At 43.9% G+C, this 461373-nt stretch carries 447 protein-coding genes, 2 tRNA genes, 1 other RNA gene and 14 pseudogenes (2 of these 464 only partly in view); 353 read left to right on the top strand and 111 right to left on the bottom strand.

The window, feature by feature from the left end; translation table 11 throughout:
• A protein-coding gene (locus AC6I3O_RS16705) for a S1C family serine protease (protein ID WP_497851878.1) crosses the window boundary here: on the top strand, positions 1-175 show its final stretch. The gene continues 1097 nt to the left of window position 1, outside the view; 175 of the gene's 1272 nt are visible here — the last part of the coding sequence; its start codon lies off the left edge, out of view; its stop codon occupies positions 173-175.
• 311 nt (positions 176-486) lie between these two features.
• On the opposite strand, the gene AC6I3O_RS16700 is transcribed toward AC6I3O_RS16705, so the two are convergent.
• The 5 genes from AC6I3O_RS16700 to AC6I3O_RS16680 form a co-directional block, all read right to left on the bottom strand.
• The gene (locus AC6I3O_RS16700; protein ID WP_497851877.1) at positions 487-1347 is read right to left on the bottom strand and encodes a phosphoribosylaminoimidazolesuccinocarboxamide synthase; all 861 of its coding nucleotides are present in this window, start codon (positions 1345-1347) and stop codon (positions 487-489) included.
• Positions 1348-1595: 248 nt separating this feature from the next.
• The gene (locus tag AC6I3O_RS16695; RefSeq protein WP_497851876.1) at positions 1596-2945 is read right to left on the bottom strand and encodes a sensor histidine kinase; all 1350 of its coding nucleotides are present in this window, start codon (positions 2943-2945) and stop codon (positions 1596-1598) included.
• Positions 2938-3675 (bottom strand): response regulator transcription factor, encoded by a 738-nt coding sequence (locus tag AC6I3O_RS16690; RefSeq protein WP_497851875.1) that lies wholly within the window; start codon positions 3673-3675, stop codon positions 2938-2940. Before AC6I3O_RS16690 ends, AC6I3O_RS16695 begins: the two co-directional genes overlap by 8 nt.
• A 191-nt stretch (positions 3676-3866) precedes the next feature.
• Positions 3867-5585, bottom strand: a complete 1719-nt coding sequence (locus tag AC6I3O_RS16685; protein WP_304523303.1) for an IS66 family transposase — start codon at positions 5583-5585, stop codon at positions 3867-3869.
• Complete coding sequence (locus tag AC6I3O_RS16680; protein WP_305085201.1) at positions 5572-5832, bottom strand: hypothetical protein; 261 nt, start codon at positions 5830-5832, stop codon at positions 5572-5574. The genes AC6I3O_RS16685 and AC6I3O_RS16680 overlap by 14 nt, the downstream gene beginning before the upstream one ends.
• A gap of 60 nt (positions 5833-5892) precedes the next feature.
• On the opposite strand from AC6I3O_RS16680, the gene AC6I3O_RS16675 reads away from it, so the two are divergent.
• From AC6I3O_RS16675 to AC6I3O_RS16665, 3 genes are read left to right on the top strand one after another with little or no spacing between them, the layout of a single operon-like run.
• Complete coding sequence (locus tag AC6I3O_RS16675) at positions 5893-6279, top strand: hypothetical protein (RefSeq protein WP_497851874.1); 387 nt, start codon at positions 5893-5895, stop codon at positions 6277-6279.
• Positions 6267-7232, top strand: a complete 966-nt coding sequence (locus AC6I3O_RS16670) for a glycosyltransferase family 2 protein (RefSeq protein ID WP_497851873.1) — start codon at positions 6267-6269, stop codon at positions 7230-7232. The genes AC6I3O_RS16675 and AC6I3O_RS16670 overlap by 13 nt, the downstream gene beginning before the upstream one ends.
• Entirely contained in the window at positions 7213-9912 is a 2700-nt protein-coding gene (locus tag AC6I3O_RS16665; protein ID WP_497851872.1) for a YfhO family protein, read from the top strand. Before AC6I3O_RS16670 ends, AC6I3O_RS16665 begins: the two co-directional genes overlap by 20 nt.
• On the opposite strand, the gene AC6I3O_RS16660 is transcribed toward AC6I3O_RS16665, so the two are convergent.
• Positions 9909-10535, bottom strand: coding sequence for a pseudouridine synthase (locus AC6I3O_RS16660; RefSeq protein WP_497851871.1), 627 nt, complete (start codon positions 10533-10535; stop codon positions 9909-9911). The genes AC6I3O_RS16665 and AC6I3O_RS16660 overlap by 4 nt on opposite strands.
• 392 nt (positions 10536-10927) lie before the next feature.
• Here AC6I3O_RS16660 and AC6I3O_RS16655 point away from each other — a divergent pair, with 392 nt between their 5' ends.
• The 16 genes from AC6I3O_RS16655 (at position 10928) to AC6I3O_RS16580 (ending at position 28583) form a co-directional block, all read left to right on the top strand.
• On the top strand, positions 10928-11608 hold the full coding sequence (locus tag AC6I3O_RS16655; RefSeq protein WP_497851870.1) for a response regulator transcription factor: 681 nt from the start codon (positions 10928-10930) through the stop codon (positions 11606-11608).
• Positions 11596-12828, top strand: a complete 1233-nt coding sequence (locus tag AC6I3O_RS16650; RefSeq protein ID WP_497851869.1) for a HAMP domain-containing sensor histidine kinase — start codon at positions 11596-11598, stop codon at positions 12826-12828. Before AC6I3O_RS16655 ends, AC6I3O_RS16650 begins: the two co-directional genes overlap by 13 nt.
• Positions 12829-13011: 183 nt before the next feature.
• Positions 13012-13599 carry a poly(ADP-ribose) polymerase family protein gene (locus AC6I3O_RS16645; protein WP_497851868.1) on the top strand — a complete coding sequence of 196 codons (588 nt, stop codon included), beginning with the start codon at positions 13012-13014 and terminating at the stop codon, positions 13597-13599.
• A complete protein-coding gene (locus AC6I3O_RS16640; RefSeq protein ID WP_497851867.1) occupies positions 13596-13835 on the top strand; it encodes a hypothetical protein in 240 nt (79 codons plus the stop codon). Before AC6I3O_RS16645 ends, AC6I3O_RS16640 begins: the two co-directional genes overlap by 4 nt.
• A gap of 9 nt (positions 13836-13844) precedes the next feature.
• A complete protein-coding gene (locus AC6I3O_RS16635; protein ID WP_497851866.1) occupies positions 13845-14237 on the top strand; it encodes a protein-export chaperone SecB in 393 nt (130 codons plus the stop codon).
• A 186-nt stretch (positions 14238-14423) separates the two neighbouring features.
• On the top strand, positions 14424-15308 hold the full coding sequence (locus tag AC6I3O_RS16630) for an ABC transporter ATP-binding protein (protein ID WP_497851865.1): 885 nt from the start codon (positions 14424-14426) through the stop codon (positions 15306-15308).
• Positions 15302-16573: an ABC transporter permease gene (locus AC6I3O_RS16625; protein WP_497851864.1), complete on the top strand. Its 1272-nt coding sequence runs from the start codon at positions 15302-15304 to the stop codon at positions 16571-16573. Before AC6I3O_RS16630 ends, AC6I3O_RS16625 begins: the two co-directional genes overlap by 7 nt.
• A complete protein-coding gene (locus tag AC6I3O_RS16620; RefSeq protein ID WP_497851863.1) occupies positions 16530-17153 on the top strand; it encodes a hypothetical protein in 624 nt (207 codons plus the stop codon). The genes AC6I3O_RS16625 and AC6I3O_RS16620 overlap by 44 nt, the downstream gene beginning before the upstream one ends.
• A gap of 371 nt (positions 17154-17524) precedes the next feature.
• On the top strand, positions 17525-18442 hold the full coding sequence (locus AC6I3O_RS16615; protein WP_497851862.1) for a nucleotidyltransferase family protein: 918 nt from the start codon (positions 17525-17527) through the stop codon (positions 18440-18442).
• Positions 18443-18520: 78 nt separating this feature from the next.
• The gene (locus AC6I3O_RS16610; RefSeq protein WP_497851861.1) at positions 18521-20113 is read left to right on the top strand and encodes an AAA-like domain-containing protein; all 1593 of its coding nucleotides are present in this window, start codon (positions 18521-18523) and stop codon (positions 20111-20113) included.
• Between the two features lie 35 nt (positions 20114-20148).
• Complete coding sequence (locus AC6I3O_RS16605; protein ID WP_497851860.1) at positions 20149-20532, top strand: GtrA family protein; 384 nt, start codon at positions 20149-20151, stop codon at positions 20530-20532.
• 178 nt (positions 20533-20710) lie between these two features.
• Positions 20711-21070 (top strand): P-loop NTPase family protein, encoded by a 360-nt coding sequence (locus tag AC6I3O_RS16600; protein ID WP_497851859.1) that lies wholly within the window; start codon positions 20711-20713, stop codon positions 21068-21070.
• Between the two features lie 154 nt (positions 21071-21224).
• Positions 21225-21470, top strand: coding sequence for a hypothetical protein (locus AC6I3O_RS16595; protein ID WP_497851858.1), 246 nt, complete (start codon positions 21225-21227; stop codon positions 21468-21470).
• A gap of 244 nt (positions 21471-21714) precedes the next feature.
• Positions 21715-21900 (top strand): hypothetical protein, encoded by a 186-nt coding sequence (locus AC6I3O_RS16590; RefSeq protein ID WP_497851857.1) that lies wholly within the window; start codon positions 21715-21717, stop codon positions 21898-21900.
• A 276-nt stretch (positions 21901-22176) separates the two neighbouring features.
• Positions 22177-23874, top strand: coding sequence for a GBS Bsp-like repeat-containing protein (locus AC6I3O_RS16585; protein ID WP_497851856.1), 1698 nt, complete (start codon positions 22177-22179; stop codon positions 23872-23874).
• Positions 23875-23969: 95 nt separating this feature from the next.
• Complete coding sequence (locus tag AC6I3O_RS16580; protein WP_497851855.1) at positions 23970-28583, top strand: GBS Bsp-like repeat-containing protein; 4614 nt, start codon at positions 23970-23972, stop codon at positions 28581-28583.
• A 161-nt stretch (positions 28584-28744) separates the two neighbouring features.
• On the opposite strand, the gene tnpC is transcribed toward AC6I3O_RS16580, so the two are convergent.
• From tnpC to AC6I3O_RS16565, 3 genes are all read right to left on the bottom strand, one after another.
• On the bottom strand, positions 28745-30361 hold the full coding sequence (tnpC, locus tag AC6I3O_RS16575; RefSeq protein ID WP_497850691.1) for an IS66 family transposase: 1617 nt from the start codon (positions 30359-30361) through the stop codon (positions 28745-28747).
• Positions 30362-30638: 277 nt separating this feature from the next.
• Entirely contained in the window at positions 30639-31001 is a 363-nt protein-coding gene (gene tnpB / locus AC6I3O_RS16570) for an IS66 family insertion sequence element accessory protein TnpB (RefSeq protein ID WP_497850690.1), read from the bottom strand.
• Complete coding sequence (locus AC6I3O_RS16565) at positions 30991-31365, bottom strand: IS66 family insertion sequence element accessory protein TnpA (RefSeq protein ID WP_497850689.1); 375 nt, start codon at positions 31363-31365, stop codon at positions 30991-30993. The genes tnpB and AC6I3O_RS16565 overlap by 11 nt, the downstream gene beginning before the upstream one ends.
• A gap of 440 nt (positions 31366-31805) precedes the next feature.
• Between AC6I3O_RS16565 and AC6I3O_RS16560 the strand changes: the two genes are divergently transcribed.
• From AC6I3O_RS16560 to AC6I3O_RS16470, 19 genes and pseudogenes are all read left to right on the top strand, one after another.
• Complete coding sequence (locus AC6I3O_RS16560) at positions 31806-32582, top strand: ABC transporter permease (protein ID WP_497851854.1); 777 nt, start codon at positions 31806-31808, stop codon at positions 32580-32582.
• Between the two features lie 10 nt (positions 32583-32592).
• Entirely contained in the window at positions 32593-33324 is a 732-nt protein-coding gene (locus tag AC6I3O_RS16555; RefSeq protein ID WP_497851853.1) for an ABC transporter ATP-binding protein, read from the top strand.
• Between the two features lie 11 nt (positions 33325-33335).
• Positions 33336-33944 (top strand): hypothetical protein, encoded by a 609-nt coding sequence (locus tag AC6I3O_RS16550; RefSeq protein ID WP_497851852.1) that lies wholly within the window; start codon positions 33336-33338, stop codon positions 33942-33944.
• Positions 33945-34010: 66 nt separating this feature from the next.
• A complete protein-coding gene (locus AC6I3O_RS16545; protein ID WP_497851851.1) occupies positions 34011-34862 on the top strand; it encodes an NAD-dependent epimerase/dehydratase family protein in 852 nt (283 codons plus the stop codon).
• A gap of 18 nt (positions 34863-34880) precedes the next feature.
• The gene (locus AC6I3O_RS16540; protein WP_497851850.1) at positions 34881-36671 is read left to right on the top strand and encodes a rhamnan synthesis F family protein; all 1791 of its coding nucleotides are present in this window, start codon (positions 34881-34883) and stop codon (positions 36669-36671) included.
• Between the two features lie 21 nt (positions 36672-36692).
• Entirely contained in the window at positions 36693-38555 is a 1863-nt protein-coding gene (locus AC6I3O_RS16535) for a rhamnan synthesis F family protein (protein WP_497851849.1), read from the top strand.
• 36 nt (positions 38556-38591) lie between these two features.
• Positions 38592-39980, top strand: coding sequence for a glycosyltransferase family protein (locus tag AC6I3O_RS16530; RefSeq protein WP_497851848.1), 1389 nt, complete (start codon positions 38592-38594; stop codon positions 39978-39980).
• 28 nt (positions 39981-40008) lie between these two features.
• A complete protein-coding gene (locus AC6I3O_RS16525) occupies positions 40009-40977 on the top strand; it encodes a glycosyltransferase family 2 protein (RefSeq protein ID WP_497851847.1) in 969 nt (322 codons plus the stop codon).
• Positions 40964-41404: a GtrA family protein gene (locus AC6I3O_RS16520; RefSeq protein WP_497851846.1), complete on the top strand. Its 441-nt coding sequence runs from the start codon at positions 40964-40966 to the stop codon at positions 41402-41404. The genes AC6I3O_RS16525 and AC6I3O_RS16520 overlap by 14 nt, the downstream gene beginning before the upstream one ends.
• Before the next feature lies 1 nt (position 41405).
• The gene (locus tag AC6I3O_RS16515; RefSeq protein ID WP_497851845.1) at positions 41406-42461 is read left to right on the top strand and encodes an acyltransferase family protein; all 1056 of its coding nucleotides are present in this window, start codon (positions 41406-41408) and stop codon (positions 42459-42461) included.
• A 47-nt stretch (positions 42462-42508) separates the two neighbouring features.
• Positions 42509-42898 carry a glycerol-3-phosphate cytidylyltransferase gene (gene tagD / locus AC6I3O_RS16510; protein ID WP_300697087.1) on the top strand — a complete coding sequence of 130 codons (390 nt, stop codon included), beginning with the start codon at positions 42509-42511 and terminating at the stop codon, positions 42896-42898.
• Between the two features lie 13 nt (positions 42899-42911).
• On the top strand, positions 42912-44078 hold the full coding sequence (locus AC6I3O_RS16505) for a CDP-glycerol glycerophosphotransferase family protein (protein ID WP_497851844.1): 1167 nt from the start codon (positions 42912-42914) through the stop codon (positions 44076-44078).
• Positions 44079-44123: 45 nt separating this feature from the next.
• Positions 44124-45914 carry a glycosyltransferase family 2 protein gene (locus AC6I3O_RS16500; RefSeq protein ID WP_497851843.1) on the top strand — a complete coding sequence of 597 codons (1791 nt, stop codon included), beginning with the start codon at positions 44124-44126 and terminating at the stop codon, positions 45912-45914.
• Positions 45915-45931: 17 nt separating this feature from the next.
• Positions 45932-47710: a glycosyltransferase family 2 protein gene (locus tag AC6I3O_RS16495; RefSeq protein ID WP_497851842.1), complete on the top strand. Its 1779-nt coding sequence runs from the start codon at positions 45932-45934 to the stop codon at positions 47708-47710.
• Positions 47711-47828: 118 nt separating this feature from the next.
• Entirely contained in the window at positions 47829-49061 is a 1233-nt protein-coding gene (locus tag AC6I3O_RS16490) for a hypothetical protein (protein ID WP_497851841.1), read from the top strand.
• A 165-nt stretch (positions 49062-49226) separates the two neighbouring features.
• A pseudogene (locus AC6I3O_RS16485) lies at positions 49227-49526 on the top strand (IS66 family transposase); the annotation flags it as partial.
• Positions 49527-49880: 354 nt separating this feature from the next.
• Positions 49881-50648, top strand: a complete 768-nt coding sequence (locus tag AC6I3O_RS16480) for a TIR domain-containing protein (protein ID WP_497851840.1) — start codon at positions 49881-49883, stop codon at positions 50646-50648.
• 139 nt (positions 50649-50787) lie between these two features.
• Entirely contained in the window at positions 50788-54423 is a 3636-nt protein-coding gene (locus AC6I3O_RS16475; protein ID WP_497851839.1) for a metallophosphoesterase, read from the top strand.
• Between the two features lie 378 nt (positions 54424-54801).
• Complete coding sequence (locus AC6I3O_RS16470) at positions 54802-55419, top strand: GerMN domain-containing protein (RefSeq protein WP_497851838.1); 618 nt, start codon at positions 54802-54804, stop codon at positions 55417-55419.
• A gap of 75 nt (positions 55420-55494) precedes the next feature.
• On the opposite strand, the gene AC6I3O_RS16465 is transcribed toward AC6I3O_RS16470, so the two are convergent.
• Complete coding sequence (locus AC6I3O_RS16465) at positions 55495-55875, bottom strand: helix-turn-helix domain-containing protein (protein WP_497851837.1); 381 nt, start codon at positions 55873-55875, stop codon at positions 55495-55497.
• A gap of 117 nt (positions 55876-55992) precedes the next feature.
• On the opposite strand from AC6I3O_RS16465, the gene AC6I3O_RS16460 reads away from it, so the two are divergent.
• From AC6I3O_RS16460 to rfbC, 5 genes are all read left to right on the top strand, one after another.
• The gene (locus AC6I3O_RS16460) at positions 55993-57177 is read left to right on the top strand and encodes a MerR family transcriptional regulator (protein WP_497851836.1); all 1185 of its coding nucleotides are present in this window, start codon (positions 55993-55995) and stop codon (positions 57175-57177) included.
• Between the two features lie 239 nt (positions 57178-57416).
• Entirely contained in the window at positions 57417-58313 is an 897-nt protein-coding gene (gene rfbA / locus AC6I3O_RS16455; protein ID WP_497851835.1) for a glucose-1-phosphate thymidylyltransferase RfbA, read from the top strand.
• A 68-nt stretch (positions 58314-58381) separates the two neighbouring features.
• Complete coding sequence (gene rfbB / locus AC6I3O_RS16450) at positions 58382-59401, top strand: dTDP-glucose 4,6-dehydratase (protein ID WP_497851834.1); 1020 nt, start codon at positions 58382-58384, stop codon at positions 59399-59401.
• A gap of 49 nt (positions 59402-59450) precedes the next feature.
• Entirely contained in the window at positions 59451-60392 is a 942-nt protein-coding gene (gene rfbD, locus AC6I3O_RS16445; protein WP_497851833.1) for a dTDP-4-dehydrorhamnose reductase, read from the top strand.
• Positions 60393-60416: 24 nt separating this feature from the next.
• Positions 60417-61025 carry a dTDP-4-dehydrorhamnose 3,5-epimerase gene (rfbC, locus tag AC6I3O_RS16440; RefSeq protein ID WP_497851832.1) on the top strand — a complete coding sequence of 203 codons (609 nt, stop codon included), beginning with the start codon at positions 60417-60419 and terminating at the stop codon, positions 61023-61025.
• Between the two features lie 128 nt (positions 61026-61153).
• Here rfbC and AC6I3O_RS16435 read toward each other — a convergent pair whose 3' ends face one another.
• The gene (locus AC6I3O_RS16435) at positions 61154-62134 is read right to left on the bottom strand and encodes a glycosyltransferase family 2 protein (protein WP_497851831.1); all 981 of its coding nucleotides are present in this window, start codon (positions 62132-62134) and stop codon (positions 61154-61156) included.
• Between the two features lie 208 nt (positions 62135-62342).
• Here AC6I3O_RS16435 and AC6I3O_RS16430 point away from each other — a divergent pair, with 208 nt between their 5' ends.
• The 7 genes from AC6I3O_RS16430 (at position 62343) to glmS (ending at position 72303) form a co-directional block, all read left to right on the top strand.
• A complete protein-coding gene (locus tag AC6I3O_RS16430; protein ID WP_497851830.1) occupies positions 62343-63746 on the top strand; it encodes an undecaprenyl-phosphate glucose phosphotransferase in 1404 nt (467 codons plus the stop codon).
• A gap of 19 nt (positions 63747-63765) precedes the next feature.
• Positions 63766-65007, top strand: coding sequence for an LCP family protein (locus AC6I3O_RS16425; RefSeq protein ID WP_497851829.1), 1242 nt, complete (start codon positions 63766-63768; stop codon positions 65005-65007).
• The gene (locus tag AC6I3O_RS16420) at positions 65004-66329 is read left to right on the top strand and encodes an O-antigen polymerase (RefSeq protein ID WP_497851828.1); all 1326 of its coding nucleotides are present in this window, start codon (positions 65004-65006) and stop codon (positions 66327-66329) included. The genes AC6I3O_RS16425 and AC6I3O_RS16420 overlap by 4 nt, the downstream gene beginning before the upstream one ends.
• A complete protein-coding gene (locus AC6I3O_RS16415; RefSeq protein WP_497851827.1) occupies positions 66310-67245 on the top strand; it encodes a glycosyltransferase family 2 protein in 936 nt (311 codons plus the stop codon). Before AC6I3O_RS16420 ends, AC6I3O_RS16415 begins: the two co-directional genes overlap by 20 nt.
• Positions 67246-67342: 97 nt before the next feature.
• Positions 67343-68704 (top strand): LCP family protein, encoded by a 1362-nt coding sequence (locus AC6I3O_RS16410; RefSeq protein ID WP_497851826.1) that lies wholly within the window; start codon positions 67343-67345, stop codon positions 68702-68704.
• Positions 68705-68812: 108 nt separating this feature from the next.
• The gene (locus AC6I3O_RS16405; RefSeq protein ID WP_497851825.1) at positions 68813-70366 is read left to right on the top strand and encodes a cohesin domain-containing protein; all 1554 of its coding nucleotides are present in this window, start codon (positions 68813-68815) and stop codon (positions 70364-70366) included.
• A gap of 110 nt (positions 70367-70476) precedes the next feature.
• The gene (gene glmS / locus AC6I3O_RS16400; protein WP_497853496.1) at positions 70477-72303 is read left to right on the top strand and encodes a glutamine--fructose-6-phosphate transaminase (isomerizing); all 1827 of its coding nucleotides are present in this window, start codon (positions 70477-70479) and stop codon (positions 72301-72303) included.
• On the opposite strand, the gene AC6I3O_RS16395 is transcribed toward glmS, so the two are convergent.
• Positions 72304-72435 carry a hypothetical protein gene (locus tag AC6I3O_RS16395; RefSeq protein ID WP_497851824.1) on the bottom strand — a complete coding sequence of 44 codons (132 nt, stop codon included), beginning with the start codon at positions 72433-72435 and terminating at the stop codon, positions 72304-72306.
• Positions 72432-73256 (bottom strand): delta-lactam-biosynthetic de-N-acetylase, encoded by an 825-nt coding sequence (locus AC6I3O_RS16390; protein ID WP_497851823.1) that lies wholly within the window; start codon positions 73254-73256, stop codon positions 72432-72434. The genes AC6I3O_RS16395 and AC6I3O_RS16390 overlap by 4 nt, the downstream gene beginning before the upstream one ends.
• A gap of 111 nt (positions 73257-73367) precedes the next feature.
• On the opposite strand from AC6I3O_RS16390, the gene AC6I3O_RS16385 reads away from it, so the two are divergent.
• From AC6I3O_RS16385 to thiI, 12 genes are all read left to right on the top strand, one after another.
• On the top strand, positions 73368-73955 hold the full coding sequence (locus AC6I3O_RS16385; RefSeq protein WP_497851822.1) for a YdcF family protein: 588 nt from the start codon (positions 73368-73370) through the stop codon (positions 73953-73955).
• Between the two features lie 29 nt (positions 73956-73984).
• Positions 73985-75004, top strand: coding sequence for a leucine-rich repeat domain-containing protein (locus tag AC6I3O_RS16380; protein WP_497851821.1), 1020 nt, complete (start codon positions 73985-73987; stop codon positions 75002-75004).
• 45 nt (positions 75005-75049) lie between these two features.
• A complete protein-coding gene (locus tag AC6I3O_RS16375; protein ID WP_497851820.1) occupies positions 75050-76360 on the top strand; it encodes a vWA domain-containing protein in 1311 nt (436 codons plus the stop codon).
• Entirely contained in the window at positions 76350-77852 is a 1503-nt protein-coding gene (locus tag AC6I3O_RS16370; RefSeq protein ID WP_497851819.1) for an ATP-binding protein, read from the top strand. The genes AC6I3O_RS16375 and AC6I3O_RS16370 overlap by 11 nt, the downstream gene beginning before the upstream one ends.
• A 27-nt stretch (positions 77853-77879) precedes the next feature.
• Positions 77880-78227: an arsenate reductase family protein gene (locus AC6I3O_RS16365; protein ID WP_497851818.1), complete on the top strand. Its 348-nt coding sequence runs from the start codon at positions 77880-77882 to the stop codon at positions 78225-78227.
• Positions 78224-79228 (top strand): adenosine deaminase, encoded by a 1005-nt coding sequence (gene add, locus AC6I3O_RS16360; RefSeq protein WP_497851817.1) that lies wholly within the window; start codon positions 78224-78226, stop codon positions 79226-79228. Before AC6I3O_RS16365 ends, add begins: the two co-directional genes overlap by 4 nt.
• A 62-nt stretch (positions 79229-79290) precedes the next feature.
• Positions 79291-80076 (top strand): Uma2 family endonuclease, encoded by a 786-nt coding sequence (locus AC6I3O_RS16355; protein ID WP_497851816.1) that lies wholly within the window; start codon positions 79291-79293, stop codon positions 80074-80076.
• Between the two features lie 33 nt (positions 80077-80109).
• The gene (locus tag AC6I3O_RS16350) at positions 80110-80673 is read left to right on the top strand and encodes a manganese efflux pump MntP (RefSeq protein WP_497851815.1); all 564 of its coding nucleotides are present in this window, start codon (positions 80110-80112) and stop codon (positions 80671-80673) included.
• A 50-nt stretch (positions 80674-80723) separates the two neighbouring features.
• The gene (prmA, locus tag AC6I3O_RS16345) at positions 80724-81677 is read left to right on the top strand and encodes a 50S ribosomal protein L11 methyltransferase (protein WP_497851814.1); all 954 of its coding nucleotides are present in this window, start codon (positions 80724-80726) and stop codon (positions 81675-81677) included.
• A complete protein-coding gene (locus AC6I3O_RS16340; protein WP_497851813.1) occupies positions 81677-82420 on the top strand; it encodes a 16S rRNA (uracil(1498)-N(3))-methyltransferase in 744 nt (247 codons plus the stop codon). Before prmA ends, AC6I3O_RS16340 begins: the two co-directional genes overlap by 1 nt.
• A gap of 69 nt (positions 82421-82489) precedes the next feature.
• Positions 82490-83647 carry a cysteine desulfurase family protein gene (locus AC6I3O_RS16335; protein ID WP_497851812.1) on the top strand — a complete coding sequence of 386 codons (1158 nt, stop codon included), beginning with the start codon at positions 82490-82492 and terminating at the stop codon, positions 83645-83647.
• 34 nt (positions 83648-83681) lie between these two features.
• On the top strand, positions 83682-84863 hold the full coding sequence (gene thiI, locus AC6I3O_RS16330) for a tRNA uracil 4-sulfurtransferase ThiI (protein WP_497851811.1): 1182 nt from the start codon (positions 83682-83684) through the stop codon (positions 84861-84863).
• A gap of 104 nt (positions 84864-84967) precedes the next feature.
• Here thiI and AC6I3O_RS16325 read toward each other — a convergent pair whose 3' ends face one another.
• Complete coding sequence (locus tag AC6I3O_RS16325) at positions 84968-85204, bottom strand: HPr family phosphocarrier protein (protein ID WP_159750528.1); 237 nt, start codon at positions 85202-85204, stop codon at positions 84968-84970.
• Positions 85205-85392: 188 nt separating this feature from the next.
• Between AC6I3O_RS16325 and mtaB the strand changes: the two genes are divergently transcribed.
• The 26 genes from mtaB (at position 85393) to AC6I3O_RS16195 (ending at position 106453) form a co-directional block, all read left to right on the top strand.
• Positions 85393-86676 (top strand): tRNA (N(6)-L-threonylcarbamoyladenosine(37)-C(2))-methylthiotransferase MtaB, encoded by a 1284-nt coding sequence (gene mtaB, locus AC6I3O_RS16320; protein ID WP_497851810.1) that lies wholly within the window; start codon positions 85393-85395, stop codon positions 86674-86676.
• Between the two features lie 57 nt (positions 86677-86733).
• Positions 86734-86997, top strand: coding sequence for an IreB family regulatory phosphoprotein (locus tag AC6I3O_RS16315; RefSeq protein ID WP_159750529.1), 264 nt, complete (start codon positions 86734-86736; stop codon positions 86995-86997).
• A 3-nt stretch (positions 86998-87000) separates the two neighbouring features.
• The gene (ruvX, locus tag AC6I3O_RS16310) at positions 87001-87441 is read left to right on the top strand and encodes a Holliday junction resolvase RuvX (RefSeq protein ID WP_497851809.1); all 441 of its coding nucleotides are present in this window, start codon (positions 87001-87003) and stop codon (positions 87439-87441) included.
• Between the two features lie 10 nt (positions 87442-87451).
• On the top strand, positions 87452-87712 hold the full coding sequence (locus AC6I3O_RS16305; protein ID WP_497851808.1) for a DUF1292 domain-containing protein: 261 nt from the start codon (positions 87452-87454) through the stop codon (positions 87710-87712).
• Between the two features lie 6 nt (positions 87713-87718).
• The gene (locus AC6I3O_RS16300; RefSeq protein ID WP_497851807.1) at positions 87719-88177 is read left to right on the top strand and encodes a Fur family transcriptional regulator; all 459 of its coding nucleotides are present in this window, start codon (positions 87719-87721) and stop codon (positions 88175-88177) included.
• Between the two features lie 27 nt (positions 88178-88204).
• Complete coding sequence (locus AC6I3O_RS16295) at positions 88205-89872, top strand: ribonuclease J (protein ID WP_497851806.1); 1668 nt, start codon at positions 88205-88207, stop codon at positions 89870-89872.
• 239 nt (positions 89873-90111) lie between these two features.
• A complete protein-coding gene (locus tag AC6I3O_RS16290; RefSeq protein WP_497851805.1) occupies positions 90112-90483 on the top strand; it encodes a GntR family transcriptional regulator in 372 nt (123 codons plus the stop codon).
• A 13-nt stretch (positions 90484-90496) separates the two neighbouring features.
• Positions 90497-90634 carry a hypothetical protein gene (locus tag AC6I3O_RS16285; RefSeq protein WP_497851804.1) on the top strand — a complete coding sequence of 46 codons (138 nt, stop codon included), beginning with the start codon at positions 90497-90499 and terminating at the stop codon, positions 90632-90634.
• Positions 90618-91463: an ABC transporter ATP-binding protein gene (locus AC6I3O_RS16280; protein ID WP_497851803.1), complete on the top strand. Its 846-nt coding sequence runs from the start codon at positions 90618-90620 to the stop codon at positions 91461-91463. The genes AC6I3O_RS16285 and AC6I3O_RS16280 overlap by 17 nt, the downstream gene beginning before the upstream one ends.
• Positions 91463-92119, top strand: a complete 657-nt coding sequence (locus AC6I3O_RS16275) for an ABC-2 transporter permease (protein WP_497851802.1) — start codon at positions 91463-91465, stop codon at positions 92117-92119. The genes AC6I3O_RS16280 and AC6I3O_RS16275 overlap by 1 nt, the downstream gene beginning before the upstream one ends.
• A gap of 53 nt (positions 92120-92172) precedes the next feature.
• Positions 92173-92343 carry a hypothetical protein gene (locus AC6I3O_RS16270; protein ID WP_497851801.1) on the top strand — a complete coding sequence of 57 codons (171 nt, stop codon included), beginning with the start codon at positions 92173-92175 and terminating at the stop codon, positions 92341-92343.
• 73 nt (positions 92344-92416) lie between these two features.
• The gene (locus AC6I3O_RS16265; protein ID WP_497851800.1) at positions 92417-93643 is read left to right on the top strand and encodes a threonine/serine exporter family protein; all 1227 of its coding nucleotides are present in this window, start codon (positions 92417-92419) and stop codon (positions 93641-93643) included.
• 16 nt (positions 93644-93659) lie between these two features.
• Positions 93660-95036, top strand: a complete 1377-nt coding sequence (locus AC6I3O_RS16260; protein WP_497851799.1) for a TrkH family potassium uptake protein — start codon at positions 93660-93662, stop codon at positions 95034-95036.
• Positions 95037-95051: 15 nt separating this feature from the next.
• A complete protein-coding gene (locus AC6I3O_RS16255) occupies positions 95052-95699 on the top strand; it encodes a potassium channel family protein (protein ID WP_497851798.1) in 648 nt (215 codons plus the stop codon).
• 368 nt (positions 95700-96067) lie between these two features.
• The gene (locus AC6I3O_RS16250; RefSeq protein ID WP_497851797.1) at positions 96068-96190 is read left to right on the top strand and encodes a hypothetical protein; all 123 of its coding nucleotides are present in this window, start codon (positions 96068-96070) and stop codon (positions 96188-96190) included.
• 439 nt (positions 96191-96629) lie between these two features.
• Positions 96630-96803 (top strand): type II toxin-antitoxin system Phd/YefM family antitoxin, encoded by a 174-nt coding sequence (locus tag AC6I3O_RS16245; protein WP_497853495.1) that lies wholly within the window; start codon positions 96630-96632, stop codon positions 96801-96803.
• A gap of 17 nt (positions 96804-96820) precedes the next feature.
• Positions 96821-97090, top strand: a complete 270-nt coding sequence (locus AC6I3O_RS16240; protein WP_497851796.1) for a type II toxin-antitoxin system VapC family toxin — start codon at positions 96821-96823, stop codon at positions 97088-97090.
• Between the two features lie 241 nt (positions 97091-97331).
• Complete coding sequence (locus AC6I3O_RS16235) at positions 97332-97508, top strand: hypothetical protein (RefSeq protein ID WP_497851795.1); 177 nt, start codon at positions 97332-97334, stop codon at positions 97506-97508.
• Between the two features lie 14 nt (positions 97509-97522).
• Positions 97523-97906: a hypothetical protein gene (locus AC6I3O_RS16230; RefSeq protein WP_497851794.1), complete on the top strand. Its 384-nt coding sequence runs from the start codon at positions 97523-97525 to the stop codon at positions 97904-97906.
• A gap of 314 nt (positions 97907-98220) precedes the next feature.
• Positions 98221-100119 (top strand): helix-turn-helix domain-containing protein, encoded by a 1899-nt coding sequence (locus AC6I3O_RS16225; RefSeq protein ID WP_497851793.1) that lies wholly within the window; start codon positions 98221-98223, stop codon positions 100117-100119.
• Positions 100120-100402: 283 nt separating this feature from the next.
• Positions 100403-100525, top strand: a complete 123-nt coding sequence (locus tag AC6I3O_RS16220) for a hypothetical protein (RefSeq protein WP_497851792.1) — start codon at positions 100403-100405, stop codon at positions 100523-100525.
• Positions 100526-100622: 97 nt separating this feature from the next.
• Positions 100623-101843 carry a radical SAM protein gene (locus AC6I3O_RS16215; protein WP_497851791.1) on the top strand — a complete coding sequence of 407 codons (1221 nt, stop codon included), beginning with the start codon at positions 100623-100625 and terminating at the stop codon, positions 101841-101843.
• Entirely contained in the window at positions 101827-102699 is an 873-nt protein-coding gene (locus AC6I3O_RS16210) for a S41 family peptidase (protein WP_497851790.1), read from the top strand. Before AC6I3O_RS16215 ends, AC6I3O_RS16210 begins: the two co-directional genes overlap by 17 nt.
• Positions 102700-102848: 149 nt before the next feature.
• Entirely contained in the window at positions 102849-104408 is a 1560-nt protein-coding gene (locus tag AC6I3O_RS16205) for an ATP-binding cassette domain-containing protein (protein ID WP_497851789.1), read from the top strand.
• A gap of 137 nt (positions 104409-104545) precedes the next feature.
• Positions 104546-105199 carry a TetR/AcrR family transcriptional regulator gene (locus AC6I3O_RS16200; RefSeq protein WP_497851788.1) on the top strand — a complete coding sequence of 218 codons (654 nt, stop codon included), beginning with the start codon at positions 104546-104548 and terminating at the stop codon, positions 105197-105199.
• A gap of 3 nt (positions 105200-105202) precedes the next feature.
• Positions 105203-106453 carry an MFS transporter gene (locus tag AC6I3O_RS16195; RefSeq protein ID WP_497851787.1) on the top strand — a complete coding sequence of 417 codons (1251 nt, stop codon included), beginning with the start codon at positions 105203-105205 and terminating at the stop codon, positions 106451-106453.
• A gap of 98 nt (positions 106454-106551) precedes the next feature.
• Here AC6I3O_RS16195 and AC6I3O_RS16190 read toward each other — a convergent pair whose 3' ends face one another.
• The gene (locus AC6I3O_RS16190) at positions 106552-107292 is read right to left on the bottom strand and encodes an effector binding domain-containing protein (RefSeq protein WP_497851786.1); all 741 of its coding nucleotides are present in this window, start codon (positions 107290-107292) and stop codon (positions 106552-106554) included.
• 208 nt (positions 107293-107500) lie between these two features.
• Here AC6I3O_RS16190 and AC6I3O_RS16185 point away from each other — a divergent pair, with 208 nt between their 5' ends.
• The 6 genes from AC6I3O_RS16185 to AC6I3O_RS16160 all read left to right on the top strand — a co-directional run bounded on the left by AC6I3O_RS16185 (position 107501) and on the right by AC6I3O_RS16160 (position 112280).
• Positions 107501-108073 carry a TetR/AcrR family transcriptional regulator gene (locus AC6I3O_RS16185; RefSeq protein WP_497851785.1) on the top strand — a complete coding sequence of 191 codons (573 nt, stop codon included), beginning with the start codon at positions 107501-107503 and terminating at the stop codon, positions 108071-108073.
• A 29-nt stretch (positions 108074-108102) separates the two neighbouring features.
• Complete coding sequence (locus tag AC6I3O_RS16180; protein ID WP_497851784.1) at positions 108103-108627, top strand: flavodoxin domain-containing protein; 525 nt, start codon at positions 108103-108105, stop codon at positions 108625-108627.
• Positions 108628-108693: 66 nt separating this feature from the next.
• The gene (locus AC6I3O_RS16175; RefSeq protein WP_497851783.1) at positions 108694-109593 is read left to right on the top strand and encodes an SPL family radical SAM protein; all 900 of its coding nucleotides are present in this window, start codon (positions 108694-108696) and stop codon (positions 109591-109593) included.
• A gap of 143 nt (positions 109594-109736) precedes the next feature.
• Positions 109737-110780, top strand: a complete 1044-nt coding sequence (locus tag AC6I3O_RS16170; protein WP_497851782.1) for a CPBP family intramembrane glutamic endopeptidase — start codon at positions 109737-109739, stop codon at positions 110778-110780.
• A 31-nt stretch (positions 110781-110811) separates the two neighbouring features.
• Positions 110812-111474 carry a CDP-alcohol phosphatidyltransferase family protein gene (locus AC6I3O_RS16165; protein WP_497851781.1) on the top strand — a complete coding sequence of 221 codons (663 nt, stop codon included), beginning with the start codon at positions 110812-110814 and terminating at the stop codon, positions 111472-111474.
• Positions 111468-112280, top strand: a complete 813-nt coding sequence (locus tag AC6I3O_RS16160) for a phosphatidylserine decarboxylase (RefSeq protein WP_497851780.1) — start codon at positions 111468-111470, stop codon at positions 112278-112280. The genes AC6I3O_RS16165 and AC6I3O_RS16160 overlap by 7 nt, the downstream gene beginning before the upstream one ends.
• Before the next feature lie 101 nt (positions 112281-112381).
• Here AC6I3O_RS16160 and malQ read toward each other — a convergent pair whose 3' ends face one another.
• The 3 genes from malQ to AC6I3O_RS16145 form a co-directional block, all read right to left on the bottom strand.
• On the bottom strand, positions 112382-113872 hold the full coding sequence (malQ, locus tag AC6I3O_RS16155; protein ID WP_497851779.1) for a 4-alpha-glucanotransferase: 1491 nt from the start codon (positions 113870-113872) through the stop codon (positions 112382-112384).
• Between the two features lie 557 nt (positions 113873-114429).
• Positions 114430-115584 carry an IS91 family transposase gene (locus tag AC6I3O_RS16150; protein ID WP_497849492.1) on the bottom strand — a complete coding sequence of 385 codons (1155 nt, stop codon included), beginning with the start codon at positions 115582-115584 and terminating at the stop codon, positions 114430-114432.
• A complete protein-coding gene (locus tag AC6I3O_RS16145; protein ID WP_172551161.1) occupies positions 115577-116443 on the bottom strand; it encodes a tyrosine-type recombinase/integrase in 867 nt (288 codons plus the stop codon). The genes AC6I3O_RS16150 and AC6I3O_RS16145 overlap by 8 nt, the downstream gene beginning before the upstream one ends.
• A 237-nt stretch (positions 116444-116680) precedes the next feature.
• Here AC6I3O_RS16145 and AC6I3O_RS16140 point away from each other — a divergent pair, with 237 nt between their 5' ends.
• Both AC6I3O_RS16140 and AC6I3O_RS16135 read left to right on the top strand, forming a co-directional pair.
• Entirely contained in the window at positions 116681-116950 is a 270-nt protein-coding gene (locus tag AC6I3O_RS16140) for a hypothetical protein (RefSeq protein ID WP_497851778.1), read from the top strand.
• 77 nt (positions 116951-117027) lie between these two features.
• Positions 117028-118587 (top strand): alpha-amylase family glycosyl hydrolase, encoded by a 1560-nt coding sequence (locus AC6I3O_RS16135; RefSeq protein WP_497851777.1) that lies wholly within the window; start codon positions 117028-117030, stop codon positions 118585-118587.
• On the opposite strand, the gene AC6I3O_RS16130 is transcribed toward AC6I3O_RS16135, so the two are convergent.
• The 3 genes from AC6I3O_RS16130 to AC6I3O_RS16120 all read right to left on the bottom strand — a co-directional run bounded on the left by AC6I3O_RS16130 (position 118541) and on the right by AC6I3O_RS16120 (position 122294).
• Positions 118541-118822, bottom strand: a complete 282-nt coding sequence (locus AC6I3O_RS16130) for a hypothetical protein (protein ID WP_497851776.1) — start codon at positions 118820-118822, stop codon at positions 118541-118543. The two genes, AC6I3O_RS16135 and AC6I3O_RS16130, sit on opposite strands and share 47 nt — an antisense overlap.
• A 74-nt stretch (positions 118823-118896) precedes the next feature.
• Positions 118897-120558 (bottom strand): glycoside hydrolase family 13 protein, encoded by a 1662-nt coding sequence (locus AC6I3O_RS16125; protein ID WP_497851775.1) that lies wholly within the window; start codon positions 120556-120558, stop codon positions 118897-118899.
• Positions 120559-120629: 71 nt separating this feature from the next.
• Positions 120630-122294: an alpha-glucosidase gene (locus AC6I3O_RS16120; RefSeq protein ID WP_497851774.1), complete on the bottom strand. Its 1665-nt coding sequence runs from the start codon at positions 122292-122294 to the stop codon at positions 120630-120632.
• 251 nt (positions 122295-122545) lie between these two features.
• Between AC6I3O_RS16120 and AC6I3O_RS16115 the strand changes: the two genes are divergently transcribed.
• Positions 122546-122731, top strand: a complete 186-nt coding sequence (locus tag AC6I3O_RS16115; protein WP_497851773.1) for a type II toxin-antitoxin system HicA family toxin — start codon at positions 122546-122548, stop codon at positions 122729-122731.
• Positions 122732-122742: 11 nt separating this feature from the next.
• Entirely contained in the window at positions 122743-123144 is a 402-nt protein-coding gene (locus AC6I3O_RS16110) for a type II toxin-antitoxin system HicB family antitoxin (protein ID WP_497851772.1), read from the top strand.
• A 12-nt stretch (positions 123145-123156) separates the two neighbouring features.
• Here AC6I3O_RS16110 and AC6I3O_RS16105 read toward each other — a convergent pair whose 3' ends face one another.
• Positions 123157-124092: an AraC family transcriptional regulator gene (locus tag AC6I3O_RS16105; protein WP_497851771.1), complete on the bottom strand. Its 936-nt coding sequence runs from the start codon at positions 124090-124092 to the stop codon at positions 123157-123159.
• A 42-nt stretch (positions 124093-124134) separates the two neighbouring features.
• A complete protein-coding gene (locus AC6I3O_RS16100) occupies positions 124135-124755 on the bottom strand; it encodes a TetR/AcrR family transcriptional regulator (RefSeq protein ID WP_497851770.1) in 621 nt (206 codons plus the stop codon).
• Between the two features lie 327 nt (positions 124756-125082).
• Here AC6I3O_RS16100 and AC6I3O_RS16095 point away from each other — a divergent pair, with 327 nt between their 5' ends.
• The 7 genes from AC6I3O_RS16095 (at position 125083) to AC6I3O_RS16065 (ending at position 136450) form a co-directional block, all read left to right on the top strand.
• Complete coding sequence (locus AC6I3O_RS16095; RefSeq protein ID WP_497851769.1) at positions 125083-127209, top strand: efflux RND transporter permease subunit; 2127 nt, start codon at positions 125083-125085, stop codon at positions 127207-127209.
• Between the two features lie 109 nt (positions 127210-127318).
• Entirely contained in the window at positions 127319-129913 is a 2595-nt protein-coding gene (locus AC6I3O_RS16090; protein WP_497851768.1) for a hypothetical protein, read from the top strand.
• Positions 129914-130168: 255 nt separating this feature from the next.
• The gene (locus AC6I3O_RS16085; protein ID WP_497851767.1) at positions 130169-131857 is read left to right on the top strand and encodes a PucR family transcriptional regulator; all 1689 of its coding nucleotides are present in this window, start codon (positions 130169-130171) and stop codon (positions 131855-131857) included.
• Between the two features lie 331 nt (positions 131858-132188).
• Positions 132189-133436 (top strand): Zn-dependent hydrolase, encoded by a 1248-nt coding sequence (locus AC6I3O_RS16080; protein WP_497851766.1) that lies wholly within the window; start codon positions 132189-132191, stop codon positions 133434-133436.
• A gap of 28 nt (positions 133437-133464) precedes the next feature.
• Entirely contained in the window at positions 133465-134625 is a 1161-nt protein-coding gene (locus tag AC6I3O_RS16075; protein WP_497851765.1) for an NAD(P)/FAD-dependent oxidoreductase, read from the top strand.
• Positions 134626-134670: 45 nt separating this feature from the next.
• Entirely contained in the window at positions 134671-135462 is a 792-nt protein-coding gene (locus AC6I3O_RS16070; protein WP_497851764.1) for an electron transfer flavoprotein subunit beta/FixA family protein, read from the top strand.
• Between the two features lie 4 nt (positions 135463-135466).
• On the top strand, positions 135467-136450 hold the full coding sequence (locus AC6I3O_RS16065; protein WP_497851763.1) for an electron transfer flavoprotein subunit alpha/FixB family protein: 984 nt from the start codon (positions 135467-135469) through the stop codon (positions 136448-136450).
• Between the two features lie 123 nt (positions 136451-136573).
• Here AC6I3O_RS16065 and AC6I3O_RS16060 read toward each other — a convergent pair whose 3' ends face one another.
• Positions 136574-137488, bottom strand: a complete 915-nt coding sequence (locus tag AC6I3O_RS16060) for an oxamate carbamoyltransferase subunit AllH family protein (RefSeq protein ID WP_497851762.1) — start codon at positions 137486-137488, stop codon at positions 136574-136576.
• 327 nt (positions 137489-137815) lie between these two features.
• On the opposite strand from AC6I3O_RS16060, the gene allB (AC6I3O_RS16055) reads away from it, so the two are divergent.
• The 4 genes from allB (AC6I3O_RS16055) to AC6I3O_RS16040 all read left to right on the top strand — a co-directional run bounded on the left by allB (AC6I3O_RS16055) (position 137816) and on the right by AC6I3O_RS16040 (position 143436).
• A complete protein-coding gene (gene allB, locus AC6I3O_RS16055; RefSeq protein ID WP_497851761.1) occupies positions 137816-139219 on the top strand; it encodes an allantoinase AllB in 1404 nt (467 codons plus the stop codon).
• An 87-nt stretch (positions 139220-139306) separates the two neighbouring features.
• Complete coding sequence (locus tag AC6I3O_RS16050) at positions 139307-140662, top strand: NCS1 family transporter (protein ID WP_497851760.1); 1356 nt, start codon at positions 139307-139309, stop codon at positions 140660-140662.
• 23 nt (positions 140663-140685) lie between these two features.
• On the top strand, positions 140686-142059 hold the full coding sequence (allB, locus tag AC6I3O_RS16045; protein WP_497851759.1) for an allantoinase AllB: 1374 nt from the start codon (positions 140686-140688) through the stop codon (positions 142057-142059).
• 15 nt (positions 142060-142074) lie between these two features.
• Positions 142075-143436 carry an NCS1 family transporter gene (locus AC6I3O_RS16040; RefSeq protein WP_497851758.1) on the top strand — a complete coding sequence of 454 codons (1362 nt, stop codon included), beginning with the start codon at positions 142075-142077 and terminating at the stop codon, positions 143434-143436.
• A 67-nt stretch (positions 143437-143503) separates the two neighbouring features.
• On the opposite strand, the gene AC6I3O_RS16035 is transcribed toward AC6I3O_RS16040, so the two are convergent.
• Entirely contained in the window at positions 143504-144379 is an 876-nt protein-coding gene (locus AC6I3O_RS16035) for an alpha/beta hydrolase fold domain-containing protein (RefSeq protein ID WP_497851757.1), read from the bottom strand.
• A 343-nt stretch (positions 144380-144722) separates the two neighbouring features.
• Here AC6I3O_RS16035 and allE point away from each other — a divergent pair, with 343 nt between their 5' ends.
• The 21 genes from allE to AC6I3O_RS15930 all read left to right on the top strand — a co-directional run bounded on the left by allE (position 144723) and on the right by AC6I3O_RS15930 (position 169560).
• The gene (allE, locus tag AC6I3O_RS16030; protein WP_497851756.1) at positions 144723-145517 is read left to right on the top strand and encodes a (S)-ureidoglycine aminohydrolase; all 795 of its coding nucleotides are present in this window, start codon (positions 144723-144725) and stop codon (positions 145515-145517) included.
• Positions 145518-145600: 83 nt separating this feature from the next.
• On the top strand, positions 145601-146653 hold the full coding sequence (gene allD / locus AC6I3O_RS16025) for an ureidoglycolate dehydrogenase (RefSeq protein WP_497851755.1): 1053 nt from the start codon (positions 145601-145603) through the stop codon (positions 146651-146653).
• 30 nt (positions 146654-146683) lie between these two features.
• Positions 146684-149692 (top strand): bifunctional FdrA/YlbE family protein, encoded by a 3009-nt coding sequence (locus AC6I3O_RS16020; RefSeq protein WP_497851754.1) that lies wholly within the window; start codon positions 146684-146686, stop codon positions 149690-149692.
• Positions 149693-149711: 19 nt separating this feature from the next.
• Positions 149712-150650, top strand: coding sequence for a carbamate kinase (gene arcC / locus AC6I3O_RS16015; protein ID WP_497851753.1), 939 nt, complete (start codon positions 149712-149714; stop codon positions 150648-150650).
• Positions 150651-150779: 129 nt separating this feature from the next.
• The gene (locus AC6I3O_RS16010) at positions 150780-152393 is read left to right on the top strand and encodes an L-lactate permease (RefSeq protein WP_497851752.1); all 1614 of its coding nucleotides are present in this window, start codon (positions 150780-150782) and stop codon (positions 152391-152393) included.
• A gap of 52 nt (positions 152394-152445) precedes the next feature.
• Positions 152446-152643, top strand: a complete 198-nt coding sequence (locus AC6I3O_RS16005) for a hypothetical protein (RefSeq protein ID WP_497851751.1) — start codon at positions 152446-152448, stop codon at positions 152641-152643.
• Between the two features lie 20 nt (positions 152644-152663).
• On the top strand, positions 152664-153905 hold the full coding sequence (locus AC6I3O_RS16000) for a M20 family metallo-hydrolase (RefSeq protein WP_497851750.1): 1242 nt from the start codon (positions 152664-152666) through the stop codon (positions 153903-153905).
• Positions 153906-153985: 80 nt separating this feature from the next.
• Positions 153986-154996 carry a FadR/GntR family transcriptional regulator gene (locus AC6I3O_RS15995; RefSeq protein ID WP_497853494.1) on the top strand — a complete coding sequence of 337 codons (1011 nt, stop codon included), beginning with the start codon at positions 153986-153988 and terminating at the stop codon, positions 154994-154996.
• Positions 154997-155433: 437 nt separating this feature from the next.
• Positions 155434-160857 carry a fibronectin type III domain-containing protein gene (locus tag AC6I3O_RS15990; RefSeq protein WP_497851749.1) on the top strand — a complete coding sequence of 1808 codons (5424 nt, stop codon included), beginning with the start codon at positions 155434-155436 and terminating at the stop codon, positions 160855-160857.
• A 20-nt stretch (positions 160858-160877) separates the two neighbouring features.
• Positions 160878-161684: a hypothetical protein gene (locus tag AC6I3O_RS15985; protein WP_497851748.1), complete on the top strand. Its 807-nt coding sequence runs from the start codon at positions 160878-160880 to the stop codon at positions 161682-161684.
• 183 nt (positions 161685-161867) lie between these two features.
• A complete protein-coding gene (locus AC6I3O_RS15980; RefSeq protein WP_497851747.1) occupies positions 161868-162032 on the top strand; it encodes a hypothetical protein in 165 nt (54 codons plus the stop codon).
• A gap of 5 nt (positions 162033-162037) precedes the next feature.
• Entirely contained in the window at positions 162038-163270 is a 1233-nt protein-coding gene (locus tag AC6I3O_RS15975) for a [Fe-Fe] hydrogenase large subunit C-terminal domain-containing protein (protein WP_497851746.1), read from the top strand.
• Positions 163271-163353: 83 nt separating this feature from the next.
• Positions 163354-163728 (top strand): helix-turn-helix domain-containing protein, encoded by a 375-nt coding sequence (locus AC6I3O_RS15970; protein ID WP_497851745.1) that lies wholly within the window; start codon positions 163354-163356, stop codon positions 163726-163728.
• Positions 163729-163746: 18 nt separating this feature from the next.
• Positions 163747-164568 (top strand): ImmA/IrrE family metallo-endopeptidase, encoded by an 822-nt coding sequence (locus AC6I3O_RS15965; RefSeq protein WP_497851744.1) that lies wholly within the window; start codon positions 163747-163749, stop codon positions 164566-164568.
• Positions 164543-164890: a hypothetical protein gene (locus tag AC6I3O_RS15960; protein ID WP_497851743.1), complete on the top strand. Its 348-nt coding sequence runs from the start codon at positions 164543-164545 to the stop codon at positions 164888-164890. The genes AC6I3O_RS15965 and AC6I3O_RS15960 overlap by 26 nt, the downstream gene beginning before the upstream one ends.
• 583 nt (positions 164891-165473) lie before the next feature.
• Positions 165474-166406: a tRNA dihydrouridine synthase gene (locus AC6I3O_RS15955; protein WP_497851742.1), complete on the top strand. Its 933-nt coding sequence runs from the start codon at positions 165474-165476 to the stop codon at positions 166404-166406.
• A gap of 81 nt (positions 166407-166487) precedes the next feature.
• The gene (locus AC6I3O_RS15950) at positions 166488-167039 is read left to right on the top strand and encodes a helix-turn-helix domain-containing protein (RefSeq protein WP_497851741.1); all 552 of its coding nucleotides are present in this window, start codon (positions 166488-166490) and stop codon (positions 167037-167039) included.
• Positions 167040-167060: 21 nt separating this feature from the next.
• Positions 167061-167552 carry a prolyl-tRNA synthetase associated domain-containing protein gene (locus tag AC6I3O_RS15945; protein WP_497851740.1) on the top strand — a complete coding sequence of 164 codons (492 nt, stop codon included), beginning with the start codon at positions 167061-167063 and terminating at the stop codon, positions 167550-167552.
• Positions 167553-167665: 113 nt separating this feature from the next.
• Positions 167666-168262, top strand: a complete 597-nt coding sequence (locus AC6I3O_RS15940; RefSeq protein WP_497851739.1) for a sce7726 family protein — start codon at positions 167666-167668, stop codon at positions 168260-168262.
• Positions 168259-168591: a helix-turn-helix domain-containing protein gene (locus AC6I3O_RS15935; RefSeq protein ID WP_497851738.1), complete on the top strand. Its 333-nt coding sequence runs from the start codon at positions 168259-168261 to the stop codon at positions 168589-168591. The genes AC6I3O_RS15940 and AC6I3O_RS15935 overlap by 4 nt, the downstream gene beginning before the upstream one ends.
• 330 nt (positions 168592-168921) lie before the next feature.
• Positions 168922-169560 (top strand): PIN domain-containing protein, encoded by a 639-nt coding sequence (locus AC6I3O_RS15930; protein ID WP_497851737.1) that lies wholly within the window; start codon positions 168922-168924, stop codon positions 169558-169560.
• Positions 169561-169798: 238 nt separating this feature from the next.
• Here the strand turns inward: AC6I3O_RS15930 and AC6I3O_RS15925 are convergent, their stop codons facing one another.
• Positions 169799-171661 (bottom strand): IS1634 family transposase, encoded by a 1863-nt coding sequence (locus AC6I3O_RS15925; protein ID WP_290451298.1) that lies wholly within the window; start codon positions 171659-171661, stop codon positions 169799-169801.
• 134 nt (positions 171662-171795) lie between these two features.
• Between AC6I3O_RS15925 and AC6I3O_RS15920 the strand changes: the two genes are divergently transcribed.
• Both AC6I3O_RS15920 and AC6I3O_RS15915 read left to right on the top strand, forming a co-directional pair.
• Positions 171796-171927: a hypothetical protein gene (locus AC6I3O_RS15920; RefSeq protein ID WP_497851736.1), complete on the top strand. Its 132-nt coding sequence runs from the start codon at positions 171796-171798 to the stop codon at positions 171925-171927.
• 187 nt (positions 171928-172114) lie between these two features.
• Entirely contained in the window at positions 172115-173074 is a 960-nt protein-coding gene (locus AC6I3O_RS15915; protein ID WP_497851735.1) for a CPBP family intramembrane glutamic endopeptidase, read from the top strand.
• A gap of 154 nt (positions 173075-173228) precedes the next feature.
• Here the strand turns inward: AC6I3O_RS15915 and AC6I3O_RS15910 are convergent, their stop codons facing one another.
• Entirely contained in the window at positions 173229-174812 is a 1584-nt protein-coding gene (locus AC6I3O_RS15910) for a dicarboxylate/amino acid:cation symporter (protein ID WP_497851734.1), read from the bottom strand.
• Positions 174813-175365: 553 nt separating this feature from the next.
• On the opposite strand from AC6I3O_RS15910, the gene gltB reads away from it, so the two are divergent.
• The 7 genes and pseudogenes from gltB (at position 175366) to AC6I3O_RS15875 (ending at position 186488) form a co-directional block, all read left to right on the top strand.
• Complete coding sequence (gene gltB, locus AC6I3O_RS15905; protein ID WP_497851733.1) at positions 175366-179976, top strand: glutamate synthase large subunit; 4611 nt, start codon at positions 175366-175368, stop codon at positions 179974-179976.
• 12 nt (positions 179977-179988) lie between these two features.
• The gene (locus AC6I3O_RS15900; RefSeq protein ID WP_497851732.1) at positions 179989-181488 is read left to right on the top strand and encodes a glutamate synthase subunit beta; all 1500 of its coding nucleotides are present in this window, start codon (positions 179989-179991) and stop codon (positions 181486-181488) included.
• A gap of 148 nt (positions 181489-181636) precedes the next feature.
• Complete coding sequence (locus tag AC6I3O_RS15895; RefSeq protein WP_497851731.1) at positions 181637-182812, top strand: C40 family peptidase; 1176 nt, start codon at positions 181637-181639, stop codon at positions 182810-182812.
• Between the two features lie 207 nt (positions 182813-183019).
• Complete coding sequence (gene rpsB / locus AC6I3O_RS15890; RefSeq protein WP_497851730.1) at positions 183020-183766, top strand: 30S ribosomal protein S2; 747 nt, start codon at positions 183020-183022, stop codon at positions 183764-183766.
• 69 nt (positions 183767-183835) lie between these two features.
• Entirely contained in the window at positions 183836-184771 is a 936-nt protein-coding gene (gene tsf / locus AC6I3O_RS15885) for a translation elongation factor Ts (RefSeq protein WP_497851729.1), read from the top strand.
• A gap of 221 nt (positions 184772-184992) precedes the next feature.
• A complete protein-coding gene (locus AC6I3O_RS15880; protein ID WP_497851728.1) occupies positions 184993-185565 on the top strand; it encodes an abortive infection family protein in 573 nt (190 codons plus the stop codon).
• A gap of 6 nt (positions 185566-185571) precedes the next feature.
• Positions 185572-186488, top strand: a pseudogene (locus tag AC6I3O_RS15875) (IS256 family transposase).
• 352 nt (positions 186489-186840) lie between these two features.
• Here the strand turns inward: AC6I3O_RS15875 and AC6I3O_RS15870 are convergent.
• Complete coding sequence (locus tag AC6I3O_RS15870; protein WP_497851727.1) at positions 186841-187206, bottom strand: helix-turn-helix domain-containing protein; 366 nt, start codon at positions 187204-187206, stop codon at positions 186841-186843.
• A gap of 360 nt (positions 187207-187566) precedes the next feature.
• Between AC6I3O_RS15870 and AC6I3O_RS15865 the strand changes: the two genes are divergently transcribed.
• The 9 genes and pseudogenes from AC6I3O_RS15865 to AC6I3O_RS15825 all read left to right on the top strand — a co-directional run bounded on the left by AC6I3O_RS15865 (position 187567) and on the right by AC6I3O_RS15825 (position 198479).
• Complete coding sequence (locus AC6I3O_RS15865; RefSeq protein WP_497851726.1) at positions 187567-188331, top strand: type IV toxin-antitoxin system AbiEi family antitoxin domain-containing protein; 765 nt, start codon at positions 187567-187569, stop codon at positions 188329-188331.
• A complete protein-coding gene (locus tag AC6I3O_RS15860; protein ID WP_497851725.1) occupies positions 188321-189286 on the top strand; it encodes a nucleotidyl transferase AbiEii/AbiGii toxin family protein in 966 nt (321 codons plus the stop codon). Before AC6I3O_RS15865 ends, AC6I3O_RS15860 begins: the two co-directional genes overlap by 11 nt.
• A gap of 21 nt (positions 189287-189307) precedes the next feature.
• Complete coding sequence (locus tag AC6I3O_RS15855) at positions 189308-191548, top strand: BrnT family toxin (protein ID WP_497851724.1); 2241 nt, start codon at positions 189308-189310, stop codon at positions 191546-191548.
• A 237-nt stretch (positions 191549-191785) separates the two neighbouring features.
• Positions 191786-193384, top strand: coding sequence for an ABC transporter substrate-binding protein (locus AC6I3O_RS15850; RefSeq protein WP_497851723.1), 1599 nt, complete (start codon positions 191786-191788; stop codon positions 193382-193384).
• 84 nt (positions 193385-193468) lie between these two features.
• On the top strand, positions 193469-194422 hold the full coding sequence (locus tag AC6I3O_RS15845; RefSeq protein ID WP_497851722.1) for an ABC transporter permease: 954 nt from the start codon (positions 193469-193471) through the stop codon (positions 194420-194422).
• Positions 194423-194432: 10 nt separating this feature from the next.
• Complete coding sequence (locus AC6I3O_RS15840) at positions 194433-195296, top strand: ABC transporter permease (protein ID WP_497851721.1); 864 nt, start codon at positions 194433-194435, stop codon at positions 195294-195296.
• Positions 195289-196277: pseudogene (locus tag AC6I3O_RS15835) on the top strand (ABC transporter ATP-binding protein). The gene AC6I3O_RS15840 and the pseudogene AC6I3O_RS15835 overlap by 8 nt, the downstream one beginning before the upstream one ends.
• Positions 196274-197254, top strand: coding sequence for an ABC transporter ATP-binding protein (locus AC6I3O_RS15830; RefSeq protein WP_497851720.1), 981 nt, complete (start codon positions 196274-196276; stop codon positions 197252-197254). Before AC6I3O_RS15835 ends, AC6I3O_RS15830 begins: the two are co-directional and overlap by 4 nt.
• 22 nt (positions 197255-197276) lie before the next feature.
• Positions 197277-198479 carry a glycerate kinase family protein gene (locus AC6I3O_RS15825; protein ID WP_497851719.1) on the top strand — a complete coding sequence of 401 codons (1203 nt, stop codon included), beginning with the start codon at positions 197277-197279 and terminating at the stop codon, positions 198477-198479.
• Here AC6I3O_RS15825 and AC6I3O_RS15820 read toward each other — a convergent pair.
• Both AC6I3O_RS15820 and AC6I3O_RS15815 read right to left on the bottom strand, forming a co-directional pair.
• Positions 198471-198926, bottom strand: a complete 456-nt coding sequence (locus AC6I3O_RS15820; RefSeq protein ID WP_497851718.1) for a GNAT family N-acetyltransferase — start codon at positions 198924-198926, stop codon at positions 198471-198473. The two genes, AC6I3O_RS15825 and AC6I3O_RS15820, sit on opposite strands and share 9 nt — an antisense overlap.
• A gap of 162 nt (positions 198927-199088) precedes the next feature.
• A complete protein-coding gene (locus AC6I3O_RS15815) occupies positions 199089-199424 on the bottom strand; it encodes a hypothetical protein (protein WP_497851717.1) in 336 nt (111 codons plus the stop codon).
• A 189-nt stretch (positions 199425-199613) separates the two neighbouring features.
• Here AC6I3O_RS15815 and cls (AC6I3O_RS15810) point away from each other — a divergent pair, with 189 nt between their 5' ends.
• The 4 genes from cls (AC6I3O_RS15810) to AC6I3O_RS15795 all read left to right on the top strand — a co-directional run bounded on the left by cls (AC6I3O_RS15810) (position 199614) and on the right by AC6I3O_RS15795 (position 205036).
• Complete coding sequence (cls, locus tag AC6I3O_RS15810; RefSeq protein ID WP_497851716.1) at positions 199614-201176, top strand: cardiolipin synthase; 1563 nt, start codon at positions 199614-199616, stop codon at positions 201174-201176.
• Positions 201177-201372: 196 nt separating this feature from the next.
• Positions 201373-202665, top strand: coding sequence for an adenylosuccinate synthase (locus tag AC6I3O_RS15805; protein WP_497851715.1), 1293 nt, complete (start codon positions 201373-201375; stop codon positions 202663-202665).
• Between the two features lie 164 nt (positions 202666-202829).
• On the top strand, positions 202830-204671 hold the full coding sequence (asnB, locus tag AC6I3O_RS15800; protein ID WP_497851714.1) for an asparagine synthase (glutamine-hydrolyzing): 1842 nt from the start codon (positions 202830-202832) through the stop codon (positions 204669-204671).
• Between the two features lie 203 nt (positions 204672-204874).
• On the top strand, positions 204875-205036 hold the full coding sequence (locus AC6I3O_RS15795) for a hypothetical protein (protein WP_497851713.1): 162 nt from the start codon (positions 204875-204877) through the stop codon (positions 205034-205036).
• 258 nt (positions 205037-205294) lie between these two features.
• On the opposite strand, the gene AC6I3O_RS15790 is transcribed toward AC6I3O_RS15795, so the two are convergent.
• Positions 205295-205546, bottom strand: a complete 252-nt coding sequence (locus AC6I3O_RS15790) for a hypothetical protein (RefSeq protein WP_497851712.1) — start codon at positions 205544-205546, stop codon at positions 205295-205297.
• Between the two features lie 78 nt (positions 205547-205624).
• On the opposite strand from AC6I3O_RS15790, the gene AC6I3O_RS15785 reads away from it, so the two are divergent.
• The 3 genes from AC6I3O_RS15785 (at position 205625) to thrS (ending at position 208956) form a co-directional block, all read left to right on the top strand.
• Positions 205625-206131 (top strand): SEC-C metal-binding domain-containing protein, encoded by a 507-nt coding sequence (locus tag AC6I3O_RS15785; RefSeq protein WP_497851711.1) that lies wholly within the window; start codon positions 205625-205627, stop codon positions 206129-206131.
• 366 nt (positions 206132-206497) lie between these two features.
• Positions 206498-206968, top strand: coding sequence for an acyl-CoA thioesterase (locus tag AC6I3O_RS15780; RefSeq protein ID WP_497851710.1), 471 nt, complete (start codon positions 206498-206500; stop codon positions 206966-206968).
• 62 nt (positions 206969-207030) lie between these two features.
• Complete coding sequence (gene thrS / locus AC6I3O_RS15775) at positions 207031-208956, top strand: threonine--tRNA ligase (protein ID WP_497851709.1); 1926 nt, start codon at positions 207031-207033, stop codon at positions 208954-208956.
• Between the two features lie 86 nt (positions 208957-209042).
• Here thrS and AC6I3O_RS15770 read toward each other — a convergent pair whose 3' ends face one another.
• The 5 genes from AC6I3O_RS15770 to AC6I3O_RS15750 all read right to left on the bottom strand — a co-directional run bounded on the left by AC6I3O_RS15770 (position 209043) and on the right by AC6I3O_RS15750 (position 212874).
• The gene (locus AC6I3O_RS15770) at positions 209043-209216 is read right to left on the bottom strand and encodes a hypothetical protein (RefSeq protein ID WP_497851708.1); all 174 of its coding nucleotides are present in this window, start codon (positions 209214-209216) and stop codon (positions 209043-209045) included.
• Between the two features lie 120 nt (positions 209217-209336).
• On the bottom strand, positions 209337-210257 hold the full coding sequence (metA, locus tag AC6I3O_RS15765) for a homoserine O-acetyltransferase MetA (protein WP_497851707.1): 921 nt from the start codon (positions 210255-210257) through the stop codon (positions 209337-209339).
• A 32-nt stretch (positions 210258-210289) separates the two neighbouring features.
• Positions 210290-211675: an AI-2E family transporter gene (locus tag AC6I3O_RS15760; protein ID WP_497851706.1), complete on the bottom strand. Its 1386-nt coding sequence runs from the start codon at positions 211673-211675 to the stop codon at positions 210290-210292.
• Positions 211676-211808: 133 nt separating this feature from the next.
• The gene (locus tag AC6I3O_RS15755; protein WP_497851705.1) at positions 211809-212132 is read right to left on the bottom strand and encodes a DUF1540 domain-containing protein; all 324 of its coding nucleotides are present in this window, start codon (positions 212130-212132) and stop codon (positions 211809-211811) included.
• A gap of 109 nt (positions 212133-212241) precedes the next feature.
• Complete coding sequence (locus AC6I3O_RS15750) at positions 212242-212874, bottom strand: YesL family protein (RefSeq protein ID WP_497851704.1); 633 nt, start codon at positions 212872-212874, stop codon at positions 212242-212244.
• 166 nt (positions 212875-213040) lie between these two features.
• Here AC6I3O_RS15750 and AC6I3O_RS15745 point away from each other — a divergent pair, with 166 nt between their 5' ends.
• The 3 genes and pseudogenes from AC6I3O_RS15745 to AC6I3O_RS15735 form a co-directional block, all read left to right on the top strand.
• Entirely contained in the window at positions 213041-213328 is a 288-nt protein-coding gene (locus tag AC6I3O_RS15745; protein ID WP_497851703.1) for a hypothetical protein, read from the top strand.
• Positions 213325-213441: pseudogene (locus AC6I3O_RS15740) on the top strand (ABC transporter permease); the annotation flags it as partial. The gene AC6I3O_RS15745 and the pseudogene AC6I3O_RS15740, both read left to right, overlap by 4 nt.
• A gap of 7 nt (positions 213442-213448) precedes the next feature.
• Positions 213449-213499, top strand: a pseudogene (locus AC6I3O_RS15735) (hypothetical protein); the annotation flags it as partial.
• A 33-nt stretch (positions 213500-213532) separates the two neighbouring features.
• On the opposite strand, the gene AC6I3O_RS15730 reads toward AC6I3O_RS15735, so the two are convergent.
• From AC6I3O_RS15730 to AC6I3O_RS15680, 11 genes and pseudogenes are all read right to left on the bottom strand, one after another.
• Positions 213533-213901, bottom strand: a complete 369-nt coding sequence (locus AC6I3O_RS15730) for a BlaI/MecI/CopY family transcriptional regulator (protein WP_497853493.1) — start codon at positions 213899-213901, stop codon at positions 213533-213535.
• 23 nt (positions 213902-213924) lie between these two features.
• Positions 213925-214029 (bottom strand): annotated as a pseudogene (locus tag AC6I3O_RS15725) (cysteine-rich KTR domain-containing protein); the annotation flags it as partial.
• Positions 214030-214041: 12 nt separating this feature from the next.
• The gene (locus AC6I3O_RS15720) at positions 214042-214941 is read right to left on the bottom strand and encodes a sensor histidine kinase (RefSeq protein WP_497851702.1); all 900 of its coding nucleotides are present in this window, start codon (positions 214939-214941) and stop codon (positions 214042-214044) included.
• 10 nt (positions 214942-214951) lie between these two features.
• The gene (locus AC6I3O_RS15715) at positions 214952-215776 is read right to left on the bottom strand and encodes an ABC transporter permease (RefSeq protein ID WP_497851701.1); all 825 of its coding nucleotides are present in this window, start codon (positions 215774-215776) and stop codon (positions 214952-214954) included.
• Positions 215769-216683 (bottom strand): ATP-binding cassette domain-containing protein, encoded by a 915-nt coding sequence (locus AC6I3O_RS15710; RefSeq protein ID WP_497851700.1) that lies wholly within the window; start codon positions 216681-216683, stop codon positions 215769-215771. Before AC6I3O_RS15710 ends, AC6I3O_RS15715 begins: the two co-directional genes overlap by 8 nt.
• Before the next feature lie 91 nt (positions 216684-216774).
• On the bottom strand, positions 216775-217440 hold the full coding sequence (locus tag AC6I3O_RS15705) for a response regulator transcription factor (RefSeq protein WP_497851699.1): 666 nt from the start codon (positions 217438-217440) through the stop codon (positions 216775-216777).
• Positions 217437-217592 (bottom strand): hypothetical protein, encoded by a 156-nt coding sequence (locus tag AC6I3O_RS15700; RefSeq protein ID WP_497851698.1) that lies wholly within the window; start codon positions 217590-217592, stop codon positions 217437-217439. Before AC6I3O_RS15700 ends, AC6I3O_RS15705 begins: the two co-directional genes overlap by 4 nt.
• 190 nt (positions 217593-217782) lie before the next feature.
• Positions 217783-217991 (bottom strand): annotated as a pseudogene (locus AC6I3O_RS15695) (TnpV protein); the annotation flags it as partial.
• Positions 217992-218127: 136 nt separating this feature from the next.
• Positions 218128-218304, bottom strand: a complete 177-nt coding sequence (locus tag AC6I3O_RS15690; RefSeq protein WP_491867861.1) for a hypothetical protein — start codon at positions 218302-218304, stop codon at positions 218128-218130.
• Positions 218305-218530: 226 nt separating this feature from the next.
• Entirely contained in the window at positions 218531-218596 is a 66-nt protein-coding gene (locus AC6I3O_RS15685; RefSeq protein ID WP_497853492.1) for a helix-turn-helix domain-containing protein, read from the bottom strand.
• A gap of 5 nt (positions 218597-218601) precedes the next feature.
• Entirely contained in the window at positions 218602-218814 is a 213-nt protein-coding gene (locus AC6I3O_RS15680) for a hypothetical protein (protein ID WP_497851697.1), read from the bottom strand.
• A gap of 631 nt (positions 218815-219445) precedes the next feature.
• Between AC6I3O_RS15680 and AC6I3O_RS15675 the strand changes: the two genes are divergently transcribed.
• Complete coding sequence (locus AC6I3O_RS15675; RefSeq protein ID WP_497851696.1) at positions 219446-219919, top strand: relaxase/mobilization nuclease domain-containing protein; 474 nt, start codon at positions 219446-219448, stop codon at positions 219917-219919.
• Between the two features lie 240 nt (positions 219920-220159).
• On the opposite strand, the gene AC6I3O_RS15670 is transcribed toward AC6I3O_RS15675, so the two are convergent.
• Positions 220160-220336 (bottom strand): hypothetical protein, encoded by a 177-nt coding sequence (locus tag AC6I3O_RS15670; RefSeq protein WP_168354808.1) that lies wholly within the window; start codon positions 220334-220336, stop codon positions 220160-220162.
• A gap of 52 nt (positions 220337-220388) precedes the next feature.
• On the bottom strand, positions 220389-221537 hold the full coding sequence (locus AC6I3O_RS15665) for an IS91 family transposase (RefSeq protein ID WP_497851140.1): 1149 nt from the start codon (positions 221535-221537) through the stop codon (positions 220389-220391).
• 150 nt (positions 221538-221687) lie between these two features.
• On the opposite strand from AC6I3O_RS15665, the gene AC6I3O_RS15660 reads away from it, so the two are divergent.
• From AC6I3O_RS15660 to AC6I3O_RS15650, 3 genes are all read left to right on the top strand, one after another.
• Positions 221688-221858, top strand: coding sequence for a hypothetical protein (locus tag AC6I3O_RS15660; protein WP_497851695.1), 171 nt, complete (start codon positions 221688-221690; stop codon positions 221856-221858).
• A 451-nt stretch (positions 221859-222309) separates the two neighbouring features.
• Positions 222310-222492, top strand: a complete 183-nt coding sequence (locus AC6I3O_RS15655; protein WP_497851694.1) for a hypothetical protein — start codon at positions 222310-222312, stop codon at positions 222490-222492.
• A gap of 76 nt (positions 222493-222568) precedes the next feature.
• On the top strand, positions 222569-223396 hold the full coding sequence (locus AC6I3O_RS15650) for an RpnC/YadD family protein (protein WP_497851693.1): 828 nt from the start codon (positions 222569-222571) through the stop codon (positions 223394-223396).
• Positions 223397-223502: 106 nt separating this feature from the next.
• Here the strand turns inward: AC6I3O_RS15650 and AC6I3O_RS15645 are convergent, their stop codons facing one another.
• The 4 genes from AC6I3O_RS15645 to AC6I3O_RS15630 all read right to left on the bottom strand — a co-directional run bounded on the left by AC6I3O_RS15645 (position 223503) and on the right by AC6I3O_RS15630 (position 226514).
• The gene (locus AC6I3O_RS15645) at positions 223503-223817 is read right to left on the bottom strand and encodes a DUF6618 family protein (protein ID WP_004604849.1); all 315 of its coding nucleotides are present in this window, start codon (positions 223815-223817) and stop codon (positions 223503-223505) included.
• 13 nt (positions 223818-223830) lie between these two features.
• Positions 223831-224637, bottom strand: coding sequence for an ExeA family protein (locus AC6I3O_RS15640; RefSeq protein ID WP_497850715.1), 807 nt, complete (start codon positions 224635-224637; stop codon positions 223831-223833).
• Positions 224637-225905 carry a DDE-type integrase/transposase/recombinase gene (locus AC6I3O_RS15635; RefSeq protein WP_039909679.1) on the bottom strand — a complete coding sequence of 423 codons (1269 nt, stop codon included), beginning with the start codon at positions 225903-225905 and terminating at the stop codon, positions 224637-224639. Before AC6I3O_RS15635 ends, AC6I3O_RS15640 begins: the two co-directional genes overlap by 1 nt.
• Positions 225906-225995: 90 nt before the next feature.
• Positions 225996-226514: a DUF6431 domain-containing protein gene (locus AC6I3O_RS15630; protein WP_290452057.1), complete on the bottom strand. Its 519-nt coding sequence runs from the start codon at positions 226512-226514 to the stop codon at positions 225996-225998.
• Positions 226515-226833: 319 nt separating this feature from the next.
• Between AC6I3O_RS15630 and AC6I3O_RS15625 the strand changes: the two genes are divergently transcribed.
• The 3 genes from AC6I3O_RS15625 (at position 226834) to AC6I3O_RS15615 (ending at position 230205) form a co-directional block, all read left to right on the top strand.
• Positions 226834-226995 carry a hypothetical protein gene (locus tag AC6I3O_RS15625; protein WP_497851692.1) on the top strand — a complete coding sequence of 54 codons (162 nt, stop codon included), beginning with the start codon at positions 226834-226836 and terminating at the stop codon, positions 226993-226995.
• Between the two features lie 131 nt (positions 226996-227126).
• Positions 227127-227627, top strand: coding sequence for a DUF5688 family protein (locus AC6I3O_RS15620; protein ID WP_497851691.1), 501 nt, complete (start codon positions 227127-227129; stop codon positions 227625-227627).
• Between the two features lie 715 nt (positions 227628-228342).
• The gene (locus AC6I3O_RS15615) at positions 228343-230205 is read left to right on the top strand and encodes an IS1634 family transposase (protein WP_290451298.1); all 1863 of its coding nucleotides are present in this window, start codon (positions 228343-228345) and stop codon (positions 230203-230205) included.
• A gap of 489 nt (positions 230206-230694) precedes the next feature.
• Here the strand turns inward: AC6I3O_RS15615 and AC6I3O_RS15610 are convergent, their stop codons facing one another.
• The 5 genes from AC6I3O_RS15610 to AC6I3O_RS15590 form a co-directional block, all read right to left on the bottom strand.
• A complete protein-coding gene (locus tag AC6I3O_RS15610) occupies positions 230695-230865 on the bottom strand; it encodes a hypothetical protein (RefSeq protein WP_302134684.1) in 171 nt (56 codons plus the stop codon).
• Between the two features lie 209 nt (positions 230866-231074).
• Complete coding sequence (mobV, locus tag AC6I3O_RS15605; RefSeq protein ID WP_302134685.1) at positions 231075-232097, bottom strand: MobV family relaxase; 1023 nt, start codon at positions 232095-232097, stop codon at positions 231075-231077.
• Between the two features lie 238 nt (positions 232098-232335).
• On the bottom strand, positions 232336-233760 hold the full coding sequence (locus AC6I3O_RS15600) for a Rep family protein (RefSeq protein ID WP_302134686.1): 1425 nt from the start codon (positions 233758-233760) through the stop codon (positions 232336-232338).
• 422 nt (positions 233761-234182) lie between these two features.
• The gene (locus AC6I3O_RS15595; protein ID WP_497851690.1) at positions 234183-234455 is read right to left on the bottom strand and encodes a tyrosine-type recombinase/integrase; all 273 of its coding nucleotides are present in this window, start codon (positions 234453-234455) and stop codon (positions 234183-234185) included.
• Complete coding sequence (locus AC6I3O_RS15590; RefSeq protein ID WP_497851689.1) at positions 234442-235026, bottom strand: tyrosine-type recombinase/integrase; 585 nt, start codon at positions 235024-235026, stop codon at positions 234442-234444. The genes AC6I3O_RS15595 and AC6I3O_RS15590 overlap by 14 nt, the downstream gene beginning before the upstream one ends.
• 555 nt (positions 235027-235581) lie before the next feature.
• On the opposite strand from AC6I3O_RS15590, the gene AC6I3O_RS15585 reads away from it, so the two are divergent.
• From AC6I3O_RS15585 to AC6I3O_RS15570, 4 genes are read left to right on the top strand one after another with little or no spacing between them, the layout of a single operon-like run.
• Positions 235582-235833: a hypothetical protein gene (locus AC6I3O_RS15585; protein ID WP_497851688.1), complete on the top strand. Its 252-nt coding sequence runs from the start codon at positions 235582-235584 to the stop codon at positions 235831-235833.
• A 14-nt stretch (positions 235834-235847) separates the two neighbouring features.
• Positions 235848-236045, top strand: coding sequence for a hypothetical protein (locus AC6I3O_RS15580; protein ID WP_497851687.1), 198 nt, complete (start codon positions 235848-235850; stop codon positions 236043-236045).
• A 1-nt stretch (position 236046) separates the two neighbouring features.
• Positions 236047-236370 carry an HU family DNA-binding protein gene (locus tag AC6I3O_RS15575; protein ID WP_497851686.1) on the top strand — a complete coding sequence of 108 codons (324 nt, stop codon included), beginning with the start codon at positions 236047-236049 and terminating at the stop codon, positions 236368-236370.
• Complete coding sequence (locus AC6I3O_RS15570) at positions 236363-236629, top strand: cold-shock protein (RefSeq protein WP_497851685.1); 267 nt, start codon at positions 236363-236365, stop codon at positions 236627-236629. The genes AC6I3O_RS15575 and AC6I3O_RS15570 overlap by 8 nt, the downstream gene beginning before the upstream one ends.
• Before the next feature lie 1172 nt (positions 236630-237801).
• On the opposite strand, the gene AC6I3O_RS15565 is transcribed toward AC6I3O_RS15570, so the two are convergent.
• The gene (locus AC6I3O_RS15565) at positions 237802-239109 is read right to left on the bottom strand and encodes an IS4 family transposase (protein ID WP_497850542.1); all 1308 of its coding nucleotides are present in this window, start codon (positions 239107-239109) and stop codon (positions 237802-237804) included.
• 266 nt (positions 239110-239375) lie between these two features.
• Here AC6I3O_RS15565 and AC6I3O_RS15560 point away from each other — a divergent pair, with 266 nt between their 5' ends.
• The 5 genes from AC6I3O_RS15560 to AC6I3O_RS15540 all read left to right on the top strand — a co-directional run bounded on the left by AC6I3O_RS15560 (position 239376) and on the right by AC6I3O_RS15540 (position 245327).
• Complete coding sequence (locus AC6I3O_RS15560) at positions 239376-240308, top strand: hypothetical protein (RefSeq protein WP_497851684.1); 933 nt, start codon at positions 239376-239378, stop codon at positions 240306-240308.
• 20 nt (positions 240309-240328) lie between these two features.
• A complete protein-coding gene (locus AC6I3O_RS15555) occupies positions 240329-240892 on the top strand; it encodes a hypothetical protein (RefSeq protein WP_497851683.1) in 564 nt (187 codons plus the stop codon).
• 241 nt (positions 240893-241133) lie between these two features.
• Positions 241134-242285 (top strand): NACHT domain-containing protein, encoded by a 1152-nt coding sequence (locus AC6I3O_RS15550; RefSeq protein WP_497851682.1) that lies wholly within the window; start codon positions 241134-241136, stop codon positions 242283-242285.
• Between the two features lie 194 nt (positions 242286-242479).
• Positions 242480-243787, top strand: coding sequence for an IS4 family transposase (locus AC6I3O_RS15545; protein WP_497850542.1), 1308 nt, complete (start codon positions 242480-242482; stop codon positions 243785-243787).
• Positions 243788-244112: 325 nt separating this feature from the next.
• On the top strand, positions 244113-245327 hold the full coding sequence (locus AC6I3O_RS15540; protein ID WP_497851681.1) for a pentapeptide repeat-containing protein: 1215 nt from the start codon (positions 244113-244115) through the stop codon (positions 245325-245327).
• A 387-nt stretch (positions 245328-245714) separates the two neighbouring features.
• On the opposite strand, the gene AC6I3O_RS15535 is transcribed toward AC6I3O_RS15540, so the two are convergent.
• A complete protein-coding gene (locus tag AC6I3O_RS15535) occupies positions 245715-245933 on the bottom strand; it encodes a helix-turn-helix domain-containing protein (protein ID WP_497851680.1) in 219 nt (72 codons plus the stop codon).
• Positions 245934-246030: 97 nt separating this feature from the next.
• Between AC6I3O_RS15535 and AC6I3O_RS15530 the strand changes: the two genes are divergently transcribed.
• The 3 genes from AC6I3O_RS15530 to AC6I3O_RS15520 all read left to right on the top strand — a co-directional run bounded on the left by AC6I3O_RS15530 (position 246031) and on the right by AC6I3O_RS15520 (position 247819).
• A complete protein-coding gene (locus tag AC6I3O_RS15530; RefSeq protein WP_497851679.1) occupies positions 246031-246309 on the top strand; it encodes a hypothetical protein in 279 nt (92 codons plus the stop codon).
• Positions 246310-246375: 66 nt separating this feature from the next.
• A complete protein-coding gene (locus tag AC6I3O_RS15525) occupies positions 246376-246645 on the top strand; it encodes an antA/AntB antirepressor family protein (RefSeq protein WP_497851678.1) in 270 nt (89 codons plus the stop codon).
• A 325-nt stretch (positions 246646-246970) separates the two neighbouring features.
• Positions 246971-247819, top strand: coding sequence for a BRO-N domain-containing protein (locus tag AC6I3O_RS15520; RefSeq protein WP_497851677.1), 849 nt, complete (start codon positions 246971-246973; stop codon positions 247817-247819).
• A 1073-nt stretch (positions 247820-248892) separates the two neighbouring features.
• On the opposite strand, the gene AC6I3O_RS15515 is transcribed toward AC6I3O_RS15520, so the two are convergent.
• Both AC6I3O_RS15515 and AC6I3O_RS15510 read right to left on the bottom strand, forming a co-directional pair.
• Positions 248893-249072, bottom strand: a complete 180-nt coding sequence (locus AC6I3O_RS15515) for a hypothetical protein (protein ID WP_497851676.1) — start codon at positions 249070-249072, stop codon at positions 248893-248895.
• A gap of 62 nt (positions 249073-249134) precedes the next feature.
• A complete protein-coding gene (locus tag AC6I3O_RS15510) occupies positions 249135-249665 on the bottom strand; it encodes a DnaJ domain-containing protein (RefSeq protein WP_497851675.1) in 531 nt (176 codons plus the stop codon).
• A 510-nt stretch (positions 249666-250175) separates the two neighbouring features.
• Between AC6I3O_RS15510 and AC6I3O_RS15505 the strand changes: the two genes are divergently transcribed.
• The 8 genes from AC6I3O_RS15505 (at position 250176) to AC6I3O_RS15470 (ending at position 253500) form a co-directional block, all read left to right on the top strand.
• Positions 250176-250394: a helix-turn-helix domain-containing protein gene (locus AC6I3O_RS15505; RefSeq protein ID WP_497851674.1), complete on the top strand. Its 219-nt coding sequence runs from the start codon at positions 250176-250178 to the stop codon at positions 250392-250394.
• A 453-nt stretch (positions 250395-250847) separates the two neighbouring features.
• A complete protein-coding gene (locus tag AC6I3O_RS15500; RefSeq protein WP_497851673.1) occupies positions 250848-251024 on the top strand; it encodes a hypothetical protein in 177 nt (58 codons plus the stop codon).
• Between the two features lie 241 nt (positions 251025-251265).
• Positions 251266-251583: a hypothetical protein gene (locus tag AC6I3O_RS15495; RefSeq protein ID WP_497851672.1), complete on the top strand. Its 318-nt coding sequence runs from the start codon at positions 251266-251268 to the stop codon at positions 251581-251583.
• 106 nt (positions 251584-251689) lie between these two features.
• Complete coding sequence (locus AC6I3O_RS15490; protein WP_497851671.1) at positions 251690-252061, top strand: hypothetical protein; 372 nt, start codon at positions 251690-251692, stop codon at positions 252059-252061.
• A 15-nt stretch (positions 252062-252076) separates the two neighbouring features.
• A complete protein-coding gene (locus tag AC6I3O_RS15485) occupies positions 252077-252265 on the top strand; it encodes a hypothetical protein (RefSeq protein WP_497851670.1) in 189 nt (62 codons plus the stop codon).
• A gap of 14 nt (positions 252266-252279) precedes the next feature.
• Positions 252280-252435: a hypothetical protein gene (locus AC6I3O_RS15480; RefSeq protein WP_497851669.1), complete on the top strand. Its 156-nt coding sequence runs from the start codon at positions 252280-252282 to the stop codon at positions 252433-252435.
• A 133-nt stretch (positions 252436-252568) separates the two neighbouring features.
• Positions 252569-253003, top strand: a complete 435-nt coding sequence (locus tag AC6I3O_RS15475) for a hypothetical protein (RefSeq protein WP_497851668.1) — start codon at positions 252569-252571, stop codon at positions 253001-253003.
• A gap of 68 nt (positions 253004-253071) precedes the next feature.
• Positions 253072-253500 carry a hypothetical protein gene (locus AC6I3O_RS15470; RefSeq protein ID WP_497851667.1) on the top strand — a complete coding sequence of 143 codons (429 nt, stop codon included), beginning with the start codon at positions 253072-253074 and terminating at the stop codon, positions 253498-253500.
• Positions 253501-253570: 70 nt separating this feature from the next.
• Here AC6I3O_RS15470 and AC6I3O_RS15465 read toward each other — a convergent pair whose 3' ends face one another.
• Entirely contained in the window at positions 253571-253846 is a 276-nt protein-coding gene (locus tag AC6I3O_RS15465) for a hypothetical protein (protein ID WP_497851666.1), read from the bottom strand.
• A gap of 238 nt (positions 253847-254084) precedes the next feature.
• Here AC6I3O_RS15465 and AC6I3O_RS15460 point away from each other — a divergent pair, with 238 nt between their 5' ends.
• The 3 genes from AC6I3O_RS15460 to AC6I3O_RS15450 all read left to right on the top strand — a co-directional run bounded on the left by AC6I3O_RS15460 (position 254085) and on the right by AC6I3O_RS15450 (position 256923).
• Positions 254085-254684, top strand: a complete 600-nt coding sequence (locus AC6I3O_RS15460; protein ID WP_497851665.1) for a recombinase family protein — start codon at positions 254085-254087, stop codon at positions 254682-254684.
• A gap of 21 nt (positions 254685-254705) precedes the next feature.
• Positions 254706-255122, top strand: a complete 417-nt coding sequence (locus AC6I3O_RS15455) for a LexA family protein (RefSeq protein WP_497851664.1) — start codon at positions 254706-254708, stop codon at positions 255120-255122.
• Positions 255123-255777: 655 nt separating this feature from the next.
• Positions 255778-256923: a KAP family P-loop NTPase fold protein gene (locus AC6I3O_RS15450; RefSeq protein WP_497851663.1), complete on the top strand. Its 1146-nt coding sequence runs from the start codon at positions 255778-255780 to the stop codon at positions 256921-256923.
• Positions 256924-256931: 8 nt separating this feature from the next.
• On the opposite strand, the gene AC6I3O_RS15445 is transcribed toward AC6I3O_RS15450, so the two are convergent.
• The 3 genes and pseudogenes from AC6I3O_RS15445 to AC6I3O_RS15435 all read right to left on the bottom strand — a co-directional run bounded on the left by AC6I3O_RS15445 (position 256932) and on the right by AC6I3O_RS15435 (position 259800).
• A complete protein-coding gene (locus AC6I3O_RS15445) occupies positions 256932-258113 on the bottom strand; it encodes an IS630 family transposase (RefSeq protein WP_304523360.1) in 1182 nt (393 codons plus the stop codon).
• A gap of 633 nt (positions 258114-258746) precedes the next feature.
• Positions 258747-259112: pseudogene (locus AC6I3O_RS15440) on the bottom strand (transposase); the annotation flags it as partial.
• A 145-nt stretch (positions 259113-259257) separates the two neighbouring features.
• Positions 259258-259800: a hypothetical protein gene (locus AC6I3O_RS15435; RefSeq protein WP_497851662.1), complete on the bottom strand. Its 543-nt coding sequence runs from the start codon at positions 259798-259800 to the stop codon at positions 259258-259260.
• Between the two features lie 118 nt (positions 259801-259918).
• On the opposite strand from AC6I3O_RS15435, the gene AC6I3O_RS15430 reads away from it, so the two are divergent.
• The 29 genes and pseudogenes from AC6I3O_RS15430 (at position 259919) to AC6I3O_RS15290 (ending at position 286489) form a co-directional block, all read left to right on the top strand.
• A complete protein-coding gene (locus AC6I3O_RS15430; RefSeq protein ID WP_497851661.1) occupies positions 259919-260155 on the top strand; it encodes a helix-turn-helix domain-containing protein in 237 nt (78 codons plus the stop codon).
• Positions 260156-260257: 102 nt separating this feature from the next.
• Positions 260258-260503, top strand: a complete 246-nt coding sequence (locus AC6I3O_RS15425) for a helix-turn-helix domain-containing protein (RefSeq protein WP_497851660.1) — start codon at positions 260258-260260, stop codon at positions 260501-260503.
• A gap of 56 nt (positions 260504-260559) precedes the next feature.
• Complete coding sequence (locus AC6I3O_RS15420; RefSeq protein ID WP_497851659.1) at positions 260560-261105, top strand: Uma2 family endonuclease; 546 nt, start codon at positions 260560-260562, stop codon at positions 261103-261105.
• A 515-nt stretch (positions 261106-261620) separates the two neighbouring features.
• Positions 261621-262142 carry a hypothetical protein gene (locus tag AC6I3O_RS15415; RefSeq protein WP_497851658.1) on the top strand — a complete coding sequence of 174 codons (522 nt, stop codon included), beginning with the start codon at positions 261621-261623 and terminating at the stop codon, positions 262140-262142.
• A gap of 797 nt (positions 262143-262939) precedes the next feature.
• On the top strand, positions 262940-263200 hold the full coding sequence (locus AC6I3O_RS15410; protein WP_305085201.1) for a hypothetical protein: 261 nt from the start codon (positions 262940-262942) through the stop codon (positions 263198-263200).
• A complete protein-coding gene (locus AC6I3O_RS15405) occupies positions 263187-264905 on the top strand; it encodes an IS66 family transposase (RefSeq protein WP_304523303.1) in 1719 nt (572 codons plus the stop codon). Before AC6I3O_RS15410 ends, AC6I3O_RS15405 begins: the two co-directional genes overlap by 14 nt.
• A 187-nt stretch (positions 264906-265092) precedes the next feature.
• Positions 265093-265506 (top strand): hypothetical protein, encoded by a 414-nt coding sequence (locus AC6I3O_RS15400; RefSeq protein ID WP_497851657.1) that lies wholly within the window; start codon positions 265093-265095, stop codon positions 265504-265506.
• Positions 265507-265711: 205 nt separating this feature from the next.
• Positions 265712-265987, top strand: a complete 276-nt coding sequence (locus AC6I3O_RS15395) for a hypothetical protein (protein ID WP_497851656.1) — start codon at positions 265712-265714, stop codon at positions 265985-265987.
• Complete coding sequence (locus tag AC6I3O_RS15390; protein ID WP_497851655.1) at positions 265974-267056, top strand: FtsZ/tubulin family protein; 1083 nt, start codon at positions 265974-265976, stop codon at positions 267054-267056. The genes AC6I3O_RS15395 and AC6I3O_RS15390 overlap by 14 nt, the downstream gene beginning before the upstream one ends.
• A 185-nt stretch (positions 267057-267241) precedes the next feature.
• Positions 267242-267838: a hypothetical protein gene (locus AC6I3O_RS15385; RefSeq protein WP_497851654.1), complete on the top strand. Its 597-nt coding sequence runs from the start codon at positions 267242-267244 to the stop codon at positions 267836-267838.
• Between the two features lie 90 nt (positions 267839-267928).
• Complete coding sequence (locus AC6I3O_RS15380; RefSeq protein ID WP_497851653.1) at positions 267929-268282, top strand: hypothetical protein; 354 nt, start codon at positions 267929-267931, stop codon at positions 268280-268282.
• A gap of 124 nt (positions 268283-268406) precedes the next feature.
• Positions 268407-268592, top strand: a pseudogene (locus AC6I3O_RS15375) (cold-shock protein); the annotation flags it as partial.
• A 309-nt stretch (positions 268593-268901) separates the two neighbouring features.
• Positions 268902-269321 (top strand): hypothetical protein, encoded by a 420-nt coding sequence (locus AC6I3O_RS15370; protein ID WP_497851652.1) that lies wholly within the window; start codon positions 268902-268904, stop codon positions 269319-269321.
• A 45-nt stretch (positions 269322-269366) separates the two neighbouring features.
• A complete protein-coding gene (locus AC6I3O_RS15365) occupies positions 269367-269552 on the top strand; it encodes a hypothetical protein (RefSeq protein ID WP_497851651.1) in 186 nt (61 codons plus the stop codon).
• Between the two features lie 120 nt (positions 269553-269672).
• A complete protein-coding gene (locus AC6I3O_RS15360; RefSeq protein ID WP_497851650.1) occupies positions 269673-270143 on the top strand; it encodes a hypothetical protein in 471 nt (156 codons plus the stop codon).
• A gap of 125 nt (positions 270144-270268) precedes the next feature.
• Positions 270269-270682 carry a hypothetical protein gene (locus tag AC6I3O_RS15355; protein ID WP_497851649.1) on the top strand — a complete coding sequence of 138 codons (414 nt, stop codon included), beginning with the start codon at positions 270269-270271 and terminating at the stop codon, positions 270680-270682.
• Positions 270683-270762: 80 nt separating this feature from the next.
• The gene (locus AC6I3O_RS15350) at positions 270763-270948 is read left to right on the top strand and encodes a DUF5659 domain-containing protein (RefSeq protein WP_497853491.1); all 186 of its coding nucleotides are present in this window, start codon (positions 270763-270765) and stop codon (positions 270946-270948) included.
• A gap of 15 nt (positions 270949-270963) precedes the next feature.
• On the top strand, positions 270964-272937 hold the full coding sequence (locus AC6I3O_RS15345) for a hypothetical protein (protein WP_497851648.1): 1974 nt from the start codon (positions 270964-270966) through the stop codon (positions 272935-272937).
• A gap of 79 nt (positions 272938-273016) precedes the next feature.
• Positions 273017-273283: a hypothetical protein gene (locus tag AC6I3O_RS15340; protein ID WP_497851647.1), complete on the top strand. Its 267-nt coding sequence runs from the start codon at positions 273017-273019 to the stop codon at positions 273281-273283.
• A gap of 390 nt (positions 273284-273673) precedes the next feature.
• Positions 273674-273856: a hypothetical protein gene (locus tag AC6I3O_RS15335; RefSeq protein WP_497851646.1), complete on the top strand. Its 183-nt coding sequence runs from the start codon at positions 273674-273676 to the stop codon at positions 273854-273856.
• A gap of 147 nt (positions 273857-274003) precedes the next feature.
• Complete coding sequence (locus tag AC6I3O_RS15330; protein ID WP_497851645.1) at positions 274004-276388, top strand: hypothetical protein; 2385 nt, start codon at positions 274004-274006, stop codon at positions 276386-276388.
• Positions 276389-276540: 152 nt separating this feature from the next.
• Positions 276541-276720, top strand: a complete 180-nt coding sequence (locus tag AC6I3O_RS15325) for a hypothetical protein (protein ID WP_497851644.1) — start codon at positions 276541-276543, stop codon at positions 276718-276720.
• Complete coding sequence (locus AC6I3O_RS15320) at positions 276674-276994, top strand: hypothetical protein (RefSeq protein WP_497851643.1); 321 nt, start codon at positions 276674-276676, stop codon at positions 276992-276994. Before AC6I3O_RS15325 ends, AC6I3O_RS15320 begins: the two co-directional genes overlap by 47 nt.
• A gap of 355 nt (positions 276995-277349) precedes the next feature.
• On the top strand, positions 277350-278129 hold the full coding sequence (locus AC6I3O_RS15315; protein WP_497851642.1) for a DUF2971 domain-containing protein: 780 nt from the start codon (positions 277350-277352) through the stop codon (positions 278127-278129).
• A gap of 341 nt (positions 278130-278470) precedes the next feature.
• Entirely contained in the window at positions 278471-281683 is a 3213-nt protein-coding gene (locus AC6I3O_RS15310) for an RNA dependent RNA polymerase (RefSeq protein WP_497851641.1), read from the top strand.
• A gap of 193 nt (positions 281684-281876) precedes the next feature.
• Positions 281877-282116 carry a helix-turn-helix domain-containing protein gene (locus tag AC6I3O_RS15305; RefSeq protein ID WP_159752262.1) on the top strand — a complete coding sequence of 80 codons (240 nt, stop codon included), beginning with the start codon at positions 281877-281879 and terminating at the stop codon, positions 282114-282116.
• Positions 282117-282343: 227 nt separating this feature from the next.
• Positions 282344-282958: a hypothetical protein gene (locus tag AC6I3O_RS15300; RefSeq protein ID WP_497851640.1), complete on the top strand. Its 615-nt coding sequence runs from the start codon at positions 282344-282346 to the stop codon at positions 282956-282958.
• A gap of 110 nt (positions 282959-283068) precedes the next feature.
• Positions 283069-283581 carry a hypothetical protein gene (locus tag AC6I3O_RS15295; protein WP_497851639.1) on the top strand — a complete coding sequence of 171 codons (513 nt, stop codon included), beginning with the start codon at positions 283069-283071 and terminating at the stop codon, positions 283579-283581.
• Positions 283582-283672: 91 nt separating this feature from the next.
• The gene (locus AC6I3O_RS15290) at positions 283673-286489 is read left to right on the top strand and encodes a phage tail tape measure protein (protein WP_497851638.1); all 2817 of its coding nucleotides are present in this window, start codon (positions 283673-283675) and stop codon (positions 286487-286489) included.
• A 173-nt stretch (positions 286490-286662) separates the two neighbouring features.
• Here the strand turns inward: AC6I3O_RS15290 and AC6I3O_RS15285 are convergent, their stop codons facing one another.
• From AC6I3O_RS15285 to AC6I3O_RS15255, 7 genes and pseudogenes are all read right to left on the bottom strand, one after another.
• Positions 286663-286986: a DUF6618 family protein gene (locus AC6I3O_RS15285; RefSeq protein WP_302134599.1), complete on the bottom strand. Its 324-nt coding sequence runs from the start codon at positions 286984-286986 to the stop codon at positions 286663-286665.
• Between the two features lie 12 nt (positions 286987-286998).
• Entirely contained in the window at positions 286999-287805 is an 807-nt protein-coding gene (locus AC6I3O_RS15280) for an ExeA family protein (protein ID WP_497850223.1), read from the bottom strand.
• A pseudogene (locus AC6I3O_RS15275) lies at positions 287805-288908 on the bottom strand (DDE-type integrase/transposase/recombinase); the annotation flags it as partial. The gene AC6I3O_RS15280 and the pseudogene AC6I3O_RS15275, both read right to left, overlap by 1 nt.
• Before the next feature lie 40 nt (positions 288909-288948).
• Positions 288949-289806, bottom strand: a complete 858-nt coding sequence (locus AC6I3O_RS15270; protein WP_497853417.1) for an IS3 family transposase — start codon at positions 289804-289806, stop codon at positions 288949-288951.
• Positions 289807-289823: 17 nt separating this feature from the next.
• The gene (locus tag AC6I3O_RS15265; RefSeq protein WP_304523298.1) at positions 289824-290102 is read right to left on the bottom strand and encodes a transposase; all 279 of its coding nucleotides are present in this window, start codon (positions 290100-290102) and stop codon (positions 289824-289826) included.
• Positions 290103-290178: 76 nt separating this feature from the next.
• Positions 290179-290349, bottom strand: a pseudogene (locus AC6I3O_RS15260) (DDE-type integrase/transposase/recombinase); the annotation flags it as partial.
• A gap of 90 nt (positions 290350-290439) precedes the next feature.
• Positions 290440-291033: a DUF6431 domain-containing protein gene (locus AC6I3O_RS15255; protein WP_497851637.1), complete on the bottom strand. Its 594-nt coding sequence runs from the start codon at positions 291031-291033 to the stop codon at positions 290440-290442.
• Positions 291034-291267: 234 nt separating this feature from the next.
• Between AC6I3O_RS15255 and AC6I3O_RS15250 the strand changes: the two genes are divergently transcribed.
• From AC6I3O_RS15250 to AC6I3O_RS15240, 3 genes are all read left to right on the top strand, one after another.
• A complete protein-coding gene (locus tag AC6I3O_RS15250) occupies positions 291268-295782 on the top strand; it encodes a hypothetical protein (RefSeq protein ID WP_497851636.1) in 4515 nt (1504 codons plus the stop codon).
• Positions 295783-295948: 166 nt separating this feature from the next.
• Positions 295949-296206, top strand: a complete 258-nt coding sequence (locus AC6I3O_RS15245) for a hypothetical protein (RefSeq protein WP_497851635.1) — start codon at positions 295949-295951, stop codon at positions 296204-296206.
• 171 nt (positions 296207-296377) lie between these two features.
• Entirely contained in the window at positions 296378-297853 is a 1476-nt protein-coding gene (locus tag AC6I3O_RS15240) for a tyrosine-type recombinase/integrase (RefSeq protein ID WP_497851634.1), read from the top strand.
• A 6-nt stretch (positions 297854-297859) separates the two neighbouring features.
• Here AC6I3O_RS15240 and AC6I3O_RS15235 read toward each other — a convergent pair.
• A tRNA-Leu gene (locus AC6I3O_RS15235) sits at positions 297860-297943 on the bottom strand.
• 272 nt (positions 297944-298215) lie between these two features.
• On the opposite strand from AC6I3O_RS15235, the gene pap reads away from it, so the two are divergent.
• From pap to AC6I3O_RS15185, 10 genes are all read left to right on the top strand, one after another.
• Positions 298216-299793: a polyphosphate:AMP phosphotransferase gene (gene pap / locus AC6I3O_RS15230; RefSeq protein ID WP_497851633.1), complete on the top strand. Its 1578-nt coding sequence runs from the start codon at positions 298216-298218 to the stop codon at positions 299791-299793.
• 52 nt (positions 299794-299845) lie between these two features.
• On the top strand, positions 299846-301621 hold the full coding sequence (gene dnaG / locus AC6I3O_RS15225) for a DNA primase (RefSeq protein WP_497853490.1): 1776 nt from the start codon (positions 299846-299848) through the stop codon (positions 301619-301621).
• A gap of 39 nt (positions 301622-301660) precedes the next feature.
• Positions 301661-302773, top strand: coding sequence for an RNA polymerase sigma factor RpoD (gene rpoD / locus AC6I3O_RS15220; RefSeq protein WP_497851632.1), 1113 nt, complete (start codon positions 301661-301663; stop codon positions 302771-302773).
• Between the two features lie 13 nt (positions 302774-302786).
• Entirely contained in the window at positions 302787-303497 is a 711-nt protein-coding gene (locus AC6I3O_RS15215; RefSeq protein ID WP_497851631.1) for a tRNA (adenine(22)-N(1))-methyltransferase, read from the top strand.
• A 58-nt stretch (positions 303498-303555) separates the two neighbouring features.
• On the top strand, positions 303556-304338 hold the full coding sequence (locus tag AC6I3O_RS15210) for a Nif3-like dinuclear metal center hexameric protein (RefSeq protein ID WP_497851630.1): 783 nt from the start codon (positions 303556-303558) through the stop codon (positions 304336-304338).
• Between the two features lie 58 nt (positions 304339-304396).
• Positions 304397-306064, top strand: coding sequence for a nucleoside kinase (locus tag AC6I3O_RS15205; RefSeq protein WP_497851629.1), 1668 nt, complete (start codon positions 304397-304399; stop codon positions 306062-306064).
• 125 nt (positions 306065-306189) lie between these two features.
• Positions 306190-306747, top strand: a complete 558-nt coding sequence (locus AC6I3O_RS15200) for an ECF transporter S component (RefSeq protein WP_497851628.1) — start codon at positions 306190-306192, stop codon at positions 306745-306747.
• Positions 306748-306758: 11 nt separating this feature from the next.
• Entirely contained in the window at positions 306759-308270 is a 1512-nt protein-coding gene (locus AC6I3O_RS15195) for an ABC transporter ATP-binding protein (protein ID WP_497851627.1), read from the top strand.
• On the top strand, positions 308254-309060 hold the full coding sequence (locus AC6I3O_RS15190) for an energy-coupling factor transporter transmembrane component T family protein (protein WP_497851626.1): 807 nt from the start codon (positions 308254-308256) through the stop codon (positions 309058-309060). The genes AC6I3O_RS15195 and AC6I3O_RS15190 overlap by 17 nt, the downstream gene beginning before the upstream one ends.
• Positions 309061-309071: 11 nt before the next feature.
• Positions 309072-309818, top strand: a complete 747-nt coding sequence (locus AC6I3O_RS15185) for a DUF169 domain-containing protein (protein ID WP_497851625.1) — start codon at positions 309072-309074, stop codon at positions 309816-309818.
• A 153-nt stretch (positions 309819-309971) separates the two neighbouring features.
• Here AC6I3O_RS15185 and AC6I3O_RS15180 read toward each other — a convergent pair whose 3' ends face one another.
• Entirely contained in the window at positions 309972-314894 is a 4923-nt protein-coding gene (locus AC6I3O_RS15180) for a hypothetical protein (protein WP_497851624.1), read from the bottom strand.
• 230 nt (positions 314895-315124) lie between these two features.
• On the opposite strand from AC6I3O_RS15180, the gene AC6I3O_RS15175 reads away from it, so the two are divergent.
• Entirely contained in the window at positions 315125-315850 is a 726-nt protein-coding gene (locus AC6I3O_RS15175; protein ID WP_497851623.1) for a LytR/AlgR family response regulator transcription factor, read from the top strand.
• Positions 315851-315934: 84 nt separating this feature from the next.
• Here the strand turns inward: AC6I3O_RS15175 and truA are convergent, their stop codons facing one another.
• Positions 315935-316711 (bottom strand): tRNA pseudouridine(38-40) synthase TruA, encoded by a 777-nt coding sequence (gene truA / locus AC6I3O_RS15170; RefSeq protein WP_497851622.1) that lies wholly within the window; start codon positions 316709-316711, stop codon positions 315935-315937.
• Positions 316712-316895: 184 nt separating this feature from the next.
• Here truA and AC6I3O_RS15165 point away from each other — a divergent pair, with 184 nt between their 5' ends.
• Positions 316896-317360, top strand: coding sequence for an acyl-CoA thioesterase (locus AC6I3O_RS15165; protein ID WP_497851621.1), 465 nt, complete (start codon positions 316896-316898; stop codon positions 317358-317360).
• 2 nt (positions 317361-317362) lie between these two features.
• On the opposite strand, the gene AC6I3O_RS15160 is transcribed toward AC6I3O_RS15165, so the two are convergent.
• Positions 317363-317638: a hypothetical protein gene (locus AC6I3O_RS15160; protein ID WP_497851620.1), complete on the bottom strand. Its 276-nt coding sequence runs from the start codon at positions 317636-317638 to the stop codon at positions 317363-317365.
• The gene (locus AC6I3O_RS15155; RefSeq protein ID WP_497851619.1) at positions 317631-318137 is read right to left on the bottom strand and encodes a hypothetical protein; all 507 of its coding nucleotides are present in this window, start codon (positions 318135-318137) and stop codon (positions 317631-317633) included. Before AC6I3O_RS15155 ends, AC6I3O_RS15160 begins: the two co-directional genes overlap by 8 nt.
• Positions 318138-318264: 127 nt before the next feature.
• Between AC6I3O_RS15155 and AC6I3O_RS15150 the strand changes: the two genes are divergently transcribed.
• Entirely contained in the window at positions 318265-318420 is a 156-nt protein-coding gene (locus AC6I3O_RS15150; RefSeq protein WP_497851618.1) for a hypothetical protein, read from the top strand.
• A 103-nt stretch (positions 318421-318523) separates the two neighbouring features.
• Here the strand turns inward: AC6I3O_RS15150 and AC6I3O_RS15145 are convergent, their stop codons facing one another.
• Both AC6I3O_RS15145 and AC6I3O_RS15140 read right to left on the bottom strand, forming a co-directional pair.
• Positions 318524-318778: a chorion class high-cysteine HCB protein 13 gene (locus tag AC6I3O_RS15145; protein WP_497851617.1), complete on the bottom strand. Its 255-nt coding sequence runs from the start codon at positions 318776-318778 to the stop codon at positions 318524-318526.
• A gap of 70 nt (positions 318779-318848) precedes the next feature.
• The gene (locus tag AC6I3O_RS15140; RefSeq protein ID WP_497851616.1) at positions 318849-319481 is read right to left on the bottom strand and encodes a J domain-containing protein; all 633 of its coding nucleotides are present in this window, start codon (positions 319479-319481) and stop codon (positions 318849-318851) included.
• 170 nt (positions 319482-319651) lie between these two features.
• Between AC6I3O_RS15140 and AC6I3O_RS15135 the strand changes: the two genes are divergently transcribed.
• From AC6I3O_RS15135 to AC6I3O_RS15030, 22 genes are all read left to right on the top strand, one after another.
• Complete coding sequence (locus AC6I3O_RS15135; protein ID WP_497851615.1) at positions 319652-319840, top strand: type I restriction-modification system subunit M N-terminal domain-containing protein; 189 nt, start codon at positions 319652-319654, stop codon at positions 319838-319840.
• The gene (locus AC6I3O_RS15130) at positions 319755-320225 is read left to right on the top strand and encodes an N-6 DNA methylase (protein WP_497851614.1); all 471 of its coding nucleotides are present in this window, start codon (positions 319755-319757) and stop codon (positions 320223-320225) included. The genes AC6I3O_RS15135 and AC6I3O_RS15130 overlap by 86 nt, the downstream gene beginning before the upstream one ends.
• Before the next feature lie 74 nt (positions 320226-320299).
• Complete coding sequence (locus tag AC6I3O_RS15125; RefSeq protein ID WP_497851613.1) at positions 320300-320527, top strand: hypothetical protein; 228 nt, start codon at positions 320300-320302, stop codon at positions 320525-320527.
• 77 nt (positions 320528-320604) lie between these two features.
• A complete protein-coding gene (locus tag AC6I3O_RS15120; protein ID WP_497851612.1) occupies positions 320605-322083 on the top strand; it encodes an RNA-binding domain-containing protein in 1479 nt (492 codons plus the stop codon).
• An 11-nt stretch (positions 322084-322094) separates the two neighbouring features.
• Positions 322095-322820: a type I restriction endonuclease gene (locus AC6I3O_RS15115; protein WP_497851611.1), complete on the top strand. Its 726-nt coding sequence runs from the start codon at positions 322095-322097 to the stop codon at positions 322818-322820.
• 19 nt (positions 322821-322839) lie between these two features.
• Entirely contained in the window at positions 322840-323055 is a 216-nt protein-coding gene (locus tag AC6I3O_RS15110) for a hypothetical protein (RefSeq protein ID WP_497851610.1), read from the top strand.
• A 67-nt stretch (positions 323056-323122) separates the two neighbouring features.
• Entirely contained in the window at positions 323123-324022 is a 900-nt protein-coding gene (locus AC6I3O_RS15105; RefSeq protein ID WP_497851609.1) for a hypothetical protein, read from the top strand.
• A 68-nt stretch (positions 324023-324090) separates the two neighbouring features.
• A complete protein-coding gene (locus tag AC6I3O_RS15100) occupies positions 324091-324975 on the top strand; it encodes a S8 family peptidase (RefSeq protein WP_497851608.1) in 885 nt (294 codons plus the stop codon).
• Positions 324976-325031: 56 nt separating this feature from the next.
• The gene (ylxM, locus tag AC6I3O_RS15095; RefSeq protein ID WP_497853489.1) at positions 325032-325397 is read left to right on the top strand and encodes a YlxM family DNA-binding protein; all 366 of its coding nucleotides are present in this window, start codon (positions 325032-325034) and stop codon (positions 325395-325397) included.
• Position 325398: 1 nt separating this feature from the next.
• Complete coding sequence (gene ffh / locus AC6I3O_RS15090) at positions 325399-326754, top strand: signal recognition particle protein (RefSeq protein ID WP_497851607.1); 1356 nt, start codon at positions 325399-325401, stop codon at positions 326752-326754.
• Between the two features lie 139 nt (positions 326755-326893).
• Positions 326894-327139, top strand: coding sequence for a 30S ribosomal protein S16 (gene rpsP, locus AC6I3O_RS15085; RefSeq protein WP_497851606.1), 246 nt, complete (start codon positions 326894-326896; stop codon positions 327137-327139).
• 18 nt (positions 327140-327157) lie between these two features.
• Positions 327158-327388 carry a KH domain-containing protein gene (locus AC6I3O_RS15080; RefSeq protein ID WP_497851605.1) on the top strand — a complete coding sequence of 77 codons (231 nt, stop codon included), beginning with the start codon at positions 327158-327160 and terminating at the stop codon, positions 327386-327388.
• 96 nt (positions 327389-327484) lie between these two features.
• Entirely contained in the window at positions 327485-327991 is a 507-nt protein-coding gene (gene rimM, locus AC6I3O_RS15075; RefSeq protein ID WP_497851604.1) for a ribosome maturation factor RimM, read from the top strand.
• Between the two features lie 65 nt (positions 327992-328056).
• Positions 328057-328866 carry a tRNA (guanosine(37)-N1)-methyltransferase TrmD gene (gene trmD / locus AC6I3O_RS15070; RefSeq protein WP_497851603.1) on the top strand — a complete coding sequence of 270 codons (810 nt, stop codon included), beginning with the start codon at positions 328057-328059 and terminating at the stop codon, positions 328864-328866.
• A 74-nt stretch (positions 328867-328940) separates the two neighbouring features.
• Positions 328941-329288: a 50S ribosomal protein L19 gene (gene rplS, locus AC6I3O_RS15065; protein WP_497851602.1), complete on the top strand. Its 348-nt coding sequence runs from the start codon at positions 328941-328943 to the stop codon at positions 329286-329288.
• 64 nt (positions 329289-329352) lie between these two features.
• Positions 329353-329961 carry a signal peptidase I gene (gene lepB, locus AC6I3O_RS15060; protein ID WP_497851601.1) on the top strand — a complete coding sequence of 203 codons (609 nt, stop codon included), beginning with the start codon at positions 329353-329355 and terminating at the stop codon, positions 329959-329961.
• A gap of 5 nt (positions 329962-329966) precedes the next feature.
• Positions 329967-330821: a ribosome biogenesis GTPase YlqF gene (gene ylqF / locus AC6I3O_RS15055; protein WP_497851600.1), complete on the top strand. Its 855-nt coding sequence runs from the start codon at positions 329967-329969 to the stop codon at positions 330819-330821.
• A gap of 4 nt (positions 330822-330825) precedes the next feature.
• Positions 330826-331419 carry a signal peptidase I gene (gene lepB / locus AC6I3O_RS15050; RefSeq protein WP_497851599.1) on the top strand — a complete coding sequence of 198 codons (594 nt, stop codon included), beginning with the start codon at positions 330826-330828 and terminating at the stop codon, positions 331417-331419.
• Positions 331412-332047, top strand: coding sequence for a ribonuclease HII (gene rnhB / locus AC6I3O_RS15045; RefSeq protein WP_497851598.1), 636 nt, complete (start codon positions 331412-331414; stop codon positions 332045-332047). The genes lepB (AC6I3O_RS15050) and rnhB overlap by 8 nt, the downstream gene beginning before the upstream one ends.
• A gap of 28 nt (positions 332048-332075) precedes the next feature.
• Positions 332076-332441 (top strand): YraN family protein, encoded by a 366-nt coding sequence (locus AC6I3O_RS15040; RefSeq protein WP_497851597.1) that lies wholly within the window; start codon positions 332076-332078, stop codon positions 332439-332441.
• A 22-nt stretch (positions 332442-332463) separates the two neighbouring features.
• A complete protein-coding gene (pgeF, locus tag AC6I3O_RS15035; RefSeq protein ID WP_497851596.1) occupies positions 332464-333300 on the top strand; it encodes a peptidoglycan editing factor PgeF in 837 nt (278 codons plus the stop codon).
• Between the two features lie 27 nt (positions 333301-333327).
• Positions 333328-334275, top strand: coding sequence for a mechanosensitive ion channel family protein (locus tag AC6I3O_RS15030; RefSeq protein ID WP_497851595.1), 948 nt, complete (start codon positions 333328-333330; stop codon positions 334273-334275).
• Between the two features lie 79 nt (positions 334276-334354).
• On the opposite strand, the gene AC6I3O_RS15025 is transcribed toward AC6I3O_RS15030, so the two are convergent.
• Positions 334355-334427: transfer RNA gene (locus AC6I3O_RS15025), tRNA-Thr, on the bottom strand.
• Between the two features lie 207 nt (positions 334428-334634).
• Here AC6I3O_RS15025 and AC6I3O_RS15020 point away from each other — a divergent pair.
• Together AC6I3O_RS15020 and AC6I3O_RS15015 are read left to right on the top strand one after the other, a co-directional pair.
• Complete coding sequence (locus tag AC6I3O_RS15020; RefSeq protein WP_172489010.1) at positions 334635-335327, top strand: iron-sulfur cluster assembly scaffold protein; 693 nt, start codon at positions 334635-334637, stop codon at positions 335325-335327.
• 12 nt (positions 335328-335339) lie between these two features.
• Complete coding sequence (locus AC6I3O_RS15015) at positions 335340-336350, top strand: GGGtGRT protein (RefSeq protein WP_497851594.1); 1011 nt, start codon at positions 335340-335342, stop codon at positions 336348-336350.
• A 191-nt stretch (positions 336351-336541) separates the two neighbouring features.
• On the opposite strand, the gene AC6I3O_RS15010 is transcribed toward AC6I3O_RS15015, so the two are convergent.
• The 7 genes from AC6I3O_RS15010 to AC6I3O_RS14980 form a co-directional block, all read right to left on the bottom strand.
• Positions 336542-336709, bottom strand: coding sequence for a hypothetical protein (locus AC6I3O_RS15010; RefSeq protein WP_497851593.1), 168 nt, complete (start codon positions 336707-336709; stop codon positions 336542-336544).
• Positions 336706-336918, bottom strand: a complete 213-nt coding sequence (locus AC6I3O_RS15005) for a hypothetical protein (RefSeq protein WP_497851592.1) — start codon at positions 336916-336918, stop codon at positions 336706-336708. Before AC6I3O_RS15005 ends, AC6I3O_RS15010 begins: the two co-directional genes overlap by 4 nt.
• 245 nt (positions 336919-337163) lie before the next feature.
• Complete coding sequence (locus tag AC6I3O_RS15000; protein WP_394683940.1) at positions 337164-337313, bottom strand: hypothetical protein; 150 nt, start codon at positions 337311-337313, stop codon at positions 337164-337166.
• Positions 337297-337674: a hypothetical protein gene (locus AC6I3O_RS14995; protein WP_497851591.1), complete on the bottom strand. Its 378-nt coding sequence runs from the start codon at positions 337672-337674 to the stop codon at positions 337297-337299. Before AC6I3O_RS14995 ends, AC6I3O_RS15000 begins: the two co-directional genes overlap by 17 nt.
• Before the next feature lie 124 nt (positions 337675-337798).
• Positions 337799-337978, bottom strand: coding sequence for a CopG family transcriptional regulator (locus AC6I3O_RS14990; protein ID WP_497851590.1), 180 nt, complete (start codon positions 337976-337978; stop codon positions 337799-337801).
• A 66-nt stretch (positions 337979-338044) separates the two neighbouring features.
• On the bottom strand, positions 338045-339244 hold the full coding sequence (locus tag AC6I3O_RS14985) for a site-specific integrase (protein ID WP_497851589.1): 1200 nt from the start codon (positions 339242-339244) through the stop codon (positions 338045-338047).
• Between the two features lie 4 nt (positions 339245-339248).
• On the bottom strand, positions 339249-340052 hold the full coding sequence (locus tag AC6I3O_RS14980) for a helix-turn-helix domain-containing protein (RefSeq protein ID WP_497851588.1): 804 nt from the start codon (positions 340050-340052) through the stop codon (positions 339249-339251).
• 207 nt (positions 340053-340259) lie between these two features.
• Between AC6I3O_RS14980 and AC6I3O_RS14975 the strand changes: the two genes are divergently transcribed.
• From AC6I3O_RS14975 to AC6I3O_RS14920, 12 genes are all read left to right on the top strand, one after another.
• The gene (locus tag AC6I3O_RS14975; protein ID WP_497851587.1) at positions 340260-340448 is read left to right on the top strand and encodes a hypothetical protein; all 189 of its coding nucleotides are present in this window, start codon (positions 340260-340262) and stop codon (positions 340446-340448) included.
• An 11-nt stretch (positions 340449-340459) separates the two neighbouring features.
• A complete protein-coding gene (locus tag AC6I3O_RS14970) occupies positions 340460-340708 on the top strand; it encodes a hypothetical protein (RefSeq protein ID WP_497851586.1) in 249 nt (82 codons plus the stop codon).
• Positions 340709-340984: 276 nt separating this feature from the next.
• Positions 340985-341551 (top strand): DUF6431 domain-containing protein, encoded by a 567-nt coding sequence (locus AC6I3O_RS14965; protein WP_354022698.1) that lies wholly within the window; start codon positions 340985-340987, stop codon positions 341549-341551.
• 92 nt (positions 341552-341643) lie between these two features.
• Complete coding sequence (locus AC6I3O_RS14960; RefSeq protein WP_290452042.1) at positions 341644-342933, top strand: TnsB C-terminal domain-containing protein; 1290 nt, start codon at positions 341644-341646, stop codon at positions 342931-342933.
• Entirely contained in the window at positions 342923-343729 is an 807-nt protein-coding gene (locus AC6I3O_RS14955) for an ExeA family protein (RefSeq protein ID WP_290452041.1), read from the top strand. Before AC6I3O_RS14960 ends, AC6I3O_RS14955 begins: the two co-directional genes overlap by 11 nt.
• A gap of 475 nt (positions 343730-344204) precedes the next feature.
• Complete coding sequence (locus AC6I3O_RS14950; RefSeq protein WP_497851585.1) at positions 344205-344333, top strand: hypothetical protein; 129 nt, start codon at positions 344205-344207, stop codon at positions 344331-344333.
• Between the two features lie 172 nt (positions 344334-344505).
• Positions 344506-345099: a hypothetical protein gene (locus AC6I3O_RS14945; protein WP_497851584.1), complete on the top strand. Its 594-nt coding sequence runs from the start codon at positions 344506-344508 to the stop codon at positions 345097-345099.
• Positions 345100-345227: 128 nt separating this feature from the next.
• Positions 345228-345938 (top strand): recombinase family protein, encoded by a 711-nt coding sequence (locus AC6I3O_RS14940; RefSeq protein WP_120421204.1) that lies wholly within the window; start codon positions 345228-345230, stop codon positions 345936-345938.
• A 236-nt stretch (positions 345939-346174) separates the two neighbouring features.
• Positions 346175-346987: a GNAT family N-acetyltransferase gene (locus AC6I3O_RS14935; protein ID WP_162212273.1), complete on the top strand. Its 813-nt coding sequence runs from the start codon at positions 346175-346177 to the stop codon at positions 346985-346987.
• 615 nt (positions 346988-347602) lie between these two features.
• A complete protein-coding gene (locus AC6I3O_RS14930) occupies positions 347603-348613 on the top strand; it encodes an ABC transporter ATP-binding protein (RefSeq protein WP_497851583.1) in 1011 nt (336 codons plus the stop codon).
• Positions 348610-349506, top strand: coding sequence for an ABC transporter ATP-binding protein (locus AC6I3O_RS14925; protein WP_497851582.1), 897 nt, complete (start codon positions 348610-348612; stop codon positions 349504-349506). Before AC6I3O_RS14930 ends, AC6I3O_RS14925 begins: the two co-directional genes overlap by 4 nt.
• Before the next feature lie 5 nt (positions 349507-349511).
• Positions 349512-350372 (top strand): ABC transporter permease subunit, encoded by an 861-nt coding sequence (locus tag AC6I3O_RS14920; RefSeq protein WP_497851581.1) that lies wholly within the window; start codon positions 349512-349514, stop codon positions 350370-350372.
• A 74-nt stretch (positions 350373-350446) separates the two neighbouring features.
• Here the strand turns inward: AC6I3O_RS14920 and AC6I3O_RS14915 are convergent, their stop codons facing one another.
• A complete protein-coding gene (locus tag AC6I3O_RS14915; RefSeq protein WP_497851580.1) occupies positions 350447-351151 on the bottom strand; it encodes a S1 RNA-binding domain-containing protein in 705 nt (234 codons plus the stop codon).
• A gap of 258 nt (positions 351152-351409) precedes the next feature.
• Here AC6I3O_RS14915 and AC6I3O_RS14910 point away from each other — a divergent pair, with 258 nt between their 5' ends.
• The 12 genes from AC6I3O_RS14910 to AC6I3O_RS14855 all read left to right on the top strand — a co-directional run bounded on the left by AC6I3O_RS14910 (position 351410) and on the right by AC6I3O_RS14855 (position 364465).
• Positions 351410-353056, top strand: coding sequence for a putative manganese-dependent inorganic diphosphatase (locus AC6I3O_RS14910; RefSeq protein WP_497851579.1), 1647 nt, complete (start codon positions 351410-351412; stop codon positions 353054-353056).
• A gap of 62 nt (positions 353057-353118) precedes the next feature.
• A complete protein-coding gene (locus AC6I3O_RS14905) occupies positions 353119-353697 on the top strand; it encodes a flavin reductase family protein (RefSeq protein ID WP_497851578.1) in 579 nt (192 codons plus the stop codon).
• Between the two features lie 76 nt (positions 353698-353773).
• Positions 353774-354505: a polysaccharide deacetylase family protein gene (locus tag AC6I3O_RS14900; RefSeq protein ID WP_497851577.1), complete on the top strand. Its 732-nt coding sequence runs from the start codon at positions 353774-353776 to the stop codon at positions 354503-354505.
• A 48-nt stretch (positions 354506-354553) separates the two neighbouring features.
• A complete protein-coding gene (locus AC6I3O_RS14895; protein ID WP_497851576.1) occupies positions 354554-355297 on the top strand; it encodes a tRNA threonylcarbamoyladenosine dehydratase in 744 nt (247 codons plus the stop codon).
• Between the two features lie 22 nt (positions 355298-355319).
• Positions 355320-356642 (top strand): replication-associated recombination protein A, encoded by a 1323-nt coding sequence (locus tag AC6I3O_RS14890; RefSeq protein WP_497851575.1) that lies wholly within the window; start codon positions 355320-355322, stop codon positions 356640-356642.
• 145 nt (positions 356643-356787) lie between these two features.
• Positions 356788-357081 carry a hypothetical protein gene (locus AC6I3O_RS14885; protein ID WP_497851574.1) on the top strand — a complete coding sequence of 98 codons (294 nt, stop codon included), beginning with the start codon at positions 356788-356790 and terminating at the stop codon, positions 357079-357081.
• 81 nt (positions 357082-357162) lie between these two features.
• Positions 357163-357552 (top strand): hypothetical protein, encoded by a 390-nt coding sequence (locus tag AC6I3O_RS14880; protein ID WP_497851573.1) that lies wholly within the window; start codon positions 357163-357165, stop codon positions 357550-357552.
• A gap of 598 nt (positions 357553-358150) precedes the next feature.
• Entirely contained in the window at positions 358151-359161 is a 1011-nt protein-coding gene (gene hrcA, locus AC6I3O_RS14875) for a heat-inducible transcriptional repressor HrcA (protein WP_497853488.1), read from the top strand.
• A gap of 16 nt (positions 359162-359177) precedes the next feature.
• Positions 359178-359888 carry a nucleotide exchange factor GrpE gene (gene grpE / locus AC6I3O_RS14870; protein WP_497851572.1) on the top strand — a complete coding sequence of 237 codons (711 nt, stop codon included), beginning with the start codon at positions 359178-359180 and terminating at the stop codon, positions 359886-359888.
• A gap of 15 nt (positions 359889-359903) precedes the next feature.
• Positions 359904-361784 (top strand): molecular chaperone DnaK, encoded by a 1881-nt coding sequence (dnaK, locus tag AC6I3O_RS14865; protein WP_497851571.1) that lies wholly within the window; start codon positions 359904-359906, stop codon positions 361782-361784.
• Positions 361785-361957: 173 nt separating this feature from the next.
• Positions 361958-363139 carry a molecular chaperone DnaJ gene (dnaJ, locus tag AC6I3O_RS14860; protein ID WP_497851570.1) on the top strand — a complete coding sequence of 394 codons (1182 nt, stop codon included), beginning with the start codon at positions 361958-361960 and terminating at the stop codon, positions 363137-363139.
• Between the two features lie 63 nt (positions 363140-363202).
• Positions 363203-364465, top strand: coding sequence for a glycoside hydrolase family 10-like protein (locus AC6I3O_RS14855; RefSeq protein ID WP_497851569.1), 1263 nt, complete (start codon positions 363203-363205; stop codon positions 364463-364465).
• Positions 364466-364541: 76 nt separating this feature from the next.
• Here the strand turns inward: AC6I3O_RS14855 and AC6I3O_RS14850 are convergent, their stop codons facing one another.
• The 8 genes from AC6I3O_RS14850 to AC6I3O_RS14815 all read right to left on the bottom strand — a co-directional run bounded on the left by AC6I3O_RS14850 (position 364542) and on the right by AC6I3O_RS14815 (position 372045).
• A complete protein-coding gene (locus AC6I3O_RS14850) occupies positions 364542-365693 on the bottom strand; it encodes an ABC transporter permease (RefSeq protein WP_497851568.1) in 1152 nt (383 codons plus the stop codon).
• Positions 365680-366822, bottom strand: a complete 1143-nt coding sequence (locus tag AC6I3O_RS14845; RefSeq protein ID WP_497851567.1) for an ABC transporter permease — start codon at positions 366820-366822, stop codon at positions 365680-365682. Before AC6I3O_RS14845 ends, AC6I3O_RS14850 begins: the two co-directional genes overlap by 14 nt.
• 12 nt (positions 366823-366834) lie before the next feature.
• Complete coding sequence (locus AC6I3O_RS14840) at positions 366835-367764, bottom strand: ABC transporter ATP-binding protein (protein WP_497853487.1); 930 nt, start codon at positions 367762-367764, stop codon at positions 366835-366837.
• Between the two features lie 110 nt (positions 367765-367874).
• Positions 367875-368693: a 2-amino-4-hydroxy-6-hydroxymethyldihydropteridine diphosphokinase gene (gene folK / locus AC6I3O_RS14835; RefSeq protein ID WP_497851566.1), complete on the bottom strand. Its 819-nt coding sequence runs from the start codon at positions 368691-368693 to the stop codon at positions 367875-367877.
• A gap of 81 nt (positions 368694-368774) precedes the next feature.
• Positions 368775-369605, bottom strand: a complete 831-nt coding sequence (gene folP, locus AC6I3O_RS14830; protein ID WP_497851565.1) for a dihydropteroate synthase — start codon at positions 369603-369605, stop codon at positions 368775-368777.
• 16 nt (positions 369606-369621) lie between these two features.
• The gene (locus tag AC6I3O_RS14825; RefSeq protein ID WP_497851564.1) at positions 369622-370122 is read right to left on the bottom strand and encodes an HD domain-containing protein; all 501 of its coding nucleotides are present in this window, start codon (positions 370120-370122) and stop codon (positions 369622-369624) included.
• Between the two features lies 1 nt (position 370123).
• Positions 370124-370684: a GTP cyclohydrolase I FolE gene (gene folE / locus AC6I3O_RS14820; protein WP_497851563.1), complete on the bottom strand. Its 561-nt coding sequence runs from the start codon at positions 370682-370684 to the stop codon at positions 370124-370126.
• A gap of 17 nt (positions 370685-370701) precedes the next feature.
• Positions 370702-372045, bottom strand: coding sequence for a bifunctional folylpolyglutamate synthase/dihydrofolate synthase (locus AC6I3O_RS14815; protein WP_497851562.1), 1344 nt, complete (start codon positions 372043-372045; stop codon positions 370702-370704).
• Positions 372046-372264: 219 nt separating this feature from the next.
• On the opposite strand from AC6I3O_RS14815, the gene AC6I3O_RS14810 reads away from it, so the two are divergent.
• From AC6I3O_RS14810 to recJ, 14 genes are all read left to right on the top strand, one after another.
• Positions 372265-373626 carry an extracellular solute-binding protein gene (locus tag AC6I3O_RS14810; protein WP_497851561.1) on the top strand — a complete coding sequence of 454 codons (1362 nt, stop codon included), beginning with the start codon at positions 372265-372267 and terminating at the stop codon, positions 373624-373626.
• Positions 373627-373787: 161 nt separating this feature from the next.
• Positions 373788-374690, top strand: a complete 903-nt coding sequence (locus tag AC6I3O_RS14805) for a carbohydrate ABC transporter permease (protein WP_497851560.1) — start codon at positions 373788-373790, stop codon at positions 374688-374690.
• A gap of 3 nt (positions 374691-374693) precedes the next feature.
• On the top strand, positions 374694-375542 hold the full coding sequence (locus AC6I3O_RS14800; RefSeq protein WP_497851559.1) for a carbohydrate ABC transporter permease: 849 nt from the start codon (positions 374694-374696) through the stop codon (positions 375540-375542).
• A gap of 216 nt (positions 375543-375758) precedes the next feature.
• Entirely contained in the window at positions 375759-377522 is a 1764-nt protein-coding gene (locus AC6I3O_RS14795; RefSeq protein ID WP_497851558.1) for a sensor histidine kinase, read from the top strand.
• Between the two features lie 29 nt (positions 377523-377551).
• Positions 377552-379123 carry a response regulator transcription factor gene (locus tag AC6I3O_RS14790; RefSeq protein ID WP_497851557.1) on the top strand — a complete coding sequence of 524 codons (1572 nt, stop codon included), beginning with the start codon at positions 377552-377554 and terminating at the stop codon, positions 379121-379123.
• Positions 379124-379186: 63 nt separating this feature from the next.
• A complete protein-coding gene (locus tag AC6I3O_RS14785) occupies positions 379187-381313 on the top strand; it encodes a glycoside hydrolase family 3 C-terminal domain-containing protein (RefSeq protein WP_497851556.1) in 2127 nt (708 codons plus the stop codon).
• A 72-nt stretch (positions 381314-381385) separates the two neighbouring features.
• Positions 381386-382462: a hypothetical protein gene (locus AC6I3O_RS14780; RefSeq protein ID WP_497851555.1), complete on the top strand. Its 1077-nt coding sequence runs from the start codon at positions 381386-381388 to the stop codon at positions 382460-382462.
• A 247-nt stretch (positions 382463-382709) separates the two neighbouring features.
• Entirely contained in the window at positions 382710-384401 is a 1692-nt protein-coding gene (locus AC6I3O_RS14775) for an AAA family ATPase (RefSeq protein ID WP_497851554.1), read from the top strand.
• 187 nt (positions 384402-384588) lie between these two features.
• Positions 384589-385137, top strand: coding sequence for a stage V sporulation protein T (spoVT, locus tag AC6I3O_RS14770; RefSeq protein ID WP_497851553.1), 549 nt, complete (start codon positions 384589-384591; stop codon positions 385135-385137).
• A gap of 126 nt (positions 385138-385263) precedes the next feature.
• Positions 385264-385638, top strand: coding sequence for a TIGR04086 family membrane protein (locus tag AC6I3O_RS14765; RefSeq protein ID WP_497851552.1), 375 nt, complete (start codon positions 385264-385266; stop codon positions 385636-385638).
• 110 nt (positions 385639-385748) lie between these two features.
• Positions 385749-385892: a six-cysteine ranthipeptide SCIFF gene (gene scfA / locus AC6I3O_RS14760; RefSeq protein WP_497851551.1), complete on the top strand. Its 144-nt coding sequence runs from the start codon at positions 385749-385751 to the stop codon at positions 385890-385892.
• Positions 385893-386084: 192 nt separating this feature from the next.
• Positions 386085-387479 carry a thioether cross-link-forming SCIFF peptide maturase gene (scfB, locus tag AC6I3O_RS14755; protein ID WP_497851550.1) on the top strand — a complete coding sequence of 465 codons (1395 nt, stop codon included), beginning with the start codon at positions 386085-386087 and terminating at the stop codon, positions 387477-387479.
• A 14-nt stretch (positions 387480-387493) separates the two neighbouring features.
• On the top strand, positions 387494-389641 hold the full coding sequence (secD, locus tag AC6I3O_RS14750; protein WP_497851549.1) for a protein translocase subunit SecD: 2148 nt from the start codon (positions 387494-387496) through the stop codon (positions 389639-389641).
• 121 nt (positions 389642-389762) lie between these two features.
• A complete protein-coding gene (gene recJ, locus AC6I3O_RS14745) occupies positions 389763-391526 on the top strand; it encodes a single-stranded-DNA-specific exonuclease RecJ (RefSeq protein ID WP_497851548.1) in 1764 nt (587 codons plus the stop codon).
• A 97-nt stretch (positions 391527-391623) separates the two neighbouring features.
• Here recJ and AC6I3O_RS14740 read toward each other — a convergent pair whose 3' ends face one another.
• Positions 391624-392535, bottom strand: a complete 912-nt coding sequence (locus AC6I3O_RS14740) for a hypothetical protein (RefSeq protein ID WP_497851547.1) — start codon at positions 392533-392535, stop codon at positions 391624-391626.
• A gap of 159 nt (positions 392536-392694) precedes the next feature.
• Here AC6I3O_RS14740 and AC6I3O_RS14735 point away from each other — a divergent pair, with 159 nt between their 5' ends.
• The 15 genes from AC6I3O_RS14735 (at position 392695) to cls (AC6I3O_RS14665) (ending at position 412341) form a co-directional block, all read left to right on the top strand.
• Positions 392695-393219, top strand: coding sequence for an adenine phosphoribosyltransferase (locus tag AC6I3O_RS14735; protein ID WP_497851546.1), 525 nt, complete (start codon positions 392695-392697; stop codon positions 393217-393219).
• 38 nt (positions 393220-393257) lie between these two features.
• Positions 393258-395606 carry a RelA/SpoT family protein gene (locus AC6I3O_RS14730; RefSeq protein WP_497851545.1) on the top strand — a complete coding sequence of 783 codons (2349 nt, stop codon included), beginning with the start codon at positions 393258-393260 and terminating at the stop codon, positions 395604-395606.
• Between the two features lie 8 nt (positions 395607-395614).
• Positions 395615-396235, top strand: a complete 621-nt coding sequence (locus AC6I3O_RS14725; protein WP_497851544.1) for an MBL fold metallo-hydrolase — start codon at positions 395615-395617, stop codon at positions 396233-396235.
• Between the two features lie 14 nt (positions 396236-396249).
• Positions 396250-397752: a coproporphyrinogen dehydrogenase HemZ gene (gene hemZ, locus AC6I3O_RS14720; RefSeq protein WP_497851543.1), complete on the top strand. Its 1503-nt coding sequence runs from the start codon at positions 396250-396252 to the stop codon at positions 397750-397752.
• Between the two features lie 62 nt (positions 397753-397814).
• A complete protein-coding gene (hisS, locus tag AC6I3O_RS14715) occupies positions 397815-399080 on the top strand; it encodes a histidine--tRNA ligase (protein ID WP_497851542.1) in 1266 nt (421 codons plus the stop codon).
• A gap of 48 nt (positions 399081-399128) precedes the next feature.
• Positions 399129-400916 (top strand): aspartate--tRNA ligase, encoded by a 1788-nt coding sequence (gene aspS, locus AC6I3O_RS14710; protein ID WP_497851541.1) that lies wholly within the window; start codon positions 399129-399131, stop codon positions 400914-400916.
• A gap of 154 nt (positions 400917-401070) precedes the next feature.
• Entirely contained in the window at positions 401071-402756 is a 1686-nt protein-coding gene (locus AC6I3O_RS14705; RefSeq protein WP_497851540.1) for a methyl-accepting chemotaxis protein, read from the top strand.
• A gap of 155 nt (positions 402757-402911) precedes the next feature.
• Positions 402912-403745, top strand: a complete 834-nt coding sequence (locus tag AC6I3O_RS14700) for a deoxyribonuclease IV (RefSeq protein WP_497851539.1) — start codon at positions 402912-402914, stop codon at positions 403743-403745.
• The gene (gene tsaA / locus AC6I3O_RS14695; protein WP_497851538.1) at positions 403745-404485 is read left to right on the top strand and encodes a tRNA (N6-threonylcarbamoyladenosine(37)-N6)-methyltransferase TrmO; all 741 of its coding nucleotides are present in this window, start codon (positions 403745-403747) and stop codon (positions 404483-404485) included. Before AC6I3O_RS14700 ends, tsaA begins: the two co-directional genes overlap by 1 nt.
• A 26-nt stretch (positions 404486-404511) precedes the next feature.
• The gene (locus tag AC6I3O_RS14690) at positions 404512-404814 is read left to right on the top strand and encodes a metal-sensing transcriptional repressor (protein ID WP_497851537.1); all 303 of its coding nucleotides are present in this window, start codon (positions 404512-404514) and stop codon (positions 404812-404814) included.
• A 53-nt stretch (positions 404815-404867) separates the two neighbouring features.
• Positions 404868-407513 carry a heavy metal translocating P-type ATPase gene (locus AC6I3O_RS14685; protein WP_497851536.1) on the top strand — a complete coding sequence of 882 codons (2646 nt, stop codon included), beginning with the start codon at positions 404868-404870 and terminating at the stop codon, positions 407511-407513.
• Between the two features lie 25 nt (positions 407514-407538).
• Positions 407539-408063, top strand: coding sequence for a GNAT family N-acetyltransferase (locus AC6I3O_RS14680; RefSeq protein WP_497851535.1), 525 nt, complete (start codon positions 407539-407541; stop codon positions 408061-408063).
• A 144-nt stretch (positions 408064-408207) separates the two neighbouring features.
• The gene (locus AC6I3O_RS14675) at positions 408208-410118 is read left to right on the top strand and encodes a BMP family ABC transporter substrate-binding protein (RefSeq protein WP_497851534.1); all 1911 of its coding nucleotides are present in this window, start codon (positions 408208-408210) and stop codon (positions 410116-410118) included.
• 9 nt (positions 410119-410127) lie between these two features.
• Positions 410128-410745: a metallophosphoesterase family protein gene (locus AC6I3O_RS14670; protein ID WP_497851533.1), complete on the top strand. Its 618-nt coding sequence runs from the start codon at positions 410128-410130 to the stop codon at positions 410743-410745.
• An 18-nt stretch (positions 410746-410763) separates the two neighbouring features.
• On the top strand, positions 410764-412341 hold the full coding sequence (cls, locus tag AC6I3O_RS14665; RefSeq protein ID WP_497851532.1) for a cardiolipin synthase: 1578 nt from the start codon (positions 410764-410766) through the stop codon (positions 412339-412341).
• Between the two features lie 179 nt (positions 412342-412520).
• On the opposite strand, the gene AC6I3O_RS14660 is transcribed toward cls (AC6I3O_RS14665), so the two are convergent.
• Positions 412521-414383 (bottom strand): IS1634 family transposase, encoded by a 1863-nt coding sequence (locus AC6I3O_RS14660; protein WP_290451298.1) that lies wholly within the window; start codon positions 414381-414383, stop codon positions 412521-412523.
• 117 nt (positions 414384-414500) lie between these two features.
• Between AC6I3O_RS14660 and AC6I3O_RS14655 the strand changes: the two genes are divergently transcribed.
• The 3 genes from AC6I3O_RS14655 to AC6I3O_RS14645 all read left to right on the top strand — a co-directional run bounded on the left by AC6I3O_RS14655 (position 414501) and on the right by AC6I3O_RS14645 (position 416835).
• On the top strand, positions 414501-414779 hold the full coding sequence (locus AC6I3O_RS14655) for a phospholipase D-like domain-containing protein (RefSeq protein WP_497851531.1): 279 nt from the start codon (positions 414501-414503) through the stop codon (positions 414777-414779).
• A 122-nt stretch (positions 414780-414901) separates the two neighbouring features.
• Positions 414902-416431 (top strand): Y-family DNA polymerase, encoded by a 1530-nt coding sequence (locus tag AC6I3O_RS14650; RefSeq protein ID WP_497851530.1) that lies wholly within the window; start codon positions 414902-414904, stop codon positions 416429-416431.
• A complete protein-coding gene (locus AC6I3O_RS14645) occupies positions 416428-416835 on the top strand; it encodes a YolD-like family protein (RefSeq protein ID WP_497851529.1) in 408 nt (135 codons plus the stop codon). Before AC6I3O_RS14650 ends, AC6I3O_RS14645 begins: the two co-directional genes overlap by 4 nt.
• A 90-nt stretch (positions 416836-416925) precedes the next feature.
• Here AC6I3O_RS14645 and AC6I3O_RS14640 read toward each other — a convergent pair whose 3' ends face one another.
• Both AC6I3O_RS14640 and aroD read right to left on the bottom strand, forming a co-directional pair.
• Positions 416926-417816, bottom strand: coding sequence for a LysR family transcriptional regulator (locus AC6I3O_RS14640; protein WP_497851528.1), 891 nt, complete (start codon positions 417814-417816; stop codon positions 416926-416928).
• Between the two features lie 118 nt (positions 417817-417934).
• Positions 417935-418696, bottom strand: coding sequence for a type I 3-dehydroquinate dehydratase (aroD, locus tag AC6I3O_RS14635; protein WP_497851527.1), 762 nt, complete (start codon positions 418694-418696; stop codon positions 417935-417937).
• 185 nt (positions 418697-418881) lie between these two features.
• Between aroD and spoIVA the strand changes: the two genes are divergently transcribed.
• The 8 genes from spoIVA (at position 418882) to rnpB (ending at position 425490) form a co-directional block, all read left to right on the top strand.
• Positions 418882-420354: a stage IV sporulation protein A gene (spoIVA, locus tag AC6I3O_RS14630; protein ID WP_497851526.1), complete on the top strand. Its 1473-nt coding sequence runs from the start codon at positions 418882-418884 to the stop codon at positions 420352-420354.
• A gap of 264 nt (positions 420355-420618) precedes the next feature.
• Positions 420619-421092 (top strand): MogA/MoaB family molybdenum cofactor biosynthesis protein, encoded by a 474-nt coding sequence (locus tag AC6I3O_RS14625; RefSeq protein WP_497851525.1) that lies wholly within the window; start codon positions 420619-420621, stop codon positions 421090-421092.
• Between the two features lie 41 nt (positions 421093-421133).
• Complete coding sequence (locus tag AC6I3O_RS14620) at positions 421134-421817, top strand: MBL fold metallo-hydrolase (RefSeq protein WP_497851524.1); 684 nt, start codon at positions 421134-421136, stop codon at positions 421815-421817.
• Positions 421818-421850: 33 nt separating this feature from the next.
• Positions 421851-422327 (top strand): ribonuclease HI, encoded by a 477-nt coding sequence (rnhA, locus tag AC6I3O_RS14615; RefSeq protein WP_497851523.1) that lies wholly within the window; start codon positions 421851-421853, stop codon positions 422325-422327.
• A 34-nt stretch (positions 422328-422361) separates the two neighbouring features.
• Complete coding sequence (locus AC6I3O_RS14610) at positions 422362-422625, top strand: type II toxin-antitoxin system RelB/DinJ family antitoxin (protein WP_497851522.1); 264 nt, start codon at positions 422362-422364, stop codon at positions 422623-422625.
• Positions 422626-422628: 3 nt separating this feature from the next.
• Positions 422629-422910, top strand: coding sequence for a hypothetical protein (locus AC6I3O_RS14605; protein WP_497851521.1), 282 nt, complete (start codon positions 422629-422631; stop codon positions 422908-422910).
• 100 nt (positions 422911-423010) lie between these two features.
• Complete coding sequence (locus AC6I3O_RS14600) at positions 423011-424999, top strand: alpha-amylase family glycosyl hydrolase (protein WP_497851520.1); 1989 nt, start codon at positions 423011-423013, stop codon at positions 424997-424999.
• Positions 425000-425123: 124 nt separating this feature from the next.
• Positions 425124-425490, top strand: an RNA gene (gene rnpB / locus AC6I3O_RS14595) — RNase P RNA component class A.
• 34 nt (positions 425491-425524) lie between these two features.
• On the opposite strand, the gene AC6I3O_RS14590 is transcribed toward rnpB, so the two are convergent.
• From AC6I3O_RS14590 to AC6I3O_RS14580, 3 genes are all read right to left on the bottom strand, one after another.
• On the bottom strand, positions 425525-425971 hold the full coding sequence (locus AC6I3O_RS14590) for an aspartate carbamoyltransferase regulatory subunit (RefSeq protein WP_497851519.1): 447 nt from the start codon (positions 425969-425971) through the stop codon (positions 425525-425527).
• Positions 425972-425982: 11 nt separating this feature from the next.
• Positions 425983-426900 (bottom strand): aspartate carbamoyltransferase, encoded by a 918-nt coding sequence (gene pyrB, locus AC6I3O_RS14585; RefSeq protein ID WP_497851518.1) that lies wholly within the window; start codon positions 426898-426900, stop codon positions 425983-425985.
• Positions 426901-427433: 533 nt separating this feature from the next.
• On the bottom strand, positions 427434-427649 hold the full coding sequence (locus AC6I3O_RS14580; RefSeq protein ID WP_497851517.1) for a putative ABC transporter permease: 216 nt from the start codon (positions 427647-427649) through the stop codon (positions 427434-427436).
• A 117-nt stretch (positions 427650-427766) separates the two neighbouring features.
• On the opposite strand from AC6I3O_RS14580, the gene AC6I3O_RS14575 reads away from it, so the two are divergent.
• Positions 427767-429629, top strand: coding sequence for an IS1634 family transposase (locus tag AC6I3O_RS14575; RefSeq protein ID WP_290451298.1), 1863 nt, complete (start codon positions 427767-427769; stop codon positions 429627-429629).
• 124 nt (positions 429630-429753) lie between these two features.
• Here the strand turns inward: AC6I3O_RS14575 and AC6I3O_RS14570 are convergent, their stop codons facing one another.
• A complete protein-coding gene (locus AC6I3O_RS14570; protein ID WP_497851516.1) occupies positions 429754-430137 on the bottom strand; it encodes a putative ABC transporter permease in 384 nt (127 codons plus the stop codon).
• A 128-nt stretch (positions 430138-430265) separates the two neighbouring features.
• On the opposite strand from AC6I3O_RS14570, the gene pheA reads away from it, so the two are divergent.
• The 4 genes from pheA (at position 430266) to AC6I3O_RS14550 (ending at position 434236) form a co-directional block, all read left to right on the top strand.
• A complete protein-coding gene (pheA, locus tag AC6I3O_RS14565; RefSeq protein WP_497851515.1) occupies positions 430266-431396 on the top strand; it encodes a prephenate dehydratase in 1131 nt (376 codons plus the stop codon).
• Between the two features lie 23 nt (positions 431397-431419).
• Complete coding sequence (locus AC6I3O_RS14560) at positions 431420-432721, top strand: ATP-binding protein (protein WP_497851514.1); 1302 nt, start codon at positions 431420-431422, stop codon at positions 432719-432721.
• A gap of 144 nt (positions 432722-432865) precedes the next feature.
• On the top strand, positions 432866-433786 hold the full coding sequence (locus tag AC6I3O_RS14555; RefSeq protein ID WP_497851513.1) for an exopolyphosphatase: 921 nt from the start codon (positions 432866-432868) through the stop codon (positions 433784-433786).
• 90 nt (positions 433787-433876) lie between these two features.
• The gene (locus AC6I3O_RS14550; protein ID WP_497851512.1) at positions 433877-434236 is read left to right on the top strand and encodes a hypothetical protein; all 360 of its coding nucleotides are present in this window, start codon (positions 433877-433879) and stop codon (positions 434234-434236) included.
• 27 nt (positions 434237-434263) lie between these two features.
• Here the strand turns inward: AC6I3O_RS14550 and AC6I3O_RS14545 are convergent, their stop codons facing one another.
• The gene (locus AC6I3O_RS14545; protein WP_497851511.1) at positions 434264-436009 is read right to left on the bottom strand and encodes an Rqc2 family fibronectin-binding protein; all 1746 of its coding nucleotides are present in this window, start codon (positions 436007-436009) and stop codon (positions 434264-434266) included.
• Between the two features lie 134 nt (positions 436010-436143).
• On the opposite strand from AC6I3O_RS14545, the gene AC6I3O_RS14540 reads away from it, so the two are divergent.
• From AC6I3O_RS14540 to AC6I3O_RS14510, 7 genes are all read left to right on the top strand, one after another.
• Positions 436144-437025: a YicC/YloC family endoribonuclease gene (locus AC6I3O_RS14540; RefSeq protein ID WP_497851510.1), complete on the top strand. Its 882-nt coding sequence runs from the start codon at positions 436144-436146 to the stop codon at positions 437023-437025.
• A 31-nt stretch (positions 437026-437056) separates the two neighbouring features.
• Positions 437057-437677, top strand: coding sequence for a guanylate kinase (gene gmk, locus AC6I3O_RS14535; protein ID WP_497853486.1), 621 nt, complete (start codon positions 437057-437059; stop codon positions 437675-437677).
• A 4-nt stretch (positions 437678-437681) separates the two neighbouring features.
• Positions 437682-437978, top strand: a complete 297-nt coding sequence (gene rpoZ / locus AC6I3O_RS14530) for a DNA-directed RNA polymerase subunit omega (protein ID WP_497851509.1) — start codon at positions 437682-437684, stop codon at positions 437976-437978.
• Between the two features lie 91 nt (positions 437979-438069).
• The gene (gene rimO, locus AC6I3O_RS14525; protein ID WP_497851508.1) at positions 438070-439395 is read left to right on the top strand and encodes a 30S ribosomal protein S12 methylthiotransferase RimO; all 1326 of its coding nucleotides are present in this window, start codon (positions 438070-438072) and stop codon (positions 439393-439395) included.
• Positions 439392-439934: a CDP-diacylglycerol--glycerol-3-phosphate 3-phosphatidyltransferase gene (gene pgsA / locus AC6I3O_RS14520; protein ID WP_497851507.1), complete on the top strand. Its 543-nt coding sequence runs from the start codon at positions 439392-439394 to the stop codon at positions 439932-439934. The genes rimO and pgsA overlap by 4 nt, the downstream gene beginning before the upstream one ends.
• 3 nt (positions 439935-439937) lie before the next feature.
• On the top strand, positions 439938-441182 hold the full coding sequence (locus tag AC6I3O_RS14515) for a competence/damage-inducible protein A (RefSeq protein WP_497851506.1): 1245 nt from the start codon (positions 439938-439940) through the stop codon (positions 441180-441182).
• An 83-nt stretch (positions 441183-441265) separates the two neighbouring features.
• A complete protein-coding gene (locus AC6I3O_RS14510) occupies positions 441266-442726 on the top strand; it encodes a GNAT family N-acetyltransferase (RefSeq protein WP_497851505.1) in 1461 nt (486 codons plus the stop codon).
• A 221-nt stretch (positions 442727-442947) separates the two neighbouring features.
• Here AC6I3O_RS14510 and AC6I3O_RS14505 read toward each other — a convergent pair.
• Positions 442948-443061 (bottom strand): annotated as a pseudogene (locus tag AC6I3O_RS14505) (ABC transporter permease); the annotation flags it as partial.
• Between the two features lie 108 nt (positions 443062-443169).
• On the opposite strand from AC6I3O_RS14505, the gene AC6I3O_RS14500 reads away from it, so the two are divergent.
• The 7 genes and pseudogenes from AC6I3O_RS14500 to AC6I3O_RS14470 all read left to right on the top strand — a co-directional run.
• Complete coding sequence (locus AC6I3O_RS14500) at positions 443170-443337, top strand: DUF3990 domain-containing protein (protein WP_497851504.1); 168 nt, start codon at positions 443170-443172, stop codon at positions 443335-443337.
• Positions 443306-443866 (top strand): DUF3990 domain-containing protein, encoded by a 561-nt coding sequence (locus tag AC6I3O_RS14495; RefSeq protein ID WP_497851503.1) that lies wholly within the window; start codon positions 443306-443308, stop codon positions 443864-443866. Before AC6I3O_RS14500 ends, AC6I3O_RS14495 begins: the two co-directional genes overlap by 32 nt.
• The gene (locus AC6I3O_RS14490) at positions 443853-444386 is read left to right on the top strand and encodes a hypothetical protein (RefSeq protein WP_497851502.1); all 534 of its coding nucleotides are present in this window, start codon (positions 443853-443855) and stop codon (positions 444384-444386) included. Before AC6I3O_RS14495 ends, AC6I3O_RS14490 begins: the two co-directional genes overlap by 14 nt.
• Positions 444387-444392: 6 nt before the next feature.
• On the top strand, positions 444393-444818 hold the full coding sequence (locus AC6I3O_RS14485; RefSeq protein WP_497851501.1) for a hypothetical protein: 426 nt from the start codon (positions 444393-444395) through the stop codon (positions 444816-444818).
• Positions 444819-445061: 243 nt separating this feature from the next.
• Entirely contained in the window at positions 445062-446822 is a 1761-nt protein-coding gene (locus tag AC6I3O_RS14480; RefSeq protein ID WP_497851500.1) for a recombinase family protein, read from the top strand.
• A 33-nt stretch (positions 446823-446855) separates the two neighbouring features.
• Entirely contained in the window at positions 446856-447959 is a 1104-nt protein-coding gene (locus AC6I3O_RS14475) for an AAA family ATPase (protein WP_497851499.1), read from the top strand.
• A 1-nt stretch (position 447960) separates the two neighbouring features.
• Positions 447961-448536, top strand: a pseudogene (locus AC6I3O_RS14470) (DUF3226 domain-containing protein); the annotation flags it as partial.
• 28 nt (positions 448537-448564) lie between these two features.
• On the opposite strand, the gene AC6I3O_RS14465 reads toward AC6I3O_RS14470, so the two are convergent.
• Both AC6I3O_RS14465 and AC6I3O_RS14460 read right to left on the bottom strand, forming a co-directional pair.
• Positions 448565-449440, bottom strand: coding sequence for an ABC transporter permease (locus AC6I3O_RS14465; RefSeq protein ID WP_497851498.1), 876 nt, complete (start codon positions 449438-449440; stop codon positions 448565-448567).
• A pseudogene (locus AC6I3O_RS14460) lies at positions 449433-450065 on the bottom strand (ABC transporter ATP-binding protein); the annotation flags it as partial. The pseudogene AC6I3O_RS14460 and the gene AC6I3O_RS14465, both read right to left, overlap by 8 nt.
• A 12-nt stretch (positions 450066-450077) precedes the next feature.
• Between AC6I3O_RS14460 and AC6I3O_RS14455 the strand changes: the two are divergent.
• From AC6I3O_RS14455 to AC6I3O_RS14445, 3 genes are read left to right on the top strand one after another with little or no spacing between them, the layout of a single operon-like run.
• Positions 450078-450548: a helix-turn-helix domain-containing protein gene (locus AC6I3O_RS14455; RefSeq protein ID WP_497851497.1), complete on the top strand. Its 471-nt coding sequence runs from the start codon at positions 450078-450080 to the stop codon at positions 450546-450548.
• Positions 450549-450607: 59 nt separating this feature from the next.
• Entirely contained in the window at positions 450608-451285 is a 678-nt protein-coding gene (locus AC6I3O_RS14450; RefSeq protein ID WP_497851496.1) for a DUF3990 domain-containing protein, read from the top strand.
• The gene (locus AC6I3O_RS14445) at positions 451266-451901 is read left to right on the top strand and encodes a helix-turn-helix domain-containing protein (RefSeq protein WP_497851495.1); all 636 of its coding nucleotides are present in this window, start codon (positions 451266-451268) and stop codon (positions 451899-451901) included. The genes AC6I3O_RS14450 and AC6I3O_RS14445 overlap by 20 nt, the downstream gene beginning before the upstream one ends.
• 344 nt (positions 451902-452245) lie before the next feature.
• On the opposite strand, the gene AC6I3O_RS14440 is transcribed toward AC6I3O_RS14445, so the two are convergent.
• The gene (locus AC6I3O_RS14440; protein WP_497851494.1) at positions 452246-453121 is read right to left on the bottom strand and encodes a hypothetical protein; all 876 of its coding nucleotides are present in this window, start codon (positions 453119-453121) and stop codon (positions 452246-452248) included.
• Positions 453122-453871: 750 nt separating this feature from the next.
• Here AC6I3O_RS14440 and AC6I3O_RS14435 point away from each other — a divergent pair.
• The 6 genes from AC6I3O_RS14435 (at position 453872) to AC6I3O_RS14410 (ending at position 458480) form a co-directional block, all read left to right on the top strand.
• Entirely contained in the window at positions 453872-454780 is a 909-nt protein-coding gene (locus tag AC6I3O_RS14435; protein ID WP_497851493.1) for a DEAD/DEAH box helicase family protein, read from the top strand.
• Entirely contained in the window at positions 454735-454986 is a 252-nt protein-coding gene (locus AC6I3O_RS14430) for a P-loop NTPase family protein (protein WP_497853617.1), read from the top strand. Before AC6I3O_RS14435 ends, AC6I3O_RS14430 begins: the two co-directional genes overlap by 46 nt.
• Before the next feature lie 46 nt (positions 454987-455032).
• Positions 455033-455440, top strand: a complete 408-nt coding sequence (locus AC6I3O_RS14425) for a hypothetical protein (protein ID WP_497851492.1) — start codon at positions 455033-455035, stop codon at positions 455438-455440.
• A 271-nt stretch (positions 455441-455711) separates the two neighbouring features.
• Positions 455712-455894 carry a hypothetical protein gene (locus tag AC6I3O_RS14420; protein ID WP_497851491.1) on the top strand — a complete coding sequence of 61 codons (183 nt, stop codon included), beginning with the start codon at positions 455712-455714 and terminating at the stop codon, positions 455892-455894.
• A 496-nt stretch (positions 455895-456390) separates the two neighbouring features.
• Entirely contained in the window at positions 456391-458178 is a 1788-nt protein-coding gene (locus AC6I3O_RS14415) for a DEAD/DEAH box helicase family protein (RefSeq protein ID WP_497851490.1), read from the top strand.
• Complete coding sequence (locus tag AC6I3O_RS14410) at positions 458175-458480, top strand: hypothetical protein (RefSeq protein WP_497851489.1); 306 nt, start codon at positions 458175-458177, stop codon at positions 458478-458480. Before AC6I3O_RS14415 ends, AC6I3O_RS14410 begins: the two co-directional genes overlap by 4 nt.
• A 446-nt stretch (positions 458481-458926) precedes the next feature.
• Here the strand turns inward: AC6I3O_RS14410 and AC6I3O_RS14405 are convergent, their stop codons facing one another.
• The gene (locus AC6I3O_RS14405; protein ID WP_334635817.1) at positions 458927-459151 is read right to left on the bottom strand and encodes a helix-turn-helix domain-containing protein; all 225 of its coding nucleotides are present in this window, start codon (positions 459149-459151) and stop codon (positions 458927-458929) included.
• A 483-nt stretch (positions 459152-459634) separates the two neighbouring features.
• Here AC6I3O_RS14405 and AC6I3O_RS14400 point away from each other — a divergent pair, with 483 nt between their 5' ends.
• The 3 genes from AC6I3O_RS14400 to AC6I3O_RS14390 all read left to right on the top strand — a co-directional run.
• Complete coding sequence (locus AC6I3O_RS14400) at positions 459635-459883, top strand: hypothetical protein (RefSeq protein WP_497851488.1); 249 nt, start codon at positions 459635-459637, stop codon at positions 459881-459883.
• 76 nt (positions 459884-459959) lie between these two features.
• On the top strand, positions 459960-460838 hold the full coding sequence (locus AC6I3O_RS14395; RefSeq protein WP_497851487.1) for an RpnC/YadD family protein: 879 nt from the start codon (positions 459960-459962) through the stop codon (positions 460836-460838).
• Positions 460839-460948: 110 nt separating this feature from the next.
• Positions 460949-461373: the 5' portion of a ParA family protein gene (locus tag AC6I3O_RS14390; protein WP_497851486.1), read on the top strand. 391 nt of this gene lie beyond the right edge of the window; 425 of the gene's 816 nt are visible here — the first part of the coding sequence; the start codon lies at positions 460949-460951; its stop codon lies beyond the right edge, outside the window.

Genomic DNA, 461373 nt, shown 5'->3' with positions numbered 1-461373 from the left:
TTCTGTAGTAACAGCCCTGAATGGGACTACGATTAATAATACGAATACGCTTCAGGAGCAGCTTCAATATTATAAAGCCGGGGAGACGGTGACGGTGACGATTGCGGTTCCTGGCAGTGATGGTGAATACCAGAGCCATGATGTGGAAGTTACGCTTGGGAGAGGTTCTAATTAAGTCATAAAGCAGGCGGGATGTTCTGGCGTTCATAGACTCCGGGCATCCCGTGATGTATACCCTTGCGGGGCGGACTTCGTCCAACAAAGTATAAAATGCAGGACAGCCAGGGCAAACGCATTAATTGTCACTCCAAGGGAATTGATGAATATTATCCTTTCCGGTTCTGAAGGATAAAATTTCATACACATCGTGAAGAAATACATTTCATTCAGAAGGGGGGGAAGCCGGTTAATTCTGATTCTCCCCCTTCTTGTATGCCGATTGTTCTTAGCCGGTCAATGCAGCTTCTATAGAAATAGCGTTTTAATTTACAGTTTCTCCCCGGTCAGCATCTCATAACCTTGCAAATACTTGTCAATCGTCTTCTGCACGATATCTTCCGGAAGAGTCCAGTCATTGTCTGGATTCGCTTTCAGCCAGTCCCGGGCGAACTGCTTGTCGAAGGAGGGCTGCCCGTGTCCCGGCTCATACCCGTCGGCCGGCCAGAAGCGGGAGCTGTCAGGCGTCAGCATCTCGTCGCCGATGACCAGTTCTCCATTCTCGTCCAGACCGAACTCGAACTTGGTGTCTGCGATGATGATTCCGCGGGTAAGGGCATAATCCGCGCATTTTTTATAAAGCGCCAGGGTGCAGTCGCGCAGTTTTGCCGCATATTCCTCTCCCTTTCCCGGGAAATATTTCTCAAGATGGGCAATGCTCTGCTCATAGGAAATATTCTCGTCGTGGTCGCCGATTTCGGCCTTGGTGGACGGTGTGTAGATTGGCTCCGGCAGCTTATCGGATTCCTTCAATCCTTCCGGCAGCCTTATCCCACATACCGTGCCGTCCTTCTGGTAGCTTGCCCATCCGCTCCCTGTAATATAGCCGCGGACAATACACTCGATGGGGAGCATATTTAGTTTCTTGCACATCATACTGTTGCCGTCAAACTGAGGAGCCTGGAAGAATTCCGGCATGTCTTTTACGTCTGTGGAAAGCATATGGTTCGGGAGGATGTCCTTGGTCATGTCGAACCAGAACCGGGACATCTGGGTCAGGACGGTTCCCTTTTTGGTCACATCATTTTTCAAGATTACATCAAAACAACTGATACGGTCTGTGGCGACCATGATCAGGCTGTCGCCGTTGTCGTAGATTTCGCGTACTTTTCCTTCTTTGATTGGTTTCATGTAGTATGTCCTCTCTTTGTCATAGTATAGTTTATTGAAATTGGTATACCCCAAGGGCACACCGTAATACATGCCCCTTGCGGGGCGGGCGGACTTCGTCCAACAAAGTATACCCCAAGGGCACACCGTAATACATGCCCCTTGCGGGGCGGGCATCACGGTGTGCCTTTGGGTATAATATATAGATAAACAGATTTGGGCAGAAAAATCAATATATAAATGAAATGTTTTTCATTATTTGATAGAGATTACCGCAGCGGAAACCTAAGCTCTACCCCGAACACTTCCTTTTCCTGCCAGACATCCATTCGTCCGTCTAACATCTGTATCATCCGGTCTGTATTTTTCAAGCCGATGTTATTGCTGTCTATCCCAGAATCGTTGTCCTTGCTCCGATTGGTGAGGGAAACGATGAATTCTGTATTCTGAATCCTTCCGGACACCGTGACCGTTTGTTTTTTATCCCCGTATTTTAGAATATTCGAGAAGAGGTTATTCAGTATCCGTTTCAGCATCGTCTTATCACTTTGCAGTACGCCGGTAGCCTCAGGCAGTTTCAGCTCCAAAGTGAATCCGGCAAGACGGATGAAGTCGCAGTTTTCCGTCAGGCATTGCCCGATAAAATCTGTGGAAATCCATGCAGCCTCAGGCGTCTCGGTCTCTTCGGCTATCAGCGCATACTCGAACATCCGATCCGTCAATTCCTTAATATCCTCTGTTTTTTTCAGGCACCGCTCCAGGTATTCCTCCTGTGTCTGGGGGTTGCGCTTTAGCTTCAGGACTTCCAGATACCCGTTCAAGATGGTGAGCGGAGTACGGAGGTCGTGGGAGAGGGCCGTAATCAAATCCTGGTTTGCTTTCCGGCTTTCCTGTTCCTTTTGGATGTTGTCAGACAGGGATTCCCGCAGATGGTTCAGTTCACTGGCAAGAATTCCAATCTCATTGCCGCCGAAATCGGGAATCTTGTGTTCCAAGTCTCCTGCGGACATTGTGAGGATTTCATCTTTCAGAAGCATAACCTGCCGCATCTTCCGGTCCAGGAAGAGAAGCACAATGGCAAAGAACAGAGCCACAGCAAGGAAGAGGCAGACGAACAGGAACGGATATATGAATATCGTCCGCTCATAATTGTATATCAGGATGTCCGCCGTCCCATTTGCAAATTTTAACAGGCAATTCTCTACAAATTCGCCTTCACCGTCCGTAAGGCGGTATCCAATATTGAAAAAAGAGAGGAAACCGTTATCAGACATGGCGGATGGAGACCTTCCGGCGAGGAACAGTCCGTCGTCATGTCCATAGATATAGATGCCCGTATATTCGCTGACAAGGTCGAAGAAAGGATTGAGCGCTTCTACGGCATCGGTATCATCTTCGGATTCTGGGATGTCATAGTGCAGGGCTTCTTCGGCAAGGGTCTTGCGGAAACTTTTATCCCCCATCTGTGTATAGAAGATGCCGAGACGCTCGGCAATCCCACAGATGTTCCATTTGTTCAGCCAAAGCAGTTCAAACAGGGTGAAAGCGACGATAATGGCAAACAAAATCACGATAGTAGATTGTGTGCGGATTTTCAGATTTTTGAACCGTCTAATCACAGTGGTACCCCTTTCCCCAGACAGTCTTAATCAGCGTCGGATTCTTTGGATCTTTCTCAATCTTGAGACGCAGATTGCGGATGTGGACCATGACCGTGTTGTTTGCCCCATAATAGTAAGGCTCATTCCAAACGGACTCATAGAGATGCTGTGCGGAGAAAATCTGGCGGCGGTGCTTCACCAGAAGAAGCAGCATGGCGTATTCTGTATCCGTCAGCACAAGGGGAATCCCGTCCGAAGTAACCTCCTCCTTTGCCTCGTCTATTTTCAAGTGGTGGAAGAAAATGGGTTCCATTGGTGTCCCTTCCGTCGATGAATTGCCTTTTGTTTCTGTCGTAATAGAGGCGTCTTTCCCCCGATAGACCTGGTAGCGGCGGATGAGGGCCTTGGCGCGGCTGATGAGTTCATTGTAAGAAAATGGTTTGGCAAGGTAGTCGTCGCCACCGCTTGAGAAGCCCAAAGTCTTGTCACTGTCTTTGGTGCGCGCGCTTAAAAACAGGATGGGTGCATTGCTGTTCTTACGGATTTCGATACAAGTCTGATATCCGTTTGGCCCAGGCATCATGATGTCAAGGATAATCAGGTCAAAATCCAGTTTTCCGGTAAGGTCCAAGGCGCGCTGCCCGTCACTGGCTTCTTCAATGAGGTATCCTTCCCCTTCTAGCAGGATGTGGATGATTTCCCGGATCTCCGGGTTGTCGTCTACGATTAAGATGCGTGAGGTATCCATAGTTATGTATACTCCTTCCTGATGTCACGTCTGAACTGCATTTTATGAATCTAACATTCCCTGTTCATTAGTATAACAGGTTTTTGGAAATCCTTAGAAGTTCTTAAGAAATTTTAAGATTTAATTTTGCCATTTCTGTTACATTTCACACCCACGCCATCTGTATAATAAAAAAGGTTGCTGCTTTGGCGTTAAGCTTTAGCAACAACCTTTTCCTGTTTTATTTTGGGCGGGCGTTTCCGTTCATATATTTCTGATATCTTCTGATATACATCTACATTTTGTGAGCGTAACAAATAGACTATGCTTAAGCCATTACAAATATCGTTTAAACTTTCTTGGCTCCGCAGAGTAATTGCCTGCTTCTGTTTTCGTTTATAGACTCTTGCCAATCTTTCACATAGGGAATTATTGGCTGGAACCCGTTTGTCATGCAGGAACAATAATTCGCTTTCTTTATATTCCCTTAACCGGAGAAATAGATTATACCCTTCCCTATAATACTCCGTCGGCGGCTCATCCTGATATTCTTTCTCCGCCTTGTTCAGGATTTCGTCATACCTTTTCTCGAATCCCTCAACAATTATCGGATCAAGTTCTTTCTCCCCCAACCCATTTCGGTAATGCAGCATCTCCTGGAACAATCCGTGCATCTCCTTGTTCCATTCCAGCTGCGGCTCATTCTGCTCGCTGCCGATCAGATAGCGGCAGTCATGCTGGGTACACTCCTGATGTTTTGTTCCATAATGGTAAAATGTCTTGTCATGGTCATGCAAGACAATCCCAACATAATTCTCCAGCGGCGTTCCTTCTATTCCTTTATGCCCTTTTTTCTCCCTGCCTATATAAAGTGCCACATCTGCAATCGGGGATGCAAGTATAAGGACCTGCGCACTGTGCCCATTTACAGATGCGTTTGTAAAATCTGCATTCATGACCGGAGACTGCATTAGTTTCTTTATAATCTCTTTTTTCTCTTCCGCTGTTTTCGCTGAAAATTCCCTGGTAAGACCATTGATCATGCCGTCGGACAGTTCGATCTCGCCTTTTGTCAATTCTGAGATTAGCTTTCTTATTTTTCCATGGGATACGTTGCATTCATTGCTCAGGAGAAAGGCAAGTGCCTTCACCGTCCCGTCATAGTTCACTTCATTGATATATCCTTCTGGAAATGGAGCATGTACACGGGCTCCGGTTCTTTTGTCACGGTATTCCTTTGTCGTATATTCCATGACCGCTACAGACATCTGGATGACCACTTTCTGTTTCCGAATGATTTTTCCCGTCTCATAATAATTCTCTTTATCCAGGTATTTTGCAGGTGCAGGGATTTCATGTGTCTCTGTTACGGCATGGAGCTTCCTGCGGTGTCCGGCATGGCCTGGCTGTCCGCCCGGTTTCCGGTCAGTTTTTACCCGGCTGTTCGGGATTTTTTTCCTGCCGGGTTTCTGCTGGGAAGAGGGGATGGATGAATTCTCAAAATCCATATTGACCTGCGCAGTCAGTTTTTGGTTCAGGCCTTTTTCTTCCTCCAGTTCAGCCCCTACCCTGTAGAATTCCTGTCTTATATCACGGCATTTATCTAATGCTTCATCTCTCTGGCGAACAACTTCCAGATTCTCTTTTTTGAGCTTTGCAATGAGACGGTCTTTCCTGTCAAGTTCTTTTTGGCATTCGTGGTAAAGATCATCATTTGCTTCCATCCATTGATTACGGACAGACCGGATCTCCTTACGTGCCTGTGCTAATTCTTGTTTTAATTCCCGGATATTTTTTTCAAGTTTCCGAATAATACTCTTATATTCTTCTTCTAATTTTTGGTATCTCTCGCCGGATTTAAATTCGGCGATCTGCTGTGCCAGTGATTTCACTTTGTACTGTAATGCACTTGTATATTCAAATGGATTCATCTGTAATCTCCTTTGATGAATTAGGGCGGGAATCTAATACCTGTGCCATCGTTCTGCTTAATTCTATTGTCTCTTCCAGTTGTAATGTCAGCATGGAAATATATTCTTCTTTCTGTTCAAGAAGCTCTTCCGAAGTCCGAATACATTTTTCCTGGATTCGGATTACATTTTCTGCTTCTTTAAGAGCATTCTCCAATTTAGAAATCTGTAATTCATATTTTTTTATAAGTGATGTTTCTTTACTCATTGCTGCCTCCGCACTTGTAATAAAAAAAGTATAGCAGAAACCTGGAAAAAAAGCGAATGAATGAAATCTGGCATTCGTCATTTTGCCAGGGATAAATTGTTGATTTTTCAAGACAAATGGATATTAAACCACGCAGAAAGAGATGTGAGAAGGGGGGGTTTAAGACGAAAAACAGAAAAGAGGAAATGTTATCCACAAGAAATATCTGAGGACAAAATGTTAATAACATTTTGTCCTCAAATGTATCATTTACTGTGGATAAAATTTTTTTTAATTTCAGCACATTTACCAACACTTTCTAAAAAGCCTATTACTGGCGTGGGTGTGAAAAGTAACCCATTTCTTAAGGGATGCCGTGTAAAGTATGTGCATGAAGGGAAAAATATGGGAAAGTACCCTATGACATCAAGGAGAAGAAACAGGAGGTATGTAAGATGGGCAGAATAAGTGTTGTGATTCCATGTTTTAATGAAGAAGAGGCTCTTCCGGTGTATTATCGTGCGATGTGCAAGGTGATGGGGGAGATGCCGGAGGAAGAATTTGAACTGATTTTCGTGGATGACGGCTCTTCGGACAGAACCCTTTCGATATTAAAGGAAATGAACGAGACGGACGGACGCTGCCGTTATCTGTCGTTTTCCAGAAATTTCGGGAAAGAGGCGGCGATTTATGCAGGGTTAAAAAATGCCAGCGGCGATTATGTCGCGACGATGGATGTGGATATGCAGGACCCTCCGGGGCTTTTGCCGGAAATGTACCGGATTCTCAACGAGGAAGATTACGATAGTGTGGCCACCAGACGTTCTACCCGTGCAGGTGAGCCGAAGATCCGTTCCTTCCTGTCGGAGAGTTTCTATAAATTTATCAACCGCATTTCCAAGACAGAGATTGTGAACGGGGCCCGGGATTACCGGCTGATGAAGCGGAAAATGGTGGATGCCGTGCTTGGGATGAGCGAATACAACCGCTTTTCCAAAGGAATCTTCGAGTGGGTGGGATTCCGCACCAAATGGCTGGAGTTCCAGAATGTGGGACGCTGCGCAGGGCAGACGAAATGGTCGGTGCGGAAACTGTTTACCTATTCATTGGAGGGTATTACAGGTTTTTCGGTAGCGCCTTTGTCGCTGGCATCGGTGGTGGGAGTCTGTTTTTGTCTGTTGTCGTTCTTTATGATACTGGTGATTATTGTCCGGACGTTAATCTGGGGCGATCCGGTGTCCGGCTGGCCCTCATTGGTGTGCATTATCTTTATGGTGAGCGGGATACAGCTCTTTTGTACGGGAATCGTAGGGGAGTACTTGTCTAAGACTTATCTGGAGACGAAGCACAGGCCGATTTTTATCCTGAAGGATTCCAGCGATGAGAAGGAGGGAAATGGGCATGAGGCGGCGTCTGTATAGCAGGAAAATTGGAACCTGCTGTCTTCTGGCAGGCCTGACGTTGGGATTTTGTTATCTGTTCTGCTTTCGATATGGGGTGTTCGGTGCGAAAGTTGATTGGATCAGCCAGCACAGTGTGCTGCCGGATTATTTCAGGCAGCAGTTCTATGAGACGGGGGAATTATTTCCGGAATTTGCGGCAAATATCGGAGGCGGGCAGAATATTTATCATTTTGCCTACTATGGGCTTTATAACCCTTTGCTGCTGCCGTCCTACTTGCTTCCATCCGTGAAAATGTCAGACTATATGATGGCAGTCCAGCTATTGGCTCTGGCGGCTTCGGTCATACTGATGTATCGGTGGCTTGGAAAAAGGGGATTTCCGGAAAAAATCTGTGTCGGTGCGGCAGTGGTGTTTCTGTTGTCGGGACCTATGATTTTTCATTCCTATAATCAGATTATGTTTGTGAATTATATGCCTTTTCTTTTGGCGGGAATGATGGGCGTGGATCGATACTTTGAAAAGAAGCGGGGAGGGATGCTGGTTGTCAGTATTTTCCTGATGATCATGACCAGTTTTTACTTTAGTATCGGCGGGATGCTGGCGTTGGTTCTGTATGGGATTCATCGGTGGATGATGATATACCCAAGGGTACACGGTAATGCATGTCCGCCGGGCAGGGGGACTTCGTCCATTATGATTTCGTTAAGATGCTTTTTGTCGGATGGAATCCGGTTTTCACTGCATTTTGTGATCGCTGTGATGATGAGTGGGATTCTGTTGCTCCCAACGGCATTTGCATTGACAGGAAGGGAAGGGACAGGGGCAGCGGCCCATGTAGAAGAATTGCTGATACCAAAACTGTCAATGCTTCGATTCTGCTATTCGCCTTATGGGATTGGCATGACTACCCTTGGGGTGACGGCTGTGACAGCTATGATTTTCCGGAACAAATGGCATGAGCGTGTACTGGCATTAAGCTGCGGGATAGTACTGACTATTCCGGTCTTCGCATATCTGCTAAATGGGGGGCTGTATATACGGGATAAGGTGATGATTCCATTCCTGCCGCTGTTATGCTATATTCTGGCGTATTATCTTGACGGGTTGGAGATGCCGGAGGAAGGGATAGATGCCGGAAGGAACTTGCAAAGCCGGCTGAGGAAGATTGGCATGAAAATTTTTCCATATGTATTGACTGTCGTATTGATTTATCTGACTCGGCAGCAGGGGGATATAAGGAAATATTGGAAACTATTGCTGGCGGACAGTGTATTCATGCTAGTGTGTTTTATTATCTATACTTTGTTGGACGAAGTCCACCCGGCCCGTAGGGGGATGGATTACACTATGATATTGCTGATCCCATCGATTTTGTTTCTGGCCGTATCCGGCCATGCAGTCCATGCGAGGGCAGACAGGCCCCTTGACCGGGAATTTTATGAGGAGATGACGGATTCCAATATCGGAAAAAGGATAGAGGAAGTGACTGGTCAAGAAGAGGGCTTCTACCGGACAGAACAGTTAGGGAAAGATACTGAAAATGCAGCGAACCTGAACCGGATATGGGATATGGGGCAATATTCAACCTCTGTCTATTCCTCTTCTTATCATGAAGGATACAGGGAATTTCGGGAGAAAACGTTTCGGTTAGAAGAACCTTTCCGGAATTTCCTGATGCAGCCTGCGGTACATAATCCTGTGTACCAGCGATTCATGGGGGTAAAGTATGTGGCGGCAAAGGAGGAAATTCCGGGATATGAAGCCGTAAAGTGCAGCGGCCAGGGAAAAAAGGAACTGGGGGACGATACTGGCAAATGGAAGGTATATGAAAATACGCAGGTTTCCCCGGTCGCATATGGGACAGAACGTGTCATTTCGGAAGAAAGCTACCGGGAATTGGATTTCCCGTATAATCAATTGGCATTACTTGAATATGCGGTGGTGAAGGATGGTGCGGCGGTGCGTCCTGCCGGGAATAACAAGGATTCTCTGGATAATAGGATCAGTGATATGGCAAGCCCGGTTGATTTTAGTTTGCCGGATGAGATAGATTCGGATATTGACAAGACGGTCCGGATGGAGCTGCCTGTTTCTCAGGAAGGAGAGGAAGGGCAGAGAGTCCTGTTCCTGCGCTTTCAGATAGAGAACCAGAAACCGTCGAAGGATGTTGCAGTCTGGGTGGAAGGCATACGGAATAAACTGACGGCAAGAAGCCATTTCTATTATAACGGGAATACAGAATTTACCTATGCGGTTCCGGTGGAGGACGGACAGGATACGTTGGAAATGGTCTTTGGGAAGGGAAACTATGGGATAACGGGTGTCAAAGCTTATATCGGGAGACTGCCGGTCAGGGAAGAGGATTTGTACCAGTCTGCGTTTCAAATAAATCGGGAAAGGACGAAAGGAAACCGGATTGAAGGGACGATTGAGTTTGAAACACCGGGGTATTTTATTACGACGATTCCATACGAGGAAAGTTTTGAGGTTTTGGTAGACGGAGAACAGGTAGGAACGGAAGAGGTAAACACGGCGTTCCTTGGATTTCGGATTGGAGCGGGAAAGCATGAAATCAGGATGATATACCATGCGCCGGGTGCGAAGGCGGGGAAGATTCTGTCGATGTTGGGAGTGGTGATGTTTTTTTTAAATGGGATTTTAACACCCCACCGCATAAAGCGGGGTGAAACGATTTAAGGGGAAAATTCTTTCCATTCCCCCGGTTTCAGATTTTCATCTAACACAATATTATCAATCGAAATACGTTTCAAGGCAACCACACAGCAGCGGACAGCCTTCATCATTCTGCGAATCTGCCGTTTCCTGCCTTCCGTAATCACGATTTTACCCATGATAACTGGATGGCAGGGGCGGTTATTACCGATAGCCCTTTTGACTTCCGGATGGAGTATCGGCATAATCTCGGATAACACAGAAGTACCGGTAACGGTAATCTGACAAGGCCGTGTGGGTATATCCGAGCCATTTAACAAAATCCCATTTTGGAGTGCACGAAGTTTCTCGTTGTCTAATTCACCTAATGCAGTAAATTCATAGGTCTTTTGTTTTTGGTATGCCGGGTGGGTCATCCGCTGATTCCATTTTCCGTCGTCGGTTATGATAAGCAGCCCTTCCGTCTCCCGGTCAAGCCGCCCTACAGGGGAGAGCCGGTCGTTATGCAGTTCGGTGAAATATTCCATGACGGTGGGGAAACGGTCGTCCCTGTGAGCTGTGACACAGCCGTAGGGCTTGTGGAACATATAGTAATGGTAAGAGGGGCAGGTGTGAAGCCCTTGTGGAAAATGATATTTTTCTTGCATAGTACCTCAGTCTTATGGAGTTATCCCATTATGTAATTTGTTTGTAAATATTAAACAAAATAAAGAAGATTGTCAAGTATAAAAATTACGCGTCTAGTGTTATTATTTTTTTTATGATATAATCAAAAAAATGGTTATTTTTATGTGTGTTCGCTGATTGAATATATTGCACGCCAGACGAAAAACAGGAGAGGGATAATAACTAAGGCGCTGGGGAAGGCGGGAATTGAAAAACAGTTGAGATTTTGATACCATTACGGAATGTAAATATACGGTTCTGAGTTATCTGGATATTGGGAAACTATATAGCCTGATGATTGAAGATTGCGCAGAACCAGGATATGAGGTGGATGAATTAATGAAAAAAGCGGGATATTTATTGGATTAGAATTATGTGTGAAAAAAGACGAATTTTAATTGCCGACGATGAGCCAGGCATCGTCAAATTGTTAAAGGATTATTTTGAAATCCAAGATTATCAGGTAATAGAAGCAAAGAACGGTCTGGAAGTACTGGGCCAGCTGAATAAAAAGCCGGACATTATACTTCTGGATGTGAATATGCCCATGCTGGACGGTTTCGAGGTATGCGAGCGGATTCGTTTCCATGTCTCCTGCCCGATTCTGTTCCTGACTGCAAAGATTGAGGAATCAGACCGGATACGGGGATTGATGATAGGCGGGGACGACTATATCCTGAAGCCTTTCAGTATCGATGAACTGGGGGCGAGAGTCGAAGCGCACCTTAGGCGGGAGGAACGGAAAAAGACGGATGGGGCCGTAAAGATATTTGACCGGCTGGCGGTACATTATGGCGACCGGTGCGTATATTACGAAGGGCAGCCCCTTAGCCTGACGAAGACGGAATACGGGCTGGTGGAGATACTGTCGTTAAATGCGGGACAGGTGTTCAGCAAAGAACAGCTGTATGAGAAGGTACGGGGATTCGACGGGAATGCAGACAGCAGCATTGTCATGGAGCATATCCGGAGAGTGCGGAGCAAGATTGGGAAATATACGGCGCATGTATATATAGAGACTGTATGGGGTGTAGGATACCGATGGATTGGTTAGAGGAGAAGATAGAAAAGACAGCAAGGCATATCCGAAACCTGTCCTTTCGCAAGGCGATGATTGCGTATATCCTGGTGCTGGCAGCCATTGTGTTCATCCTCTCTTACCTGACCATGGTTCTGTGCTGGCAGTGGGAAATTGCTGAGTGGGCCAACCATGAGAGGGAAGATTTTGTAGAGGTCATTTACAAGAAAGGCCCGTTATGGGGAACTGATTATACGTTTGAGGCAGGGACGGACAGCAGAAAGCTGTTGCTTCTGGATTTTGTGCGGGTGTGGTGTCCATATTTCTACGCATTTGCAGGAATGGTCGTGACGATCTTCATTTTCTATCAAAAACGGCTGGCGTCGCCTCTTAGGATTCTGGAGGATAGTGTAGAGCAGATTCGGGGAAATAATCTTGACTTCCATGTGCATTACGACAGCGAGGATGAGCTGGGAAGCCTGTGTGATTCTGTGGAGGATATGCGGAGGGAGCTGGTGCGGGGGAAGGAAGAGATGTGGATGCTGGTGGAGCGGCAGAAGGAATTGAACGCCGCATTTGCTCATGACCTGCGTACTCCCCTTACTGTACTCAAGGGCTATACAGATTTTCTGGCGAGGTATCTTCCTGAGGGGAAAATCAGCGAAGCGAAGATGGCGGACACGCTGGCGTTGATGTCGGAACATTTAAAGAGGCTTGAGAATTACAGCCGTACGATGAAAGGGATTCGGAGTATTGATGAGGTCCCGTTTTCGCCGGAGGTAATCCGGCTTGGAAGCATTGGGAAAAAGATTCAGGAAGTGGTCTTTGCCCTTGGGCAGGCTGGAGATGTCGGGATATTTTATCGGGGATGTACTTTAAAAGACGGCGACAACGGCGGGCTTCGGGTACAGGCGGACGAAAATATAATTATGGAAGTTCTGGAGAATCTGCTCTCCAACGCGATTCGGTATGCAGGGACACAGATTGAAGTAATTTCAGAATATGATATGCAGAAAATGGAGTTTCTGCTGGTTGTCCGGGATGACGGAAAGGGTTTTTCGGAAGAGCAGTTGATAAAAGCGCTGAAACCGTACCATAAGGAACACGACAGCGTGGAAATGGATGAGCATTTTGGGATTGGGTTGCATATCTGTAGGGAATTCTGTAAGAAACATGGAGGAACACTGGATGTCGCTAACAGTATCCGGGGCGGGGCAGTGGTGACGGCATCATTCGTCTGCCAATGTAACCTCTAAACATAAAGCCGGATAATTTTGCATATACTTGGCTTAGATACTTTTTATTTTATGATATATAATCCAATTAAATTCTTTACATTGCTTTTAGAAATAAAAAATGATATACTGACAGTAATGATTTATGTCTAGTTTCATAGAATATTTTAGAAATAACTGTAAATTGCTTAGGAAGAAGGAACAATGAAAGAAGTTGGGTATCATGGAACCTGCGCTAAGTACCGGCATAATATAGACAAGGAAGGACTTGATCCTGCTAAATGTAAGTATCGAAGTGACCATTGGTTAGGTCAAGGCGTATATTATTTCGATGATTATGATAAGGCACTATGGTGGGCTGCAAACAGTTCATCGCAAAATAATAATTGCGGAGGTGTGATTTTTGAGTCGCTTATCGAGGCTGCTGATGAAAAAGTTCTCAATCTAGATGACAAAAGTCAATTTGATTGTTTTTTGACGGAGACCATAAGTGTATTGGAAGATATAAAAAAGGAGTGTTATGGGAAGATGCCTATATTTAGAGAGGAGAGCCTTCGTTCAGTTATTTTTGATTATTATAAAGAAAAGAACGGAATATCAGTCATAATAGGAACTTTCCAAAAAGATGCTGCAGGCTATACGGCGAAAAGAAGTTTAGAAGAATTAAAAAAACAAAGAAAAATCATGAATATTATTAATATCAGATTTCACGAGAGACAGATATGCGTCTCAAAGAAGGAATGTATTAAAGCAACAAAAATGGTTTATAGCGAGGAAGACGAGGTGATATGATGTTTGACAAAAATTTATTTTTTACTTTATGTGAAAGGTACAATGTTGAGTTAAGTGATAGTGCAAATGAACCTATGCTTAAAGACAGAAACGGAGTTCATGCGGTAACAAACGAAGATGTGAATCGGGTTTTTAATAAGTCTTGCCAGACTTTTGGATACTCTGGCGAGAAATTAGATGCAAATGTTATATCAAAGGCATATTTTTTGCAGGAAGATTTTGCAATTGCATGTTAGGAGGCTATTATGAAAATTAGTTCTGATTATGAAAGCCCTCTTGTTTTAGAAAAAATTGAAATTACAGAAAGCACATTTAGGAAAAAAGATGTTTCTCTGGAAGGGTTAGAATTGAATGTTCGTGTAGACCATAATATAAAAAATATTGGAGAAGACGGATATGAAATTATATTAAGTACAAGCGTTTCAGATGTGAATGAATATATATATATCAATGTAAAAGGAAAAGCAATATTTCGTACCCAACAAAAGAATAGGGATATACTTGAGAAGAATACTATTGCAATCATGTTTCCTTACATTAGGAGTTATATATCTATTATCACAACACAACCGGGAATGGTTCCGATAGTGTTGCCGGCAATGAATATTATAGCCATGATAAATGATAAGAATAAGTAATTTTTATAGGGCAGCTACTATTCAAAAGGTAGCTGCCCTTTTAAAATTGTATACCTTTAATATCCATTTTTGGAGAAAATTCCATTTATCCTTAACGTTTCTTAATTAATTGTAGAGAAAATGTAGGGATTTACGCGTTATGATAATTTTAAGATTACAAAGTGCAATTTTGAAAGGAAGATGCGTATGTCCACTACAATTAAAATCAGGAATCTGAATCAATATTATGGAAAGAAACAGGCGCTAAGAGACGTCAACCTGACCATCCAAACCGGCATGTTCGGGCTTCTTGGCAGGAACGGCGCAGGAAAGACCACGCTGATGAAGGTAATCGCAACGCTTTTGCCCCTGTCAGAGGGGGAAGTGTCCGTGTGTGCAAGAAGCACCCGGCGTCCGCAGGAAGTACGGAAAATCGTAGGATATCTCCCTCAGGACTTCTCCATGTATCCCAATATGACCGTGTACGAGGCGATGGATTATCTGGGAGTGCTGTCAGGGCTTGGCAAGGCAGAGCGCAGGAGCCGAATCCCTAAGCTTCTGGAAAGGGTGAATCTCCAGAATGACCAGAGAAAGAAGGTCAAGGCTTTATCCGGCGGGATGAAGCGCAGGCTTGGCATTGCACAGGCAATCCTCCACGACCCGAAAGTGTTGATTGTGGATGAGCCTACGGCAGGCTTAGACCCGGAGGAGCGGGTGCGTTTCCGTAACCTGTTATGTGAGATTGCAGAAAACCGTATCGTAATCCTGTCCACTCACATCGTAGGGGATATCGAGGCAACCTGTGAAGATATCGCGGTTTTGGACGAGGGAAACGTGATCTATCAGGGAACGGTATCGGATTTGATTGCCATGACGGAAGGAAAGGTATACTCTGCGGAAATCAGTAAGAGAGAGCTGGAACTTCTGAAAAAAGAATATATTGTAACCAGCATGCTCACTTTGGGAAATAATGTGATGGCACGTTTCCTTGCAGAAGAGAAACCATTTGCATCGGCAAAACTCTGTGAAGCCGGGGTGGAAGATGCGTACATGTATCTGATGCACACGGAGAGGGGGGAGGCAGAATGTTAGGGCAGTTATTTCTGAAAGAATGTAAGCAGACCGCAAGAAGCCTCATTTACTGGCTTATCGTCTTGGTACTCATCTTTGATTTCACCTCGCAGCTTGGCGATATGGAGATTAGTCAGAAACCAGAACCCGGTCAGGAAGGTTATGGGAATCTGAAAAGCAGCGACCCGGAATTGATTATGGAGAGTACGCTGGGGCAGTTGACGGAAGAATATTGGCGGGAGAGCTATACGACCTATCCCATTGGCTTTTATAAAAATGTGACATTGAACGAAGCAGATGACCGGCGGATTGCCGAGATTCTGGACGAAACGACGGGAATCCATAACCGTGAAGAGGCAGGGAAGACGGTGGAGGAATGGTATGCCGCACAGCAGGAGGGCAAAGATTCTGTCCATGAGGGCGAGCCTGTCTATCGGGAACCCTTGAAAGTAGAACCGGTAGAAGGATTGGATTATGGTCGGTTTGGGGAACTTATGGACGAAGTAGATGAGATTTTAGGGGGAGGCTCTGACTATAACAAAACGTCCCGGGAAAACAGCGCCGAGATTCCTATGACCTATGAGGATGCGCTTGAGGAATACGACACGTTGATTCAGAAAGACCGGCTGACAGGAGGATATGCGAGATTATTTTCAGATTATATGGTAATCTTTCTTGGAATCCTGCCGGTGTTCCTTGCCGTGACCCGGGGGCTGCGTGACCGGCGCTCGATGATGCAGGAATTGATTTATACGCGGAAATGCCCGTCATTTACTATTATAGCGAGCCGCTATCTGGCGATGGTGGTGATGCTGACGATTCCTGTGCTTGCCCTGTCTCTGGTTCCGATTTCAAAATGTATGAGTTATGCACAGACTGCGGGGATTGCCGTGGATATGCTGGCATTTGTGAAATATACGTTCGGATGGCTGCTGCCTACGATTATGGCAGTGACGGCTGTGGGGATGTTCCTTACGGAGCTTACGGATACTGCGGCGGCAGTCCTGGTTCAAGGAGCTTGGTGGTTCATGGCGGTATTTGGAGGCATTGACGATCTTGGCGGCGGCAGTTATGGCTGGAATTTGGCGCCCAGGCATAATACGCCGATGAACTGGCAGGGATTCCATGACGGATTTGCGCAGCTTGCTGCGAATCGGATTATGTATGTTGCGGTAGGGGTGATACTGATGGTCTTTACGGCGTTGGTCTATACACAGAAGAGGAAAGGGAGGTTACAGATTCGTGGAAAAATATTTGCAAATCGAAAAAATAAATCTGAAGTATAATATACCGCTCCATATCCTTATCTGTGTGTTGATGCTTCTGGTTTCGCCGTTTCTGATGGGGGTGGCGAATCTTGGGGCGCAGGATACGGCGAAGGTGTTGGAGATGTATGCGGCGCTGATGGGGATCGTGCTGGTGCCGCCGGTTTTCCTGCCGGAGCAGGACCGCGATATCCGGGATCTGGTCTATACGAAGTATGTGAGCGGGGCGTCGGTCTATCTTGTGAGGTTATTGGGAAATGTGCTAATTCTTGCGGTCCTGCTTTGGCTGTATGTGTGGATGCTTATGCATAATGGGTGCGAGTTCCCGGCGGCGAAGTATTTCTTAGGGACGCTGGCGGAGATGCTGTTTTTGGGAGGCCTTGGGCTGTTCTTTTATGGGCTGTGCGATAATCTGGTGATTGGGTACATGGCTCCGATGGTCTATTTTATTGCGGCGATTGGAGGCGGGGAGAAGTGGCTTCGGATGTTCTATCCGTTTTCGATGGCGAGAGGGAGCTATGGAGAGAAGATCTGGCTTGCCGTGGGGGCGGCTTTATTGGCGGGAGCGGGGATTTGGCTTAGGTGCAGGAGGAAAGGGTAAGATAAAAAGGCAATAAATTGCGGGATTCATTGAAAATGACCCTGCAATTTGTTGCTTTTTATTTATGTATTCGTTTTATGATGCGTATCCGTAACCGGCGTTTGGTATATCTTTTAAGTGGCGCGTAAAATAGGATTTAAGAAAAAGAGAATGTAAAGGGTGTGAAAAGAGTGAAAAAGAGTGTATACTAAGATTAGACAAACTGGAATGTGTATAGTATAATAAGAAAGAATGTGAATGTGAATGTGAATGTGAATGGGAGTAGGTTATAAATCTCGAAGAAATGCACGGGTTGAAGATAGACCGATTGAAGATAGATTGAAAATAGCAAGCGATGTGGTAAAAAATATGTATAAAAATGGAGAATGAATATGGAGAAAGTGACATTAGTTATCATGGCAGCAGGTATCGGAAGCAGGTTTGGGCAGGGAATCAAGCAGTTGGCGCCTATTGGGCCGAACGGCGAGATTATCATGGACTATTCCATCTATGACGCCATGGAAGCAGGGTTCAATAAGGTGGTATTTGTAATCAGGAAGAGTCTTGAGAAGGATTTTAAAGAAATTATCGGGAACCGGATTGAGAAAGTCGTGGAAGTGGGATATGCGTATCAGGAATTGGAAGACATCCCTGAGCAGTTCCGGGAGAAGCTAGAAGGCAGGACTAAGCCATGGGGGACGGGACAGGCAATCCTCTGCTGTAAGGATGCGGTGCATGAGCCGTTCCTTGTTATCAATGCGGATGATTATTATGGGAAGGAAGCGTACCGGGTGGCGTACGCCGAACTGGTGAAGCCCCACGGATGTATGGATATCAGCATGGTAGGGTTTCGGCTTAAAAATACGCTGAGCCTGAACGGAACCGTAACCAGAGGCGTCTGTAAAGTAGACGACAGCCATATGCTGCGGGAGATTGAAGAGACTTATGAGATCGAAGGCAGGGACGGATATGCCGTAGCGGTGAAGAACGGTGAGGAGATCCGGCTTGATCTGGACTCGCCGGTGTCCATGAATATGTGGGGATTACAGCCGGAATTTTTTGGGGTTTTGGAAGACGGGTTTGCAGAATTCTTAAAGAATGTGAAGAAAGAAGAGGCCAAGGCAGAATATCTGCTGCCTGCGATTATCGGGCAGCTGCTGAAAGAAGGAAAGGCAGAGGTGAAAGTCCTGCGGTCGCATGACCAGTGGTTCGGGGTCACTTATCAGGAGGACAAGGCGGCAGTCATCGAGGCGGTACAGGGATTGATAGAGAAAGGAATCTACCCTGAGAGGTTGTTTGAGGAAAGATGAGGAAACTGATCGGGCAGATTATGAAGTTCGGGGCAGTGGGAGTCCTGTGTTTCGGGGTAGGCAAAAGGGGATGGCAGAGTGACAAGATGTTTTAATGTGAGCGGTCCATGCAGACCAGATAAGCATTATATGGTAAATCTTCAATCGAGGCTTGAAGAAATCAGACAGATGATAGATGATGGGGAATATTTTGTTATCAATAAGGCAAGGCAATATGGAAAGACGACAGTATTACGTTCACTTGCACAATATCTGAAAAGGGATTATCAGGTCTTGAGCCTTGATTTTCAAAACATAGAGTCTGACGAGTTCGCGAATGGAAATGCATTTGTCCATGCATTTGCAAGGGAGACCAATAAAAGGATGCGGCGTATGGATGGCGTCCCAAAGGAAGTGAAGGAGAAAATGCTTCAGTTGGCAGACAATAGAAACCAATACGCCCGTATGGCAGAGTTGTTTGCCTGCTTTAGCGAATGGTGCGGGCAGTCGGAAAGACCGTTCGTGCTTATTATAGATGAAGTCGATACTGCGGCAAATAATCAGGTATTTCTGGATTTTCTTGCACAGTTAAGGGCAGCTTATCTTGACAGCGATATAGTTCCGGCATTCCGGTCTGTCATACTTGCCGGGGTCTATGATATCCGTAATATCCGGCGGAAACTGAGACCTGATGAAACCCATAAGGAGAACAGCCCGTGGAATATTGCAGCGGATTTTCTGGTGGATATGAGTTTTTCGGCTGATGATATTGTGGGAATGCTTGAGGAATATGAGGCAGATTATCATACGGGTATGGAGATTGGACACATTGCAAAGATGATATATGATGATACGTCCGGTTATCCTTATCTGGTGTCGCGGCTTTGCAAATTGATGGACGAGCGTCTTGCAGGGACGGAAGAGTTTCAAGATAAGGCCAGTGTGTGGACGAAGAAAGGATGCTTGAAAGCCGTTAAGATATTGTTAGAAGAGAATAATCCGTTGTTTGATTCGCTGGTGAATAAGTTGGGGCAGTTTCCGGAGTTAAATGCGGTCATATCCCGCCAGCTTTTTCAGGGACAGCCGGTTGCTTATGCGCCGGATGATACGGCGGTCAGGGATGCGCTCATGTTTGGTTTCGTGAAGGTGAAGGATTCGACGGTGCAGATTGCGAATCGGATATTTGAAACACGCCTTTATCATAGATTTCTGGTGGATTACAGGGATCAGGGCAGTGAGATTTATGCGGAAGGCATTCGGCAGAAAAACCAGTTTATTGTTGCGGGGCATCTAGATGTCAGGCGTGTTCTGGAGAAATTTGTGGAAACCTTTAACTATTTGTATGGCGACAGAGGAGAAAGCTTTCTTGAAGAGGAAGGCAGGAGATATTTTATGTTGTTTCTAAAGCCGATTATAAATGGAAGTGGGAATTGTTATGTGGAGACGGAGACTAGGAATCAGGAACGGATGGATTTGGTTATTGATTATTGTGGGGAGCAATCGGTCTGCGAATTGAAGGTCTGGCGTGGGAATGCATACCATGAACGAGGGGAAAAGCAGCTTATGGGATATCTGGATTATTTTGGATTGAAGAAAGGGTATATGCTTAGTTTTAATTTTAATAGGAAGAAAGAGATTGGGGTAAAAGAGATTAGGGTGGGGGATAAGGTGTTGATTGAGGCGGTTGTATGACGGGTTTTGCATCCAGAGAGGTTATTTGAAGTAAGATGAAGAAACTGATAGGGCAGATCATGAAGTTTGGGCTCGTGGGAGTTCTTTGCTTTGGGATTGACTACGGTCTGATGATATTTCTGACGGAAGTGGGGGGGATTCCATATCTGGTGTCTTCCGGTATCTCATTTTCCGTGTCGGTAATGGTTAATTATATTTTAAGCCTTACATTTGTGTTTGAAACGGACAAGAATAAGAATAAGATTGTGGAGTTTCTTGTCTTTATCATGTTAAGTGTTATTGGGCTGGGAATTAACCAGATATTAATGTGGGTGTGTGTAGATAAGCTGTATGTGCATTATATGCTATCCAAGATTGGGGTAACGCTGGTTGTGATGGTATATAATTTTGTTACAAGGAAATTCATTTTGGAGAAGTAGAAGGAGAATGGCATGCTCGAAAAAAAGTGTCTGGTGAAAATGGGGTAGGCAAAAGTGGATGGTAAAATGGCAAGATGTTTTAACGTGAGTGGTCCATGCAGGACAGATAAGCATTATATGGTAAATCTTCTATTTAGGCTTGAAGAAATCAGACAGATGATAGATGATGGGGAATATTTTGTTATTAATAAGGCAATATGGGAAGACGACAGTATTACGTTCGCTTGCAGAATATCTAAAAAGGGATTATCAGGTCTTGAGCTTTGATTTTCAAAACATAGAGTCTGACGAGTTCGCGAATGGAAATGCATTTGTCCATGCATTTGCAAGGGAAACCAAAAAAGGATGCGTCCCAAAGGAAATGAAGGAGAAAATGCTTCAGTTGGCAGACAATAGGAACCAATACGCCCGTATGGCAGAGTTGTTTGCCTGCTTTAGCGAATGGTGCGGGCAGTCGGAAAGACCGTTCGTGCTTATTATAGATGAAGTCGATACTGCGGCAAATAATCAGGTATTTCTGGATTTCCTTGCACAATAAAGGGCAGCTTATCATGACAGCGATGTAATCCCGACCGACGTTCCGCTCCGTCATACTTGCCGGAGTCTATGATATCCGTAATATTCGGCGGAAACTGAGGCCTGATGAAACCCATAAGGAGAACAGCCCGTGGAATATTGCGGCGGATTTTCTAGTGGATATGAGTTTTTCGGCTGATGATATTGTGGGAATGCTTGAGGAATATGAGGCAGATTATCATACGGGTATGGAGATTGGACACATTGCAAAGATGTTATATGATGATACGTCCGGTTATCCTTATCTGGTGTCGCGGCTCTGCAAATTGATGGACGAGTGTCTTGCAGGGACGGAAGAGTTTCAAGATAAGGCCAGTGTGTGGACGAAGAAAGGATGCTTGGCAGCCGTAAGATATTGTTAGAAGAGAATAATCCGTTGTTTGATTCGTTGGTGAATAAGTTGGGGCAGTTTCCGGAGTTAATCTCGCTAGCTTTTTCAGGGGCAGCCGGTTGCCTATGCGCCGGATGATACGGCGGTCAGAGATGCGCTCATGTTTGGTTTCGTGAAGGTGAAGGATTCGACGGTGCAGATTGCGAATCGGATATTTGAAACGCGCCTTTATCACAGGTTTCAGGTAGATTACAGGGATCAGGGCAGTGAGATTTATGCGCGAATTGAAGGTCTGGCGTGGGAATGCATACCATGAACGAGGGGAAAAGCAGCTTATGGGGTATCTGGATTATTTTGAATTGATGAAAGGATATATGCTTAGTTTTAATTTTAAGAAGAGAGAGATTGGGTTAAAAGAGATTAGGGTGGGGGATAAGTTGTTGATTGAGGCTGTTGTATGATGGATTTTGTTATAAAAATATTGATTTCCTGAATTTAGGGTTAGACAATATTGACCGGTTATAGTATAATATATACATTTAGCAGGAAATAATTGGGATAAAAAGTATAGATACTAGGAGACAAGGAGTTTTTGAGGAAACATGAAGCGGGGGATTCAAATAGCGAAAAAGGTTATAATAATATTAGGGACTATCCTGTCGATCGTTATGATGGTCTTGGCAACGATAATATGTTTCAGCATTCAATGGATGTTTGATACTTGGAGCAATTTGACTATGGATGAGTTGATGTTTCATCTGACAGCGCCGTTAGAGGGGACGAATGAAGGGATGATAAAAGAGTATCTGAGCGTGTGTGTTGCCCCGGCGGTATTGATTTTAATATTAACGGTGATATTGTTCCTTGCGTGGCATAATAAGAAGAGATATTTTGTCTTGATGGGAGGGGGAGTAGTTGTTTCGCTGATACTGTCAACAAAGGTAATATATGGAGCCTGGAATGAATTAGATGCAGGTGGGTATATGGAAGCGCAAGGGACGTATTCTACGTTTATAGATGATAATTACGTAGATCCAGCAGAAGTAACATTGAATTTTCCCGAAAAGAAGCGGAATTTGATTTACATATTTTTGGAATCAATGGAAATAACATATGCAGACATTGAAAATGGAGGAGCATTTGAGAAAAACGTAATTACTGATTTGACAGGATTGGCACAGGAGAATCAAGATTTTTCAGGAGAGAGTAGCAAGTTGAATGGTGCGTATTCTATGCCTGGAACAACATGGACTATGGGTGCTATGTTTGCTCATACATCAGGTCTTCCTTTAAGTATCTCTATAGAAAGAAATAGCATGGATACTCAAGATACTTTTTTTAATGGTATTATTACATTAGGAGATATATTAGAGGATGTTGGGTATCGTCAGACACTTTTAATTGGTTCTGACGCAACATTTGGAGGTAGAAGGTTGTATTTTGATGAGCATGGAAATTATGAGTTTATGGATTATGTATATGCTCAGGAGATGGCGATGATACCAGAGGATTATAAGATATGGTGGGGGTATGAAGATCGAAAATTGTTTGAATTTGCAAAAGAAAAGCTACGAGAACTTGCTGGTGATGAGGAACCTTTTAATCTGACGATGTTGACAGCGGATACACATTTCGAGGATGGTTGCCCTTGCCCATTGTGTCCAAAGCAGTTTAGGAATAATCCATACGCAAATGTAATGGCGTGTTCTAGTAGGCAGGTTGAAGAATTTATAAAGTGGATTCAAGATCAAAGTTTTTATGAGAATACAACGGTTGTTATAGTCGGCGATCATCCTACAATGGATTCTGATTTTTGTGAGGATGTAGATGATGAATATGTACGAAGAGTATATACGGCATATATCAATTCAGCGGCAGAATTAGAAACGAGTAAAGAAAGGTGTTATACGACATTTGATAATTTTCCAACCACTTTGGCCGCATTAGGAGTGGAGATAGAAGGTGATCGTTTAGGTCTTGGAACAAATCTCTTTTCTAGTAAGCAGACATTGACTGAAAGATTTGGAATAGAGGCAGAAAAGCGAGAACTTGAAAAGAAATCTACATTATTGGAAAAAATTGCGGCTTTGGATGAAAACAAGCAGGAATTATTGGTAAGAGAGGGAAAAGGACCCAAAGCGGATATAATTGTGGGAGAATATGAAGAAGAAATAGGGGGGTTGCCTGTAAGTGTGGCGGAATTCCAAAATATTCCAAATGGAGTTGCCAATATTATGGTGGCTGTATGGAAAGATGAAAAGCAGAGTGATCTGCAATGGATACAAATGGAAATACAGGAAGATAACAGTTATTATGTATGTATTGACCTTTCAAATTTTAGTTATCAGTCAGGTCAGTATTATATTCATGCATATGTAATCGACGGTGCAGGAGAGCAGTATAAGATTGCAGAGGCAATAGGAAATGTTAGGTAGCTGGTGAGAATTCTTGAATTGCTCTTTGTTTTGATATATAATTAGATAGGTAATGGGCGGATAAATTTAAACAAGCATTCATAGGAGGAGTAAAAATGGTTAAAAAGGTAAGGAATAAGATTGCATGTATTCTAGCAGTTGTATTATTAGGAACATTAATACTACCAAGTCATGCATTAGCATCAGAAGTGGAACCAGAGAGAGTTACGGATGAAAATAAAATAGATGTAACTTTTGATGAAGAGAATGTGGATGAAACGATTGAAAAAAAGGGAGTGGCTGAAGAAGTTTCGAATGAAGAAGGAGATTTGGATGAAAATCAGATTGAAGAGGAACAAGGACAGGAGGAAAAAACAAAATCATCATTGGAGAATCAAGGGCTTATTAATTATATTGGTGTAGAGTACCCATATCTCCAAACACCACAAGAACAAAAATTAGTTGTATCATTTGGTGATGGCACAGAGAATATATCAGACGTTCGGCTAGTCTGTGAAAAAACAGATGGAAGCATACTAGAATTAGAGTTGAGCGAAAATGAAAATGCTCTATATTTATTTAGGTATAGCTTTTTGGATGAGGAGAGTGGGGAATACCATCTATCCCGTTTTCATTATATTCAAGATGGAACAGAGATGGTGATAGAATTAGATAAAATAGGAATAGATGCAAATTTTGGAGTGAATGAATATTATTCTGGATATGAGACATCTATTGAAGATACTACGGAATTTAGTAAAGAAGGTATAGATATATCAGTAGTTGAAGTTAACTCGGATAAAGTGGAAAATGCAGGAGTAGATATCGAAGAAGCAATTGAGGAAACTGTTGAAGATATTGGAAAAACGGAAAGTAGATCGAAAAAGGCAGAAAAAAAATCAAGAAAATCAACAGAAAATGTAGTTGTAGTATTGGATCCAGGACATGGAGGAACAGATGGTGGGGCACAAGGATATGGTTTGTTAGAGAAAAATCTTACTCTCAAGATTGCTCAATATTGTAAAGCTGAATTAGATAAATATAATGGCGTTGATGTTTATATGACAAGAGATAGCGATGTATACGTAGGATTGTCAGAAAGAGTCAGCAAAGCAAAAAATTGGGGAGCAGATGTATTTGTAAGTATTCATATTAATGCCAGTACAAATGGGTCGGCGAAAGGTGTGGAAGTCTTCTATCCTAATAATAATTATAATCCGGAGATACATAGTCAAGGTAAGGATTTAGCTGCTGATATATTAAAGCAATTAGTAGATTTGGGACTGAAAGACCGAGGAATTACAATAAGAAATGCGGATGATAATTCTAAATACCCAGATGGTTCTACATCAGACTATTATTCTGTCATTCGCAATAGCAAGCTTAATGGATTCCCGGGTATCATTGTAGAACACGCCTTTATCTCAAATTATGATGATGCTGCAAAACTTTGGCAGGATATTTTCCTACAACAATTAGGAGTTGCCGATGCAACAGGAATTGCGAATTATTTTAATTTGACAAAAGGGGCAAGTATTAATATTGAAAATAAAGACGATTTCGAAGGAACCGGACAAATTAAGGTGAATGGTCTGGGTACTAATGCGAAAGTTAAAATATGGAATGATAGTAATAATATAAAAGAGTACTCTGTAAAAGATGGTAGAAACACAATAAATTTTAATATAAAAGAATTTGGTAATTCACGTGGGCAATATTATGTGGAAGCATTTAATTCATCAGGAGCTTCACTGTGTAAAGCTTCGTTTTATATATCTAAGGATATAAATAGCACTCTTTCTGTTAAAGCGATTGATAATAAAGAAACACAGTATGGACTTTCTATTGTGTTTAAGGAGATGCCTAAAGAGGTTAGAAATGTACAGTTTGCAACATGGAGTGAACAGGGAGGTCAAGATGATCTTATATGGTATCAAGGGAAACAAAATCCTAGTGGTACATGGACATCGACAGCAGATATAAGAAAACATAAAACAGCAGGCAAATATAATGTACATGCGTATGCTATGTTGGAAAACGGAAATATGAAATTTCTTGGAGCTACAACTTTTATGATATCGTCCCCTACGTTGAAGATAGAAGTTGGTGAGTATCGAGAGAGTGAAGGGGAATTTGATGTAGTGCTTAAAGATATTCGGTCGGTTTCTGGTATAACTAAAATAGAAGTACCAGTTTGGAGTACGGGAAATCAGAGTGATATTCGATGGTATGAAGCTAAGAGACAAGATAATGGTAACTATAAAGTAACAGTGAATATAGCAAACCACAATTATTCATCAGGTCCATATAGGATTCATACATATACGACGACGGGAAACGGGGTGCGTGTATGTACAGGAATTGCGCCAGAAAAAACGGTTACATTGCCCAAAATGGAGGTTAGTGCATATGATACCAATGGAAAAGAAATGTTATATGCACTTAAAGTAACTAATGTGGAGATGCTTGGGACGGTAAGAAATATACAATTTGCAACATGGAGTGAACAAGGAGGTCAAGATGATATAGTATGGTATCAGGGCAGTAAAGGTACAAATGGTATATGGACGTCAACAGCAGATATAAAAAAGCATAAAACAGTAGGGAAATATAATGTTCACGCATATGCTACGTTAGCAAATGGAAAAATGAAATTTCTTGGTGCGGCAGAGTTTGTGGTTTCATCCCCTATGTTAAGCATAGCGGTAAATGATTATCAGGAGAAGACAGGTGCGTTTGATATAGTGCTTACAGATGTTCGTGCGGTTTCAGGTGTGACCAAAGTAGAAGTGCCAGTTTGGAGTACATCAAATCAGAGTGATATACGTTGGTATGAGGCAAAGAAGCAGAATAACGGAAGTTATAAAGTTACGGTGAACATAGCGAATCACAATTACTCATCTGGACCATATAGAATACATACATATGTTACGATGGGAAATGGGGCAAGAGGCTGTGCGGGAATTGCGCCGGAAAAAATGATAAAACTGCCAGAGATGAAAGTTAGTGCTGCAGATACAAACGGAAAAGAAACGTTATTTGATTTAGAGGTTACTAATATGGGAACTCTTGGCGCAATAAGAAGTGTGCAGTTTGCGACATGGAGTGAACAGGGAGGGCAGGATGATATAATATGGTATCAAGGTAGCAAAGGGATCAATGGTACATGGAGAGCTACAGCAGATATAAGAAAGCATAAAACAGTAGGCAAATATAATGTACATGCATATGCTACATTGACAAATGGAAATATGAAATATCTTGGCGCGGCGGAGTTTTTAGTTTCATCCCCTACATTGAATATAACGGTAAATGATTATCAGGAAAAGGAAGGAACGTTTGATATAATACTCACAGATATTAGAGCGGTTTCAGGTGTAACAAAAGTAGAAGTACCGGTTTGGAGTACGTCAAACCAGAGTGATATACGTTGGTATGAGGCGAAGAAGCAGAATAATGGAAGCTATAAAGTAACAGTGAACATAGCGAATCATAATTATTCAGCTGGTCCGTATAAAATACATACGTATGCTACAATGGGAAATGGGGCAAGAGGCTGTGCGGGAATTGCACCAGAAAAAATAGTAAAATTACCAGAGATGAAGGTTAGTGCTGTAGATTCAAATGGGAAAGAAACTTTATATGAGTTAGAAGTAAATAATACAGGTACACTTGGGACAATAAGAAATGTGCAGTTTGCAACATGGAATGAAAGAAGCAAACAAAATGAAATCATATGGTATCCAGGGAAAAATGAAGGAAATGGTGTATGGTCAGCGACAGCAGACATTCGTAAACATAAGCTGGGAGGAAAATATAATGTACATGTATATGCCACATTACTAAATGGGAATATGAAGTTTATTGGTTCAACTACATTTACGGTATCGGAAGCAGAAGTCTCGAAGGCTGAGATACAAGAATTTGATGAAGGGACAGGTTGTTTCAAAGTGATGATATTCAAGCCGCAATCAATATCGGGAGTTGATTATGTAGAAGTGCCGGTATGGTGTGCTGGAAATCAGAGTGATATAAAATGGTATAGAGCAGAAAAACAAAAAGATGGGAATTATTTGGTGAATGTTGACCCGAAATATCACAATTATCATTTTGGTCTTTATAAGATTGATATCTATGTTTCTTCGCAAAATAGAGTTAGAACGCTCACGAACAGTATCACTCAACAGGTACTGCCATATACAATTATGGGTGAGACAACAACGACGGTTGATCAGATGATGAGGTATTATGAGGCTAGTAAGAAGCCATATCCAGCTATTGAGTTAGGAATGGGCGGAGCTCTTACATTAAGAGAATTTTGTCAAATGTATTATGAAGAGGCAGAGGTAGAAGGGGTAAGAGCAGAGGTAGCATTTACTCAAGCAATGAAAGAAACTGGATGGTTGCAGTATAAAGGAATCGTAAAAATTGAACAATTTAATTTTGCGGGTATAGGTGCTTTGGATGGCAATGCGCAAGGCAATTGCGCTAGTTTTCCTGATGTTAGAACAGGGATTAGAGCCCAGATCCAACATTTAAAAGCATATGGAAGTGAGGAACCGTTGGTAAACGATCCGGTTGATCCAAGATTTGGACTGGTAAAACGAGGGTGTGCGCCATATGTAAGTTATCTTGGCCAAAAAGAGAATCCAAATGGGTTAGGATGGGCTACGGCAGTTAATTATGGCAATGATATTGTTTCGATGATTAAAGAGTTGAAGAATAAGTAGAAAGAGAAAAGGATGATTCAGTAAAAGTGAATCATCCTTTTCTTGTTAAAAACATATAGCGCTAATCTATCGTAAACGGTAGATAACACGTACCTAGAATTCCGCCAAAAAATATGAGAGAATACTTCTAAAAGCAAACAGAGTATTCTCTCATAATTATTTCATTTTGTTTGTGTCTGTTTCCGACATCTTTCTGGAAGATTTGGCGACCAGGGGAGTAGGTCTTCACAGAAGCTTAGATCTGTGTCATCCATATGTTTGGGTATCTCTGTCAGTAGATATTCAAAATAGTCATATGGCTTTAGGCTGTTTGCTTTTGCTGTTTCTGCAATACTGTATATTATGGCACTGGATTTTGCACCGGCTATGGTGTCTATCATCACCCAGTTCTTCTTTCCTATGCAGAATCCCCGAATGGATTGCTCCGCAGCGTTATTATCCATCGGTACTTCGCCATCGTCCAGAAATACTTTCAGGTATTTCTCCTGGTTGATGGAATACTGGAATCCTTCCCAGGTCTTGCTTTTTTGCGGCACTTTTAAAAGATTTTCACGTACCCATGTGAAATAAGCCTCCACCAGAGGTCTCACGCTCAACTGGCGGCGGTCTTTTCGATCTTTTGCCGGGAGGTCTTTTAATTGCTTCTCTTCCCGGTAGATGGCCTGGATCATGGTCAGTGCCAGATATGCCCGGCTGTCTTTCTGCCTCGATTTGGGCAGCGCCTTTACAGCTTCGTCATACCTGCGCCGTGCATGTGACCAGCATCCGGCAACCCTCAGGTCCTCACGTTCTTTTTCCACTGTGTGGTAGACCTGGTATCCATCGGTAACACATATACCGTTGAAATCTTTCAGGAATTCCCGGGGATGGCTTGCATTCCGCGTTTTTTGGTATTCATACAGGACGATCTGCCTGCCGCTGTACATCTGGCTTGTGCGGTATACCCACATATAACTCTTGCTCCCTGCAGGGCGTCCGTCCTTGTTTACGGCCACAGGAGTCTCATCTGCCTGCAGTACATGATAATCATAAAGCTTTTTATGGAGGTAATCATAGAGTATTGCCAGATACCGCTCTGCACACTGAACCGTCCAGTACGCCATATCCTGTCTGGAGATCGCGATGCCATAACGTTCAAACTCTTTTTCCTGACGGTACAGGGGCAGCGCATTCACATATTTGGCATTCATCACCGCAGCTTCCAGGGATGGGGAAACAAGGCTCCCCTTCAAGAGATACCCGGGATGCCCTGCTTTGATGATCTTATCCTCGTTTTTCCCTGCATATACGGCCACATGGTGCTCTTCGACTTCTATTTTGGCCGGGGTAAAACGGTATCTGCGGTACACTTCATCGGGGAGCTGTTTCCATCCGGATTCGCCAAAGGTATCTGCAAGTTCTTCCGCTGTCATTGTATGCTCAACAACCACAACTGGAAGCCCTTCTAAATCCTGCTCCCGTTTTCCCTTTTTCTTCTGTATTTTTTTACGTGGAATCTCATCAGAACCAGTGCTCCCGGCACTTTCCCCGGCAACCGCTTCCGCCTCATTAAAGAATACAACCTTTCCATCTACCTCCATAAATGAGATCTGGTTCTCCACTTCATGCTTTTCAGAAGACCTGCCAAAACGCTGCCTTTTGGAATCCGCAAGCTGCTCCAAAACCAATTGAAGATTTTTATCTATATTTCTCAGTTGATTCTGTTGGGAGAGAAATAACTGGATGATCGTCTCCTTATCCATGTTTTCCAGTTTTTCTTCTGTGTACTCCGGTGCCATATGTTTCCCTCCCTCATTTTCTATATTTTCATTATATCAAACTTTGGAGGTTTTGGCGAATTCCGGTTTCTGCATTTCCCGTCAAAATGCCGATACGTAAGAACCCCTCAGAAGCGGATACGGAGACGGTATCTGAAGGGTTCCCTTAAAAGCCGTCTGGAGCAGTTCCAGTCCGGATGGCCGCCCTAAGGAGTATGCTGGAGCAAGCTTCCAGCAGCCATATATCCTTTCTTTACTGTCTGAAATAAGGCGTGTAAAATCTCTGTTTTGCACAATCTTACCCCATATATTCCGGCGGTCTTACTGCTTTTACGGATTTCTTGGGTGTGATCGTAAGGCCTTCCATTAACCAGCGGAACTGCTGCTGTGTCAATGACTTTACTTCTTCCGCGCTGCGCGGCCATTGGAACCTGCTTTCTGCCAGTCTTTTATATAGCAGGAGCCAGCCGTCACCTTCCCATACCAGTCCCTTGATACGGTCAGCACGTCTTCCGCAGAAAAGGTAAAGAGTGTCCGGTAAATATGGTTTATTACCCGTCTGGGTTTCAAGGATAGCCGCCAAACGGTCTATTCCTGATCGGAGATCTGTATATCCGCATACGATATAGACCGCCTGAAAGCAGGTCGCATCATTCAGCATTCCGGATCACCTCCAGGACTGCTGACAGAAGCTTCATGGAAGTGGTTTCAGCCACATGAATCGAACATCCTGCCAGTGAAATATCCAATCCTTGAAAAAGGACATCCGGAGCCGTCCGGGTCTGGCACAGGAATTGTGCATCTACTGGTACAATGTCCTGTAAGCCATTTTCTTTCGAAAGACCATTCAGATAAGCTTCCCTTACGCGGCGGAGCCGATAATAATAATTACCTTTTGTAATACCATTCTGGATACACCACTCTGTAATGCGCATTCCTTCCGGACGATTCTGGCAATCTTTGATCTGTGCAGCCCACTGTTGAAGACGATAGTGTTCAGCTATTGTTGTTGTTTTTGAATTCATAGACTTACCTCCATATACCGGTATCAAAAGTTAAGGCTTAACTTTTGATACTCATAATAGAAATATGTCTATTGTCACATATTTTGTGCCTTTAGTCGAGGTACTCGCTATCTACCGTTTACAATCTATCTGCTCTACTATAATTGAATTTCTGAAGTCAGATGTGGATATACTAGGGGGATGATAGAAAGATAGCTACAGCTTCGTAAGGAAAGTTTACTTATGCATGTGGAATAACGTCAGCTATTGAATATTTTTCTTTCATTAAAGCTATGTTATTAGCTAAAATATTTATTGCAAATACGAATTAACTTGAAAAAGGAAGAAAGATGAAGTATACTCATATATACGGATATTTATTGAGAATGAAGAAAGAAATTTTTTCTTGTTTGTAGCAGAGGAGCTTATTTGGGGCATTCAAGGATTGAGGAGGTTCAGTAGTGTCACGATATATTCAGAATTTTCTTAAATTTCAGCCGCTTTTGGTAGAGTTAGTAGCAAGGGATATAAAAATTAAATATCGGCGTTCGGTCTTAGGAGTATTATGGACATTATTGAATCCACTATGCATGATGGTTATTTTATCAATTGTTTTTTCAAATTTGTTTAAATTTGATATTGAAAATTTTCCTTTATATGTATTAAGTGGACAAGTAGTATTTAACTTTTTTAATGATTCAACTACAAGTGCAATGTCATCTATAATAGGAAGTGCATCTTTAATTAAAAAGGTATATGTTCCTAAATACTTGTTTGTTATTTCTCGTGTGCTTTCAAGTTTTATTAATTTAATGGCATCATTTACGGCACTTATTTTAGTAATGATTGCAACGAGGGTTGAATTGAAGTGGAGTGTGGTTTTGTCAGTTATTCCACTTATGATTTTAGTAATATTTTCGTTAGGAGTAGGTCTTTTGTTGTCTGCTTTAGCCGTGAAATTTCGGGATGTTATACACTTGTATTCTGTCTTTACAACAGGATTGATGTATTTAATGCCAGTAATATATCCTATGTCTATGTTACCAGACAAGATTAAAACAATAGTACTGATGAATCCGCTAACAAATATGTTGCAAATGTTTAGAGATTCAATGTTAAATGGGAAAGGTATTTCGTTTACATCCTTTCTTACGGGTAGTACAGAAGCGTTGGTAATGCTAATAATTGGTCTTTACATTTTCTATAAATGTCAGGATGAGTTCATTTTGGAAATATAGGAGTTGACTAATGGATAATAACATAATAAGTGTAGATCATGTTTCGATTAAATTTAATTTGTCATCGGAAAAATTTGATAGTTTTAAAGAATATATTATTAAGAGTATAAAGAAGCAAGTTTCATATGATGAATTTTGGGCTTTAAGAGATGTGTCATTTGGGGTTCAAAAAGGTGATTCCCTAGGGTTAATCGGGTTAAATGGCAGTGGAAAGAGTACTATGCTGAAAACGATAGCTGGAGTATTAAAACCAACAGAAGGAAATGTTACTGTAAAAGGTACAGTTGCCCCGCTAATCGAATTAGGGGCAGGTTTTGACATGGATTTGACAGCAAGAGAGAATGTTTTTCTAAATGGGGCTCTTTTGGGGTATAATAGAGTACAAATGGAAGAGTATTATAATGATATAGTTGATTTTTCTGAATTGGATAATTTTATGAATGTTCCTGTAAAGAATTTTTCATCAGGAATGATATCGAGGTTGGCTTTTTCCATCGCAACTATTGGAATACCAGATATCTTGATTGTTGATGAGGTTCTGTCGGTAGGGGATTTCCGATTTCAAGAAAAATGTGAGGCGCGTATTCAAAATATGAGAGATCATGGCACAACTATACTTTTTGTATCGCATAGTTTGCCTCAAGTAGAAAAAATATGTACTAAAATAGTTTGGCTAGAACAAGGACACCTTAAAATGTATGGGAGAACTCAAGAAGTATGTCAAAAATATAGAAATTCATAGAAGAGGAATAGATGATGAAAAAGGTTATAAAATGGAGCGTAGGTATTATTTTTGCAGTCGCATTTGCATTTTTGTATGCTCATGTAGATAATATGACTTTTTTATATAATCAAGATATAGATACGAGTGAATATGTGAATACAGGTATTTTGCAAAATACAAAATTAAGTCAGAGTTTTGTTTGCGAGGAGGCATTCTTAGATGGGATTCAGGTGAAATGTTCTTCTGTTGGTAATGTGGAGAATGTAAGTATTTCTTATATTATAGAAGAGGAAACTACTAAAATTCGAGTTGCAGAAGGAGTTGTTGAAGGGATTGAGATTAAGAATAATAAATTTAATAAAATTAAGTTTGATCGAATTGAAAATTGTAAAGGGAAAAAATATAAAATTACATTTGAAGAAAATGGTTCAGATCCAATAAATGGGGTGTCATTTTATTTTGCGGAAGATTTAAAAAGTAATAAAGCTTTTATTTTAGGTGGAGAAGAGATAGAGAGATATTCATTAGTTGTTAGAACATTTTCACATAGGTTTGATTTTGAAACTTTCGGAGTAGTGATTATATTTTTGGTGTATATAGCTATTTTTTTGAAAATATTATATAAGTTATTTAAATAATTATTTTAATTAAAGTATAAACTATTAACTAGAAACTAGATATTTTAGAATGGAGAGTTGTAGATTATGGGAAAAAAGGTATTAATAACCGGTGCAGGTGGTTATATTGGACAACATGTTATAAAAAAGCTCATAGAAATAGGGGCTGATGTTAGCGCGGTAGATGTATGTTTTAATAAAATAGATCCTGCGGTTAAGATATATAAAGAAGATATCTTTTCGAGCGATGAATCAGTATATGAAAGATTGGGGAGCCCAGATGTTTGTTTGCATATGGCTTGGAAGGATGGGTTTAATCATAATTCTATTGCTCATATGGGAGATCTTTCAGAGCATTATAGGTTTATTCAAAATATGGTTTCAGGTGGGCTTAAACAGATTGTTGTAATGGGGAGTATGCATGAGGTGGGCTATCATGAAGGGATGATAAAAGATGATACACCTTGTAATCCGCTGAGTTATTATGGTATTGCAAAAGATGCCCTTCGAAGAAGTTTAATGTTAATGGCAGAGCAACGAAATCTTTTGCTTCAATGGATTCGAGCTTATTACATTTATGGAGATGATGAAAGGAGCAATTCTATTTTTGGTAAATTAATCCGTGCAGCAGAAGCAGGAGAAAAGAAATTTCCGTTTACTACTGGAAAGAATAAGTATGATTTTATTCATGTCGATGAGTTGGCAAAACAAATTGTTGCTGTATTAATGCAAGAAAAAGTAGGTGGAATTATAAATTGCTGTAGTGGAAAAGCAGTAAGTTTAGCAGAACAAGTGGAGAAATTTATTAAAATAAATCAATTAAATATTGAATTAGAATATGGTAAATTTCCGGATAGAGAATATGACTCGCCGGCTGTTTGGGGAGATAATACAAAAATTAAAAAAATTTTGAATGATACAATTTTGAATAATTTGTAATCGAAGAAAGAGGAAGTTATGAAAATTAATTCTAATCTGGTAAAAAGATATGGCATTTTTGTTTTTTTTGATAAAGAAGGGATAGTAGATGATTATGTCATATATTTTTTAAAAGAATTAAAAAAAAATCTCAACCGGTTGCTAGTGATATGTAATGGGAATATAAATCGAGAAGGGGAAAAAATTTTAACAGAACTTTCAGATGAATATATAGAAAGAGAAAATAAAGGATTTGACGTTACTGCTTATAAATTAGGACTACAATTGCATGGTCAAAAGTTTTTGGGAGATTATGACGAAGTTGTGATTTGCAATGCTACAGTATTTGGACCTTTCTACCCTTTTGTCAACATGTTTAATACTATGGATGAGAAAGATATTGATTTTTGGGGTATGTCCTTATTTTCAGGAGCGCCATTTGATCCATTTGGTACGATTGAATATGGTTATATTCCAAAACATATTCAATCGTATTTTATGGTCTTTAGAAAAAGTTTACATCAATCAGTTGTGTTTTGGAAATTTTTTGAAAACTTATCGAAAATTCGGAATTATTATGAAGCAATTGGATATTATGAAGCGGTATTTACTAAAAAAATGGAAGAAGCAGGATTTTATTACTCAACATATTTAGAGGCACCAGAGTTAGATGGGTATACTTATGATATATTACGAGATTTTCCATTATATTTAATTAAAGAAAAATATTGTCCTGTATTAAAGCGACGCTCTTTTTTTCATGAGTATAGAGACAGCTTAGAACGTTCAGCAGGAGAAGCAGCCAAAGATATACTAGAATATATTGAAGAACATATTGATTATGATGTAGATATGATTTGGGCAAATTTGCTTCGATTACAAAATATTTCTGATTTAAAAAAACGTATGCATTTAAATTACATCTTGCCTGTGACACACATAGATAAATATAGAAAGAAAAAAGATAAAATTGCATTGATTTTGCATATATATTATACAGAAATGTCAGATTATATGTTGAAGTATATCCAAAATATGCCATCTGATACAGATGTATATGTAACAGTACCATCTCGAGAAAAGAAAATATTTATTAAGAAAGCATTCCGTACATTGAATGTACGGAATGTTATGGTACGCGTCGTAAAAAATCGAGGACGTGATGTGAGTGCATTATTAGTTGGATGTAAAGGCATAATTGATAAATATGATATAATCTGTTATTTACATGATAAGAAGGTTACACAAATTAAACCAGGATCAGTTGGCGAATCATGGGGATACATGTGTCTCGAGAATCTTCTTGGAAGCAAGCAATATGTGGAAAACATACTTACTACATTTGAAGATAATCCAAGATTAGGAATTTTGACACCACCCCCGCCGTGTCATTCTGTATATTATCCAACTCGTGGAGCACTAGAATGGGGACCTAACTTTCAAAATACAAAAAAATTAGCAGAAACATTGAGGTTAAATGTTGATATAGATCCTGAAAAAGAACCCATTGCACCAATTGGCTCATACTTTTGGTTTAGGACAGATGCCTTGAAAGACTTGTTTGCATATGATTGGAAATACGAAGATTTTCCGCAGGAACCTTTACCTATTAATGGATGTATTTCTTATGCAGTTGAGAGAATCTATCCATTTGTGGCACAGAATAGAGGGTATTATTCTTCAAATGTCTTATCTAGTAGATTTGCGGAAATAGAACTAACAAATCTAGATTTTATGATAGAGACAATTAAAAAGCCATTGATGAAGAAATATGGAAGGATGTCACATTTAGCGTTGGTTGAAGCAATAAGGAAGGAAATACCTGATTAAAAGGGAAAGCGGGAAATTGAAATGAGAAGATGCGCAGTTTATTTGTTTTATGACAGAGATGGTATTGTAGATGAATATAATATTTTTTTGCTGAAAGAGATAAAAAAGCATGTGGAAAATATATTGGTGGTTTGTAATGGATTCCTGAATGAATGTGGAAAGAAAAAATTTGAAACTGTTGCTAATGAAGTGTTGATACGTGACAACATAGGCATGGATGTAGGTGGATATAAAGAAGGAATCGCATATATTGGTTATGAAGAATTGTCAAAATATGATGAAATTATATTGATGAATTATACTTTTTTTGGACCACTTTATCCATTTAGTGAAATGTTTTCTACAATGGAAAAGATAGATGTTGATTTTTGGGGAATAACTTGTCATGGAAAAGTTACTCCTGATCCATTTGGATGTATACCCTTTGGATATCTTCCCAGACATATTCAATCATATTTTTTGGTTTTACGGCATAAGCTATTTATTTCTGATGATTTTCAAACATATTGGAAAAACTTGTCACTTCCTGTAAAGTATACAGACTCAATTGTGAATTTTGAGGCGGTGTTCACTAAGACTTTTGAAGATAAAGGATATAATTGGACCACATATATAGACACTGAAGACATGGAAGAAAGATCCGTTTGTCCGGTCATGTATTATGCGAGAGAATTAATTGAGGAAAAAAGATGTCCAATAGTGAAAAGAAGAATATTTTTTCATGATTATATTGATTTGTTTACCAATACTTGTGGTGAGTCATATCAATTAGCTTATCGCTATATTAAAGATTATCTAGGGTATGATGTGAATTTAATTTGGGATAATATACTTCGGTTAGAAAATATGACCGATATTAATAAGGCATTACATTTAAATTATTTTTTGTCTGCTAAAAATGCAGATGTAAAAGGAGAGACAGCTAAAGTTACAGCTATTTTTTATTTTAATGATGAAAAGCAGATTCCTTATCATTTGCAGTATATAAATAGTCTTCCCAAGGATTCAAAAATATATTTTATATGTACTGCTGCTGAAATAAAAGAAAGACTTGAGAAATTTGAGCTTGCCTTTTATCAATATGAAATTCATATATATTTGGATTCATCCTGGTTAACTTGGGATGATGCAATTAGAAAGATACCAGAAGAATGGATAAAGGAGAATGAATTAATTTGTTTAGTTAATGCAAGTGGGACTGGGCAAGGGCTAGCGTTGTCTAATATCTCAAGTTGGAGAGAAAAAAATTTGAAAAGTATTTTAGCATCAAAAGCATATGTGCAGAATATTATTCAGACTTTTGAAAATGAGCCACGCTTAGGTGTGCTTAGTCCCTTTAAGCCAATTCATGGAATTTACTATGAGGAAATAGAAAAAGAATGGCAAGAAAAGTCGGACGACGTGAAAAAGATATTGAGTTTATCGAATTGTAGTTATAATTTGTCTGTTGAAAAGATTCCGATAGCGCCTTTTGCAGGGGCATGTTGGATTCGTATGCCCGTTTTAAAAAAAATATGTTCATTAGAAATCAGCGATATCCATTTAAAATCTAAAGAATATTTGTCTGTTTCAACTATGGCATGTTCAATCCCTTTTTTAGCACAAAGTATAGGTTACTATTCGGGATGGCTCTTTTGTAATGATTATTGTGAGATTGACTTTACTAATATGGATTATATGGTTCGAGAAACAAATAAAGCGGTATTCAAAAGATGGTGTCCTGGACTTATACAGGATCTTGCAGAAATAATAGAGAATGATAACGGTGTTGTACCACTTAATTGGAAGAGAAAATTGAAAAATCAGTTAAAAAAGAGATTGCCGTTCTCATTCTATCAATTAGGGAAAGATATGTGGCATAAATTAAAAAGGTATAGAGAATAAAAGTATACGTGGTCAATTTGAATGAGGTTGTTTTATATGAGTTCAATACGTAAAGTGGAAATATTATTTATAAAATATGAAAAATTAATAGAAATAGGATATATTATTTTTTGTGGTTGCATCTTTTTTTTATGGAGCATTAGTGCGGAGTATGATACAGCACCGGATGAACTTATGCGGTATCAGATCCCTCAATATATATATCAATATGGAGCACTTCCAAATGGGGATTTAGAAATATTAAGAAATGATATGTGGGGATTTAGTTATGCTTACTATCCCAATATGTTAGGCCCTATTCTTAGTGCTATTTTCATGAAATTTGCTAGTATTTTTTCGGATGGAGATTTTACGTTACTTGTTGCGGCAAGATTTACAAGTGTTTTATTTGGAGCGATTTCAGTTTTGTTTTTTTTAAAATGCTGTAAAAGAATTTTTTCAAGCAAAACAACGTGGGTAATTACCATATTTATTTCTATGATACCTCAATTTGTTTATTTATCAAGCTATGTTAATAATGATATTATTTGTATCGGTGGTTCTGCTATTATATGTTATTCTTGGATTTGCGGGTTACAAGATGGGTGGTGCTATAAGAATTCATTTACTTTATCAATAGGAATTATAATTTGTGCATTGTCTTATTACAATTCTTATGGATGGATCTTATGTAGTATTATACTTTTTGTTTTTAGTTATATTTTGCGAACAGATGATAGCAAGGATTATGACATGATGCTAAAATATGGTTTATTTATCTCTGTAATAACACTGATTGCAATATCAGGATTTTTTATTAGAAATGCAATTTTATATGACGGAGATTTTTTGGGAATGGCATCTTTGACAGAATCCTCTGAAAAATATGCATTAGATTGGCTTAAGCCATCGAAGCGTAATATTGCTGCAAATACTGGAATGTCAGTTGGAGAAATGCTTCGATCAAAGCAGTGGACTGCTTATACCTGGTCAGAATTAACTTACAAAAGTTTTATAGGTGCATTTGGTTATATGAGGATTTTTTTATCAGAAAGAATTTATAATATATATAAAATTGTACTGAGTGTTTTAGTGATTGGATTATGTGGACAGGTATATCGATGGATTAGAAGAAAAGATAAAACAGTATTTAAAAGTTATAAGTATCTTTTATTATTCTATTTGAGTTTGGGGATTGCCTTTTGTATACCAATTTGTTTGAGTATATATTATAGTTATGCAGTAGATTATGAGCCTCAAGGAAGATATTGTTATCCTATGATTGTGGCATTAGGAATTTTGTTAGGGAGCGGATATGAGTGGTATATTAAGAAATTCAATAATTTGTATGCAATAGTTATTTCAGGATTTATGATAATTAGTGAAATAGGAATGCTAATGTATGTATATTCATTTTGTTTCATTCCTGCTATTAATGGAGGCTAATGAGTTTTATTTGAAAGGAGGAATAATTATGGAATTACCGATACTTTATATTGTTATTCCATGTTATAATGAACAGGATGTATTACCAATTACATGTGATATTTTTTTAAATAAGATAAAAGAACTTATACAAGAAAATATAATTAATAAAGATAGTAAAATTATGTTTGTGAATGATGGTAGTAAAGATAGTACATGGGATATTATAAATAGATTAACGAAGTTAGATTCTCATTATATAGGAATATCTCAAAGTCGGAATAGGGGACATCAGAACGCAGTGTTGGCAGGATTAATGGAAGCAATGGATAAGTGTGATGTGACGATTTCCATTGATTGTGACGGACAAGATGATGTTAATGCTATGAACCAAATGATTAAGGAATATTTGGATGGTTGTGAAATTGTTTATGGGGTGCGGAATAAACGAGAAACAGATACTTGGTTTAAACGTACTTCGGCAGAAGGATTCTATAAGTTGATGAGCTTTATGGGGGCAGAGGTAGTCTATAATCATGCAGATTATAGATTAGTATCAAGTAAAGTATTACAAGAATTTAAGAATTTTAAAGAGGTTAATATTTTTTTAAGGGGAATGTTTCCATTAGTAGGTTTTAAGAGTACGAGTGTATATTATAAAAGACAGGAAAGATTGGCAGGAGATAGCCACTACCCATTATCAAAGATGTTATCATTAGCGTTTGATGGTATAACAAGTATGAGTGTGAAGCCAATTAGAATTATTACAAGTTTTGGATTATTGGTTTCTGTTATGAGTTTGATAGGAGTGATTTGGTCAGTTATAGTTAATCTGATGGGACATACGGTTAGTGGGTGGAGTAGTATTGTAAGTATTATGTGTTTTATAGGAGGTATTCAATTGATTTCGTTGGGGGTTTTGGGTGAGTATATTGGTAAAATATATTTAGAAGTAAAGGCGAGACCACGGTATATTATATCTGAAAAAGTAGGAGATATATATAATGAAGATAAATAAAGTCTTTATAAGATTTATTATAGTAGGCATTGCAAATACAGTTTTTGGAACTGCTATTATGTTTCTTGCGTATAATCTTCTGCATTTAAGTTATTGGATTTCTTCAGCTGCAAATTATTTTTTTGGAAGTATATTAAGTTATTTTTTGAATAAATACTATACGTTTGGAAGTAAAAATAAATCTTGGAAAGAAGTGATAAGATTTATTTTAAATATTGGCTTATGCTATTTTATTTCATATGGTATTGCCAGACCATTTATCAGATATATTTTGTATAATCAAGAAAAAAATATACAGGATAATTGTGCAATGGTAATAGGAATGATAATATTTATGATAATAAATTATGTAGGACAGAATGTTTTTGTTTTTAGAAATAAAAATGTTATGGAAAATGAAACATATAGTAGTGAGAGGAAGAAATAAAGTGAAAAAAGAAAGATTGTTTTATTTAGATTTTATCCGAGCTATTGCGACAATTTCAATTGTAATGACACATTTTAATGCTCGATATTTATATTTATCCCCGCCAATGCCAGAGAAAGCAATTGTAACGACAACAGTTTCTAACATATATATCGGTAACTGGGGAGTTTCTCTTTTTTTTATTATTTCTGGAGCTGCTTTGATGTATATATATGAAGATAAATGTAATTGGAAAGAATTTTATAGGAAGCGTTTTTTGTCTATATATCCTATGTTTTGGATTGCCTATAGTTTTGCCTTTTTGTATTTATTTTATAGTGATAAACGAATTCCTTCATCTGCAGTTGATGTACCTAAAATTAACATTATTTTTTCATGTTTAGGATTAGATGGATTGTTGGTAAGAAATATTCCAATGTTTTATATTTTAGGCGAATGGTTTCTTGGAGTCATTATAATAATGTATCTTATATTTCCTATCCTCAGAAAATTAATTATTAATTATTCATATGCAACAGTTATTGGCGTAATAGCAGTTTATTTATGGATGATTTTTGGGTTTAATTTTAATTTTGATAGAGGAACAGTTATATTAACAAGATTACCTGAAATTTGTTTTGGTATGTATTATATAAGATTTAGAAAAAGGGTTAATGGTAAAGTTGCTTTTCTTTCCCTATTGATTTTAGTTACAAATGGTCTATTGAAACCCAATTGGTCACAAGATATTCAAACTACTTATGTTGGTATTTTTTCATTCTTATTGTTAGTATATTTTTCTTATTATTTAGAAAGAGTGGTGATAAAGAAAGTTTGTGGAGTGATAAGTAAATATTCATATGCAACATTTTTAGTACATCATGTGGTTATTGAGAGAATGATGAAAACATTTAATCTAATGGAAATATCTGTCTTATATAGTTATATTTTATTTATTGTAGTATGTGTTGTAGTTGCATTCTTCGCTTGGCTTTTATACAATGTCCATGACAAAATAATTAAAAAAATTTGTTATTTTTATATGGAAGAAATACAAAGAAAAAAGAAAACTTTATAGAATGGAAAATGAACTTTGAAGTTGTGTAATTGGGAGGGAAAAATTTAGTGAAAAGAGTTATTACGTACGGTACATTTGATTTAATTCATTATGGACATATCAATTTATTAGAAAGAGCTAGAAAAATGGGAGATTATCTTATTGTTGGACTTTCAACAAATGAGTTTAATCAAATTAAGGAAAAAAAATGTTATTTTTCTTATGAAGAGAGAAAACGATTATTAGAAGCAATTAGATATGTTGATTTAGTAATTCCGGAAGAATCATGGGAACAAAAAGCAAATGATATAAAATTATATCATATAGATATATTTGTCATAGGAGATGATTGGAGAGGAAAGTTTGATAAATTAAAAGAATTATGTGAGGTTGTATATCTTAATAGAACACCAGAAATTTCGACAACTAAAATAAAAAAGGAACTTAAAATATTTTAAGGAGGATACTTTTATGGGTAAATCTGTTAATAAGAAATTAATGGTATTTGAATCTGCACCAGATTTCTCTGATAATTCAAGAGCTTTATGGGAATATGTCGTAGAAAATTCAGATTTTAAAACATTTTGGGTAATCAAGGATGAAAAAATGTATGTATTATTAGGGAATTTTAAGCTTCCGTCCCGCATGATTTTCTTAGATTCATATATGCTTAATAAAAATTATTTGACAATTTATCATATAATGAATGCATTTAATGTATTAATTACAGATTATTCGTCGGTTTACGTTGATTTTATGCTATTAAATAAACCAATAATTTTTTCTTGCCCTGATTTAGAAAAATATAAAAATGATAGAGGATTTATTGTAGATGACCCAACATTATTAATGCCAGGAACGATTGTTAAAACACAAAGTATGTTATTAAAAACGCTTGATGACATATTTGAAGGTGAAGATTACTATAAAAAAGAACGTGAAAATAATATGAAATTTTTTCATAAATATAAAGATGGAAACTCTTCAAGACGATTATTTACAGAAATTTTACAAACTGATAAAAAAGGAATAGAAGATTCATCTAAAGCGATGGGACGATATTTTTTTGATCAGAGTTCACCGCTATCACAATATGTAAAAAATATTAAAACAGAAGTTTTTTTTGATACTGGAAATGGATTTAGTGAAGAAACTAAGATAGTAAATATTTTTAAATTAAAAGATGAAGAGGATTTAATTACGTTAGAACTTGATATCCCTGATAATGTAAAAGCGATACGATTTGATCCAGATGATGTTGGGAGATTTATATTAAAGTGTTTATCAATAAAAATAAATAATGTAAAAATGAAATATAAAATTGTTAGAGGATATGAAATAGATAATTGTATTTATTTTTATGGTTTTGATCCTCAAATCACTATTTTATTAGAAAGTAAACCTTATGGAAAATTAAAAATTGAATTTATATGTAAAGATTTCTATTCTAGTGCAGGAAGAATAATAGAAGGTTTTGATGCACGAATATTAGATATTGAAACTCAATTGAAAGAAACATACAAAAAATTACATGATACTAATCAACAATTATCGGAGATTAAAGCTTCAAATTCTTGGAAATGGACAAAACCGCTTAGAGATATAGGACGTGTAGTTAAAGGTGTGGTGAAAAAATAGGTTTAATATTTATACAGATTATCGAATAAAAGGAATGAAATAGATATGATAAATAAAATGCGATGGGTGTTCAAATTTATTCGAAAGAACGGTATTTTATGTTTAGTCCAACACATTTTTTTTGTTATAATTCATGCAGAAGAGAAAGATTATAATTGGTGGAGAAAAAAACATACTCTTACAAAAAGAGTATTAAAAAAGCAGAATATGTTAAGCTTCCAAATACAACCGGTTATCAGTATTCTGTTGCCATTGAGATGTGCAGAAAAAAAATATATAAAAAAAATGATTAAATCTATACAACTACAAACTTATTTTAATTGGGAGTTATGTATATCTGATGGAAGTGGAAGTAATAATTCGGAAAAGTATATTTTTTCTTATGTCGCAAAAAACGACAACAGAGTTAAGTTGGTAACATCTGAAAGGGAATTATCCGATGCAGAGAATTTAAATTCTGCTTTGAAAATTGCTACAGGGGATTATATAGCTTTAAGTGGCGAGGGAGACTTACTTGAAAATAATGCATTATATGAATGTATAAAGATAATAAACCAGTATCCTAAAACAGATATTATATATACAGATGAAGATATAATTGACAAAGAAGGAAAGAAATTTTTTTGCCCTCATTTTAAATCTGATTTTAATTTGGATCTCCTGCGTAGCATGAATTATATAGATCATTTATTTGTAGTTAAAAAGGATATACAGCAGCAAGTAGGAATGTTTTCTGAATATTTTTATAGAGAATATGAATATGATTTTATTTTAAAATGTATAGAGAAAAGTAAAAATATATATCATATACCAAAGGTTTTATATCATAAAAGAAATATAAAAAAGAAAGTACCAAAGAGTTCGATAAATGAGCATATATTAGCTGATGAAAAAGTAGAAGTTGTTAAATTGCATTTAGAACGTAGTCAAGTAGCGGGGAAAGTGAGTTTTGTAGATGGTTATAATTTATGTAAGGTAGAGTATACATTAAAGGCCCCCCCTCTAATATCCATATTGATTCCTAATAGGGATCATATAAAAGATTTAGAACGTTGTGTTTTATCGTTATACGAAGTTTCTGAGTATACAAATTTTGAGATAATTATTATTGAAAATGGAAGTGTAGATAAAAAAACATTCAATTATTATAAAAGTCTGACTGAAAAATATGAAAATGTGAAGATAATAATATGGAAAGGGAATAAAGAATTTAATTATTCTGCTTTAAATAATTTTGGTGTAAAATATGCAATAGGAGAATATTTGCTTTTTCTTAATAACGATACAGAGATTATTAATAAAAATTGTATTTCTGAGATGATATCTAATGCTGTAAGAGAAGAAGTAGGAGCAGTAGGCGCTAAACTGCTTTATCCAGATGGAAGTATACAACATGCAGGAGTTATCTTAGGACTTGGAGGAATTGCAGGGCATGCTTTCCGTGAATATAGACATAACGCAAAGGGGTATTTTTCGCGTATCTTCTGTAAGCAAAATTATAGCGCTGTAACAGCAGCATGTTTGCTGATGTCTAAGGAGTTATTTAATGAAATAGGCGGATTTGATGAAAATCTGAAAGTTGCGTTTAATGATGTGGATTTATGTATGAAGATTAGGAGTCTAGGAAAATTGATTGTATATACACCTTATGCAGAGCTTTATCATTTTGAATCAAAGTCAAGAGGGAAGGAAGATACTGAAGAAAAGCAATCAAGATTCCATGGAGAAGTTGAATATTTTAAAGCAAAATGGAAAAAAGAGTTAGAAATGGGAGATCCCTATTATAATCCTAATTTGTCATTAGAAAAAAATGATTTTTCTATACGTGTTGTTTAGATGAGAGGAGCATTTATATGATAAAATTTTGTAAGATAAAAAAATTTCTGAGATATTATCATAAATATGGATTTAAGTTTGTAATTAAGCTGTGGCTAGAAAAAACTTTTAAATTGGAAGAGAAAAGATATAAGGTAAAATATAAGAAATCAATATTGTCTGAAGAAGAAAAAAGAAAACAATCAGAGAAAATTTTTCCTTATATGCCCCAAATTTCAATAGTAGTGCCATTATATAAAACACCTCTTATATATTTACAAAGTATGATAAATTCGGTTTGTAAACAGACATATCAAAATTGGGAATTATGTTTGTCAGATGGAAGTGGCGAAAAATCTACTTTGAAAGATAACTTAAAAGAGTATTTGCAAAAAGATACAAGGATAAAAGTTGTAAATGATATTTCCGAACTTAATATATCAGAAAATACAAATAAGGCAATAGAGATATGTACTGGAGATTATGTTGCATTTCTTGACCATGATGATTTACTCGCACCAAATGCATTGTATGAGTGTGTAAAAGTTATAAATGAGAAACCAAATGTAAAGATTATTTATACAGATGAAGATAAAGTCTCTATGAATGGAAAGAAATATTTTCAGCCCCATTTTAAACCGGATTTTAATAAGGACTTGTTAAATTCTACTAATTATTTTTGTCATCTACTTGTTGTTAGTAAATCGATTTTAGAACAAGTAGGGAAATTTCATCCAGAATTTAATGGTGCGCAGGATTACGATTTTATTTTGAGATGCACTGAGATCAGTGAGGATATTTATCATATACCAAAAGTTTTATATCATTGGAGAACACATGAAGGATCAACGGCAGAAAAACCTGAAAGTAAAATTTATGCGTTTGAAGCCGGAGCTAAAGCGATAAGAGCACACTATGAAAGAATTGGAATAAAAAATGCACGTGTTAAGCAGACAAAATATTTAGGGGTTTATCGAACCAAATATAATTTATATGAAAAACCAAGAGTATCAATAATTATACCTAATAGAGACCACATAAATGATTTAAAAAGATGCCTATATTCAATTAAGTGTTCAAATTATCCTGAATTAGAAATTATAATTGTAGAAAATAATAGTGTAAAAAAAGATACTTTTGATTTTTACAAAGAATTAGAAAAAGAAGATGAAAAAATAGTAGTATTATATTGGAAGGGGAAATTTAATTATTCTGCGATAAATAATTATGCTACAAGTGTCGCGACAGGAGAATTTGTTTTATTTTTAAACAATGATACGGAAATGATTAATAAAAGTTCTATTGAAGAATTAGTAGCTTTTTGTATGAGGCAGGATGTTGGAGCAGTTGGGGCAAGGTTATATTATTATGACAATACGATACAACATGCAGGTGTTGTAGTAGGATTAGGAGGAATAGCAGGACATATTTTCTTAAACACACCAAGGGAGCAGGCAGGGTATTTTGCAAGAATTGTTACTCAACAAAATTATAGTGCGGTCACAGGAGCTTGTATTATGGTTAGAAAGCATATATTTGATGAAGTGGGGGGATTTGATGAGAAGCTTGCTATAGCTTTCAATGATGTTGATTTATGTTTAAAGATTAGAGAGAAGGGGTATCTGATAGTTTATAATCCATATGCAGAATTGTACCATTATGAGTCGAAGACACGAGGAAAAGAGAATAATTCAGATAAAATAGAGAGACTCAATAAAGAGAGTGCTTATTTTGTAAAAAAGTGGAAAAAAATAGTAGAGTCGGGTGATCCATATTATAATAAGAATTTTTCAAGAAATAGGATGGATTGTAAATAAGGTTAAAATATTATAAATGGATGGAATTGTAAAAATGCAGAATATAGACATGGCGATGATAGGGGATTATTTGCATTTGTCACAAATGTAATTTAGAATGAATGGAGATGAAAATTAAATGGCACAGTTTAAAATAAGATTGAGTAATAGAGAAATAATTTATCCCAACGCATTGAAGAAAGAGGAGAAAAAAGAACTGAATGATCGTTGTCAAAAAGAAAAATTGAAGCTTTTTTGTGGATGTAATGGTAAAAATGAGTATGGGATAAGAAAAAATACCTGGGCAATATACCCATTAAGTAATGAGAATGAACATGAGGATTGGTGTCCTAAGTCAAAAGTATATAAAAGAAAAATTATATATAATAAAGGGTTTGAAGTAGACGAAGAATCCGGAAATGTTCAAGTATATTTAGCAGAATCGATAAAAAAAGAAAATAATGGGAATGACAGAGAACAGGTAATAATAAGAGATTTTCCGCATGGAAACAGGGATAGAAAATATCCAGAGTATCATCAAAATAGAATTACAATATCTGCAATGATTAAAAAAATGAATATGCTTACTTTTATGCATGTAGCATTTAGTAAGGGGGAAAATAATAAATTATACCCAAATGCAGATAAAATGCGCGATAAAATATATTGGGCAGAAAAAAGAACAAAAATTGATAATTATCAAAAAAGTATTGCAGATTTAGATAGAATAAAAGATAATTGTAGATTTGAATATGAGATGTTAAAAGAAATTCCAGAGTTTTCTGAAAAAGATAGTATAGTAAAATTATTAACGAATAGACGGAATAGAAATAACGAGAGGGTAATGGTTCCTGTCTATAGAGATGCGTTAGAAAGAGCGCTTGTTGAGTATGAAAGAACATATACAACACAGAATATGCATAATAGAAATATTGTAATGTCTGGTTTTAGGGATATTTATGCAATGCATGATTTGAGATTTCTACTAGTAAATGATTTTGGTTTGTTCTCCGAAAGTCTTTATGAAGTAGAGATGTATAATGCTATTTGTAAGATATTTAATGAAAATAGATTAAAAGAAAAAGGCGCATATTTTTATAAACCATTTGAATACGGGTATGGAGCATATGAGGACAAATATTTAGAAGATGGTATTATTGAATTTGAAAAGTCAAATAAAAAGATTATAATTGAAGTATATGGAAGGGATGATGACGAGTATTTAGAAAAAAAGAAAATTAAGAGTAAAATTTTAGAATCTGGCAATAGTATTTATCGTTATATTTCTTGGAATGCTTATAAGAAAGAGCCACTACCAGAAAAAGAAATTGAAAGTATAATAAATGAAATTTTATTAGAAGAAGAACCTTAATGGATGATTTGTTTAGATGTGGGAGGAAGTAAACAATAACTGCCCATAAACCACAAGTTGCGAAGAGCATTTTACATATGACCGATATTAGGCATACAAAAATCTACCGAATCGAAATGGCGTAGCAGGATGCAGGATTTATGCAAGACGGTGGTTTGAGGAAATCTAGATGCCTTGTTTGAGTGGCTGCATTTTCTGGAGGATGCAGTAGACAGGCCATTGAAAATAAGCAAAGCAGTTTTGTACACAGCTAAACCCGAAGCAATACTTAAGAAGATATTTAGACAATGGGCATTTGAGTATCGACAATACGGCCGCTGAGAGAGCAATAAAAAACTTCGCGGAGGACGCCGCAACTGGCTGTTTTCCAAGAGCATCAAAGGAGTGGAAACCAGCGCAACCGTATACAGCATAACAGAAACGGCGATCCTAAACGGAAATATAATAATAAAAATTTTTGAAAAAAATGTCGAAATTTTGAAAAAAATGTGATAATATGTAAGTGGTTAATCAATGGTAAGGAAATTAGGAGAAGTTTCTTCTTCTTGTTTGCTTACCATTTTTTATAGGAAATTCCGATTGAGCTAGTACTTAATCCGGTCAGAAATCGAATCAATAAACTCTTTGGCTCATATTAGTGATGGGCAAAAGTTGAACGACGATGTGGGCTCATCGGCTAGAACTTTTAGCAAGTTCGATTTCTGGCCGGATGGAGTACTGGAGTGGCTACTTTAAAATAACAACTTATGAAAATGAAATCTGTTTTTACCAGACGAAATACTCTGAGAGAGATTGTACAATTATAGAGGAGGAATTTTATTGTTTACTAATTTATGTGATACTACCAAAGTTTTTACATCAATAGAATATGGTGATACAATTGCACAATTGTCAAAGGTGGAGAAAGAAACTAATTTACAAATAGTGAAAACTATTGTTTTATCCAAAGATCTTATGCTTCCTCCGACATATAGAGATGAGGGATTGGATATACTATCTAAATTAAAAAAAATTGCACCTGATATGGTTGTGATAATGATTTCGGCAAGGAATAGTAAGATGATTTCCGTGGTTTCCAAGGCATTTGGGGAAGGAATTTATACTTTTTTAGATAAAAATGATCTTGATTTTATGGAGCAATTAAGTAATTCAGTGTGGGAGATTGAAAGAAAAATGAATGATAAAATTTTTATTAGTTATGGACATAATGAATTATTAAAACTTAAGCTTAAGGAGTACATCCGGAATAGATTAAAACGTGAAATAATTATACTTGATGAGTTACCTAATAATGGTTTAACGATTGTAGAGAAATTGGAGAAGGCGAGTGCTTATTGTAATTATGCTATTGTTTTATTGACAAAAGATGATCAGATAAAGGAAGGTGGTATGCGGGCAAGGCAAAATGTAATTCATGAGGTGGGTTTCTTCCAAGGAAAATATGGAAGAAATAAAGTACTTTTGCTTTGTGAAAAGGGAGTTGATTTATTTTCTAATATTTCAGGAATTATGCATATAGATTTTGAAGCAGACCACTTTGAAGCTGTTTATGATTCAATAAGAATGGAACTTGAATTTGTAAAATAAGGACTATAATGACGGAGAAGTGATAGTAGAGATAGGGCTTTAATATATAAAACTTGGTTATATAGGAGAAAATGATATAAAGTATTTGAAATCATTTTGTGTGCGGCAGAAATATTTTTCAGAAAAAAGGGGTGATGATATGGGATTAAACATCATGCAATTATCAGATATTCATCTTTGCGGTAAGAATTCTCCCCCTGCAGAATCAATTTTAATGGGGGATACTTTTCCAGAGGGCGCTCCTGACGTTATTCTTGTGACAGGGGATATTTTTGATTATTCTGCGTTTAGCAAAGAGAGTAAACCGGATTATACGATTGCAAAAAAAAGCCAAAATATTGAAAAAGCTATAAATTTTTTTGATGATCTGATTAGGGGGATAAACGAATATTATAAATCTTCTCTTAACAAAGAGTCTATATTGTTTATACCAGGTAATCATGAAATAATCCGTGAGGGCAGTAGCCTTAATGAACATTTTTTAAATTATAAATACTTTTTAGATTCATTCTACGATAATTCGACACCAAATTGGTATTTGCAGGATTTTACATTTGTAAAGGAGTTCAGCGAACAAAAAGTAGTTATTGTAGGCTTTCGCTCCCCACATTGTGAAGGTGGACAACATCGGAAAGGGGCATATGACGATTATGGATTAATAGATGTAAAGCAATTATTTAATATTAGAAACAAGCTTCGGGAGATTAAAAACAGCAATGAATATACTCTTATTGCAGCTTTGCATCATCAGTTTGTTCTAATGGAGGAAAGAGATAAGACATATGTGGAGAAAAACTATCTTCGAAACAATGAGGAGTTCATACGATTCCTGTCGGAAGAGAATTTCTGCGTAGTTTTACATGGACATAAGCATGTCAACTCAAATAGGCGAATTAATATTGAACAAAATATTGCAAAGCCAGAAAAAATGATTTCCGTTTTGGGGTGTGGTAGTCTTTCCGAAACAGATGAAACAAATAGATTTAACTATATTACGGTCTTTCCATATGGTTATAAATTTGAAATTGAATATTCAACTTATATGCGGCAGAATGCAGGATATATACAAGAAGGAGAAACCATTAAGTTACCTATTATTGATAAAAAAGTTGAAAAACTAATCATAGAAAATATAATAAGCGAAACTCCTGACTTATCGAGGGCATATAAAGAGCTGTGCAGTTATGATACAGTTACGCCACAGGAAGAAATATATAGGCTCATAGACAGCACTCTTTTATCGCTATCAAGTATTGCTAAAAATATTAATAGTTTACCTGATTCAATTTATTTTATTTTAACAGTTACACATTATCGTTACATGCTTAGAGAGACGAAATCGGATTATTTGAAAAGCAAACTTAAAAGCTTTATTTTTAGCAAAGAAGCGCAGTACTTCCCTCATTCAGAATGTTTTAATAACATTTGCGGTGTCTCGGAAATCAGAGATTTTTTCAGCGTATATCAACAAAGTATCAAAAATCTTAATGGTAAACAGAAGAAAATAATTGTTTTATCCTCAATAATGTCTCTTTTAGCTGAATTTTATATAATAATTAAATACAAAAGTGAGGAGTTTTACAATAATGTTGTCAGCAAAAAGATTGATTTTGCATATACTGGAAATAACTTGCCAAGCGAAATGCGAGGTAATACTGTAGAATTTATTGTTAATGATGAACGGCGTTCATTGGAAATTAGTGTTACATGTGACACTGCGGAAGCAATAAAAATATGTAGTTTAATTATTAAAGAATTCGAGATTATTTTACATAATTTTGAGAGAGACTTTTCAGATAATGGCTTTAGGGTATATTATGTACTCCCTAAATTGCGACATAATGAAAAGCAGACGAATGAAATTGAAAGCAGACAGTTTACTGCATATATTCCTAAACTTCTGCCGCTGTTGGCAGGATGGAATATATATTCTGAGCCTGAAGTTTTCGCACGCGAGGTGATTCAGAATTCAATTGATGCAATAAATGTACGAAGGGAACACGACGAAAGCTTCGTTGAAGATGGGAAAATTAATATTATTATTGATTTTGATAAACAAGTTGGATTATCTTATTTTAATATTGAAGATAACGGATCTGGTATGACAAAGTATATTCTCGAACGCTACCTTACAACTCTTGGCTTGAGTTTTTACAATGGTGAGGATTATAATGTGCTGAATTTAGAGTATAGTCCCATAAGCCAGTTTGGAATTGGTTTCCTTTCCTGTTTTATGCTTGGCAAGCATATTGAAGTGAAGACAAAACACTATACAATGTCAAAAGGTTACTTTTTGGATATTCCAAATTATGATGGATGTTTCTTTATTGAAGAAGATAAAGCCCGAACCGAAGTAGGAACCTCCATAAAAATATGGGAGAATCCAGAACAGAAGGGAACAAAATATTCATTTGACCGTGACAAAATAGTAGCGTATATTCATAAATATATTTTTGGGGTAGATATAGACATTTACATTAACAATCAGCTTGCGATACCTCGAAATTACTTACAAAAAAAAATACAAAGTGAAACTAGTTTGTTTTCCATTAATCATTTTGTCCCCATTAGGAAGAATTCTTGCACAGGCATATGGTCGGCAAGTAAGGAATTTGATGGAAAAGTATGTTCTGATTTTGGTATTACATTTTATAAACCGGATAAGAACGTGTATACTACAAAGGTTAAAAATGTATTATTAAATAGTGGAGTGTTAATACCATTTTTAGCCCCAGGTCAAGACCATTTATCGCATCTAGGAGATGAATACTTCTGTGTAGCTGCAAATTTCCCTCCAGAAATAATCAACCTTGATGTATCTCGTGATAATTTGAAAAATTATACAGATAGCATTGATTGGGAATCTATCAAGTTAGCTTTTAAGAACTTAAGAACTGACATTGATAATGAGTCCATACCATTATATTTGTTGCAGAAACTTTATAACCCTAAAAAATTTCTGGATTTTTATCCAGTTTTTGGTTTTGATAAAGATAGTGGTGAAATAATAATCTCTTATCGAAAAGATACATCTAAGGGTAATGCAAAGAGTATGATTGATTTTTTAAATTATATTAGTGATAATCAATATACGCAGAATGTAGTTTTCCCTTTTTCACTGAATAGATGTAAAAAGGAGTATGGTGAATTTGCAACATTATTCCTTGCGGATTTGTTTATGGCTGTTTGTAGCATATCCTCGGATCTTAGTATAAAACACTATGGCGTTGACGCCCATAAGAGAGAATATGATAGCCCAATTTTAGATGTTCTATTTGCAGAAAATCAACCATTCTATAAAAGAAATGTAAAAATTGCAAATGAAATGTATAAAAAGAGTCAAACGTCAAGAAGTGAAAATTTTTATAATGAGATTAAGTCAATAATAAACATTAATAAATCTTATTATAATAATATACACAATACAATGAGAAGTGATATTACTAATATGTTTAAAGATCGCAGATACTCTGCCAGTGAGTTCAGTAAGACATCTTCTAGGGACAATATTCAAAAAATAATGAATGATCCGAATAATATTCCAGAACATTTATTCTTACTATTTAAGAGTTACTTGAAACGAGCCTACACTTCCTTATCAAAAAGCAATAAGTTAACTGTTGTTGACGTTGCCGCTATAACCATATCTGCTATATATACATTACTTAATATTGCAAGTGTTGTTTGTTCCTATAAAATGTTAGATAAGGGAGTAAGAATTACGGTTGATCGGAATAAAATAGAACCCGCCAGCAATTGGTTTCACAATATATAATTCATACTTCTCACACCAAAAGGTGGGATAACTCCAGTATTTTCACAATGTCATGATGCTGGGGCCAAAACATAGAATTTTCTATGGATGAATCCTTGTAAGGACCTTGAAAATTTAATATTTCACAGTAGATTTGTTATTTTGAAGTGATAAATGAAGCTTTACAGAATATCCCCTGTACTGCTTACCCGCTTTGATACTCCGTCACATATGCGCCTGCATGGCCGTAAGCAGTTCACTCATATTTATTTGCAAGAAGATTTGTAAAGCTATTTACCAATGTTTTGTACCTACACCCCAACAAAAACTTGAAGCCCCTCTTCTTTTTTAGTATAATAAAAATGGTCGAAACTATATTGAGGAAGGAGTACGAAAACCATGAAAAAGAGAATCTTAATACTGCTTTTAGCCGGAATGTTCTGCCTTGCAGGCTGTGGCCAGGACACCGAAAATCCTCCCCAGGATTCTGTAACCCAGGACGGGCAGGATACCGACGATAAAGAGAACCCGGAAGAAGACGGGGAAGGCGGGGACGAACAGGAGCAAGAGCAAAAGGACAAACAGGAGTCCGGTGATGCTTTCGGAGAAGACACCGAAGAGGAAGAGAAGCCGGCAGAGACGGTGAAGATTAATGTTTACAGCAGCAATGACGACGCCACGGCATTCCAGACAGTGGAAGCGGAAATTACGTCGCTGTCACCAGAGGCAGTGCTTAAGGCATTAGCTGACCAGGGGGCAATTGCGGCGGATGTCAAAGTTAATTCTTTGGAGCAAACCACGGCAGACGGAGTCGGTACATTATTGATAGACTTTAACGGGGCGTTTGCCTCATATGTGTCAAGCATGGGATCTACGGGAGAATATTATGCAATAGGAGGCGTCTGCAACACGTTTCTTGATGCATACGGATGCGAACAGATTAAGATTACGGTAGACGGGGCAACGTTAGAGACAGGGCATACGGATTATCCGGGATATATGGGAATGTTTTCATAGTTAATCCGTTCCATAATATTCATGTCAGCGGCTAACCCTCCTTCGCAAGACGAGGAGGGTTAGCCGGATGTATGTTCAGAAGGAGTCCGTATCCTCTTTTTCTGGTTCCGGGAGTTCGGTCCCGTCCCGGATTTCCAGAAGATTCAGGTGTTTTAGCAGATCCTTTTTTGAACGTATGGACAGTCGGCGGTATCTTTTCAGGAGCTCCTGTGCGTCATCGTCCATAGTCCTTGACTCGTCCAATGTGATGTAACTTGGTTCTTCATCATCAAGAAGATAGTCAATCGTCACATGGAAGAGGTTGGCGAACGCTGATAGTTTCTCGTGGGAAGGCTGCCGGTTTTTTGTTTCATAACCTGCGATTGTTGAACGGGCAACATTCATGCGGGCTGCAACATATTCCTGTGTCATATTTTTTTCATGACGCAGAGCTTTCAGTTTTTCTGCGAAAGCCATGTTTTATTCCTCCTTTGTATATTGTTAAGATATATTTTATCAAGTGTTGCGGTAAAGAACATGGGTTGTTCCGGCTTAAAACAGATATGTTCCGAAAAGAAATGAAGGAGTGGTGAAATGAAAAAGACAGGCTATTATTCATCTGGTGTTTTTGCACGCATGGCAAATGTAACCTTGCGGACGATCCGTTATTACGACAAGCAGGATATCCTGAAACCCTCTTTCGTGAGCGAGGCGGGGGCGCGGTTTTATACGGATAAAGATTTTGCAGCGCTGCAACAGATTTTGCTTTTGAAATACCTGGGATTTTCTCTGGAAGACATTCGTGAGATGCTGATAGATGATACAGATTATCATTTTATGCTGAACTCGTTAAATATCCAACTCAAGCTTGTGCAGGATAGGATCGAGCAGATGCAGCTCGTTGAAAAGGCGATTCGCGATACCTCAGAAGCGATCCGCGAGGAGCATACGATTGATTGGGATCAGATGTTGAACCTGATCCACCTTACGGGAATGGAGAAGAGCCTAAAGAATCAATATAAGAATGCTTCCAATATTTCGGCGCGGATTCATCTACATCATCTGTATTCACAGAATCAGCAGGGGTGGTTCCCATGGATTTATGAACAGTTAGAAGTAAGTCCGGGGATGAAGGTGTTGGAGATTGGATGCGGGGACGGGACTTTATGGATGGAAAATATGGACAGGCTCCCGGTGGAGATAGATATTACGCTTTCGGATCTGTCGGAAGGGATGTTAAGGGATGCCCGTCGGGTAATCGGAGCGTCTGACCCAAGGTTCTCTTATCAGGTCTTCGACTGCCAACGGATGCCCTGTCAAGATCATAGCTTTGATTTGGTAATTGCAAATCATGTTCTGTTTTACTGTGAGGACATCCGGAAAGTATGCGGGGAAGTATTGCGGGTGTTAAGACCGGGGGGAAAATTTTTGTGCAGCGCCTATGGGCAGAATCATATGAAGGAGGTAAGCGCTTTAGTGCAGGGATTCGACGATAGAATTGTACTTTCGGCGGACAAATTATACGATAGGTTTGGGATGGAAAACGGCGGCAGTATTTTAACAGAGTTCTTCGACAGTTGTGAATGGAGGCAGTATAAGGATTATCTGGTTGTGCCAAAGCCGGAACCATTGATTGCCTATGTGCTGTCCTGTCATGGCAACCAGGGGCAGTATATTACGGAACGATATAAGGAATTCCGGTCGTATGTAAAACGGAAAACAGATCGAGGTTTTCGTATTACAAAAGAAGCGGGAGTGTTTATCTGTAAAACAGTATAAGTAATTTTGAAATAATTAAAAAAATGCTTGAAGGTGACCTGAGGTCATCTTTTATACTACAAAGGTATACCCAAGGGCACACCGTAATGCATGCCCAGCGGGCTGGTGGACTTCGTCCATTAAGGTATAAAGTTTCAGATAGAATGAACAAGGGCAGAATGAAAAGTTAGAATTTTATAAACACTATAAGTAATAGCGAGTCTGTTTCATACAGGCTCCGAAAGAGAAGGAGGCTGCACATGAAAGGTATTATTTTAGCAGGAGGTTCCGGCACACGGCTCTATCCGCTGACCATGGTCACATCTAAACAATTACTGCCGATTTACGACAAGCCGATGATTTACTATCCCATGTCAGTTCTGATGAATGCGGGAATTCGGGAGATCCTGATTATCTCCACGCCCCAGGATACCCCCCGGTTTCAGGAACTCTTAGGGGACGGGCATCAGTTTGGGGTACACTTGTCCTATGCTATCCAGCCTAGTCCGGACGGACTGGCGCAGGCATTCATCATCGGGGAAGGCTTTATCGGGAACGATACGGTCGCAATGGTTTTGGGGGACAACATATTCGCAGGACATGGCCTGAAAAAACGGCTGACGGCTGCCGTGAAGAATGCGGAGTCGGGAAAGGGAGCTACTGTATTTGGATACTACGTGGATGACCCGGAGCGTTTCGGTATCGTTGAATTCAACCATGAAGGCAAGGCGGTTTCGATTGAGGAGAAACCCGAGAAACCTAAGAGTAATTACTGCGTGACGGGCTTATATTTCTACGATAACAAGGTGGTAGAATATGCGAAGAACTTAAAGCCCAGCGCCCGCGGCGAGCTTGAGATCACAGACTTGAACCGGGTGTATCTGGAAGCGGAGAAGCTGAATGTAGAACTGCTTGGGCAGGGATTTACCTGGCTGGATACCGGAACCCACGAGAGCCTGGTGGATGCAACGAATTTTGTGAAGACGGTGGAGTCCCACCAGCACCGTAAGATCGGCTGCCTGGAAGAGATTGCCTATCTGAATGGCTGGATTACAGAGGAGAACATGCTGGAAGTGTACGAAGTATTAAAAAAGAACCAGTATGGACAATATTTGAAAGACGTGCTGGACGGAAAATTCCAGGATGGCTTGTACTAAAGCATTGCCGGATGCGGCATATGAAACAGAAACAGTAAGAAGCGCACAGGAATAGAAGGAGAATGAATATGACAATTATCGTAACCGGCGGAGCCGGATTTATCGGAAGCAACTTTATTTTTCACATGTTGGACAAATACCCGGATTATCGGATCATTTGCTTGGACTGCCTGACCTATGCCGGAAACCTGTCCACGTTGGAGCCAGTGATGGATCGCCCGAATTTCCGTTTTGTAAAGGAGAGCATCACAGACCGGGAAGCAGTTTATAAGCTGTTTGAGGAAGAACACCCGGATATGGTGGTTAATTTTGCGGCAGAGAGCCATGTAGACCGTTCCATCGAGGAGCCGGAAGTATTTTTGGACACCAACATCAAGGGAACTGCTGTGCTGATGGATGCCTGCAGGAAATATGGAATCACCCGTTACCATCAGGTTTCCACCGACGAAGTATATGGGGATCTTCCCCTTGACCGCCCGGATCTGTTCTTCACGGAAGAAACGCCAATCCATACCAGCAGCCCTTACAGCTCATCCAAGGCTGCGGCAGACCTGTTGGTACTGGCTTACTATCGGACGTATGGGCTTCCGGTGACGATCAGCAGATGTTCCAATAACTACGGACCATACCATTTCCCTGAGAAGCTGATTCCGCTGATGATTGCCAACGCTTTGAATGACAAGCCGCTGCCGGTATACGGGAAGGGTGAAAATGTCCGGGACTGGCTCTATGTAGAGGATCACTGTAAGGCCATTGATTTGATTATCCACAAAGGGCGTGTAGGAGAAGTTTATAATATCGGCGGCCACAATGAGATGAAGAATATTGACATCGTGAAGATTATTTGTAAAGAGTTAGGAAAGCCGGAGAGCCTGATTACCTATGTGACAGACCGCAAGGGTCATGACATGCGCTATGCTATTGATCCGACGAAGATACACGGGGAACTGGGATGGCTGCCTGAGACGAAGTTTGCAGACGGCATCAAGAAGACGATCCAGTGGTATCTGGACAACAAGGAATGGTGGGAGACGATTATTTCCGGGGAATACCAGAATTATTACGAGAAAATGTATGGGAACCGTTAATGCAGTTATTTGCAAAGCGGATGGATTCGATGTGTCAGGAGGGAAACTTATGAAAGTATTTGTAACCGGCGTGGCGGGACAACTGGGCCATGATGTGATGAATGAGCTTAACAAGAGGGGATACGAAGGAATCGGCAGCGACATTGCAGAGAAATACAGCGGTGTTAAGGATGGCACCCCAGTAACCTCCATGCCGTATGTCCAAATGGATATCACGGATGCGAAGGCAGTGGAAGAGAAGATTGCTGCCGCGGCTCCGGACGTGGTGGTACACTGTGCGGCATGGACGGCAGTGGACTTGGCGGAGGATGAAGATAAGGTAGAGAAGGTGCGGGCAATTAACGCCACAGGTACGGAATATATTGCCAAGATATGCCAGAAATTAGACTGTAAGCTGGTTTATCTCAGTACGGATTATGTGTTCGACGGTCAGGGGACCGAACCTTGGAAGCCGGACTGCAAGGATTATAAGCCCTTAAATGTCTACGGCGTGACGAAGCTTGAGGGAGAAATTGCCGTATCCCAGCGTCTGTCTAAATATTTTATCGTGCGGATTGCATGGGTATTTGGCAAGAACGGCAAGAATTTTATCAAGACGATGCTGAATGTGGGGAAGAGCCATGACAGGATTACTGTGGTCAATGACCAGATTGGAACGCCGACGTACACCTTTGACCTTGCAAGGCTGTTGGTAGACATGATTGAGACGGACAAGTACGGATATTACCATGTGACGAATGAAGGCGGTTATATTAGCTGGTATGATTTTACGAAGGAGATTTTCCGTCAGGCGGTAGAGCTTGGCCATCCGGAATACTCCGAGGAGCGGCTGAGTGTTGTTCCTGTCACTACAGAAGAGTATGGAATTTCCAAGGCTGTAAGGCCTTTTAACAGCCGGTTAGATAAGAGTAAGCTTTTAGAGAATGGGTTTACTCCGCTGCCGACCTGGCAGGATGCATTGGCAAGATATCTGAAAGAACTGGAATTCTAATTGTAACACGGAAAGGATAAGACGATGGGACAGATAAAAGTAGAAAAGAATGCGGGAGGCATAAAGGGGCTTTGTGTGATTGAACCGGCGGTACACGGGGATGCCAGAGGATATTTTATGGAAACCTATAACCAGAGGGATATGGAGGAAGAAGGGCTCACGATGAACTTTGTGCAGGACAACCAGTCCTGCTCATCCAAAGGTGTGCTGCGGGGCCTGCATTTCCAGAAGGAGTTTCCGCAAGGCAAGCTGGTCAGGGTAATCAAAGGCTCCGTGTTTGACGTGGCGGTTGATTTAAGAAGCGGCAGCGATACGTTTGGAAAATGGTTCGGTATTGAACTTACGGAGGAGAACCGGAAACAATTCTACATCCCGGAAGGATTTGCCCACGGTTTCCTAGTCCTCAGTGAACTCGCTGAGTTCTGCTACAAATGTACGGATTTTTACCACCCAGGCGATGAGGGCGGCCTGGCGTGGAACGACCCGGAGATTGGGATTGCGTGGCCGAAGGTGTCAGGCGAATATCAGGGCAGCGCTTCTGCAGAAGGCTACCAGTTAGAAGATGGGACGAAGCTGAACCTAAGCGATAAGGATCAGTTATGGGGTGGAATTAACGATACATTCCATTTTTAAACCAGAATAATGTTTTTGCCGGTTATATGTGCGGGGAGACGCACGGGCAGCAGGAAAACGGCGCAAGGATTTCCAATCCGGCTTTCGCCAAATCAGTTCCGTGTGCCTTGCACCCCGCCCATATGAATCTACTTCCCTGTAGTTTTCCGGATGATCCAATCTTTTGCATAAGCAAACATATGCCTGATTAGTTCCCCTTCAATCCGTATATAATTTGGCAGGCGGCGCATACGGAACGGGACTTTCCTCTGTTCTTTCCGCGTCCGCAGTCCCTCAAGAATCCCGTCCTTATAATCTTTCCCGAATCCGATTTTCACAAAAAACGCATATTTCAATAAATATCCCCCGAGAAGCGGAAGGAAATTGACAGCCATCTGCAAGAAGGGCATATTCTTATAATTCAGATAAATATTATTCCTTGCTGACAGCCGTACCTTAAAGGAATTATACTTCGAGCCGCTTGTCCCGCTCCCGACATGATAGACCAGCGCAGTGGGGCAGTACATATTCTGGTATCCGAAGATTTTGGCGCGGTATCCGACGTCGATATCCTCCAGATAGGCAAAATGGTTCTCGTCGAATAACCCAATCTTTTTGAATACCTGACGGCGGTAGATGGAAGCCCCGGCACACGCGCTGAACACCTGGTCATTTTCCACATAGTTTGAGACAGGGCGGCCGACGCCCCGGCATACGCCCCAACCGGTCAGGGTATAGAGATCCCCGGCGCTGTCAATCAAATCCGGGTGGTACATCTGAATCATCTTACTGCTGACGGAGAAGATTCGAGGGGAGCGTTCAATAGCTTTCACCATCTCTTCTATATAATGTGGGTCTGCTTTCGTGTCATTGTTCAGAAGTATGACATAAGGGGTCTTAGAATGACGGATTCCCACGTTCACAGCTTTGCTGAACCCATAGTTCTTGTCTAATGCAATGACTCGGGCATCCGGGCAGTTTTCTCTCACGCAGGCGATGCTTCCGTCTGTGGAACCATTATCTACTACTAAGATTTGGAAATCCTTGAAAGTCTGCTCCTTTAGCGAAGCAAGACAGGGTTCCATGTAATGACATCCGTTATAATTGGGAATGATAACCGTAACTTTCATATATATAAATCCGCCTTTCTCATCAATTCATGTGTATTTATCCAGTGTATTTAGTATAACAGAGATTCGCAATATATGCTATCGAAAACGTAAAAAGTGGAATTGTTGCAGAAATATTAATGAATTGTTAAGAAAATCTACATATTGATGGGTTGTCGATTTGGACATTTTATTGTATTATAAGGTGTGATTTAGGTGGTGAGTGAACGTGATCAAGAATAATCAAAAATTGTTGAATACATTTCATGTTATAATAGATGCGCTGGTGATTATCTTTTCTTACGTGGCGGCTTGGTATATCCGGTTCCGAAGCGGAATCTTCGAGATGGCGCCTTGGTATCTGTCGATACAGGAATATATGCGGGTGCTGGTATTCCTTGTTCCGGAATACCTGATTTTATACTACATCTTTCAGTTATACACACCGAAACGGGTACAGGGCAGGAGGCTTGAAGCATGGCGGATTATACAGGCGAATGTAATCGGCCTTATGACGTTTATCCTTTTGCTCTATCTGGCAAGGGAGTCTGATTTCTCCAGAACGATGATGTTCGTGTTCTTCTGCGTCAATGTGTTTGTGGAAGTGGTGGGACGCAACATCCTAAGGGAGGAACTTAGAAACATCCGCAAGAAAGGCTACAATCAGAAGCATATCTTGCTGGTAGGCTACAGCCGGGCGGCAGAGCAGTATATAGACAGGATTCGGGCGAATCCGGAGTGGGGGTACATTGTCAGAGGGATTTTGGCAGACAACAAGCCCCGTGGAACAGAATACCGTGGGGTGAAGGTGCTGGGCAGGACGGAGAACCTGTCGATTGTGCTGCCGGAGAATAAACTGGACGAGATTGTCATAACTCTGGGACTTGCGGAATATCATAAGCTGGAACATATCGTAGGGATGTGCGAGAAATCCGGGGTTCACACCAAGTTTATCCCGGATTACAACAATATCATCCCCACAAAGCCTTACACCGAGGATTTAATCGGGCTTCCGGTGGTGAACATCCGGCATGTCCCGCTGAGCAATGCGCTGAACGCGCTTCTCAAGCGGGGGGTAGACCTGTTCGGAGCCGTGACAGCGATTATTTTGTTTTCACCGGTGATGGCTGTGACGGCGGCTGTGATTAAGCTGACGTCGCCGGGACCGTTGATTTTTAAGCAGGAGCGGATTGGCTTCCAGAACAAACCTTTTCTGATGTATAAGTTCCGTTCCATGGTAGTTCAGGATGAGAAGAAAGAAAGAGGGGGATGGACGACTCCGGATGATCCGAGGGTGACGAGGTTTGGCAAATTCATACGCAAGACGAGTATCGACGAGCTTCCGCAGCTTTTCAACGTATTGAAGGGAAATATGAGCCTGGTAGGGCCAAGGCCGGAGCGGCCGCAGTTCGTGGAGAAGTTCAGCGAGGAGATTCCGCGGTACAGAGTCAAGCATCAGGTACGTCCCGGGCTTACGGGATGGGCGCAGGTGAATGGATACCGGGGGGATACTTCCATTCGCAGGCGGATTGAGTATGACCTGTATTATATTGAGAACTGGACACTGGGGTTTGACTTTAAAATCATATTTTTGACATTTTTCAAGGGCTTTGTGAACAAAAACGCATATTAGCCCGTAGGGGAGAGCTTGCATGGGTAGAGATAGAAGCATAGACAGAAGAAGTGCAGACAGAAACAGGAATGGGAACCGCAATCCGAACAGGAAGAGGGAGGCAGAGCAGTGCAGGAATGCGGACCGGAATCGCAATCCGGGCAGGAAGAGGGGAACGGATAAAAAACTGGCACAGCAGGAAAGGCAGAAGAAAAAGAAGAAGAGACGCAGGAGAAGAGTCGTCCTGCTGTGTTTTGAATTGTTTATTTTAGCCATATTGTGTGTGGTCGGATATGGTATGCTGAAACTGGGCAAACTGGATATCAATATACTGAACCCGAATAACCTGGAGGTCTATAAGGATACCGGGCCTTATACGAATATTGCCTGTTTTGGTTTGGATTCCAGGAATGGGGAGCTGGAAGGAGGCGTACAGAGCGATAGTATTATGATTGTGAGCATCAACAATGAGACGAATGATGTGACGCTGACATCGGTATACCGGGATACGCTTCTTCTGCAGGCGGACGGCAATTACGAGAAGGCGAATTCTGCGTACAACAGGGGCGGTCCGGAGGCGGCAATCAGTCTGCTTAACCGTAATTTTGATTTAGACATCCGTAATTATGTCAGCGTTAATTTCAGCGCTTTGGTTGACGTGATTGACGCCCTGGGCGGGCTTGAGATTGATATGACTCAGGAAGAGGCGTTTTACTGCAACGGGTATGCGTTCGAGACAGCTCAGGTTGTCGGAAAGGAAATGACGAAGGAAGATTGTATTGACGAAGTGGCAGGCACTCAGTTGTTAGATGGGATTCATGCGGTCGGCTATGCCAGAATCCGCTATACGGAAGGAAATGATTTCAAACGTACGGAACGCCAGCGGGAGGTCTTGGAACTTACGGTGGAAAAGGCAAAGAAAGCCAACCTATTGACCCTGAATAAGATTGTAGACGAGGTGTTCCCGCAGATTTCCACCAGCCTGTCGATTACGGATATGCTGGGGTTTGCGGCGAATATCCTGAATTATAATATCGTAGGGAAAACAGGGTTCCCATACGCCGTGACGACCAGCGAGGATGTAAGGAATCATACGGGATCTTATGTAGTGCCGATTGACTTTATTGGAAATGTATCTATGCTTCACCAGAATATTTTTGCGGAAGAATGGTATGAACCGTCTAGTAAAGTGAAGCAGATCCATGATGATATCATCTATCTGACAGGGGTGACGGAAGACGCCACGGCAATGAATACCACATTTGAAGGAGATACGCAATGAGGAGACGCAACGACATTATAATGGAATATGGCACCTACATGCTGGTGTTTTTTATGAGTTATATCGCTTCTCTTGCAAGGCTCTACTATCTTTCAGGGGTTTTGCTGATGCTGGAAGCATTGTACCTGTATCTGCACTGGGTGAAAGAGACGGGAAATTTAACGGAACTGAGAGGGCTTTTTACCCTTGCATGGGTAGGCGGCCAGGGGATTGCGTGCCTCAAGCTCAGCAGGCTCCAGACGGATTGGGACTATGTGACGTGGCTGTGCTTTTTCCTGATTTATATTGGCTTTGGCATCGGGTATGAGTGGGGGCAGCGGTATGACATGGATACCGGAAAAGAACTGTGCAAGAACCGGACGCAGGCAGACAGGCTGTTCCTGTGCATTACTGGCCTTATGGCGGTATCTGTGTTGTGTTTCCTGTTCGAGGCGGTGAAGCTTGGGTTTATTCCCCTGTTCTCTGACAAGCCCCATGCTTATTCCTATTTCCATATTTCCGGGGTGCATTATTTTACAATTAGCTGTATCCTGATTCCGGCAATCACGGTTCTGTACCAAAAGGTAAGCGAGGAGGCGGGAAGGAAAGAGCAGATTGTAATCGTGCTGGCGAATATAACGGCTGCTGCGATTCCCATCCTGTGTGTTTCAAGGTTCCAGCTTCTTTTTGCCGTTGGTTTTGCCATGGTTACATATATTATGGTAAATCGGAAGATTCGGCTTAGAACTGTGGCAGGAATTGTGTTGGCGTTGATTCCGGTTTATGTGGTTTTGACGGTATTTCGCCATCACGATATTGCGTACTTAAACGGCATATTTGAGATGAAATATGAAAAGATGCCGATTTTCATCACACAGCCCTATATCTATGTGGCAAATAATTTCGAGAATTTCAACTGTATGGTAGAGCAGCTTACAAAGCATACCTTAGGAGTGAGGATGTTATTTCCCGTTTTTGCGCTGACAGGACTTAAATTTGTGTTCCCCAAGCTGACAAGCTCTGCAGTCTTCCTGACGAAGCCGGAGCTTACGACGCTTACCATGTTTTATGACGCATATTATGATTTCGGGATTATCGGTGTATTCCTGTTTGCGGCGTTGGTTGGCGCGGCGGCAAAATGGGTGATGCAGGTTGTAAAGAAGAGCGGGAATCCTGTGGTGTACCTGTTCTATGGGCAGATTGCGATTTATCTTGCATTGGCTTTTTTTACCACTTGGTTCAGTAACCCGACTACCTGGTTCTGGCTGATTCTTACAGGAATGATGTATTTGTTTGTAGGATATGATAGGAATAAGAGAGGAAATGGACAGGAAGATGAGTAAGCAGAGCCGTGTGGACGTGGTGATTCTGACATACCGGCCGGACAGCCGGTTTATGGAGGCGTTGAAGAGGCTGAAAAGACAGCGTTATCCAATCGGACATATTTTCATAATCAATACAAGGGCAGAGTTTTTCCCGGAAGAGGCAGAACATATGCCGGGAGTTTCCGTCACCCATATCCGGAAGGATGAGTTTGACCATGGAGGAACCCGGGATATGGGATTTACATTATCCGATGCAGAATTCCTTGTGTTCATGACACAGGATGCGCTTCCGGCAAACGTGGAAATGGTTGGGGAGCTTGTGAAACCCTTGCTTGAATCAGAGCGTGTGGGAGTTGCTTATGCGCGGCAGCTGCCGGCGAAGGGCTGCGATACCATTGAGCGGTATACCCGGTCGTTTAATTATCCGGCCAAGAGTAGAAAAAAAGGGATGGAAGATCTTCCGGAGCTTGGGATTAAGACCTTCTTTTGTTCAGATGTGTGCGCGGCATACCGAGCCTCGATTTATCGGGATATGGGTGGATTTACTAAGAAGACCATTTTCAATGAAGACATGGTAATGGCAGCACAGATGATAAAAGCAGGATATCAGGTTGCCTATGCGGCAGAGGCGAGGGTGGTCCATTCTCATAATTATTCGGGAAGCCAGCAGTTTCGGCGAAATTTTGATCTGGCGGTTTCACAGGCAGACCACCCGGAAGTCTTTGCAGGAATTCGCTCTGAATCGGAGGGAATCCGGATGGTGAAGGATACGGCCGGGTATCTGGTAAGAAAGGGAAAGTGGTATCTGCTCCCGGAGCTTATTTATAAAAGTGGATGCAAGTATCTGGGTTACAAGATGGGACAGAATTATCGGAAAATTCCCCTTTGGATCGTGAAAAAATGTTCTGCGAGTAAGGCATACTGGGAAAAATAGCCGGAAATGAATATTTATAATTGAAGTTTTCGGGAAAATGAGGTAATATATTGAAGAATGTTATCGTAAATAGTAATGAAAGAAAGGACATTGGAGAATGGCAAAGGGAAAAAATCATTACAGGCGTGGGCGAAGGTCAAGGAAGCGTGGTTTTGGTGCATGGTCCCTGGGAAAGAAGATCGGAGTAATCCTTGGGGGAACGGTGGCTCTGGTGGCAGCTACGGGAGCCGTAATCCTGGCGAGTAAGCTGTCCAAGATTGAGAAGGTGCCGATTGATCCGATGGAACTGAGCGTGTCGGAGGAGGCAAGGGAGAGAGGAACCGGCTATCTGAACGTTGCGTTATTTGGCGTGGATTCCCGGAAGAACGAGCTTGGAAAGGGAACCAGGAGCGACACGATCATGATTGCAAGCCTGAATCGGGAGACGTTGGAGGTAAAGATTTCTTCTGTGTTTCGGGATACCCTTTTGGAGCAGGACGATAAGACGATCGACAAAGCGAATGCGGCGTATTCTTACGGCGGCCCGGAAGAGGCGGTCGCCATGTTGAATAAGAACCTTGATATGGATATCGAACATTATGTGTCTGTAAATTTTGACGCATTGATCGACGTTGTGGATGAAGTAGGGGGAATCGAGATTGATGTTACGGAAGAAGAGATTCCTTATATCTGTGGTTATGCGATTGAGATCATGAAATCTACGGGAAGAGTTTCGGCGGGCGTGACAGAGCCGGGGCCTCAGATTTTAAATGGCCTGCAGGCAACTGCTTATGCAAGAATCCGGTATACGGCGGGAGATGATTTCAAGCGTGCGGAACGGCAGCGGATGGTGCTTGCGAAGATTGTTGAAAAATTGCAGCAGGCTTCTCCGGCACAATTGAACCGGATTATAGATAAGGTATTTCCGGAAGTTGCGACGAATTTCACGATGGCGGAGATTCTGGATTATGCGAAGGATGCTTTTGATTACCGGTTAGGCGAGACGACTGGTTTCCCATTTGATAAGACGACGGACGAATTGGTAGATGTAGGAAGTGTTGTCATTCCGGTTACATTGGAAAGCAATGTAGAGATGCTCCACAAATTTTTCTATGGAGACAGTGATTCATATTCCGTATCTTCTACCGTATCGGCGATTAGTGACAAGATTGTGTCAAAAGCGGGACACCGTGAACCGATGGTGAATGAGTCTACACAGGAAATCATGAATCAGCCGGATGATGACGACTATAACAATGACTACGATTATAACGGTGGTTCTTCGAGCGGCGGAGTCAGCTGGGGCAGCGGGACGTCTTCCGGCGGAGGCAGTGGAGGTTCTACTGGCGGAGGAACCGGAAGTACAGGTGGAGGAAACAATTGGGACTCGCCCGGAGATGACGGCGAGTCGGATACACCGGATATATCGGAGCCGTCCACGCCGGATGAACCGTCTTCTGATGACGGCTATGTTGAATGACAGTGTGTATTCCTTTTGGCTGAGGTGATAGTCAGAAACAGGTTGTACGGATAAGGCGGTAAAGGAAAGATAGATAAAGTAATAATTTAGAAAAATGAGGTAGCTTACATGAGAAGATGGAAGAAGGTACTTTCTTTATTGTTTATAGTGTGTATGCTGTGTCCATGTGTATCGATGGTTGCCCATGCGGCATCTGCGGAAGTACGTTTCTCAGACCCGTCTACGACGGTGGGGGCTGAAGTAGAGATATCGGTAAGGGTCATTTCTTCTGCCGACATTGCGTCGCTGAGTATGACGCTTTCCTATGATACGGATATGCTGAGGTTCGTCAGCGGTGACGAAGCTACAGGCGGCGGCGGTACGATTACCATGAACTGTACCGGTGAGAGTATAGAAGACGGATATACCCTGAAGTTTCAGGCATTAGCAGAAGGAACCGGGAATGTTACCATCTCTGAGTCATCCGGGACAGATATCAGCGGATCCGGACTGGATATTACGGAAGGAAGTTCCGCAGTCACAATTGGACCTGGGGATCCATCGCTGATTCAGCCTGAGGAAGAGAATGGAGACGGCGGCAGTACGGGTGCGGCCAACGGTCCCCAGGTTGAGATTGACGGAGTGCAGTATATCGTCACCAATGATTTTTCCGACGCAATCGTTCCTCAGGGATTTACCCGGGGTGAGATGACATTAGAGGGACAGGTATGCCAGGTGGTGACACAGCCGGTCAGCAATATGTCGGCATTTTATCTGACGCCATCGGCCGGCGGAGAGGCAGAGCTGTTCCTGTACGACGGCGACAAAGGCGCATTCCTTCCTTTCGAGATGGTCAGCATTTCTGCAGACCGCTATATCATACCACTTAGGGATGATGGGTCTGTGAATCTGCCAAAACAGTACAAGGAGACTGTGCTGACATTGAACGGCAAAGAATTCCCCGTATGGCAGGATGTGGACAAGGCTGATTATTATGTCCTGTATGCCCTGAACGCAGACGGGCAGCGGGAGATGTACCAGTATGATACGGTGGACAAGACATACCAGAGATACGTAGAGCATACTGCGGCTGCGAAGGAAGAGAAGACACCAAAAGGCTGGTGGAATAAATTCCTGAAGTTCGTAGCAGATTTCCTGGATATCGTATTGATTATCGGCATGATGTTGATGTTAGTACTGATTGGTTTCCTGGTGATGGTCAGCGTGAAGCTTCATAATCGGAATCTGGAATTGGACGACTTATATGACGAGTACGACATCGACCCTGACAGGGATGACGAACCTGCGTCAAAGGCGAAGAAACCTGCGCCGGGAAAAGCAATCAAGGCAGCGTCGAAAAAGCCCGCAGGGGAGCCGGCTGTCAGAGTCCCTGTGAAGACCATGAGCTTGAAGGAAGAAGATCTCTTTGATGATTTTGACGATGATGACGATTTTGATTCAGATGGATTCGGCGATGACGACGGATATGGTTACGACGATGATGAATACGACGACGATGAATACGACGACGATGATGCCTATGACGATGATGCCGGCTACGGCGGCAGTTCAAACGACATGATCGACGATTTGGACGAGCTTCTGAACATGCAGTCCTCCAAAAAACGAGGGCAGAAGAAAAAGGGCGATACGTTCCAGGTAGATTTTATTGATTTAGATTAACATTTCATTGCATTAATTCAAAACCATACAGTACTATGCGAGGAGGCAGGTAATGACGGTCGGGAGTTAATGCAATGATTTTTATTACAGATGCAAAGGAGCTTTCTCATATGTGTGGAATTGTAGGTTATATCGGAAACAGGCAGGCGGCGCCAATCCTATTAGACGGATTGGCAAAACTGGAGTACAGAGGATATGATTCTGCCGGAATCGCAGTATACAACGACGGCGGAATCGACATGATCAAATCCAAAGGCCGGCTCAAGGTATTAAGCGAGCTGACCCATGACGGCGCCACATTGCCGGGGACGCTGGGAATCGGCCATACGCGCTGGGCGACCCACGGCTCGCCGTCAGACGTGAACGCGCATCCCCACTTCAATGCCGATAAGAGCATCGTAGTCGTACATAACGGTATCATCGAGAACTATTTAAAGCTCAAGAAGAAACTGGAAAAGCGGGGATATGAGTTCCTGTCCGAGACGGATACGGAGATTATCGCCCACCTTCTGGACTACTACTATCAGGGCAACCCTTTACAGGCAATCACTAAAATCATGCACCGGATGGAAGGCTCCTATGCCCTGGGAATTATTTTCAAAGACCACCCAGAGGAGCTTTATGCCGTGCGCAAAGACAGCCCGTTAATCGTCGGACATACGGACGGCGGAAGCATCATTGCCTCCGATGTCCCGGCGGTGCTGCGCTATACCAGAGACGTCTATTTTATCGAAAATGAAGAAATCGTCCGCATGACAAAAGATTCCATGGAGTTCTACAATGTAGACGAAGAACCCATTGCCAAAGAACCGGTGCGTATCGAATGGGACGTGAATGCAGCCGAAAAGGGCGGTTACGAGCATTTTATGCTGAAAGAGATGTACGAACAGCCGAAAGCCGTTATGGACACATTTTCCCCAAGAATCAAGGGCAACGGAATCGAAATCGAAGAACTGGGCATGACGGACGACGACATCCGTGAAATCCAAAAAATCATGATCGTTGCGTGCGGTTCTGCATCCCATGTAGGGCATACCAGCAAATACATTCTTGAGGGGCTTGCAAGAATTCCGGTGGAAGTAGATATGGCGTCAGAATTCCGCTATCGGAACCCTATCTTAGATGAGCATACATTGGTAATCGTAATCAGCCAGTCCGGAGAGACGGCAGACACCCTGGCCGCCCTGCGCGAAGCGAAGAAGATGGGCGCAAGGGTGCTGGGAATCGTCAATGTAGTAGGAAGCTCCATCGCAAGGGAAGCCGATAATGTTATGTACACCTGGGCAGGCCCGGAAATCGCAGTGGCCACCACCAAAGCATACTCGGCGCAGCTGACAGCCATGTATCTTCTGGCAATGAAGTTCGCACAAGTAAGAGGACAGCTTTCAGACAGCGGTTTAGAAAAAATGTTAGGAGAAATGAAAGCCCTCCCGGCACAAATCGAGATGATTCTGAACAACCGGGAAAAAATCCAGAAATTTGCCACCCGCTATCTGGCGGCACGGGACATTTTCTTCATCGGAAGGGGAATCGACCATGCAATATCAATGGAGGGCTCCTTGAAACTAAAAGAAATCTCCTACATCCACTCCGAGGCATACGCCGCCGGCGAACTTAAACACGGCACCATCTCCCTTGTAGAGGAGGGAACTCTGGTAACGGCAGTCCTGACCCAGAAAGACCTCTACAAAAAGATGATCAGCAACATGGAAGAAGTCCGCACCCGGGGCGCATTCGTAATGGCAGTCACGACAGAAGGCAACACCGAAGCCGAAAAAGCCGCCGACTACGTGACCTACATACCGGAAACCAACAAATACTTTACCAACTCCCTTGCCATCATCCCCCTCCAGCTCTTCGCCTACTACATCGCCGTAGGCCGCGGCTGCGACGTAGACAAACCAAGAAACCTAGCAAAATCCGTCACGGTAGAGTAATCACATATTCCGGCTGTACGGAAGAAATTTACCGATACACAGGCAGAGAGGGCGCGTTGCCCTGTCTCGCACCCGGGACTCCCCGCCCTCTCTGCCGTCCGCCCGGAAAAACCATCCGCCCAGCCCAATCACCCAACTAACTCCTCCAACCCATGAAACGTATACCCCATTTCCTCCCATTTCCCCAGTAATTCGTCCAGAATCTCCGCATTGGTACTGGAGGTACTATGTAACAGCACAATCGCCCCGGGGTGGATACGCCCCAGCAATTTATCGAACGCTTCGTCGTGGGAAGGCTGGTTATCCTGATACCAGTCAACATAAGCAAGGCTCCAGAAGAACGTATGATACCCCATATCTTTCGCCATCTGGAGATTCTCCGTACTGTATTTTCCCTGGGGCGGGCGGTAGTATTTTACCATCTCTTCCCCCGTAATCTCTTTGTACAGGTCTTCTACATCTTTCAGTTCCTTTTCAAATGCTTCCTTTGTGGATATCTGTGACATATCCGGATGATGAAAAGTATGGTTGCCCACCGTATGTCCGTCCTTGTGCATGCGTTTCACCAGTTCCGGGCTTGTGGAAATAAAATTCCCGACCACAAAGAAGGTCGCGCTTGCCTTATGCTTTTTCAGGGCGTCCAGAAGTGCTTCCGTATTTCCGTTCTCATATCCGCAGTCGAAAGTCAGGTAAATCCGTTTCTCGTCCGTGTCTTCCGCATAATAAGCGTCATACTTTCTAAGTTCTTCAAACGTGGCGTTTGCGACAGGAGGCTTCCCCTCTTCCTGAAAACTTAGCCCCCAGTTTTCCGCGGCCGGAACGATTGCAGATGAAACCGCATCGGAGGCGGACGGCGCCGAAGTCTTTGGCGGGAACCGGGCGGCAGCCAGGCATCCAGCGAAATAGGATAAGACAAAGAACAGGGTGATTCCCAGTGGTTTGAGATATGACATAGATACTCCATTTGAGTTCGTTATAGTATGTATATGCATTCCCTTGCAATGTATGAGAAAAGAGTGTAAAATTACATGAGACTGAAAAAGCAAAAGCGAGGTAAGGTGTCAATGATAACAAAGGAAAAGATGAAGTGGATGACGGCTGGCTTTCTGGCAGCCCATATATTTTTATTTTGTGTGATATTCCGCGCGCCAAAGAAGCGGTGGGAGCAGGACAGTTATGACTGTGCCATTGTCTGCGGGTGCAGGGTGAAGGCGGACGGCGTCCCGTCCGACACGCTGAAAGCAAGGGTCGAGAAAGGCGTGGAACTCTGGAAGGAGAAGAAGGTGAAGTATCTCATCATGTCAGGGGCGGCGGTCCACAGCGATTACGTGGAGGCAGAGGCGATGAAGCGGTATGCCATGGAGCTTGGCGTACCCGGCGAGTATATTTTAGAAGAGAAGCAGGCAGTCAGCACCTACCATAACCTGCTGTATTCCTGCCGGATGATGCAGAACTGTAATTTTCAGGATTGCGTCGTGGTGACGAGCGGATGGCATCTGCGTAAAGCGGACCATTATACCAGGTCAAAAGGGGTGCGTTATGTGATGGCGGCGGCCAAGAATCCTAAGAAGCAGAAGTTTTTGGAAATATTATGGCTCCATGTGCGTACAAATGTGCAGATGTATCTGAATATGTGGAGAGGTTATTATTGACAGTATTTTTGGACAGGCAGGCCGCGAGGATGGCAATGAGAGAAAAAGAACGAAGACAGATATGCCCGGAGATTCATTACCGTAAAGCCAAAGACGGCGTCGTGATTACGGGATGTTATGGGACGGAAGGGAAAGTGATTCTTCCGGATGAGATTGACGGAATGGAAGTGAAGGGGATCGGAGACTATGCGTTTGCTAAAGACCGCAGGGAAGAAGGGGAAGCGTTGGTGTACACAGATACGCGGCATGGTGTATGTCATAGCCCATTTACGGGAAGTATAAAGGGCAGGATTGGCGGCGGCATGGTAGAGGAGGTTCATCTTCCGGCCCGGGTGACGGAGATTGGCAGGTATGCTTTTTACCGATGTAAGAACCTAAAGAAGCTGACGCTGACGGACAGCCTGCTTGAGATTGGCGGCGGTGCGTTTACCGGATGTCGCCTGTCGGAGGTGGAGATTCATTTTCAGGAAGGGGAGCAAAGCTGCCTGAAATCCATTCTGGATGAGATTCGCTTTGAGGTTCGGGTGAAACTTCGCTATTCTTCAAGCGGAAGCGCGGTAAAGGAGCAGGAGGCGCGTCTTCTCTTCCCGGAGCATTATGAGGAAGCCGTAGAGAATACCCCCGCAAGGATATTGTTTACCCAGCATCATGGTGCGGGCGGTTATTACCGGCAGTGCTTTTATGATCGGAAACTGGATTTCAAGAAATATGACGAACTGTTCTTTCATACGGTGGCCCAGGAGAAACCAGAGATTGCGGCGGAGCTGGCGCTTGACCGCCTGCGCTGTCCGTTCCGGCTGGCAGAAGGAGCGCAGGAGGCATATGGAACTTATGTGAGGGAGCATTTGGAAGATGCGGCGGATTTTCTGATTGGGCATGAGGATGTGGAAGGGATTCGGTTTCTTTCGTCCAAAGGATACTGGACGGAGGCGGCTTTGGACTATGCAGTGGATGCGGCGTCAAAGAGGAAGGAAACGGAGATCCTGAGCGTCCTTATGGATGAGAAACACAGGAGGTATCCGGCGAGAAAGAAGAAGTTTGAGCTGTGAGGTATGAGAATATTGGGAAGTGAAAGACGAGTTATGGAGAAGGGCATGGATACAGGCGAAAAACTGGAAATGATCGGCAGGAAGATTCTTACCGTCTCCCGCAATGAGCTGTATCTGAAAATGCGTTTTCTGGATGTGGCGCTTTCAAGCCTGGCATTTGTGATGGACGTTGGTGCAGACGGACTTGGGACAGACGGATTATTCCTATACTACCATCCCCAATATCTGGGCGGGCTTTACCGGGAAGACCGGATCAGGGTGAACCGGCTCTATCTGCATCTGGTACTTCATGGGATTTTCCATCACATCACCAGAAGGAAGGGGCGCAAGGAACGTCTCTATAGCCTTGCCTGTGATATTGCCGCGGAATCCATCATAGACGGCATGCAGTACCGGTGCGTCCTTGCGGGCCGTTCTTTGCTCCGGCGGGAAACCTATGGAAGGCTTCACAAGGAACTCAAGGTCTTATCAGCGGATAAGGTCTATCGAGTCCTTTACGGCCTGGGGCTTTCCGAGGAAGAAACCTTCAGGCTTGAGGCAGAATTCCGGATAGACGACCACAGTTACTGGCCAAAGGAAGAGGAAAAGAAGAAGCAGGAAGAGATTGAGAACCGATGGCAGGATGTGAGTGAGCAGATGGAGACAGAGATGGAAACATTTTCAGAGGAAATGTCATCGGGAGCGGGGGATTTCATCGGGCAGCTTAGGGTGGAGAACCGGGAACGTTTCGATTACCGCCAGTTCCTCAGGAAATTTTCGGTTCTGCGGGAAGAGACGGCGGTGGATGAGGATTCTTTCGACTATGTATTCTATACCTATGGGCTGTCCCTGTACGGCAATCTGCCCCTTGTGGAACCGCTGGAGTGGAAGGAGACACAGAAGGTGGAAGAGTTTGCGGTGGTGATTGATACGTCCATGTCCTGTTCCGGCGAACTGGTGAAAAAATTTCTGGAAGAAACTTATGATGTACTCAGTGAGAACAACAGCTTTTTTTGCAAGGTGAATATCCATGTCATCCAGTGTGACGACAGGGTGCAGACAGACCGGAAGATTACCAGTGGGGAAGAACTCAGGGAGTATATGGAGAATCTGGAACTGCGGGGAGAGGGAGGGACGGATTTCAGGCCCGCGTTCGTATATGTCGAGGAGCTGATGCGCCGGCATGTGTTCGGGCAGTTGAAAGGGTTGATCTATTTTACGGACGGAAAAGGAATTTATCCGGGGAAGATGCCGCCCTTTGAGACGGCGTTCGTGTTTTTGGAGGAAGATTATGAAGATATGGATGTTCCGCCTTGGGCGATAAAGCTGGTGCTTTCTGAGGATGAACTGAATAGAGGAGGTTGCCATGGATATTAAGCGGGCAAAACAGGAAATCAAGGATTCGATAGAGGCTTATCTGCTGAAAGACGGGGACGGCGGCTACAAGATACCGTCCATCCGCCAAAGACCCATTCTGTTGATGGGTCCTCCGGGGATTGGAAAGACTCAGATTATGGAGCAGATTGCGAAGGAATGTAAGATTGGGCTGGTGGCTTACACGATTACCCATCACACCAGACAGAGTGCGGTGGGATTGCCGTTTATCCGTGAGAAAATGTATGGCGGCAGAGAATATTCTGCCACGGAGTATACGATGAGTGAAATCATCGCATCCATATATGAGAAGATGGAGACGACAGGAATCAAAGAGGGGATTCTGTTCATCGATGAGATCAACTGTGTCTCCGAGACGCTTGCGCCTACGATGCTTGAGTTCCTTCAATGTAAGACCTTTGGCAATCAGGCAGTCCCTCAGGGGTGGATTATCGTTGCGGCCGGCAATCCGCCGGAGTATAACAAATCTGTGCGGGATTTTGATATCGTGACCCTTGACAGGATTCGGAAGATTGACGTGGAAGAGAATTATGAGGCATGGAAGGAATACGCCTATCGAGCGGAGATACACCCGGCAATCATGGCGTATCTGGAAATCCGGCGGGATTATTTCTATCGGATTGAGACCACGGTGGACGGCAAGGCGTTCGCGACGGCGCGGGGATGGGAGGATTTATCAGAATTCCTGAAGGCCTGTGAGATTTTGGGAAAACGGGCGGACAGGGATGTGGTGCATCAATATATCCAGCATTGGAAGATTGCGAAGGATTTTGCAAATTATCTGGAGTTATACGAGAAATATAAGCGGGATTACGGTCTTTTGCGGATTGTGGAAGGCAATTATGGACGGGAGACGGTGGAGCAGATTCGGTATGCGCCTTTCGACGAGCGGCTTAGTGTGGTGAGTATGCTCATTGGAAAACTTGGCGGAATGTTCCGGGACAGATTTGAGGAAGACCGGTATATCACCTTGCTTTATGAATATCTGCTTCGTTACAAAGAGTGCTTGGAGCTTAACACGGTAATTCAGGAAGCGTCAGAGAAATATGGGAAACTACGGAAAGCAGAGCATCTGACCAGGATGGAGGATGGAATCTGGCAAAAAGCGCTTGGCGCTCTTGAGCGGTATGGGCAGGAGGCGAAGAAGGAACATCTGTCGGGGAAAGATGCATTTGACCGTATCAAAGAAATGTTCGGGCAGGAGGCGAAAGCGCGGGAGGAGAAAATAGAGGAGACATTGGATGCGCTTGAGCATGCTTTTGACTTCATGGAGGAAGCTTTCGGAGACAGCCAGGAGATGGTCGCATTTGTGACGGAGCTGAATACGAATGTTTATAGCGTGCAGTTCTTGAAGGACAATGAATGTGAGAGGTATTACCGTTATAATAAAAAGCTGTTGTTCGGGGAACAGCAGGAGGAGATTTTAAAAGAGCTTGACGAGGTGGAACAGGAGTTGAATACTGCAATCAAATGAAAGGTCTTGCAGAAGGAGGAAGAGAAGATGTTGTTGGTACATTACCCAAAGTGCAGTACATGCCAGAAGGCAAAGAAGTGGCTTAATGAGAAGGGCGTGGAGTTTGAAGAGAGGAATATTAAGGATGAGAATCCCACGAAAGAAGAAGTGAAGGCGTGGCATGAGAAGAGCGGGATGCCTTTGAAGAAATTTTTCAATACCAGCGGAATGATTTACCGGGAAATGCAGTTGAAGGACAAGCTGCCGGATATGACGGAGGAAGAGCAGTATGAACTGCTCTCGACGGACGGTATGCTGGTGAAACGGCCGATTCTGGTGACGGATACGGCTGTGGTGACGGGATTCCGTGAGAAGGAGTGGGAGAAACTGATATGAGAAGGGATGACCGGATGATGGAGAAGTTTGGCAAGATTGATCTCCATCTCCATCTGGACGGTTCGCTGTCGGCGGAGACGGTTTTGAAGCTGGCGCAAAAAGGACATGTGGAGCTTCCGGCGGATACCCCGGAAGGGCTTCGCCCCTATCTCACGGCAAAATACGACTGCGGGAGCCTGAATGAATATCTGAAATGTTTTGACATCCCACTGGCTGTCTTACAGACGACAGAGAACCTGGGGATTGCGGCTTATGACCTTGGATTGGGGCTTGCAAAGAGAGGGCTTCGCTATGGGGAAATCCGGTTCGCACCCCAGCTCCACAGGCAGAAAGGGCTTACTCAGGAGGAGGCAGTGCAGGCGGTTCTTGCGGGGCTTGAAAGGGCTGCACATGAGGCAAAGAAGGCTGTATGCAAAGCAGGGCAGGGAATTTGCCTGCGGGCGATTTTATGCTGTATGCGGGGAGACGGGCTTCGTGCAGAGAATCTGGAAACCGTGCGGGTTGCGTCCCGTTATCTGGGAAAAGGCGTAGTGGCAGTGGATTTGGCGGGAGCCGAAGCCTTGTACCCCACCGATGATTATGAGGAGGAATTTCGGTATGCCAGAAGCCTTGGTATCCCCTTTACCATCCATGCGGGAGAGGCGGACGGAGCAAAAAGTATCTGGAAGGCGTTAGAATTCGGCGCCGCGCGGATCGGGCATGGGGTACGTGCAATCGAGGATGAAAAACTGATGGAGGAGCTTAAAAGGCAAGGATGCGCATTGGAGATGTGCCCGTCCAGTAATTTACAGACAAAGGCGGTCGGGAGCCTTTCGGAATATCCACTCCGGAAGTATCTTGAGCATGGGATAAAGGTGACGGTGAACAGCGATAACATGACGGTATCGGATACCTGGGTCGGGAAAGAATTCGCATTACTTTCACAAGAATACGGACTTACAAAAGAGGAGGCAGGAAAGCTGCTTGAGAATGCCGAATGGGCGGCGTTTGGGATATCGTAAGGTAGTACGTAGATTTTGCAGGAATTGTTCCTTACAAAGGAACAGGCAAGGAGGGAAATGTCATGACGATTCAGGAAATGAAACGCAGGAAACAGGAATGGGGCTATACATATTTTCAGATTGCAGAATTATCCGGAGTCCCCATAGAGACGGTAAAGAAGATATTTGAGGGAAATGCGGAAAATATAGATTATAGGACATGGAGCGATCTGGAAAATGCATTCCGGGAGAAGATGGTGGTCAAGGAAGCGTCGGCTGCATACGAGGTGAAGCGAAAGCCGGGTTCTTATACGATTGAGGATTACTGGGATTTGCCGGACGATCTGCGGGTGGAATTGATTGACGGATATTTCTACGACATGGCGGCTCCTACGACCTTCCATCAGTTGATGGCTGCGGAAGTCCATCGGCAGATTGCGAACCATATCTTAGACCGTGACGTGGCGTGTACGCCTTTCATCTCCCCTGTGGACGTCCAGTTGGACAGCGACGAGAAGACCATGATTCAGCCGGATGTGGTGATTGTCTGCGACCCGGAAAAGATTGTCAGGCGCAATATTATAGGCGCGCCGGATTTTGTGCTGGAAGTGGTGTCGCCGGGAACCAAGCGGCGGGATTATATTGTCAAGCTTGCGAAATATGAACAGGCAAAGGTTCGGGAATACTGGATTGTAGACCCCTATACAAAGAAGGTGCTGGTGTATTTCCTGGAAGGGGAAGGCGAAGTCACCATTTATCCAATCGACGCCCAGATTCCGGTCAATATTTTTGGCGGGGAATTAGTGCTGGATTTCAAGAGGATTGCCCAGTGGGCAGATAAGGAATGGGATTCGTGTGCCCACATATAAGTAGATTTTACAAAAGAAAGGGGTTCATTTGCCATGGGGATTATAGAGCTGTTTTTGATTGCTGTGGGGCTTTCGATGGATGCATTTGCCGTATCAATCTGTAAAGGGCTTTCCATGAAGAAATGTACGTGGAGGAAGGCGTCGCTTGTGGGGGCGTATTTTGGGATATTTCAGGCAGGTATGCCCCTTGTGGGATATGTCTTAGGCGTCCAGTTCCGGGATGTGATTACGTCAATTGACCACTGGATTGCATTTGTCCTGCTTGGATTTATAGGAGGAAATATGGTCCGGGAGGCGCTTAGGCCAGAGGCGTGCTGCCAGGAGGCGGATGAGGCGCTGGATATACGGACGATGCTGGGGCTTGCGGTGGCGACCAGCATCGATGCCCTTGCGGTAGGAGTGACATTTGCATTTCTCAAGGTAGATATTGTGCCGGCGGTCTGTTTTATTGGCGTGATAACGTTTACATTATCGGTGGCAGGTGTTAAAATAGGCAATATATTTGGGACGAAGTATCAGGCGAAGGCGGAGCTTTTGGGAGGAATCATCCTGATTTTAATGGGAGCAAAGATTTTGATTGAGCATCTATTGTCTTGAATTTCGCGGGGGATAGAGGATTGTATTCGGATGTAAGAGAGGAGAAAAATATGAAGTGGAATCAGTTCCGGCTGACGACGACGACGCAGGCTGAGGACATCGTAAGCAGTATGTTGATGGACTTAGGGATTGAGGGCGTCCAGATTGAGGACAAGGTGCCTCTGACAAAGGAGGATAAGGAGCAGATGTTTGTGGACATCCTGCCGGATTTGCCGGAGGATGACGGCAAGGCATACCTGACCTTTTATCTTGGGGAAGAGGAGGATAAGGGAAGTATCTTGATGAATGTACGAAAGGAACTGGAAGAGATGCGCTCTTATCTGGATGTGGGCGAATGTACCATCGAAGAATCCCAGACAGAGGATGTGGACTGGGTGAATAACTGGAAACAGTATTTCCACCAGTTTTACATTGACGATATCCTTGTCATTCCGTCTTGGGAGAAGGTGGAGGAAAAGGACGAGGACAGGCTGATCATCCACATCGACCCGGGGACGGCGTTCGGGACGGGCACTCACGAGACGACCCAGTTATGTATCCGCCAGTTGAAAAAGTATGTGGAAAAGGGTGCGCGTATTCTGGATGTTGGGTGCGGAAGCGGAATTTTGGGGATGCTTGCGCTAAAGTTCGGCGCAGAGTACTCGGTGGGGACAGATTTGGATCCCTGCGCCATTGAAGCGACCCATGAGAATATGGAAGCCAACGGCATTTCCAAAGAGCAGTATGAGGTCATGATCGGGAATATCATTGACGATGTGTCTGTGCAGGATGCGGTGGGATATGAGAGGTATGATATTGTGGCGGCGAACATCCTTGCGGATGTGCTGGTTCCTCTTACGCCTGTGATTGTACGTCAGATGAAACCGGGAGGAATCTATATCACCAGCGGGATTATCGACGATAAGGAAACTGTGGTGGTGGATGCTGTGAAAGCGTCCGGCCTTGAGGTCCTGGAGGTGAATCATCAGGGCGAGTGGGTATCTGTGACGGCGAGGAAGAATTGATGCAGCATTTTTTTGTGACGCCTTCTCAGGTGAAGGACGGGAAAATTTTTGTGGAAGGTTCCGATGTGAACCATATGAAGAACGTACTCAGGATGCGTCCGGGCGAGGAACTGATGGTGAGCGACGGCAATAATTTAAAGTATCTGTGCGCGGTAGAGGAATATGGGGAGGGCGGCGCTGTTCTTCGGATTTTGGAAGAAATGCAGACAGATACGGAGTTGTCTTCTAAGCTCTATCTGTTCCAGGGGCTTCCAAAGCAGGATAAGATGGAGCTGATTGTACAAAAAGCCGTGGAATTGGGGGCGTATCAGGTAATCCCGGTAAGCACCAGGCGTTCGGTGGTGAAGCTGGATGAGAAGAAGGCTTTAAAAAAGGTGGAGCGGTGGCAGCAGATCGCCCTAAGCGCCGCAAAGCAGGCGGGCAGAGGGTATATTCCCCAGGTGGCGGATGTGATGTCTTACCCGGAGGCTCTGTCCTATGCTAAGAAGCTGGATGTGGTATTGATTCCCTATGAGCTTGCGGAAGGCATGAAGGAGACGAAAGAAATCATAGAATCCATTGTGCCGGGGCAGTCGGTGGGAATTTTTATCGGGCCGGAGGGCGGCTTCGAGAAGGAGGAAGTGGAGCTTGCCCTGGAGTGGGGAGCAAAGGCGGTCACTCTGGGAAGACGGATTTTAAGGACGGAGACGGCGGGGCTTGCCATGCTGTCTGTTTTGATGTTCCGGTTGGAAGAATCGATTTGATTGTGACCTATCACATGGAAAGAACATATTCTGTTAATAAGAAAATAGAAAAATCAGGAAGTGAAATGAATGGGAGAAATATATTTAGACAACTCCGCGACTACCCGGGCATATGACTGCGTAGGGGAACTGGTAAAGAAGGTAATGTGCGAAGACTACGGCAACCCATCTTCCATGCATGCCAAAGGCGTTGCGGCAGAGCAATATATAAAAGAAGCAAAAGAGACATTTGCCAAGCTTCTCAAGGTGCAGCCTAAGGAAATCGTGTTTACGTCCGGCGGGACGGAGAGCGATAATCTTGCGCTTAGGGGCGTTGCCATGGCGAACCAGCGTGCCGGGAAACATCTGATTACCACTGCCATTGAACACCCGGCAATCATCAATACCATGCGCCATTTAGAGGAGGAAGGGTTCCGAGTGACCTATCTTCCGGTGGACCGCTACGGAAGGGTGAAGTTAGATGCGCTGAAGGAGGCATTGTGTAAAGATACTATCCTTGTATCCATTATGTATGTGAATAACGAGGTAGGCTCTGTCCAGCCGATTCAGGAGGCAGCGGGTATCGTAAAGGCATATAACCAGAACATCCTGTTCCATGTGGATGCGGTACAGGGCTTCGGGAAATATCGGATTTACCCGAAAAAACTGAAGGTAGATCTGTGTTCGATCAGTGGGCATAAGATTCATGGGCCTAAGGGTACGGGAATCTTATATATTGGGGAAAATGTGAAGATTAAGCCTATCGTATTCGGCGGAGAACAGCAGAAGAATATCCGTTCCGGTACGGAAAATGTTCCGGGCATTGCGGGTATTTCCTTAGCGGCGAAGATGATTTATCAGGATTTGGATGTGAAGGTGGCGCGGATGCGCAGGCTGAAACAGCGGTTCATCAAGGGTGTCAGCCAGATTGAAGATACCGTCATACACGGGCTTTATGATGAGACCAGCGCACCCCACATTATCAGCGTAGGTTTTGCGGGAATCCGAAGCGAAGTGCTTCTGCATGCCTTGGAGGAAAAAGGCATCTATGTATCCTCCGGGTCGGCATGCTCGTCGAATCATCCTCAGGTCAGCGGCGTCCTGAAAGGCATCGGGGCAAGGCAGGAATTCTTAGACGCTACCTTGCGGTTCAGTATGTCAGAATTTACAACGCCACAGGAGATTGACTATACGTTAGATACCCTCTACAATATAGTGCCGAACCTTCGGAAATATACCAGGCGTTAAGAAAAATATGTGAATAGAAGAGAGAAGAGAGAAGATGAGATATCATACTTTTTTAATTAAATACGGAGAGATAGGAATCAAAGGCAAGAACCGTTATCTGTTTGAGGATGCGCTCGTCAGACAGGTGCGGTTCGCACTGAAAGACGTAGAAGGGCAGTTTGAAGTCCATAAGTCCCAGGCAAGGATTTATGTGGACTGTGACGGGGATTATGATTATGACGATACGGTGGAACATTTGAAGCGGGTGTTCGGTATCGTGGGAATCTGCCCGGTAGTCCGTATGGAGGATGGGGGATTTGAGCAGTTGAAGAAGGACGTGGTCGCCTATATGGACGAGGCGTATCCGGATAAGAACCTGACCTTCAAGGTGGAGGCAAGGCGTGCGAGGAAATCCTACCCCCTTACTTCCATGGAGATTAACTGCGCGCTGGGTGAGGCGATTCTTGACGCATTTCCTGAGACGAAGGTGGACGTGCATCATCCGGATGTGATGCTGAACGTAGAGGTGCGCAATGAGATCTACGTCTATTCCAGGATTATCCCGGGGGCAGGCGGGATGCCGGTGGGAACCAACGGTAAGGCCATGCTGCTTTTGTCAGGCGGGATTGACAGCCCTGTAGCCGGGTATATGATTTCCAAGCGGGGAGTGGGAATTGAGGCCACTTATTTTCATGCGCCGCCCTATACCAGTGAACGGGCGAAGCAGAAGGTGGTGGACCTGGCGAGAATTGTGTCGCGGTATGCCGGGCCGGTTAAGTTACATGTGGTGAATTTTACGGACATTCAGTTGTATATTTATGACCAGTGTCCTCACGATGAGCTGACGATTATTATGAGAAGGTATATGATGCGTATTGCGGAACATTTCGCGAAAAAGGATGGGTGCCTTGGTCTGATTACGGGCGAGAGCATCGGGCAGGTGGCGAGCCAGACCATGCAGAGCCTTGCCGCCACCAACGACGTCTGCACGATGCCGGTGTACCGGCCTGTGATTGGGTTTGACAAGCAGGAGATCGTGAATATTTCTGAGAAGATTGGGACTTATGAGACGTCTATCCAGCCCTTTGAGGACTGCTGTACGATTTTTGTGGCGAAGCATCCGGTGACGAAGCCAAACGTGGAGGTGATTCGCAGGTCGGAAGAGCATCTGAGCGAGAAGATCGATGAGTTGATGAAGACGGCGCTTGAGACGGTGGAGATTATTGAGGTGAAATAGGAGTACCGGATATTCCTGTTAGGGATGAACAGTGGTGATAATAAAAAGGGCAAGGCTCATATATAAGCCTGCCCTTATGTTCAAAATAACCGTCTGGAATATTCTTACTCACAGATATAAGCCTTGAGCGCATCGAGAATCGTATCAATCTCAGCCGTATCTGCATGGATGTTCAAGTCAATCGGCTTGGAAAGGTCTAAGCTGAAAATCCCCATAATAGACTTCGCGTCGATGACGTACCTTCCGGATACCAAATCGAAATCGTGGTCAAATTTTGTGATATCATTTACAAAAGACTTTACCTTATCAATAGAATTCAAAGAAATCTGAACTGTTTTCATTGGACTATACCTCCCTTATTTTTTCGTGTTCTATACCTATCTTAAAAGTAAGTGGTAGAAAAGTCAAGGAACAATTTGCCAAAGATGTAAAGTATTCCATCTGAAATATTCTGGCAACCTGCATAGAAGGGAGGGCATCCCGCAATACCTGCCACATGGGGGCAGACGGAAAGGAATGGTAGTATAATATGAAAAAAGCAGCATTACATAATCTTGGATGCAAGGTGAACGCATATGAGACAGAAGCAATGCAGGAGTTATTAGTCCGGAACGGATATGAGATTGTGCCGTTCCAGGAGAAAGCGGACATTTACATTATTAACACATGCACTGTCACCAATATGGCAGACCGTAAGTCAAGACAAATGCTGCACAGGGCGAGAAAGCAGAACCCGGAGGCTTTAGTGGTGGCATGCGGCTGTTACGTCCAGGCAAAGGAGGGCGAGCAGGAGGAATGTGTGGATGTTGTGATTGGGAACAACCGCAAGAAGGATTTGATTGAGATATTGGAAGGATTTGAGTCCGGCAAAAAAAGGCTTGAAAAAGAAATATTGGACATCAACCATACCAATGAATACGAGGAACTGCACCTTGAGCAGACGGCAGAACATACCCGCGCATACGTAAAGGTGCAGGACGGCTGCAACCAGTTCTGTACCTACTGTATCATTCCTTATGTCCGGGGAAGGGTCAGAAGCCGCGCCCGGGACAGTGTGCTTGGGGAAATCCAAAAGCTTGCGGATAACGGCTACAAAGAGGCAGTCCTGACCGGAATCCATCTAAGCTCCTATGGCATCGATACGAATGACAGCCTGCTTGGCCTGATTCTTGCAGTCCATGAGATTCCGGGCATCCAAAGAATCCGGCTGGGTTCTCTTGAACCGAGAATCATCACGCAGGAATTTGTGGAAACGCTTGCAGAACTCCCAAAGATATGTCCCCATTTCCACCTATCCCTGCAAAGCGGGTGCGACGATACATTAAAGCGGATGAACCGACGCTACACGTCTGAGGAATACTATGAGAAATGTATGCTCCTGCGGAAATATTTCACCCGTCCAGCATTGACCACAGATGTAATCGTAGGCTTCCCAGGAGAGACGCAAGAAGAGTTTGCACAGTCCAAGGCATTTATCGACAAGGTCAATTTCTACGAGACTCATGTATTCAAATATTCAAAGCGGGAAGGGACGAAGGCGGCAGCCATGAAAGACCAGATACCGGAGGAAATTAAGGCCTGCCGCAGCAATGAGCTTCTTTCGCTTAGCAGAAGGAAACAGGAGGCTTACGAGGATGCGCTTCTTGGGACGGTGCAGGAAGTCTTGATGGAAGAAGAGATTCTGGTAGAAGGAGAGCGTTACCTGACGGGACACACCCGGGAATATGTGAAGGTTGGACAGAAATTAGGCGAAAATCGGATAAATGAGTTGGTAAATGTAGAAATTGAGAGTCGTTTACAAATAATTCATTGAATTTTTCCCGTCAATAGGTTAGAATAACAGTGAAGTATTTTTGGAGGACGTGAGTATATGAGAGATTTAAGCAGCACACAGTTTTTTCAGGTAGAAAGCGGTCCACAGATTCAAGCAAAAGATATACTTGAGATTGTGTACAGGGCATTGAGCGAAAAAGGATATAATCCGGTGAACCAGATTGTAGGGTATATTATGTCAGGAGATCCGACATATATCACAAGCTACGACGGGGCGCGCAGCCTGATTATGAAGATGGAGCGGGACGAACTGGTAGAAGAGATGCTTAAAACGTATATTGAGCACAACAGATGGGTATAATCTATGAGAATCATGGGACTGGACTACGGCTCTAAGACAGTAGGCGTAGCGATCAGTGACGCTCTGGGCATTACGGCTCAGGGGATAGAGACAATTTGCCGTAAGGAAGAGAACAAGCTGCGCAAGACCTGTGCGCGTATCGAGGCGTTGATTGAAGAGTATGAGGTTGAGCGGATTGTGCTTGGGCTTCCGAAGCATATGAACAATGATATTGGGGAACGGGCGGAACAATCCATAGCGTTTGGGAAGATGCTCACCCGGCGGACAGGGCTTGAGGTCGTGATGTGGGACGAGCGCCTGACTACGGTTGAAGCGGAACGGACTTTGATTGAGAATCGTGTGAGACGGGAAGATCGCAAGAAGTATATTGACAAGGTTGCGGCTGTTATTATATTGCAGGGATATCTGGATGCCGTTGCGGCCGGTCAGGAAAAGTATTCTTGAGGAGTTATTTATGGAGAAGATAAGATTCAGGTCGGAAGAGATTCCGGAGGAAGTGGACTTTTTTGTGCTGGAACAGACGAAGGTGAACGGCGTGACCTATATCCTGGTTACAGATTCGGAAGACGGGGATGCGGAGTGCCTGATACTCAAGGATACGTCAAAGGAGGCGTCGTCGGACAGTATCTACGAGATTGTCGAAGACGACGTGGAGCTTACGGCAATATCGAAGGTCTTCGAGGAGCTGCTTGAAGACGTCGAGATCGAAAGGTAATATACTATGTCCATCAGTAAAGAGAATTTTAAGAAAATGCTGAAAGAAAAGGGTCTTAAAGTAACCAACCAGCGGTTGCTTGTGTTAGAGGTACTTGCAGATCATCGTGATAAGCACATGACTGCGGAAGACATTTATGAACTGGTAAAGGAAGACTATCCGGAGATCGGACTGGCTACTATTTACCGGACTGTGCAGTTGTTACGGGAAATGCAGTTGGTGGATCGGATCAATCTTGATGATGGGTGCCTGCGCTATGAGATCAGCGATATGTTTGACGGGGAGACAAAGCATCATCATCATCATCTGATATGTAAGACATGTGGAAAAGTGGTTCCGTTTGAAGAGGACCTCTTAGACGAATTAGAGCGTCTTGTTGAGCAGGAGACGGGATTCCATGTGTCAGACCACGAATTAAAGTTCTACGGACAATGCCAAGAGTGCCTGAAAATGGCAGGACAATAGAACGGAGACGCACGTGGAGGTGTAAATTTGAAGAGAGAAAACAATGGAAAATTGCGAATCATTCCGCTTGGAGGTCTGGAAAAAATCGGAATGAATATCACTGTCTTCGAGTATGAAGACAGTATTATTGTCGTGGATTGCGGTCTGGCATTCCCGGAGGATGACATGCTGGGGATCGATCTTGTCATCCCGGACGTGACCTATTTAAAAGACAATATCCAGAAGGTGAAAGGATTCGTGATTACCCATGGACATGAAGACCATATCGGCGCATTATGCTATGTATTGCGGGAGATGAATCTTCCAATCTATGCGACAAAGCTTACCATGGGAATTATTGAGAGAAAATTAACGGAGCATAACCTGCTTAGGAGTACCCGGAGGAAGGTGGTAAAGCACGGGCAGTCCATCAACCTTGGGCAGTTTCGGATTGAGTTCATCAAGACGAACCACAGTATCCAGGATGCGGCGGCGCTGGCAATCTATTCCCCGGCAGGAATCGTGGTGCATACGGGAGACTTTAAGGTAGATTATACGCCGGTGTTCGGGGACGCCATTGATTTGCAGCGGTTTGCAGAGATTGGGAAGAAGGGAGTCCTTGCATTGATGTCGGACAGCACCAATGCGGAGCGGAAAGGCTTTACCCAGTCGGAGCGGACGGTGGGGATTACCTTCGACCACATTTTTTCGGAACATCAGAATACAAGGATTATCATTGCCACCTTTGCATCCAATGTAGACAGGGTGCAGCAGATTATTAATTCGGCATGCAAATATGACCGGAAGGTGGTGGTGGAAGGGCGCAGTATGGTCAATATCATTCAGGTTGCACAGGAGCTTGGATATCTGAATGTGCCTGACAAGACACTGATTGAGATTGACCAGCTCAAGAACTATCCGCCGGAAAAGACGGTGCTGATTACTACGGGAAGCCAGGGGGAATCCATGGCTGCTTTGTCCCGTATGGCTGCGGATGTCCATAAGAAGGTTTCCATTATGCCTGGGGATACGGTCATTTTCAGTTCCAACCCGATTCCTGGCAATGAGAAATCCGTTTCCAGAGTCATCAATGAGCTGTCGGCAAAGGGGGCGGACGTTATCTTTTCCGACGCCCATGTATCCGGGCATGCTTGCCAGGAAGAACTGAAGCTGATTTATTCGCTGGTGAAGCCTAAGTATGCGATCCCGGTACACGGGGAATACCGCCATCTCAAGGCAAATGCAGGGATTGCGACGACTCTTGGAATCCCTAAGGAGAATGTGTTCATTCTCCAGTCCGGGGATGTGTTGGAACTGTGTTCCCAGGAGGCGAAGATTGTAGACAAGGTACACACAGGAGAGATTCTGGTAGATGGCCTTGGCGTGGGCGATGTGGGAAATATCGTACTGCGTGACAGGCAGCATTTGGCGGAGGATGGAATCCTGATTGTGGTTCTGACCCTTGAGAAGGGAAGCAATCAACTGCTTGCCGGACCGGATATCGTTTCCCGGGGATTCGTCTATGTCAGAGAGTCCGAGGGACTGATGGAAGAGGCCCGCAATGTGGTGTCGGAGGCTGTGGAAGACTGTCTGCTGCACCAGCGCAATGCGGATTGGAGCAAGATTAAGATGGTGATTCGGGATACCATGAATGAGTTTATCTGGAAGCGCACCAAGAGAAAACCTATGGTGCTGCCGATTATTATGGATGTATAAATTTTTAAAAAGGCTTTTGACAGTCGGTACTGTCAGGAGTCTTTTTTTATGCGCAGACCCGTGCAGAGGAAATATCCGCTTGGGCGGTGCACGGGCCGCGCGGCGGGTAGGGGAAGCTGTCTCTTCCCTGCTTGATTGTGACCATGCCCGATGGCTCATATTTATTGAAATAAACAGTATAAAACAGTTGACAACAGTATTGTACTGTTATATACTGTTTGTAAAGAAGGAGGGATGAAATGAAATTAATCATTAATCATTCTTCCATGCAGCCAATCTACGAACAGATTGTGGAGCAGATTAAGAACAAGGTTATGCATGGGGAACTTAAAGAAGATACGGCGCTTCCGTCTGTAAGGACGCTGGCGAAGGAATTAAAGGTCAGCGCATTGACGGTGAAGAAAGCCTATGACGTGCTGGAAGAGGAAGGCTTCGTGAACACAGTTCACGGGAAAGGCAGCTTCGTGGCTTTTGCCAGTCAGGGATTGATGCTTGAGGAGAAGAAGAAGGAAGTCGAGGCGGATTTAGAGCGGGCAATCCGGAAAGGACGAAGCTGCGGGATGACGGACTCGGAGATCCAGACGTTATTTGGGCTTATTATGGACGACTGAAGCAGGAGCCCGGATGAAAAGGGAAGAAGTCCGGATGAAGGGGAAAGAGAGAATGGAAGAAATCCGGATGAAGAGAGTAGAGAGAATGGAAGAAGTCCGGATGAAGAAAGATAAGTGGCAGGAGGATTGGCAGGATGTTGAGATTGAATAGGGTAAGGAAAGAGTACAAGGGATTTCAGCTAGACTGTACCCTGGAAGTGCAGGAAGGATGCGTGACTGGGCTGATTGGAAAGAACGGTGCGGGAAAGAGTACTACATTTAAGGCGATTCTTGGGCTTTTGAAGACCGACGGAGGGAGCATTGAGATTTTTGGAAAGCCGGTTTATGAGATTGGGAACAAAGAAAAGGAGGATATCGGAGTGGTTATGTCAGACGCGGGGTTTTGCGGTTATCTGACGATTCAGGATTTGCTTCCTATGCTCAAGAGCCTGTACAGGAATTTTCAGGAGGAAGAGTTCCGGAGGAAGTGCAAAGAGTTTCAGCTTCCCATGAATAAGAAGATTAAGGAATTTTCCACAGGAATGAAGCGGAAGCTGCAAGTGCTGGCAGCGCTTGCGCATGAGGCGAAGTTATTGATATTAGACGAACCGACCGCCGGGTTGGACGTGGTCGCAAGGGATGAGCTTCTGGATATCCTCAGGACGTATATGGAACAGGATGGCCGATCGATTCTGGTCAGCTCCCACATTTCCAGCGATTTAGAAGGGCTGTGCGATGACATTTACATGATTGATGAAGGGAAGATCGTACTCTATGAGGAAACAGACGTGCTGTTAGGCAGTTATGGAATTCTGAAGGTGACGCCGGAACAGTTTGGAAGGATTGAGCGGGAGCATGTCCTGCGCCATAGGAAGGAAGAATTTGGCTATAGCTGCCTCACAGACCAAAGGCAGTTCTATCAGGAGAATTACCCGGATATTGCGGTTGAGAAGGGAACTATTGACGAGTTGATTATGATGATGATACGAGGTGAAAAGTAATGAAGGGATTATTTATGAAAGATTTGGGGTTAGTGAAAGGGCAGAAGCAGTTTTTTGGCATAATTCTGATTATGATGATGATATTCATGACGGCATATACGAATTTTGCTTTTATCATGGCTTATATCACCATTATGATAGGGGTTCTGACGTTGAATACCATTAGTTATGATGAATTTGAGAATGGGATGGGATATCTCTTTACGCTTCCGGTGAGCCGAAAGGAATATGTGGCTGAGAAATATCTGTTCAGTATTGTGACTACATTGCCGGGGCTGGCGGCGGTTTCTGTTTTTTCATTTGTATTTTCCAGAATCAGGGAGATTGAGTTCTCTGTGGGAGAGTGGGCTTTATCTGTGGTAATAAGTTTCCTTCTGGTTACGGTGGTCTTGGCTGTCATCATACCATTGCAGTTAAAGTTCGGGGCAGATAAGAGCAGAGTCGCGCTGATGATTGTTTGGGGAATAGGGATAATGGCGGTGTATTTGGGCATAAAAGTATGCGAGGCATTTGGCATTAACTGGGAAGGGGCAATTGAGTGGATTTACGGGATGAAGCCGGCGGTGTCTCTGGCAGGGATTACGGTAATCTGTGGGATTCTAATGGCAATTTCGTATCTGATTTCGGTGCAGTTTATCGAGAAGAGAGAATTTTAGATGGAAAGGCAGTAGAATGGACACTGACGAAGGAAAACGGGAGGTGGGTAGGTATGAAGAATATGATATTTGATATCAGTAATATATTATTTGATATTTGCAAGATTACCGCAATACTAAGGTTTGCGTATTTCCTGGTGGTGGAGCGTGGAGGAGTAAAGCGGAACAACTGTAACATATGGAAAAGCAGAAATAGCCGGTTAAACGCGGACAAGAAAAAATGAAAATGGAAGGTATTGATTTTATCTATAAAAATGGATATACTGTACAGGAACAAAAGAACAGGCGGAGTACGGTATGGATTACGAATTATTGTTGAATGAGATTATCAATATAGGGAAAGAGATGATTAAGAGCGGCGCGGAGACGGACCGGGCGGAGGATAGCATGTACCGGATGCTGGAGAGTTATGAGCTGGAACAGTGCAGCGTATTTGCAATTCAGAGCGACATACAGGCGACCATCAAGCCTAAGGGAGGGCATTTTATCACCCAGATTAGAAGAATCCACAGGGCGGGGTTCAATTATGACCGGCTGGATTACCTGAATAACCTGTCCAGGCAGATATGCAGAGACACGCCGTCTGTGGAGGAAATCCGCAGGATGTATGATGAGGTGATGAACCGGAAGCCTCTGCCCTGGTATTTACAGTTCGTGGCGCCGATTCTGGGCGGAGTAGGTTTTGGAGTGTATTTTGGCTGCGACTGGCTGGATACGATCGTGGGTGTGATCATCTGCGGGGGAATTGAAGTCTATTTGGGAAATAAGCTGAATAAGAAGGAAGACAATCTGGTGGTCTATAATCTAATCATTGCCTTTTTATCTGCGGCGGCGGTGCTGCTGGCGGGTAAGATAGGTTTCGGCCATCATCCGGATCGGATTGTGCTGGGGCTGAATATGGTACTGATTAGCGGGCTTGGAGTTGCCAATGGAATCCGGGACGTGGTGAAACGGGCATATTTATCAGGAATCTTGAATATAACCAATGCCTGTCTGGGAGCGGTGGCGATTGCCTGCGGAACCGGGCTTGCCATGCTGATTTTCAAGGGAGATATGTATGAGATGTATATCGCTCCCAGCATTACCGTGCAGTTAGTTTCTTGTGGAGTGGCGAGTATGGGGTTTGCGCTGGTGTTCAAGACAGGGGTCAAGCAATCGGTCTATGCGGGGATTGGCGGGGCGATTAACTGTGCTTTCTACGTGTTGGGACTGCATCTTTGGGGAAATGATTTTGCAGCGGTCATGGCTGGCTCGGCGGTGGTGGCTGCCTATGCGTTTCTGATGTCCAGAGTCCACCGGGCGCCTGCAACGATTTTTCTGACGACGTCGATTATGCCGGTAATTCCAGGCGCGTCGCTGTTCTATATGATGCATGGGTTTGCCCAGGCGGATTATGCGCTGGCATCGCAGCAGGCGATTCAGCTTGCCAAGACATGTATTGCGGTGGCGTTTGGATTCCTCCTTGTAGAAATTGTGACGCGTTACGTTGGGGAATGGAAGGTTACGGGAACGGCTGAGCGGTAGAATTGGAGATTTTGTTGTGGATAGAAAGAAAAATATCAGGTGGAATACGTTGCGTATCACAGCAGTTGGTTTTTTGGGTATCATTTTGATAGGGGCGGTGCTGTTGTATTTGCCCGTCAGCAACACAAGCCCCATTACATTTATGGATGCATTATTTACGTCTGTAACATCGGTATGTGTGACGGGACTTACGACGGTTACGCCGGCTTCCCAGTTCACGCTGTTCGGGAAGGTAATTCTGCTGCTTCTGATACAGATTGGCGGCCTTGGGGTGATTGCCTGTGCGACGATGTTCTTCTTCCTGCTGCGGAGGCGGATAACGCTGCGGGAGCGGGTAGTTCTGCAGGAATCCTATGGTGCAGAGCGCCTGGGCGGGATTGTAAGGATGGTAAGAAAGGTTATTCTTGGGACGTTGGTAGTCGAGGGATGCGGGGCTTTCCTGTATGCGTTTCAGTTTGTGCCGGAGTATGGCGTGGCCAAGGGGATCTGGTATTCGGTTTTCCATGCAGTCTCAGCGTTCTGTAATGCGGGGATTGATATCCTTGGAGGAAACAGCCTTGCAGATTATGCGACGAATCCGATTATCAATATTACGACCATTCTTTTGATTATTCTAAGCGGTATCGGATTTACGGTCTGGTTTGACGTGATAGAGAATGGAAAGAAGCTGGTGCATCGGGAAGTGCCGGGGAAATGGTGGTTCACAAGGCTTAGGCTTCATTCAAGGCTGGCTTTGATTATGACGTTGATTTTAATTACTGCCGGTGCAGTCTTTGTGTTTTGTGCCGAGTATGGTAATCCGGATACAATCGGGGGTATGAGCTTTGGGGAAAAGCTGCTTGCTTCCCTGTTTCAGTCTGTGACGACCAGGACGGCAGGGTTCTATACGTTTTCTCAAGGGGCAATGCATGATGAATCGAAGCTGTTCTGTTCTATTCTCATGTTTATTGGCGGTAGTCCCGGAGGAACTGCAGGAGGGACGAAGACGACCACATTTGCCATGCTGTTCCTTGCGTGCCTTACGTTTGTGCGGGGTGGGAATGACACGGAGTGTATGGGCAGGAGGATTTCGGTAGAGAATTTTCGGACGGGATTCGGGGTTGTGATGATTGCATTTTCGGTTTTCATTATGGGTACGATTGCAATCCTTGCACTCGAGCCAGACGGGGTTCCGATGATCAATGTAGTCTATGAGACGGCTTCTGCTGTGGGAACGGTAGGGCTTACGGCAGATTTAACTCCCAATCTTAGCAGGGCGAGCCAGGCAGTCATTATGGTAATGATGTATATTGGACGGCTTGGGCCGCTTACACTGGCGCTAACGTTTGCCGGGAAGACCCATCCGAGAGATAAGGTGCGTCGTCTGCCTAAGGAGCATATTATGGTTGGATAGGAAAAGGAGGAAATGATGAATAAGCAGTTTGTGGTTTTGGGTCTTGGAAGCTTCGGGGCGAGCGTGGCGGTCACGCTGCAGAAGCTGGGATGTGATGTCGTGGCAGTTGACCAGGATATGGAGCTTGTCAGCGATATAGCGGAGAAGGTCACGTATGCGATGCAGGCAGATATTGAGAATCCGAAACTTCTGGAGTCGCTGGGGTCGAGGAATTTTGACGGGATGGTGGTCGCTTCGTCAGAGAATCTGGAAGGAAGTATCTTAGCGACCCTTGCGGCTAAGGAGATGGGGATTCCCTATATCTTATGCAAGGCGCATAATGAGAGGCATGCTCAGGTTTTAAGGAAGATTGGGGCGGATGCGGTGGTATTTCCGGAAGAGGAGATGGGGCGGAAGATCGCAAAGAATCTGGTCTCTGCGAACCTTGCAGACTGGATTGAACTTTCGCCGGATTATAGCATTGTAGAGACTGCGATACCGAAACGGTGGGTAGGGAAGACGCTCAAGGAGCTGGATGTCAGGAGAAATTATGAGGTCAATGTAGTGGGGATTAAGGAGGAGGAAGAAGGGCATGTAGAGATTACGCCGAATCCGGACCTGCCCCTTAGGGACGGGATGATTCTGATGCTGATTGGGGCTAATGAGGCGTTGGAGAGGATATAGAAATTAAGAGGTTCTTAATATTTTTTCGATATCTTTAATGGATTGAACACATTTTAGACATATTTAAGGTTTATACTTGAGTACAGATAGTTGATAAGGACATCAACTATCTCCCCCCTCAATAAAGCAAAGCGCCTGAGGTTTTACCTCTGGCGCCGCACTTTAACTCTCATTCCTTTAACTACTATAATAACAACGAAGCCCGTTATCCCTTGTGGATGGCGGGTTTTCGCTGTTTATAAAAGGGGTGCTGTATGTTATCAGGAGGTCAGTACCAGACTTTTACCAAACTTGGATTTCACTTGGTTTTCTGAGTTAAAAATGCAGTTGTATTTTAGAAAGAATCTGAGAGAAGAAACGTATGCAGCATGGGCGGAGACGTGATTACTTACAGAGTCTTTGACGACGGCAGAATGTATGTAATGCTAGAAAAGTATCACCAAGTAGTGGTAAGGGACAATGCGACACGGACGGAGAAGCGGCAGGGTTAGAATGGCTCAGGCAGGAATGGGACAATGCAGAGAGCAGCCATTATAGGCAGTATAAGGTTCTTGGCAGGATTCGGTATTCTGCAAGGGTATCATGGAAAGAGGTAGACAGCCAGAGGATAGACAAGAAACGCTTGAAAGCAGAGAAGCCGGAGGTATATGCAGAGTACCAGAAGACAATTCGCAGCCGGAGGCTTACGGTGAAAGCGGCGTAAGAACCGATGGGATAAGATTTCAAGGCAGAGTACGAAAGCTGTCGATATTTTGTATATGGATCGAAAGATTGAACGATTTTTGATATCGTTCCTTTCAGTTTCGCATGATTTTATTGATTTCTTATTAGAATCGCATATAATGAGAATAACCTAAATAAAAGGAGGATTTAGTCAGGGTTGTTACAGCGACAGAATTTAAAGCTAATTTCGGTAAATACCTTGAATTAATTGCCAAAGAAGATGTCTTTATTACTCGTAATGGAAAAACGGTTGCTAAAGTTGTAAATCCCCAAATTTCTGCTGTGGATTCCTTGCGCGGAATGCTTGGTGGTATTTCTACTGATATAGATATGGACTCTTTGCGAGAGGAGCGTCTGTTAAAATATGAAAATAATGTGTGATACGAATGTAATCGTTGATGTACTATCTTGTAAGAAAATATACCCATAGCATTGATATGGCATATAAGGCAATCGGAAAACTTTTGGAGATTGTCAAAGTATGCACTGTTACTAACAATGATGTTCTGATTGCATTTCAGAAAAAGGCAAAGGATCTTGAAGATTGTCTTGTTGCCACTTGCGCTAAATCTATACATTGTGATTGTATTGTCACCCGAAACAAAAGAGATTTTGAAGGCTTGGGTATTCCTATGTTTGCCCCGGCAGAAATTCTTTTGCAAGTCTAGATAGAGGCAGTCAGTGAAGAACATTTCTGTGAAATCCTAAAGAATGGGGTTTCGTAAGACAAATTAATTATAGAGTTATAAAGTGTCAAGGAGAGGATGAAAATGCCTCTCCTTTTTGAATGCCAGAATATCATCCCCAAGGGCATACCATAATACATGTCCTGCGGGCGGGTGGACTCTGTCCAACAAGGTATAGGGAAGGAATTGCAGATGGAAGTTTCGGTAGTTGTGAAGGTAAGAAATGTCAGATATTAAGGAAGAATTAGCAAAGAGAGCGTCAAGTCTCAGAAAGGAGGAGTCCGGGAATAAGTCGGAACGGGAAGAAGCAGTTGACGTAGGAACTACCAGTTATTCGGAGAAGGAGAAAGGGCAGGCTTCGGATTCCTTCAAACGTGCCGTGTATTTTACATTCTCGTGAAAGAAGAACAGGAAATGATAGCCTTAGTGCTTGTGAATTGGGAACAGATGGAAACTTGGAAGGTAGGGTTAGAGGGGCTGTGGAGGACGGCTTTAAGAAATCTAAGGAAAGAAAGTTTCCGAGTAGAATCCGTAATGGAATTTGTTAGGAAAAAGCTGCTTCGGGAAACGGCTGACCCAGGCATGGCAGAACTGCTTACGAAGCAGGTAGAAGCAGGAGAAATAAAAGCTTGCCTAGCAGGGATTGAACAATTACATGTGGTGAAGAATCCAAGCGAGAGTTATGGAGGGAGGGCAATCTTACGGGAGGAATTGAAGAAGATTGTTTGTGAAATCAACCATGGTTCCGGTATGGTAGAGCCGGAAGCAAGGCTGTCGGATTCTGTTTATATGAAATAAAAAACGCTGTCGGAGTCAATCTGACAGCGTTTTTAGTCAAGACGATGGAGGATAAATCTGACAGCGAACAAAAAGGCATATAGGCATTCAAGGTGCAATTTTAATTGGTTATCAGAGAAGCCGCATATATAGCGAATAACCAATCAATGTAACTGTGTAGACGTATTCAATCTTCGTCTCCTATTTGTCATTATAGATTGCGGCGGAAGAAATAAGGGTGTAAAATGTAAGTACCCCATGGTTCAGTACGGTTCGTTCAAGATAAGCCATACAGAACATGAGAAAAATCCACATACGGAGAGAAATAGCAGGTTATGAAAAAGGAAAATTGTATGGAGAAGGGAATCGGAGAACTACTGACAAAGCTCCGGAAGGAGGCTGGATACACACAAAGCCAACTCTGCAAAGGTCTTTATTCCTTATCTACTTATGCAAGAATAGAGACAGATCAGTCAGAGCCGGGATATTTTGAACTGGACCGATTATTTGAGAGGATGGGAAAGTCAACAGACCGGATAGAATACATCCTGCCGCTGGATGTGTATGAACTGTATGAACTGCAATATTATGTGCAGAGGGCGATTTGCCACCGGGATATGGGAGAGGCGGAGAAGGTGTTGTATCAATACGGAAAAAAGAAGCAGGCGAAGCAGCCGCTCCACCGTCAGTACATTTGTCAGGAGACGGCGCAGCTCTTGTGGCTGAAAGCCGTATCCGAAGAAAACGCAGGGCGGCAAATCAGGGCAGACATCATCGAAGAAATTTTGCGCCTGATTGAAGAGGCAATCGTCCAGACAATGGATTCCGAAACATGCTTAAAAGATGGCGGTGCGCTGAGTGCGGAAGAACTAAGGCTACTTTTGTTCCGGTGGGAAGTAAGCCGGAAAAGCCCATATGCAAGAGGGGAAGAAGAACTGGAAGAGGTAATTCAATATTTGAAACAGAATTCATTCGAGGAAACGGAACTGGCAAAGGTGTACCCGTATGCCGTGCTGCTTTTTGTGGAACAAAAAAAGGAAATAGGAGATTATGATAGATGCTGTTATTTGCTGAGAACTGCGTTGGAGGTGTTGCGTAATACAGGACGAGTACTCTATATGGCTGAAATCTTGAATGCATATGCAGAGGTTTTAAAAAGGGGAAACGAAGATGTGCAGAAAATCCAAGAACTGGAAAGCCAGAACCGGTCGCTCCTGGCACTGGAGGAAGAGGCAGATATCCACTTGCAGAATTACAGGTTATTCCATAACTGGAACAGGTCGTTTGAACTGGATTATGAGCTGATTCGCCAGGAGCGGATTGCAGGAGGTTATGTGCAGGCAGAGCTTGCGGAAGGAATCTGTGAGCCTGAGACATTATCGCGGATTGAAAGTGGAAAGCGAAAACCGAACAGAAGAAATATGGAAGCCATGATGGAGAAGATGCAAAGGGAGAGAAAGCGGGTTTCCATGAAGATTGCGGTAGAGCAATATCATACATTAGAGTTGGAGAGAAAGATAACCGTTTGCAATGGACAGAAGGAATATGAAAAGGCGAGTGAACTTATCGAGGAATTAGAAAACCGAATCGATATGAGTAAGAACCGAAATAAACAGTATGTTGGTATGAAAAAATTGATATGTCTGAATCACTTTCGGAAAATTGATGTAGATGAATATATTTTACAGTTAAACAATCTGCTGGCATTGACGTTAACGGATAGGGAACATATTTTTGAGCATTGTTTGACAGAAACAGAGAAAGTAATTTTAAATCTTTTGGCATGTGCGTATGAAAAAAAGCAAGAGGTAGATAAAGCTTTTTTAATTTGGGAAGAACTGATAAGGAAATGTGAAGGCAAAAGAGTACATCCGGTGTTTAATATTAGAAGTTGGGAGCTTATGACTGGGAATTATGTGGGAGTAATGGAAACGTATGGTATTTTAGATGAAGCAGTGGAACTCTGCCCAATCTGGGCAGAGAAGGTTTTAAGTGTAGGGAAGGGGGGACAGATTGGAAGAATGCTTTCAATCAAAGCCTGTGTGTTAGAAAAACAAAATGATGAACGGTGTATAGAAAGATTTCATCAGGCATTAGATATATTAAAGCTGATGAAAAATACATATCGCTATAATTGCAATCGGGAGTATTTAAAAGAGAAAGGGATACTTGAGAAGGTGGAAGCTATGGGATATCCTCAGTACTATCACCAGGCTCTGTCTGTGGAGGAATAATCTGATGAGTGGAAATATCACATAATGTAATAATGGAGCTGTTATCAGCAAGTGTCAGGGTAAAAAGTAATCCGAATAAGCAAATAATTTTTTTAATATGTTTTTTCATATAGAATACCTTCTTTCGCTTTATTATTATAGTATAGTAAAAATACAAAAAACATGACGTTTTATGAAAATAAAATTCCCATAAAACGTCATGTTTTTTTGTGTGGACGAGATGTATGATATAGGCACAGTAAGAGCTGCAAACAAACTCTTACAAAATAAGGAGGGTCACAAAATGCAGGAAAGAGATTTCGTTGTAATTGATGTTTCTGATGAGGTTCTGGAAAGCATCGAGGCATGTAGTTGCGGATGCAATTCAGGAGCAGGTGCAGGGGCTGGCGCAAAGCCAATAGAGTAACATAATTATCTGCATGTAAAACGAGGTATATCTAATTGATCAGTAATTAGGTATAACCTCGTTTTACTAATAAAATGCGAATTGAAGGAATTATAATATGGAATTATCAAAAGATTTGTTAAGATATTATGGAAATAAGTATGTTCTTTTATATAATTATTATACCAATAAAATATGTCTTATAAAAAAGCATGTACTTGATTTATTGGAACAAGGCAATATGAATGAATTCAAAATGTGTGAAGAGGAATGGGAGGTGCTTGTAAGAAAAGGGATAGTGATTTCAAATCAAGACGAGTATCGAAGTATGAGTTATAGAAATAAATATCAGGAACAAATAAAAAGCAGAAACTTTAAAATAGAAACGGTTTATTTTCATGTTACTCAAAGATGTAATTTGCAATGCGAGTATTGTTATAATAAAAATAATTTGAATAAAAGAGAAGAATTGACAACTGAAGAAGTTTTTCGAGTTATAGATATATTAAAGAAAGCAAATGTAAAAAATATAATTTTGACAGGAGGAGAGGCTTTATTAAGAAAAGACATTGTTGAAATTGCGCAATATATTAAGCAAGAAGGCTTCTCCCTTACAGTATTAACGAATGGCGTGCTGCTCGGAGCAAAAAGTCGAATATTGAAATATATTGATAGCTCTATAATCAGTATTGATACTTTGGACGCTCAAAAGAATTTAAGAAAAGGTTTAGATATAGATGCTTTAATAAAAAATCTTAAAGAAATTGAACATAGTTTACGGTCAAAAATATATTTAAGATGTGTTATATCAAAACAGGACATGGATAGCTGGAAAAGTATAAAAGAATTTTGTAAACAAAATAATTATAAATTTCTTAAATCTATTTATATCCCAGGTTCAAAAGATGAAATAGAATTAGTCCCGACTGTAGAAGGTGTAAATGATAATGAAGAGTCAAGCGAAAATACAACCAATATGGGCGGTTCCGTTTGCGGGGCGTCATATAAGGAAATTGCAATAGATGCAAATGGGGATGTCTATCCGTGCCAAATGCTGATAAGTAAACAATGGAAATTAGGCAATATATTTGAAGGCAATTATCCCATCCGGCAGAATCAACCGGAAATCATTGAATTATTTAAAAGAAGAAATTTGAGTACAATTTCATCGTGCAATATTTGTGAATATAAATATTTATGCGGCGGAGGCTGTCCGGCAATTTCTTACTATTTATATAAAGATACAGAAGTGGCGCCGTCAGTTGCATGTGATTTTATTAAGGCTGAAATAGATGTAAAAATGGTAAGGATGTTAAAAGAATATGAAGAAAAATTTTGATGAATTGAAATCTTTATATTATAAAGAATTAGTAAATGTAGGGGATTCAATCGAAGAAACGGTATTTATACAAAACGACCCTTTTTTTGACATTTTTAATCAAACACCTGTATTTAATATTTTATCCTTACTCCATATACCGTATTCGATAGATAATAATTCTTTGTATATTAATCGCCAGAAAGTGGCTTCCATTAATGGCATGTCTCCATATACTGCACTTTCTAAATACAGAGATTATTACACAATAGCTTATGAATCATTAAAAACAGAAATAATAAAATATCCGAAAATACAGGAAGTTTCTGGTTGTAAAGAAGGTAAGGACTTTATAGGAAAAGATACGGTATATTTTAAAATAAATGATTTTTCTGCATTCAAAATAAATAAGTTGGTAGAAAATCAAGGAAAAAAATTGTTTTTAGATTTGAGGGATAACGGAGGCGGGAATCTTATACGAATGTTGTCACTTTTAGAAGTATTTATAAAAGGCGAATTGTTCTGTTTATACAATAAATCCCGTAAATTAATTGTGAAGGCAAAAAATGAACTCCCTGTGTCATTTGGGCAAGTTATTTTATTAGTAAACAGTCAAACTGCCAGCGCTGCAGAGTTTTTTGCAAGAACTTTAAAAAACTTCATAAATTGCACTATTGTAGGTGAAAAAACATATGGAAAATGGGTTGCGCATACAATAATTAGAATGAATGGATATTATATTAAAATTCCTATTTATAAGTATCAGAATATTTCAGGAAAAGACGAAAAAATTTTGATTGGAATACAACCGGATTTATACTTAACTACAGCTCAAGAATATACGGATTATTTGAAGTATAATGGAATATTTTTATAGAAAATTATTTTGATTTCAGAGGCAGAAAACTAACCTAACATCCAAAGGATGTTATTGAAAAGGTAAATACTGTATGGTATACTTATACCGTAAATAGGTTGCGGAAAGAAAAGATCAGGAAGTTATGGGTTATGTAAAGGGAGATATCTATGAAAAGACTATTTAAGTATCAGAATTTTTTCTTGTTTATGCTGTTTTTATCGCTGCTAAGCGCAGTAATTACGTTAATCAGTCCAGTACTGATTAATTTATGGTCGAAGATGGGTGTTGGACTGTCAACACAGAAGATTATAAACTTGTTTTTGATTCTTGTTATTTCAGTTGTGCTGGATGTATTGCTGACAATATGCAGAGAGAAATTTGCGAAGCAATATAATATAGCCAATTTTAATAATTATATTTCCAAATACTGCGCCCTTCGCTATGACATGATTCAGGAAGAAGGTCCGTCCAATCTTTTAAACCGTATACAGATTGCGGTGAATAACTTATATTCGTTTATGACGGAAAGTTATATTCAGATTTGGTCAAGCCTGTTGATTCTGATTACGATTTTGGTAATTACACTGTTTCAAAGTTTATGGGTTTCCGGAATTATGTTTATGCTGATTTTTATTCAATACTTTGGATATAAATTATTGAACAAGGAGTTGGCAAGACGCTCCGAGGTGCTGCAGCGGGAAAATTCAACCGGATTTCAGCAGTTGTTGTCTTTTCTCGGACAGACAGATTATTTGAAACAGTGCAGTGATTTTGAGGTTTTGGAGATGCAGGTGCAGCCGGCGGTGGAGCGAATTTACGGCAGTATGGCGGATATCAATGTGTTTGCGCAGACTTCCTCCAAAGTATTGCGTTCTATCAGTCAGATAGCACAGACAATGGTGATGGCGCTGACCGTTTTTCAGTATCTTGAAGCAGACGGAAGCCCGTTGATGATGGTACTGATGGTTGTTCTTTTCCCGATTTATACAAGCAATCTCAATATGGTGACGAATGCGAATCTGAGTAAACAGAATCTAAATGTGTCGAAAGAATTTATCAGTCAGATGGATGAGAACCGGGAGACAGATGGAACCCAAAGAATTTCTCAGATTTCCTCCATTCGTTTTGACATAGATACGCTTCAGATTAAAGAGAAGGTACTTGCCCGCGATATTCAGGGCAGTTTTCAATATGGCGATGTCGTGTGGGTCAAAGGAGAAAGCGGGAAGGGAAAAAGCACGCTGGTTAAAATGCTTTTGAAATTCCGGGAATGTGACGGTATTTTTATCAATGACATTTCGTTGAAGGATGTAACCAATGCGTCGCTGAGAAGCCGAATGAACTATTTGTCGCAGAATGTTCCGATTGTGAAAGGTACTCTGAGAGAGAATCTGTTTTTTAATATAAAATGGGATAAGGAAAGGGAAGAAAAACTAAAGCATGAACCGATTCTTCAGAGTATTTTGGCGAATAAGAACATGGATTCATTGATTGATGAAAATGGTACAAATTTATCCGGTGGAGAAAAACAGCGGATTGCGTTGGCGAGAGCTCTTTATGATGATGTAGATGTTATTATTCTTGACGAGGTGACAAGCAATATAGATAAAGAAAGTGCAGAAGTGATTTTAAAACGGATTATGTCCGGAAATGAACAGAAGATTATATTTATCATATCTCACGATTCAATGCCGGAATCATATGCAAATAAAATATTGCAGTTATAATGCAATGAGCGAAAGAGCCTCTTGGATTGATATTATAATAAATATCAATTCAGGAGGTTTTTATTGACATTCCATAATTATTCTTATATAATAGTTATTGACTTGAAGTCAATAACTATTTGAGGAGGGAGAGGAAGTTGGCAAGACCAGTAAAAAAAGCGCCGGAACAATGGAAAAAGGAGATATTAGACGCCGCAAAGCAGTTATTTCTCTCGAAGGGCTATGAGGAAACCGCCATCACTGACATTATGGAGCTGGCAGGCGGCGCAAAGGGAATGTTTTACCGTTTCTTTCAGAGCAAGGAAGAAGTTATCCATGCCTTAGGCGATCAGATGTTTTTTGAAAATAATCCCTTTGAGGCAGTAGAGAACCGTTCTGATCTGAACGGGCTGCAAAAAATCCGAGAGGTACTTACATTTGACAAAGCTGATAAAGAACGGGAAGAGATCAATACGCAGGCGATTGCAATCCTGAAAGACCCGCATATTCTGGCAGCGGCAATCGAGGCAAACAGACGGGAACTGACTCCGCTGTGGTACAGATTAATTGAAGAAGGGCGGCGCGACGGTTCGATTCGGACGGAATATTCCAGAGAACTTTCCGAACTGCTTCCGCTTATCAATTTCTGGCTAATGCCCTCCGTATTTCCGGCTACTGCAGAAGAGATACAGCACAAATGCTGTTTTATTGCAGAAGTTCTCGCTGTAATGGGACTTCCGATTATAGAAGAAGCGATGTATGAAAGGACAGATAAAATACTGGGGGGCTTCACGGAAAAAGGGGGAGTGTAGTCTATGGGGGAGAAACTATTCACGGGAAATTTTGTACTCCTTATCATGGGGCAAATCACTTCTTTGTTCGGTAATTATATTTTAAGGCTTGCCTTGTCCATGTATGTTCTGGAAGAGACTGGCTCCGCCGCCATATTTGCCGGCATTTTATCTGCGGCAGCGATTCCGGCCATCCTTTTGTCTCCCCTTGGCGGAATCCTTGCCGACCGTGGGAACAGAAGGAATATCATGGTGGCGCTGGATGCTTTAACCGGATGTGCAGTCTTGTGTGCTGCGCTCATTTTATCGGGAGATAATGCTCTTGTTGTGATTAGTATCCTGCTTGTGGCCCTGTCCGTTCTCGGGGCTTTTGAGACTCCCACGGTGCAGGCTTGTATTCCACAAATGCAGACAGGGGATAATATTATCCGCGGAAATGCCGTGGTCAATCAGGTGGCGTCTGTGTCCTATCTGACTGCGCCCATGCTTGGAGGTATCGCATATGCGGCAGTTGGGTTGAAGCCCGTGATGTATACCAGCGTAATCTGTTTTTTCATCACAGCGCTGTTTGAATGTTTCATCAAATTAGATTATCAGCCAGGAAGTAACAACGGGGCTTACCTGTCTGTTATAAAAGATGATTTTGTCAGCAGTATCAGGTTTATCACACGAGAGCAAAGAAATATTCTAAAAATGCTTTCCTTTGCCGCGCTTTCCCGTTTCTTTGTAATGGGGGTCACTCTGGTCGGATTGCCTTACATCGTGCGGACAATCCTTGGACTGGATGCAAAATATTACGGAGGAGCAGAAAGTATGCTGGCGGTTGCCACAATTTTAGGGAGTATTGCCGCCGGGCTGCTTACGGGGAAGATGAAAATCAGAAGGTTATCCGTGACACTTGCAGCGATTGGAATCTGTATGCTCCCTGCCGGGGCGGTATTTTTATTTCCGGCTGCCGCTGTGGTAAAATATGCCGTGAATGTTGTTTCGTTCTGCGGTATGCAGATTGCAATCAGTATTTTCTCCATTTTTGCGGTGTCTATCATACAGCAGAATACGCCGAATCATATGATTGGAAAGGTAATGGCGTATACATCTGCGATTACCATGTGCGTTCAGCCTGTTGGACAGATGGTTTACGGTTTTTTATTTGACTGGTTCAGCAAGGATGTTTCTCTTGTGTTAGTTCCATCGGGGATAATCGTATGCGTGATTGGACTGTCTGCTGCAGGATTTTTCAAAAAGGTGGAGGAAATGCAGGGGATTTCCCAATGAGATGTCAGACATGGGCAGAAGAGTCGGTGTTACGCGTTTCTGCCCATGCATTTTCTGATTTGAATTGCAATAGATTGCATCATAGATGGATTGTGACGTTATCCCTTCCAGTTTTTACACTGTTCAATCCGTTTTCCGCCATCCCCCTGTTTTTCATCATAAGCAAACTGGTTCAGCAGGTCGCAGGGGAAATTCTCACAGTTTCCGCAATGCTCTTTTGTCTTTGTCTCGCAGCAAGATTTCACAGGACAGCTGTCGCCCCAGAACGGCTTTTGAATATGTACGCATCCCTCACAGTTCATTTGTTCGCGATAGGTACATTCGCTGCACAAAATTCCACATCTTGATTCAATCATAGTCTTTGCGTCTCCGTTCAGGTTCTCATTTTCCAATAATCCTACGTAAATGTGGATTTCCGCATGTTCCATACTGTCGTCTTGATATTCTTCAAAATCGCACTGAAAAGTTCTGGGAAGATTCATCTGCCAGATTTCCTGCCATGCCGCCGCAACTGCCTGTACCATATCCCCATGGATAACAAACTTCGCATATCTGCCGGCTGGAATCCGGCAGACCGTATATTCCCCTTCCTCGGGTTCATGTGCCGCTTCACAGGCAACGATTGCGGTGTAATCAGATTTTTCGTCGCCTGCATAGTCTGTATAAATCCCCAGCGCTTTTCCGTCCGTCTTTTCTGGAATAGAGGCGTAGACGCCCTCTTGATAAAATCGTTTCCAAAGCCCGCCGATTACGGCTCCCATATCAGGGGAGAGGTTGTTTGTCCGCGCTGAAATCCCCACAGCTATTTTTTCATTCAATGTTACAATTTCGTACTTCATAGAATTAAATCTCCTTTCTGTTTATGGGGATATTCTATCAAATGAATCAGGACAACTGTGTGTCATGATTTGGAATTTCATGGAGACTTATTAGGGAAGGAATAAGGAAGTAAGCGTAACAAAAATAATATTGACGAAAGATAGAAACAAGTATATAATCCAGTTATATAAATAATTTATATAACTGGATTATATAATAGGAGGAATCATGCCAAAACAAAGAATTACAAAGGAAATGGTTGTAAATGCCGCTTTTGAAATAGCGAGAAGCAGCGGTATGGAGCAGGTCATGGTAAAAAATATTGCAGACAAAATAGGCTGTTCTGTCCAGCCAATCTACAGCTATTGCAAAAATATGGATGGTCTGCGTACAGACGTGGTGGAACAGACCAACATTTTCATAAGACAGTATATAAGTGAGCATATTGACAAAGAGAACTTGTTTGCCAGTACAGGAAGGGCGTATATCTGTCTGGCGAAAGAAGAACCCTTTTTGTTCAAAATATTCGTTCTGCATCGCAGAACCGGAATTTCTTCACTGAATGATTTGTATGAACAGGAAGCCAGCCCTCATGTGGCAGAGAAGATTGCACATGAATTAAAAATCAGCGTATCACAGGCGAGAAGATTGCATTTGAATATGCTGATTTATACTATTGGAATCGGCACTGTTTTTTCAGTCACGACGCCGGGAATTTCGGCGGATGAAATCTATAAGCAGCAGGAGATTGCTTATGAAGCATTTTTAAGACAAGCGTTGGATTCAAAAAAGTTGGACTGAAAAGCATTGGACTTAGAAAGGGGACAGTCATGAAAAAAGGAATTATTATATATCAATCAAAATACGGAGCAACACAGAAATACGCAAAGTGGCTGAGGGAAATGACGGGTTATGATTGCGTCAGGACAAAAGAAGCCTCGTTGGAGCTGGCTGCACAGTATAAAACCATTGTCCTTTGCGGCGGAATATATGCTTCCGGCATTGCGGGACTGTCATTTATGAAGAAGAATTTCAGCAGGCTAAGAGATAAGAGAATCGCCATATTATGCGTGGGGGCTTCTCCCTATGATGAAAAATCATTTCAGGAATTAAGGCGGCATAATTTGAAAAATGGATTAGAAAGTATCCCTTTGTTCTATGGGCGGGGAGCCTGGGACATGGATAAAATGACGTTAATTGACAGGACTATGTGTAAAATGCTGCAGAAATCCATAGCGAAAAAAGACCCTTCCTCCTACGAACCATGGATGGCGGGACTGATGAGCGCAGTAGGGCAAAAAGGCGACTGGACGGATAAGAAATATCTGGATTTGTTGCTTGAATACCTGGAATAATTTGTGTTTTCCCGGCTCTCATGATAGAATAGCAGGTAAATGGATGGAGATTCGGAGGTATTTTGGATGGAGTACATACCCGCAAAGACAATCGTGACGAAAGTGAAGGCTCCGGCGAATTGGTTCGGTATTGATTACAACATGAATATTTACAAGGGCTGCAGCCATGGATGTATTTACTGTGACAGCCGTTCAGACTGTTACGGGGTGGAGCATTTCGACAAGGTAAGGGCAAAGGAGAATGCGCTGAAAATTATCCGGGACGACCTGCGCAGGAAGACGAGGAGCGGCGTAGTCGGGACAGGGGCGATGAGCGACCCCTATAATCCGTTTGAGCGGGAGCTTGAGCTTACCCGCCATGGGTTAGAGTTGTGCGATGCGTTTGAATTTGGGGCGGCTATTGCGACGAAGAGTTCGCTTTTGGAGCGGGATATCGATATATTGCAGGGGATTGCAGAACATTCGCCTGTTATTCTCAAAATAACGGTGACGACCGCTGATGATGAGCTTGCGGCGAAGATAGAGCCTCGGGTATCGCGTCCGACGGAGCGGTTCCGGCTGATTGAACGGCTTTCCAAAGCAGGACTTTATGCGGGTATCCTGCTTATGCCGGTTCTGCCTTTTATTGAGGATAATCTGGATAATGTGGGAGAGATTGTCCGAAGGGCAGAAGATGCGGGGGCAAGATTTATCTATCCAGCCTTTGGAGTGACGCTTAGGGGAAACCAGAGAGTATGGTATTATCAGAAATTGAATGAATTATTCCCGGGCAAAGGGTTGGTGGAAGCCTATCAGAAGAGATTTGGGGAGTACTATGAGTGCAGGAGTCCGCAGGCACGAAAGCTATGGGGATATTTTGCGGAAGAGTACAGGAAAAGGAAGATTTTGTATCGTATGGATGATATTGTCAGCCAGTATAAAAGACCTTACAGGATGGAGCAGATGTCGCTGCAGTTTTGTCCGTGATTAGGTTCTGTATGAAGTAAATGTCCCATAAAATATGCGAATCATCCCAATATGCCTACAAAAGAAGTATAGTGTGATATAATCCAAAGAGGCTTAACTTGCTTTGGATTTGCAGATGTATTGATGATTGGGTGGGGGACGATATGACAGTAGAAAAAAATGGGATTATTCCACGGATTTTACGGGATATGAATGACGGTGTCCTGGTGGTAGACATGCATGGGAAAATTATTTTTCTCAATGACAAGGGATGTAATATGCTCGGCGTGGATGAAGATGTGTCCGGGAAGAATTACGGCAGGGTATTCTTGGAAGATCGGGATGATGGAAGCAATGACGGAGTTCATCAGTTTGTTTTGGACGCGGTCTATGACAAAGAGCATACCCATACCGGCGAAGCCGTGTATCAGGCGGAAAATCAGGAATTAAAATCATTCCGCCTTACTTCCTCTTTCCTGTACGGAGAGGATGGTGAAAAAAAGATAGGGATTGTGGTAGTTTTTTCTGATGTTACGGAGGTTGCAAAGCTCAACAGGCAGCGAAGGGAGGCTTCCGCCGTATTTTCCGTACTGATGATTTGTGTATGCGTATATCTGTTCCTTTGGAGTCTGTTGCGCCATCTGAATATGGAGCTGCCCGGACAGGTTATGAGTTTGGTTATCGAGGGTATTTCCATCATCATGTTCTTTATTATTCTGAAAACGACCAGCTTTTCCATCCGGGATATTGGATTGAAAATTTCAAATCCAAAGCAGACTTTTGTCCCGGATATTGCAATTACCTTGGCGGCAGGCATCCTGCTGGTTGTCGGAAAGGTTATCATCTTACGCATTGCGCCCGGATTTTTCCCGGAGGGCGCTCCGTTCTGGGATTGGAGCGTAGGAACTTTTGCAGATGTCATTTATCCGTTTACCGTTGTTTTGCAGGAGTTTTTGGCTAGGGGCGTTATGCAGGAAAACCTGAACCGTATTTTTACGGGAAAGTATGCCGGACTTTTGTCAATTGTAGTTTCGGCTCTTGTGTTTGGCGTCCTTCATATTGCCTATGGATTTCCGTATATGCTGGGGGCATCCCTTCTATTGGGAATTTTGGGAATTTTATACCATAAGCAGGGGAATATCTGGGGGCTGTGTATTATCCATTATGTGCTGGGAGAGATAGCGACATTTTTGCGTTATCTGATTTGACCCAATGGTATGATGAAAGGAAACGTAGCAAATGGAACAGAAGAATAGGGACAAAAAGGTCAATCTGCTTGGGGTTTATAATTATACGGTATGGCTGACATACTTTGGTTTATTTATTTCCATAGCGGGGATGATGGAGGGGCTGCATGGGAGGCAGATAAAGGCGATATTCTGTTTGGCAATTTCCGGTCTGTGCGATGCCTTTGACGGGCGGATTGCAAGGAAAAAGACGGACAGGACAGAAGATGAGAAGGCGTTTGGCATCCAGATTGATTCACTTTGCGATATTGTGTGTTTTGGAGTCTTTCCTTCGGTTATATGTTTTACGCTGGGGGTAAACGGCGCGGCGGGAATGCTTGTGATTGCGTGGTACTGTATCTGCGGGGTAATACGGCTGGCACAGTTTAATGTGACGGCACAGGGGCGTTTAGGGGAAACGGAAGAAAACCTTTGTTACAGAGGGCTTCCGATTACTTCCGCGGCCGTGGTGCTGCCTGTTATGTACTTGGTTGGGACATGGATTCCGGCAGGGATTTTTGTCCTGCTTCTGCATCTTATACTGGCGGCTATGGGGCTTATGTTTGTCATTGATGTGCCGTTTCCCAAATTAAAAGGAAAAGGGCTGGCGTTTTTCGCGGGGATTGTGGCGGCGGCGCTGTTTCTTTTGCTGGCAAGGAGGGAGTGGGGATGCTGAATATACTTTACCGGTCGCTTCCCGGCAGACTGCTGTTAAAGCCGCTTACCAGTCCTGTTTTTTCCAAAATCGGAGGATTTCTGTTAAATACCAGACTATCTGCGTGTATGGTTGGACCTTTTGTGCGGAAATACAAAATCTGTATGGACGATTACGAAAAGCGGGAATATCATTCCTTTAATGATTTTTTCTGCAGGAAAATTCTTCCGGAGAAACGCCGGATTGCGCAGGAGGGGGAAGCGCTGGTAAGTCCCTGCGACGGGAGTCTGTCTTGTTATCCGATTGCGGAAAACAGTCATTTTAAGGTAAAGCACGTGGTCTATACGCTGGAGGGCCTGTTAAAAAATAAGCGGCTGGCAGAGCGTTACCGGGGAGGCATCCTTTTGGTTTTTCGTCTGACCGTGGACAATTACCACCATTTCTGCTACATTGCAGATGGGCAGAGGACAAAGAATGTGCGAATACCGGGTGTTCTGCACACCGTTCGTCCTGTCGCTGTAGGGACGGTGCCGGTTTATGCGGAAAATGCGAGACAGTATTCCCTTCTTAAAACCGAAAATTTCGGCGTGGTTCTGATGATGGAGGTAGGGGCAATGCTGGTCGGCAGGATTGTAAACCTTCACGGACCGGCAGAGGTCAGAAAGGGACAGGAAAAAGGATATTTTGAATTTGGCGGTTCCACAGTTATTTTGTGCTTTCAAAGGGGGACTGTCACCGTGAACGATAGGATTTTGGCGGACAGCAGGGTAGGGAGAGAGACACCCGTGCGCATGGGGGAACGTATCGGAACAGGCGTTCCTTGTTAGGCCGCACCGGAGGAAAGAAAAATTTTAAGGGGGCTGTCGGGAAATGTTGTATTTTCTGCAATCTATTTCCCGACAGCCTTCTCTATGGTTTGTAAAGCCGTCTAACGTCCATAACGTCTCGTGACCGAGAGAATTTCCTCTTTAAGCTCCTTTGACAAATCCGCCTCCGTAAGCCTCCATCTCCAATTCTTCCCTACGGTAGAAGGCTGGTTCATCCGGCAGCTATTGTCAAGCCCCATATAATCCTGCAGCGGAATAATACAAGTCCTTGCGCTGCTTCTCATCGCCATAGAAATGAAGGATTTGTACAGCAGTTCTTTCGGCGTATGGTGGTCGCACATATAATCCCTTGCAGCCTCCAATTCTTCCTCTTTGATAGAATCCAGCCATCCCACAAGTGTCTCATTGTCGTGTGTCCCTGTGTAAACAACACTGTTCTCCACATAATTATGCGGCAGATAGTCAATGGCAGAACCAGAATCACGGGAGTCAAATGCGAACTCTAATACCTTCATCCCTGGAAAACCAGTCTCATGTACCAACCAGCGTACAGAATCCGTCACATACCCCAGATCCTCCGCAATCACGTCATGGTGCCCAAGATGCTGCTCCATGCACTGGAACAGTTCAATCCCGGGTCCCTTCTCCCAATGGCCGTTTACGGCAGAATCATCTCCGTAAGGGATGGAATAATATTCGTCAAAACCGCGGAAATGATCGATCCGCAGAATATCGTACATCTGGAAACAATAGGTCAGGCGGGAAATCCACCATTTATAATTAGTGTCCCTGTGGTAATCCCAGCGGTAGAGGGGATTACCCCAGACCTGTCCCGTGGCGGAAAAACCGTCCGGCGGGCAGCCTGCCACGGCGAGAGGGACATTCTTCTCATCTAATTGGAAAAGTTCCGGATGGGCCCAGGTATCTGAGCTGTCCATGGCCACATAAATGGGGATGTCCCCAATCAGCCGGATTCCCTTCTGGTTGGCATAATCTTTCAATGCGCTCCACTGTTCATGGAACTTAAACTGCAAGTATTGATGGAACTCCACATATGGATACAGCTCCTTATAGTATTCCTCCATGGCAGAACTCTCACGCAGCCGGATATCCTCGGGCCACGAAGACCAGGAAACATTGTCGTATTGCTCCTTGATTGCCATGAACAGGGCATAATCAGACAGCCACCATTTGTTTTTCCTCACAAAATGCTGATAGTCATGATTCTCTGTAATCCAGCTTCTCTGATAAGCTTTGTAGAGCAGTGTGTAGCGGTTCTTATACAATTTCTCATAATCTACCGTGTCTGCCTGTTCCCCAAAATCAATGGCGTCGCACTCCTCCTGATGAAGGACGCCCTCCTTTACCAGCGCCTCAAGACTGATGAAATAAGGATTTCCTGCAAAGGTAGAAAAAGATTGGTAAGGAGAATCCCCATAGCTTGTAGGCCCTAAGGGAAGAATCTGCCAGTAGGACTGCCCGGCCTCTTTCAGCCAGTCAATAAAATCATATGCACTCTGGGAAAAACAGCCGATGCCATAGCGCGACGGCAGGCTGGTGATGGGAAGAAGAATCCCTGCTTTGCGTCTCATAAATGTTACCTCCTAATTGTTACGGCTTCAGAATGAACCATGTAACAAGAGTCATTCCAAAATAGCCCGAAAATTCTGACGCATTTGCCTGCGTCTCAATATATAATATAAATGTACCTCTTTTTGATACAAAACGCAATCTGTATTTGATATTTAGTATCATTATGATAGAAAAACAGAATAAATTTGTGCAAAATGTACACAAATTTAAAAGATGTTTAGGCACTGCTAAAACTTGTTGCATTTTTAAATCTATGGTATAATTCTTTAGGAAAGTATCAGATTCAGGGCAGACGAAAAGAGCAGCTTTATACAAAAGATAAAACTGCCCTGAATGTGATTCTTTCCGATTGTACCAGACTGCGGACCTTTAGCCAATATGTGTATGGAGGAAGTATTTTTCACAGTTAGTGAAACTGCACAGATTTTGCAGGTACTTCCTGGCATAAGCATCTGTTTTTTGTGTAGATTTACAAATATATCCGGTAAAAAGGCATGCTTCGCAAGCCTTCTTGCGGAGGCTTTTAAAAAATTTATTCAGTAAGAAAAAGTTTGTATCAGGATGAACCATATGTCCTTCCGGCCTGTTGCATCCTGTGGCGCCCGCATTCCGGACAAATGCGTATATCAATCTTCCAGACCACAGCCAGCAGCTCTCCTATAGATAGTCCGGCATACCTTTCTTTAAACCGCTGTCCTCCCTGGATTTTGAAGATCCGTTTCAGGTTCTTGCTTTTATACCGGTTATTTAAAAAGCCGTAATAGCGGATCTTCTGAAAACCGGGAGGGAGCACATGCATCAGGTAACGCCGGATGAATTCCGTGTTTTCCAGGGTGATAGTCCTACGCGGATTGCCGGGCCTTTTTCCTCTGGCAGAAAAAGTGGTTTCCTGTTCATCCACATCCAGGATACGGCTGTTTGAAATGGCAATCTTATGGGTATATCGTCCAAGATATTCCAGGGCATTGCCAAATCTGTTAAAGGTTTCCTTAATGTATGGGCACCAGTCCTTTTCGTAAAGGGAATTGCGGAATGTGGCCCATTCATAGGAACTGCGCAGTTCTTCGCAGGAAGCGGAAAACTCCAGGCTGGCGCTTTGATAAAGGGCATCAAGCGCTGCAAGGAATTTTCCCTTGAATTTATTCCTGAGGACTTTTACGGGGAGGAAGAAGCTTTTCTTTGTTTTCCGTATTTTATGGTCTTGGGTGAGCCCGCCGCCAGAGATAATGCAATGCATATGTACATGGTAAAGCATCTCCTGATCCCAGGTATGGAGTACCTGGATGATGCCGGGGACTGCACCTAGGTATTTTTGATCTGCGGACAGTTCCAGGAGTGTTTCGGCGCAGCATTTGTGGAGCAGCCCATAAAGGAGCTGCTGGTTGCAATAAAAGAGGCTGTTTAATTCGTGGGGAGTGGTAAACACCACATGGAAATAGGGCGCGTCGATCACCTCAGCCCTGCGCTTATCCACCCAGATTTCCTTATTAACAGCCTGGCAGCTCGGACAGTTTCTGTTCCGGCAGGAATTATTGCGGACCTCTATATGGCCGCAATCCGGACACTGTGAAATATTTACGCCGAGTCTGCCGGATTTACAGTTTAAAATAGCATAGGATGCTTTACGCTGGACATCAGACTGGAAACTCCCGGAAGAAGTGTACTCCCGGTAAGAGAGCTGCCAGATCCTCTGGATTTGGGAATTACTCATGGGAAACACCTTCCATCCGGTCAAAGGGGCTTATGGCAGTATGTGTACCGTTAGAAGCCAGGTGGACATAAATCGTAGTGGAATTTAAAGATTTATGTCCGAGCAGGGCTTTTATGGTAAGCAGGTCTGTACCGTCCTCATACAGATGGGTGCCAAAGGCGTGGCGCAGGGAATGGCAGGTGATCCGTTCTTCCCAGCCGAGTGAGCGCTCTACAGCATGGATATGCCGGGAAAGGTAAAATGTATCAATGGGTTTATCCGGGCAGGTCTGCTTTGGGAAAAGCCAGCCTCTTGGCCTGCCAAAGGCAAACCAGTAGGAAGTGAGGATATCCAGAGCCCTTTTAGAAAGGATGGCATAACGGTCGGAACGATTCTTTCCGTGACGGATATGGATACGCATATTTTTGCGTTCAATGTCCTCATACCGTAAATGGCAGACTTCGCCGATGCGCAGACCGGAGGAATACATGAGGGAGACCATAGCCTTCTGCTTGAGGTCGGGCATGGCGTCGATCAGGATGGAAACTTCCTCTTTGGAAGGGACAAAGGGGAGGTATTCATCAAACTTACGCATGGGAAGCTGGGTATCGTCCCATGGCTTATGAAGGACATAAAGGGTAAAAAAACGCAACTGTGAAATGGCACAGTTGACCGTGCGGTCAGAAAGATTTCTGGAACGCTTTAGCCAGCGGATATAAACACGGAGTTCATCCCAGGAAACATCCTCCGGAAGCTTGCGGAGTACGCTGGAGAGATAATCAAGGTAGGCACGGATATAAGTGCAGTAATTTTTAAGTGTGTGGGCGGTAAGGCCGCGAAGGGAGATCATTTCCCTGAAAGAATCTAAATAATTGTCCATAATGGAACCTCCACGGTGTGATTTTGATAGAGTGAACAGGAAAAATCACAAAAGAGGTGGCGGGCGGGCAAAAAAATGAAATATAGAGTTGTTGAGTTTGAAAATCCATGATAATATAAACATAGCAGTTTTTGGGGTTATGTTTGCAGTTGTGTGTGGTAACTCAACAATACAACATAAACCAAAAAACTGCTACTTTTATTTTGAGAAAACGAAAAAAAGGCGTTAAAGCCATATGTGGGTAAATCTGTGGTAATGGGGCTTAGGTTAGAGGATTTCCTTCCTCAGGAGAGGATGACGAAGGAGAATACGCTTGCAGCCGAGATGAATTTCAGTGAGCTGATGGGCGCGGATTACCACTTACATCTGACTGTGGACGATATCCCGGTCACTGTCAAGATATCGTCATCCGAAAAACCGCTTCCGAAAGGACCGGCGAAGATTGCTGCCAACATGGATAAAGCACATTTCTTCGATAAAGATACGGAGAAGGCAATCTGCCACTAAATATGCAAAGCAAAGGGGCTGTCGTAAGAAGCCCCTTTTGAAATAACGCAATATATTAAATTAAGAGGAGAATACATATGGTAGAATGGTTAAAAAATGCGGTATTTTATGAGATTTATCCACAGTCCTTTGCTGATACGAATGCGGACGGCATAGGGGACATGCAGGGGATCATTGAGCATCTGGATTATATTAAAGAGCTTGGGTGCAATGCTATCTGGCTGAATCCCTGCTTTGAGTCTCCGTTTTTGGATGCGGGATATGATGTGTCAGATTATATGAAGGTAGCTCCCCGCTATGGGACGAATGCGGATTTGAAGAGACTGTTTGGCGAGGCTCATAAGCGGGATATGCATGTGCTGTTAGATTTGGTCCCGGGGCATACTTCCTGGGAGCATGAGTGGTTCAAGGAATCGTTAAGACCTGAGAAGAATCCTTATTCGGGACGTTACGTATGGACAGACGACGCGTGGACGGACTTTGAGGGAGATGAGAACATTCGCGGGTTCCTGCGGGGGATGAGCCAGAGGAACGGCTGTGTGGCAGTCAATTTCTATGCACATCAGCCCTGCCTGAATTATGGCTGCTATAAGGTTGAAAATCCCAGTTGGCAGCAGCCGATGGATTCAGAAGATGCAATAGCTACCCGGGAGGCGATTAAGGATGTGATGCGTTTCTGGCTGAAAATGGGCTGCGACGGGTTCCGTGTAGACATGGCAGGCTCACTTGTGAAGAACGACCCCGAGCAGGAAGGGACGATTGCCCTGTGGAAAGATTTCCGCGAGTTTCTAGATAAGGAATTTCCGGATGCGGCTATGATTTCCGAATGGGGGCAGCCGGACAGGAGCCTTCGATCGGGATACCATATGGATTTTATGCTGCATTTTGGCCCGAGCCACTATACGGATCTGTACCATGGGGATAACCCTTATTTCTCACGGGAGGGCAAGGGAAATGCGAAGGCTTTCATCGATTATTATAAGAAATGCTATGAGCCCACCAACGGAAAAGGGATGATCTGTATGCCTTCCGGAAATCATGACATGGAACGTCTGACCAAATGGCTGGATGAGGAAGAGGTCAAGATCGTATTCGCATTCATCCTGTCATTGCCGGGCGCGCCGTTCATCTACTATGGAGATGAGCTTGGGATGCGGTATCTGGCGGATGTGGTGTCTGTGGAAGGTGGTTATATCCGTACGGGTTCCCGTTCCCCGATGCAGTGGGACGACGGGCTGAACGCAGGGTTTTCCGAGGCGAAGGCGGATGAGCTCTATATCCCCATTGACCCGGACGAGAATCGTCCGACGGCGAAGAAGCAGATGGAAGACCCGGACTCCATTTACCATGAGGTGAAGAAGCTCATCGAAGTCCGCCAGTCGGCAAAGGTGCTGCAGAGCGAGGCGAAGATCGAGTTCCTGTATTGTGAGGAAAATGCGTATCCATTGGCGTACAGAAGGTATCATGAAGAGGATTCTGTGCTGATTGTAATCAATCCGTCTGGGAAGGATGCCGAGTTTGCGTATGGCGGGACGTTAGGGGAAGTACTCTACCAGAATGGCGGGGATATGGAACTGAAAGACGGAAAGCTTAGGATTCCGGGGGCGACGGCTGTATTCGTGAAAGAAGTGAAATAGTTTTAAGCCGGGCAATACATTTTGGTGTATTCCCCGGCTGTTTTATATTGAACTCCATAAGAACCTCCTTATTGGGGATTCTGGCTGTGCCGGTTCCGTCTCCCTTTTCCTCTTCTGTGTAAGCCAGATATCCAAGATGCACCAGAAGCCCGTCTTCATCTATATCTATATATGCAAGAAGGGCTTCGGCGGCAGATGTCTTTTTCCAGTAGGATTTGAATTTACCGCTTAACATGGAGCTCATGACAAGGAAGGCAAGAGATAGATGCGCTCCTGCCTTCTATGAATATCCCCAAAGGGCATGTGTGATTAGATTAATACGAATGCCTCATAAGGTCTTAACGTTATTTCTTTCTTGCTGTAGTCGTTTTCCATATTCGCAATCAGGCAGGATTTACCGACGAATTCTTCCGGTATGGTAAAGTCAATCTCCTGATCCGTAAAGTTGCAGACAGTCAGCAGTTTTTTCTCATCCAAAGTCCTTGTATAGACGAACAATTCTTCACTGTCCTCCATAAGCGGCTCGTATTTGCCGTACACCATGATTGGATTCTCTTTCCTCAGTGCAATGAGCTTCTTATAATAGTGGAACACAGAATTGGGGTCTTCTGTCTCAGCCTTGGCATTGATTTCCGTATAATTGGGATTCACGGCAATCCAGGGAGTCCCGGTGGTGAACCCGGCCTGTGCGGAATCGTCCCACTGTACCGGAGTCCTTGCGTTGTCACGGCTTCTGGCTATAATGCAAGGCCAGAAATCTTCATGGGAAACCTCGCCGCTCAGACACCATTCTTTGTAGGCGTTGACGCTCTCAATATCACGGAATTCATCGGGGCTTTGGAAAGGATAGTTGGTCATTCCAAGCTCTTCTCCCTGATAAATGTAAGGAGAACCCTGCATCATATGAAGGCAGGTGGCAAGCATCTTGGCGGAAGCTTCCCGGTACATGGGCCTGTCGTCCCCGAAGCGGGAAACGGCTCTTGGCTGGTCATGGTTATCCCAGAACAAACTATTCCATGCTTTCCCATATAACTCGGTCTGCCAGCGGGTCAGGATATTTTTTAATTTCGTGAGCTGCCATTTCTGGTCGTCCCATTTGCCGTATTTCCCGTGGTTATCTACATGCTCGAACTGGAATACCATATTAAGCTCCCTGGTATCCTCCCCGGCGTACTGTTTTGCCTGTTCCGTAGTCACGCCCGGCGTCTCTCCTACGGTCATAATATCGTATTTGGACAAAACCTTTTCGTTCATCTCCTGGAGATATCTGTGGACGTTGGGCCCATGTATGCAGTAAGGTGAGTAGTCGCCGTAGAAGTCTGTCACCGGACCGTCGGGCATCTCTTTGGTCTTGGAAATCATGCTGATTACGTCCATACGGAAACCATCGATACCCTTGTCGCACCACCAGGTCATCATGTCAAAGACTTCCTTGCGTACCTTTGGGTTGTCCCAGTTCAAATCCGGCTGTTTCCTGGAAAACAGGTGCAGGTAATACATGGCGGTCTGTTCGTCGTACTGCCATGCAGAACCGCTGAAACAGGAGCCCCAGTTGTTGGGAGGAGTTTCGGCGTCCTTCCCTTCCCGCCAGATGTAATAGTCCCGATATTCGTTTTCTTTTGATTTGCGGCTTTCCATAAACCATTTATGTTCGTCGGATGTGTGGTTTACCACCAGGTCCATGACTACCCGCAGGCCTCGCTTGTGGGCTTCTGCGAGCATCTCGTCGAAGTCCTCCATAGTCCCGAATTCATCCATGATTGCCTGATAATCACTGATATCGTAGCCGTTATCATCGTTCGGTGATTTGTAGATTGGGGAGAGCCAAAGTACATCGACTCCTAAATATTTCAGATAATCCAGACGGCTGGTGATTCCCTTGATATCTCCGATTCCGTCTCCGTTGCTGTCCATAAAACTGCGGGGGTAGATTTGATAGATGACAGCCTCTTTCCACCATGTTCTGTTCATATGCTCAGTCCTTTCTTGTCATTTGCCGCCGCCTTTTTGGAAATGGCGTGCAGGCATAGTTTTTATGCTTGTTACATTTCTAATATAATAACCTGATAACCGGATAACTTCAACGACAATCCATCTGCAGAAAGCTCAGGATAGTTGTTCAGCAGTACCTTTTTATATTCAGAAGGAAGTTTGACCGTCTGTGCTTCCTTCTGATAATTTCCCATTACCAGAAGAGTTTTATCCCCCTTGCGGAAATAAGCCATCAGGTTATGGGTATCCGGAAGATACGGCTCAAATGCGCCATACACCACCGTTTCCTGATATTCGGGATTCTTGCGCAGCGAGATCAATTCCTTATAAAAGCTCCTGACAGAATCCGGGTCTTCCATCTGGTTTTCAGCATTAATGGAAGTGTAGTTGGGATTAACCTTCAGCCATGGCATACCTTCTGTGAATCCGGCGTTTGCCTTGCCTGACCACTGCATCGGTGTCCGGGCGTTGTCACGGCTGAATTTTGCAACTGCCTTTAAGGCTTCGGCGGGAGCAAGCCCGGCGTCCAGTGCGACCTGATATTCATCTAGCGTGGAGATATCGTCTACCTCATCGATAGAAGAGAATGGTACGTTTTCCATACCAATTTCCTGTCCCTGATAGATGAAGGGCAGGCCTCTCAGCATAAAATTCAAGGCTGCAAGCAGCTTTTTGCTTTGGACACAGCAGTCCCCCTCCGGGATGTAACGGCTGACGCCCCGAGGCTCATCGTGGTTTTCGATGATATTGGAAAGGAAACCGATGTCTCCAATCTTTGCTTGAGACTCGAAGCAGCAGCGCTTATAATCATCCGGTGTGATTGGTTTCGCATCATACCAACCTTTTTCGCTGTTGCCGAAAATTGTCTCGTTGAAATCGAACATACTGGAAAAATATCCATTTTCACCGATAAAATCAGGAATCTCCTCAGGTTTTTCGTTAAATACTTCTCCTACGGAGAACGCATCATAGTTTTTGAAAGTACGATCCCGCATCTCTCCTAAGAATGTTCCGATGCCGTTCGCTTCTTTGAGCATTGTCTGGATATTGCACAGACCGTCGCTCCGGTCAGGCTCATAGCTCCTGAATGGCAGGGCCTTTTTGATATTGATGATTGCGTCGATACGGAAACCGCCAAGACCCTTGTCAAGCCACCAGTTGATGTTCTTGTAAACTTCTTCGCGAAGTTCTGGGTTCTCCCAGTTCAAATCCGGCTGTTTCTTATGGAATACATGCAGGTATTGTTTGTCTGTTCCCGGGAGGTCTTCCCAGACCGGGCCTCCAAAGTAAGAGCGCCAGTTCGTAGGGAGTTCACCTTCTTTTTTATCCCTCAGATAGAAGAAATTCCCGTATTTCCCGTCCGGGTCTTCACAGGCTTTTTTGAACCATTCATGTTCGTCGGAACAGTGGTTCACCACCAAATCCATCAGAATGTACATATTACGTTTTTTTGCTTCTTCTATTAACTGCTCCATATCCTCCATGGTTCCGAAACGCGGGTCGATATCGTAGTAATCGGAAATGTCGTACCCCTCGTCGGCAAGGGGAGAGCGGTAGCAGGGGGAAAGCCAGATAATGTCAATCCCTAAGTCCTGTAAATAATCCAATTTGCTGATGATTCCCGGAATGTCTCCGATTCCGTCCCCATTAGAATCATAGAAACTCTTTGGATAGATTTGATAAGCTACCTTGTCATGCCACCATTTTTTCGTCATAGCCATACCTCCGTGATTGCTGTATTTTAGATAAAAAATATCAAATTCTATGTGGTTTATTATAGCTGTGTATTTTGGATTTGTCTTATATTTCTCTGATTAAAAATTACGATATTTTGACTTTTTTGAAAATGTAGTCGTGTTTATTGGGCTATGATACAAATGGAATTTAACTTTACAAGAAACTGTAGAATTAAAAAAATTTGACATACGTGTTAGTACGTATTATAATATTGTAAAAGGAGGAAATAATGAAGACATCAGAACTCATAAAGATTTTAAAGAAGAATGGATGTTTTTTCGTGGAACATGGTAAAGAACATGATAAATGGCATAGTGGCAAAACGGGGAAGGATATCAGGATTCCAAGGCATTTAAGTAAAGAAATCCCAAGTGGCACAGCGAATCGAATATTAAAAGATGCGGGGTTGAAATAAGGAGGTAAAATATGGCTAAATATGTATATCCTGCGGTTTTTACACAGGAGGAAAAAGGATTTTCAGTATGGTTCCCGGATTTGGAGGGATGCTATACCTGCGGAGATGACTTAAACGATGCAATCAGGATGGCAGAGGATGTTCTGGCATATGTACTGTATGATTATGAACGGAAAAGAAAAGAGATTCCGGCGCCATCCCAGCGAAATGCGATTGAACTTGAATCTAAACGGGATTTCGTGAATGATATTGCCTGTGATACGATAGAATATGCAAAGATGCACAATCATAAAGCTATCAAAAAGACGCTGACGATTCCTGAATGGCTGAATGAAGAGGCAATGGCGTTGGGTGTGAATTTTTCTCAGGTTTTGAAGGAGGCGCTTCTGGCAAAAATAAACGCAGGCAGATAATGCTTCTTTCCGTCAGAGCCGCCTCCCATTTTCATGGGAATCATTCCTATATTTCAGCGGAGTCATCTCCGTATATTTCTTGAACGCACGGAGAAAATTTCCCAGATTATTATATCCACATTCCAGGCAGACCTCCATCACAGGCAGGTCTGTCTCCTTGAGCAGCCGCATTGCCTGTTTGATACGGTATTCATTGAGATATTCCATGGGGGAACGCCCAATAGATTTCTTAAAAAAACGGCAGAAATACTGCTCGTTCATATGCACCTGTTCTGCAAGGTCTTGAATATAAATCTTCTCTTTGTAGTTTTCCCTGATATAAGTAAGGACGGTCTTAATCCCTTCCACACGCTTGTCCAGATTCTTCTCCGTAGGCGTAAAGAGCCTGTAGCTTGAGAGAACGGCGAGAATATGGAGCAGGGATGATTTGATGAATAACTGGTTCGTCAGATCATCTGTAACGGCTCCGTTTCCGGGAACGTCTGATTCATCCGGCCTATGCCCGAAGGATTGCATGGTGTCAAGAAACGCATCCCGGACAGACAGAAATCCCGGGTGGGTGGGCAGAAGGCAGCGAGGGAACCGCATGTTTCCGTTTCGGATAGGCTGTATCAACTGCATCTGTGCGGCATCGTAGGAGTCGAAACTTAAAATATCCAGTGAAAAGACGACGGCATCTTCGCCGGGGCTTCCTGCTTGTTCCTTGTAAATACTGTGCAGTTCACCGGGATTGATGAAGTACAGCGCCTCCGAGTGGACAAAAAATTGCTCCATGTTGATTTCAAGACGAAATTCTCCGCCGAAAAAATATAAGATCTCCACTTCGTCGTGCCAGTGGTGCTTAACAAGGGTTCCTTTGCCGACGGAGCGGGTCTGGTAGAAAGCACAGGGAAAAGATTTTGTGCCGTGAAGGCTGATTTCTTTTAGTGTGGGCGATAATTGCTGCATGTAATCCCTCCATTCGTTTCTGCCCATAGCTTGCTGTGTATATTATTTTCCTGCCTGATCTTTCACACGGTGGCTGTCAATAATCAGCCGGACAGAGCGGTAAAGAAATGGCTTGTACTGTTCAATCGGCAGAGGCTCTTTGTACAGGATGGAGTTATACCCGGCAGACCCGGCAAGCTCCACGATGGTAAAAAGCATCACCTCGATATCCTGATATTCATAAGAATCCTGGCGTACCATATCCAGGAATATCTCATAAAAATCCGTATCCGAACGCTCGCCGGTCAGAAGGACAGACCTAAGCGCCCCCATGACCAGATTCTTGGAAATGAAGTTCATGAGAGGGATGTTGAGGACCAGCGTATCTATAATATGATTGATAATAAAAATCAACTGCTCGTCCAGCCCTATGACAGGATTTGGGGCATGGTCAAGTGCAAACTTCGCCCTATGGAACAGTTCATGGGTCTTGTGGGCGATGAGCTTGTTCCGTATGTCATATTTGTCCTTAAAATACAGATAGAACGTACCTTTTGCAACCCCCGCCTTCTCTACGATATCGGATATGGCGGTGGAGTTGATTCCCTTTGTAATGAAAAGGTCATAGGCACTATTGAACAGTGTTTCCTTTTTCTTTTTCTTATTCTCGTCAATTTTCCCCATTCTAATCGACTGTCCTTTCCTTGCTATCCCCAAAGTGTGTTTGTATCCTTATTATAACATGTCACCAACCGGAGGTTGATGACCTGCGTACGCATCAGCGTACTTCCTTATTATAACCAGAAAATAAGCGGATTTTCAAGTACTTTTGAATAAAATGACTAAAAGTCAATTTTTTATAAAAATGGTATTGACTATTGGTCATTTCTGTAGTATAGTGCATATTGTAAGAAATGACCAACGGTCATAAAGTGAAACACGCTGACGCGTGCCTTGTCATCAGCCTTTGGCTGGCGGCAAATCAGAATATGAAAAAGGAGCAGTGAGAGTATGGTTCAGTTTGGGAAAAAAGTGGTGAAGTACAGGGCAGCGATTTTGGTTTTCAGTATATTGCTGCTGATTCCTTCCGTACTGGGATATGTGAATACCAGAGTGAATTACGATGTCCTGACGTATCTGCCGGAGGATATCGAGACCATGAAGGGTCAGGATATCATGGTAGAAGATTTCGGGACGGGCGCATTTTCCATGTTTATCGTAGACGGCATGGAAGATAAGGATATTGTAAAATTGAAGAAAGAAATTGAGGAAATCGACCATGTAGGGAACGTGCTGTGGTACGACTCCGTGATGGATATCTCGGTTCCGGAGAGTATGCTGCCGGATGAACTCTACAAGGTGTTTAATTCTGATACGGGAACTATGATGGCAATTTTCTTCGACGAGGGGACTTCCTCCGACGGAACCATGGGAGCCATTGAAGAGATTCGGAAAATTGCGGGAAAGCAGTGCTTTTTAAGCGGTATGTCCGCCATTGTGACCGATACGAAGAACCTTGCCGAGAAAGAGACGCCCCTCTACGTATTAATTGCAGTTGCACTGGCAGTCCTGGTGTTGGGAATTACGATGGAATCCTTCTTTGTGCCGGTACTGTTCCTGCTGAGTATTGGAATGGCGATTCTCTACAATCTGGGAAGTAATTATTTCCTTGGAGAGATTTCATATATTACAAAGGCATTGGCAGCAGTATTACAGTTGGGCGTTACGCTGGATTACTCCATTTTCCTGATGCACAGCTATGAAGAGCAGCAGGAACGGTTTCATGGGGATAAGAAGCGGGCGATGGCCCATGCGATTTCCCATACCTTTTCTTCCGTGGTGGGAAGTTCCATTACAACGGTTGCAGGATTTATCGCACTGTGTTTCATGAGCTTCACCTTGGGGCTGGATATCGGGGTCGTCATGGCGAAGGGCGTCGTCTTCGGTGTGATTGCCTGTGTTACGGTTCTGCCATCCATGATTCTGTGCTGTGACAAAATCATCGAGAAGACGAAACATAAGCCGCTTTTGCCGGATATCGGCAGGTTGTCGGAGAAGGTCACGAAGCGTTATCTCTGGTATGTGGCTGCCTTCCTGATACTTTTGTTCCCTGCGGTCTATGGAAATAACCATACAGGGGTTTACTATAATCTGGATGAGACGCTTCCTAAGGAGCTACCGAGTATTATTGCAAATGAGAAGCTGAAGGAAGATTATGAGATGAATACCACCCACATTCTGCTGCTTGACAGCTCCGTACCATCCTCGGATGTGGGGAAGATGCTGAAACAAATCGAGAAGGTAGACGGCGTAAAGTGGGCGCTGGGCTTAGATAAACTGGTAGGTCCGGGAGTTCCTTCCGATATGCTTCCGGAGTCGGTCACGAGTATGCTAAAGACGGATAAATACCAGATGGTGATGGTCAATTCTTTATATAAAGTAGCGTCTGATGAGGTAAATAAACAGATAGAAGAGATTAATGAGATTATGGACCAGTTTGACGAGAAGGCAATGCTGGTGGGAGAAGGGCCGCTGACGGCAGATTTGATTACCATTACGGATAAAGATTTCAAGACGGTAAGCGTGGTATCCATTGGAATTATTTTCATTATTATATTGATTCTGTTCCAGTCCATTTCCCTGCCGATTATACTGGTAGGCGTGATTGAATTTGCAATCTTTGTCAATATGGGTATCCCCTTCTATACGGGGACGACGCTGCCCTTTGTGGCTTCTATCGTAATCGGCACCATACAGCTTGGCTCGACTGTGGATTATGCCATTCTTATGACCACGCGGTATAAGCGGGAGAGAAGCCAGGGAAGAAGTAAATACGATGCGGTCACGATTGCCCATCGCGCTTCGGCACAGTCTATTATGGTAAGCGCATTCAGCTTCTTTGCGGCAACGGTTGGCGTAGGTTTGTTTTCAAATATTGACATGATTAGTTCCCTTTGTATCTTGATGGCGCGAGGGGCGATTATCAGTATGGTTGTAGTAGTATTGATTCTTCCGTCAATGTTCATGGTATTTGACAAGGTGATTGTGAAGACTAGCCGGGGATTTTTACCCAAGACGGCAAAGAGTGACCGTAAGCGTAAGGACTCTATGAAAGAGTGCTCGGACAGCGGGATGTAAGGCAATGATGCGAAAAAGCAGGTAAGTATGAAGGTTTGGCAAATGCCCGTATATTGCAGCAGATTTGCTGGAGGCGGGCAATGAAAAATTGTGCAGGAGGTATGATGTTATGAATAGAAACAGGAAACGGGTAATGGCGGGAGCTATGGCGGCCGTTATGGCGGCAGGAACGGTCGGAGCGTATGAATATCAGGGATTAGGTACGGAAGTAATGGCAGAGGAGGAAACGACGGAGGCTCTTGAAGAAGCAGCCAATGCCGTGCTTGAGGGAAAAGAAAGTAATGACCAGGAAACTGCGGGAAAGACGGAGGGATCTATGTTCAAAGAAGAGTCCGTCTATGTGAAAGCAGACGCGGCGGGCAATGTCAGCAACACTACGGTAACGGAGTGGCTCAAGAATCCTGAAAACGGAGACTTTGCCGACATTTCAGGATTAAAGGATATCCGCAATATCAAGGGAGAGGAAGAATTTTCCAAAGGAAGCGGCGAGGAGCTGACATGGAAGTCAGAGGGCAGCGACATTTATTATCAGGGTACTACGGATGAGAAGCTGCCGGTAGATGTAAATATTTCCTATAAATTGGACGGGAAAGAGATAAAAGCAGAAGAGCTGGCAGGAAAAGACGGTAAGGTAGAAATCCATATCGAGTATGAGAACCACTCAAAGGAGAATGTTGAGATTGACGGTGAAAATGTTGAGATGTATACGCCGTTTACCATGGTGACATCCATGATGCTCCCCATAGACGAGTATACCAATGTGGAAATCGACAACGGGAAAATCATGTCGGATGCAGACAAGAATATTGTGGTGGGGCTTGGTTTCCCGGGACTTTCCGAGAACCTGAAACTGAAAGAGCTGGATCTTGATATCCCTGAAAGCGTGACCATTACGGCGGATGTAAAGGATGCTTCGGTTGGCCCTACAATCACGGTGGCTTCCGCAGAGATTATGGAAGAGTTTGATTTAAGCGACGTCCATGATTTCGACAGCCTGGAGGATTCCATCCATGAGCTTGAGGATGCTTCCGGGAAACTTGAAGATGGCTCGAAAGAAGCGTCCGACGGGGCAGAGAAGCTTAAAGACGGGGCAAAGGAAGCCGCCGACGGGGCAAAGGAACTGGCAGACGGCTCGAAGGAAGCCGCCAGCGGAGCGAAAGAACTGGCAGACGGCTCGAAGGAAGCCGCCAGCGGAGCAAAAGAATTGGCGGACGGCTCGAAGGAAGCCGCCAGCGGGGCGAGAGAACTGGCAGCAGGAACGAAAGAGGCGGTGAATGGAGCAAAGGCATTGGCAGATGGCTCTAAGAATGCAGCAGATGGGGCAAAGGCGCTTGCAGACGGCTCAAAAACATTGTCAGAGGGCGTAAATGAATTGAACAGTAAGAGCGGCGTACTGGCAGAAGGGATTGGGAACCTGTCAGACGGTGTGAAGACGTATACTTCCGGCGTAGCACAGCTAGATGCTGCAAGTAAGCAGCTTCTGGACGGGGCAAATGAGCTTGGAAGCGGAGCGGATACATTGAAGAACGGTATAGACGCCGCTTATAGCGGCGCATATGAGCTTGCCGGAGGCTGTTCTGCCCTGAAAGCATTGATTGGCAGCGCAGGCAGTACGGCAGAAGGCGTGGCGGGAAATCTTGGGGCGGCAGACGGCGCGCTTACAAGGGCGGCAAATGCCCTTGCAGGAGCAGATGCCGCAGCAGGCCAGTATGCAGTTGTGGGGACATCGGACGCGGCTTTGGCGATTGCAGAGATGACGGGTACGGAAATAAGCGCGGCAGAGATTCAGGCAGTGATTGACAGCTATGTGGATGCTGTTACGGTAGGGAGGTCAGACCCTTCGGCGGACATCAATTATGCAATGTCAGAGATTTATGAAGCACAGAATTCCATCTATGCAGCCCAGGGTGCGGCGCAAGGAGCAGATGCGAACGCCCAGTTGGCGGCAGCGGTGGAGCAGTTGGATGCCGGGGCGCAGAATTTGATGGCCGGGCTTGGCGGCGCCGACGGGGCAGGCGGGTTAAAAGGCGGAGCAGCTTCTTTGTCGGAGGGGATGTCAAACTTATCTGCCGGTATCGCGGGACTTTCAGAAGGTGCGGCAGAATTAAACAGCAAAAGCGGTCAGTTGGTGGATGGGGCAAGCCAGTTGAAGGACAGCAGCCCACAGTTGATTGCAGGAATCAATGCTCTGGCAAACGGAGCGAAGGATTTGGCAAACGGAGCCGATACTCTGGCGGATGGAAACCGGCAGCTCTCCTCTGGGGCGGGCGCGCTGCTTAGCGGAAACCAACAGCTTGCGGATGGAGCCGGAGCGCTTTTTGCAGGAAATCAGAAATTAGCAGATGGAGCAGGGGCGCTTTTTGCGGGCAACCAGAAACTTGCAGATGGAGCAGGGGCTTTGGCCGACGGGAACCAGAAACTTTTTGCCGGGGCGGGGACGCTTGCCGACGGGAACCGGCAGCTTGCCGACGGGGCGGGCGCGTTAGCCGATGGGAACCGGCAGCTTGCCGACGGAATGTCAGAGTTTAAGACATCGGGCATTGACAAACTGACGGATGTATTTGACAATGATATTCAGTCTGTAAAATCAAGGATTGACGCAATGTCAGACCTGGGGAAGAGTTATAAGTCCTTTGCAGGAATCAGGGAAGGGATGAATGGAAGTACTAAGTTCATCATTGAGACTGAAGGAGTAGAAAAGTAGGGAAAGTGCAGATAGGGAAAAGTTGTGGGAAAGGCTGGCGCATCGTTTGGTGCGGCGGCCTTTTGCAGTATGATATACCTTATTGGAGTATATCCCTTATGCGATCCCCTCAGGGGATTTAAAAGAGGAAGACGGGATTGTTTACCTGCCTTTATACATGGCGTCATTGCTGTAGCCAATCTTTCAGTCTATATTTTCGATTGTAGAGCCGCCCCGTATGTGATAAAATAGAACCTATGAGGAGGAACGTACATTATGGGATTAAGTGTAGAAGAGATGCTGAATATCGACATATTCAGCGGCGCAAAACTTCTGGGCGGCGCGGCGGGCCTTGGCAATGAGATTAAGGGCGCAACAATCATAGAAGCGCCGGACATCGTGAAATTTATTAGCGGCGGGGAAGTGTTGCTGACACGATTCTATGCGTTCCAGTTCTGTACATCGGAGGAATTTGACAGTTATTTTCGGGAACTGGCGCAAAAAAGGGTCAGCGCCATCGTGATAAAGCGTGGGAACGACGTGGATGACATTGAAGAGAAGGTAAAGTATATTCTGGAATTTGCGGAAGAATACGCAGTTCCGGTTCTGGAAGTGGCGTTCGAGCTGTCCTTCAGGGAGATTTTAAGGCCGATTCTGGAGCGGCTGTTCAATGAGGAGGTCCGGCGGCTCAAGTATTTTAAGACCACCCACGATAACTTTACGGCTCTGTCATTCTTACGTGGTTCCGGGGAGGACAGCCTCCAGAAGATCCTGGATGTCCTTGAGAAGCTGATTGGCAATCCCGCCGCTCTTTTTAACCAGAATATGGACTATCTGGCGGGGACGGAAGGCAGCGCGCAGAAGATGGCAATCTCGGACAATGCGGAGGAATATCAGCCTCAGTTTTACTCTAATTATACATATCTGAGACAGAAAGTCACCCTGACGGATGAAGAGCCAAAGGTATGTTACCAGTACATCGTGAAGTGGAGGATTATGTATAACCGCAGAGTCTATCTGGTCATAACGGCGTCCAACAGCCAATTCGGGGATATGGATGATATTGCGGTAGAGAATGCAGTGACGGCATTGAAACAGGAGATGTTTCGCCAGCACACGGTGGAGGAGTTAGAGGAGAAGTTCCAGAATGATATCATTACACAGATTTTGAACGGGAATTTCCATTCGCGCAAAGAGCTGGAACGGGAGGTCAAGCGCCTGGGGATTCCGGTTGACGCAAATTACCGGGTGTTGATTTTCAAGCTGTGGAACGAGTGTACCGGGGGGTTCGAGAAGCTGAACGAGCAGTTCAAATTCGACAGTATTCTCAGGGACGCTGTGGTAAATGAATTCGGAGACGTCAGGGTCAGGAATGACGTGGACCAGGTAATCGTGATACAGCAGATATATCCGGAACAGAAACAGGAAGATTACCGTAAAGAGCTGAAAGAAACGGTGGAAAAGATCCAGAAACGAATCTGCCAGAAAAATAAAAACCTGAAAGTCCGCGCCGGCGTCGGAAAAGAAGTGGAGGGGGTTTTTAAACTTTCGGACAGTTTTAAGGAGGCGCGGGATTCTCTGGAATTTATCGGCATTTTTAAGGAGCGCAGCGCCGAGCAGAACCATCACATCGTATTTTTTTCCGATATGGGAATCTTTAAGCTCTTGTGCAAGGCAGATAATCCGGAGGAACTCTATGAGTATATTCCGGAGTCTCTGCAGAAGCTGCTCCATTATAAGAAGCAGCAGAGGCAAGAGCTGATTCTCACCTTGAATACCTACCTTGACCGTAACCAGAACTTGACGAAGACGGCCCAGGAGCTTTTTATCCATTACAAGACGGCGGCGTACCGGATTGACCGGATCGTCAAGATTACGGGAATTGACATGAATAATGCAAGCGAAGTGCTGGCGGTCCGGATCGGGCTGATTGTACATAGGATGATTGAGAATATGAAGAGGTAGTGCGCTGATGCGCACGCAGGTCATCAACCTGCCGGTTGGTGACAAGATATGAAGAGGTAGTGCGCTGATGCGCACGCAGGTCATCAACCTGCCGGTTGGTGACAAGATATGAAAAGGTAGTGCGCTGGAGATATTATTTGTCCAAAATGGATAAAGAATATCTCCTTTTTTATCCTTTTTCTCCAATGTATATTGTTAATTATTTATCTATAATGTGAACTATAGATAAGATTTATATATCTAATAGGGTTCTTCTATGCAATTTCACTATATTGAGAGATATGGATTTGTGAAATATGCTGAATGATGAAAGGAGGAAGAAGCAGCGACTATGAAAGCAAACGGAAAAAGAGTTGTTTCCCGGTTAGAGGAAATCTACCAGTGCGGGAAAAAGGAAGACGGAACCTTTACCAGAATGGCATTTTCCACAGAAGATGTAAAAGGAAGAAAACTCTTTGCTTCCTGGGCTCAAAAGCTTGGCATGGCATGCAGGGTAGACGAGGCGGGCAATTTAATCTGCCGTATGTCAGGGCAGGACGACAGCCTTCCGGCAATCCTTATGGGTTCCCATCTGGATACTGTGCCGGATGGAGGGAAGTATGACGGGGTTCTCGGATGTGTGGGCGCCCTTGAGGTCTGCGAGACGTTCCGGGAGGAAGGATATGTCCCCAAGCACCCCATTGAGGTGATTGTATTTACCGATGAGGAAGGCTTCCGGTTCGGGAAAGGGCTTACTGGAAGCAGCGCTATCTGCGGGCAGGATCCGGGAGTCAAAGATTCAGAATTAGATATTTACGGAGAAGAGAGAGGAAAGGTCATGCAGTCTTACGGCATCACAAGCAAAGAGATGCCAAAAGCGGCGAAAGACCCGAAATCCGTCCATTGTTTTATAGAGCTCCATGTGGAACAGGGAGCAAGGTTATATAAGACTCATACGTCTGTGGGAGTCGTATCTTCTATCGCAGGCGTGAACCGCTATGACGTCACAGTGACCGGTGAGGCGAACCATGCCGGAAGTACGGCGATGGCAGACCGTAAGGACGCGCTGGTGGCTGCGGCAGGATTTATCAACAAGATACCAGAGGTTACAACAGAGTACGGCAATGAATTTACCGTTGCAACTGTAGGCACGATAAAAGTGACGCCGCATTCTGTCAATGTAATTCCAGGCACCTGCACATTCAGCCTGGAGATCAGGGACCAGGATGACGAAGTCATGTCTCTGATCGAACAAAAATTGCAGGCATCCCTGGGGGACATCTGTAAGAAATATGGAGTTTCCTATACATTTGTCCCCACATCCTTCCATGAGCCGGCGCCTATGACGGCGTGGGTGAAGGACAGTGTGGAACAGGCAGTAAAAGAGCTTGGCATCGGCTACAGCGTCATTCCAAGCGGCGCGTTCCATGACTCCCTGATTATGGCGGGCACATTCCCGACAGGAATGATTTTCGTCCCAAGTGAAAAGGGAATCAGCCATTCCAGATATGAGTTTACGGAAGATAAGGATATTGAGATTGGATGCAACGTATTGCTAAAGGCAGTTTTAAACGTAGATAACATGGAACAACCATGTTAGAAAAATAAAAAGAAGGAAGGTAATCACTATGGCAAAGAAAAAAATCGGTATCATCGGCGGAGGTATCTCCGGAACGGCGCTCGGCTATCATTTAAGCCTTTATGACGGAGAAGCAGAGGTGATCGTATTTGAGAAAGACACCATCGGAGGAGCTTCCACGGCAAAATCAGCAGGTACGGTATGTCTGTTTGACGACTCTCTCAAGAATAGGTATTGGGACGTAAGGCTTTACGGATTCGAGTCTTATCTCAAGATGGAAGCTGAGGAGAAAGGGTCCGCTGGTTTTGACAAGACCGGAACACTGGTTGTAGCTACCAACGAGGAAGTAGAGAAAGTCATTAAGACTGGTATCGCCCTTGCAAAGGCAGCAGGCTACACAGGCGAGTACATCACAGACAAAGACCGTATCAAAGAGATCTTGCCGGACATTTCCACGGACAACATTCTCGGCGCAGGTTACACGGCAGACGACGGGTACTTCGACGGAACCATGATTTCCAATACATATGCCAAGAAGTTCCAGAAGAACGGCGGCGTGGTAAAGACTGGTGTCAAGGTGACAGAGGTCGTAGTTGAGGACAAGAAGGTGAAGGGCCTGAAAACGGACGACGGACAGGAATATGAATTTGACGTAGTTGTTGACTGTACCGGGCCATGGAGCAAGTTTACGGGTGAGATGGTAGGCTTAGACGTACCGATCTGGCATACCAAGGCAGAAGCTTTCTTCTTATGCCCTCCGGGAAAGAAGCTTGACTACACCTTCCCTGTATTGAAATATCCAGAGTTCTACGGACTCAGGGCCGGCGACAACATCTTTATCTGTAAGTCACACTTATCCATGGATCTGAGCAACCCGATGCATGCGGGACAGTGGGATCCGGATAAATTGCCGGCGACAGGCGGAACAGACGATTACTTCATCGACTTCCTGCTTGACCAGTTAGAGGCAAAGGTTCCTGGAATCGTAGACAGCGGATTGGTATCCTCCTGGTTATCCTACCGTGCAGAGCCTAAGGATTTCTGGCCAATCTTAGGCGAGACCCCGGTAGAAGGCTACATGCTTTCCACAGGATACGGCGGGAACGGCGTGATCGAAGCTCCGGCTGCAACACGCGACCTTGCAAAATTAATCATGCGCGGCGAGAGTACGCCATTGCTGGAGAATTGGGCATTTAAGCGTCTCCTGTAGAAGAAAAACAGTGAGTGAATTCAGAAAACGATTCAGGAGGAAACCATGAATATAGCAGTTCTTATTAAACAGGTTCCGGTTTCAAACGATGTATCCGTAGATCCGGAGACTCATGCACTTGTGCGGGCGAGCTCAGAAGGTATGGTGAACCCGGCTGATTTGAATGCAATCGAGGAAGCCATGCTTCTGAAAGAGCAGACGGACGGAAAGGTTGTGGTCTTCACCATGGGGCCGCCGGACGCGGAGAAGGCGTTAAGGGACGCCATGGCGCTTGGATGCGACGAGTCATGTCTGGTGACAGACAGAGCCGTTGCAGGCGGAGATACGGTTGCGACGGCAAAGGTATTGGCAGCGGCAATTAAGAAATATGGCGAGTTTGACCTGATTGTGGGAGGAGCGTTGTCGGCAGACGGCGCTACCGGACAGGTGGGCGCAATGGTTGCTGACTGTCTCGACATTCCCCATGTGGTAGAGGCGCAGGGAATGAAGTATGACGAGGCAGAGGCAGACAAGATTGTGGCTGTGAAGAAGTTCCATGACAAACGGCTGAGTATCAAGTGTGCACTTCCGGCAATGATTTCATTTAACTTCGGATGCAACGAACCTCGTCTTGCGACCCTCCGCACCAAACGTGCAGCGAAGAGTAAGCCGCTTGTGACATATACCAATGCGGAGCTGGGGCTGCCTCTTGAGGAGGTCGGTATCGCAGGTTCCCCGACGGCAGTGGTGGATTCTTTCTCACCAGAGGCCGGAAGAAAGGCGACTATGCTGGAGGGAACACCGGCAGAGCTTGCAAAGAAGCTTTACGACCTGATTGAAGAGGAGAAAGGAAAGTAGACCAATGGCTAATGGAATTTGTGTTTATGCAGAAAGTTATAAGGGGAAATTGGAGCCGGTAGCTGCAGAACTGGTTTCAGCGGCTAAGGAGATTCAGAAGACCACCGGCGAGAAGGTTCAGGCAATCGTGCTGGCGGAAGAGACTGACGGCATTGTGGCTGACCTTGACAAGCTGGGCGTGGAGGAAATCTACGCTGTAAAGGCTGGGCGTGACTGTTCGCAGCAGGACGACGCCGTAAGCAAGGCGATTGCAGAAATGCTGAAAAAAATCGATCCGTCCAGCGTCTTGATTCCGGCGACTCCGGAGGGACGTTCCATCTTCTCACGGGTAGCCATGAAGTTAGGCTGCGGAATGACTGCAGACTGTACGGAGGTACTGGTAGGGACGAAGGAAGACGGTTCTTACTATATTAAGCAGAATAAGCCGTCCTTTGGAGAAAATGTTTTCGTAACAATTATCACGAGAGACGGATACTATCCGCAGATGATGACGATTCGTCCGGGCGTGTATGCGCCTTCGGAAGAAGCGGCAGGCGGACAGGCCAAAATCGAATATTTTGATGATATCAGGCTTACTGATTCCAAGATTGAGATTATTGAAGAGGCAGAGGCAGAGAACGAGACCGGAAGCATCCTTGGAGCCGAGGTTGTGGTAGTCGGCGGAAGAGGAGTCCTTGAAGATGATAATTTTGCCCTGCTTGAGAAATTTGCAGAAAAAGTTGGCGGAGCCATTGGCGGTACAAGGCCGATGGTAGATTCCGAGATGATTCCGTTCAATCATCAGATTGGACAGACGGGGCTTACCATCCGTCCTAAGATTTGTATCTCTTTTGGCGTATCGGGTGCGATCCAGCACACGGAGGGCATCAAGGATACGAAGCTGTTCGTGGCGGTCAATACGGATGAAAACGCAGCAATCTATGGTGTTGCTGATTATGGAATTACGGCTGACTTAAAGGATGTTCTGGAGAACTACTTGAAACTTTAGTGAAGGTTTTGGCTGGTTTGATATGACACGATAAGGTAGAGGGGATTGTCAGGCGAAGAATTGCAGTGCCGTGACAATCCCTTTTTATTTCTTTTGGCGGTTATATGGCAAGGAAATAGCCGTTCAACGGATCTGTATAAGGCTCCAGAGGATACCGCAGAGGGTGTCAATACCAGAGGAGTGCCCCACCGCTGAGAAGGCAGTAAGGATTTCGTCAGATGAGGGCAGGCCATACAGGCTGACGACCGGAAGGCTGAACTGGCCTTTAAGGGCGCAGGACAGGAAAGCCGCGCTGATGTCGATGGTGTCGGCGAGCCGGGCTTCGACCGATTTTTTTACCATTTTAGCGAAGGGATGGTCTGTGTTGCCGGAAAAGAGTATACCTGCCAGTACCCCGCACAGGAAATCATCGCCGCTTGGGGTCAAGCCGCATCCTAATCCAAGAAGCCGGAGCAGTTCCAGTGCAGCTTCCTGATATTTCCTGTCAAGCAGGAGTTTATTGCAGCGTAGGATATCGTTTTTTGCGGCAAGGAGTACGAGGGATAAGGAGCCGTCTGTATTCGTCCCGGCAGGCGATTCGTTGTCCGAATCAAGGAGACGGCAAGGACAGTCCTTAAACAGAATGGTGAATCCTCCTGTCTGTGCCTTTGAGACGGCTTCCCGGATACTGCCGATTAGGGCAAGACGCGAGGGGGCGTCCAGCGCCTTTGACAGTTTTAAGTCATAATGCTGCGGGTCTTTAAAGGTAAAACGGTAAGAAGCACAAGGGGCTTTGCCGTCGCCGGAGATGAGAATGCCGTCTTTTTGAAAATGGACGGTATCGCCGGGGCTGACGGTAAGGCGCCCAAAGCCGTCGGCAGTAAGTCCTGTGATGAGGCTGATTGGGGACAGGGGTGAATGGTCTGTCTGTAAGGAAAGAATCTGCCTGCCGTCCGTAAGGTTGATGGTGCGGCGGTATACGGAATGGACGGTTCCTGCCATAAGGCGCTCTAGTATATTTTCCGCATAATAAGATATTTGTTTGATTTGATATTCCATAGTTCGGCTCCTTTGCATGGCGGCGGTGCGCCGTAATGTGGCAAATGCTTGGGTTCGGTGTATCCCCAAGGTTTGGTCTTCATTTTATATATGGTATCAGAGAAAGCAAAAAAATACAATCATAAAGAATTAAAATCTGGTTTATAATTTTAGTGCATAATGATAATATATTAACGATGTTTTTGGGGAAGAATTGTGCATTATATACAAAAACGATGGAAAATATTCTCTGTTTTGTGCTATTGTGATTTATATCATTTTGGATTAAAATAGTATACAGATAGTTAAAATGTGGTTGACCGGTAGAAATTTTTTAGGAGGTATGTTATGTATGATTTAGTGATTCGAAACGGCAGGCTTGTGACCCCGGACCGTATCTATGAGGCAGACATTGCGATTCAGGACGGCAAGTATGCGGCATTCCTGGCAGCAGGGACAGAAGCAGAGGCGAAGGAGACCATTGATGCCAAGGGTAATTATGTATTCCCGGGCATCATCGACTGCCATGCACATCTGAATGAGCCAGGATTTGAGTACAGGGAAGATTTTGAGACGGGTTCCCGGGCGGCGGCAGTTGCGGGATGTACGACATTGATCGATATGCCGCTCAACAATGACCCTTCTCTGATGAATAAGGAAATCTTCGACCTTAAAATGAGTAAGATCAGCAAGCATTCTGTCATTGATTATGCTTTATGGGGCGGGCTTGTAGGCGACTATGACGACAAGCCGGGTTCTGTGAAGAACAACATGGACGATTTGGTAGAGCTGCATAACTGCGGCGTTGCGGCGTTTAAAGGATTTACCTGTCCTAACGGGAACCTGTTCCCGACCGTGAACATGGGGAATGTGCGCAAGGCGTTGGAGATTTTGAAGCCATACAATGCGCTGTGCGGATTCCACTGTGAAGAGTACGGCCAGGTATTGGAAAGAGAGAAGGAAGCCAAGGCAAAGGAAGGCCAGACCAATGAGCAGAAGATTCGTGATTTCTTAGATTCCCATGATGTCTGGACAGAATATGTTGCGACGAAGAATGTTATCGACATGGCAAGGGCGACAGGGGGACGTGTACACATCTGCCATGTCAGCCATCCGTTGGTAGCCCAGGTGGTAAAGGACGCCATCCATGAAGGCCTTCCGATTACGGCAGAGACTTGCCCGCACTATCTTGGATTCACAGAAGACTTCGTATTCGAGAAGGGAGCGCCGGCAAAATGTACGCCTCCGATGCGCAAGGCAGAGGATATGGAGAAGATGTGGGATTATGTGCTTGACGGAACCCTGTCATGCGTAGGCAGCGACCATTCTCCGGCGGCAGACGAGGAGAAGGACAATGCAACTAAGGATATCTGGCATGCATGGGGAGGGCTTAACGCAATCCAGTTCTTCCTTCCGATGATGTTCGATATGGTGGTGAACAAGAAGGGGTTAAGCCCGACGCTGATTGCGAAGGTAATGGACTACAATCCGGCTAAGATTTTTGGGCTGTACGGACGTAAAGGGGCGTTCGAGCTTGGATTTGACGGTGACATCGTAATCGTAGACCCAGACAAGGCATGGAAGGTAGACCAGACGAAGCTTCTGACCAAGGGGCATGTATCATGCTTCGACGGACAGGAGGGCAAGGGTGCGCCGACGTGTACCATTATCCGCGGCAAGGTAGTGGCTTTAGACGGAATGTACAAAGAGGAAGCGGTAGGATACGGCGAGTATATCACACCGGTAAAATAAATGATCCAAACCGGCGGCATGGCCGGGCTTCTGGCCATGCCGGATGCCGGGAAGGATAGATTGGTAAAACGAAAAAGGAGAGAGATTATGGGTGACGTAAACAATGAAAAGAAAGAGGCAAGCTCATTAGCTCCAATTAAGCCTCAGGACCGTATTATGAGCTGGGGGTCCAACACGATGCTCTGGCTCGGCGGATGTATTTCCATCGGAACACTGACCATGGGGAGCGCACAGCTTGAGAAGGGGCTGAACCTGATTCAGTTATTCCTCGCAGTGTTTATCGGTTCGTTGATTCTGATTATCGGTATTGCAGCGAACGACCAGTTTAGTTATAAGACGGGCGCTCCTTACGCAATCCAGCTAAAGAGCGCATTTGGTACGAAGGGAAGCTCTATCCCGGTATTGCTCCGTGGGCTTCCTGCTATCGTATGGTATGGTTTTCAGACATGGTTAGGAGGAGCGGCTCTTAACAATATTTCCATCGTGTTCTTTGGGTTTGACAATATTTGGGTATTCTTTATCTTGTTCCAGGTAATCCAGATTTTGCTGTCCATCAAGGGATTCCAGGGGGCAAAATGGGTTGGGAATATCGGCGGTGTCGTTATTTCCATCGCAATGATTTATCTGTTATATATCTGTATTTCGCAGTATGGCGACGTAATCGGCGACAAGCTGATGAGCCATGGCGGAACATGGGGAATGCCGTTCATCGGCGCAATTATCGCATTCTTCGGAAACAGTACGACGGTTATGCTGAATGCAGGGGATTATTCCCGGGAGGTAAAGGCAGGATATTCATCCGTAGCCCGGGGGGCGTCCTATTTCTGCGCAATGGTTCCGGCAACCGTATTGCTTGGGCTGATTGGCGCTATGGCGTCTACGGCGACGGGAATCGCAAACCCAATCAATGCATTTGCACAGATGGTTGACAACAAGGTTGTCCTTCTTGTAACCTTAGGATTCATCATTTTTGCACAGTTATCTACAAACCTTGCAAGTAATGTAATCCCGCCTGCATATGCATTCATGGATGTATTCAAGATTAAGCACAGGACTGCAGTTATTATTGTCGGTATCCTTGCGGTAGCTACCTGTCCCTGGATTCTGACCAACGACAGCTCGGCGGCTGGGCTTGACCTGTTCGTTAAGATTTATTCCGCGTTCTTTGCACCGATTTTTGCGGTACTGATTACAGACTTCTTTGTTCTACATAGGAGAAATATATCGGAAGAAGTTCTGAATGATCTCTATGACGACCATGGGAACCATGCGGGCATTAACTGGGCGGCAATTATCGCAATCGCTGTGGGCGCGGTAATCGGCCTGATTAATGTAAATATTTCATTCTTTACGGCAACGCTCCCGACAGGGGTTGTGTTCCATTTCTTGATGAAGAAGATGCCGTCCTGCGAGCGTTTCAGAAAAGGAACAACGTTGGAATAATGAGGATATAGGAGGTAATGGCAATGTATGACGTATTAATTAGAAATGGAAAGATTGTTACGGCGGATGCTATAACAGAAGGAAATGTAGCTGTGAAAGACGGCAGGATTGCCGCAGTCCTGACGAAGGGAGAAGAGCCGGAGGCGGCAAATGTCATTGATGCGGCAGGAAAATATGTGTTCCCGGGAGCAATCGATACCCATGCCCATCTGAACGACCCTGGTTTCGAGTGGCGTGAGGATTATGAACATGGTACGGCGGCAGCGGCCCTTGGCGGATATACCACAGTGATTGATATGCCGCTCCAGAATGACCCGTGTATGACGAATGCGAAGGCATTTGACTTTAAGGAGAATAAGGTTTCCCCCAACGCGTATGTTGACTACTGCTTCTGGGGTGGGCTTACAAGCTATAACTTTGGCGACTTGAAAGATTTGGATGAGAAAGGCTGTGTTTCCTTTAAGTCCTTCATTGGTCCGGTTTCACCGGATTATGAGTCGCTGAACTATGGGCAGGCGATGGAGGCCATGGATATTATCAAGGAGTTTGACGGGCGTGCAGGCTTCCATTGTGAAGACTATGCAATCATCAAGAACCAGGAGAAGAGGATGAAAGAATCCGGGCGCAACGACTGGAAGGCGTTTCTGGAATCCCGTCCGGTGGTTGCGGAGATTGTCGCCACAGATGCGATTATCGAGATTGCCAAGGCGACCGGATGTAAGGCGCATATCTGCCATGTATCCCACCCGGCGGTGGCGAAGAAGATTAAGGCGGCGCAGGACGAGGGATACGATATTACGGCAGAGACCTGTACCCATTATCTGACCTTCAGCAATGAAGATGTAATCGAGAAGGGGCCTCTTTATAAATGTGCGCCGATACTCCAGCCGAAGGAAGCTGTGGAAGAGATGTGGGAGTATGTGAAGGCAGGTGTGTTCAGCGGAATCGCTTCTGACCATTCGCCTTGTTCCTATGATGAGAAGTATAACGAGATTCTCGGCAATAAGATTGAGACGGTATTCGACGTATGGGGCGGATGCTCCGGTATCCAGAGCGGTTTCCAGGCGGCTTTTTCCGAAGGCGTGGTGAAGCGCGGCGTATGCCCGACCGTACTTGCCAATGCAATGTCCGTACTTCCGGCGAAGGCATTCGGCATCTATGGCAAAAAGGGCGACATCAAGCCGGGATTCGATGCGGACTTACTGATCGTCGATCCGGAAAAAGAGTGGGAGATTACGGAAGAGTCCCTGCTGTATGTGAATAAGATTTCCGCATTTGTGGGACTGAAAGGGAAAGGGCTTCCGGTCATGACACTTGTACGCGGGAATGTGATTGCAGAGGATGGCAAGATTGTTGCCGAAAAGGGTGTCGGTGAACTGGTGAAGAAACTAAAATAAGGAGAGAATAAAAGAATGAGTATAGTGGATAACAAAAATTTGAATCCGGAACTCGTCAAGAATGTAGACCCGGACCTGCAGCCCACGAAGAAGCGTATCATGGGAACCTTATCCTATGCGGCAAGCTTCATGGGCGGGTGCGTGTCGATTGGTACATTTTCTATGGGCGCGGGACTGATCGGCGCCCTGACGGTGACACAGGCAATCCTTGCTATGGTGATTGGATGTCTGGTTATAGCGGTTGCGCTTGCGGTCATCGGCGACTGCGGCCATACCTACGGCATTCCGTTTACGGTGCAGTTAAGAAGCAGTTTTGGTACGACCGGCGTTAAGATTCCCGGTATCCTGCGTGGGCTTCCGGCTATTGTGTGGTTTGGTTTCCAGAGCTGGGTAGGCGCGGGCGCCATCAACAGTTGTATGAACATCCTGTTTGGCGTAAGCAACCTTCCGGTGGTATATGCGTTGTTTACCCTTCTGCAGGTAGCCCTTGCGATTAAGGGATTCGAGGGGATTAAATGGCTTGAAAATATTTCCTGTGTGTTTATTATTGCAATTTTGGTTTACATGCTGTATGTGGTAAATACACAGTTTGCATCAGAGATTGGGGACGTGTTCTCAGGAATCAAAGGGACATGGGGCATGCCGTTCTGGGCGGCGACCACATCTTTCCTTGGGATTTACTCTACCATGATTATCAATGCGTCTGACTATTCACGTAATGCGACAGACGACATTAAGCCGGTAAAGGCTGCAAGTATTTACACCATCGCAATCCTTCCGGTAACGCTGTTCATGGGGCTGATCGGGCTTCTCGTAACGGCTGCAACAGGAAACAGCGATCCGGTAGTGGTATTCTCTACCACAATGGGAAGCAAGTTCCTTACCATCGTGACACTGTTGTTCATCGCATTTGCTCAGGTTACGACCAACGTACTGAACAACATCGTTCCTCCGGCATATGTATTGATGGAGTCCTTCAAGATGAAATGGACTCACGCGACCGTACTCGTAGGAATCCTTTCCGCATGCGTGATGCCGTGGAAACTGGTAACGGATGAGTCGGCGGCGGGACTGAACCTGTTTACCCAGTTCTATTCCGCATTCCTCGGGCCAATCTTTGCGGTTATGGCTGTGGATTACTTTATCCTTCGTAAGAAGAAGCTGGATATCAACGATATGTATGATAAGCAGGGATGCTTTAAGGGCATCAACTGGGCGGCGGTCATCGCGATTATCTTCGGCTCCTTATGCTCGCTGCTGGTAATGCAGTTGTCCTGGTATGTGAGCCTGATTCCAACGGGAGTCGCTTACTATCTGCTGATGAAGATGATGCCGGCGTCAAAGCCGTTCTGTAAAGGAACAATTTTTGAGAAATAGAAGAAAGATTTGAAAGCCCCGCAGCTTGCCATGTTTGCTGCGGGGCTGTTGCGTGTTCTGACGAAAATTATTCCCGAGGCAGCTTCAACTCCAGGAATTTAAGGGTAGCCTCCAGAAGCCTTGCTGTAACCGGATTTTTCTCGTCATGGTCGAAGTTGTGCATATTGTGGGACGCGACAAACCGCTGCGCCCGAAACCGGCTGCACAGTTCCAGAAATTCCGAATAGGGAACATCCGTATCCCCGGTACTGTGGGCACAGAATAGGGGGCAGGGCAGTTTTTCGCAGGTGCGTAAGGTATAATCCAGATAGAAGAATTTCTGCCGCCCGGCATAGATAAAATCTATCCAGTTCCCTTTCTGTCTTGCATATACATAGACGCTGTAGTGAGTATCCAGATCCCCGTCCGTATGTATGCCGGCGGGGACGGCGTTAAGCGCCGTCTCGCTGACGGCAGGAAGTGTGTTGTAATAATTGCTTGGCGTCAGGAACCACCCGTCGCACAAGAAGCCGTATCCGTAATAGGAGAGGATTCCGGCTGGCTTTTTGTCTGTTTTTCCATGTGCGGCTGCCAAAAGGCAGAGGTAAGCTCCGGCAGAACGTCCCCACAGGAAGTAAGGGAGCGCGTCTTTACCCTCTGCTTTCTCTTCCAGATAGAGCGGAAGATGTCCGATGAAATGGTTGACGGAGGCGCAGACGTCTTCGAGGATTAGATCCAGTTTCGCAGAGGGCGCAAGGGGATAATCAAATGCAATGATGGGGTATCCGTTTTCTGTCAGTAAGTGTAAATGAATTTCCGGCAGATCGTTTCTTGAGCCGAATAATAATCCGCCGCCGTGGAAATATAAGATACAGGCTTTTACCTTTGCATCCGTATCATAATAAATCGTGGCACGCTTTTCGCAATGCTCACAGGGGACCGTGATATCTCTGTTTTTCAGCATATCAGTAACTCCTTTCAATGGTATTAAAAAGTGGTTGAACGCATAGTGTTGAATTTTAAAATTTCACATCAATGGATAGATGCTGAATTGTCTAAAAATTAACAAGGAATATGGCGTGAAACCCTATTGCCGATAAATACCAGTATACCACAAAAATGATTGGGTTCAAGAGGGAAAACAGCGGAAAACCACTGCTAAAATAGACAAAATAAAAGGACTAGATTTGTCTAAAATGTCAATGGAATTTTTTCCTGGAAGATGCCATAATATATGTATAAAAACCGGTTGACCACAACGACCAAAATATTCAAACTATCAAATTCAAGAAAGTGAGGGACTAACAATGAGCTATTTAAACAATCAGGTTGGATACCGCGACGAACTGCTGCAGACACGTTCCATTATCAAGAAAGAGAACTGGGTGCTTCTCGAACCAGACGGGCTTGTAAAGAATGCAATTCCAGGTTATGTGAACTGTGACGTAACGATTCTTGGTTCTCCGGCAATGGGGGCTTCTTTCGCAGACTATCTTGTAACTGCACATGCAGGCGGCAAGAAGGAAGGAATCGGCGGGGACGGAATCGAGACATTCCTTTACGTGATCGAAGGCGAGGTCACTGTTAAGAATGCAGATGAAGAGGCAGCTCTTACACAGGGAGGATATATCTACTCTCCGGAAGACAAGCCGGTGTCCTTCGAGAACAAGAGCGGCGCAGACACTAAGATTTACCTGTACAGACGCAGATATGAGAAGGTAGAAGGCTTTAGCGCCCACACCATCGTAGGCAATGCCAATGAGTTAGAGTGGCTCTCCTATGAAGGTATGGAGAACTGCTATATCCAGAACTTCCTTCCGACGGATGATTTCGGATTCGATATGAATATGCATATCCTGAAGTTCCACATTGGCGCTTCCCATGGTTATATCGAGACGCATGTACAGGAGCATGGAATGTTATTCCTGTCCGGAAAAGCAATGTACAGACTGGACGAGGACTGGGTGCCGCTGAAAAAGGGTGATTATGTATTCATGGACGCATACTGCCCGCAGGCTTGCTATGCGGTAGGCGACGAGGGACGGGAGGAAGTCCTGACATACATCTACTCAAAAGACTGCAACAGAGATGTTGCATTGTAAGACGAAAGATAGCAGGGTGCAAGAACAGCGCCATGAATTTGCCGCAGTCGAGCGGAAATATATACAAGGATGGTGGGGACACAATGAAACTTTCAAGGGATGAATTAAAAGGTTTAATGAAAAATAAAATGATGCAGGCAGGCTTAAAGGAAGAGCATGCCGAGCAGACAGCAGAGATTCTTACGTGGTCACATGAGAGAGGTTATGCTTCACACGGTGCAGTACGCGTGGAGTATTACAGCGAGAGAATCGCAAAGGGCGGTATCACCAATGACCCGAACATCACATGGAAACAGACCGGGCCATGTTCCGGCATCATGGACGGAGATAACGGAATCGGCTACTGGGTAGCGACAAAAGCGACGGAGAAGGCGATCGAGATTGCGAAAGAAAACGGTGTGGCAATCGTTGGTATGGCGAATATCTCACACACAGGCTCCATCGGATACTACACAGAGATGTGTGCAAAGGAAGGGCTTGCGGCAATTACTTTCTGCCAGTCTGACCCGATGGCAGTCCCATACGGCGGAACAGAGCCGTATTACGGAACCAACCCGATTTCATTTGCTGCTCCTACGGCAGACGAGCGCAACGTGGTATTCGATATGGCTACCACCGTCCAGGCATGGGGCAAGATTCTTGACAAGCGTTCCCAGGGCGCGGAGATTCCATCCGACTGGGCAGTGGACGAGAACGGCGAGCCGGTGACAGATCCGCATAAAGTAAATGCCCTGACGCCAATCGCAGGTGCGAAGGGATACGGCCTGATGATGATGGTAGACGTATTCTCAGGCGTGCTTCTTGGAGTTCCGTTTGGAAAGCATGTAAGCTCTATGTACCATGACTGCTCAAAGGGACGTGAGCTTGGACAGATGATTATTGTTATGGACCCAGAGAGATTCTGCGGGGCAGAACAATTCAAGAAGAATATGTCCCAGACCTGTGACGAGCTTGGACAGATGAAGGCGGCTCCGGGATATGGCAAGGTATACTATCCGGGCGAGAGAGCGGTCATGAGAAGAGACAAGGCTTATGCATCCGGCGGAATCGAGGTTGTTGACGAGTTGGTTGAATATCTCAAGGGCGACGCGGTGCATTTCAATCGATATGACCACAAGAACAGATTTGCTGATTAATTAATTTTCTGACTCAGAAAGGGAAAAAACATGTTAAAAACAGTTGTTAAAAAAGGAAGTTATCAGGATTCCGTAGTTCTCATGCTTCTGACTAATGAGATTTCTACGATTGAGGGAGTAAAGAAGGTTTCCATCATGATGGCGACTCCCGCAAACAAGGACATTTTTAAGCAGAGCGGGCTTGACACAGAAGAACTTATGAACGCCAGCGCCAACGACATGGTTGTGGTTGCGGACATCGACGATGACAGCCTGTTAGATACCATTATGGAGCAGGTAGAAGTGTTCTTAAAGAAACAGTCTGCCGCAAGCGAAGGAAAGAAGGGGACAGAGAGCGTAAAATCCTGGGATAAGGCTCTTGCAAAGATGCCGGAGGCAAACCTTGCGGTAATCTCCATCCCCGGGGCTTATGCTGCGTTAGAGGCTGACCGTGCATTGGACGAGGGATTGAATGTATTCATGTTCAGTGATAACGTAACGATTGAGGATGAGAAGGCTCTGAAAGAGAAGGCTCATGAGAAAGGGCTGGCAGTGATGGGCCCTGACTGTGGAACAGGAATCATCCAGAGCGTGCCGGTGGCATTTACCAACAATGTAGCTCCTGGCTCTATCGGAATCATCGGCGCTTCCGGAACCGGAATCCAGGAATTGACGACCATCATTGACAGGCTGGGCGAGGGCGTGACCAACGCAATCGGTATCGGCGGACGTGACCTGAATGCAAAAATCGGTGGAATCACTATGATGGACATGATTGACGCCATGGAAGACGACGATGCGGTAAAGGTGCTGGTTATCGTTTCCAAGCCGCCGGCAAAGGAAGTAAGGGACATGATTTCCGACAGGCTGTCAGATTTCAGTAAGCCGGTGGTTACTCTGTTCGTTGGCGAGAAGCCAGAGTATCATGAGGAGAACTTCTATCATGCATACACACTGGACGAGGCTGCACGTTTGGCTGTGAGCCTGGTTCGGGGTAAAGACGTGCCGGAGGCAGAGATTGATATCGATGCGTCTACCTTCTACAAGGCAGAGGATAAGAAGACCATCAAGGCGTACTACTCAGGCGGAACCCTTGCAAATGAAGCGGCGATGCTTATCAAGGATGCCATGAACTGTGAAGTCCCGCCGGAGGATATCGAAGGCTATATGCTCCAGTTAGACGGAAACGTAGTCGTGGATCTTGGCGACGATGCTTATACACAGGGCAAGCCCCACCCGATGATTGACCCTGCAAAGCGTATCGAATGTATGCAGGAGGCAGTAGACGACGAGTCTACGGGCGTTGTCCTTCTTGACATCATGCTTGGATACGGTTCCCATGCAGACATGGCAGGCTCTCTGATCCCGACCATCAAGGAGCTTCAGGAGAAGGCAGACGCAGCAGGAAGAAAGGTATTCTTCATCGCTACCGTCTGCGGGACCAGAAGAGATTATCAGGGATATGACGATGCGGTAAATAAATTAAAAGAAGCAGGCGTAATCGTCTGTGAGAATAATAAACTTGCGTGCCGTACGGCAATCCGCGCTATCGGAAGAGATTTCCAGGAGCCGGTAAAAGAAGTACGCGCAAAGAAGGTTGTAAAAGTAGAGAAGGCTGCTCCTTCCGAGAAGCTGCGCGCGCTCCTGTCCGAAAAACCGCGTATCATTAACATAGGCTTAAAGAGCTTCGCGGAAGTGGTAGAGCAGTTCGGCTGCGAGGTAGTGCAGTATGACTGGATGCCGCCGGCAGGAGGAAATGTAGAACTCATCAAGACTCTGAACTTCCTGCGTCATTATGAGGGAATCGACGAGCTGAACCGCGCGGTCATCGCGAAAGTGGTTGCCAGCCAGCCGGTGCTCAAAGACAATGTACGTGCAAAAGAAGTGATTCCGGAGTTCGCGCAGAATGGCGGCAAGGTGATCCTTCATGCAGGCCCGCCGGTAGCTTACGAGAATATGCCAGACCCGATGCAGGGCTCCTGCGTTGGTGCGGTAATGTTCGAGGAGTGGGCTTCTACAGAGGAAGAAGCAAGAAAGATGTTAGAAGGCGGGGAGATTCAGTTCATCCCATGCCACCACTGTAACGCAGTAGGACCGATGGGCGGTATCACATCCCCGAACATGGCGGTGTTCGTAGTAGAGAACGAGACAGGCGGCAACAAGGCATACTGTACCATGAATGAAGGTATCGGCAAGGTGCTCCGTTTCGGCGCATACGACGAGGAAGTGGTAAACCGCTTACGCTGGATGAGAGACGTTCTTGGCCCGACCCTTGGCAAGGCTCTGCGTTCCATGGAGAACGGTCTTGCAATCAATCCATTGATCGCGAAAGCCGTAGCCATGGGAGACGAGTTCCATCAGAGGAATATCGCCGCATCTTTGGCATTTTTGAAAGAGGTAGCGCCGATTATCACAGCTATGGAGATGGACGAGAAAGACCGTTACGATGTGATTAAGTTCTTGGCTGACACAGACCAGTTCTTCTTGAATATCATGATGGCGACAGGTAAGGCAGTTATGGACGACGCCCGCAAGGATGGGGACGGAACCATCGTTACCGCAATGTGCCGGAATGGTTATGAATTCGGTATCCGTATCGCAGGTATGGGCGACGAGTGGTTCACAGGCCCGGTGAATACGCCTCAAGGGCTTTACTTCACAGGATATGACGCTGAGGATGCATGCCCGGATATGGGAGACAGCGCGATTACCGAGACCTTCGGCGTGGGCGGTATGGCGATGATTGCGGCTCCGGCAGTAACAAGGTTCGTAGGAGCTGGCGGTTACGAGGATGCTTTACGCACCAGCAATGAGATGACGGAAATCTGTATCGACAGAAACCCGAACTTCACAGTTCCTACATGGAATTTCCAGGGAATCTGCTTAGGTATCGATGCAAGGCTGGTGGTAGAGAAAGGAATCACGCCTGTGATTAATACAGGTATTGCCAACAAGGTAGCTGGAAGAGGGCAGATTGGCGCAGGTACGGTACATCCGCCGATCGAGTGCTTCGAGAAGGCTGTAAGGGCTTACGCTAAGAAGCTTGGCTTCGAGGCATAAGCAGAATAGGAGATATCTTATGGACAAGAAGAAAGTTGTCATTGCTCTGGGCGGAAACGCCCTGGGCAAGGATATAGAAGAGCAGAAGGAAGCTGTTGCAAAGACTGCGAAGGTGATTGTTGACCTTGCGCAGCAGGGATTGGATATCATCATTACACACGGCAACGGCCCTCAGGTGGGCATGATCCAGAATGCAATGGATAACCTGATTGTGATGCAGCAGAACTATAAGCAGGTCCCGCTGCCTACCAGCGTGGCCATGAGCCAGGGATATATCGGAATTGACCTGCAGAATGCGATTAAATATGAGCTTCTGAGCCGCAACATCGACGGCAAGGTATCTACCATCCTGTCACAGGTGGAGGTAGATAAGAACGACCCGGCATTCGAGAATCCGACGAAGCCGATCGGAAGGTTTCTGACCAAAGAAGAGGCAGAGGAGAACGAGAAAAATGGTATCCGCTGCATGGAGGACGCCGGAAGAGGCTATCGTATCGTAGTGGCTTCCCCGATGCCGAAAAGAATCCGCGAGCTTGAGACGATCAAGACGCTGGTTGGCGCAGGGCATATCGTAATCACCTGCGGCGGCGGCGGAATCCCGGTAGTCAGCGACGAAGAGGGCAGGCTCGTTGGAGTCAACGCAGTCATCGATAAGGACAATGCCAGCAGCCTTTTGGCGTCCCAGCTTGGCGCAGACCATCTGATTATCCTGACGGCGGTGGAGAAGGTTGCCATCAACTGGGGCAAGGAAAATCAGGAATGGTTATCCGACCTTACGGTAGAACAGGCAAAAGAATATATTGCACAGGAGCAGTTTGCGAAAGGTTCCATGCTCCCGAAGGTAGAGGCGGCAATCCGCTTCGCGCAGTCCGGAGAGGGCAGGCATGCCCTGATTACGCTGCTTGACAAGGCGGCGGCAGGAATCGCCGGAGAGACTGGAACCGTAATACACTCATAGAAGTATTGTCAGAACACAGGCGGGGCGGGGAAAGACCGGTCTTGAGCATAAGAGACCAGCCCCGGCCCGCCTCCCCCTTTTGCGATAATAATTGATGATAGAATATATGGGTAGTTGAGGAGAGGGAACATGAATATACCAATTAATCTGTTTATGTGGATAATGGCGTTTCTGCCCATTATCGTACTGTTAATTTTAATGATAAAATTTAACTGGGGCGCTACGGAGGCTGCACCGGTGGGACTTATGATTACGATTTTTACGGGGCTTGTCTTCTACAAGGCGAATATCCGGCTGATTGCGGCGGAGAGCGCTAAGGGAGTCTGGAACGCCCTGATTATCCTAATTATTGTCTGGACGGCAATCCTGATGTATCAGGTGGGCGACGAGGCGAAGGCGTTCCTTGTAATCCGCAACGGCATGAGGAAGCTATTGCCCAACGAGCTGCTTCTGGTGCTTGCGATGGGGTGGATATTTGAAAGCTTTCTTCAGGGAATTACAGGCTTTGGCGTCCCGGTGGCCGTAGGCGCGCCGCTCCTTATCGGTATCGGCGTGAAGCCTTTGTGGGCGGTCATTATACCGCTTCTTGGCCAGGCGTGGGGCAACACCTTCGGAACCCTTGGCGCCGCATGGGATTCCCTTGCCATGTCGGCAGGGCTTTCGGTTGGCAGCAAGGAATATCTGGTGACGGCGATGTGGACGGCGGCATTTATCTGGTTCTGGAACGCTATTGGCGGGTTTGCCACCTGCTGGTTTTACGGCAAAGGCAAGGCGTTGAAAAAAGGCCTTCCGGCGGTAGCCCTTATGGCAGTCATTCAGGGCGGCGGAGAGCTTCTGTTAAGCCAGGTTAACACCACCATCTGCTGTTTCGTTCCGGCATGCGTGTCATTAATCGTGATTCTGCTGCTTGGAAGGATTAAGATGTACAGCGAAGAGTGGAGTATCGCTGACAGTCCGATCATGAACCGCGAGTTCGAGGAACGAAGTACAGGAAGCGAGGCGCCTTCCGATATGAGCCTGATTCAGGCATTCGTGCCCTATTTCCTGCTTTCGGCCCTTACGCTGATTGTGCTTTTGATAAAACCGGTCAATGCATTATTGGGACAGATATCATTTGGTTTGTCGTTCCCGGAGACTTCCACAGGATATGGGCATGTGAATGCGGCGGTAGAGAGTTTTTCACCGTTTACGCCTTTCACCCATGCCAGTATGTTCCTGTTCATATCGGCAATCGTCGGACTCCTTTATTATAAGAAGCATGGCTGGATTCGGGACGGCGGCGTGAAGAGGATCTTCGTAAAATCAATCTCTATGACCATGCCGTCCGGTATCGCGGTTATCGGTCTGGTTATTATGTCAAAGATTATGGACGGGACCGGACAGACGGTGGTACTGGCAAACGGAATCGCAAATGTCTTAGGCAAGGTATACGTGATCTTGGCGCCGTTCGTAGGGCTTCTTGGAACCTTTATGACAGGAAGCAACATGAGCTCGAACATCCTGTTCGGCGGATTCCAGATGACGACGGCAAACCTTCTGAACGTAGATGCGTCGGCCATCTTAGGCGCACAGTCGGCAGGCGGGGCAATCGGAAGCGCGGTCAGCCCAAGCAAGATTATCCTTGGTACGACAACGGCAAGCATCCTCGGGAGAGAGGGCGAGGTCCTCAAGAAGATTATCGCGCTGACGGTGCCTACGACCATTGTAATCGGCGCTATTTTGTTCCTGTTGGTGGCAATCTGACAGATTGCAATTACGTTATGAGGGTCTTGTAGGAAGGAGAGTCTGACAGAGAATGGAGAAGAAAAGTTTTTTTCAAACAAAAGAAGGCGGGCTTACAATCGCTTTTATCGTGATTATGGCAGCGTTTTTTATCATACTGGCAGGTCTTGGCAGTGGAAATGACACGATTTGCCTGGTAGGATTTGTAATTATGGTGGCTGCCATGTTGTATTCGCCGGTGAAAACATTTATAATAAAGCCAAAGAAATAGGATGAAAGGAGAATATCATTATGGCGATTGAAGAGATTACAGGCAGAATAGCAAAGGACCTGGAGTGTCTGAAGCAGTTTACAGCGACACCGGGAGACGGCTGTACGAGGCTTCCGTTTACTCCGGAGGCAAGAGGTGCGGTGAATTACCTCAAGAAGATTATGGAGGAAGCCGGGCTTGAGGTGAGGGAAGACGCAGCGGGAAATGTCATCGGCGTGATGAAAGGGACGAATCCGGATGAGCCATGTGTCATGATGGGTTCACATTTTGACTCTGTAGTGAACGGAGGAGACTTTGACGGAATTGCAGGAGCGGTTTGCGCAATCGAGGTCGCAAGGCAGTTGAAGGAAGAGGGAGTGACTCCTAAGAGAGATTTTGTTGCAGTCGGATTCTGCGACGAGGAAGGTATGCGGTTCGGAACAGGATACTTTGGCTCCGGCGCAATGCTGGGCAACAGGGACGTGGAGTACTGCAAGAACTTTGCGGATACCAACGGCGTTAGTATCTACGATGCAATGAAAGAGTACGGGTTAGACCCGGAGAAGATTGAGGATGCGAAGTGGGACGTGGATAAGATTGGCAGATTCCTTGAGTTACATATTGAGCAGGGACCGGTCCTTGACGCAGAGAACATCGAGCTTGGTCTGGTTGACTGTATCGTTGGTATCCAGCGTTACATGGTAACGGTTCACGGAAGGGCTGACCATGCAGGGACAACCCCGATGGATATGCGTATGGACGCAGTGGATGCGGCGACGAAGGTTATCTCCAAGATTCCGGACTGGGCGCGTGAGAAGGCTGACGGAACCGTAGCTACCACAGGCTTCATCCGTACGACGCCGGGCGGAATGAATATCGTTGCCGAGAAGGTTGAGTTTACGGTGGACATCCGTTCCAAGAACAATGACAACATCAATGATATTGCAAACAGAATCCGCGCCGCCCTTGACCGGGAAGTACAGGAGATGGGCGGAAGCTATGAGATTGATACCAAGCTGGTAATCACGCCGGTATGGCTTTCCCAGGAGATGCTGGATATTATGGAAGAGAGCTGTAAGGCAAGAGGCTACAGCTACAAGAAGCTGCCAAGCGGCGCCGGACACGACGCGCTGGAAATCGGCCAGGTAATCCCGACGGTGATGCTGTTCGTTCCAAGTAAGGAAGGACGGAGCCACTGCCCGGTAGAATTTACGAAGTACAGTGATTTTGCGAAAGCATCTGTAGTTATGACGGAGCTTGCAAAGGATTTGCTTACAAGATAGGTATATGACAGGAGAATATGCTGTCTTGCCGTAAAAGGAGCTTTTTAGCCTCCTTTCCGGGCAAGGCGGCATATTTGGAAATGGAGAGGGATATGACAGGAATGAACCCGGCAAATAAAAAGGAGAATCTCCGCTTGCTGAGGAATGCGCTCAGGCTCACCCAGAAGGAGTTTATCGAGCGCTTTCTTTCCTCGGCGGATAAAAAGCCGTCCATGAGCATCGCGACTTACTCGAACCTTGAGTCCAGGGATGGGGTAAGGATGAACGAGGTGATATTTGCTGTGTCGGAAAGCCTTGGCATTGACTCGATGCTGTTTTCCATACCGCCGGAGGAATTTGCCGAGAAGCTTCCGATGATTCTGTCGGAAGATGGGTCAGCCGACCCGGCGGGAGCTGGGAGCGCGAAGAAGGGCAGTATCAACCATCTGGTGAACCGGCTGACCATGTATTTTGCCGAGCAGATTTTTGAAAAGCGGTTGAAAAAGGGCGATAAGATTGAATCGGACAGGAGTTTGGCGTCCGAGCTTGGCGTTGGGCGTTCGGCAATCCGGGAGGCGCTGAAGGTGCTGGAGGTTCTTGGGATGATTGATATCCGTCCGGGACAGGGAACTTATATCAGCAACCATGAGGCAAGTTTCTTTATCGTTCCTCTGTCATGGTCTCTCTTCTTAAATGGAAGCCAGATTGACAGTATTGTGGAGGTGCGCAATCTCCTGGAGGTGAAGGCGGCTTATCTGGCGGCCGGATGCATGGACGAGGAAAGCAGGGGGAAACTGTATGAAATCTCCCATCGGCTCCATAAGGCTTATGTGGAGCGGGATTTTAAAGAATTTCTGAACCAGGATCTGGAGTTCCATATCTGTATTGCGGAGTGTTCCGGCAATCCTGTGATTTACAGCATGATTCAGACCATCAGCAATCTGATGCGCCATGTCAGCGGAAGCGGCATGGTGGATGAAGGACAGCTTAGGGCTATCTATGAAGAGCATCAGAAGGTCTATGGGCTGATTCTGGCAAAGGATGCAAAAGGAGCTTCGGAGGCTATGAAGGAGCATCTTGAGAAATCAACGGGGCGGTATAATTACCGATGAGTGGACAGGATTTAAGAATAGCAGGAGGAAGAGAGAATGGTTGATATCTTATTTTATGCGGTGGCAGGAATCGCAATCGTTGGGGCAGTGATTAAGATGGTTAAGAATAAGAAGAATGACAAGTAGCCTGTGGGAGTAGATTGATTCTTCGGCGGGCGGCGTGACCGGGTTTTTGAGGCGGTTTCGGAAGTCTTTGAAGGGCTTTGGGAGGCGCTTTTTAAAGCCGGTCTCTTTTGTTTGAACACTATATATTGTGGTGGGTGTGAAGCGTTTCCATAATTTACAAAAAATTTATAAAATTGTAAATTTTAACGTTAATATTTGTTGAAGGCAAGACGATAGTTATGATATATTTATGTTTGGGGAGCTTTGCGGGAGACTGCTTAGAATGAACCGGTAAATATAAAAATAAGGGGAGAAAGGGAAAGGAGAGAAGTATGAAGCGTATAGTTTCATTGATGCTGGCGGCAGTGTTAGTACTCGCACCATGTATGCAGAGTTTTGCGACGGACCCTGATTCAGGGACGCCGGCAGCGGAACAGACTGCCGGTTTGGATGAGCCGGCAGGAGGAGAAGACACGACGCCTGGCGGAGGAGATGGGGGAAACCCACCTGCAGGCGAACCTGTTGGCAGTGAGGGTGCAGAAGGTGAGAATGGAGGCGAACCTACGGGGAACTCGCCGGATACCAATCCGCCGGAAGCATTGGACGATATCGGTGTGTTATCGGCGAATGAATTGGACAGCAAGAATGTAAAGGGGCAGATTGATGTTGGCATCATTCAGGCGCTTGATTTTAAGAGTGATATTACATTCACAATTACGCTTACAGATTCAAAGGGTGATTCTGTAAGTAAGAATATAACGCTGGGGAGTTTAAGCTCCGATAAACTTCAGGGTGAAGTTACGTTTAATGGCGATGGCAGCGGACTGGAAGACGGAAAGTATAATCTGTCCATATCAGCGCCGGGATACCGTACCCGTAACCGTGAGATTACGGTGGAAGGACTGGCCTATAAGCTGATGTACACGACAGGATTTCTGGGCGCCTACTTCGAGGAAAATGAGGCGGGCGTACTGCAGGCGAAAGATTTGAATTGTCATCCGGGAGTCCTTCGTATCGGTGATGTGGACGGTAATGGAGAGATTGACGACCAAGATAAAAAAGCTCTTGTCGATACGATTGATTCCGTAGACCGGGGCGAAGAAAATAACGGAACGTCTGCTTCGATGGATTTGAATCGGGATGGGAAGGTGGATCTTGCTGATCTGAATTTCTTTGTACAAGGTTATTTTCAGGAGGGCAAAGTACCGGATGCCAGTGCGACCATACAGACGAACGTACCTGCGTCCGCCATCGGACAAAAGGAAGGGAGCAATACGGTTGTAGAGAGCGGTCTTTTGGACAGTTTATTGACCGGTGAAGGCAGTGTGGCTTTAAGACCGGCAAGCGGGGAAATCTCTTCCACGAACCCGGTATCGGTAGAGTTTGAGTTTGCGAAAGACATCAAGACGGATGGAATCGTTATTGATTCTAATGAGGCGAACCCGGTGGAGAATGGAACCGTTGAGATTACCTATGTGGATGCGGAAGAACCGGATGTCGAAAAGAAAACCACAGTTTCCATTTTACCGGAAGGGACACACGCTTTATTTGAGGATGAAAGGGTAAGCGTAACAAGAGATAGTTTTGGAAATATTGCAATCAACCTGGGCAGTCAGGTGGCAGTAAAGAGAGTTACTCTTACGATTACAGGCACGAAGAACAATAATCTTGCGGAGATATCTAAGGTAGAGTTTGTGAATGGCATGGATAAACGGATTCCGGCGCCTGAGATGAATATTCCAGAAAATCTTACCGCAGTACGGGGAAATAAGTCCTTCGTTGTGTCATGGAATCCTTGTGTGAACGTTACAGGATATGAAGTACGCGTCAAAGGAACGGTTGAGGTAGACAAACAGGAAGAAGTTGTGGAAGACGTTATTTCTGTAAGAGGAAATTCCCTCACTGTATCAGCATTGAAAGAAGGCAATGCAAAACTCGTGAACGATAATGAGTACGAGGTGAGCGTGCAGTCTGTAAACGGCGCGTGGAAGAGCGGTTACTGCGGTGCGATTACAGTGATACCTAAGGTAGATAAAGCGCCGGACGCTCCGGATTATGTGAATGCGACCGGAAAATATAAGGCAATCGACGTATCTTGGAAGAAGATGAAGGATACGGATTATTTCAATATATATTACAGGGAAGCCGGTACGCAGGAATATACGAAAATTGAAGGGATTGAAGACAGTAAGTATACAATTACGGATTTGAAGGATAAGGCAGATTATGAACTTTATGTGACGGGTGTGAATGAAGTTGGGGAGAGTAAACCGTCTAAGACCAGCGTGGCATCGACGATGGATCAGAATCCGGCACAGATGCCTAAGTACAAGCAGATAAACAGGGCTGAAAAAGGTCAGGTCAGCGAACATATTATCAGTGCAGCATACGGGAACGGAGAGATGCAGGACAGCCCGTTGGATAAGGAGAAAGGTACGGCATGGGGAACCGTGGATAATATTCCTACTTCCCATTATGTTGTGAACTCTTGGGACGGCGGTGGATTTAATCCTCTTGGCAATCGTGGTTTGATCTATGAATTTGACGAGCCATATACGATGGATCGGCTTGCATTCCAGGAGGTATCTGTCCAGAGCCAGAACTATGGCTATGCGCGGGTAAGGTATTGGGATGAGGCAGGAGAGGCACATGAGATTGACCGAGGCGCTGTGCGTGTGCTGAGAAAGGCAGATGAAGAAGGACGTATCTATTATATGCTCAGGTTCCCGGGACCAATTACGGCGAAGAAGATACAATTTGCGCTTTCAAGGGTTTATGTGTATGGAACGATTTCGATTTCAGAGGTTTCTTTCTATGAATATGATTCCATAGAAGAAGATATTATGGCTCTCTATACGAACGATCTCCATACAGAGCTGAAACCAGAAGTAACGATGGATACGATTAATGAACTGGATAAGAGAATCAACACGACAGATCCGGTCAGCAAGGAATACCATCCGGATAAGGCCAATCTGGAACGCGAACTTCAGACGGCTAAGGATATCCTGTCGGACGGCAACCTTGGAAGAACGGTTGAGGTTCATAATACCATCAATACGAAGGATGTGGGACGTGGATTTGGCGGCCTGAATGCATGGCAGCCCCTTGGAGTTACGGCGGCGGCTGGTGAGGAAATCACAGTCTATGTCGGACATAATACGAAGCGGACCGGTGACAGTACAAACTTGCAGCTTGTAAGTACACAGTACCACTCGGAAGCAGCCTCCATGTTCAAAGTAGTTGCAACATTGAAAGTCGGCAGGAATGAGATTACGATTCCGAAACTTTGGTCGCTCAACAAGGAAACTGGCGGGGCGTTATATATCCAGTATACGAATAACAATGCTAATGATAAATATGCCGTACGTGTGAGCGGAGGCGTACAGGTGCCGATACTGGATCTTTATACGAAGATGGATGCAGCAAGCGCAGAAGAGCGGCTTACGAGAGCAAAAGCATATATTGAGGAATTGGAGGCTTATATAGCCGAGATTGAAACGAAGCATAATGAGGTACATAAGAATTCAACAAACAAACTTGTACAATATGATTATGTTGCCAATGACTGTATCTTAGGGGCTTCCGATATCATGCTGGATACGATGATGATTTCGCTTCCTGCACAACAGATTCTTGCAGGAGTCGGGACCGGAAGCACAGAGGAGAAGGCCCGGAAGCTTGTAACGTCCATGGAAGCTATGGAGAACATGATGTACCTGTTCTATCAGCATAAGGGACTGAATAATAATGCGGCGGATGCGAAGGATAAGTTCCCGGCAAACCACCTGAATATTCGTTATCAGACCATGTTCGCAGGAGCATTCATGTATGCATCCGGCAACCATATCGGTATTGAGTGGGGGTCTGCGCCGGATATCATAGGCGGTGGAAAGACTGTGACCCATGACAATGGAAAATATGTGGACGGCAGATACTTTGGATGGGGAATTGCCCATGAAATCGGCCACTGTATCAATCAGGGTACTTATGCGGTTGCAGAGATAACCAATAACTACTTTGCGGTGCTTGCCCAGGCAAAAGATACGAATGATTCCGTACGTTTCCAGTATCCGAATGTATATGATAAAGTAACGTCAGGGACCAAGGGACGCGCATCGAATGTATTTACGCAGTTGGGTATGTATTGGCAGCTGCATCTGGCATATGATAATGGATTCAATTATAAGACCTATGAGAACTATGACGAGCAGCTTGCGAACCTGTTCTTTGCAAGGGTGGATGCTTATTCCAGAAATCCAGGAAAAGCGCCGACACCAGGAGATGTGCTGTTATCTCTTTGCGGTGATAGGGATCAGGATTTGATGCGGCTTTCTTGCGCGGCGGCACAGAAAAATATTCTTGAGTTCTTCGAGCGTTGGGGTATGACTCCGAATGCGGATACGATTAACTATGCAAACTGTTTCCCTAAGGAGACGAGAGCGATTTACTATGTGAATGACGATTCCAGGGTACAGCGTATTGCGAATCCCAACAGTCCGTTCAGTGCGGAAGGCGTACAGGCGCTAAGTGACGGTACTACGGCAACGGTGGATCCGGATGCTGCAAACAAGGTGAATCTGAAATTCAGTCTGGTTTCCGGAGTGAATCAGGCAGATGTGCTGGGATATGAGGTGGTACGCTGCATAACCTCTAATGGAGACGAAGAGAAGGAAGTCGTTGGATTCGCAACAGGAAACGAATTTACGGATACGATCACAACTTTGAACAATCGTGTAGTGACCTATGAGGTGACAGCGATCGATCAGCATCTGAACCGTTCTGCAGTGAAGCGGATGGCTCCTTTGAAGATCAGTCATAAGGGAAATATTGACAAGACATACTGGAGCGTCAGCACCAATGATATGGAGGCGACAAGCAAGTTCACCGGCGGAGATAAGGTAGAGGAAGAGTACGTGCCATGCGGTCCGGAAGCAGAAGCGCCGATTAAGTCGGCTGTGGACAATCAGGCGGATACAACCTATACAGGATTGGCCGGTGTGAATGCGGAAGTTGTGATGGAGCTGAACCAGACCGTTACGGTTTCTGGATTGCAGTATACTGTGAACAGCGGAACGGCAATCAAGGATTACAGTGTTTCTGTCCGTAATGCCGAGGGCGAATGGATAGAAGCGGCAAGCGGAACATTTGGAAAAGATAAGGTCAACACCGTATACTTTGGCGTCGAGGGCAGCAGCAATATTGCGCTGTACCAGACATCGGCAGTCAAACTGTCAATCAAGAATCAGAAGGATGTGGAGATTGCAATATCCGAGCTAGATGTATTGGGCGTGACAGGCGACGACGTGGAATTCCGTAAAGCGGAAGGAACGGCTGCAATCGGTAAGTTAGAAGCGGCTTATAAGTACGGGGATAAGGCGGAAGATGTAATTCCGGCAGGTTCTATCGTATTTACCGGAAAATATAAAGGTAATTCTGCGTACAATGTGGTCATTCTGTACGATCAGGACGGCAATATTGTCGGCGGAGCCGATGCGGATGGTAAGCTGAAATCTTATCAGGTACTCTTCTCGGATGTACCGGAGACGGGAAATATTCAGGATGTTTACGACGGGACATGGATTTATTGGATTGCGCCGGGTGATGTGAACACCGGACTGAAATCAGTCAGGGCGGAGCTGTACCGAGTGGATAATGCTTTGACCAATGAAGGGCAGAGGCTAGTCAGCGATTGTATATTTGAGGAATTCCCGGCAGAGCTTCCGAATATAACACTGAGTGGCAAGAAGAATTAGAGCGATAAAAGGAGTAGAACATGAAGAAATTTAGATTAGGTATGATAATGGCAGTGTTCGCATTTATCGCAATGCTGCCGCTGCAGGTATCTGCTGCAGAAACAAAGGAGGTCAGTGTTACCTGCACTCCCAATGAAGGTAATACGGAATATACCGTAGATTTGTGTATTCCCAATGCGGCGAAGGAGGAAATCTCTACGTTAAGCCTGAAACTGGATGTTACCCCGGATATGAGCGTTTCGTCAACCGGGTATAGCAGTGTCATTGAATTCAGCAAGGATGTTATGGCAAAGGCAAAGGTGTATGAATATCGTGTCAACAATACGCTGAATATTTATATTGCAGGATTAAATTCATTGTTTAATGATGATGATACGCTTCGCGTTGGGACCGTTTCCATGAAGAACAGCGCTGGCGAATCCTTAGCGCTTAACGGAAAAGAAGGCGTAAAACTTGACAGTGCAGGGGATGCGCTTCAGGTCGTTCGGGGCTGGGGGAATGCTGAATCTCCCAACAAGGATACGACTTGGGTTGCCGATAAAGAAGAGGAAGAAAATCCGGGAACGGAGATTCCTCCGAAACCGGGCGAAGGAGAAGAGGAAGAAGGTCCGGGAGGCTCCGGAGATTCATGGGTTCCGGGAGGTTCCGGAAATCCGGGAAGTGATACAGCAAAAGATCAGTATGATAATAACCGGAAAGTGAATGGCAGCCGTACACAGGGCGTCAAGACAGGAGATACCAATACCATTATGATTTATGTATTTTCTGCCGTTGCCTGTATGGGATTGATTTCAGCAGCCGCTTACCGGAAACGTAAGCTAAGATAATGGAATAAGATTTTGTTAAGTAAGAACGGCTGTCCGCTATGGGCAGCCGTTTTGCATGTGCAGACCCGTGCAGAGGTAATAGCTGGCAGTCTTTGCGGTAACAGGCATTTCTAAGGTATAGATTTATCCGGAATATGCATACTATTAGCAAGAAACAATTTTGCTGAAAGGAGCATATGGAATATGAAGGAGTTAAAACTTGACCTTCTTCCAGGCAATCTGTACGCAGCCAGAAAGAAGGAACAGCAGCGCAAAGAGATGGAGAAGAAAAAGCGTGAGCCGCAGAAAAGTATCGTGAAGATTGACGATGTGTCAAAAGTTGACCGAATAGACGGGAGTGAGCGGTAGGGACTATGAAGACTTTTGATGAACTTTATCGGGAACTTTTGCAGAGAAAGATTGCGCAGGACGAGTCGCTGCCGGAGGAGTATGACCCTTACCATCTGGATTGTCTTCTTCATCCGGAGAAATATGCGCCTGTCCTGCATATGAAAGAGTGTGAGAAATGCGCTTATGACCAGGCGTGTAAGAATAGCTGTATTTTTGATGCGATTGAGCGGAAAGAGGATGGAAAGCTTAGGATTAATCCTTCTCTATGTACCGGATGCGAAGCCTGTATTGAAGCCTGTGAAAATGGGAACCTGACGGCAAGCAAGGATGCGCTCCCGGCGATGAAGGCAGTGAGAGAAGCGAAGGGACCGGTCTATATGATGGTAGCGCCTGCATTTTTCGGGCAGTTCCGTGAGGCTGTTACGCCCGGGAAACTCCGTACGGCATTTCGTGCATTGGGATTCACGGGCATGGTAGAAGTTGCCTTGTTTGCGGACATCCTTACCCTCAAGGAGGCTCTGGAATTTGACCGGCATGTGCAGAAAAGCGGGGACTACCAGTTGACAAGCTGCTGCTGCCCGGTCTGGATTGCCATGATCCGGAAGATTTTCCATGAGCTGATGCCCCATGTGCCGGGAGCCGTGTCCCCGATGATTGCATGCGGACGTATGATAAAACGGATTCATCCAGATGCAATCACGGTGTTCGCAGGACCCTGCCTTGCCAAGAAGCAGGAGGCGAGGGAACCGGATATTGCGGATGCGGTGGATTATGTGCTTACTTTTCAGGAGGTGCAGGACATTTTTGATGCGGCGGATATCCGCCCGGAGGAGCTTCATGATGCCGGGAAGGAACATGCTTCCAAGGCGGGAAGGCTTTATGCCCGGACAGGCGGGGTGAGCCAGGCTGTGACGGAGATGGTAGATCAACTCTGTCCTGACCGGAGTATCCGCGTCCAATCCGAGCAGGCGGACGGCCCTAAGGCATGTATGGAGATGATACGGAGAATCAAAGAGGGAAGGACAGATGCGAATTTCTTTGAAGGGATGGGATGTGCCGGGGGATGTGTGGGCGGCCCTAAGGCAGTTCTTGATGTAGCGGAAGGAACGAAGCATGTGGATGCTTACGGAGACAGCGCCAAGTACCGGACGCCGCTTGAGAATCCTTATGCGCGGAAAGTGCTTAAAAAGCTGGGGATTGAGACGGTGGAAGAATTGTTGACGGATGATGGGATGCTGACGAGGGATTTTAAATAATGTAAAAAAATATTTACAAAATCTTTACTTTTCTTCAAGAATAGAATATAATATTTACAACAGATGTGGGAGAAAGGAGAGAAATGGATAAGAATAGGATAGAAATATTATTTAGTGAACGAAAGAAGGTTGGAATAAACCTATTTGAGATTATGAAAGAGCAAGGCTATACAAAGATTTCATTTTCAAAAAGAGTAAATATCAGCCGCCCGACACTTAATCATTTGTTTGAAGGGGAAATCAGCAGTATCACCACATTTGAAAAGTACCTGCGTCGGATACAGGATGCTTTGCAGGTTGAGGAGCAGGATTTGATGAGTGAGAGAAGGACGGCAAGAGAGGGATTGCAGGCGGTATTTTCCTGTAATGAACCGAAGGATTATCACCCCGGGGAAAAAGAGCGGGAGATGTTTGAGGTACTGGGAGATTTGATTAATCTATGTGATTTTTATTATTAGGTTTTAGGAGGTGAATGGATGGCAGACTATATTACGTCAGATAATCTTAATGAGATTGTTGAGCAGAATATAGAGATTAAGGGAGAGATAAACAATAAATTATTATTTTTTTTGGAACGGTATAATGTAAGGGAAGGAATTAAGTCGGAAGAAAAACTTGCTTTTAAAATCTTGAAACAACATGGGTTAATCCAGATGCCGATTGAAAATCAGCATTGGTGCGGAGCGATTTACCGTGTAGGAGATAAGAGAGTTCCTGTTATTAATACGGCGCTGCCGCGGATGAATCAATTTTTTGCCGCATGGCATGAATTGTATCACCTTATGTTTGAAGGGGATGGGAATGAAGAAGTATATCAGGTTTCAGCAGATTTGAATCGAACTGAGCGAAAAGCAGATTATTTTGCGGCGAAGGCTTTGGTGGGAAATGTTTATAATACTTATATTGAATTAAAGAATATGGAGTTTATGGATAAGATTGCAGTGTGTATGGATATTTACCAGGTGCCGTATAAAGCGATATTGATTGAATTATATGAAGAAGCTATGCTTGCAGATAATCGGAAACTGCAAGGACTTATTATGGATTATTTTGACCGGAGGGATGAGGACTGGAATATGCGCTTTCAACAGCTTGGTCTGGATGAAGAACTGGTTACACCTTCGTATATTGTTAACTTTGGATATTTGGAAGATAAGATTAATGAAAAAAGAGCTGAAGAACCGGAAGTATCTGCCCATGAATTGAATTGGCAGTATCTGAGGGAACTTAAAGAAAGGGTTAAAAATACTATGTACGGAGGAGCAATACGAGATGAAAGAGGAAAAAAGCAGGCGTAAAGTTGCAATACTGGATAATTGTGAGATTGATACATTATATCGGCTAAAAGAAGAGAACATACCAGTGGAGTTGGCCCTGGAGTCATACGATTATATTTTGATTCCAGGGTGGGTATGGACAGAGGTTTGCGATAGTGAGGATAGAAAAGAATATGTGAAAGACTTAATAAGAAAGAGATTACCTGTAAAGATTCTTCTGGAGAAGCGGTACATAGAACTCGTAAAGGAAGACTTAGTTCTGCTAAAAGGGTTTCATATGGCAATCCGGCGATATGGTCATATAAATGGATATTTTCAGAAAAATATTTTAAGAGGAGATTAAACGCAGTGACGGGAGCATCCGTGAAAGCAAGAAAAATGCCGGTGAAATTTCGATTGCGTTTTTGGCTTATTTACTTAAACAAAAGAATCAGGATTTAGACATTACGATTTGGTCGCATGATTCTGATTGTAGATTATGTATCGAAGCGATTAATGAAAAAGAACAGTTATTTATATCTTATAAAAATGTAGACACTATTTTAAAAGAATTGTATGAAAAAAATATTATAGAGATTAAAAGAATTAATAAACTAATTGATTGTGTTCGGAGTGAACGTAAGGTTATATACTTTATAAAGAAAAAAGATTCTAGCAGCGAACTTAGAATGGAAGTTATAGATAATAATAAAATCAGAGAATTGCTGTATTCTTCTGATTGCGAGATAATTTGGTGATGGAACACCTTTAAGGATGAAGACAAGAGCGATGGATATCGACTACTAATATATATGATATTGAATATAGCTATTGTGGAAATATGTTATTTCCCAATAGCTTTTTTAGTTTTTATATTGACTTTTTTCTGTTATGTCAATATAATTGGACTCAGTTTTCAGTTCATTTGACAAAGAGAGGAATGGGAGATGCAGTACTACCTTGCCCCATTAGAGGGGATTACGACACGGATATACCGGAAGGTATACCACGAATGCTTTACGCCCATGGATAAATATTTCACTCCGTTCTTATCGCCCCATTCCAAGAAGGGGTTCTCGGCAAAGGAAAAGGCTGAGATTTTGCCGGAGAATAACCGTGGAATGCGTCTGGTTCCGCAGATATTGACGAACAAAGCCAAGGATTTCCTGCAAACGGAAGAAAAACTTGCTGATTACGGTTATGATGAGATTAACCTGAATCTGGGATGCCCGTCGAAAACGGTGGTGTCAAAAGGGCGGGGTTCGGGATTCCTGGCGAATCCAGAAGAGCTTGACCGGTTTCTGGATGAAATATTTTCTGGGACGAAAGCGCAGATATCCATTAAGACCAGAATCGGGAGGGATGACCCGGAAGAATTTCATAGGCTGCTTGGCATCTATAACCAGTATCCTCTAAAGGAGCTGATTATCCATCCAAGGGTTCAGAAGGATTTTTATAAGAATAAACCGAATCTGGAGGTATTCGGGGAGGCGGCGAAGGCAAACGTCTGTCCTTTGTGCTACAATGGGGATATTTGCACGAGAGCGGATGCGGCGGCGATAGAAGAACGGTTTCCGGAAGTGACGGCTTGCATGGTCGGGAGGGGAATCATTGCAAATCCCGGGCTTCTGGGCGAGATTCAGGGACGGGGGAAAACGAGCCGGGAACAGCTTCGCAGGTTCCATGACCGATTATATGAAGAATACCGAAGCCTTAATATGGGGGATAAGAACGTGCTGTTCAAGATGAAAGAGGTTTGGTGCTATCTGGGGCAGTCTTTTCTGGGATGTGAGAAGCAGTTGAAACGGATTAAGAAGGCTGAGAAGACAGACAGGTATGAGGAAGCTGTGGACAGGTGCTTTGAAGGGGAGCAGACATAAATTATGTCTTTACATTTTTCATGCTATGCAATATAATAGAAAAAAATTCTATATACAGGAATTTTTAAGGAGGAATCCTTTGTGGAACACTTGAATCAAATCATTGCGGGTAATCTAAAGGAGATTCGGAAGCGTAAAGAATTAAGCCTGGAACAGGTGTCGGTACTGACGTCCATCAGCAAGAGCATGTTGAGCCAGTTGGAGCGGGGAGAGGTCAATCCTACGATATCAACGGTCTATAAGCTGTCCCTTGGGTTAAAGGTTCCTGTGACGGCGTTTACCGCCGACAAGCCGAAACCATTTTCACAGACGGGCAAGGCTCTGGTGACGCCTCTTGTGGGCGATGAGGGAAGGTACAGGCTGTTCCCAATCTTTGAATTTCGGGAGGGCCAGGATTTTGAGATTTTCGATCTTGAGTTCGACGAAGGAGGCACGATGCGGGGGCATTTGCAGATGCACGGGACCAGGGAGTTCATTACCGTGTATTCGGGCGAGCTGACGATTCTCTTTGAGGACAGGGAGTATGTGCTGAAAGCAGGGGATTCTGCCGCATATAATGCATATGACGATTATGTATACAAGAATACGGGAAAAGGAATGGTGACTGCGTGTATCGTAGTCCATTATCCGTAACAGAAAGGAGATATTTGCAAGATGGAAGACCAGAAGCAGCGCGTGTATGACGCATTGGACAAGTTGAAGATTAAGTATGAGGTCGTAGAGCATGAACCGGTACATACGATGGAGGATATGGACAGGCTTGGACTGCCGGAGAAGGGGACGCTTTGCAAGAATTTGTTCTTGCGGGATTCAAAGGGAAAGAGGCATTTCCTTGTGACCTGTGAGGAGAGCAAGAAGGTGGATCTGAAAGCCCTTGGCAGACAGCTTGGCGGCGGGAACCTAAGTTTTGCTTCCGAAGACAGACTGGAGAAGTATCTGGGGTTAAAGCAGGGCAGCGTGTCTCCCTTCGGGCTGATGAACGATACGGAGCATGCCGTAGAGTTTTTTATTGACAAGGATCTGAGCAGATGTAAGAGCCTTGGAATCCATCCTCTGGAGAATACGGCGACCGTATTCCTTTCTTTTAAGGATTTGGATAAGTTCTTATGGGACTTGGATGTGGATGTGGTGAAGGTTAAGCTGTAGTTCGTTCTTTTGTATCTGTACCGGCCAGGCTATTTTGATTAGGCTGGCTGGTATCATTGTTCGGTTTATCTGGTTAATTTCCCTTATTGGCTTTTGCTTAGGAGTTTTGCGGTATGATAAAGAAGTTACATGACAAGGATATCCGGGAACCATTGTTTGATTTCCTGGAAGAATACTATGGGAAGATTCGGATTATTGAGGAAAAACAGATAGGAAGGTCGCGGGCGGATATTATGATGGTGATGACAGAAGCCGTTGCCGGGATCGAGATTAAAAGTGATGCGGATACTTATACACGGCTAAAGCGGCAGGTACGGGATTATGACAGGTATTTTGACTGTAATTATGTGGTTGCCGGAGGGAGCCATGGGCTGCACATCAGGGAGCATGTGCCTGAGTGGTGGGGGATTATTACGGCTGAGTGGGTGGAAGGCACGGTGGATTTCTATCTGCTGCGTGAAGCGAAAGAGAATCCTAAGGCAGAGCAGAAGCGGAAACTTTCGCTTCTGTGGAGGCCGGAGCTTGCCCACATTCAGGAGATAAATGGGCTTGCGCGGTATCGGCAGAAAAGTAAGGTATTTGTCATTGAGAAGATACTTTTAAAGGTTCCGGAGGATGTGCTTAGGAAGCAGGTCAGTAATGAATTGTTCGAGCGGGATTATACGGAGATTGGGGATACAATCCGGGGGTTCAAGGAGGGAAAGAGATGAGATATCCTGTAATCAGCATGGAAAAGACAGGGAAGAGAATCCGTGAAATCTGTGAAAGGCAGGGGATTTGTGCGAGAGAGATTCAGGAATATATGGGTTTTTCGGCCGCGCAGTCTGTGTATGACTGGTTCCGTGGGAAGAATTTGCCTTCTGTGGATAATCTGTATGCGCTGTCAAGGCTTTTGAAGGTCACGATGGAGACGCTGGTGGTGGCTTCGGACCAGGAGGAAGCGTGGGGAGTATGTGAAATTGCGGTTCTGCCCCGAATGGACAGACATAAGATTGTGGTGAAGTATAGGGAGCTGCTTTGGGGTCCGGGTGTTTCATAGAAGAAGGGTTTTGTCAATCAGTTTGTAACTGGATGCATCAGTTTGGATTTTCTGGTATTCTATGTTTAGGAAATGGTAAAGGCATTTCCTGATATACGAAAGAGAGTGGAGAGGCGGAAGAATTCTTTTGACGAATGATGAATCGGAAGAATTCTCCGGAAGAAACGTATTTAGAGATAAATGTCGCTGATGCAACGACATTCCTTACGGTGCTGTGATAAGCCGTGGCAGGATGGATTCCACGGGATAGGTTTGATAGAAGCTGATAGACCGTGTTTTTTCGTGGCGTTATGGCAGGCGGAGTAAGTGAGTGGCGATAGGATGTACTTTATGATCGATTATGAGAATACAGGCGGTCAGGGACTCAGAGGAGCTGAGTATCTGGGAGCGGAAGATAAAGTAATCATTTTCTATAGCAAGAGCTGTGATAAGATTGAGTACGGATTGTTGAAGCTGATACTTGATTCCGGGAGCGGTCTGGAACTGTGCAGATTGGAAAGAAGTGGGAAGAACGCCTTGGATTTTTATATCGCCTCGATGCTCGGAGAGATTTTTGGCGGCGGGTATCAGGGGAAGGCGGCAATCGTGAGCAGGGATCAGGGATTCAAGGCAGTGCAGGAGTACTGGAGAGAAAGAGCCTCGAAGAAAGGGGCGGTTGTGTTGAATTCAACCATAGGAGGGTGCATCCGTTCGGCAAATGAGGACAATGTCAGGACAAGGACGGCAAGAGAAGGGTTAAAGCATGTTTCGATGGAAGCGGAAGTGGCAAGATACAGGGAAGAGGAGAGACTGCAAAAAAGGACGAAAGAGATCTTTCAGGATACGAAGTATCAGGCGATGGAAGAACAGATGTGGGAACTTTTGAAGGAGAAGGAATCCAGGAAGAAGCTTTATGTGAATGCACTTAGGATATTCGGGAGAGAAGACGGATTGGAAGTGTACCGGAAGATACGGGAAGAGTTGTTGTGACTTGGATGAAAAGGCGTGAGAAAAGATGTGGCAGTGCGGGAATGGGCTGCTGCATCTTTTTTGAGATTTGTATTTTTGTTCAGTTATTGTAATATTTAATATTTTTTTAATTGCATGTTCCATAAATGAGAAGTAGAATCCCATCTTTAACACTTGCAAAAGTCTAAAGAGGCGCTATCCCTTGATTTTACTAGGATTGCGCCTCTTTAGCTTTGATTATGGATGTTGTATGGAAAGACTATTTTGAAATTTTTTTGATCTTTTTATTTAGTTCTTTCGGTTGATAGTATTTTTTATCCAGACCAAGCCCCCAAATTGCATTTAGGGCTGTGCATACCTTAGAATTGTCGTAGGTTGACATGTAACACATATCTTCTATATTGGCTACTTCCATGTTCTTTAAGGTTTCAATGATATTTTCAATAGAAAAGTGTGTTCCATATCGGTTTAATTTTGTTTCTAACAGCCGGTATATCAGAAGCGATGTATAACAGATCATAAAATGTGCAACAATCCGCCGGGGCTTCTGATGGTATACAGGGCGCGCAGAAAGATTTGTCTTCGTGATCCGGAAGCAGTCTTCAATCTTATACCTGTTCGAGCTGATCCCAATTACGGTTTTTACATCGTCATCAAGATTTGTCGCTACCGCATAAAAACCATCATATTTTTCTTCTTTGTCTATAACAGCCTGATCTATTTCGTATGAATCTGTAACAGTCTCCCCACTTTTCGTACAAGAAGTTCTTTTGATGAAGCGCGTGACATCATGAGGCCCCTTTTTATAGGTATCGGGCTCCAGATTCTTAAGAAGTTTTTTTGCCCGTTCAATCTGTCGGTTCCGGATAAAACGCTGGTATTCCATCATTTTTCTGGAAAAAGTTACAATCACCTTTTGTTTTACGGTGGCTTTCGACTTTACTTTTACTGTTTTCCCGTTTTTCAGGTGCTTTTCTTCATAAAGCCCAAGATCGAATGCTTGATCGGCTTCAATGATCTTGTAAGCCTTGTCATTATATAAATCTTTATTTTCAGGATCCCGTTTATCGAAGGATTTCAAATCCTCAATTGTAACAGGTGTGTCAGAAGAAAGAAGCTTATAACCATAATCATTAAAAACAGCTTCTTTCAAATGGTCGGAAAGTTTCTTTACAGACTGGGTGACGATAAAAGCACGGCCGCCCATGGAATTAAAGTTCCTGATATTGAGCGAACCAAGGCCGGCATCTGCACAGTATATAAATTTCTTTTTCTGAAACATCTGTGAGAGCTTTTTTTCCAATGGGATAACGGTTGTCTGTTCATTGTCTGAGCCGGAAGTAATACACATGGACAGAGGGATGCCGTCCGTATCCATGAACAGCCCCATTTCAACAATGGGATTGGGGCGGTGTTCTTTGGATGGACCGTACTTACGCAGCCCCTTGATGGTTTCACCGGTCACTTCATCGACATAATCCTCGTCTTCCATTTCAGTCTCAAAATAATAATTCGTGCAGTCATAGAAACAGACAGAAGTATCCCTCTTAATAATGTTATTGCTTTTCTCGAAAAGATGGGAGATATATTCGTCATAATGATCTGCCATAAGATCCATGGTGCGCATGATATGCATGTAATCGAACTGAGGTTGTTCATAGTAATTTGCCATATGCTGCAGGGAGCTGAGTTTTGAATCCGGCGCAAGAATGCGGTCACAGGTAAGGAAACGGTTCACAAGGTTCGGGTCGAAGGTAATCTTTGAATCGGCTGTTAAGGAGTCAAAGAAAGAACCGATTTCCAGGCTGTGGTAAAGCTGTTGAAGAAAAAAGTAGCCAATATTAAGTTGTTTGCTGGAAGAAGCAAGCGAATCGGAAGCTTTAAGCTTTTCAGCAAAGTTGATCTTGAGTTCTAAAGAAATCTGATGATTAAGTTTAGCCTCCTCATTGAATTTGGCGACCTGCTCTTTGGCATAAGAAAGAGGGTCGTCGGTAATCTTTAGAAGATCAGAATGCCGACCGATCCGTGCAATATTTTTAGTAGTCGTTTTTTTCCCATTCCGGATACCGAGTTGAACGAAATAGGTAGGGTTTTTTGATTTCCTGTCATACCAAAGTTTCATAACACCATTATAGCATAGTTTCACGTGAAACACAACACCATACAACAAAATAATTTCAAAAATTTGACAAAAAAATGCAGGCTTTATAGGGACTGTAGCGATTTTATCTTTTTTTAAGTGTTAAAGATCCGGCGATGGAAGAACAGATGTGGGAACTTTTGAAGGAGAAGGAATCCAGGAAGAAGCTTTATGTGAATGCACTTAGGATATTCGGGAGAGAAGACGGATTGGAAGTGTACCGGAAGATACGGGAAGAGTTGTTGTGACTTGGATGAAAAGGCGTGAGAAAAGATGTGGCAGTGCGGGAATGGGCTGCTGCATCTTTTTTGAGATTTGTATTTTTGTTCAGTTATTGTAATATTTAATATTTTTTTAATTGCATGTTCCATAAATGAGAAGTAGAATGAATAAAGTATACGGTAATACATTCAACAGAGGAAAGAGAGGATGGATATGGAACAGCAATACAGGCAGGTTCCCCCGATGCAGCCGGAGAGCTACGGTAAGCGCGTCTGGCATTTATGGGGACCGATTTTGATAAAATGGGCAGTTGGGATTGGAGTCAGCATGATTGCCATGGGTGTATTGAGCATGGTCTATGTGATGGCAGATCAGGAGGCTGCCATGATAGCGATGCAGAGTGAAGAGAAGATGATGGAATTGTATGATAAGATTTTGAATCAATACCTGAATGCTTCCACGCTGATTGAGGGCGTTGCTGCACTGATTACGATTCCAATCATGCTTTGGTTCTTCCACTCGGACAGGGTAAAGGAGAGGAAGAGAGGGGTTATCCCTAATAGGAAAGCGCCTCTCTGGAAATATACGGTGGGATTGCTTATGGCATTGGCTCTGAGTCTTGGGCTTAATAATCTGATTCTGATAGGGAATCTGTCGGAGATGAGCGAATCCTATCAGGCGACGATGGAGGCTTTCTATTCGTCTCCGCTTGTTGTCCAGATTGTTGTGCTGGCGGTTCTGGTGCCGATGAGCGAGGAATTGGTATTCCGGGGACTGCTCTTTAAGCGGCTGCGTGAGCGTGCGACTTATATGCAGGCGGCATTATACTCTGCCGTGGTATTCGGATTGATGCATGTGAATATGGTGCAGATGCTCTACGGATTTATTTTAGGTATGATGCTGGCATATCTCTACGAAAAGTATGGCTCTGTCAAGGCTCCGATTGCGGCGCATATGGCTATGAATTTATTGTCCGTATTGGCGACGGAGTATAAGCTGCTTGACTGGTTGATGGAAGACAAGATGCGGATGGGGATTGTGACGGTCGCCTGTGCATTTGTCGCATCTACGATGTTTGTGTTGGTTCAGAGGATTGAAGAGAAGCCGGATGTGCCAAGTGCATCCGAGGGGAAGGAGAATCTGGTTTCTCATTGTACAATGGATGGGGAATAAGTGGTGTAGAGCAGATTTCGCGCATTTAAAGCCTAAACGGGTGGACTTAAAGGCCGCGCGAGAAAGAGGACTATAAATTAAAAGACGGCAGGCGCCGCTCTCTCCAAAAATGATTATTAGATTTTGGAGAGAGCGGTGCCTTCTTTCAGCTATTTCATACATTTTTCTTCTCTCTCAGTTTTCTTACATCCAGCATATCAAGACCGGCAGCCAGTTCCACAAGTTCCGCCTGCAGACAGAACAAGTTCACTGCTGTCGTAATAAATTCCAGTATTACGTTGAGGGCAATCGTGACCGCTACAGCCTCCATGGGAATTTTAAGCTGGACAAACAAAATCGTATAACAGGTCAGCGCACCGCCGGGAATAGGAGGCGCCGCCACCGCAAGCACAATAGCAATAAGACCGGCCGTAGCCAGCCACGCCGGAGAAACCGTCACGCCATAGATTTCAGCCATACAAAATCCCACCGCCAGAAACATAACGGAAACCCCCGGCATAAAGATAACCTGCCCTAAAGGGATACCCAAATTAACGATCTTTCTGTCAATCCCAAGGTCTTTTTCACAGCACTCCATATTCACCCCAAATGCGGCAGAAGAAGATGCCGTGGTTAATGCAATCAGAAAAGTGGGTGTCATCTTTTTCAGCAATACCCTAAGCTTCACCTTCCTCCTTGTGCATACCAGCACAAGATACACTGCCAGAAGAACAGCATCTCCCATAAGCATTACCAGAAACACCTTATATGCAGGAAGAAATACCGAAAAGTTATTACCCAGTATCATATTTAGAATACTGCCGAACACAAACACGGGAACAAAAGAACTGACTGCCTCCATAATAAGCTGTATAATATAATTGGACTGTTCCACAAAGGCCGCGGCAATCGTAGCTTTGTTTCCCAGAATCAGCATTGCGATTCCTATTAAAACTGCCACAAAAATAATCTGCATAGGATTCCCTTCTGTAAAGGGCGTAAAAAAGTTACCCGGTACAATATCCAGAACCATTTGAAACAATTCAGAAAAATCAAACTTCCCCCCGTCTCCGGTTTGAAAGGAAAAAAACGGCATGGCAAATACACATACAGGCAGTGTCAGAAGAAGCGTCATTAGCATAAAGCGTCCAATCATCCTCTTTCCGATTCTGCCCATAGCCGCCATATCCCCAATGCTGTATATTCCCCATACAATTGAAAGAAACACCATAGGACCTGCAACGGCTGATAAAAGTCCCATAAAACGGTTAAATACAGGGCTGATAATCTCATCTGCAAGAAAAGTCCTGACACTCTCTGGCAGGAAACTACACACACCGCCGCACAAGAAAGCCAGTATTACGGACAATGCCAGTGAAACCATCTGAGAACGTTTCTTCTTTTTGGGAGTAAATAAAATAAGATTCTCTCCATTTTTGTACTGCCACGCGGGTGCAACCCCCATATTGGCAAGCAGTCCTTGCAGTACCTGGCTCTGTTCTTCCTCCCCCGCATCAAAGGGATCAACCCTTTCCCCTGGCAGGAAAAGTTCCAGTCGGATACGATTAAGACGTTTGATATATTTTTGTGCAAACACTGCCTCCACGCCCAAAGCCTCCTGGTACTTTAACAGCGTTTCTTCCACTGCAAGCCGGATTTGGATAATATTTCTGGCATCAACGCCCCATTCTCCAAGCGTCTTTTCTGCAAGACTGCTTGCATGCGCAATATTTTCATTATTTAATTTCATCTTTTCCATAATTTTTTCTCTTATTTTTTTAATCTATATACTTATAATAAATTGAAACCGCATCTGCGCCAGATTTTCCCTCTCGCTGTATTCCACATCCAGAGAAAGATCCCTTTCCTTTGCTTCTCCTGCCGCGGGCAGAAGTTTTTGCATCAGCGCTTCCTCACCTTTCGTCTGACATGCTCCCTCTGTCCTGGCACAGAGCTTCTATACTTCGGTATTATAGCAAATAAGAATTTTGCTTTGGCGGGTGTGGGATGATTTGTATCTATTCTGGTATAATTCGTTATATATTCTTCTTAATCTTTAATATATGGTATGAAAACATAACATTTTCCGACATCCTTTTTATGAGAGAGACGATATTGTGATTTTCATGACAATACTGAGTGAGATAGAAAGAAAAAATATTCATGATATATATGTGAAAATCTTGAATAAATAGATTATTTTATAAAAATAAAATTATTATCTAATTATCTGATAATTTAAATAAAATTTCCTATTTACAAAACTTGCAAAAGGTAGTATAGTAAGAAAAACTGAAGAAAGGGTTAAATGTATGAATGCACAGATTGTAAATAATCATACCCTTGGACACACCCAGAGGGTACGCCGGGACACAAGCCTCTGTGAGACGGGCGGAATCTATCCGGCAAAGCAGGACGGCCTGTATTGTCCGCAGTTCGAGCATGACAACTGTGGAATCGGTGCAGTCGTGAATATCAAGGGGCGCAAGAGCCACAATACGGTGATGGACGCCTTGAAGATTGTTGAGAATTTAGAGCATAGGGCCGGCAAGGATGCCGAGGGTAAGACAGGCGATGGAGTTGGAATTTTGTTGCAGATTTCACACAAGTTTTTCTCCAAAGTCTGTAAACCTCTCGGCATCTTTTTAGGTTCGGAGAGAGATTATGGGGTTGGGATGTTTTTCTTTCCCCAGGACGAATTAAAGAAGAACCAGGCGAAGAAGATTTTTGAAGTGATTGTCCGGAAAGAAGGGATGGATTTTCTTGGATGGCGGGAAGTCCCGGTAAGGAGGGAAGTCCTTGGAAGCCGGGCGGCAGAATGTATGCCTTGTATCCAACAGGGATTTATTGCGCGTCCTGAGAAGATTAAGCAAGGGATTGATTTTGACAGGCGTCTTTACGTGGTGCGCAGAATCTTCGAGCAAAGCAGCGACGATACCTATGTGGCGTCGTTGTCCAGCAGGACTATTGCATATAAGGGAATGTTCCTGGTGGGACAGCTCAGGCCGTTTTTTGAAGATTTGCAGAACCCGGATTATGAGTCGGCAATCGCGCTGGTACACTCCCGTTTCAGCACCAACACCAACCCGAGCTGGGAGCGCGCCCATCCCAACCGTTTTATCGTACATAACGGGGAAATCAACACCATCCGGGGCAATGCGGACAAGATGCAGGCGCGGGAAGAGAATATGGAATCGGAGTATCTGAAAGGAGAGCTTCACAAGGTGCTGCCGGCAATCAACAGTTCCGGTTCGGATTCTGCCATGTTGGACAATGCAATCGAGTTCATGGTCATGAGCGGGATGGATCTGCCCCTTGCCGTGATGATTGCTATCCCGGAGCCATGGGCAAGCTCAAAGACCATGTCCCAGAAGAAGAAGGATTTTTACCAGTATTATGCAACGATGATGGAGCCTTGGGATGGACCGGCGTCCATTCTGTTTTCTGACGGCGACTGTATGGGAGCCGTCCTTGACCGGAACGGGCTTCGTCCTTCCCGGTACTATATTACCTCTGACGACACGCTGATTCTGTCATCAGAAGTGGGCGTCCTTGACATTGACCCGGGTAAGATTCTGGTAAAGGAGCGCCTTCATCCTGGAAAAATGCTGCTGGTGGACACGGTTCAGGGAAAGGTAATTGACGATGACGAGCTGAAAGAAATCTATGCGGGAAGGCAGCCCTATGGGGAGTGGCTGGATAGCAACCTGATTGAGCTTAGCAGCCTGAAAATACCAAACCAGAAGGTGCCTTCCTATACGGCAAAGGAATGCAAACAACTGCAGAAGGCATTTGGTTATTCCTATGAGGAAGTGAAGACGTCTATCCTTACGATGGCGATGAACGGTTCCGAGGGAACAGCGGCAATGGGGGTTGACGCGCCTCTGTCGGTCCTGTCAGAGAAGCATCAGGATCTCTTCGGATATTTCAAACAGCTTTTTGCCCAGGTGACGAACCCGCCGATCGACGCGATCCGGGAATCGGTGGTGACATCCACGACCGTTTATATCGGGGCGGACGGGAACCTGCTGGAAGAAAGGGAAGAGAATTGCCGGATGTTGAAGGTGGATAATCCAATCCTGACCAATACGGACCTTCTGAAAATTAAGAATATGAGGAAAGAAGGCTTCCATCCCGTCGAGATTCCGATTATTTACTATAAGAACTCAGGGCTTGAGAAGGCGATTGAATATCTGTTTATCGAAGTGGACCGTGCCATCCGGGAGGGGGCTAACATATTGATTCTTTCGGACAGGGGCGTGGACGAGTACCATGTGGCTATGCCGTCCCTGCTGGCGGTGTCGGGGCTGCAGCAGCATCTGGTGCGGACGAAGAAGCGGACGTCTGTCGCGATTATTCTGGAAACGGGAGAGCCGAGGGAAGTCCATCACTTTGCGACTCTGCTGGGATACGGGGCTTGTGCGATTAATCCTTACCTTGCCCATGAGTCCATCCGGCATCTGATTGAGACGAATATGCTGAAAAAGGACTACTATGCGGCAGTGGATGATTATAACCACGCCGTCCTTGGCGGCATCGTGAAGATTGCCTCTAAGATGGGAATCTCAACCATACAGTCTTACCAGGGGGCGAAGATTTTTGAAGCCATTGGGTTAAAGGAAGAATTTATCCGGAAATATTTTACAGATACCGTAAGCCGTGTGGGAGGCATCGGGATGGAGGAGCTGGCGTCTGACTATGTGGCGCGCCATTCCCAGGCGTTCGACCCGCTGGGCCTTGAGGTGGATATGACCCTTGACAGCATCGGGCAGCATAAGATAAAGAGTGGAGGGGAGCGGCATCTTTACAATCCCCAGACCATTCATATGCTCCAGCAGTCTACCAGACGGGGAGACTATGAGATGTTCAAAAAATATACGGAGATGGTCAATGCAGAAGGCGAGCATATCAACCTGCGGGGACAGTTGGAGTTCAACTATCCTAAGAAGGGGATTCCCATTGAGGATGTAGAGAGTGTGGATGCAATCGTGACCAGATTTAAGACGGGCGCCATGTCATACGGCTCTATTTCCAAGGAAGCCCATGAGACATTAGCTATTGCAATGAACCGTCTCCACGGCAAGTCCAACAGCGGAGAAGGTGGGGAAGAAATCGAACGTCTGGACAGTGACCGCTGTTCTGCGATCAAGCAGGTGGCTTCCGGACGGTTTGGCGTGACCAGCCGTTATCTGGTGAGCGCGAAAGAGATTCAAATAAAGATGGCGCAGGGCGCAAAGCCGGGAGAGGGCGGACATCTTCCGGGCGGCAAGGTGTATCCCTGGATTGCCAATACCCGTCATTCTACCCCGGGAGTCAGCCTGATTTCCCCGCCGCCCCATCATGATATTTATTCCATCGAGGATTTGGCGCAGTTGATCTATGACTGTAAGAATGCCAATAAGGATGCGCGGATTTCGGTGAAATTGGTGTCGGAGGCGGGCGTTGGAACCGTCGCCGCAGGCGTGGCGAAAGCGGGTGCGGGACTGATTCTGATTTCCGGGTATGACGGAGGAACCGGGGCTGCGCCGAGAAGTTCGATCCACAATGCGGGTCTGCCGTGGGAGCTTGGGCTTGCGGAGACGCACCAGACCTTGCTCCAGAATGGGCTTAGGGAGCGTGTGCGTCTGGAGACGGACGGCAAGCTAATGAGCGGCCGGGACATTGCGATTGCGGCGATTCTTGGGGCGGAGGAGTTCGGGTTTGCGACGGCTCCGCTGATTACCATGGGCTGCGTGATGATGCGGGTGTGCAATCTGGATACCTGCCCGGTAGGCGTTGCCACACAGAACCCTAAGCTTAGGAAACATTTTACCGGAAAGCCGGAATATGTGGTGAACTTTATGCGTTTTGTGGCGGAAAACCTGCGGGAATACATGGCGAGGCTCGGCGTCCCCACGATTGACGAGTTGGTAGGGCGTACCGATCTTTTGCGGGTGAAGGAACACGCCACGTCTGCGCGGGCTGCGACGCTTAATTTGGGGCGGATTCTATATAACCCTTATGAAGGGACCAAGACTCCGGTGACATTTAACCCTAAGAAAGTGTTCGATTTTGAATTGGAAAAGACGCTGGATGAGAAGGTGCTGGTAAGACAGCTGCTTCCATCCCTGAAAAAGGGACAGAAGCGGAGCGTGGAGGTGGACGTGACCAACACGGATCGGACCTTCGGGACGATTTTCGGTTCAGAGATTACGAAACGGTATCCGGAGGGGCTTCCGGAAGACAGTTATGTGGTAAAATGCACGGGGGCAGGCGGTCAGTCCTATGGGGCGTTCATTCCCAAGGGGCTTACGCTGGAGCTTGTGGGCGACAGCAACGATTACTTTGGAAAAGGATTGTCAGGCGGGAAGTTGATCGTGTACCCGCCGCGAGGAGTGAAGTACCGCCATCATGAGAATATTATAATAGGAAATGTGGCGCTCTATGGAGCTACCAGCGGCAAGGCTTTCATTAACGGTGTGGCAGGGGAGCGTTTTGCAGTGCGTAACTCGGGCGTGACCGCCGTTGTGGAAGGCGTGGGAGACCATGGATGTGAATATATGACCGGAGGGCGTGTCGTCGTCCTTGGAAAGACGGGCAGGAATTTTGCCGCCGGTATGAGCGGCGGGGTGGCGTATGTGTTGGATGTGGACAGCGATTTGTACCGGAATGTCAATAAGCAGATGGTGAATATCGAGCGTATCTCATCCAAATATGACGTGAATGAGTTGAAAGGTATGATAGAAGAGCATGTGGCATGTACGAACTCTGAAATCGGCAAGGAGATTCTGGAACGGTTCAAGGAGTATCTGCCTAAGTTCAAGAAGATTATCCCTGTGGACTATGAGCGGATGCTTACGACGATTCTCCAGTTGGAGGAGCAGGGCATGAGCAGCGAGCAGGCGAAGACAGAAGCATTTTACGCCATGAAGGGCGAAAGATAGGGGGTGGAGACAGTGGGAAAAGCGACAGGTTTTATGGAGTATGGAAGACAGGACAAGCCAGCGGAAGAGCCGAGGGAAAGAATTAAGCATTTTCACGAGTTCCACAGTCCTTTATCGAAAGAGGAACAGGAACGGCAGGGCGCAAGATGTATGGCCTGCGGCGTCCCGTTCTGCCAGTCGGGGCAAATGATTGCGGGTATGGCCAGCGGATGTCCGTTGCACAATCTGGTTCCGGAATGGAACGACTTGATTTATCATGGCAACTGGGAGGAAGCATACTATAGGCTGAAAAAGACGAATAATTTCCCGGAATTTACTTCCCGGGTGTGTCCGGCGCTGTGTGAGGCTGCCTGTACCTGCGGCCTGAATGGAGATGCGGTTTCGACAAAGGCAAATGAGTATGGGATTATTGAAAATGCATACGAAAAGGGATATGCTGCGGCAAAGCAGGTGAAGGTGCGCACGGGCAAAAAGGTTGCGGTGGTGGGCTCCGGTCCTTCGGGGCTTGCGGCGGCGGATATGCTGAACCGGAGAGGGCACAGCGTGACGGTGTTCGAGCGTGAGGACAAGGCCGGCGGATTGCTCAGGTATGGAATCCCGAACATGAAGCTTGAAAAACAGATCATTGACCGGAAAATCAGAGTCATGGAAGAAGAAGGAATCACCTTTGTTACGGGCTGTGATGTGGGGAAGGACAAGAAGGCTGCGGAACTCTTACAGGAGTATGACCGGGCCATCCTGTGCTGCGGTGCATCTAACCCAAGGGATATCAAGGTCCCAGGGCGGGAGGCGAAGGGAATCTATTTTGCGGTAGATTTCCTGAAATCTACCACAAAGGCGCTGTGGGCGAACCAGATGCAGCTAAAGGACGGGGAGTACATTTCCGCAAAAGGGAAGAACGTGATGGTCATCGGTGGCGGCGATACGGGGAATGACTGTGTCGGCACGTCCATGCGCCATGGGGCAAAGTCTGTGCTGCAGCTTGAGATGCTGCCGAAAGCGCCGGATGAGCGGGCGCTAGATAACCCGTGGCCGGAGTGGCCCAAGGTGTGTAAGACGGATTATGGGCAGCAGGAGGCGATTGCGGTATTTGGAAATGACCCAAGGGTATACCAGACTACGGTGAAGGAGTTTCAGAAGGATAAAGGGGGGAATGTCTGCAAGGCGGTGCTTGTGAAGCTTATGCCTAAGAAGGATGAGAAGACCGGACGGTTGGCGATGGAAGAGGTGGCCGGGAGTGAATATACGGTGGATGTGGATCTGGTGCTGATTGCGGCAGGATTCCTTGGGAGCGAAAATTATGTGACGAAGGCATTCGGCGTCGATGTGGATGGGCGTACCAATGTGGCCACAAGCCCGGGGGCTTATGGGACGAACGTGCCGAATGTGTTTGCGGCGGGCGACATGCATAGAGGGCAGTCTCTGGTGGTATGGGCGATCCGCGAAGGCAGGGAAGCAGCGCAGGAAGTAGATGTCAGCTTGATGGGATATACGAATATGAATATCCAGTAAAAAAACATTTGTTACAAAATTATTAAAAAATGTTGCAAGTCTTAGTGGTTTGAGGTATAATTGTTACCAGATGTAGAGGGACTATGTCAGATAAACGTAGATGAGTGTAAATAGTAAGCAGAAAATACATAAAAAGGATGGTTTCAGTATGAGGAAATTTGGAGCAAGACTTTTGGCCGCTTTGATTGCAGGTTCTCTGATCGTTACGCCCGTTATGGCGGCGCCGTCGATTGACGAGCTGAAAGAGGACAAGGCTGAGAAACAGAATGAAGTGAATTCCCTGCAGGAGGAACTGACGCAGATCATATCGAAGATAAATGGTCTAGAGGCGGATCTGGTCAAGAAGGGTGAGGAGATCATTCAGGCGACAGACGATTTGGCGGCCGCTGAGGTAAGAGAAAGAGAGCAGTATGAGGCGATGAAGCTTCGTATTAAATATATGTACGAAGAGGGAGATACGACAGCCCTTGAGTCTCTGGTAACGGCGGAGAATTTCTCTGATTTGGTCAACAAGGCGGAATATGTGCAGAATGTACATGATTATGACCGGGATCAGTTACAGGAGTATGTAGAGACAAAGAATCAGATCGCAGAGTTGAAGACTACCCTTGAGGAAGACCAGAAGAAGCTTGAGTCTTTGCAGGTGGAATACGAAGACCAGAAGGTTGTGCTGGATACGACGATTGAGGAAAAGCGGGCAGAAGTAGCCGACCTTGACGGTCAGATTCAGGCGGCGGTAGAGGCAGCGGCAAGGGAGGCTGAGGAACGCAGGCGCAGGGAAGAAGAGGAACGCCAGCGTCAGCTTGCGGCGGCGAATAACAATAATAATTCTGGAAACCGTCAGAATGGCAGCAATAATAATCAGAACAGCGGCAACTCCGGCAATTCCGGAAGCGGTTCATCAAATAACTCAGGCAGCAGCGGAAGCACCGGAAACAGCGGTAACAATAACAGCAGCGGAAGCAATTCCGGTTATACTAGCTCTGGCAATGCTTCGGTTGGACAGACTATCGTAAGCGCGGCACGTTCCCAGATTGGAGTTCCTTATGTATGGGGCGGCACGTCACCGGGGTCAGGTCTTGACTGTTCAGGTCTTACCCAGTATGCTCACAGAGTTGCAGGAATCCGTATCGGACGTACATCTGGTGAACAGGGCGGCGGCGGAGTACCAGTCAGCAGCCCGATGCCTGGAGATATTGTATGTTATTCCGGACATGTGGGGATTTATACCGGCGGTGGAATGATGGTTCATGCGCCGCAGCCGGGAGAGTCTGTGAAGGAAGTTGCCGTGTACGGTTCTCCATGGTACAGACGTTATTGGTAAGAGAGAGTAGTTTATGATACATATTGTAGAATTTGAGCGTATAAAAGCCTTGCAAATGCAAGGCTTTTGTGCTATCATGAAAAAGTCGCAAAAATCACGCATTTGTTTGTCCGAGAGGGTGCCGGGGATTGCATATCAAGGGTATCCGAGCCGGTTTCGAGGGCTTACACATATGCGGAAGCAAAAAACCAAATGGAGGAAAGAAACATGAGCGTTATTTCAATGAAGCAACTTTTAGAAGCAGGTGTTCACTTCGGACATCAGACCAGAAGATGGAATCCTAAGATGGCTCCATACATTTACACGGAGAGGAACGGCATCTACATTATCGATCTGCAGAAGTCAGTAGGCAAGGTTGACGAGGCGTATCAGGCGGTATCTGACATTGCGGCAGACGGCGGTACGGTATTATTCGTCGGAACCAAGAAGCAGGCGCAGGATGCGATTAAGACGGAGGCTGAGCGCTGCGGGATGTTCTATGTCAACGAGAGATGGCTGGGCGGTATGCTTACTAACTTCAAGACAATTAAGAGCAGGGTTGCACGTTTGAAAGAGATTGAGAGAATGTCAGAGGACGGAACCTTTGATGTATTGCCGAAGAAGGAAGTTATCCAGCTGAAAAAAGAGTGGGAGAAGTTAGAGAAGAATCTGGGCGGAATCAAAGAGATGAAGCAGCTTCCGGACGCTATTTTCGTAGTTGACCCTAAGAAGGAGAGGATCTGCGTACAGGAGGCACATACACTTGGAATCCCGTTGATTGGTATTGCGGATACCAACTGTGACCCGGAAGAACTGGATTATGTAATCCCGGGCAATGACGATGCAATCCGTGCAGTGAAGCTGATTGTGTCTAAGATGGCTGACGCTGTGGTTGAGGCGAATCAGGGGATGACCGGCGATGACGGAGCTTATGACGAGGCAGAGGAAGCGTATACGGACGAAGCAGACGAGTAGACGATATCTTCTTTATTAGATAAGGAAGATTGAGTTTATTTATGGGAAATAGATTTGGAGGAGATTGACATGGCAATTACAGCTAGTATGGTAAAAGAGTTAAGAGAGATGACAGGCGCGGGCATGATGGACTGTAAGAAGGCTCTGAACGAGACGAACGGCGACATGGACGAGGCTGTAGAATATCTGAGAAAGAACGGACAGGCGAAGGCTGAGAAGAAGGCCGGACGTATTGCGGCGGAAGGCATTGTTGCTACTACAATCAAGGGTGACGACAAGGTGGCTGCAATCGTTGAAGTCAATGCCGAGACGGATTTCGTGGCGAAGAACGAAGTATTCCAGACTTATGTTAAGGAAGTAGTAGAGCAGCTTGCAGATTCTAATGCGGCGGATGTGGAAGGGTTCAAGGCAGAGCCGTGGGCGCTGGATACATCTATGACTGTTCAGGACAAGTTGGCTGCTATGATCGCTAAGATTGGCGAGAATATGAATATCAGAAGATTCGAGAAGGTCGTTTCCGAGAATGGAATCGTGGTATCTTATATCCATGCGGGCGGCAAGATTGGCGTTCTGGTAGAGGCAGAGACACAGTGTCATTCTGATGCGGTGAAGGAAGCCTTAAAGAATGTTGCAATGCAGATTGCGGCGCTGAATCCTAAGTATGTTTCTACCGACGATGTGCCGGAAGAGTATAAGGAGCATGAGAAGGAGATTCTGGTCGCTCAGGCTAAAAACGATCCTAAGAATGCCAACAAGCCGGAGAATATCATTGAGAAGATGATTACCGGACGTCTGAATAAGGAATTGAAGGAAGTCTGCCTGTTAGAGCAGGAGTATGTGAAGGCTGAGAATAAGGAGACGGTTGCGAAGTATCTGGAGGCAGTTTCTAAGGAGGCTGGTTCTGCAGTTACTTTGAAGCGGTTCGTGCGGTTTGAGACGGGCGAAGGGCTTGAGAAGAAGAATGAGGATTTTGCGGCGGAGGTTGCGGCGCAGATGAATCAGTAAACTTCTGAGAAAAATTGATTTACGAACCCCTGAAAATCCCATAGAATGGGCATTTTCAGGGGTTTTTTGCGTTCTAAGGAGAGGTTCATAATTTATCGTAAATTACCGTATTTTGAGTGCCAATTTGGGGGATTTTTGGGGGAAGAGTTGGGGGAAAGGGTATCCCCCAAATGGTGTGTGAAAGTTTGCCTGTTTCTTTTGGGAAAAGGGGAGAAGTTTGCTTGCCGTTTCTGGACGTAGATTTACATGCTGATTGTCAATCAGAAGGGTATAGATTAGGTTTGCCTTATTTAAGAGGTCAAAATATTTGTTCATTAGCGACAAGGTTCGGATTTCCGATTGTTTATAAGGAAGATGAGTTAGGTTGTAGTTTCAGATGTGAAATGTTTAAAGCATTTCTGTTAAATATCATTAAACGTGAAATGGTGTCTAATGTTTTAGCATATATGTTTTCAATTCTGTTTTTAGGAAAACATGAATTGAAGGTAGTTAATGAGAAATTTTATCTTGTTGAGTTTCAGAAAGATATACAAATAGAAGCTCCGGTTTTTAATATTGTGAATATGGAATATATACACAGTTTAAGGACAAGATGTACTGAGGATTTATCCAATGGAAATTATGATAGCGTGATAACAAAGTCGAGAACATTGATGGAGGAAATTTTCTTATATGTTTTGGAAAATGAAAAAGTTAATGTTAAGATGAATGGTGATTTGACGCAGTATTATGGAAAAATAAAAGAGAAGTACGGATTGAATCAAAGCAGCGATATTGACAACAGAATCAATTAGGAGCAAATTCGACAAATTATCTCACAAAATAACATTAGCAGTGTAGCAGATGTGTATTCTCTTCTCAAAGAAAGCTTCAAAGATATTCTACAGGAGCTTATGGAAGCAGAACTCGATGCCACCCTCGGTTATGAGAAAAATCAAAAAGGTGATCTTTTGACAGATAACAAAAGAAATGGCCATTCACCTAAAACACTGAAAAGCCAATACGGAGAATTTCAAATTGATGTCCCACGGGATCGAAACGGGGAATTTCATGATCCGATCAATGACCTGTATGGGATCGAAGTATCCGCTGAAATGGTCAGCAAGATTACCGATAAAATCCTGCCTCAGGTAAAAGAATGGCAGTCCCGCCCTTTAAACCCAATCTACCCTTTTGTGTTCATGGACTGTATCCACTATAAAGTACGGGAAGATGGGCGGATCCTGAACCGCGCTGCATATGTGGTGCTAGGTGTTACACTGGAAGGATACAAAGATATCCTGAGCATCACAGTAGGTGCAAATGAAACCAGCAAGTTTTGGCTGGGCATGTTAAATGACTTAAAAAACCGTGGTGTAAAAGACGTACTCTTCTTCTGTGTACACGGGCTTCCCGGCTTTAAGGAAGCAATACAGGCAGTCTATCCGCAGGCAGAGATCCAGCGGTGTGTGATTCCGTAAAAGGGCGGTGGGGAAAAAGTATCCTTATGCCATTAGCAATTGGGAAAACAACTGGGAAGATGTAAGCTCATTTTTCCAATTCTCAGATGATATCAGACGAATTATGTATACAACCAATATCATAGGGGGAGTAAACCGTCAATAATTTGGCCAGTGAAAATGTGGTGAAGAAATGGACGCAAAGATATAGGAACTGGGATCAGGTATTGAATCAATTGATTGTCCTATATGATGAAAGGATTACGAACTATCTGTAAGACAAAAGGCGGGATGGCGTCACCAAGACCTATCATCCCACCCTTATTCCATCGGCATCTGTATTATTGCCAGAACCCCCCCCCAATCTTATTCCGGAGGCCGGGTGTGGGCAGAGCCCACGAACAAAAACAATTAATACAGGGCCTTAATAATTGTGCAAAAAATTAGAAAAAACAGTATAACTTTCCTGGAAATGGTTATACTATAGATACAAAGAAATATTCGACAGAAAATCGACAATATAAAAATTGTAAATCTGACAAATATTTCTTACATATCTAATTCTTATCAAGGAATTCTAGTTTCCATAGACACAAGATTTTTTACAGCCTCGGATTTATCCTGCCTGTTTTATTTCTGGCAAAGCCCATCTATATAAGCGTCCAGTAGCATTTGCTTATTCTGCGAGAGTGACCTGTATTTGTTAATCAGTTCATCTTCTTCTTGTGTAAGTGATTCATCTTTCAGCGGATATAGTTCAAAATCAAAGAAGTCTGACAGTGACACATTCAGTCCCTTGCACAGTTTCTCCAGTGTGCCGACAGTGGGGCAGGTACGCCTGTGTATGATATTGTTTAGGCTAGAATAGGGCATACCCGCTTCTTTTGCTAGTTTGTACATGGTAAAGTGCTTTTTCTGGCAGAGGTATTCAATTCGTTCAAAGACCTTAACTTGCTTACAAAAAAAGCATTTATTGTTGATTATGGATATTATCAAGATAATGGCAAACAGGTAATTGTAACATCAGGAGCAGGAACATGGGGGCCACCAATTCGTATAGGAACCAAAAGTGAAGTTGTAGAAATTACTGTTAATTTGAAATGATTGATGTAATTAAAAGTTTTTAAAGTAAAAGTTGGAGAGCTTTAGAGAAATCTGAGGCTCTTTTTCTTTTACGGAACTGGAAATTTGGATTGCAGAATGTGCATATGTCAGTGAAAAATAGTTTAAAAATAAACTATTTTGATAAAATTTTAAACTTGACAAAAAGAAAAAATTATTATAGTATAAATTAAAGATGTAGCAAAATAGTTTGAAAACAAACTAATTCGAATGGAAAATAAACGGTGAAGCAGTATGAAATTATATTTTGAATTACTAAAATATCCAGTATTCACAATGGAACATGTAAGTCAATACTATGATAACATTGAAAGTGCGCGTTCGGCGGTAAAACGTTTGACAAAGGGTGGTCTTGCAGTAAAGATACGAAATAACCTTTACACATGCATTAGTGGAGAAACGGATGCTCCATTGGCGAACCGTTATCAAATTGCAGGCGCGATCACACCTACCTCGTATCTTTCTCATCATTCGGCAATGGAATATTATGGAATTAGTGACCAGATTTTTTATGAGGTTTATGTATCTTCAAATACGATGTTTCGAGATTTTAAATTTGATGGATACACATTTTGCTATGTATGTTCTAAATGTAATGAGGGAGTCGAAACAGTAAAATACAGCGGGGGCGTGCGAATAACAGATAAGGAACGAACTGTGATTGACAGTATTAAGGATTTGGATAAAATAGCAGGATTAGAAGAAGTGATCGATAATATTCAGGCGATATCTGTTCTTGGAGAAAAACGTATGCTTGCATATTTAGAATGCTATGATAATCAGTTTTTATATCAAAAAGTGGGTTTTTTGTTGAAAAGTCAACAGGAACGCATTGGATTATCAAATGAGTTCTTTCAGATATGCCAAGACAGGATTGGGCGCAGTAAACGTTATTTGACGAAAGATTACAATGGCGGAAAATATGATGCTGTATGGCGGCTTGTAGTTCCAGAGCAGATGTATTATTTGAAAAATGAAGGAGTCAGGCATGAATTATAATAAGGGACAACTTGGACAAATTGCAAAGCAATATGGATTTGTTCGGGACACATTTGAAAAAGTGTTGAGGCTGAAAGAAATATTGACTTATTTGAATACAAATGAATATCTGCATGAACATCTGGCTTTAAAAGGCGGAACAGCAATCAATATGACTATTTTCAATCTGCCAAGGCTTTCTGTTGACTTAGACCTGGATTTTACTCCAAATCTGCCATTGAAAGATATGGAAAAAGTCAGAAAGAAAATTACAAAAATGCTGGAAAGCTATATGACAGAGGAAGGATATTTTCTTTCAGGATCTTCCAGGTATAGTCATAGCCTGGATTCTATGCTGTTTCAATATCAAAATGCCGGCGGTAACAGGGATAATATAAAATTGGAGTTGAATTACTCCTTGCGATCTCATATTTTTGCTCCAATAGAGAGAAAGATTGTAACGGATATTTTTGAGGAAGATGTAATGGTACGGACTTTGGAACCTGTAGAGATCTTTGCCGCAAAAGCAAATGCGCTTATGAGTCGGGCAGCAGCCAGAGATTTGTATGACTTCAATAATATGATTTATTTTGGTCTATTTGATGAATCGGAACATGAATTGTTCCGTAAATGTATTATTTTTTATGCATCCATATCGACAGATAAGATCAATAAGACTTTTAATACATCTGCGATTGATGGATTGGAGTTTTCTAAGATTAGGCGTGATTTGTTTCCAGTGCTTCGGAAAAAAGATAATTTTAATTTAGATGAACGTAAAGAGGAAGCAAAAAAGTTTATAAAGGAACTTATGGTTTTGACAGAGGAGGAAAAAGAGTATTTGGATATGTTCGAGAAAGGTGAATATATACCTTCGCTTCTATTTTCTAATAATAAGATTTTAGAAAATATTGTAGAACATCCAATGGCTATTTGGAAGATGCAATTGGAACAAAAAGTCGAGATGAAATTTTAGTACACGGGGAGATTTTTTTAAATGGAAAAAAATGAGTTTGTTAAGTCTGAAATAGGGTCAGAAGCTGCTTGGAGAGGTTTTTCGACACAGACATTATATATAGCAAAACGGCTATTGACAGCAGAAGATGATGAACAGCTATATCCAGAACAAGTTGAAGATCTAATGATTATGAGAAAAGGGAAGATTAAAGAACTTGTTCAAGTTAAAAATTTGTCTGATGATTTATCTCTTTCAGATTTATCTCCGAAAAAGAATGATTCTTTCTTTAGAAGATGTTTGAAGTTTAAAAAGAGTGAAAAAATATGTTTGAAGATCGTGTCATTTGGAAATATTGGTCCTGAGTTACAAAACATGCTAAAAGAAAAGGAAAAGAGAAAAAGTAGTATTTACAATAAGTTATTATCGTATGGTTATAATGAAAATGACACATTATGGTTGCTAAATCATTTAGAGATAGAAGAGATAAGTGAATCTGAAATTGAAAAAAGTATCAAAGAAACTATGAAGGAATATGTTGAAATAGTGGCATATAACTTGGTGAAAGATAATCTGATTTATTATATATACAAACTTTCAAGTGAAAAAGGATATACATCAAAAAAATGTTGGGAAGAAAAAGTAAGTAATATAGCAAAGGATCTGATGGCAATAGATTCGATACAAAGACAATATCAAAGAACAATTATTCCGCTTTATGACTATAAATCAAATAAAACAAGTGAAGAGTTATTAAATGATTATAGGATGGGGATTAATGCCAGTCCAGATCATATTAGAAGTGGCTGCGATTTGCGAAGAGGAAGATGGCTTAACGAAATTAGAGATAGATTCTTGAAGAATAATATTGTTTTGATAAAAGGAGCATCAGGCCAGGGAAAAACTACTTTAGCTTACCGATATCTTATTGATAATTATCCGGAATTGAATATTATGTGTATTCAAAGAGTTACTTCAGAAGATCAGGCAATAGATATATTAAGCGTTCTTAGAGGCTTGAACGCCAGGAAAGATATTGTTGTATATATAGATGTGGAGCCTTATGATATCCAATGGCTGTGGATTTGCGAAAAAGCATTGGAACTGGCAAAAGATATAAAAATACTTATTTCTATTAGAGAAGAGGATTTTCAACGAAGTTCTATAGATTATTCAAAACATAATTTTGAAGAAATATCGATTGAGTTTTCAAAGGATGAGGCTATAGAATTATACGAAATGTATCCAAATACTACATATTTGTCATTTGATAATGCTTGGAAATCTTTTGGCGAAAATGGGCCATTAATGGAATACATTTTTATGCTTAATGAATCCAGGACTTTGGCTGATAGAATTAAAGCTCAAATTGAAAATATAGTAAATCATGAAGAGGAGGCGGATTCCTGGCTTGAAAGCCTAATGATTATATCTTTGGCAGGAATTCATAATAACAGTGTTTCTGTTAACGGTTTGTTTCAAAAAGTACAATGTAAACAAAAACTTAAAATGATTAAACATTTTGAAAAGGAATACTTTGTTAAAGTTACGCAAAATTCTACATATGTTGAAAGTTTACATGTGTTAAGGGCAAGGATTATATATAATATACTCATGGAGATGGGGATTTTCAATAAAGAAGATATTCTAATAAATACTTTAGAGATAATAGAACATAACGCAACACAAATGCTTATAGAATATGTGTATGAGGTAGGAATGACACAAGAATTAGTTGGTCGGATCGCAAAAATAAGATGTTTAAGTATTGAAATATATGCAGATATATTGAAAGCTCTGCTGTGGTGTGAAATCTATTATTATTTTAAGATAAATCGGAAGGTTATTGAGGAAGGAGATATACTGTTTAATAAACAATTTATGTTTTTGGGGAATACAGATATTACAGGATTATTGCAAATAGATTTATTGCATGATATATCTAAAGTTTTTAATGAAGTAAATCCACATTTTGAAGAACAAATGACAGAACTATTGAATAAGCTTCCTCTGCTGAAGCTGGAATACAAATTTTTAGATGCTGGAAAAAGCAACGGCCCCAATTTTGATGATCCTTATTATATTGAAATGTTTGATTTTGAACATAGTGCTGATGAGGATAGATATATTGCGATAGGGAAAGTCGGAGATGTGTTGTTTGTAGTAGAAGAGGAGAAAAAAAGTCCTATTAACTTCGATGAGGATTGTGGAGAATTGTCGCCAGCCATGATGAAGGCGTTTAAGAGCGCGGTGGTGCAAAGAAATCGCAAGAAGAAAGCTTAGAAATTTGGGGGAAGAACCTTACCCCCAAATGGAGAATGGCTATCCCCAAAATTAGTTCAATTTCTAGCTGGATGGAGTACTAGCAAAATATCGTAAATTTCCAAGGAAGTTGCATTCTATTGCATTTATAAATAAATGACCGCCTTTCATTTGTTTTATTGATTGGACATCTAAAGCAGATTAGGGATACAATGGACAGGATAGAAAATTAAAGAATCAAAAATGCAAAGGAAAAAAATGAAGAAGAAACTGGTAAGTATTTTGCTTTGCGCCGCCTTGGCGGTATCAGCATTCACCGGCTGCGGCAGTTCCGACCCGGAAGAAGAAGCAAAATCAAAAGCGGCTGCAGAAGGCAGCGGCACAGAAAGTGAAAACGGAACGGAAACAACGGGAGCAGAGGGTGTCTTTACATATGCAATTGGGGGCGACACCGGCAATACCCTGAACCCACTTACGGCAGACGACAGATGGGGACTGATGACCTGCCATCTCCTGTACTCACCTGCATATTACGTTTATGCAGACGGTACGATTGACTACATTCTTGCGGAGAGTATGGAGCCGTCAGAAGACGGGCTGACCTATACGATGAAGCTGAAAGAAGGCTTGAAATGGAGCGATGGGGAGCCGCTTACGGCAGACGACATCATCTATACCTATGAAGAACAGAATAAACAGTCAGAGAACCTGTTCATCGGAGGCGAGCCAATCAAGTTCGAGAAGGTAGACGACCTGACGGTAGAGTTCAAACTTCCGTCCGTATGCGCCAGCGCCATGGAGATGTTATCTTCCGAGGCAAGCAGCCTTCCAAAGCACTATTTTGAAGGAAAGAACACCTTTGACATCAATATGCTGGAGGAAGAAGTGGTAGGCGCAGGTCCATATATGTTGGAAGAGTATCAGACAGGGCAGCATCTAAAATTCAAGAAAAACCCGAATTATGCAAATGGCGAAGCGAATATCGACACGATCGTCTACCGGGTCATCGAGAGCAACGACACGGCTACCCTTGCTCTCCAGAACGGCGAGATTGATGCATGGATTGGGCTCCCGGACCTGTTAGATCCATATCAGGATAACGACAGCTTCAATATCACGAACTACAGCGAGGGGCGTGTGGCTTATATGAGGCTGAACCCGAAATCTGCGAACATGCAGGACAAGTCCTACCGCGAAGGAATCCTGTATGCCATGGACCGTGAGGAAATTTTGACGGCCGCATATACGGACAAGGAGTTCTTTGATCTGGGATATTCCTTCCTGCCTCCGAACAACAGCTATTACAGTGATGATGTGGAGAAATGGGAGCAGGATGTAGATAAGGCGAAAGAGCTGACGGCAAAGGGTTCTAAGTCATTAAAGCTCTGTTATATAGAAGAGGATCAGGTCCAGACCAACCAGGCGCTTACGATTCAGGCAGAATTAAAGGAAATCGGCATTGAAGTAGAGATGGTGGGCATGAATCAGGCAGCGTACATGAAGGTGGCTTATGACAACGAGAATACGGAATATGATATCTACCTTGGCGGATACGTAATGGGTGTAGACCCGGATCTCTATTCTTCCCTGTTTGTTTCAACGAAAGACAATATGATCAATTACAACAATCCAGAGATAGACAAGTTATTTGCCGATGGAAATGCGACTTTGGATGAGGCTGAAAGAAAAGAAATCTATAATGAACTTCAGAAAAAAATATCAGAAGAAGCAATCTTCTATCCATTTGGTTCCAACTTGCGTACGCTTGTGACGACTGCCCGTGTAGGCGGCCTTGAAGAAGCAGGATTCGTACCGATCTATACGTTTGGAGATCTGTCTAAACTGGAACTGAAATAACAGTGTATGGCGAAGAGGCCGTTGCAAAATAGCAGATGTGTAAGCATTTTGCAACAGCCTCTTTTTCGGATTTTAGGAGGAAATATGTTAAAGTACATTGTAAAACGTATTTTGCAGGCAATCCCGTTATTGCTGCTCATCACCCTGATCTGTTTTACCTTGATCAATCTGGCTCCTTATGATGCCATTGACTCCATCACAACGCCGGACATGACGAAGGCAGAGGTGGAGGCAAAGCGGGAAGCCTATGGCCTGAACGATCCTATGATCGTGCAGTATGGACGGTGGGTGGTAAATATTCTGAAAGGAGATTTCGGATATTCGCTGCTGTCCCATACCAGTATCAAGTATGACTTAAAGATTCGGATTCCTGCGACCATTAAGCTGGTATTGCCGTCCTATCTGACTGCATACCTTCTTTCTATCGTGCTGGGGCTTCTGGCAGGAAGCCATAAGAACAAATGGCAGGATAAGCTTATCGACGGCTTCTGCTCGGTAGGAATCTCTATGCCGACCTTCTGGTTCGCTATGATCGTGATGTATTTCCTGGGATACAAGTTCAAGATTTTTCCGTTGATGGGGATGCATACCATAGGGCTTGAGGATTCCTTCGCAGATTTTATGAAGCATTTTGCAATGCCATATCTCGTGCTGACGGTGGGATTTCTGCCGGATCTGACCCGTTATGTCAGAGGGTCTGCCATCGGGCAGCTCAAGGAAGATTATGTAATCGTGCAGCAGGCATTCGGCGCCAAAAAGACGGAGATCCTATTCAAGCATGTGGGGAGAAATGTATTGATTCCGCTGATCACAAAGCTTGGCATGGCGCTTCCCATGCTGGTGACAGGGGCGGTGATCACAGAGACGATTTTCTCATGGCCGGGAATTGGTTCTTATTTTGTGAAGGCGATCTCGGCGATGGATTATCCCATTGTAATGAGCATCCTGGTACTATCCGGGACGCTGGTGATTCTTGGCAACCTGCTTTCTGACGTTCTCTACTGCCTGACAGATCCGAGAATCAAGACGATGAAATAGAGGTGAGGGCATGAAGAAAAAGAATCGTAGACTGGAAAATGTGATATATGAATTCAAGCATAATAAGCAGGCAATTTTTGCTGCCATTTATCTCTGTGTGATTATCTGTATCAGTATCTTTGTTGTATTTGTAAATGTAGACCCGGATGCTATCGATGTGACCCATAAGCTGGAGTACCCTTCCGGCAGTCATTGGTTCGGTACGGACGAGATGGGGCGGGATTATTTTATCCGTGTCTTATATGGCGGAAGGGTATCCCTTCTGGTAGGCGTACTGGCAATGGTCACGTCGATCCTAATCGGCGTTGCCGTGGGGATGATGTCCGGATATTTCGGCGGGTTGGTGGACAGCCTTTTGATGCGTCTGGTAGACGTATTTTCATCGATTCCATGGATTATTATGGTGACGGTGTTCGGGCTTTTGTTCAAGCGGGGGCTTTTTTCCATTATTATTGTCATCGGCCTGTTCAGTTGGATGGGAATTGCCAGATTGGTGCGTTCTGAGGTGTTGTCAGCCAAAGAACGGGAATATGTGCAGTATGCAAGATTTATCGGAAGGCATCCGGCGCAGGTCATGGTTAACCATGTGCTGCCGTCCATATTTCCCACCATCATTACGGCTGCTACGGCGGAGATTGCCAGTGCGATAATGATGGAGAGTGCGTTAAGTTTCCTGGGAATCGGCGTGGCTGCGCCCATGTCGAGCTGGGGGAGCCTTTTACAGAGTTCCCAGCAGTATTTGCAGAAAGCGCCTTATATGGCGGTGCTTCCCGGAATCCTGATTATTTTGACGGTTTATTCCTTCAACAAATTGGGGGATGTGCTCCGTGTATTCGTAGAACCTAAGATAACGGCAGGTGAGAAAAATGAGTGATAAGAAGATATTAGAAGTAGAGAATCTAAGAACCGTGTTCAAAAGCCGTGGGCAGGAGGTTCATGCCGTGCGGGGAGTCAGCCTTTCGGTGGAAGAAGGGGAAATCCTTGGATTGGTCGGAGAGTCCGGCAGTGGGAAATCTGTGACCATGAAGGCAGTCCTTGGGATTCTGCCCGAAAATGCACAGGTCTTTAGCGACAGCCTGAAATTGAACGGGATGGAGCTTTCTGGGATGAAGGAGGAAGAGTACCGCAAGTTGCGGGGAAAGGATATGACCATGATTTTCCAAGACCCCATGACTGCGCTGAATCCGTTGGTGAAGGTAGGAAAGCAGTTGGAGGAGGTCATTTTGCGCCACAGCAGTTGTTCCAAGGCAGAGGCGGGCAAGAAGGCGGTGGAGATGCTGACAAAAGTAGGATTCCCATGCCGGAACAGAGATTAAAGCAGTATCCCCATGAATTTTCCGGAGGAATGCGCCAGAGAGTTTTGATCGCCATGGCGCTTGCCTGTGAGCCAAAGCTTTTGATTGCAGATGAACCGACGACTGCGCTTGACGTTACGATACAGGCACAGATTCTAGATTTGCTGAAAGAGCTGGAGGAAGAATACAAAACGTCGATTGTGCTGATTACCCATGATATGGGAGTGGTGGCAACGGTGTGCAGCAATGTGGCGATTATGTACGGCGGACTGATCATGGAGTGCGGGACTTCGGAAGAGATATTTTATGACCCTAAGCATCCCTATACAAAGGCACTCCTTCGGGCAATCCCTTCTTTGGACTTGGAAGAAGGAGAACGGCTCCAATCGATTCCGGGGCTTCCGCCGTCCCTTAGCAATCCGCCTGCGGGCTGTCCCTTTGCAAAGCGGTGTACGCAGGCGCAGCAGAGATGCCATAAGGAGCTGCCAGGATATCAGGAATTCAGCGAAACGCACCGCGCGATGTGTTTCTTAAATGCACGGGAGGAGGAGAGAGCATGAGCCAGGAGATTTTGATTTCCGCTTCAGATCTGAAAAAATATTTCCCCGTGAAAGGTTTCCTTGGAGGGAAGACCCGGTATGTAAAAGCGGTAGACGGGATAGACCTTGAAATTCATAAGGGCGAGACTTTTGGTCTTGTGGGTGAGTCCGGATGCGGGAAATCCACGCTGGGAAGGACGCTGATCCGTATGTATGACGTGACGGGCGGGAAGCTGGTCTATAAAGGAAAAGATATTACCAATGTCAAGACTTCGGAGCTTAAAGAGTTCCAGAATAAGATGCAGATTATTTTCCAAGATCCCTACTCGGCGCTGAATCCCTTCTGGAATGTGGAGGAGATTCTGGATGAGCCGATGAAGCAGATCGGCATGTCCGAGGGGGAGAGAAGGGAGAGGATGGAGTATCTTTTAAATAGGGTAGGAATGAAGCCGGAAGATCTGATGAAGTTCCCTTATGAATTTTCGGGCGGGCAGCGGCAGCGGATTGGGATCGCCAGGGCGCTGACGGTCAACCCAGAATTCATCATGTGCGACGAGCCGATTGCGGCATTGGATGTGTCTATTCAGGCACAGGTGGTCAATATGCTGGAGGATCTGCAGGAGGAGTTTGGGCTTACCTATCTGTTTGCGGCACACGACCTGTCTATGGTGCGCTATATCAGTACCAGAATCGGGGTGATGTATCTGGGGAATCTGGTGGAGGTGACGGAGAGTAACGAGTTGTATGAGAATCCAATGCATCCCTATACGCAGGCGTTATTGTCTGCGATTCCGGTAGCCGATCCTAAGAAGGCGGCAAGCCGGGAGCGGATCAAGCTCAAGGGAGAACTTCCAAGCCCTATGGACGTACCGAAAGGGTGCCATTTTGCGCCGCGATGTCCTTATGCCAAGGAGCGGTGCCAGGAAGAATGCCCGAAACTTGAGGCAATGGATGAGAAGCATTTTGTGGCGTGCCATTTTGCGGAAGAATTGGGATAAAAAACAAATGGAGTAACAGGATATGAAGATAGTAATTGCGATTGATTCATTCAAAGGCAGCATGAGTTCGATGGAGGCGGGAAACGCGGCGAAAGCCGGGATTCTAAGAGCCTGCGGCGAAGAGGCGGTGATAGCCGTAAAACCTCTGGCAGACGGCGGCGAAGGGACTACGGAGGCGTTGGTGGAAGGCTTGGGCGGAGAATATGTTTCCGTCCGGGTCACAGGGCCGTTGGGCGAAAAGACGAATGCAAGATATGGAATCCTGGGAGACGGAAGGACAGCCGTGATGGAGATGGCAGAAGCTTCCGGAATTATTCTGGTAAAGCGAGAAGAACTGGACCCATTAAAGGCGACGACCTACGGCGTGGGAGAGATGATTCTGGATGCCGTAAAGAGAGGCTGCCGGGAATTCATGATCGGAATCGGCGGAAGCGCCACAAGCGAAGGCGGAATCGGCATGCTTCAGGCGCTGGGTTATGAGATTAAGGACGCGGATGGACAGCCTGTCGGGCCAGGGCTTCAGGATATGGGGCGTATTGCGTCCATTTCCGGAGAGCATGTGCCAGAAGAGCTGAAAGAGTGTCATTTCAGTATTGCCTGTGATGTAAAGAACCCGCTATGTGGTGAAAATGGGGCGGTCTATGTGTATGGACCGCAAAAAGGAGTCAGGGAAGAAGAGAAACCAATTTTTGATGACAAGATGAAGCATTTTGCGGATAAGACGAAAGAGTATCTCCTACGGACATCCGGCCATGCCAGTTCGGGCGAAACGAGCGAGGCTTCACCGATTAAGGCTTCCTGTACAGATCATAGATGGGCAGAAGGCGCAGGCGCCGCAGGAGGGCTGGGGTTTGCATTCTTGAGTTATCTTCCCAATGTGGAATTGAAACCGGGAATTGACATTGTATTGGATGCGGTTGGGCTTGAGGAAGAAGTGAAGGATGCGGATATCGTGATTACCGGCGAAGGACGGCTGGATTCCCAGACGGCTATGGGCAAGGTTCCGGTAGGAGTTGCCCGTCTTGCGAAGCGATATGGGGCAAAGGTGCTTGCATTTGCCGGAGGCGTTACGAAGGATGCCGGTGAATGTAATGCGGCAGGGATTGACGCGTTCTTCCCGATTGTACGCGGAGTTACGACATTGGATGAGGCAATGGTCCCGGAAAATGCGAAAGAAAACATGGCATTGTCTGTGGAGCAGGTATTCAGGGCAATCTTAATGTAAAGTATGGACATACATCCTTGAAGGCTCTGTCTCGCCGTCGCCTAGTACCATGCATAGGAATTCCCATCCATAGCGTTCATAGAACGAAGTGTGGTCTGTGAGGAGGTAAAGGGCAGCAATGCCTTTTTCCTTCATATCCGTACAGACGAAATTCAGCATTCTCCCGGCAATGCCCCGGCAGCGGTAACTTTCTTCCACATAGACGGCACAGACATTCGGCGTCAGGTCTTTGCGGCTGTGGTAATCATTTTCAATTACGCCCAGCCCGCCTGCTATGCTGTCCCCTTCCATCGCAAGATACCATTGGGGAACGGCGGATTCCTGTTTCAGGCATGCGGCAATGCTTTCCTTGTATGCTTCCAAAGGGACGTTCCATTTCTGGTTGAACCATTCTGCGGCTGACGCTGCAAGTTCGGGATGTTCCCTTAATTTTACGATTTGAATCATAGATTTCTCACCTTCTTCTTTGTTGTTTTTGACGTTGTAATTGTGGCCGCCGATACAATGCGTTTGTATTGCTCTTGAAGATTTTGCTGCCGATAAAAAATGACCGGCAATGATAAGAGGGCAGAACCGATGGAATGGTTTTGCCCTCCGGAAAATTCTTTTCTAATTTTCAGATGTCTCTTTCTCAGTATCCGCTTCTTCGCCAGAAGCCTCTTCTTTGTCCTCTATCTTCTCCTCGGAAGCCTCTTCGTCAGAAGATTGAGCGTCCTTCGCTTCTGCATTCTCTGCCTCTTCCTCGCCCTTAGAAGCGTTCAGGGAAACATACTCCCTGTCTGACACTGGCTTTAGGTCGCTGTCAAGGTCGAAGTCATTATCCTCGAATTCATCTTCAAACTCATCATCTTCACTGGAATCTTTTTTCTTTAAATAATAGATAAGGCCTGCAATCGTTCCAGCGGCAGCAGCCAGCCCAAATAAACCTTTACCCCATTTCTTCATAGTAATTAAAACTCCTTTCAAAATGTATTCTGAATATATCATACCACACATTGTATTATTTTTCCTCTAAAATTATCATAAAATGTATGAAAAGTGATTTCAGGACTTTTCGGCAGCGCTGGAATAATCTATAAAACTGTGTTAAACTGTAGGATATTGTATTTTTGAGTAAAAAGGAGAGGATGTACGATGAACAAGTATGAAGCGCCGGCGACGGCTAAAAAGGGTCTGTTCCGCATTATATTCAGCAGGACGGGGATCATTCTTCTTCTGGTTTTGGCGCAATTCGGGCTGATGGTCTCGTCAGTTTTCTACCTGCGGGAGTATCTCCCGTATATATATGGGGCGTTGATCATTCTGGAGGCGGTCGTGGTGATTTATATCACCAATAGCAAAGGCAATCCTGCGTTTAAGATGACGTGGATGCTATGTGTCCTGGTATTTCCGTTAATCGGCGTCCTGTTCTATGTGTTCGTGCAGATGCAGGTGGGAACGCGGTTCATGCAGAACCGGCTGTCTACCTTGCGGCTCGAGACAGCCCCCTATATGCAGCAGGACCCGGAGGTGGTAGATAATCTGCGTGCCAGCAAATCTGCCAATGCCCAGCTGTCCCATTACTTGTTCCGGCAGCTTGGATTCCCGACCTACCAGAATACGGAAGTACATTATTATCCGCTGGGGGAATATAAGTTCAAGGCGATGATGCAGGAGCTTAGGAAAGCCCGCAGATATATTTTCATGGAATATTTTATCGTGGAGAAGGGGTATATGTGGGGAAGCATTCTGGACGTCCTCAAGCAGAAGGCGGCGGATGGTGTGGAAGTCCGGTTCATGTATGACGGGATGTGCGCCATTTCCATGCTGCCCTATAATTATCCGAAACAACTTGAAAAATGTGGGATTCAGTGTAAAATGTCAAACCCCATTGTGCCTTTTCTGTCCACCACCCAGAATAACCGGGATCACAGGAAAATCTGTGTGATTGACGGGAAGGTGGCGTTTACCGGAGGCGTGAACCTGGGAGACGAGTATATTAACCGGAAGGAGCGGTTCGGCCATTGGAAGGATACGGCTGTGATGCTGCGGGGGGATGCCGTGCAGAGCCTGACCATGATTTTCCTGCAAATGTGGAACGTAGAAGAGCACAGGCCGGAGAAATATATGCGGTATCTGACGCCGAAACGATTGGAGCCCCGCCGGGGGCTTGGGTATGTGATACCTTATGGGGACAGCCCTTTTGATAATGAAAATGTGGGGGAAGAGGTTTATTTCCACATCCTGAACCATGCGAAGAAGTATGTACATATCATGACTCCATATCTGATTCTGGATAATGAGATGATTACGACGCTGACGCGGGTCGCAAAGAGTGGGATAGAGGTCATGATTATTATGCCTCATATTCCAGATAAATGGTATGCTTTTGCAGTGGCGAAGACATACTATAAAGAGCTGATTGAAAGCGGCGTGCAGATTCATGAGTATACGCCGGGGTTCGTCCATGCGAAGGTGTTTGTGTCGGACGACGATACAGCGACGGTAGGGACGATTAACCTGGATTACCGGAGCCTGTACCTGCATTATGAGTGCGGGGCGTTTATCTACAATAATCCGGAGGTGTATAAGATTGAGGCGGATTTCCAGAAGACTCTTGCAAAATGCCATAAGGTGACGCTGGTAGAGGCGAAGGAGCGAAGCATGCTGACAAAGGTTGCGGGACATGTGCTGCGTCTGGTCGCTCCGTTGATGTAGCTGCCGTAAGGCAACTTTGAATAGGCCGGATTCGTTGTTGTGAGCACCGTAGGTGTGAACAGTAACATCGTGTCGGTGAAAAGTGAAGGATTGACGAAAAATGCATTTTACAGTGGTGGAAAAATATAGTATAATGCTAAGTGGTGTAATACTCATGTAAATGATAAGTGATGCAGATAACGCAGGAGGAATTGATATGGTAAAAGCAGTAGTTGGCGCCAACTGGGGAGATGAAGGCAAGGGAAAGATTACGGATATGCTTGCCGAAAAGGCAGATATCATCGTAAGATTTCAGGGAGGTGCGAATGCAGGGCACACAATCGTCAATGATTATGGGAAGTTTGCGCTCCACACCCTGCCGTCAGGTGTTTTTTACGGCCATACGACGAGTATGATCGGCAATGGAGTGGCGCTGGATGTCCCGGTACTCTTCAAGGAGATCCAGTCTATTGTTGACAGGGGAGTTCCGAAGCCTAAGATTCTTGTATCGGACCGAGCCCAGATGGTAATGTCCTATCATAAGAATTTTGACGCATATGAGGAAGAGCGGCTTGGCGGGAAATCTTTTGGTTCCACCAAATCAGGAATTGCTCCGTTCTATTCAGATAAATATGCGAAGATCGGATTTCAGGTCAGTGAACTTTTTGACGATGAATTGTTGAAGGAGAAGGTGGTAAGGATTGCCAAGCAGAAGAATGTTCTGCTCGAACACCTGTACCATAAGCCGCTGATTGATCCGGACGGGCTGTATGGGGAACTAAAGGAATATAAGGAGATGATAGAGCCTTATGTGTGCGACACGGCGCTCTATCTCCACAATGCTTTGAAAGAGGGCAAGGAGATTCTGCTGGAGGGGCAGCTTGGTTCCCTGAAAGACCCGGATCACGGCATTTACCCCATGGTAACGTCTTCTTCGACTTTGGCGGCATATGGCGCCATCGGCGCGGGGATTCCTCCGTATGAGATTAAGCAGATCATCACCGTGTGCAAGGCTTATTCCAGCGCCGTAGGCGCTGGCGCGTTCGTCAGTGAGATTTTCGGGGACGAGGCGGACGAGCTGAGGAACCGCGGCGGGGACGGCGGCGAGTATGGCGCTACGACGGGACGTCCAAGGAGAGTGGGATGGTTCGACTGTGTGGCGTCCAGATACGGATGCAGGATGCAGGGGACGACAGACGTGGCGTTTACCGTATTGGACGTACTGGGGTATCTGGATGAGATTCCGGTGTGTGTCGGCTATGAGATAGACGGGGAAGTAACCGAAGAATTTCCTGCTACGTATCTGCTTGACAAGGCGAAACCGGTCTTCAAGAAGCTGCCGGGATGGAAATGTGACATCAGGGGCATTAAGGAATATGAAGAGCTGCCTGAGAACTGCCGTAAGTATATTGAGTTTGTGGAAGAGAAGATTGAGTATCCGATTACGATGGTGTCAAACGGGCCGGGGAGAGAGGATATTATCCATCGTATAAGTCAATTTGCGAAATAATGCGCTGTGGAATGGCTGTATGGCGTGGACAGGGCAGGCGTGCAAATAATACAATAATACAGTAAGATATTGGAAATGATAATTAGGAACTGTAAATCTGTTTCCCGCAATGAGGCGGGGTGGTTTACAGTTCCAACAATTTAGGCGGAAGAAGGGCGTAGAATATGTGTGGAATTTGTGGAATGATCGGAGAGACGAAAGATAAGGAACAGGTACTTGCCAGAATGATGAAGGTCATGGAGCACCGGGGACCGGACGGTGGGGATACCTATGTCTCTGACGGCGCGCTGCTTGGGTTTCGGAGGCTGAGCATTATTGATTTGGATACAGGGATGCAGCCCATGCTCAACGAGGATGGCACCATGGCGTTGGTGTTCAATGGGGAAATCTATAACTATCAGGCGCTTAGGAAGGTGCTGAAGCAGAAGGGGCATGAGTTCCGGAATTCATCGGATTCGGAGGTGCTGCTTCACGGCTATGAGGAATACGGGAAGGAGCTTCTGGGCAAATTGCGGGGAATGTTCGGCTTCGCAATCTGGGACGACAAGAAAAAATCCCTGTTCGCAGCAAGGGATTATTTTGGAATCAAACCATTTTATTATGCTGTGGTGGGAAAGACTCTGGTATTTGCGTCTGAAATCAAATGTATCCTGGAATATCCGGAATATCAGAAGAAAGTGAATGAGGAAGCGTTAGAGCAGTATCTTTCTTTCCAGTATTCTGCCCTCCCGGAGACATTTTTCAAGGGAATCTACAAGTTACTCCCAGGGCATTACCTGACTTTCGAGAATAATGAGCTTACTGTGGAGCGGTATTTCGAGCCGACGCTGGATCCGGGGGCGAAGGAGAGCGAGCGGGCGATGATTGCGGAGACGAGAAATGTCATGAACAAGTCGGTGAAGCGGCATCTCATCAGTGACGTGGAGGTAGGCAGCTTCCTTTCTAGCGGCGTAGACTCTAGCCTGATTGCCGCATTGTCAAAATGTAACCGGACTTTTACCGTGGGGTTTGCCCATGAGGGGGATAAGTATAACGAGATTACCTACGCTAAGGAACTGTCGAAAGAGATTGGGATTGAGAACCGGTGTAAATATATTTCAAGAGAGGAGTTCAAGGAGGCTATCCCCAAGGTCATGTACCACATGGACGAGCCTTTGGCGGATGCGTCTGCCGTGGCGCTTTATTTCCTTGCTAAGGAGGCTTCAAAGTCGGTGAAGGTAGTGCTCTCGGGAGAAGGAGCGGACGAGATCTTCGGCGGGTATAACATTTATCTGGAGCCGAAAGCTCTGAAGTGGAGCCGGTGGATTCCACTGGGGGTGAGAAAGAAGATTGCAGGCGCCGCAGAGCGTCTTCCCAAGCATATGAAGGGCAGGAATTACCTGATTCGCGCGGCACGGCCTTTAAGTGAAAGATATATTGGGAATGCATATATTTTCACGGCGGATGAGAGAAAACAGTTGTTGAAGAGGAAAAAGAATGTTCCGGAACCAAAAGAGCTGCTCAGGGAAGAGTTCGACAAGATGAGCGGCCTGCCGGATTCCGACCAGATGCAGGCGTTGGATTTGGTGTACTGGCTGCCAGGGGATATCCTGCTAAAGGCGGACAAGATGAGCATGGCCCATTCCCTTGAGGTCCGGGTACCGTTCCTTGACAAGGATGTATTTGAGGTGGCGCGACGGATTCCTCATTCGCAGAAAACGAAGAAGTATACGACGAAATATGTGCTGCGGAAGGTGGCGGATGAGTATCTGCCGGAGCAGGTGGCGAAAAAGAAGAAGCTAGGTTTCCCGATTCCGATCCGCAACTGGTTCAAGGAGGACGACTGGTATCAGCAGATTAAGACGGCATTTACCGGGGAGACGGCGGCAAAGTATTTCCATACGAAGCGTCTGGTTAAGCTCCTTGAGGAGCATAAGGCGGGCAGGGAAGACAACAGTCGGAAGATTTGGACGGTGTATGCGTTCCTGGTATGGCATCAGGTATTCTTTGAGTCAGAGGATGTTTAGAGTGTTTCTATTTCCTTAAGAAATAACTAACCTTTCTTTTAGAATTCTGCCATAACATGGACATATTTACCTGTTATCCTGTTTACAGGTTCATAAATCAGGAAGGATTTGAAATATCTGTCATATTATGTGGGGTATATCCATATAATAATAATGAGGGATTAGGCAGTCCTTTTGGTATGAATAGGATAGGAGGTATTACAATGCAGCAGAAAAAGGAATCGAACCATACAGAAGTAATCTCAATAGAAGAATACCTTACGAAGAGAAAAAGACTCAGGGATCTGGATAAAAGCCAGAGACGGGGAGGAATTCCGGCGGAGAACCATGCGTTGGTCCTGATGTCCTGTCTCGTGGGTAATTAGGCGTGTATGTCTTCTTACATACGGGACGGACAGCCGGCGGGATTGTATACCCAAGGGCACACCGTAATACATGCCCTGCGGGCGGGTGGACTTCGTCCATTAAGGTATACCCAAGGGCACACCGTAATACATGCCCCTTACGGGGCGGGTGGACTTCGTCCAACAAAGTATAGAATCATATATGGGGCAAAAGGGGGCGTCGGGAAATGAGGTTTTCAGGCAGCCCCTTTTGTGTAACGCAGGGAATCATAACGGAGACTAGTCTTCGTCATGGCAATCCGGGTGTTCTTCGCTGTTCCCGGTGAGACGGTAGACCAGCGTGAATGCATAGAGCAGTACCGGAAGTATGATGGTACAGGCGATGGAAGCCTTCAAAAGCCCTTTCGTGGCGGAGTGGTCAATGAGTGCGAAGACTAAGGTGAGCGCATACATGGCGAAGAGCAGGAATGCGCCTAACGCCGCTAAGATTCGTTTGATTTTACCAGATTTTTTATTTTTCATGAGAATCATCCTTTACATCTTAATAAGACTTTAGTATATTATATAAGTGGCAGGAAAAAAAAGCAATACAAAGGAGCAGTATATATTATGAGCGGTACATTATTAGAACAGTGGAGAGACGTCGCTTACGACCAGAAAGCAGGCGCACAGAATCTTCAAAAATTCTGGGACAAATATTTTGAGATTGAGAAGGGAATCTATGAGCAGCTTCTTACGAACCCGGATGAGGAAGTGAAGGGGACCGTGAAGGAGCTGGCAGAAAAGTATGGACAGGATGTCATGACTATGGTCGGGTTCCTGGACGGCATTAACGAGAGCCTGAAGGTGGAGAACCCCATTGAGACGATGGAAGAGGATACGGAGGTAAGCCTTGGGTTTGACAAGGAGAAGCTGTATAAGAACATGGTCGCGGCCAAGGCGGACTGGCTCTATAACCTTCCCCAGTGGGATTCCATTTATTCAGAAGAGGAACGCAAAAAGCTCTATAAGGAGCAGAAGTTATCGGGAACAATCCGCAAGGAGAAGAAGATTGGGCGGAACGACCCGTGTCCCTGCGGTTCCGGGAAGAAATATAAGAAATGCTGTGGAAAATAGGATTGACAAAGAAAAATCCCGTGTTATAATATTTGGTATGAAAATTGTTGAACACGTTGACGAGACGAGTAGGCTGGGAAAGGAATGACAGAGAGAGGAGCCGCAGGCTGTAAGCTTCTTATTCCGGAACCTTCTGAAAACTACCTCTGAGCGGCTGCAAAACAGTCCGGTGATTCCGTTATCATCACGAATGAAGTGGTTCTGGCATGTTTGCCGGAGCAATTTTAGGGTGGAACCGCGAGAATATCGTCCCTTACAGTGAGATGTGCTGTAAGGGATTTTTTAATGCGCAGACCCGTGCAGAGGAAATAGGATTGGGCGTTTTGCCCGGGCTGTAAGACAGCCGGAAGGAGGATGAAAGAGGATATGAAGGATGATTGGGAACCTTATCAGCATAAGGTTCAGTATTATGAGACTGACCAGATGGGAATCGTGCATCATTCCAACTATATCCGTTGGTTTGAAGAAGCCAGGACGGATTATATGGAGAAGATGGGAATGGGATATGACCAGATGGAGGCCCGGGGGATTTTAAGCCCGGTGCTGTCTGTGGAGGCGGATTATCTCCAGATGGTGCGGTTTGGTGAGACGGTGACGGTGGAGACTTTTATCAAGGAATACAACGGTATCCGGCTGACTGTGGGGTATGAGGTGATTGACCAGAAGCATCAGAGGACTTGCTGCCGGGGAACGACGAAGCATTGTTTCCTTGATCGAGAGGGGAAGTTCCTGTCTTTGAAACAGGCATGCCTGGAGTGTCACCAGATGTTTGTACAGGGATTGGAAGACCATCAGGATACAGAGAACCATAGGGATATGGAAGACCGCAAGGAGTAACAAAGGGCTGAGAGGCTGCGTAACGATAGTGAGTATATAAAACAAAGATAGAGAGGTGCATTATGAAGATTACATTGAAAGACGGTTCCGTCAAGGAGTATGAAGGCAGCAGGTCGGTGCTTGACATCGCGAAAGATATCAGTGAAGGGCTTGCAAGGGCGGCGACCAGTGCGAAGGTGAACGGTGATATCGTGGATTTGAGGAAAGAGATTTCAGAGGACTGCGAGCTTGAGCTTCTGACATTTGATTCCGAGGATGGGAAGGGAGCGTTCTGGCACACTACATCTCATATTATGGCGCAGGCTGTGAAGCGTCTGTATCCGGAGACGAAGCTGGCCATTGGACCGTCTATCGACAACGGTTTCTACTACGACCTTGACAGAGAGACTCCGTTTGTGACGGAGGATCTTGAGAAGATTGAGGCGGAGATGAAGAAGATTGTGAAAGAAAATCTGGCAATCGAGAGATTTACCAAGTCCAGAGAAGAGGCTATCGCATATTTTCAGGAGAATGGAGAGCCTTATAAGGTAGAACTGGTGGAGGATCTGCCGGAAGGTGAGGAGATTAGTTTTTACCGTCAGGGTGAGTTCGTGGATCTCTGTGCGGGACCGCATCTGATGTCTACAAAGAATGTGAAGGCTGTGAAGCTGACAAGCCTTGCAGGCGCATACTGGAGGGGCAGCGAGAAGAATAAGATGCTGACCAGGATTTATGGCATTTCTTACCCTAAGAAAGCGGAGCTTGAGGAGTATCTGCACAGGCTTGAGGAGGCGAAGAAGCGCGACCATAGGAAACTGGGGCGTGAACTGGGCTTGTTCATGATGTGCGACGAGGGACCGGGATTCCCGTTCTTCCTTCCTAAGGGCATGGTGCTGAAGAATACGCTGATGGAATACTGGCGGGAGCTTCATAAGAGGAACGGCTATGTGGAGATCTCTACGCCGATTATTTTAAGCCGCCATCTGTGGGAGAATTCCGGGCATTGGGATCACTATAAGGACAACATGTATACCACGGTGATTGACGAGGAAGATTTTGCCGTTAAGCCGATGAACTGTCCGGGAGGGATGCTGGTGTATAAGGCTGAGCCACGTTCCTATAAGGACTTGCCGCTCCGTGCGGGTGAAATCGGGCTGGTACACAGGCATGAGAAGTCAGGCGCCCTTCATGGCTTGTTCCGGGTTCGCTGTTTTAATCAGGATGATGCCCACATCTTCATGATGCCGGAGCAGATCCGTGATGAGATTAAGGGTGTGGCAAGGCTGATTGACGAGGTTTACAGCCTGTTTGGGTTCAAGTATCATGTGGAACTGTCCACACGTCCGGAGGACAGCATGGGTAGCGACGAGGATTGGGAGATGGCGACGGAAGGACTTCGCGGCGCGCTTGACGATCTGGGACTTGACTATGTGGTCAACGAGGGAGACGGCGCTTTCTATGGTCCTAAGATTGATTTCCATTTGGAGGATTCGATTGGCAGGACATGGCAGTGCGGGACGATTCAGTTGGATATGCAGATGCCCCAGAGATTTGATTTGGAGTACACGGGCGCGGACGGAGAGAAGCACAGGCCGATTATGATCCACAGAGTTGCATTTGGCTCGATTGAAAGGTTTATCGGTATCCTGATTGAGCATTTTGCAGGTGCGTTCCCTACATGGCTTGCGCCGGTGCAGGTGAAGGTACTGCCAATTTCGGAGAAGCATCTGGATTATGGCAAGAAGGTATTTCAGGAACTAGAGGCTGCCGGCATCCGTGCGGAGATTGACGAGCGGGCGGAGAAGATTGGATATAAGATCCGTGAGGCTCAGATGAATAAGATTCCATATATGCTGGTCGTGGGCGCGAAGGAAGAAGAGCAGGAGCTGGTGGCAGTGAGAAGCCGGTTTGCCGGAGATGAAGGGCAGAAGGGTATCGATGAGTTTATTGCGGCTGTGAAGGAAGAGATTGCCGGTAAGATTCAGAGGGAGATTGTGAAGGAAGATTAAGGCTCTTTTGGCCTCCAAAGACGACAGATGATAAGCTGGCATTAACGCCAGCTTATCCCTTTGGAAAAAATACTTTACACTCCCGTTTAGCTGTTTGTTAACGGTGGTTTCTGGTAAAGTTTACGGTTTATTTCATTTTTTATAATCTCTATTTCTTCCTCCGCAGCTTTTAGATCGCCTTTTTTTACCTGACGCTCTATTCTTTCGACTGCTGATAGTTGATCTAAAAGATAACCATTATATTCTTTTTCGCTTGGCATATCTTCACCCACTTTCTATAAACGCCGCTTACTTTGATACTTACATTATATCAATCCATAAATATGGTATAAAGCCTTTTCTTCAATTATCAAATATAACATGCCATCCTTAATACCTCATTAAAACGGCGTTCCATACAAATCATACGGCGTCACCTGGTACACATAATAATTCAACCAGTTTGTATAAAGATTGTTAGCAGCGGCGCGCCAGGTAAGCAGCGGTTTCTTCTCTGGATCATCATCCGTGTAGTAGTTTTTAGGCAGTTCAATCGGCAGGCCCTTTTGAAGGTCTCGTTTGTATTCGCTGTCAAGCGTCACCCTATCGTATTCCGGATGTCCCATGACGAAGATCTGCCGGCCGCCTTTGGCCATAGCGAGGAACAGCCCGGCTTCTTCTGATTCGGCAAGGATGGTCAATCGCTTTTCAGCCTGGAGCTTGTCCATCGGTACTTCCGTATGGCGGGAATGGGGGGCGAGGAATATATCGTCAAATCCCCGGACAAGAGGAATCTTGCGGTTCATTACCTTGTGCCGGAAGATTCCAAAAACTTTCCGGTCTACCGGAACTTTGTCGATTCCGTAGTGATAATAGATTCCCGCCTGTGCGCCCCAGCATAAGTGTAGGGTGGAGGTTACATGAGTCTTGCTCCATTCCATGATTTCGGTTAATTCATCCCAGTAGTCCACCTCTTCAAAAGGCATCTGCTCCACAGGGGCGCCGGTGATGATAAAGCCGTCGAATTTTTCTTCTTTGACTTCATTAAATCTTTGATAAAACTGGTTTAAGTGGCTGGTTGGCGTATTCTTCGACTCATGGGTAGATACTGTGACGAAGGATACGTCTACTTGCAGCGGTGTGTTTGAAAGTGAACGGAGAATTTGAAGCTCCGTATCTTCCTTGAGCGGCATCAGGTTCAGCAGCCCAATCTTAATTGGGCGGATGTCTTGATGGGTCGCCCTGTGTTCGTCCATGACGAATATATTTTCACTCTCTAGGATTTCCTTTACCGGGAGGTTGTTTTGAACTCTGATTGGCATAGTATTTTAAGTCCCCTTTCTGTTACTGGTATCTATTCGGCAGCCTGCGTCTTTCCTTCGGAATGATAGTAGGTTCCCTCATCGTCCACATAACTCATCGTGTCGTAGTATTCTGAGCCGGTTGGAAGGTTCTTTCTCTCAAGATGGCTGTTCATCAGCATTTGCACAATGTAGTAGAGGACGGCAAATGTAGGCACACCCATGACCATCCCCACGAATCCGAACAGGCCTCCGCCTAACAAGATTGCGACGATAACCCAGAAAGCAGATAATCCCGTGGAGTTGCCGAGAATCTTAGGTCCCAGGATGTTGCCATCAAACTGCTGTAAAAGCAGGACAAAAATAACAAAATATACACCCTGTATCGGATTGGCAAGCATGATGAGGATTGTGCTTGGAACTGCTCCGATATATGGTCCAAAGAACGGGATTACGTTTGTAACGCCTACAATTACGCTTACAAGCATTACGTAAGGCATCTTCAATATGGTCAGTCCGATAAAGCACAAAACCCCGATAATTGCGGAATCGATTAATTTGCCGATTATGAATCCGCCGAAAATGTCATTGCTCTTCGTAGTCAGATGGAGAACCATATTGGCATGACGAGCAGACAGGACGGCGTAAACACATTTTTTCGACTGGCGTACAAATGTTTCTTTGCTGAACAAAATATATATAGAAACAATTAATCCGATTACTGCGTTAAATATTTCGCTTACAATGTTCAGAACACCTACCGTCAGGTTAGACATCAGTTCATTTGCTTTCGCCATGAGATCTGTACGCAGCCAGTCCATAAGCATGTCTGTTCCTTCTTTGACAGCGGTCTTGAGAAGGGTGCTGGTCGTCGAATCATCCAGCTTCACCTCGCTCAATTCAGAAACCAAGTCGTCTAACTGCCGCGGCAGTGTAATTACCAGGTTGCGGATGCTGGAATATAGCTCAGGAATTAATAGGTTGCACAGTGTAACTATTAATACAATCAGCAGCACGACAGCCGCAAGGATGCCTACGGCGCGGGAAACTCTCTCCGCTTGTCCCTGTTTCCTCAGTTTTATTTTCAGGACAGGTACGAGATGCTTGTCTACCTGTTTTACGATGGGGTTCAGAAGATAAGCCAGCGCACAGCCATAGACCACTGGTTTCAAAACTCCGAATATCTCTTGGAATACTTTAGAAATATTCGTAAGCCTAAGCAGGGCAAAATAGAAAATGATACTGGCGGCGATTACCAGAAAAAAAGTCATGCCGCGGCTAAACTGCTGGCGGAGTTTTGACGGACCGCCTTTTCCGAGGCTGGGGCGGCTGAAATAATGTGCCTGCCGTTCAGTTTCTGTGTCTGTATTTGTTCCTTTTTCCATATCCTTATTTTTATCTGTTCCCGGATTTTCTGTTTTTGCTCTTTTACTGCTCATATACTAACCCTCTTCTCTTTGCAGATAATATCATTATACTATCGGGGTATATTTGCGTCAATGAAAAACATAAGAAAAACAGGAGCGTTCATTTTCGCTCCTGTTTTCCGGATATTCATATATTTTAGTGTGTCTAACTGTTGCAGCCGCATGTGAAGGTTGCACATTCTGTCTGGCCGCAGCGGCAGGCGTTGCTTCCCTCTACGCTGATTTTGCCGGCATGGCATTTACAGTTGTCGTTGTACGTGCAGTCCGTGGCTTTGCAGTCGATGGTGCTTGTGGCAGACGCCTCACCGGTTACGTTGCTGTAAGAATCGCCTTTGCGTTCCTCGAAGCTATCGCAGCATGTTTCCTCAGCGCGTTTTGCAGAGTTACCGCCTACTACGATTCCGTCTAAGTCACAGTAGAAATTCTTGTTGTGTGTACATGTCTGTACCGTGCATCTTAATTCTGGCATAATTTTACCTCCTAAGTTTTCATGGATATCAAGGCTTATTATGACCATTTTTTTGCTATTTTATGAGAGAAAATTCAGAAATGAAGACAAATCTACATCAATCTGAATGTCATCTGTCCATATAGCGGGAAAATATCCGGTTCAGACAGAACGAACTAAGGTATAAAACCAGAGAAAATCCAACCAGAAACCAGAACAGCATAGTAAACTGGAGAATTTTCGTATGGATTCCAAAGCTTGCTGCAAGAGGAACCGCCACAATCAGATAAGAAGCCAACACCCATGGAAGATGGGAAATTATCATGACGAATGCATTGCGGGCAATTCTGATAAATGTATTCTGGAACGTGGCGATTAATGGGAAGACAAACAGGAAATATATGCTGTATAGGATACCAAGCGTCCACGTAATGATCGTATATGCTTTCATCATTCCGTCCCCGTTTACGACAGCGGCGATATACAACACTCTGAGCTGTAAGTACAATAGCAGCTCAATCACCCAGAATATAGTCGCTTGCCTGAAATTTCCCGCAAAATCTTTGAAATATCCTCGGATGATATAACCTTCTTGATTCCGAGCCATCTTCAGTGTGGTGGAGTAAAGCGCGGTAACAGCAGCCCCGATCGTAAAGATAGGGATACAGGTAAGGATAAATACAAAATTTAATAAGACAAGTTCAGTCAGCCGGTTCACAGTTCGTGAGAATTTGCTGTCGTAATTCATAAAACCAAATTTCAAGGCAATTCCTCCTTTCATATGCTTCTTGGGGAAGTAGAAATATGATATTTGTTTAGTATACCAATAAAGAAAAAGGCAGACAAGAAAAGTGAAAGATTGGACATAAAATCCAAGAAATTGCGCATAAAATTTAAGTTTAGATGGAAATTTTTGAAAAAGTTACGATATGGCGGAAGTGGAAAACTTATATGACCGACTTGTAATTTTAAATAATGGGAATATTGCCTTTTGTGGAACAGCGACAGAACTGACAGATAAGATTGGGGAAAAGTATTTTATCCATATCAAAACGAGGCAGGGGAACAGCACTTTTGAAACAGATAATATTGAAGATACTTTGATTTCTTTGTTTAATGATTTAAAGCAAAAAGAAATTCATATATTGGATATTAAAGTTGACCGTGGTACACTTGAACAACATTTTATCGAAATGGCAAGGAGGGAAACGGAATGAACGGTTTTTTATATGGTGTAGCGTTACAGTGGAAATTGGATATACGAAGTAAATCTCTCTTAGTTACCTGCTATATCGTTCCGCTTATTTTCTTTCTTCTTATGGGCGGTGTTGAAGGGAATGGTAATGGAACTGAACCGGCAGTATATCCTTCCTGCCGGCTATGAGAGGAACAACCTGATTCTGGTGGATTGGAATGGAAACTCATTTATCCTTTTTTACAGAAAGCAGGGTGCGAAGCTGTTCAAGCTCCGTATCGGACAGACCGTCATTTTCTATGTATGCGGACAGCATGGCAGTCATATCCCCGCCGTAAAAGCGTTTCAGAAATGAACGGCTTTCCTGGCCCACATACTCCCGTTCCAATACAAGCGGAGTGTAGACGAATATCCGGCCCTGTTTCTCATAAGAGAGAGCGCCTTTTGTCACCAGACGCTTAATCAGGGTCTGTATGGTCTTGGGGCTCCAGGCAGTAGTTTTCAGTAATTTTTCAGTGATCTCATTTGTATTGATGGGCGCGTATTTCCATACGACCTTCATCACTTCATACTCAGCTTCGGAAATCTGCGGCAGGGCAGCGCAGGTAAAAAATTTTATTTCGGACAGTAAAGAGGATAGTTTTTCAAAACGCTATCTTCTCTAATTCTGTCACGAGTTTTGCTGCCACAAACAGGATAGCGTATCCATTCTGCATCTTGCATAAGTCAATCCCTTCATTCTTTAATATCTGGGAAAAAGATATGAATGCTTAATCTGTTGTTTTCGTATATTGCGGATATAGTTCCTTTCATTTGTTCAACAAGTGTTTTAGAAATTGTTAATCCTAAACCTGTTGATTTTCTGGCAGCTTCTACAGTATAAAAACGGTCAAACAATCTTCCCACTTGTATCTCGTCTAATCCAGAAGCCATATTAGAAAAGGCAATTTCCCCATTCTCTGACAGAACAATCTTCAAATCTCCATCACTGTATTTTATAACATTGCTTATCAGATTGGAAAATACACGGGATAATGCGGAACGGTCAAGCATCCGCACTACTTTTATTTCAGATATTTGTATCTCTGGCACGATATTTCGTTCGGTTAAAACCGTATAAAATGCTGCAATACTTTCTTCCAATACCGTATTGATAATTACCTGTTCCTTGGTTATATTGTCTTTTGTTGAAATGATAACAGAGTACCTAAAAAGTTCCTCTGAAAGCTGTGTCAAAATATCCACACGGTCTTTCATAATTTCGATATACCTATTTACAGTTTCAGACTTTTCTTCCTGCTCTAACAATTCCAAGTAACCGCAGAGAGCCGTAAGCGGTGTCCGTAAATCATGTGAAATATTCGTGACTGCATTTTTTAACTCCAAATCGCCTTGCTGAAATCGGCGGCGTTCCGTACGGAGTTTGCGAAGCTGTCCGTTGATAGTATTCGCTAAACGACGCACATTCTTGTCGCTGCTGGAAATATCAATCAAAATATTCGTATCGGTTACGAGTCTATCGGCAAAAGCAATTTCAATTTCCTTTACTGACTTTTGTAAAATATGTATTTTTACTAATAAGGCAATGATAATTGCAATCAAAATGCCGATAGATACCCATAACCATATTTCCATAACATACTCCTTATTTTAAATCTTTTTTCTTAAAACCAATTAATCCTATGCCTGTAGTTGATAAAATAATGATAAATGAATAGAGAGGTAACAATGGCAAATTTGCAGCCTCCAATGATATACATTGAATTACCTGTCCACCGGGAATAAAATCGTAAATAAACTGAACTGTTTTCCGTTCTCCCTCATTCAAATAATGCGGATTTGGTATTTCTTCATATTCTTGTCCGTTTTCAGTCACAACCAAACCCATATTCATTTCAGGTTCGCTTAACATTTTATTTAATTGCCCTCCCACAAATAGAAGCAAAAAAGCAAAAAGAATACATATAACAGCAGTTATCGCCTTGCTATGATTTAACATCGAAATCAAAGTATAAATAGATGAAAATGCAATAGCAAGCAGAAATGCTGTCAATACAAATAACATAACTATTTTTGTAGCCATATTAAAAAAGCCAAGCAGAGGAATGCCAATACAAAGATAAGGAACAAAAAATACGATACACATAATAAGGCTCACAACTGCGCACGTAACAAAATTTGCCAAATAAATTGCGTTTCGATTTTGCCCAACGATTACTTTGTTTCGGATAGTCCCATCGCTGTATTCTGTACCAATAAACAGACTGCAAAATACCGCCATTATAATGCCAATAAACAAGACGCATCCCAAAAATGTATTATCTATCGGATTGATTGTGCCTGTATGTTTCATATCCATGTATCGCATGACAGGGAAAAATATGCCTGCCGCAAACATAAAAGCTAAGCCAATCCAAAAAACTTTGTCCTTTTTCAACCGCATAAAATTTGCGGATAACACTTTAGTCATTCTCTTTCCCTCCTACCAAACCGACATAATAGCTTTCCAAACTTTCATCCCTTTCCTGCATGGAAATCACTTCACAATTTTCTTTTGCTAAAGCGAGTGTTAATTTGGAAACATTGACTCTGGCATACACATCAGCCGCCTTGTCAGAAACAATGGTGTATTCAACATTCATTCCATCTAACACACGAGAGAGTGTCCGGGTATTCGTCACTTCAAGGCGAATACACTTGCGGCAGGCAGTATCCAGCTCTTTGGCACTGATTTCTTTTACAATCTGCCCTTTATCAATAAATCCATAATGCGTTGCAAGTCTGGATAATTCGTCAAGGATATGACTGGAAATCAATACAGTAATCTGCTGTTCCCGATTGAGTTTTAAGATTAACTCCCTCATTTCGATAATTCCCTGTGGGTCAAGACCATTGACAGGCTCGTCCAAAACCAAAAAATCAGGGTCACCGACTAATGCGATAGCAATACCCAATCGTTGCCGCATACCAAGAGAGAAATTTTTGGCTTTTTTCTTTCCTGTATTCTCCAATTGAACCAGTTTTAAAATATCCGCCAATCCATCGTAAGATGGAAGTCCCAGAACACGATACTGCTGTTTCAAATTATCCTCAGCTGTCAAATCAAGATAAATCGAGGGCGTTTCCACAACAGCCCCCATCCGTCTGCGTGCTTTTAAAATCTCCTTATCTGTGCTTTTTGTTCCATATAGCGTGTATTCGCCAGATGTAGGCTCTTGCAAGCCGCAAATCAGACGGATAAGTGTTGTCTTGCCAGCACCATTTTTCCCTACAAAGCCATAGATTGCTCCTTTGGGAACATTCATAGATAGTCCGTTTAATGCTTTGTAATCTTTGTATTTTTTACACAAAGCATTTGTTTTAAGAACATAATCCATAAAAGCATAACCTCCTTGTTTAGTGTACTGGCATTATATCTGTAATTGGTAAAGAAAACAGTAAAGAGAACAGTAAAGAAATCGTAAAGATTTATTCTGCCCTCATTTTAAAGCCAATTCCCCAGACCGCTTCAATATAATCTTTGTTATTTTCCTCTCGAAGTTTTTTCCTCAAATTGCTAATATGCATTTTCAGAGAACTTTCCGTACAATCTGGTGTGTCTGTGCTGATACGGTCTAACAACAGTGATTTTGTAACAACCTGCGTGGGATTTTGCATAAGCAGTTTCAAAATAGCATATTCTGTCCTTGTCAATTTTATTTCCGTATTACCGATTTTTGCAATATGGGTATTGGTATTGAGTACAATATCTGCAAATGTCAATTCTGAAGAAACAAGCATACTTTCCGAATTTCTGAGATGTACGGAAATTCTGGCTAAAAGTTCCCTCATGTTAAACGGCTTCGTCACATAATCAACCGCACCGCCAAGCAACACATCAACTTTATTATCAATATCAACTTTGGCGCTCACCACAATAATAGGGATTCCCTTTATTTGGGGAAGTACATCTTCTCCATTCAATCCCGGTAGCATTAAATCTAATAATACAAGGTCTGGCTTTGACTTTGATAAAACGAATAATGCCTCTGTTCCAGAATAAGCACGGAAGATTTGATACCCTTCTTTGGAAAGCGTTTCTTCAAGCACATTTCCAATATGTATGTCGTCATCAATAATTAAAATTCTTTTCATAGCGGGTCAACTCCATCTTGTTTTTTGTTTTCTTTATATCTGCCATCAGCAGGTTTCTTCGCTGTTTTAGGAATGAGCCATACACGGTTAATGTTTATAACACCCTCAATCCGCTTTTCTTTGCTTGCACCCGCCGTACCGATATATCCCAACGCTCTGATGCTTCCTGTGCCGTCATATATTCAAACATTTCTGTCCTCCTAAATTGTACTGTTTTTATTATATCCGTTTGAACGAACAATATCAACACACAAAATATGAACTTTCATCTAAGCAAACACCATTCCTGATATCTTCTCTACGAGAAAGGCGACAGAGATTTACCCTCTGCCGCCTTGTCGCTTATGCGAAAATAATTTCCTCGTTCACAATCTCCTTCGCACAAGCCCTTATGTTACCTAGCCGCCCTGTCCATTTTAAGGCGTTTTCTTCTTTTTGGCGTTCCGTTTGTCCTGTTCCTGTTTCATGCCCTCTATGAGCCTGTGGGAGCGTTCCTGCGCCTGTTTGTCAATCCCGACAAGATAGGCGTTGAGCTTGCCACTTGTGACCATTCATCCATGACGCAAATTAAAATAAGTATTCATATCTCAACCTCCATAACCTGTAAATATAAAAAGAGTGTAAAGTCCTCGATAATTCAATAAAGACTTTACACCTTTTGATTAAGTGGTTACGGTTATTTAGTTGTTACATCTCATATTCTTCAGATGGTATACCTAAAGAAGCAAGTTTGTTTTTGTATACTTTTAACTGATACTCTAATTCTGGATTGTTACCTGTATCAGCTTTTTTAATACGCTGTAAATTTACATAATAGTCAATCGTAATTTGTTTTAGTTCATCAAGCGTCATATCTTGTACCATCCTTTCACCGCCTTTACCATATTGAAACAAAAATTAAGTGTTATAATCAGTATAGCGGATTATATAAAAGGTGTAAAGCCTTTATTGAATTGTCGAGGTGCTTTGTTTTGATGTTGAGATTATTATACACATAAAATAGGTGTATGCCTATTTGGAAAAATGTACAAAAAATACACTCATTTATAGTGCATGAAAAACACTTTAAATGAGTGTATGTTATATCATTTTATTCTTGATCTGAATTTATGTATTCTAATATGTCTCCAGGTTGACAATCTAATAATCTACATATTGTATTTAATGTTTCTTTGCTTGCAATATTGCAGCAGGTACATAATTCTCAACAAGTATATTGATGTCATGCTGAATTTCATTCTCAATGATCAAGTTGATTCTGGTTTGTTCGTCCTTGATAGATTTGATATCATTCTCCATCGGCTTTAGTCTTGCGTCTAACTTAACATCCAGTAATTGAGAGATTGCTAGTAAATCTTCATTTGTCAATGCCATGATATATCACCCCTTCTGTGATTGTTCGTTGTCTTGGTAGTAGTATTATATCACGCTTAGAGTATAAAGTCTATTGAATTGTCGAGGTGCTTTGTTTTGGTGTTGAGATTATTATATACCCTAAATATAGTAATGCCTATTGACAATATTACTAGTTTTAGGGTATGTGTTGAGAGTTCATTATAGCCAGGGAAAGTTCGAGGTAGTTCGGGATAGTTTAAGAATGGGAATATTATTTTAAGCAGAAATAAAAAAGAATAAAAGAGATAACAATTAAATAAAGGGTTACCATGGTAACGGACAACAGACAAAAATGTCTGACAGTCCGTTACCTGCTCAAAGATGTCAGATAACGAAGGAGGAAACAGAACAATGGCCAGAGGGACAGGAACAAAGGACAAAAAAGTGACAGTCAGATTAACAGAAGATGAGTATAACGATTATAGAAATGAAGCTAAAAATATAATATAGGCTTGAGCGAATGTATTAGACAAAGAGCACGTAATAATATTCAAAATACAGAGCTATTAGTACAGATGTGTAATTATTCGACATCATTAAATAAGATTCTTAATAAATATGATATTGCACAAGAAGATAAAGATTTTTTAAGTCAGGAGGCACGTTTGGTATGGCAGCATTTGAAATAGAAATTCCCGAAGGTGATTATGAAAATGAAGATGCAGTAAGAAGGGTAATTGACTATATCTGCAGGCTGGATAAGCCTGAACAGGTAGGAGGCATGGGAGTATTTCCGCTGTATGTGGAAGATATGGTAAATCAGTTTTTGATTGTAAAACAGATATACCATAAAGAAGAAGGAAAGCAGGTATTCCACATTATCATATCCTTTGAAAAAAGCCTGAGCTTTACGGTTGATGAAGTGATGGAAATGGGATACGGGATAGCGGCATATTGGGGATATGACAGGCAGGTCATGTTTGCCGTACATGATGATACGCAGAATATACATATCCATATGGCGATTAACACGGTTGCGTATACGAATGGTGAATACAAGGCGTATTATCCAATCGAAGATGTCAGACGGTATGTAAATACGATTGTACAGAGAAAAATCTCAAGTAAATGGTTTGGCAAATAGCCGATACTAAAGAGAAGATAGGGTAATGCGTGATTGTAATGATTGGGAATATCTCGGCTGACGGGATATTCCTTGCTTTATGCGGCACATTGTAATTGTTATGGTTGGGGACTTTAATTGCATATTATTCTAACTTTATAGGAAATTCCGACCTATTGGCACACAAAGAAAAACATATGTTTACCGAACATATGTTAGATAGATATGTGTTTCAGGTATTCAAAACAGACGGTCAAGGATTTAGAAAATATAAAAACCTTCCTCTCCAAAATCGTCGTCAAATGGGTCATCTTCATTTAAGAAATAATCCATATCAAGAAGGTCATCCTCGCTCATGCGGCGAATGTCCCCGGATGTCATGCCTTCGGGTGGATTATCTATATATTTTTTGCGTAGTTTCTCTGTGTTTGGGTTCATAAGTACAGCCTCCTTTGAAAGGAGTATACTACAGAAATGGGAATTAAGAAAGTCATGCAGAAGACCTTTTTCCACGAGAACGGGACATGACTTTCTCGTACAATTCTTCCAGAGAAACGCGCTTGTGGTTGAAATAGAGTTCTAAAAACAGCATAGTTGTGCCACATTCACATTTCAGCGGGTCATAGCCAAAAGCAGAGAGAATGGCCGTGCGCCACTGGTTAAAGCTTCTGAAAATGCGGTGTTTTTCACGGGAAATGATTCTATAAAGTTTTTTATCAATCTCCCGGTGGCGTGCATAAATGCCGCCATAGCGGATCATTTTGAAATGCTTTTCCGGGATATGGCGGATCAGGCGCTCTATGAACTCCATAACAGGAAGGGTCTCTTCCACATAGGCGTCATCTTCGTGGCGGTTGTAGTGAAAGGTGACAAAGTCACCATCATAGCTGTCAATCCGGGATGTGGCGATAACAGGCCGCCCCAGATAGCGTCCAATGTATTTTATGGCAGTTTTTGGGTCACATTTATTAGGCTTAGCATAGACATAGAAACCGTCTTTGTGATCCCGGTAACAGCGTGACTTAACCCTTTTGAAAGAAGGGCCGATTTTGGAGTCCATTTCATTGAGCAGGGCAGTGAGGAAAGCATTGCGGAGATAGGTATAGTTGAAGTGTCTGGTATTGCGCCAGAAACCATTATCGCTGTAACCACCCTCAGAAATAAGGCAGTGTATATGGGGGTTCCATTTTAAGTCCCTGCCAAAAGTGTGGAGGACCATGATAAAACCGGGAGTAAAGTTCATGGACTTATTCTGTTTAAAAAACATGCGTGAAACAACATTGTTTACGGCATGAAAAAGGCAGTCGAGGAGGGAACGGTCATTGAGGAAAAAATCCCGGAGCTGCTCATCAATTGTAAAAACACAGTGGCGATGACGGACATTTACCAGTTTAAAGGACATACTGGTAGTGCGTTCCATGGCATATTTATTGCCACAGGTGGGGCAGAAACGGCTTTTACAGCGGAAAGGGACAAACTTAAGCTTTCCGCAGTGTGGACAGCCATACATGGCGCCACCAAAGGAGGGAGCGCCGCAGTTGATCATTTTTTCAACATTTTCGATGACAGAGTCACGGGGATGTAGGATATAAACCATTTCTTCATAATGATCTTTAAAAATTTCTTGTAGTATGCTCATAAGACTATTATGCAGGAAAACAAAAGAAAAAGAAACCCCTAATTCCCCCATGAATGGGGGCTAGGGGGTTGAAGTGTCGAAGACACTTTTTTATGCTTATCGTAGTAACTTTATCATTCTATTTTAAATTTAGTATTGGAGGTAGAAAAGATGGCGAAAAACCAAGAAAGGATGAATCGGGCACAGGATAGGGCATTAGAGAATCTGGATTATGTCATGGATTGCTATGAGACGCCAGATTTTGTGGAAGTGACAGGCCGCATGGGCGGAGACGTGATTACTTACAGAGTCTTTGACGACGGCAGAATGTATGTCAGATAGGAGAATGATATAAGGAAAAGAGCCAGGGCAGAGAATGTTCTGACTTTTTGTCTATGTGCCGCCCGCCAGAAAAGATAGAGAGGGAGGATTTCTATCAGAATGTTGATAGATGGATTTGGAACATAGGCTATTGAATAATAGATGTTTTTGGGAATTGTGAGTATATTCCCTCTTGATGTGGCTTTAGATTCTTTGAGAGTCGATTCCAAATGCCTATGCCATAGTATCATGCACAGAATCAGTCAAAGTATAGGATTGTAATGGGATATGATTCTAATGATACTTGTATAAGTGCCAGAGTAGGAAAGTCTGGATTTTTGCGATGTTTATTACAGAGGAAATCTGATAAAGGCAGTATCCAAGCCATGCAGCCATAGGGAGGATAGCGGCTATTAGAGATTTTAGGACAAAGGGAGTAAAAATGTCAGACAAGAGATAGGAGGGAGAAAATTTGGGCAAGAGAATGGTTATCTGCGAGTTCTGTAAAAATCTGATAGAAGTTGGTGAGGGTGATTTCATCTGCTGCGAATGCGAAGAACCCGTAGTCGTAATCAGCAATTACAAATCAACCAATGATTATCTCAAATGTAGCAGCCGTAAATATAGGAAGGCTGGTGTAAGGAAATGTCCGTAAAGATATTGAAACCGATAATTGAAGCGCCAAATAAAGTATGGTAGTATAAAGAGAAAGGAAAGGCAGGTACAGGACAATGGAGAAGGAGAAACGGGAACATAAAGATAGTCTCTTTGTTGACCTCTTTTACCAAGATGAAACGGCAAAGAAGAATCTGCTGAGTTTATATAATGCATTGCATGATACAAACTATAAGGATGAAACAATCATTCGGAAGGTAAAGATTGATGATGTCTTATATAAGAACTTTAAGAATGACATTTCTTGTGAGGTGAATGGGCTGGTGCTTGTTTTCGGAGAACATCAAAGCACTATCAATCGAAACATGCCCTTGCGCTGCTTGATGTATGTGGGAAGGGCATATGAGCAGTTGGTAGACAGCAAGGCGCGCTATAGGACGACGTTGGTGAAGATAGCGACCCCAGAGTTTTATGTATTTTACAATGGCGAAAAGGAACAGCCGTTAGAACAGGTATTATCTTTGTCAGACGCATTTATGAATCCGGCAGGAGAAAATTCCGTAGAATTAAAGGTCAAGGTTATTAACATCAATTCCGATAAAGCGCATGGGATTCTGGATAAATGTGGGATACTAAAGGAATATAGCCAGTTTATCAGCACGGTGAGAAAGTATTCGGAGGAAGAAGGCGCCATTAAAAAGGCAATCAAGGAATGTATTGAAAAGGGGATTCTGGCAGATTATTTAAAGAGGAAAGGAAGCGAGGTGGAGAATATGTTGATTGCAGAGTATAGTTATGAGGAAGATATGCAAGTAAAACTGCAGGAAGGAATATGGCAGGGAAGACGTGAGGTGTTGGGCGGCGAATTGAGGGAGACGCAAACAGCAAATTATTTTTCCAACTTTTCTCCCGTAGACTGCGCAGTGCCTTCTGCAAATGCATAATGCTGTCGAAAATGTTGCACACTGCCGGTATTGATTTTTCCTTTGAAACGCAAAAGGCCATAGATCCTGTCGTAAGATCCACGGCCACAAGATGCATATAGGTGGTTCATTGTTTGTCAGCCAGAGTCGGGAGATAAGCCAAGCCAGAGGCAACCGTAACTGCATCTACCTTCCGCATCAGACTGCTGAGCCGCCCCTCATTCCAAAAAATATCAGAAAAATCAGACAGTTCACATCCTACATCATGGTTCGGGATACAAAGGTAATTCCCATATTTATGCTGCCCGGCCAGGATGTGGAAGTAAGTCCCCCGCCCATTGATCTCTGCTTCATACCACCCAGGCCGCCACCGTAATAAGAGGATCTTTCCTGTCCAGATTTCCCTGCGGGGACCATCCCTGAGGATACAGTTATATTCCATAAGCAGCACCTCCCTACCCAAGATTCTGGCTGCTGACGGAGGCTAGTATCACTTCTGTGTCGATCATCTTCTTCTCCATCTGTGCGCCAAGGGTGAGAGCGTTAGTCATGAGGTTGTCCACCAGCCTGGGACTTCCCTGGGAGTGGCTGTGGACCGCGGAAAGGGCGGCCTGCTCTATGATGGAGGAAGAGCCTCCCGCACAGGTGATCTTATGGAGCACGTACTGCGCCACCTCCGAATCAGAGAGACCGGAGAAGTTGTAGTGCACAGTGATCCTCTGCCGCAGGGCTTCATGAACGGGCTTGCGCAGGGTATTGTTAAGATGGGGTTCCCCGCACAGGATGAGCGTGAAGCAGTTCAGGGAGTCATAGCCGTAGTTCATGAGCATTTTGATGTCCTCCAGGATGCCTGTGGATAGGTACTGGGCCTCATCAACGGCCAGGAGGAGGGGCTGCTTCTTATCCTTGTAAAGGTAGAGGATCTGCTCCTGTATGGCGCGGAACATCCCGGGCTTACCGCCCCTTGGCTCCACCCCCAGGACGGAGCAGAGCTGGCGGTAGAACTCCATGACGCTTACGGTGGAGAGGCAGATGTACTCCATGTGGTAGAGGTTGGGGTTGAGTCCTTTTGCAAAACAGCGCAGGGCGAAGGACTTGCCCATGCCGGGGCGTGCCGTGAACAGGCCGATGCCCCTGGTATCTTTTAAGTAGTCCAGCCGGGAGAGCATCTCAGAAATGTCCTTAGAAAGGAAACGGTCTTTCTCCCGGGCCATTTGTTTATCAAAAGAATTGAAAGATAATCCATAGTAAGAACGGAACATCAACAGCCACCCCCTAACTTTGAGTAGTCAATGCCTGGTGCGTTATTGCGCTTGGTCCTGCAGTTTTCGTTCTTATCCGTAGGCCGGATGGGGTAATGCTCCCCTTCGTAAAGGATGAAGGCGGAGGACATGTCATCCGGAAGGAACCGGATCTCCACTTTTGATGAGATGAACTGCATGGGGACGTCGTAGGCCACCCTGTCGATGGAGACGGTAGAATCCTTGTTCACCTTCCTTGTAATACGGTTCAGGAAGCATTCCTCCAGCCATTCCCTGGACTTAGGCCTGCGGATGGAAGAACGGGTCTGCTGGTAGCGCGCAAGGGGTGTAGTGCCGATGCCGGAATGGACGGAAGTGTTGTAGGAGCGCATGTAATCCTTAAGGAGCCCGTTGAACTGCGCCAGGGAGGTGATGGAATCCATATCCAGGGTATAGAGCCAGGTTTCCTTGAGTGTCCTGAACTGGCGTTCTATCTTGGCTTTGGAGGCACCGTCCCGTACTTTTGTATGTAAAAGGACGGTGCCGATGGAACCGCAGATCAGGGAGAGCTGCGCACCCACGTAGCTGCAACCGTTGTCGACATAGAGCTTAGACGGGATCCCGTGAGCGGCCACGGCATCCTTGAGCACCTTCTGGAAGTTGTAGGCCGTATCATTATAGAAGAGTCCGCCGCCCACCAGGAAACGGGAATGGTCATCAATGACCAGGATGCAGTAGACCCTCCTGCGCTGGCCGTTTTCCGTGATATAAGGAAGGTAACAGGTATCCGCCTGCCACATTTTCCCAAAGGCATCTTCCTCGAAGGCCTTCCTGTCCCTCAGGTTTGGGTTGGATGCCGATTTCAGGTCATGCTTCTTCACAAAACGCTGGACTGCGCAGACGCTGACGGAAGCAGGGATGAAGGCTTCTTCCACAAGATGTTTGTGGATCTGGGTGGAATTCAGTCTTGGGAAAGCCGCCTTGAGCCGGCAGATTTCTTCGATGGCGGTATCTGGCAGCACCCGGGTGGCACCCTTATCGGAGCGCTCCCGGGGCATAAGTGCGTCGATGCCGCCGTTCTGGTAAAGGGATACCCACTTGCTGATGGTTTTGGGGCTATAGCGGAACACAGAACCATCCGGCAGGGTGAGAGGGTTCTCGGTGATACGCTGGTAGTAGGCGTTCCTGGACGCATCTGGGTAAAGGTCATGGATGACCGGTGCAATGAGCGCGAGCCGGAACTGTGCCATGGCGGCTGCATCCGAAAGGTTCTTTTGATTGTTGTCCATAAAAATATCCTCCTTAGGTTGTTTTGCACCATTATGAGGGAGGTGGGGAAAGGAAGCCATACCTATGGCGTGTGGTTGAGGGAAAGCATTTCACGGGCCGAATACCTGCTGGCAGTAAGGCGCCGGATTCCTATGGGACTGGAGGAAGGATTTCGCAAAGCGGCGGACAAAGGCGGAAGCAAAATCAGAATAGGCGGGTTGGATGGACAGAGCCTTCAGGAAAGAAAGGGCGGATATCTCCACGGAAGAGAGGATGCCCAGCCATTCCACCTTCTGCACACGGAAAAGATCCAGCCATCGGCGCAGCTGGGAAAGAGAGATGGAGAAGCGCTCGCAGAGTCTCTCCACGGTAGACAGGTGCAGGAAATACTCCGCCAGGACACGCAGGAGAAAGAACAGGCCATAGCCGGAGTAGGGGATGATGAAGTCCGGAAGGATGGCATGGGTATGGCCGCAGGTACAGATAAGGCGCAGAATGCAGAGGCTGTGGCGGACAGGGGTGCCACCCACGAAGTCCACCAGAGAACGGCCATAGTAGGCATGGATCCGGCAGCTTCCCTTAGCCCCACAACAGGGACAGGTCTGCAGCTCAGGGCAGAATCCCTCCATGAAAGAATCAAACAGGACTTTAGATGAAGTTTTTATACGAATCAGCTTGCAAAACAGGGAGTTTTCTCTTATCATAGTATATGTCGGTAGTGCCGGAGTCACAAGAGTGGGACATGATCCCGTATATGGCAGGCACACTGGTGTATGAGAGAAAGAACGAACTGTAGGGGTGCTGTTCTTTCTCTTTTTTTCGTTCCATAAAAACTATATCGGAACAGCATGGAATGGTCAAGAGGAAAACGTGCTGCTTCCTACAGCACATTCTTATAGACGTTATTTGGGACTTGAGATTTTAATTTGACGTTTTTGTGCGGGAGATTTGAACTTTAGTTTGCGGGACGACAGTGAGGGAATCACATTATCGGCAGATATTTTCCAGATGGTTAAGAAGAACCCGGATTTAACAAATGTACAGATTGCCGAGAAGCTTGGCTGTAGTGTGGAAGATGTCGAAAGTACAAGAAAAATGTTTGGTATATAGTTTTATCATTGTTTTTAACGCTATCGGAGTAAGTCTGATAGCGTTTTTTATAAGGAATATCTGGATTTTGCAGTTGTATTTTATATTCTTGTGAAAGAAGAACAGGAAATGATAGCCTCAGTGCTTGTGAATTGGAACAGATGGAAACTTGGAAGGTAGGGTTAGAGGTGCTGTGGAAAACAGCTCTGAGAAATCTAAAGAAAGAAAGTTTCCGAGTAGAATCCGTAATGGAATTTGTTAGGAAAAAGCTGCTTCGGGAAATGGCTGACCCAGGCATGGCAGAACTGCTTATGAAGCAGGTAGAAGCAGGAGAAATAGAGGCTTGCCTGGCAGGGCTTGAACAATTACATGTGGTGAAGAATCCAAGCGAGAGTTATGGCGGGAGGGCAATCTTACGGGAGGATTTGTTGCGGGAATTTGCGCAAGAGCAAGGTGGGGATTTCTACATCCTGCCTTGCTCGGTACATGAACTATTGTTACTGAAGGATACCGGACGAGTCACAGCAGAGGAATTGAAGAAGATGGTTTGTGAAATCAACCATGGTCCCGGTATGGTAGAGCCGGAGGCAAGGCTGTCGGATTCTGTTTATTATTACAACAAGGAGACGGATAGAGTTGAGATAGTTGCATAGCAGAAAAAATAGATAAAATTTTAAGAAAGGTTGAAAAATATCTTGCAAAATAGCTACTCTGCTTACAGCAGAAGAATCTTCTTAAAAAAACAAAAGAAGCCTTGAAAATCAAGGCTTCTTTCCTCCTGCGGAAGATGGGACTTGAACCCACACAGCTCGAAAGCTACAAGATCCTTAGTTTTGTTCTATCCGCTCAAATAGTCTTGTTCGTTTATTTATTTAATAGTTTCTTGATTTTCTGCCATTTTTCAAGGTTTTTGGTCTTGTTCTTTAAGCAGAAAACACTTCATCTAACGAATAAGATTATAGCACATATGGGCTATAATTGCAAGCAGTTTTTGCACAAAAATAAGCCGTTTACATAACGGCTTATTCTCGTATTTTGACTGTTGCAAAATTGCAATATACTCTATACTTTTGTAAAGGGATGATTCCTTAATCATAAAACTTTATACAAGAGGTTCTTTTCCTCTTGTATATTGTATATCAAAAAGAATGTCTGGTCAATAGACGGGAATACAGTTTCTATTTTTGTTCCATGTAGCACACCCAATCAAAGCGATTTAAAATCGCTCTTGCCGAATCGGATCTTTAACACTTAAAAAAAGATAAAATCGCTACAGTCCCTATAAAGCCTGCATTTTTTTGTCAAATTTTTGAAATTATTTTGTTGTATGGTGTTGTGTTTCACGTGAAACTATGCTATAATGGTGTTATGAAACTTTGGTATGACAGGAAATCAAAAAACCCTACCTATTTCGTTCAACTCGGTATCCGGAATGGGAAAAAAACGACTACTAAAAATATTGCACGGATCGGTCGGCATTCTGATCTTCTAAAGATTACCGACGACCCTCTTTCTTATGCCAAAGAGCAGGTCGCCAAATTCAATGAGGAGGCTAAACTTAATCATCAGATTTCTTTAGAACTCAAGATCAACTTTGCTGAAAAGCTTAAAGCTTCCGATTCGCTTGCTTCTTCCAGCAAACAACTTAATATTGGCTACTTTTTTCTTCAACAGCTTTACCACAGCCTGGAAATCGGTTCTTTCTTTGACTCCTTAACAGCCGATTCAAAGATTACCTTCGACCCGAACCTTGTGAACCGTTTCCTTACCTGTGACCGCATTCTTGCGCCGGATTCAAAACTCAGCTCCCTGCAGCATATGGCAAATTACTATGAACAACCTCAGTTCGATTACATGCATATCATGCGCACCATGGATCTTATGGCAGATCATTATGACGAATATATCTCCCATCTTTTCGAGAAAAGCAATAACATTATTAAGAGGGATACTTCTGTCTGTTTCTATGACTGCACGAATTATTATTTTGAGACTGAAATGGAAGACGAGGATTATGTCGATGAAGTGACCGGTGAAACCATCAAGGGGCTGCGTAAGTACGGTCCATCCAAAGAACACCGCCCCAATCCCATTGTTGAAATGGGGCTGTTCATGGATACGGACGGCATCCCTCTGTCCATGTGTATTACTTCCGGCTCAGACAATGAACAGACAACCGTTATCCCATTGGAAAAAAAGCTCTCACAGATGTTTCAGAAAAAGAAATTTATATACTGTGCAGATGCCGGCCTTGGTTCGCTCAATATCAGGAACTTTAATTCCATGGGCGGCCGTGCTTTTATCGTCACCCAGTCTGTAAAGAAACTTTCCGACCATTTGAAAGAAGCTGTTTTTAATGATTATGGTTATAAGCTTCTTTCTTCTGACACACCTGTTACAATTGAGGATTTGAAATCCTTCGATAAACGGGATCCTGAAAATAAAGATTTATATAATGACAAGGCTTACAAGATCATTGAAGCCGATCAAGCATTCGATCTTGGGCTTTATGAAGAAAAGCACCTGAAAAACGGGAAAACAGTAAAAGTAAAGTCGAAAGCCACCGTAAAACAAAAGGTGATTGTAACTTTTTCCAGAAAAATGATGGAATACCAGCGTTTTATCCGGAACCGACAGATTGAACGGGCAAAAAAACTTCTTAAGAATCTGGAGCCCGATACCTATAAAAAGGGGCCTCATGATGTCACGCGCTTCATCAAAAGAACTTCTTGTACGAAAAGTGGGGAGACTGTTACAGATTCATACGAAATAGATCAGGCTGTTATAGACAAAGAAGAAAAATATGATGGTTTTTATGCGGTAGCGACAAATCTTGATGACGATGTAAAAACCGTAATTGGGATCAGCTCGAACAGGTATAAGATTGAAGACTGCTTCCGGATCACGAAGACAAATCTTTCTGCGCGCCCTGTATACCATCAGAAGCCCCGGCGGATTGTTGCACATTTTATGATCTGTTATACATCGCTTCTGATATACCGGCTGTTAGAAACAAAATTAAACCGATATGGAACACACTTTTCTATTGAAAATATCATTGAAACCTTAAAGAACATGGAAGTAGCCAATATAGAAGATATGTGTTACATGTCAACCTACGACAATTCTAAGGTATGCACAGCCCTAAATGCAATTTGGGGGCTTGGTCTGGATAAAAAATACTATCAACCGAAAGAACTAAATAAAAAGATCAAAAAAATTTCAAAATAGTCTTTCCATACAACATCCATAATCAAAGCTAAAGAGGCGCAATCCTAGTAAAATCAAGGGATAGCGCCTCTTTAGACTTTTGCAAGTGTTAAAGATGGGATTATAGCACATATGGGCTATAATTGCAAGCAGTTTTTGCACAAAAATAAGCCGTTTACATAACGGCTTATTCTCGTATTTTGACTGTTGCAAAATTGCAATATACTCTATACTTTTGTAAAGGGATGATTCCTTAATCATAAAACTTTATACAAGAGGTTCTTTTCCTCTTGTATATTGTATATCAAAAAGAATGTCTGGTCAATAGACGGGAATACAGTTTCTATTTTTGTTCCATGTAGCACACCCAATCAAAGCGATTTAAAATCGCTCTTGCCGAATCTATACTCTTTTATACTCATACAAAAGAGGTACAATATACAAAAAATGTGTATTACATACCCTTATAATAGTAAGCACTTCTCAAATAATTCCCTATATAAACTGGAATTAGTATCTCAAAATAAAGTATATCACATATGCCCAACTTAACAGCCCATGAAAAATAGCCCACCCAACAGAGTGCCAGGTAGAATAACTAATCACCATTGCCAGTGCGCTGCCAAATGTGATGCCTGTCTTTACTGTTTTTTCAACAGTTTCTTTCTTTTGCTCATCCATGTATGTGTGTGTCCTCCTCCAAATCCCGATTTATTTAAAAGATTATACCATACAACCATTTAAAAGTATATAATCAAGAGGAAAAAGCCCCTTTGTGGTTTTTCCTCTTTTCCCAGTCTATTCATACAGCCAATGTCAAGACAGAAAAGAGTATTTTCAAAGAAAAACCTTTTGAAAATCTTCCTTTTCAATCTTGACATTGATTTACGTTATCGCTTTGGCATTTCTCTTTCGTGTTCATGAGTATGTTCTTGTTGTTCCTTATACTTGTCTATAAGTTCTTGACGCTCTTGTTTTGGCAATGTGGGATTCATCATTTCTGGATAAGGTTTTAATGTGTTCGTTAGCTTTGCTTGATAGCATTCTCTTTCATACTGGATTTCTGTTATTCCTCTTTCAGAGCAATAATGCTCACGATATGTAACATACTTATCAAAGTTTTTCTCCCTTTCATATATCTCCGTCTCTTTGGCTTCCAACCCCTTTTCTTTTTGTGTCAATTCTTTCTTTTGCCTATCTAATTCTTTTGTCCTTTCAAGGTTCTCTTTTTTCTTACTTTTTAATTTTTCCTCTTTCTTTGAGAGCCTTGTTTCTCTTTCGGCAATCTCTTTTTCTTTCTCTTGTAATTTTTCAGCCTTTGCCTGTAACTTTATCTCTTTAACGGACATATTGCGCCCTTGCTCTTGTGTAATACCAGTTATGACATTTATCTCTCTGTTGGGCATTTTCTCTCTAAGGTGCTTTTGTAAATCGTCGTGAAAAGTCTTTAAATCATTCCTGTTCAAAACCTCTTTAGCACATACCTTTTCGTGCTGTTCATGTTCGGGATTCTTATCAGGCGAAACAGGAATGAAAGAGTAGTGCATATGCGTTTGCTTTTCGTCACAGTGAACGAAAGCACCGACACAATTATTTGCACCATACCTTTCATTTAAAAAATCTACAGCATGAATGAAAAACTCTTTTTCATTTCCGTCATAGTCCTTCGGCAAAGTAATAACCCAGTCGCACATTGTTTTTACATCAGCCCTGCCAAGCTTGTATAATTCATCCAATCGGCTTTTGTAATATGCTTGCGGAGTTACTTCTCTTTTCATCAAATTGTAATTATCTTTTGTCTTTGCCTTGTCTATATCCTCATTTGAACGGTTGCAATCCTTTTCTTCAGCCCTGTTATAGTGATTAAGCAAATGACCGCTTTGAATGTTCGTATATTTTGCAACATGCGCCATATTATAGCACCGCCTTTCTTAATATTGTCAGTGCCATAATCTCCCCTTGCTAAATTTTACATCACATCAAAAGCTAAAATCAAGAGAGCGCCAGAGTTGGTATAGCAAGTTATACCAATTCTGTTGGTAACTTGCTCTCCCGAGGGGCAAGGGTTGCACCCTTGACTTGCTTAAGGATTTTCAAGCCATAAGTTAAAGAAGCAAATATACCGTTAACGGTATATTTGCTTCTTATCTATTAAATACAAAAATGCTTGTAAGTATTTTCGTCAGTTGCTAATTTTACAAGATCAATCTCTTTCTTTTCTTCCTTGTTCTCGACAACAATAATTTCTTCGCCGTAATGCTCTAATGCTTTTAATATTTCTTCTTCTGTTAATTGCACTTCATTTTCTAAAAGTTCTTTTGATTTTTCGGGTAAACCACTTAACATTTTACCCTCTACCATTCTTGCTAATTCTTCATTGTTTTTACAAAGCACTCTTACCTTTCTAAAACTTCCGCATATTCTTTTCCACTGTTCATATTCGCTCGGATTGTTGCTTTCGCCAGTAAAATATTTAGAAAAAAGAATATCAATATCCATAGTATGCAAAGGCATTATTATAGGAAATCTTCTATAGCTTTGTCCTTTATCCTCTGCCTTATGTAAAACTCCTTCTTTATCTACATATTCACCCGCTAGTCCATCCAAAAATTCTTTATAGTCTTGAACGCTATTTACTATATTTACCGTATTTACTAATTTCACAGAGCCATATTTAATATTGACTTTTGCATTGTGAGGGTGAGAATCAAACACCTTGAACAAATTTTCTCGACCTTTGAAGTCATCAAGTAGTTTTGACGCCCTTCTTTCCGACCAGATAATAACAGGTTGTCCGTCATACCCCTCAAATGTAACATTATCACCACCTACTTCAAAAAAGATTTCATCATCAGAGGATAATTGAGGGAAAAGGCTTCTTGCTAATGCCCTTGAAGCTACGTCTTTTCCATATCCGCCCTTGCCAGTGATATAATAATTCAATCTTGTGTTCGGCATTTCCATATCAGCAATATAGAGCAATCTTTTCTTTTGTAGCTTTTCTTCAATCTTCAAATACAGAAGTTCATCATCAATTCTACATTGCTTTAGTGTTTTTCCGTTATAACGGACATCATAAATCATTTCTTCTTCTTTTGTCAAATCACCGCCATATTTCAATCGTCTTTCTTCTCTATTATCAATCTCTTTTCTAAAATCAAAATTGCTTTTTACCTTATCATCAGCATAGTGGAATTTACCCTCTTCTTGTGCTTTTTGAGTTTCATGTGTCAGATACATGACACAATCTAAAAATGCCCCTCGACCTTTGGGAACATCTATAAAATTTTCGGGAACACCAAACCAATTTGCTATCGAATGCAATTCAAGAGGACTATCACAACGACAAACAATGTGCCAGTGTTTTCCTTTTAATTCTCCGACCTGTTCTTTAGTGCATATATCATTATCAAAATCTTTATCAGTAAATCTATCCTCATCATGGCATATATAAGCCCATTGCTTTATTGATTTATGTGATAAGGCACTTATAATATTCCTTTCATTAAAATTCAAATTTTCCCCTGTCTTTGGATTAACTTCATATTGCATAACACTAAATATTCTTACTTTCATATCAAAATCTCCTTTCTTGTATTTGTTTTTTGCATTAAAAAAGTAGAGCATAAGAATAAGCGATTTACTAAAACCGCTAAAATCCTTTTCTCTACTAATAACTATTTTATCCTACTTTATACAATTTGTCAATACCTTACGGATAAATAATTGTATAAAAATGTACAGTTTATACAATACAGGTAGTACCCAAGCCCAGGGTACTACCTGTGTGAAAATGGCGCAAATATTGGGATTGACGCTCTAATAGCTGTATTTTATACAGTTTATACAATATATCAGAAAAACTCTTTTTTTGAAGATTTTATACATTTGTATGAATAAATAGCACATATGTGCCGGTTGGCACATATGTACTATTTATAAGCTATTCAGAAGAAATCAAAAAGCACTCAAAAAAGAGTGCTTTTGACTGGATAGAATTAACGCATTCGACCACGACGTTTGGGGGCTGTGTCCTTTTTGGCATATTGCTGTTGTGGGTTATAAACAGTATCCGCAAATAGGGAAACCCCTAAATCTTTCAAATACACTTCTGTCACAGAAATATTACTATGCCCCAAAACTTGACACAAGGTATATACATCTTTTGTTTGTGCATAGTAGTTTTTCGCAAATGTATGTCTAAACAGATGTATGGAAGTTTTTTCTATATTATGTGCCCTGTTATAGTTTGCAACATTACATTGCAGCATTAAGCTTCAGTGCCAGACCTTGATTATTTTTTGTTATGTCAATGTATATCGTACCGTCTGATTGAATATCTTCAACTTTTACATCCAAACTGGAAGATAACCTCAAACCTGTGGCAATTAAAAAATTTTCATATACCCATGTCTGATAGAAGACTTCACTACAACCACGTTCAGGCTTTTCTAGCAGTGTTTGCAGTTCTTCATCTGTATAGCACCGTTTAACAGTCTTTTGGTACTTAGGAATTTTGACAGGAAAAACGTCAACATATTCATTTTCTTGAAGCCAGTATATAAAGGCTCTAACGCTTCTGCAGTATGTAGCGACTGTAACATCCTTTTTGTTTTGGTCTTCCTTTAAATCTTCAATCCACCATTGATATTGGTCTTTGTTTATTAAGCAGGTTGAAAATTCCCACATATCATTACTGTCAATAAAATTTCTAATGTGCATATCATAAGTTTTCAATGTGCTTTCAGCAATGTTTTCAGACCGTTTGTCTTGATAAAATTCCTCTAATGCGTCTTTTGTCTTGATGTTCTCATTAACCATTATAGCCCTTCTTCTTAACATATTTGTGCGTCCTTTCTTGTGGAATCTAACGCACAAGACTATTGTAAAACGAAGTGCCAAAACCGACAACCCCTAAAAACAAAAAAATAACGATAAACCTTGATTTTACAAGACTTATCGTTATTCTAATGCGGAAGATGGGACTTGAACCCGATTCATAATTTTAGAATCCGCATAAATCAAGGCTTTGAGGCAGGTGTCAGAAGAAAAGTGACCAAAAAGTGACCAGAAAATCAGTGCACACAGAAAGGAGATTCTTGCACGTATGACAACTAAAGAAGTTCGGACTTTAAAATAAGTCGCACAGTTGATCCTATGGGATTGATTATGGGGCTTATTTTAGTGCCTGAATTTCTTCATATGGAGAAATACAAGGTGATATCTCAAAATGTCTGTATGCGCCGTATACATCGTTACAGGGCTATATCAGATATCAGGATATCCCAATACATCCAGAGGCACAACTTAAAACATGGATTTCAAAGATTCAATTAAAACATTGTAATTGTAATCAAAACATGCAACAAGTAATCAAACAAAAGGAGGTCATGAAAAATGACAGAGAAAGCAACTAACACAAACACAATTAACTTTTATGAGGAGAAGAAGTGGATTAGGCGCATTGGTTCAAGACAAGCCGAAAAGCGCAATTCACAGAAGCGTACTTATGGGAGTTATGGCGAAAATGGTTTGGGAATGACTTTAACAATAAGTCAGATGAAAGATTCCAAGAGATTCTTCCATGGATCAGAGAAGTCAGACGTACCATGTCAAAAGCCGAGATCAAAGCAAAGAGACATGAAGTAGCAGATTCCAGTTCCATGCCGCCATACATTAAGCAGTTGGCAAGTAGGAAAGGCTATTGCGTGAAGAAATGCAGTACAAAGAGACATCCCCTTAGAGTAAGTGGATATGCAATATTCAAGGATGAGAGGGACAAACAGCCGAAGTATGGGAAGAAGTTCAATCTGACAGCCCAGCAGGTAAAAGAGATTTTAGAAGCGAAGGAGGACAAATAATATGATTATTTTTAAGCCAGAATTAGTTGACAGGGTATGGAAAAAGGTAAACGTAGGCAGAGAGGGACGTAAGGAAAAGGTAAAAAAAGAAGATATTGAGATTGCCATCAATATATTCCTGGAAGAGATGTCACAGTGCATGGTTGATGGAGATGATATCAGTTTAAGAGGTTTTGGAAACTTCGTGTCAAAAGTGAGGAAGGCCAGGACTACATATAACTCAATGTGTAAGACAGAATTAACTTTTCCAGAGAGAAGGTTCATCAAATTCAATATTTCTAAGAATGTAGACAAGCAGATCAAAGGAGAAAGAAGCCATGAGTAATATGATGGATGAATATCTGAACCAAGATAGAGAATGGGGAATTGTCACAAGATTTGATAAAAGGAAAGGCTATGGATTTATCAAGTCGAAAAAGGACGGAGCATCATACTTCGTCCACAAATCACAGTGCAGAAGCGGATGGTTGGAATATGGATATCTGGTAGAGTTTGGTGTTGGCATTAATAAGAAAACAAGGAAAGAACAGGCAGAGAATGTTATTGTAGTAGAAACACCGCCATATAGGAAAAGATACAGATAGATTTTGAAGCCAATAAAACTTAACATTTTTCTCCATGGAATCGAACAAGTTGGGTATAGAAATTTTGTTAAGTTTTTAGCTGTCAAAAGGAGAAGTGTAATTTATATAGTGTTGAGAATGAGAAAAATGATTCAGAAAAGAAGAAATTAAATGGAACAAGATTGTTTTACAGAAGAGATATTGGATATGCATACAGAGAGTGAGGTTCAAATGAACCTATCATAACCAATACAGATTGTGTAGGACATGACGAACATTGCAAAGTGGTGTCTCCGAAAGTTTCGGAATCACCCAAATAGGATTTTGAGATTTAGGGTGCGTCAAATTAGACGTTGCTATTAGAAGTAGTTATCGTCCAAATGGACGCAGACTTAAACAACACATTGGATTTTTAAAGACACCGTATAATTCACATCCAACATGTACCAAAAAGTATGGCTTCGACAGAATTGACGGAGCCATTTGTGGTGCATATGTATAGATGGGATTTCCCAACTATTATATTGAGGCTATAGCGATTCACGATATCCCTTTAAAGAGAAATAGTATTATGAACAACTCTGACACAACTACTACCAGTACGAATTATTAGGTATGCTGCAATTTGCCCTGTGGGACGGTGGTTTCCCGCAGGGAACTGATGTATACCTATATGTACTTGGCAGTTGTTTTAAACTTAACACCTATAAAGAAATGAGTTTTTCTCGGAATTGCGAAAAAGGTTACATTACCATGGAATAAAATTATAACTCAACACGAAATCGTGGTGAGTCATTACAGTTGGACAAAATTGTCCAAAACATACAACTAAATATTTGAACATTTCAGAGAGTCCGATTCTGGATTCTCATTTTTGCGTTCCCTGTTTTGGGGACGTATCTATTACCACATCGAAAGGAAAAATAAAAAGTTAAAAATGATCTCAAAGAAAAAATTGAAACAACGAAAAGAATTTAGGGAGTATATTTCAATCAATGTTAACAACTTAGTAGTGGTATGGTATCAAGAGCGAGAATACAGCATTAAATTGACAGAAATATAACAAAAAGTATATTGGGTGAGATAAAAAAGGGCAGACTTCCCCCTTGGTGCTAGAAGCAAATTTTAAAAATATTTCTCTGACGCCATGGAGCATAGAACCGCGGGACATCACCACCTTTCAGAAATGATAGTTAGTGTGTTGCCTTGTTATTGTAATGATGCTTTACCTTTCTGGGAATATCACGTGGATTTGACTCTTTGCATCCTTTTTTATCCCGTACCCGATGTGATACGGCAAAACAAAAGATGTCCCGGATTATGGTAAATTTTTCGGCAGGTGTCTCAGAATCCATATATTCTGGAAGCCGACGGCTCAGGCAGCCGACGAGCTCATTTATATTTGTCATGTACCTGTGCTTATTGTTTTTCTGGTTAATGGTACGGTCGATGATCCCGTCCGTTTCCTTCTTAATAGCAAGGGTGAGGTTCGCAAGCAGAATGGAGATCCAGAATTCCTGAAGGATCGAATTTTCGGAATAACCGCGAAAGTCCGTAAGCCCTATTTTTTCCTTAATCAGCTTATAATCTTCTTCCACTGGCCATCTAAGAAAGTAGCACTGGCGGAACAGACCTTGATCCAGGCCAAAATCATTTGTGATCAGTGTTTCCAGTGTCTCGCCTGGAAGATAGAACTTTAGGACGCGGACTTTCCTGTCATCCAAAACGAGAATGTGGTCGGTGATCCCATACTGGTCTGCCGGTGCGGGAAGCGCATCAATCGCATTGTTAAATTTAGACCTGAGCCGGAAAAGATACCCTGCATGGATCGTGTCTTCGATATAAGCGATCAATTCTTTGGAAGCATATCCCCTGTCGAAGACAAACATGGTGTATAATAAGCTTGCCCGTGCTTTGTTTTTGATATTGTCCATATGTCTCATGGCAAGTGTACGCTCATCCACATGGATTGGTTCGAACTGGGCATCAAGGACGCGGTCATTGAGAACGTCAAAAGCAACACTGGCAATGGCAGTGGGAGAGCTAGCACCTCTCCCGATGCTGCCATATTGATCAAGGAGAGCTTTCCGGTTGGGAAGCGGGATCTTAGAGCCGTCAATGGCTATGATCTGCCGTCCCCATACCCCCAGAAACCGCGCGTGGAAAGGAAGGGAATCCTGGCTGCAGAGGAAATCCAGCATGCGCTCAAAAGCTTCTTTGAAAATGGAATGGCTAATTTTAGAACGCGCTTTGCTGAAAGCCTGCTGTGAGCAGCTGACAGAGGGTGCTCCCGATTTCAGTTTAAGTTCATGAAAAAAACTATCCAAGGAGGCAGAGATTGTCTTTTTAACATTGCCGAGTAAAAGTTTAACCAAAGTCCAGTAAGGAAGTTTTCCGCAGTTACGGGTATAAGCGCCTTTTTGCCTGCGCGCCCTGTCCAGGGCATTTGGGTCAAGCAAAGTGTTGCAGATAATATCGGCGAGAATCTGAATGAGTTTCATAAATGCAGCTCCTTTCAAAAATGTACTATAATCAGGGGCTGCGCCGCAAATTTTGGTTATTTTGTCAATAGTAAATCTAATGAAAATATCAGGAAATTTTTGTGCAATATTTTGAGCTCACTCTTTAGAAAAACGATACAAAAAAGCACAGGAAAATCCTGTGCCGATGATAAGATGATATAAATTTTAAAATATCAAACACTATATATTGTGGTTGCTTTAGTTAGGTTGTTAACATTGATATTTCAATAGCAGATGAAAAAGTATTGGATATTAAAAAAGCTGGAATAAAATTAGTTGCAGATGATGAAATATTCATCATGGTAAATGGAACAAATAATTACTGGATTTCTAACCATGGACGGATGGTCAATAATTTGCATGGAAAATTCCATATGCATAAATCAGGCTATGTACATTATACACTTTTCGGGATGGAATCTAAAATCGACACATATACAGATAAATTAGTTGCAGAGCATTTCCTTGAAAATACGAATCCCAAAGAATATAACAGGATATGGCATTTGGATCGGAACAAAGAGAATTGTTTTTATAAAAACCTTGTATGGGTGGACTGTAAAGAATATTATCATTTAAAGCGTGGGGATTCACGCATAGAGGATTTAGGGAGGCAACAGGAATATGTTCCATATATCACTTTAAAATCAAATACAGCATATTCCATCTGGAATGGCATCTACATCAGGTGTTATAAAGATAACCGTGTATATGATGGTTCATATATGTGTGATCTGTGGAAAAATGATAAGGATTCTTTTGTTGAATGGTGGCATTCAGAATATTATGAATGTGAGGGCGAATCAATGGCGGTTGATAAAGATCTACTTTATCCTGGCAATAAAGAGTATGCACCAGATAAATGCTGCATTATTCCACAGACATTGAATACGATGTTGTCAAATTGCAAGAAACATAAGGTTAAATGGAAGTCATCGCTGAACCTTCCCCTTGGTGTCAGGTATGACAGTAAAATGAAAATGTATTATGGAGAGATTAAACCATTTGGACATGATGAAATTATCAAATTGTCTTATTGGGAAACACCCGAACAGGCATTTGAAGAATATAAAATACATAAGCAAGCGGATATACTGATTATGGCTGACAAATACAAAAATAAAGTGCCCAGAAAGGTATACGAAGCATTATTAAAAGTAGAAGTAAAACCATATTAAATTTAGGAGGATTTTTATTTATGAATAACAACAAGAATAACAACCCATACGGACATTTACTGGACAAGTATTTAGATGGTGCGCATTTTGACTATAGGACAGAGGAACAGAAAAAGGAAGAAGAGAGGGCGAGATACGGGAATCTTCTGGATAATACCAAGACGGATAATTCAATATGGGAAAACATGCTCGGTGTTTATGAAAGCTGTGAGAGAATGAGCCAGCGCAGAAAGGAAGAAGGGGAGATGTTCTCTGCCAAGCTCAAAGAACGTATAGAACGTGAAAGGCGGGAAGAGGAAGAACATATTGCTGAAGTCAGAGGATATACGGAATCTGTAATGGCTAAGAAGAGAGAGAAGGAAGAAGCTAAGGCAAGGGCAGAAGCACAAAGGCGCAAGGAAGCTGAGGAAACCAAGAAGACATTGGACAGGATTCAGTGGATGACTGACATGAGTGATTTTGTGGATAAGGCAACGAAAGAGACAAAGGCTATGCTGGCATACCAGAAAGAGAAGGATGAAAAGTACAAAAAAGAAATGGAATGGTATGAGAAACAAAGGGAATATATGAAGAAACGACAGTAGTGATTTAGTGGGGATAGGGCATATCGGATGTAAAAGTCTGGTATGCCCTATTTTTTTACGTTATTTTGAGGTATGGGGTAGAGTGTAGGTTCTTAAATATTTTTGGATGGAAACATAGCCCCCTCTGTGGACTTTTATACAGTTATTGTTGCTAGTTGAGACGAAATATGTAATTGCTTGATATGTGAAGTTATTGATACTATAATTACAGTATATTTTGTACGAGGGAGATAAAGTGATTATGACATTTATCGAAGAGGCTGTGATTGGTGAATTTATTTCAAAAGTTTCTGACAGTGCTTTTGATATATCAAAAGTTAAGATAAAACAGGCAGTAGAGAATAGAAAAAATAAACATCAAAGTCCAGAATCTCAGATGTATAATATAGTGGTGGATGTTCTCAATAAAATCACTTATGGCGAGTATGAAAATGACCAAGATAAGATTTATGATGCGGCAGAAAAGATATTAAAAGGTTTTAAAAGTGGTATAGGTAATAGTGAGGATGATATAAAATTAGGGCTGAATGATATTTGTGAGAATGTTGATGAAAATAAATGCACTGATTTTATGAAATTGATATATCGTGAACTTAGTAAGGAGAATTATAGTGAATTATATCGTGAGATAAGGTTATTGCAGAAAGAGGAAGAAGGTAATAAAACATCAAGGATCGAAAGGAAACTTGATGTAGCTATTCAGAAGATAGATTATATTAGAAATAATGGTGAAAATGTTACAATTACTCAAAATCAAGAAGAAAAATTTCAAAACAATAAGAAAGATAAATATCTTAAGATTTGGAATAGTAGATTGTTTCTGCATATTGATAATGAGGAAAGACCTATAACTTTGGCAGATGCGTTTATTATGCCAGATTATAATTTCCGTATGCAGGTGGGGAGAATAAAGTTTTTGGATACAGACACAATAGGAGATGTGATAAATAAATTTATAAAATATGACGCAACGTCAAATATGTTAATTACAGGCGCACCAGGAATTGGTAAAACAAGTATAACAGCATGGATAGCAAATGAGTATAAAGATGATGAAGATGTAATTATATTAAGATTTCGAGATTGGGGTAGTGAAGAATTAGATAAGGGATTGTTAAAGGCTGTTTGCGAAACACTTAAATGTGAGATTAAGGAATTGGAAAATAAAATATTGATTGTAGATGGATTTGACGAAATTAAATCTATGGACAATCGGGATTCTTTGTTGAACAGATTTCTTAATGATATTTTAGATTTTGATAATTTTAAAATAATTGTTACATCAAGACCTAATTACTTGGATATACATAGATTTCAGAATGTTTTTGAACTTTTGGCATTTGAAATCAATGTTAACAACCTAACTAAAGCAACCACAATATATAGTGTTTGATATTTTAAAATTTATATCATCTTATCATCGGCACAGGATTTTCCTGTGCTTTTTTGTATCGTTTTTCTAAAGAGTGAGCTCAAAATATTGCACAAAAATTTCCTGATATTTTCATTAGATTTACTATTGACAAAATAACCAAAATTTGCGGCGCAGCCCCTGATTATAGTACATTTTTGAAAGGAGCTGCATTTATGAAACTCATTCAGATTCTCGCCGATATTATCTGCAACACTTTGCTTGACCCAAATGCCCTGGACAGGGCGCGCAGGCAAAAAGGCGCTTATACCCGTAACTGCGGAAAACTTCCTTACTGGACTTTGGTTAAACTTTTACTCGGCAATGTTAAAAAGACAATCTCTGCCTCCTTGGATAGTTTTTTTCATGAACTTAAACTGAAATCGGGAGCACCCTCTGTCAGCTGCTCACAGCAGGCTTTCAGCAAAGCGCGTTCTAAAATTAGCCATTCCATTTTCAAAGAAGCTTTTGAGCGCATGCTGGATTTCCTCTGCAGCCAGGATTCCCTTCCTTTCCACGCGCGGTTTCTGGGGGTATGGGGACGGCAGATCATAGCCATTGACGGCTCTAAGATCCCGCTTCCCAACCGGAAAGCTCTCCTTGATCAATATGGCAGCATCGGGAGAGGTGCTAGCTCTCCCACTGCCATTGCCAGTGTTGCTTTTGACGTTCTCAATGACCGCGTCCTTGATGCCCAGTTCGAACCAATCCATGTGGATGAGCGTACACTTGCCATGAGACATATGGACAATATCAAAAACAAAGCACGGGCAAGCTTATTATACACCATGTTTGTCTTCGACAGGGGATATGCTTCCAAAGAATTGATCGCTTATATCGAAGACACGATCCATGCAGGGTATCTTTTCCGGCTCAGGTCTAAATTTAACAATGCGATTGATGCGCTTCCCGCACCGGCAGACCAGTATGGGATCACCGACCACATTCTCGTTTTGGATGACAGGAAAGTCCGCGTCCTAAAGTTCTATCTTCCAGGCGAGACACTGGAAACACTGATCACAAATGATTTTGGCCTGGATCAAGGTCTGTTCCGCCAGTGCTACTTTCTTAGATGGCCAGTGGAAGAAGATTATAAGCTGATTAAGGAAAAAATAGGGCTTACGGACTTTCGCGGTTATTCCGAAAATTCGATCCTTCAGGAATTCTGGATCTCCATTCTGCTTGCGAACCTCACCCTTGCTATTAAGAAGGAAACGGACGGGATCATCGACCGTACCATTAACCAGAAAAACAATAAGCACAGGTACATGACAAATATAAATGAGCTCGTCGGCTGCCTGAGCCGTCGGCTTCCAGAATATATGGATTCTGAGACACCTGCCGAAAAATTTACCATAATCCGGGACATCTTTTGTTTTGCCGTATCACATCGGGTACGGGATAAAAAAGGATGCAAAGAGTCAAATCCACGTGATATTCCCAGAAAGGTAAAGCATCATTACAATAACAAGGCAACACACTAACTATCATTTCTGAAAGGTGGTGATGTCCCGCGGTTCTATGCTCCATGGCGTCAGAGAAATATTTTTAAAATTTGCTTCTAGCACCAAGGGGGAAGTCTGCCCTTTTTTATCTCACCCAATATACTTTTTGTTATATTTCTGTCAATTTAATGCTGTATTCTCGCTCTTGATACCATACCACTACTAAGTTGTTAACATTGCATTTGAAATTGATAAAATAAGTCAATTTTATGAAATAATAAAAGGTGTTAAATTAGAAAAACTTAAAATAGATCGTAGTAATTTAAATGTGATAGGGATTCCAGTAATACTATATATGGCTATTATGTCTGATGTTGACCTTACTCAAAAGGCTACAAAGCCAGAATTATATAGTCGTATTTTTGCAGAAGAGGGAGGAATATTTGATAAATTTTGCTATGAAGGAATTGGATATGATAAAGGAAATCATATTTTAAGGGATAGAAAGAATGTAAAAAAATATTTACGTTTTTTGGGTGAAATTGCATTTAAAATGTTTGAAAAGAATGATTTGATATTGAATAGGGGAGAGTATGAGATACCAGAATTAAGTTTTCAAGGAGTTGCGATACAGATAATGGAATTTCCGATAAAGTATGTTTTTGATAATACGGAATCCACTATTGAATTTATACATAAATCTTTATATGAATATTTTGTATCTGAATATATATGTTTTTCAATATGTCAAGCGATAGATATGTGTAAGTCTAAAGAAGACTTTGCAGGGATTTTAGGAAAATTATTTAAAGATAATATTCTATCTTCTGAAATATTAGAATTTCTGAAATTTAATGTTTTAAACGAAAAATTAGAAAATAAATTTGATATAGTAAGAGAAGTTTTTCAAATAATGATACAAGATGGTATGACTTTTTATACACGAGAATGTTATTCTAATATTATTGAATGTGAAATGACTATTTTTTTTAATATGTTAGAAATTTTACATGCATTGCAAATTAGTTTAGAAATGTCTGATAGGTTACTTTATTATATTAAATATAATAGGAAGGATAGATTAAATTTAAGGGAAATTAAAAGAGAAAATATAAGATATATGAATTATGATACAGAATTAAATTTAGATGGTGTATATTTAAAAAATGTAGATTTAAGTGAAGCAAAATTATATTGTTTGAGTTTTAAAAGAGCAAATTTACAAAATGCAAATTTTACAAATTGTATTCTTAAAGAGGTTGATTTTAGTGGAGCGGATTTGAGAAATACAATTTTTGACAATGTGGATTTAAATAGTGTTCAATTATTAGGTGCTTGTTTTAATGGGGCAGTATTAAAAAATATGAATTTAAGAGAGATAGATTTAAATAAAATGTGTTTGTTAGGGATAGATTTAGAAAATGTAATAATTGGGGAACATCAGATTGCTTATTTGAAGAGTAATAATTGTGATTTATATAAAACAGGAGTGTACTTTGAAGATAAAAAAATGATAATGCCTTATAGAGAGTATAAAAAAAGTTTATATAGTAAGTTGCATAAGTTTAAGAGAAAATAATTAGTAAATTGGAAAATGATCATACAAGATTAATTTTGTTGATATCAAAAATGTAGTATTTATCTTACAACACCTGATCCTCATCGCTCACAATATACTGACAAATATCCTGTATCTGGCAATCAAGAATCCTATAGAGGTCATAAAGAGTAGTAGTGTTCAGAGATTTGTTTGTAATTTATCAACAACCATCAATAATCAAAAAGTTTTTAATGGAGTAATGAATTATGAGTATATACGAATAATTCATTACGAAAGTAGTCTTTATTTATTATTACAGTCTATTATTATAAAAAGACGGCTGATTCTGCACACTGTAGTGTGATATACTTTGCCATTTTTTCTTCAAGTATATCACACTGTGATGTGACATACCTTAAAACTTTATTACAATATCTGATCATTATCTGAAGCGACATATTTACAGATGTCTTCAATTTGGCAATTAAGAATACGGCAAAGATCGTTTACTGTTTTCATAGAAATATCTTTGCCGTGCTTTAATCTATGGAGAGTGCTATGAGACATATGATATTTGTTGGTCAAAGTATACCAATTCTCATTTGACTTTTCTAATGTTTTCCAGAATGGAGAATAATCTATCATATTTATCAACCCCTCTTTACAACTATTAGGATAAATGGTATTCTTTTGTTTGAATATCTTCGTAATTACGAATATAGTTTGCTAGGAGTTGATGATATTGAAATATAATGTGCCAAAACCAAATGAAATATGCATGTCAGCGGAACAGTTGCAGAGATTCTTTGATTTTATTATGGGTGATGATTTTGATTTCTATGAGGAATATACGATAAATCTGACTAGGGAAGAGCAGGAGAGATTCTTTTGGGATAATCCAGATTTTATGTCTGGATTTTGGGTAGGGCGTGATGTGGAGTGTGAAATGGAGCGTGATAGGATGGATTTGATGAAAGAGAGGATTTACAGGGAGATTATGAGGAAGATTGGTGGTTTATAAAATTTTAAGGAGGATACTTCATCCCAAACACCAATACAGATTGCATTGAAGATTGATGAGAATGGAATGACTTCATTAAGAAATCTATATGAATTTTTAGAATTGAGTCCATCTCAATTTACACGTTGGTGTAAAAGAAATATCTTAGATAATCCATTTGCTACTGAAAATATAGATTATATTATCGTTCGTCAAACGGAAGAACGACCAAACCCTAATCCAACATATGATTATAAACTTACATCAGATTTTGCAAAGCAACTATCCATGGCATATAATAATGCTAGACTAATCGCCAAACCAGAATGCAACTGGCTCAGTGCAAATAATAAGTAATATAGATAAACAGTATTGATGTCTTCAAGACAGGTGAGAAATCATCTGTCTTTTCTTATATTATATTAAATTCTCAGGAATCGTACATCTTTTTAATCTAAATAAAGAAATAATAAATATCCCATATATTAATCTTTCAAAAACAAAAACCTATGTAAAGTACATATGAAGGATGGGGGTATACTTTACATTTCTTACCATTTACTGTCTATACACTCTCCTACTGTTAAAAATGTAAACTCAAAATTTTTAGCACTTTCAGAAACAAAATGTAGAAATAATATTTAGCTCCAAAAAACAATATTAAATTAAAGGAGATTTTTACATGGCAAATAACTTAAAACTTATCACATCCGAAACTTTCGGAGACCTATCTTGTAACTTTTATCGCAATATGAACGATGACATTTTACTTACACGAGAACAGATTGGATTAGCACTTGAATATAAGAATCCAAACTCTTCTATGAGTATGATTCACAAAAGACATCAAGATAGACTCGATCCATTATCAGTAGTTACCAAACTGTTAAGTACTGACGGGAAAGAATATGAAACAATGCTCTATACAGAAAGAGGTGTTATGGAGATATGTCGTTGGAGCAACAAATCCAAAGCCAATCAATTTATGGACTGGGTATGGGATATTGTTGAAAGATATAGAAATCATGAATTAACTACTACTCCACAGATAAATATGGATCCTATAACAGAATCAATAACCTCAATGTCTCAGGCAATAACTACACTGATTACCAATATGGCAGCAATGCAACAAGACATTCAAGACCTGAAACAGTCACAAAGAAATCGCTATTTATTAGAAAACAGATATCCGTCAGCTTGGTACAAGAAAATCGCACCTAAATACAAAATGCTTATGGAATATTTCGATTGTGACAGAAAAGAACTGTACTCTTCTATCTATAAGGAACTGGAAGATACATATGACGTGGATATAAACCAAATCCATGAAGATTACTGTTACGAAAACCACTTACTGAAAGAGGAATGCTATCCCATGAATGCTATAGAGCATGATGCCAAACTCAGAGATGCTTTAACTTTATTGATTGATAATAGTTTAATCAAATATGGACTCAAAACTGAGGAGGAAATAAAGAATTTTAAAAGAGAAACATTATTTGATAGAGAACCTATTAATGAGAAATAAAAACTATATGGAGAAAATTACATAATGAATACCACCAATACTAAAATAACATTACTTATACCAGATCAACCGAATAATTTTAAGATAAGAAATATTACACTAAAAATTTCTAAAGATAGAAACAACAAATACGGAATACAACCTATATACATACAAGGAATTTTATATCCAAAGAAAGAGAATGTGCAAATAACCACTACTATCATATCAACTGTAACTCATGCCAACTGTAACCATCATTAACCACCAACAATCAAAAAGGTTTTAAGAGAGTGATTTTTGCGTTAGCAAACAATCACGTATGTCTGTCTTTATTAATAAGGTTATATTTTAATTCTGTTCAGTTTATGTGTATTTTTGCACATGAAAAATACGGCTTTAAAAAATATCATGTGCATATTTGCACGTTTACTGAACTCTCGCAGAATAAATTATTAGCAATAATAAATAAAGTTGATATAGGCTTTGGCTCTATGAAGAAAATAAACTTAGATTATATGGAATGTGTGTCTGATAGATTAAAAAATATGGTCGATGTGTGGATAGAACACATGACCTGTTTTGTGCGTCCGAACATCCTTCAATTAATGTAAACCTACCTGGGATACCCATTGCCCACCTACCCCCATCTATACCCTAGAACGCAAAAATTCAGCCCTATTTCGGCTTGAAACACCATCACCCGAGAAGAATATACCTACGCAATACAAGCCAAAAATAGCCCCTTAAAACGCAAAATAAACCTACTACATAGAACAAAAAATTAGAGCCTTTCAGACCATACAAAGCAATCTGTCAGACTCTTTTTTCATCATAAAAATCATTCACAAATTACATAAATCATCCAATCAATTATTCCATCAGCCTATCTATCCGGCATACAATATCATCAAAGTAATTTGTATCAGGATTGTAAACAAAAACGCTCCGAATCTTATCACCTTTTGAAAACTGTCCAGTATCATATTTCACATAAAATCCAAACGAATCAGATCCATTTCCATCACCATCTAATACAGTTGCGTCAACCATTTCAATAATAATCCTACCATTCCGATTCTCGATAACAGATGTCAGCCTGTCAAATTCTTCCTTTGTCTTGCTATGTTGACCATTTGCATGACACCGATACCAACATTATCATTCATCCTATCATCATTTGCTCTCTTGCTTGTACTTGCTTCACATGCATTACATCCCATCGTACCAACTAACATCACTGACAGTACCACATTTACAATCCTTCTCTTCATATCATCTATTCTCCTTGTCTGTATATTATGAGGGCGTAGCCATGACCACACCCTTGCAAACTCTATGCTTCTAACCGTATTCTTCCATTGGTTTCAACTTCTGTACTGCCGTAATAATCACGGATATCATCCATGGATAAGTGTCTATGGCTTTTCTTCCTGAATGATTCAGAGTGCCAGTACCAGCATTTTTTCTGACTTGCAAATTTGAAACCGAGTTCTTTCAATTCTTTCCTGTGATGATAGGTATTGCCCGAGATCCACAACCATGCTCCAATGATTTCAATGGTGATGTCAGAGAGATAAATGACCTTCTGTAACATTTCCCTCAATAGCTCATCTTCTGCAAAGTCATACTTCATGTTGTCATATGAATTGCCGTATGATGAATGATTGCTTCCTGAATTACTGTCTGCCGTGTCCTGTCTTGAATGTTTATCCTTTAATATCTTGAATAGCTTCTCATACTCGACATTGATTGCTTTGGTAGCCTCTTCTGAGCCGCCGTTATCTGGGTGATACTTCTTTAGCAAGTCCTTGTATTGTTTCCTGAGTTCGTCCAATGTTTGAACGTTCTTAAAATAAGTGTTCATATCTCAACCTCCATAACCTGTAAATATAAAAAGAGTGCAAAGTCCTCGATAATTCAATAAAGACTTTGCACCTTTTTTTAATTAGTGGTTATTTACTCTTGTTCTTTTGGGTCATGCGTTTCGATATACTCTATAATTGATAATATTTCATCGCTATTCATGCCCTTTTCTTTTAATTTTCGGATAAGATTAACTACTTCTTTACCTGTCATATCCTCACCTCGCTTTTAAAGTGCCGTTTACTGGTACTTTTATTATATCAATCGGTGATTGTGGTGTAAAGCCTTTATTGAATTGTCAAGGTGCTTTGTTTTGGTGTTGAGACTATTGTACATAAAAACATGTACTTTGTAAATAGAAATAATACACGAAAATATGTACTCTTATTTGTAAAAAGTACATAATTATATTTACATTTTGTTGAAAAAAGATAAAGAGTATGATAAAATAAAACAGAATAATTTTATCAGATAAAAATATTGAAATATAAAGTAAGGAGGGAATTCATAAATGTTTGCAAATACCATCAAAAAAATAATAGAAGACTATAAAAAGAATGGAAAAGAATTAACACAAAATGATTTAGCAAAAGTATTAGAAATGACAAAACAAAGTTTTTCAAACAAAATGCAAAGAGATACTTTTACGGCTGAAGAAGTGGTGAAAATTGCTAATTATCTAGGTATGACGGCATTATTAAAAGGTGAGAACGAATATATTATTCAATAACAAGAATGTATTCTATAAAGATTTTTGAGAAAGTAGGAGTTCTACTTTCTTTTTTTATTCCTTGGAATAAGTACATAAAAACATGTACATTATGCATAATAAAAAGTATATATTTTTGTGTACAATGTCGATAGACAAAGTACATATTTTTGTGTACAATACACTTACAAGGTCAAATAAAGCAAACAAAACAAAAGACCTAACAGCCCGGTTATCGGGGGCGTAAGTTCCGAAAACAGCGATTGCAAGCGGCTGAATACTTGCAAGGTGAAAATCCGATAGTTATAGGCTGTCCACTTGAGATAAGAGTGTAGCGTCAAAGCAAAACAGCCTTTTCTATACTACGTCCCTGTGAGCCGACGATTACGAAGGCAATAGACACGCAAGTAGTATAGATTAGAAAACAGTTTTCTATTAAAACACACCAAACCAAACGAAAGGCAGGTAAACGATATGATTTACAAAAAGATATTTGCATTATACCAGGCAACTACAGGTACACCCAAAGAGAGAGCGACAGCAATCTACAACACTATCCATGATAATCAAGAATACGGCTATCTTGCAGATGCTCCGCTTGACTGGATAGAACACAAAATTGAAACGGGTGAAATCAACACATGGCATTAAATCCCCTGACGAGTCTTTGAGAATTCATATTTAAGGACAATCGACAAGTCATATGGTCGTAGCTTCAAAGCAAATTGTCCTTTTGGGATGGTTATTATCCTATAAAGCGACCGAGTAGCCGAAAGCACTCACAAACTTGAATCAATATACTGGTGAATCGCCCGAGTGTAGATAATAGTCCAGAAGATTATTTGAGGGTTGCTATTTAATTAAGATAATAAGTGTAAAGGAGATTAAGAATATGTGTTGTACGGCTGATGTATTAGATCAGAAAATCAAGGATATTAGGGAGTATAAGAGTGTCAAAAAGGACGCTGAGGCGAACTTGAAGCCGTTAGAGCAAGATGTCAAAGAGTTCATGGAAGAGAATGAACTGACTAAATATATTGGTTACGGCTATTCGATTTCTTACAAAGAACAAGAAAAAGAGAGTGTTATAAAAGAGAAAGTCTTAGAATTCCTGAACAATCCGAAAATAAAAAAGGTCATTCAAGATGAAAATCTGGATACATCTGTATTATTTTCAAAGACAGTTATTAGACCTCTAAGAATTAATTAATAACAGTGGTTGCGGCCACTATAAACAGGGCTTTAAGCTGCAAGCGTTTCTATCCTGTACGGATGTATGGGATAGAGGGTAGTCAAAAAGAAAGGGGAGAAACGCCATGAAAAAGATCATAGAATTCTTAAAAGAGAACGGCATTGAATACAGAACCGTCTCTTTAGGCAATCCGTATTATTACAATGATGGTTTTACAGTCCAGGGAATTACAATCAGATTTGATTATGAATTAGCCAAGGACATGCAGGAACTTCAAAAAGAGGAAGAGGCTTTCCTTAAATCCATGAAGCGTAAGAGAAAGCATTGTATTGGCTATTCTGGCAGATGTGGTATCTATATTCCATGGTACACGGTGCTTGCTACTTCTGATTTTGAGAAGTTAAAGGAGCATGAAGCAAGGATTGATGCAGATGTGGAGAAATTTTGGAAAGAAGAACACGAACGCCGGGAATGCCAGAAATCGGCAGCTATGTAAAGGGGGGAAGACAGCGTGAGAAAGACATACAACGTTTCATTTTTTAAGAATAATACATATCAGGCTCATATAGTGGAGTCTGACAAGAGTCCTGCCAGGATCGCACGGTATTACAGGGATGTCAAGAGAGCCAATAATGTGCTTGGGATATCGCTTGCAGCTGCTGACAGTAGAAAGCCTGGGAAACCAATCATCACAATTTAAGGAGGAAACGAGATATGAAGAACCAAACAGTAAGTTTTGCGACGGTCAAGAAAAATGGAGTCATTACAAAGATAGGAAATTCAACGGTTCAACAGCCAAAAATAAATTTTAAAGGCGGTTCTGTGAAATGGTTCGATGATAGTAAGCTGCTGAAAGTTAATAAAGCATAAAGGGAATACATAGGAGATTTTTAGGGTGGATGGTTCTTCGTATAGGGTTCGATTCCCTGTTCACCCAATAGGCGGTAAGCCGAAAAGAGGTCGATCTTGATTTAAGTCAAGTAAAAGAAAGGTGGAAAATTTTATGATGAAATGGAAGGCAAGGACAGAGACAACGAATATTGGTGTATTGGAATTAGGGAATCTGACTTTTGATGAAGATTACATGGAAGTATCTATTGATATCTGTGCCATGTCCGACAGTCTGAAAGCGGAAGTTGATAAGGCTATTGAGATTGCAAAAGTCCAGTATACGGAACATAACAAAGCATTGAACGCTGAAAAAGGTTACAATCTACCTACTGTATGGAGTGATAAGCCGGTTATTATAGACCTTACATTTTTGCGTGTAGTATTGAAAGCTGGTGAGCCGATTACATATACAATCTGTATCGGGTTTGAGGATGCCGACAATAGTATGATGGAACAATGGGACTGTGATATTGCGGTCGATTTATCAGAGTATTCCAATGAACTGAAAAAAGCAATCATCAAAGTATTGGTCGATAAGTTCTTTTAAGCAGCTATATGAATATTGGGATTGCTATAATGGCAGTCCCTAATAGAATGATGGAGGGATAATTAGCTATGAAAAAATTAGCATATGAATTTGAGGATTTTAACATTGGAAACCATAATATTAGGTTCGATACGGATGGCGAAGGAGTCTTGATTTCTTTTCCTTTTACGGATAATACGCCTGCTATCATTAAAAATAAGCTGAATGACATGATCAGCCGGGCAATGAATATATATCTGATGAACAGCATAATCGAAGGATGTATGCCGACGGCGGAAAATTTGCTTTTAAATGCAAGTATGCAGATCAATCAGTGCCATGGTGAGCAGCCGCAGTATTATATATCATTGGTTATTTCAGATTTGTACCCAGAAATCGGGATGGATGTCTGGATTGAAGAGACTTGTAACATTTATTCGGAATCACTGGAATTTTGTAATGAGTTTATGACTTACTGCCGTTATCAGTTGGACAAGATGTTGTTCTGGCAGATGTGATTAGAAAAGAGTGAAAGTAAATGAGAATAATTCTTAATAAGTTATGAGAGAGAAAAGCACAACGGAAAATTTAATCTTCTGATTGTGCTTTCTTCCCTTGTTGGGTAGCGTGGATTTCTTCCATAGTTTTTTCAAGATATAATTGTCTCCATTGCTGGTGGATGATTTCTTGCTGTAGCTCCTTGGAACGCTTGTCAAGGTAGTTCTCGAACCAGGTCATAATGGATTGCGGTATGAGTTTGTTAGGAGTCTTGCGGATTAGGAAAAATAATATGTCCTCTAATTTGTCGTGGAGATTGGAGAGGAATTCTTTGAGTATGTTCTTTGGTCTGATTTCAATGTCCATGGTGGTTGTCCTCCTGTAATTGATACCATTATATAGGAAGAAACACGGTATGACAATGGGGAAAATGGAATCTGGAAATGTTGTTCAAGAAAACACTTGAAAATGTAAACAGTTGGAAATTGGTCGTTTTAGTTCAAAAAGTATAGGAAATATAGCCGATTTTGTTCAAGAAATAGATGATACCATTTTGTGAACATTTTAAGGATTCTCTATATCTGGATGGAAGGAGGGAACGGATTTGAAGTACGGATATGCAAGAGCCTCAACGAATGAAGATAAACAGGATATAGGAAGGCAGAAACGGGAACTGGTTGCGTTGGGGATTAAGGAACATAATATTTTTTGGGAATATGAAAGTGGTTCCCATGAGGACAGGGAGAAATTGGGACAGCTTCTTGAAACGGTAAAAGAAGGAGATACGATTGCCTGTACAGAGGTCAGCAGATTATCCCGTTCTACTAAACAATTATGTGAGATATTGGAAATGGTTCAGAATAGGAATTTGAAATTGGTTGTAGGGGGCTTCATTGTAGACTGTACTGGAAGTGAAGTTGATCCTATGACCATGGGCATGTTACGCATGATGTCAGTATTCGCACAAATGGAGCGGGAAATCACAATCCAAAGAATCAAATCAGGGATGGAAAATGCAAGGGCAAAAGGGAAACATATTGGACGTTATAAAACTAAGATGGAAGATATACCACAGTCATTTTTTCGGTATTATCCGAAATTCTCTAATGGAGCGATAAATCTATCGGAGTTTGCACGATTGGCAGGACTTAGCAGGAATTCTATCTATAAATATTTACGAATTGTTGAAGAACCATTAGATTAGAGGAAAGGATAAAATAAAGTTATGAAAAGACAGGAAATAAATTCAGAAGACCATAAACTGAAAAGCATATACAAATTTATTGTAGGCTATTTTAAGAAGTATGGATTTGCGCCTTCATTTCGGGAGATTTCTTTAGGGACAGAGATAAAGTCTACATCGACCATACGTGAAAAGTTATTGGCTTTGGAACGGGCAGGATTGGTATCTTTAAATGAGTGCCAGCCGAGGGCTATACAATTAATGGGATATAAGTATATAAAGAGAGGAATCAGTAGGGAAGATACCAGAAAAAGCAACCAGGCAAAGGAAGAAATCTGTAACAATTTCTTGAAATCATTAAGAACGAAGGGAATACTTTCTGATGAAGAATTGAGGATGGTAGAAGAGGCTTTTTATTCTACGGCTGATGGATATGTGTTCAAGGAAAAACTGGAATGAGGTTGTTGAGATTTCATAAAGTTCGGTAGAGACTGGAAGCGGAGCTGATGGAAATTTAAGAAAAGGTAAGAAATATAAGCGTTTATAACGGTTCTCTTGTGTCATATGGCATGAGGGAGCCGTTATTTTTTTGCCTGTAGTGGTGGAAAATGTGGGGAGTTCGGTAGAGTGGATTTATTTTGTAGTGTTGGGGTGGTGTAGGAGTAGAGTAGTGAGTGGGATTTTGGAATGAGGGAGAGGGATGGAAAATTTTGATGATTAGAAGCTATTAGTGTGGTAGGCGAACAGGATAAAAGGTAATAAGGAAAAATGTGTTCGTGGATGTGTTCGGAAGAGGAAACTATTTTGTTTCTCTTTGCTTGGTGTGGGATAAGTCTGTATGGGACTGGGCTAATGGGTGGTGAATTGTTTTGATGTTGGTGTGATTAAAATCTGGTTGATTGGCAAGGGATAATTTTAATTGAGAATGATTATCAATTATTAAATTTGTTGTTCGGTAATTTGGGGAGAGGAGAGGTGAAAGAACATATATGGTGCTTATTTTATCATATGAGAAATATGTGTCGTGGATTATAGAAATATTTAATTGTTGGTTCAAGTTTATTGTGATAAAATGTAAAAACTAAAATGATATAGAGGAAAAGGATATTGTATTATGAAAAAATTTACAAAAGAAGCAACTATTGAAAATGTCTTGGAATCAATTAAAGAAAATACTTATGATAGAACAAAACATATTATAGATTTTATTGAAGCATTAGATATGATAGAAGGAAATATGTTTATTAGTCTCGATGCGAAATGGGGAGCAGGGAAAACCTTTTATGTAAGGCAAATCGAACAGACTTTAAACTATCTGACTAGAAAAGCTAAATGTATGGATATAGAAGAAAATATTGAGATGGCTTTTTCTCAAAATCCATTGGCAAACATAAAATTAGATTATACTTATCTGCCAGTATATTATAATGCATGGTTATACGATAATCATGATGACCCTTTGATGTCACTTATTATGATTATAGTAAAAGAATGTGGAGTATATTGTGATACAAAATTAAGTCCTGGATCTTTAAGTGATAAAGTTGCATCGTTATTAGATTTCTCTCTTATGACGTTAAATAATTTTCAATTTGGAGGTAACTTCCAAAGTATTAAAGAAAAGTTTCAAGGAAGGGATATTTTATCTTTAGTAAAAACAACTGAGGAGATACGTGAGAAAGTAAAAGAAATTTTTAATGATATAATTAATGAAAATACTGATAAGCTAATTATTTTTATTGATGAATTAGATCGGTGTAAACCTAGTTTTGCTATAGAAATGTTGGAAAGGATTAAACATTTTTTTGATGATGATAGAATAATTTTTATTGCATCTATTAATCGAAGTCAACTGGTACATACAATTTCTAAGTATTACGGTGAGAAATTTGATTCGACAGGATATTTAGATAAATTTTTTGATAGAAATGTTTATTTACCTGAAATTGATATGAGATTTAATAATGTTCTTCAATTTCCAGATACACAATATTTTCTTGAGCATATTACTGAGGAATTAAATAATTATTATCAATTATCATTAAGGGAAAATTTGCGCTTTTATCAGTGCATATCAAATGTTTCTAAATATTCACTTATTGGAGATGATGTGAGCGGAGGCATTGTTCTTTCAGCTTTTGTGCCGATTATTATTATTTTGAATATTAAGGATGAAGAGATTAAGAATAAATTTTTATGTGGAGATGATAGTATACTAGATGATTTATTTCAAAATATTCCTAGTACATTGAATAATTAATAACTGGCCTAATTAGCATTTGATTTTATGCCAGCTTTAACGGCTTCATCCTGACTTATTTCATCCATTTTATAAGTCCAATGGTATACAACTGGCTCCCTGTTGACCTCTTCAAAATACAGGTATATGCGGTCAGCGAGTTCCTCCTTTGATTTGACTCGAATTCCTTTTAACATCTGCTTTGTCATCTTGCTAAAGAAACTTTCTATCATGTTTAACCATGATCCATGCGTGGGCGTAAATACAAAGATAAATCGTCCCTCCGGACACGTTGCAAGATAGTTTTTTGTCTCCTTGGACTTGTGGGCAGAATGGTTATCGCATATGATACGTATCACATCCCCTTCTGGATATTTATTGTCCAGTTTCTTCAACAGATTGATAAAATCTGAACTTTTATGACTCTCGCTGACCAGTGGAATTGCTTCCCCAGTCAGCAGATCAATTCCTGCCAATAAGGAAAGAGTCCCTAAACGCTTATATTCCGCGTCACGGTAAACACATCCTGTATCCGCTGTTGGACGCAGGTCATCCCCGGTCGTTGCAATCGCCTGTATTCCGGGTTTTTCATCACAAGAAACTGTATGGACAACAATCCCATCTTCTGGGACGATTATGCTACCATCTTCATTAAACTGTAAGGATATTTGCTTATATACCAAAAGTACATCATGCATTTTCTGTTCAAATTCAGGGTCACGTTTTTCACAGTAATACTTGATTTTGAAAGGTTTGATTTCCGACTTGCGCAATATCTTTTGAACCATAGGTTTTGTGATCGTGGCAAGCCGGGGAAAGCCCACCTCTTGTGCATTTTTCTGAATATGCTGATGCAGGTTTTTCAGAGTCCAAAGTTCCTGGGAATAGCCAAGATCAGCTGGACGTTGGCAGGCCAAATCCACGATCCATGCCACAGCATCATCTGTAATTTCAATTGGATGACCAGGACGTGGTCTATCATATAAAGCAAGATCAACACCGCCTTCTTTAAACTTTTTAAGGCATAACTTAACGGTATTCACGTTAACATCTATGCGCTGTGCTATTGCGGCATTTGACTCACCTTGTGTTTTGTATATCAATATTTTTGCTCGGTCAACAATCTGAGCCTGTATTGTTCTGCATCTACACAGAGATTGGAGATATTCATAATCTTCCTGTTCAATATCTAATATATTTGCGTGTGCCATAATCAACATTCCTTCCTATATTAAATAATTTGATTATAACACTCATATATATATTTGGCTAGTTATTTAATTTATGATGTACTAGTTTATATCAAATGGCATGTAAGTTTGGGAAAATTAATAGAGGATTATCAAAAGAGAATTTTAAGGAAGGTTATAATAAAATAAAAGAATTTTATAATTATGCGTTTGGTATTAAAAAAAGGCAGTTGTATAGAGGGGAATTAAATATTCCTAATTTTAAGGAAATTTGTATGAAAATTTGTAATGGATTTTAACGTTATCTTTCATGTGACCACACTCAACGAAAATAAGCCATTTCCAACTCCTATAACCGCAGAAAACCTACGAAATCTAAGCATTTCTGATAGGGATCATATGGAAAACATTTCCACTTGAAAGAAAAGGTTAGTTCATGAGGGTTTGTCAAGTAAAATGTGTAAGTTTATATTTTTTCCTTACCGGCAGTTTTCAGAGCTGCCGGTTTTGTATGCCAGAATCAATACTGTTCATACTTAAGAATGCGTGCCTGCATCTTGTCATCCATGGCCAACTGGTTGCGAACCAATGCCCAGTTGGCTACAGGGCGGCCATTCCATTTTTTATACAGTTCCACAATCCGCAGGTAGAATGCCTTGCATACATGGACAACACCTTGTCCTCGATCCCACTTACATCTTTTGTCCGTTTGGGGATTGCCTTTGGTTTGAAGCTGCCCTCCCTGTCCCTGGGGACGGAAACATCCATCTTCCCATACGCAGTATTGACAGACTTATGGGAATAACCATTACGCCTGTTCGTGGTATTCTTTTCCCCGCGCTCGTTGCTGCCATATCCCAGATGGGAGTCCATCTCCCCCTGGAGCATGGACTCAAACATGGGGCCGAAGATGTCTTTGATGGCATCCTGCATCTCTTCCCTTGTCTGTGGCTGGTATTCCTCCATGATTGCCTGTGCGATTGCGGCCCCTCTTGTGTTCTGTTTGTTCCTTCGTGCCATTAGTGCTGTACCCATCCTTTTCTTCATCCTTTCTTTGAGTGTAGCACACTTTATACAGAAAAATAAAGTGCGCAGTTAGATTTGTTGTATTTCTAACTTACACACTTTATTTTACACTCCCAGTCATGAAGCAACAATAAAATGACTAACCTTTTCTATTCTTCAAATTTATCTTCAACTCCGACTCCTCAATTATCTCCAATACAAATTTCTCAGGATTATCTTTGATATTGTACCTAAATCCATTCTGAATATCTTGCGTATAAGAAATCTTAAAGCTGCTATTTCCACTCCTACAGGAAGATTCATTCAAATAGACCGTTACATACAATCCATTCGGATATCCATTAATGTCATACGAAAACAGAATCCCCTTTAACGAATTATCTATTATCATCTGAATAACTTCCCTGGAAAATTCCTCTTTGTCTTGAATAAATATCCTATGTGACACAATGGAGACATCTTGTACATATCCGTTCTTAAAACTCTCGATTGTACTGCTATATCCTTCTATCTGAGGTTCATTATCATCAGTAGGTACAGACTCATCTAAAGAAAATTGAGTTAGCAGAGCAAAACGGGGAGTAGGGTTCGATTTATCTTTGACTCCATTTTCCCATTGAAAACAAACCAGAATGCTGATAAATATAGAGAAAACCAATAGAGTTATCCATTTCTTTTTCATATACATACCTCACGAAAGCTATATTTTATACTTACAAATCTCAGAATATCATATTTCCTGCCATTTTGGAATCAATTTTCCTGCTATTTTGGATAGAATTTTATAGGGACGGTGAATTATGGAAAGAATAAACCAACGGACAAACCACATAGTAGGAATAAATATCAAAAGATTAAGATTAGAAAAAGGACTAAAAAATAAGGAAATTGTCGAACAGCTTCAATTACATGGAGTGGATATATCTACAGGTACTTACAGTAAGATTGAAACTGGTAGAAATAATCCGAGTGTGGATCTGTTAATTGCATTGACAGATATATTATCATGCAGTTACGATTCATTTTTCCAAAAGTAATGTTCTCTATTATTATGTGCATGAATGTCAAAAATTATTATCCTGCTATTTTGGAATCACTTTTCCTTCTATTTTAGATATTGTTTTTATAGAGGTGATAGTATGGAAAGGATTAATCAACGGACAAATCATTTGGTGGGAAAGAATATAAAAAGATTAAGGTTAGAGAAAGGTTTAAGGAATATAGATATTGTAACGAAATTACAGGTAGAGGGTGTTGAAATCTCCACAGGTACATATAGCAAAGTAGAAATGGGATTGAATAATCCGAGTGTAGACTTGCTTATAGCTTTAACTAAGATTTTTTCATGTGATTTCAATGCATTTTTCCAAGGATATGATAAATGAGTTGTATTCCATATCCAAGTACCTTATAATAATAACCAAGATCGGAGGTGCAACGGATGAACGTAGTAAGAAAAGAAGAGACTTATAAAGGAACCTATACAATAGATGATATATACGATCTGCCAGATGGTGAGAGGGCAGAATTGATTGACGGGCAGATATATTTTATGGCACCACCAAGTACAAGACATCAGAGGATTGTAAGTAAATTAAATCAAAAGATTGCAAACTATATTGATGTCCATGGTGGAGATTGCGAAGTATTTCCTTCCCCATTTGCAGTATTCTTGAATAATGATGATGTCAATTATGTAGAACCCGACATTTCTGTTATTTGTGATTCGTCAAAACTGGATGATAAGGGGTGTCATGGTGCGCCTGATTGGATTATTGAAATAGTGTCTCCAAGCAGCAAACGGATAGACTATCTGATAAAACTTTTTAAATATAGGAATGCGGGTGTTAAAGAATACTGGATTGTTGATGCTCAGAAGAATCGAATTACAGTGTATAATTTTGTGTATGACACTATAGAAGAGTATTCTTTTGAGGAAGATATACCTGTCGGAATTTATGAGGATTTTTCTATTAGGATTTCATGAGGGTATTTGAATATTTGAAACTTCTGAATTTTTCTTGAAAAGTCCATCATAATAGTTTATAATCAGTGTAGAGGTAATAGAGATATTGGAACGTCCCTATTACCCTAGACGGAAACTTATGCAAAAGTTTTACCAGTTACACAAGCTATCCCCTATTGCCGTAGAGGATAGCTTTTTTCTGTCTATTTACGGCTGTTATGATTATCTATGTATGTCAAAGCAGCGAATACCACTAAGAACAATGTTAAAATTTCTAACGTATTCATGATAACCCCCTTTCCGTTTCCGAAAAGGGCAACCAAGGAACTATCCCCATACTGTCTACACTGATTACTAAAATCTTATCATATTTGGTGGCAAAATTCTAGTAGTGAATGAAGAAATTGGGGTATTCCTGATGTTTTTTGTCGAGATTGTGTTATTTGCGTCAGTTTTTGTTTGGTTGTGTGTTTATATATTTATATAATAAAGAGGTTGTTGTTTATAAATAGAAAGGTTATAATTTAGAGTAATTTATGGATGAATATATTTTATTAAAACAAGAAATAAACTATCATATGGAAAAATTGCATGATATAAGTAATATGATGTATGTTTCTTCTGTTGCAATTTGGGTTTTAATACATGATATGAATAATGCTTTTTTATACCTATTACCACTTATAGTAATTATACCATCTTATCTTAATTCATTAAGACATACTTTGTCTATGTATATAATAGCTTCTTATTTAAAAACTTTCCTTGAAGGAAAAGAATTTAATTGGCAAAGAAGATATGATAAATTTATGAATAGAGCTAATTTTAGGATTAAAAGAGTGATTATGGTTGATTATTCTTATTTTCTAATGTTAGCAGCATGTTTTGGAATGTGTTTTTATAATTTAGAACCTGCTGACAATCTTAATTTAGTAAAAGCTATTTTATTTTTCGTAATCCTTATTTGCATAGCAACTATTATTACCAGTAATAAAAAAATAGATACTATATGGGATAGCGTAAAAAGAGATGAATTCAATCAAAACATTCTCAAATAATAAGTTTAAAAGATGAAATAATTTTAATATATATAATTATTTCATATAAATTAGCAAAATATATACGGCTGCAATGAGATATTAAGCAAGTTTCTTACCATTTAATATTAATAATAAGACTACCAAAATGTTACAAATCATAGTTCTAAGGTTATCATAAATAAATGCAAGCACTTTTTGTGATAACTTACGAACTATGACAATTAGCATGGCGGTAGTTTTATTTTTTCTCTAATTTTCCAACGAAACCCAAACAAACATTCGATTTTTGCTTGACAAGAACATATATTCGATATATAATAACCATCAAGGAAATACAAAAGACCTCTCCTCAAACGGTGCGCCAACACCATCGGACAGGTCTTATACACATAAGCGCAGAAACGCTCACTTGTATTATCACATAATTTTATCTGATTTTCAAGCGGTTCAAGCGTTTCTGCAAAAATTTCCATAGAAATAGTTACTTTTCACACCCACGCCAGTAATAGGCTTTTTAGAAAGTGTTGGTAAATGTGCTGAAATTAAAAAAAATTTTATCCACAGTAAATGATACATTTGAGGACAAAATGTTATTAACATTTTGTCCTCAGATATTTCTTGTGGATAACATTTCCTCTTTTCTGTTTTTCGTCTTAAACCCCCCTTCTCACATCTCTTTCTGCGTGGTTTAATATCCATTTGTCTTGAAAAATCAACAATTTATCCCTGGCAAAATGACGAATGCCAGATTTCATTCATTCGCTTTTTTTCCAGGTTTCTGCTATACTTTTTTTATTACAAGTGCGGAGGCAGCAATGAGTAAAGAAACATCACTTATAAAAAAATATGAATTACAGATTTCTAAATTGGAGAATGCTCTTAAAGAAGCAGAAAATGTAATCCGAATCCAGGAAAAATGTATTCGGACTTCGGAAGAGCTTCTTGAACAGAAAGAAGAATATATTTCCATGCTGACATTACAACTGGAAGAGACAATAGAATTAAGCAGAACGATGGCACAGGTATTAGATTCCCGCCCTAATTCATCAAAGGAGATTACAGATGAATCCATTTGAATATACAAGTGCATTACAGTACAAAGTGAAATCACTGGCACAGCAGATCGCCGAATTTAAATCCGGCGAGAGATACCAAAAATTAGAAGAAGAATATAAGAGTATTATTCGGAAACTTGAAAAAAATATCCGGGAATTAAAACAAGAATTAGCACAGGCACGTAAGGAGATCCGGTCTGTCCGTAATCAATGGATGGAAGCAAATGATGATCTTTACCACGAATGCCAAAAAGAACTTGACAGGAAAGACCGTCTCATTGCAAAGCTCAAAAAAGAGAATCTGGAAGTTGTTCGCCAGAGAGATGAAGCATTAGATAAATGCCGTGATATAAGACAGGAATTCTACAGGGTAGGGGCTGAACTGGAGGAAGAAAAAGGCCTGAACCAAAAACTGACTGCGCAGGTCAATATGGATTTTGAGAATTCATCCATCCCCTCTTCCCAGCAGAAACCCGGCAGGAAAAAAATCCCGAACAGCCGGGTAAAAACTGACCGGAAACCGGGCGGACAGCCAGGCCATGCCGGACACCGCAGGAAGCTCCATGCCGTAACAGAGACACATGAAATCCCTGCACCTGCAAAATACCTGGATAAAGAGAATTATTATGAGACGGGAAAAATCATTCGGAAACAGAAAGTGGTCATCCAGATGTCTGTAGCGGTCATGGAATATACGACAAAGGAATACCGTGACAAAAGAACCGGAGCCCGTGTACATGCTCCATTTCCAGAAGGATATATCAATGAAGTGAACTATGACGGGACGGTGAAGGCACTTGCCTTTCTCCTGAGCAATGAATGCAACGTATCCCATGGAAAAATAAGAAAGCTAATCTCAGAATTGACAAAAGGCGAGATCGAACTGTCCGACGGCATGATCAATGGTCTTACCAGGGAATTTTCAGCGAAAACAGCGGAAGAGAAAAAAGAGATTATAAAGAAACTAATGCAGTCTCCGGTCATGAATGCAGATTTTACAAACGCATCTGTAAATGGGCACAGTGCGCAGGTCCTTATACTTGCATCCCCGATTGCAGATGTGGCACTTTATATAGGCAGGGAGAAAAAAGGGCATAAAGGAATAGAAGGAACGCCGCTGGAGAATTATGTTGGGATTGTCTTGCATGACCATGACAAGACATTTTACCATTATGGAACAAAACATCAGGAGTGTACCCAGCATGACTGCCGCTATCTGATCGGCAGCGAGCAGAATGAGCCGCAGCTGGAATGGAACAAGGAGATGCACGGATTGTTCCAGGAGATGCTGCATTACCGAAATGGGTTGGGGGAGAAAGAACTTGATCCGATAATTGTTGAGGGATTCGAGAAAAGGTATGACGAAATCCTGAACAAGGCGGAGAAAGAATATCAGGATGAGCCGCCGACGGAGTATTATAGGGAAGGGTATAATCTATTTCTCCGGTTAAGGGAATATAAAGAAAGCGAATTATTGTTCCTGCATGACAAACGGGTTCCAGCCAATAATTCCCTATGTGAAAGATTGGCAAGAGTCTATAAACGAAAACAGAAGCAGGCAATTACTCTGCGGAGCCAAGAAAGTTTAAACGATATTTGTAATGGCTTAAGCATAGTCTATTTGTTACGCTCACAAAATGTAGATGTATATCAGAAGATATCAGAAATATATGAACGGAAACGCCCGCCCAAAATAAAACAGGAAAAGGTTGTTGCTAAAGCTTAACGCCAAAGCAGCAACCTTTTTTATTATACAGATGGCGTGGGTGTGAAATGTAACTAGAAATAACTACCATACTGAATGTGACGTTCCATTTATCATAATGGAACATTCATTAATATACTCTTTTTTAGACGTAGAGGGAGAAGTCTATTGTAGAAGAAAGAATGATCCAGCTAAGGATAGAAAGGCGTTGGCTACTTATGTTGAGTTGAAAGGATATAAACATGGAGAAATTGGCAACGGTAGAAAGCAAAAAGACCATAATGGACTCTTTGCTAAAGCAACATTAGATGAAATAGCAAAAGAACTTAATATGTCTACCACAAATTTAAAACGTGCTTTGCGTATAGAGCGTAATTTTACAGAATCTATGAAAGAATTATTAGATACAGGTGAAATCACAAAAACTCTCGCTGCTGATACAATAGCCTCTCTTTTAGAAGATGAACAAGAAGAATTGTTGAAAAAGTTAGATATTGCACAAAAAATTACAAAAAGAGAAGTACAACAGTATATTGATAGGATCAAGCAACTTAATCAAATCAAAAAAGAGAATGATATTTATGAAAGCACATTAAAAATTTCACAAGGAGGACTCCGATGAAAGAAAAATGGAGAAGTAGTAAAAGAGTGGTAAGTGGATCATTTCTTTTATTAAGGAAGAAAGTAGTTCCTGATGTAGAAGAATATGATACATCCTAATTTAAAAGGCTGAAAAGCCTATAATTTTTTAAATTTGGGTGAATTGATAAGTAACTGATAATCAACCAAAAACAAATGGAAAGATAATAGAAAGCGAGGTGATATGTATGCAAATTGACAAGGTTCAGTTAGTAATACTGTCTATTTTAACAGATTCGGGAGCCGTTACTCCAGGAATGGGGATGACTCTAAAGGAAATTGCAAAAGAATTGAATGATAATTCTGACCATAACTATTCCCAAACAACTGTCAATAGAAAAGTGTGGGCGTTACGTGATGCAGAATATGTGACAAGTAAATTAAAAGTAAATAAAGCTGATATGTTTTATATTACATCAAAAGGAAAAACAATGAAGGAGGTACTTTTTAATGGAGAACAATAAGTTAAAGGAAGATATTAGGTTTTTGGCAGTTGGAGCTGCTGGTGCAAATGTAACACAGATGCTTGAGAAAAAAGATTACAAGACATATTATGTAAATCTGGCACAACAGGATTTGGATTTAATCAGTAGTCCCAATAAATTGCACGTTAAAAACGGTGAAGGGGCATCAAAGAACCGTGATAAGGCGAAAGAAGTATTGTCAGAATCCATAGATGAAGTTTTAGAGACTTTGGATAATCAGATTACAGAGAAGTATGTATTTACAGTATTCTCTCTTGGTGGCGGTACTGGTAGCGGATGTGGGCCATTTTTATCGTCAGTTATTGCAGAGAATCCAGAAAAGAAAGTTGGGCTTGTAATAATTTTGCCATCAATGGAAGAATCTTTACAAGCAAGGATAAATGCATATGAAGCATTATCCGAAATTATACCGCTTAAAAATACCCTTGGATCAATCTTTATTCTTGACAACAATAAGAGGAAAGACAAGTTGTCTATTAATAGAAGTTTTGCGTTGCTTTTTGATTCCTTCATTAATATTGGTGATGTTCCAAGTTCAATTCATGGTGTAATCGACATTGCCGAACAGAAAACGTTACTTGAAACATCTGGTGTTGCAATGATTCATAAAGTGGCACAGAATGAACAGTCTAATTTACTTGCTACTGTCAATGATGGTATTTATGCAACAATTGAACCAAACAAGAAGATAAAATACATTGGTTTATCGCAACCAGAAGCGAAAGAAGATAAAGGAACTATTGAAATAAGTTCTGTGATTGATGTTGTCGGACAGCCTATTGATACTTACATGGGATATGGAAATACAGAGACAGTATTGTATTTGGGAGGTACGTCATTTCCTAAGACTTATATCAATAATTTAGCGGAATCCATCAAGTCAGAACAAGCTAAAGCAGAGAAGGTTATGGAAGATGATGATATTTCTATGGATGAAGGTATTAACTTCCTTGCCAAGAAGAAAACAGTTGTTGAAGAACCACCTAAAAAGCAAATGTCTTTGAGAGAGCGTTTATTGGCAAGTAAAAATAAGAGTAGTAGTCAATAAATATGGATTGTGCGGTAAATATGTCGCCTATACCATAAAATTTTGAATTGATTTTGTAATGATTATGAATTGATAGAGTAATGATTAGGAATTTATAAAGTATGGATAAGTTACAAATATGTCATTCATATATCGGTGAAATAGAATGAATAAATAATCTATGATGTAATTTTGGAGGATTGATTATGGAATTAAACAGATTGGAATTTAACATTTTAAAATGTTTATATGATAGCGGTTGTACAGATCCATATCATTCAATAACCATTACTGAATTATTGGAGAAGAATGAAGTATCAGATAAACGCATGACATTGTACAAAAAGCTAAACAAACTGACAAAAGCAAAATATGTGAGAAAAGGAATTACTGATAACCATGCCGATACATTTTTCCTTTTGGATAAAGCTCTTAAGATAATTGAAGGAGGTGGATTTACTGTCGCTATCCAACAAACGGCGAATAACTCTTGCATACCATATGATAGTAATTCAGTAAGAACCAAACTTACTGACATTATAGATCAAGGCTTGATGCTAAAGGCGATTGCCGTAAATGTTGGTATAGATGTGAATGATTTGTCCAGATTCAAAGGTGGAATGGAATGTTTAAAGCAATCGGATGTAGAAGTACTATCTGAATACTTAAATGAAGTGCATATTCCACAGTGGAAAACGGTTATTAAAGGAAAAAAGCAAATGACTATGAGAGAACGTATATTGGCAAGTACAAATAGGAGTATTGAAAAGAAAAAATCTACAGGAGATTTGCTATTTATGTAGTAACAATTTGTAGAAGTAAATAATGAGTGGATATAAAGCAATATCCCAATATCCACTCACAAAAATAAAAACCAAAGGAGCTTAAAGGAAATGATGAACACAACAGAATCAACAGAAGTAAGAGAAGTAACTGTAAGAGAGTTAGTAGCTGCATTTGATGGGAAATATGTCAATGTCTCTCCACTGGATCACTATGGAATTGCCATAGAAATTCACAAAGGAACCATTGAATTTGAAGATGATCTGAAACCAGAGTTATATCTTGTATCCAGAGACGATGAAGACAGAGTGACAGCTTCTATATGCATTGATGAGGATTCCATTGAAAGCATTGAGGAATATGGTGGTACATATACGCTTAATTTCGCTTTCTGTATGACAAGCATTGAAATTTCAGAATACAAGACGGTTGAAGAAATCAGAAAACAGTATGATAAATGCTAAATAAAGATGATTTGGACGAAATAATTTAACAAATGTAGAAGTATATTACAAGGCAGTATCCCATATAAATGCTGCCTGTCATATAAAAAAACAATATTTACACAAAGAAAAGGAGAACAAAATTATGAAAGCAATAGTAAAATTTTTCAACAAATCTAAGGGTTGGGGGTTCTTATCATCAAGTGAAAAGGATTATTTTGTCCACTATACAGGAATCAAAATGGATGGTTTCCGTTATCTGGATGAAAATGACATTGTGGATTTTGAAGTTGGAACGCTTGAGGACGGCAGAGAAATAGCGGTCAATGTCATGCCTATTCTTACTATGCAGATGGTAAAAGACGCTCTGAAAGATGAAAATCTGTATATAAAAACGATAAAGGATTCCCATGGAGCCAAGAAGTATCTGGTAGTGGACAGGAAAGGTGTGATCCAGTCAGATTCAGATGAACGAGGTATGACGTTCATGGAGTTGGTTGCATATGCAGGTTTTTCTACAAGCGAAGAAGTAGCATAAGATTTCTTCACGTTTGGAGAAGTAGCTATATAGAAGTAGATGAGAGTTGGTGAAAGCTGACTCTCTACAATATGAGTATCAAAAATATGGAGGACAAACAGAATGAAGTTAGAAGAATTTTTAGTAGCATTATCAAAGCACAACAAAACAAAAAGAGGTTTTCAGATTCATTTAAACACCGGAAATCTCGATGAAGAGACAAGCAGTAAGCATATGGACATTGAATTCAGCGATTTATATTTCTCAAACTGTGAGTTATTGAAAACTACGCCATTGCTTTGTTTCGGAAACGCTGGAAGGAATCCGATTGGACAATCAGAAGACGGGAAACCTCTTTATCCGTGTGAAGCCAACAGTTCCATGTACATAGATTTGTCAAAGATTGAAGCAGTTGAGAATGTACAGGACTTTGCAGATTGGTTTGAATTTCCTTCTGAAAAAGTAATCAATCTTTATATGTTCCCAGAAGATGATTATTTAGATGGAAACAGGAATGTAGTTTCAATCGGATTTATGGCTTAGGACATGCATTAAAGTATAAGACAGTTGATTCCATGGAATGATATTTTGGGCGGTATATCTCATAAAAGGTATATCGCCTTTAGAGAATATCTTGAGGAAAAGAACAAATGGGACTTTAGCAATGATGAAATTGAGGAATGGTGTGGATATTTCAACCAATTCTTTGATGGTGAAGAGAACTTGACAGCTTCAATTAGAAACAGGATTTCGGAGCTATTGGAGAAGATATAGGCATGTAAGAAGGTTTTGCAGAAAAAGTGTGAGTAAAAGGAGAATAAGATTATGGGATTTGATTTAACATTTGAAAAAATTGTTTATATTTGAAGAAGACTGGTGGAAAGTGAGAAGTTTATGAAAAGAATTAAAGATATTATTAAGAAAAATGAAGGTTTAAATTTTATTGTACATGTTCAAAATCAACAAGAATTAGTGGATCTTATTGATATTTTAGAAGAACTTAATTTTGAGGCGACTTTGCCATATGAATTAATGGATTATAAGGATTTGAGAGATTATATGATGTCATGTGGAGAAGAATGGCAGTATGATGTTTGTTTTAGGATAAGTGAATGTAAAGGTATTGCCTATAATCCTTCTGTTGAACATTTTAGAAGATGGTATAACGACATTTTGGAAATACGAAATGGAGAGATAATTTTTAATGAAAGAGATGATTACACAGAAGAGACTGCTAAAATTGAAGCAAGAAAAATCTGGAAAGAGATAAACAAAGAAAATGATGGATTAGTTAATACTTTGGCTATATTTGGATTCTCTAAAAAATTAAGTAAAGAAGAAATTATAAAATGGCTTATGAAATAGAAGCAGAGCCAGTAGGGTGTACAAGCTGTCAATGTGAAAGACGTGTAAAAAGTGCAAAAGTTTGAAAAGGAGAATAAGATTATGGGATTGGTAAATTTAAAAGATGAGATAGGAGGAATGAAGTAATGAAATATCCTAAATATGGTGTATGGTGTAAGCAAAATGTAATTGAAACAGTAAGAGGACAGAAGATTAAGGAAACAAAGAAATGTCTGGAGGAACTTATTTTTAATTCAGATAGTGAATTGTATGAAAATGGTGTATTTGACTATGATGTGCCAGGTATTCTATGGATTATTAATGGTGATCTAGAAAATCTAAAAAATTCATTGTTTTCGGCAGTACAGCATGAATTTGATGAAAAATATTTCCAAATGGCTCAGAAAATAAATCCACAAATGGATATGAAAGCTATAAGGAATGATGGTGGCGATAGTTTAAAGATGTTATTTGCAACTTTAGAAAATATTACAATGGATGAGTTAAAATGTGCAGTTATGTATGCTTATGATTGTGGAACAGAAAAGGAAGAATATTAGTTTATATTTACTAGATGATTTAAAAGTGCAAACAAAAAACATATAAATAAAAGTTAAAAAGAATATTGGAGGAATAGGATATTACGAGTAATACAGATAAGAAAAATTTTATTGTTTATAATCAACGAATGGCTGGTTATTTAATGCAGAGAGGATTTGTCCTCATTGATATGCAACCAGATTTAAAAAAGACTGGTAGAAATGTATTTTTTTTCAAAGACACACCACAGTTAAAATCGGCAATAGACGAATATTTGAGCCGATAGATGGAGGGTGTGCCAATGGGAAAAACAGAATTAACATATGAAGATTTTGAAACTTATTTGCCAGAAAGTTATGAATTTGATGCAAAGCAGATTGAGTTTTATAAAATGGTTTTTGATATTCTCATACATAACAAAGACACTTCAAAAGTTACTTGTTTTGGTGGCAGGCCAGGCATAGGGAAATCTACCCTTATTAAAACATTTATGCATTGCTGTATTGGTGATTATTTCTATGGCAGACGACATGAACCTCTTGGGCTAGTAGTTATTACAGATTCGATTAGAAGATTGGAGGAGTTGTCTAATGGGAGGAGAGATAGGGAAGAAGCCGCTAAATGTTGGGGAGAGATATTTGAAACTTTTGGGATTGAAGATCATTATAAGGAATTTGAAAAATGTGTTATTGTTTTGCGTTCAAATACGTCTGTGTCATTTGAGAAACAGTTATCAGAACAATATTATAAGCCTATTGTTTTACTTTCAACACAAAGGTATTTTATGCTTAGTGAACAGGTAAGAGAGCAACTTTTCAGGTTTAATTATAATAACAAGCCTTTGAAGAGAAGCATAGTCATTTTTGATGAATGCCCATATTTTTCAGAGACAGTTACAATAAACAGCAAAAATTTGACAGATATAGAATCTGCTCTTTATGAAGGATTATCTGATGAAGTAAAAAACAAAAAGTTTGCTATCAGAGAATTTAAGATATTTAAGGATAGGTTGCTCAGCCAGATGGATGAAAAAGAAGATTCAACTAAAGACAATGTAACTTTATATTGGAAAGATGAAAGATACCCTACCATAACTCTGAACGACACATTATTTTTTGAAGTTGTTGAGAAAAATAGGGAATCCCTGACACAACAATATAATGCAATATTAAAAGATTTGCAGTATTTAAGGGAAATTGCAGAAAATGGAGCCATATTTAATTTCATAAAAAAGAAGAAAAGCGATAAATATGAGCGTTCAATTATATTAGTTAGGGATAACAGGGAATCTTTTTATTTAGGACAGGATAAAAAATTTTTTGTCTTTGATGCAACATGTGATATTGATCCACGTTATGATTTGGACTATGTAGAAATTATAAGCGGAGAAAAATATAATAAACCGCTTAAAATGACTATAACGAATGTAAAAATGGCAACAAGCAAGAATGTATTATGCAATGGAAAGAAACATTCATTTTTAACGACAAATTCTATTTCAAACTATTTGAAAAATAAGATACATCATGGTATTGGGAAACAAAGGAAGATTTTAATAGTAACATACAGCAATTTATTCCAGCGTTTCAGTAAAGAATTTGATTATGTTGGATATTTTGGAAACCTTAAAGGTTTTAATGACTTTAAGGATTTCTGCAAGATGGCACATATCGGTATGAATCGATACCCACCAACTGCATATTTTTATATCTATTGTGGTTGCAATATGGATATTTACCATAAGTTAAGGGATATGACAGAAGAGGAATCTAAGAATTTTTTTAAAAACATTAATTCAAATTCAAGCCAATACCAAAATATCCTTGATACTGTAATGCTAAAATGTATGCTTGCCGATTTTGAACAGAATATTTTCAGACTTGCAATAAGAAACTATGGAAATACAGATGATGTACATATATGGACATTTTATAATAACGGTTCCGATGTGTATAAAGCATTATCTTCTATGATAGAAGACAGGTATAAGCCGTATGGAGTAGTCTTCGAGTATGAGGATTCCCCAGAGGAATTGCAGATAGAGAAGATAAAAGACAGAAAGCCGCCAGAGGGTAAAAAGATGACTAATGCACAGAAAGTTATAGAGTGGAGAGATCACCAGACTAAAGGAAAAGAATTTAAAATCAAAGAATTATTAAAAGATACTGGATTGACTTATGATTCATTTAAAAAAGTATTAAAAAATAATCCGATTTTAAAGAAAGAATTTGATCTTATGAAGACAAGTAAAAAAGGTTATTACGAAATTAATTAAATATGTTTTGGGGAAGGTTTCTTAATAGAATATATTAGGAAATCTACCCCATTATTAAAGGCTGATAGGAGAAAATTAGATGAAAAAAGAAAAAATTTTATATATTTATAGTGATAAGAAGTATTTTGAATCAAATATAATTGATTGGTATGAAACATTTAAAAGTACATTGTCAGAAGATGAAAATATAAACAGAGATAAGAATAAAATAGAAACTTCATATGCAATAATTGATTTTGTGCGTAGAAAGCCATTGTTTACAAAAAAGTATGATTTCGTTCTTAATGCAGATAGACAAGATGATGATGCTAAATTATTTGCATTAGGAATAGGGAAGGATTATTAAAAAATAGTGAAAAATGCGGATTCGCTCCCAAATAAATTATCTGCTTACACAAACATATCATTATTGGACAGACTGACATATTGCGAGCCGCCGCTTTTTGGCGGTGAGTAATGTGGCAGGATGCTCCAATAATAATCACGGACTAAATTCAGAAAAGGACAGCTCTGCTGGACTTTGAGGAATTTAGGCTGTGTCTACCGTCGGAGACAAACAGAAGGAGAAGGATAGTTTATGACAAAACAGGACAAAGAAAATTTGCAGAATAAAAAATTTACAGATACATTATTGATTTCATGTTTGGCAGCTTGTGAAAATGTAATTAGTAAAAAGGCTTATCTTGAAAAGAAATGAAGTGGTTATTATGTAGTTTCGGATCAGACAGCCGGAGACATGTATCTTCAAGAACGTTTAGAATGGATGGGATATAGAGAAAAATTACGTTCTTTATTATTGCCTATATATTCTATGAAAATGATTATTCAGATGACTAAAAGCTGTAAAGATAAAGCAACACAAAAAGAAGTGAAAAAAGTGATTAGTTTGATTGAAAAAGATGATTATAAGTTAGTGTAGTCTCTGACAGTAGGCATTTCGCTTGCTGAAAAGCGCAAGCTCATGATTTTGCTCACAAGCATAGCTTGTTCGCAATTATAGATTTTTTGGATGAAATACTTTAAAAGGATGGTGGACGTAATAAACAGAGTAATATGTAAAACACCTATGACTGTAGATTATTTTACAGAAGATGGACTTATAAAGCAGATCGGATTAACAAAAGAATATTGGAACAAGGTCATTATAAAGGAAATTATTGATAATGCCCTTGATGCTATTGAACCATTAAATAGTAAACAAATATATATTGTCCAAGATGTGTCCTCTATGGGGATATATGATAATGGTAATGGCCTTAGTTGTGATACTGTAAAAAGCATTTATGATTTTAAATTCTATATAAGCCAGAATCGTGTATATGTGACAGCTTCAAGGGGCAAACAGGGAAATGGACTGAAAACAATAATTAGCATCTGCTTTCTTAAAAAGTATCGTCTTTTATGGCATACAAATGAAGGTGTCATACTGGAGGGCACCATAGACCCAGAAAGGGTGAAGGATGGGGAAATATGTGTTGAATTTAAAGAAATAGGAATTACCCAGAAAAGAGGTATAGAAATATGCAGATATGACTTACATCAATCATCTTTTTATAAAAATTATGTATATTTCTATTCTGTCTGTAATCCAGATGTATCTTTTCATCTTGATTATTTAGGTACAGAATTCCATAATCCTGCGACAACAGAATGCGTTGATAAATCACAAAATATATCATTGGCTTATTATGATTTTGATACATTCAAGCAGTTCATAACAAAAACCCAGGATGGAAATACTACCTATAAAAAATTTCTGGAAGAATATTTTGGTACAAGGATAAAGAATAAAAGTAGGATCAAATCAAAAATTAAAGATATAGATTTTAGTGATCAGGAATTTATCAATGATTTTCTTATGCTAAAAGAGGATCAACAGACTAAAAAATATACATTATTAAAAAAACAACTAATAGGATTAAGTAATGTATTGAATACATCTATTGAGATAGAGGACAGTAATTCTCTGATAGGTAAAAACGATATGATTATTCCATGTATTGTAGAGTTTTCCGTAAGGAAAGATACATTTAAAGGAGATGCAAATAGAAAAGAAGCAGATATTGAATGCTACATCAATAATTCCATTACATACAACAATAGTTGGAGCATAGGATTTGATGGTGGGTGGTACAAAATAGGAAACAAGTCTGTATATGTAAGGGATTTAGATGATCTATTAAAAGATATGTCCAATTTTTCATTTGTGTTCCATATTGTTTCGCCATATCTTAAATTTACAGATGCAGGGAAAACAAGGATTGACATAACATGCTTTTTTAATGAATTACTAGAAAAGCTCAATAAGGCCATAGCAAAGGAAAACCGTATTTTTAGTTCTGATAATAAGAGGACTAATAACAGAGCCGTTATGAGGGATTATATAACGGATGCTTTCAATATGGCAAGTGACAATGGAAGATATGCGATTACTGCACGACAAATATGGTATAAAATGCGTGAGATTTCAGGCGTAGAAGAGAAGAAACATACATATGCAGACTTTACACAAGAAATCTTAACAGAATGGATTGACGATAATCCAGAATATGAAGATAAGGTCAATTTTAGTGATAGGGGGAACTTTTTTGTGAATGGTTCTCAAAATGGCTTAGGGACTGCAAATGTAAGAAGTTTTATTAATTCGATTGGAACATCCCAAAATATCTTTAGATGCTATGGAGGAATTAGCAGTAATATCCATATAGATCCAGATTTTGACTTGATTTATAAATATGACAAAGTGCTGTATATTGAAAAAACAGGTTTTGATGCAATCTTTAAAGCTGAGAAGATTGGCGAAAAATATAATATGATTATTGTATCTGGACAGGGGTTCTCTACAAGGGCGGCCAAAATGTTATTATATAAGTTTCAGCAAATGGGGTTGAAGTTATATTGTTTACATGATTTGGATGTGTCAGGAATATATATTTTGGAATCTTTTGGCACTCCAAACAAAAAGTTTAAAGAGAGCATTTATATGGAAAATCTTGGCGTTACTTTGCCAGATGTGGAAAAGTATCATATAGAACCCGAAAAAGTAGAAATTAAAAGGGAAGATAAGAAAAAATTAAATAATTTATCTTATGAGTACAGGAGATTTTTTGATGCAGGTACATTTTATAGGCGTGTAGAACTTAATGCGTTCACGACAGGACAGATATTGGAAATGCTGGAAGATAAATTATCATGTGTTAATAATTTGCCTACCATAAATTTAGAAGACTCACTGAATATAGATCATAAGGCGGTTAGAGAAACGGCATTTATGCGGATAATGGCAGATAAATACAGGGAACAACTGGAGAAGATCCATATACCGATTGATTTATCTTCTTTTAAAGGTAAATATACGGTAGATATGGCAAAGAAAGAGATCCCAGATATTGAGGAACAATTAATAGAACGATATGAAAGGGAGATTATGCAAAAACTTAACATTTCATAAGAGGTAGAACTTGTTAGACATATATTTTAAAATGTTAAGTTTTTTCAAAAGATGATAATAGTAGGAGGGGAACGGATATTAACAATACAAAAATCAAATATTTAAAAGTAATTGATAAAATTTATGAGATAACAAGAATCTCATTTTTCTATATGGAAATCGAAGCTTCAGAAACGGATCTGACTATTGATGATGTGCCAGAGTGTGAGGTGTGGGATTTGGAAGAATTTAAGAATTATAAAGTGAAGTTGATTAATGGTAGTGGTAAGGCTGAGATTGTGGATTTTGAAAAATTCAGAAAGGGAAAAAACGGTAGAAAAGATGTCAGATAATTTTTTGGATCATGCTATTGATTCATGGTTAGAATATAATAAAAGGTTTCAAACTAAGGAAGAAATGAATAATCATTTAAGAGATAGGATGATAAGGTTTATAAAAGAAACCAAAACAACACAAAGAGAGATTGCAAGACGAACAAGAATTAATGAAAGTGTAATATCACAATGGAAACATAATAAAGATATAGGATTTAATGATAACAATAAATTACTACATGGAGTAGATGTAGGAAGTTTAAATATGTATTTGATGAATAAGAGGTTTTAGTATTTGTCTCTGCAATGGTTTTCCCCAATGAAACTGTACTTTCAAGTCATAGAAAAACTGTCATATGTGTTAGGGGTATTTTGCATAATGAAGATTATATTCTGAAAAAATATGATTGGAAGGTAAATTTATCCATGTGCATGATTTCAATGTGTCCTGTGATTGGCTTTGGGGAATAGAGTATAAGGAATGGGATTAGAGTGGGATTTTTTGAATGGATATGAAAAAATGGATTACTGTTTATGTCGTTTGAATAGTTGATTTTGTGGAATGAGTGGACTTTGATAATTGAATATAGATGGATGGTATGATATGATATAAAATAAAAAAAGTATTTTTACAAAGGAATAATAATATGGATTGGAAAGAAGAATTTAGAAATGCATTGTTGGATATGACACAAAATCCGCCAGATGTAAGAAAAATAGTGAAACCTCATATACCGAAAAAACTTTTTAAATATGGTAGTTTTCAAAGCGAATATTGGAAACAGACTATATACAAAGCAGAAATCTTTCTTTCTCCAGCAAAGGTATTTAATGATCCATTTGATTGTAGAGCGAATTTTAATTATGAGAAGGCTATTGCGGTAGGAAAATTTAGAGATGAGTTGATTAAACAATATGGAAAAAGTTGGACTGAAAAATTACCTGAAGACATCGTAGAAAAAGTAATAGAAGGAATGCGTGAAGATGTATTTGTATTCTGCTTTTCAGAAGTTTGGAATTCACTTTTAATGTGGGCGCACTATGCTAATAACTATAATGGATATTGTATAGAATATGATATGGGACAAGTAAGAGATTATTTAATACATAATTTGTATCCAGTATTATATGAAAAAGACTATATAGATATAACTAATAATTTGATTAATACTAATCAAAATACAGGTCTTATATGTAATTTAGCAAAAGCAGAAGAATGGAGTTATGAAAAAGAATGGAGAATAGTAGAATATCAAAAAAATAAATATTACTTTCGGAAGGCATTGAAGGTTATATATTTAGGCATGAATTGTGTGAAGAAGGATAGAGATGATGTTATAAAATGGGCAGAAGCAAATAAAAAGGAAGTGTATTTGATAAAAACAGCAAAATTAAAGTATGAATTAGAAGCAGAAAGAATAGTATAATTTATAAATACCAGCCATCAGAGAAAAATAAAACGATGGTTGGTATTTTTTATTATAACAAATGAATATTGAATATAAAAGCTCATCATATCTAATGGTATGGTGATTTTTATGTTAGAAGAAGTCAGGCTAAGTTTTTTAGTTGTAGCTTTATTGAACATATAATGGTATATTTTGATACATTTTATGATATTAAAAGTGAATAAATAAGTACAAGCACATATTCAGAGCCGATAGATCAGATTCTATTCTATTTGGCTCTGAAAGTTGCTGGGAAGAAATAGAGAGGGAATGGAGGGATTGTTATAAAAGAAAATGAAATTGCAAAAGCAAGAAGATATATGATGTTTAACTTATCAGTTTTTGATTGTTTGGCTAAGGAAGAACGGGAAATATATAATCAATACAGGGCAATCAATAAATCGGATGAAAAACAGAAAACAAAAGAAGAACTTTTAAATAGTGTTAGTAGTTATCCTGATGTTAGGGAAATCGCCAAAAAGTCATTGTTTTATAAAAATAATGAGCCTATTATAAGTAAACTTATTGCAGGATTTGAAAATGAATGTGTCCGTTTATCAGAATCATTAGTCTATGATGAAAAAAATCCGAAAGAAATTCCATTGATAAAAGAGATTATAATATTGGACTGTCCAGGTACATCAGAAAAAGATGAACATAGTTGGCATGAGATACTTTTAAAACAGTTGATTGATAAAGGCGTATTGATTAATGGAGAAAAATATAAGGTGTATTCATCATCTGCTAACCAAATGAAAAAACGGCAGGTCTGTTTAATGCAAGAGGATTTCTTAAAAAATAACCAAAAACGGTTAATGTGTGGGCTGACTTTAGAAATTATAAATCAAAATGGTGGATGTAATACAGGAAAGTATTTAGCATATACATCATTGATTTTTTCAAAGAGTGTGGAACCATCCATTGATATTGATATAAATGAAATTCTTGTCTTGCCGGAGTTTGAGACTGATGTAATTGAAAGAGTAAATTACTTAGATATGGAGTCCCATACAATCGAGGAAAGGACAATGCCAGTTCCCATAAATCATATGGATGGTGCAGGAATATTTCTTCCAGGGGTATTCCCACAGAGCTGTCAGATTCGAGGGGGATGGATAAAAGGAGCAGTATTTCCATTCAATTTCCGGCAGTTTATTATAGAGAAACAAGAAAAAGGCATTGCGAAAGACATAATTAAGGATGTATGGGGAAATGAGATTTCAGTTAATTATATCAGGGACAAAATTAAGATGATTTTAAATGGCAGTCAGTTAAAAATGTGGAAATTTTATAAATCGTGGGAGGATTATAAGGAAGCATTTGAAGGCAATGGATTAAAGATTTGCATTAATAATACGATGCATTATCCCAATAATGAAGATCCTATTGTCTTGTCCGCATATCAGTTCTATCAGACGATCCCAAGAGAAAATGTGACAGATGAAAAGATTAAGGATTTGTCAAAATTGACGATTGAAAAAATTAATGACGCTAAAATCAATCCTGATACTGCCCTTGAGATTATGGGGGCAGATATGGATGAAATAGATGGCCTTGATCCGTTCTATGCGTCAATCAAAGCATATCCCCAGATGTTACAGGATTCATTTGTCAGAAAACGGATTGATAAAAAAATCCAATCTGAACGTAAAAAAGCTATGTCAGGAAGGCCATATATTAAAGGATACTACAATTACATTTGCCCAGATCTCTATGCCGCATGTGAATATTGGTTCTGCGGTACGGAAGAACCAGAAGGACTCATACCAAAGAATCATATATATAATGCGTTATATTGTGAAAAAGAAGATGTGACGGAAGTATGTTGTCTAAGGAGTCCACATTTATCAGACTGCGAGCATGGAATACGTTTGTTGGAGAAATCAGATGAATGTAAAAAATGGTTCATTGGTATGGATACAGTAATCAGCACACATGATTTATTGACAAAGATTCTGCAATGCGATGTAGATGGTGATGAATTGCTCCTAACACCAGATAGAGCATTTATTGATTTATTAGATAGAAAAAAGCTGCCACTTTATTACGAAATGAAAAAGGCAGAACCGTCGGAAGTAAATGACCAGAATATATATGACTGCCTAATGCGCAGCTTTAAAAATGAAAGGATAGGCGATATCTCGAATGTCATGACAAAATATTTGAACATGGCATATGAGATAGACGTTGATTTTGTCCGTATATTGACAGCATATAATAATTTCTGCATAGATAATCCCAAGTCCCAATACATGCCTTCTTTGGGAAAATATCAGGGAATGTATCATGAGTGGCTGGAAAGGGAGTATCCATATTTTTTTAAATATGCAAAGGATAAAAGAACTGATAAGTGCTGTGATAACAAAAAAATCAATAACCGAAGTAATGTTAATCGTATAAGCAAATATATAGGGGATAATACCAAAAGTAATAAGGGAAATATCTGGGTAAATCCAGTTGACGGCAAAGACTTCAATCCTGTATATTTCCAAGATGTTGATTTTAAAGTTGACCGTTCTTCTGATACATATAAAGCATTACGGGATAAACTGATGAAATTAAAGATAAAGGATACCGAGAAGTTTAGAAAAAGACTTAGGGAAAAGTACAACGCTAGTAAACAAAGTAAGAATTTGGGCTATGATGTTTATTATTTTCATTGTTATTCTATTTTGAAAAATGTAGTAAAGGAAAAATATGATATTAGTGAGAAAATTGGGTTCCGTAGAAAGACGGCCTTGTATCTTATAGATATTGAATATTTTCAAGAAGAAAATAGGGATTCCGACAAATCTATCCTTTGGAGTTGTTTTGGAGATATCTTATATGAAAATCTGTTATATAATTTAAGGCATAAACCAGAAAAACTTTTTCAAGTCAAAAGAAATGCCTATAAAAAGTCAGAAGAAAAAGAAAATATGATCAATGACATGGTTAGAGCAGTACAAAAAGAAATGTTGGATGAATATACGGTTCCGATTATGGATTATGAATATTCTTGGATAAGCAATCTTTCATGTAGAAAGGGATGTGAGACTGACCGCTATTTATTATATCTTTTGCTGGTTCTTTATAAAAGAAAGAAAAAATATTTGGATGGGCTGGAAGACCAGGAATCTATTACAGATGATAACCGCAATCACTTTAAGATTTATAATAATGCCCGCTATCAAAAAGTAACACGGACTACAATAGACCGTTGGATAGGAAGGACTATTACTAAGAAAGGATTAGAGAGATTTGTAAAAAAAGGTTTGATCAAAATAATATATGGTATGGATTATGATAAAATATATTTGTATTTACCTAAAAAATATTTTTTAGATAATGAAAATCCAGATTATCAACCTGAAGAATTGTTTTGGGTAAATGATAGTAATCCGCTGATTGATTATTATATGTATTCAAAAGAAGCGAAAGTAAAAACATGTGCCGTTTGCCAGAAAAAATTCATCGTAGTAGGCGGGAATTTTAAGACATGCAGTCCGAAATGTTCAAGGATAAATGAACTGAGAAACAAAAATAAGCAATAGTTATAGAACACATAGAATAATTGGGAGTTTTGATATAAATATGAGTGCTTAGAAAGCCTTTAAAATAGGGTGTTCTAAGCATTTTTTTAAAAATCGTAGATTTGTATAGAAAAGAGAGGAGTGGCGCCCCTCTTCGAGTGGTTAAAAGTTGCAACATCAACATAGAAATATTTAAATGACGGGAGGTGTGAGGATGGATACATTAAATGTTATCGCAAGGAAATATTTAAAAGCAAATGGGATTCGTATCACCCATTTTGCCGACTATATTGGATGCGACCAAGGACGCTGTAGCAGGTGGCTCAGTGGAGAATGTAAGTTGAGGAAAATACAAATAAAAAAAGTGCATGAATTTCTTGATGGAAAATTTTTGAAATCAGTGCATGAAATAATGGAAAGAGAGGGCGATAGTTATTGTAAGAGCGACTATTAATGATGAATTGTATGATTATTTGATACAACTATTAAATGAAAGATTTTATTCTTCGACCGATATTAATGAGCTATGTAAAATCAATAAGATTTTTAAGGCATTAAATTATGAAACAGAGTCTTGGTTATCGGCAATTCAAATTCAGCCAAAGGATTCCAAACAAAAAAATTAGACAACTGAATATTGAAAAATACAAGAAAATAAATTTAAAAAGGAGAATATTATATTTGGAGAACGAAAATAGTGTAGCAGAGAAAGAATTGGAACTCAAGAAGTTTTACATGGTCAGCTTAGAAGCTGGTACTGTAATTTCGGGTATGTTGATAGCAAAAAATGAACATCTTATTGATGGGGAACCAAAGAGAAGTTATAGGTTTTTATTTGGCAAAGAAAAATATGCAGATTTATATGAAGATGAGATCACATCTATCCAGTTGATAGATCCTAATATACGAAAAGAATTTTTTGCTAGTCTTCAAGCACAATATGACGTTCAATGTCTTGATGATGAAGATAATGTGTTGCCAAGCGACAGGATCATAGGTAATTTTCTGTTTGATAAAGAGACTTGGGATAACCTTCATGAAGAAGAGAAAAAGGATTTGGTTTTTATGTTACAGTTGAGTCCTGATGAGATTGTAGAGTTTTTAAATATTCTTCTTGATTATAAAAACGAGAATAAAAAATTATATGATCAAAGGAAATCTACATTAGATGCTGTATTAGATTTTATGAATAACTTTGATGAAATTAAAGATACAATCCCTTTATTTAGTGGTGTGGCGGGTTATTTATATAGGAAATCTGGAATTGATACACTGATTAATACGATAACAAGATAGGTAGTAGCATTGTAGAAAATAGTACAGAAAATATGTTCTGTTTGTATTGCTAAATGAAGTAATGTGTGGTAAGATATAGGTAGTTAATTTGAGGGCTTGGAGGTGCTGGTATGGGGCGTAAGATTTTGTGTGAAGCGTGTGGAAGTATCCTAAATGAAGAAATTTTGAAGCAGAAGAATTCTCTAAATACATGTCTCGTATGTGGGGCAAGTCTTGGTATGGAAGAAGCTGAAACAGCACCGGAAGAGGAATTAGTTACTTGGTATTATATTGAATTTAAAAATAGTAATACATATTTTATTATAGAAGAATCTAAGGTTAAAAAAGATAAAATGACTTCTGATATGGAATTAAAATATACATTTAAAGCACCTTCAAAAGATAAAACAGGAAATTCAGATGCAGCTAAGGAAGTATTACGGCGAGAATATAAATCAGATGCTTTTACTGAATCAGAAAAATGTACAATAGATAAACCAGATGCTTTATGGATTGCAGAAGGAAAATGTCCTAGATGTCATTCCTCAAATATCCAATTAGTCCAACGAAAGTTCAGCATATGGACAGGTTTTAGAACAAATAAGGTTGATAGAGTCTGTGTTAATTGTAAATATAGATTCTAAAAAATTGAAAATTGAATAAAGAAAATACAACTAAGAGAGATTATTTTACAGTAGTCTCTCTTTTATTATGCAAAAAGAAAGGAAATGATATATGTCAGATTTTGTAGCACAAATCCAAGCGGTATTAGATACAAGCAAGGCTGAAGCTCAGTTAAAGGATTTAGAGAAAAACCAGAAGATCAAACTTGATGTTGACGACTCAAAAATTGAGGAAGCACAGAAAAAACTAAAAGATATTTCAAAAGATAATCAAAAAATAAAACTTGATGTAGATGTTGATGCAAAGTCTGTGAAAAAAGGAATAGATGAAACGCTTGAGGAAACGAAAAAACAAACAAAGAAGAAGCCACTTGAATTTGAAGTTGCTTATAAAGAAAGTAAAACCAATAGTATTTCTAAATTAACAGATAACGCTAATAGACTGTTTTCTTTGTTTTCTGGTGGGAATAATGCATTAGACGCTGGAATAGACAAGGTGCGAGAAGCAATTAGTCATTTAAAAGAGTTAAATAGCACTCTTGTAGAAATAGATAAAACAGGAAATCTTAGTCAAACTCAGTTATCTGATCTTGCGAATAATTCATACGATTTAGCGAGTAAATGGGGTGCTTTAGTTAAAGATTATTTATCTAGTTCCGAAACTTTTAGTCAAGCAGGTTACTCAAACCTTGAAGAAATGGCAGATTTATCTACAATTGCGCAAACGGCTGGCCAGATGACGGAAAAGACTGCTACGAATTTTCTGATAGCCTCTGATAGTGCATGGCAGATGAAAGGAAATGTAGAAAAACTTACATCTGTATTGGACGGCATGAATTCAGTGACGAATCACAACGCATTGCAAATGACAGAGCTTGCCAATGGAATTCGAGTAGCCGGTTCCATGTTAGCGAATTCTGGATTAACAGAAGATCAGGCAACCGCATTAGTTGGTACAGGTGTTGCAACAACGAAAGAAGCAGGAGAAACGGTTGCCAGAGGTCTTCGTACTATAATCATGAACCTTCGACAAGTTCAAGGCATGACAGACGATGGGGAAATAATTGACGCAGAGAGTTTGAAAAAGGTAGAGTCTACATGTAATGATGTTGGCGTATCTTTGAAAACAGTTAAAGATGGTATGGTCGAATTGAGAAATCCGATTGATATACTTCGAGAACTTTCAGAAGTTTATAATAGTTTGGATATTTTAGATGTACGTAGGGCAAAAATTACGGATGATATTGCCGGAAAACATAGAAGTAATATATTAGCTTCTATTTTAACAAACTTCGATCAGTACGATAAGCAACTCCAAGATTATGCTAACGGTGAAGGAAGTGCAATGACTGAGGCGATGAAGACTTCAGAATCCTGGGCTGGTAGGTTAAATTCTCTTTCAAACTCTTGGCTTGAATTTGTCAATAATTTTGCACAAGCTGATTTAATGAAGGGTGGAATTTCATTCCTTGACGATATAGTATCTTCTATGGATAAATTACAAGATGCACAGTTATTCATTCCAACTATGATTTCAAGTATTATGGCACTTAGAAATCTTTTCACTGGAAAAGGGATTTCAGACATTGGATTTAATAAGGATGGAAAAGGCTTGGATGTCAAAGGTGATTTCTTTGGTATAAAGTTTGGGACGAATTGGAAAAAGCACTTTTCGGATGCAGAATCAGAAATTGCAAGATGGAATAATAATGTTTCGATTGGTCAGACATCTTTAGAAGATTTTGGTGGCGAATTTGTCAAACAGAATAAAAATTTTAAGGACTATATATCAGGTCTTGACGGAGCAAGCGGTTCACTTGAAGGCTACAAAGAACACTTGAAATCAACAGGTGTAGAATTTGAAAAAGCATTTAATCCGAAATCATTCTTAACCAATGCGCTTACGGGGGTTTTAGTAGGAGCTGGTATTGAATTATCACTTGCAGCCCTCACAAAAATAGCCGACGAATTAATATATAAGCAAGACCACTTAAAAGAAAAAGTAGATTCTTCAGCTACAGCATATTCATCTACTGTCTCTGAAATCCAATCCATAAATTCAGAGCTTTCTACCACACAAGCGAGAATTGATGAATTAAAAAGCCAAGACAAATTACTTCCTGGTGATGAAGCGGAGTTAGCAGAACTTGAAAGAAAAAATGCCTTACTTGAAACCCAACTCAACACTAAGAAACAATTAGCAGACACGCAAGCGATTGAAGCGGCAGAGGCAGCGAAGGAATCTATCAATTATGCTTCCAAAAAGAGTTTAGATACTCATATGGACAAAAACGGCATGGACGTTTCCAAATCCATCAACAGAAAAGAATATATAAGGGAACTTGTCGCAGAAATGGAAGAAGCGCAAAAGAGGATCGACGATGCGCAAGCTAAATTAGCTGATGATAAACTTTCCAAGAAAGACAGGAAACTTTATGAAGGACAGTTTGATTCTGCCAGGGAGTCTTTAGAAAAATATAAGTCAGAAGCTACAGAACTTCTTGCAGAACTAAATGTAGAAACAGAAAATTTCTATGACAAACAGACTGGTGAAATAATTAAAGGGTTCGAGAAAGAAGTCAAAGAAAATCTGGAAATTAATGATCTGGTAAATGGATTTAACCTGTCTCCAATCGAAAAGCAAATAAAGCAAATCGAATCCTTCTTTAACGGTTCCAAAGTCTCCAACAACCTTAAAGACCAGCTCCTAGACGCTACAAAATCTGGGAAAAGTGCAACTGACGCACTTCATGAAATGGGCATTACCCTCAACGACCTTGGTATCACTGGGGATGGTAAAAAGGCAGTGTTTGATGATTATTTCAGTGGACTGGTAGAATCTGCCCAGGAAGCACAGGAAGCAATCAACTCCATTGACGGTTCTGTAGATGGCGTGAAAAAGGCGTTTGAGTGTCGGACGGCAAATTGAGGGAGACGCAAACAGCGAATTATTTTTCCGACATTTATCCTATTGACTGCGCAGTGCTGTCTGCAAATGCACAATCCTGTCAAAAATGCTGCACGTTGTTGTCGGTATTGTTTTGCGCCTGAAATGCAAAAGGCCATGGATCCCTCATGAGACACATGGCCCATATGAAAAATTTAGTTTTTCCCCTGCCTGTCGGCCAGAACAGGAAGATGAACCAGGCCGGTGGCGACAGTCACCGCATCCACCTTCCGCATCAGGGAGCCGATCCTTTCTTCATTCCAAAAGATATCGGAGAAATCGGAGAGCTCGCACCCTACATCATGGTTAGGGATGCACAGGTAGTTCCCATATTTATGCCGTCCGGCGAGGATGTGGAAGTAAGTCCCCCGCCCATTGATCTCAGCTTCATACCATCCGTTCCCCGTGCTCAGCAGGATGATCTGCCCCGTCCAGGTCTCCTTGCGGGAACCGCTTTTCAGGATACAGGTATAATTCATGTTCCATTCCTCCTATCCGAGATTCTGGCTGCTGACAGAAGCCAGGATGACATCCGTATCGATCACTTTCTTGTCCATCTGTGCCCCCAGAGTCAGCGCGTCGGTCATCAGGTTGTCCACCAGGCGGGGGCTCCCCTGGGAGTGACTGTGGACGGCAGAAAGCGCTGCCTGGTCGATGATGGAGGCTGCGCCTCCGGCACAGGCGATCTTGTGGAGGATATACTGCGCCACTTCCGAGTCTGAGAGACCGGAAAAGTTGTAGTGTACGGTGATGCGCTGGCGCAGGGCCTCATGGACGGGCTTTTTCAGGGTGCTGTTCAGGTGGGGCTCCCCACAGAGGATGAGCGTGAAGCAGTTCAGGGAGTCATACCCGTAGTTCATGAGCATCTTGATATCCTCCAGGATGCCGGTGGAGAGGTATTGTGCCTCATCGACTGCCAGGAGGAGGGGCTGCTTCTTGTCCTTGTAGAGGTAGAGTATCTGCTCCTGTACGGCGCGGAACATCCCAGGCTTGCCGCCCCTTGGCTCTACCCCCAGGACAGAGCAGAGCTGGCGGTAGAACTCCATGACGCTGACCGTGGAGAGGCAGATGTACTCCATATGGTAGAGGTTGGGGTTGAGGCACTTTGCGAAGCAGCGCAGTGCGAAGGACTTGCCCATGCCGGGGCGTGCGGTGAACAGCCCGATTCCCCTTGTGTCCTTGAGGTAGTCCAGCCGGGACGTCATTTCCGAGATGTCCTTTGAGAGGAACCGGTCCTTTTCTCTTGCGTTCTGTTTGTCAAAGGGATTGAAGGAAAGCCCATAGTAGGAACGGAACATCAGCTCTCACCCCCGATCCTTGAATAATCGATGGACGGCGTGTTATTGCGTTTCGTCCTGCAGTTCTCGTTTTTATCCGTAGGCCGGATGGGATAATGTTCCCCCTCATAAAGGATGAAGGCACTGGACATGTCGTCTGGCAGGAAGCGGATATCCACTTTTGAAGAAATGAACTGCATGGGAACGTCATAGGACACCTTGTCGATGGAGACGGTAGAGTCCTTGTTCACCTTCCTGGTGATGCGGTTCAGGAAACATTCCTCCAGCCACTCCCTGGACTTAGGGTTCCGGATGGAGGAGCGTGTCTGCTGGTAGCGGTCCATGGGCGTTGTGCCGATGCCGGAATGGACAGATGTATTGTAGGTGCGCATATAGTCCTTAAGCAGCCTGTTGAACTGTGCCAGCGTGGTGATGGAATCCAGATCCAGCGTATAGAGCCAAGTCTCCTTGAGCGTTCTGAACTGGCGTTCTATTTTGGCTTTGGAAGCACCATCACGAATTTTTGTGTGTAAAAGTACGGTGCCGATGGAGCCGCAGATGAGGGAAAGCTGCTCATTCGAGTAACTGCAGCCATTATCGACATAGAGCTTTGCCGGGATTCCATGGGCTGCCACAGCGTCCTTCAACACCTTCTGGAAGTTATAGGCATTATCGTTATAGAAGAGGCCGCCGCCCACCAGAAAACGGGAATGGTCATCAATAATCATGATGCAGTAGACTCTCCTGCGCTGGCCGTGCTCCGTGATATAAGGCAGGTAACAGGTATCGGCCTGCCACATCTTCCCAAAGGCGTCTTCTTCAAATGCCTTCCTGTCCCGCATGCCGGGGTTGCGTGCCGATTTCAGGTCATGTTTCTTGACGAAGCGCTGGACGGCGCAGACGCTGACTGTGGCAGGGATGAAGGCTTCTTCAACGAGGTGCCGGTGGATCTGTGTAGAGTTCAGCCGTGGGAAGGCCTCCTTGAGGCGGTAGATCTCCTCAATGGCCGTGTCTGGGAGAACCCGGGTGGAGCCCTTATCGGAACGCTCCTGCGGCAAGAGGGCGTCGATGCCGCCGTTCTGGTAGAGGGACACCCATTTGCTGAGGGTCTTTGGGCTGTACTGTGGACCTATGTCAATACTTTGGACAAAAAAAGTTGAAAGCTTATGCTGCTTTTTTTAATTCCTCATCCTCCTTTTGCTGAGGTGTCATATAACCAATAGCACTGTGTATCCGCTTACGGTTATACCAGCCCTCTATGTATTCAAAGATTGCCCTTCGGGCCTCTTTCGAATCCTGATAATTATGAAGGTAGATTTCTTCTTTTTTCAGTACAGAATGGAACGATTCGATACAGGCATTATCATAAGGGTTTCCCTTCCGGCTAAATGAATGCAGTATCTCCCTGCTCTTCAGGATCCTCTCAAACGATTGACTCGTATATTGGCTTCCTAAGTCACTGTGGAGAATGATCCCCTTTGTCTCCCTGACATTCAGACAGGCGTTCTTAACAGCTTCTATCGCCAGTTCTGCTGTCATGGATGTTCCATACGCATATCCGATAATCTTACGACTGCACAAGTCCATGACTGAAGCCAGATAGGTCCATCCTTCTTTTTGTACATGGATATAGGTAATATCGGTACACCATTTCTGGTTGATGGTTTCCGTCTCGAAATCACGCTTCAGAATATTCTCTTTATTATCGGGAACGGTTCCGTGATTGGCATGATGGTTGTATTTCTTTACTACAACAGAGCGAAGCCCTTGCTCTGCCATATGCCGCTGAACCCGTTTTATGCTGCAGGGAGTCCCGCTGCCATTGAGCGTACGGCATATTTTAACTGCCCCATACCGCTGCTTTGAATCTTCATAAGCGTCTTTTACCTTCTGGCTGAATTCCTTATATTCCTTCTGCCGGTTTGAGGGTACACAAACCAGAGCTTTGTAATAGGTACTCCTTGGGAATTTCAAGGCGCTGCAAAGCTGGGATACCGTATAATGGGCTAAGTTTTGCTGAATAAAAGAAACAATCTCAGCTATTGTTCTTTTGCGAATATGGCGGTCGCTTTTTTTAAGATTTCATTTTCAATTCTAAGGCGCTGGATCTCTTTCTGGAGAGCCTTATACTCTTTGAGGGTAACGGTTTCCTCCTCGGACACATTGATAGGAGAAAGCTGTTTTACCCAGTTGCTGAGTGTACTCCGATTTACGCCATATTCACGTTCCAGTTTTGGATACGAGGTTCCTCCGGCATTATACAGATCCACAATCTGCTGTTTAAATTCCGGAGTGTAAGATTTTTGGTTCTTCGCCATGTTGAACATCTCCTTTGCTCTTTCACTTGATAGTATAGATTGTTCAACTTTTCCTGTCCACACTTATATACTAACACCACTGGAATACCGAGCCGTCAGGCAGGGTGAGCGGTTTTTCGGTGATACGCTGGTAGTAAGCGTTCCTGGACGCATCCGGATAAAGGCCATGGATGACCGGCGCTATGAGAGCGAGGCGGAACTGTGCCATGGCGGCTGCGTCCGAAAGGTTTTTGGGATTGTTGTCCATAAAAATGTCCTCCTTAGGTGGTTTTCCACCATTATGCAGGAGAGAAGGGAGGGAAGCCATACCCGTGGCGTGTGGCCGACGGAAAAAGGGTCAGGGGCCGAACACCTGCTGGCAGTAAAGTGCCGGGTTTTTATGGGACTGGAGGAAAGACTTTGTAAAACGGCGGACAAAGGCGGAGGCGAAATCCGAATAAGCCGGCTGCGTGAACAGGGACTTCAGGAAGGAAAGGCCGGAAACCTCCATGGAGGAAAGCACGCCGAGCCAATCTTCCTTCTGCACCCGAAAGAGCTGCAGCCACCGGCGCAGCTGGGAAAGGGTGATGCAGAAGCGTTCGCATAGCCTTTCCACAGTGGAAAGGCGCAGGAAATACTCCGCCAGGACACGTAGAAGGAAGAACAGGCCATAGCCGGAGTAGGGAATGATGAAGTCCGGGAGGATGGCATGGGTATGGCCACAGGTACAGATGAGGCGCATGATGCAGAGGCTGTGGCGGACCTGGGTGCCGCCAATGAAGTCCACCAGGGAGCGGTCATAGTAGGCATGGATGTGGCAGGATCCCTTTACCCCACAGCAGGGACAGGTCTGTAGTTCCGAACGGAATCCGGCCATAAAGGAATCGAACAGGATCTTTGATGAACTTTTTATACGAACCAGCTTGCAAAACAGGGAGTTTTCTCTTATCATAGTATATGTCGGTGTTGCCGGAGCCTCACGAGTGGGATACGATCCCGTATATGGCAGGCACACTGGTATGTGAGAGAAAGAACGAACTGCGGAAGGGGCTGTTCTTTCTCTTTTTTTCGTTCCATAAAAACTATATCGGAATGACATGGGATGGTCAAGAGGAAAACGTGCCGCCTCCTGCAGCACACTTTTATAGACAGTGTTTAAAAACTGAGATTATAATTTGACGTTTTTGTGCGGGAGATAGGAACTTTAGTTTGCTGGGCTACATTTGAGTCTGAAAATCAAGACGCTGACTGGAATTCCATGGCTGAATATCTGAAACAGGCAGAGGAAATATATGCTAAAACAGGAAAAGTCGGTACGGATGATTTTAAAGCTGCCGTGCAATTCATATCTCCGGATATTATTAATCCAGACGCAGAAGGGTTCAAGTATGACGCAGACGCATATGTAGCCGCATGGGAAAATGCAAGAGAAAAGGTTAAAAGGTATTTCGATTCTGAAAATCCAATTACCAGCGCAACTAATTTTACAAATGACCTGATTGATAAAAACCTTGCCTCTAAAGCAGGCGACGACATCACATGGGGATTCGAAACCAGTGCAGAAGCGGCAAAGGCATTAGGAATCAGTGTCGAAGCTACAGAGGTTGCTATGCGTAACCTTGAGTCATATGGTGCTGAATTTGATGATGTTATGTTCAGTGGTGAAGGTCTTAAAAGATATGAAAACGCACTGGATGGAATCAAGAGCCTCCGTGATTCCATGGAAGAAGGCGAGTCTAAAAAGAAACTTAGTGACCTTATTGAAAACTGGGACAGTGAACTTGCTGGATATCAAGCTGATTTATCCACTCTCACGGAAGACCAGATTGTAAAGATTGAATTCCAGTATGACCTTGCAAGCATTAGGTCTGAGATTGAAGAATTAAAGCATGAAATGACTGACGGTGGAACAACTGAGCAATGGGGTAGTCTAAATGCAAAACAGGAATCCTATAGAGAAAAGGTTTCATCACAAGAAGGGATGGAACAAGCTACCTCAGATAGTGGATATCAAAATACGCTTGATACCGTTTCAAAAATAAATGAAGTCTTACGTTCTAATTATGACATGGGCGAAGGACAGAGAAAAGAACTTCAAGTCCAGAAAAACGCATTATTAGAAATGCAGAATGCTTATCTGGATGCATTTTCAAATGGGAAGACTGCTAATTGGGAAGAATTTTTCAATTCAGATGGTTTTAATTCCACTATTAGTCAGCTATCCGAACAGACTGGACTTGCTGAAGATAAAATTAAGAAATTATTTGAAGCTGATGCAGAAAAACTATTCGAGGTAGATGTAGACACATCAAAGGCTGAATCAAAAATAGATGGCATCATGAGTAATGACGGAAAAACCATTATAATGAATGTAGATGCCTCGGTTGAGCAGGTACAGGCTCAGTTAGAAACTCTGCAAAGTGGACAGAAACTGCTCTTTACTGCTGAAGTTAATGGTGAAGTAAGAGGTATTGAAGCAATCAGAAATACTGATGGCACCATTACCTATACTACTAATGTTAACGGGGTCAAACAGGAAATAACACCTATTCTAAACCAAGATGGAACTGTCAATTATACGCTTGGAGAATCACCGGAAGAAGTACCAAATGCAGAAGGTGAAGCGGATTTTACTCTTGGAAAACACCCGGAAACTGCACCGCCTATAGACGGGAAGGCAAACTACAGCGGTTCTTTCCCAAGTTCTGCTCCTACTCTATTTGGGGTAGTAAAATATTCTGCTGATTTTTCAAATGCGAGCCCTGGTGGAGGCACCAAAGGAAATAATGGTGTCGTAAACAAAGTTGCCAATTTAGGAAAAGGTATTTCCCAAAGGTCAAACGGTACTCTCCTACCCGCCCGTGCCAATGGTACAGGTTATAATGTAGTTAACTATAGACCTGCTTATTCTGATGGCAAGATTTCTTTATCCCAAGATGAAGAAGCATTAGTAAATGAATTAGGAACCGAATCTATCATCAGGAACGGCAAATGGATGTTATTACCTGGTGGTATGCATGTGCAGAACCTCAAGAAAGGCGATATTGTATTAACTGCCGAACAGACTAGGGATTTATTAAATACAGGAAGAACGAACGGACATGCCAGGGCTTATGCAAAAGGCACATTAGGGAATGCTTATGCAAACGGTTGGAGGTTGCCCAGTGCAGTAACAAACAATACTGGCACTTCCAAAAAGAAACCCTCCTCAAGTTCCACAAAATCCTCTTCCAAATCCAACTCATCCAACAATTCATCCGACACATCCGACAAAGCAGATGAATTCAAGGAAACCATTGATTATATCGAGATGATGATTGACCGTATTGAGCGTCAGATCAAGAATCTCGAACGTGTAGCTGGAAGTGCTTATAACACCTTCTCCAAAAGGAACACGGCACTCCGTAACCAGATTTCAAGTATCACCGAAGAAATCTCAACCCAGCAAGCCGGATATGACCGTTATATCCAACAGGCGAATTCTGTATCCTTATCAGAAAATTATAAGAGCCAGGTAAGGGACGGTGCGATTGACATCAGCACAATTACTGATGAAGAACTGGCTAAAAATATCAAAGAATATCAAGAGTGGTATGAAAAAGCACTTGACTGCCGTGACGCAGTTGAGGAATTAAAAGAATCCGTAAGGGATCTCTATACAGAAGCATTTGATAACGTAGTCACTCTGTATGACGGTATCCTTGGTCAGCTTGAACACAGACAGAACATCCTTGAAGGTTACATTGACCAGGCTGAGGCACAGGGATATATCATTAGTACGAAATATTACGATGCTTTGATATCCAACGAACTGAACAGACTGAAAGATTTAACGAAGGAACGCCAGGACTTAATCAATTCCATGAATGACGCAATCACAAATGGCAATATCGAGGAAGGTTCTGAACAATGGTATGAGTTCCAAAGTGAAATCAACGGCGTAAATGAAGCTATCCAGGAAGCGAATACAAGCCTGATAGAATTTGGCAATTCCATCCGTGATATCGAGTGGGAAATCTTTGACAAGATACAAGACCGTATCTCCGGCATTACGGATGAATCTGATTTCCTGGTGAAGTTACTTTCATCCAACAAACTATTCGATGATAAAGGAATTATTACGGATAAAGGGAAGGCAACCATGGGGCTGCATGGGGGCAATTACAATACTTACATGTCCCAGGCTGATGAATACCGCAAAGAGATGGAGAAAATCCAATCTGAGTTGGCAAAAGACCCATACAACCAGACCTTAGTTGACCGCAGGAAGGAATTGCTGGAATTACAGCAGGAATCCATCCTTGCAGCCGAGGATGAAAAAGAAGCAATTAAAGATCTTGTTGAAGATGGAATTAATAAACAGCTAGAATCTTTGCAAGACCTCATTAATAAGTACAATGACATGATGGATGCACAGAAAGACATGTACGACTATCAGAAAGAAATTGCTGAAAAACAAAAGAAAATCAATGAAGCCGAAAAGCAGTTGATGTCATTCCAAGGTGATGATTCAGAAGAAGGTGCCGCTATCAGACAGGAGCTAAAGAATGAGCTGAACGAACTGAAAGCCGATTTAGAGGAAACCCAGTATAAGAAAGGGATTACGGAACAGAAGAAACTTCTGGATGAATTATATACAGAATATGAAACTGTTTTGAACTTAAGGCTTGATAATATTGACGTGCTGATTATGGACGTAATCGGGAACGTCAATTCTGAATCCTCTGCTATCCGTGACACGATAGTTTCTGAGGCTGAAAGCGTTGGTTATAAGATTACGGATACCATGACAACGGTATGGACGGACAGTACAAATAAACTGACAGGTGTCATTACGACTTATGGAGATAAGTTCACTTCCTCTCTCACTGGTGTACAGACTGCGATCAATGACCTGAAGAATCTGATCCAGCAGGCCGTGAACGCTTCCGATGAATCAGCGAAGAAAAATATTGATAATGCGGATAAACAGCAGACAGAACAGACTTCCAGACCAACGGTTCCGAAGCCTCCAACTCCTGTTCCAAAACCATCCTCTTCTAATGGTGGTGACGGCGTTCCAAGAGTTGGTGACGCAGTTACGTTTGCGAACGGAAAATATTTCTATAGTTCTGATGGGTTGAATCCCAATGGAAGCCAGATGTTAGGCCAGACCGTTTATATTACCAAGATTAACAATGCCTCCTGGGCAACGAAGCCATACCATATCTCAAGAGGTTCCAGCTTAGGTTCCAATGACCTTGGATGGGTGAGCCTTGACCAGCTAAGGGGTTATAAGAATGGCACGGAGAGCGTGGACAAAGACCAGTGGGCATGGACGAATGAAGATAACCAGCCTGAGACGGTAGTCAGGAAATCAGACGGCGCAATCCTTACAAGGGTACATCGTGGCGACCAGATCTATAATAATGAGTCAACGAAAAACCTTTGGCACCTGGTAAACAACCCTGGGGACTATATTAAGAGGTTCTACCCTAATGCTCCATCGGCTGAGGCTTTGCAGCCTGTGATACATGAAAGAACTGCTACTACTATTAATAATGAGATACATGTTGAATTTAATCTTGAAAACGTACAGAAACCAGAAGATTTCTTGAGGTTTATCCAACATGATGAAAAAGCTCATAGATTACTTCAAACGATGATGTTTGCGGAACTATCTGGACGGAGTAGCTTTGAGAAATATAAGATAAGAATCTAGGAATGGTAGTTCTATTCTCCCTTAGTAAATAAAAGTATAATAGAGGGCATTGGAAATTAGCTTTCTCTGCCCTTTTATACTGTAACACGACAACAATTCATCAAAAAAGATAGTAAAAATTGAATAGCAACACAAAATGACAGACAATATTTGGAGGAATATTTACATGAAACAGGAAAAGACAATCGAGGTATTAAGAAATAGAAATGCAAAATTACAGGAAGAGCTTGGCGTACTAAAGAAGAACGATGCCAAATCTGCCGATGGTTCTAAGAATAAGCATGTGGATGAACTAATTTCTGAATTAGAGGGAATCAAGAAGCAGTGGCAGGATGCGTTAGATGATTTGAAAGTTGAAAAAGTCAAATATACAGAACTGATAAAAGATATGAGGAGTATCAAGAAGACCTTTAAGGCGGTTTAGAATCTGGGAAATTAAGAACTTGTAAACACTCGTAAGCGATTAGAAAAGATAGAGAACTTTAGAAATAGGGTTTTGATAGAGAATCAAAAAATAGTAACGTAACCATATAATTTTAGTAGTATGTCGGTCTTGCATAGTGAGCAGTGCCGGCATTTTGAATTTGTATAGGCAGTGGACGGTTACAGTCTGCTGCCACTTTTGAATAATCCGAGGCTTGTCGGCACGACTGGCAAGCCCATAATTATATATAAAGTAGGAGATGAAGTTACTATAGAGAAATTAAATGAGAAAGAAATCTTGCAGTATGCGCTGGAAAATAATATAATTGACCTATCATACGTGCAAGAAAAAATAGAGATGGCTAAGAGAAATACCATACTAAAGAAATATGGATCTTGTATATGGTATAGCGAGAAAGAACAAACTTGGTATTGCCATATACCTGACAAAACGAAAAAATCTGGAAGAAAGAAGGTAAAACGGAAAAAGAAAGAGGACATTGAAGAAATTGTTTATCAGTATTATAAAGGGCAAGAGCAGGAACAAAAAGCAGAAAATCGCAAGGAAAATATAAAATTTAAGGATTTATTTGATGAATTTATAAGATATAAGTCCAAAGAGGTAACTGCCTGTACAATAAAAAGAATGATGGCAGATTGGCATAAATTTTATATTGGAACAGAATTTATTGAAAAACCATTAAATCAGATTACCAAAATTGATGTAGATAATTTCTTGAATAATGCCTTAGATGAGTATGAGTTAAAGCCAAAAGCGTTTTATAATATGTGCGGTCTATTAAAACAAACACTTCAATACGCCATTGATGCAGAATATATTGACAAAAATCCTTACAGAACAAAGATTAACAAAAAGAAGTTTGCGGATCATGGGAAAAAACCAGCAGAATATGAAGTCTATCAATCTGACGAGAAAAATAAAATCATTCAGGAAATGGAGCGAAGGCTTAAAAATAATCCTAAAAATACCGCACCATTAGCTGTAATATTAGATTTTGAACTTGGTACACGGAAGGGCGAAATACTTGCAATAAGTGAATCGGACATAGAAGATGGGTGGATCCATATACATAGGCAGGTAGTCGAAAAATTTGACATATCAGACATTGACAATATCAAAAGTACAGGTTTTGAAGTGGTGAATTATACAAAATCATCGGATGGGGATAGATGGCTTCCGTTAAGTCCAAAAGCAATAGAAACCATAAAACGTATACAGGATATCAATCATCAATATAATGAATGTTATGAAGACTTTCTGTTTGTCAAGAATGGACAGATCATGTCCCCGGATGCAGTAGACGCTCAGCTTATTCGAGGATGCAAATATATTGGGATTAAAGTCAAGACTATGCACAAGATAAGAAAAACATATGGCTCTATGCTTCTCCACAATGGTGTAAATATCAGTGCAGTAAAAGATATGCTGGGTCATGCTGATGAATCAACGACAATGAAACACTATATTTACAATACTATGACGGATAAAGAGACGAAAGAAGCAGTGTTGAATGCTCTTTCCGATATATCAAATAATAAAGTGACCAAAAGTGACCAGAACATAATCTCATTTCAGAAAAGTAAAAGAGCCAAAACCCTTGAAACTACAAGGCTTTCAGCTCTCTAACAGACCTGCGGAAGATGGGACTTGAACCCACACAGCTCGAAAGCTACAAGATCCTTAGTCTTGCTCGTCTGCCAGTTCCGACACTTCCGCAAACGACGTATCTACCGTCCGAAAATTATAATACTACAAAGCTCCACAGATGTCAACAATAAATTCTAATTTTTCCAAATTTTTTAATAATCCAATTTTAATCATTTCAGGTCCCAGCTATTGGAAAATGTATAACCACTAATGTCCAAAAAGCACGAAGAAAATCTCAGAAAATTATTCAATATATACTGATATTTTGGTGTATAATAGAATCAGAACCAAAAAACTGATGAAAAAGGTTATATTTTGCAGGAAAAGCGAGGAGAATGACGATGTTAGAAAAGTTGGATTTGACGAAATCACTTAGCAAGGCAGAGTATAAGGAGAAAATGGCAGAATTGACGCCGAAGCTTGGAAAACTCCAGAGAGAATGCAGAGAGTATGGAATACCGGTGATGATTGCATTTGAAGGATATGGGGCGTCCGGAAAAGGCGTCCAGATCGGAGAACTCATCAAGGCGCTCGACCCGAGAGGCTTCGAGGTGTACGCGGTCAAAAATGAAACGGAAGAGGAGCGGATGCACCCGTTTATGTGGAGGTTTTGGACGAAGATGCCGGCAAAAGGACGTGTCGCCATCTATGACAGCAGTTGGTATCGCAAAGTATTAATTGACCGTTTCGATAAAAAAACGAAGAAGAGCAAGCTTGGGGACGCCTATCGTTCTATTTGCTCTTTCGAGGAACAGTTGACTTCGGACGGTATGGTAATCATTAAGATTTTCCTGGCAATCGATAAGAAGGAACAGAAGAAGCGTTTTGACAAACTTATGGAATCCAAAGAAACGGCGTGGAGAGTAAGCGAAGGAGACTTAAAGCGCAACAAGGAGTTTGAAAAATATCAGGAAGTCAACGAAGAGATGCTGACGCGTACGGACGCGGAATATGCGCCTTGGAATATTGTAGAGGCGGTAGACCGCCGGTTTGCCACGGCGAAGATTTATGCCATCGTCGCACAGACTTTGGCCAAGAAGGTGGAAGAGGCAAGGAAGAAAGCGGGTAAGAAAAAGGACGGAAATGCAGATTCAGGGAATACTGCCGAGCGTATGGCGGAACTCAAAGACGCCGGCAATACCCGGCAGGAGAGTGGATTAGAGCAGGATAAAAAGATGAAGGAGTCCATCCTCAGTAAGGCTGATTTAAGCCTTACATACACAAAGGAGGAATATAAGGCACGTCTTGCTAAGCTGCAGAAGAAGATGGAGAAGCTCCACGGGGAACTTTATCGCAGGAGAATCCCCGTAATCCTCGGATTCGAGGGCTGGGACGCCGGAGGCAAGGGCGGAGCCATTAAGCGTCTGACGGAGAAAATGGATCCCAGAGGCTTCGTGGTTCATCCTACGGCTTCACCCAACGATATCGAGAAGGCGCATCACTATCTCTGGAGATTCTGGGTAGATATGCCAAAAGCCGGACACGTCACCATATTTGACCGGACATGGTACGGCAGGGTCATGGTCGAGCGGATCGAAGGTTTTTGCTCAAGGCAGGAGTGGCAGCGGGCATATAGAGAAATCAACGACATGGAGAAAGATTTGGCGGATGCCGGTGCAATCGTGCTGAAATTCTGGATGCAGATTGACAAGGACGAGCAGGCGAAGCGGTTTTCGGCAAGGCAGGAGAATCCAGAGAAGCAGTGGAAGATTACGGACGAGGATTGGCGTAACCGCGAGAAGTGGGACCAGTACGAAGAGGCTGTGGATGAAATGCTGATCCGCACGTCTACCCCTTACGCTCCATGGATTGTCGTAGAAGGGAACTGTAAATATTATGCAAGAATTAAGGTGCTTGAGACGGTGGTAAATGCCATTGAAAAGCGTCTTGAGAAAGATGCGGAAAAAAATAAGAAGTAAAATAAAGGAAATCGAGTACTTTTGTCGAATATTATATATGAGGGTGTAAATGATGTATTATTCCGATGAAGTAATTGAAGAAGTAAGGTCGAAAAACGATATAGTGGATGTCATATCCAGTTATGTAAGGCTTCAGAAGAAGGGAAGTTCTTATTTTGGGCTTTGTCCGTTCCACAATGAGAAATCGCCGTCTTTTTCCGTCAGCAGGCAGAAACAGATGTACTACTGTTTCGGCTGCGGGGCAGGAGGGAATGTATTTACTTTTCTGATGGAATATGAGAATTATTCTTTTGTGGAAGCGCTAAAGTACCTGGCAGACCGGGCAGGGGTAGAACTGCCGGAACAGGAGTACTCGAAGGAGGCAAAGGAGAGGGCGGATACCAAGGCGGTTCTCCTTGAAATCAATAAGCTGGCGGCGCAGTATTATTATGTACAACTGAAGAAGGAACAGGGCGTTCATGCCCTGTCCTATTTAAAGGACAGGAAGCTTAGCGACGATACCATCCGGGCTTTCGGTCTTGGGTACTCGAACAAGTACAGCGATGATTTGTACCAGTACCTAAAGTCAAAGGGGTATCAGACGGAGATGCTTTTGAAGGCAGGGCTTGTGAGTTTGGATGAGCGGCAGGGGGTATATGATAAGTTTTGGAACAGGGTAATGTTTCCGATCATGGACGTGAACAGCCGGGTCATCGGGTTCGGCGGCCGGGTCATGGGAGATGGGAAACCGAAATACCTGAATTCGCCGGAGACGTTGATCTTCGACAAGAGCCGCAACCTCTACGGACTGAACCGGGCAAGAAGTTCCAAGAAGCCTTATTTCCTGCTGTGCGAGGGATATATGGATGTGATTTCCCTCCATCAGGCAGGGTTTACCAATGCAGTAGCGTCCCTTGGGACGGCGCTGACGCCGGGACATGCCGCGCTCATCAAGCGGTATGTGCAGGAGGTTTATCTGACCTATGACAGCGATGAGGCTGGGACGAAGGCGGCGCTGCGTGCCGTGCCGATTCTAAAGGATGTGGGGATTACCGCAAAGATTATCCGTATGGAGCCTTACAAAGACCCGGATGAGTTCATCAAGAATCTTGGGGCGGATGCATTTGAGGAGCGAATCGGGAAGGCCAGGAATGGATTTATGTTTAGCCTTGAAGTCCTAGAGAGGGAGTATGACTTGCATACCCCGGAAGGAAAGACGGATTTTATGCGGGAAGCAGCGAGGCGGCTGACGGAATTTGACGAAGAGATTGAGCGCAATAACTACATAGAAGCGGTAGCACAAGCCTACCATGTAGGGAGAGAAGATTTGCGCAAACTGGTAGGGCGGATGGCAATCCAGGCAGGCCTTGCGGCTCCTGCGAAGCGCCCTAAGCCGACGAACCAACAGCCTAAGGGAAAAGAAGACGGGATCAAGAAGTCACAGAAGATACTGCTGACCTGGCTCATTGAGGATGCGTCTATTTTCCGTCAGATTGAACCCTATATTACGCCGTCAGATTTTTCAGGAGATTTGTACCGGACGGTAGCTGAGCTCTTATATGAACAGTACCGGGCGGGAGATGTGAATCCGGCAAAAATCATGAATCATTTTACGGATGAAGAAGAGCATCGGGAGGTTGCAAGTCTGTTCCACACGAAGATCCGGGAGCTGACGACGGTGAAGGAACAAGAAAAGGCGCTGAAAGAGACGGTCCTGCGGGTGAAGAACCACAGCATCGAGGAGGCGACGCGAAACTTAGATCCCACGGACATGTTGGGGCTGCAAAGGCTGATGGAAGTAAAAAGCAAGATGCAGGACATCCAAAAACTGCATATTTCTGTTAATTAAGGATAAAATATAAGCAAGCAATGAGAGGATGGGCACTATATGGAAGAAAACATAGTGAAATTTGAAGAGAAATTAAAAGATCTGGTCTCTCTGGGAAAAAAGAAGAAGAGTATTCTGGAAGTACAGGAAATTAATGATTTCTTTTCAGATATGGAACTGGAGCCAGACCACATGGAGAAGGTGTTTGAGTATCTGGAGTCGCATAACATTGACGTGCTGCGCATCAGCGGGGACGACGATGATATTGACGACGTGGATCTCATGATTTCCGAAGAAGACGAGGTGGACATGGAGAAGCTGGATCTGTCTGTCCCGGACGGAATCAGCATCGAGGACCCGGTGCGCATGTACCTGAAGGAGATTGGCAAGGTGCCGCTTCTGACGGCGGATGAGGAAGTGGATCTGGCAAGCAGGATGGCAGAAGGGGATGAGGATGCCAAGAAGCGTCTTGCCGAGGCGAACCTGCGTCTGGTGGTCAGCATTGCCAAGCGTTATGTGGGGCGGGGCATGCTGTTTTTGGATCTGATTCAGGAGGGGAATCTGGGCCTGATAAAGGCGGTGGAGAAGTTCGACTACCGCAAGGGATTCAAGTTCAGTACCTATGCCACATGGTGGATCCGCCAGGCGATTACCCGGGCGATTGCAGATCAGGCCAGGACCATCCGTATTCCGGTCCATATGGTGGAGACAATCAATAAATTAATCCGCGTGTCCAGACAATTATTGCAGGAGCTTGGGCGTGAACCCACGCCGGAAGAGATTGCACAGGAGTTGGACATGCCTGTGGAGAGGGTCCGGGAAATTCTGAAGATTTCCCAGGAGCCGGTGTCGCTGGAGACACCAATCGGCGAGGAAGAGGACAGCCACCTTGGGGACTTTATTCAGGACGACAACGTGCCTGTCCCGGCAGAGGCGGCGGCACAGACGCTTCTCAAGGAGCAGCTTGACGAGGTGCTGGATACACTGACAGAGAGAGAACAAAAGGTTTTAAGATTACGGTTCGGCATGAATGACGGACGCGCGCGTACGCTGGAGGAAGTGGGGAAGGAATTCGACGTCACAAGGGAGCGTATCCGCCAGATTGAGGCGAAAGCCTTACGGAAGCTCCGGCATCCAAGCCGCAGCAGAAAATTAAGAGATTATCTGGATTAAGAAAGAGGCGCCTATGGAACTATCAAGAAGACTTTATGCGGTTGCAAGTCTTGTGACAGAGGGCGCCTCTGTTGCAGATGTTGGAACGGATCATGGATACATACCTATTTATCTGATGCAGCAGAACATCGCGTCCAAGGTGATTGCGCTGGACATTAACGGAGGACCTTTGGAGCGCGCAAGGATGCATATTATCGGGTATAATTTAAAAGGGCAGATTGAGACGCGGCTGTCTGACGGGTTGTCGGCAGTGAAGCCCGGGGAAGTGGATACGATGATTGCCGCCGGCATGGGGGGCGGACTGGTGATTAAGATTCTGGAAGAAGGAAGAGAGGTGGTGAAGAGCCTGAAAGCATGCATCTTGCAGCCTCAGTCGGAGGTTTGGCGGGTGCGCAGGTATCTTTTGGACCACAATATGAATATTATAGACGAGGACATGGTGGAGGAGGACGGGAAATATTATCCGATGATGCGGGTGATTCATGGAGAATCACCAAGGTATGCGGAGTGCGAGTATATTTTTGGAAAACGGCTTTTAGAGAAGAAGAACCCGGTGCTTGAGAAATTCCTGCACAGAGAATTGGAAATTCGGGAGGGAATTTTTAAGGAGCTGAGCCATCATGTGGCGAGCCAAGGGGCGAAGGAGCGCATGGAGGAAATCAGGAGGGAGATTATGATTATCAGCAGGGCGCTTGGATATTATTGTATCCACCCGGAAGTGTAGCCTGTCTGATTCCATATATGGGGAAATCAAGGATTAGGGTTTAGAAAGGTGGAGTCAAATGTTATGTAAGGATGTCATGACTGCGATAGAGGGCAGTTATGCAAGAAGGTATGCCATGGAGTGGGATAATGTCGGCCTTTTGGTCGGAAGGGACGATAAGGAGATAGAGAGAATTTATCTTGCTCTGGATGCCATAGACGAGGTAATCGCAGAGGCGTCGAAGTGTGGGGCAGATTTGCTGGTGACGCATCATCCGCTGATATTTGGCGGGATGAAACAGATTACGAATCAGGATTTTATCGGCAGGCGTGTGCTTGAGCTTGCCAGAGGGGATATCTGTTATTATGCCATGCATACGAATTACGACGTAATCCGGATGGCAGAACTAGCGGCGGATTTGCTGGAACTTGGACGGCAGGAGGTTTTGGAGACCACCTGCGAGGAAGCAGGAGAAGTAAAAGGCATCGGGCGGGCCGGATATCTGGAAGAGCCGTCGGATTTGGAATCGTGCTGTGAGAAAGTAAAGAAGACGTTTTCTCTGGATGCAGTCCGTGTATTTGGGAATTTGAAAATGCAGGTCCATAAGGCGGCAGTTTGTCCGGGCTCTGGCAAGAGCGTAATCCGGGATGCGCTTAATAAGGGAGCGGACGTGCTGATTACCGGGGATATCGGGCATCATGAAGGGATTGATGCCGTGGCGCAGGGGATGGCTGTGATTGATGCGGGGCATTATGGGATGGAGCATATATTTGTGGAGGATATGAAGCAGTTCCTTACGGAGCATTTGCCAGGCGTGGAGGTTATTACTGCTCCGGTGAGGCATCCTTATGTGAATATATAGGGGATATGTGAACATTTATGAAATGTGTTAAAAGAATCTTGGGGAAAGAGGTGCACATATGGGCAAGGAGATGTATCAGGTAAAAATCGGAGAAGAGACCCGGCTTTATGAAGCGGGAACTACATACCGTGAGATTGTAAAGGAATATCAGAAGGATTATGAGGATGACATCGTTCTGGTATTTGTGAACGGCAAATTACAGGAGCTATTTAAGAAACTGAAATCAGACTGCGTACTGGAATTCGAGACCACTGCCGGGGAGATTGGGCACAGGGCTTACCAGCGCAGCATCAGCCTGATGATGGTGAAGGCTGTGTATGACGTGGCGGGACATGACGCCATTGAGAAGGTAAGGATACATTTTTCCGTAAGTAAGGGATACTACTGTACCGTGAAAGGAGATATTTCCGTGGATCAGGCGTTCCTTAGCCGGGTGGAGGCAAGGATGCGCGAGATGGTGGAGATGGATATGCCGATCAACAAGCGTTCTGTCCGCACGGACGACGCAATCGCGCTGTTCGGACGCCACGGCATGCATGACAAGGAGCGTCTGTTCCGCTACCGCAGGGTTTCCAAGGTAAATATATACAGCATGAATGAATTCGAGGATTATCACTATGGGTATATGGTTCCAAGCGCCGGGTATCTGAAATATTTTAAGCTTTATCTGTATGACGAGGGATTTGTGGTGCAGATGCCGGTCAAGTCTGCGCCGAAAGTGGTGCCGGCTTTTGAACCACAGAATAAGCTGTTCCATGTGCTGAAAGAATCGGTGCACTGGGGAGATATACAGGGAATCGAGACGGTGGGCGCGCTGAATGACAGAATTACAAGGGATGGCGTCCATGATGTGGTTCTGGTTCAGGAGGCGCTGCAGGAGAAAAAGATTGCGGAGATTGCCGCGCAGATTGCGGCGCGTCCGGAACTTAAATTCATTCTGATTGCAGGGCCGTCTTCTTCCGGGAAGACCACATTTTCCCACCGGCTCTCTGTCCAGCTCCGGGCAAACGGTATGACGCCAAGGCCTATTGCAGTGGATAATTATTTTGTGGAGCGGGAGGATAATCCCAAAGACGAGACAGGTGCTTATGATTTTGAATGTCTGGAGGCCGTGGACGTCGGCCTGTTCAACCGCCAGTTAAACGAGCTGCTCGACGGGAAGGAAGTCATCATTCCTACGTTTAATTTTGTAACGGGCCATAAAGAGTACGGGACGAAGGCTATGAAGCTGGGAGACAACGATGTGCTGGTGATTGAAGGAATCCATTGCCTGAATCCTAAGATGACAAAGAACCTGCCGGATGAAAATAAATTTAAGATTTATATCAGTGCGTTAACCCAGTTAAATGTTGACGAGCATGACCGGATTCCGACTACGGACGGAAGGCTTCTGCGCCGCATTGTGCGGGACGCCCGTACCAGAGGGTCGTCTGCGCAGCGTACCATACGGATGTGGCAGTCGGTAAGGCGGGGGGAAGAGAAGTTCATCTTCCCGTTCCAGGAAGAGGCGGATATCATGTTCAATTCTGCGCTGATCTATGAGCTGGCTGTGCTGAAGATCTATGTGGAGCCGCTGCTGTTCGGGATTGACAGGAGCTGTCCGGAGTATCTGGAGGCGAAGAGGCTGCTGAAATTCCTGGATTATTTTGTGGGGATCGGGAGTGAGAACGTGCCGACTAATTCGCTGCTGAGGGAGTTTATCGGGGGCGGTTGTTTTAAGGTATGAGAATTTATATAAAAACAATAAATGCGGCTGTTTATAATTTTTATCAATTTTACTGTATCGGAAGATAACGATATACTATTTTAGGAATGAAGTTTCTCAAAATAGTACAAAGGAGTGAAATTGAAATGCAAAAGAAATTTACAACAAAGGAAGTCGTCATCGTTGCGATGGTAGCCGCAGTTATCGGGGTAGTCTACACCCTGTTAGACTATGCATATATGCCGTTGTCAGCAGCGCTGGGGACGGTATTTATGGAGCTGACATTCGGGATTTATCTGTTGTCGGCATCCTTGCCCATGTATATCGTAAGGAAACCGGGATTTGCCATTTTCAGCGGACTGGTCACGGCGGGCGTGAACCTGCTGCTTGGAAGCCCCTATGGCCTGCAGCTCGTCCTTGCAGGTCTTTTACAGGCGTTGGGGATGGAGGTTGCCTATGCATTGGGAAAATACGAGGGAAGCCTGAAAGATATGGTGCTTGGGGCAATTCTTTCCGCAGTATTTGTGTTATGCCGCGATGGATTGGTCTGGGGGTCTCCGTGGGCTTATGGCACGACGATTGCCATCGGGGTGATTGCAGTCCGTCTGTTTAGCGCTGTTGTAATCGGAATTATCCTTGTAAAAGTTATTACGGCGGCATTAGTTAAGACTGGCGTCCTGAAAGGATTCGCATGTGCCAGATAGGCGGGGCTAAGATGAAGAAGATTCTTGAAATTAAGGACGTTACATATGTTTATGATGGAGAGAGGCTTCCGGTATGGGAGCATCTTTCCTGTAGTTTTTTTGAGGGAAAAATCCATGTAATCAGCGGACCTAGCGGGTGTGGGAAAAGTTCAGTGCTGAATTTGCTGAACGGGCTGATTCCCCACATGTTTGAAGGGAAACTGGAAGGCAAGGTACTGCTTTATGGTGAAGATATTACGGAGACGCTTCCCAGATACCGCTGTGACAGGATTGGCTTGGTGATGCAGAATCCAGAGAGTCAGTTCTGTACCTTTACCGTAGAGGAAGAGCTTGCTTTCGGAATGGAGAATATGGGGTATTCTGAGGATGAAATCAGGCGGCGTATCGAAGAAGTCCTTTCTTTTATCGGTCTTCCCGGGTACGAAGAGATGGAGCTTGACCAGCTCTCTGGCGGGCAGAAACAGAAGATTGCCATTGCGTCTATTCTTGTGATGAAACCGAAGATTCTTCTGCTGGATGAGCCGACGGCAAATCTGGACCCAGAGAGCAGGGCGCAGGTTTTTCAGTTGATTGTACGGATTTCACGGGAAGAGAATATGACGGTTATTATCGTAGAGCATAACATCAGTGAGATCCTTGGGGAAGTAGACTGGGTGATTGGGCTTGACGGCAGCGGAAGAAAGGTAATTGACTGTCAGAGGGAAGAAGCAGGCGGCTTGTTCAGGCGGGAAATGTCGGAAAGAGACGCCAAGGTTCCTGAGGCGGGACGGGTTTTCCGCAATAAGGAAATCGTACTGGATATTAGCCATCTGGATTTTGCCTATCCGGTTCCCGGAAGGAAGAACGGGAGGGGCAGGCAGATTCTAAGAGATTTCCATATGCAGGTGCATAAGCAGGATTTCCTTGCAATCGTGGGAGAAAACGGCGTGGGGAAATCCACCCTTATGAAACTGATTTTTAAGGTATGTAAGCCGGATTCCGGAACCATACGCCTGTTTGGGAAGGAGCTGGAAAGCTATCCTACAAAGAAATTATATCATTTGATTGGATTGGTATTCCAGAATCCGGAGAACCAGTTCATTACGAATACAGTGTGGGATGAGATGATGTTCAGCCTGAAACGGACCCGGGAATCGCGGGAGGAGAAGGAGCGCCGTATCAAGGGCATGCTTGAGCAGTTTCATCTGGAGGAAGAGAAGGAAAAAAGTCCTTTTGTGTTGAGTCAGGGGCAGAAGAGAAGGCTGAGTGTGGCAAGTATGCTTCTTACAAATCAGGAGATTCTGTTTCTGGACGAGCCGACATATGGGCAGGATTTTGAGAACAGGCAGGAATTGATGAAGGACATGCAGGAACTTGTGGAGAAGGGGATTACGATCGTGATGATTACCCATGACTTATCACTGGTCAGGCAATATGCGACCCATGTAGTGGAAATCGAAAATGGAAGCGTCGTAAAGAGCCTGCCGACAGGGGAATATTTTGCATGGCGGGGAGAGAGGACAGACAATGTTTGCTTATATTGAACAAGATTCATTTCTCCATCGGAGGAATCCGATGATAAAACTTCTTGTGATTACCGTGTTGACGGTGGTTGTATGTATGTCATATTTTCCGGTGCTTCCGATCTTGACGTTTCTGTTGGCTTTTTTTGCTACATGGCTGGCAGGAAGGATACCCATGGGCAATCTGTTGAGAAGGCTTCTCATATTTCTGGTAGTCAGTGTGTTGTTCATGTTTTCGATGCTTGTGCTTAGAGGGTTGAACGATGAGCCGGGGATTGTGTTCCGGCTATGGTTATTCAGATGGACAAAGCGAGATCTTGTACATGCAGTCTCCTTAGGATTTCGGATACTGGCGTTGGTTACGATGTCTATGGGGTTTGTATTGACTACAAGGCCGAGGGATCTGGTATTGAGCCTGATTATACAGTGTAAGGTTTCTGTGGTGCATGGCTATGCGACGATGGCGACGTACCGGTTTCTTCCAGAATTGCAGTCTCAGGTGGATTCCATCCATCTGGCGCAGGAAATCCGCGGGATACCGTGGAACAGAGGCGTTTTATCGAGGTTTACATCGCCGTTTCGGGTATTGCTCCCCTTGTTGTGTGTAGCGGCAAGGAGAGGGGAGCGTGTGGCGTGCGCCATGGAAAGCCGGGGGCTTGGGCGCGAGGAACTAAGGACATTTTATAAGAAAACGTCAGTAGATAAGTCAGATTGGATGTTTCTGGCGGTTTCTTTGCTGCTCTATGGTCTTGTGGTCGCAGTTTTGGTAAAATATGATTTATACAGGTTTAGTTTTGCAGCAATACAGTAGGAGGAAGAGATATGCCATATAAACATAAAAATATTGAGTATGGATTGCCTCATGAAGAGTATCCGAGGGAAAGAGTGATAGAATGTGTCAACACATTGAAAGAAACTATTGGCTTGACCAGAGAGCCGGTGGGGATTACGTTTTTGTTTACGAAAGAGGAGTATGATAAGTATCCGGTGGATGAAATCAAAGCTGCGACAGCGTACTGTGTGATGGTAAAGGATGCGGCGGTAAAAGGCAATGGGATTAAGTGCCGTCTGGAGCATCATCGCTGTGACGGCGCTACGACTGCTTTTGCGCTGGAAGAGAGTACGGAGCGGATTGAGAGCGGGCAGGAGTATTTTTCTTACAAACTATATTCTTCCGTGGCGGTGGCAAGAAGGATGCGCTCGGCTATTAAGAGCCTGCACCGGGAGCCGGTGTCAACCTATGGGATTGCAGTGGTGCCGCTGAAAGCATGTGTGCAGACGCCGGATGTCATTATTGTGATGACCAATGCGCTTCAGTCAATGAGGCTGGTGCAGGGCTATGAGTACCGTACCGGAAAGAAGCCGGCGGTTGATATGGGCGCAATGCAGGGGATGTGTTCGGAGCTGACCGTTTCGCCTTATCTGACAGGGGAGATGAATGTCAGTGTGTTGTGTCCGAGTACGCGTATGCTGTGTAAGTGGGATGAAAATGATATGGCTGTGGGGATTCCGTTTGAATTATTTGAGATGGTTACGGAAGGGACTGTGGCGACGAAGCCAAATTATTAGAGTAGTAGATATAATTGCTGTCAATATGAGTCTGATATTTTGGACGTATTGAAACCAGAATTAGAGGAGAACATTCCTGTGAAGAGAGGGCTGTGCGGCAACGAGCCGCCAGCGCTCTCAATTTGATTGAATCTCCTGTCAAGTCTGCGGAAATTAGGAAGTCAAAGATTTCTTCTTTCTTCGATAAAATATGGTTCCGGACACACAGGCAAATGAGCTAAGTAAGCAAACAAGCCACCGCAAGGGACGTTCTTCATCGCCTGTACGGACAGAAGTAGAAGGAATGCTATCGGAAGGCTTCCGGGTAATTTTCTCACCGGAAGGGTCGCCGGAAGAATCCCCGCCGGAAGGCTTGTCGGAAGGGTCGCCGGAAGAATCCCCGCCAGTGGGTTTGTCGAGATCGCTGCCCGAAGATTTCGGCAGAATCTCGAATACGGCGGAGGTCTCCCCGTCCAGATAAAGTACGGTTAAGCGATGCTTCCCATTCGCTAATGTCCCCAGAAAGCCGGCTTTCAGCGTAATAACCGTACTGCCGGATGTCACCGTGTAATTTTTATCATCAACCGTTTCCTCGTCAACCAAAATCCCCGTAAATTTATCGACAGCCCCGTTTGCCTTGAAAACAAGATGATTGCTGCTATCGCCCTTCCATTGACTGTTGTCGCCTTCAAGAATCTGATAGTCCGTCAGAGCGGCAAGCACTTGTTCGAGAATCGTGGTATCGACCAGAGACTTCTCATGCTCCGTCAGGGCGTCGAAAAGTTCTTCCGCCTCCTTAGCCGCTTGTTCTGCCTCCGTATCGTCCGGGCTTACAAACGCCGCATCCGGTAAATTCAAGATTGCATCGGTTACGGCCTGCACGTTCCTAAGGCTTTCCAGCGATTCGTCAATACGTGCGATGTTGTCTTCGATTTCCTGCTTTTCATCGTCGGTATAATTTTCGCCATACTCATGAATCGCAGCCTCCAATGCGTCTTTTGCTTTTTCCAGATTGTCTCTGTCCTCCAGACTTACCGTATCTTTGGAAATGCCGTCAACCGCCTGTATTTCTTCTGCATCTGCCGCCTTGGATGCGGAAATGACCTGCGCGTCCAGAATTTCAGCGTCATGCTTGAACCCGTCAATCGCCGCTTTTTCCTGTTCCGTCAGATGTTCCGAGTCAAGCAGCAGTTCCAGTTCCGTAATTACTGTCCGGATGCACATCTGGTCATCGGAAGTTACCGTATCCTTAACAAGACCTCCGATAGGTTCTGCAATGGTTTGGATGGGTTTCATCTGGATTGTGGCAATTGTCTCATTGCCCGCCTGGTCAACCGCCTTTATGACATAAGTTTCCTCTACATTTCCGGGAAGGAGAATAGTTCCGGAAACACTCTGCCCGTTCAGCATAACCGTCCCAGGATGTTTGTCGGTAATGGCCGCAGCCTGCGTGGTGTAGTAAATCTCGCCATCCGTAACGCCTGTGATCGCAGGCGGGGTCAGGTCAAATTCTGCGCCTTCTGAGGCAAAGCACACAAGATTGCCCGCCCGGTCAGCCGCCTTTGCGTAGACGATCATTTTTTTCGCATCCTCGGCCGTGATGTGAAAATGTTCTCCTTCGCACCAGTCCGTAATCTTTCGTACCTGTTCTTCAGTCAGGATCGTATCAGAGAGAAAATAAGAGATATGGCCGATTCCGCTTAATGTATCCCTGGCAGTGATCTTTACCTCTACCGTTTCACGGAAGAGAAGCCCGAAAGTGACTTCATGGATCAGCTTCTTAACCGAGCTTTCATTAAAGTGGATGTCATAGTCTTCCGGCTCTGTCCGGTCAAGTTTATATTCCTCTGTGGCTGTCAAAGAAATCGCCCCGGTTTCCAAATCTTTTACATAGAAAGACACAAGGCCGCTCTTTGTTTCGCCGGTTCTTGTTATTTCCTTCACCCATTCGCCATCTGCCGTATTGTCGGTGGACAGAACGTGGTTTTCCGTTGCCGTTACCACAAAATCACAATTTGCCCAGCCTTCTTTCAGAGGCGTTGTGCCGTAATCAACGCCATTTTCGGGGAGGTAATCATTGACAATCTCAAATGTCGCCTTGCCATTTACAATATAATTTCCTCCCGGATTGTCCGTAATCGTAACGGAAGCCGTACCGACATCCAGATTATTCTGGTAGCTGACGGTATATTCGCTGGAAGGAATGACCGTTTCTTTGTCTTTCACCGTGACAGAGGGCATTTTTTTGGTTCCATCGTATTGGTAACGTTCCTGCGGCAGCTCGATGACCGGGTCGGTTACTTCTGTGGGAAGGGCAATGTTGACCTTAAAAGCATGCTCATATCTTTTACCGCTGCCGCCACCCTGATTCATATATGCACAGGCCTGGAAATCATACTCACCAAGCTCTAACTGATTCAGGTATTCCTCCTTGAGAACAAACGTCAGCACATCGTTTTCCAGCGTCATGGTATAACTGTCGGTATCCATGTATGCATGGTCTGAATTATTCCAGATATAAGAGTAGTTCCGCTCAAATGTAATCCCGTCCCCCTGAAATGAGAGAGAAATGTCCTCTGCCAGACCTTTCGTGAACCGGGAGCTGTCTTCTTGGGGAACCTGAAGGACATATACATAAGTATCGTAAGTATGGGACCTGCCATTCAGATTTTGCGTTACATTGACATGAACCGAGCCGGTTTGGCTGACGGTCAGAGTGTCGTTTGTGATTGCGGCGTCGGCGATGGCCGTCCCGTCAGGGATTACGGAATAGGTGAAACTCGGGGAAGTTCCCCTGTGTCCGATGACCAGGCAGCTTGAGGAAAGGTTGGTATTGCCTGTGAGTGCATCCTGTAAGGGAAAGGATGCCGAAGCATTTCCCGCAGGAAGTGGAAACAGGTTTTCTACTAAGGAAGAACCGATTACCTGACATTTGCAGAGTAATTCTGCCTTATCCGTGTACCAGGCTGACCCTTGCCAGATTTGGCCTGTGGAGTCTGAGCGGGAGGCATTGTCTCGTTTTAACGCATATTCGGTATTTGCAGCAGAAAATGTTTCGTCAGGGGTATCAAGGGGTGTTTCCGCAATGCTGTGTTCGGACATATTTTCCGGGATTCCAGTCCCGTCGGTGTCCATCCACTGAAGCCGTGCGGCGCCCACGGGAGTTTCTTCAAAATGAACCCCCTCACGGAAACTGCTGGTGCGCAATAGCAGCGGATTGTTTTGGAATTCGGTGGCTGGCATATTGGTAAGCATGTCCCCGGTCAGCCTAAGTGTTCCGCCGTCAATCAAGAGTTTTTCCGTACAAGCCTTAGGGCTGTTGTCGTCGCCTGACATGGTATCATCATAATAATTTACATAACTGTTCCGGAATGTAATTGTGGTAAATTGATTATGGTATAGGTGGGAGCCAACCAACAGCGGATTGTCAATATCCGTAAAGTAGTTGGAAGAACCCTGTACGAAAGTGCCGAAGCGTCCCGTGGACGAACCGCAATCCGTATAGGAAAGGGTTGCGCCTGCCGAAACGGCAAGTGTATCAGGAAGCAGTACAAGGTCTGAGACGTCCCCCCGGTCTAGTGCGACGGAAAAGTTCCCTGTCACCTGTGACTGGAGCTTCAAAAGCCGTGCCTTCCCGTCTGTGATATGAATGGAAACATTTTTCAGTTTCACAGGATTTCCGGAACGTCCCAGATAAAGCTCCGTGTCGGAGAATGTATCCCCAGACAGTGAAAGGGATAGATCGCCGTTGACGGCAGTGTAATCGGTTGAAAGTGCCGAGAATGTTTGGACAGTCCCGCCTTCTAAGTGAACCTCGGCGTCTCCCACCTCGGCGTTTATTTGTCCGGCACCCGGTTGCCCAAATCCGGCTCCGGCTGGGCTGACTGCCGAGACAGAGCCGCCCTTGATAGTGATGAATACTTTGTCGGCCACGCTGGATAACTCCTCGCCGCCACCGTAAATCCATCCGTCGAATACACCGCCATTGACGGTAATGTTACTGCCGCCGACTTTTGCGCCGCGCCATGCGCCGCCGCCGTACATATTTTTGGCAAATGTACCGCCGTTGACCGTGATGTTTGTGCTTCCAGTGACTTCGGTTATGGCGTCGTCAGAGTATCCTGCGCCGCCGCCGTAAATCCATCCGTTAGCTTTGGCATTGGTATCGAATATCAGTTCCGTGCTGCCTGCAATCTGTCCTGAGTTTTCATTTCCGCCGTAGACGGAAACCACCTGTCCGGATTCGATATGGATACGGGTATTCCCGTTGATTTGCCCGGATGCGCTGCCGCCGTACATGTTTTTGGATGCACTGCCGCCGGTCATGTGAATCTCGGCGTTTCCGTTTAGTTCGGCTGTACCGCCCCCTCCGTATGTCCATCCCACATTGCCGCCGGAAATATTCACCTGTGTGTTTCCTGTAAGGGCGCCGCTTTTACTGCCGCCATAGATTGCCCATACGGTGTAATTCTCCGATGAGTCAGAAAGACCGGAAAGGGTGACGCTGGTATCGTATTGGGGGGTTCCGTCTTTGCCGCCGCCGTATATGGTTGAATATGGAAGGTAATATCCGTACCCTTCCAGATAGTAGATGCCGCTGCCTGAAAGTTTTCCGTCGCCTTGGAAGGCAGTGATTTCTTCCGATGCTTCACCGATTCCGTTTCCGTTGGAATCGAGATAGAGTTTTGCATAACTGACCGAACTTGAGGCTTCGATGATTAATGGCTGGCCGTTTGCGTAGATGGTATGTACATAGTTGCCGGTTGTCTCATAGGTTACGCTGCCAGCGTCAAGCTGCCTTTGGTTCTTTGATGCAGTCTGTGTCTCAATATTAGAAAAGCAGCCGCTTTCGGTGTCCGATGTCTCCGGATTTATCTTGTCAGGGACTATGACCTTCGGTGTGGCATGATTCTCGTTCTTATGTCCGTCGGGGAGGTTAGAATTTCCTTCGCTAAGCGGCTCGTTGTTTGTTCCGTCCTGATTTGTTTCAGCGGAAACGGAGAAGGTTGTCATGGCTGTTGTGACTGCCAAAAGTGTAGACAACAGTATGGCCCCTGACAGCAGTAAGATGGTTGGCTTGTTGGTCTTCATTTTCATAAATCGCTGTACTCCTTACCTAGAAGGTTTTTCTGTACATTCTGTTAAACAGATTGTACAGAAAAATTATACAAAGCTGGAAAAAAGATATTCAACATATTATCTCAAACGGTATTTTTTTTACTCAAACGGTGATATCCGGGAAAAGGAACAATATTGTCTCGCATAAAATTCTGTGGTATTATGGAGACATTAATTTATGTTTTGGAAAAAAGTTTTGGAGAAAATCTATGAGAATCGCTGTGATAGACGATGAACCTAGGGAACTGAATGGGCTGTCGGAGATGATTAGGCATTATCTGGAAGAAGCCGGGTATATGGCAAATAGGATTGATACCTTCCAAAGCGCCGAGGAATTTCTGGATGTGTGGATACCTCATGGGTATGCTCTGGTCTTATTGGATATCTATATGGGGGGACTGTCCGGGATTGATGCTGCACGGAGGATACGCCGCATGGACGAGGACGTCAGGCTGGTTTTCTGTACGGTGGGGAATGGATTCGCAAGTGAAAGTTATGAAGTGGGCGCCAATTACTATCTCAGGAAGCCTGTTTCAAAACAGGGAATTGGGGAGATGTTTGGCAGGCTGAATCTGGAAGAATACGAGTCCGGACGTTTTATTGTCCTGCCGGATGGGCAGCGTATGGTATTGCGTAATATCATTTACACGGAATATGGCAACCATATGGTAACGGTATATAATAAAAGAGGAGAAGATATCCGGACTAGGATATCCCAGACGGAGTTTGAAAAACTGCTCTGTAGTTTTCCATTTTTTCAGCGCTGTGCCAAGGGGCTTATGGTCAATTTTTATGAGGTCGTAAAATTGGAGGATCACTTCTTTAGAATGAGTAATGGGAAGAAGGCCTATATGAGCCGCAGGAGGGAGAAGGAAGTGCGGAAAGCTTATCTGGACTTTTGTTTTGAGCGGACGAGGATGGAGGCGGGGGGATAAGACAAATAGACTGCACGGATATAGATATGCCGGGAAATGTTCTGCATATGCAAGTTCATTTCCCGGCGTGTCTGTATCGGCATCTTAATAAGAAATCTCCTGAAGATAAAGCCCTTTCGGGTCGCATGGCGCACTGGGCGGTTTGATTCCTTTGAAGATGTCCTCAATATCTTCCTTAGGGCGGACTCCATGCCCGATATCCAGAAGCGTCCCCACAATCAGCCGCGCCATATTGTGAAGGAAATCGTCCGCATAGAGGATAATCTGCATCTCCTGGGCTGCGCTGTAGATTTCAATGTCATAAAGCTTCCGGACGGTAGACTTACTTTTCTTAGCAGTAGAAAAATTCTTAAAGTCATGGGTTCCGGCAAGCAGCAAGGCAGCCTGGCGCATCGCCTGTTTGTCCGGAATCTTAAAGCAGTGGTAAGTATATTTCCGGTCGAACACACTGGGCACATCGTCAACGGTCATGCGGTACATATAGGTCTTGGAAATGGCGTTCAACTGGGAATGGAAACGTTCCGACACCTCTTCGACTGTGATGATGGCAATATCCATGGGGAGGTAACGGTTCAGGTAGTGCTTCATGTCCATGATATCCATATCGGAACCGGTCTTAAAATTGGCGACTTGTCCGTAGGCGTGGACGCCGGATTCTGTGCGGCATCCGCAGAAAATCTCTATCTGTTCCTCGCCGGTCATTTTCTTCAAAACTTCCAGAAGTTTGTTGGAAATGGTATTGTTGGACTCGTCTTTCCCGAGCCGCTCCCAGCCTTGGTAACGGCTTCCGTCGTATTCGATGGTGAGCTTGATGTTTCTAAGGGAAACCGGCTCTTCTTTCACCTTATTTCTTCTTCTCATATTTACAGAGACCTCATCTTTCTATCACATTGTCGGGGAAAGCCCGCCTTGAGGGAGGAATTCATTTCCCACAAATTTAATTTAGTATAGCAAATTCTATGTTATAATAAAAGGGCTTACAGGAAAAAAATAAGATAGAATGAGCCGGGCTTTATCCGGCATATAGAACAGGAGAATCATGAAAATGAGCGTAGAAAGCAGAAAAGTGTCAGAATCTATCGTCGAAACCGTGCATATCGTCCGTCCCAACCATTTGAATGCAGTTGGACGTCTTTTTGGAGGCATTCTGATGCAGTGGATTGACGAGGTAGCCGCCCTGACGGCAAAACGCCACGCCCACAGGAACGTTACCACGGCGTCCGTGGACAACCTTAGGTTTCTGAAAGGAGCCTATCAGAATGACGTGATTATCATTACGGGAAGGATTACCTATGTGGGGCGTACATCTATGGAAGTGCAGGCAGATACCTATATCGAAGACCTGGAGGAGAGAAGGACCCATATCAACCAGGCGTTCTTTACAATGGTAGCATTGGACGAGAATGACAAACCGGCTCAGGTTCCGGGATTAATCCTTGAGACACAGGAACAGAGGGCGGCATGGGAACAAGCCGCCCTGCGTCGCCAGATGAGGAATCCTAAGAGCTGACGTTATTTTTTCATATAAGAAGAAACCATCCGCACCATCCCTTCAATCTGGTCCTGCTCCTCTTTTGATTTCCCGTCCTTTAAGACGGAGAGTACCAGTGAGAATTCGTCCGGCGTAAACTGAATCCCTCTCTTATTCGCATTGGTAATCAGCGCCATCATGACCGGAGCAAGGGATTTCCCGCTCTTGCCCTGGGTCTGGGCGGCTGCGGTGCGGATTAGCTCCATCTTCAACGGGTCCATATTCTGCATATCCGGGTGGTTCATCCATTCATTCATTTTTTGCGTCTCCTTTCTTGCTGCCCGTATCGGGCGGATTATTTCTTTGATTGTTTTCCGGGTCAAATTCCTGCTCAAACATCGTGTTGTACATCTCGAACATCTCCTGCTGTTCCGGGCTTAACATGCCCTTCATCATGTCCATCGGGTTAAATGCGCCGAATCCCTGGGAAGATGAATCCGGGGATCCCTCAGACATCGACTGCATGCTTCGTACCATTTCCATCATATTCATCATGCTTGACATTTGTTCCATCATTTCCTTTTCGGCAGGCTCCATATATGGTTTCAGCCCCTCCAGAATGTTCGCCGGGGAAGAAAAGTCAAATCCCTGAAAATATTCCATCGTGTGGCGCAGCTCCAGAAATTTGATGTAGATTCCGAAGAAACGCTGTACGGAAGGCGGAGTGTATGGAAGCAGAAGTTTTAACGTGTACAGAAAAGGCGGTGTCACCAGATTGTCGAATGGCGTCATTGGTTTCAGGGAATTTTGTTCCATAGGCACTCCTTATCATAACGTTGTAAATATATATGACGGCAGAATGGATTTTATGAGATGTGGGAAAACTAAATCTGAAGCATTTCATATATTAATAGGGAAATGTATGTCAGGAAAGGAAACGGGTATGAACAGAAAGCTGATTATTGACGGTAACGCCGTTTACGAGATTGACGAGACATGTATGCTGAAAAAACAGTTGGAGGAAAAGAAGGAGAAGGAACAGGCGGAGATGAGAAACCAGGAAACCGAAGGGTATCAGATGAGGGAAAGTATACCTTAATGGACGAAGTCCACCCGCCCGCAGGGCATGCATTACGGTGTGCCCTGCGGGTATATGAAAAGAGACGGAGTGCTGTACTCCGTCCCTTTTCAGTCTTATTGAATTAGCATCCGCAGTCGAAACCGCCGCATCCGCCGTTGCCGCATCCGCCGCAGCAGAAGAGCAGAAGGATGATCCACAGGCAGCTATCGTTGCCGCCGCATCCGCCGCCAAAGCCATTGCCGCATCCGCCGCAGCAGAAGAGCAGAAGGATAATCCACAGGCAGTTATTGTTGCTAAAGCCGCATCCACACTCTCCGCCTCTTCCTACATTAGACTCACAGCCACATCCACAGTTCGTAGCGCTTAAATCACTCATTTTGAAATCCTCCATTTATGATGTTTACAGTACATAATATGCGAGGGGTTCTAATGTGTGAAAAAGAAAATTATAATTTTACCAGACGTTTGATAGAGTGCTGGTAATGGTAGGTATTCTTCTGGAGTTTCAGCTTATCCAGCGCGGAAATGTTCTCCTTGGCATACTCGTCGTAGAGGGTCAGCAGATAGGAAATGGTATAGTTCCTGTGCTGGAACCAGGTAAACAGAAGCCAATTCATAATATCCGGATACCAGTAGCGTTCCGGGATGGAAGAGTTCCTAAGCAGTACCACGTGGGCAAGGGCTTCTGTGGATAGCTGGGTCAGCTCTTCGGAATAATTCTTGTCCCGGAACAACGGGTCGCTTTTCTGGATGATGTCAAACAAGGCGTTGGAGGCTTTCCAGTAGGCGACGAAATCAGGAAGGGACTCGTTGTCCTCTTCCATGTGATGAAGGTCGAATGTCTGCATGACGGGACGTCTGCGCCTGTGGTTCCAGTCGTATTCGGAACGTTTGTCCGGGTTGGACAGGACGCGGTACGCCTCTAAAATCTCCTGCATCTTCTCTGTAGTGTCGATGCCGTCCTTGAGATTGACGTCTGGGTGATACCGTTTGGCAAGCTCGTTCTTGGCGGCAGTAATGTCTTCTAAGGAAGCCTTCTCAGAGACGCCTAATATATCGTAATAATTTTTATCTTCCATTATATCCTCCTGTTGCTAATATATGGACATAAACATTATTATCTTACGACATATCGGCGGAGAAATCAATTATAAATTTGCGTGGACTTTTCATGCCGGACTTTTTCATCGGAACTTTTCATGTGGAACTATTGAAGGTGGAATAACAGAAAAAGCGGCGTACAAATAGGATGAAGGAAAATGGATTCTGTGTTATACTGGCTGTAACAAATACAATCGGAGGAACGATAATGACAAAACAGGAGCTGGCTGCAAGAATATGGGCGACTGCTAATGAACTCAGGAAAAATATTAAAGCAAGCGAATATAAGGATTATATTCTTGGATTTATGTTCTGGGTGGAACCCGGAAAATTTTAAATTAGATAAAAGGTTTAGGTACGGCCATGCGCCGCAAAAGAAAGCGGATTACGCATTTTTACTGCATTGTCTTTATCATGTAAAAGATAAGGAAGGAATCATGGCGATTGTGTTGCCCCATGGGGTGTTGTTCCGCGGGGCGGCAGAATACCAGATTAGAAAAAATCTTCTGGAAAACCACAATATTGAAACAATTATTGGATTCCCGGGGAATATGTTCTTTGCCACAGGAATTCCGGTTATTGTCATGGTTCTTTCAAAAGGGAGGGATGAGAGCGACGTTTTATTCATAGATGCGTCCGCTTCCTATGGAAAAGAGCGCTTTCCGCATATGATGGATATTGGGACAGATTCCCCAATGTTAAGTCACAGATATTTGATTTAGAGAATGGCTACCATATATTTAAGCCGGTTGAAATCAAAGAGATCGTTTTTGCGGATGAGGATGTGAAAAAGTACATGACAGAGGTCGGCGGCATTACTAATGCGATTGATACGAATCAATTATTTGGAGCGCCGGAAGTGAAGACAATACTTGGTTGTACAAAAACCGTATCAAAGGATATAATGCGAAATTTGCGAGATATGAATATTGTAGTGGAAGTAAAAGGAAAGGGAAAAGGCAAATATAGATTTGTATATGAAAGTGAAATAAAAAATAACTGCAAAGTTTCAAAACAGAAATAGTAATTTTATTTCTTGAATTTAGGGAGGAATGGATTGATGAGTGAAGTTTTGTACTATCGTATTGGGAGGTTAGCGATATGACGATTGAAGAAATTATTCATGGCGAATCCAAAAATATAGAATTTAAGGCAGCGCTTCCAAAAGAGTCAGAAAAATACACAAAGACGGTAATTGCTTTTGCAAATACGCAAGGCGGTAAACTGGTCTTCGGTGTGGATGATAAAACCAGACAAGTTACCGGAATAGGAGAAGACGAACTTTTTAGAATGATGGACAGTATTTCTAATGCCATATCGGATTCCTGTGAGCCGCAGATTGTTCCGAATATTGAGCCGCAGACTGTAGATGGGGAAACGGTAATTGTTGTAACTGTCGCGCCGGGAGCAAATAGACCATATTATTTGAAATCAAAGGGCAGGGATTCCGGTACTTTTATTCGGGTTGCCGGGACATCCAGACCTGCCCATCCGGAGAAAATTAAGGAATTAGAGATGGAAGGCGCAAGAATCTACTGGGATGAGATGATTTGTATCGGGTATAAGGTTACTGAGGATGCTGTCAAGAAATTGTGCCATGATATAGGAAAGTTCAGAAATGAAATGGGACTTTCAGAGCGAGAAGTAACCATTACCCAGCTTATTAACTGGAAACTTTTAAAAAGTGAGAATGATTCCCTGCTGGCGGCCAATGCATTTGTGTTAATGACATCTGATTACTTCCCATTTGCTAAAACCCAATGTGCCGTATTTAAAGGGACGGAGAGGACTGTATTTCTTGATAAGCAGGAATTTACGGGACCAATTTACGAACAAATTGTAGGGGCGACAGATTTTGTATTACGGAATATCCGATTTGGATTGACGATAGACAGTCTGGTTAGAAAAGAGTCTTACGAGCTGCCGTTAGAAGCAATCCGGGAAATGATTATAAATGCGCATTGTCATCGTAATCTGGCAGATGATTCCTGCATTCAGGTTGCAATTTACGATAACAGACTGGAAGTGTCCTCGCCTGGTGGTCTCTATAATGGTCTTACGTATGAGGAACTTATGGATGGACATTCTAAAATTCGTAACAGGGCGATTGCCAATGTATTGAATAAGATGGGATTTGTGGAATCTTGGGGAACCGGTGTGAAAAGAATTCTTGGCGCCGCAGAAAGTTATGGGCTTCCTACGCCAAGTTTTCAGGTGTACGACGATATGTTCCGGGTGAATCTTTATCGAAATGTTTTTGCCATAGAAGAGCAGAGAAGCATCAAAGAAGCATCGGAGAAGTATTGGGGGAGTATCGGAGAAGCATCGGAGAAGCATCGGAGAAGCATCGGAGAAGCATCGGAGAAGCATCGGAGTAATTCTAGAGCTGATTTGAATCATACGCAAAAGCAGATTCTTGAATTATTATCGCAGGATGCACAGCTTTCAGCTAAAAAAATGGCGGAAACAATAGGCATTTCGAGCAGAAATATTGAATCTAACATTAAAAAGCTTAAAAAAATTGGTATACTGATTCGTCATGGTTCACCAAAAAGAGGGTATTGGGAAATCGTAGAATAGGGAGGATTGACATGCCGTTACCATACACAGGAAAAAAAGGGGAACAAAACTTTGAAAAAGATTTTGTAGACGCCCTGAAAAAGAAAGGCTGGAGTAAAGAAGTTCTATATCGCAGAACGATTCCTCAATTAATTGAAAACTGGAAAAACATTATATTTGAACGCAACCGTGACGCGCTAAACAACGTCCCGCTTTCAGAATCAGAGATGGAGCGTCTTATGGACACGGTACGGGGACAGGCGAACACCCCGGTAAAATCAAACCTTTTTATTACCGGAGAAGATGTCCCGGTGAGACGGGACGGAGATTCGCCAGATTATAAAAAGGCAGGACAAGAAGTTTTCCTGAATCTCTTCTCTGCCAATGAAGTGGCAGGCGGGACGTCAAAATATCAGATTGCAGAACAGACCGTATTTAATCTGGAAGAAGACACCCCGGAAAGGAGGAGCGACATAACCCTTCTGATTAACGGGATACCAGTTATTCATATAGAATTAAAAGCCAGCGGCATAGAGATATCGGAAGCCACAAACCAGATTAAGAAATATATTCAGGAAAGAAAATTCCAAGGGTTTATGGGACTGATACAGGTATTTTGGGCGATTACCCCGGAAGACGCAGTATATTTTGCCAATCCAGGGAATGCAAAGAAGATGAATCCAGCGTTCTTTTTTCATTGGGGAGACAGGGATAACCATATGGTTAGAGGATGGAGAGAATACGCCAATCTTCCCTGAGAATATGCGGGCGGGTGAGATGACGACGGAGTCTGTGTTTGGCAGATGCCTTGCGGTATATTCACTTGCAACGGGAATCCGTGACGGAAATGTATTAGGCTTCTATCCAAAGGGAGAAAAGACCTATGAAGACGGAGAACTCAGGATGCGGGTAGCATTGGATCAGAGTAATTCACAATCAGAAGAGGAGGCAAAAAAAGATCCCGAAAAATGGAAAATATATCGTAATCACTGATTTTGACTCGTATGACAACCATGAAAAGCCTCTGGGGCTGGTTAAATTTTTCCGGAAAATCTATACGATGAGGAGCAATCTCAATGAAGCGGTGAAACTCTACTGTCAGGGGGATTATGCGAATGTTCAGGTAGATGATATTGATGAAAATATTAAGACCCTTAATCGGACGTTTCAGAATATTTCAGATATTTTCGCAAGTGACCGTATAGAGAATTTTGAACAGTTGCCAAGGTCAGACGCAAATAGGCAGAAATTCCGAAAAGAGTTCTATAGCCTGAAGAGTACGCTTAGGGCGGCAATGCTTCAAGGCTTAAAGTGGAATAATGAATTTGGGGCGCCGTTGAATTTTGAAGAGAGAACCTACCGCATTTTGACCAAGAGATATCAGGATTTGCTCTCAAACGGCGGCGGAGGCGGCGGAAAGAAAAAGCCGGGGTTCGATATGCAGACGAATCTGTCAACGATTGAAATGGATAAGATTGACGCAGAATATTTAGAAGCACAGTTTAAAATCGTGACTCTTAAAGACGTTAACGCACAGGAAGAACAGTTAATCAGGCAGGCAAAGGCAATCGAGGAAATTAAGAAAAATATTGGAGTTTTGCCGGCCGCAAAACAAAAATTTGCGCGTCAGGTTCTTGAAGATGTGAAAAGCGGGATGCTCATTGTAGAGGACGGTAAGACGTTTCTGACCTATATTCAGGAATATTCCGATAGGGTGATTAAGAGGACGATTGAGAATTTTGTAGTAAATTTTGGAATTGATGCGGATGTGTTTTATGAATTGTATATGAATACGGTCGATGGGGAAGTGGATACGGTAAAATTAGAAATCATAGAAAAGACGGCGGATGTTGACAGGGTAAAAGCCTATTTTGGTACAAAGAGTGTGCTGAGTACGTGGGGAAAATTACATAAAGAGTTGAAAAAGTTTATAGAAGAACAGAAAGCAGAAGCCGAATGATATAATCCCCCGGAAGATGGCACAGGTTTCATTTCTCTGGAATATGCTGGTAAAAAAGGTTTTTTTCAATGAATAAAGTAAAACAGCAGATTCATTATCGTTGTGACGATACCATAAGGGGAGGCATCCGGGGCCAGAATGTGGCAGTGGCGGTCCTGGACACTGGAATGGCTGTGCATCCCGACCTGAAAGGCAGGATTCTTGCATTTTACGACTGTGTCAACAGGCGGTGCGGGATGTACGACGACAGCGGGCATGGGACCCATGTAGGCGGAATCCTTGCGGGGGACGGCAGGCTGTCCAGGGGGGAATATGGAGGAATAGCCCCGGAAGCAGAGCTTGTCATTGTAAAGGTGCTGGATTCCAAAGGAGAGGGAAGCGTGGAGCAGATTCTTGAAGGAATCAAGTGGATTCAGGATCATTACAAACGTTATGGAATCCGGGTTGTAAACATATCCGTTGGAGCCAGGAAAGGATTGGATGGAAAGAAGGAACAGGATTTAATTGAGGCAGTGGAAATACTGTGGGATCTGGGAATTACGGTTGTAGTATCCGCCGGGAACCAGGGGCCTGAGACAGGCAGTATTGCAGTTCCGGGCAACAGCCGGAAGGTCATTACTGTAGGCGCGTTGGATGAACCGGGGATGAAGAACGCCTGCTCTGGCGTCGGACCTACCGACCGCTGTATCGTCAAACCGGAACTGGTGGCCCCCGGTTATCATGTGGCGTCCTGCAACAGCCGTTATTTTAAGACGAAGATACCTTATGTCAGAAAGAGCGGGACATCCATGGCGACGCCTGCCGTATCCGGGGCTGCCGCATTATTTTTGTCCAAATATCCGGAGGCAAGGAATGTGGACGTGAAGTTAAAGTTCCGGAAAGCATGTGAATGCGGGGAAGAAGAGGAAGACAAGGGATGGGGATGCCTTAGGATTGACTGGCTGCTGGCATGAAAGAAACGTTTTTAGGTGTCAAGAAAAAATACTTGACACCTGCTTTTTTTTGTTGTATGATAGCACAGGTGATAAACGTGGATAAGATTCTGGAACAGTCATTACTGTTTGATTTTTATGGAGAATTGCTGACAGACCGCCAGAAGGAGATTTATGAGCGGTTTGTAGCGGACGACCTTTCGCTAGGCGAGATTGCCGAAGAAGCCGGCATCAGCCGCCAGGGAGTCCATGACCTCATCAAGAGATGTAACCAGACGCTGAGGGGTTATGAAGAGAAGCTTCACCTGATTGATAAGTTTTTAGCGGTCAAAGATAAGGTAGAGAGAATCGATAGGCTTTTAGATCATTATGAAGAAGAGAATGCAGAAGCGCTGATTCAGAGTATCCGGAAGATATCCGGCGAGATTTTAGAGGAGTTATAGTATGGCATTTGATAGTCTGACAGAAAAACTTCAAAATATATTTAAGAACCTGAGGAGCAAGGGACGTCTCACCGAGGATGACGTGAAAGAGGCTCTCAAGGAGATTAAGCGTGCTTTGCTTGCTGCGGACGTGAATTTCAAGGTGGTTAAGGATTTTGTCAAGAGCGTCCAGGAAAGAGCGGTGGGGCAGGATGTCATGAACGGCCTGAATCCCGGGCAGATGGTCATCAAGATTGTGAACGAAGAGCTTGTCCGGCTGATGGGTTCCGAGACGACGGAGATTAAGCTTGAGCCGGGAAGCGCGATTACGGTCATCATGATGGCCGGGCTTCAGGGTGCAGGTAAGACCACCACCACTGCCAAGCTGGCGGGCAAATATAAATTAAAAGGCAAGAAGCCGCTGCTGGTCGCCTGTGACGTGTACCGTCCGGCGGCAATCAAGCAGCTGCAGGTGAACGGTGAGAAGCAAGGCGTGGAAGTGTTTTCCATGGGAGAAAACCATAAGCCGGCGAATATTGCGAAAGCCGCTGTTGAACATGCGCAGAAGAACGGGAATCATATTGTGATTCTGGATACGGCAGGCCGCCTTCATATCGATGCAGATATGATGGAAGAACTTCAGGAGATAAAGAATACGGTTACGGTACACCAGACGATTCTGGTCATCGATGCCATGACGGGCCAGGACGCCGTCAATGTGGCGAAGGAATTTAACGATAAGGCTGGAATAGACGGCGTAATCGTTACGAAGCTGGACGGCGATACCAGAGGCGGAGCGGCGCTGTCCGTCAAGGCCGTTACAGGGAAACCGATTTTATATGTAGGTATGGGGGAGAAACTGTCTGACTTAGAACAGTTCTATCCGGATCGGATGGCGTCCCGTATCTTAGGAATGGGCGATGTGCTGACATTGATTGAGAAGGCGGAAGCCGAGATCGATGAAGAGAAAGCCAAGCAGATGGCGCAGAAGCTGAAGAAGAACCAGTTTGATTTCGAGGACTATCTGGAAAGCATCAGCCAGATGAAGAACATGGGCGGGCTTGGAAGTATCATGAGCATGATGCCTGGCCTTGGCGGCATGGGAGGCATGGGCAAGATGAAGGGTCTTGACGACGAGCAGACTGCCGAGGCGGAAAAGGGCATCGCAAGGATGGAGGCTATGATTTATTCCATGACTCTGGAGGAGCGGCGCAACCCGGACATTCTGAACCCATCAAGGAAGCACAGGATTGCCAAAGGGGCAGGCGTGGATATCAGCGAGGTCAACCGCATGGTGAAGCAGTTCGGCGAGATGAAGAAGCTGATGAAGATGGTGGGCAAAGGCGGCAGGAAAGGGAAGTTCCGTCTGCCGTTCTAGACACAGGGAAGAGTACCTTGCCGGCCATTCGTGAAATGGTATAACCGCGCATGGCGCGTTATATAAATACACAGTAAGCGGGGAACCGCAATGGACAGGTTTTCCGTAAGAATTTTATATTTTATGGAGGTAGAATACAATGGCAGTAAAGATCAGATTAAGAAGAATGGGACAGAAAAAGGCTCCTTTTTATAGAATTATCGTAGCTGATTCAAGATCCCCAAGAGACGGAAAGTTTATTGACGAGATTGGAACTTATGATCCGAATTGTGAGCCAAGCGCAATCAAGGTAGACGAGGAAGCTGCTAAGAAGTGGCTGAACAACGGCGCACAGCCGACGGAAGTTGTAAACAAGATCTTTAAGATTGCGGGAATTGAAAAATAAATCTTGAGGTGCTTGATTATGAAAGAGTTGGTTGAAGTCATTACGAAAGCTTTGGTTGACGATCCTGACAGTGTGGTTGTGACTGAGAAGGAAGAGAAGAAGACGATCGTCCTGGAGGTACATGTCGCGGATTTCGATATGGGAAAAGTGATTGGTAAGCAGGGGCGCATTGCCAAGGCGATCCGCTCGGTTGTGAAGGCTGCGGCCGCAAAAGAGGATAAGAAAGTTATCGTTGACATTATGGATTAAGGTAATGGATGCCATTTATCCGGGGGACAGACGCAAGATATTGTGTTCTGTCCTTATTTAAACTTTCAGTGAGTGTATGTTAGGAGATAGGAAGCTATGGAAGAATTATTACAGGTCGGAGTCATCACCCAGACACACGGAATCCGCGGAGAAGTGAAAGTATTTCCGACGACGGATGATCCCACGCGGTTTCAGGACTTAAAACATGTGCTTCTGGATACGGGAAAAGAGACGCTGCCCTTGGAGATTGAGAACGTCAAGTTTTTCAAACAGTTTGTGATCCTAAAATTCAAGGGCTATGATAACATCAATGATGTGGAACGATATAAACGCTGCCCGCTTCTGGTAGAGCGCAGTGAGGCGGTTCCTCTTGAAGAGGACGAGTATTATATCACGGATATGATTGGGATACAGGTGACGACGGATGAGGGGGAGGATTTTGGCGTCCTGAAGGATGTGATGGCGACCGGGGCAAACGACGTGTATGTGATTGACCATCCGTCGGCAGGCGAGGTTCTCGTGCCGGCAATCAAGGAATGTATTTTAGAGGTAGATATTCCGGGCAGGAAGATGAAGATTCATGTGATGGACGGGCTGATTTAACAATTTCAAATCCATGGCAGCCTGTGGTTTGCCGCAAGTAGATGAAAGGATGTAGGAGCAAGAAGATGCATTTTTATATTATGACGTTATTTCCGGAAATGGTGATGCAGGGATTGAACACCAGCATTATCGGAAGGGCCATGGACAAAGGGATTCTGTCCATTGATGCGGTTAACATCAGGGATTATGCGTTTAACAAGCATAACAGTGTGGACGACTATCCTTACGGCGGCGGCGCGGGGATGCTGATGCAGGCGGAACCGGTATATCAGGCGTATAAGGCTGTAGAGGAGATGCTCATTTCCCGGCGGGGGAACGTATGCCAAGAAGAGCGGATACCAGACAGGGAGGAAGAAAATCCCAGGGAAACGAAAAAGCCGAGGGTTATCTACCTCTCTCCCCAGGGCAGGACGTTTAATCAGGGAATGGCAGCGGAGCTTGCAAAAGAGCAGGAGCTTATTTTCCTGTGCGGCCATTACGAGGGGATTGACGAGCGTGTGGTGGAGGAGATTGTGACAGATTATGTGTCTATCGGCGATTACATCCTCACGGGCGGGGAACTGCCTGCTATGATTATGGTAGATGCCATTTCCCGGCTGGTGCCGGGCGTCCTCCACAATGACGTGTCGGCAGAGTTTGAAAGTTTTCAGGATAACCTGCTGGAATATCCCCAGTATTCCCGGCCGGAAATCTGGCATGATAAGCGGGTTCCTGAGATTCTGCTGTCAGGGCATCATGGAAATATTGAGAAGTGGCGCAGGGAACAGTCGGTGTTAAGGACGGCAAAGCTTCGGCCGGATTTGCTTGAAAAAGCCGAGCTTACGGAAAATGAGAGAAAACTCTTGTCAAGAGACGGCGAATGTGGTAAAATATAAAACGTTGTGAAGAAGAGAGATGGTCCTCTGGTACGTATGTATTAAGAACATCCGGAATAAAAGGAGGTCACACAATGAACGATATTATTAAGAAGATTGAAGAAGAGCAGTTAAAAGAGAATGCGCCGGAGTTCCGCGTGGGAGATACCGTTAAGGTATACGGCAAGATTAAAGAAGGAAACCGCGAGAGAGTTCAGGTGTTTGAGGGAACAGTCCTGAAGAAACAGGGGGGCGGTTCAAGAGCTACATTTACTGTAAGGAAGAATTCTAACGGTGTCGGCGTTGAGAAGACATGGCCGCTTCACTCACCAAACGTTGAGAAGGTTGAGGTTGTAAGAAGAGGTAAGGTTAGAAGGGCGAAACTGTTCTACTTGAGAGACCGTGTCGGCAAGAAGGCGAAGGTAAAAGAGTTAGTAAAATAAGAGACGGGTTAAAAAGGACAAGTACATAGCGTATATTGTCCTTTTTCTGTTATAAGGGGAGTAAATGGGACGCAGACGGAATAGACGTTTTTTTAAGAAAATCAGAAGAAAGAAATTCAAATTCCGCATCGACCTACAGAAGCTTGCGGCGATTGGGATATGGATATTCAAGATTGGCGTGGCATGCCTTCTGGCGTTTGTGTGTGTCTGGTATTTTGGGCAGCAGGTCAGCACTGTTGGGGATTCCATGAAGCCTGTCCTTGGCAACGGGGACGTGGTTTTGGTAAATCGGATTATTTATAATGCCACGACTCCGAAACGTGGGGATATTATTGTATTTAAACCCAAGGGGAATGAGAATGTCCATTATTATACGAAGCGTATCATCGGTCTGCCGGGGGAGACGGTGGAGATTATGGAAAACCGAATTTATATCGACGGAGAGAAGTTGGAGGAAGGGTACGTAACGACGGACATTGACGACGTGGGGATTGTGAAGGAGAAGGTGAAGCTTGCCGGTGATGAATATTTTGTCCTGGGAGATAACCGGGCGAGCAGTGAGGACAGCCGGAATGCGGACGTGGGGAATGTGAAGCGGGAATATATTTATGGGAAAGCGTGGTTTGTTATTTCCTTTGGGGAACATTTTGGATGGATAAAACATAAGGAGTAGGAAGTATGCATTTTCAATGGTATCCGGGCCATATGACGAAGGCAAAACGGATGATGCAGGAGAATATGAAGCTGGTTGACCTTGTGATTGAGCTTGTGGACGCGAGGATTCCTCTTAGCAGCCGGAATCCGGATATTGATGAGCTTGGGAAGAATAAGGCGAGGTTGATTCTTCTTAATAAGGCTGATCTTGCCGAGGAGCGGTGGAACGACGCCTGGGAAGCGTATTTCAGGGACAGGGGTTATCTTGTGGCGAAGGTGAATTCCAGGAAGAACAGCGGTATGAAGCCGGTCCACGAGGTGATTCAGGAAGCGTGCAGGGAGAAGATTGAGCGGGATAGGAAGAGAGGAATTCTGAACCGTCCTGTGCGGGCGATGGTAGTAGGGATTCCCAATGTGGGCAAGTCCACATTTATTAATTCCCTTGCAGGCAAGGCTTGTGCAAAGACTGGAAATAAGCCGGGAGTCACGAAGGGAAAGCAGTGGATTCGCCTGAATAAGCAGGTGGAGCTTCTGGATACTCCGGGGATTCTGTGGCCAAAGTTTGAAGACCAGCAAGTGGGGCTTATGATGGCCTTTATCGGGTCTATGAAGGATGAGATTCTGAATACGGAGGAACTGGCGGCGGAGCTTTTACGTGTGCTGGAGGCGAATTATCCGGGGAGGCTAAAGGAGAAGTACCGTCTGGAGCCGGCTGTGGATGCAAGCCCGTACCGTATGCTGGAAGAGATTGCGCGCAGCAGGCATTGTCTTCTGCGGGGAAATGAGCTGGATACGGGAAAAGCGGCGCTTCTTCTGCTGGATGATTTTCGCAGCGGAAGGATTGGGCGGCTGACGCTGGAATATCCCCAGGAAGTGTGATAGAATGTCTGTAGAAGACAGGAAGAAGGAGACAGTAGTAATGGAAAGGCAGGAAGAAGAGAAGGGCATCCTCCGGGAACTGGGAGGTTGGGTCTTATATATACTGATCATTATCGGGCTGACATACCTGATTATCACATTTGTCGGACAGAGGACGCGGGTCAGCGGCTCCTCCATGGAGACTACGTTAAGTGACGGTGACAATCTTATCGTGGATAAGCTGTCCTATCGTTTTTGGGAGCCGAAACGTTATGATATTATCGTATTTCCCTACCAGCATGAGGAGAATACATTTTATATCAAGAGAATCATCGGGCTTCCGGGCGAGACGGTTCAGGTGGTGGACGGCTATACCTATGTGGACGGGGAGATTTTGTCAAGCGACGTCTACGGCGCGGAGGTGATGGATTCCCCGGGGATTGCGGCGACGCCAATCCAACTGGGGGAGGATGAATATTTCGTGCTTGGGGATAACCGGAATCACAGCTCTGACAGCCGCGATGCAAGCGTTGGCGTGCTGAAACGGGAGAACTTGATTGGAAAAGCATGGGTACGGATTTATCCCTTTGACAGTCTGGGGGTAATCCGCCATGAATAAGCGGGAAGAGAAGCTTGCGAAGGAGCGGGCGAGGCTTGAGGCGATGCGCGCTTATGAGAAAGAGTATGAGAAATACGGATATATCTGCGGGATAGATGAAGTGGGCAGGGGACCGCTTGCGGGACCGGTTGTGGCTGGGGCGGTAATCCTGCCCAAAGACTGTGAAATTTTATGGGTGAACGACTCAAAAAAGCTCTCGGAGAAGAAGCGGGAAGTTCTGTACGATGAGATTATGGAGAAGGCGGTTGCGGCGGGAATTGGGATGGTAAGCCCGGCGCGGATTGACGAGATTAATATCCTTCAGGCGACTTATGAGGCGATGCGAAAGGCGATTGCGAATCTAAGTGTACGCCCGGATGTTCTTCTGAATGATGCCGTTACTATCCCGGAGGTGGATATTTTTCAGGTCCCGATTATCAAGGGGGATGAAAAAAGCGTGTCGATTGCGGCGGCAAGCATTATCGCCAAGGTGACGCGGGACCGCCTCATGGTGGAATATGACAGTGTGATTCCCGGGTATGATTTTGCAAGCAATAAAGGATATGGGACAAAAGCGCATATTGCAGGAATCCGGGAGCTTGGGGTTTCTCCGATACATAGGATGACATTTGTTGGGAAATATATATGAAGCGGTGCATGTGAGGCGGCGGTATCCTATGGCAGAGAATAAGAGAAAAATCGGTGAAAAGTATGAGCGCAGGGCCGGGGCATACCTGGAGGAGAAAGGGTATGAGATTCTGGAGTATAATTTTCGGTGCAGGTCAGGCGAGATTGACATCATTGCAAGGGATGGGGAATATCTGGTCTTTTGCGAGGTGAAATACAGGGCGGGCAACGGAAAGGGACATCCGGCGGAGGCGGTCGGCTTCAGGAAGCAGAGTGTGATTTCAAAGTGCGCTCTCTATTATATGAAAAGCCATGGTTTGCCTGATAGGGCCTGCCGGTTTGACGTGGTAAGTTTTGAGGGGGATACGGTGACTTTGTATCAGGATGCATTTGATTATGCGGGAGGATGGATGTGAATCGAATCATGGAGGATAAAATATGGGCCTTGGGTTAAAATATAAGAATGGACAGCATATATTTGATGAGAGAGAGGAAAAGGGCGTCCCTTATCTTTCCTTTCCCTTGTTAGAGCAGACTGGCGTTGTGCGGCATGGATTTTCTACAAGGCTTGGAGGCGTCAGCAAGGGGCATTGTGCGACGATGAATATCAGTACGACCAGAGGGGATGAGCCAGAGGCGATTGAGGAGAACCGGCGCAGGATTGCCGCGGCCATCGGGGTAGAACCAACGGATTTTACATATACGCACCAGACTCACACGACGAATGTGGCTGTGGTTGAGGAGAAGGACCGGGGCGGAAAGTTCCTTGATACGGATGGGATGGTGACGGATGTGCCGGGAATCTGTCTGGTGACATTTTATGCGGACTGTGTGCCGTTGTTTTTTGTTGATCCGGTGCATCGTGCTATCGGGTTAAGCCATTCGGGATGGCGGGGAACCGTGGGCAGGATGGGAAAGGTAACGCTTGAGCTGATGCAGGAGCAGTATGGGACAGACCCGGCGCAGGTATTTGCCGCCATCGGGCCGTCTATTTGCCAGGAGTGCTATGAGGTCAGCGGGGACGTGATAGGGGAATTTCAGGAGGCATTTGACGAATCTCTGTGGCAGGAGTTGTTCTATGAGAAGACGGATGGAAAATATCAGCTTGACCTCTGGAGGGCAAACCAGATTGTGCTGACAGAAGCGGGAGTCAGAAGAGAGCAGATTGCGGTTACAAATGTGTGTACCCACTGTAACCCGGACATTTTGTTTTCACACCGCAGTACAGGGACGGTCAGAGGGAATCTGAGTGCGTTTCTTGCGCTCCGGTATTAAAGAAGGGGAAAGAAAGGAAGGAAGTCTATGATACTGCTTAGGGTGTTGGACGAAGGCTCAATCACTGCCAATGAAGTGGCGGAAAATGCCGCAGGGGAAGTGGCGGAAGTGACACAGGATACGGTAGAGGAAGTGGGGCGTTTTGCGCGGTATATCCAGGACAGTATCCCGAAACTTGCAGGATTTGGCGTGCGTGTCCTGATTGCCCTGGCGGTATTTTTTATCGGGAGGATTATCATCCGTTGGATTCAAAAGCTGGTGCGACGCTCCCTTGAGCGTTCCAGTGCAGATAAAGGGGTTGTGCAGTTTGTGGACTCCTTTTTAAAGGTTGGGCTGTATTCGCTGCTGATTTTCAGTATTGCAGCGAAGTTCGGCGTGGATACGGCTTCTGTAGCGGCGCTTTTGGCGTCGGGCGGCGTTGCCATTGGACTTGCGTTACAGGGGAGCCTGTCGAATTTTGCGGGCGGCGTGCTGATTCTGCTCCTGAAGCCTTTTGAGGTGGGAGATTATATTATTGAGGATACCAATAAGAATGAAGGGACTGTGAAGGAGATTCAGATTTTCTACACAAAGCTCAGCACCATTGACAACAAGACGATCGTCATACCCAATGGGATGCTGACCAACAGCAGCCTGACGAATGCGACGGCGAAGGCAGAGAGAAGGCTCGACCTCAAGGTATCTATATCCTATCAGGCGGATCTTCGCAGGGCAAAGGCGCTGATTGAGGAGATACTGACGGCGGATTCGTGTGTGATGAAGGATGAAGAGATTAATGTGTTTGTGGATGAGCTTGCCGACAGCGCCGTGCTCCTTGGGGCAAGGGCGTGGGTGAAGAATGAGGAGTTCTGGCCGACGAGGTGGCGTCTGTTAGAGACGATTAAGCTTACGCTGGATGAACAGGGGATTGAGATTCCGTATCCGCAGATGACTGTGCATGTAGATGGTTATAATGAGAAACGAAATAAATGGTAAAACCATGGGCATTATCGGAAACGGTTATGAAACAAAAAGACTGTAACTCTTGTAATAAGAATTACAGTCTTTCTAACAAAGCTGGAAATCGGACTTGAACCGACGACCCCTTCATTACGAGTGAAGTGCTCTACCGACTGAGCTATTCCAGCATGTGAAACCGTATTAACGACCACAAGTAGTATTATAACAAATTTTTTAGATTTTGCAACCATTTTTTTGCAAAATTTTTGTAAAAATATCAGGAAGTAATAATTGACGAATTTTAGATAATGTGAGAAAATATAAATAAGTATGGTGTTAAAGTTATAACAAGCCTTACGACAGAAAAATCATACATAGTTGAAAGGAGTTTTAAAATGATTTATTCACACGAAGTAGAAATGATGTGTCCTGTAGCTCAGGGTGCAAATCACGGGCCAGCTCCGATTCCGGAAGAAGCAAAATGGGTAAAGGCAAAAGAGGTCAAAGACATCTCCGGCCTGACACATGGCGTTGGCTGGTGCGCACCGCAGCAGGGAGCCTGCAAACTCACTTTAAACGTTAAGGATGGTATTATCCAGGAAGCATTGGTTGAGACGCTTGGATGTTCTGGAATGACTCACTCTGCCGCTATGGCATCTGAGATCCTCCCGGGCAAGACAATCTTGGAAGCGCTTAATACAGACCTTGTCTGTGATGCAATTAACACCGCTATGAGAGAATTATTCCTGCAGATCGTATACGGAAGAACCCAGAGTGCATTCTCCGAGGACGGCCTTCCAATCGGCGCAGGTCTTGAAGACCTTGGAAAGGGACTTCGCTCACAGGTTGGTACTATGTATGGAACATTGGCAAAGGGTCCTCGTTATCTGGAGATGGCAGAAGGCTATGTAACCGGAATCGCATTGGATGACCATGACGAGATTATCGGATACCAGTTCGTGAATCTTGGAAAGTTTACAGACTTCATCAAGGCTGGCGATACGCCAAACGACGCATGGGAGAAGGCAAAAGGACAGTACGGACGTGTTGCAGACGCAGCGAAGATCATTGACCCGAGAAAAGAGTAGGAGGACAAGTAAATGGCTTTATTTGAATCATATGAAAGAAGAATTGATAAAATCAATGAAGTATTAGGAAGCTATGGCATCGCTTCGATTGAAGAGGCTGAGAAGATTACCAAGGATGCAGGGCTTGATGTATACAATCAGGTGAAGGGGATTCAGCCAATCTGTTTCGAGAATGCATGCTGGGCGTACACCGTAGGCGCGGCGATTGCAATTAAGAAAGGATGCAAGACGGCTGCCGAGGCTGCCGCCGCCATTGGAGAGGGGTTACAGGCTTTTTGTATCCCGGGTTCTGTTGCTGACCAGAGAAAGGTTGGGCTTGGACACGGTAACTTAGGAAAGATGCTCCTTGAAGAAGAGACAGATTGTTTCGCATTCCTTGCCGGACACGAATCATTTGCGGCTGCGGAGGGCGCTATCGGTATTGCTGAGAAGGCGAACAAGGTACGTAAGAAACCGCTGCGTGTAATCCTGAACGGCCTTGGAAAGGATGCGGCGAAGATTATTTCCAGAATTAACGGATTTACATACGTTGAGACGGATTACGACTATTACACAGGCGAGCTGAAAGAAGTGCAGAGAATCCCATATTCTGACGGGCTTCGTTCCAAGGTAAACTGCTACGGCGCTAACGATGTGCGTGAAGGCGTTGCGATTATGCACAAGGAAGGCGTGGACGTATCCATTACAGGTAACTCTACCAACCCGACACGTTTCCAGCATCCGGTTGCAGGTACGTATAAGAAAGAATGTATCGAGCAGGGCAAGAAGTATTTCTCTGTTGCATCCGGCGGCGGTACAGGACGTACCCTTCACCCGGACAACATGGCGGCAGGACCGGCTTCTTACGGTATGACGGATACATTGGGCCGTATGCACTCTGACGCTCAGTTTGCAGGCTCTTCTTCCGTACCGGCTCACGTTGAGATGATGGGCTTAATCGGCGCAGGCAATAACCCGATGGTTGGAATGACGGTTGCGGTTGCAGTTGCGATCGAGGAAGCGGCTAAGGCTGGGAAGTTCTAAGAAATAGTGTAAAATCAAGGGTTATCGCTGATGTGAGGTGTCAGCGGTAGCCTTAAATTTTGCCGGGTAGCACACAAGTAACACACAAGTAGCACACATGAGGTAGCACACAAAAAATGCGTTACAAAAAAGGGCATCTGCTGACTGCAAGACACCCTTTCATACGGTTCTATGTAACGGTTATCTTTATTTTAGAATATTGTACCGGCTAATAAAGAATAATCCCTTAAATGGCTCAATACAGTGTCCTGTACGTGCTGTAAGATTGCGTCTGTATCATAATTGAAGCTCCACTCGTCCAGTGCATTATCATTTAGCAAATCCTCTGCTATGCGCTTTGCTATGTCCTCTCTTTTCATGCCGCTTTCTCCCTTTCCGCTTTCAGCGCTTCATTTATCGTCTCCAACGCTCTCGTTATTCCCTCCTGCTGTTGCAAAACTCCAAGCAAGATGTATTTGTATCTATCATCACCTATATTGTCCATAACCTCTGAAATTGTAGCGTGTGAAATCTCCGCCGCCGTCTCAATGTCAATACGTGCCTGGAATATCTTGTCGTGATTGCTCATTATTTCCTATCCCCTCCTTTTCCTCTCTATGTAATCTTCTCACAAATCCAAATATCATATTGATAAATCGGGGATTCTCAATCCCTTTTAGCATTTCTGTGATTTCTTCCTTCCGGTCAGTCATGCGCCCTCCTATTGCAAAAACACTTTCGCAAAATAAAATATTTTCAGGAAAGATGTCTTGCTGTCAATCTTATTCACTAAATCAATAATACTCTGTCGCCAAAAGTCCCTTTCATTCTCTTTCAAACCGCTTCCCCTTTTTCTGTCACGCATTTTATGCTTCTAAGTATCAAGCTAAGTAACCATATTTCATCAACGCTCTGCACAATATCTACGATTTTAGCTTTCAAGGCTTCTCTGTGTTCCTCTTCTGTTTTATAATACTTTGCCATATGTACCGCCCTTTCTTACTGAAAGCATCCCTTCAATGTAGGAATATGCGCCCTCGAAAATCCTTGTATCATTTGTGCTTTTAAGTGCCTGCGTGATAAGATTGTAATACTTCTCATTTGTCGTATTACTTATTTTAGGCTCTTTTTCCAGATAACCGAACCGATAGGCGTACAGAATAGCCTTAGTTGCCCCTAATTTCTCATTATCCGCAATATTGATAAGTGGTAGCAGTCTTTCAACCCCTAACGAATCTAACGCCCATTCCTGTGTTAAGCCGCACATTTGAGCGTCAAGCCTTGCGTGAACTTCCGAAAGTTCTGCAGGCGTTGCCTTATGTGGCAATTTCTTAAAAAATCCCATAAAAATAGTACCTCCTGTAAATTTTTAGATTGCAAGAGATACCCTCATATGATATTATATTTCATACGAGAGTTAGTCTCTTGTGTATATAGAGCGTTGATGTGATTGGTAGTCTAGCAACGCTCTATTTTTGTTTTAATTCAGAATACAATTTATTGATTCCTCTTCGGATAGTTTCAACTCTTGTTTCCGAATTTGAAGTTGCGACCTTGTCCATCTTATCCAAAGTTTCATTATCAAGTCTAACTGTGATTTGTGTTGATTTTGGATTATCCGATTTAGGTCTGCCTGTTCGTGGACTCATGTTATCACCTCACTTATTGAATCCCGATAAATTAATTATAATTATTGACATTCGAAAAGTCAATGCTTATTTTGTAATTTTCTCAATTTCTTTTCTCAACTGCTCCATAGTCCTATGGGTATAGACCTTTTCAGTAATATCTTCAATAGCATGTCCTACAATCAATTTTAAGATATATTCATCTACATTACATGCTTTTGCCTTTGTAATGAATGTATGGCGTGTTTCGTGCGGTCTATGGTCGAATTTCAAGCGGCTCATGACTTTCTTAAACCTGTTCCGGTATTTATCGTAAGTCATATGAGTACCCTGCTGCCCGTTGGCATCATTAAACAAGTATTCTGATTGCATAGCAATAGCTTCTTTCATACGGTTTTTTATTAACGGCTTTATTACTGGATGAATGGGAATGATTCTATTTTTTCCGGCATCCGTTTTCAAGCCGCCTTTCATAGTGCCATTTTCTAAGTCAATATCTGCAACTTTTAAAATAGATAACTCCTGTGGTCTCCATCCGCTGTATATGCCTATCAGAACCATATCTGTAAAAGGAATCTGCAAATTATCCCATAAAGATTGTATTTCATCTTGCGTGAATGGCAGGGGGTCCTTTGCTCGGTCTCTTTTAATTGGGTTGCCATTGGCAAACATGACCTGTGCATAATCTTTTTCTACGATATCATGAGCAACGGCGTATTTGTACATCATATTGAATAAACTCTTGATTCTGCCTTTTGTGCTATCGCCCACGTTCGCATTAATGATTGTACCCTCTAAATGAGATACCTTTATATCCCGCATTCTCATATTATAAAGACCGTTACAATAAGCATATGCCGCCGTAATGGTTCTGATACTGGACGGACTAGAGAGAGTAGGGAAATAGTTTTTATTCCATTTCTCATATACTTCTGAAAATGTGATGCTGTCAGTTTTGATGTCGTAGGGATTTTCATTATAATTTGCTAATGCAATCATAGCTTCTTCACGTGTGGCGTAATAGCCGATAGTATAGCGTATTTGCTTGCTTTTTCCCGTAGTGGTATCAAATATCCATTTATCTGTTTTAACGGCTCTAAATGGCTTAGAACGCTTTCCAGATAGCTTGTAAACGGTTCCAAATCCATTCGGTAGTTTCGTAGGCTTTCCGTTCCGAATCCGAGGTTTCGTACTGGTAGGAGTGTTCATAGGATAACCGCAATTGGGGCAGGCATTAGCTTTGTCGGACACATTATGTTTACATTCTGGACATTTCAGTAATGCCATTTAATCACTTCCTTTCTTTTATACGCTTCTTTATTCGTTCAAGAATTTTCATGATATTATCCTTTGTATAAGAATCCATTATTCTGTGAAAGTTTATTGTGTATACCTCATCTTGATTTTTTTCATTATATATAGAAAAATTATCAGAAGCGCTTTCAAATCCCTTCTTGTCATATGTTTCAATTTTTTCTACTGTGCGTTCTATACCGTCTGAAATAATTATATCATCCTTTTTCAATTTACTTCGTATACCGTTTTCTGATTCGAATTTATGCGTATAATTAACGATATTATGAGGATGTTTTTTTAAGTTTTCAGAGAAGAAATAATTGTATATATGATGAAAAATAGACCAATCGGCTATGTCACCTTCCTTTTCTGCATTCTTTGACCGATAATAGCAATCTTCCAGTAAAAGATTTAATGCGTCAATGTCTGTTCCTCCATAGCCTGCTATAATATCAATTGGTTTCTTTTTTAATTCGTTCCACTCTTTTAAAATTTGAATGGCTTCATCTGATAACCCGGTAACTTGACCTATCATTGCAAGGTTTTCATCAACGGTGGCATTTCCACGAATGCCAAGCAAATAATCAGCAGTTACGTTAAAATGTGTTGCATATGCCTTTATTACATCCAGAGATTTAGTTGGAGGTTCTTTTTGTTGATTTTCTAATTTCGATATCACCGACTGGCTCAGTATATTTCCTTCTTCTTTAAATATTGCTGCTAATTCACTTTGCGTTAAAGCAGGTTTAGCGTCAGTTTCTGTGCTTTCCCGTAATGTTCTATAGATATTTTTTTTCATTTTAAATATTCCAGAATAGAATAAAATATATAAAATATTCCAAATTTGGATTTCCTTTCTTTTTTTTGTTGTTGGTTAAATAATCGTGATATAGTATAAGCGACATAGAAAATATGGAATAAAATATATAAAATATTCCATATATGAATAATACTGCATGCAAGTGTAAATGTCAACAACAACATAAGTCAAAGAAGAGGTGATTTCATGCGTGGTAAACATATTTGCAATAAAGATATCAGAGAATACGCAAAAAATAATGATGTACCGTTATTTAGAATTGCGATGCGACTTGGCATCAATGATGGGAATTTTAGCCGTAAATTACGAGTTGAATTATCTGGCGATAAGAAAGCGGAGATTTTCAAAATCATCGATGAACTGTCAGCAGAATAGGCGGTGGTGATATGGAAGAAAAAGGAATCAAAGTCTTTCAAGAACCTGTTTTCGATACTGCATCGGTGCCGATTGAAGTAGCCGCTAGGGCGATGGGAACCGATAAGCAAACGCTTAGAATAATGCTTCAAAACAATATGGTTGAATTTGGTAAGGCGTTTAAATTACCGGGCAGCAGTCAATATACTTATTGGATTAGTCCCCGCTTGTTTTGGATGCACACAGGATTTGTTTACAAGAAAGGCGGTGCATCTGAATGAATTTTTTAAAAAGATACCAGTTGAAAAAACGACAGAGAGAGTTAATGAAAAAGCGTGATATATTGTAGAGCAACATTTTATGAATGATTGAGATTAAAAGAAAAAAGCAAATTATAAGAATAGATAGAACAAGAGGGAGATGAGAGTGTGCTGTGTTTTACTGCATGCTTTTTTCTCTTTACAAACAGGATTATAATAAAAAAGAAGGAACCCCTTCCTGGCAAGAACCGGTTCCATCTTTCATCAAATACATCCCAAAGGAAGTATCCAAGTATTATGATACGCATTTTCAATCTGTTTTGCAAGCTGAAAAAAATAAAAATATCAGACCAGGAGTGGTTTGACCAGGCGGTTGGAGACCTGATGCTTTCGGACCAGTGCTGCCCATACTGTGGGGCAAAAAGCAGCATGAAACCCCATGACAGCTATTCCCGTTACATGGTCACGTTAAAAGGGGATAAACCGGTAACGGAATCCCTGTGTGTTCCACGGGTAAAGTGCACCTCCTGCGGGCATACCCATGCCCTCCTTCCTGAGATGCTGATCCCCTATTCATCTTACAGCCTGCGCTTTGTCCTGTCCGTTCTGAATGCTTATTTCCTGCATGCCCATACGGTAGAAGATATTTGTGAAGCTTACCAGATCTGCCATTCCACACTTTACGTCTTCCGGGACCTGTTCCTTTCCCATAAACAGATGATCCTGGGGCTCCTGAATGATGCACAGAAAAAAGCGTCTGATTTTATCGGAAAACTGGACGGGGAACGGCTCTTCCGGTTTTGGGAGTCGTTCCGGTATTCATTCCTGCAGGCATACCATGCGTCAGATTTCCATCACCGCTGAAGTTCCAGGCAAAACATTCCGGATGTTTCCCATAATCCCGGCATGTACTTTGGGGGGCGGCGGGGATATACTGTAACCGGAGGCGATATAAAATGGAACAACAAAAGAAAACAGAACGGACAGAGGAACAGATGGAGGCAGCCCGGCTTCGCTTTGGGATGATCGCGCCGGTGATCCAGGAAACTTACCCAGATGAATCCGTCATGGCTTACTGTCGGAGGGTATCCCGGACGCCAATGCGGCTTCCGGATGGGCGGACTGTGAAATATAAGCCCAAAACAATCGGAAAATGGGTCAGCCTTTACCGGAACGGCGGGATTGATGCCCTGACGCCGAAAACGCGGTCCGACCTTGGAAAGACCAGGGTGCTCACAGAAGAGGCAATTGATGAGATCTACCGGATCAAACAGAAATATCCGAGGTTGAACGCAACACAGATCCACGCCAGGCTGGTACAGGAGGGCTTGATCCCGGCAACGGTTTCTGTGGCAAGCGTCCAGAGATTTGTGAAACGCAATGGGCTGAAAAGCGCAGACGCGGCATTGGCCGGGCGTGACCGGAAAGCGTTCGAGGAGGCGTATTTCGGCGGCATGTACCAGGCAGATACGTGTTACCTCCCGTATCTGGAAGAAAACGGGAAAAAGCACAGGACGTACCTGATTATGATCCTGGATGACTACTCCCGGATGATCGTGGGCGGGCGTATCTTTTACCAGGAGAATGCATACAACTTCCAGAAGGTCCTTAAGGACGCAGTTGCGGCTTATGGGATCCCGAACAAACTGTATGTGGATTCCGGTGCGCCCTACAAAAACCGGCAGCTGGATATGGTGTGCGCATCCATTGGGACAGTGCTTCTGCATACCCCTGTCCGGGATGGGGCCAGCAAGGGGAAGGTGGAGCGGAATTTCAGGACACTCAAGGAAAGATGGCTTTACGGGCTCGACATCAGCCAGATCCGCTCGCTGGACGAGTTCAATGACCTCCTGGCAGCATATATCCGGAAGCACAATACGACAGAACATTCCACGACAGGGGAAACGCCGCTGTACCGTTATCTCCACAGCCCACGCCCGGTAAGGAAACCACAGTCAGCAGAATGGCTGGAGGAATGCTTCCTGAACCGTACGACTCGCAGGGTATCCCGGGACGCCACGGTGGAGCTGGACTCCCGGTGCTATGACGCGCCGATGCAGTTCATCGGCCAGAAGGTAGAGGTCCGCTATCTCCCGGAGGACCCGGAAAAAGTATGGGTGTTCTCGGAGGGGAAGAGATATCCGATGCGCCTGACAGATCGGGGAGGGAACGGGAAAACAAAGCGGGAGAACCATGTATCCATAGATTACAGCACAGCGCTTGGAGGTGGGGAAGATGTACACTGATTATTATGGTCTGGGTTTTAATCCGTTTGATAAGCAGATGGTAAAGGAAAAAGATGCTTTTGAATCCGAAGATTTCCGTGAGATGACAGCGCGGCTGGAATACCTGAAAGAGATCCGCGGGATCGGGGTGTTTACGGCAAGCCCGGGGATGGGGAAGACATTTGCACTGCGGTGTTTTTCAAAGAAACTGAACCCGAATCTGTATCAATGTGCTTATCTGTGCCTGTCCACAGTAAGCGTGCAGGAATTCTACCGCCAGCTGTGTGAAGCGCTGGGGCTGGAATCCGGATTTGGGAAGAGCCAGATGTTCAAGTCGATCCAGGAGCGGCTGTATTATCTGTATAAAGAGAAAAGGCAGCCGTTCATCTGTATCCTGGATGAGGCACAGTACCTGAACAGCAGCATCCTGCGAGACCTGAAAATGCTAATGAACCAGAAATATGATTCGGTGAATTGTTTTTCGCTGATCTTATGTGGGGAACCTTATCTGAACCACATCCTGGAAAAACAGGTCAATGAGGCATTGCGGCAGAGGGTTGTGGTGCATTACAACTTCCATGGCCTGACAGACCAGGAAGTGCCGGACTATATCCGGCAGAAGATCCGGAATGCGGGCGGGAGCCCGGAGATCATTGATACTGCAGCGATCAGTTCTGTCCACAGCTACAGCCAGGGGAATGCCCGGCTGATTGACAATGTGATGACAGACGCGATGACTTTGGGAAGCCAGATGGAGAAAAAAGTGATTGATGCCGAGGTAATGTTAGCGGCGATCAATAACCAGGCATTGAGCTGAGAGAATGCAGGGAAAGAGGCATGACCGTGTCGTTGAGATGCGGTTGTGCTTTTTTTCTGGAAAAGTTGGCGATTATAAAGTGCCGTTTAAGTCTACCAGAAAGTGTCGCTCGACAATATATACGAACGACTACAAACAGAACATAGCAAAGATATTTATTTTTATGAATATACGCAACGAGTAATGGATGCCCTTGACGAGAAAGCCGAGCAGATACGAGGTTTATTAGAGGGGCGGTGGGATAAGTGACAGATATAGAAATATATGAAAGTAACCTGCTGCCATTTGAAATAAAAAAACGCTATGGAACTAAAGCACAATGCAGATGCCCGGCGCATGACGATAAACACGCATCATTGACAATCACAAAAGGTAGAAAATGCACATAGATTCAAGTAAGTTATGGGATTTTTATTGCGGAATTTGTTCTGGACGAATAAAAGAGCCTGAACGCACAAACAGCGAGGTAAACACAATGGGTGAAAAGAAGATTGCAAGTTATGAGGATTTTATAAAAGCGTTAAGATATGGGGAAAATAATATGCTTTGCAAATTCAGGCGAAACAATCCTGAAAGATATGCTTATTATGTTGAACAGATGTGAGCAGGTTTTGGACGTAAAAATTCGTCGAAAACACGAGATATTAAACGGCTGGAGGAAGAACACAAAAAGCGTAGTGAAATTTTAGCAATTCCAGACACAATAGCAAGGCATAAGGCGATAGCTGAAAATATGGCTCTGTTTGGACGATAAAGAGAAAACGAGGTAGATCATTATGGAAAAGGACACACTTATAAACAATTTGCTTGCGAATTATGGCAAATATGGCGTTACCAGAGCAGAATTAGAGCCGATTATAGATGATGGCATACAAAACTATGATTTGTCATTAGAAGCTATCTACAGCGGTTTGAGAATGAGCCTTGCATCTGCATTTAATGAGCATGAGTATTTTTCTTTAGATGATGTGATGGCGATAACCGGTGAAAGCCGGGAAGAACTTTTACAGCGGATAGAGAAATGCAGACAGGAGTTATTAGACGATAAGCCTACCTGTTCCGCCAAGATACAAGGTAGGCTTATTTATTTTCGCTTGTTCCTCTTATCGAGAAAGGCAAGCAACGCTATAACAAAACTACCAAAGGCAATCAGCAGAGCTAATATACCTATGAAAATCGAAATGATTTCAAAAGCTGTCATTTGCGCCACCTCCCCTCTTATGTACTCCGGCAAACCGGGCATGAAGTTTTGGGAGGTTACCACCTTGCAACACGATTGTTCCTCTCTGATATTCTATCATATTCTTTCTTTTATGACAATTCCCAGATTCCCCTACAAGTATTATTTTCCTATTTTTCTTTTTGAATAGTCTAAAAAAATTATAGATTAAAATATACCATTTTCTATTGACAATAACAGCAACAACAAGTATAATTTTAGTATAAATTTATTTATAATTATTTTTGAACTGTTTTAGGGAATGAGAGGGAACAGCTTATGTGTAAAATATACGGTTATGTAAGAGTTTCTACAATCCAACAGAAAGTAGAAAGGCAGATAAACAATATTATAGGATTCAATGGTGATGCAATCATTATATCCGAAAAGCAATCTGGCAAAGACATAGATAACAGGGCAGAGTTTAAAAAACTGCTGAATAAGGTAAAGCCGGGAGATACAATAATATTTGATGAAGTCAGTAGAATGTCAAGAAATGCTGATGAAGGCTTTTCTCTGTATATGGAACTTTTGAGCAAGGGTATTTCCCTTGTGTTTCTGAAAGAGCGGCATATAGATACAGACGAATATAAACGCCGGACACAAAAGCATATAGAGAAAGTATCATCCAGTAATAAGAAAATGGATAATCTCATAAACGGAATACTTGAACTTGTGGCAGAGTTTGAGCAGGAGAACTTGAAAGACAATATCCGGCTTGCGTTTGAACAGGCAGAGCATGAGAGACAGTTTCTTATTAAACGAGTGACAGAGGGTAAGGCTACTTCAAGTAAGAGGCAGGGCAGGCCAGAGGGAAGTTGCAATATAAAGACAGATAAAGCAGATCATATAAAGCAAACTATAAGGGATTTATCAAAGGATTTTGACGGTAAATATTCCGATGCTAAGATATTGAGGGAATATTTGCATAACACATCAAAAGGAACATACTACAAATACAAGAAAGAATTGAAAGAAGAAATAGCATAATAGCACATAAACCTATTGAGGGTATCGGCTACATAGATACCCTTTTGTTTTGCATAAAATATCATGCCGTGGGGGTTTTATAGGGAAACGCCGCATAGGGGTAGTTAGTGCCTTTTTCTGCCGGACATTTTCAAAAAGGCTTAGTCCTGCTGTTATTCTAAAATATTTTTGAAATATGCAAAAAGGCGGTTTTGTGATAAAATAAAAATTATCATTATATGGAAGAGGTCGTTAAGATGAAAAATCAATCATTAGCTGCTAACGCTATGAAAATTTCAATAGAAGATTCAATACATAAAGTTATGAACATTATAGAAAAAGAAGATGGAAGAACCTTTGAAGAAAAAAAGAAAGAAGCAATCAATTTTCTTAAGGATAAAGAGAATACGTTGCTGGCAGAACGTTTAATTGATATTGCTACAAATGATGAAATGGGGAAAAAGATTTATAAAAAGTTCTGGGCAATGGGAGAGTGTATTATTACAGAAAATGAAATTATATTACGAAAAGTACAGGATTCGGATAAACACATATTTATTGAATTGCAAAAGGAAAATAATATCGTTAAGTCAATGATGAAAGAAGAAGCCTATCGTAATATGTTATGGAATGAACATATAGAGTATAAAGCATTAATGTTTTCGGTAATCGTGGATAATGAATATGCCGGATATTGTGGTATAAAGAATACTACGCATGAACAATGGGAGATAGCGATAGAAATTTTGAATAAGTGGAAACACAAAGGAATTGGATATAGAGCAATTAGCGTTATGTTAGATGAAATAAAGAATCGTCTGAATGTGTCGGAATTTCGTGTAAGAATTGATGCTGAAAATTATCCAAGTCAAAGATTATTTGAGAAACTTGGGGCAGAGCCTAATGGTATTTCAGAATTTTTGTTGCATGAGGAAGCGGATATTCGTAGATGTGAGGAAGAAAATATTCATTTGCTGGATGAGAGAATACAGAAATTAGCAAAGCAGTTTAATGTTGAACCAAGAAAATTGTTGAGCCATGTGTTGGAATACAAATTAACGTGGGATTAAAGAAAGTGTCTGTAAGTGTTCAAAAATTGATAAAAATTTAGGTGCGTTACACACAAGTAGCACACAAATAGCCCTTAAAACCCTATAAAATCAAGGATGACAGTTTCGATCGAGGAAGCGGCGAAGGCTGGGAAGTTCTAAAGATATCTTGTGAATTGAATATGCCGGAAGGCAGATAAGTACCGTAATCTCCAGGGGTTGCGGTACTTTTTTCATGCCGGGAAAAGAGAATGGGAATTGGAGTTATGACTGCTGTTTTTGCAGAAAAAAGAAAAGAAACTTGATATAATTGTTTATGACGGTGTGTAATTCACTGAGTATTGCCTGATGGATTCTGGATACAAAACACAAGTAAAAATCAAGAATATATCCGAAAACATTATAAAACACTTAGCGGATATCCGGATATAAGTTATAATATAATTACAGAAACAAAAACATATCTGAAACAGATATAAGCAAGCGAAGAGAGACAAAAGTACCTGCAAAGTTTCGCCAGATTGATTTCTTTTTTATGTCCGGGACGGGAAAATCTTGAAAAATACGGCTCTATGCATTAAAATAGCATAGTACCTTTTCGATTATATTAATTTTTCAAGGGATGGTAGAAGCCTTATGAACGTGATAGACATCAGAAATTTGACGAAGGATTATGGCAAGGGACGGGGCGTCTTTGATATTTCCCTGCATGTGGAAAAGGGGGTATGTTACGGATTCCTCGGCCCGAACGGTGCGGGCAAGACGACGGCAATCCGCCACCTGATGGGCTTTACAAAGCCACAGAAGGGCGAAGCCGAGATTTGGGGAATGGACTGCCGGAAGAATGGGGCAAAGCTAAAAGGCCTGGTAGGATATCTGCCGGGGGAGATTGCATTCCCGAAGATGATGACGGCCAGACGGTTTCTCAATTATATGGGAAAGCTGCGGAAGATGGAGAAGATTTCTTCCCGGGCAAAACTTGAGGTTGCTTCAGGAGAAGAATCCAAGGATACTGGGACAGAGTCGGATTACGTTGCCAGGCTGCTTCGGTTATTTCCGTTGGATATGGGTATGAAGATCCGTGATATGAGTATTGGGGAGAAGCGGAAGCTGGCTGTAATCACTGCATTTATGCACGACCCCGAGGCGCTGATTCTCGACGAGCCTACTTCCGGTTTAGATCCGGTGATGCAGGAAGTGTTTATCGACTTTATCCGCTCAGAGAAGAAGCGAGGGAAGACCATCCTATTGTCTTCCCACATGTTTCATGAGGTTGACGCCGTATGCGACCGTATCGCAATCATCAAGGAAGGAAGGATTGCGGCGGATTTCAGTGCGGATGAGTTAAAGGAACAGAAGCAGTGGATATATAAAGTTTCCTTTGAGACGGAGCGGGATTATAACCGTTTTAACGAAAATGATTTTCTGTGTACCAACAAAGACCCGAACCGGCTGACTGTGCGGCTTATGGTGGACATGGATGGGCTGAACCGGCTGATTCCGGTTCTTTCCGGGCTGAATGTCACGGACATCAGTGAGATTCCATATACTCTGGAGGATCATTTTATGAAGTTCTACAAGAAAGAGGATGAATTGCAGGGAGAGCCGGAGGGCGGCGCCGGGATTTGGGAGGTGGATGAACCATGACGAATATCATAGAATTTAGCGGCGTCACGAAAGATTATGGCAAGGGACGCGGCATTTTTGATGTGAGCTTTGACATCCGGCCCGGCATGGTCTATGGTTTTATCGGTACGAACGGTTCCGGGAAGACGACGGCGATCCGCAATCTGATGGGTTTCCTGAAACCTGACCGGGGAAGTATCCGTGTAAAAGGAAGGGATGCATGGAAAGACGCCACGATGTTAAAACATTTTATGAGTTATGTCCCCGGGGAGATAGAGTTTCCGCGCTTTCGCACAGGGACGCAATTTCTGCGTTATTTTGCAAAGTATCTTGAGATTGAGGACTTTACATATATGGAGCGGTTGATTGACATATTGCAGCTTGACCCGTCGGCGAATTTGAGACGGATGTCCAAGGGGATGAAGCAGAAGACTGCGATTGTTGCGGCCCTTATGGGAGATAAAGAGATTCTGGTTATGGATGAGCCCACCACGGGGCTTGACCCGCTGATGCGGGACGCCTTCCTGAATCTGGTCCGGGAAGAGAAGGCGAAGGGAAAGACCATATTCATGTCCAGCCATATTTTCGAGGAGATTGAAGAGGTCTGTGACGTGGCGGCGATTATCCACAAGGGAAAAGTCGTGGAGACGGTGGATATTGACCAGATAAGAAATCCGGAAAATAAATGGTTTGGCATTACGTTCAATACCGCATGGGACAGGGCTGATTTTGTGGACAGATTCCGGTTTGACACCGTGAAGATTGTAGGCGGGCGTTCCTGTGAGGTGACGGTTCCTGTCAGGGATATCGTAATCCTGCTGCAGCATTTGAAGGGGTATCTGATTTGTGAGTTTCAGGAGAAGCACACGACCCTTGAGACTTATTTTAAAGAGGCGATTCGTAAAGGAGAGTGACAGGGATGAAAACAACAAAATTATTTTCAAGGCCGCTGTTTGGGCAAGATATCAGGAGTTTCTGGTTTTTTGCCTTGGCGGTGGTCCTGGTTATGTCGATGATGAGCTGTGTGGTAACGATTGCGATTGACGCCATCCAGACGGATCTTGCAGGCAGTGCAGATACGGCGATGGTTGAGAGGATGGCAAAAATGGGAATTCAGGTTCCGCAGATGGACCCAAGCGTCATCCTTGACACGATGTATTACAAGGTTATCGTACTGATTCCTATCTTCCTGTTGGTAGTCGCAGCGTCCAATGCCCTGATTGCCGCGCAGGTGGACGACGGTTCGATGGCGTATATCCTGTCTACCCCAACGGAGCGCGGGGCGGTGGCATTTACCCATATGGTATTCATGTTGTTGGTTCCGTTGGTGGTAACAGGGATTGTCTGCGGAGTCAAATGTGTGCTGAATGAACAGATTGCGGGGGATGCCGATGTGGCTGCTACCGTGGTTAAGTTTGCCGGGATGTATGTCCTGGTGGAAGCGGTTGCGGCAATCTGTTATCTGGGAAGCTGCCTGTTCAACCATAACAGCAGGGCGCTTACGTTTGGCGGAGGGATTACGGTCTGGTGTTTTATCGCTTCCTTGCTTGGCGTGTTCGGGTCTGATAAGCTGGTGGAGATGGGCGTGGGGATTGAACAGCTTGACATCTTTAACCAGCTGACGCTTGTAGGGCTTCTGGATATCACTGCCATGGAGACGGTGGGAAGCGATGCGGTGAATTATGATTTTGTCTGGAAACTGGGGGTTCTTGCCGGTGTGGCCGTAGTGGCTTATGGGGTGGGGGCGCTGAGATTCTGGAAGAAGGACTTGCCGCTATAGAAAAAGAAAAGGGATGCCGTAAGATGGCACCCCTTTCTTCTTATCGGCATACGTCTGCCGGAACCCATGGATGGCTAGTTCAACTTTATTCCTTTGAACAAATCTCCTAAGCTGGTTCCGATGCTCTCAGACTTAGGAATGTTCACTTTTTCAACCGGCTCTTCTTTTACTTCTTCAAGGGCTTTCATGCTGAGGCTGATCTTGCCGTCTTTCAGCCCGATGATTTTCACCTTTACTTCATCGCCTGTGTTCAGCACATCCTTAGGAGACTTCACGCGCTTCTGGCTGATCTGAGAAACATGGACCAGGCCGGACAGCCCGTCTTCGAGACGGATAAATGCGCCATAGTTCTGAATGCTCTCTACCGTTCCGCTTACAACGCTTCCAATCTTCACATTGGCGATTCTTTCTTCCATGGCTTTCTTCTCTTTTTCCTTGAGGATCTCCCGGGCAGAGAGTACCAGACGCTCGCTTGCCTGATCCACTTCAATGACTTTTACCTCGATATCCTTGAGGAGATAAGTCTCAAGGTCTTCGATGTAGGACAGGGACAGCCTGGATGCGGGGATGAATCCGCGCAGCCCTTCGACCATGGCGATTGCGCCGCCGTTCACGATCCCCTCGACCTTAACGGGGAGAACGGTTCCTTTTTCTTTGTAGGATGCTACGAGATTCCAGGGATTGGCATCGTCAAAATGTTCCTCAAAGTCTGCCATGGTTTCTTCCGTGTTGCTGATGGCAGCTTCCGCTGCTGTTTCTTGTAATAATTCTTCACTCATAGTATCTATTCCCTTTCGCTAGCAAGACTTGTACGTCGTCACATACCATTCCAAGTATCATGCGTCACCAGCCTGCGGGCTGACAACCTGTGCAGGTATCAGCGTACTTTTTTAATTATAACATAAAATTAACAAAAATGTTCAAAGAAAAAATAAAATATGGATATTTCATGAAAATTTATGGTTGACGAAAGCTGTAAAAGATGGCACTCTTATTATTAGAAGCGAAAGAAATCTGATTTTGGGGAAGTGATAACAATGGGAAAGAAGACAGGAAAAGTATATGTTGTGGGGCATAAGAATCCGGATACAGACTCGATTTGTTCTGCGATTGCCTATGCCAATCTGAAGAAAGAGATGACAGGCGATGAGTATGTGGCAAAAAGGGCGGGGCAGATTAATGAAGAGACGCTCTATGTGCTCAAGCGGTTCAAGGTAGCTGCGCCGGAGCTTCTGTCCAACGTGAAATTGCAGGTGAAAGATATTGACATACATAAGATAGAAGGCGTAGATCCGAACGTGTCGATTAAGGCCACTTGGGAGAAGATGAAGGAGCAGAATGTCAAGACCCTTCCAATCTTGAAGGATGAGGAACTGGTGGGAGTAATCTCGACGGGGGATATCGCAACTTCATATATGGATGTGTATGACAGCAATATTTTGTCTGAGGCAAAGACGCAGTATAAGAATATTGTGGAGACGCTGGATGGGACGCTGATCTGCGGGAATGAGCACGGATATTTTACCAGAGGGAAGGTGACGGTGGGAGCATCCAGCCCGGAGCTGATGGAGGAGTTTATCGAGAAGGACGATCTGGTTATTTTGAGCAATCGGTACGAGTCTCAGGCGTGTGCCGTGGATATTGACGTAAGCTGCCTTGTGGTGTGCCAGGGGGCGGAAGTGTCAAAAAGGCTGATTAAGAGAGCCGAGGAGCAGAGTATTGTGATTATCAGTACGCCCCATGATACTTATACGGTAGCGCGGCTGATTAACCAGAGTATCCCGGTAAAGCATTTTATGACGAAGGCGCCGCTTATGACCTTCCGCATGACAGATTATGTGGATGATATCAAGGATTCTATGACGAAGAAGAAGTTCAGAGATTTCCCGATTCTTGACCGGCACGGCCGCTTCAAAGGGTTTATTTCCAGACGGCGTTTTCTGGATGTGAGTAAGAAATGGGTGATTCTGGTAGACCATAATGAGAAATCCCAGGCGGTGGACGGGATTGAAGAAGCGGAGATCGTGGAAATCATCGACCATCACAGGCTTGGCAGTATTGAGACTATGGGTCCTGTGTTCTTCCGCAACCAGCCTGTGGGATGTACGGCGACCATCGTTTACCAGATGTACGAGGAGTGTGGGGTGAAGATTACGCCGACGATTGCAGGCCTGCTCTGTTCCGCAATTATCTCGGATACCCTGCTGTTCCGTTCGCCTACCTGTACCCAGGTGGACGAGAAGGCGGCGAAGAAGCTGGCGAAACTGGCGGATATCAACTTGGAGCAGATGGCGGGAGAGATGTTCAAGGCTGGAAGCAGCCTTACTGGAAAGAGTGCGGATGAGATCTGTTTCCAGGATTTTAAGCAGTTCACGGTCAACGACGTGGTGTTCGGCGTAGGGCAGATTAATTCCATGAATAAGGATGAGCTAAAGGAAATACGGGAAGTATTGACGCCTCATCTGCCGGAGGTACTGAAATCGAATAACCTCCAGATGGTTTATTTCATGCTGACAGATATTCTGGATGAATCCACGGAACTGCTCTGCGTGGGGAATAATGCGAAGGAATATATTATCGACGCGTTTGACCTTGGGGAGGACACGGATAAGGTGGTGCTAAAAGGTGTGGTTTCCAGGAAAAAGCAGTTGATTCCTACGTTAGTCGGGACATTGCAGCAGTAAATTTATGGGCAGGGAAGATGCTTTTAAGCGGCAAAAGCTGAATGAGAAGGAGGAGACGGAACATGGAAATATCAGAAAACAGGCAGGTTTGGAAGCCGGGGAATATGCTGTACCCGCTTCCTGCCGTGATGGTAAGCGCAGCGGATAGGAAGGGAAATGCGAATATCCTGACGGTGGCATGGACAGGGACGGTCTGTTCTGACCCTGCCATGCTCTACATTTCCGTAAGGCCGGAGCGTTTTTCTTACCCTATGATTCGGGAGACAGGGGAATTTGTGGTTAACCTGACTACAGAGAAACTTGGCTTTGCCGCGGACTGGTGCGGCGTGAAGTCCGGCAGGGATGTGGACAAATGGAAGGAGATGAAGCTGACGAAGGGCGGTGCGGCGAAGCTTTCCTATGCCCCGGTGATTCTGGAAAGCCCGGTCAATATTGAGTGCAAGGTGACGGAAGTGAAGGAGCTTGGCTCTCATGATATGTTCCTTGCACAGGTTGTGGCAGTTCAGGTGGATGAAAAATATATGAAGAAGGACGGGAAGTTTGAGTTGAATTCCACAGGGCTTCTTACGTATTCCCATGGAGAGTACTTTGGGCTTGGGAAGGAGCTTGGCCGGTTTGGGTTTAGCGTAAAGAAACGTTAGCACATTATTGCATTTTCCTGTATCCCCCCTACATACATTAGTAAGGAAGGGGATCGTAATCTGAGGTAATGTGGATATGAAAAAACGGGAATACTGTAAGATATTGATTCTGTGCGGTGTGCTCTATATGTTCTGTCTGTTTCATTTTCTGGGAATTTCGCTGGGCGGCAATGGCGCCGGAGGGCAGAGGGCAGACAGTAAGGAGGCGGTGAAGAAGACGGTAGATGAGGATGAGGCTTCTGTGGACAAAGTGGCGCCCCAGATTGCCATCACCTTTGACGACGGCCCTAGCGCAGGCTGTACGGGGCGGCTGTTGGACGGGTTGAAGGAGAGGGGAATCAAGGGAACGTTTTTCCTTATCGGAAAGAATGCCGAGGAGAACCCCAAGCTGGTTAAGCGCCTTGACGAGGAGGGACATCTGATTGGGAACCACACTTACAGCCATGTAGAGATTACCAAGCTGTCGGATGAGGATGCGAAGAAGGAGATTATGGAGACGGACCGTGTGATCAGCGCCATCACAGGGAAACATGTGGAGTACATGCGTCCGCCTTTCGGGCTTTGGCAGGATGAACTGGAGGAAGAGCTGGACGTAATGCCGGTGATGTGGAGTATCGACCCGTTGGACTGGACCACGAAGAATGTGGAAGAGATTGTGAATAAGGTAGTGTCGGAAGCGGAGGATCACGATATTATCCTGCTGCACGACTGTTATGATACCAGTGTGGACGCTGCCCTTAGGATTGTGGATATTTTGATGAAGAAGGGATTTGAATTTGTGACGGTGGATGAGCTGCTTATGGATTAATGTAAGGGCGGTTTCATTCAAAAGACTGTGAGACAGGAGAGAAGGGGAATGGGGAATGAATTTGCCAGAACAGAATTATTGCTGGGGAGCGGCGGGCTAAGCCGCCTTCGGGAGGCTTCCGTCATGGTGTTAGGCTTAGGAGGCGTGGGTTCCCATTGCACCGAGGCTCTGGCCAGGAGCGGCGTCGGAAAATTGATTTTAGTGGATCATGACAAGGTTTCCATCTCGAATATTAATCGTCAGTCCATTGCCCTGCACAGCACTGTGGGGCAGTATAAGACCAGGGTGATGAGGGAGAAGATTGCAGACATCAGTCCCCAGACGGAGGTTGTCACCTATGAATGTTTCGTGCTGCCGGAGAATATCGGGGAGATTTTTGCGCAGAAACCGGATTATATCGTTGATGCGATTGATACGGTGACGGCAAAGCTTGCCCTGGCAGAGAGGGCGCTTGCATCTGGGATTCCGATCATCAGCAGTATGGGGACCGGCAATAAACTCCACGGGGAGCTGTTTGAGATTACGGATATCAGTAAGACCAACGTGTGCCCGCTGTGCAAGGTAATGAGAAAAGAGCTGCGGGCAAGGGGCATTGAACATTTGAAAGTATTGTACTCGCCGGAGAAGCCGGTTTCTGTGCCGGCGTCCTTTCCTGGGGAAGCAGGCGAGGCGAAGACGGAAAACCCGCGGGAGGGGAGAAGACGGGCTGTTCCCGGCAGTGTTTCCTTTGTCCCTCCCGTGGCGGGGCTTTTGATTGCCGGAGAGGTTATCCGGGAGATTGCCGGCAGATAGGGCAGAGGGAGAGAATCTGATTATGGATTTATTTGAATATGCAAGAGAGAAGAATATGGACAGGGAGGCGCCGCTTGCATCCAGGCTGCGCCCTGTGACCCTTGACGAAGTGGTGGGGCAGCAGCATATCATCGGGAAGGATAAGCTTCTGTACCGCGCCATTAAGGCGGATAAGTTAAGCTCCATTATCTTTTACGGGCCGCCGGGGACGGGGAAGACGACCCTTGCAAAGGTGATTGCCAATACGACCAGCGCAGAGTTTAGCCAGATTAATGCGACGGTGGCAGGGAAGAAGGATATGGAAGCCGTGGTGCAGCAGGCGAAGGAGACGCTGGGCATGTACCAGAAGCGGACGATTCTGTTTGTAGATGAGATTCACAGATTCAATAAGGGGCAGCAGGACTATCTCCTTCCATTTGTGGAGGATGGGACGGTTATCCTCATAGGGGCGACCACGGAGAACCCGTATTTTGAGGTAAATGGCGCCCTGATTTCTAGATCCAGCATCTTTGAACTGCATCCTCTGGATAAGGAGGACATCAAGACGGTGCTTAGGCGGGCGGTCTATGACGTGGAAAAGGGCATGGGGAGCTACGATGCGGAAATAGATGACGATGCGCTGGAATTCCTGGCAGATATTTCCGGAGGGGACGCCAGGAATGCCCTGAATGCCGTGGAGCTTGGGATATTGACGACGGACCGGGGTGCGGACGGCAAGATTCATATCACTCTGGAGGTAGCGTCGGAGTGTATCCAGAAGCGTGTGGTGCGTTATGACAAGACGGGGGACAACCATTACGATACAATTTCTGCATTTATCAAAAGTATGCGGGGGTCCGACCCGGATGCAGCGGTCTATTATCTTGCGAAAATGCTGTATGCGGGGGAGGATATTAAGTTTATAGCCAGAAGGATTATGATTTGTGCCTCTGAGGATGTGGGAAATGCAGACCCTATGGCTCTTACCGTGGCGGTGTCAGCGGCACAGGCGGTGGAGCGAATTGGGATGCCGGAGGCGCAGATTATCTTGTCTCAGGCAGTTTTGTATGTGGCGACGGCGCCTAAGAGTAATTCGGCATGTAATGCTGTTTTCGCCGCATTGGAAAATGTAAAGAGCCATAAAACTACGGTTCCGGCCCATTTGCAGGATGCCCATTATAAAGGCTCAAAGAAACTTGGACATGGGATTGGGTATCGGTATGCCCATGACTATCCCAACCATTATGTAAAGCAGCAGTATCTTCCCGATGAGATTCGGGACGCAAGGTTCTATGAGCCGGGGATCAACGGGCATGAGAAGGAAATCCGGGAGTGGATGGAATTTATCCGGGAATCCGCTCAGTAGCAAGGAGGGGTTTACATTTTATATCTGAGAGAGTATAATCGAAGCATAGAAGCAGAGCGTTTCCGTAAAGCCCTGTGCGGCGGCGAAAGCCGGGATGTGCAGGAAAGATGCCGGGGCGTTCTTATATTTAGGAGGGAATATAACAATGAAAGTGTATGACGCAGTAAAAAAAGAAGAAGTAGAAGTAAATGGAACCAAGGGCCTGATTGACATTATGCGGGATGGCCGTCAGGTAGATCTTTATCTGAAGGAGAAGAAGTCGGATGCGGACGGCTACATGAGCTGGGATGTGGAACATTGGTCCAGTATTGATGTTAAGAGGTTCATCCGCTGCTATTCTTTGGAGGGACGAGTATTGGGGGAGTCTACCGGGCATAATATCTATGACTTGGAGAATGAGTTTAAGCCGGAGGAAGCGGCAAAGATTGAGTTGAGCTAATTTACATACGGATATGGGGAAGATGTATCTAAAGAGTTCAGTACATGGATTAATGTTTTATAAGCTGGGAGATGGATTTTCATGGAAATAGGTTTTTGTACAAATAATTATGTGAATACCTATAATAATAAGAGTGTCAAAAACAAAAAGTCATTTGATGGACTGGACATTCTGGGATCGGAAGCGCCAAATGAAGTGAAAGAAGCCTGGAATAAAGCGGAGAAAGAATGTGGTATAAATGGGTATGGGTATGGAGTGAATTCAGGAGGCAAGCTTACGTGCCTTACGAGTCTGTTTGCCATGTCATTGGTGAGCGCTTATAATGGTGGAGGACGTGATATCCTGGGGAATACTGTGTATTCAGCAAAAGCAGCGGTTCAAAAGGCGCTTGACAGTTTAGGAATACCTCAGGATAGTAAAGAAAAAAAGGAGAAGTTTTTTTACGAATCTTTTTTGCGTTTTTTAAACTAAGATACAAATTTGGGTAGGGTAAAACGATTTGTGAAAAAATCGAACCTCTTTCCTTGGTGTTGACCAATTATATTTTCTTACAGGAACCCGGTGAAGGCTGAATTAAACGGGCTTTCAGCCTTCACCGGATTTCTGACTATTTTGATCGTCTAAGCCAAAGAATGGCGTTTTTCTATGAGCAGCTCTAAAACGCGCATAATTACCAAATCTTGAAAGATTCTTCGATTTCCCATAATCCCTTGTATATGTCGCGGATTTCATGATCGGAAAGTTCTTGATGTATGCAGTACATCCATGACTGGTTGCTTTCGTATATAAATGGAATCTCTTCCCCATCTTTGTTTTCCATCGTTGTAATATACACGTCCGGTTCTAGTGTGCTGACACATTTTTTGGCGTCCCGAAAAGCATGCCCCTGAGGGGCGGGCGGACTATCGTCCGACAAAGTATAAAAAAAATATAAAGAGTGTTGACAAAAGAAATGGGGAGTGATACATTAATAGTCGAAGATATTAGCACTCAAAAATGTAGAGTGCTAACAGAAGAATCCGAAAGGAGGAAGCAGACCGTGACAGAACACAGCCTTAGTGACCGCAAGATGAAGATTCTGCATGCAGTCATCCAGAATTATCTCGAGACGGGCGAACCTGTGGGCTCCAGGACGATTTCCAAGTATACGGATTTGAATTTGAGTTCCGCAACGATCCGCAACGAGATGGCTGATCTGGAAGAACTTGGATACATCATGCAGCCGCACACATCGGCGGGACGGATTCCTTCGGATAAGGGTTACAGGCTTTATGTAGATATGCTGATGGAGGAGAAGGAGCAGGAACTCAATGAGATGCAGGAGCAGATGCTTGACAAGGCAGACCGGATGGAACAGCTCCTCAAGCAGGCAGCGAGAGTTTTGGCAAGCAATACGAATTATGCCACCATGGTTTCCACTCCTATGAATAACGCGAATAAGATTAAGTTTATCCAGTTATCTATGGTGGACGCGGAACAGGTGATTGCGGTAATCGTACTTGGCGGCAATGTAATTAAGAGTAAGATTATCCGTGTGGATGAGGCTCTAAGCAATGAGAATCTGTTGAAGCTGAATATGCTCCTTAATACGACGCTGAATGGCATGTCCATTGAAGAGATCAATCTGGGATTGATTGCAAGGCTGAAAGAACAGGCAGGAATACACAGCAGCGTAATCAGTAATGTATTGGATGCAGTGGCGGATGCGATTCAGATAGATGAGGATATGCAGATCTACACGAGCGGTGCGACGAATATTTTTAAGTATCCAGAACTCAGCGATAACCAGAGCGCACAGGAGATTATCAATGCGTTTGAGGAAAAGCAGCAGTTGACGGAACTAGTGACACAGACACTAGCGAAGGATGACAATACCGGAATTCAGGTATACATTGGAGATGAGACCCCGGTTCAGACGATGAAAGACTGCAGCGTTGTTACCGCAACTTATGAATTAGGTGACGGCATGAAGGGAACGATAGGTATTATCGGACCAAAGAGAATGGATTATGAACATGTATTAAAGTCAATGAAAAGGCTCCAGAACGAGCTGGATCAGATGTTTCATAAAAAAGAATAGAAAGGTGGAATAACCCTTGGAGAAGCATAAGGAGAAAAGCCAGGAAGAGATGGTAAAAGAAGCCGTAGAGGAAGCGAAGAAAGCAGCAGAGGAGTCAAAAAGTTCCAAGGCGGCAGACGAGGCAGAACCTAAGGACGGCTGTGAAGACGAGACAACAGAGAATGCCGAAGGACAGGAGGGCTGCGAAGACGGCGAAGACGCAGAAGCCCAAGACCAGGAAGGGGATGTGAAAGACGGAGAGAACGGTCAGAAATCCGGGAAGAAGTTCTTTGGAAAGAAGCCCAAGAAGGATAAGAAAGACGAGAAGATTGAAGAGCTGACAGACCGGCTCACCCGTCAGATGGCAGAGTTTGATAACTTCCGCAAGCGTACGGATAAGGAGAAGTCCCAGATGTACGAGATAGGTGCGAAAGATATCATAGATAAGATTCTTCCGGTAGTTGACAATTTCGAGCGAGGGCTTGGGGCTGTCAAGGAGGAGGAAAAGGAAGATCCCTTTATTCAGGGGATGGAGAAGGTGTATAAGCAATTAATGACCACGTTAGAGAGCGCAGGAGTCAAGCCGATTGAGGCAGTGGGGCAGGAATTCAACCCAGATTTCCACAACGCGGTGATGCATGTGGAGGATGAGAATTTCGGTGAGAACACGGTAGCTGAGGAATTCCAGAAAGGCTACATGTACCGCGATTCCGTAGTAAGGCACAGCATGGTCAAAGTAGCAAATTAACAGGAGGAAATAAAAATGGGCAAAATCATAGGTATTGACTTAGGTACAACAAACAGTTGTGTGGCAGTTATGGAAGGTGGCCAGCCGACGGTCATCGCAAATACAGAAGGCGCAAGGACCACACCGTCCGTAGTGGCATTTTCCAAGACGGGAGAGCGTCTGGTAGGCGAGCCTGCAAAGCGTCAGGCGGTGACAAACGCAGAGAGAACCATTTCTTCAATCAAGAGAGAGATGGGAAGCGATTTCAGAGTGACCATCGATGAGAAGAAGTATTCTCCGCAGGAGATTTCAGCGATGATTCTCCAGAAGTTAAAGGCAGACGCAGAAGGTTATCTGGGCGAGAAGGTAACAGAAGCGGTTATCACTGTACCTGCTTATTTCAATGATGCACAGCGTCAGGCAACCAAGGATGCCGGTAAGATTGCGGGCTTAGATGTGAAGCGTATCATCAATGAGCCTACGGCGGCGGCGCTTGCATATGGCCTTGACAACGAGAAAGAGCAGAAGATTATGGTCTATGACTTAGGAGGCGGTACGTTCGACGTTTCCGTCATCGAGATTGGCGACGGCGTCATCGAAGTATTATCTACGGCAGGAAATAACCGTCTTGGCGGAGATGACTTTGACCAGAAACTTACGGACTATATGATCGCAGAATTCAAGAAGCAGGAAAGCGTGGATTTATCTACGGATAAGATGGCGCTCCAGAGATTAAAAGAAGCGGCAGAGAAGGCGAAGAAAGAGCTGTCTTCCGCAACCACAACGAATATCAACCTGCCATTTATCACAGCGACGGCAGAAGGACCGAAGCATTTCGATATGAACCTGACAAGGGCGAAGTTCGACGAACTGACCCATGACCTTGTTGAGAAGACTTCCGAGCCGGTGAAGAGAGCGCTTTCCGATGCTGGAATCAACGCTTCCGAGCTTGGCCAGGTATTGCTGGTAGGCGGTTCTACACGTATCCCGGCAGTACAGGAGGAAGTAAAGAGGCTAACAGGAAAAGAGCCTAGCAAATCTCTGAACCCAGATGAGTGTGTAGCCCTCGGCGCGTCCGTACAGGGTGGAAAGCTTGCAGGAGACGCAGGCGCAGGAGACATCCTTCTTCTGGACGTAACTCCGCTGTCACTGTCTATTGAGACGATGGGCGGTGTTGCCACAAGGCTGATTGAGAGAAATACTACAATCCCGACTAAGAAGAGCCAGATCTTCTCAACGGCGGCAGATAACCAGACAGCCGTTGATATCAACGTTGTACAGGGCGAGAGACAGTTCGCAAGAGACAACAAGTCCCTTGGACAGTTCAGGCTGGACGGAATCGCACCGGCTCCGCGTGGAGTACCGCAGATTGAGGTTACGTTCGATATTGATGCCAATGGTATCGTAAATGTTTCCGCAAAGGATCTTGGAACCGGCAAAGAGCAGCATATCACGATTACAGCAGGCTCCAACATGTCAGATGAAGATATCGACAAGGCCGTAAAAGAAGCGGCGGCTTTCGAGGCTCAGGATAAGAAGCGCAAAGAGGGAATCGATGCTAAGAATGAGGCGGATTCCATGCTGTTCCAGACAGAGAAGGCATTAGGCGAGGTCGGAGATAAGATTGACGCTTCAGACAGGGCGGCAGTAGAGGCTGACTGCAAGGCATTAAAAGAGATTCTTGAGAAGGTCAATATGGACGATATGACGGATGCGCAGATTGCTGAGATTAAGGCGGCAAAAGAGAAATTAATGGGAAGCGCGCAGAAGGTATTTACCAAGATGTATGAGCAGGCTGGCCAAGCGGCACAGGGAGCAGACCCGAATATGGGAGCAGGCCCGAACCCGGGAGCAGGCCCGGCTCCGGAAGGATTCCAGGGAGATGATGTTGTAGACGGAGATTACAAAGAGGTTTAAAGTCCGCAGTTCATCCGGATTTATACAGGTAATTATGGGGAAATATAAGATTTCCCCATAATTACCTGATATAACGTTTATAAAACAGTAAGTATATACCGGAATATGCTGTAACATGCTGTCAGACTTTGGCTGTCAGCAGGTTTTTGCGTGAGGAAAGAAAGGGAGAAACAATGGCAGAATCAAAGAGAGATTATTATGAGGTGCTGGGCGTCAGCAAAGACGCTGACGACGCAACTCTCAAAAAAGCATACAGACAGGTTGCCAAGAAGTACCACCCTGATATGAATCCTGGAGATGCGGAAGCCGAGAAGAAGTTCAAGGAGGCTTCAGAGGCTTATGCAGTGTTGAGCGATCCGGATAAACGGCGCCAGTACGATCAGTTCGGGCATGCTGCGTTTGAAGGCGGCGCAGGTGGCGGCGGCTTTGGCGGCTTTGATTTCAGCGGTGCGGATTTCAGCGACATCTTTGGCGATATCTTTGGGGATTTGTTTGGAGGGAGCCGCAGGGGACGCGCGAGTCAGGGACCGATGAAGGGTATGAACATCCGCAAGAGTGTACGGATTACCTTCGAGGAGGCTGTGTTTGGGTGTGAGAAAGAGCTGGATATGGTACTAAAAGACCCGTGTCCGAAATGTAACGGTACGGGTGCGAAACCGGGTACTTCACCAGAAACCTGTCCTAAGTGCGGAGGAAAAGGCCAGGTGGTCTATACCCAGCAGTCCTTCTTCGGGATGGTTCAGAACGTACAGACTTGTCCGGACTGCGGTGGAACAGGTAAGATTATCCGGGATAAGTGTCCGGACTGCGGCGGAACGGGATATACCTCCAACCGTAAGAAGATTGCCGTGACGATTCCTGCCGGAATCGACAATGGACAGAGTGTGCGGATTCGTGAGAAAGGCGAGCCGGGGGTAAACGGCGGCCCAAGGGGAGATTTACTGGTGGAGGTTGTGGTTTCCAGACATCCAATCTTCCAGAGACAGGATATGCATATCTTCTCAACGGTTCCGATTTCATTTGCACAGGCAGCCCTTGGCGCGGATATCCGCGTAAAGACGGTGGACGGCGAGGTCATCTATACGGTGAAACCGGGAACAAAGACGGATACGAAGGTGAGGCTGAAAGGCAAGGGAGTTCCGTCGGTCCGCAATTCACAGGTACGGGGAGACCATTATGTGACGCTGGTCATCCAGACGCCGGAGCATTTAAGTTCCGAGGCAAAAGAGGCGCTTCGCAGGTTTGACGAGCTGTCCGGCAATACGTTGCAGTCGGCTTCCGGTGAGAAGGAGACGAAGACGGGTAAGAAACGAAAAGGTTTTATGGATAAAATGAAAGAAGCCTTTGATGATTAAGTTCATCAAAGGCTTCTTTGCTGAATAGAGTATAGAGAAAGTATGAAAAGGAACACATGAAAAATGGGAAGATTAGAGAGAACCTTAATGGAGATAGCCGTAAGTCTGGTTTTTATCATATTGGCGGCGGTCTTTTTTGGGATTCATGAGAAGAAGACCGAAGACAAGCCAGAACAGGAACCCGCCATGAAACGGGAAGCAGACCGGGAGATGCGCGGCGTGTGGGTTGCCAGCGTAGAGAATCTGGACTATCCTGCCGTACCGACTGTATCGGCTGAGGAATTGCGCGCCCAGGCGGACGCTGTCCTTGACGGAGCGGACAAGAGTGGGTTCAATGCCGTGTTCTTGCAGGTACGTCCTTGTTCGGATGCTCTCTATCCATCGGAGATTTATCCCTGGAGCCGCTATCTGACCGGGCAGCAGGGGGTGGCGCCGGATTCTGATTTTGACCCGCTGGCGTACTGGGTCAGCGAAGCCCACAGGCGGGGGCTGGAGCTGCATGCGTGGATTAACCCCTACCGGATTGCACGGGATGCTTCCGAGTGGGAGAATCTGGCAGAAGGGTCGCCGGCAAGGCAGCGCCCGGACTGGGTGGTGCAGTATGGAGAGGGATACTATTTCAACCCGGGGCTTCCGGAGGTGCGCGAGCTTGTGATTAGCGGCGTCATGGAGATGATAAAGAAGTATCAGGTGGATGGGATACATCTGGACGATTATTTCTATCCAGGCGCGGATTTTAACGACGGGGGTACTTATGCGGCTTATGGCACAGAGTTTCCGGATATCGGGGACTGGCGGCGGAATAATGTCAATCTTCTGGTAAGCGGCCTGGACGCGTCCATTCACGAGGTAAATCCGGAATTAGAGTTTGGAATCAGCCCGTCAGGTATCTGGGCAAGCAATACCATGCACCCGGAGGGCAGTGCGACGACCAGCAGCTTTTCTTCTTATTTCTCGCTGTATGCGGACAGCAGGACCTGGGTGAGGGAAGGCTGGGTGGATTATATTGCTCCCCAGTTATATTGGGAAATCGGACATGCGACGGCAGATTTTTCGGCGCTGCTTGGGTGGTGGTCCAATGTGGCAAAAGAGGCCAAAGAAAAGGATGTCAGCCTCTATGTAGGGCTTGCAGATTATAAGACGGTGGAAGCCGGGGAGGATGGGAACAATCCTTGGTACGGCGGCGGGGAGATTCAAAGGCAGATGTCAGCCTGCAGTGCAGATGATGCTGTCGGAGGGACGATTCACTTCCGTTACGGGCTGATTGCGAATTGCCCTGCTGTGCAGCAGGTGTTGGGGGAGGCTTATTTAGCAGGGGAGAGGTGAGGGGTGAGCCATCCGTACCTCGGACGAAAAGAATCCAAGGTACGGATGGATTCAGGCATTTGATAGAGTCAGGTCCCTAAGCAGTCTGACGGAAACGGGAGATTACCATTGCGACCCCGAGGATCGCGGCGGCAAACAGCAGCTGCAGCCCGTAGCAGGTATAGAGTGACGTCTGCTGCGCATGGCTGAAAGTACTGTTATTTGCCAGAAGCCCATTGGCAACTTCATACCAGTATGCCGGAAGGAACTGTGCAAATGTCCGTACCCCCTTTCCTAATATCTCCAAATCAACGAACACGCCGCACAAGAAGGACATGCCAAGGGAGACAACGTTGACGATGGCGCTGATGACATCTTCGCTATGCACCAGCGTACCAATCAGGAAGGACAGCGACAGTGCGACAAGCATCATAAGGAAACTGTTGAGTAGGTAGTAGGGCATATTCGGGTCATTGATAAATGTCTTCCCGTACATCAGGAATGGCATAAGGGCGCAGATGCCGTAGACGGCAAGCCCGACCGTAGCAAACCCGAGTATCAGTTGGAAGTTCTGGCTCCGTGCCGGAACCGCCGAACACATCATCCGTCTCTTCACATCCTGATTGCGGAAGGCTATCATGATATAACTCATGGAATAGCAGAGGATGGAAATCAGGATATAGGGCATATACTGGAACATAAAGGCGTGGAGCGGCTGCTGCCCGCCGAAACCATTCTTGTCAATGAGGGTCACTTTTGCTTTGTCCGTGCTGTTGTCAATGACGCTTTGGATGGCGTCTGACAGTGGAAAACCGCTTCTTGCCATGATTCGGACGTCATTCATGAATGTATTAATCTGCTGATCCACATAGAATCCGCTGTTGCTGCCCGGAACCTTCGTTACCGGAAGCATTTCATCCCCATAAAGGCATCGTTTCTCAAAATCTTCCGGGATTGTCACTACATAATAGATTTCCCGATAGAACATACGGTCCTGGATAATGGAAGGGTCGTCGGGAAGATCCACCAGCGTATGATAGTGGCTTAGATAATCGGCAAGACCTTTGGCAAGTTCGCCGCCGTCCTTGTCGATTACGGCAATATTCAGGCTGACCTGTTCAAATTCATCCGCATTTCCCCCGGTCGCCACCTGTACCATGACCGATATGGACAGAAAGATTGCGAGATACAGAAACATCATCCGGATATTTCGCCGGGTAATCGTAAGAAATCCTTTATATACTGTCATAACGTTCCCTCCTTATGCCTAAAAATGCAGCGGTAAGAAGCAGCGCACTCATCACGGCCAGAATCAGAAGACATCTGGAGAACCGTTCCATGTCGTTGTAGATGCCCATGCAGTAAAATGCGTCGCTTAGGACGGCCGCCGGGTTGATGCGGTTGATGATGGGGCAGTGAAGTTCAATGATATTCTTCATATTACCGAACATCAGTCCCGCGAGGAAGCCGGGGAACAGTGTTAACAGCACACAGACGCCCATCTTCATGCCATAGGATATCCGGGCGAGGCATCCGATGGCGACGCCTAAGCAGACTCCAATCATGCTGCCCATGAAATCCACCAGAAGCAAAGCGCCGATGTCATCCCCCAGGCTGATTCCAAGAGCCTGGGTAATATACAGGCACAGAATCAGGATATTGAAAAAATGAATGATAAATAGCACAGTCATATCGATCAGTACCAGAGTAAGCTTATGTGTCGGCGTAATGCTGCGCCTTGCTCCAAGGGCAGATATATTCGCCTGTCCGTCTACGCTTGATTGGATGCCTAAGAATGCCCCGGAGAGGCAGGCATAGGCCACCAGCGCGAAGAAGTACTGGACATTGGGGTTCAAGTCCTTGCCGCCTAAAGAGACCTCAGAGGTAACGTACCGATACTCTTCCATGGCTTTTGCGGCTTCCGGAATGCTTTCGGGATGGGTCATTGCGATTTCGCGGAACATGGAGGCGTTCTGGTTGTAGGTCTCAAGGACAGAAGTCAGGATACTTTCGTTCAGGCCGTTTTTGGCGACGGTGAGGGAAGGTGTGTCCCTGACGTAGAAGATTCCGGAGATGGTCTCTTCGTTCAGTGCGTTCAGCGCTTCGGACTCTTGGAAAATGTCCTGGATATCCAGCATTTCACCGTCCATCTGTGCCAGGAATTCTTCAAAGGCGCGGGCATTTTCTGAGGCGTCCCCTTCTTTGACCACAGCGACTTTAATCTCGTCCCAGTTAGATTCCCCGGTGCTTTCAAGCCCGGCGCTTCCGAAAGACAGGTAGAAGAGGGTTCCGAGTATGATTGGGAATAAAAGCGCCCAGAACATAATAGGGAAGTTCCGTATGGTCTGTAGGAAACGGTATCTGAATAAATGTAACATTCCTTATCCCTCCTAATCTCTTAACTCTTTGCCTGTAATCTCAAGGAAAACGTCGTTGAGCGTGGGCAGCTCCGAGAAGACTCTGCCGAAACGGACGTCTTTCTCTTGTAAATAATTCAGGATGCGCACCAGATTGTGCCTTGCCGTGCCAAGCCGTATCTTTAATATCTGGTCTTCATAGCTTACATCAAAGACGTGGGGAAGTTCCCGGATTCCGGAAAGCAAGGTTTCGTCTAATGGGATAGTTTCGATGGTGATGGTCTCGCCGGTCTTGATCATTTGCTTCAATTCTTCCGTGGTTCCTGTTGCCAATACATGCCCGTGGTCGATGATGGCGATACGGGTGCAGATCTGTTCTACCTCTTCCATGTAGTGAGAGGTATAGATGATGGTAGAGCCTTGCCGGTTCAGCTCTACGATTCCTTCCAGAATCTTGTTGCGGCTCTGGGGGTCTACGGCAACGGTAGGCTCATCCATAATGATAAGCCGGGGCTTGTGGACGATGCCGCAGGCGATGTTAAGCCTTCTTAACAGACCGCCGGAGAGCTTCTTAGGGCGCATTTTCGTGAAATCTTCAAGCCCTGTGAAAGCAATCGCTTCCTCAACAAGCTGCCTGCGCTTTGCCTTGTCCCGGATGTACAGGCCGCAGAAATAGTCGATGTTCTCACGGACGGTCATCTGCTCGAATACGGCGACATTCTGCATCACGACACCGATCTGCCTCTTGATGTCGTAACTGTTTGGGGTCATATTTTTGCCGAAAACGGTAATCGTGCCTTTGTCGTACCTAAGCAGCGCGAGCAGGCAGTTGATGGCTGTAGTCTTGCCGGAGCCGTTGGGGCCAAGGAGCCCGAAGATCTCGCCCTCCCGTATGCTTAATGTCAGGTGGTCAAGCGCCACCAGGTTTTGGTATCTTTTAACCAAGTTTTCTATCTGGATTATGTTGGTTGACTGCATAGAATCGCCTCCTGGTATTTGATGCTTTTAGTATAATGTTTCGGCGTATAGAATGGTAGTGTCAGGTGTCAGAAGAAGATGTGACAAATGTAATGTTAGAGAGGGCATAGCCCCTCTAACATCTCTCGGACAGTTTTCCGTGTACATGGGTGGCGCTTATAAGGAGCAATCTCATGGAGCGGCTTCAATACAAAGTCTCTCCGGTGCATATCCACATGGGGGATACACAGGTCATTCTCTTCCAGAATCAGGTCGTCGTAGAAAATAATATCTAAGTCCAATGTCCTTGGTCCCCAATGGACGATACGCTCCCTTCCGGCGTCCTGTTCGATTCTGTGAAGCGCATCCAATAATTCCCGAGGGGTTAACAAAGTCCTAAGACATAAACAGCCGTTCAGGAAATCATCCTGGTCTGTCATACCGTAAGGCTTCGTGGTTAAGAAAGAGGATACCTTTTCTACCTTGCAGGAAGGAACCTTACCTAAGGCTTCCACTGCCTGATTGAGGTAACGTTCCTTGTCGCCCATATTCGAGCCAAGGGCAATATATGCCGTGTGCCATCCCCGCTCTATTTCGACAGAGACGGTTTTCAGAGGAAGACCCACGGGCGCCCATGGCTTTTTTATATTCAGACGGAGCTTTTGAAGACGGGGCGTTTGGAGGAGGAGCATTTCGGCAAGGCTTTCGGCGGCGCGTTCCAACAGCCGGAAGGTGTGGTCGGTCAGGAAATGTTCTATCTTTTGGCAGATTTCTCCGTAGTCGATGGAAGCCGCCAATTCATCCGTCTTTCCGGCGGCTCTCGTGTCGGTGTATAAAACTGCGGTGACGATAAATTTCTGCCCAAGGACGTTTTCTTCCGGAAATACGCCGTGGCGGGCGAATACTTCGAGGTTTTGTATTGTAATCTTATCCATATATCCTCCTGATTTCTGATGTGCTGCATAGCTATTCAGACAGCGCTGAAATCGTTGCTACGCTGCGCTGTCTTTCCGGGATCACCGCTGTACACAGACGGTATCGTCTTGCCGGAGAATCGCTTCTGTCATCCGGATTGCCCTGCGGTTTGCCGCTACGTCATGAACCCTTACAAAGGAGCATCCATTCAGCATCCCATAAACGGTAGTGGCAATCGTCCCTTCTTCCCGCTGGCCGGCAGGAAGGTCAAGGGTGAGCCCGATTACGGATTTGCGGGAAGTGCCTAAAAGAATGGGATACCCCAATTCCCGCATTCTGCCCACATGCCGGATAATTGCAAGGTTCATCTCATACGTCTTCCCGAATCCAACGCCGGGGTCCAGAATAATCTTGTCGTCTGCAATCTGTGCCTCCTTGGCAATTCGGAGACATTCCCGCATATCATCCATAAAATCCGCAAGTAAATCCTCGTAAACAGGCTTTTTCCGATTATGCATCAGGCAGCAGGAGGCGCCGTAGTCTTTGATGAGTTTTGCCATGCGGGAATCATATTTCAGCCCCCAGACATCGTTGACCAGGTCGGCTCCCGCTTGAAGCGCGGCATGGGCTACGGAACCTTTGTAGGTGTCAATGGAGATTGGGACGTCAAATTCCTGTTTGAGTCTTTCAATGACCGGTGCGGTGCGTCCAATCTCTTCTTCGTCCGTAATCTGTACATGACCGGGGCGGGTGGATTCGCCGCCCACATCCAGAATGTCGGCCCCGTCCCGAACCATTTCTTCCGCGTGCCTAAGCGCCGCGTCTATGTCCTGGTATCTGCCTCCGTCAGAGAAGGAGTCCGGCGTGACGTTGAGGATTCCCATGATGTAAGTATTTCTAGTTGTGTCGAATTCTTTTTTTCCAATAAACATAAATGCTCCTTCCTGATTATAACAGTATCTCCATATTCTTTTTCTCAGTGCTCCAGTTGCATTGGGCTTTGGCAGGGCATAAGAAACATGCCCGGGACGTCTTATCGCCCTCATACAGAATAGTTTCCAGCGGTTCGGCATCCTCACGCAGCCGCCGGTGCCCGCGGATTGCCGTAAGAATCTGCCGTTGTTCTTCTTCGGTAAATGCAATCTCGTCCGGCATCTCTGCAAGGATCTGCGCCGCCAGCTTTTCTCCTGCAGCCTCGTGAGGAATTCCTGCTTCATACTGGCGGCTTTTCCCGATATCATGGAGGAGAGCCGCCCCATAGACCAGATCGCGGCTGAAGCCCAAGTCCCTTTCCAGATTCAGGATATAGGCAATCCGGGCGACATCTAGAAGATGGTTCATTTGGTGGCAGCAGAAAATGCGGTCTTTCTCAAGCTCCTGAAGCCTTTGGAGTAAGGAGCAGAAGAGAGGGTGGTTTTGTATGAAGCGAAGTCTCTGATTCGCAGGCATGTCAGCGTAACCCAAGCATCCGGAAAAAACGTTCTTCCAGCTCCGGGTCGGTTTCAAAAACCCCGCGCCGCGCCAGCGTCACCGTCTTGCTCCCCGGCTTCTTGATTCCGCGCATAGTCATGCACATATGCTCTGCCTCCGCCATGACAAGGACGCCTTGCGGCTTCATATGCTCCATAAGTGCGTCCGCAATCTGCCCGGTCAGTTGTTCTTGAAGCTGCAGACGCCTTGCAAATACTTCGACTGTCCTGGCAAGCTTGCTAAGCCCCACCACCTTGCCGTCCGGGATATAGGCAATATGGACTTTCCCGAAAAAGGGCAGCATATGATGCTCGCAGATGGAATGGAAGGTAATGTCTTTTTCGATTACCATGTCGCAGTCCTTAGCGTGAAATGTCTTGTTTAAATAGTTTCCGGCGTCTTCCTCCATTCCGGCGAAGAGTTCCTCGTACATCCTTGCGATACGGTCCGGTGTGTCCATGAGACCTTCCCGGGTAATATCTTCTCCGATTCCTTCTAATAAAATGCGGACAGCCTGTCTGATTTTGTCTTGATCTACCATAATTTTGAATCCTTTTTCTATCTGAAAATGATTGAGTTTTGAACCATAAGCATCACGTCCCCAAGATAAGAGAGGGAGCCAAAAGCGATGATAACGTCATCTTCCCCGGCATCGGCAATAGCATTTTCTATAGCCAATTCGAGATTCTCCTCCGCCTGGACAGGAATACCGCCGTGGCAATGCCTCTCCATGACACTGGCAAGCTCTTGCGCCGAGAGGGTACGGCTGGCGTCCGGAAGAGCCAAAGTATGCACGGATTTTGCCAGAGGGGCCATGATACCGGCTATTTTTTCATATTCCTTATCCCGGAACACACCCATAATATAGATGAAATGTTTCTCTGGGAAATAGGTCTCCAAAGATTCCCGGAGCCTCCTTGCAGCATCTTCATTGTGGGCCCCGTCTATAAAGAAGAGAGGTTTTGTACTGATGCAGGTGAAACGCCCGCGCCAGACGGTTTCTTTCAAGCCTTGCCGGATGGCGTCATTTGAAATACAATAGCCAAGTGTGCGAAGTGCAAAGACGGCTTCTAGTGCAGTCACGGCATTGCCGAGCTGATGCCGCCCTGCAAGGGGGCAGTACACCGCATCCATCTCTTTATAAGAAAAAATCTGGCCCTGATAGCTCTCTTCAACCAGCTTTGCAAGGCTTAAATCCGCCGTTATGTAGGGACAGCCAAGCAGTTTTGAACGCTGCCGCAATACCTGCGCCGCTTCGGGATGCTGGCTTGCAGAAACGACCGTACAGCCCGGCTTGATGATGCCTGATTTATCAGAGGCAATCTCTTCCAGCGTGTTCCCGAGAATTCCCATATGATCCCGGCTGATGGAGGTGAACACGGCGAGAAGGGGAGCGCCGATTATATTCGTGGCGTCCTTTGCGCCGCCAAGACCGCACTCCAGCACGACGAGGTCGCAGCCTTGTTCCTGAAAATATAAAAAAGCTATTGCTGTCTCTATCTCGAATACAGTCGGGTGTGTCTCACCGGCTGCCTCCATGGGGGCAATAGCTTTCCGGACCAATGTGGTCAGTCTGGCAAATACGTCTTCCGGTATCCATTGTCCGTCTACCTGAATCCGTTCCAGATAGGAAACAACTGTGGGCGAGAGATATCGTCCTACTCTGTATCCTGCCTTGCTCAATATTGTGGAGGTGTATGCAAGTACAGAGCCTTTGCCGTTGGTTCCGGCAATATGTATGAACTTTAGGTCATCCTGTGGATTCCCAAGTCCGCACAACAGCTTTTGAATCGTACCCAGACCAAGTACACTTCCGTATTTCGACACACTGTCCAAATATACCCTTGCTTCTTTATAGGTCACGTTCTCGTTTCCTTTCGTTTCGTTTTCTATATTTTTCATCGCTGTCTATCATATCACTAAAATCGGATTCCGACAAGTGAATTTGAAAATTCTTTTATCGTGACTATGTATATAAAATTGTGTTTGCAGGTAAGATTTTTATAGAAAATTGACATTTTATTTTATGGGAATCAAATATTGACAATGCTATCATATATCCATAGACACATCCGGTATTTGATACCGGATACAGAAACCAGAGTAAAAGGAGGAAAAGAGATGAAGAAAAGAGTTGCAAGACTTATGGCGCTTTCTATGGCAGCGGCGATGACTGCGTCGCTGGCGGCATGCGGCGGCGGAGACAGCGGAAACAGCGGCGGAGACGGCGGCAGTAAAGACGGTGGAGGCGCTTCCGGCGCTTCCGGTGGTGACAAGGAGATCGTCTACTGGAATATCGGAACAGAAAGCCCGGATAAGGATGTAATCACGAAGGCAGTAGAGAAATTTAACTCTGAGACGGAGTCGGGATATACGGTCACGAGTATTCCCACGCAGAATGATACATACAAGGAAAAGCTGGTAGTCGCTATGAGTTCAGGCGAGTGTCCGGATATGTATTCCTGTTGGTCGGGCGGCCCGATGTATGAGTATATTGATTCTGGGTTCGGACAGCCAATTGATGATCTGTTCGGCGATTCTGATATTAAGGATAAATTGATGGAATCAGCGGTAGGTCAGGCTACTTATAATGGCAAGATTTATGCAGTGCCATATCAGAATGTATCAATGTCCGGTATCTTCTACAACAAAGAAATGTTTGACAAGTATAAACTGGAAGAGCCTGAAACGCTTGCCGATTTGGAAGAAATCTGTGATACGCTCAAGGAAAATGACATTACGCCTTTTGCGTTAGCGAACAGTTCTAAGTGGACGGGTTCCATGTACTATATGAACCTTGCGGCGCGTTACGGCGGTCTTGAGCCGTTCCAGAAGGCGGTTGCAGGGGAAGGAAAGTTCACGGACGAATGTTTCATCAAAGCCGGCGAGAAGATTCAGGAGTGGGTAGAAGCAGGATACTTCCCGGACGGCGTGAATTCCTTGAGTGAGGATGACGGTCAGGCGAAGCAGTTGATGTATCAGGAGACGGCAGGCATGCTGTTATGTGGCTCCTGGTATACGGGTACATTTGCAACAGACAGTGCGGAATTCTATGAGAAGATCGGCTGGTTCCCGTTCCCGGCAATCGAAGAGTCTGAGGCTGACCCGTCTATCATGATCGGTACGGTCGGCGACCAGTTCATCGTATTTAACTGTGAAGGCGATAAGTTAAAAGCAGCTTTTGAGTGTGCGGAAACACATTTGGATGATGAAGTGATTGACTTTGAAGTAGAGAACGGAAAGATTCCTCCGGTCATCGGAATTGAGGATAAACTGACAGATTCTATTACGAAGGAAGTCGTAGAGGCAGCGAACAATGCATCTGAGATTCAGTTATGGTATGACCAGTATTTGCCGCCGGCAGTAGCTACGGCGCATCTGGACGGCTTGCAGGAAGTATTCGGTCTGACGAAGACTCCGCAGGAGGCGCAGGAGGCTATGCAGAAAGCTATGGACGAATATCTGGCAAATAAGGCAGAGTAGGGGTATCGTTTATGCAAAAAGGGGGCTGTCGGGAAATGTTTAGCGTATCATATCATTTTCCGTAAGTTCCCTTTTTATATTCGTGTGAAGACAGGAAGGATGCTTTTGGAATGGGAAAACATTTTCAGGCATTCCTTGCAGAGAAGGAGGGATTTTAGAACATGGGTGGAAAGGAGATTTCTCTTGAGAAGCTCAGGCAGAGGGACACCAGGAGGGTTGCGATGCTGTTCCTGGCGCCTGTGGCAATCTTGATGGCGATTTATGTAGTTTACCCTATTATAGATACGTTTATTACGAGTACCTATCAGTGGAACGGAATCTCGGCAGCGAAGAAGTTTGTCGGGATTGGGAACTGGAAAACGCTGATTGCAGATGAGAATTTCTGGATTGCGTTCCGCAATAATCTGGTAATCATGGTACTGTCTATCTGTATCCAGATTCCAATTGGCCTGGCGCTGGCGACGTTCCTTGATTTTGGCGGGAAAAAGCTTACTATTTTTAAGGTAATCTGGTTCATTCCGCTGCTGATGTCATCGGTTGCGATTGGTTTCCTGTTTACCTATGCGCTGGCCACCAACGGCGGTCTGGTAAGCACGATTTCCGGCTGGTTCGGCGGGGGGAACGTAGATTTGTTAGGGAATCCAAAGACGGCGCTTCTGACGGTTATCATGGTCATCTGCTGGCAGTTTACGCCGTTTTATATGGTGTATTTTATGGCGGCATTTACCAATATACCTTATGATGTGTTTGAGGCGGCAAGGATTGACGGCGCTACCAGAGGGCAGTATTTCTGGAAAATAGCGTTTCCGCTTTTGGTTCCGTCTATGAAAAGCGCGGCTATTTTGTCGATGGTAGGTTCCCTAAAATATTTCGACTTGATTTATGTTATGACGGGTGGAGGCCCCGGGACTTCAACAGAGTTGATGGCTACTTATATGTATAAGCAGTCTTTCAGCGTCTTTAACATGGGCTATGGTTCTGCCGTGGCAGGCGGTATGTTCATCTTGATTACGCTGGTATCCCTGATTACCATGAAGATTCTGAACGGAAAAGAGGAGGCATAGGGTATGGATCTGTATAAGAAGAATAAAAGAAAGAGTATCATATGCTGGGTAATCGCGTTTGCCTTGGCGATTTTTTATCTGGTGGTTTCGTTCCTGCCGTTTATCTTTATGGTGTTGAACTCTTTTAAGGAGAAGTTCGAGATGCTTACAAAGGGAGTCTTTAATCTCCCGGACTCTCTGAATTTTACAAACTATAAGGAAGTGCTGACCGGCGGATTTGGCAGGTATTTTATGAATAGTGTGATCGTTCTGACGATTTCGCTTCTGCTGCTTTTATTTATCTCGGCGTGTGCTTCGTATCCTCTGGCGAGGTTCAAGTTTAAGCTGGCGAACCCGATTTATGCGGGAATTGTGGCATGTATGTCTATTCCAGTGCATATTACCTTGATTCCGGTATTTAAAATGTCGAAGGCGACAGGACTGTATGACAGTATTTGGTCGCTGATTGGGCCGTACATTGCGTTTGCCGTGCCGATTTCTGTGTTTATCCTGACCAGTTTCATGAAGGAGATTCCGCGGGAGATTGAAGAGTCGGCGGAAATCGACGGATGTGGGAAGGTTCAGATGTTCTTCTCCATGATTCTGCCGCTGGCAAAGCCGGGACTTGCGACGCTGGCAATCTACAACGGCGTGAACATGTGGAATGAATTTTCTTTCGCATATACACTGACTCAGTCTTCGGCGAACCGGACGCTCCCTCTGGCAATCTGGGAATTCCAGGGGCAGTATTCCATGAATACGCCGATGATTATGGCAGTCCTGACCCTGACCTTGCTGCCGATGATTATTATGTTTATCATCTTCCAGGATAAGCTGGTCAAGGGTATGACCGCAGGCGCTGTGAAGGGATAGTGAGATACCTCAGGTGGTTTTGACGGATATTAGCCGCGCAGGACGCCGGGGAAACTTAGAAAAACTGCCCCTGTCGGTATTTTCCGTATATTTCCTTGTACAGAAATGCTGACAGAGGCGGTTTTTTTAGGTATACTCTTGACAGGGAACGGAAGAACGGATTGCCGGGAAATGGCATGGAGTGGGAAGAACCCACAAAATTTGAGGGAAATATTTATGGAGAGATGGAAAGAATGTATTGGCAGATGGAAGTTTGACCGGAAAATGCAGGTGCTTGTCAGCGTATCTATCACCTTCACGACACTGATCGTCCTGATTGTATCTACAATATCATCTGTTACTTCGCTCAAGGATAAGTCCATCGAGCTTTTGCAGGATAAGAATGCAACGCTGGCGGAGAATTACCAGAATAAGCTTGAGGAGTATAAGGCGATGTCCGTTGCCCTTGTTATCGACGGTTACGTGCAGCGATATCTGAAATGCGGCGATAAGCATACGCTGGAATATGCGCTGGCGACTACGGAGGCGAACAATGTCTTATCCAGCTACCTGAACATGTCGTCGGATTTGAATTTTATCGCTGTCATCAGCTATCAGATGGATGATTATCTTTATCGGGGTAGGGATACGCTTACTGCGTCGGAGTTTCATCAGGTGTATCAAAGGGATTTGGAAAAATGTAAGAACGGGCAGAAGAGTACGTTGAAAATCGGATTTTCCAATGCCTATTATAAGGGAGAGCAGTATACGGCAAACGTATATTTTCCTGTCTACAGTTTAGAAAAGCTGCATGAGGAGAGGGGGCTTTTGTGCCTGAATTATTCTAACCCTGTCCTGGAACAGATTGTTGTGGAGGCAAAAAACGAGAGGCGGACGGAGGTAGTGAGCACAGACGGGACCGTGGTCGCAGCGGGGGATACAAGTAAGATCGGAACGGCCGTGGATTATATAAGCGGGCTCGGGGAGGGACAGGGGAGTTTCTACCAGAAGGGGAGGCTCTATGTCTATCAGAAGGTATATAACTGGAATTTTTACATTATCAGCAGTATTGCGACGATTGAATTGTACCGTCCGAGTATCCGAACCATTGGGCTTATGGCCGGAATTCTGTTAGTGTTGGTTGCAGTCAGTTATGTGATTGTGAAGCGGGTTATCCGCAAGGTATACCAGCCTCTTGACCGGGTGGTGCAGAATATGGACGACGTGGCGGCGGGCTCCTTATCTGTCAGGATTGACGCTGGACATATGGGGGAGGATTTTGCAAAGCTGGCTACGGGCTTCAATTCTATGATGGAGGAAATTGTAGTCCTGATGGAGCAGGTTAAGCAGGAGCAGCACCAGATTGAGCAGATACGCTTCAATTCCCTTCAGTCCCAGATTCAGCCTCATTTCCTGTATAACACCCTGGACTGTATCCACTGGCAGGCTGTGGCAGACGGGAACCATGAGATTTCCACGCTGGTGAAGGCGTTGGCACGGTATTACAGAATATGCCTAAGCAAGGGGCATGATGTGATTTCACTGGAAATGGAGGTTGAACATGTGAGGAATTACCTGATTATCCAGAATATGCGGTATGACCATATTATCGGGATGGAGATCGGGATGGATGAGGAGTGTAAAGGTGCGATGATTCCAAAGCTTACGCTGCAGCCTTTGGTGGAGAATTCCATTTACCATGGCATTAAGATTAAACAGGGGAAGGAGGGGAGTATTTCCCTGCAGGCTGTGCGCCAGGGGGATATGGTGAAGCTGGCCCTTGCCGATACGGGGACGGGCATGACCCAGAAACAGATTGACGAGATGAACCAGCAGTTGTCGGAGTATGATGAGTCCTTTGGGTATGGGGTACGGAACGTGAATAAGCGAATTGAGCTTCTCTATGGCTCTGGTTTTGGGCTTCATTATCTGAGGAATTCTTTTGGCGGCGTTACCGTGGAGATTCGGATTCCGTATGTGACGAAGGTGCAGGAGGATTAGGAGGATTTGATGCAGGGAGGAGATGATTCATGTATAAGGTACTGATTGTGGATGATGAGAAAATGATACGGATGGGTATCAAGAAAGTGATTCCGTGGCCGGAGCTTGGAGTAGGGAAGGTCTATACGGCAGGTTCGGCGAGGGAGGCGCTGGAACTGCTCGGGGAGCATCGGCCGGAGATATTGATTACGGATATCCGGATGTCGGAGATGTCAGGGCTTGAGCTGATTGAGGCGGCAAAGGAGATTTCTCCTAAGCTTCGTGTGCTGGTGCTGACAGGGTATGACAGTTTTGAGTATGCCAGACAAAGCCTGCGTCTGAAGGTGCAGGACTTTTTCCTGAAACCTGTGGAGGAGTCGGATTTGTCCCGGGCAATCCGGGAACAGGTCCGGTTTCTTGAGGAAGAGGAGGCAAGGGAGAAGAGTTCTATGCTGGCGAGGAGGACGCGGGGTATGGCGGAGCAGATGCGTCTTGAGAGGTGTATGCGTGACCTGATTCACCGCAGGGGAGAAAGCACGCGGCTTCTTTTGGAGCTGCGGGAATTTTATAAACTGGACAGTTTTTTCGGATTTCAGGCAATGCTGATTGCACCTGCGTTGTGTCTGGAAAATCAGCCGACGGAGAAGAATTTCCGGGAGATGTCCATGAAGAATATCTGCATCAGTATCGTGGATGCGGAGGAGGAGGGGATTACGTTCCCAGATGACGACGGGGCGATTATCATAGTGTATTTCCTGAGAGAGAAAGAGGAGTCGGTACTTGAGAAGACCAGGAAACTCTCGGACATCCTGCAGGATGAATTTGACTGTAAGCCTAAGATGGTGATTGGGAGTGTTGTGGAGCGGTTAGAGGGGCTTTATGTCTCTTACCATGATGCAAGGCATCTTTTGGATACGGAAAAGGAAGGAATACAGGATATTGTGCAGCTTTTGGGGGAGCAGAATAAGAACCATATTTTTCAGGATATCTATGTGGAGCTGAAGGAAATCATGTGCAGCAATATTGGGAATACGGAATATGTTCTGAAAGCCTTCCGGACTTTTGCGAAGGCGTCAGAATCTTATAATCTATCCAGGCAGACGGTTCGGCGGCTTTGTTTCGAGCTGGCTTCGTGTATTTATTTTTCTTATGCGGGGGAAGCCGGGGAGACGGATTCTGGGAAGTTAGATGCGCTGTCTAAGAGCCTTCGCGCTGCTTCCAGGGAGGAGGCGCGCAATGTGACGGAGATGTTCCTTGTGCAGCTTTTGGGGGGACAGGATGAGAATGTGCATGAGATTATTTCCAAGGCGAAATATTATATTTCCGAGCATCTGACGGAGGAGCTTACGGTGTCGAATATTGCCGTGTCGCTGTATATTACCCCTAATTATTTTTCCAGATTGTTTAAGCGGGTGACGAAGGAGGGGTGCAATGAGTATATTGTGCGGAAACGGATTGAGAAGGCGAAATCCTTGCTTGATACCACCAGTTTGAAGATTGGGGAGATTGCGTTGATGGTGGGGTATCGGGATACCAATTATTTTTCCCTGGCTTTTAAGAAGCATACGGGGAAGTCTCCGACGAAGTACCGGGAGGAGATTCAGGGGGCATGCGAGATGTGAGAGAAGTCTTTACGGAGAAGTACCTGATAGATTATTGTAGAAGATAGAAAAGGAGTTTAAATGATGGGAAATCATAGAAAAGAGAGAGCAAAAGCGAGAAAAAAGGCGAAGGAACTGGTTTCAAAGATGACATTGATGGAGAAGGCGGCCCAGCTAAAATATGACGCCGCGCCTGTGAAGCGATTGGGTGTTCCTGCATATAACTACTGGAACGAGGCGCTGCATGGCGTTGCGAGGGCGGGAGTGGCAACTATGTTCCCTCAGGCCATCGGCATGGCGGCAGTTTTTGATGAGGATGCGATGGAGAAGGTGGGGGATATCATTGCCACGGAGGGAAGGGCGAAATACAATGCTTATTCCCGGCATGGGGACAGAGACATCTATAAAGGGCTTACATTCTGGTCCCCCAATGTGAATATTTTCCGTGACCCGCGCTGGGGCAGAGGGCATGAGACTTACGGGGAAGATCCTTACCTGACCTCCCGGCTTGGCGTCCGGTTCGTGGAAGGGCTTCAGGGAGATGGTCCTGTGATGAAGGCGGCGGCATGCGCCAAGCATTTTGCCGTCCACAGCGGTCCGGAGGCAATCCGCCATGAGTTTGACGCGAAGGTTAGCATGAAGGACATGTGGGAGACCTATCTTCCGGCGTTCGAGGCTTTGGTGAAGGAGGCGGACGTGGAGTCTGTGATGGGAGCCTATAACCGTACTAACGGGGAGCCATGCTGCGGGCATAAGTATTTGATGGAAGACGTGCTGCGTGGAAAATGGGAATTTGACGGGCATTTTACATCGGACTGTTGGGCGATCAAGGATTTCCATGAGAATCATCAGGTGACAAGAAATGCCAGGGAGTCGGCTGCACTGGCGTTGAAACGGGGCTGTGACGTGAACTGTGGGAATACGTATCTGCATCTTTTAGCTGCCGTTGAGGAAGGGTTGGTTTCAGAGGAAGATATTACGATAGCGGCAGAGCGGCTGCTGACGGCAAGGTTCTTACTTGGGTTGTTTGACGGAAGTGAGTATGACGAGATTCCTTATGAGGTGGTAGAGTGCCGGGAGCATGTGGAAGCGGCGCTTGATATGGCGAGAAAGGGAAGCGTGCTGCTTAAAAATGATGGCGTCCTTCCGATTGATAAGTCCAAGGTGAAAACAATCGGCGTGGTGGGTCCGAATGCGGACAGCCGGGCGGCGTTGATTGGAAATTACCATGGAACTTCTTCCAGATATATCACTGTGTTGGAAGGGATTCAGGATGAGGCAGGCGACGAGGTGCGTGTGCTGTATTCAGAAGGGTGCCATTTGGAGAAGGATCGGGTGGAGAGCCTTGCGTGGAGCCAGGACAGGATTTCAGAGGCGGTCATTACGGCGGAACACAGCGATGTGGTAGTGATTTGCGTGGGAATGGACGAGACGCTGGAAGGGGAAGAAGGGGATGCGGGAAACAGTGACGCTTCCGGAGATAAGAAAGATCTGCATCTTCCCAGGGTTCAGGAGGAACTGATTGAGAAGGTTACGGCCGTAGGGAAACCGACGGTGGTTGTACTGATGGCGGGAAGCGCCATTGACCTGGCTTACGCCCAGGAGCATTGTAATGGAATCCTGATGGCGTGGTATCCGGGAGCAAGGGGCGGCAGGGCCGTGGCGGATATTTTGTTTGGCAATGTGTCGCCTTCCGGGAAGCTGCCGATTACATTTTATAAAGACCTTGAGGGACTGCCGGAGTTTACGGATTATTCGATGAAGAACCGGACTTACCGGTATATGGAGCAGGAACCGCTGTATCCCTTCGGGTACGGGCTGTCTTATGGTGACGTAAGGGTAGTAGGAGCGAATAGGTCGGGGCAGGTTACGAAGGAGTCGGATATCCGGATTCAAGTGTCTCTGAGGAATCAGGGCGAGGTGGATACGGATGAGGTGGTTCAGGTCTATATCAAGGATTTGGATTCAAAGCTGGCTGTACCAAATTATAGTTTGTGTGGATTTCGGCGGGTGTTTTTGAGGGCAGGAGAGGAGAAGTCTTTTGAGCTTGTGATTCCAAACCGGGCGATGAGCGTGGTGGATGAGGAAGGGGAGCGGCACATTGACAGTAAGAAGTTCAAGCTGTTCGTCGGAACGTCCCAGCCGGATGAAAGGAGCCGGAGGCTGACGGGGAGAGAGCCTGTGGAGGTTCTGGTGACGCTGGATTCGTAAAGGGAACGAGGGGAAGTTTTGAGAATGGCTTGAATATGATTTTTTAGGAAGAAGTCAGGAAAGGGAACAAGAATGATGGGAAGACAACATGGAAAAAGGATTGCGGCATTTGTGGTTTGCCTGACGCTTCTTTTGTCAGCCGGATGCTCCAAAGTAAAGGAAGAAGACGACAGGGCGGATCAGAGCCGGACGAAAGCCGAAACACAGGAGCGTGCAGGGAATACCGGGACAGGTGGAGACGAAGACAGGAAAGAGGGTAAGACGTTAAAGCAGGCGTCTGTGCCGCAGTTTATCCCCAATGGGATACGAAGTGTTTCTCTTACGAAGGACGGGGAGGAGTTCCTTCACATTTCAAGAGAACCGGCGGAATATAAGATGCAGTTTGACTATTGGGAGATTTTAAATCCCTATGATGAGAATGCCACCATGAATACGGAAGTCATGTTTGAGATGTTTCAGGAATTGTGCGGTATTACGTTTGAAATGCCGGCAGAGGTTTTGGAAGGCGTTGACACGGGGATTGAGGATTCGGATATGGGATATCGGGTGGAGTATGTGGATACTTTGGATGATTCTGTGGCGAAGAGTACGGATGAAGCAGATACGACAGCAGAGGTTATTCTGGGGAAGGAAGACGGCAATGGGGGACGTTATGCGGCTGTTGCCGGAAATGAGGAACAGGTGTATGTCCTTCAGGAAGCCGCGCTGCAGATGATTTTCGGCCGGAAACCCTTTGACTATATTTTGAAGATTCCTGTGCTGATTTCTGCGGAGACGCTGGAAGATATTGAGATTACGGCGGATGGCAGCCAGTTTTTGATTCAGGTAGATGCGGCAAAAGACTCGTATAGATTCGGGAAGAAGGAGGTAGAGAAAAAAGAGTTTGCCGCCCTGTATCAGTTGATTTCAGGCGTTGGCCTGGTGTCGGAAATGGAAGGGGAAAGAAGCAGCGGGAAGGATGAGCCTCATCTTGTGGTCAGGTTTCATCGGAATATGGAAGGCGCTCCGGATGTTTCGGTGTGTTATTATGCATTTGATGATGAGTTTGATTCTGTGGAGATTGATGGGGTGGAACGGTTTTTGGTCAGGAAGGAAGATGTGGAGGCTGTGATTGGGGGGATTGAAGAGAATGTCTTTAATTACAATTAAGAGGACAAGCAGGTTGAGATTGTAATGCAGGCAGACTGCGTCAGGGTCAGGGAAGCCGGCGGGGTAACAGAGGAAGAACCCAAGAAGCTTACGATATGGAAAAAGTCATTTTGAAAGGTTCAGCAGGTGCGGGACAGAATGAACGGAAGATTCCTATGGAAAAGCTGCCGCTTAGTTGTTATAATGTATAGGAATAGAATCTGAGACAGAAAACGGTTTGAAATTGACGGAAGGAGCGTGGAAAGAGATGGAGATGAGAAAGAAGAAACTTCCGATAGGAATTGAAAATCTCGAAAAACTTTGTTCCGATGATTTTTACTATATTGATAAAACCGGGCTGATTAGGGAACTTCTTAACAACTGGGGAGAAGTAAATTTGTTTACCCGCCCCAGAAGATTTGGAAAAACGCTGAATATGAGTATGTTGGAACATTTTTTTTCACTGAATGGGGATAAGCGTATTTTTGAGGGGCTGGATATTTCAAAGGAAACTGCGCTCTGTGAGGAGCATATGGGAAAATATCCGGTTATTTCGGTTTCCCTGAAAGGGATTGACGCGAGATCCTATGAGATCGCTTATCAAATGGCAGCCCAGATTATCATTGAAGCGGCGGCAAAGTTCTATTCCCTTTTAGAAAGTGAAAAGCTGAATGAGCATGATAAAGCAGTGTACAGAGCTCTTTTGGATAAAAATATGAATGAAGGTATGCTTTGCAGCAGTTTAAGGCAGTTGTCGGGGATGCTGGAAAAACATTATGGTACAAAAGTGATTGTGTTGATAGATGAATATGATGTTCCGTTGGCAAAGGCTCATGCGAACGGATACTATGATCAGATGCTCTCCCTGATCCGAAGCCTGCTTGGAGAGGTGTTGAAGACGAATAGCAGTCTGAAATTAGCGGTATTGACCGGATGCCTTAGAATTTCAAAGGAGAGTATCTTTACCGGGCTTAACAACCTGAAAGTGTTGACGATTGCAGATGAGCGCTTTGATGAATACTTCGGTTTTACAGACAAAGAAGTGAAAGACCTTTTGGAGTATTATGGGGTAATGGATCATTATGAGGAAGTAAAAAGATGGTATGACGGTTACCAGTTTGGTAATGCAGAGGTGTATTGCCCGTGGGATGTGCTGAACCATTGCGACAGAATCAGAAGCGAGCCTCATGTACAGCCGGAAAATTATTGGATCAACACCAGCAGCAATGACGCGGTGAAACGGTTCATTCAAGAATCGGCCAATACGACGACCAAACGGGAGATTGAGCGTCTGGTGGCAGGGGAAGTCATTACAAAGGAGATCCATCAGGAACTCACGTATGTGGAAGTTTATCAGTCCATTGACAATATCTGGAGCCTTCTTTTTACTACCGGGTATCTGACCCAGCGTGGAAAAGCGGAAGGCAGGCAGATGAAACTTGCGATCCCCAATCTGGAAATCAGGGATATTTTTGAGACGCAGATCATGGAATTCTTTAAGGAGAATGTCCGGGAGGACGGGGATACGCTAAATCGTTTTTGCGATGCCTTGCAGAATGAGGATACAGAAAATGTGGAAAAGATTTTTACGGAATATTTACGGAAGACTATCAGTATCCGGGATACAGCGGTAAAAACAGATATGAAAGAGAATTTTTATCATGGTGTTCTGCTTGGAATCTTAGGAGTGAAAACCCGGTGGGGGATTTCTTCCAACCGGGAAATGGGAGAGGGCTATGCGGATATCCTTGCAGAACCGGATACCGGGGATATGGGGATCATCATAGAAGTAAAATATGCCCATGACGGGAATCTGGATGGGGCATGCAAGGAGGCGTTAAAACAGATCGAATATACAAAGTATGAAGATGACCTTGAAGATGATGGAGTAGAGAATATTCTGAAATATGGGATTGCCTGTTATAAAAAGCGGTGCAAGGTCATACTGGCGGAAAAATAAATAAAAGATAATTTTTGCTGATAGCAGCCCAATAAATAGGATATTCATTATAATCCAATCCACAATATGCGAAATATAAGAGCTTCAAATTCTTCTACCTTTTGCGGTATAAAATCCCTTCATTTACAGATAATAGTATCATTACGAACAAGTGATATGAAAATCTACAGATGGAGGAATCGATACTATGAAAGCAACTGGAATTGTACGTAGAATAGATGATCTGGGCCGTGTGGTAATCCCGAAAGAAATCAGGCGGACATTGCGGATTCGAGAAGGCGACCCGCTGGAAATCTTCACCGACAGGGAAGGCGAAATTATTTTAAAGAAATATTCTCCAATCGGAGAGCTGTCAACATTTGCAAAGCAGTATGCGGAGAGCCTGTCCCAGACGCTGAACTGTCTGGTGTGTGTCTGTGACATGGATCAGATAATTGCGTCGGCGGGAAATGGGAAGAAGGAACTTCAGGACAAATATATCAGCAGGCAGTTAGAAAAGAGCCTGGGCGGCAGGGCGCAGCTTGCAGCGTCGGCGGGGGATAAGGCATACATTCCGATTATAGACGCTCAGGACGAGGATTATGAGCATGAGATTATCAGCCCGATTATCTGTGAGGGGGATATTATAGGCGGCGTGATTCTTTTGTCCCGTGATCCCAAAAAGAAGCTTGGGGAACTGGAACAGAAAATGGCAGTTTGCGCGGCAGGATTCTTGGGCAGCCAGATGGAACAATAAGAAGCGGTCATGAGACGGCAGAGGGGGATTCGCATGCGATTCCCCTGTTTTGCCGTTATACAGGCAAAAGACAGGAATATATTTAAAATTCCCATCATATCTTGTGGTAGACAAGGAGGGATGGGAATGGAAAGAAAGCTCCAAAAAGATTCGTGGGTCATGTGGGTATTAAAGTCACTTTTGGTTTCTTATGTCATCACAGGAATCTTATTATTGCTGCTTGCAGTCGCTTTGTTCAAGTTTGAACTGAACGAAAAGGCGGTATCGGCTGCCATCGTGGCAATCTATATCATGGCGACACTGCTTGGCGGCATCATTATCGGGAAATTTGCTAAGGTAAGAAGATATCTGTGGGGCCTTGGGCTTGGAATCGGCTACTTTGCGCTGCTTATGCTGATTACGCTTGGCGTGTACCGGACGCTGAACGGAGACGCGGCAAATATGGTGACGACGTTTATCCTCTGCGCGGGAGGCGGAATGGCGGGAGGCATGTTGTCATGACATATATTGTTTGGCAAAATGGCGTGAATTTTACGCACTTCCTTATTGCGCAAATGATGATGTAATGCTATAATAACAAAAGTCAAGCAAAAATAAGGAGGATCATGACCATGAAGCATGTAAAGACATTAAATACACAGACCATGAACAATAGTTTGAAGAAGGGCGGATGCGGCGAGTGCCAGACGTCCTGCCAGTCCGCATGTAAGACGTCCTGCACAGTGGGCAACCAGACATGCGAGCAGAAGAGATAAGTCATTTGAATGATGGCGCTGCTGCGGGGTATCCGCAGGCGGAGAATCCCGTAAAGCGGGATTCTTTTTCTGTTTGCCGCAGAGTATACCCAAGGGCACACCGTAATTCATGCCCCTGACGGGGCGGGCGGACTTTTGTCCATGAAAGAATAAAAAGGAGTAAATGTTTCGATAAGAAAGGGGTACATAGCCTTGATACATCAGTATCAGAATAACGGATACAATATCGTAATGGATGTCGTAAGCGGCGCTGTCCATGTAGTGGACAAGCTTTGTTACGATGTCATTTTCCACTTAAACAAAGACCATATGGAACATACCGTGCAGACTTTGAAGGAGCCGGAGGTTCTGAATGGGCTAAAACGGGAACTGGGCGGCCAGTATGCCGAGGACGAGCTAAAGGACGCTTTGGCGGATGTGGTAGAGCTTACAAAGGCCGGGCAGCTATTTGTGAAAGATACCTATGAGGATATGGTGGAGGAAGTGAAGAAGAGGAAGACGGTGGTGAAAGCCCTCTGCCTCCATATTGCCCATGACTGCAACCTTGCCTGCAAATATTGTTTTGCGGAGGAAGGGGAATACCACGGCAGGCGGGCGCTTATGAGTTATGAAGTCGGAAAGAAAGCGCTGGATTTCCTGATTGCCAATTCCGGCAGCCGCAGGAACCTTGAGGTGGATTTCTTTGGGGGCGAACCGCTGATGAACTGGCAGGTGGTAAAAGACCTTGTGGCGTATGGAAGGCAGCAGGAGAAGCTCCATGACAAGCATTTCCGCTTCACAGTCACCACCAATGGCGTGCTTCTGAATGATGAGATCCAGGAGTTTGTGAATCAGGAGATGGACAATGTGGTGCTGAGCCTGGACGGGCGTAAGGAGGTCAACGACCGTATGCGTCCGTTCCGGAATGGGAAGGGAAGTTATGACCTGATTGTGCCTAAGTTCCAAAAGCTGGCAGAAAGCCGTAATCAGGAAAGATATTATGTCCGGGGGACGTTTACCCGGAATAATCTGGATTTTTCGGAGGACATCCTGCATTTTGCGGATCTCGGGTTCAAACAGATGTCGATTGAGCCTGTCGTCGGCGACGAGAGCGACCCTTACGCTATCCGCACCGAAGACCTTCCAAAGATCCTGGAAGAGTATGATAAGCTGGCGAAAGTGATGATTGAACGCGAAAAAGAAGGAAAAGGTTTCAATTTCTTTCATTTTATGATAGACTTAGACGGTGGGCCTTGCGTGGCGAAGCGTTTGTCGGGATGCGGTTCCGGGACAGAGTATCTTGCCGTAACGCCATGGGGGGATCTGTATCCGTGCCATCAGTTCGTTGGGCAGGAAGATTTCAAGATGGGAAATGTAGAAGACGGCGTCGTAAAGCCGGAGATCGCAGATGATTTCCGAAGCTGCAACGTCTATTCCAAGGAAAAATGCAGGGATTGTTTTGCAAAGTTCTATTGCAGCGGCGGTTGTATGGCGAACGCCTATCATTTCCACGGTACAATCCATGACACCTACGACATAGGATGCGAGATGCAGAGAAAGCGTGTAGAGTGCGCGATTATGATTAAAGCTGCTTTGGCGGATGAGTAGAAAGGAAGTTTACCATGAAGAAGAACAGAGGTATCATAAGCCTGATACTGACGGTAGTCCTGATTGCACTGATGGGATTTACCGTGCTGGTCGGGTTCGGCAAGACCGGGACCGGGGCGATGAAGAATATCAAGCTGGGGCTTGATCTGGCGGGCGGCGTCAGCATCACATATCAGGTCAAGGACAAGAACCCGTCGGATGAAGAGATGAGCGACACCATCTATAAGCTCCAGAGACGTGTGGAGCAGTACAGTACGGAGGCAAGCGTTTACCAGGAGGGAAGCGACCGGATTAACATTGAGATTCCGGGCGTGACGGATGCGAACAAGATTCTGGACGAGCTTGGAAAGCCGGGTGCGTTAGAGTTCCAGACGGAGGACGGCAAGACGGTGCTCACGGGTTCCGATATTGAGACGGCGACGGCGAGAGCCGGGGAAGACAGCATGAAGAATAAGGAATACTCCGTAGAGCTGACGCTGAATAAGGAAGGAACCGAGAAATTTGCAAAGGCTACGAAGGAAAACGTAGGCAAGAAGATTAATATCGTCTATGACGGGGCGACCATCAGCGACCCGTATGTAAGGCAGGAGATCGATACCGGACAGGCATATATTACTGGTAATTTTACATTCGAGCAGGCAGATAACCTGGCTTCCACAATCCGTATCGGCGGACTGAAGCTGGAGCTTGAGGAACTCCGTTCCAATGTGGTAGGGGCGCAGTTGGGAGAGCAGGCAATCAGCACCAGTTTGAAAGCCGGGGCGATTGGCCTGGCGCTGATTATCGTATTTATGATTTTTGTTTATTATCTCCCTGGATTGGCGTCCGGGCTTGCCCTGTTAATCTATACGGAGCTGGTTCTGGTAATCCTGAATGCGTTCAATGTTACGCTGACGCTGCCTGGGATTGCAGGTATCATCCTTGGCATCGGTATGGCGGTGGACGCGAATGTCATTATATTTGCCCGTGTGCGTGAGGAAATGTCACGGGGCAAGACCGTGAAGAATTCTTTGAAGACAGGTTTCCAGAAAGCCATGTCTGCCATCGTGGACGGCAACGTGACCACGCTGATTGCGGCGGCAGTGCTGTGGTTCCGGGGTTCCGGGCCGGTCAAGGGCTTCGCACAGACTTTGGCAATCGGTATTATCGTGTCAATGTTTACCGCGCTTGTGGTTACGAGAATCATCGTATTTTCCTTCTTTGCGGTGGGACTTCGCAAGGAGAGCCTGTACTACCGTCCGAAAAAGGAGAGGGAGCCCATTGGATTTGTGGAGAAGAGGAAGGTATTCTTTGCAATTTCAGCGCTGCTGATTGTGGCAAGCCTTGCCGTGATGGGCGTGAATTCCTCACAGGGGAAGGGTGCGTTTGCGTACAGCCTTGAGTTCGAGGGCGGTACGTCTACCAATGTGACTTTTAACGAGGAATTTTCGATAGATGACATTGATGAAAAGATTGTCCCTGTAGTGGAAAAGATTACCGGGGATAAGAATGTGCAGACACAGAAGGTTGCAGGGACGAATCAGGTAATCATCAAGACGGTGACGCTGTCTCTTGACCAGCGTGAGGAATTGAATCAGGCGATGGTGGATGAGTTCAAGGTGGACGAGTCATTGATTACGGCCGAGAATATCAGCTCTACGGTAAGTAACGAGATGCGTGAGGACGCCGTCGTTGCGGTTATTCTTTCCACGATCTGCATGCTGCTGTATATCTGGTTTAGGTTCAAGGATATCCGTTTTGCGGCAAGTGCGATTTTAGCCCTTCTGCACGATGTCCTGATTGTAGTCGGGTTCTATGCGATTGCAAGGATTTCCGTGGGCAATACATTTATTGCGTGTATGCTGACCATTGTGGGTTACTCTATCAATGCGACCATCGTTATCTTTGACCGTATCCGCGAGGAGCTGCATTATCAGACGAAGAAGACGGATCTTATGGCTGTGGTGAACAAGAGTATCACCCAGACATTGACAAGGAGTATCTATACTTCGCTGACGACGTTCGTGATGGTTGCGATTCTGTTCGTAATGGGCGTCAGCTCCATCCGTGAGTTTGCGGCGCCGTTGATGGTGGGCGTTATCTGCGGGGCATATTCATCCGTATGTATCACGGGCGCTCTGTGGTATGTGATGCGGACGAAACTTGGGAAGAAGGACGCTTAGGATTGTCTTGCGCTGCCGGTGGAGGGCGGCGCTGTATAGGTAGATATTAGGAAAAGCAGCCAGTGTTATGATGGTATGACATGGCTGCTTTTGTTGTGTAAAGGGATAGGAGGGAAAACAGATGGAACGGTGGATGCTTCTGAGAAAGGGTGGGGATTTTGAGGCGATTGGGAAGAAATTTCACATCAGTCCCCGGCTTGCCTGCCTGATTCGGAACCGGAATGTGGTAGGAGAAGAGGCGATTGGGAAGTTCCTTAACGGGACGGCAGAGGAGCTGAACGACGGGCGGCTGATGAAGGGGATGAAGCAGGCAGCGGCAATCCTGAAAAAGAAGATAGAGGAACAAAAAAGGATTCGTATTATCGGAGATTATGACATTGACGGGATCAATGCGGCGTACATATTGCTGGAAGGAATCGAATTTCTCGGCGGGGAGGCGGACAGTGATATCCCGGAGCGGATTAAGGACGGTTATGGGCTGAACATTGATTTGATAGAGCGGGCGTATCAGGATGGGATTGACACCATTGTCACCTGTGACAACGGGATTGCCGCGGCAGATGAGATTGCCTACGGGAAGAGCCTTGGAATGACTGTCATTGTGACCGACCATCATGAGGTGCCTTACGAGGAAGTGGAAGGGACCCGCAGTTACCGCCTGCCGCCGGCGGACGCAGTCGTTGACCCTAAGCAGCAAGGTTGTGCCTATCCTTTTTCCGGGCTGTGCGGCGCGGCTGTGGCATACCAGCTTGTGCGGGTGTTGTGTGGGGAGATGGGAAGAGACGCAAAAAACCTGGATTATCTGTTGGAAAATGCAGCCATTGCCACGGTGGGCGACGTGATGGATTTGGAAGATGAGAACCGCATCATCGTGAAAGAGGGGCTTAGAAGAATCAGCAGTACGCAGAACTTAGGCCTGCGTGCATTAATGGAATGTACGAAACTGGAAAAGGATAGAATCCGGGCGTACCATATCGGTTTCATCCTAGGGCCTTGTATGAATGCCAGCGGAAGGCTGGATACGGCGAAACGGGCCCTTGACCTGCTGCGTACGAAGAGTAAGAAAGAGGCGGACGTGCTGGCAGGAGATTTGAAGGCATTGAATGACAGCAGAAAAGAGATGACGGAAGCGGCCGTTGTCTGGGCGAAGGAACAGGTGGAGACGGGAGAAATCCGGGACGACCGGGTGCTGGTCATCTACCTTCCCAAGTGCCACGAGAGCCTTGCGGGGATTGTGGCAGGACGGGTTCGGGAAAGCTATTACAGGCCTGTTTTCGTGCTGACGGATGCCGCGGAAGGGGTCAAAGGCTCTGGGCGTTCCATCGAGGCATACCATATGTTTGAGGAGCTTAGTAAGTGCAAGGAACTTCTTACCAAATTCGGCGGGCACAAACTGGCAGCGGGGCTATCGTTGAAGAAAGAAAACATCGAGGCATTCCGCCGTATGCTCAATGAAAACTGTACCCTGACCAGGGAAGACATGACAGAAAAAGTGGTCATTGACATGGAACTGCCTTTTCACTGTGTGACGGAATGCTTTATCCGGGAGCTTTCCCTTCTGGAACCTTTTGGAAAAGGGAATACGAAACCAGTGTTTGCCGCCCGTAAGGCGGAACTCCTAAGCGGAAGGATTCTGGGGAAGAACCGTAACGTACTCAAGCTTCGGGTTTGCGATGCGTCAGGAACTGTCATAGACGCTATGTATTTTAACCATGTGGAGGATTTCCTGAAAAAATTGGAAGAACATTACGGGAAAGATGCCCTGGACCTTATGTTGTCCGGTAAGCAAAGCCATATCTCCCTTTCCGTAACCTATTATCCGGAACTGAATGCATACATGGGACGTGTTACCCCCCAGATTGTTATTACGCATTATCAGGTATAGATTGGAAAATATCTTACAGTGAAGTGAAATTACCAAGAGAGGGGAAGGTTCCTTCCGGCGGAAGGGACCTTCCCTGTTCTCGTCATATTAGATGCCGTTATTCGATGTCTTTATATTGCAAATCTTTGATAGCGCTTTTAAATCCGATGCTTTGGAATCTTTCCAGAACGATGTTTGCGCTTTTGATATCTGTATTGGCAAGCAGTATGTAGAATTTTCCGCCGTTCAGCACGCCCATATAGTCGGTCAGACGTATCTTGCATGATACCTCCAGTGAAATGGATTTATAATCCCGGTATCCCATTTCAAATTCTACCAGTACGCATTCCGTCAGTCCCTTTTCCTTAGCGTCAAGAAATGCTTTCAGCAGGACTCGGAATGTTTTTTCGTTGAGTACGTTTGTTCCTTCCAGATAATTTTTCCTTCTGAAATTTGACATATAGCGGCTTGCACGGAGAATGGTCCTTTGAAGCAGCGTCTCGATTACGGTCAGCCGCTGTATCGGCGATACCCCATGCTTATCTTCTGAAACGTCCCAGAACATCAGGATGACCCGTATGTCTTCTTCGGCATGTACCGCTATGGAAAGCGCAGGGCGTTCCGGGTCTTTCAGCTCGTTCACATAAATCCGCCCGGCTTTTAAATCGTCGTACAGCTCGCCCATCGCGACGTATTTTATGGAATTCCCAAGCCTCCTTGCCTCCTTGGATGTGGAGGAATAAAGCCTGGCATATTCCCGGTTCGCTACGGTGTAGATAGCCACGTCCTTGCTGCCCATCTCCTCGCTGAGTATCTGTGCCGCATAGAACAGCACTTCCTCGGTCTTGTACTTTTCCAGGCTGGAAATGAGTTCATAAGTGGATTTCCAGCTATCTTCCGGGGCGGCATGGCTGCTTTTCAATGTTTCAAGCTCCTGGTCTTTTTCCTTTAAAAGGCTTCTTAATTCTTCATTTGTCAGTTGCGTTATCGTTCCGTCGGTGTTCTGTAATTCGTCCGGATACAATGTCATCACCCTTCCATATTACTGTGTTTTGTATAGTATTATTTTGCACTACTTTGGGGAAATTGTCAAGGATGTGACGAATGAAAGGTTCATTATTGAAAAACCTGCAAACTAATGCTATAATGCTGTACTAAGATAGAATGATACAGGAATGGAGAGTTTGTTATGAAAAAGATTGAAGAGTACGTGAGAAGTATTCCGGATTTCCCGGAGAAGGGAATTATTTTCAGGGACGTGACAAGCGTATTGCAGGATGCCGACGGGCTTGCCCTTGCCATAGACTTGATGCAGGAAAAGTTAAAGGACGTAGAGTTTGATTTGGTCGTAGGGCCGGAATCCAGAGGCTTTATCTTCGGCGTGCCGATTGCCTATAACCTGCATAAGCCGTTTATCCCGATTCGTAAGAAGGGGAAGCTTCCATGCGAGACGGTTTCCATCCGGTATGAGTTAGAGTACGGCACGGCGGAGCTGGAGATTCACAAAGACGCAATCCGTCCAGGGCAGAGGGTCGTGATTATTGATGATTTGATTGCTACCGGAGGCACCAATGAAGCGATGGTGAAGCTGATTGAAGGCCTTGGCGGGAAGGTGGTCAAGACGGTGTTCCTGATGGAGCTGGCGGGCTTGAATGGAAGAGAGAAGCTGAAAGGATATGATGTGGAATCTGTCATTGCATATCCGGGCAAATAGATGAAAATTGGAATATCAGAGAGGGAGGAGGCGTTAATATGTCAGGAGTTACAACTTATGAAGCGATAGACGACCGGATTGCTGCCGAAGCGATTATGGCCGATCATTCCCAGGGGCTTGAGATCGTGGACGGACACGCGGTAAAAGCGCCGGGAGATTACGAGGAGCCTGACCATTTGTATGACATGTTAATCGCCCGTATTCGTAAATACCATCCGTCTACGGATGTGTCGATGATCAAGAGAGCCTATGACCTGGCACAGGAGGCTCACGGGGACCAGTGCCGGAAGTCGGGGGAGCCGTATATCATCCACCCGTTGTGGGTCGCAATTATATTGGCGGATCTGGAGATGGATAAGGAGACGATTGCGGCGGGGATTCTTCATGACGTGGTGGAGGATACCCAGATCAGTGAGGAAGAGATCCGCAGGGATTTTGGGGATGATGTGGCTCTTCTGGTGGACGGCGTCACGAAGTTGGGACGCTTGTCCTATTCTTCGGACAAATTAGACGTCCAGGCGGAGAATCTCCGCAAGATGTTTCTTGCCATGGCGAAGGATATACGGGTTATCATCATTAAACTTGCCGACCGTCTGCACAATTTACGGACGCTGCAGTTCATGAAGCCGGAAAAGCAGAAGGAGAAGGCGAGAGAGACGATGGATATCTATGCGCCTATCGCCCAGAGGCTTGGAATATCCAAGATTAAGACAGAGCTTGATGATTTGGCGTTAAAATATTCTCAGCCGGAAGTCTTTTTCGATCTTGTTGACCAGATTAATACCAGGAAGATGGAGCGGGAGGAGTTCGTGCAGCAGATTGTGGAGGAAGTTTCCGCCCACATGGAGAATGCGAACATCAAGGCCCTGGTCAGCGGACGTGTGAAGCATTTTTTTAGTATCTACAAGAAGATGGTCAATCAGGATAAGACGGTGGATCAGATTTATGATCTTTTTGCTGTCCGTATCATCGTGGAGTCGGTACGGGACTGCTATGCGGCGCTGGGAGTGATTCATGAGCTGTATACCCCGATTCCGGGACGTTTCAAGGATTATATCGCCATGCCCAAGCCCAATATGTACCAATCCTTGCATACGACCCTGATGAGTTCCGTAGGGCAGCCGTTTGAAATCCAGATTCGGACGGAGGATATGCACAAGACTGCCGAGTATGGAATTGCCGCCCACTGGAAATATAAGGAGTCCGGCGACAGTAAGAAGAGTGTAAAAGCTCAGGAGGAGGAGAAGTTAAGCTGGCTTCGCCAAATTCTGGAGTGGCAGAGGGATATGTCGGACAATCGGGAATTTATGAACCTGATTAAGGGTGATTTGGACCTTTTTGCGGAGGATGTATATTGTTTTACTCCTCAGGGGGATGTGAAGAACCTGCCTAATGGCTCTACGCCCATTGATTTTGCTTATATTATCCATAGCGCCGTGGGTAATAAGATGGTGGGCGCAAGGGTTAACGGGAAACTGGTGAATATTGACTATAAGATTCAGAACGGCGACAGGATTGAGATCCTGACTTCCCAGAATTCCAAGGGGCCGAGCCGCGACTGGCTTGGCATTGTCAAGAGCACGCAGGCGAAGAATAAGATTAACCAGTGGTTCAAACGGGAGTTCAAGGAAGAGAACATCGTCAAGGGAAAGGAACTGATTGCCGGTTATTGCAGGGCGAAATCCATTGTTCCCAACAATATTATGGTTCCTAAGTATCAGGAGATTGTCCAGAAGAAGTATGGCTTCAAGGATTGGGATTCCGTCCTTGCTGCGATTGGGCACGGCGGGCTGAAGGAAGGCCAGGTGGTAAACCGTCTGGTGGAGGAGTACAGTAAGGAGCATAAGCAGGAGCTTACGGACGAGGATGTGCTTGGAAAGGTTGCGGAAGCATCCAGGAATAAAGTGCATATTGCCAAGTCTAAGAGCGGTATTCTTGTGAAGGGAATCGACGATGTGGCTGTGAGGTTCTCACGGTGCTGTAATCCTGTTCCGGGGGATGAGATTGTGGGATTCGTGACAAGGGGACGGGGATTATCCATCCACCGCACGGACTGCGTGAATATGCTTCATCTCACGGAGCCGGAGCGTGCAAGGCTTATTGAGGCTGAGTGGGAAAGTGAAGTAGCGGAACAGGCAGGCGGGCAGTATTTGGCGGAGGTCAAGATTTATTCTTATGATAAGAAAGGACTTTTGCTGGAACTGTCCAGGATTTTCACGGAGCAGAATGTGGATGTGAAGTCTATGAATGTGCGCACCAGCAAGAAGCAGGGAACGGCAACCATTGAGGCCGGCTTCATCGTACACGGAAGGGATGAGCTGGATAAGGTGATTAAGAAGATTCTCCAGTTGGAGGATGTGATTGATATTGAAAGGACGACAGGTTAACCATAGAGATGAAAGTAGAGAGATTTTTGACAGGAATTATCAGTACGAATTGCTATCTGGCGGTAAATGAAGAGACGAAGCAGGCGGTGGTGGTGGACCCGGCAGCCTGCCCGCCTTCTCTTATGAACCGTATTGAGGAAGAGGGGTTAGAGATTACGGCAATCCTTCTGACTCATGGGCATTTTGACCATATTATGGGGCTTGACGGGCTTTTAAAGGAGTACGACGTGCCTGTCTATGTCCATGAGGACGACAGGGAGATCATGACGAACCCGAGATTGAATCTGTCGTCGAGTTATACGTCGGGGTATACCTTTGACGGTGCGGAGTATATTCACGGAGGCGAGACGCTTCGTTTTGCAGGATATGATTTTGAGGTGTTCCACACGCCGGGACATACGCCGGGGTGCTGCTGTTATTATGTGAAGGCGGAAGGCGTGCTGTTCAGCGGGGATACGTTATTCGCAGGTTCGGTGGGAAGGTCGGATTTTCCGGGAAGCAGCGCTTCGGAGCTGATTCGTTCCGTGCGTGAGAAATTGCTTCCGCTCCCGGACGATACCCATGTCTATCCCGGGCATATGGGGGAGACTATGATTGGCCATGAGAGAAAGAACAATCCGTTTTTATAAATTGGGGTATCAGGATGATTGATGTGATATGTAAGAGTGATGCGTATACGTATAATGTGTACCATATCATGAAGGCTTTCTTTCCGTCTGAGGAGATTAAGGTCAGGACGGAGGAGGAGGCCTCTCATTATCTTATGGTGAGGCTGCCGGATGGGGCAGATAATGCCGACGGCAAGGCAGGAAAAAAGCCGCAGGATACCGGCTGGATTACCATCGGTGAAGAACAGGCCGCAGAAGCCGCCGGCGATAATGGGGATGAAGATGAGGAACGTCAGTTGAAATATTGCATTGACACTTGTCTTTATCATGAACTTGAGAAGCGTACAGGGCGCTCCCTTGCATGGGGAATCCTTACGGGGGTCAGGCCCACAAAGATTGCCATGCAGAAATCGGAGGAAGGTTGGGATAGAGAAAAGTTCGTCCCATGGTTTCAGCGGGAATTTTTGGTGAGCCGCGAGAAAGCAGAGCTTTCTTTTGCGATTGCGAAGCGGGAGCGGGAACTGCTGGGGCAGTTGGACTGCGAGAATGGCTACAGCCTCTATGTGGGGATTCCCTTCTGCCCGTCGGTCTGTACCTACTGTTCCTTTAGCTCTGGTGCGCTGGCTGACTGGAAGGACAGAGTCTGGGATTATCTGGATGCCTTGCAGAAGGAACTGACATTTATCGGAGAGATATCTGCCGGGAAGAAGCTGAATACCATTTATATCGGCGGCGGGACGCCTACTACGCTGACGGCTGAGCAGTTGGAATGTTTGCTTAACTGTATCGACGGACATTTCACCAGAGAATATTTATTGGAATATACCGTGGAAGCGGGGCGTCCGGACAGCATTACAGAGGAGAAACTAAAGGTGCTGAAAAAGCATGGGATTACCCGGATTTCCATCAATCCCCAGAGTATGCAGCAGAAGACGCTGGATATCATCGGGCGGCGGCATCGTGTGGAGGAGATTGCAAAAGCCTATTGGCTTGCACGTAAGATGGGGTTTCACAATATCAACATGGATTTGATTGCAGGGCTTCCCGGAGAGGATTCTGCGGATATGGCGGATACGCTGAAACAAATCGGCGCTCTTGCGCCGGACAGCCTGACGGTGCATTCGCTGGCTATCAAGAGGGCGGCGAAGATGGAATTTAAGGATTTGGAATCGGATGCCGGGGAAACGTCCCGCGTGATGTCGGATATGATTTCCCTTGCAGAGGATGCGGCCCATCGGATGGGGATGTCGCCTTATTATCTGTACCGGCAGAAGAATATTGCAGGGAATTTTGAAAATGTGGGATATGCGAAGAAGGGCAAGGCCGGGATTTATAATATCCTGATTATGGAGGAGAAACAGACCATCATTGCGGCTGGCGCAGGAGCTTCGACGAAGATTGTGCTGAAGGAGCCGGTTCCGATGCCGGGCAGCCGGAAGGGGAAGATGACCCATTTACTGCGCAGTGAGAATGTGAAGGATGTTGCACAATATATTGAGAGAATTGACGAGATGATTGGGCGGAAACGGAAATTATGAAAAAATTTCTAATCTTAAAATAAATTTTGACGAATTATTTAGTATAGGTATAGGATAGGAGAATGAATATGGCGTTAAAGAAGAAACCGGTCACGGGAATGAAGGACATGCTTCCCCGTGAGATGGAGATTCGGGATTATGTAATACAATTGATCAAAGATACTTATAAGACCTATGGATTTGTGTCCATGGAGACACCCTGTGTGGAGCACATCGAGAACCTGTGCAGCAAGCAGGGGGGCGATAATGAGAAGCTGATTTTCAAGATTTTGAAGCGGGGCGAGAAATTAAAACTGGAATCTGCGAAAGAAGAAAATGATCTTGTGGACGGCGGGCTTCGTTATGACCTGACTGTTCCCCTTGCGCGGTATTATTCCAACCATGCAAATGAACTGCCGTCCCCGTTCAAAGCCCTCCAGATTGGAAATGTGTGGCGGGCTGACCGTCCCCAGAAGGGGCGTTTCCGCCAGTTCATGCAGTGTGACATTGATATTCTGGGGGAGGCGTCGAACTTAGCGGAGATTGAGTTGATACTGGCGACGACGGCGATGCTTGGGCGGCTGGATTTCCGGAATTTTACCGTGTGCATCAATGACCGGAATATTTTAAAGGCGATGGCGGCGTACAGTGGTTTTAAAGAGGAAGACTATGACGAGGTGTTTATTATCCTGGATAAGATGGACAAGATTGGCGCTGACGGCGTTGCGGCTGAACTTGCGGCAATGGGGTATGCTAAGGAGAAGGCGGACGCTTATCTTGCCCTTTTCGGGGAAGTGACGCCGGATGTGGAAGGGATTCGGTTCTTGAAGGAGAAGCTTGGAGATTGCCTGGCGGACGAGACAGCGGAAGGGATGGAGATGATTATTTCCAGCGTGGAGGCTGCGAAAGAGTGTGAATTCAGGATTTGCTTTGACCCGACGCTGGTTCGGGGACAGTCTTACTATACAGGAACGATTTTTGAAGTGCAGATGGACGATTTCGGCGGCTCTGTTGCAGGAGGGGGACGCTATGACCGGATGATCGGCAAATTTACCGGGCAGGACACGCCGGCGTGTGGGTTTTCCATCGGGTTCGAGCGGATTGTCATGCTGCTTTTGGAAAATGGATACCAGGTTCCGAAACGGCTTGGCAGGAAAGCGTATCTGCTGGAGAAGAAGATGCCTAAGGAAGGCGTCTTGAAAGTGCTTGCCCTTGCGAGGGCGGACCGGGAAGAGGGAAGGCAGGCGTTGGTGGTAAATATGAAGAAGAATAAGAAGTTCCAGAAGGAACAGTTGACGGAGGACGGGTACGAGGAAATCATCGAATGTTATGCGGATACATTTTGCTAACAGACGGCCTGGACAGGATAGCAAATATTTATAAAAAGGAGAAGAGATATGGCAGAGTCAATGCAGGGATTGAAGAGGACTCATAGGTGTGCGGAATTGACGGCCGCTAATGTGGGAGAGACAGTAACGATTATGGGATGGGTTCAGAAGAACCGGAATAAGGGCGGCTTGGTGTTCGTGGATGTCCGGGACCGTTCCGGAATCATTCAGGTGGTATTCGAGGAAGGAAAGTCGGATGTGCAGTTGATTGAGAAAGCGGCGAAGCTTAGGGCAGAGTTCGTGGTCGCCGTCGTGGGAAGAGTGGAAAAGCGTTCCGGCGCAGTCAATGAGAACCTGGCTACGGGGGAGATAGAGGTAATCCCGGAACAGATGCGGATTCTGGCGGAATCGGAGACGCCTCCGTTCCCAATTGAAGAGAACTTAAAGACCAAGGAGGAACTGCGTCTGAAATACAGGTATCTGGATTTGAGAAGACCGGACTTACAGAGGAATCTGATGATGCGAAGTCAGGTGGCGACGCTGACCCGCCAGTTCCTTTCAGAGGAGGGGTTCTGTGAGATTGAGACGCCTGTCCTGATTGGGAGTACGCCGGAGGGTGCAAGGGATTATCTGGTCCCAAGCCGTATCCATCAGGGGCATTTCTATGCACTGCCCCAGTCGCCCCAGCTTTTTAAGCAGCTTTTGATGTGTTCCGGGTACGACCGTTATTTCCAGATTGCGAAATGTTTCCGTGACGAGGACTTACGGGCAGACCGACAGCCGGAGTTTACACAGATTGATATGGAGCTGTCTTTCGTGGATGTGGACGATGTGATTGAAGTCAACGAGAGGCTGCTGGCAAAGCTGTTCAAGGAGGTTCTGGGGATTGAGGTGGAACTTCCGATTCCAAGGATGACCTGGCAGGAGGCGATGGACCGTTTTGGCTCTGATAAACCGGATATCCGTTTCGGGATGGAACTGTGCGATGTGACCGAGGTTGTGAAGGGTTGTGAATTTGCGGTATTTCAGGGCGCAATCGAAAATGGCGGCTCTGTCCGGGGCATCAATGCCAAGGGGCAGGGGAATATGCCGCGCAAGAAGATTGATAAGCTGGTGTCTTTTGCGAAGGATTACGGTGCAAAGGGGCTTGCCTATATTGCGGTCCAGGAAGACGGAACGGCGAAATCTTCATTTTCCAAGTTCATGAAGGATGAGGAGATGTCCGCACTGATTGCCGCCATGGGTGCAGAGAAGGGGGATCTCCTGCTGTTTGCGGCGGATAAGAACACGGTGGTATGGGACGTGCTGGGCGCGCTGCGCCTGGAGCTTGCCCGTCAGATGGAGCTGCTTGATAAGAATGAGTATAAGTTCTTGTGGGTGACGGAGTTCCCGCTTCTGGAGTGGAGCGAGGAGCAAAACCGGTTTACGGCGAAGCATCATCCTTTTACCATGCCGATGGAGGAAGATCTTGGTTTCATTGACAGTGACCCGGGAAGGGTGCGGGCGAAGGCTTATGATATTGTGCTGAATGGAAATGAGATTGGTGGAGGAAGCGTGAGGATTTTTAATCCTGAAATCCAGAGCAAAATGTTCGAGGTGCTTGGGTTTACCCCGGAGCAGGCACAGGAACAGTTTGGTTTCCTTCTGACAGCTTTCAAGTATGGCGTGCCGCCTCACGCAGGACTTGCGTATGGGCTGGACCGGCTGGTGATGCTGATGGCAAAGGAGGACAGTATCCGGGATGTGATTGCATTTCCTAAGGTAAAGGATGCGTCGGATCTGATGACAGAAGCGCCGACGGCTGTGGAGAAGAAGCAGCTTGAGGAACTTGGGCTGGAAGTTGTGGAAGCAGAGTAAAATTTTTCATCTTTGAGTAGACATTTTATTCCATTATTTGTATAATAGATATGTCTAATCTGTATATGGAACGTGTATAATGGTTGCCGAATATGTCCATATTGCATGATAGGAAAGCGATAAAAAGTATAGTAACTAAAGGAGAAACTATGAGATGAAGAACTTGAAGATCAAGACGAAATTATTTTTGCTTGTTGTTTTTATGCTGATTGGCATGGTTGCGTTGGGATTTATGTCCCTTTCATATATGAAACGGATTAATGAGGGCTCGACGGATATTTCAGATATCTGGCTGCCTTCTGTTATCGCATCGGAAGAGCTGAATACGCTTACATCGGATTTCCGGAGAGAAGAGTATAAGCACATTGTGGCGCAGGACCAGCAGACAATGCAGGAAGCTGAGACGAAGATGGAAGACCGGAGCAAGCAGATTGAAGAGACGTTTAACACGTATATGGCTTCTCTGATTACGGACGAAACGGATCGGCAGATGATACAGAATGCGCAGAATGAATGGAACGAGTATCTTAAGAACCATGATACGCTGATTGCGTTAAGCCGTGAGAATAAGACGGATGAGGCTATGGAGATTGTCTTGGGGACGATATCGTTGTATGACGACGTCTCGGATCTGTTGCTTGATGTTGTGGAGTATAACAAGGATGGGGCAGATGCGGCGAGCCTGAATGGCGACAGGCTGTTTTCACAGGCCGGAAAAGTTGTCGTAATCGCATTGGTTGTGATTGCAGCGCTTTGCGTCCTGATGGCAATATACATTATCAGGAGCATCAGCAAGCCGGTCGGCGAGCTTGACAATGTTGCAAAGAAGATTGCGGAAGGCGATCTGGATCAGAATATTACATATAAGTCTAAGGATGAGATTGGAACGTTGTCCGTTAATTTTAACAAGACGGTAGGACGTCTGCGCAATTATGTAAGTTATATTGATGAGATTTCAAGCGTACTCAGACAGATTGCAGGCGGTAACCTGGTATTTGATCTGACCTTGAATTATGAAGGTGAATTTGCCAAGGTGAAACAGGCGCTTGAAGAGATTTCACTCTCCCTCAATGATACGCTTGGACAGATTAACCAGGCGGCAGACCAGGTTTCTTCCGGAAGCGATCAGGTTTCTTCCGGTGCGCAGGCGCTTTCTCAGGGAGCGACTGAGCAGGCAAGCTCGATTGAAGAGCTTGCGGCTACGATTAATGAGATTTCTACGCAGGTGAAGGATACTGCGGCGAATGCGAATGCGGTGCGCCAGCAGACGGATCAGACCGGCGAGCAGGTGGCGACCAGCAATGAGCAGATGCAGGAGATGATAGCCGCCATGACAGAGATTAGCGATAAATCCGGCCAGATCAGCAGGATTATTAAGACGATTGAGGATATTGCATTCCAGACGAATATTCTAGCGCTTAATGCGGCTGTAGAAGCGGCGCGTGCCGGTGAAGCCGGTAAAGGGTTTGCCGTGGTTGCGGATGAGGTGCGTAATCTGGCAAGCAAGTCCTCCGAGGCTTCTAAGAGTACGGCAGCCTTGATTGAAGGCACGGTTCAGGCTGTGGAGAAGGGAACTGAGATTGCCAACGCTACGGCGGAATCTCTGTTTGCTGTTGTGGAAAGCACGAAGGGCGTGGTGTCTTCTGTGGACAAGATTGCTTCTGCAGCTGACCAACAGGCGGAGTCTATTGCTCAGGTGACACAGGGAATCGATCAGATTTCCAGCGTGGTACAGACGAATTCTGCTACTGCAGAGGAATCTGCGGCTGCGAGCGAGGAGCTGTCCAGTCAGGCGCAGGTGATGAAAGGTCTTGTAGGGCGTTTCACGCTGCGGGGATAATAGTTGAATAGAGTAGTAGGAATTGGGGTTACTGGGAAACGCTGTATTTCCTGGTAGCCTCTTTTTGTTATATAAGCTATTGTATTGTTTTCGGAAATACGTATAATGTTAGTTGCGGAGAAAAAATTAAATGTTTTTAAGAAGAAGGAGAAAATATGTTAACGATTGGTACGCATATGTCGATTGCCAAGGGATTGGCGAAAACAGCCGAAAATGTGGTATGGATGGAAGCGAATACTATGCAGATATTCAGCCGGAATCCAAGGGGATCGAATTTCAAAGTATACACAGAAGAAGAGGTGGAAAAGTTCCAGAAGATTCGTAGGGAGCATCAGTTCGGCGCGCTTCTGGCCCACGCGCCATATACCATGAATCTTGCAAGCGCCCAGCAGCGGGTGTATGAGTTCGCATGTACGGCAATCCGGGAGGACGTGGCGAGGATGGATGACCTGGGTATAGAATATCTGGTCTTCCATCCGGGAAGCCATACCGGAATTGGGGTGGAGAAAGGAATCCAAAATATTATCCGTGGCCTTGACCAGGCGATTACAGGGAATGAGAGGATTACGGTCCTTCTGGAAACCATGACGGGAAAGGGGACAGAGATTGGCGCAAGATTTGAGCATCTGAGGGAAATCCGGGACAATGCAGCGCATCCAGAGAGGATTGGCATCTGTCTGGATACCTGCCATGTGTTTGCGGCAGGATATGATATCGTCAATGATTTGGACGGTGTGCTTGCTGAGTTTGACTGCGTGCTTGGATTAGAACTGCTGAAGGCCGTGCATCTCAACGACAGTATGATGCCTTTTGAATCCCATAAGGACAGGCATGCGGTGGTTGGGGGAGGAGAGATTGGCATGGAAGCGCTGCTTGGCGTCTTGCGCCATCCTGTGCTAAAGGATTTGCCTTTTTATCTGGAAACTCCCCTTGACGATGAGGGGCATAAGGATGAGATTCGGATGATTTGTGAGAGGTTGGGGAATTGATGGGAACAATTGAGGATAAATTGACATTGGAAGTGATTGCACATATTCGTTCGGATTTTCCGGCAAAATTCGGGATTCCAAGGCAGAGCGGGCTTGCGGATACGAAGGCAGAGATTCTGTTTGAACCTAAGTACCGCAATCCGGAGGCGTTTCGGGGATTGGAAGAGTTTTCCCATATATGGCTGGTCTGGGGGTTCTCGAAATGTATCCGGGAAGAATGGAGTCCCACTGTAAGACCGCCAAGGCTTGGCGGTAATCAACGTGTGGGAGTATTTGCCACCCGTTCTCCGTTTCGCCCGAACCCGCTGGGGTTGTCCTGTGTGGAGCTTGAGCGGATAGAGAAACGGGAAGGGAAAGGGATTGTCTTACATGTACGGGGAGCAGACCTGATGGATGGAACGCCTATCTATGATGTGAAACCCTATCTTCCTTATGTGGACTGCTGCGAGGAAGCGTCAGGGGGATTTGCGGAGCGTATGAAGGGATATGGGCTTTCTGTGGAGATTCCAAAGGTGTGGATGAAAATAGTGCCGCAAGAGCATAGGGAGGTTCTGGCGCAGATATTGGCGCAAGATCCAAGACCGTCTTATCAGGATGATTCCGAGCGGGTCTATGGGATGGAATATGCGGGAATGGAGGTACGTTTCCAGGTGGCTGGAAATGTGCTGAGGGTGTGTGAAATCAAAATGAGCCGCAAAGGAGAAAATTCCTCTTGCATTATACCCTGTAGGGGTATATAATATATTTGGAAATGAGGTGCAGGCATATGGATGAAAGACAGGAATGCTGTCATAAGACAAAGGAACGTTCAGAAAAAGAATACAAGGATCTGCTCAACCGTCTAAGCCGGATTGAAGGACAGGTGCGGGGATTGAAGAAGATGGTGGAGAATGGCGCGTACTGCCCGGATATCCTGATTCAGGTGTCGGCTGTGAATGCGGCGCTCAACAGTTTCAACCGGGTTCTGCTTACGAACCATATCCGCACCTGTGTAACCGAGGATATCCGTAATGGGAAGGATGAGACGGTAGATGAGTTAGTGGCAACATTACAGAAGATGATGAGATGATACCCCTGTATGGTATTTTAGAAGTTATATCGGCAAGATAGGAGGGATATTCGATGGAGCAATATACGGTAACAGGCATGAGCTGTGCGGCGTGCAGCGCCCGTGTGGAAAAGGCCGTCTCGAAGCTTGACGGCGTGACGTCCTGCTCGGTAAGCCTTCTGACAAATTCCATGGGCGTGGAGGGCGACGTCCCCGCCGCAAAGGTGATTGAAGCCGTGGAGGCGGCAGGATACGGCGCCGCGCAGAAATCGTCAGGCGGCGCAGAGGAAGCTTCAGGCGGCGAGGCGATGGATGCGGGGATACTGAAAGATACGGAAACCCCAATTCTGAAGCGAAGGCTCATTGCCTCTCTTTGTTTCCTGATACCGCTGATGTATGTTTCCATGGGGCATATGATGTGGAACTGGCCTGTACCAGGATTTCTTGCAGGAAACCATGTGGCAATGGGGTTGATTCAACTGCTGTTCACAACAGCGGTCATGATTGTCAACCAGAAGTTTTTCGTCAGCGGGTTTAAAAGCCTCTGGCATCGCGCGCCCAACATGGATACGCTGGTGGCTCTGGGGGCGGGGGCGTCCTATGTGTACAGCACATACGCTTTATTCGCCATGACGGATGCCCAGATGCATATGGATATGGAGCAGGTTATGTCCCTGATGCATGAATTTTATTTCGAGTCGGCGGCTATGATACTGACGCTGATTACCGTCGGGAAAATGTTAGAGGCACGTTCTAAGGGAAGGACGACGGATGCGCTGAAAAGCCTGATGAAGCTGGCTCCTAAGACGGCGGTAGTCGTCCGGGACGGTATGGAACAAGAAGTTCCCATCCGTCAGGTGTTAAAAGGGGATGTGTTTGTGGTAAGGCCAGGGGAGAATATCCCTGTGGACGGCGTGGTCCTGGAAGGAAGCAGCGCGGTCAATGAGTCTGCCCTGACCGGCGAGAGTATCCCGGTAGATAAAGAGGCAGGAAGCCAAGTGTCTGCGGCGACGCTGAACCAGTCAGGTTTCCTTAGGTGCGAGGCAACCAGAGTCGGGGAGGATACGACCCTTTCCCAGATTATCCAGATGGTCAGTGACGCGGCGGCTACAAAAGCGCCGATTGCCAAGATTGCAGACCGGGTGTCGGGAGTGTTTGTCCCGGCGGTCATCGGTATTGCTGTAGTTACGATTCTTGTGTGGCTTGCGGCAGGGCAGGACATAGGGTTTGCACTGGCCCGGGGAATTTCCGTATTGGTGATTAGCTGCCCTTGTGCCCTTGGGCTTGCAACCCCGGTTGCGATTATGGTCGGCAATGGGATGGGGGCGAAGAATGGGATTATGTTTAAGACAGCCGTGTCTCTGGAAGAAACAGGTAAGATGCAGATTGTTGCGCTGGATAAGACGGGAACCATTACCAGCGGGGAGCCAAAGGTCACGGATATGATTCCTGCCAGACATTCCATGAAGGATGTGGGGGCAGGGGATGATTTTGAAGTGACGGAAGACGAGCTGCTTCGGTTGGCTTACGCACTGGAGCGAAAGAGCGAGCATCCGCTGGCCAAGGCGATTCTGGGTCTTGCGAAGGAGAGAGGGCTGGCTTCGCCAAAGGACGGCAAAGAAGAGTCCGGGCTTGAAGTGGATGACTTCCAGGCTGTGCCGGGAAATGGACTGCGGGGAGCGCTGGAGGGTGATTTGCTGACCGGAGGGAATCTGGCTTTCATCAGTGAAAGTATGGATGTGTCAGAAGAGATGAAGCAAAGAGCCGCCCGGCTTTCCGAGGAGGGCAAGACGCCGCTGTTCTTTGGGAAAAACGGACGCCTGATGGGGATTATCGCCGTGGCGGACGTAATCAAGGAAGACAGCCCGAAAGCGGTAAAAGAGCTGCAGAATATGGGAATCCATGTAGTCATGCTGACCGGGGATAACGAGAGGACGGCTCAGGCAATCGGACGGCAGGCGGGGGTTGACGAGGTCATTGCCGGCGTACTGCCTTCCGGGAAGGAGCAGGTAATCCGTAAGCTGAAAGAAAAAGGAAAGACGGCCATGGTGGGAGACGGCATCAACGATGCGCCGGCGCTTACGAGGGCGGATATGGGTATTGCCATCGGAGCAGGAACGGATATCGCCATTGATGCAGCGGACGTTGTGCTGATGAAGAGCCGCCTAAGCGACGTCCCGGCGGCAATCCGTTTAAGCCGTGCGACGCTTCGCAATATTCATGAAAACTTGTTCTGGGCATTTTTCTATAATGTGATTGGAATCCCGCTTGCGGCAGGGATATGGTATCCGCTGCTTGGCTGGAAACTGAACCCGATGTTCGGCGCGGCGGCTATGAGCCTGTCTAGTTTCTGTGTGGTAACGAATGCATTGCGTCTGAACTGGTTCAGGATGCACGATGCATCGAAGGACAAGGCATTACGGAATGAAGCGGATATTTCCGCTAAATCCGAAGAATATGGGAGCGTGCAGGGACAGAAAAAAGGAAATGAAAAAAAGGAGGAAAAAAAGATGACAAAAACAATGAAAATCGAAGGTATGATGTGCGGACACTGTGAGGCAAGAGTGAAGAAGTGCTTAGAGGCCCTTGCGCAGGTAGACGAGGCTTTGGTAAGCCATGAAGCAGGAACAGCAGTAGTGACCCTGAATGCCGATGTTGCGGACGATGTGCTGAAAAAGACAGTAGAAGACCAGGATTATCAGGTGACAGGAATCGAATAAGCGAGGAATCGCCGGACGAAAGGAAATGAGTACGAATATGGAGTTCATAGTGGCTTCGTTAGAGCACATTGACAGGATGTGTGAGATTACAGACCAGGCAAAAAGGCAGCTCAAGGACCTTGGGCTTGACCAGTGGCAGCAAGGGTATCCAAGCAGAGAGGTATGGCTTACGGATATTCAGGAAGGCTGCGCCTATCTGGCAGTGGAGGAGGGCGAGATTCTGGGAATGTTTGCGTTTCAGAATACGCCAGATCCATCCTATGACGTGATAGACGGAAGATGGCTGACCGACGGTGCGTATGCCTCGATGCACAGGGTATGTGTTGCCGACGGATGTAAAGGAAAGGGGATTGCGGGCAGGATGTTCGCATACGGCTTTGAACTGGCAAAGATTGCGGGTTTTGAGGCAGTCAGGATTGACACCCATCCGGGAAACCTTCCCATGCAGAAGGCGTTAGGAAAAGCGGGTTTTGAGGCTTGCGGCGAAATCCGGCTTGCGGGCGGATGTGAAGACGGCGCGCTTCGCATCGGATTCGAGAAGAAATTGTAATTCTATGCTTTGAAGAATGAATTTACAAAGTGTTATGAAGAAAGTTTTATGAAGAAAGGCATGTAAGGCTTGCTGACATTCCATTACTTGGTATATAATAGGTTGGAATGTAAGCAAGTCTTAATTGATTTTAAGGAGGAAATTATGTCATTGACCGATTATGCGAAAGCATATAAGCTTGGAAAGAAAAATTACCAGTCGCGGATGCTCCATGGGCAGCTGCCTACACTGGAAGTATTAGACGATATTATCCCTACCAAGGGTACGTTTTCAGAAGTACCTTTAGGGCTGGTCCAGATTCCAATCGACCAGATTGTGGGAACCAAGACCGGCGGGAGGAGCAATGCATTTGCGGCAAACTTCATGCCAATTCTAAAGGAGACGTCTGAATTTGCCATGAAATGGGCGAAGCTTAGCAGCAGCCACGAGAAGGAAGGAATCCGTGAGCCGATAAAGGCGTATGAATACATGAACAAGTTCTACGTTTTGGAGGGGAATAAACGTGTCAGCGTCATGAAATACTATGGTGTGGTGTCAGTGCCCGGCATCGTGACCCGGATCGTGCCGAAGAGGACCAACGATAAGGAGAATCGGATTTATTTTGAATTCCTGGATTTTTATGAGCTGACAAAGATTAATTATATCTGGTTTTCCGAGGAGGGAAGTTTCAAGAAACTCATTGAGGCAGTGGGGAAAGGAGCGGATGAGGAGTGGGACGATGACGAGAGGCTTGAGTTCAGCTCTATTTACCGGAGATTTATGGCAGAATATACCGCGCAGGACAAGGGGAAACTTGAGGTGACGGTAGGGGATGCGTTCCTTGCGTTTATTCAGCTGTACGGTTATAAAAAGATAGACGATATGACTACCAAGGAGCTGAAAGAACTGGTAGAGAAGTCCTGGGAGGAGTTCTCTCTTCTAGAGGAGGACGAGGACGTGGATTTGAAAATGAATCCCAACACGGAGAAGAAGTCACTTTTGAGCCTGCTCCTGCCCTTTGGCCTTTCAAGGCTCAAGGTGGCGTTTATCTATGAGAAGACGCCGGGTTCGTCAGCGTGGACTTATGCCCATGAGCTTGGACGCCTCCATCTGGAACAGACCTTCCCGGAGGAAGTCACCACGGTTTATTACGAGAATGTCACGCTGGACAATGTGGAGGAGCGTATCGAAGAGGCGATTGCAGACGGGTGCGACATTATATTTACCACCACGCCCTCCTTTGTACAGGCAAGCGTGAAGGCGGCGATTGCTCATCCGGATGTGCGTATCCTGAACTGTTCGGTCAATACTTCCCACCGGTATATCCGTACTTACTATGCCCGTATGCATGAAGCAAAATTCCTGATGGGAGCGATTGCGGGCGCCATGGCAGACCATAACCGGATGGCGTATATTGCGGATTATCCGATTTACGGTTCCATTGCGAATATCAATGCATTTGCGCTGGGGGCGAAGATGATTAACCCAAGGGCGCAGGTCTTCCTGGAATGGACGGCAAAGAAGGATACGGATGTGATGGAAAATGTGCTGAAGATGGAGGTAGACTGTATTTCCGGTAAGGATATGGTAATCCCTGAGGAAGGTTCCAGATTTTTCGGGATCTATCACCTGGAGGGGGAGATTGCCAGGAATCTTGCCATGCCCATTTGGCACTGGGGGAAATTTTATGAACAGATGATCCGGGCTGTCATGGACGGCACATGGAAATATGACGACGACCCGACCTCGAAGAAGGCGATCAATTATTGGTGGGGAATGTCTGCGGGCGTGGTGGATGTGGTATGTTCCCAGAATCTTCCGATTGGGACGAAACGGCTGATCGAGGTGCTGCGGGAGACGATTAGCTCCGGGCAGTTCAATCCGTTTTCTGGCGTCCTGTACTCCCAGGAGGGAATCGTGCAGGACGATCCGTCGAAGGAACTGTCGCCGGAGGAGATTGTCACCATGGACTGGCTGGCGGAAAATGTGATTGGAAGCATCCCGAAAGAGGAAGAGTTGAAGGAACAGTCCAAACCTGTTGTCTCACAGCAGGGAATCGAGAATAAGAAGGGTTAGAATGGTTATATGAAGATACTTGCGATTGCGGACGAAGAGTCTGCCTATCTATGGGATTATTTTGAGAAGAGTAAGCTTGCGGGAATCGATTTGATTATTTCCTGCGGCGACCTTGACCCGAGATATCTTTCTTTCCTGGCGACTTTTACGTCCGTGCCGATCCTGTATGTACACGGGAACCACGATGAGAAATACCAGCAGATTCCGCCGGACGGGTGCATTTGCATTGATGATAAGATTTATGTCCATCAGGGGGTGCGTATCCTTGGGCTTGGAGGGTCTATGCGATACCGCCCCGGGGAATTCCAGTATACGGAGTGGCAGATGAAGAACCGGGTGCGGAAGCTTTGGTTTCAGTTGTTCAGGCATGGGGGGTTCGATATTCTGGTGACTCATGCGCCGGCGTACCAGCTCAATGACGGGATGGATCTGCCCCATCAGGGGTTTCAGGTGTTCCGGACGCTTCTTGAGAAGTATAAGCCGAAATTTTTTCTCCATGGGCATGTGCATATGTCCTATGGCAGGAAGCATAAACGGTATGACGTATATCAGGAGACTCACGTCATCAATGCATTTGAGCGCTGTGAGATTGATTATGAAGATTTTTCCCCGGAAAATATCAGGTGACGAAAGGGTAAGTGAGAAATGCAGACAGATTATAAGAGTAAGCGGCTTAACCTCTTGAAAAAAGGACAGAAGGGGATTATCCATGCGGTGTTCAGCCGGTTCGGGCTTATGCTGATTCTGCTGGTAGTCCAGTTTTTGATGTTGTTCAGTATTTTCCAGTGGTTTGAGGAATTTTTGCCCCATATTTTAGGTGGTACGGCCTTGTTTACCGTAGTGATGGTCATTTATCTGCTGAACAGCAGAATCAATCCGACAGCGAAGATTACGTGGCTGATTGCCATTATGCTTGTGCCGGTATTCGGGGTGCTTTTATTTGCGTATACCCAGAGTGATATCGGGCATCGTGCTTTGAAAGTACGCATGAACCAGATTATTGCGGGTACGAAGGAGAGCGTGCCGCAGTCTGAGATCGTGATGGGGCGCCTGAAAGAGGAGAATCCGGGCGTTGCGTTGCTGGCGCGTTATATACAGCGCAGCGGATGCCATCCGGTATATGGGCATACTGCCGTTACCTATTTCTCTCTTGGGGAGAAAAAGTTTGAGGAAATGCTTCGGCAGCTTGAGGCGGCGAAACATTTTATCTTTATGGAGTATTTTATTGTGGATGAGGGGCTGATGTGGGGCAGGATTCTTGAAATCCTTGCCAGAAAGGCTTCGGAAGGCGTGGATGTGCGTGTGATGTACGACGGTTCCTGTGAGTTTGCGCTGCTGCCCCGGGACTACCCGAAACGCCTGCGTTCGCTTGGGATCAAGTGTAAGACTTTCGCGCCTGTGACGCCTTTCGTCTCCACCCATTATAATTACCGCGACCACAGGAAGATCCTGGTCATTGACGGGCATACGGCTTTTAACGGAGGGGTGAACCTTGCGGATGAGTATATTAACGAGCGGGTGAAGTTCGGCCATTGGAAGGATACTGCCGTTATGCTGAAAGGGGAAGCGGTCAAGAGCTTCACGGTGATGTTCCTGCAGATGTGGGGGATTCTGGAAGAGAAGGAAGAGTATGAGCATTTCCTGTCGTTTCCGGCATTGCCTGTGGAGACGGCGAAGGGGTATGTGATTCCTTACGGCGACTGTCCCCTTGACGAGGACAAGCTGGGAGAGCGGGTGTATATGGATATCCTGAACCGTTCTCTGGAATATGTACATATTATGTCGCCGTACCTGATTTTGGACGGGGAGATGGAGACCGCGCTGAAATTCGCCGCCGAGAGGGGCGTGGATGTGAAGCTGATGCTGCCGGGGATTCCGGATAAGGCGGTGCCTTATGCATTGGCGAAGACCCATTATGCTTCGCTGATTGAGTCGGGGGTAAAGATCTATGAGTACACGCCGGGGTTCGTCCATGCGAAGGTGTTCGTCAGCGATTCAAGGGAGGCGGTAGTTGGGACGATTAATCTGGATTACCGGAGCCTGTACCATCATTTCGAGTGTGCGACTTACCTTTATGGGGTAGACTGTATTGAAGAGATTGAAGCAGATTATCAGGATACCCTTGGAAAATGCAGGAGGGTCACGCCGGATATGGTGCGTAAGGAGAAGTGGACTGTGAAGCTTACGGGGCGGCTTGCGAAGGTTGCGGCGCCGTTGATGTAATAAAAGAAGAAGCAGTTATTGCAAATGCCGCGAACAGGTGTTTTTTTACAGTTGAAAACAAACATAGGTTCTGATATAATCCCATCTTTAACACTTGCAAAAGTCTAAAGAGGCGCTATCCCTTGATTTTACTAGGATTGCGCCTCTTTAGCTTTGATTATGGATGTTGTATGGAAAGACTATTTTGAAATTTTTTTGATCTTTTTATTTAGTTCTTTCGGTTGATAGTATTTTTTATCCAGACCAAGCCCCCAAATTGCATTTAGGGCTGTGCATACCTTAGAATTGTCGTAGGTTGACATGTAACACATATCTTCTATATTGGCTACTTCCATGTTCTTTAAGGTTTCAATGATATTTTCAATAGAAAAGTGTGTTCCATATCGGTTTAATTTTGTTTCTAACAGCCGGTATATCAGAAGCGATGTATAACAGATCATAAAATGTGCAACAATCCGCCGGGGCTTCTGATGGTATACAGGGCGCGCAGAAAGATTTGTCTTCGTGATCCGGAAGCAGTCTTCAATCTTATACCTGTTCGAGCTGATCCCAATTACGGTTTTTACATCGTCATCAAGATTTGTCGCTACCGCATAAAAACCATCATATTTTTCTTCTTTGTCTATAACAGCCTGATCTATTTCGTATGAATCTGTAACAGTCTCCCCACTTTTCGTACAAGAAGTTCTTTTGATGAAGCGCGTGACATCATGAGGCCCCTTTTTATAGGTATCGGGCTCCAGATTCTTAAGAAGTTTTTTTGCCCGTTCAATCTGTCGGTTCCGGATAAAACGCTGGTATTCCATCATTTTTCTGGAAAAAGTTACAATCACCTTTTGTTTTACGGTGGCTTTCGACTTTACTTTTACTGTTTTCCCGTTTTTCAGGTGCTTTTCTTCATAAAGCCCAAGATCGAATGCTTGATCGGCTTCAATGATCTTGTAAGCCTTGTCATTATATAAATCTTTATTTTCAGGATCCCGTTTATCGAAGGATTTCAAATCCTCAATTGTAACAGGTGTGTCAGAAGAAAGAAGCTTATAACCATAATCATTAAAAACAGCTTCTTTCAAATGGTCGGAAAGTTTCTTTACAGACTGGGTGACGATAAAAGCACGGCCGCCCATGGAATTAAAGTTCCTGATATTGAGCGAACCAAGGCCGGCATCTGCACAGTATATAAATTTCTTTTTCTGAAACATCTGTGAGAGCTTTTTTTCCAATGGGATAACGGTTGTCTGTTCATTGTCTGAGCCGGAAGTAATACACATGGACAGAGGGATGCCGTCCGTATCCATGAACAGCCCCATTTCAACAATGGGATTGGGGCGGTGTTCTTTGGATGGACCGTACTTACGCAGCCCCTTGATGGTTTCACCGGTCACTTCATCGACATAATCCTCGTCTTCCATTTCAGTCTCAAAATAATAATTCGTGCAGTCATAGAAACAGACAGAAGTATCCCTCTTAATAATGTTATTGCTTTTCTCGAAAAGATGGGAGATATATTCGTCATAATGATCTGCCATAAGATCCATGGTGCGCATGATATGCATGTAATCGAACTGAGGTTGTTCATAGTAATTTGCCATATGCTGCAGGGAGCTGAGTTTTGAATCCGGCGCAAGAATGCGGTCACAGGTAAGGAAACGGTTCACAAGGTTCGGGTCGAAGGTAATCTTTGAATCGGCTGTTAAGGAGTCAAAGAAAGAACCGATTTCCAGGCTGTGGTAAAGCTGTTGAAGAAAAAAGTAGCCAATATTAAGTTGTTTGCTGGAAGAAGCAAGCGAATCGGAAGCTTTAAGCTTTTCAGCAAAGTTGATCTTGAGTTCTAAAGAAATCTGATGATTAAGTTTAGCCTCCTCATTGAATTTGGCGACCTGCTCTTTGGCATAAGAAAGAGGGTCGTCGGTAATCTTTAGAAGATCAGAATGCCGACCGATCCGTGCAATATTTTTAGTAGTCGTTTTTTTCCCATTCCGGATACCGAGTTGAACGAAATAGGTAGGGTTTTTTGATTTCCTGTCATACCAAAGTTTCATAACACCATTATAGCATAGTTTCACGTGAAACACAACACCATACAACAAAATAATTTCAAAAATTTGACAAAAAAATGCAGGCTTTATAGGGACTGTAGCGATTTTATCTTTTTTTAAGTGTTAAAGATCCGGCCGGGGTTCGTCCATGCGAAGGTGTTCGTCAGCGATTCAAGGGAGGCGGTAGTTGGGACGATTAATCTGGATTACCGGAGCCTGTACCATCATTTCGAGTGTGCGACTTACCTTTATGGGGTAGACTGTATTGAAGAGATTGAAGCAGATTATCAGGATACCCTTGGAAAATGCAGGAGGGTCACGCCGGATATGGTGCGTAAGGAGAAGTGGACTGTGAAGCTTACGGGGCGGCTTGCGAAGGTTGCGGCGCCGTTGATGTAATAAAAGAAGAAGCAGTTATTGCAAATGCCGCGAACAGGTGTTTTTTTACAGTTGAAAACAAACATAGGTTCTGATATAATAAGACCAGAATCTATGTTTGTTTTTTGTGTGAGGTGATGGATGTGTCAGAGAATGACCATACTTATATTGCAATCGATCTAAAGTCCTTCTATGCTTCGGTAGAGTGTGTGGAGAGGAGCTTAGATCCCATGACTACGAATCTGGTGGTCGCTGATTTAACCCGTACGGAGAAGACAATCTGCCTGGCGGTATCGCCGTCCCTGAAAGCTTATGGAATTGCGGGAAGGGCAAGGCTGTTCGAGGTGGTGCAGCGGGTGAGAGAGGTCAACGCAAGAAGGCAGAGTATGGCGCCGGGCAGGCAGTTTCAAGGCGTTTCTTATGATGATACTGAGCTAAAAGCTTCACCTGAGAAGGCTCTTGACTATATCGTTGCGCCGCCAAGGATGGCACACTATATTGATTACAGTACCAGGATTTATGAGATTTACCTGAAATATGTTGCGCCGGAGGACTGCCATGTATATTCAATTGACGAGATTATGATGGATGTTACCCATTATCTGAATACGTATCAGATGACGGCGCGGGAACTGGCTGGGAAGATCATCCGGGATATTCATTCCACCACAGGGATCACGGCAACGGCGGGGATTGGCTCCAACCTATATCTGTGCAAGGTTGCCATGGACATTGTGGCGAAGCACATCCCGCCGGATAAGAACGGGGTGCGTATTGCGAACCTGACGGAGAAGAGTTACCGGCGGATTTTGTGGGCGCATCAGCCCATTACAGATTTTTGGCGTGTGGGTCCAGGATATGCAAAGAAGCTAAGGGAGTATGGAATGTACACGATGGGGGATGTGGCAAGATGCTCCATCGGGAAACCTGGGGAATATCATAACGAAGACTTGCTTTACAAGTTATTTGGAGTCAATGCAGAGCTTCTAATCGACCATGCCTGGGGGTGGGAGCCGTGTACCATGGCAGATATCAAGGCCTATAAGCCCAGCGCCAGCAGTATTGGTTCAGGACAAGTGCTGCATTGCCCCTATACAGTAGAGAAGGCACGGCTGGTTGTACGGGAGATGGCGGAATCTCTTGCGCTTGATCTGGTGGATAAGCATCTGGCGACGGATCAGATCATTCTGACGGTAGGTTATGACAGGGAGAGCCTGTCAGATCCTGGAAATAGGGAGTCCTGCAAGGGAGAGATTAAGACTGACCGTTACGGGCGCAGTGTTCCCAAACATGCCCACGGGACAGTGAATCTAAAGAGGCAGACGTCTTCTGCCAGGCTTATTGCAGAAGGGGCTCTTGCATTATACGATGAGAATGTGCGGAAGGATTATCTTGTACGGAGGATTGCCATAAGCGCCAATCATGTGGTCGATGAGTGTACGGTGAAGAACAGGTCTGTGTATGAACAGCTTGACCTGTTCACGGATTACGCAGCCCTTAAAGAAGAACAGGAGGCAGAAGAGGCAGAACTTAGGCGGGAGAGGAGCCTTTCGCAGGCGGTGTTGGATATTAAGAAAAAGTATGGAAAGAATGCGATCCTCAAGGGAATCAACCTGATGGAGGGGGCAACGGCAATAGACCGAAATCAGCAGATTGGAGGACATCGGGCATGAGAGAATGGAATAAGTATCAGGATATCATTCACCTTCCGCGCCATGTATCTAATACACATGCACATATGCCGGTAGAGGACAGGGCTGCGCAGTTTGCGCCCTTCGCCGCCCTTACCGGACACCATGAGGCTGTAAAAGAGGCGGCAAGGCTGACGGATAAGAGGATGGAACTGGACGAATACTGCAAAGAGGTGATCAATGGAAAACTTCAGGAGATAAAGGAAAGGATGGGGATAAAACCGAAAGTTTCAGTCACTTATTTTGTGCCGGATATCCAGAAAGAAGGCGGAGCTTATGTGACGGTGACAGGATATGTGAAGAAGGTGGATGAGTATGGACGGACGCTGTGTCTGGAAGACGGAACAAAGATTTTGATAGATGAGATTATTGAGATTAAAGGATAATTGCTCCCTACGATATCATTTTGTGGAAGAGGAAGCGTCCGACACCCACGAGACAGGATGTAAGCTGTCCCGTGGGATTGCGCGGAAGGGTTACAACTGCAAGTCCGTATGGTCTGACACGAATTTTTTAAAATGTTGGATCACCGGCGCCTGATATACATTTTTCATGGTTGCCATATAGAAGATCCGTTCCCAGGTTGGCTTGACAATTTCTATAATCTTGACAGGCATGTAATCCAGGACGGACATTCGTGGGACGACAGCGATGCCGAAGCCTGCGCTCACAAGACCGGCGACTGCCTGGTCTTCTTCCAGTGCGAAGTCACTCTGGGGGCGGCCGCCGCATTTTTCAAACAGCTTGTCGATGACGGGCTTTAGCCCGCTTTGCTTTGAAAATGTAATCTGAGGATAGGCAAGAGTATCCCTGAGATCAATAGAATCTCGTTCCTCCAGGGGATGTCCCTTTGGAACGATGAGCACCAATTCCTGGCAGAAGATGGGAATGAATTCAATCAAGGGTTCATTCTCCACCTTGCAGCAGAAGGCAATATCATACCGACGCTCTTTCAGACCTCGGATAATGTGTTGTGTCAGGTCGGTGGAAGTGTGAAAGTAAAAATGAATATTCTTATTTGGTTTTGAATCCAGGAAATCTTTCACAAATTTGGGGACGGTGGAGCTTAGTGTGCGAAGCATGCCGATATCGACGCGGCCTTCGCCAAGTCCTGTCATCTGGAGTCTGTTGACGCTGGAATCCAGCATCTCAAGAGACTGCTCCACATCAGTCAAAAATGCCTGGCCGCATTTGGTCAAAACTACATTGCGGCCGTCTTTTTCAAATAATTTTACTCCCAGTTCTTTCTCAAGAGAGGAGATTGCATGGCTTAGGCTTGGTTGTGTAATAGCCAGGATCTCAGCGGCTTTCGTATAATGTTCTAAATGAGCCAGTGTCACAAAGTACCTGAGATGATAAAGATTCATAGGAGTTCTCCTTTCTTCATTCGTTTCACCATATTCAGTTGTATAATAATAATATTTTATCATGAACAAAAAAGAAAATCTACGGTTTTCTTTATTATTCGTAATTAAGCTTTATTGTCTAGAATATCTGGTGAATCGTTTGGAGGACGCTGTTTAATTTTCCGGCGTCAATCTGCCCGGGGGCAGATGCTTTTTCTCCTGAGCCAAAGGTCAGGCAGGAACCAAAAACTTCACCTGCAATGCGGCTGATGCTTCCAAGACCAGACATAGAGATTGTGATGATTGGGCGGTCTGCATATTCAGACGCCATCTCTTCCGTAGCGGCAAGGAGGGTGAGGACATCTTTTTTTGTCCGGGGCATAACGGCTATTTTGGGGATATCCGCTCCCATATCCTGCATCTTACGCAGACGGTAAACAATGTCAGATTTGGAAGGCGTCTTGTCAAAATCATGGTTGGAGGCAACAACCTTTGCATTATTTTTATGAATAAAAGAAATCAGGTCGGTCACAATCCCATCTCCGGTGAAAATCTCCACGTCGATGAGGTCGGCATTACCGGTGGCTGCCACTGCCTTATTCAGGGAAATGTAGGCTTGGGTATCCATCTCACGGACGCCCCCTTCTTTTTTGGTGCGGAAGGTAAACAAAAGAGGGGTTTCGCCAAGCGCAGCCCGAATATCTGCCAGCGTTTCTTTTACTTTTTCGATATCGTCGATCTCTTCAAACCAGTCTGAGCGCCATTCCATCAGATCCATATGCATTTTTTTATATTGAATGGTTTTGGAAAGGAGCTCTTCCCGGGTTTTTCCAATATTCGGGATACAGATTGCCGGCACGCCTGTCCCCAGTTTCAAATTCCTTATTTTTATAGTATTCATAATTCGTTCTCCATCTCTGTACTTTTCTAGTTGAAGTACATCCGTCCGCAGGATATGCTGTATGGGTGATTTCCGAAATATATTTTAACAAATTTTATAGAAGGAATCAAATGTTTTCAAATGCAGGAATTTATAGAAATAAGCCTGCATATATTCTAACAGCACGAACGGAAGGGGCAAGGAGCATGGAGCAATATCATTTATACAAGGATATACAAGCCAGGACAAACGGAGAAATCTACATTGGAGTCGTAGGCCCGGTGAGGACGGGAAAATCTACATTTATCAAGCGGTTCATGGACGTGTTGGTCCTGCCGCATATGGAAGACGAACACGGAAGGGAAAGAACAAAAGATGAGCTTCCACAATCTGCGTCAGGGCGTACGATTATGACCACAGAACCCAAATTCGTCCCGAAAGAAGCGGCAGAAATCAAGGTATCGGAGGATGTAAAAGTACGGGTAAGGCTTATCGACTGCGTCGGCTACATGGTGGAGGGAGCTTCCGGCCATGTGGAGGGCGGGGAGGAACGGCAGGTGAAAACACCTTGGTTTGACCATGAGATTCCATTTACCAAGGCGGCGGCAATCGGAACCAGAAAAGTCATCCACGACCATTCCACCATCGGCATCGTAGTCACGACAGACGGCAGCATCACGGATATCCCTCAGGAGAATTACCGGGAGGGGACGGAGAAGACCATCCGGGAGCTTCAAAGCATCGGAAAGCCCTTTGTGGTGCTGGTGAATTCTAAAAAGCCTTTCAGCGATGAGGCAAAACAGGCGGCCCAGGAATGTGAACAGCAGTATGGCGTAAGCGCGATTCCGGTCAACTGTGAGCAGTTGAAAGAGGAGGATATCACAAGAATCATGGAAGCAGTATTATATGAATTTCCGGTTTCCGAGGTGCAGTTCTTTATCCCGAAATGGGTGGAAATGCTGCCAAGGGAACACAAAATCAAACAGGAATTATTAGTACATATCAAGGATATCCTGAACCGTTTCGGGGAAATACGGGACGCCGTGGCAGGCATTGAGATGCCGGAGTGCATGTATATTGAGGAAATGAAGGTAGACCATATCGAGATGGATACTGGGTGCGTGAAGGTGCGCATACAGGTGGCGGAAAAGTTCTACTATGAGATGTTGAGCGAGCTGACCGGAACACATATTGCGGGGCAGTATGAGCTTGTGGCGGCGATGAAGAACTTGTCAGAGCTGAAAAAAGAGTATGAAGGGGTGCGGGATGCATTTGCTTCGGTACGGATGCGGGGGTACGGCGTGGTCAGTCCCCAGAAAGAGGAGATTACCTTGGAGGAACCTACCATCATCAAGCAAGGCAGTAAATATGGGGTCAAGATTCATTCGGAGGCTCCTTCCATTCATCTTATCCGCGCAAATATTGAGACGGAGATCGCGCCCATTGTGGGAAGCGAACAGCAGGCGCAGGATTTAATCCGTTATATCAAGGATGCGAAGGAGAGCGAGGAAGGAATCTGGGGTACGAATATCTTCGGGAAATCCATCGAGGAGCTGGTGATGGACGGGATGCAGAACAAGATGGCGATGATTAATGATGAGAGTCAGGAGAAGCTTCAGGATACCATGCAGAAGATTGTGAACGACAGCAACGGAGGGCTGGTCTGTATCATTATCTAGTAAAATGCTTTACACGTCTGGGATAATTTGCTATGATTGTTTTACTGGCATTTGTATCGTGCAAAGCCGCAGGGCTGTCATGAAATGGTTTGTTTTGACAGCTCTTTCGGCGCTTGCACGTGTGCTTTGCTTTGCATCTTTTCCGGATAGGGACTGAGAGGGGCTACTGTGAAGACAGATTCGGCCGGGCAAGATGTATGGATGTGAAGAAAAAGGAGATTTTGGAAAGTACGAGAGTTTCCGGGAAATAAGCGGAGGTATGATATGAGAGTTGCAATTATTACGGCAAGTACGGATGTATACAAGGGAAATGCGGAGAATGAGAGCGGGGAGGCAATCATGGAGATGATGGAGGAGGCGGGCTTTGAAATCGTGTTCATGCGTGCGCTTCCCAATGACAGGGAGGTGCTGTCAACGGTAATGACCAGGATGATTGATGCATTCCTGACGGATCTTGTGTTGACGACTGGAGGCGCAGGATGCGGGCCTTCTGACTGTACGCCTGAGGCGACCATGGATATCATTGAGAAGCCGATTCTGGGAATCCCGGAGGCGATGCGCGCCCATACGATGAAGATGACTAAGCGTTCCATGCTGAACCGGAGTGTTGCGGGAATCCGAAAGGATGTGCTGATCGTGAACCTTCCGGGGAAGGCCCAGGCTGTGAGAGAGACTTTGAAGTATCTGCTGCCGGAGTTGATTCACGCCGTGGAGGTCATTCAGGGCGAGGCGTTTTAAGGGAATGTGCAGGGAAGAACTGAGCGGAGGAAAATAGCTGTATGAAGATTACGTATCTGGAGCATAGTGGATATATGGCGGAGGTTGAAGGCAGGATATTGGTTTTTGATTATTATAAGGGAACGCTGCCCAAACTGCCGGAAAAGGCGAAGATTTATGTATTTGCAAGCCATGTCCATAGTGACCATTTTAATAAACAGATTTTTGATTGGCAGGGCCGTTATACGGATATCCACTATATTCTCTCGGATGATATCAAGGCGGATGCTCCGGAGGGCAGATGTACTTTGATAGGGCCGTGCCGGGAGATTACCCTTGACGGAATGGAGATACGGACGCTTAAATCCACGGACGAGGGCGTTGCATTTCTGGTGCGCGTGGGGGAACAGGTTATTTATCATGCAGGCGACCTGAACTGGTGGCATTGGGAGGAAGAAAGTGCGGAGTATAACGAGATGATGCGCTGCCGTTTTTTGCATGAGATGGAGAAGATTGAGGGGGAGGTCATTGACGTTGCGTTCCTTCCGTTAGACCCGAGGCAGGAGGAACAGTATGCCTGGGGATTCGATTATTTTATGCGCCACACCCGGACAGGTTGTGCGTTCCCGATGCATTTTTGGGGACAGTATGAGATATGTGACAGGCTGAGGAACGACGCCCTTTCGGAACCCTACCGGGAACGGGTCATGCGGGTGATGAAACAGCAGCAGGTATTTGAAGTGTGAGCCGGCCATACGGCAGCGAAAAGGAGGAACAGGATGAAGGTAAAGATCTATACGGACGGCGCGGCGAGGGGGAACCCGGACGGGCCGGGAGGATACGGAACCGTGTTGGAATATGTAGATACAAAGGGGGAACTGCATACGAAGGAGCTTTCCCAGGGATATAAAAAGACGACCAACAACCGGATGGAGCTGATGGCTGTAATTGCCGGGCTGGAAGCGCTGAACCGTCCATGCGAGGTGGAGCTGTACTCGGATTCCCAGTACGTGGTCAATGCGTTTAATCAGCATTGGATTGACGGCTGGGTGAAGAAAGGATGGAAACGGGGAAAGAATGAGCCGGTGAAGAATGTGGATTTGTGGAAACGGCTGCTTGCTGCGAAGGAGAAGCATTGGGTGACATTTATCTGGGTCAAGGGGCATGACGGGCATCCCCAGAATGAGAGGTGCGACGCCCTTGCGACGGGGGCTGCGGACGGCGGTAATCTGATTGAGGATGTCGTGGCACTGTAATACAATAATAGTACAAAATCAAGGGAGATGCAATATGGCAACACTACAAATTCGTATTGATGATACATTAAAAAAGCAAGCAGATTCATTATTTTCCAGCCTTGGACTGGATACTTCAGCGGCAATACGCATTTTTTTGAATGCGTCTATTGAAAATGACGGAATTCCTTTTACTGTAAGACATAAGGCAATTCCATCCTCTCTTCAAGAAGCAGTTTATGACAGCAGATTTCGTAAAAATCTGAATGGTCCTTTTGATAGTGCGGAAGATGCTGTTTCTTCCATGCTAGAGGATTAGGTCATGTATAAAATTGTTTACACCAATCGCATGAAGAAAGATGTCAGATTGATGAAAAAGCGAGGCAAAGATATTGGAAAACTTACAAATTTATGTATCAAATCTTTGAGGATACTCTTATTCTTTCGGCTACCGCAACCGGCAGTCATGCGGATTTGTTTGGAAAGTAAAATTCTTTTACGTCGCCAAATTAAGCTGGGAGCTATTGGGCATTCGCCCGATGAAACAGTGGCGAGTATTGCTGCTAATACATTTTCTATGGCGGACATAGGAATTTTATGGTAAACTAATAAAGTGTCGCCCGTGGTTTGTCTGTCTCATGTCAGGCAGGACAAGCAGATGGCAGGGTGATATCCGAAATATTTATTAGGAGGTACGGATAACGATGGCATGGTATGACGAGGCAGTATTTTATCACATTTATCCGTTGGGGCTTACCGGCGCGCCTAAGGAGAATCCATATGGGGAGCCGGAGCACAGGCTGAACACATTGATACCGTGGATTGACCACATCAAGGAGATTGGATGTAATGCAATCTATATAGGCCCGCTTTTTGAGTCTGTGGGGCACGGGTATGAGACCACAGATTATAAGAAGCTGGACAGCCGTCTTGGGACCAATGAGGATCTGACAGCGTTTGTGGGTGAGTGCCACAGGCAGGGCGTGAAGGTCATTTTCGACGGAGTGTTCAACCACACCGGGCGGGATTTTTTCGCGTTTCAGGATATTAAGAAGAACCGGGAGAATTCACGGTACAAGGACTGGTATCGGAATGTGAATTTTTGGGGGAATAATCAGTTTAACGACGGGTTTTCCTACGAGAACTGGGGAGGTTATGACCTTCTTGCGAAACTGAACCAGCAGAACCCGGAAGTGCGGGATTATATCGGTGACGTAATCCGTTTCTGGGTAAATGAATTCGATGTGGACGGAATTCGTCTGGATGCGGCGGATGTGTTAGATTTTGAATATATGAAGGCGCTCCGCCAGGTAGCGAATGAAGTGAAACCGGAGTTCTGGCTGATGGGCGAGGTGATCCATGGGGATTATAACCGCTGGGTGAATGAAGGGACATTGCATTCCGTCACCAATTACCATTTGCATAAAGCCCTGTATTCGGGGCATAACGACCATAATTATTTTGAGATTGCCCATACGGTAAAGCGGCTCTACGGCATGGGAGGGAATCGTCCGGAGGGGCTTAAACTCTATAATTTTGTGGACAACCATGACGTGGAGCGGATCTATACGAAGCTGAATAATAAGGCGCATTTTGCACCGGTGCATGTACTTTTGTATACGCTGCCGGGGGTTCCGTCGGTTTATTACGGGTCGGAGTTTGGGATTGAAGGGCGCAAGGAGCGGCATTCTGACGATTCCCTAAGACCTGCGCTGTCCCTTGGCGATTACAAGGATGCCATAGAGGAGAACCCGTATACAAGGTTGGTTGCGGCGCTTGGAAAGGTGCGCCAGAATACGCCTGCTCTTTCTTATGGGGACTATCAGGAATTGACGCTGACGAACCGTCAGTATGCATTTTCCAGGAATTATCAAGGGGAATCGGTCATTGTTACTGTGAATAATGACGACAAAGATTTTACGATGAATCTTCCTGCAGGAAATGCAGCGGCGTATGTGGGCGCGTTGTCAGGAGAAAAGGTGGCTGTGGACAATGGGCGGATTTCGGTCAGTGTGAAGGCGAATTCCGGGGAGATCTGGATTCCGGCATCCGACGGACAGGCGATAAAGACGGGAGGCGTTGCGGATATCGGGAGCCGGAGCGTGGGAACGGCGGATTTCGGAAAGCCGGATGTAACAGTCTTGGCCAAAAATGTACAGGAAAAACGGGATATGGACGATGCCGAGACGAAGGCAGAGGCAGTCAGCAAGGCGACAGAGTGTGTCGGGATTGTGCCTGTAACGGCAGAAGGGAACGCTGAAAAGCTCAGGGAGATTGAAAAAGCGGCAGAGAAAGCCGGGAAATCTTCGGTCGGGGCGCCGAAGGGGATTGCAGAGGAAGAACATGCCAGGGAAGCCGTGGAGATTGTGGAAGAGCTGGTAGCAGAGGCAATGCTGGAATCTGTGGAGGAGAAAAAGGCGAAGCTAGAGTCCAGGGAGAAATTGGATGCGATTGCAGAACAGATGATCGACGAGGCGATGGAAAGCCTGACGGAGACGGCGGGAAAGAAGCCGGAGGAAGATGAAACGGAAGAATACCGGGAGGCTTTCGAGAAGGGAAAGATTGCCGGGCTTCAGGAGGCGATTCTTGCAATTATGAGTAAGAACGGAGCAGTCACAGACCAGATGAGAAAGGACGTCACGGATAATGTTTACCATGATTCCTTGATTAACTGGATTAAAAGTTTCCGGTAACCCATCCGGATAAGGAATTGTTTTTTTAGAGATTCTGTGTTATATTAATTGCATTGTGGGATTGCTTGTGCGTCAGGAACGGTTGGGCGCCATGGAAGAGGCAATGCAGGATATCTTAATATTGCAAGTAAGACAGGTAATCGCGTCTGCAAATGATGGCCTTTGCCCGTCAGGCCGAAAGGCAGCAGATGAGGAAAGTCCGGGCTTCACAGGGCAGGATGCCGGATAACGTCCGGTGGAGGCGACTCCAAGGAAAGTGCAACAGAAATGAACCGCCATTTGATATGGTAAGGGTGGAAGGGCAGTGTAAGAGACTACCGCCTTGCTGGTAACAGCAGGGGCACATGTAAACCCCATCCGAAGCAAGACCGGATAAAGACAATGTGGCGGCCCGTCACGTCTTAGGTAGGTTGCTTGACCCCGTCGGCAACGGCGGGGCTAGATAGATGATTACCCAACGACATAACCCGGCTTATCGTCTTGCTTGCAAAGCTATTTAGAGATAGAAATAAGCGCCGGCGGCGCTTATTTTAATTTTCCGTGATACTTCTCTTCACAGTATTTGCAGCGATATATTTCCTTCTCCGGGTCGGTGAGGACGAATACATGGTCTAACCCTTGCTCAATCGACGTTATGCATCGTGGATTCTTGCAGCGGATGATGTTGGTAATCTCTTTCGGGAGATGCAGGCACTTCTTTGCCACAATCTGAGAATCCTTGATTAGATTAATGGTAATATTGTGGTCGATGAAACCAAGCACATCCAAATCAATAAAATCAATGGGGCATTCAATCTTCATGATATCCTTCTTGCCCATCTTATTGCTCTTGGCATTCTTGATAATGGCAACGCAGCAGTCTAACTTGTCCAGATGAAGATATTTGTAAATATCCATGCAGCGTCCAGCCTGTATATGGTCTAATACGAAACCTTCTTCGATACGTCCGACATTCAGTGTATTTTTTAACATGATTTTCCCTCCTACACTTCAATATTGAGCAGCGTCAGGATGAGCGCCATCCGGATATAGACGCCGTACTGGGTCTGTTTGAAATAAGCCGCCCTTGGGTCGTTGTCCACCTCAACGGAAATCTCATTGACACGCGGAAGCGGGTGCAGGACGTACATATCCTTTGGAGCCAGCTCCATTTTCTTGGAATCCAGAATGTAGAAATCCTTCATGCGTACATAGTCCTCTTCGTTGAAGAAACGTTCCTTTTGGACCCGGGTCATATAGAGCAGGTCTAGTTTCGGCAGCGCGTCCTCAAGCCGGACCACTTCTTTGTACGGGATATTCCCCTTATCCAGTACGTCAAAGCGCATGTAGCCGGGAAGCCTTAATTCCTCCGGAGAAATCAGGATGAACTTGATTCCCGGGTATCTGACCAGGGCGTGGATCAGAGAATGGACGGTACGCCCGAATTTCAGATCCCCGCACAGGCCGATGACCATGTTGTCCAGACGGCCTTTCAGGTTGCGGATGGTCAGTAAGTCGGTGAGAGTCTGGGTCGGGTGCTGATGCCCTCCGTCGCCGGCATTTATGACCGGGATGGACGCATGCTGGCAGGCAACCATGGGCGCACCCTCTTTGGGATGGCGCATGGCACAGATATCCGCATAACAGGAAACCGTACGGATGGTGTCGGAAACGCTCTCGCCCTTGGCGGCTGAACTTGATTCTGCAGTTGAGAACCCAAGGACGCTTCCGCCCAGGTTCAGCATTGCGGCTTCATGGCTCAGCCTTGTCCGTGTGCTTGGCTCATAGAAAAGTGTTGCCAGCTTCTTCCCCTCGCAGGCATGTGCGTACTTGGCAGGGTTGGTTTCGATGTCAACCGCCAAGTTCATCAGTCGATCCAATTCTTCTACGGAAAAATCAAGCGGACTCATTAAGTGTCTCATAAAAACCTCCTTATGATGTAAATAAAAAGTAAAAATATATGTATATCATCAACGGCCAAGCCCTAAGGCACGTCCGAAGTGATGCAGGGTAGGCGCGGCGTCTGCCGCATGCAAGGTACATTTCTGGTAAAGCTGCCATCGGCAAAAGGTGCAAAGCGATTGCCTGCGAAAGGCAATAAGCAAAAAAACGAAGCTCTGGACTGTGTGACTGGCAGCATACAGATGCCGGAACAAAAGGGGATAACCTTGAAAATATCAGTGAATCAATGGATAAATATATAGATAAATATAGGAATGAACATAACAGGAAACGGAGAATATTGGATGACTTTATTAAAAATTTATCAAAAAGAAAAGAAATAAATATAACCAGCCATCCATATAAAATATGAATGACAGAACCCGGATGTTCGATAAAGTATGGCTGGTCTATATAGACGCTCTCTAAGCTGCTGTTACATGCCAGGATATTCATGCCCGCTCCTCCCTGTTGAAAATCTTTCATATTATCATATAACAAATACGAAAGATTTTCAATGCTTTATGAGGATTTTTTCAAATAATAATCCCGCGCCGAACCAGAGGGGCGCATAATCCAGGCGGATTAACCCGCTGATGTTTAAGGGGGCTTCGCTGTAATCCCATGGGCATGCGTCAAATTTCTTGAGGAAAGAGCCGGTCACATATTCGCCGCAGAAAATGCAGCAGGTGTATACGCCTCCACGCAATAACAGGCGGATCTTTAACACTTAAAAAAAGATAAAATCGCTACAGTCCCTATAAAGCCTGCATTTTTTTGTCAAATTTTTGAAATTATTTTGTTGTATGGTGTTGTGTTTCACGTGAAACTATGCTATAATGGTGTTATGAAACTTTGGTATGACAGGAAATCAAAAAACCCTACCTATTTCGTTCAACTCGGTATCCGGAATGGGAAAAAAACGACTACTAAAAATATTGCACGGATCGGTCGGCATTCTGATCTTCTAAAGATTACCGACGACCCTCTTTCTTATGCCAAAGAGCAGGTCGCCAAATTCAATGAGGAGGCTAAACTTAATCATCAGATTTCTTTAGAACTCAAGATCAACTTTGCTGAAAAGCTTAAAGCTTCCGATTCGCTTGCTTCTTCCAGCAAACAACTTAATATTGGCTACTTTTTTCTTCAACAGCTTTACCACAGCCTGGAAATCGGTTCTTTCTTTGACTCCTTAACAGCCGATTCAAAGATTACCTTCGACCCGAACCTTGTGAACCGTTTCCTTACCTGTGACCGCATTCTTGCGCCGGATTCAAAACTCAGCTCCCTGCAGCATATGGCAAATTACTATGAACAACCTCAGTTCGATTACATGCATATCATGCGCACCATGGATCTTATGGCAGATCATTATGACGAATATATCTCCCATCTTTTCGAGAAAAGCAATAACATTATTAAGAGGGATACTTCTGTCTGTTTCTATGACTGCACGAATTATTATTTTGAGACTGAAATGGAAGACGAGGATTATGTCGATGAAGTGACCGGTGAAACCATCAAGGGGCTGCGTAAGTACGGTCCATCCAAAGAACACCGCCCCAATCCCATTGTTGAAATGGGGCTGTTCATGGATACGGACGGCATCCCTCTGTCCATGTGTATTACTTCCGGCTCAGACAATGAACAGACAACCGTTATCCCATTGGAAAAAAAGCTCTCACAGATGTTTCAGAAAAAGAAATTTATATACTGTGCAGATGCCGGCCTTGGTTCGCTCAATATCAGGAACTTTAATTCCATGGGCGGCCGTGCTTTTATCGTCACCCAGTCTGTAAAGAAACTTTCCGACCATTTGAAAGAAGCTGTTTTTAATGATTATGGTTATAAGCTTCTTTCTTCTGACACACCTGTTACAATTGAGGATTTGAAATCCTTCGATAAACGGGATCCTGAAAATAAAGATTTATATAATGACAAGGCTTACAAGATCATTGAAGCCGATCAAGCATTCGATCTTGGGCTTTATGAAGAAAAGCACCTGAAAAACGGGAAAACAGTAAAAGTAAAGTCGAAAGCCACCGTAAAACAAAAGGTGATTGTAACTTTTTCCAGAAAAATGATGGAATACCAGCGTTTTATCCGGAACCGACAGATTGAACGGGCAAAAAAACTTCTTAAGAATCTGGAGCCCGATACCTATAAAAAGGGGCCTCATGATGTCACGCGCTTCATCAAAAGAACTTCTTGTACGAAAAGTGGGGAGACTGTTACAGATTCATACGAAATAGATCAGGCTGTTATAGACAAAGAAGAAAAATATGATGGTTTTTATGCGGTAGCGACAAATCTTGATGACGATGTAAAAACCGTAATTGGGATCAGCTCGAACAGGTATAAGATTGAAGACTGCTTCCGGATCACGAAGACAAATCTTTCTGCGCGCCCTGTATACCATCAGAAGCCCCGGCGGATTGTTGCACATTTTATGATCTGTTATACATCGCTTCTGATATACCGGCTGTTAGAAACAAAATTAAACCGATATGGAACACACTTTTCTATTGAAAATATCATTGAAACCTTAAAGAACATGGAAGTAGCCAATATAGAAGATATGTGTTACATGTCAACCTACGACAATTCTAAGGTATGCACAGCCCTAAATGCAATTTGGGGGCTTGGTCTGGATAAAAAATACTATCAACCGAAAGAACTAAATAAAAAGATCAAAAAAATTTCAAAATAGTCTTTCCATACAACATCCATAATCAAAGCTAAAGAGGCGCAATCCTAGTAAAATCAAGGGATAGCGCCTCTTTAGACTTTTGCAAGTGTTAAAGATGGGATCATATAACAAATACGAAAGATTTTCAATGCTTTATGAGGATTTTTTCAAATAATAATCCCGCGCCGAACCAGAGGGGCGCATAATCCAGGCGGATTAACCCGCTGATGTTTAAGGGGGCTTCGCTGTAATCCCATGGGCATGCGTCAAATTTCTTGAGGAAAGAGCCGGTCACATATTCGCCGCAGAAAATGCAGCAGGTGTATACGCCTCCACGCAATAACAGGCTTTTCCCTTTGAGCAGCCGGCAGACGGGCGCCAGGAAACTTGCACAGCCATAAATGGGGAACATCCAGATGGATGTATTTCCTGTGAGTTTGGGGTTCTCGTCCTGCAGGGAATGGAGTCCGGTGAACAGGATTTCCATGCACCATCCCGTGGTCCCGCAGGTTAGAAAATTATGCTTCATATGGATAAGTATGGGAAAGGAACGTGGATTTTATGCACAAAATCTATACTTTTCAAAGAAAATTTCACAAAAGATAGGAAAATTGTATTATAATACACTGGCAGATTATAAAAAGAGGAGAAAATGATATGGCGACATTAGCGGAGTTAAGGGTACAGATAGATGCCGTGGATGATGAGATTGTAAGGCTGTTCGAGGAGAGAGTGCGGTTAGGCGGCGAGGTCGGGGATTTTAAGATACAGAACGGGATGAAGATATTTGACCGCCAGAGGGAGCAGGATAAACTGAAAGACGTAACGGACAAGGCGTCTACGGAGTTCAATAAGAAAGGCGTGCGGGAACTGTTCGAGCAGCTCATGGCGATGAGCCGGAAGGTTCAGTACCGTAAGCTTGTGGAGGCAGGGGCGCTTGGGCGTCTGCCGTTTATCGGGGTGGATGATTTGGATACCAGGAATGCCCGGGTGGTATTCCCCGGGACGGAAGGGGCCTACAGCCAGTCGGCGATGCAGTATTATTTCGGTGAGAAATGCAACAGTTTCTATGTGCGGACGTTCCGGGATGCCATGGAATCCATTGAGGAAGGGGCGGCAGATTTTGCCGTGCTTCCCATTGAGAATTCGACGGCAGGGGCGGTGGACGAGATGTACGACCTGCTGGTGGAATTTGAAAATTATATTGTCGGGGAGACGGTTATCCCCATTACCCATACCCTGGCAGGGCTTCCAGGGACAAAGCTTTCGGACGTTGAGCGCGTCTATTCCAAAGGGGTCGCTTTGATGCAGGCGTCCCGTTTCTTAGACGGACACGGCGGATGGCAGCAGATTAGCGTGGCAAATACGGCGATAGCGGCGAAGAAGATTATGGAGGAACAGGATAAGAGCCAGGCGGCGGTATGTAGCGCCTATGCGGCAAAAATCCATGGGCTTGAGGTGATTGCAGATAATATCAATGACGATCCCAATAATTCCACACGGTTTATCGTGGTGACGAACCAGAAGATTTTCCTGAAAGATGCGAAGAAGATTAGTATTTGTTTTGAGGTGCCCCATGAAAGCGGCTCGCTGTATCAGTTATTGTCACATTTTATCTATAATGATTTGAATATGACGAAAATCGAGTCCAGGCCTGTGGAAGGAAGGAGCTGGGAGTATCGGTTTTTCGTGGATTTCGAGGGAAATCTGGCAGAACCGGCTGTGAAGAATGCAATCCGGGGGCTTAGGGAAGAGAGCAGGAGCCTGCGGATTTTGGGGAATTACTAGAATTGCAAGGAGTGGAGCAGCGGATGAGGACGAATGAGTTAATATTGTATAAGCATATGGAAGAAGGGAAGATTCTAAAGGACATGACCTTCCTTATGGAGAATTATGACAATCATTATTATAATCCAGAAGATTTGCAAGGGTTATTGTTTGAGTGCATGAATGGGCTGCTGGAGATGGCGGCGAGCCATGGGTTCGAGGGGAATCTGTGGCATAATTATCTGACGTACCTTCTGGCGAGCCATGAAAATGCATACAGTACTTCCTGTGAGATTGTGGGGAAGGCAGCAGGCAGTATCAATGTAGTTGCAGAGCACGATTTTTCGATTTTCAAGGAGTTGTTTGACTATGATTTCACGGAAATGGAAGAGGTGCTGGATGCCGGATGTCTGTCTGTGATCCTGGATTATCAGGGGATGGACGGGCATGGAAAGGTATTTAACAAAAGGATACGGGATAGAATCTGTGATTTGAGCCGGAATCTTGCCGGTACGGAGGATACGGGGGCGTTCAAGGATGCGCTGACCCAGTTCTATCGGGAGTTCGGCGTGGGAAAACTGGGGCTTCACAAGGCGTTCCGGGTAGAACATGAGGAGGGAGGGGCAAGGATTGTCCCGATTACGAAGATTGCCCATGTGCATCTTGACGACCTCATTGGGTATGAGATTGCGAAGAAGAAGCTGGTGGATAATACAGAGGCCTTTGTGGAAGGCAGGAGGGCGAATAACTGCCTGCTGTTCGGCGACGCGGGTACGGGCAAATCCTCCTCGATTAAGGCGATCCTGAACCAGTATTATGACCGGGGACTTAGGATGATTGAGGTGTACAAGCATCAGTTTCAGGATTTGAACGAGATCATTTCCCAGATTAAGAACCGGAATTATAAGTTCATCATCTATATGGATGACTTGTCTTTTGAGGAATTCGAGATTGAATATAAGTACCTAAAGGCGGTAATTGAGGGCGGTTTGGAGCGGAAACCGGATAATATCCTGATTTATGCCACGTCCAACCGGCGGCACCTGATTCGGGAGACGTTCCGGGATAAGGCGGACCGGGACGAGGAGCTGCATACCAATGATACGGTACAGGAGAAACTGTCGTTGGTGGCCAGGTTCGGCGTGACTATTTATTTTGGGAAACCGGAGAAGAAGGAATTTCAGGAGATTGTGCGGCAGTTGGCGAAGCGGAATCAGATTGAGATGCCGGAGGATGAGCTTATGCTTGAGGCGAATAAATGGGAGCTTGGCCATGGGGGGCTGTCCGGGAGGACGGCGCAGCAGTTTATTGATTATCTGATGGGGATGAATGGCGTTTTGAAATAGAGGGAAAATAAAAGCCCAGTTCAGTAATATATCTAAAATATATTTGCTGAAATGCACCGAATATGCTATACTAACCACAATAGAGAGCTGACATAATACATTATTGTCCGTAGAGAATAATTAACATAAGTAGGAGGAAGATTCATGAGACTTGTTACACGTTCAGATTTTGATGGTTTGGCATGTGGTGCGTTACTTCTGGAGGCGGGCGTTATTGACAGTTGGAAATTCGCGCACCCCAAGGATATACAGGACGGCCTGCTTGAGATCAATGAGAATGACTGTCTTGCCAATGTGCCTTTCGTGGAAGGCTGCGGATTATGGTTTGACCACCATTCCAGTGAGCATGAGAGAATGGAGCTTGAAGGGCGGTATAATGGGGAGAGCCGCATCAGCCCGTCCTGTGCAAGGATTATCTATGAATATTACGGCGGAAAGAAGACGTTCCCGCAGTTTGACGATTTGATGGAAGCGGTTGATAAGGTGGATTCCGGCAATCTGACGGTAAAGGAGATTATGAACCCGTCAGGCTGGATTCTGATTGGGTTTCTGATGGACCCAAGGACAGGCTTGGGAAGATGGAGGCAGTTCTCGATTTCCAATTACCAGTTGATGGAGAAGTTGATGGATTACTGCCGTACCATGCGGACTGAGGAGATTCTTGCGCTGCCGGATGTACAGGAGCGTATCGAGACTTATATTGAGCAGACCGTAAAATTCAGGGATATGATCTTAAAGCATACGGTGGTGGACGGCAACGTCATCGTGACGGATTTGCGAGGCGTAGAACCCATCTATACAGGCAATCGTTTCATGATTTACAGTATGTATCCTCAGCAGAACATTTCCGTATGGATTGTCAGCGGACGGGGCGGCAGAGGATGTTCTGCAGCGGTAGGCTATAGTATCCTGAACAAGACCGCAAGCATTGACGTTGGAAGCCTGATGCTGAAATACCACGGCGGAGGCCATCGGAAGGTTGGAACATGCCAGTTTACGGCGGAGAACATGGAGGAAGAACTTCCCAGAATGCTCGCGGAACTCAGCGAAATGGCGAACAAATAAAATATACCAATATTTACATCAAAATCCCCCTGGCATCCTGTGATAGAATGGTTCTGTATCTATTAATAGGAACAGGAGGAGGATGACACGATGTTGCAAGAGGCGAAAAGAGATGCAGATGTGGAGAAGGTCTGCAGGGTGTTCGGCGACTACATAAAAGCCAGTCCCTATCTTGAATGGCTTTGGTCGGATAAGCTCGGTTATGTCTTGATGCAGATGGATCTGGAACGGCGGGAAATCATGGAGTGCCATGTGATTACGGATGCCGAGAGGCTTTGTTGGATTCTGTTTAACGAGATTGCCGACGACGTGCTTGAGCGGACGCCAAACGACCATACGACGTATGACGCCGATCCATCGGAGCGTGCCAAGATTCGGAAGCGTCTGCAGCCATACACAGATCAGTTGCCGGAGTATAGAGGTCTGTGTGAAAAGATGTGGGAGAAGTAATTGGTTTGTCATAGAAAACGTGCAGGATTAATCCTGCACGTTTTCTATGCCGGAGATATCCGAATCAATGACCAGAGAATAGTTCGTATAATACACAACGAATCCAGGCTTTGCACCATTTGGTTTCTTGACATGCTTCTTCTCCACATAATCAATTTCCACCTTGTCACTGCCGCGGTTCTTAGAATAATAAGCTGCAAGCCTTCCTGCCTCCTCGAAGGTGCGATCCGGCAGCTCGTCGCCGCCGGTCTTCACGATTACATGGGAGCCGGGCGCGCCTTTCGCGTGAAACCACCAGTCATTCCCGTTGGCAAAGGAGAAGGTCAGCTCATCATTCTGCAGGTTGTTCTTTCCCACATACATATGATACCCGTCGCTGGAAATGTAGTGCATGGGTTTGCTGGTAAGCTTTACTTTTTTCTTGGTAAATTTTCTGCGGATGTATCCGCTCTGCATTAATTCTTCCTTGATCTGCGCCAGGTCCGCTTCGTTCATGGCAATGTCCAGAGCGTTGCTGATGGATTCCAGATATTGGATATCGTCGGCAGTCTCTTGAATCAATTCCGAAAGGGCTTCAAAGGTCCGTTTCTGCTTATTATACTTTGCAAAATATTTCTGCGAATTTTCCTGGGGCGTCATGGTTGGGTCTAAGGGTATGGTAATCTCTTGATCCGTGTAATAATTCAGGGCGGTCAGTTCCTTAGATCCGGCGGGGAGGCTGTATCCGTAGATGTTGATGAGTTCTCCGTAGACCTTGTACTTGTCCCGGTTCTCGGTATCTTTTAGCTGCCGGGACTGCAAGTCGTATTTCTTGCGGTTCCTCTCCAGGGAGACCTGTACCACATGGCGCAGATCCGTGCTTTTCTGCCGAATCCGGGTCAGCGTGTTCTTCGTGGCATAGTAGGTTTTCAGCACTTGGGAGATGGAGTCAAATTCTTCTTCCTGCAAACTGCCCTGGTCAAAATGTGACAGTGGAATCGCACAGAATTCTTTCGGTCCATTCTTTGTATAGTAAATGGTCGGACGGAACCTGCCAAGTTTTACATTTTCCATGTAATAAGAAAACTGGCGGTAGAGGTGCGCCAGCATATCTTCGGAAAGATCCTTGGCGGTCATATCAGATTCTAACCCCGCAAGAGCGCATATTTCTTCCGCAACTACAGGACTGATTCCTGTAAAACTGGTATAGACAGCCTTGCCAAGAGGGGCGGGTTTCTCTCTTAACGCTTGGATAAAATCCTCCTGGGCTACCGTCAGGGGACTTCGCTTAGCCATGGTATCCGGTATAAAATATTCCCGCCCGGGCAGTACTTCCCGGACAGAGCTCATCTGTGCATTGACGTGTTTAATGCTGTCAATGATTCGGTCTTTTTCATCGCAGAAAATGATGTTGCTGTGTTTCCCCATGATTTCAATGATTAATTTTTTCTTGCACAGATCTCCAAGCTCATCGAGATGTTCGATATCCAGATGGATAATACGCTCAAGACCGGGTTGTGATACGCCCGTGATACGCCCGTTTCCGATATGCTTGCGCAGCAGCATACAGAAATTAGGCGCGGTCATAGGGCTGGGTTTATTTTCGTCTGTCAGATATATCAAAGGAAGGGATGCGCTGGCAGAAATATAGAGCCTGTGTGCTCCGTCTGCCGTCTTGATGGTAAGCAGCAGTTCGTCTGTCTCCGGCTGTGCGATTTTCGTGATTCGGCCGCCTGTCAAGGTATCCCCAAGCTCTTTTGCCACTGCCGCCACCGTTATTCCGTCAAATGCCATAATCTTGGCTCCTTTCTCAATGCAAGTTCTACTCTTTACCGCAATAGTATAACATGGTTGACTCAATTTGCCAAATGCCTTATAATGAATGAGGCAATAAATTTGAATATATCATATAAGAAGAGGTTCATATCATGATAAACAGTATGACAGGTTTCGGGCGCTGTGAGAGTTCGGACAAAGACCGGAAGTTCACCGTTGAGATGAAGGGTGTGAATCACCGTTATCTGGATGTGAATATCCGTATGCCCAAGAAATTGAATTTATTCGAGACTGCAATCCGCAATCTTTTGAAACAGAGTATCCAGAGGGGAAAAGTGGATATTTTTATCACGTACGAGGATATGTCTGAGAATCAGGTGTCTTTGAAGTACAACGAGCAGCTGGCGGGGGAATATCTTGCCTGTTTCCGTCAGATGGAAGAGAAGTTCTCGCTGGGGAATGACGTCCGTGTCTCCACCCTTCTGCGCTGTCCGGAAGTATTGACGATGGAAGAACAGACGTTGAATGAGGAAGAGTTGTGGAAGGGGCTTAAAGTGGCTCTGGACGGCGCCATCCGGCAGTTTGTGGAGACGAGAGGCCAGGAAGGCGTACATCTTAGGGATGATATTATTAAGAAACTGGACGGGATGTTAAAGCTGGTGGATTATATTGAGGAGCGGTCGCCGCAGATTGTGGCGGAGTATCGGGAAAAGTTAGAGAACAAGGTACGGGAGCTTCTTTTTGACACGCAGATTGAGGAGGGAAGGATTGCCGCCGAGGTCGTGATATTTGCGGATAAGATTTGTACGGACGAGGAGCTTGTAAGGCTTAGGAGCCACGTCGTACATATGAAGGAGACGCTTCAATCTGCGGAGAGCGGGATTGGACGGAAACTCGACTTTATTGCCCAGGAGATGAACCGGGAGGCGAATACCATTCTCTCCAAGGCGAACGACCTTGAAGTCTCAAATGCCGGGATTGACTTAAAGACGGAGATTGAGAAGGTCAGGGAGCAGATTCAGAATATTGAATGATGACGAATAGATGGAGAAAGAGGACAAGCTCATGGGCGAGAGAGGAATTTTAATCGTTGTATCCGGTTTTTCGGGAGCCGGTAAGGGTACGGTCATGAAAGAGATGATGAGACGGTATGATAATTATGCGCTGTCGATTTCCGCCACCACAAGGAAACCAAGGCCAGGCGAGGAGAATGGACGGGAATATTTCTTTAAAACCGTAGAAGAATTTGAAAAAATGATTGCGAAAGACGAACTGATAGAGTATGCTAGGTATGTGGACAATTACTATGGGACGCCTAAGTCCTACGTCCAGGAGCAGTTAGATGCGGGAAAGGACGTGATTCTGGAGATTGAGATTCAGGGGGCGTTGAAAGTCAAAGAAAAGTTTCCGGACACCCTCTTGTTGTTCGTGACACCCCCTACGTCGGGAGAGTTAAGGAGGCGTCTTGAGGGACGTGGGACCGAGACGGCGGATGTGATTGATTCCCGCATGAAGCGTGCGAAAGACGAAGCCGAAGGAATGGACCGGTATGATTACCTGATCGTCAATGATGTGCTTGAGGAATGTGTGGGCTTAGTGCATCAGATCATTCAGGGAGAGCACAGAAGAAGTTACCGGAATGTGGCGTTTATAGAGCGTATGAAAGAAGAGCTGAAAGGAGAATAAGTGTATGCTGCACCCATCTTACACAGATTTAATGAAAGTAGTGAATAAGGATGTAGAAGAGGGCGAGACTAAGATTGTCAACAGCCGGTATTCCATTGTTATGGCGACTGCAAAGAGGGCGAGGGAGCTTATTGACGGCAATTTGCCTCTGGTGCCGGTGAAGAATGGTGAGAAACCGCTGTCGGTCGCAATTGACGAGCTGAATCAGGCAAAGATCAAGGTCGCTGCGGAGGAAGAGCCGAAAGACAGGAAAGAACCGGAAGCAGAGGTTATACTGGAAGAACAAGAGGCTGTAGAATAAACAGAGGGAATTGGGGGGCTATCGGAAAATGACATTTAATACTGCATTTCCCGACAGCCCCTTCTTTCCATTGAATATAAAGGAGACTTGGATGAATCTATTATTTATTTCTCTGGGATGTGACAAGAATCTGGTGGATTCGGAGGTCATGCTGGGGCTGTTGGATGCGAAAGGCTATGGGATTGTGGACGATGAGGAGCAGGCTGACGTCATTGTAATCAACACCTGCTGTTTTATACACGACGCCAAGGAAGAGAGCATCCAGACGATTCTGGAGATGGCAGAATATAAGAAGACCGGACGCTTAAAGGCGCTGGTGGTGACGGGCTGTCTGGCACAGCGGTATCAGCAGGAGATTCTTGATGAGATACCGGAGGTGGATGCGGTTCTTGGAACGGCGTCATATGACCGGATTGTTCAGGCTGTGGAAGAAGCGCTGGCAGGAAAGGGGCATGTGGAGCTTGGGAGCCTTGAGGAGATACCGGAGGTGGATGAGAAGCGGTTGGTGACGACAGGCGGGCATTATGCCTATCTGAAAATTGCGGAAGGCTGCGATAAACACTGCACTTATTGTATTATTCCTAAGATTCGAGGGAATTATAGGAGCGTACCGATGGAGCGGCTTTTGGAAGAAGCAGGGGAGCTTGCAGGGCAGGGCGTGAAGGAACTGATTTTGGTAGCGCAGGAAACCACCCTTTATGGGAAGGATCTCTATGGGGAGAAGTCGCTTCACAGGCTTTTACGGGAATTATGTAAGATAAAGGGAATCCGCTGGATTCGGATTCTGTACTGTTATCCGGAGGAAGTGGATGAAGAACTGATTCAGGTAATCAAGGAAGAAAAGAAGATCTGCCATTATCTTGACTTGCCGATTCAGCATGCCAATGATGGGATCTTGAAGAGGATGGGAAGACGGACATCAAAAGAGCAGTTGAAAGCGGTGGTTGCAAAGTTAAGGGAGGAAATCCCGGATATTGCCATCCGAACCACGCTGATTACTGGTTTCCCTGGGGAGACGAAGGAACAGCATGAGGAATTGATGGAGTTCGTAGACGAGATGGAGTTTGAGCGTCTGGGGGTATTTCCCTATTCTCCGGAGGAGGATACGCCGGCGGCGGATATGCCTGGACAGGTGGCGGAAGAGGTCAAGGAAGAACGGCAGGCGGAACTGATGGAACTTCAGCAGGAGATTGCGTTTGAACAGGCGGGGGAGATGATTGGACGGGAAGTCTTAGTGATGATTGAGGGAAAAGTTACGGATGAGGATGCGTATGTGGGGAGGACTTACCGTGACGCCCCCAATGTGGATGGACTGATATTCGTACAGACAGAGAAGGAACTGGTGACTGGTGACTTTGCGAAGGTAAGAGTGACCGGCGCCTTGGAATATGATTTGATAGGAGAGTTGACGGAATGAATTTACCAAATAAATTGACGGTGCTTCGAGTGATAATGGTGCCTTTTTTTGTATTTTTTATGCTGACGGACGTAGGCGGGGCTGCCAATAAATGGATTGCCCTCGTGATTTTCTGCGTGGCGAGCTTGACGGATATGCTGGATGGGAAGATTGCCCGCGCAAGGAACCTGGTGACGAATTTCGGGAAATTTATGGACCCGTTGGCGGATAAGCTGCTGGTATGTTCTGCCATGATCTGCCTGATCCCGTCTGGGGACTTGGAGGCGTGGATTGTAATCGTGATTATCGCCCGCGAGTTCATTATCAGTGGATTCCGGCTGGTGGCGTCGGACAACGGGATTGTAATCGCGGCGAGCTACTGGGGAAAATTCAAGACGGTTTCCCAGATGGCCATGATTATCGTGCTGATTGCTGATTTCGGCGGTGTATTTGATATGATTGGAATGGTGTTGATTTGGGTATCCTTAATCTTGACAGTAGTTTCTTTGATTGATTATGTTGCCAAGAATGTACAGGTATTGACACAAGGGGGTATGTAACGGATGACGGTAGAATTTATTTGTGTGGGTACGGAGATTTTGCTGGGGAATATTGTGAATACCAATGCGGCGTATCTGTCTGAACAGTGCGCGGCGCTGGGGCTTTCCTGCTATTACCAGAGTGTGGTGGGGGATAACGAGGAGCGTCTTATGGAGACTGTGAGGCAGGCTCTTTTAAGGTCGGATATCCTGATTTTGAGCGGTGGGCTTGGACCTACGAAGGACGACTTGACGAAGGAGGTAGTGGCAGAGGTCTTCGGAAAGAAATTGTATGAGGACGCCCACACGAAGGAGCGGATTGAAGATTATTTCCGACAGGTACACAGTGACCAGGTGACGCCGAACAACTGGAAACAGGCGATGGTTCCGGAGGGGGCGAAGGTGGTGGACAACCATAACGGGACGGCCCCGGGACTGATTCTTGAGGAGGACGGGAAGACGGTAATCTTGCTGCCAGGACCGCCCAATGAGATAAAGCCCATGTTTGAGCGGGATATTGCGCCTTATCTGAACCGTATGCAGCCGGAGGGCATTTACTCGAAGATGGTGAAGATCTGTTCTATCGGAGAGAGCAAGGCGGAGACGATGGTGGCCGACTTGATGGATGCCCAGACGAATCCGACGATTGCGCCTTATGCCAAGACGGGAGAAGTGCATTTCCGTGTCACGGCAAAGGCGGCGGATGAGGAGGAGGCCAAAAGGCTGTTCGCTCCTCTCATGGAGGAATTGTCCCGTAGGTTTGGGGATAAGATTTATACCACAGAGGAGGATGTGACCCTTGAGGCGGCAATTGTAAAGCTCCTTGAGGAGCGGAAGATGACCGTGACGACGGCGGAATCCTGTACGGGAGGGCTGCTTGCCGGCAGGATTACGAATGTCCCTGGGGCTTCTAATGTTTATCAGGAGGGGTACGTTACCTATTCAAATGATGCGAAGGAGCGTCTTCTTGGGGTAAAAAGGGAGACGTTGATGCAATATGGGGCAGTAAGCCCCCAGACTGCAGAAGAGATGGCCCGCGGCGCAGCGAAGGCGGCAGGTGCGGATGCGGCGCTTAGTGTGACCGGGATTGCCGGACCTGGAGGCGGGACGCCGGAGAAGCCGGTGGGGCTTGTATATGTGGGGTGTTTTGTGAAAGGGCATGTCCGGGTGGAGGAGTTCCATTTCACAGGAAACCGGGATAAGAACCGGGAGTTTGCCGTGGCAAGGGCACTGACTTTGCTCAGGGAAGAATTGATTGGGGCAAGGTGAAAGAGTCTGTCAGAAGTTGTTTACAAAAGTTAGTACTCCATTCGATTTCTGGCCGGATGGAGTACCAGGTAGGAGGCTTGAATATGGAAATAAGGATATTGCAGCAGCCGGAGTTACTTCCGGCGCTGCACCTTGTGTGGGAGGTCTATGCGGATGCCATTGCACCCTCAAGTACCCCGGAAGGTGTGGCTTCGTTTCAGAAGTTTATTAAATATGATTATATCAGCCAGGTATGGCAGAGAGGGGAACTGATTTTTTTTGGGGCATATGAGGCTGGGACGCTGTGCGGGACCCTTGCCCTGCGGCCGGACGGGCACATTGCGCTGTTCTTTGTGGAAAAGGAGCGTCAGGGACAGGGAATCGGGCGCCTTTTGTTCCAGTATGCTTATCAGTATTGTGCTCAGCACCTCCACACCGGCAGGCTGACGGTCAATGCGGCGCCTGAGGCTGTGGAAAGATACGTACATATGGGTATGCGGCCTATTTCCGGGGAACAGGAGCGGGAAGGGATTCGCTATATCCCTATGGAAATGTATGTGAATTTAGGGATGGTGACTCCTAAGAGCCATGGGGCGAAGACTCCTTGGATTGCGCTGGGGGTCTTTGGCGTGGTCCTTGTTTTAATGCTGACGTTTATTGGAGTCAATGCGTATCGTGAGTTTCGGCGGGGATATGGGTTCGGACACGACTGGACGTATGAGGAACCGGATTATGATTATGACTTCGACTATGATTATGATAATGGATTTGGCTCCGAGGAGATTCCGGATGGGTACGGCGGATATGAGGATTCGGAGGAGTTATCAGGAATCTGGGCAATTCCTGAGATGATTGACGACGGGATAGGATATGAGATTGAAGAGGATACTTATGAATTTTCGGATGATGAAAAACGATCTATGGTGATTCAGTTCCAGGTGTCGTATCCTAAGGTCAGCGGGCTTTCAGATGCTTCGGTCGAGAAGAAGGTCAATGGTATCTTGAAAGCGCGGGCGATGGAAACGGTGAAGCGGATCTACGACGACCCTGCACCGGAGATTAAGGAGAGAGTGATTGGGGAGGAGTATCCCATATTGATGAACTATGTAGATTATAAGGTCTGCTATGCGTCGAAGGATGTTCTTAGCGTGGTGTATGAGGATTACGGTTATGAGGGCGGTCAGGATTATTATGCCCAGCATCTTCGTACCTGTAATATCAGCCTCAAGGACGGTAAGGTCTACGAGGTGAAGGATATCGTGGAACTCGGCGATGCATTTATGGAAGATTGGCTTTCACGGATGCGGGGCGAGGCGGAGAATGATGGATTCTTGGCGGAGGCAGATAAGGAGACTTTGAGGAAGGCTCTGGAAGGGGACAGCCCAAACGGTGTCTACGATGTAAATTTCTTTCTGGATGCCGAAGGGATTGAGATTGGGTTCGACTTGAATTATGCCGGGGATGATGAGAATAACCCGGGGTATGTGTGGGTGACTGCGCCGTTTACTTTTGAGGAAATTGATGCGTATGCGTCGGGCAGTGACTTGTGGAAGAGCTTGAGATAGGGGTTCGTGGTAAGATGTCTTATGGGGCGTTAGCCCGCCTGCCCGTTGGGGCGGAAGCATTGATGGATGCACGAATGATCAGTATGTACGCAGGAGGTGCTTTTTGGCATCTCCTGATGTGCTTTTCGGCGGGATTATGCCGAAAGCGTATACCTTAATGGACGAAGTCCACCTGCCCCGCTAAGGGGCATGCATTGCGGGATGCCCTTAGGGTATGGGGATTAGAATCGGCGCCTGCACCATTTTTCCAGGAGGCTGATTAAAGAGTATAGAAGCATTGCCATAATGCATAGGAGGACGATGCTCATGAGGAGCCAATCCATTTTAAATAGGCGTGGGGGCATTCTGATAGAATGTGATATGTACAAATGTGGAGGAATCGTTTATAATCAGGGGTGTCATATGAGTGATGGAAGAAATTGAATATTTAGGTGGGAGGCAGTATGATAAAGCTGTATCATGGTTCCGATCATGTACTGAAATATCCGCAGTATATGGGTGGGAAGGATGATAACGATTACGGGAATGGTTTCTATACAACGGAGTATCCGGAAAGGGCGGAAAGCTGGGCGGCATTGAATGGAAACCCTAAGAAATGTCAATATGTATGAACTAAATACGGATGATTTGATGATTTTGGACTTGAATAACTGCGGAGTTTTAGCATGGATTGCAGAAGTAGCCGCAAACCGCGGAACCACTCAGGAAGCGGCGGCTATTGTCGGGAAACGAATCGTAGCGCGGTATAGGGCGGACACGGCAGAGTATGACCTGATACAAGGTTATCGTGCGGATGATAGTTATACGCAGGTAATTGAAGCATTTTTGATGAACCAGATCAATGTCTTTGAAGTCGAACATCTTTTTTATAAAGGGGAATTGGGAAACCAGATTTTTATAAAGTCAGAAAAAGCATTTGAACGGATTCGATGGACCGGGGCGTACGAAGTGGAGTTAAGAGAAGAAGATAAGAGAGCAGATTTGAATGCGAGGCGTGAGGTGAATCGCTTTCTTAAAGGGAGAATGGAAGCGATTTTGCTGGATGGGTTTCAGGTTCCGGGAATTACGGCTCGGTATGCGGTGCAAAATGAGTTAGTTTATCAACAAGAAAGCGGAGGTTATGTCAATGCCGGCTTATGATGTATGCTATTTAGACAGTATGATTCAGAAGTCCCGGTATCTTTTTAAGCTGATTGCAAGAAATTGTGAGGATGTCTTTGGTGTAATAAGGGATTATATGAAAGGGGAATACCGGGAACGTATGGATGGTGGGAATCCTCTCTATCTGAATAAGACGCCGAAACAGATTTTAGGAAGCTTGGGGATACGTATCAGGGATGAGGATGGTATCAGCGAGGATTATGACGAGTTTATTCTGGAATGGATGGCGGATATCTATACTTATATGCAATGGAAATGTAATCTTCCGTCTATGGACATTGTTGGAAAAATACCGCCGGAAGAATTGTATCTGAAATATCATCCGCTGCATGAGGCTTCGGTTGAGAACGGAGTCGGGAAGTTAAGGGAGATATATTTCAGGGAGGATTGTGTAGGTAGGGACGGTAGTATTCCGGATAAAGATGTGAAACGTATGATTTTGGAAAGTTATGACCTTGTGACAGGGAAGAAGAACAAAGTTTCAGAACGAAGGGAGTAAGGAAAGATGATGGAAATGTATGAAGATTACGAAGAAGAGAATTGGGAGCTTTTGGATATCTTCCGGGAAGATATGGAGAAAAAGTCATTATCAGAAAAAACAATCAGGAAACATATCAATAATGTAAGTTTCTATATCAATGATTTTTTACTTTATGGAGAGCCGGTCTCGGCAATGGACGGATGGAGTTCGATAGGATATTTCCTTGGTGATTTTTTTATCAGGAAATGTATGTGGTCAACGCCGGGAACGATTAAGAGTACGGCGGCAAGCATCAAGAAATTTTATAAGTGTATGTGCGATTGCGGCAAATTGGAGAAAGAAGCATATCAGGATTTATGTGCGATTATTAAGGAAGATATGGAGGAATGGCAGGAAGAATGCGAGATGTATAATGATACAAGCCAGCCGAATCCATTTGGAATATTCTAAGCATCAAAAAGTTTTTCTGAGAAATTAGGACGGGCTGACAGGGCATATATTAGTAAAAATGCTTTTGGAGGATAAACTTATGTCTAGCCGTCCCAAGAAAGCAGCAGAGAAAGAAAGGAACGGTATTCGGAAGGGTGATGCCCGGATTCTGTTACAATTAGCAAATCTTATGTTAAAAGATAACCTTATCACCCCGGAAGAAAAAATCCGTCTTACACAGTGCATTCAAAGAGGTGGTTCTAAATGATACGACGTGCGGCAATCTATGCAAGGTGCAGTACGGAAGAAGTAAGCCAGAAGGATGCATTAAAGAAACAGGTAGATGAAGGTAGGGCGTGTGTCCGCGAAAACGGATGGGTATTGGCTGATATTTACGTGGAAAGCCGCTCTGGTACGACGACGAAGGGCAGGAGCGAGTACAACCGTCTCTATGAAGATCTGGCAAGTGACAGGTTTGATATCATTGTGATCAAATCTCAGGATCGCTTAATGAGGAACACGAAGGACTGGTATTTATTTGTAGACCGACTGCTGACGGAACAGAAAAAACTATATATCTATATCGAGCGGAAATTCTATACTACAGACGACGCCCTGATTACGGGAATCAAGGCGATTCTGGCAGAGGAATACAGCCGTGAGTTGAGTAAGAAAATCAACAATGCCCACAAAAACCGGCAGAAACAGAATGGACCGGCGGTCCTGACATCCAATACATATGGATATCGGAAAATGCCGGATAAGAGCGTGGTAATCGTGGAAGAAGAGGCAAGGGTCAAGCGGCGTATGTATGAACTATGCGCCGCAGGATATGGCAGCAGGAAGATTGCAAACATTCTAAAAGGCGAAGGCATCGTTGGGGCAAATGGGAATCCCTTTACGGATTCGGCAATTCTTAGGATGATACAGAATCCACTGAATAAAGGGACGGTTGTAATGAACCGGCTTCATTATGATTTTGAATCAAAACGGATGATGAAGATGCCAGCGAGCGCGCAATATGTATATGAGAATAAAGTTCCGCCAATCGTATCGGAAGAACTATGGGAACTTGCGAACCGGGAGATTGCCAGAAGGGCAAAAGCAGTGCGGCGAGGGAGTCCGAAAAGAGGGCGATACCAGGGAAAATCCGGACTCAGCGGCAAGCTGTTCTGTGGATTATGTGGGAATCCGTATTATCGAAGAATCCGGAAACGAGGGAAAGACCAGTGTGTTATCCACGAATGGAAATGTAAAAAATATTTGGAAACAGGCAGAAGAGAATGCGGCAATATTCATCTGGAGGAAGAGACGTTATATGGATTGTTGAGCAAGGTGTGCGAGGAACAATACCGGCCGGACAAAGTGCGGATTATCGAACGTATGATTAGGATTTTGAAGGGTGTATTAGTGGAAAAAGATTGTCAGCCGGAACTTGACCGGGAGAACCGGATGAAGGATAAAATATCAGGGCAAATGGATATGCTGGTGGAAAAATTGTTGGAAGGAGTTATTTCCGATGAGATTTATCGAAGAAAGCAGCGGGAATTAGAACAGAGTTTGTCTGCGGTGGCGGCTGGGATAAAAAGACTGGAACAACAGAAAGCGAAAGAAAACGGGTTAGAAGATAGGATTGTACAGATTGAAGAGACATTAAAGGCGGGGCAAGCCGTGGAAAAGGCAATTGTGGCTGGGATGTTAGAAGATGTGGAAAAGATATGGATTTTTCCGGAGCATATGGAGATTGTATTTGGCTTGTATCCGATATCAGAAAAGGAGAATAGGGATACCTGCCTGAAAATTGAGTATGGGAATCTGTTTGATTATAAAAAGAAAAAGAAGGACGAGCGGGAAGAAATAGTTGGCCTTATGCGGGAAAATCCTGGGATAACCGCCGGAAAGATAGCAAGGGAGCTGGGACTTAGCCTGTCCGGGGCGAATTATCGGATTCGCGTGTTGAAGAAGGAAGGGCGGATTCGGTTTCAGGGGCGGGGAGGGAAAGGTATGTGGGAAATATTAGCATGATGTGCTTAAAAGGGAAGAAGGTGCGTGATTTAGATGATTTCTGCTATAGAAATTGACTCTTTTCGAGGAATAAAGAATTTTAAATTGGAAAATTTATTTCAGATAAATATTTTAACGGGTGGTAATAATTGTGGGAAGACAAGTATTTTAGAAGTATTGGCCAGCTATGGGCAGCCAGATGATTTCCGTATGTGGCGCTCGGTCATCCGAAGAAGAGTAGGAAGATTTTCTCCGTATGAAGGACTAACTGATTATGAAGGATTTTCTAATTTATTTGATATCAATGAAGAAAAAAAATATTTAGGATATAAAATTCAAGAGAATGAAAAATGGACAAAAGTATCACTATTTGCTGATACTATAGAAGAAGAAATGACAGGGAGAGCGTATAGAAATATACTAAATAAATATTTTGGCGAGGATCAGGAAAATGAGATGTTTGATAGCATTTATCTATTATCCGGACTAGATATAGAAATTGTAATTGATGAAAAAAGTGTAAATCAGTTTCGTATGTATGATGCAGAGGAAATTGTAAAATTATCACCCCGTAAAATGGATAATAGTAAGCATACAAAAAATGTTATATATATCTCTCCTTCTTATCATACAGAAAGATACAATTATTTACAGAATATTTTAGATAATCCGGAATTATATGAAGAAATCTTAGATATATTAAGAGAATATGATGAAGGCATTATTAGTATTAATTACTCTAATCATTCAAAAACAAGACGAGGTGTATATCAGATTTTGTCCAAATCCCATCAGAAAGCATTACCCCTGAATGTATATGGAGATGGAATGAAAAAAGCATTGTCATTAATAAGCGCGGCTGTTATGGCTCAAAATGGAATTTTGTTATTGGATGAGTTTGAAACAGCAATCCATACGTCTGCAATGGAACAGACGTTTAGATGGATACTGGAAACGTGTAAAAAATTAAATGTCCAGGTTTTTATGACTTCTCATAGCAAAGAGGCAATAGATAAAGTGCTAAAATGTGCCCCGGAACTTATGGAGGATATTGCGGTATATACCATGTATAAAGAAAATGAAGAAATTTCTGTGAGAAGATTGGGCGCTAAGAAAGCGATTGAGGTTCAGGACGAGATGGGATTGGAGTTAAGATAAGATGAAAAATATTATTTTGTGCGAAGGTTCAACAGATTATGTCTTGTTACAATATTTTATGAGGAAAGTCTACGGATGGGAAGATAAAGGAAAGTCAAATGAGAAATCGAATAGCAGATATTTTAAAAGTGTACGGACGATGATGAAAGAGAGTGACAGTCTGAGTATCAGGGGATGTGGAGGAGCTAAAAATCTTTTACCGGGATTTCAATATATGGTTGAATATAACAATTTGTCGTCAGAATCAGAAGCATTTGACAGGATTGTAATCCTTACAGACCGTGATGATGCGGGGACAGAAGCTGAGTTTTCAAAAAATGTAGAAGATATTTTAAATGAAGGGAATGTAAGGATTGATACGAATGTATGTAACGACTGCTGGGTAGAGTGTTATTATCATAATGGCCATGGAAAGGAAATGCGATTTCAGTTGCTATTGTTAGTGGTTCCTTTTGAAGATACAGGTGCAATGGAGACATTTTTATTAGAAGCCGTTTCTAAAAAAGATAATTATGATGCTGAGATAATAACGAAAGGAAATGCATTTATTGACGGTGTTGATTCTGAAAAACGATACTTGTCAAAGAGACGGTACATAACGAAAGCTAAGTTTGACGTATATTTTTCTGTGAGGACAGCGGCAACACAGTTTGTGGAGAGACAGGATATTTTGAAAAATGTGGAATGGGAAGAATATGCTGCACTGCAGACAGGATTTGCAAAATTAGGAGATTTATAGAATATATGAATTGAACAATATCACACAGTATCAGAATGCCTCCCCATCTAAACACCTGGCTGGAATATATAATCAGATACCCAAGCCCGTCTCGTGCCGCCAGAAATTCCCCGATAATTACCCCTACAAGACACAGCCCGATATTGACTTTCATATTGCTGATGATTGCCGGGATGGAGCTTGGCAGTACTACCTTTGACAAGGCATGGAAGCGGTTGCCGCCCAGGGTATAAATCAGTTTGATTTTACCTGGGTCAACGGTGGTGAAGCTGGTGTAAAGGCTCAGGATGCTTCCGAAAATGGCGACTGACATCCCGGCGACGATAATGGTCGTCTTGGTCGCGCCAAGCCATACGATTAAAAGCGGCGCAAGCGCAGATTTGGGCAGGCTGTTCAGCACGACCAGGTAAGGGTCTAATATTTCGGATAGTTTGCTGCTGAACCACAGGGCAACTGCCACCAGAATGCTGATGGCAATTACGAGCAGGAAACTAAGAATCGTTTCGTATAAGGTGACTCCAAGGTGGAGAAAGATGCTCTTATCCAGAACCATCTCAAAGAAACACAGAGCAATCTTAGAGGGGCTGCTGAAGATAAAAGAGTCAATGATTCCTACGTTGGCGGTGAATTCCCAGATAAATAAAAAACTTAGCAGAATCAGTACCCGGGATACCCTGACGATTCGTTTATGCCTGCGGTGCATGAGGAGATATTTCTGTTGTCCTGCTGACAGGTTACTCATCTGTATTCAACTCCTTCCATATGAGATTAAAATATGTTTTGAATTCCGGGGCGTTGCGCCGGTTCAGCGGTGTATCTTCGCTGAGGTCGAAAATCAGCGGGATAGTCTGCCGGATGGCGGCAGGGCGTCCGGTAAGAATGATGACTCGGTCGGCAAGGGAAATTGCCTCTGACAGGTCATGGGTTACAAGCAAGGCTGACTTTCCCTCTTTTCGGATAATCTGGCCGATGTCGTCCCCGACGGTCAGCCGTGTCTGGTAGTCCAATGCGGAAAAAGGTTCATCCAGCAGCAAAAGATCTGGCTCTAATACCAGAGTGCGGATCAGGGCGGCGCGCTGTCGCATCCCGCCGGATAACTCGGACGGGCGGGATGCCTCGAACTGTCGCAGCCCGTAGAGGTCTAAAAGTTCATGGGCCCGCTGCCTGGTACGGGCGGTCAGCATGTGCTGTACTTCCAGGCCGAGGATTACATTGTTGTAGATGGTGCGCCACTCAAAGAGTTCGTCGTGCTGGAGCATGTAGCCTACGTTTGTGGTGCTTTCTTTTAAGTATTTCCCATTGATTTTAATCAGACCTTTTTCCGGCTCGAGCAGACCTGCGATAATGGAAAGCAGCGTGGATTTGCCGATGGTATAGTAGTGGAAACAAAGGGAGCCGTTTTAACCAAATCGGCAAAAGTATTCGAGGGGATGTTTGAGGATAAGGCGAAGATTGAGCAGAGTATTTCGGCCAGGATTCGGTATTGTATGTACAAAGCAAAGGTTCCGCAATATAAGATTGCCAAAGCGATTGGATATGCAAAAGAAACCATATTCAATTATATGAACGGTAAAGTTTCAGAGGAACATATGAATGTGCAAATGCTAAAGAAGATGGCGGTATATTTGGGGCTGGATGAATATTATTTTTGTAATGAGTATCATAAGTTTATAGACAGTACAGATGTGCCGAAATTGTTGAAAGGCACACGGAGGGAAATGGGAATGTCACAGAGAGAGCTTGCGGCTGCGGCAGATATACCGTTGCAGTCTTATAAGAAATACGAGGAGGGACGGGTGCGGCTTCCGGAGAAATATTGGCGGGCATTGTTGGATATATTGACAAACTGACTCTTTAGGGATATAATATAAACAGGTAACTCTTGAGAGATACTACGAGGAGATTTATTATGAGTAAGATTGTTTTATATCACGGTTCAAACGGAAAAATTGAAAAGCCTCTTTTGGGAAAAGGCAAGGTTTATAATGATTATGGTCAGGGCTTTTATTGTACCAAACATATAGAGCTTGCAAAGGAATGGTCCTGTAATGAAGGTATTGACGGTTTTGCGAACAAATATGAGCTTGATACAGGAGGCTTGAAGATTTTAAATTTATCTTCAGAAGAATATACGATTCTTCATTGGCTTACTCTGCTTATGGAAAATCGTCGTTTCCGTGTGTCAACTCCTGTTATGCGCAGAGGTGTCCTATGGTTGAAGGAGTATTTTCTAGTTGATATCAGCGAATATGATTTAGTTATCGGCTACCGTGCAGATGATTCATATTTCTCATTTGCAAGAGCCTTTATCAGTAACGAAATTTCTTTGAGCCAGTTAAACTATGCTATGCGCCTTGGCAAACTCGGTGAGCAGTATGTTTTAAAAAGTGAAAAAGCATTTAATCAAATAGAGTTTATATCCGCTGAATTGGCAGATAATACTATTTACTATGCTCGCAGAAAAATGAGAGATGATAATGCTCGTAATGCTTTTTTTGCAGAGCTTGAAAAAGAAGATATTGACGGTATTTATATGAGAGATATTATCAGAGAGGAAATGACAAGTTATGATGTACGCTTACGATGAACTCTATCTGAATGACGCTATGAGAAACCTTGGCGAAGCATTTGATTATTCGGCAACTGTCTTGAATATCCCGATGGATGATTTTCTTGATATGTTTATTATAAGCGGTATTGCAGAACAATTTGCCGGCGGCGTTCCGAAGTTCGTATCAGGTCTTTCGGGAACAGAGCTTGTATGGGAAGTTTTAAATCGAACAAGGGAAAATATTGATTTGTCTGCACCACAGATTGAATATGACTACTCACCTGAATATTGGTGCGGTTGGATACTTGCGTTTTATCAATGGAATACAGGAAAGAGTTTTAAGGAAATTAAAAAATATCTGCCTATGAGTGAAATTTATAAGTTATACCCCACCTTGCACGAAGCAGCGGAGGAAAAGTTTGTTGATATAGCAAATTCTATACTTGAACGCAAAAACTTACCTACAAAATTGCAGACAGTACGCAGGGCAATCGGACTTTCACAAAAAGAGCTGTCTGAAAAATCAGGGGTAACACTCCGAATGATTCAGCAATATGAACAGCGGGCAAAGGATATAAACAAGGCAACTGCAAGTAACTTGTTTGCGTTGGCGCAGACACTCGGTTGTAAAGCAGAGGATTTATTAGAATAACGAGATAGCTAAAGCGATTGGATATGCAAAAGAAACCATATTCAAATATAGAATGGTAAAGTTTCAGAGGAACATATGAATGTGCAAATGTTGCCGATATTGTTGATAGAGAGACGGAGGGAAATGGGAATGTCAGGGAGAGTTTGCGGCTGTGGCGGATATACCGTTGTAGTTTTATAAGGGATAGGACAGGTGCGGAAACTGCATTTTTGTTACTGGAATCTGGAAAATGCCGCAAATTCCAGATTCCAGATATGGTTTGTTGGGAGTGTCAGAATTTTTGTGTAAGTTATTTTAAGAAATTTTATGAATACTTACAGGAAAATTCTGACACTCCCTTTGTGCTATGACAACTGCATAACCTTTGCTTCAAGTTCCTTTAATTCATCAAATGACAATGAGGGAACACAGTCCGCAATATCTTCAAATGACATTTTTCCTTTTTTAATCAATCTTTCGGCTGTTTCTATGTCTTTCTTATGTGCAAGAGTGTTTTCCATATCCTTCCAATAAGTTCTCATAATCTGCTCGTCATCAAATAAGCTCATCATAATCGTTAAAACCTCCTTTTGTTTGCCAATTAGATATTCTTTTAAGATGTTCCTATCCATGCAAATACGAATCGTTTCTTTAACCGTCTGTTCTGTCGCACCATACAGTTTTCTCTGTTCATCAAAAACTTTACAAAAAAGGATATATTGATTGATAATGTCCTCTGTGTCGCTCTCATAAATGACTTTTGCCTTTACTTCAATATCAATAGCTGCGCCGCCAAAAAACTCCTGTGATAAAGATATTATATCGGGTTTTCTGCCTTTATTGCCTGTATAGATGATATACAGTTCAGGTTTAGGGATTTTGACCTTTGTACTCTTATATAGACTTTGTGAAGTCCTCTCAAAATATTCATGGTAACTCTGTGCTAAATACAAGAGGATTCTGATTAAAATATTTACCGTCCAACTGGATTGAGCTTCTAACAGGAGCAATAAACTGTTGTTACCCACCATTATGCCCAAATCATTATATAAATTGTCGGTTAAAACATTGTCTATTGTTACAATATCAAGCGTATCCTCTGTTGCGTCCGTATCTTCTGGATGTAGCGTTTGATATAGTTCCAATAAATATTTTTTATCTTGGAAAAGGTCTAAAAATACGCTGTTTTTTGCGGTACGTTTTGCTTTGACCGCTTGTGTCTGGTTTGTATCGTCTTGCACTTTATCACCTCGGTTCCTTAAAATCTAAAGTTGGATATGGTAATATAGACTATTCCTGTTACATTTCAATTATACAAAAAAGTGTCCTTTTTTACAATAAAATTCACATTAAACTTCTTCTAAGTTTCTAATGCTATTTCATCGACAAAAGTGGAGTTTACTTGAAATGCAAAAGAAGATGGCGATATATTGGGGATAGATGAATATTTTTTTGAAATGATTATCATGAGATTATGGGCAGAGTAGATGTACCGAAATTGTTGAAAAAGAGACAACAGGAAATGGGAATGTTACAAAGAGATTGCAGCTATGGCTGATATACCATTGCAGTGTTATAAGAGATACGAGGTGGGATGGGTGCGGCAGTCGGAGAAATATTGGAGAGAATTGATGGACTAGGTATCACACGAATGTACGAGGTTACTTGCCTGTCGAGGGTAAGGGTATCGTAGTGGAAATAAATATATTAGGCGAATTGACAAAAGTACTCGTGGGTGATAGAAGTGAATATGTGGAAATTACATTTTGGTTACTGGAAAAAAAACTATTAATTTCCAGAAGAAATATAAAAATATTTGTGGTAGATTGAATAAAAGATATTGTTTGGATAGGTGAAATGATAAAGAAGGCGTGAGAAATAGTTGGAATTTTATAACAATTATTAGTTTTCTTGTTAAAATGCTTGGAAATTGGAATCGGCTATATAGTAATTAATCCCAAATTCCAAAAAACATAGTTTAAGGAGAAGTCATGCAAGAAGAATTCAAAAAAAAGGACAAAGAACAAAAGGTTGAAAAACGGTTTGTTTCAGATGAAATAGGAGAAAAATATAAAGAGTGGAAAAATAGAAATATTATTTTTATTACTTCTCCTACTGGTAGCGGAAAAAGTTATTTTATATTACATATATTTCTGAAATGGGCAATAAAGAATAATATGAGAATTCTCTATCTAGTTAATAGACGGATATTAAAAATGCAACTAGAAGAAGAACTAGAAAATGTGGAAGAAGAACTGTGCAGGGAGTCCTCAGATTGGAAGGTAAAGTGTACCTTAAATGAATATATAAATATTAAAACATATCAAAGTATTGAAAAAGAAATTAAAGGAAAAGAACCAAAAAAATTATTGTTCTATTTGAATCTTTTTTCCTGTGTCATTTATGATGAGTGTCACTACTTTTATGCCGATTCAAATTTTAATACAAATACAGAATTGTCGTATTCAGTTCTGAGGAAAGTGTTTGACAATAAGCTACAGATATATGTATCAGCAACGCCAGAAGAAATGATAGAAGAAGTAGATAAGTTTGTAAAGGAAGAACAAAGAGAATCCGAAGGAAAGATGTCATACGAACAGATTTTTGTGTGTCCTCCTAATGAAAGAAAAAGGGAATATAGCATAAGTGCTGATTATGGATATATAAGTTTAGAGATTTTTGAAAATATTGAAGACTTGGCCCATTTAATAAAAAGAAATGGAAGCGATAAAAAAGATAAATGGTTGATTTTTGTAGATAGTATCGAACGGGGGAAAGATTTAAGAAAAAGATTGCTGACTAAAAATGATTCAGAAGAAGAAAAGAAAATAATCAATGAAAAAGATGTAATTTTTTGGATGCGAAATATGATGAAAATGATGACAGTAAAGAAAGTGTGAATGAAATTGTAAACGAAGAATTTTCAAGTAGAAAGGTGGTAATTTCTACTGCGGTTATGGATAATGGTGTATCTTTCAAAGATTTTAACTTGACAAATATTGTCATAATGGCAGATACACGCGAAATGTTTCTACAAATGTTAGGCAGGAAGCGAACGGATGGAGGTAAAGTAAAATTATATATTTGTAAACAAAATATTTATTAATACAAAAGAAACTTTTTATTCAACTGAATGGAAGCAACAGGATATATTGAATGAAATATTAGAGGATACTGTATCTAGTCAATATATTAGAAAATTTTGTTATTCTTTAGGAGGGATTATAACCCTTAATTCTTTAGCAATAAAGAAATACCTTAAATTGAAGTTATTTTACAAAGATATGATAGAAAAAATGGAAAACGATGAGTATGCATTTGTAAAGCAACAGGCGGATTGGTTGGGGGTTTCGCACGATAAAGTAGAAGTCGTTATTGAAGAATCGAGCATAGATGAGCTATCTAAGAATAGAGAGAGATTAGAAAATGCGATTAAGGAAGTTTTAGGTGTCTCTATGACAAGAGAGGAAAATATTGAATGGAAACTAAAAATATGGAAACCTCTATTATATTTTTTAAGTAGAGACAAAGATTTCAAAGATGGTGAAGAAGATGCATAAAAAAGAATGATAGAACAATTTCTGATAAAATATTTGAACGGTGCATGACGCAGGCAGGGTTGCCTTATGTATTGAAAATAAAAAGAGGAAGTGAACAAAAAGGAATAGTCACCTTGTATACTATTAAAAAAATAGATTAAATAAATTGTTGTAGTATATTAATTGTACCTGGAAATAAATATAAACAACTCATTTAACAACCCATAAAGAATAATTTGCCAGCAGTTTCATAAACATATTATGAAACCTGACTGACGGAAAGCGGGTTGTGATGTCAAGAAAAAAGCAGAGTATTGAGATTGTTTTACATAAACCGACAGATATATCAGAGGTGTACAATGCGCCGCAGGTTACAGATTTTTGGAAAGAAATGATTCTAGCAAAGGTGCGGGCGTGCAGCCTCACACAACAAGACTACCTTCGATTATTGGAAAAGGATTTCGGTAATCATTAACAAAGATGATAACTGTTTCATAAAGTCCAATAATCAGGAGGATAAAATGAAGGTAAGGATACATCTACATAACCAAAAATACCGTTCCAAACCTAAAAAAAGTGAGATTGGTAAAATCAGCAATGAAATTACGGATAAAATTAAAGAGATTGATATTGAGAGATTTGCCCAAGAAGTAGGGAAAAAGGGAAGGACCTTCACCACATCCACATTTAACGGTAGGAGAGTGAAGGAGAATTTTGTGAGCCAGCAAGTATTTTGTCTGGATTTTGATAAAGGATTTACGATTGATGAGTTCATGGAACGTGCAAAACAATATGATATACATCCGTCCATGATATACAATACGTTCAGCAATACAAAGGAAAGCCCAAGATTTCGGGTGGTATTTATCAACGACTGTGAGATACAAAATGAGGAGGCTGCATTTGCTCTTATGTACATGCTGCTGGAAATCTTTCCAGAGTCGGATAAGAGCTGTAAGGATATAACGAGAATGTTTTTCGGCGGTAATGATTTGAAATTTGTTGATAGCAATGCAACGATTAATCTGGTTGATATTTCACTGAGTTTGCAAGCCTATTTAAAAAGCAGAGATAAGAAAAATTACCGCAGAAAAATAGAACAGATTGGCAAAAAAATGCAGGTACAGGTGGATAATGGAAAGCTGTGTATACACGAAGAGGTGTTAAGTGATATAAAAAGTGAGGAATTGCTTGCAATGACCAGTAATATGATAAGGGTGAATGCAACAGAATCCTCACTTTTTTATGTTATAGAAAAAGAATCACACAACCATTCTATGTGTAGACGGCAAAATAGGGAGAAGAAACAAAAGAAAGTACGGGGGATATCAGAGAAGATTTTATTGAAAAAATGTCCGCTTTTCAAAGATTTTTATGAGAAAAATATTACACATGAACAGAAGTTTTTGATTGCCACGAATTTATTATCTATCAGCGGGGGCGAGAACTTATTTTTTGCCGGAAATATCAACCATGTTGAGAAATGGAAGGAAAATTGTGAGTACCTAAAGCAATATCATTATGTACCGCAGCACTGTAAAAATGGAAATTGCCCCTATTATGAGAAATGCAGAAGCCCCACGATTTTAGACAAAGTAACAGAAAAAATTAGTAAGAATAGGATTGAGGGATATTGTGAGATAGAAGAAGCGGAGAAAATTTTGAGAAATTATCTGCTACAAGCTGTTCAGGCCAAGGAGAAAGGAATTTACTTGATTTCAGCTCAGACTGCTTTAGGAAAAACAAGTACCTATTGTAACATTGTGAAAGAGAATTACCAAAAGAAACCATTTATGGTTGTAGTGCCTACGACAAAATTACAAAGGGAGGTAGGGGAAGAATTAGAAAGGTTAGGCGTTCCGGTATTTATGACTGAAAATATTTATTATCTTTTGAGCGAGATACATTTAGATGATTTAAAAGATATGGCCATGTATCTGTACAAGATGGGATTTGGATATAAAGTGAAATCTGTGATAAAAGCTTATAAATCAAATATAAAGTTAGATGATATACAGGAAAGACGGCTGAGGGAATATTTGAACTCAAAAGAAAGACTGGAAGATAGCAGGTGTGTTGTAACGACACATGCCATGTTTTTATCATTTCAATCTGAAATCATCAGCAGGTATGAGGTGGTGATTGATGAAGATATTCTCATGAGTATTTTTAAGAATACGTCTACTATTAGTTTTGGAGATATTGAGTTAGCTCTTGAAATGGAGGCGATACCAGAAGAAGGACAAAGTTTTGTGAAACGGTTATTAAATGCTTCTGAAAATACTATAGAAGTAACAAAACCGTTGGAATTGCGAATCAACCAATTAGATAAAATTTACGAGAAAGAGATGTTAAGAAATGTACCATTGGTGGATTTTTTACAGGCAGCTTCCTATCAGGTGGATGTGCCAAAGAAACAGGTGAATTTCTTCAATGCGAGGCAAATCCCTGATGTTAAAATGACGATTGTATCTGCCACATTAAATGAAGAATTATACAAAAATTATTGTAAAGGGCAAAAGATTTGTTTCATGAAAGTCCCTGTTGCTAAGTACAAAGGAAAGCCGATACAATATACTGCCCATTCCTTGAGCCGAAGTAATTTAGCGGACATAGGATATGAAAAAATAAAAGAAAAGTTAGACAAATTTATTGAAAGCAAAGAAAAAATATTATCACTTTCAAAAAGTATAGAGAAGATTCTGAGATTTATTACGGGAAATCGGAAGGGTATAATGAATATAAAGGAAAGGACATGATAGTAATCGGAACGCCGCATAACGTACCTTTTGTATATCATCTAATAGGCGCATATTTAGGATATGATGCAGAGGATAAATTGTGCCTTCGGATGACGGAAAATGATACATATTCGTTTAAATTTATGACATTTAAAGATGATAAAATGAGAAATTTACAGTTTTATTTTATTGAGAGCGAGCTTGAACAGGCAATCGGTCGTGCAAGGCTGCTTCGGTATGATTGCAGGGTATATTTATTTTCTAATTATCCATGCAGACAAGCAGATATTATTGAGGATGAATATTTAGATTTAGCATAAAAGTTTTTGGTCGAATCCTAAAGCGGCGAATGAAGATGTTGGAATCGTTTGCTTTGAAATCTTTTATCAGTTTATTCGGTCAAAGCTGATATGAGGAAGAAGGATTTGATGGATGAAAGCAGACATTTCTATTCGTTGAGAGGGAAAAGTTAAATAAAATTGGTATATCACTCATGCAGGATTGAAGTGAAAACAGGGATGAGATTCTTTCAATATAACCAAAATGCAGAGTATACCTTGCAACTGTTCACAAAATGATGCAGAAATTATAATACATGAAAGAGTCAATCTATGAAAGTAGGAAAAATGAGTGAGAAAAAATACTATTTGAGATAACTTTAGCTTTTAAGGCAATAGAGCTGTCACTTTAAGCAATCTATTTTAAGAAATTCTGTATCTTGTATTTTTTATACTTAATGTAACAGCCTTGATTTTTATAAAAGATATCAGTTTATATTGAATCCGGATTTTTCGTAGATGAACTGGTCTACGGCAATTTTGCTGACCTTCCAGATGGAACCAATTCGGAATCCTTTGATTGCTCTGGTGTTTAATAATTCATAAGCCCGATTCCTTCCAATGCCTAAATATTCTGCCAGTTCACCGACTGTCATTAAAGGGGATTCGATTTCAGTATCGGTCGTTAGAGAGGGCTTCAAGATATCCATCATTGTTAAATTCTCCTTCCTGATTTGATATTTTACTTTAATGTTTGAATGGACTAATTTTATATACTTGAATAGATTATATAGGGATGTGAGATTTTGGTATAGTTAGGGGAAACTGGGTATAGTTAGGGATAGTTTAAGAGTAGGAACGTGATTTCAAGCTCTACAGGGAAAACCACAAGTAAATGGGTAGGAAAATTGCCGATATGAAAGAGAAATTATGATTGTGAATATCTCGGTATGACGGGATATTCCTTGCTTTTGCCGCATTGTAATGGGATAGCTGAGGATTTTAAACATATATCGTTTTTCTGGGAATTACTTCTATATGTCTATATTTCAGTAAGAGTATTGGATTTTGATTGTATATTATTATCATGATACTTGTAAAAGTACCAAGAAGTAATGTCCAGACTTTTTGGTATGTTCCGTGACAGAAGAAATCTGATTAGGATAGTATCATGCCATACAGCCATAGGAAGGATAGTGGCTGTCGGAGATTTCAGGACAAAGGAAGTGAAAATGCCGGACAAGAGATGGGAGGGAGAAAAGATGGGAAAAAGAATGGCTATCTGTGAGTTCTGTAAAAATCTGATAGAAGTTGGTGACGGTGATTTCATCTGTTGCGAATGTGAAGAACCCGTAGTCGTAATTAGTAAATTCGTATCAACTAATGATTACCTTAAATGTGGCAGCCGTAAATATAGGAAGGCTGGTGTAAGGAAATGTCCGTAAAGATATTGAAACCGATAATTGAAACCCCAAATAAAGTATGGTAGTATAAAAATAAAAGAAGGGCAGGTGAAGGACAATGGAGAAGGAGAACCGGGAACACAAGGACAGTGTCTTTGTTGACCTCTTTTACCAGGATGAAACGGCAAAGAAGAATCTGCTGAGTTTATATAATGCATTGCATGATACAAACTATAAGGATGAAACAATCATTCGGAAGGTAAAGATTGATGATGTCTTATATAAGAACTTCAAGAATGACATTTCTTGTGAGGTGAATGGGCAGGTGCTTGTTTTCGGAGAACATATGAGTACTATCAATAGAAACATGCCCTTGCGCTGCTTGATGTATGTGGGAAGGGCATATGAGCAGTTGGTAGACAGCAAGGCACGCTACAGGACGACATTGGTGAAGATACCAACCCCGGAGTTTTATGTATTTTACAATGGCGAGAAAGAACAGCCGTTAGAACGGGTATTATCTTTGTCAGACGCATTTATGAATCCGGCAAGAGAAAATTCTGTAGAATTAAAGGTCAAGGTCATTAACATCAATTCCGATAAAGCGCATGGGATTCTGGATAAATGTGGGATACTAAAGGAATATAGCCAGTTTATCAGCACGGTGAGAAAGTATTCGGAGGAAGAAAGCGCCATTAAAAAGGCAATCAAGGAATGTATTGAAAAGGGGATTCTGGCAGATTATTTAAAGAGGAAAGGAAGCGAGGTGGAGAATATGTTGATTGCAGAGTATAGCTATGAGGAAGATATGCAAGTGAAGCAAGAGGAAGCAAGGCAGGAAGGAATATGGCAGGGAAGACGTGAGGGAATCACTTTATCGGCAGATATTTTCCAGATGGTTAAGAAGAACCCGGATTTAACAAATGTACAGATTGCCGAGAATCTTGGCTGTAGTGTGGAAGATGTCGAAAGTACAAGAAAAATGTTTGGTATATAGTTTTATCATTGTTTTTAACGCTATCGGAGTAACTCTGATAGCGTTTTTTAATATGCAGATTTGCGAAAATAAATTTAATCAGAAATAAATCAAGGATGGTGACGAATGGTATGAAAACAATCAGTCTGCTAAATTTAAAGGGCGGGGTTGCGAAAAGTTTTACTTCGGTAAATATGGCTTATGAATTGTGGCGCAGGGGAAATCGGGTCTTAGTGTGGGATAACGATAAGCAGGGGAATCTGAGCAAGGCATTTGAACGGTATGAGGTAGAACAGACCGCACCTGCCGCAAGGATACTCAGCGGTAATTGGCAGAATCCGGAGGAATTGATACAGGCGACAGATTATGAAGGGATAGATATCATATCGGCGAACCTGTCATTGTTTGGTGCGGCCTGGAATCTGGTAAGAGAGGGCGGGGAGGATATGACAGGGAGATACCGGAGATTTGTAAAAGCCGGTATCAACAATCAGACAGAAGATTGCATTTGTGAAAGATATGATTACTGTATCATAGACAATCCCCCGGATATCGG

It is taken from the genome of Sporofaciens sp. St.21A7 (assembly GCF_059728535.1).
Note: the sequence above shows the minus strand (reverse complement) of the source record. Positions and strands in the feature narration are given on the sequence as shown.

Excerpts from the sequence above, each read along its gene's own strand:
- AC6I3O_RS16700 (WP_497851877.1), bottom strand. The coding sequence starts at position 1,347 with ATGAAACCAATCAAAGAAGGAAAAGTACGCGAAATCTACGACAACGGC.
- AC6I3O_RS16690 (WP_497851875.1), bottom strand. The coding sequence starts at position 3,675 with ATGGATACCTCACGCATCTTAATCGTAGACGACAACCCGGAGATCCGG.
- AC6I3O_RS16685 (WP_304523303.1), bottom strand. The coding sequence starts at position 5,585 with ATGAATCCATTTGAATATACAAGTGCATTACAGTACAAAGTGAAATCA.
- AC6I3O_RS16680 (WP_305085201.1), bottom strand. The coding sequence starts at position 5,832 with ATGAGTAAAGAAACATCACTTATAAAAAAATATGAATTACAGATTTCT.
- AC6I3O_RS16675 (WP_497851874.1), top strand. The coding sequence starts at position 5,893 with ATGAAATCTGGCATTCGTCATTTTGCCAGGGATAAATTGTTGATTTTT.
- AC6I3O_RS16670 (WP_497851873.1), top strand. The coding sequence starts at position 6,267 with ATGGGCAGAATAAGTGTTGTGATTCCATGTTTTAATGAAGAAGAGGCT.
- AC6I3O_RS16665 (WP_497851872.1), top strand. The coding sequence starts at position 7,213 with ATGAGGCGGCGTCTGTATAGCAGGAAAATTGGAACCTGCTGTCTTCTG.
- AC6I3O_RS16660 (WP_497851871.1), bottom strand. The coding sequence starts at position 10,535 with ATGCAAGAAAAATATCATTTTCCACAAGGGCTTCACACCTGCCCCTCT.
- AC6I3O_RS16655 (WP_497851870.1), top strand. The coding sequence starts at position 10,928 with ATGTGTGAAAAAAGACGAATTTTAATTGCCGACGATGAGCCAGGCATC.
- AC6I3O_RS16650 (WP_497851869.1), top strand. The coding sequence starts at position 11,596 with ATGGATTGGTTAGAGGAGAAGATAGAAAAGACAGCAAGGCATATCCGA.
- AC6I3O_RS16645 (WP_497851868.1), top strand. The coding sequence starts at position 13,012 with ATGAAAGAAGTTGGGTATCATGGAACCTGCGCTAAGTACCGGCATAAT.
- AC6I3O_RS16640 (WP_497851867.1), top strand. The coding sequence starts at position 13,596 with ATGATGTTTGACAAAAATTTATTTTTTACTTTATGTGAAAGGTACAAT.
- AC6I3O_RS16635 (WP_497851866.1), top strand. The coding sequence starts at position 13,845 with ATGAAAATTAGTTCTGATTATGAAAGCCCTCTTGTTTTAGAAAAAATT.
- AC6I3O_RS16630 (WP_497851865.1), top strand. The coding sequence starts at position 14,424 with ATGTCCACTACAATTAAAATCAGGAATCTGAATCAATATTATGGAAAG.
- AC6I3O_RS16625 (WP_497851864.1), top strand. The coding sequence starts at position 15,302 with ATGTTAGGGCAGTTATTTCTGAAAGAATGTAAGCAGACCGCAAGAAGC.
- AC6I3O_RS16615 (WP_497851862.1), top strand. The coding sequence starts at position 17,525 with ATGGAGAAAGTGACATTAGTTATCATGGCAGCAGGTATCGGAAGCAGG.
- AC6I3O_RS16605 (WP_497851860.1), top strand. The coding sequence starts at position 20,149 with ATGAAGAAACTGATAGGGCAGATCATGAAGTTTGGGCTCGTGGGAGTT.
- AC6I3O_RS16590 (WP_497851857.1), top strand. The coding sequence starts at position 21,715 with ATGCGCGAATTGAAGGTCTGGCGTGGGAATGCATACCATGAACGAGGG.
- AC6I3O_RS16585 (WP_497851856.1), top strand. The coding sequence starts at position 22,177 with ATGGATGAGTTGATGTTTCATCTGACAGCGCCGTTAGAGGGGACGAAT.
- AC6I3O_RS16580 (WP_497851855.1), top strand. The coding sequence starts at position 23,970 with ATGGTTAAAAAGGTAAGGAATAAGATTGCATGTATTCTAGCAGTTGTA.
- tnpC (WP_497850691.1), bottom strand. The coding sequence starts at position 30,361 with ATGGCACCGGAGTACACAGAAGAAAAACTGGAAAACATGGATAAGGAG.
- tnpB (WP_497850690.1), bottom strand. The coding sequence starts at position 31,001 with ATGCTGAATGATGCGACCTGCTTTCAGGCGGTCTATATCGTATGCGGA.
- AC6I3O_RS16565 (WP_497850689.1), bottom strand. The coding sequence starts at position 31,365 with ATGAATTCAAAAACAACAACAATAGCTGAACACTATCGTCTTCAACAG.
- AC6I3O_RS16555 (WP_497851853.1), top strand. The coding sequence starts at position 32,593 with ATGGATAATAACATAATAAGTGTAGATCATGTTTCGATTAAATTTAAT.
- AC6I3O_RS16550 (WP_497851852.1), top strand. The coding sequence starts at position 33,336 with ATGATGAAAAAGGTTATAAAATGGAGCGTAGGTATTATTTTTGCAGTC.
- AC6I3O_RS16545 (WP_497851851.1), top strand. The coding sequence starts at position 34,011 with ATGGGAAAAAAGGTATTAATAACCGGTGCAGGTGGTTATATTGGACAA.
- AC6I3O_RS16540 (WP_497851850.1), top strand. The coding sequence starts at position 34,881 with ATGAAAATTAATTCTAATCTGGTAAAAAGATATGGCATTTTTGTTTTT.
- AC6I3O_RS16535 (WP_497851849.1), top strand. The coding sequence starts at position 36,693 with ATGAGAAGATGCGCAGTTTATTTGTTTTATGACAGAGATGGTATTGTA.
- AC6I3O_RS16530 (WP_497851848.1), top strand. The coding sequence starts at position 38,592 with ATGAGTTCAATACGTAAAGTGGAAATATTATTTATAAAATATGAAAAA.
- AC6I3O_RS16525 (WP_497851847.1), top strand. The coding sequence starts at position 40,009 with ATGGAATTACCGATACTTTATATTGTTATTCCATGTTATAATGAACAG.
- AC6I3O_RS16520 (WP_497851846.1), top strand. The coding sequence starts at position 40,964 with ATGAAGATAAATAAAGTCTTTATAAGATTTATTATAGTAGGCATTGCA.
- AC6I3O_RS16505 (WP_497851844.1), top strand. The coding sequence starts at position 42,912 with ATGGGTAAATCTGTTAATAAGAAATTAATGGTATTTGAATCTGCACCA.
- AC6I3O_RS16500 (WP_497851843.1), top strand. The coding sequence starts at position 44,124 with ATGATAAATAAAATGCGATGGGTGTTCAAATTTATTCGAAAGAACGGT.
- AC6I3O_RS16495 (WP_497851842.1), top strand. The coding sequence starts at position 45,932 with ATGATAAAATTTTGTAAGATAAAAAAATTTCTGAGATATTATCATAAA.
- AC6I3O_RS16490 (WP_497851841.1), top strand. The coding sequence starts at position 47,829 with ATGGCACAGTTTAAAATAAGATTGAGTAATAGAGAAATAATTTATCCC.
- AC6I3O_RS16475 (WP_497851839.1), top strand. The coding sequence starts at position 50,788 with ATGGGATTAAACATCATGCAATTATCAGATATTCATCTTTGCGGTAAG.
- AC6I3O_RS16470 (WP_497851838.1), top strand. The coding sequence starts at position 54,802 with ATGAAAAAGAGAATCTTAATACTGCTTTTAGCCGGAATGTTCTGCCTT.
- AC6I3O_RS16465 (WP_497851837.1), bottom strand. The coding sequence starts at position 55,875 with ATGGCTTTCGCAGAAAAACTGAAAGCTCTGCGTCATGAAAAAAATATG.
- AC6I3O_RS16460 (WP_497851836.1), top strand. The coding sequence starts at position 55,993 with ATGAAAAAGACAGGCTATTATTCATCTGGTGTTTTTGCACGCATGGCA.
- rfbA (WP_497851835.1), top strand. The coding sequence starts at position 57,417 with ATGAAAGGTATTATTTTAGCAGGAGGTTCCGGCACACGGCTCTATCCG.
- rfbB (WP_497851834.1), top strand. The coding sequence starts at position 58,382 with ATGACAATTATCGTAACCGGCGGAGCCGGATTTATCGGAAGCAACTTT.
- rfbD (WP_497851833.1), top strand. The coding sequence starts at position 59,451 with ATGAAAGTATTTGTAACCGGCGTGGCGGGACAACTGGGCCATGATGTG.
- rfbC (WP_497851832.1), top strand. The coding sequence starts at position 60,417 with ATGGGACAGATAAAAGTAGAAAAGAATGCGGGAGGCATAAAGGGGCTT.
- AC6I3O_RS16435 (WP_497851831.1), bottom strand. The coding sequence starts at position 62,134 with ATGAAAGTTACGGTTATCATTCCCAATTATAACGGATGTCATTACATG.
- AC6I3O_RS16425 (WP_497851829.1), top strand. The coding sequence starts at position 63,766 with ATGGGTAGAGATAGAAGCATAGACAGAAGAAGTGCAGACAGAAACAGG.
- AC6I3O_RS16420 (WP_497851828.1), top strand. The coding sequence starts at position 65,004 with ATGAGGAGACGCAACGACATTATAATGGAATATGGCACCTACATGCTG.
- AC6I3O_RS16415 (WP_497851827.1), top strand. The coding sequence starts at position 66,310 with ATGGACAGGAAGATGAGTAAGCAGAGCCGTGTGGACGTGGTGATTCTG.
- AC6I3O_RS16410 (WP_497851826.1), top strand. The coding sequence starts at position 67,343 with ATGGCAAAGGGAAAAAATCATTACAGGCGTGGGCGAAGGTCAAGGAAG.
- AC6I3O_RS16405 (WP_497851825.1), top strand. The coding sequence starts at position 68,813 with ATGAGAAGATGGAAGAAGGTACTTTCTTTATTGTTTATAGTGTGTATG.
- glmS (WP_497853496.1), top strand. The coding sequence starts at position 70,477 with ATGTGTGGAATTGTAGGTTATATCGGAAACAGGCAGGCGGCGCCAATC.
- AC6I3O_RS16390 (WP_497851823.1), bottom strand. The coding sequence starts at position 73,256 with ATGTCATATCTCAAACCACTGGGAATCACCCTGTTCTTTGTCTTATCC.
- AC6I3O_RS16385 (WP_497851822.1), top strand. The coding sequence starts at position 73,368 with ATGATAACAAAGGAAAAGATGAAGTGGATGACGGCTGGCTTTCTGGCA.
- AC6I3O_RS16380 (WP_497851821.1), top strand. The coding sequence starts at position 73,985 with ATGGCAATGAGAGAAAAAGAACGAAGACAGATATGCCCGGAGATTCAT.
- AC6I3O_RS16375 (WP_497851820.1), top strand. The coding sequence starts at position 75,050 with ATGGATACAGGCGAAAAACTGGAAATGATCGGCAGGAAGATTCTTACC.
- AC6I3O_RS16370 (WP_497851819.1), top strand. The coding sequence starts at position 76,350 with ATGGATATTAAGCGGGCAAAACAGGAAATCAAGGATTCGATAGAGGCT.
- AC6I3O_RS16365 (WP_497851818.1), top strand. The coding sequence starts at position 77,880 with ATGTTGTTGGTACATTACCCAAAGTGCAGTACATGCCAGAAGGCAAAG.
- add (WP_497851817.1), top strand. The coding sequence starts at position 78,224 with ATGAGAAGGGATGACCGGATGATGGAGAAGTTTGGCAAGATTGATCTC.
- AC6I3O_RS16355 (WP_497851816.1), top strand. The coding sequence starts at position 79,291 with ATGACGATTCAGGAAATGAAACGCAGGAAACAGGAATGGGGCTATACA.
- AC6I3O_RS16350 (WP_497851815.1), top strand. The coding sequence starts at position 80,110 with ATGGGGATTATAGAGCTGTTTTTGATTGCTGTGGGGCTTTCGATGGAT.
- prmA (WP_497851814.1), top strand. The coding sequence starts at position 80,724 with ATGAAGTGGAATCAGTTCCGGCTGACGACGACGACGCAGGCTGAGGAC.
- AC6I3O_RS16340 (WP_497851813.1), top strand. The coding sequence starts at position 81,677 with ATGCAGCATTTTTTTGTGACGCCTTCTCAGGTGAAGGACGGGAAAATT.
- AC6I3O_RS16335 (WP_497851812.1), top strand. The coding sequence starts at position 82,490 with ATGGGAGAAATATATTTAGACAACTCCGCGACTACCCGGGCATATGAC.
- thiI (WP_497851811.1), top strand. The coding sequence starts at position 83,682 with ATGAGATATCATACTTTTTTAATTAAATACGGAGAGATAGGAATCAAA.
- AC6I3O_RS16325 (WP_159750528.1), bottom strand. The coding sequence starts at position 85,204 with ATGAAAACAGTTCAGATTTCTTTGAATTCTATTGATAAGGTAAAGTCT.
- mtaB (WP_497851810.1), top strand. The coding sequence starts at position 85,393 with ATGAAAAAAGCAGCATTACATAATCTTGGATGCAAGGTGAACGCATAT.
- AC6I3O_RS16315 (WP_159750529.1), top strand. The coding sequence starts at position 86,734 with ATGAGAGATTTAAGCAGCACACAGTTTTTTCAGGTAGAAAGCGGTCCA.
- ruvX (WP_497851809.1), top strand. The coding sequence starts at position 87,001 with ATGAGAATCATGGGACTGGACTACGGCTCTAAGACAGTAGGCGTAGCG.
- AC6I3O_RS16305 (WP_497851808.1), top strand. The coding sequence starts at position 87,452 with ATGGAGAAGATAAGATTCAGGTCGGAAGAGATTCCGGAGGAAGTGGAC.
- AC6I3O_RS16300 (WP_497851807.1), top strand. The coding sequence starts at position 87,719 with ATGTCCATCAGTAAAGAGAATTTTAAGAAAATGCTGAAAGAAAAGGGT.
- AC6I3O_RS16290 (WP_497851805.1), top strand. The coding sequence starts at position 90,112 with ATGAAATTAATCATTAATCATTCTTCCATGCAGCCAATCTACGAACAG.
- AC6I3O_RS16285 (WP_497851804.1), top strand. The coding sequence starts at position 90,497 with ATGAAAAGGGAAGAAGTCCGGATGAAGGGGAAAGAGAGAATGGAAGAA.
- AC6I3O_RS16280 (WP_497851803.1), top strand. The coding sequence starts at position 90,618 with ATGTTGAGATTGAATAGGGTAAGGAAAGAGTACAAGGGATTTCAGCTA.
- AC6I3O_RS16275 (WP_497851802.1), top strand. The coding sequence starts at position 91,463 with ATGAAGGGATTATTTATGAAAGATTTGGGGTTAGTGAAAGGGCAGAAG.
- AC6I3O_RS16270 (WP_497851801.1), top strand. The coding sequence starts at position 92,173 with ATGAAGAATATGATATTTGATATCAGTAATATATTATTTGATATTTGC.
- AC6I3O_RS16265 (WP_497851800.1), top strand. The coding sequence starts at position 92,417 with ATGGATTACGAATTATTGTTGAATGAGATTATCAATATAGGGAAAGAG.
- AC6I3O_RS16255 (WP_497851798.1), top strand. The coding sequence starts at position 95,052 with ATGAATAAGCAGTTTGTGGTTTTGGGTCTTGGAAGCTTCGGGGCGAGC.
- AC6I3O_RS16250 (WP_497851797.1), top strand. The coding sequence starts at position 96,068 with ATGGGCGGAGACGTGATTACTTACAGAGTCTTTGACGACGGCAGAATG.
- AC6I3O_RS16240 (WP_497851796.1), top strand. The coding sequence starts at position 96,821 with ATGTACTATCTTGTAAGAAAATATACCCATAGCATTGATATGGCATAT.
- AC6I3O_RS16235 (WP_497851795.1), top strand. The coding sequence starts at position 97,332 with ATGTCAGATATTAAGGAAGAATTAGCAAAGAGAGCGTCAAGTCTCAGA.
- AC6I3O_RS16230 (WP_497851794.1), top strand. The coding sequence starts at position 97,523 with ATGATAGCCTTAGTGCTTGTGAATTGGGAACAGATGGAAACTTGGAAG.
- AC6I3O_RS16225 (WP_497851793.1), top strand. The coding sequence starts at position 98,221 with ATGAAAAAGGAAAATTGTATGGAGAAGGGAATCGGAGAACTACTGACA.
- AC6I3O_RS16220 (WP_497851792.1), top strand. The coding sequence starts at position 100,403 with ATGCAGGAAAGAGATTTCGTTGTAATTGATGTTTCTGATGAGGTTCTG.
- AC6I3O_RS16215 (WP_497851791.1), top strand. The coding sequence starts at position 100,623 with ATGGAATTATCAAAAGATTTGTTAAGATATTATGGAAATAAGTATGTT.
- AC6I3O_RS16210 (WP_497851790.1), top strand. The coding sequence starts at position 101,827 with ATGAAGAAAAATTTTGATGAATTGAAATCTTTATATTATAAAGAATTA.
- AC6I3O_RS16205 (WP_497851789.1), top strand. The coding sequence starts at position 102,849 with ATGAAAAGACTATTTAAGTATCAGAATTTTTTCTTGTTTATGCTGTTT.
- AC6I3O_RS16195 (WP_497851787.1), top strand. The coding sequence starts at position 105,203 with ATGGGGGAGAAACTATTCACGGGAAATTTTGTACTCCTTATCATGGGG.
- AC6I3O_RS16190 (WP_497851786.1), bottom strand. The coding sequence starts at position 107,292 with ATGAAGTACGAAATTGTAACATTGAATGAAAAAATAGCTGTGGGGATT.
- AC6I3O_RS16185 (WP_497851785.1), top strand. The coding sequence starts at position 107,501 with ATGCCAAAACAAAGAATTACAAAGGAAATGGTTGTAAATGCCGCTTTT.
- AC6I3O_RS16180 (WP_497851784.1), top strand. The coding sequence starts at position 108,103 with ATGAAAAAAGGAATTATTATATATCAATCAAAATACGGAGCAACACAG.
- AC6I3O_RS16175 (WP_497851783.1), top strand. The coding sequence starts at position 108,694 with ATGGAGTACATACCCGCAAAGACAATCGTGACGAAAGTGAAGGCTCCG.
- AC6I3O_RS16170 (WP_497851782.1), top strand. The coding sequence starts at position 109,737 with ATGACAGTAGAAAAAAATGGGATTATTCCACGGATTTTACGGGATATG.
- AC6I3O_RS16165 (WP_497851781.1), top strand. The coding sequence starts at position 110,812 with ATGGAACAGAAGAATAGGGACAAAAAGGTCAATCTGCTTGGGGTTTAT.
- AC6I3O_RS16160 (WP_497851780.1), top strand. The coding sequence starts at position 111,468 with ATGCTGAATATACTTTACCGGTCGCTTCCCGGCAGACTGCTGTTAAAG.
- malQ (WP_497851779.1), bottom strand. The coding sequence starts at position 113,872 with ATGAGACGCAAAGCAGGGATTCTTCTTCCCATCACCAGCCTGCCGTCG.
- AC6I3O_RS16150 (WP_497849492.1), bottom strand. The coding sequence starts at position 115,584 with ATGAGTAATTCCCAAATCCAGAGGATCTGGCAGCTCTCTTACCGGGAG.
- AC6I3O_RS16145 (WP_172551161.1), bottom strand. The coding sequence starts at position 116,443 with ATGGACAATTATTTAGATTCTTTCAGGGAAATGATCTCCCTTCGCGGC.
- AC6I3O_RS16135 (WP_497851777.1), top strand. The coding sequence starts at position 117,028 with ATGGTAGAATGGTTAAAAAATGCGGTATTTTATGAGATTTATCCACAG.
- AC6I3O_RS16130 (WP_497851776.1), bottom strand. The coding sequence starts at position 118,822 with ATGTTAAGCGGTAAATTCAAATCCTACTGGAAAAAGACATCTGCCGCC.
- AC6I3O_RS16125 (WP_497851775.1), bottom strand. The coding sequence starts at position 120,558 with ATGAACAGAACATGGTGGAAAGAGGCTGTCATCTATCAAATCTACCCC.
- AC6I3O_RS16120 (WP_497851774.1), bottom strand. The coding sequence starts at position 122,294 with ATGACGAAAAAATGGTGGCATGACAAGGTAGCTTATCAAATCTATCCA.
- AC6I3O_RS16115 (WP_497851773.1), top strand. The coding sequence starts at position 122,546 with ATGAAGACATCAGAACTCATAAAGATTTTAAAGAAGAATGGATGTTTT.
- AC6I3O_RS16110 (WP_497851772.1), top strand. The coding sequence starts at position 122,743 with ATGGCTAAATATGTATATCCTGCGGTTTTTACACAGGAGGAAAAAGGA.
- AC6I3O_RS16105 (WP_497851771.1), bottom strand. The coding sequence starts at position 124,092 with ATGCAGCAATTATCGCCCACACTAAAAGAAATCAGCCTTCACGGCACA.
- AC6I3O_RS16100 (WP_497851770.1), bottom strand. The coding sequence starts at position 124,755 with ATGGGGAAAATTGACGAGAATAAGAAAAAGAAAAAGGAAACACTGTTC.
- AC6I3O_RS16095 (WP_497851769.1), top strand. The coding sequence starts at position 125,083 with ATGGTTCAGTTTGGGAAAAAAGTGGTGAAGTACAGGGCAGCGATTTTG.
- AC6I3O_RS16090 (WP_497851768.1), top strand. The coding sequence starts at position 127,319 with ATGAATAGAAACAGGAAACGGGTAATGGCGGGAGCTATGGCGGCCGTT.
- AC6I3O_RS16085 (WP_497851767.1), top strand. The coding sequence starts at position 130,169 with ATGGGATTAAGTGTAGAAGAGATGCTGAATATCGACATATTCAGCGGC.
- AC6I3O_RS16080 (WP_497851766.1), top strand. The coding sequence starts at position 132,189 with ATGAAAGCAAACGGAAAAAGAGTTGTTTCCCGGTTAGAGGAAATCTAC.
- AC6I3O_RS16075 (WP_497851765.1), top strand. The coding sequence starts at position 133,465 with ATGGCAAAGAAAAAAATCGGTATCATCGGCGGAGGTATCTCCGGAACG.
- AC6I3O_RS16070 (WP_497851764.1), top strand. The coding sequence starts at position 134,671 with ATGAATATAGCAGTTCTTATTAAACAGGTTCCGGTTTCAAACGATGTA.
- AC6I3O_RS16065 (WP_497851763.1), top strand. The coding sequence starts at position 135,467 with ATGGCTAATGGAATTTGTGTTTATGCAGAAAGTTATAAGGGGAAATTG.
- AC6I3O_RS16060 (WP_497851762.1), bottom strand. The coding sequence starts at position 137,488 with ATGGAATATCAAATCAAACAAATATCTTATTATGCGGAAAATATACTA.
- allB (WP_497851761.1), top strand. The coding sequence starts at position 137,816 with ATGTATGATTTAGTGATTCGAAACGGCAGGCTTGTGACCCCGGACCGT.
- AC6I3O_RS16050 (WP_497851760.1), top strand. The coding sequence starts at position 139,307 with ATGGGTGACGTAAACAATGAAAAGAAAGAGGCAAGCTCATTAGCTCCA.
- allB (WP_497851759.1), top strand. The coding sequence starts at position 140,686 with ATGTATGACGTATTAATTAGAAATGGAAAGATTGTTACGGCGGATGCT.
- AC6I3O_RS16040 (WP_497851758.1), top strand. The coding sequence starts at position 142,075 with ATGAGTATAGTGGATAACAAAAATTTGAATCCGGAACTCGTCAAGAAT.
- AC6I3O_RS16035 (WP_497851757.1), bottom strand. The coding sequence starts at position 144,379 with ATGCTGAAAAACAGAGATATCACGGTCCCCTGTGAGCATTGCGAAAAG.
- allE (WP_497851756.1), top strand. The coding sequence starts at position 144,723 with ATGAGCTATTTAAACAATCAGGTTGGATACCGCGACGAACTGCTGCAG.
- allD (WP_497851755.1), top strand. The coding sequence starts at position 145,601 with ATGAAACTTTCAAGGGATGAATTAAAAGGTTTAATGAAAAATAAAATG.
- AC6I3O_RS16020 (WP_497851754.1), top strand. The coding sequence starts at position 146,684 with ATGTTAAAAACAGTTGTTAAAAAAGGAAGTTATCAGGATTCCGTAGTT.
- arcC (WP_497851753.1), top strand. The coding sequence starts at position 149,712 with ATGGACAAGAAGAAAGTTGTCATTGCTCTGGGCGGAAACGCCCTGGGC.
- AC6I3O_RS16010 (WP_497851752.1), top strand. The coding sequence starts at position 150,780 with ATGAATATACCAATTAATCTGTTTATGTGGATAATGGCGTTTCTGCCC.
- AC6I3O_RS16005 (WP_497851751.1), top strand. The coding sequence starts at position 152,446 with ATGGAGAAGAAAAGTTTTTTTCAAACAAAAGAAGGCGGGCTTACAATC.
- AC6I3O_RS16000 (WP_497851750.1), top strand. The coding sequence starts at position 152,664 with ATGGCGATTGAAGAGATTACAGGCAGAATAGCAAAGGACCTGGAGTGT.
- AC6I3O_RS15995 (WP_497853494.1), top strand. The coding sequence starts at position 153,986 with ATGGAGAGGGATATGACAGGAATGAACCCGGCAAATAAAAAGGAGAAT.
- AC6I3O_RS15990 (WP_497851749.1), top strand. The coding sequence starts at position 155,434 with ATGAAGCGTATAGTTTCATTGATGCTGGCGGCAGTGTTAGTACTCGCA.
- AC6I3O_RS15985 (WP_497851748.1), top strand. The coding sequence starts at position 160,878 with ATGAAGAAATTTAGATTAGGTATGATAATGGCAGTGTTCGCATTTATC.
- AC6I3O_RS15980 (WP_497851747.1), top strand. The coding sequence starts at position 161,868 with ATGAAGGAGTTAAAACTTGACCTTCTTCCAGGCAATCTGTACGCAGCC.
- AC6I3O_RS15975 (WP_497851746.1), top strand. The coding sequence starts at position 162,038 with ATGAAGACTTTTGATGAACTTTATCGGGAACTTTTGCAGAGAAAGATT.
- AC6I3O_RS15970 (WP_497851745.1), top strand. The coding sequence starts at position 163,354 with ATGGATAAGAATAGGATAGAAATATTATTTAGTGAACGAAAGAAGGTT.
- AC6I3O_RS15965 (WP_497851744.1), top strand. The coding sequence starts at position 163,747 with ATGGCAGACTATATTACGTCAGATAATCTTAATGAGATTGTTGAGCAG.
- AC6I3O_RS15960 (WP_497851743.1), top strand. The coding sequence starts at position 164,543 with ATGAAAGAGGAAAAAAGCAGGCGTAAAGTTGCAATACTGGATAATTGT.
- AC6I3O_RS15955 (WP_497851742.1), top strand. The coding sequence starts at position 165,474 with ATGCAGTACTACCTTGCCCCATTAGAGGGGATTACGACACGGATATAC.
- AC6I3O_RS15945 (WP_497851740.1), top strand. The coding sequence starts at position 167,061 with ATGGAAGACCAGAAGCAGCGCGTGTATGACGCATTGGACAAGTTGAAG.
- AC6I3O_RS15940 (WP_497851739.1), top strand. The coding sequence starts at position 167,666 with ATGATAAAGAAGTTACATGACAAGGATATCCGGGAACCATTGTTTGAT.
- AC6I3O_RS15935 (WP_497851738.1), top strand. The coding sequence starts at position 168,259 with ATGAGATATCCTGTAATCAGCATGGAAAAGACAGGGAAGAGAATCCGT.
- AC6I3O_RS15930 (WP_497851737.1), top strand. The coding sequence starts at position 168,922 with ATGATCGATTATGAGAATACAGGCGGTCAGGGACTCAGAGGAGCTGAG.
- AC6I3O_RS15925 (WP_290451298.1), bottom strand. The coding sequence starts at position 171,661 with ATGAAACTTTGGTATGACAGGAAATCAAAAAACCCTACCTATTTCGTT.
- AC6I3O_RS15920 (WP_497851736.1), top strand. The coding sequence starts at position 171,796 with ATGGAAGAACAGATGTGGGAACTTTTGAAGGAGAAGGAATCCAGGAAG.
- AC6I3O_RS15915 (WP_497851735.1), top strand. The coding sequence starts at position 172,115 with ATGGAACAGCAATACAGGCAGGTTCCCCCGATGCAGCCGGAGAGCTAC.
- AC6I3O_RS15910 (WP_497851734.1), bottom strand. The coding sequence starts at position 174,812 with ATGGAAAAGATGAAATTAAATAATGAAAATATTGCGCATGCAAGCAGT.
- gltB (WP_497851733.1), top strand. The coding sequence starts at position 175,366 with ATGAATGCACAGATTGTAAATAATCATACCCTTGGACACACCCAGAGG.
- AC6I3O_RS15895 (WP_497851731.1), top strand. The coding sequence starts at position 181,637 with ATGAGGAAATTTGGAGCAAGACTTTTGGCCGCTTTGATTGCAGGTTCT.
- rpsB (WP_497851730.1), top strand. The coding sequence starts at position 183,020 with ATGAGCGTTATTTCAATGAAGCAACTTTTAGAAGCAGGTGTTCACTTC.
- tsf (WP_497851729.1), top strand. The coding sequence starts at position 183,836 with ATGGCAATTACAGCTAGTATGGTAAAAGAGTTAAGAGAGATGACAGGC.
- AC6I3O_RS15865 (WP_497851726.1), top strand. The coding sequence starts at position 187,567 with ATGAAATTATATTTTGAATTACTAAAATATCCAGTATTCACAATGGAA.
- AC6I3O_RS15860 (WP_497851725.1), top strand. The coding sequence starts at position 188,321 with ATGAATTATAATAAGGGACAACTTGGACAAATTGCAAAGCAATATGGA.
- AC6I3O_RS15855 (WP_497851724.1), top strand. The coding sequence starts at position 189,308 with ATGGAAAAAAATGAGTTTGTTAAGTCTGAAATAGGGTCAGAAGCTGCT.
- AC6I3O_RS15850 (WP_497851723.1), top strand. The coding sequence starts at position 191,786 with ATGAAGAAGAAACTGGTAAGTATTTTGCTTTGCGCCGCCTTGGCGGTA.
- AC6I3O_RS15845 (WP_497851722.1), top strand. The coding sequence starts at position 193,469 with ATGTTAAAGTACATTGTAAAACGTATTTTGCAGGCAATCCCGTTATTG.
- AC6I3O_RS15840 (WP_497851721.1), top strand. The coding sequence starts at position 194,433 with ATGAAGAAAAAGAATCGTAGACTGGAAAATGTGATATATGAATTCAAG.
- AC6I3O_RS15830 (WP_497851720.1), top strand. The coding sequence starts at position 196,274 with ATGAGCCAGGAGATTTTGATTTCCGCTTCAGATCTGAAAAAATATTTC.
- AC6I3O_RS15825 (WP_497851719.1), top strand. The coding sequence starts at position 197,277 with ATGAAGATAGTAATTGCGATTGATTCATTCAAAGGCAGCATGAGTTCG.
- AC6I3O_RS15820 (WP_497851718.1), bottom strand. The coding sequence starts at position 198,926 with ATGATTCAAATCGTAAAATTAAGGGAACATCCCGAACTTGCAGCGTCA.
- AC6I3O_RS15815 (WP_497851717.1), bottom strand. The coding sequence starts at position 199,424 with ATGAAGAAATGGGGTAAAGGTTTATTTGGGCTGGCTGCTGCCGCTGGA.
- cls (WP_497851716.1), top strand. The coding sequence starts at position 199,614 with ATGAACAAGTATGAAGCGCCGGCGACGGCTAAAAAGGGTCTGTTCCGC.
- AC6I3O_RS15805 (WP_497851715.1), top strand. The coding sequence starts at position 201,373 with ATGGTAAAAGCAGTAGTTGGCGCCAACTGGGGAGATGAAGGCAAGGGA.
- asnB (WP_497851714.1), top strand. The coding sequence starts at position 202,830 with ATGTGTGGAATTTGTGGAATGATCGGAGAGACGAAAGATAAGGAACAG.
- AC6I3O_RS15795 (WP_497851713.1), top strand. The coding sequence starts at position 204,875 with ATGCAGCAGAAAAAGGAATCGAACCATACAGAAGTAATCTCAATAGAA.
- AC6I3O_RS15790 (WP_497851712.1), bottom strand. The coding sequence starts at position 205,546 with ATGATTCTCATGAAAAATAAAAAATCTGGTAAAATCAAACGAATCTTA.
- AC6I3O_RS15785 (WP_497851711.1), top strand. The coding sequence starts at position 205,625 with ATGAGCGGTACATTATTAGAACAGTGGAGAGACGTCGCTTACGACCAG.
- AC6I3O_RS15780 (WP_497851710.1), top strand. The coding sequence starts at position 206,498 with ATGAAGGATGATTGGGAACCTTATCAGCATAAGGTTCAGTATTATGAG.
- thrS (WP_497851709.1), top strand. The coding sequence starts at position 207,031 with ATGAAGATTACATTGAAAGACGGTTCCGTCAAGGAGTATGAAGGCAGC.
- AC6I3O_RS15770 (WP_497851708.1), bottom strand. The coding sequence starts at position 209,216 with ATGCCAAGCGAAAAAGAATATAATGGTTATCTTTTAGATCAACTATCA.
- metA (WP_497851707.1), bottom strand. The coding sequence starts at position 210,257 with ATGCCAATCAGAGTTCAAAACAACCTCCCGGTAAAGGAAATCCTAGAG.
- AC6I3O_RS15760 (WP_497851706.1), bottom strand. The coding sequence starts at position 211,675 with ATGAGCAGTAAAAGAGCAAAAACAGAAAATCCGGGAACAGATAAAAAT.
- AC6I3O_RS15755 (WP_497851705.1), bottom strand. The coding sequence starts at position 212,132 with ATGCCAGAATTAAGATGCACGGTACAGACATGTACACACAACAAGAAT.
- AC6I3O_RS15745 (WP_497851703.1), top strand. The coding sequence starts at position 213,041 with ATGGCGGAAGTGGAAAACTTATATGACCGACTTGTAATTTTAAATAAT.
- AC6I3O_RS15720 (WP_497851702.1), bottom strand. The coding sequence starts at position 214,941 with ATGGAAATATGGTTATGGGTATCTATCGGCATTTTGATTGCAATTATC.
- AC6I3O_RS15715 (WP_497851701.1), bottom strand. The coding sequence starts at position 215,776 with ATGACTAAAGTGTTATCCGCAAATTTTATGCGGTTGAAAAAGGACAAA.
- AC6I3O_RS15710 (WP_497851700.1), bottom strand. The coding sequence starts at position 216,683 with ATGGATTATGTTCTTAAAACAAATGCTTTGTGTAAAAAATACAAAGAT.
- AC6I3O_RS15705 (WP_497851699.1), bottom strand. The coding sequence starts at position 217,440 with ATGAAAAGAATTTTAATTATTGATGACGACATACATATTGGAAATGTG.
- AC6I3O_RS15690 (WP_491867861.1), bottom strand. The coding sequence starts at position 218,304 with ATGGTACAAGATATGACGCTTGATGAACTAAAACAAATTACGATTGAC.
- AC6I3O_RS15680 (WP_497851697.1), bottom strand. The coding sequence starts at position 218,814 with ATGGCATTGACAAATGAAGATTTACTAGCAATCTCTCAATTACTGGAT.
- AC6I3O_RS15675 (WP_497851696.1), top strand. The coding sequence starts at position 219,446 with ATGGCAGCATTTGAAATAGAAATTCCCGAAGGTGATTATGAAAATGAA.
- AC6I3O_RS15670 (WP_168354808.1), bottom strand. The coding sequence starts at position 220,336 with ATGAACCCAAACACAGAGAAACTACGCAAAAAATATATAGATAATCCA.
- AC6I3O_RS15665 (WP_497851140.1), bottom strand. The coding sequence starts at position 221,537 with ATGAGCATACTACAAGAAATTTTTAAAGATCATTATGAAGAAATGGTT.
- AC6I3O_RS15660 (WP_497851695.1), top strand. The coding sequence starts at position 221,688 with ATGGCGAAAAACCAAGAAAGGATGAATCGGGCACAGGATAGGGCATTA.
- AC6I3O_RS15650 (WP_497851693.1), top strand. The coding sequence starts at position 222,569 with ATGGAGAAGGAGAAACGGGAACATAAAGATAGTCTCTTTGTTGACCTC.
- AC6I3O_RS15645 (WP_004604849.1), bottom strand. The coding sequence starts at position 223,817 with ATGGAATATAACTGTATCCTCAGGGATGGTCCCCGCAGGGAAATCTGG.
- AC6I3O_RS15640 (WP_497850715.1), bottom strand. The coding sequence starts at position 224,637 with ATGTTCCGTTCTTACTATGGATTATCTTTCAATTCTTTTGATAAACAA.
- AC6I3O_RS15635 (WP_039909679.1), bottom strand. The coding sequence starts at position 225,905 with ATGGACAACAATCAAAAGAACCTTTCGGATGCAGCCGCCATGGCACAG.
- AC6I3O_RS15630 (WP_290452057.1), bottom strand. The coding sequence starts at position 226,514 with ATGGAGGGATTCTGCCCTGAGCTGCAGACCTGTCCCTGTTGTGGGGCT.
- AC6I3O_RS15615 (WP_290451298.1), top strand. The coding sequence starts at position 228,343 with ATGAAACTTTGGTATGACAGGAAATCAAAAAACCCTACCTATTTCGTT.
- AC6I3O_RS15610 (WP_302134684.1), bottom strand. The coding sequence starts at position 230,865 with ATGGATGAGCAAAAGAAAGAAACTGTTGAAAAAACAGTAAAGACAGGC.
- mobV (WP_302134685.1), bottom strand. The coding sequence starts at position 232,097 with ATGGCGCATGTTGCAAAATATACGAACATTCAAAGCGGTCATTTGCTT.
- AC6I3O_RS15600 (WP_302134686.1), bottom strand. The coding sequence starts at position 233,760 with ATGAAAGTAAGAATATTTAGTGTTATGCAATATGAAGTTAATCCAAAG.
- AC6I3O_RS15595 (WP_497851690.1), bottom strand. The coding sequence starts at position 234,455 with ATGCTGCAATGTAATGTTGCAAACTATAACAGGGCACATAATATAGAA.
- AC6I3O_RS15590 (WP_497851689.1), bottom strand. The coding sequence starts at position 235,026 with ATGTTAAGAAGAAGGGCTATAATGGTTAATGAGAACATCAAGACAAAA.
- AC6I3O_RS15585 (WP_497851688.1), top strand. The coding sequence starts at position 235,582 with ATGACAGAGAAAGCAACTAACACAAACACAATTAACTTTTATGAGGAG.
- AC6I3O_RS15580 (WP_497851687.1), top strand. The coding sequence starts at position 235,848 with ATGCCGCCATACATTAAGCAGTTGGCAAGTAGGAAAGGCTATTGCGTG.
- AC6I3O_RS15575 (WP_497851686.1), top strand. The coding sequence starts at position 236,047 with ATGATTATTTTTAAGCCAGAATTAGTTGACAGGGTATGGAAAAAGGTA.
- AC6I3O_RS15570 (WP_497851685.1), top strand. The coding sequence starts at position 236,363 with ATGAGTAATATGATGGATGAATATCTGAACCAAGATAGAGAATGGGGA.
- AC6I3O_RS15565 (WP_497850542.1), bottom strand. The coding sequence starts at position 239,109 with ATGAAACTCATTCAGATTCTCGCCGATATTATCTGCAACACTTTGCTT.
- AC6I3O_RS15555 (WP_497851683.1), top strand. The coding sequence starts at position 240,329 with ATGAATAACAACAAGAATAACAACCCATACGGACATTTACTGGACAAG.
- AC6I3O_RS15550 (WP_497851682.1), top strand. The coding sequence starts at position 241,134 with ATGACATTTATCGAAGAGGCTGTGATTGGTGAATTTATTTCAAAAGTT.
- AC6I3O_RS15545 (WP_497850542.1), top strand. The coding sequence starts at position 242,480 with ATGAAACTCATTCAGATTCTCGCCGATATTATCTGCAACACTTTGCTT.
- AC6I3O_RS15540 (WP_497851681.1), top strand. The coding sequence starts at position 244,113 with ATGTCTGATGTTGACCTTACTCAAAAGGCTACAAAGCCAGAATTATAT.
- AC6I3O_RS15535 (WP_497851680.1), bottom strand. The coding sequence starts at position 245,933 with ATGATAGATTATTCTCCATTCTGGAAAACATTAGAAAAGTCAAATGAG.
- AC6I3O_RS15525 (WP_497851678.1), top strand. The coding sequence starts at position 246,376 with ATGACTTCATTAAGAAATCTATATGAATTTTTAGAATTGAGTCCATCT.
- AC6I3O_RS15520 (WP_497851677.1), top strand. The coding sequence starts at position 246,971 with ATGGCAAATAACTTAAAACTTATCACATCCGAAACTTTCGGAGACCTA.
- AC6I3O_RS15515 (WP_497851676.1), bottom strand. The coding sequence starts at position 249,072 with ATGAAGAGAAGGATTGTAAATGTGGTACTGTCAGTGATGTTAGTTGGT.
- AC6I3O_RS15510 (WP_497851675.1), bottom strand. The coding sequence starts at position 249,665 with ATGAACACTTATTTTAAGAACGTTCAAACATTGGACGAACTCAGGAAA.
- AC6I3O_RS15505 (WP_497851674.1), top strand. The coding sequence starts at position 250,176 with ATGTTTGCAAATACCATCAAAAAAATAATAGAAGACTATAAAAAGAAT.
- AC6I3O_RS15500 (WP_497851673.1), top strand. The coding sequence starts at position 250,848 with ATGATTTACAAAAAGATATTTGCATTATACCAGGCAACTACAGGTACA.
- AC6I3O_RS15495 (WP_497851672.1), top strand. The coding sequence starts at position 251,266 with ATGTGTTGTACGGCTGATGTATTAGATCAGAAAATCAAGGATATTAGG.
- AC6I3O_RS15490 (WP_497851671.1), top strand. The coding sequence starts at position 251,690 with ATGAAAAAGATCATAGAATTCTTAAAAGAGAACGGCATTGAATACAGA.
- AC6I3O_RS15480 (WP_497851669.1), top strand. The coding sequence starts at position 252,280 with ATGAAGAACCAAACAGTAAGTTTTGCGACGGTCAAGAAAAATGGAGTC.
- AC6I3O_RS15475 (WP_497851668.1), top strand. The coding sequence starts at position 252,569 with ATGATGAAATGGAAGGCAAGGACAGAGACAACGAATATTGGTGTATTG.
- AC6I3O_RS15470 (WP_497851667.1), top strand. The coding sequence starts at position 253,072 with ATGAAAAAATTAGCATATGAATTTGAGGATTTTAACATTGGAAACCAT.
- AC6I3O_RS15465 (WP_497851666.1), bottom strand. The coding sequence starts at position 253,846 with ATGGACATTGAAATCAGACCAAAGAACATACTCAAAGAATTCCTCTCC.
- AC6I3O_RS15455 (WP_497851664.1), top strand. The coding sequence starts at position 254,706 with ATGAAAAGACAGGAAATAAATTCAGAAGACCATAAACTGAAAAGCATA.
- AC6I3O_RS15450 (WP_497851663.1), top strand. The coding sequence starts at position 255,778 with ATGAAAAAATTTACAAAAGAAGCAACTATTGAAAATGTCTTGGAATCA.
- AC6I3O_RS15445 (WP_304523360.1), bottom strand. The coding sequence starts at position 258,113 with ATGGCACACGCAAATATATTAGATATTGAACAGGAAGATTATGAATAT.
- AC6I3O_RS15435 (WP_497851662.1), bottom strand. The coding sequence starts at position 259,800 with ATGAAAAAGAAATGGATAACTCTATTGGTTTTCTCTATATTTATCAGC.
- AC6I3O_RS15430 (WP_497851661.1), top strand. The coding sequence starts at position 259,919 with ATGGAAAGAATAAACCAACGGACAAACCACATAGTAGGAATAAATATC.
- AC6I3O_RS15425 (WP_497851660.1), top strand. The coding sequence starts at position 260,258 with ATGGAAAGGATTAATCAACGGACAAATCATTTGGTGGGAAAGAATATA.
- AC6I3O_RS15420 (WP_497851659.1), top strand. The coding sequence starts at position 260,560 with ATGAACGTAGTAAGAAAAGAAGAGACTTATAAAGGAACCTATACAATA.
- AC6I3O_RS15415 (WP_497851658.1), top strand. The coding sequence starts at position 261,621 with ATGGATGAATATATTTTATTAAAACAAGAAATAAACTATCATATGGAA.
- AC6I3O_RS15410 (WP_305085201.1), top strand. The coding sequence starts at position 262,940 with ATGAGTAAAGAAACATCACTTATAAAAAAATATGAATTACAGATTTCT.
- AC6I3O_RS15405 (WP_304523303.1), top strand. The coding sequence starts at position 263,187 with ATGAATCCATTTGAATATACAAGTGCATTACAGTACAAAGTGAAATCA.
- AC6I3O_RS15395 (WP_497851656.1), top strand. The coding sequence starts at position 265,712 with ATGCAAATTGACAAGGTTCAGTTAGTAATACTGTCTATTTTAACAGAT.
- AC6I3O_RS15390 (WP_497851655.1), top strand. The coding sequence starts at position 265,974 with ATGGAGAACAATAAGTTAAAGGAAGATATTAGGTTTTTGGCAGTTGGA.
- AC6I3O_RS15385 (WP_497851654.1), top strand. The coding sequence starts at position 267,242 with ATGGAATTAAACAGATTGGAATTTAACATTTTAAAATGTTTATATGAT.
- AC6I3O_RS15380 (WP_497851653.1), top strand. The coding sequence starts at position 267,929 with ATGATGAACACAACAGAATCAACAGAAGTAAGAGAAGTAACTGTAAGA.
- AC6I3O_RS15370 (WP_497851652.1), top strand. The coding sequence starts at position 268,902 with ATGAAGTTAGAAGAATTTTTAGTAGCATTATCAAAGCACAACAAAACA.
- AC6I3O_RS15360 (WP_497851650.1), top strand. The coding sequence starts at position 269,673 with ATGAAAAGAATTAAAGATATTATTAAGAAAAATGAAGGTTTAAATTTT.
- AC6I3O_RS15355 (WP_497851649.1), top strand. The coding sequence starts at position 270,269 with ATGAAATATCCTAAATATGGTGTATGGTGTAAGCAAAATGTAATTGAA.
- AC6I3O_RS15345 (WP_497851648.1), top strand. The coding sequence starts at position 270,964 with ATGGGAAAAACAGAATTAACATATGAAGATTTTGAAACTTATTTGCCA.
- AC6I3O_RS15340 (WP_497851647.1), top strand. The coding sequence starts at position 273,017 with ATGAAAAAAGAAAAAATTTTATATATTTATAGTGATAAGAAGTATTTT.
- AC6I3O_RS15335 (WP_497851646.1), top strand. The coding sequence starts at position 273,674 with ATGTATCTTCAAGAACGTTTAGAATGGATGGGATATAGAGAAAAATTA.
- AC6I3O_RS15330 (WP_497851645.1), top strand. The coding sequence starts at position 274,004 with ATGACTGTAGATTATTTTACAGAAGATGGACTTATAAAGCAGATCGGA.
- AC6I3O_RS15325 (WP_497851644.1), top strand. The coding sequence starts at position 276,541 with ATGGAAATCGAAGCTTCAGAAACGGATCTGACTATTGATGATGTGCCA.
- AC6I3O_RS15315 (WP_497851642.1), top strand. The coding sequence starts at position 277,350 with ATGGATTGGAAAGAAGAATTTAGAAATGCATTGTTGGATATGACACAA.
- AC6I3O_RS15310 (WP_497851641.1), top strand. The coding sequence starts at position 278,471 with ATGATGTTTAACTTATCAGTTTTTGATTGTTTGGCTAAGGAAGAACGG.
- AC6I3O_RS15305 (WP_159752262.1), top strand. The coding sequence starts at position 281,877 with ATGGATACATTAAATGTTATCGCAAGGAAATATTTAAAAGCAAATGGG.
- AC6I3O_RS15295 (WP_497851639.1), top strand. The coding sequence starts at position 283,069 with ATGGGGCGTAAGATTTTGTGTGAAGCGTGTGGAAGTATCCTAAATGAA.
- AC6I3O_RS15290 (WP_497851638.1), top strand. The coding sequence starts at position 283,673 with ATGTCAGATTTTGTAGCACAAATCCAAGCGGTATTAGATACAAGCAAG.
- AC6I3O_RS15285 (WP_302134599.1), bottom strand. The coding sequence starts at position 286,986 with ATGAATTATACCTGTATCCTGAAAAGCGGTTCCCGCAAGGAGACCTGG.
- AC6I3O_RS15280 (WP_497850223.1), bottom strand. The coding sequence starts at position 287,805 with ATGTTCCGTTCCTACTATGGGCTTTCCTTCAATCCCTTTGACAAACAG.
- AC6I3O_RS15265 (WP_304523298.1), bottom strand. The coding sequence starts at position 290,102 with ATGGCGAAGAACCAAAAATCTTACACTCCGGAATTTAAACAGCAGATT.
- AC6I3O_RS15255 (WP_497851637.1), bottom strand. The coding sequence starts at position 291,033 with ATGATAAGAGAAAACTCCCTGTTTTGCAAGCTGGTTCGTATAAAAAGT.
- AC6I3O_RS15245 (WP_497851635.1), top strand. The coding sequence starts at position 295,949 with ATGAAACAGGAAAAGACAATCGAGGTATTAAGAAATAGAAATGCAAAA.
- pap (WP_497851633.1), top strand. The coding sequence starts at position 298,216 with ATGTTAGAAAAGTTGGATTTGACGAAATCACTTAGCAAGGCAGAGTAT.
- dnaG (WP_497853490.1), top strand. The coding sequence starts at position 299,846 with ATGTATTATTCCGATGAAGTAATTGAAGAAGTAAGGTCGAAAAACGAT.
- rpoD (WP_497851632.1), top strand. The coding sequence starts at position 301,661 with ATGGAAGAAAACATAGTGAAATTTGAAGAGAAATTAAAAGATCTGGTC.
- AC6I3O_RS15215 (WP_497851631.1), top strand. The coding sequence starts at position 302,787 with ATGGAACTATCAAGAAGACTTTATGCGGTTGCAAGTCTTGTGACAGAG.
- AC6I3O_RS15210 (WP_497851630.1), top strand. The coding sequence starts at position 303,556 with ATGTTATGTAAGGATGTCATGACTGCGATAGAGGGCAGTTATGCAAGA.
- AC6I3O_RS15205 (WP_497851629.1), top strand. The coding sequence starts at position 304,397 with ATGGGCAAGGAGATGTATCAGGTAAAAATCGGAGAAGAGACCCGGCTT.
- AC6I3O_RS15200 (WP_497851628.1), top strand. The coding sequence starts at position 306,190 with ATGCAAAAGAAATTTACAACAAAGGAAGTCGTCATCGTTGCGATGGTA.
- AC6I3O_RS15195 (WP_497851627.1), top strand. The coding sequence starts at position 306,759 with ATGAAGAAGATTCTTGAAATTAAGGACGTTACATATGTTTATGATGGA.
- AC6I3O_RS15190 (WP_497851626.1), top strand. The coding sequence starts at position 308,254 with ATGTTTGCTTATATTGAACAAGATTCATTTCTCCATCGGAGGAATCCG.
- AC6I3O_RS15185 (WP_497851625.1), top strand. The coding sequence starts at position 309,072 with ATGCCATATAAACATAAAAATATTGAGTATGGATTGCCTCATGAAGAG.
- AC6I3O_RS15180 (WP_497851624.1), bottom strand. The coding sequence starts at position 314,894 with ATGAAAATGAAGACCAACAAGCCAACCATCTTACTGCTGTCAGGGGCC.
- AC6I3O_RS15175 (WP_497851623.1), top strand. The coding sequence starts at position 315,125 with ATGAGAATCGCTGTGATAGACGATGAACCTAGGGAACTGAATGGGCTG.
- truA (WP_497851622.1), bottom strand. The coding sequence starts at position 316,711 with ATGAGAAGAAGAAATAAGGTGAAAGAAGAGCCGGTTTCCCTTAGAAAC.
- AC6I3O_RS15165 (WP_497851621.1), top strand. The coding sequence starts at position 316,896 with ATGAGCGTAGAAAGCAGAAAAGTGTCAGAATCTATCGTCGAAACCGTG.
- AC6I3O_RS15160 (WP_497851620.1), bottom strand. The coding sequence starts at position 317,638 with ATGAATGAATGGATGAACCACCCGGATATGCAGAATATGGACCCGTTG.
- AC6I3O_RS15155 (WP_497851619.1), bottom strand. The coding sequence starts at position 318,137 with ATGGAACAAAATTCCCTGAAACCAATGACGCCATTCGACAATCTGGTG.
- AC6I3O_RS15150 (WP_497851618.1), top strand. The coding sequence starts at position 318,265 with ATGAACAGAAAGCTGATTATTGACGGTAACGCCGTTTACGAGATTGAC.
- AC6I3O_RS15145 (WP_497851617.1), bottom strand. The coding sequence starts at position 318,778 with ATGAGTGATTTAAGCGCTACGAACTGTGGATGTGGCTGTGAGTCTAAT.
- AC6I3O_RS15140 (WP_497851616.1), bottom strand. The coding sequence starts at position 319,481 with ATGGAAGATAAAAATTATTACGATATATTAGGCGTCTCTGAGAAGGCT.
- AC6I3O_RS15135 (WP_497851615.1), top strand. The coding sequence starts at position 319,652 with ATGAAGGAAAATGGATTCTGTGTTATACTGGCTGTAACAAATACAATC.
- AC6I3O_RS15130 (WP_497851614.1), top strand. The coding sequence starts at position 319,755 with ATGAACTCAGGAAAAATATTAAAGCAAGCGAATATAAGGATTATATTC.
- AC6I3O_RS15125 (WP_497851613.1), top strand. The coding sequence starts at position 320,300 with ATGACAGAGGTCGGCGGCATTACTAATGCGATTGATACGAATCAATTA.
- AC6I3O_RS15120 (WP_497851612.1), top strand. The coding sequence starts at position 320,605 with ATGACGATTGAAGAAATTATTCATGGCGAATCCAAAAATATAGAATTT.
- AC6I3O_RS15115 (WP_497851611.1), top strand. The coding sequence starts at position 322,095 with ATGCCGTTACCATACACAGGAAAAAAAGGGGAACAAAACTTTGAAAAA.
- AC6I3O_RS15110 (WP_497851610.1), top strand. The coding sequence starts at position 322,840 with ATGACGACGGAGTCTGTGTTTGGCAGATGCCTTGCGGTATATTCACTT.
- AC6I3O_RS15105 (WP_497851609.1), top strand. The coding sequence starts at position 323,123 with ATGAGGAGCAATCTCAATGAAGCGGTGAAACTCTACTGTCAGGGGGAT.
- AC6I3O_RS15100 (WP_497851608.1), top strand. The coding sequence starts at position 324,091 with ATGAATAAAGTAAAACAGCAGATTCATTATCGTTGTGACGATACCATA.
- ylxM (WP_497853489.1), top strand. The coding sequence starts at position 325,032 with ATGATAGCACAGGTGATAAACGTGGATAAGATTCTGGAACAGTCATTA.
- ffh (WP_497851607.1), top strand. The coding sequence starts at position 325,399 with ATGGCATTTGATAGTCTGACAGAAAAACTTCAAAATATATTTAAGAAC.
- rpsP (WP_497851606.1), top strand. The coding sequence starts at position 326,894 with ATGGCAGTAAAGATCAGATTAAGAAGAATGGGACAGAAAAAGGCTCCT.
- AC6I3O_RS15080 (WP_497851605.1), top strand. The coding sequence starts at position 327,158 with ATGAAAGAGTTGGTTGAAGTCATTACGAAAGCTTTGGTTGACGATCCT.
- rimM (WP_497851604.1), top strand. The coding sequence starts at position 327,485 with ATGGAAGAATTATTACAGGTCGGAGTCATCACCCAGACACACGGAATC.
- trmD (WP_497851603.1), top strand. The coding sequence starts at position 328,057 with ATGCATTTTTATATTATGACGTTATTTCCGGAAATGGTGATGCAGGGA.
- rplS (WP_497851602.1), top strand. The coding sequence starts at position 328,941 with ATGAACGATATTATTAAGAAGATTGAAGAAGAGCAGTTAAAAGAGAAT.
- lepB (WP_497851601.1), top strand. The coding sequence starts at position 329,353 with ATGGGACGCAGACGGAATAGACGTTTTTTTAAGAAAATCAGAAGAAAG.
- ylqF (WP_497851600.1), top strand. The coding sequence starts at position 329,967 with ATGCATTTTCAATGGTATCCGGGCCATATGACGAAGGCAAAACGGATG.
- lepB (WP_497851599.1), top strand. The coding sequence starts at position 330,826 with ATGTCTGTAGAAGACAGGAAGAAGGAGACAGTAGTAATGGAAAGGCAG.
- rnhB (WP_497851598.1), top strand. The coding sequence starts at position 331,412 with ATGAATAAGCGGGAAGAGAAGCTTGCGAAGGAGCGGGCGAGGCTTGAG.
- AC6I3O_RS15040 (WP_497851597.1), top strand. The coding sequence starts at position 332,076 with ATGGCAGAGAATAAGAGAAAAATCGGTGAAAAGTATGAGCGCAGGGCC.
- pgeF (WP_497851596.1), top strand. The coding sequence starts at position 332,464 with ATGGGCCTTGGGTTAAAATATAAGAATGGACAGCATATATTTGATGAG.
- AC6I3O_RS15030 (WP_497851595.1), top strand. The coding sequence starts at position 333,328 with ATGATACTGCTTAGGGTGTTGGACGAAGGCTCAATCACTGCCAATGAA.
- AC6I3O_RS15020 (WP_172489010.1), top strand. The coding sequence starts at position 334,635 with ATGATTTATTCACACGAAGTAGAAATGATGTGTCCTGTAGCTCAGGGT.
- AC6I3O_RS15015 (WP_497851594.1), top strand. The coding sequence starts at position 335,340 with ATGGCTTTATTTGAATCATATGAAAGAAGAATTGATAAAATCAATGAA.
- AC6I3O_RS15010 (WP_497851593.1), bottom strand. The coding sequence starts at position 336,709 with ATGAAAAGAGAGGACATAGCAAAGCGCATAGCAGAGGATTTGCTAAAT.
- AC6I3O_RS15005 (WP_497851592.1), bottom strand. The coding sequence starts at position 336,918 with ATGAGCAATCACGACAAGATATTCCAGGCACGTATTGACATTGAGACG.
- AC6I3O_RS15000 (WP_394683940.1), bottom strand. The coding sequence starts at position 337,313 with ATGGCAAAGTATTATAAAACAGAAGAGGAACACAGAGAAGCCTTGAAA.
- AC6I3O_RS14995 (WP_497851591.1), bottom strand. The coding sequence starts at position 337,674 with ATGGGATTTTTTAAGAAATTGCCACATAAGGCAACGCCTGCAGAACTT.
- AC6I3O_RS14990 (WP_497851590.1), bottom strand. The coding sequence starts at position 337,978 with ATGAGTCCACGAACAGGCAGACCTAAATCGGATAATCCAAAATCAACA.
- AC6I3O_RS14985 (WP_497851589.1), bottom strand. The coding sequence starts at position 339,244 with ATGGCATTACTGAAATGTCCAGAATGTAAACATAATGTGTCCGACAAA.
- AC6I3O_RS14980 (WP_497851588.1), bottom strand. The coding sequence starts at position 340,052 with ATGAAAAAAAATATCTATAGAACATTACGGGAAAGCACAGAAACTGAC.
- AC6I3O_RS14975 (WP_497851587.1), top strand. The coding sequence starts at position 340,260 with ATGCGTGGTAAACATATTTGCAATAAAGATATCAGAGAATACGCAAAA.
- AC6I3O_RS14970 (WP_497851586.1), top strand. The coding sequence starts at position 340,460 with ATGGAAGAAAAAGGAATCAAAGTCTTTCAAGAACCTGTTTTCGATACT.
- AC6I3O_RS14965 (WP_354022698.1), top strand. The coding sequence starts at position 340,985 with ATGATACGCATTTTCAATCTGTTTTGCAAGCTGAAAAAAATAAAAATA.
- AC6I3O_RS14960 (WP_290452042.1), top strand. The coding sequence starts at position 341,644 with ATGGAACAACAAAAGAAAACAGAACGGACAGAGGAACAGATGGAGGCA.
- AC6I3O_RS14955 (WP_290452041.1), top strand. The coding sequence starts at position 342,923 with ATGTACACTGATTATTATGGTCTGGGTTTTAATCCGTTTGATAAGCAG.
- AC6I3O_RS14950 (WP_497851585.1), top strand. The coding sequence starts at position 344,205 with ATGGGTGAAAAGAAGATTGCAAGTTATGAGGATTTTATAAAAGCGTTA.
- AC6I3O_RS14945 (WP_497851584.1), top strand. The coding sequence starts at position 344,506 with ATGGAAAAGGACACACTTATAAACAATTTGCTTGCGAATTATGGCAAA.
- AC6I3O_RS14940 (WP_120421204.1), top strand. The coding sequence starts at position 345,228 with ATGTGTAAAATATACGGTTATGTAAGAGTTTCTACAATCCAACAGAAA.
- AC6I3O_RS14935 (WP_162212273.1), top strand. The coding sequence starts at position 346,175 with ATGAAAAATCAATCATTAGCTGCTAACGCTATGAAAATTTCAATAGAA.
- AC6I3O_RS14930 (WP_497851583.1), top strand. The coding sequence starts at position 347,603 with ATGAACGTGATAGACATCAGAAATTTGACGAAGGATTATGGCAAGGGA.
- AC6I3O_RS14925 (WP_497851582.1), top strand. The coding sequence starts at position 348,610 with ATGACGAATATCATAGAATTTAGCGGCGTCACGAAAGATTATGGCAAG.
- AC6I3O_RS14920 (WP_497851581.1), top strand. The coding sequence starts at position 349,512 with ATGAAAACAACAAAATTATTTTCAAGGCCGCTGTTTGGGCAAGATATC.
- AC6I3O_RS14915 (WP_497851580.1), bottom strand. The coding sequence starts at position 351,151 with ATGAGTGAAGAATTATTACAAGAAACAGCAGCGGAAGCTGCCATCAGC.
- AC6I3O_RS14910 (WP_497851579.1), top strand. The coding sequence starts at position 351,410 with ATGGGAAAGAAGACAGGAAAAGTATATGTTGTGGGGCATAAGAATCCG.
- AC6I3O_RS14905 (WP_497851578.1), top strand. The coding sequence starts at position 353,119 with ATGGAAATATCAGAAAACAGGCAGGTTTGGAAGCCGGGGAATATGCTG.
- AC6I3O_RS14900 (WP_497851577.1), top strand. The coding sequence starts at position 353,774 with ATGAAAAAACGGGAATACTGTAAGATATTGATTCTGTGCGGTGTGCTC.
- AC6I3O_RS14895 (WP_497851576.1), top strand. The coding sequence starts at position 354,554 with ATGGGGAATGAATTTGCCAGAACAGAATTATTGCTGGGGAGCGGCGGG.
- AC6I3O_RS14890 (WP_497851575.1), top strand. The coding sequence starts at position 355,320 with ATGGATTTATTTGAATATGCAAGAGAGAAGAATATGGACAGGGAGGCG.
- AC6I3O_RS14885 (WP_497851574.1), top strand. The coding sequence starts at position 356,788 with ATGAAAGTGTATGACGCAGTAAAAAAAGAAGAAGTAGAAGTAAATGGA.
- AC6I3O_RS14880 (WP_497851573.1), top strand. The coding sequence starts at position 357,163 with ATGGAAATAGGTTTTTGTACAAATAATTATGTGAATACCTATAATAAT.
- hrcA (WP_497853488.1), top strand. The coding sequence starts at position 358,151 with ATGAAGATTCTGCATGCAGTCATCCAGAATTATCTCGAGACGGGCGAA.
- dnaK (WP_497851571.1), top strand. The coding sequence starts at position 359,904 with ATGGGCAAAATCATAGGTATTGACTTAGGTACAACAAACAGTTGTGTG.
- dnaJ (WP_497851570.1), top strand. The coding sequence starts at position 361,958 with ATGGCAGAATCAAAGAGAGATTATTATGAGGTGCTGGGCGTCAGCAAA.
- AC6I3O_RS14855 (WP_497851569.1), top strand. The coding sequence starts at position 363,203 with ATGGGAAGATTAGAGAGAACCTTAATGGAGATAGCCGTAAGTCTGGTT.
- AC6I3O_RS14850 (WP_497851568.1), bottom strand. The coding sequence starts at position 365,693 with ATGACAGTATATAAAGGATTTCTTACGATTACCCGGCGAAATATCCGG.
- AC6I3O_RS14845 (WP_497851567.1), bottom strand. The coding sequence starts at position 366,822 with ATGTTACATTTATTCAGATACCGTTTCCTACAGACCATACGGAACTTC.
- folK (WP_497851566.1), bottom strand. The coding sequence starts at position 368,693 with ATGGATAAGATTACAATACAAAACCTCGAAGTATTCGCCCGCCACGGC.
- folP (WP_497851565.1), bottom strand. The coding sequence starts at position 369,605 with ATGTTTATTGGAAAAAAAGAATTCGACACAACTAGAAATACTTACATC.
- AC6I3O_RS14825 (WP_497851564.1), bottom strand. The coding sequence starts at position 370,122 with ATGCCTGCGAATCAGAGACTTCGCTTCATACAAAACCACCCTCTCTTC.
- folE (WP_497851563.1), bottom strand. The coding sequence starts at position 370,684 with ATGGTAGATCAAGACAAAATCAGACAGGCTGTCCGCATTTTATTAGAA.
- AC6I3O_RS14815 (WP_497851562.1), bottom strand. The coding sequence starts at position 372,045 with ATGAAAAATATAGAAAACGAAACGAAAGGAAACGAGAACGTGACCTAT.
- AC6I3O_RS14810 (WP_497851561.1), top strand. The coding sequence starts at position 372,265 with ATGAAGAAAAGAGTTGCAAGACTTATGGCGCTTTCTATGGCAGCGGCG.
- AC6I3O_RS14805 (WP_497851560.1), top strand. The coding sequence starts at position 373,788 with ATGGGTGGAAAGGAGATTTCTCTTGAGAAGCTCAGGCAGAGGGACACC.
- AC6I3O_RS14800 (WP_497851559.1), top strand. The coding sequence starts at position 374,694 with ATGGATCTGTATAAGAAGAATAAAAGAAAGAGTATCATATGCTGGGTA.
- AC6I3O_RS14795 (WP_497851558.1), top strand. The coding sequence starts at position 375,759 with ATGGAGAGATGGAAAGAATGTATTGGCAGATGGAAGTTTGACCGGAAA.
- AC6I3O_RS14790 (WP_497851557.1), top strand. The coding sequence starts at position 377,552 with ATGTATAAGGTACTGATTGTGGATGATGAGAAAATGATACGGATGGGT.
- AC6I3O_RS14785 (WP_497851556.1), top strand. The coding sequence starts at position 379,187 with ATGGGAAATCATAGAAAAGAGAGAGCAAAAGCGAGAAAAAAGGCGAAG.
- AC6I3O_RS14780 (WP_497851555.1), top strand. The coding sequence starts at position 381,386 with ATGATGGGAAGACAACATGGAAAAAGGATTGCGGCATTTGTGGTTTGC.
- AC6I3O_RS14775 (WP_497851554.1), top strand. The coding sequence starts at position 382,710 with ATGGAGATGAGAAAGAAGAAACTTCCGATAGGAATTGAAAATCTCGAA.
- spoVT (WP_497851553.1), top strand. The coding sequence starts at position 384,589 with ATGAAAGCAACTGGAATTGTACGTAGAATAGATGATCTGGGCCGTGTG.
- AC6I3O_RS14765 (WP_497851552.1), top strand. The coding sequence starts at position 385,264 with ATGGAAAGAAAGCTCCAAAAAGATTCGTGGGTCATGTGGGTATTAAAG.
- scfA (WP_497851551.1), top strand. The coding sequence starts at position 385,749 with ATGAAGCATGTAAAGACATTAAATACACAGACCATGAACAATAGTTTG.
- secD (WP_497851549.1), top strand. The coding sequence starts at position 387,494 with ATGAAGAAGAACAGAGGTATCATAAGCCTGATACTGACGGTAGTCCTG.
- recJ (WP_497851548.1), top strand. The coding sequence starts at position 389,763 with ATGGAACGGTGGATGCTTCTGAGAAAGGGTGGGGATTTTGAGGCGATT.
- AC6I3O_RS14740 (WP_497851547.1), bottom strand. The coding sequence starts at position 392,535 with ATGACATTGTATCCGGACGAATTACAGAACACCGACGGAACGATAACG.
- AC6I3O_RS14735 (WP_497851546.1), top strand. The coding sequence starts at position 392,695 with ATGAAAAAGATTGAAGAGTACGTGAGAAGTATTCCGGATTTCCCGGAG.
- AC6I3O_RS14730 (WP_497851545.1), top strand. The coding sequence starts at position 393,258 with ATGTCAGGAGTTACAACTTATGAAGCGATAGACGACCGGATTGCTGCC.
- AC6I3O_RS14725 (WP_497851544.1), top strand. The coding sequence starts at position 395,615 with ATGAAAGTAGAGAGATTTTTGACAGGAATTATCAGTACGAATTGCTAT.
- hemZ (WP_497851543.1), top strand. The coding sequence starts at position 396,250 with ATGATTGATGTGATATGTAAGAGTGATGCGTATACGTATAATGTGTAC.
- hisS (WP_497851542.1), top strand. The coding sequence starts at position 397,815 with ATGAATATGGCGTTAAAGAAGAAACCGGTCACGGGAATGAAGGACATG.
- aspS (WP_497851541.1), top strand. The coding sequence starts at position 399,129 with ATGGCAGAGTCAATGCAGGGATTGAAGAGGACTCATAGGTGTGCGGAA.
- AC6I3O_RS14705 (WP_497851540.1), top strand. The coding sequence starts at position 401,071 with ATGAAGAACTTGAAGATCAAGACGAAATTATTTTTGCTTGTTGTTTTT.
- AC6I3O_RS14700 (WP_497851539.1), top strand. The coding sequence starts at position 402,912 with ATGTTAACGATTGGTACGCATATGTCGATTGCCAAGGGATTGGCGAAA.
- tsaA (WP_497851538.1), top strand. The coding sequence starts at position 403,745 with ATGGGAACAATTGAGGATAAATTGACATTGGAAGTGATTGCACATATT.
- AC6I3O_RS14690 (WP_497851537.1), top strand. The coding sequence starts at position 404,512 with ATGGATGAAAGACAGGAATGCTGTCATAAGACAAAGGAACGTTCAGAA.
- AC6I3O_RS14685 (WP_497851536.1), top strand. The coding sequence starts at position 404,868 with ATGGAGCAATATACGGTAACAGGCATGAGCTGTGCGGCGTGCAGCGCC.
- AC6I3O_RS14680 (WP_497851535.1), top strand. The coding sequence starts at position 407,539 with ATGAGTACGAATATGGAGTTCATAGTGGCTTCGTTAGAGCACATTGAC.
- AC6I3O_RS14675 (WP_497851534.1), top strand. The coding sequence starts at position 408,208 with ATGTCATTGACCGATTATGCGAAAGCATATAAGCTTGGAAAGAAAAAT.
- AC6I3O_RS14670 (WP_497851533.1), top strand. The coding sequence starts at position 410,128 with ATGAAGATACTTGCGATTGCGGACGAAGAGTCTGCCTATCTATGGGAT.
- cls (WP_497851532.1), top strand. The coding sequence starts at position 410,764 with ATGCAGACAGATTATAAGAGTAAGCGGCTTAACCTCTTGAAAAAAGGA.
- AC6I3O_RS14660 (WP_290451298.1), bottom strand. The coding sequence starts at position 414,383 with ATGAAACTTTGGTATGACAGGAAATCAAAAAACCCTACCTATTTCGTT.
- AC6I3O_RS14645 (WP_497851529.1), top strand. The coding sequence starts at position 416,428 with ATGAGAGAATGGAATAAGTATCAGGATATCATTCACCTTCCGCGCCAT.
- AC6I3O_RS14640 (WP_497851528.1), bottom strand. The coding sequence starts at position 417,816 with ATGAATCTTTATCATCTCAGGTACTTTGTGACACTGGCTCATTTAGAA.
- aroD (WP_497851527.1), bottom strand. The coding sequence starts at position 418,696 with ATGAATACTATAAAAATAAGGAATTTGAAACTGGGGACAGGCGTGCCG.
- spoIVA (WP_497851526.1), top strand. The coding sequence starts at position 418,882 with ATGGAGCAATATCATTTATACAAGGATATACAAGCCAGGACAAACGGA.
- AC6I3O_RS14625 (WP_497851525.1), top strand. The coding sequence starts at position 420,619 with ATGAGAGTTGCAATTATTACGGCAAGTACGGATGTATACAAGGGAAAT.
- AC6I3O_RS14620 (WP_497851524.1), top strand. The coding sequence starts at position 421,134 with ATGAAGATTACGTATCTGGAGCATAGTGGATATATGGCGGAGGTTGAA.
- rnhA (WP_497851523.1), top strand. The coding sequence starts at position 421,851 with ATGAAGGTAAAGATCTATACGGACGGCGCGGCGAGGGGGAACCCGGAC.
- AC6I3O_RS14610 (WP_497851522.1), top strand. The coding sequence starts at position 422,362 with ATGGCAACACTACAAATTCGTATTGATGATACATTAAAAAAGCAAGCA.
- AC6I3O_RS14605 (WP_497851521.1), top strand. The coding sequence starts at position 422,629 with ATGTATAAAATTGTTTACACCAATCGCATGAAGAAAGATGTCAGATTG.
- AC6I3O_RS14600 (WP_497851520.1), top strand. The coding sequence starts at position 423,011 with ATGGCATGGTATGACGAGGCAGTATTTTATCACATTTATCCGTTGGGG.
- AC6I3O_RS14590 (WP_497851519.1), bottom strand. The coding sequence starts at position 425,971 with ATGTTAAAAAATACACTGAATGTCGGACGTATCGAAGAAGGTTTCGTA.
- pyrB (WP_497851518.1), bottom strand. The coding sequence starts at position 426,900 with ATGAGACACTTAATGAGTCCGCTTGATTTTTCCGTAGAAGAATTGGAT.
- AC6I3O_RS14575 (WP_290451298.1), top strand. The coding sequence starts at position 427,767 with ATGAAACTTTGGTATGACAGGAAATCAAAAAACCCTACCTATTTCGTT.
- AC6I3O_RS14570 (WP_497851516.1), bottom strand. The coding sequence starts at position 430,137 with ATGAAGCATAATTTTCTAACCTGCGGGACCACGGGATGGTGCATGGAA.
- pheA (WP_497851515.1), top strand. The coding sequence starts at position 430,266 with ATGGCGACATTAGCGGAGTTAAGGGTACAGATAGATGCCGTGGATGAT.
- AC6I3O_RS14560 (WP_497851514.1), top strand. The coding sequence starts at position 431,420 with ATGAGGACGAATGAGTTAATATTGTATAAGCATATGGAAGAAGGGAAG.
- AC6I3O_RS14555 (WP_497851513.1), top strand. The coding sequence starts at position 432,866 with ATGAGACTTGTTACACGTTCAGATTTTGATGGTTTGGCATGTGGTGCG.
- AC6I3O_RS14550 (WP_497851512.1), top strand. The coding sequence starts at position 433,877 with ATGTTGCAAGAGGCGAAAAGAGATGCAGATGTGGAGAAGGTCTGCAGG.
- AC6I3O_RS14545 (WP_497851511.1), bottom strand. The coding sequence starts at position 436,009 with ATGGCATTTGACGGAATAACGGTGGCGGCAGTGGCAAAAGAGCTTGGG.
- AC6I3O_RS14540 (WP_497851510.1), top strand. The coding sequence starts at position 436,144 with ATGATAAACAGTATGACAGGTTTCGGGCGCTGTGAGAGTTCGGACAAA.
- gmk (WP_497853486.1), top strand. The coding sequence starts at position 437,057 with ATGGGCGAGAGAGGAATTTTAATCGTTGTATCCGGTTTTTCGGGAGCC.
- rpoZ (WP_497851509.1), top strand. The coding sequence starts at position 437,682 with ATGCTGCACCCATCTTACACAGATTTAATGAAAGTAGTGAATAAGGAT.
- rimO (WP_497851508.1), top strand. The coding sequence starts at position 438,070 with ATGAATCTATTATTTATTTCTCTGGGATGTGACAAGAATCTGGTGGAT.
- pgsA (WP_497851507.1), top strand. The coding sequence starts at position 439,392 with ATGAATTTACCAAATAAATTGACGGTGCTTCGAGTGATAATGGTGCCT.
- AC6I3O_RS14515 (WP_497851506.1), top strand. The coding sequence starts at position 439,938 with ATGACGGTAGAATTTATTTGTGTGGGTACGGAGATTTTGCTGGGGAAT.
- AC6I3O_RS14510 (WP_497851505.1), top strand. The coding sequence starts at position 441,266 with ATGGAAATAAGGATATTGCAGCAGCCGGAGTTACTTCCGGCGCTGCAC.
- AC6I3O_RS14500 (WP_497851504.1), top strand. The coding sequence starts at position 443,170 with ATGATAAAGCTGTATCATGGTTCCGATCATGTACTGAAATATCCGCAG.
- AC6I3O_RS14495 (WP_497851503.1), top strand. The coding sequence starts at position 443,306 with ATGGAAACCCTAAGAAATGTCAATATGTATGAACTAAATACGGATGAT.
- AC6I3O_RS14490 (WP_497851502.1), top strand. The coding sequence starts at position 443,853 with ATGCCGGCTTATGATGTATGCTATTTAGACAGTATGATTCAGAAGTCC.
- AC6I3O_RS14485 (WP_497851501.1), top strand. The coding sequence starts at position 444,393 with ATGATGGAAATGTATGAAGATTACGAAGAAGAGAATTGGGAGCTTTTG.
- AC6I3O_RS14480 (WP_497851500.1), top strand. The coding sequence starts at position 445,062 with ATGATACGACGTGCGGCAATCTATGCAAGGTGCAGTACGGAAGAAGTA.
- AC6I3O_RS14475 (WP_497851499.1), top strand. The coding sequence starts at position 446,856 with ATGATTTCTGCTATAGAAATTGACTCTTTTCGAGGAATAAAGAATTTT.
- AC6I3O_RS14465 (WP_497851498.1), bottom strand. The coding sequence starts at position 449,440 with ATGAGTAACCTGTCAGCAGGACAACAGAAATATCTCCTCATGCACCGC.
- AC6I3O_RS14450 (WP_497851496.1), top strand. The coding sequence starts at position 450,608 with ATGAGTAAGATTGTTTTATATCACGGTTCAAACGGAAAAATTGAAAAG.
- AC6I3O_RS14445 (WP_497851495.1), top strand. The coding sequence starts at position 451,266 with ATGATGTACGCTTACGATGAACTCTATCTGAATGACGCTATGAGAAAC.
- AC6I3O_RS14435 (WP_497851493.1), top strand. The coding sequence starts at position 453,872 with ATGCAAGAAGAATTCAAAAAAAAGGACAAAGAACAAAAGGTTGAAAAA.
- AC6I3O_RS14420 (WP_497851491.1), top strand. The coding sequence starts at position 455,712 with ATGTCAAGAAAAAAGCAGAGTATTGAGATTGTTTTACATAAACCGACA.
- AC6I3O_RS14415 (WP_497851490.1), top strand. The coding sequence starts at position 456,391 with ATGTTTTTCGGCGGTAATGATTTGAAATTTGTTGATAGCAATGCAACG.
- AC6I3O_RS14410 (WP_497851489.1), top strand. The coding sequence starts at position 458,175 with ATGATAGTAATCGGAACGCCGCATAACGTACCTTTTGTATATCATCTA.
- AC6I3O_RS14405 (WP_334635817.1), bottom strand. The coding sequence starts at position 459,151 with ATGATGGATATCTTGAAGCCCTCTCTAACGACCGATACTGAAATCGAA.
- AC6I3O_RS14395 (WP_497851487.1), top strand. The coding sequence starts at position 459,960 with ATGGAGAAGGAGAACCGGGAACACAAGGACAGTGTCTTTGTTGACCTC.